The sequence below is a fragment of the Sinorhizobium fredii NGR234 genome (genome assembly GCF_000018545.1).
Classification (GTDB): domain Bacteria; phylum Pseudomonadota; class Alphaproteobacteria; order Rhizobiales; family Rhizobiaceae; genus Sinorhizobium; species Sinorhizobium fredii_A.
Window position 1 is genome coordinate 1306611 of record NC_012586.1, and the last position, 461373, is coordinate 1767983.

Annotated in this window: 405 protein-coding genes and 15 pseudogenes (2 of these 420 running past the window's edge); 217 read left to right on the plus strand and 203 right to left on the minus strand. The window is 62.0% G+C overall.

The genetic code is table 11. The features are described from left to right. A protein-coding gene (locus tag NGR_RS06285; protein WP_015887414.1) for a hypothetical protein crosses the window boundary here: on the minus strand, window positions 1-224 show its 5' portion. 268 nt of this gene lie to the left of the window's left edge; 224 of the gene's 492 nt are visible here — the first part of the coding sequence; it begins with the start codon at window positions 222-224; its stop codon lies beyond the left edge, outside the window. A 115-nt stretch (window positions 225-339) separates the two neighbouring features. On the opposite strand from NGR_RS06285, the gene NGR_RS06290 reads away from it, so the two are divergent. The 5 genes from NGR_RS06290 (at window position 340) to NGR_RS06310 (ending at window position 5855) form a co-directional block, all read left to right on the plus strand. Further along, a complete protein-coding gene (locus NGR_RS06290) occupies window positions 340-744 on the plus strand; it encodes a RidA family protein (RefSeq protein WP_015887415.1) in 405 nt (134 codons plus the stop codon). Between the two features lie 67 nt (window positions 745-811). Then, the gene (locus NGR_RS06295; protein WP_015887416.1) at window positions 812-1675 is read left to right on the plus strand and encodes a MurR/RpiR family transcriptional regulator; all 864 of its coding nucleotides are present in this window, start codon (window positions 812-814) and stop codon (window positions 1673-1675) included. Between the two features lie 19 nt (window positions 1676-1694). Then, complete coding sequence (locus NGR_RS06300) at window positions 1695-2471, plus strand: SDR family oxidoreductase (RefSeq protein ID WP_015887417.1); 777 nt, start codon at window positions 1695-1697, stop codon at window positions 2469-2471. Window positions 2472-2493: 22 nt separating this feature from the next. Further along, complete coding sequence (locus NGR_RS06305; RefSeq protein ID WP_015887418.1) at window positions 2494-4413, plus strand: beta-N-acetylhexosaminidase; 1920 nt, start codon at window positions 2494-2496, stop codon at window positions 4411-4413. An 8-nt stretch (window positions 4414-4421) separates the two neighbouring features. Next, window positions 4422-5855 (plus strand): M81 family metallopeptidase, encoded by a 1434-nt coding sequence (locus tag NGR_RS06310; RefSeq protein WP_015887419.1) that lies wholly within the window; start codon window positions 4422-4424, stop codon window positions 5853-5855. 100 nt (window positions 5856-5955) lie between these two features. Here NGR_RS06310 and hutU read toward each other — a convergent pair whose 3' ends face one another. From hutU to phnC, 11 genes are all read right to left on the minus strand, one after another. Then, complete coding sequence (hutU, locus tag NGR_RS06315) at window positions 5956-7629, minus strand: urocanate hydratase (protein ID WP_164924087.1); 1674 nt, start codon at window positions 7627-7629, stop codon at window positions 5956-5958. Window positions 7630-7726: 97 nt separating this feature from the next. After that, a complete protein-coding gene (gene hutG / locus NGR_RS06320; protein WP_015887421.1) occupies window positions 7727-8548 on the minus strand; it encodes an N-formylglutamate deformylase in 822 nt (273 codons plus the stop codon). A 1-nt stretch (window position 8549) separates the two neighbouring features. Beyond that, on the minus strand, window positions 8550-10085 hold the full coding sequence (gene hutH, locus NGR_RS06325) for a histidine ammonia-lyase (protein ID WP_015887422.1): 1536 nt from the start codon (window positions 10083-10085) through the stop codon (window positions 8550-8552). Beyond that, on the minus strand, window positions 10082-11323 hold the full coding sequence (gene hutI, locus NGR_RS06330; protein WP_015887423.1) for an imidazolonepropionase: 1242 nt from the start codon (window positions 11321-11323) through the stop codon (window positions 10082-10084). Before hutI ends, hutH begins: the two co-directional genes overlap by 4 nt. A 279-nt stretch (window positions 11324-11602) precedes the next feature. After that, a complete protein-coding gene (gene phnN, locus NGR_RS06335; protein ID WP_015887424.1) occupies window positions 11603-12190 on the minus strand; it encodes a phosphonate metabolism protein/1,5-bisphosphokinase (PRPP-forming) PhnN in 588 nt (195 codons plus the stop codon). Further along, window positions 12187-13326, minus strand: coding sequence for an alpha-D-ribose 1-methylphosphonate 5-triphosphate diphosphatase (locus tag NGR_RS06340; protein WP_015887425.1), 1140 nt, complete (start codon window positions 13324-13326; stop codon window positions 12187-12189). Before NGR_RS06340 ends, phnN begins: the two co-directional genes overlap by 4 nt. Before the next feature lies 1 nt (window position 13327). Further along, window positions 13328-14035, minus strand: coding sequence for a DUF1045 domain-containing protein (locus NGR_RS06345; protein WP_015887426.1), 708 nt, complete (start codon window positions 14033-14035; stop codon window positions 13328-13330). 119 nt (window positions 14036-14154) lie between these two features. Continuing rightward, window positions 14155-15669 carry a phosphonate ABC transporter, permease protein PhnE gene (phnE, locus tag NGR_RS06350; RefSeq protein ID WP_015887427.1) on the minus strand — a complete coding sequence of 505 codons (1515 nt, stop codon included), beginning with the start codon at window positions 15667-15669 and terminating at the stop codon, window positions 14155-14157. A gap of 9 nt (window positions 15670-15678) precedes the next feature. Continuing rightward, the gene (phnE, locus tag NGR_RS06355) at window positions 15679-16641 is read right to left on the minus strand and encodes a phosphonate ABC transporter, permease protein PhnE (RefSeq protein WP_015887428.1); all 963 of its coding nucleotides are present in this window, start codon (window positions 16639-16641) and stop codon (window positions 15679-15681) included. A gap of 216 nt (window positions 16642-16857) precedes the next feature. Beyond that, window positions 16858-17763, minus strand: coding sequence for a phosphonate ABC transporter substrate-binding protein (gene phnD, locus NGR_RS06360; protein ID WP_015887429.1), 906 nt, complete (start codon window positions 17761-17763; stop codon window positions 16858-16860). Between the two features lie 86 nt (window positions 17764-17849). Beyond that, complete coding sequence (gene phnC / locus NGR_RS06365; protein ID WP_015887430.1) at window positions 17850-18692, minus strand: phosphonate ABC transporter ATP-binding protein; 843 nt, start codon at window positions 18690-18692, stop codon at window positions 17850-17852. A gap of 379 nt (window positions 18693-19071) precedes the next feature. Here phnC and NGR_RS06370 point away from each other — a divergent pair, with 379 nt between their 5' ends. Together NGR_RS06370 and NGR_RS06375 are read left to right on the plus strand one after the other, a co-directional pair. Further along, window positions 19072-20259 carry an acyl-CoA dehydrogenase gene (locus NGR_RS06370; RefSeq protein ID WP_015887431.1) on the plus strand — a complete coding sequence of 396 codons (1188 nt, stop codon included), beginning with the start codon at window positions 19072-19074 and terminating at the stop codon, window positions 20257-20259. An 11-nt stretch (window positions 20260-20270) separates the two neighbouring features. Further along, complete coding sequence (locus NGR_RS06375; protein ID WP_015887432.1) at window positions 20271-21458, plus strand: CaiB/BaiF CoA transferase family protein; 1188 nt, start codon at window positions 20271-20273, stop codon at window positions 21456-21458. A gap of 128 nt (window positions 21459-21586) precedes the next feature. Here NGR_RS06375 and NGR_RS06380 read toward each other — a convergent pair whose 3' ends face one another. Beyond that, window positions 21587-23020: a hypothetical protein gene (locus tag NGR_RS06380; RefSeq protein WP_015887433.1), complete on the minus strand. Its 1434-nt coding sequence runs from the start codon at window positions 23018-23020 to the stop codon at window positions 21587-21589. Window positions 23021-23470: 450 nt separating this feature from the next. Between NGR_RS06380 and NGR_RS06385 the strand changes: the two genes are divergently transcribed. The 4 genes from NGR_RS06385 (at window position 23471) to NGR_RS06400 (ending at window position 26605) form a co-directional block, all read left to right on the plus strand. Further along, window positions 23471-23611 carry a hypothetical protein gene (locus NGR_RS06385; protein WP_164923927.1) on the plus strand — a complete coding sequence of 47 codons (141 nt, stop codon included), beginning with the start codon at window positions 23471-23473 and terminating at the stop codon, window positions 23609-23611. 30 nt (window positions 23612-23641) lie between these two features. Next, complete coding sequence (locus tag NGR_RS06390; protein WP_164923929.1) at window positions 23642-24016, plus strand: hypothetical protein; 375 nt, start codon at window positions 23642-23644, stop codon at window positions 24014-24016. Window positions 24017-24193: 177 nt separating this feature from the next. Beyond that, window positions 24194-25255, plus strand: coding sequence for an NAD-dependent epimerase/dehydratase family protein (locus NGR_RS06395; RefSeq protein WP_015887434.1), 1062 nt, complete (start codon window positions 24194-24196; stop codon window positions 25253-25255). Between the two features lie 48 nt (window positions 25256-25303). Continuing rightward, a complete protein-coding gene (locus NGR_RS06400; RefSeq protein WP_015887435.1) occupies window positions 25304-26605 on the plus strand; it encodes a DUF4910 domain-containing protein in 1302 nt (433 codons plus the stop codon). A gap of 654 nt (window positions 26606-27259) precedes the next feature. Here NGR_RS06400 and rfbC read toward each other — a convergent pair. Next, window positions 27260-27799 carry a dTDP-4-dehydrorhamnose 3,5-epimerase gene (gene rfbC / locus NGR_RS06405; RefSeq protein ID WP_015887437.1) on the minus strand — a complete coding sequence of 180 codons (540 nt, stop codon included), beginning with the start codon at window positions 27797-27799 and terminating at the stop codon, window positions 27260-27262. A gap of 288 nt (window positions 27800-28087) precedes the next feature. On the opposite strand from rfbC, the gene NGR_RS06410 reads away from it, so the two are divergent. Genes NGR_RS06410 through NGR_RS06420 form a run of 3 tightly spaced genes read left to right on the plus strand, consistent with a single transcriptional unit; the run spans window position 28088 to window position 30845 of the window. Next, complete coding sequence (locus NGR_RS06410; protein WP_015887438.1) at window positions 28088-29383, plus strand: class I SAM-dependent methyltransferase; 1296 nt, start codon at window positions 28088-28090, stop codon at window positions 29381-29383. Then, window positions 29380-30195: a sugar phosphate nucleotidyltransferase gene (locus NGR_RS06415; RefSeq protein WP_015887439.1), complete on the plus strand. Its 816-nt coding sequence runs from the start codon at window positions 29380-29382 to the stop codon at window positions 30193-30195. Before NGR_RS06410 ends, NGR_RS06415 begins: the two co-directional genes overlap by 4 nt. Next, window positions 30192-30845 carry a PIG-L deacetylase family protein gene (locus NGR_RS06420; RefSeq protein ID WP_015887440.1) on the plus strand — a complete coding sequence of 218 codons (654 nt, stop codon included), beginning with the start codon at window positions 30192-30194 and terminating at the stop codon, window positions 30843-30845. Before NGR_RS06415 ends, NGR_RS06420 begins: the two co-directional genes overlap by 4 nt. An 852-nt stretch (window positions 30846-31697) precedes the next feature. On the opposite strand, the gene NGR_RS06425 is transcribed toward NGR_RS06420, so the two are convergent. From NGR_RS06425 to NGR_RS33830, 5 genes and pseudogenes are all read right to left on the minus strand, one after another. After that, window positions 31698-32876 carry an IS91 family transposase gene (locus tag NGR_RS06425; RefSeq protein WP_015886711.1) on the minus strand — a complete coding sequence of 393 codons (1179 nt, stop codon included), beginning with the start codon at window positions 32874-32876 and terminating at the stop codon, window positions 31698-31700. A 12-nt stretch (window positions 32877-32888) separates the two neighbouring features. Further along, complete coding sequence (locus NGR_RS06430; RefSeq protein WP_012708196.1) at window positions 32889-33749, minus strand: tyrosine-type recombinase/integrase; 861 nt, start codon at window positions 33747-33749, stop codon at window positions 32889-32891. Window positions 33750-33946: 197 nt separating this feature from the next. Then, complete coding sequence (locus NGR_RS06435) at window positions 33947-34963, minus strand: acyltransferase family protein (RefSeq protein ID WP_015887442.1); 1017 nt, start codon at window positions 34961-34963, stop codon at window positions 33947-33949. 99 nt (window positions 34964-35062) lie between these two features. Then, window positions 35063-36445: a glutamate-1-semialdehyde 2,1-aminomutase gene (locus tag NGR_RS06440; RefSeq protein ID WP_015887443.1), complete on the minus strand. Its 1383-nt coding sequence runs from the start codon at window positions 36443-36445 to the stop codon at window positions 35063-35065. Window positions 36446-36666: 221 nt separating this feature from the next. Continuing rightward, window positions 36667-36977 (minus strand): annotated as a pseudogene (locus NGR_RS33830) (IS110 family transposase); the annotation flags it as partial. Between the two features lie 153 nt (window positions 36978-37130). Between NGR_RS33830 and NGR_RS33835 the strand changes: the two are divergent. From NGR_RS33835 to NGR_RS06455, 3 genes and pseudogenes are all read left to right on the plus strand, one after another. Further along, a pseudogene (locus NGR_RS33835) lies at window positions 37131-37271 on the plus strand (IS5/IS1182 family transposase); the annotation flags it as partial. 774 nt (window positions 37272-38045) lie between these two features. After that, window positions 38046-39077 (plus strand): glycosyltransferase family 2 protein, encoded by a 1032-nt coding sequence (locus tag NGR_RS06450; RefSeq protein ID WP_015887446.1) that lies wholly within the window; start codon window positions 38046-38048, stop codon window positions 39075-39077. A 27-nt stretch (window positions 39078-39104) separates the two neighbouring features. After that, complete coding sequence (locus NGR_RS06455; RefSeq protein WP_015887447.1) at window positions 39105-40070, plus strand: glycosyltransferase family 2 protein; 966 nt, start codon at window positions 39105-39107, stop codon at window positions 40068-40070. Between the two features lie 32 nt (window positions 40071-40102). On the opposite strand, the gene NGR_RS06460 is transcribed toward NGR_RS06455, so the two are convergent. Continuing rightward, the gene (locus NGR_RS06460) at window positions 40103-41662 is read right to left on the minus strand and encodes a lipopolysaccharide biosynthesis protein (protein ID WP_164923931.1); all 1560 of its coding nucleotides are present in this window, start codon (window positions 41660-41662) and stop codon (window positions 40103-40105) included. A gap of 151 nt (window positions 41663-41813) precedes the next feature. Here NGR_RS06460 and NGR_RS06465 point away from each other — a divergent pair, with 151 nt between their 5' ends. The 6 genes from NGR_RS06465 to NGR_RS06490 all read left to right on the plus strand — a co-directional run bounded on the left by NGR_RS06465 (window position 41814) and on the right by NGR_RS06490 (window position 50034). Next, window positions 41814-43289 carry a DUF4038 domain-containing protein gene (locus tag NGR_RS06465; protein ID WP_164923933.1) on the plus strand — a complete coding sequence of 492 codons (1476 nt, stop codon included), beginning with the start codon at window positions 41814-41816 and terminating at the stop codon, window positions 43287-43289. After that, window positions 43286-44587, plus strand: coding sequence for a polysaccharide pyruvyl transferase family protein (locus NGR_RS06470; RefSeq protein ID WP_015887450.1), 1302 nt, complete (start codon window positions 43286-43288; stop codon window positions 44585-44587). The genes NGR_RS06465 and NGR_RS06470 overlap by 4 nt, the downstream gene beginning before the upstream one ends. Before the next feature lie 561 nt (window positions 44588-45148). Further along, window positions 45149-46588 (plus strand): DUF4214 domain-containing protein, encoded by a 1440-nt coding sequence (locus tag NGR_RS06475; protein ID WP_015887451.1) that lies wholly within the window; start codon window positions 45149-45151, stop codon window positions 46586-46588. Window positions 46589-46847: 259 nt separating this feature from the next. Further along, the gene (locus tag NGR_RS06480; RefSeq protein WP_012708196.1) at window positions 46848-47708 is read left to right on the plus strand and encodes a tyrosine-type recombinase/integrase; all 861 of its coding nucleotides are present in this window, start codon (window positions 46848-46850) and stop codon (window positions 47706-47708) included. A gap of 12 nt (window positions 47709-47720) precedes the next feature. Further along, complete coding sequence (locus tag NGR_RS06485) at window positions 47721-48899, plus strand: IS91 family transposase (protein WP_015886711.1); 1179 nt, start codon at window positions 47721-47723, stop codon at window positions 48897-48899. Between the two features lie 400 nt (window positions 48900-49299). After that, the gene (locus NGR_RS06490) at window positions 49300-50034 is read left to right on the plus strand and encodes an IS5 family transposase (RefSeq protein ID WP_015887452.1); all 735 of its coding nucleotides are present in this window, start codon (window positions 49300-49302) and stop codon (window positions 50032-50034) included. Window positions 50035-50047: 13 nt separating this feature from the next. Here the strand turns inward: NGR_RS06490 and htpG are convergent, their stop codons facing one another. After that, window positions 50048-51931, minus strand: coding sequence for a molecular chaperone HtpG (gene htpG / locus NGR_RS06495; RefSeq protein ID WP_015887453.1), 1884 nt, complete (start codon window positions 51929-51931; stop codon window positions 50048-50050). A gap of 390 nt (window positions 51932-52321) precedes the next feature. On the opposite strand from htpG, the gene NGR_RS06500 reads away from it, so the two are divergent. The 4 genes from NGR_RS06500 to fabI are packed head-to-tail and all read left to right on the plus strand — an operon-like array spanning window position 52322 to window position 57497. Further along, window positions 52322-54523 (plus strand): DUF3141 domain-containing protein, encoded by a 2202-nt coding sequence (locus NGR_RS06500; RefSeq protein WP_015887454.1) that lies wholly within the window; start codon window positions 52322-52324, stop codon window positions 54521-54523. Between the two features lie 24 nt (window positions 54524-54547). Further along, entirely contained in the window at window positions 54548-55504 is a 957-nt protein-coding gene (locus NGR_RS06505) for a phosphate acetyltransferase (protein ID WP_015887455.1), read from the plus strand. 4 nt (window positions 55505-55508) lie between these two features. Further along, window positions 55509-56693 carry an acetate/propionate family kinase gene (locus NGR_RS06510; RefSeq protein WP_015887456.1) on the plus strand — a complete coding sequence of 395 codons (1185 nt, stop codon included), beginning with the start codon at window positions 55509-55511 and terminating at the stop codon, window positions 56691-56693. Window positions 56694-56711: 18 nt separating this feature from the next. After that, complete coding sequence (gene fabI, locus NGR_RS06515) at window positions 56712-57497, plus strand: enoyl-ACP reductase FabI (protein WP_015887457.1); 786 nt, start codon at window positions 56712-56714, stop codon at window positions 57495-57497. 28 nt (window positions 57498-57525) lie between these two features. Here fabI and NGR_RS06520 read toward each other — a convergent pair whose 3' ends face one another. Together NGR_RS06520 and NGR_RS06525 are read right to left on the minus strand one after the other, a co-directional pair. After that, window positions 57526-59001: an NAD-dependent succinate-semialdehyde dehydrogenase gene (locus NGR_RS06520; RefSeq protein ID WP_015887458.1), complete on the minus strand. Its 1476-nt coding sequence runs from the start codon at window positions 58999-59001 to the stop codon at window positions 57526-57528. A 127-nt stretch (window positions 59002-59128) separates the two neighbouring features. Further along, on the minus strand, window positions 59129-60397 hold the full coding sequence (locus NGR_RS06525) for a 4-aminobutyrate--2-oxoglutarate transaminase (RefSeq protein ID WP_015887459.1): 1269 nt from the start codon (window positions 60395-60397) through the stop codon (window positions 59129-59131). Window positions 60398-60622: 225 nt separating this feature from the next. Between NGR_RS06525 and NGR_RS06530 the strand changes: the two genes are divergently transcribed. The 5 genes from NGR_RS06530 (at window position 60623) to NGR_RS06550 (ending at window position 66935) form a co-directional block, all read left to right on the plus strand. Beyond that, window positions 60623-61450, plus strand: a complete 828-nt coding sequence (locus NGR_RS06530) for a MerR family transcriptional regulator (protein ID WP_015887460.1) — start codon at window positions 60623-60625, stop codon at window positions 61448-61450. Window positions 61451-61828: 378 nt separating this feature from the next. Next, window positions 61829-62998, plus strand: coding sequence for an acyltransferase family protein (locus NGR_RS06535; protein WP_015887461.1), 1170 nt, complete (start codon window positions 61829-61831; stop codon window positions 62996-62998). A 16-nt stretch (window positions 62999-63014) separates the two neighbouring features. Beyond that, complete coding sequence (locus NGR_RS06540; protein ID WP_164923934.1) at window positions 63015-64130, plus strand: glycosyltransferase family 2 protein; 1116 nt, start codon at window positions 63015-63017, stop codon at window positions 64128-64130. Next, window positions 64120-65142: a glycosyltransferase family 2 protein gene (locus NGR_RS06545; protein ID WP_015887463.1), complete on the plus strand. Its 1023-nt coding sequence runs from the start codon at window positions 64120-64122 to the stop codon at window positions 65140-65142. The genes NGR_RS06540 and NGR_RS06545 overlap by 11 nt, the downstream gene beginning before the upstream one ends. Next, the gene (locus tag NGR_RS06550; protein WP_015887464.1) at window positions 65142-66935 is read left to right on the plus strand and encodes an ABC transporter ATP-binding protein; all 1794 of its coding nucleotides are present in this window, start codon (window positions 65142-65144) and stop codon (window positions 66933-66935) included. Before NGR_RS06545 ends, NGR_RS06550 begins: the two co-directional genes overlap by 1 nt. 68 nt (window positions 66936-67003) lie before the next feature. Here NGR_RS06550 and fba read toward each other — a convergent pair whose 3' ends face one another. Both fba and NGR_RS06560 read right to left on the minus strand, forming a co-directional pair. Then, window positions 67004-68050 carry a class II fructose-bisphosphate aldolase gene (gene fba / locus NGR_RS06555; RefSeq protein WP_015887465.1) on the minus strand — a complete coding sequence of 349 codons (1047 nt, stop codon included), beginning with the start codon at window positions 68048-68050 and terminating at the stop codon, window positions 67004-67006. A 57-nt stretch (window positions 68051-68107) separates the two neighbouring features. After that, complete coding sequence (locus tag NGR_RS06560; protein WP_164923935.1) at window positions 68108-68326, minus strand: hypothetical protein; 219 nt, start codon at window positions 68324-68326, stop codon at window positions 68108-68110. Window positions 68327-68810: 484 nt separating this feature from the next. On the opposite strand from NGR_RS06560, the gene NGR_RS06565 reads away from it, so the two are divergent. The 12 genes from NGR_RS06565 to NGR_RS33030 all read left to right on the plus strand — a co-directional run bounded on the left by NGR_RS06565 (window position 68811) and on the right by NGR_RS33030 (window position 81322). Next, complete coding sequence (locus NGR_RS06565; RefSeq protein ID WP_015887466.1) at window positions 68811-70409, plus strand: peptide ABC transporter substrate-binding protein; 1599 nt, start codon at window positions 68811-68813, stop codon at window positions 70407-70409. 53 nt (window positions 70410-70462) lie between these two features. Further along, complete coding sequence (gene oppB, locus NGR_RS06570; RefSeq protein ID WP_015887467.1) at window positions 70463-71386, plus strand: oligopeptide ABC transporter permease OppB; 924 nt, start codon at window positions 70463-70465, stop codon at window positions 71384-71386. Next, window positions 71379-72509 (plus strand): ABC transporter permease, encoded by a 1131-nt coding sequence (locus tag NGR_RS06575; protein ID WP_015887468.1) that lies wholly within the window; start codon window positions 71379-71381, stop codon window positions 72507-72509. Before oppB ends, NGR_RS06575 begins: the two co-directional genes overlap by 8 nt. A gap of 1 nt (window position 72510) precedes the next feature. Continuing rightward, window positions 72511-74112 (plus strand): ABC transporter ATP-binding protein, encoded by a 1602-nt coding sequence (locus NGR_RS06580; protein WP_015887469.1) that lies wholly within the window; start codon window positions 72511-72513, stop codon window positions 74110-74112. 103 nt (window positions 74113-74215) lie between these two features. Then, a complete protein-coding gene (locus NGR_RS06585) occupies window positions 74216-74413 on the plus strand; it encodes a hypothetical protein (protein WP_164923936.1) in 198 nt (65 codons plus the stop codon). 420 nt (window positions 74414-74833) lie between these two features. Continuing rightward, complete coding sequence (locus NGR_RS06590) at window positions 74834-76720, plus strand: Wzz/FepE/Etk N-terminal domain-containing protein (RefSeq protein WP_164924088.1); 1887 nt, start codon at window positions 74834-74836, stop codon at window positions 76718-76720. A gap of 1042 nt (window positions 76721-77762) precedes the next feature. Beyond that, on the plus strand, window positions 77763-77960 hold the full coding sequence (locus tag NGR_RS33010; protein WP_015887471.1) for a transposase: 198 nt from the start codon (window positions 77763-77765) through the stop codon (window positions 77958-77960). Window positions 77961-78096: 136 nt separating this feature from the next. Continuing rightward, window positions 78097-78612, plus strand: coding sequence for an IS110 family transposase (locus tag NGR_RS33015; protein WP_015887472.1), 516 nt, complete (start codon window positions 78097-78099; stop codon window positions 78610-78612). A 1-nt stretch (window position 78613) separates the two neighbouring features. Further along, on the plus strand, window positions 78614-79009 hold the full coding sequence (locus tag NGR_RS33020; protein WP_164923937.1) for a transposase: 396 nt from the start codon (window positions 78614-78616) through the stop codon (window positions 79007-79009). A gap of 643 nt (window positions 79010-79652) precedes the next feature. Then, window positions 79653-80504, plus strand: a complete 852-nt coding sequence (locus NGR_RS06605; RefSeq protein WP_015887475.1) for a sugar transferase — start codon at window positions 79653-79655, stop codon at window positions 80502-80504. 174 nt (window positions 80505-80678) lie between these two features. Next, window positions 80679-80879: a transposase gene (locus NGR_RS33025; protein ID WP_015887476.1), complete on the plus strand. Its 201-nt coding sequence runs from the start codon at window positions 80679-80681 to the stop codon at window positions 80877-80879. 179 nt (window positions 80880-81058) lie between these two features. Beyond that, window positions 81059-81322 carry a transposase gene (locus NGR_RS33030; protein ID WP_015887477.1) on the plus strand — a complete coding sequence of 88 codons (264 nt, stop codon included), beginning with the start codon at window positions 81059-81061 and terminating at the stop codon, window positions 81320-81322. A 154-nt stretch (window positions 81323-81476) separates the two neighbouring features. On the opposite strand, the gene NGR_RS06615 is transcribed toward NGR_RS33030, so the two are convergent. Both NGR_RS06615 and NGR_RS06620 read right to left on the minus strand, forming a co-directional pair. Next, window positions 81477-82934 (minus strand): polysaccharide biosynthesis/export family protein, encoded by a 1458-nt coding sequence (locus NGR_RS06615; RefSeq protein WP_015887478.1) that lies wholly within the window; start codon window positions 82932-82934, stop codon window positions 81477-81479. Next, window positions 82931-83821, minus strand: a complete 891-nt coding sequence (locus NGR_RS06620) for a glycosyltransferase family 2 protein (RefSeq protein WP_015887479.1) — start codon at window positions 83819-83821, stop codon at window positions 82931-82933. Before NGR_RS06620 ends, NGR_RS06615 begins: the two co-directional genes overlap by 4 nt. 303 nt (window positions 83822-84124) lie before the next feature. Between NGR_RS06620 and NGR_RS06625 the strand changes: the two genes are divergently transcribed. Further along, the gene (locus NGR_RS06625) at window positions 84125-85360 is read left to right on the plus strand and encodes a glycosyltransferase family 4 protein (protein WP_015887480.1); all 1236 of its coding nucleotides are present in this window, start codon (window positions 84125-84127) and stop codon (window positions 85358-85360) included. Here NGR_RS06625 and NGR_RS06630 read toward each other — a convergent pair. Continuing rightward, window positions 85357-86475, minus strand: coding sequence for a glycosyltransferase family 4 protein (locus tag NGR_RS06630; RefSeq protein WP_015887481.1), 1119 nt, complete (start codon window positions 86473-86475; stop codon window positions 85357-85359). The genes NGR_RS06625 and NGR_RS06630 overlap by 4 nt on opposite strands. Before the next feature lie 438 nt (window positions 86476-86913). Here NGR_RS06630 and NGR_RS06635 point away from each other — a divergent pair, with 438 nt between their 5' ends. The 4 genes from NGR_RS06635 to NGR_RS06650 all read left to right on the plus strand — a co-directional run bounded on the left by NGR_RS06635 (window position 86914) and on the right by NGR_RS06650 (window position 93453). Beyond that, window positions 86914-88236 (plus strand): glycosyltransferase family 4 protein, encoded by a 1323-nt coding sequence (locus NGR_RS06635; RefSeq protein WP_015887483.1) that lies wholly within the window; start codon window positions 86914-86916, stop codon window positions 88234-88236. Window positions 88237-88726: 490 nt separating this feature from the next. Further along, the gene (locus NGR_RS06640) at window positions 88727-89527 is read left to right on the plus strand and encodes a response regulator transcription factor (RefSeq protein ID WP_015887484.1); all 801 of its coding nucleotides are present in this window, start codon (window positions 88727-88729) and stop codon (window positions 89525-89527) included. A 27-nt stretch (window positions 89528-89554) separates the two neighbouring features. After that, on the plus strand, window positions 89555-91111 hold the full coding sequence (locus NGR_RS06645; RefSeq protein WP_015887485.1) for a phosphomannomutase/phosphoglucomutase: 1557 nt from the start codon (window positions 89555-89557) through the stop codon (window positions 91109-91111). Window positions 91112-91140: 29 nt separating this feature from the next. After that, window positions 91141-93453 (plus strand): AGE family epimerase/isomerase, encoded by a 2313-nt coding sequence (locus NGR_RS06650; protein ID WP_015887486.1) that lies wholly within the window; start codon window positions 91141-91143, stop codon window positions 93451-93453. 125 nt (window positions 93454-93578) lie between these two features. Here the strand turns inward: NGR_RS06650 and NGR_RS06655 are convergent, their stop codons facing one another. After that, a complete protein-coding gene (locus NGR_RS06655; protein WP_015887487.1) occupies window positions 93579-94913 on the minus strand; it encodes a sigma-54-dependent transcriptional regulator in 1335 nt (444 codons plus the stop codon). A gap of 220 nt (window positions 94914-95133) precedes the next feature. Here NGR_RS06655 and NGR_RS06660 point away from each other — a divergent pair, with 220 nt between their 5' ends. Further along, entirely contained in the window at window positions 95134-96312 is a 1179-nt protein-coding gene (locus tag NGR_RS06660) for an IS110 family transposase (protein ID WP_012706504.1), read from the plus strand. A gap of 8 nt (window positions 96313-96320) precedes the next feature. Here the strand turns inward: NGR_RS06660 and NGR_RS06665 are convergent, their stop codons facing one another. Continuing rightward, on the minus strand, window positions 96321-98147 hold the full coding sequence (locus NGR_RS06665) for a sensor histidine kinase (RefSeq protein ID WP_164923938.1): 1827 nt from the start codon (window positions 98145-98147) through the stop codon (window positions 96321-96323). 235 nt (window positions 98148-98382) lie between these two features. On the opposite strand from NGR_RS06665, the gene NGR_RS06670 reads away from it, so the two are divergent. The 4 genes from NGR_RS06670 to NGR_RS06685 all read left to right on the plus strand — a co-directional run bounded on the left by NGR_RS06670 (window position 98383) and on the right by NGR_RS06685 (window position 100724). Next, entirely contained in the window at window positions 98383-99315 is a 933-nt protein-coding gene (locus NGR_RS06670) for a VOC family protein (RefSeq protein WP_164924090.1), read from the plus strand. A 112-nt stretch (window positions 99316-99427) separates the two neighbouring features. Beyond that, window positions 99428-100030, plus strand: a complete 603-nt coding sequence (locus tag NGR_RS06675; protein WP_015887490.1) for an alpha/beta hydrolase — start codon at window positions 99428-99430, stop codon at window positions 100028-100030. 71 nt (window positions 100031-100101) lie between these two features. Then, window positions 100102-100341 (plus strand): type II toxin-antitoxin system Phd/YefM family antitoxin, encoded by a 240-nt coding sequence (locus NGR_RS06680; RefSeq protein WP_015887491.1) that lies wholly within the window; start codon window positions 100102-100104, stop codon window positions 100339-100341. After that, window positions 100338-100724, plus strand: a complete 387-nt coding sequence (locus NGR_RS06685) for a type II toxin-antitoxin system VapC family toxin (RefSeq protein ID WP_015887492.1) — start codon at window positions 100338-100340, stop codon at window positions 100722-100724. The genes NGR_RS06680 and NGR_RS06685 overlap by 4 nt, the downstream gene beginning before the upstream one ends. 4 nt (window positions 100725-100728) lie before the next feature. Here the strand turns inward: NGR_RS06685 and NGR_RS06690 are convergent, their stop codons facing one another. The 8 genes from NGR_RS06690 to NGR_RS06725 form a co-directional block, all read right to left on the minus strand. After that, on the minus strand, window positions 100729-101841 hold the full coding sequence (locus NGR_RS06690; protein ID WP_015887493.1) for an ABC transporter permease: 1113 nt from the start codon (window positions 101839-101841) through the stop codon (window positions 100729-100731). Then, window positions 101842-102993: an ABC transporter permease gene (locus NGR_RS06695; protein ID WP_015887494.1), complete on the minus strand. Its 1152-nt coding sequence runs from the start codon at window positions 102991-102993 to the stop codon at window positions 101842-101844. Further along, window positions 102990-104735 (minus strand): ATP-binding cassette domain-containing protein, encoded by a 1746-nt coding sequence (locus NGR_RS06700; protein ID WP_015887495.1) that lies wholly within the window; start codon window positions 104733-104735, stop codon window positions 102990-102992. The genes NGR_RS06695 and NGR_RS06700 overlap by 4 nt, the downstream gene beginning before the upstream one ends. Beyond that, window positions 104732-105736, minus strand: a complete 1005-nt coding sequence (hlyD, locus tag NGR_RS06705; RefSeq protein ID WP_015887496.1) for a secretion protein HlyD — start codon at window positions 105734-105736, stop codon at window positions 104732-104734. The genes NGR_RS06700 and hlyD overlap by 4 nt, the downstream gene beginning before the upstream one ends. Beyond that, complete coding sequence (locus tag NGR_RS06710; RefSeq protein WP_015887497.1) at window positions 105733-106437, minus strand: CerR family C-terminal domain-containing protein; 705 nt, start codon at window positions 106435-106437, stop codon at window positions 105733-105735. Before NGR_RS06710 ends, hlyD begins: the two co-directional genes overlap by 4 nt. Before the next feature lie 154 nt (window positions 106438-106591). Further along, complete coding sequence (locus NGR_RS06715; RefSeq protein WP_015887498.1) at window positions 106592-107764, minus strand: HPP family protein; 1173 nt, start codon at window positions 107762-107764, stop codon at window positions 106592-106594. Window positions 107765-107923: 159 nt separating this feature from the next. After that, window positions 107924-109276, minus strand: a complete 1353-nt coding sequence (locus tag NGR_RS06720; RefSeq protein ID WP_015887499.1) for a sensor histidine kinase — start codon at window positions 109274-109276, stop codon at window positions 107924-107926. Beyond that, window positions 109273-109947, minus strand: a complete 675-nt coding sequence (locus NGR_RS06725; RefSeq protein WP_015887500.1) for a response regulator — start codon at window positions 109945-109947, stop codon at window positions 109273-109275. The genes NGR_RS06720 and NGR_RS06725 overlap by 4 nt, the downstream gene beginning before the upstream one ends. Window positions 109948-110234: 287 nt before the next feature. Here NGR_RS06725 and NGR_RS06730 point away from each other — a divergent pair, with 287 nt between their 5' ends. From NGR_RS06730 to NGR_RS06750, 5 genes are all read left to right on the plus strand, one after another. Continuing rightward, window positions 110235-111932 (plus strand): phosphoethanolamine transferase, encoded by a 1698-nt coding sequence (locus tag NGR_RS06730; protein WP_015887501.1) that lies wholly within the window; start codon window positions 110235-110237, stop codon window positions 111930-111932. A gap of 133 nt (window positions 111933-112065) precedes the next feature. Further along, entirely contained in the window at window positions 112066-112446 is a 381-nt protein-coding gene (locus NGR_RS06735) for a hypothetical protein (RefSeq protein WP_015887502.1), read from the plus strand. 245 nt (window positions 112447-112691) lie between these two features. Then, window positions 112692-113351 (plus strand): metallophosphoesterase family protein, encoded by a 660-nt coding sequence (locus tag NGR_RS06740; RefSeq protein ID WP_015887503.1) that lies wholly within the window; start codon window positions 112692-112694, stop codon window positions 113349-113351. Between the two features lie 91 nt (window positions 113352-113442). Then, window positions 113443-114111 carry an HAD family hydrolase gene (locus tag NGR_RS06745; RefSeq protein WP_015887504.1) on the plus strand — a complete coding sequence of 223 codons (669 nt, stop codon included), beginning with the start codon at window positions 113443-113445 and terminating at the stop codon, window positions 114109-114111. A 185-nt stretch (window positions 114112-114296) separates the two neighbouring features. Next, on the plus strand, window positions 114297-114911 hold the full coding sequence (locus NGR_RS06750) for an RBBP9/YdeN family alpha/beta hydrolase (protein WP_015887505.1): 615 nt from the start codon (window positions 114297-114299) through the stop codon (window positions 114909-114911). On the opposite strand, the gene NGR_RS06755 is transcribed toward NGR_RS06750, so the two are convergent. Further along, entirely contained in the window at window positions 114908-116974 is a 2067-nt protein-coding gene (locus NGR_RS06755; protein ID WP_015887506.1) for an ATP-dependent helicase, read from the minus strand. The two genes, NGR_RS06750 and NGR_RS06755, sit on opposite strands and share 4 nt — an antisense overlap. A gap of 165 nt (window positions 116975-117139) precedes the next feature. Then, complete coding sequence (locus tag NGR_RS06760) at window positions 117140-118051, minus strand: hypothetical protein (protein WP_164923939.1); 912 nt, start codon at window positions 118049-118051, stop codon at window positions 117140-117142. A gap of 145 nt (window positions 118052-118196) precedes the next feature. Here NGR_RS06760 and NGR_RS06765 point away from each other — a divergent pair, with 145 nt between their 5' ends. Continuing rightward, on the plus strand, window positions 118197-118436 hold the full coding sequence (locus tag NGR_RS06765; RefSeq protein ID WP_164923940.1) for a hypothetical protein: 240 nt from the start codon (window positions 118197-118199) through the stop codon (window positions 118434-118436). 132 nt (window positions 118437-118568) lie between these two features. On the opposite strand, the gene NGR_RS06770 is transcribed toward NGR_RS06765, so the two are convergent. Then, the gene (locus NGR_RS06770) at window positions 118569-118775 is read right to left on the minus strand and encodes a hypothetical protein (protein WP_015887508.1); all 207 of its coding nucleotides are present in this window, start codon (window positions 118773-118775) and stop codon (window positions 118569-118571) included. A 345-nt stretch (window positions 118776-119120) separates the two neighbouring features. Here NGR_RS06770 and NGR_RS06775 point away from each other — a divergent pair, with 345 nt between their 5' ends. The 3 genes from NGR_RS06775 (at window position 119121) to NGR_RS06785 (ending at window position 122751) form a co-directional block, all read left to right on the plus strand. After that, window positions 119121-120053, plus strand: coding sequence for a sensor domain-containing diguanylate cyclase (locus NGR_RS06775; RefSeq protein WP_015887510.1), 933 nt, complete (start codon window positions 119121-119123; stop codon window positions 120051-120053). Window positions 120054-120216: 163 nt separating this feature from the next. Next, window positions 120217-120609 (plus strand): YkvA family protein, encoded by a 393-nt coding sequence (locus tag NGR_RS06780; protein WP_015887511.1) that lies wholly within the window; start codon window positions 120217-120219, stop codon window positions 120607-120609. Between the two features lie 240 nt (window positions 120610-120849). Beyond that, the gene (locus tag NGR_RS06785) at window positions 120850-122751 is read left to right on the plus strand and encodes a potassium transporter Kup (RefSeq protein ID WP_015887512.1); all 1902 of its coding nucleotides are present in this window, start codon (window positions 120850-120852) and stop codon (window positions 122749-122751) included. 148 nt (window positions 122752-122899) lie between these two features. Here the strand turns inward: NGR_RS06785 and NGR_RS06790 are convergent, their stop codons facing one another. Continuing rightward, the gene (locus NGR_RS06790) at window positions 122900-123097 is read right to left on the minus strand and encodes a hypothetical protein (RefSeq protein WP_164923941.1); all 198 of its coding nucleotides are present in this window, start codon (window positions 123095-123097) and stop codon (window positions 122900-122902) included. 262 nt (window positions 123098-123359) lie between these two features. On the opposite strand from NGR_RS06790, the gene NGR_RS06795 reads away from it, so the two are divergent. After that, window positions 123360-124460, plus strand: coding sequence for an NAD(P)/FAD-dependent oxidoreductase (locus tag NGR_RS06795; RefSeq protein WP_164923942.1), 1101 nt, complete (start codon window positions 123360-123362; stop codon window positions 124458-124460). A gap of 14 nt (window positions 124461-124474) precedes the next feature. On the opposite strand, the gene NGR_RS06800 is transcribed toward NGR_RS06795, so the two are convergent. Beyond that, a complete protein-coding gene (locus tag NGR_RS06800) occupies window positions 124475-125224 on the minus strand; it encodes an aldolase/citrate lyase family protein (protein WP_164923943.1) in 750 nt (249 codons plus the stop codon). Window positions 125225-125253: 29 nt separating this feature from the next. Then, window positions 125254-126108: a LysR substrate-binding domain-containing protein gene (locus tag NGR_RS06805; protein ID WP_015887515.1), complete on the minus strand. Its 855-nt coding sequence runs from the start codon at window positions 126106-126108 to the stop codon at window positions 125254-125256. A gap of 98 nt (window positions 126109-126206) precedes the next feature. On the opposite strand from NGR_RS06805, the gene NGR_RS06810 reads away from it, so the two are divergent. The 11 genes from NGR_RS06810 (at window position 126207) to NGR_RS06860 (ending at window position 137807) form a co-directional block, all read left to right on the plus strand. After that, complete coding sequence (locus NGR_RS06810) at window positions 126207-127091, plus strand: ABC transporter permease (RefSeq protein WP_015887516.1); 885 nt, start codon at window positions 126207-126209, stop codon at window positions 127089-127091. A gap of 9 nt (window positions 127092-127100) precedes the next feature. After that, window positions 127101-127874: an ABC transporter permease gene (locus NGR_RS06815; RefSeq protein WP_015887517.1), complete on the plus strand. Its 774-nt coding sequence runs from the start codon at window positions 127101-127103 to the stop codon at window positions 127872-127874. Between the two features lie 20 nt (window positions 127875-127894). Next, a complete protein-coding gene (locus tag NGR_RS06820; protein WP_015887518.1) occupies window positions 127895-128962 on the plus strand; it encodes an ABC transporter substrate-binding protein in 1068 nt (355 codons plus the stop codon). A gap of 58 nt (window positions 128963-129020) precedes the next feature. Next, window positions 129021-130052, plus strand: a complete 1032-nt coding sequence (locus NGR_RS06825; RefSeq protein ID WP_015887519.1) for an ABC transporter ATP-binding protein — start codon at window positions 129021-129023, stop codon at window positions 130050-130052. A 10-nt stretch (window positions 130053-130062) separates the two neighbouring features. Then, window positions 130063-131235: a mandelate racemase/muconate lactonizing enzyme family protein gene (locus tag NGR_RS06830; RefSeq protein ID WP_015887520.1), complete on the plus strand. Its 1173-nt coding sequence runs from the start codon at window positions 130063-130065 to the stop codon at window positions 131233-131235. Then, window positions 131232-132020, plus strand: coding sequence for an SDR family NAD(P)-dependent oxidoreductase (locus NGR_RS06835; RefSeq protein ID WP_015887521.1), 789 nt, complete (start codon window positions 131232-131234; stop codon window positions 132018-132020). Before NGR_RS06830 ends, NGR_RS06835 begins: the two co-directional genes overlap by 4 nt. Then, on the plus strand, window positions 132020-132772 hold the full coding sequence (locus NGR_RS06840) for an HpcH/HpaI aldolase family protein (protein ID WP_015887522.1): 753 nt from the start codon (window positions 132020-132022) through the stop codon (window positions 132770-132772). The genes NGR_RS06835 and NGR_RS06840 overlap by 1 nt, the downstream gene beginning before the upstream one ends. Continuing rightward, entirely contained in the window at window positions 132769-134196 is a 1428-nt protein-coding gene (locus tag NGR_RS06845; RefSeq protein ID WP_015887523.1) for an aldehyde dehydrogenase family protein, read from the plus strand. Before NGR_RS06840 ends, NGR_RS06845 begins: the two co-directional genes overlap by 4 nt. Before the next feature lie 7 nt (window positions 134197-134203). Then, window positions 134204-135814, plus strand: coding sequence for a GMC family oxidoreductase (locus NGR_RS06850; RefSeq protein ID WP_015887524.1), 1611 nt, complete (start codon window positions 134204-134206; stop codon window positions 135812-135814). After that, entirely contained in the window at window positions 135811-136992 is a 1182-nt protein-coding gene (locus tag NGR_RS06855; protein WP_015887525.1) for an enolase C-terminal domain-like protein, read from the plus strand. The genes NGR_RS06850 and NGR_RS06855 overlap by 4 nt, the downstream gene beginning before the upstream one ends. Window positions 136993-137555: 563 nt before the next feature. Next, on the plus strand, window positions 137556-137807 hold the full coding sequence (locus tag NGR_RS06860; RefSeq protein ID WP_015887527.1) for a hypothetical protein: 252 nt from the start codon (window positions 137556-137558) through the stop codon (window positions 137805-137807). 153 nt (window positions 137808-137960) lie between these two features. Here NGR_RS06860 and NGR_RS06865 read toward each other — a convergent pair whose 3' ends face one another. After that, window positions 137961-139169: a ZIP family metal transporter gene (locus NGR_RS06865; RefSeq protein ID WP_015887528.1), complete on the minus strand. Its 1209-nt coding sequence runs from the start codon at window positions 139167-139169 to the stop codon at window positions 137961-137963. Then, a complete protein-coding gene (locus NGR_RS06870) occupies window positions 139166-140293 on the minus strand; it encodes a multicopper oxidase domain-containing protein (RefSeq protein ID WP_015887529.1) in 1128 nt (375 codons plus the stop codon). Before NGR_RS06870 ends, NGR_RS06865 begins: the two co-directional genes overlap by 4 nt. Window positions 140294-140487: 194 nt before the next feature. Between NGR_RS06870 and mntR the strand changes: the two genes are divergently transcribed. After that, window positions 140488-140970, plus strand: coding sequence for a manganese-binding transcriptional regulator MntR (gene mntR, locus NGR_RS06875; RefSeq protein ID WP_015887530.1), 483 nt, complete (start codon window positions 140488-140490; stop codon window positions 140968-140970). 6 nt (window positions 140971-140976) lie between these two features. Here the strand turns inward: mntR and NGR_RS06880 are convergent, their stop codons facing one another. After that, on the minus strand, window positions 140977-141432 hold the full coding sequence (locus tag NGR_RS06880) for a nuclear transport factor 2 family protein (protein WP_015887531.1): 456 nt from the start codon (window positions 141430-141432) through the stop codon (window positions 140977-140979). Window positions 141433-141473: 41 nt separating this feature from the next. Next, entirely contained in the window at window positions 141474-141767 is a 294-nt protein-coding gene (locus NGR_RS06885; protein WP_164923944.1) for a hypothetical protein, read from the minus strand. A gap of 382 nt (window positions 141768-142149) precedes the next feature. Here NGR_RS06885 and NGR_RS06890 point away from each other — a divergent pair, with 382 nt between their 5' ends. After that, window positions 142150-142647, plus strand: a complete 498-nt coding sequence (locus NGR_RS06890) for a BA14K family protein (protein ID WP_015887533.1) — start codon at window positions 142150-142152, stop codon at window positions 142645-142647. A 186-nt stretch (window positions 142648-142833) separates the two neighbouring features. Here the strand turns inward: NGR_RS06890 and NGR_RS06895 are convergent, their stop codons facing one another. Then, window positions 142834-143748: a LysR family transcriptional regulator gene (locus NGR_RS06895; protein ID WP_015887534.1), complete on the minus strand. Its 915-nt coding sequence runs from the start codon at window positions 143746-143748 to the stop codon at window positions 142834-142836. Between the two features lie 243 nt (window positions 143749-143991). Between NGR_RS06895 and NGR_RS06900 the strand changes: the two genes are divergently transcribed. Continuing rightward, window positions 143992-145284, plus strand: a complete 1293-nt coding sequence (locus NGR_RS06900) for a carboxymuconolactone decarboxylase family protein (protein WP_015887535.1) — start codon at window positions 143992-143994, stop codon at window positions 145282-145284. A gap of 459 nt (window positions 145285-145743) precedes the next feature. Here the strand turns inward: NGR_RS06900 and NGR_RS32260 are convergent, their stop codons facing one another. Further along, the gene (locus NGR_RS32260) at window positions 145744-145908 is read right to left on the minus strand and encodes a hypothetical protein (protein ID WP_015887536.1); all 165 of its coding nucleotides are present in this window, start codon (window positions 145906-145908) and stop codon (window positions 145744-145746) included. 67 nt (window positions 145909-145975) lie between these two features. Beyond that, window positions 145976-146497, minus strand: coding sequence for a GXWXG domain-containing protein (locus NGR_RS06905; protein ID WP_015887537.1), 522 nt, complete (start codon window positions 146495-146497; stop codon window positions 145976-145978). 289 nt (window positions 146498-146786) lie between these two features. Here NGR_RS06905 and ppk2 point away from each other — a divergent pair, with 289 nt between their 5' ends. From ppk2 to NGR_RS06920, 3 genes are all read left to right on the plus strand, one after another. Then, entirely contained in the window at window positions 146787-147707 is a 921-nt protein-coding gene (gene ppk2, locus NGR_RS06910) for a polyphosphate kinase 2 (protein ID WP_015887538.1), read from the plus strand. Between the two features lie 95 nt (window positions 147708-147802). Then, window positions 147803-148009, plus strand: a complete 207-nt coding sequence (locus NGR_RS06915; protein WP_015887539.1) for a hypothetical protein — start codon at window positions 147803-147805, stop codon at window positions 148007-148009. A 178-nt stretch (window positions 148010-148187) separates the two neighbouring features. Next, on the plus strand, window positions 148188-148547 hold the full coding sequence (locus NGR_RS06920) for a hypothetical protein (RefSeq protein ID WP_164923946.1): 360 nt from the start codon (window positions 148188-148190) through the stop codon (window positions 148545-148547). A 379-nt stretch (window positions 148548-148926) separates the two neighbouring features. Here NGR_RS06920 and NGR_RS06925 read toward each other — a convergent pair whose 3' ends face one another. Next, window positions 148927-149289, minus strand: a complete 363-nt coding sequence (locus tag NGR_RS06925) for a hypothetical protein (protein ID WP_015887541.1) — start codon at window positions 149287-149289, stop codon at window positions 148927-148929. 197 nt (window positions 149290-149486) lie between these two features. Here NGR_RS06925 and NGR_RS33035 point away from each other — a divergent pair. The 5 genes and pseudogenes from NGR_RS33035 to NGR_RS06945 all read left to right on the plus strand — a co-directional run. Beyond that, a pseudogene (locus tag NGR_RS33035) lies at window positions 149487-150035 on the plus strand (CYTH domain-containing protein); the annotation flags it as partial. 75 nt (window positions 150036-150110) lie between these two features. Then, entirely contained in the window at window positions 150111-150938 is an 828-nt protein-coding gene (locus tag NGR_RS33040; protein WP_240545142.1) for a CHAD domain-containing protein, read from the plus strand. Between the two features lie 227 nt (window positions 150939-151165). Next, window positions 151166-152326, plus strand: coding sequence for a ceramide glucosyltransferase (locus NGR_RS06935; protein ID WP_015887543.1), 1161 nt, complete (start codon window positions 151166-151168; stop codon window positions 152324-152326). Between the two features lie 347 nt (window positions 152327-152673). Beyond that, window positions 152674-153699 carry a sulfate ABC transporter substrate-binding protein gene (locus NGR_RS06940; protein ID WP_015887544.1) on the plus strand — a complete coding sequence of 342 codons (1026 nt, stop codon included), beginning with the start codon at window positions 152674-152676 and terminating at the stop codon, window positions 153697-153699. 82 nt (window positions 153700-153781) lie between these two features. Continuing rightward, a complete protein-coding gene (locus tag NGR_RS06945) occupies window positions 153782-154822 on the plus strand; it encodes a sulfate/molybdate ABC transporter ATP-binding protein (RefSeq protein WP_015887545.1) in 1041 nt (346 codons plus the stop codon). Window positions 154823-154858: 36 nt separating this feature from the next. Here NGR_RS06945 and NGR_RS06950 read toward each other — a convergent pair whose 3' ends face one another. After that, a complete protein-coding gene (locus NGR_RS06950; protein ID WP_015887546.1) occupies window positions 154859-156085 on the minus strand; it encodes a bifunctional alpha/beta hydrolase/OsmC family protein in 1227 nt (408 codons plus the stop codon). A gap of 223 nt (window positions 156086-156308) precedes the next feature. Next, a pseudogene (locus NGR_RS06955) lies at window positions 156309-156497 on the minus strand (tripartite tricarboxylate transporter permease); the annotation flags it as partial. A gap of 327 nt (window positions 156498-156824) precedes the next feature. Here NGR_RS06955 and NGR_RS06960 point away from each other — a divergent pair. Together NGR_RS06960 and NGR_RS06965 are read left to right on the plus strand one after the other, a co-directional pair. Next, complete coding sequence (locus NGR_RS06960; RefSeq protein WP_015887548.1) at window positions 156825-158474, plus strand: Glu/Leu/Phe/Val dehydrogenase dimerization domain-containing protein; 1650 nt, start codon at window positions 156825-156827, stop codon at window positions 158472-158474. 38 nt (window positions 158475-158512) lie between these two features. Further along, a complete protein-coding gene (locus NGR_RS06965; protein WP_015887549.1) occupies window positions 158513-161482 on the plus strand; it encodes a hybrid sensor histidine kinase/response regulator in 2970 nt (989 codons plus the stop codon). An 82-nt stretch (window positions 161483-161564) separates the two neighbouring features. On the opposite strand, the pseudogene NGR_RS33840 reads toward NGR_RS06965, so the two are convergent. The 7 genes and pseudogenes from NGR_RS33840 to NGR_RS07000 all read right to left on the minus strand — a co-directional run. Next, window positions 161565-161789 (minus strand): annotated as a pseudogene (locus tag NGR_RS33840) (beta-ketoacyl synthase N-terminal-like domain-containing protein); the annotation flags it as partial. 17 nt (window positions 161790-161806) lie between these two features. Next, complete coding sequence (locus tag NGR_RS06975; protein ID WP_015887635.1) at window positions 161807-162970, minus strand: IS4 family transposase; 1164 nt, start codon at window positions 162968-162970, stop codon at window positions 161807-161809. Window positions 162971-163455: 485 nt separating this feature from the next. Next, on the minus strand, window positions 163456-164628 hold the full coding sequence (locus NGR_RS06980; protein WP_015887551.1) for a Fic family protein: 1173 nt from the start codon (window positions 164626-164628) through the stop codon (window positions 163456-163458). 245 nt (window positions 164629-164873) lie between these two features. After that, the gene (locus NGR_RS06985; protein WP_015887552.1) at window positions 164874-165335 is read right to left on the minus strand and encodes a thiol-disulfide oxidoreductase DCC family protein; all 462 of its coding nucleotides are present in this window, start codon (window positions 165333-165335) and stop codon (window positions 164874-164876) included. A gap of 55 nt (window positions 165336-165390) precedes the next feature. Further along, window positions 165391-165765: a DUF3861 domain-containing protein gene (locus tag NGR_RS06990; RefSeq protein ID WP_240545065.1), complete on the minus strand. Its 375-nt coding sequence runs from the start codon at window positions 165763-165765 to the stop codon at window positions 165391-165393. 37 nt (window positions 165766-165802) lie between these two features. Then, the gene (gfa, locus tag NGR_RS06995) at window positions 165803-166381 is read right to left on the minus strand and encodes an S-(hydroxymethyl)glutathione synthase (RefSeq protein WP_015887554.1); all 579 of its coding nucleotides are present in this window, start codon (window positions 166379-166381) and stop codon (window positions 165803-165805) included. A gap of 67 nt (window positions 166382-166448) precedes the next feature. After that, a complete protein-coding gene (locus tag NGR_RS07000; protein WP_015887555.1) occupies window positions 166449-167561 on the minus strand; it encodes an S-(hydroxymethyl)glutathione dehydrogenase/class III alcohol dehydrogenase in 1113 nt (370 codons plus the stop codon). 364 nt (window positions 167562-167925) lie between these two features. On the opposite strand from NGR_RS07000, the gene NGR_RS07005 reads away from it, so the two are divergent. Beyond that, window positions 167926-168282 carry a DoxX family protein gene (locus NGR_RS07005; RefSeq protein WP_015887556.1) on the plus strand — a complete coding sequence of 119 codons (357 nt, stop codon included), beginning with the start codon at window positions 167926-167928 and terminating at the stop codon, window positions 168280-168282. 68 nt (window positions 168283-168350) lie between these two features. Further along, complete coding sequence (locus tag NGR_RS07010) at window positions 168351-168953, plus strand: TetR/AcrR family transcriptional regulator (protein ID WP_015887557.1); 603 nt, start codon at window positions 168351-168353, stop codon at window positions 168951-168953. A 177-nt stretch (window positions 168954-169130) separates the two neighbouring features. On the opposite strand, the gene NGR_RS07015 is transcribed toward NGR_RS07010, so the two are convergent. Then, the gene (locus NGR_RS07015) at window positions 169131-169547 is read right to left on the minus strand and encodes a DoxX family protein (RefSeq protein ID WP_015887558.1); all 417 of its coding nucleotides are present in this window, start codon (window positions 169545-169547) and stop codon (window positions 169131-169133) included. A 350-nt stretch (window positions 169548-169897) separates the two neighbouring features. Between NGR_RS07015 and NGR_RS07020 the strand changes: the two genes are divergently transcribed. The 12 genes and pseudogenes from NGR_RS07020 (at window position 169898) to NGR_RS07075 (ending at window position 180627) form a co-directional block, all read left to right on the plus strand. Beyond that, window positions 169898-170704: an ABC transporter ATP-binding protein gene (locus NGR_RS07020; protein WP_164923947.1), complete on the plus strand. Its 807-nt coding sequence runs from the start codon at window positions 169898-169900 to the stop codon at window positions 170702-170704. Further along, on the plus strand, window positions 170697-171401 hold the full coding sequence (locus NGR_RS07025) for an ABC transporter ATP-binding protein (protein WP_015887560.1): 705 nt from the start codon (window positions 170697-170699) through the stop codon (window positions 171399-171401). The genes NGR_RS07020 and NGR_RS07025 overlap by 8 nt, the downstream gene beginning before the upstream one ends. 1 nt (window position 171402) lies before the next feature. Further along, entirely contained in the window at window positions 171403-172284 is an 882-nt protein-coding gene (locus NGR_RS07030) for a branched-chain amino acid ABC transporter permease (protein WP_015887561.1), read from the plus strand. Then, the gene (locus NGR_RS07035) at window positions 172281-173291 is read left to right on the plus strand and encodes a branched-chain amino acid ABC transporter permease (RefSeq protein ID WP_015887562.1); all 1011 of its coding nucleotides are present in this window, start codon (window positions 172281-172283) and stop codon (window positions 173289-173291) included. The genes NGR_RS07030 and NGR_RS07035 overlap by 4 nt, the downstream gene beginning before the upstream one ends. Before the next feature lies 1 nt (window position 173292). Beyond that, window positions 173293-174534, plus strand: coding sequence for an ABC transporter substrate-binding protein (locus NGR_RS07040; protein ID WP_015887563.1), 1242 nt, complete (start codon window positions 173293-173295; stop codon window positions 174532-174534). A gap of 206 nt (window positions 174535-174740) precedes the next feature. Then, entirely contained in the window at window positions 174741-175415 is a 675-nt protein-coding gene (locus tag NGR_RS07045; protein WP_015887564.1) for a 4-carboxy-4-hydroxy-2-oxoadipate aldolase/oxaloacetate decarboxylase, read from the plus strand. Beyond that, window positions 175405-175962, plus strand: a complete 558-nt coding sequence (locus NGR_RS07050; protein ID WP_015887565.1) for a cupin domain-containing protein — start codon at window positions 175405-175407, stop codon at window positions 175960-175962. The genes NGR_RS07045 and NGR_RS07050 overlap by 11 nt, the downstream gene beginning before the upstream one ends. A gap of 74 nt (window positions 175963-176036) precedes the next feature. Further along, window positions 176037-177251, plus strand: coding sequence for an NAD(P)/FAD-dependent oxidoreductase (locus NGR_RS07055; protein WP_015887566.1), 1215 nt, complete (start codon window positions 176037-176039; stop codon window positions 177249-177251). 27 nt (window positions 177252-177278) lie between these two features. After that, window positions 177279-177596 carry a 2Fe-2S iron-sulfur cluster-binding protein gene (locus NGR_RS07060; RefSeq protein ID WP_164923949.1) on the plus strand — a complete coding sequence of 106 codons (318 nt, stop codon included), beginning with the start codon at window positions 177279-177281 and terminating at the stop codon, window positions 177594-177596. 60 nt (window positions 177597-177656) lie between these two features. Continuing rightward, window positions 177657-178796, plus strand: a pseudogene (locus tag NGR_RS07065) (Re/Si-specific NAD(P)(+) transhydrogenase subunit alpha); the annotation flags it as partial. A 10-nt stretch (window positions 178797-178806) separates the two neighbouring features. Continuing rightward, window positions 178807-179217, plus strand: a complete 411-nt coding sequence (locus NGR_RS07070; RefSeq protein ID WP_012709410.1) for an NAD(P) transhydrogenase subunit alpha — start codon at window positions 178807-178809, stop codon at window positions 179215-179217. 9 nt (window positions 179218-179226) lie between these two features. Further along, window positions 179227-180627: an NAD(P)(+) transhydrogenase (Re/Si-specific) subunit beta gene (locus tag NGR_RS07075; RefSeq protein ID WP_015887569.1), complete on the plus strand. Its 1401-nt coding sequence runs from the start codon at window positions 179227-179229 to the stop codon at window positions 180625-180627. Between the two features lie 330 nt (window positions 180628-180957). Here NGR_RS07075 and NGR_RS07080 read toward each other — a convergent pair whose 3' ends face one another. Continuing rightward, window positions 180958-182067, minus strand: coding sequence for an alcohol dehydrogenase catalytic domain-containing protein (locus NGR_RS07080; RefSeq protein ID WP_015887570.1), 1110 nt, complete (start codon window positions 182065-182067; stop codon window positions 180958-180960). Between the two features lie 283 nt (window positions 182068-182350). Here NGR_RS07080 and NGR_RS07085 point away from each other — a divergent pair, with 283 nt between their 5' ends. From NGR_RS07085 to NGR_RS07110, 6 genes are all read left to right on the plus strand, one after another. Further along, window positions 182351-183541 (plus strand): cytochrome P450, encoded by a 1191-nt coding sequence (locus NGR_RS07085; RefSeq protein WP_069456645.1) that lies wholly within the window; start codon window positions 182351-182353, stop codon window positions 183539-183541. Then, entirely contained in the window at window positions 183541-184566 is a 1026-nt protein-coding gene (locus NGR_RS07090) for an amidohydrolase family protein (RefSeq protein WP_015887572.1), read from the plus strand. Before NGR_RS07085 ends, NGR_RS07090 begins: the two co-directional genes overlap by 1 nt. Window positions 184567-184593: 27 nt before the next feature. Continuing rightward, window positions 184594-185499 carry an ABC transporter substrate-binding protein gene (locus NGR_RS07095; RefSeq protein WP_015887573.1) on the plus strand — a complete coding sequence of 302 codons (906 nt, stop codon included), beginning with the start codon at window positions 184594-184596 and terminating at the stop codon, window positions 185497-185499. A gap of 80 nt (window positions 185500-185579) precedes the next feature. Continuing rightward, the gene (gene fghA / locus NGR_RS07100) at window positions 185580-186413 is read left to right on the plus strand and encodes an S-formylglutathione hydrolase (protein ID WP_015887574.1); all 834 of its coding nucleotides are present in this window, start codon (window positions 185580-185582) and stop codon (window positions 186411-186413) included. Window positions 186414-186606: 193 nt separating this feature from the next. Further along, window positions 186607-187461 (plus strand): hypothetical protein, encoded by an 855-nt coding sequence (locus NGR_RS07105; RefSeq protein ID WP_015887575.1) that lies wholly within the window; start codon window positions 186607-186609, stop codon window positions 187459-187461. A gap of 16 nt (window positions 187462-187477) precedes the next feature. Continuing rightward, window positions 187478-188059: a YceI family protein gene (locus tag NGR_RS07110; protein WP_164923950.1), complete on the plus strand. Its 582-nt coding sequence runs from the start codon at window positions 187478-187480 to the stop codon at window positions 188057-188059. A 421-nt stretch (window positions 188060-188480) separates the two neighbouring features. Here NGR_RS07110 and istB (NGR_RS07115) read toward each other — a convergent pair whose 3' ends face one another. From istB (NGR_RS07115) to NGR_RS07140, 6 genes are all read right to left on the minus strand, one after another. Further along, window positions 188481-189377 (minus strand): IS21-like element helper ATPase IstB, encoded by an 897-nt coding sequence (istB, locus tag NGR_RS07115; protein ID WP_010875204.1) that lies wholly within the window; start codon window positions 189375-189377, stop codon window positions 188481-188483. After that, window positions 189374-190888, minus strand: coding sequence for an IS21 family transposase (gene istA / locus NGR_RS07120; RefSeq protein WP_010875203.1), 1515 nt, complete (start codon window positions 190886-190888; stop codon window positions 189374-189376). Before istA (NGR_RS07120) ends, istB (NGR_RS07115) begins: the two co-directional genes overlap by 4 nt. Before the next feature lie 445 nt (window positions 190889-191333). Next, window positions 191334-192038 (minus strand): tetratricopeptide repeat protein, encoded by a 705-nt coding sequence (locus tag NGR_RS07125; protein ID WP_015887578.1) that lies wholly within the window; start codon window positions 192036-192038, stop codon window positions 191334-191336. A gap of 130 nt (window positions 192039-192168) precedes the next feature. Continuing rightward, window positions 192169-192945 (minus strand): IS21-like element ISRsp2 family helper ATPase IstB, encoded by a 777-nt coding sequence (gene istB / locus NGR_RS07130; protein ID WP_012708757.1) that lies wholly within the window; start codon window positions 192943-192945, stop codon window positions 192169-192171. Between the two features lie 11 nt (window positions 192946-192956). Next, the gene (gene istA / locus NGR_RS07135) at window positions 192957-194507 is read right to left on the minus strand and encodes an IS21-like element ISRsp2 family transposase (protein WP_010875060.1); all 1551 of its coding nucleotides are present in this window, start codon (window positions 194505-194507) and stop codon (window positions 192957-192959) included. A 117-nt stretch (window positions 194508-194624) separates the two neighbouring features. Further along, window positions 194625-195155, minus strand: a complete 531-nt coding sequence (locus tag NGR_RS07140) for a hypothetical protein (RefSeq protein ID WP_015887579.1) — start codon at window positions 195153-195155, stop codon at window positions 194625-194627. Window positions 195156-195366: 211 nt separating this feature from the next. Between NGR_RS07140 and NGR_RS07145 the strand changes: the two are divergent. The 3 genes and pseudogenes from NGR_RS07145 to NGR_RS07155 all read left to right on the plus strand — a co-directional run bounded on the left by NGR_RS07145 (window position 195367) and on the right by NGR_RS07155 (window position 197677). After that, a pseudogene (locus NGR_RS07145) lies at window positions 195367-195621 on the plus strand (type II toxin-antitoxin system Phd/YefM family antitoxin). Beyond that, window positions 195621-196027: pseudogene (locus tag NGR_RS07150) on the plus strand (type II toxin-antitoxin system VapC family toxin). Before NGR_RS07145 ends, NGR_RS07150 begins: the two co-directional pseudogenes overlap by 1 nt. Before the next feature lie 570 nt (window positions 196028-196597). Then, window positions 196598-197677, plus strand: a complete 1080-nt coding sequence (locus NGR_RS07155; protein ID WP_015887583.1) for a zinc-binding metallopeptidase family protein — start codon at window positions 196598-196600, stop codon at window positions 197675-197677. Between the two features lie 95 nt (window positions 197678-197772). Here NGR_RS07155 and NGR_RS07160 read toward each other — a convergent pair whose 3' ends face one another. Together NGR_RS07160 and NGR_RS07165 are read right to left on the minus strand one after the other, a co-directional pair. Further along, entirely contained in the window at window positions 197773-198846 is a 1074-nt protein-coding gene (locus NGR_RS07160) for a nucleotidyltransferase family protein (protein WP_015887584.1), read from the minus strand. 652 nt (window positions 198847-199498) lie between these two features. Continuing rightward, window positions 199499-200527, minus strand: a complete 1029-nt coding sequence (locus NGR_RS07165; protein WP_015887585.1) for a LacI family DNA-binding transcriptional regulator — start codon at window positions 200525-200527, stop codon at window positions 199499-199501. Between the two features lie 164 nt (window positions 200528-200691). Between NGR_RS07165 and NGR_RS07170 the strand changes: the two genes are divergently transcribed. The 3 genes from NGR_RS07170 to NGR_RS07180 all read left to right on the plus strand — a co-directional run bounded on the left by NGR_RS07170 (window position 200692) and on the right by NGR_RS07180 (window position 204320). Further along, window positions 200692-202218 carry a sugar ABC transporter ATP-binding protein gene (locus NGR_RS07170; protein WP_015887586.1) on the plus strand — a complete coding sequence of 509 codons (1527 nt, stop codon included), beginning with the start codon at window positions 200692-200694 and terminating at the stop codon, window positions 202216-202218. 75 nt (window positions 202219-202293) lie between these two features. Further along, a complete protein-coding gene (locus NGR_RS07175) occupies window positions 202294-203304 on the plus strand; it encodes an ABC transporter permease (RefSeq protein ID WP_015887587.1) in 1011 nt (336 codons plus the stop codon). 62 nt (window positions 203305-203366) lie between these two features. After that, the gene (locus NGR_RS07180; RefSeq protein ID WP_015887588.1) at window positions 203367-204320 is read left to right on the plus strand and encodes a substrate-binding domain-containing protein; all 954 of its coding nucleotides are present in this window, start codon (window positions 203367-203369) and stop codon (window positions 204318-204320) included. 369 nt (window positions 204321-204689) lie between these two features. On the opposite strand, the gene NGR_RS07185 is transcribed toward NGR_RS07180, so the two are convergent. From NGR_RS07185 to NGR_RS07210, 6 genes and pseudogenes are all read right to left on the minus strand, one after another. Continuing rightward, the gene (locus NGR_RS07185) at window positions 204690-205451 is read right to left on the minus strand and encodes an SDR family NAD(P)-dependent oxidoreductase (RefSeq protein ID WP_015887589.1); all 762 of its coding nucleotides are present in this window, start codon (window positions 205449-205451) and stop codon (window positions 204690-204692) included. A 4-nt stretch (window positions 205452-205455) separates the two neighbouring features. After that, the gene (locus tag NGR_RS07190) at window positions 205456-206274 is read right to left on the minus strand and encodes an ABC transporter permease (RefSeq protein WP_015887590.1); all 819 of its coding nucleotides are present in this window, start codon (window positions 206272-206274) and stop codon (window positions 205456-205458) included. Beyond that, window positions 206274-206621, minus strand: a pseudogene (locus tag NGR_RS07195) (ABC transporter permease); the annotation flags it as partial. The gene NGR_RS07190 and the pseudogene NGR_RS07195, both read right to left, overlap by 1 nt. A 147-nt stretch (window positions 206622-206768) precedes the next feature. Further along, window positions 206769-206981: pseudogene (locus tag NGR_RS07200) on the minus strand (helix-turn-helix domain-containing protein); the annotation flags it as partial. Window positions 206982-207168: 187 nt separating this feature from the next. Beyond that, the gene (locus NGR_RS07205) at window positions 207169-208170 is read right to left on the minus strand and encodes an IS30 family transposase (RefSeq protein ID WP_015887592.1); all 1002 of its coding nucleotides are present in this window, start codon (window positions 208168-208170) and stop codon (window positions 207169-207171) included. A 281-nt stretch (window positions 208171-208451) separates the two neighbouring features. Next, window positions 208452-209129, minus strand: a pseudogene (locus NGR_RS07210) (ISNCY family transposase); the annotation flags it as partial. Between the two features lie 38 nt (window positions 209130-209167). Between NGR_RS07210 and NGR_RS07215 the strand changes: the two are divergent. The 4 genes from NGR_RS07215 to NGR_RS07230 all read left to right on the plus strand — a co-directional run bounded on the left by NGR_RS07215 (window position 209168) and on the right by NGR_RS07230 (window position 212437). Then, window positions 209168-209437, plus strand: a complete 270-nt coding sequence (locus NGR_RS07215; RefSeq protein WP_010875067.1) for a DUF5372 family protein — start codon at window positions 209168-209170, stop codon at window positions 209435-209437. 190 nt (window positions 209438-209627) lie between these two features. Beyond that, complete coding sequence (locus NGR_RS33045) at window positions 209628-210077, plus strand: helix-turn-helix domain-containing protein (RefSeq protein ID WP_010875068.1); 450 nt, start codon at window positions 209628-209630, stop codon at window positions 210075-210077. 19 nt (window positions 210078-210096) lie between these two features. Continuing rightward, the gene (locus tag NGR_RS33050) at window positions 210097-210363 is read left to right on the plus strand and encodes a transposase (RefSeq protein WP_010875069.1); all 267 of its coding nucleotides are present in this window, start codon (window positions 210097-210099) and stop codon (window positions 210361-210363) included. Further along, on the plus strand, window positions 210353-212437 hold the full coding sequence (locus NGR_RS07230) for a recombinase family protein (RefSeq protein ID WP_010875070.1): 2085 nt from the start codon (window positions 210353-210355) through the stop codon (window positions 212435-212437). The genes NGR_RS33050 and NGR_RS07230 overlap by 11 nt, the downstream gene beginning before the upstream one ends. On the opposite strand, the pseudogene NGR_RS07235 reads toward NGR_RS07230, so the two are convergent. From NGR_RS07235 to NGR_RS07245, 3 genes and pseudogenes are all read right to left on the minus strand, one after another. Next, window positions 212432-213199: pseudogene (locus NGR_RS07235) on the minus strand (ISNCY family transposase); the annotation flags it as partial. The gene NGR_RS07230 and the pseudogene NGR_RS07235 overlap by 6 nt on opposite strands. 361 nt (window positions 213200-213560) lie before the next feature. After that, complete coding sequence (locus tag NGR_RS07240) at window positions 213561-214952, minus strand: ISNCY family transposase (protein ID WP_015887593.1); 1392 nt, start codon at window positions 214950-214952, stop codon at window positions 213561-213563. A gap of 477 nt (window positions 214953-215429) precedes the next feature. Next, window positions 215430-215963 carry an excisionase family DNA-binding protein gene (locus NGR_RS07245; protein ID WP_240545066.1) on the minus strand — a complete coding sequence of 178 codons (534 nt, stop codon included), beginning with the start codon at window positions 215961-215963 and terminating at the stop codon, window positions 215430-215432. A 38-nt stretch (window positions 215964-216001) separates the two neighbouring features. On the opposite strand from NGR_RS07245, the gene NGR_RS07250 reads away from it, so the two are divergent. Together NGR_RS07250 and NGR_RS33055 are read left to right on the plus strand one after the other, a co-directional pair. Further along, window positions 216002-216547: a PIN domain-containing protein gene (locus tag NGR_RS07250; RefSeq protein ID WP_015887596.1), complete on the plus strand. Its 546-nt coding sequence runs from the start codon at window positions 216002-216004 to the stop codon at window positions 216545-216547. Between the two features lie 266 nt (window positions 216548-216813). After that, complete coding sequence (locus tag NGR_RS33055; RefSeq protein ID WP_015887597.1) at window positions 216814-217143, plus strand: TonB-dependent receptor domain-containing protein; 330 nt, start codon at window positions 216814-216816, stop codon at window positions 217141-217143. A 97-nt stretch (window positions 217144-217240) separates the two neighbouring features. Here NGR_RS33055 and NGR_RS33845 read toward each other — a convergent pair. Then, window positions 217241-217468, minus strand: a pseudogene (locus tag NGR_RS33845) (hypothetical protein); the annotation flags it as partial. A gap of 345 nt (window positions 217469-217813) precedes the next feature. Between NGR_RS33845 and NGR_RS07260 the strand changes: the two are divergent. From NGR_RS07260 to NGR_RS07270, 3 genes are all read left to right on the plus strand, one after another. Beyond that, the gene (locus tag NGR_RS07260; RefSeq protein ID WP_164923951.1) at window positions 217814-219106 is read left to right on the plus strand and encodes a CmpA/NrtA family ABC transporter substrate-binding protein; all 1293 of its coding nucleotides are present in this window, start codon (window positions 217814-217816) and stop codon (window positions 219104-219106) included. A gap of 131 nt (window positions 219107-219237) precedes the next feature. Next, window positions 219238-220131 carry a nitrate ABC transporter permease gene (gene ntrB / locus NGR_RS07265; RefSeq protein WP_015887599.1) on the plus strand — a complete coding sequence of 298 codons (894 nt, stop codon included), beginning with the start codon at window positions 219238-219240 and terminating at the stop codon, window positions 220129-220131. 11 nt (window positions 220132-220142) lie between these two features. Next, window positions 220143-220943 carry an ABC transporter ATP-binding protein gene (locus NGR_RS07270; protein ID WP_015887600.1) on the plus strand — a complete coding sequence of 267 codons (801 nt, stop codon included), beginning with the start codon at window positions 220143-220145 and terminating at the stop codon, window positions 220941-220943. A gap of 145 nt (window positions 220944-221088) precedes the next feature. Here NGR_RS07270 and NGR_RS07275 read toward each other — a convergent pair whose 3' ends face one another. From NGR_RS07275 to NGR_RS07285, 3 genes are all read right to left on the minus strand, one after another. Beyond that, window positions 221089-221712 (minus strand): hypothetical protein, encoded by a 624-nt coding sequence (locus tag NGR_RS07275; RefSeq protein WP_164923952.1) that lies wholly within the window; start codon window positions 221710-221712, stop codon window positions 221089-221091. Window positions 221713-221937: 225 nt separating this feature from the next. Beyond that, the gene (locus NGR_RS07280; RefSeq protein WP_164923953.1) at window positions 221938-222147 is read right to left on the minus strand and encodes a hypothetical protein; all 210 of its coding nucleotides are present in this window, start codon (window positions 222145-222147) and stop codon (window positions 221938-221940) included. Between the two features lie 335 nt (window positions 222148-222482). Then, on the minus strand, window positions 222483-222965 hold the full coding sequence (locus tag NGR_RS07285; RefSeq protein WP_432654006.1) for an Lrp/AsnC family transcriptional regulator: 483 nt from the start codon (window positions 222963-222965) through the stop codon (window positions 222483-222485). A gap of 77 nt (window positions 222966-223042) precedes the next feature. On the opposite strand from NGR_RS07285, the gene NGR_RS07290 reads away from it, so the two are divergent. Beyond that, on the plus strand, window positions 223043-226099 hold the full coding sequence (locus NGR_RS07290; protein WP_015887605.1) for an aminotransferase class III-fold pyridoxal phosphate-dependent enzyme: 3057 nt from the start codon (window positions 223043-223045) through the stop codon (window positions 226097-226099). Between the two features lie 61 nt (window positions 226100-226160). On the opposite strand, the gene NGR_RS07295 is transcribed toward NGR_RS07290, so the two are convergent. From NGR_RS07295 to NGR_RS07310, 4 genes are all read right to left on the minus strand, one after another. Next, window positions 226161-226616 carry a GNAT family N-acetyltransferase gene (locus tag NGR_RS07295; protein WP_015887606.1) on the minus strand — a complete coding sequence of 152 codons (456 nt, stop codon included), beginning with the start codon at window positions 226614-226616 and terminating at the stop codon, window positions 226161-226163. 59 nt (window positions 226617-226675) lie between these two features. Continuing rightward, the gene (locus tag NGR_RS07300) at window positions 226676-227668 is read right to left on the minus strand and encodes a YihY/virulence factor BrkB family protein (RefSeq protein ID WP_015887607.1); all 993 of its coding nucleotides are present in this window, start codon (window positions 227666-227668) and stop codon (window positions 226676-226678) included. A 180-nt stretch (window positions 227669-227848) separates the two neighbouring features. Next, window positions 227849-228067: a hypothetical protein gene (locus NGR_RS07305; protein ID WP_015887608.1), complete on the minus strand. Its 219-nt coding sequence runs from the start codon at window positions 228065-228067 to the stop codon at window positions 227849-227851. 329 nt (window positions 228068-228396) lie between these two features. Beyond that, complete coding sequence (locus NGR_RS07310) at window positions 228397-228624, minus strand: hypothetical protein (protein WP_164924098.1); 228 nt, start codon at window positions 228622-228624, stop codon at window positions 228397-228399. A 246-nt stretch (window positions 228625-228870) separates the two neighbouring features. On the opposite strand from NGR_RS07310, the gene NGR_RS07315 reads away from it, so the two are divergent. From NGR_RS07315 to NGR_RS07335, 5 genes are all read left to right on the plus strand, one after another. Continuing rightward, window positions 228871-230109, plus strand: a complete 1239-nt coding sequence (locus NGR_RS07315) for a cation:proton antiporter (RefSeq protein WP_015887610.1) — start codon at window positions 228871-228873, stop codon at window positions 230107-230109. A 173-nt stretch (window positions 230110-230282) separates the two neighbouring features. Next, the gene (locus NGR_RS07320) at window positions 230283-230717 is read left to right on the plus strand and encodes a GFA family protein (RefSeq protein WP_015887611.1); all 435 of its coding nucleotides are present in this window, start codon (window positions 230283-230285) and stop codon (window positions 230715-230717) included. A 68-nt stretch (window positions 230718-230785) separates the two neighbouring features. Beyond that, the gene (locus tag NGR_RS07325) at window positions 230786-231880 is read left to right on the plus strand and encodes a branched-chain amino acid ABC transporter substrate-binding protein (protein WP_015887612.1); all 1095 of its coding nucleotides are present in this window, start codon (window positions 230786-230788) and stop codon (window positions 231878-231880) included. Window positions 231881-231963: 83 nt separating this feature from the next. Continuing rightward, a complete protein-coding gene (locus tag NGR_RS07330; RefSeq protein ID WP_015887613.1) occupies window positions 231964-234423 on the plus strand; it encodes an adenylate/guanylate cyclase domain-containing protein in 2460 nt (819 codons plus the stop codon). Window positions 234424-234612: 189 nt separating this feature from the next. Next, window positions 234613-235098, plus strand: coding sequence for a GNAT family N-acetyltransferase (locus NGR_RS07335; protein WP_015887614.1), 486 nt, complete (start codon window positions 234613-234615; stop codon window positions 235096-235098). Window positions 235099-235138: 40 nt separating this feature from the next. On the opposite strand, the gene NGR_RS07340 is transcribed toward NGR_RS07335, so the two are convergent. After that, window positions 235139-236047 (minus strand): NAD(P)/FAD-dependent oxidoreductase, encoded by a 909-nt coding sequence (locus NGR_RS07340; RefSeq protein ID WP_015887615.1) that lies wholly within the window; start codon window positions 236045-236047, stop codon window positions 235139-235141. A gap of 105 nt (window positions 236048-236152) precedes the next feature. Then, window positions 236153-237679, minus strand: coding sequence for an FAD-dependent oxidoreductase (locus NGR_RS07345; protein WP_015887616.1), 1527 nt, complete (start codon window positions 237677-237679; stop codon window positions 236153-236155). A gap of 369 nt (window positions 237680-238048) precedes the next feature. Here NGR_RS07345 and bcsN point away from each other — a divergent pair, with 369 nt between their 5' ends. The 7 genes from bcsN to NGR_RS07380 all read left to right on the plus strand — a co-directional run bounded on the left by bcsN (window position 238049) and on the right by NGR_RS07380 (window position 249246). After that, window positions 238049-238993: a cellulose biosynthesis protein BcsN gene (gene bcsN, locus NGR_RS07350; protein WP_164923954.1), complete on the plus strand. Its 945-nt coding sequence runs from the start codon at window positions 238049-238051 to the stop codon at window positions 238991-238993. A 104-nt stretch (window positions 238994-239097) separates the two neighbouring features. Continuing rightward, a complete protein-coding gene (gene bcsA, locus NGR_RS07355) occupies window positions 239098-241269 on the plus strand; it encodes a UDP-forming cellulose synthase catalytic subunit (protein ID WP_193377870.1) in 2172 nt (723 codons plus the stop codon). Continuing rightward, window positions 241266-243605: a cellulose biosynthesis cyclic di-GMP-binding regulatory protein BcsB gene (locus tag NGR_RS07360; RefSeq protein WP_015887619.1), complete on the plus strand. Its 2340-nt coding sequence runs from the start codon at window positions 241266-241268 to the stop codon at window positions 243603-243605. The genes bcsA and NGR_RS07360 overlap by 4 nt, the downstream gene beginning before the upstream one ends. Next, complete coding sequence (locus tag NGR_RS07365; RefSeq protein ID WP_015887620.1) at window positions 243602-244645, plus strand: glycosyl hydrolase family 8; 1044 nt, start codon at window positions 243602-243604, stop codon at window positions 244643-244645. Before NGR_RS07360 ends, NGR_RS07365 begins: the two co-directional genes overlap by 4 nt. Next, on the plus strand, window positions 244642-246807 hold the full coding sequence (locus NGR_RS07370) for a hypothetical protein (protein ID WP_015887621.1): 2166 nt from the start codon (window positions 244642-244644) through the stop codon (window positions 246805-246807). The genes NGR_RS07365 and NGR_RS07370 overlap by 4 nt, the downstream gene beginning before the upstream one ends. Before the next feature lie 189 nt (window positions 246808-246996). Then, window positions 246997-247170 (plus strand): DUF1328 domain-containing protein, encoded by a 174-nt coding sequence (locus NGR_RS07375; RefSeq protein ID WP_015887622.1) that lies wholly within the window; start codon window positions 246997-246999, stop codon window positions 247168-247170. A 69-nt stretch (window positions 247171-247239) separates the two neighbouring features. Continuing rightward, a complete protein-coding gene (locus tag NGR_RS07380; protein ID WP_164923955.1) occupies window positions 247240-249246 on the plus strand; it encodes an AI-2E family transporter in 2007 nt (668 codons plus the stop codon). Window positions 249247-249264: 18 nt separating this feature from the next. Here the strand turns inward: NGR_RS07380 and NGR_RS07385 are convergent, their stop codons facing one another. Next, window positions 249265-251001, minus strand: coding sequence for an adenylate/guanylate cyclase domain-containing protein (locus tag NGR_RS07385; protein WP_015887624.1), 1737 nt, complete (start codon window positions 250999-251001; stop codon window positions 249265-249267). A gap of 379 nt (window positions 251002-251380) precedes the next feature. Here NGR_RS07385 and NGR_RS07390 point away from each other — a divergent pair, with 379 nt between their 5' ends. The 10 genes from NGR_RS07390 to NGR_RS07435 all read left to right on the plus strand — a co-directional run bounded on the left by NGR_RS07390 (window position 251381) and on the right by NGR_RS07435 (window position 261408). Beyond that, window positions 251381-251593 carry a hypothetical protein gene (locus NGR_RS07390; RefSeq protein ID WP_015887625.1) on the plus strand — a complete coding sequence of 71 codons (213 nt, stop codon included), beginning with the start codon at window positions 251381-251383 and terminating at the stop codon, window positions 251591-251593. A 98-nt stretch (window positions 251594-251691) separates the two neighbouring features. Next, entirely contained in the window at window positions 251692-252528 is an 837-nt protein-coding gene (locus NGR_RS07395) for an N-formylglutamate amidohydrolase (RefSeq protein WP_164923956.1), read from the plus strand. Continuing rightward, complete coding sequence (locus tag NGR_RS07400; RefSeq protein WP_015887627.1) at window positions 252525-254417, plus strand: flavohemoglobin expression-modulating QEGLA motif protein; 1893 nt, start codon at window positions 252525-252527, stop codon at window positions 254415-254417. Before NGR_RS07395 ends, NGR_RS07400 begins: the two co-directional genes overlap by 4 nt. 9 nt (window positions 254418-254426) lie before the next feature. Then, complete coding sequence (locus NGR_RS07405) at window positions 254427-255467, plus strand: glutathione synthase (RefSeq protein WP_015887628.1); 1041 nt, start codon at window positions 254427-254429, stop codon at window positions 255465-255467. A gap of 41 nt (window positions 255468-255508) precedes the next feature. Next, window positions 255509-255724 carry a hypothetical protein gene (locus NGR_RS07410; RefSeq protein WP_015887629.1) on the plus strand — a complete coding sequence of 72 codons (216 nt, stop codon included), beginning with the start codon at window positions 255509-255511 and terminating at the stop codon, window positions 255722-255724. Window positions 255725-256016: 292 nt separating this feature from the next. Next, on the plus strand, window positions 256017-256979 hold the full coding sequence (ytfQ, locus tag NGR_RS07415; RefSeq protein ID WP_015887630.1) for a galactofuranose ABC transporter, galactofuranose-binding protein YtfQ: 963 nt from the start codon (window positions 256017-256019) through the stop codon (window positions 256977-256979). Between the two features lie 159 nt (window positions 256980-257138). After that, window positions 257139-258656: a galactofuranose ABC transporter, ATP-binding protein YtfR gene (gene ytfR / locus NGR_RS07420; RefSeq protein WP_015887631.1), complete on the plus strand. Its 1518-nt coding sequence runs from the start codon at window positions 257139-257141 to the stop codon at window positions 258654-258656. Then, window positions 258653-259678: an ABC transporter permease gene (locus NGR_RS07425; protein WP_015887632.1), complete on the plus strand. Its 1026-nt coding sequence runs from the start codon at window positions 258653-258655 to the stop codon at window positions 259676-259678. The genes ytfR and NGR_RS07425 overlap by 4 nt, the downstream gene beginning before the upstream one ends. Next, on the plus strand, window positions 259675-260643 hold the full coding sequence (yjfF, locus tag NGR_RS07430; protein ID WP_015887633.1) for a galactofuranose ABC transporter, permease protein YjfF: 969 nt from the start codon (window positions 259675-259677) through the stop codon (window positions 260641-260643). Before NGR_RS07425 ends, yjfF begins: the two co-directional genes overlap by 4 nt. A 21-nt stretch (window positions 260644-260664) precedes the next feature. Further along, window positions 260665-261408: a FadR/GntR family transcriptional regulator gene (locus NGR_RS07435; protein WP_015887634.1), complete on the plus strand. Its 744-nt coding sequence runs from the start codon at window positions 260665-260667 to the stop codon at window positions 261406-261408. A gap of 78 nt (window positions 261409-261486) precedes the next feature. On the opposite strand, the gene NGR_RS07440 is transcribed toward NGR_RS07435, so the two are convergent. From NGR_RS07440 to NGR_RS07470, 7 genes are all read right to left on the minus strand, one after another. After that, the gene (locus NGR_RS07440) at window positions 261487-262650 is read right to left on the minus strand and encodes an IS4 family transposase (RefSeq protein WP_015887635.1); all 1164 of its coding nucleotides are present in this window, start codon (window positions 262648-262650) and stop codon (window positions 261487-261489) included. A 233-nt stretch (window positions 262651-262883) separates the two neighbouring features. Next, on the minus strand, window positions 262884-264035 hold the full coding sequence (locus tag NGR_RS07445; protein ID WP_015887636.1) for an ABC transporter ATP-binding protein: 1152 nt from the start codon (window positions 264033-264035) through the stop codon (window positions 262884-262886). Continuing rightward, window positions 264032-264859: a carbohydrate ABC transporter permease gene (locus NGR_RS07450; protein WP_015887637.1), complete on the minus strand. Its 828-nt coding sequence runs from the start codon at window positions 264857-264859 to the stop codon at window positions 264032-264034. Before NGR_RS07450 ends, NGR_RS07445 begins: the two co-directional genes overlap by 4 nt. Next, window positions 264856-265758, minus strand: a complete 903-nt coding sequence (locus tag NGR_RS07455; RefSeq protein ID WP_015887638.1) for a carbohydrate ABC transporter permease — start codon at window positions 265756-265758, stop codon at window positions 264856-264858. Before NGR_RS07455 ends, NGR_RS07450 begins: the two co-directional genes overlap by 4 nt. Before the next feature lie 117 nt (window positions 265759-265875). Continuing rightward, a complete protein-coding gene (locus NGR_RS07460; protein WP_015887639.1) occupies window positions 265876-267108 on the minus strand; it encodes an ABC transporter substrate-binding protein in 1233 nt (410 codons plus the stop codon). A 66-nt stretch (window positions 267109-267174) separates the two neighbouring features. Next, window positions 267175-268077 carry a sugar phosphate isomerase/epimerase family protein gene (locus NGR_RS07465; protein ID WP_015887640.1) on the minus strand — a complete coding sequence of 301 codons (903 nt, stop codon included), beginning with the start codon at window positions 268075-268077 and terminating at the stop codon, window positions 267175-267177. 13 nt (window positions 268078-268090) lie between these two features. Next, complete coding sequence (locus tag NGR_RS07470; RefSeq protein WP_164923957.1) at window positions 268091-269119, minus strand: Gfo/Idh/MocA family protein; 1029 nt, start codon at window positions 269117-269119, stop codon at window positions 268091-268093. Window positions 269120-269254: 135 nt separating this feature from the next. Between NGR_RS07470 and NGR_RS07475 the strand changes: the two genes are divergently transcribed. From NGR_RS07475 to NGR_RS07485, 3 genes are all read left to right on the plus strand, one after another. Continuing rightward, window positions 269255-270292: a LacI family DNA-binding transcriptional regulator gene (locus tag NGR_RS07475; protein WP_164923958.1), complete on the plus strand. Its 1038-nt coding sequence runs from the start codon at window positions 269255-269257 to the stop codon at window positions 270290-270292. Window positions 270293-270612: 320 nt separating this feature from the next. Then, on the plus strand, window positions 270613-270915 hold the full coding sequence (locus NGR_RS07480; RefSeq protein WP_015887643.1) for a hypothetical protein: 303 nt from the start codon (window positions 270613-270615) through the stop codon (window positions 270913-270915). Between the two features lie 206 nt (window positions 270916-271121). After that, window positions 271122-272249 (plus strand): site-2 protease family protein, encoded by a 1128-nt coding sequence (locus NGR_RS07485; protein ID WP_015887644.1) that lies wholly within the window; start codon window positions 271122-271124, stop codon window positions 272247-272249. Window positions 272250-272261: 12 nt separating this feature from the next. Here the strand turns inward: NGR_RS07485 and NGR_RS07490 are convergent, their stop codons facing one another. After that, window positions 272262-272747 (minus strand): hypothetical protein, encoded by a 486-nt coding sequence (locus tag NGR_RS07490; protein ID WP_015887645.1) that lies wholly within the window; start codon window positions 272745-272747, stop codon window positions 272262-272264. A 176-nt stretch (window positions 272748-272923) separates the two neighbouring features. Here NGR_RS07490 and NGR_RS07495 point away from each other — a divergent pair, with 176 nt between their 5' ends. Then, window positions 272924-274171 carry a S41 family peptidase gene (locus tag NGR_RS07495; protein ID WP_015887646.1) on the plus strand — a complete coding sequence of 416 codons (1248 nt, stop codon included), beginning with the start codon at window positions 272924-272926 and terminating at the stop codon, window positions 274169-274171. Window positions 274172-274198: 27 nt separating this feature from the next. Here NGR_RS07495 and NGR_RS07500 read toward each other — a convergent pair whose 3' ends face one another. Both NGR_RS07500 and NGR_RS07505 read right to left on the minus strand, forming a co-directional pair. After that, window positions 274199-275197: an ABC transporter permease gene (locus tag NGR_RS07500; protein ID WP_015887647.1), complete on the minus strand. Its 999-nt coding sequence runs from the start codon at window positions 275195-275197 to the stop codon at window positions 274199-274201. A gap of 27 nt (window positions 275198-275224) precedes the next feature. After that, window positions 275225-276148: an ATP-binding cassette domain-containing protein gene (locus NGR_RS07505; RefSeq protein ID WP_015887648.1), complete on the minus strand. Its 924-nt coding sequence runs from the start codon at window positions 276146-276148 to the stop codon at window positions 275225-275227. A gap of 65 nt (window positions 276149-276213) precedes the next feature. On the opposite strand from NGR_RS07505, the gene NGR_RS07510 reads away from it, so the two are divergent. Both NGR_RS07510 and NGR_RS07515 read left to right on the plus strand, forming a co-directional pair. After that, the gene (locus NGR_RS07510; protein ID WP_015887649.1) at window positions 276214-277194 is read left to right on the plus strand and encodes an NAD-dependent epimerase/dehydratase family protein; all 981 of its coding nucleotides are present in this window, start codon (window positions 276214-276216) and stop codon (window positions 277192-277194) included. Window positions 277195-277240: 46 nt separating this feature from the next. After that, on the plus strand, window positions 277241-278230 hold the full coding sequence (locus NGR_RS07515; protein ID WP_015887650.1) for a sugar-binding protein: 990 nt from the start codon (window positions 277241-277243) through the stop codon (window positions 278228-278230). Window positions 278231-278293: 63 nt separating this feature from the next. On the opposite strand, the gene NGR_RS07520 is transcribed toward NGR_RS07515, so the two are convergent. Next, window positions 278294-279691, minus strand: a complete 1398-nt coding sequence (locus NGR_RS07520; protein WP_015887651.1) for a family 16 glycosylhydrolase — start codon at window positions 279689-279691, stop codon at window positions 278294-278296. Between the two features lie 170 nt (window positions 279692-279861). Between NGR_RS07520 and NGR_RS07525 the strand changes: the two genes are divergently transcribed. Together NGR_RS07525 and NGR_RS07530 are read left to right on the plus strand one after the other, a co-directional pair. Continuing rightward, a complete protein-coding gene (locus tag NGR_RS07525) occupies window positions 279862-282585 on the plus strand; it encodes a PAS domain S-box protein (RefSeq protein WP_015887652.1) in 2724 nt (907 codons plus the stop codon). Next, the gene (locus NGR_RS07530) at window positions 282582-282947 is read left to right on the plus strand and encodes a response regulator (protein ID WP_015887653.1); all 366 of its coding nucleotides are present in this window, start codon (window positions 282582-282584) and stop codon (window positions 282945-282947) included. Before NGR_RS07525 ends, NGR_RS07530 begins: the two co-directional genes overlap by 4 nt. Window positions 282948-282975: 28 nt before the next feature. Here NGR_RS07530 and NGR_RS07535 read toward each other — a convergent pair whose 3' ends face one another. The 5 genes from NGR_RS07535 to NGR_RS07555 form a co-directional block, all read right to left on the minus strand. Then, window positions 282976-283713, minus strand: a complete 738-nt coding sequence (locus NGR_RS07535) for an ABC transporter ATP-binding protein (RefSeq protein WP_015887654.1) — start codon at window positions 283711-283713, stop codon at window positions 282976-282978. 1 nt (window position 283714) lies between these two features. After that, a complete protein-coding gene (locus tag NGR_RS07540; protein ID WP_015887655.1) occupies window positions 283715-284560 on the minus strand; it encodes an ABC transporter ATP-binding protein in 846 nt (281 codons plus the stop codon). Beyond that, window positions 284547-285422 carry an ABC transporter permease gene (locus NGR_RS07545; RefSeq protein ID WP_432654023.1) on the minus strand — a complete coding sequence of 292 codons (876 nt, stop codon included), beginning with the start codon at window positions 285420-285422 and terminating at the stop codon, window positions 284547-284549. Before NGR_RS07545 ends, NGR_RS07540 begins: the two co-directional genes overlap by 14 nt. Before the next feature lie 26 nt (window positions 285423-285448). Beyond that, window positions 285449-286477, minus strand: a complete 1029-nt coding sequence (locus NGR_RS07550) for an ABC transporter permease (RefSeq protein ID WP_015887657.1) — start codon at window positions 286475-286477, stop codon at window positions 285449-285451. Window positions 286478-286608: 131 nt separating this feature from the next. Next, complete coding sequence (locus NGR_RS07555) at window positions 286609-288198, minus strand: ABC transporter substrate-binding protein (RefSeq protein ID WP_015887658.1); 1590 nt, start codon at window positions 288196-288198, stop codon at window positions 286609-286611. Between the two features lie 125 nt (window positions 288199-288323). On the opposite strand from NGR_RS07555, the gene NGR_RS07560 reads away from it, so the two are divergent. From NGR_RS07560 to NGR_RS07595, 8 genes are all read left to right on the plus strand, one after another. Continuing rightward, complete coding sequence (locus NGR_RS07560; RefSeq protein WP_015887659.1) at window positions 288324-289037, plus strand: FadR/GntR family transcriptional regulator; 714 nt, start codon at window positions 288324-288326, stop codon at window positions 289035-289037. Window positions 289038-289111: 74 nt separating this feature from the next. Then, window positions 289112-290086 carry a mannonate dehydratase gene (locus NGR_RS07565; RefSeq protein ID WP_015887660.1) on the plus strand — a complete coding sequence of 325 codons (975 nt, stop codon included), beginning with the start codon at window positions 289112-289114 and terminating at the stop codon, window positions 290084-290086. A 218-nt stretch (window positions 290087-290304) separates the two neighbouring features. Further along, the gene (locus tag NGR_RS07570) at window positions 290305-291000 is read left to right on the plus strand and encodes a GntR family transcriptional regulator (protein ID WP_015887661.1); all 696 of its coding nucleotides are present in this window, start codon (window positions 290305-290307) and stop codon (window positions 290998-291000) included. 393 nt (window positions 291001-291393) lie between these two features. Continuing rightward, entirely contained in the window at window positions 291394-294177 is a 2784-nt protein-coding gene (locus tag NGR_RS07575) for an ATP-binding protein (RefSeq protein ID WP_015887663.1), read from the plus strand. Window positions 294178-294266: 89 nt separating this feature from the next. Beyond that, window positions 294267-294815 carry a transporter gene (locus NGR_RS07580; protein ID WP_015887664.1) on the plus strand — a complete coding sequence of 183 codons (549 nt, stop codon included), beginning with the start codon at window positions 294267-294269 and terminating at the stop codon, window positions 294813-294815. A 354-nt stretch (window positions 294816-295169) separates the two neighbouring features. Further along, window positions 295170-296000, plus strand: a complete 831-nt coding sequence (locus NGR_RS07585; protein WP_164923959.1) for an alpha/beta fold hydrolase — start codon at window positions 295170-295172, stop codon at window positions 295998-296000. Window positions 296001-296156: 156 nt separating this feature from the next. Further along, the gene (locus NGR_RS07590; RefSeq protein WP_015887666.1) at window positions 296157-296957 is read left to right on the plus strand and encodes an SDR family NAD(P)-dependent oxidoreductase; all 801 of its coding nucleotides are present in this window, start codon (window positions 296157-296159) and stop codon (window positions 296955-296957) included. Further along, window positions 296954-297889, plus strand: coding sequence for an MBL fold metallo-hydrolase (locus NGR_RS07595; RefSeq protein WP_015887667.1), 936 nt, complete (start codon window positions 296954-296956; stop codon window positions 297887-297889). Before NGR_RS07590 ends, NGR_RS07595 begins: the two co-directional genes overlap by 4 nt. Before the next feature lie 278 nt (window positions 297890-298167). Here NGR_RS07595 and NGR_RS07600 read toward each other — a convergent pair whose 3' ends face one another. Further along, complete coding sequence (locus NGR_RS07600; RefSeq protein ID WP_015887668.1) at window positions 298168-299370, minus strand: MFS transporter; 1203 nt, start codon at window positions 299368-299370, stop codon at window positions 298168-298170. A gap of 107 nt (window positions 299371-299477) precedes the next feature. Between NGR_RS07600 and NGR_RS07605 the strand changes: the two genes are divergently transcribed. Beyond that, entirely contained in the window at window positions 299478-300371 is an 894-nt protein-coding gene (locus tag NGR_RS07605) for a LysR family transcriptional regulator (RefSeq protein ID WP_015887669.1), read from the plus strand. Between the two features lie 92 nt (window positions 300372-300463). Here NGR_RS07605 and NGR_RS07610 read toward each other — a convergent pair whose 3' ends face one another. The 10 genes from NGR_RS07610 to NGR_RS07655 form a co-directional block, all read right to left on the minus strand. Next, window positions 300464-301294 carry an alpha/beta fold hydrolase gene (locus NGR_RS07610; protein WP_015887670.1) on the minus strand — a complete coding sequence of 277 codons (831 nt, stop codon included), beginning with the start codon at window positions 301292-301294 and terminating at the stop codon, window positions 300464-300466. Between the two features lie 236 nt (window positions 301295-301530). After that, window positions 301531-303144, minus strand: coding sequence for an MFS transporter (locus NGR_RS07615; RefSeq protein WP_015887671.1), 1614 nt, complete (start codon window positions 303142-303144; stop codon window positions 301531-301533). Further along, a complete protein-coding gene (locus NGR_RS07620; protein WP_015887672.1) occupies window positions 303141-303584 on the minus strand; it encodes a DoxX family protein in 444 nt (147 codons plus the stop codon). Before NGR_RS07620 ends, NGR_RS07615 begins: the two co-directional genes overlap by 4 nt. A gap of 11 nt (window positions 303585-303595) precedes the next feature. Continuing rightward, the gene (locus NGR_RS07625) at window positions 303596-305581 is read right to left on the minus strand and encodes an amidohydrolase (protein WP_015887673.1); all 1986 of its coding nucleotides are present in this window, start codon (window positions 305579-305581) and stop codon (window positions 303596-303598) included. Then, window positions 305581-305871: a XapX domain-containing protein gene (locus NGR_RS07630; RefSeq protein ID WP_015887674.1), complete on the minus strand. Its 291-nt coding sequence runs from the start codon at window positions 305869-305871 to the stop codon at window positions 305581-305583. Before NGR_RS07630 ends, NGR_RS07625 begins: the two co-directional genes overlap by 1 nt. Before the next feature lie 87 nt (window positions 305872-305958). After that, window positions 305959-306609, minus strand: a complete 651-nt coding sequence (locus NGR_RS07635) for a hydrolase (protein WP_026617514.1) — start codon at window positions 306607-306609, stop codon at window positions 305959-305961. Window positions 306610-306851: 242 nt separating this feature from the next. Beyond that, the gene (locus NGR_RS07640) at window positions 306852-307757 is read right to left on the minus strand and encodes an AraC family transcriptional regulator (RefSeq protein ID WP_015887676.1); all 906 of its coding nucleotides are present in this window, start codon (window positions 307755-307757) and stop codon (window positions 306852-306854) included. Window positions 307758-307919: 162 nt separating this feature from the next. Beyond that, entirely contained in the window at window positions 307920-308819 is a 900-nt protein-coding gene (locus NGR_RS07645) for a helix-turn-helix domain-containing protein (RefSeq protein WP_015887677.1), read from the minus strand. Window positions 308820-308958: 139 nt separating this feature from the next. Next, window positions 308959-309864: a helix-turn-helix domain-containing protein gene (locus NGR_RS07650; protein WP_015887678.1), complete on the minus strand. Its 906-nt coding sequence runs from the start codon at window positions 309862-309864 to the stop codon at window positions 308959-308961. A gap of 126 nt (window positions 309865-309990) precedes the next feature. Beyond that, window positions 309991-310890: a LysR family transcriptional regulator gene (locus tag NGR_RS07655; RefSeq protein WP_015887679.1), complete on the minus strand. Its 900-nt coding sequence runs from the start codon at window positions 310888-310890 to the stop codon at window positions 309991-309993. Between the two features lie 122 nt (window positions 310891-311012). Here NGR_RS07655 and NGR_RS07660 point away from each other — a divergent pair, with 122 nt between their 5' ends. After that, window positions 311013-311945 (plus strand): VOC family protein, encoded by a 933-nt coding sequence (locus tag NGR_RS07660; protein WP_015887680.1) that lies wholly within the window; start codon window positions 311013-311015, stop codon window positions 311943-311945. A gap of 53 nt (window positions 311946-311998) precedes the next feature. Then, window positions 311999-312601, plus strand: a complete 603-nt coding sequence (locus NGR_RS07665) for an alpha/beta hydrolase (RefSeq protein ID WP_015887681.1) — start codon at window positions 311999-312001, stop codon at window positions 312599-312601. A gap of 181 nt (window positions 312602-312782) precedes the next feature. Here the strand turns inward: NGR_RS07665 and NGR_RS07670 are convergent, their stop codons facing one another. The 9 genes from NGR_RS07670 to NGR_RS07710 all read right to left on the minus strand — a co-directional run bounded on the left by NGR_RS07670 (window position 312783) and on the right by NGR_RS07710 (window position 324483). Continuing rightward, window positions 312783-313790: a glycoside hydrolase family 3 N-terminal domain-containing protein gene (locus NGR_RS07670; protein WP_015887682.1), complete on the minus strand. Its 1008-nt coding sequence runs from the start codon at window positions 313788-313790 to the stop codon at window positions 312783-312785. Window positions 313791-313888: 98 nt separating this feature from the next. Beyond that, window positions 313889-315472 carry a GMC family oxidoreductase gene (locus tag NGR_RS07675; RefSeq protein WP_015887683.1) on the minus strand — a complete coding sequence of 528 codons (1584 nt, stop codon included), beginning with the start codon at window positions 315470-315472 and terminating at the stop codon, window positions 313889-313891. Continuing rightward, entirely contained in the window at window positions 315473-316987 is a 1515-nt protein-coding gene (locus NGR_RS07680; protein WP_015887684.1) for an FAD-dependent oxidoreductase, read from the minus strand. A gap of 11 nt (window positions 316988-316998) precedes the next feature. After that, window positions 316999-318099, minus strand: a complete 1101-nt coding sequence (locus NGR_RS07685; RefSeq protein ID WP_015887685.1) for an ABC transporter ATP-binding protein — start codon at window positions 318097-318099, stop codon at window positions 316999-317001. Window positions 318100-318103: 4 nt separating this feature from the next. Continuing rightward, window positions 318104-319009, minus strand: coding sequence for a carbohydrate ABC transporter permease (locus tag NGR_RS07690; protein ID WP_015887686.1), 906 nt, complete (start codon window positions 319007-319009; stop codon window positions 318104-318106). Continuing rightward, window positions 319002-319895, minus strand: coding sequence for a carbohydrate ABC transporter permease (locus tag NGR_RS07695; RefSeq protein WP_015887687.1), 894 nt, complete (start codon window positions 319893-319895; stop codon window positions 319002-319004). The genes NGR_RS07690 and NGR_RS07695 overlap by 8 nt, the downstream gene beginning before the upstream one ends. Window positions 319896-319955: 60 nt before the next feature. Continuing rightward, a complete protein-coding gene (locus NGR_RS07700) occupies window positions 319956-321203 on the minus strand; it encodes an ABC transporter substrate-binding protein (protein WP_015887688.1) in 1248 nt (415 codons plus the stop codon). A 63-nt stretch (window positions 321204-321266) separates the two neighbouring features. After that, window positions 321267-322580 carry a histidinol dehydrogenase gene (gene hisD / locus NGR_RS07705; RefSeq protein ID WP_015887689.1) on the minus strand — a complete coding sequence of 438 codons (1314 nt, stop codon included), beginning with the start codon at window positions 322578-322580 and terminating at the stop codon, window positions 321267-321269. Window positions 322581-322680: 100 nt separating this feature from the next. After that, window positions 322681-324483: a thiamine pyrophosphate-binding protein gene (locus NGR_RS07710; protein ID WP_015887690.1), complete on the minus strand. Its 1803-nt coding sequence runs from the start codon at window positions 324481-324483 to the stop codon at window positions 322681-322683. A gap of 374 nt (window positions 324484-324857) precedes the next feature. Here NGR_RS07710 and NGR_RS07715 point away from each other — a divergent pair, with 374 nt between their 5' ends. After that, complete coding sequence (locus NGR_RS07715; protein WP_015887691.1) at window positions 324858-325547, plus strand: hypothetical protein; 690 nt, start codon at window positions 324858-324860, stop codon at window positions 325545-325547. A 76-nt stretch (window positions 325548-325623) separates the two neighbouring features. On the opposite strand, the gene NGR_RS07720 is transcribed toward NGR_RS07715, so the two are convergent. After that, window positions 325624-326448 carry a helix-turn-helix domain-containing protein gene (locus tag NGR_RS07720; protein WP_015887692.1) on the minus strand — a complete coding sequence of 275 codons (825 nt, stop codon included), beginning with the start codon at window positions 326446-326448 and terminating at the stop codon, window positions 325624-325626. 172 nt (window positions 326449-326620) lie between these two features. On the opposite strand from NGR_RS07720, the gene NGR_RS07725 reads away from it, so the two are divergent. From NGR_RS07725 to hisN, 4 genes are all read left to right on the plus strand, one after another. Further along, window positions 326621-327595, plus strand: a complete 975-nt coding sequence (locus tag NGR_RS07725; RefSeq protein ID WP_165447134.1) for a Gfo/Idh/MocA family protein — start codon at window positions 326621-326623, stop codon at window positions 327593-327595. 61 nt (window positions 327596-327656) lie between these two features. After that, window positions 327657-328544, plus strand: coding sequence for a sugar phosphate isomerase/epimerase family protein (locus NGR_RS07730; RefSeq protein WP_015887694.1), 888 nt, complete (start codon window positions 327657-327659; stop codon window positions 328542-328544). A gap of 153 nt (window positions 328545-328697) precedes the next feature. Then, window positions 328698-328877: a hypothetical protein gene (locus NGR_RS07735; protein ID WP_240545070.1), complete on the plus strand. Its 180-nt coding sequence runs from the start codon at window positions 328698-328700 to the stop codon at window positions 328875-328877. A 153-nt stretch (window positions 328878-329030) separates the two neighbouring features. Beyond that, the gene (gene hisN / locus NGR_RS07740; protein ID WP_164923961.1) at window positions 329031-329813 is read left to right on the plus strand and encodes a histidinol-phosphatase; all 783 of its coding nucleotides are present in this window, start codon (window positions 329031-329033) and stop codon (window positions 329811-329813) included. 119 nt (window positions 329814-329932) lie between these two features. On the opposite strand, the gene NGR_RS07745 is transcribed toward hisN, so the two are convergent. From NGR_RS07745 to NGR_RS07775, 7 genes are all read right to left on the minus strand, one after another. Next, entirely contained in the window at window positions 329933-331165 is a 1233-nt protein-coding gene (locus tag NGR_RS07745) for an MFS transporter (RefSeq protein WP_164923962.1), read from the minus strand. Window positions 331166-331495: 330 nt separating this feature from the next. Continuing rightward, window positions 331496-333019: an efflux transporter outer membrane subunit gene (locus NGR_RS07750; protein ID WP_164923963.1), complete on the minus strand. Its 1524-nt coding sequence runs from the start codon at window positions 333017-333019 to the stop codon at window positions 331496-331498. A 196-nt stretch (window positions 333020-333215) separates the two neighbouring features. Further along, on the minus strand, window positions 333216-333494 hold the full coding sequence (locus NGR_RS07755) for a BA14K family protein (protein ID WP_164923964.1): 279 nt from the start codon (window positions 333492-333494) through the stop codon (window positions 333216-333218). Window positions 333495-333557: 63 nt separating this feature from the next. Continuing rightward, window positions 333558-333917 (minus strand): hypothetical protein, encoded by a 360-nt coding sequence (locus NGR_RS07760; RefSeq protein WP_015887699.1) that lies wholly within the window; start codon window positions 333915-333917, stop codon window positions 333558-333560. A gap of 118 nt (window positions 333918-334035) precedes the next feature. Further along, a complete protein-coding gene (locus NGR_RS07765; RefSeq protein WP_015887700.1) occupies window positions 334036-334881 on the minus strand; it encodes a DUF3313 domain-containing protein in 846 nt (281 codons plus the stop codon). A gap of 130 nt (window positions 334882-335011) precedes the next feature. After that, window positions 335012-336301 carry a HAMP domain-containing sensor histidine kinase gene (locus tag NGR_RS07770; protein ID WP_015887701.1) on the minus strand — a complete coding sequence of 430 codons (1290 nt, stop codon included), beginning with the start codon at window positions 336299-336301 and terminating at the stop codon, window positions 335012-335014. Between the two features lie 2 nt (window positions 336302-336303). After that, window positions 336304-336990, minus strand: a complete 687-nt coding sequence (locus NGR_RS07775) for a response regulator (protein ID WP_015887702.1) — start codon at window positions 336988-336990, stop codon at window positions 336304-336306. A gap of 250 nt (window positions 336991-337240) precedes the next feature. Here NGR_RS07775 and NGR_RS07780 point away from each other — a divergent pair, with 250 nt between their 5' ends. The 4 genes from NGR_RS07780 to NGR_RS07795 all read left to right on the plus strand — a co-directional run bounded on the left by NGR_RS07780 (window position 337241) and on the right by NGR_RS07795 (window position 343505). After that, on the plus strand, window positions 337241-338308 hold the full coding sequence (locus NGR_RS07780) for an efflux RND transporter periplasmic adaptor subunit (RefSeq protein ID WP_015887703.1): 1068 nt from the start codon (window positions 337241-337243) through the stop codon (window positions 338306-338308). Window positions 338309-338313: 5 nt separating this feature from the next. Next, entirely contained in the window at window positions 338314-341466 is a 3153-nt protein-coding gene (locus tag NGR_RS07785) for an efflux RND transporter permease subunit (RefSeq protein ID WP_015887704.1), read from the plus strand. Beyond that, window positions 341463-342671: a patatin-like phospholipase family protein gene (locus NGR_RS07790; protein ID WP_015887705.1), complete on the plus strand. Its 1209-nt coding sequence runs from the start codon at window positions 341463-341465 to the stop codon at window positions 342669-342671. Before NGR_RS07785 ends, NGR_RS07790 begins: the two co-directional genes overlap by 4 nt. A gap of 237 nt (window positions 342672-342908) precedes the next feature. Next, entirely contained in the window at window positions 342909-343505 is a 597-nt protein-coding gene (locus NGR_RS07795) for a tyrosine-type recombinase/integrase (protein ID WP_015887706.1), read from the plus strand. 277 nt (window positions 343506-343782) lie between these two features. Here the strand turns inward: NGR_RS07795 and NGR_RS07800 are convergent, their stop codons facing one another. The 5 genes from NGR_RS07800 to NGR_RS07820 all read right to left on the minus strand — a co-directional run bounded on the left by NGR_RS07800 (window position 343783) and on the right by NGR_RS07820 (window position 348625). Beyond that, on the minus strand, window positions 343783-344364 hold the full coding sequence (locus NGR_RS07800) for a YceI family protein (protein ID WP_032490858.1): 582 nt from the start codon (window positions 344362-344364) through the stop codon (window positions 343783-343785). A gap of 16 nt (window positions 344365-344380) precedes the next feature. Beyond that, complete coding sequence (locus tag NGR_RS07805) at window positions 344381-345235, minus strand: hypothetical protein (RefSeq protein WP_015887708.1); 855 nt, start codon at window positions 345233-345235, stop codon at window positions 344381-344383. Between the two features lie 237 nt (window positions 345236-345472). Further along, window positions 345473-346381, minus strand: coding sequence for an ABC transporter substrate-binding protein (locus tag NGR_RS07810; RefSeq protein WP_015887709.1), 909 nt, complete (start codon window positions 346379-346381; stop codon window positions 345473-345475). Window positions 346382-346409: 28 nt separating this feature from the next. Beyond that, the gene (locus NGR_RS07815) at window positions 346410-347435 is read right to left on the minus strand and encodes an amidohydrolase family protein (RefSeq protein ID WP_015887710.1); all 1026 of its coding nucleotides are present in this window, start codon (window positions 347433-347435) and stop codon (window positions 346410-346412) included. Beyond that, on the minus strand, window positions 347435-348625 hold the full coding sequence (locus NGR_RS07820) for a cytochrome P450 (RefSeq protein WP_015887711.1): 1191 nt from the start codon (window positions 348623-348625) through the stop codon (window positions 347435-347437). Before NGR_RS07820 ends, NGR_RS07815 begins: the two co-directional genes overlap by 1 nt. 264 nt (window positions 348626-348889) lie before the next feature. Between NGR_RS07820 and NGR_RS07825 the strand changes: the two genes are divergently transcribed. Beyond that, window positions 348890-349999: an alcohol dehydrogenase catalytic domain-containing protein gene (locus NGR_RS07825; RefSeq protein ID WP_015887712.1), complete on the plus strand. Its 1110-nt coding sequence runs from the start codon at window positions 348890-348892 to the stop codon at window positions 349997-349999. 306 nt (window positions 350000-350305) lie between these two features. On the opposite strand, the gene NGR_RS07830 is transcribed toward NGR_RS07825, so the two are convergent. The 13 genes from NGR_RS07830 to NGR_RS07890 form a co-directional block, all read right to left on the minus strand. Next, the gene (locus NGR_RS07830; RefSeq protein ID WP_015887713.1) at window positions 350306-351706 is read right to left on the minus strand and encodes an NAD(P)(+) transhydrogenase (Re/Si-specific) subunit beta; all 1401 of its coding nucleotides are present in this window, start codon (window positions 351704-351706) and stop codon (window positions 350306-350308) included. Between the two features lie 10 nt (window positions 351707-351716). Next, window positions 351717-352127: an NAD(P) transhydrogenase subunit alpha gene (locus tag NGR_RS07835; protein WP_015887714.1), complete on the minus strand. Its 411-nt coding sequence runs from the start codon at window positions 352125-352127 to the stop codon at window positions 351717-351719. Then, window positions 352127-353275, minus strand: a complete 1149-nt coding sequence (locus NGR_RS07840) for a Re/Si-specific NAD(P)(+) transhydrogenase subunit alpha (RefSeq protein ID WP_015887715.1) — start codon at window positions 353273-353275, stop codon at window positions 352127-352129. Before NGR_RS07840 ends, NGR_RS07835 begins: the two co-directional genes overlap by 1 nt. A 61-nt stretch (window positions 353276-353336) precedes the next feature. Next, a complete protein-coding gene (locus tag NGR_RS07845) occupies window positions 353337-353654 on the minus strand; it encodes a 2Fe-2S iron-sulfur cluster-binding protein (RefSeq protein ID WP_015887716.1) in 318 nt (105 codons plus the stop codon). Between the two features lie 29 nt (window positions 353655-353683). Then, complete coding sequence (locus tag NGR_RS07850) at window positions 353684-354898, minus strand: NAD(P)/FAD-dependent oxidoreductase (protein WP_015887717.1); 1215 nt, start codon at window positions 354896-354898, stop codon at window positions 353684-353686. A gap of 64 nt (window positions 354899-354962) precedes the next feature. Next, window positions 354963-355520, minus strand: a complete 558-nt coding sequence (locus NGR_RS07855) for a cupin domain-containing protein (protein ID WP_015887718.1) — start codon at window positions 355518-355520, stop codon at window positions 354963-354965. Next, window positions 355510-356184: a 4-carboxy-4-hydroxy-2-oxoadipate aldolase/oxaloacetate decarboxylase gene (locus NGR_RS07860; protein ID WP_015887719.1), complete on the minus strand. Its 675-nt coding sequence runs from the start codon at window positions 356182-356184 to the stop codon at window positions 355510-355512. Before NGR_RS07860 ends, NGR_RS07855 begins: the two co-directional genes overlap by 11 nt. Window positions 356185-356499: 315 nt before the next feature. Further along, window positions 356500-357834, minus strand: a complete 1335-nt coding sequence (locus tag NGR_RS07865) for an ISNCY-like element ISRsp17 family transposase (RefSeq protein ID WP_012707505.1) — start codon at window positions 357832-357834, stop codon at window positions 356500-356502. 205 nt (window positions 357835-358039) lie between these two features. Then, a complete protein-coding gene (locus tag NGR_RS07870; RefSeq protein ID WP_015887721.1) occupies window positions 358040-359281 on the minus strand; it encodes an ABC transporter substrate-binding protein in 1242 nt (413 codons plus the stop codon). A gap of 1 nt (window position 359282) precedes the next feature. Further along, the gene (locus NGR_RS07875) at window positions 359283-360290 is read right to left on the minus strand and encodes a branched-chain amino acid ABC transporter permease (protein WP_015887722.1); all 1008 of its coding nucleotides are present in this window, start codon (window positions 360288-360290) and stop codon (window positions 359283-359285) included. Next, the gene (locus NGR_RS07880; protein WP_015887723.1) at window positions 360287-361168 is read right to left on the minus strand and encodes a branched-chain amino acid ABC transporter permease; all 882 of its coding nucleotides are present in this window, start codon (window positions 361166-361168) and stop codon (window positions 360287-360289) included. Before NGR_RS07880 ends, NGR_RS07875 begins: the two co-directional genes overlap by 4 nt. A 1-nt stretch (window position 361169) precedes the next feature. Continuing rightward, window positions 361170-361880 carry an ABC transporter ATP-binding protein gene (locus tag NGR_RS07885; protein WP_015887724.1) on the minus strand — a complete coding sequence of 237 codons (711 nt, stop codon included), beginning with the start codon at window positions 361878-361880 and terminating at the stop codon, window positions 361170-361172. Beyond that, window positions 361877-362674 (minus strand): ABC transporter ATP-binding protein, encoded by a 798-nt coding sequence (locus NGR_RS07890; protein WP_015887725.1) that lies wholly within the window; start codon window positions 362672-362674, stop codon window positions 361877-361879. The genes NGR_RS07885 and NGR_RS07890 overlap by 4 nt, the downstream gene beginning before the upstream one ends. A gap of 374 nt (window positions 362675-363048) precedes the next feature. Between NGR_RS07890 and NGR_RS07895 the strand changes: the two genes are divergently transcribed. Next, window positions 363049-363465: a DoxX family protein gene (locus NGR_RS07895; RefSeq protein WP_015887726.1), complete on the plus strand. Its 417-nt coding sequence runs from the start codon at window positions 363049-363051 to the stop codon at window positions 363463-363465. A 68-nt stretch (window positions 363466-363533) separates the two neighbouring features. On the opposite strand, the gene NGR_RS07900 is transcribed toward NGR_RS07895, so the two are convergent. Continuing rightward, window positions 363534-364136: a TetR/AcrR family transcriptional regulator gene (locus tag NGR_RS07900; RefSeq protein ID WP_015887727.1), complete on the minus strand. Its 603-nt coding sequence runs from the start codon at window positions 364134-364136 to the stop codon at window positions 363534-363536. Between the two features lie 63 nt (window positions 364137-364199). After that, window positions 364200-364559 carry a DoxX family protein gene (locus tag NGR_RS07905; RefSeq protein ID WP_015887728.1) on the minus strand — a complete coding sequence of 120 codons (360 nt, stop codon included), beginning with the start codon at window positions 364557-364559 and terminating at the stop codon, window positions 364200-364202. 352 nt (window positions 364560-364911) lie between these two features. Here NGR_RS07905 and NGR_RS07910 point away from each other — a divergent pair, with 352 nt between their 5' ends. From NGR_RS07910 to NGR_RS07920, 3 genes are all read left to right on the plus strand, one after another. Next, window positions 364912-366024, plus strand: a complete 1113-nt coding sequence (locus tag NGR_RS07910) for an S-(hydroxymethyl)glutathione dehydrogenase/class III alcohol dehydrogenase (RefSeq protein WP_015887729.1) — start codon at window positions 364912-364914, stop codon at window positions 366022-366024. 20 nt (window positions 366025-366044) lie between these two features. Continuing rightward, complete coding sequence (locus NGR_RS07915) at window positions 366045-366377, plus strand: DUF3861 domain-containing protein (RefSeq protein WP_015887730.1); 333 nt, start codon at window positions 366045-366047, stop codon at window positions 366375-366377. A 308-nt stretch (window positions 366378-366685) separates the two neighbouring features. Beyond that, window positions 366686-367081 carry a DCC1-like thiol-disulfide oxidoreductase family protein gene (locus tag NGR_RS07920; protein WP_015887731.1) on the plus strand — a complete coding sequence of 132 codons (396 nt, stop codon included), beginning with the start codon at window positions 366686-366688 and terminating at the stop codon, window positions 367079-367081. Window positions 367082-367579: 498 nt separating this feature from the next. Here NGR_RS07920 and NGR_RS07925 read toward each other — a convergent pair whose 3' ends face one another. From NGR_RS07925 to NGR_RS07970, 10 genes are all read right to left on the minus strand, one after another. After that, window positions 367580-367798, minus strand: coding sequence for a helix-turn-helix domain-containing protein (locus NGR_RS07925; protein ID WP_015887732.1), 219 nt, complete (start codon window positions 367796-367798; stop codon window positions 367580-367582). Window positions 367799-367891: 93 nt separating this feature from the next. After that, window positions 367892-369223 carry an aspartate aminotransferase family protein gene (locus tag NGR_RS07930; RefSeq protein WP_015887733.1) on the minus strand — a complete coding sequence of 444 codons (1332 nt, stop codon included), beginning with the start codon at window positions 369221-369223 and terminating at the stop codon, window positions 367892-367894. A gap of 26 nt (window positions 369224-369249) precedes the next feature. Then, on the minus strand, window positions 369250-371697 hold the full coding sequence (locus tag NGR_RS07935) for a GcvT family protein (protein ID WP_015887734.1): 2448 nt from the start codon (window positions 371695-371697) through the stop codon (window positions 369250-369252). Beyond that, a complete protein-coding gene (locus NGR_RS07940) occupies window positions 371694-374141 on the minus strand; it encodes a GcvT family protein (protein ID WP_015887735.1) in 2448 nt (815 codons plus the stop codon). Before NGR_RS07940 ends, NGR_RS07935 begins: the two co-directional genes overlap by 4 nt. A gap of 65 nt (window positions 374142-374206) precedes the next feature. Continuing rightward, window positions 374207-375154 (minus strand): electron transfer flavoprotein subunit alpha/FixB family protein, encoded by a 948-nt coding sequence (locus tag NGR_RS07945; protein WP_015887736.1) that lies wholly within the window; start codon window positions 375152-375154, stop codon window positions 374207-374209. Window positions 375155-375180: 26 nt separating this feature from the next. Then, entirely contained in the window at window positions 375181-375930 is a 750-nt protein-coding gene (locus tag NGR_RS07950) for an electron transfer flavoprotein subunit beta/FixA family protein (protein WP_015887737.1), read from the minus strand. Between the two features lie 25 nt (window positions 375931-375955). Next, window positions 375956-376774 carry an ABC transporter permease gene (locus NGR_RS07955; RefSeq protein WP_015887738.1) on the minus strand — a complete coding sequence of 273 codons (819 nt, stop codon included), beginning with the start codon at window positions 376772-376774 and terminating at the stop codon, window positions 375956-375958. After that, on the minus strand, window positions 376771-378033 hold the full coding sequence (locus tag NGR_RS07960) for an ABC transporter permease (RefSeq protein WP_015887739.1): 1263 nt from the start codon (window positions 378031-378033) through the stop codon (window positions 376771-376773). The genes NGR_RS07955 and NGR_RS07960 overlap by 4 nt, the downstream gene beginning before the upstream one ends. 65 nt (window positions 378034-378098) lie before the next feature. Beyond that, window positions 378099-379166: an ABC transporter substrate-binding protein gene (locus NGR_RS07965; protein ID WP_015887740.1), complete on the minus strand. Its 1068-nt coding sequence runs from the start codon at window positions 379164-379166 to the stop codon at window positions 378099-378101. A gap of 31 nt (window positions 379167-379197) precedes the next feature. Then, window positions 379198-380325: an ABC transporter ATP-binding protein gene (locus NGR_RS07970; protein ID WP_015887741.1), complete on the minus strand. Its 1128-nt coding sequence runs from the start codon at window positions 380323-380325 to the stop codon at window positions 379198-379200. A 415-nt stretch (window positions 380326-380740) separates the two neighbouring features. Here NGR_RS07970 and NGR_RS07975 point away from each other — a divergent pair, with 415 nt between their 5' ends. The 7 genes from NGR_RS07975 to NGR_RS08005 all read left to right on the plus strand — a co-directional run bounded on the left by NGR_RS07975 (window position 380741) and on the right by NGR_RS08005 (window position 387891). Next, window positions 380741-381346 (plus strand): helix-turn-helix domain-containing protein, encoded by a 606-nt coding sequence (locus tag NGR_RS07975; protein WP_015887742.1) that lies wholly within the window; start codon window positions 380741-380743, stop codon window positions 381344-381346. Window positions 381347-381478: 132 nt separating this feature from the next. Continuing rightward, the gene (gene purU, locus NGR_RS07980; protein ID WP_015887743.1) at window positions 381479-382330 is read left to right on the plus strand and encodes a formyltetrahydrofolate deformylase; all 852 of its coding nucleotides are present in this window, start codon (window positions 381479-381481) and stop codon (window positions 382328-382330) included. 7 nt (window positions 382331-382337) lie between these two features. Further along, window positions 382338-383261 (plus strand): bifunctional methylenetetrahydrofolate dehydrogenase/methenyltetrahydrofolate cyclohydrolase FolD, encoded by a 924-nt coding sequence (gene folD, locus NGR_RS07985; RefSeq protein WP_032490850.1) that lies wholly within the window; start codon window positions 382338-382340, stop codon window positions 383259-383261. Beyond that, window positions 383258-384919, plus strand: a complete 1662-nt coding sequence (locus NGR_RS07990) for an electron transfer flavoprotein-ubiquinone oxidoreductase (RefSeq protein ID WP_015887745.1) — start codon at window positions 383258-383260, stop codon at window positions 384917-384919. The genes folD and NGR_RS07990 overlap by 4 nt, the downstream gene beginning before the upstream one ends. A gap of 86 nt (window positions 384920-385005) precedes the next feature. Next, complete coding sequence (locus NGR_RS07995; RefSeq protein WP_015887746.1) at window positions 385006-386064, plus strand: GlxA family transcriptional regulator; 1059 nt, start codon at window positions 385006-385008, stop codon at window positions 386062-386064. A gap of 42 nt (window positions 386065-386106) precedes the next feature. Beyond that, a complete protein-coding gene (locus tag NGR_RS08000) occupies window positions 386107-387381 on the plus strand; it encodes a DUF4147 domain-containing protein (RefSeq protein ID WP_015887747.1) in 1275 nt (424 codons plus the stop codon). A 90-nt stretch (window positions 387382-387471) separates the two neighbouring features. After that, a complete protein-coding gene (locus tag NGR_RS08005; protein ID WP_015887748.1) occupies window positions 387472-387891 on the plus strand; it encodes a GlcG/HbpS family heme-binding protein in 420 nt (139 codons plus the stop codon). A gap of 924 nt (window positions 387892-388815) precedes the next feature. Here the strand turns inward: NGR_RS08005 and NGR_RS08010 are convergent. Further along, the gene (locus tag NGR_RS08010; RefSeq protein ID WP_015887750.1) at window positions 388816-389478 is read right to left on the minus strand and encodes a hypothetical protein; all 663 of its coding nucleotides are present in this window, start codon (window positions 389476-389478) and stop codon (window positions 388816-388818) included. Window positions 389479-389571: 93 nt separating this feature from the next. Continuing rightward, on the minus strand, window positions 389572-389823 hold the full coding sequence (locus tag NGR_RS08015; RefSeq protein ID WP_032490847.1) for a hypothetical protein: 252 nt from the start codon (window positions 389821-389823) through the stop codon (window positions 389572-389574). A gap of 395 nt (window positions 389824-390218) precedes the next feature. On the opposite strand from NGR_RS08015, the gene NGR_RS08020 reads away from it, so the two are divergent. After that, window positions 390219-394835 (plus strand): adenylate/guanylate cyclase domain-containing protein, encoded by a 4617-nt coding sequence (locus tag NGR_RS08020; RefSeq protein WP_032490845.1) that lies wholly within the window; start codon window positions 390219-390221, stop codon window positions 394833-394835. Between the two features lie 230 nt (window positions 394836-395065). Here NGR_RS08020 and NGR_RS08025 read toward each other — a convergent pair whose 3' ends face one another. The 6 genes and pseudogenes from NGR_RS08025 to NGR_RS08050 form a co-directional block, all read right to left on the minus strand. Continuing rightward, entirely contained in the window at window positions 395066-396139 is a 1074-nt protein-coding gene (locus tag NGR_RS08025; protein ID WP_015887753.1) for a hypothetical protein, read from the minus strand. After that, the gene (locus NGR_RS08030; protein ID WP_015887754.1) at window positions 396136-396648 is read right to left on the minus strand and encodes a hypothetical protein; all 513 of its coding nucleotides are present in this window, start codon (window positions 396646-396648) and stop codon (window positions 396136-396138) included. The genes NGR_RS08025 and NGR_RS08030 overlap by 4 nt, the downstream gene beginning before the upstream one ends. Before the next feature lie 3 nt (window positions 396649-396651). Then, window positions 396652-397866, minus strand: a complete 1215-nt coding sequence (locus NGR_RS08035) for a macrolide family glycosyltransferase (protein WP_015887755.1) — start codon at window positions 397864-397866, stop codon at window positions 396652-396654. Next, window positions 397863-398090, minus strand: a complete 228-nt coding sequence (locus tag NGR_RS08040; protein ID WP_032490844.1) for a hypothetical protein — start codon at window positions 398088-398090, stop codon at window positions 397863-397865. The genes NGR_RS08035 and NGR_RS08040 overlap by 4 nt, the downstream gene beginning before the upstream one ends. Before the next feature lie 414 nt (window positions 398091-398504). Next, entirely contained in the window at window positions 398505-399242 is a 738-nt protein-coding gene (gene istB / locus NGR_RS08045; protein ID WP_015887098.1) for an IS21-like element helper ATPase IstB, read from the minus strand. Between the two features lie 12 nt (window positions 399243-399254). Further along, window positions 399255-400037 (minus strand): annotated as a pseudogene (locus tag NGR_RS08050) (Mu transposase domain-containing protein); the annotation flags it as partial. A gap of 38 nt (window positions 400038-400075) precedes the next feature. Between NGR_RS08050 and NGR_RS08055 the strand changes: the two are divergent. The 4 genes from NGR_RS08055 (at window position 400076) to NGR_RS08070 (ending at window position 403345) form a co-directional block, all read left to right on the plus strand. Next, window positions 400076-400345 carry a DUF5372 family protein gene (locus tag NGR_RS08055; protein WP_010875067.1) on the plus strand — a complete coding sequence of 90 codons (270 nt, stop codon included), beginning with the start codon at window positions 400076-400078 and terminating at the stop codon, window positions 400343-400345. Between the two features lie 190 nt (window positions 400346-400535). Beyond that, window positions 400536-400985: a helix-turn-helix domain-containing protein gene (locus NGR_RS33060; RefSeq protein WP_010875068.1), complete on the plus strand. Its 450-nt coding sequence runs from the start codon at window positions 400536-400538 to the stop codon at window positions 400983-400985. Between the two features lie 19 nt (window positions 400986-401004). Next, entirely contained in the window at window positions 401005-401271 is a 267-nt protein-coding gene (locus NGR_RS33065; protein ID WP_010875069.1) for a transposase, read from the plus strand. Further along, a complete protein-coding gene (locus tag NGR_RS08070) occupies window positions 401261-403345 on the plus strand; it encodes a recombinase family protein (protein ID WP_010875070.1) in 2085 nt (694 codons plus the stop codon). Before NGR_RS33065 ends, NGR_RS08070 begins: the two co-directional genes overlap by 11 nt. Here the strand turns inward: NGR_RS08070 and istA (NGR_RS08075) are convergent. Then, a pseudogene (gene istA / locus NGR_RS08075) lies at window positions 403319-404104 on the minus strand (IS21 family transposase); the annotation flags it as partial. The gene NGR_RS08070 and the pseudogene istA (NGR_RS08075) sit on opposite strands and share 27 nt — an antisense overlap. 199 nt (window positions 404105-404303) lie before the next feature. On the opposite strand from istA (NGR_RS08075), the gene NGR_RS08080 reads away from it, so the two are divergent. Both NGR_RS08080 and NGR_RS08085 read left to right on the plus strand, forming a co-directional pair. After that, window positions 404304-405677, plus strand: coding sequence for an alpha/beta hydrolase (locus tag NGR_RS08080; RefSeq protein WP_164924106.1), 1374 nt, complete (start codon window positions 404304-404306; stop codon window positions 405675-405677). A gap of 525 nt (window positions 405678-406202) precedes the next feature. Further along, window positions 406203-406556: an SPW repeat protein gene (locus NGR_RS08085; protein ID WP_015887758.1), complete on the plus strand. Its 354-nt coding sequence runs from the start codon at window positions 406203-406205 to the stop codon at window positions 406554-406556. A 115-nt stretch (window positions 406557-406671) separates the two neighbouring features. On the opposite strand, the gene NGR_RS33555 is transcribed toward NGR_RS08085, so the two are convergent. Further along, window positions 406672-406794: a hypothetical protein gene (locus NGR_RS33555; RefSeq protein ID WP_282096846.1), complete on the minus strand. Its 123-nt coding sequence runs from the start codon at window positions 406792-406794 to the stop codon at window positions 406672-406674. Window positions 406795-406956: 162 nt separating this feature from the next. Here NGR_RS33555 and NGR_RS08090 point away from each other — a divergent pair, with 162 nt between their 5' ends. The 4 genes from NGR_RS08090 to NGR_RS08105 are packed head-to-tail and all read left to right on the plus strand — an operon-like array spanning window position 406957 to window position 412659. Next, window positions 406957-410958, plus strand: a complete 4002-nt coding sequence (locus tag NGR_RS08090) for a PAS domain-containing protein (protein ID WP_015887759.1) — start codon at window positions 406957-406959, stop codon at window positions 410956-410958. After that, complete coding sequence (locus tag NGR_RS08095) at window positions 410955-411605, plus strand: response regulator transcription factor (RefSeq protein ID WP_015887760.1); 651 nt, start codon at window positions 410955-410957, stop codon at window positions 411603-411605. Before NGR_RS08090 ends, NGR_RS08095 begins: the two co-directional genes overlap by 4 nt. Continuing rightward, window positions 411598-411960 (plus strand): response regulator transcription factor, encoded by a 363-nt coding sequence (locus NGR_RS08100; protein WP_015887761.1) that lies wholly within the window; start codon window positions 411598-411600, stop codon window positions 411958-411960. The genes NGR_RS08095 and NGR_RS08100 overlap by 8 nt, the downstream gene beginning before the upstream one ends. Before the next feature lie 12 nt (window positions 411961-411972). Next, on the plus strand, window positions 411973-412659 hold the full coding sequence (locus NGR_RS08105; protein ID WP_015887762.1) for a response regulator transcription factor: 687 nt from the start codon (window positions 411973-411975) through the stop codon (window positions 412657-412659). 137 nt (window positions 412660-412796) lie between these two features. Here the strand turns inward: NGR_RS08105 and NGR_RS08110 are convergent, their stop codons facing one another. After that, a complete protein-coding gene (locus NGR_RS08110; protein WP_015887763.1) occupies window positions 412797-413759 on the minus strand; it encodes an MBL fold metallo-hydrolase in 963 nt (320 codons plus the stop codon). A 565-nt stretch (window positions 413760-414324) separates the two neighbouring features. Here NGR_RS08110 and NGR_RS08115 point away from each other — a divergent pair. Both NGR_RS08115 and NGR_RS08120 read left to right on the plus strand, forming a co-directional pair. Next, window positions 414325-415089: an SDR family oxidoreductase gene (locus NGR_RS08115; RefSeq protein ID WP_164923966.1), complete on the plus strand. Its 765-nt coding sequence runs from the start codon at window positions 414325-414327 to the stop codon at window positions 415087-415089. Between the two features lie 125 nt (window positions 415090-415214). Beyond that, window positions 415215-415622 carry a cupin domain-containing protein gene (locus NGR_RS08120; RefSeq protein ID WP_015887765.1) on the plus strand — a complete coding sequence of 136 codons (408 nt, stop codon included), beginning with the start codon at window positions 415215-415217 and terminating at the stop codon, window positions 415620-415622. 394 nt (window positions 415623-416016) lie between these two features. On the opposite strand, the gene NGR_RS08125 is transcribed toward NGR_RS08120, so the two are convergent. Continuing rightward, entirely contained in the window at window positions 416017-416643 is a 627-nt protein-coding gene (locus tag NGR_RS08125) for a LysE family translocator (protein WP_015887766.1), read from the minus strand. Window positions 416644-416816: 173 nt separating this feature from the next. Between NGR_RS08125 and NGR_RS08130 the strand changes: the two genes are divergently transcribed. Both NGR_RS08130 and NGR_RS08135 read left to right on the plus strand, forming a co-directional pair. Next, window positions 416817-417281: an Lrp/AsnC family transcriptional regulator gene (locus NGR_RS08130; protein ID WP_015887767.1), complete on the plus strand. Its 465-nt coding sequence runs from the start codon at window positions 416817-416819 to the stop codon at window positions 417279-417281. A 171-nt stretch (window positions 417282-417452) separates the two neighbouring features. Then, window positions 417453-418091 carry a VOC family protein gene (locus NGR_RS08135; RefSeq protein ID WP_015887768.1) on the plus strand — a complete coding sequence of 213 codons (639 nt, stop codon included), beginning with the start codon at window positions 417453-417455 and terminating at the stop codon, window positions 418089-418091. A gap of 244 nt (window positions 418092-418335) precedes the next feature. Here NGR_RS08135 and NGR_RS08140 read toward each other — a convergent pair whose 3' ends face one another. Further along, entirely contained in the window at window positions 418336-418875 is a 540-nt protein-coding gene (locus tag NGR_RS08140; RefSeq protein WP_240545072.1) for a hypothetical protein, read from the minus strand. A 401-nt stretch (window positions 418876-419276) separates the two neighbouring features. Continuing rightward, on the minus strand, window positions 419277-419735 hold the full coding sequence (locus NGR_RS08145; RefSeq protein ID WP_015887770.1) for an NUDIX hydrolase: 459 nt from the start codon (window positions 419733-419735) through the stop codon (window positions 419277-419279). A gap of 1145 nt (window positions 419736-420880) precedes the next feature. Between NGR_RS08145 and NGR_RS08150 the strand changes: the two genes are divergently transcribed. Further along, the gene (locus tag NGR_RS08150) at window positions 420881-421471 is read left to right on the plus strand and encodes a hypothetical protein (protein ID WP_032490836.1); all 591 of its coding nucleotides are present in this window, start codon (window positions 420881-420883) and stop codon (window positions 421469-421471) included. 765 nt (window positions 421472-422236) lie between these two features. Here NGR_RS08150 and NGR_RS08155 read toward each other — a convergent pair. The 15 genes from NGR_RS08155 to NGR_RS08225 all read right to left on the minus strand — a co-directional run bounded on the left by NGR_RS08155 (window position 422237) and on the right by NGR_RS08225 (window position 436139). Further along, a complete protein-coding gene (locus tag NGR_RS08155) occupies window positions 422237-423319 on the minus strand; it encodes an ABC transporter ATP-binding protein (RefSeq protein ID WP_015887773.1) in 1083 nt (360 codons plus the stop codon). After that, window positions 423316-424116, minus strand: a complete 801-nt coding sequence (locus tag NGR_RS08160) for an ABC transporter permease (protein ID WP_015887774.1) — start codon at window positions 424114-424116, stop codon at window positions 423316-423318. Before NGR_RS08160 ends, NGR_RS08155 begins: the two co-directional genes overlap by 4 nt. Window position 424117: 1 nt before the next feature. Then, window positions 424118-424993 carry an ABC transporter permease gene (locus tag NGR_RS08165; protein WP_015887775.1) on the minus strand — a complete coding sequence of 292 codons (876 nt, stop codon included), beginning with the start codon at window positions 424991-424993 and terminating at the stop codon, window positions 424118-424120. Between the two features lie 95 nt (window positions 424994-425088). Then, window positions 425089-426099 (minus strand): polyamine ABC transporter substrate-binding protein, encoded by a 1011-nt coding sequence (locus NGR_RS08170; protein ID WP_015887776.1) that lies wholly within the window; start codon window positions 426097-426099, stop codon window positions 425089-425091. Between the two features lie 38 nt (window positions 426100-426137). Next, complete coding sequence (locus NGR_RS08175) at window positions 426138-426464, minus strand: NIPSNAP family protein (protein ID WP_015887777.1); 327 nt, start codon at window positions 426462-426464, stop codon at window positions 426138-426140. Between the two features lie 5 nt (window positions 426465-426469). Beyond that, window positions 426470-427933, minus strand: a complete 1464-nt coding sequence (locus NGR_RS08180) for an aldehyde dehydrogenase (protein ID WP_015887778.1) — start codon at window positions 427931-427933, stop codon at window positions 426470-426472. Window positions 427934-427938: 5 nt separating this feature from the next. Further along, complete coding sequence (locus tag NGR_RS08185) at window positions 427939-428979, minus strand: LLM class flavin-dependent oxidoreductase (protein ID WP_015887779.1); 1041 nt, start codon at window positions 428977-428979, stop codon at window positions 427939-427941. Between the two features lie 3 nt (window positions 428980-428982). Next, window positions 428983-429915 carry a flavin reductase gene (locus NGR_RS08190; protein WP_015887780.1) on the minus strand — a complete coding sequence of 311 codons (933 nt, stop codon included), beginning with the start codon at window positions 429913-429915 and terminating at the stop codon, window positions 428983-428985. Continuing rightward, complete coding sequence (locus NGR_RS08195) at window positions 429912-430739, minus strand: alpha/beta fold hydrolase (RefSeq protein WP_015887781.1); 828 nt, start codon at window positions 430737-430739, stop codon at window positions 429912-429914. The genes NGR_RS08190 and NGR_RS08195 overlap by 4 nt, the downstream gene beginning before the upstream one ends. 22 nt (window positions 430740-430761) lie before the next feature. After that, window positions 430762-431364, minus strand: a complete 603-nt coding sequence (locus NGR_RS08200) for an amino acid synthesis family protein (RefSeq protein ID WP_015887782.1) — start codon at window positions 431362-431364, stop codon at window positions 430762-430764. 163 nt (window positions 431365-431527) lie between these two features. Next, entirely contained in the window at window positions 431528-432412 is an 885-nt protein-coding gene (gene purU / locus NGR_RS08205; protein WP_015887783.1) for a formyltetrahydrofolate deformylase, read from the minus strand. Between the two features lie 148 nt (window positions 432413-432560). Beyond that, the gene (locus NGR_RS08210; RefSeq protein WP_015887784.1) at window positions 432561-433376 is read right to left on the minus strand and encodes a 3-methyl-2-oxobutanoate hydroxymethyltransferase; all 816 of its coding nucleotides are present in this window, start codon (window positions 433374-433376) and stop codon (window positions 432561-432563) included. 44 nt (window positions 433377-433420) lie between these two features. Then, window positions 433421-434647 (minus strand): NAD(P)/FAD-dependent oxidoreductase, encoded by a 1227-nt coding sequence (locus tag NGR_RS08215; RefSeq protein ID WP_015887785.1) that lies wholly within the window; start codon window positions 434645-434647, stop codon window positions 433421-433423. 41 nt (window positions 434648-434688) lie between these two features. Further along, on the minus strand, window positions 434689-435006 hold the full coding sequence (locus NGR_RS08220) for a MocE family 2Fe-2S type ferredoxin (RefSeq protein ID WP_015887786.1): 318 nt from the start codon (window positions 435004-435006) through the stop codon (window positions 434689-434691). A gap of 47 nt (window positions 435007-435053) precedes the next feature. Continuing rightward, window positions 435054-436139: a fatty acid desaturase family protein gene (locus NGR_RS08225; protein WP_015887787.1), complete on the minus strand. Its 1086-nt coding sequence runs from the start codon at window positions 436137-436139 to the stop codon at window positions 435054-435056. Window positions 436140-436298: 159 nt separating this feature from the next. Between NGR_RS08225 and NGR_RS08230 the strand changes: the two genes are divergently transcribed. The 4 genes from NGR_RS08230 to NGR_RS08240 all read left to right on the plus strand — a co-directional run bounded on the left by NGR_RS08230 (window position 436299) and on the right by NGR_RS08240 (window position 440305). Next, the gene (locus NGR_RS08230; RefSeq protein ID WP_015887788.1) at window positions 436299-437330 is read left to right on the plus strand and encodes a LacI family DNA-binding transcriptional regulator; all 1032 of its coding nucleotides are present in this window, start codon (window positions 436299-436301) and stop codon (window positions 437328-437330) included. A 100-nt stretch (window positions 437331-437430) separates the two neighbouring features. Further along, complete coding sequence (locus tag NGR_RS08235; RefSeq protein WP_015887789.1) at window positions 437431-438513, plus strand: ROK family protein; 1083 nt, start codon at window positions 437431-437433, stop codon at window positions 438511-438513. Between the two features lie 149 nt (window positions 438514-438662). After that, complete coding sequence (locus NGR_RS32265) at window positions 438663-438806, plus strand: hypothetical protein (RefSeq protein WP_015887790.1); 144 nt, start codon at window positions 438663-438665, stop codon at window positions 438804-438806. Between the two features lie 206 nt (window positions 438807-439012). Continuing rightward, window positions 439013-440305, plus strand: a complete 1293-nt coding sequence (locus tag NGR_RS08240; protein ID WP_015887791.1) for an amidohydrolase family protein — start codon at window positions 439013-439015, stop codon at window positions 440303-440305. A gap of 16 nt (window positions 440306-440321) precedes the next feature. Here the strand turns inward: NGR_RS08240 and pdxA are convergent, their stop codons facing one another. The 4 genes from pdxA to NGR_RS08260 form a co-directional block, all read right to left on the minus strand. Next, window positions 440322-441308, minus strand: coding sequence for a 4-hydroxythreonine-4-phosphate dehydrogenase PdxA (gene pdxA, locus NGR_RS08245; protein ID WP_015887792.1), 987 nt, complete (start codon window positions 441306-441308; stop codon window positions 440322-440324). Between the two features lie 22 nt (window positions 441309-441330). Beyond that, window positions 441331-442464 carry an iron-containing alcohol dehydrogenase gene (locus NGR_RS08250; protein WP_015887793.1) on the minus strand — a complete coding sequence of 378 codons (1134 nt, stop codon included), beginning with the start codon at window positions 442462-442464 and terminating at the stop codon, window positions 441331-441333. A 304-nt stretch (window positions 442465-442768) separates the two neighbouring features. Further along, window positions 442769-443968 carry a sialidase family protein gene (locus tag NGR_RS08255; RefSeq protein WP_032490832.1) on the minus strand — a complete coding sequence of 400 codons (1200 nt, stop codon included), beginning with the start codon at window positions 443966-443968 and terminating at the stop codon, window positions 442769-442771. A gap of 10 nt (window positions 443969-443978) precedes the next feature. Then, entirely contained in the window at window positions 443979-444887 is a 909-nt protein-coding gene (locus tag NGR_RS08260; RefSeq protein ID WP_015887795.1) for a dihydrodipicolinate synthase family protein, read from the minus strand. A 328-nt stretch (window positions 444888-445215) separates the two neighbouring features. Here NGR_RS08260 and NGR_RS08265 point away from each other — a divergent pair, with 328 nt between their 5' ends. The 7 genes from NGR_RS08265 (at window position 445216) to NGR_RS08295 (ending at window position 452823) form a co-directional block, all read left to right on the plus strand. Further along, entirely contained in the window at window positions 445216-446865 is a 1650-nt protein-coding gene (locus tag NGR_RS08265) for an ABC transporter substrate-binding protein (RefSeq protein ID WP_015887796.1), read from the plus strand. 216 nt (window positions 446866-447081) lie between these two features. Next, window positions 447082-448038 carry an ABC transporter permease gene (locus NGR_RS08270; RefSeq protein ID WP_015887797.1) on the plus strand — a complete coding sequence of 319 codons (957 nt, stop codon included), beginning with the start codon at window positions 447082-447084 and terminating at the stop codon, window positions 448036-448038. Between the two features lies 1 nt (window position 448039). After that, window positions 448040-448999 (plus strand): ABC transporter permease, encoded by a 960-nt coding sequence (locus NGR_RS08275; protein WP_015887798.1) that lies wholly within the window; start codon window positions 448040-448042, stop codon window positions 448997-448999. Next, a complete protein-coding gene (locus tag NGR_RS08280) occupies window positions 448996-450003 on the plus strand; it encodes an ABC transporter ATP-binding protein (RefSeq protein WP_032490830.1) in 1008 nt (335 codons plus the stop codon). The genes NGR_RS08275 and NGR_RS08280 overlap by 4 nt, the downstream gene beginning before the upstream one ends. After that, window positions 450003-450986, plus strand: a complete 984-nt coding sequence (locus NGR_RS08285) for an ABC transporter ATP-binding protein (RefSeq protein ID WP_015887800.1) — start codon at window positions 450003-450005, stop codon at window positions 450984-450986. Before NGR_RS08280 ends, NGR_RS08285 begins: the two co-directional genes overlap by 1 nt. 3 nt (window positions 450987-450989) lie before the next feature. After that, window positions 450990-452060 carry a four-carbon acid sugar kinase family protein gene (locus NGR_RS08290; protein ID WP_015887801.1) on the plus strand — a complete coding sequence of 357 codons (1071 nt, stop codon included), beginning with the start codon at window positions 450990-450992 and terminating at the stop codon, window positions 452058-452060. 4 nt (window positions 452061-452064) lie between these two features. Then, entirely contained in the window at window positions 452065-452823 is a 759-nt protein-coding gene (locus NGR_RS08295) for a FadR/GntR family transcriptional regulator (protein WP_015887802.1), read from the plus strand. A 113-nt stretch (window positions 452824-452936) separates the two neighbouring features. On the opposite strand, the gene NGR_RS08300 is transcribed toward NGR_RS08295, so the two are convergent. Together NGR_RS08300 and NGR_RS08305 are read right to left on the minus strand one after the other, a co-directional pair. Next, complete coding sequence (locus NGR_RS08300; protein ID WP_015887803.1) at window positions 452937-454067, minus strand: IS5-like element ISRsp5 family transposase; 1131 nt, start codon at window positions 454065-454067, stop codon at window positions 452937-452939. A gap of 306 nt (window positions 454068-454373) precedes the next feature. Continuing rightward, on the minus strand, window positions 454374-455627 hold the full coding sequence (locus NGR_RS08305) for an MFS transporter (RefSeq protein ID WP_015887804.1): 1254 nt from the start codon (window positions 455625-455627) through the stop codon (window positions 454374-454376). Between the two features lie 605 nt (window positions 455628-456232). On the opposite strand from NGR_RS08305, the gene NGR_RS08310 reads away from it, so the two are divergent. Continuing rightward, complete coding sequence (locus tag NGR_RS08310; protein ID WP_015887805.1) at window positions 456233-456478, plus strand: DUF982 domain-containing protein; 246 nt, start codon at window positions 456233-456235, stop codon at window positions 456476-456478. 206 nt (window positions 456479-456684) lie between these two features. Beyond that, on the plus strand, window positions 456685-457782 hold the full coding sequence (locus NGR_RS08315; RefSeq protein WP_015887806.1) for an AI-2E family transporter: 1098 nt from the start codon (window positions 456685-456687) through the stop codon (window positions 457780-457782). On the opposite strand, the gene NGR_RS08320 is transcribed toward NGR_RS08315, so the two are convergent. After that, window positions 457783-458577 carry an endonuclease/exonuclease/phosphatase family protein gene (locus NGR_RS08320; protein WP_015887807.1) on the minus strand — a complete coding sequence of 265 codons (795 nt, stop codon included), beginning with the start codon at window positions 458575-458577 and terminating at the stop codon, window positions 457783-457785. An 81-nt stretch (window positions 458578-458658) separates the two neighbouring features. On the opposite strand from NGR_RS08320, the gene NGR_RS08325 reads away from it, so the two are divergent. Further along, entirely contained in the window at window positions 458659-458802 is a 144-nt protein-coding gene (locus NGR_RS08325) for a hypothetical protein (RefSeq protein ID WP_015887808.1), read from the plus strand. Here NGR_RS08325 and NGR_RS08330 read toward each other — a convergent pair. Continuing rightward, a protein-coding gene (locus NGR_RS08330) for an IS5-like element ISNGR9 family transposase (RefSeq protein WP_164923967.1) occupies window positions 458795-459555 on the minus strand; the annotation gives its coding sequence in 2 pieces (ribosomal slippage) (window positions 458795-459216 and window positions 459216-459555; 762 coding nt in all). The two genes, NGR_RS08325 and NGR_RS08330, sit on opposite strands and share 8 nt — an antisense overlap. Before the next feature lie 33 nt (window positions 459556-459588). Here NGR_RS08330 and NGR_RS08335 point away from each other — a divergent pair. Next, on the plus strand, window positions 459589-460458 hold the full coding sequence (locus NGR_RS08335) for a UPF0104 family protein (RefSeq protein WP_015887810.1): 870 nt from the start codon (window positions 459589-459591) through the stop codon (window positions 460456-460458). On the opposite strand, the gene NGR_RS08340 is transcribed toward NGR_RS08335, so the two are convergent. Beyond that, window positions 460356-461373 carry the 3' portion of a phospholipase D-like domain-containing protein gene (locus tag NGR_RS08340; RefSeq protein WP_164923968.1) on the minus strand. Its footprint extends 602 nt past the window's final position, so the window shows 1018 of its 1620 coding nt (coding positions 603-1620); its start codon lies beyond the right edge, outside the window; it ends in the stop codon at window positions 460356-460358. The two genes, NGR_RS08335 and NGR_RS08340, sit on opposite strands and share 103 nt — an antisense overlap.

A 461373-nucleotide genomic window follows, 5' to 3' on the forward strand; every position in this document is an offset into this window, starting at 1 on the left:
TCGTCGCGATAGGCCGCGAGAGAGGGGAAGGTCAACCGCCAACGATCAGGACTTGCCTCCCGCTTTCCATCGATGCCGATAAAGCCATCCTCGACAAAATCCGCGGCCACAAGCGACCAATCGGCCGCCAGGAAGGCGTCGATGTCCCGAGTCACCAGCATCTCCCAGATCGCATGTCGGGCGGCGTCGCTGGTGGGAAACGGATTCTGGAAAGGATCCCGCATGTCTTTCGTCCCGGATTGAAATTCTTTTCATGAATGACGTTTTTCTCTGGCCAAATTCGGCTTTCTGTGGTGACTTGTCAACGCAACACGAAAATAATTTGCACGAAAGGTTCCGATGTCCGTCAAACGCTATGGCGCCGAACAGGTTGGGGCAGGTGGAAAATCGCTGCCATTCGCGCGCGCCGTGGAGGCGGACGGCTGGCTCCATGTCTCCGGGCAGGTGGCCATGGAAAATGGCGAGGTCGTCGACGGCAATATCGTTGCGCAGACTCACAAGGCGATCGGCAATCTGCTGGCCATTTTGAAAGAGGCCGACTACGGTATCGAACACGTGGTGAGAGTCGGCGTCTGGCTGGACGACCCGCGCGATTTCTGGAGCTTCAACAAGATCTATCAGGAATATTTCGGAGCGCATCCGCCGGCACGTGCCTGCGTGCAGTCTTCGATGATGGTCGATTGCAAGGTGGAGATCGACTGCGTCGCCTACAAGCCCAAGGACGCCCGACATGTCGCGGGATGAGGAAAAGTGCGTGCGGTATTTCGCCCGCATCCCGCGTCTCGATGAGGTTTAAGGAGGGGCGGTCCGAATGGATATTTTCGCAACCTTGCAGCACGAGAAGGAGCGGCTGTCGCAGTCGGAGAACCGCATCGCCGACATTCTGCTCAACGACTTCGAGTTCGCCGTCAACGCATCGATCATCGAGCTTGCCGGCAAGGCCGATGTCTCGCCGCCGACGGTGACGCGCTTCTGCCGGCGGCTGGGTTGCGACAGCTTTTCCGATTTCAAGGTGCAACTGGCCCGCACGGCTTACGTCGGCATGCGCTACCTGAAGCCGGAGCCGAAAAGCCAGGAGCCCGGCGACGTCGCGCAGGACATCATCACCAAGGCGCAGAACGCGCTGTTCCTGCTGCATCGTTCGCTCGATCTAGCAGCGATCGAGCAGGCCGCCGACCGGCTGGCCGGAGCGGAAATGATCTACGCCTTCGGTTCGGGCGGCAATTCCTCGATGATCGCCGGCGAATTGCAGAACCGGCTCTTCCGTCTCGGCCTGCGCATCACCGCGAGCTCCGACCACAGCATGCAATTGATGCTGGCGGCCGCGGCCAGGCAGAGCGACGCGATCATCGGCTCGTCCTTTTCGGGACGCAATGCCGAACTTGTGCGCGCCTTCACGCTCGCCCGCGATGCCAAGGTGCCGACCATAGCGCTGACCCAGACCGGCAGTCCGGTGGCGCGGGCCGCCGACATCAGCGTTCCGGTTGACCTGCCGGAAGGCAACAACATCTACCGCCCGACGTCCACGCGTATCGCCTATGTGGCGCTGGTCGATATCCTCGCCAGCCTGGTGGCCTACCGCGTCCAGCCGCAGGCCACGGCGACGCTCCGGCGCATCAAGCAGCAACTGGTGGCGCACAGGGATGGCGATGATCGCCAGCTTCTCGGAGACTGATGTGGCTGAGGAACACCGCATGCCGAAATCCGTAGCGATCGTCACCGGCGCGGCCGGCGACATCGGCCGCGCCATCGCCCGACGGCTGGCGGACGGCCACGACGTCGTCCTCCTCGCCGATATCGACGGCGATTCAGCAGGCGAGGTGGCGCGTGATCTCGGTGGGGAAGCGCGTTTCCTGGCCGTCGCCTGCGACGTCACGGATGCTGCGAGCGTGACGGCCATGTCGGAGAAGGCGGCGTCGCAAGGCGTCGTCCATACGCTCGTCAACAATGCCGGTGCGGCGCGGGCCGTCAGCCTGCAAGAGACGACGCAGGACATCTGGCGGATGGACAATGCGCTCAATCTCGAAGCCGCATTTCTCTGCTTCCGGGCGGTCGAGGAGATGCTGAAGGAGAGCAGGGGCTCAGTCGTCAATATCGCCTCGGTGAACGGCATCAGCGTCTTCGGCCACCCGGCCTACAGCGCGGCCAAGGCCGGCCTCCTGCATCTGACGCGTCTGATCGCGGTCGAGTACGGCAAGTTCGGCATCCGCTCGAACGCCGTTGCGCCCGGTACGGTCCGCACCCGGGCCTGGGAGGCGCGCGCTGCCGCCAACCCGCAAGTCTTCGAGGAAGCAAAGCGCTGGTATCCGCTTCAGCGCATCGTCGATCCTGATGACGTCGCCAATGCCGTCTACTTCCTGGCCGGGCCGCAGGCGAGCGCCATATCGGGGGTCTGCCTGCCGGTCGATTGCGGCCTCACCGCCGGCCAGACCGAACTCGCCCGCACCTTCTCTCAGTCCAGCCACTATTGAACAACCCCATTGGAGGATGCTCATGCAGCCGGTCTCTTATCGCCTCGAATCTGCCTGGCAGCCGGACGGCGGCCCCAACGGAGGCTTCACCTTCAGCCTCTTCAACTTGTCCGGCAGGCCGCTCGGCGGCTTCCGCCTCGTCTATACCTCGCTCACCCGCGTCGTCGATCCAGCCGCCTGCGAGAACGCCGTCTTCCTGCGCCGCAACGCCAACTTTCATGAATTCTCGCCGCCCGAGGGGCTGACCCTTCAGGCGGGAGAGAACTGGACCTTCACCGTCAGCGGCCTGCACCGGCAGGCGAAGCACTGCACCGACGGGGCGAAGTCGGCCTATGTGACGCTATCCGACGGCAGCCATGTGCCGGTGGCGGTGTCCGATCTTCGGCTCGAAGGAGCGACAAGCGAACCGCCGCCGCCACGCCTGCCCGAAGGCCGGCTCGACCTACCCTTCGCGTTGCAGCCCTGGCCGGCCGAGGTCGACGCGGTGCCCGGAGAAGACTTCCCGGTGCTCCTCTATCCGGCAGCGGGAAGCAGCGCGAAGGAGATCGGCGCGGTTTCCGATGTGCTGGCGCTGTTTCACCGACTGTTTCCCGCTGGCCACGCTCCCCTCAGCCTTGCGCCCTCCGGCCAAGCGCTGCCGATCTTCTTTGTGAGGAACGGCGAACTCGGTGGAGAAGCCTACAGGCTTGCCTTCTCCGGTCGCGACATCCGGCTCGAATATGGCGCCGCCGCCGGACGGCAATATGGCCTGACGACGCTCGCGCAACTCCTCGACGGGGCGCGCAACCATCCAGGCAAATTCCGCTTTCCCGCGTCGGGCACGATATCCGATCGGCCCCGTTACGGCTGGCGCGGCTGCCATCTCGATGTTTCGCGGCAATTCTATCCGACTGCCGACGTGCTGCGGCTGATCGACATTCTGGCCTGGTTCAAGCTCAACATCTTCCATTGGCATCTGTCGGATGACGAAGCCTGGCGGCTGGAGATCAAGGCCTATCCGACGCTGACGACGCTCGGCGTTCTGCGCGGGCCCGACGAGCCGCTGCTGCCGCAGCTCGGCAACGGCGCCGAACCCGCCGGCGGCTTCTACAGCCAGGAGGACGTCAAGGCCATCGTCGCGCGGGCGGCGTCGCTCAGTGTCGAGGTCGTGCCCGAGATCGATATTCCCGGCCATAGCACCGCGGCCCTTGTCGCGCTTCCCGAGCTTGCCGATGGTCAGGAGGCGCCGGAGAGCTATCATTCGGTGCAGGGCTATCCCAACAACGCCCTCAATCCGGCCGTGCCGCTCACCTACGAATTCCTCGAAAAGGTGTTCGACGAGATGGTCGAGCTGTTCACGAGCCGATATATCCACATTGGCGGCGACGAGGTGGCGAACGGCTCGTGGCTGGCTTCACCGCTGGCGCGCCGCCTGATGGAAGAGGAGGGCATCTCCGGGACCTTCGCCCTGCAATCCTATTTCCTGAAAAAGGTGAAGCGGATGCTGACGGCGCGCGGTCGCAAGTTGGTCGGCTGGAACGAGGTTGCTCATGGCGGCGGCGTCGGAACCGAGGACACGCTGCTGATGGCCTGGGAGAACCCCAAGGTCGGGATCGAGCTGGCCCGCGAGGGCTATGACGTCGTGATGACGCCCGGCCAGGCCTATTACCTCGACATGGCCCAGGCGGAGGCCTGGCAGGAACCCGGTGCAAGCTGGGCCGGTACGGCAACACCGGCGCACACCTATGGCTATGAAGCGGAGGGCGAATTCCCGGAAGAGCTGAAGAACCGCATGAAGGGTGTCCAGGCCTGCATCTGGTCGGAACACTTCCTGTCACGCAGCTATTTCAACCGGCTCGTCTTCCCGCGTTTGGCGGCGATCGCCGAGGCGGCCTGGACGCCGAAGGCTGAAAAGGACTGGCTGCGCTTTGCTGCGATCGCGCCTCTGAGCCCGACGCTGTGAGGTTGAGCATGCGGATCGCCGTCGCGGGAATTCATACGGAATGCAGTACCTATTCGCCGGTGTTGATGTCGGTCGAGGATTTCCGGGTCTTGAGGGGCGAGGCGCTGCTGCAGGCGGATTACTTCAGTTTCCTCGATGCGGATGGTGTGGAGCACGTTCCGCTTCTGCATGCCCGTGCCGTCCCCGGCGGCCCGGTTTCGCAGCCGGCCTATGAGGCCTTCAAGACGGAATTCCTCGAAGGGCTGAAGGCGGCCCGGCCGGTCGATGGCCTCTATCTCGCCATGCATGGCGCCATCAAGGTCGACGGCATGGACGATGCGGAGGGCGATTGGATTTCCGCCGCCCGTGCCGTCGTCGGGCCTGATTGCCCGGTTGCGGTCAGCTATGACCTGCACGGCAATGTCAGCCAGCGGATCATCGACCAGATCGACATCTTCGCAGCCTATCGCACGGCGCCGCATATCGATACGTGCGAAACCATGTTGCGGGCCTGGACAATGCTGGTGGAGGCGCTGCGAAGCGGCACGCGGCCCGGCGTCGCCTGGGCGCCGGTACCGGTGCTGCTGCCCGGCGAACGGACCTCGACGGAGGATGAACCCGCCCGGAGCTTGTATGGACGGCTACCGGACCTGGATGCGCGGCATGGCATTCTCGATGCCAACCTGATGGTCGGTTACGTCTGGGCCGACGAGCCGCGGGCCACCGCCTGCGCGGTCGTGACCGGATCGGACCAGGCAGCCGCCTCGAAGGCGGCGGAGGAAATCGCCGCAAGCTACTGGGATGCCCGGAAAAACTTCCGCTTCGGTCCGGTAACCGGCACCCTCGACGCAATGCTCGATATTGCCGCAGGCGCGGCGACAAAGCCGCTCATTCTGGCGGACTCCGGCGACAACCCGACCGGTGGGGGCGTCGGCGACCGCGCCGACGTCTTGAAGGCGCTTTTGGCACGTGGTTGGAAGGACGCGCTCATCGCCGGCATTGCCGATCGCCCGGCGGTAGAGGCGTGTTTTGCGGCTGGCGAGGCCGGGACGCTACCGCTGCGGATCGGCGGTAGTCTCGATTCCACGAGTCCTTCCGCCGAGGTGACGGCAAAAGTCGTCAGGCTCGATGATCCCGGTTCCCTTGCGGAACGCCAGGCGGTGGTCGAGGTGGACGGCATCACGGTCGTGCTTTCGACGCGGCGGCGCCCCTATCATAATATCGAGGATCTCCGCCGCCTCGGGCTCGACCCGCAGTCGTCCCGCCTGCTGGTCGTCAAGTCCGGTTACCTCTCACCCGAACTCGCGCCGATCGCCAATCCCAATCTGATGGCGCTCACTGAGGGTGTCGTCAATCAAGACATAGAGAAGCTTACGAGCGAGCGGCGTCAGCGGCCAATCTTCCCCTTCGATCGCAATTTCGAATTCACGCCAAAGGCGCGTCTCTCCGCCCGCTGGACTTAGGCCGTGTGACCAAGGCAGCGGTTCGCAGGCCGGCCAGGGGGGTTGAGCGACAGCATCCGCGTCTGGCGGATACCGTCGCCCTTGGCCGTTCGCTTTCGCGTCAATTGCCAAGAATGCCCGGCAGGCGCAGGCCCTTGTCCTTGGCGCAATCGACAGCGATGTCGTAGCCCGCATCGGCATGACGCATGACGCCGGTCGCCGGATCGTTCCAGAGCACCCGCTCGACGCGGCGGGCGGCATCTTCCGACCCGTCACAGCAGATGACGACGCCCGAATGCTGCGAAAAGCCCATACCGACGCCGCCGCCATGGTGCAGAGATACCCAGGTGGCACCGGATGCGGTGTTCAGCAGGGCGTTCAGGAGCGGCCAGTCGGACACGGCATCGGAGCCATCCTTCATCGCTTCGGTCTCGCGGTTCGGCGAGGCGACGGAGCCGGAGTCGAGGTGGTCGCGGCCGATGACCACCGGCGCGCTGAGTTCGCCGGTTCTGACCATTTCGTTGAAGGCGAGGCCGAGGCGGTGGCGATCACCAAGGCCCACCCAGCAGATGCGCGCCGGCAGGCCCTGGAAGGCGATGCGCTCGGCAGCCATGTCCAGCCAGTTGTGCAGATGCTTGTTGTCGGGCAGCAGTTCCTTCACCTTGGCGTCGGTCTTGCGGATATCCTCCGGATCGCCCGACAGCGCCGCCCAGCGGAACGGGCCAATGCCGCGGCAGAACAGCGGACGGATATAGGCCGGCACGAAGCCCGGGAAGGCGAAGGCGTTTTCGAGACCTTCTTCCTTGGCCATCTGGCGGATGTTGTTGCCGTAGTCGAAGGTCGGGATGCCCATGTCCTGGAAGGCGATCATCGCTTCGACATGCTCGCGCATCGAGGCGCGGGCGGCCTTTTCGACGGCCTTCGGGTCGGTTTCGCGCTTTTGCTTCCACTCGGCCATGGTCCAGCCCTTCGGCAGATAGCCGTTGATCGGGTCATGCGCCGAGGTCTGGTCCGTCACCATGCCCGGGCGGATGCCGCGCCGGACCATTTCCGGCAGGATCTCTGCCGTGTTGCCGAGCAGGCCGACGGATTTCGCCTCGCCGGCGGCCGTCCAGCGGTTGATCATCTCCATGGCTTCGTCAAGCGTCTCGGCCTTCGCGTCGACGTAGCGTGTGCGCAGGCGGAAATCGATCGAGTCCGGGTTGCATTCGACCGCCAGGCAGCAGGCGCCGGCCATGACTGCGGCGAGCGGCTGGGCGCCGCCCATGCCGCCGAGGCCGCCGGTCAGCACCCACCTGCCCTTGAGGTCGCCGTTATAGTGCTGGCGGCCGGCTTCGACGAAGGTCTCGTAGGTGCCCTGCACGATACCCTGGCTGCCGATATAGATCCACGAACCGGCGGTCATTTGGCCGTACATGGCGAGACCCTTCCTATCCAGTTCGTTGAAATGATCCCAGGTCGCCCAATGCGGCACGAGGTTGGAATTGGCGATCAGCACGCGGGGCGCATCCTTATGGGTGCGGAAGACACCAACCGGCTTGCCCGACTGGACGAGCAGCGTCTCGTCCTCGTTGAGATCCTTCAGCGTCGCGACGATCCGGTCGAAATCCGCCCAGGTGCGGGCGGCCCGGCCGATGCCGCCATAGACGACGAGCTCGTGCGGGTTCTCGGCGACCTCCGGGTCGAGATTGTTCATCAGCATCCGGAGCGGCGCTTCGGTCAGCCAGCTCCTGGCGCTGATCTCGGTTCCGCGCGGGCTGCGGATTTCGCGGATGTTGTGGCGCGGATTGGTCATGTTCATGCCTCACTCCCTGTCATTTGACGTCTCGGCGGATGCTGGAACCTTTGCTGAGGTGTCAGCCCAGCATTCCGCCATAAGACATTGTGATTATTCAATTCTGCAAGTTCTGGCCAAACTTGTTGAGGTCGAGTGCGATTGTTTCGATATCCTGCAGCATCCGCCGGAGATGGCGGCGAAGGCCCTCGGCTTTGGCTGCGTCCAGTGCGAATGGGGGCGCTTCCGACGCCAGATGGGTCGACTGCGCCAGTTCCATCTGGATCGCGTGAACGCCGGCTTCAGGCTTTCCATAGTGCCGGGTCGTCCAGCCGCCTTTGAAGCGGCCATTCAGGACATGGGTGTAACGCTCTGCTTTCGCGGCGGTTTCCACGGCTGCGGCCTCGATCGCTGGGGCGCAGGTCTTGCCCATATCCGTACCGATATTGAAGTCCGGCAGCTTGCCCTCGAAGAGGAAAGGTATGTGCGAGCGGATCGAGTGGCAGTCATAGAGAACCGCCACGCCATGGATCGCCTTGACGCGGGCGATCTCGGCGGCAAGCGCGGCATGATAAGGAGCGTGAAAATCGCGCAGCCTCGCGGCGATATCCGCATCCGTCGGGCCTTGGCCCTCCTGCCAGATCGGCACGCCGTCGAAATCGGTTTCCGGCACAAGCCCGGTCGTGTTCTGACCCGGGTAGAGGCTGATGCCTTCAGGGTCACGATTGGCATCGATGACATAGCGATGGAAGGTGGCGCGCACGGTTGTCGCGTCCGGCAGCAGGCCTTCGTAGAGGTCGTGGATGTGCCAATCCGTATCGGCCAGGATGCGGCCGTTGTCGTTCAACCGCTGCCAGATCGGTGGCGGTACCTCCGTGCCCGTGTGGGGAAAGCCGAGGATCACCGGCGAGGTGCCTTGCCGGACTTCGAAGACGGCCATGTCAAGCCTCCAGTCGCGGCAGGATGCCGTCGGCGACGGTGGCCGCCAGCCGGCCGGAGGCGACGAGGTCGCCTGCAGCCTTGAGGTCGTCGGCCATATAGCGGTCTTCCTCGACCGTCGGGGAAACGGCACGCACCGCGGCGGCGGCCTTTTGAAGTTCCGGGCTGGTCGCAAGCGGCGCCCGGAACTCGATACCCTGGACGGCGGCCAAGGCTTCGATGCCGATGATCGAGAACAGGTTGTCGGTCATCTGCAACAGGCGGCGCGCGCCGTGGCAGGCCATCGATACGTGGTCTTCCTGGTTGGCCGAGGTCGGCGTCGAATCGACGGAGGCCGGATGCGAGAGTTGCTTGTTCTCCGACATCAGTGCAGCGGAGGTGACCTCGGCGATCATCAGGCCCGAATTGAGGCCCGGCTTCCTGGCGAGAAAGGCCGGCAGGCCGTAGCTCAAGGCCGGGTCGACGAGGAGGGCGATGCGCCGCTGGGAGATGGCGCCGATTTCGCAGATGGCCAGGGCGATCTGGTCGGCGGCGAACGCCACCGGCTCGGCATGGAAATTGCCGCCGGAAACGACGGAATTGTCGGAGAGCACGAGCGGGTTGTCGGTGACGGCATTGGCCTCGATCGTGAGCGTCGCGGCGACCGAACGCAAGAGATCGAGGCAGGCGCCGTCGACCTGCGGCTGGCAGCGGATGCAATAGGGATCCTGCACGCGCTCGTCGCCCTCGAGGTGGCTCTGGCGGATCACCGATCCCTCAAGCAGTCGCCGAAGGGCTGCCGCCGTGTCGATCTGGCCGCGATGGCCGCGCAGCATATGGATATCGGGGTGGAAGGGCGCGGACGATCCCATGGCGGCATCGGTCGACAGCGCGCCGGTGATGAGCGCTCCTTGAGCGGCACGATGGGCGCGGAACAGGCCCGCGAGCGCCAATGCCGTCGACACCTGGGTGCCGTTGATCAGCGCCAGGCCTTCCTTGGCGGCGAGCGTCACCGGGGCAAGCCCGACCGCCTTCAAGGCGGCAGCGCCCTTCATGCGTTCGCCGGCGACGAAGGCTTCGCCATGCCCCATCATCACCGCTGCCATATGGGCGAGCGGTGCAAGATCGCCCGAGGCGCCGACTGAACCCTTTTCCGGGATCAGCGGAATGACGCCCTTTTCGAGCATCCCCTCGATCAGACGGACGAGTTCGAGCCGGACGCCGGAGGCGCCGCGCCCGAGCGAGACGAGCTTCAGCGCCATGATGAGACGCACGATGTTTTCGGGCAGAGGCTGGCCGACGCCGCAGCAATGCGAGAGGATCAGATTGCGCTGCAGGGTCGCCACATCGGCGCTGTCGATCTTGATCGAGGCAAGCTTGCCGAAGCCGGTGTTGATGCCATAGACGGGCGCGTTGCCGGCGACGATTTCGGCGATGCGCGCTGCGGCCTTCTCGATGCCGGCATCGAAGGCGCGGTCGAGGCGGGCCGGCTCGCCGGTCCAGTAGATCGTCTCCAGGTCCTTGAGCGGCACGGAACCGGGTTTCAGAACAATGGTCATCGGGCAATCCTTTCAACCTTGAAGATCCGCTCGGAGAGGGGGTTGAAGCCGATGCGGTAGATCAGTTCCGCCGGCGTCTCGATGTTCCAGAGGGCAAGGTCGGCGGATTTACCCGCTTCGATCGTGCCGGTCTCATCGAGTATGCCCAGCGCGCGGGCAGCCTCACGCGTGACGCCGGCGAGGCATTCCTCGAGCGTCAGGCGGAAGAGCGTTGCCGACATATTCATCGTGAGCAGCAGGGAGGTCAGCGGCGACGTGCCCGGGTTGCAATCGGTGGCGATGGCGATGCGTGTGCCGGCGGTGCGCAGAACTTCGATCGGCGGCAATTGCGTTTCGCGCAGCGTGTAGAACGCCCCGGGCAGCAGGACGGCGACAGTCCCGGACTTCGCCATGGCGGCGGCGCCATCGGCATCGAGATATTCGAGATGATCGGCCGAAAGCGCCCCATAGGAGGCGGCAAGCTTGGCGCCGCCGAGATTGGAAAGCTGTTCGGCATGAAGCTTGACCGGCAGGCCAAGTGCCTTGGCTTTGTCGAAGACACGCGTGATCTCGGCAGGCGAAAAGGCGATCCCCTCGCAGAACCCATCGACGGCGTCGACCAGTCCTTCGGCATGCGCCTGGACCAGACCGGGAAGAACGACGTCGCCGAGGTAGTCGGCATTGCGGCCCTTGTATTCCGGTGGCGTGGCGTGGGCGGCGAGATAGCTGGTAACGATGCGCACCGGGCGAAGGCGCTCCAACTGGCGGGCGGCGCGGAGCATCTTCAGTTCCGCATCGATGTTGAGGCCGTAGCCCGATTTGATCTCGACAGTCGAGACGCCTTCCATGAGCAGCGCGTCGAGCCGCGGAAGGGCGGCAGCCACCAGTTCCTCGACCGATAGCGCATTGGTTGCCTTCACGGTCGAGACGATGCCGCCGCCGGCGCGGGCAATCTCTTCGTAAGTTGCGCCTTCGAGCCGCAGCTGAAATTCGCGGGCGCGATTGCCGCCATGGACGAGATGGGTGTGGCAGTCGATCAGCGCCGGGGTCATCCAGCGTCCGTCGCAATCGATCACCTGGTCGGCCGAAGAAAGCTCGGATGGCAGATCGCCTTCGGCGCCGGCGTAGACGATCCGGTCACCGCAGACAGCAACGGCTCCTTTTTCGACGATGCCGAGCGGGCCCAGATCCTCGCGGAGCGTTGCGAGGCGCACATTGCGCCAGAGACTGCTGCGTTCCATGTCGGCGTTTCGGTTCATCTGATCTCCGCCCCTTCTGTTGCGATAATGTATATACATAATAAAGCGGACGGCAAGGGAAAAATTCTTTGCTCACGTGCAAAGAGGTAACGCGAGCTGCGGACGGGGCGAGCGGCCAGGACGAAAAAGCCCCGGACCATTGATCCGGGGCTTGGGCGGAAACGACCAGTTGTCGCCGGAGCGGATGCGCTCTTATGCGTTTGCGCTACCGATCTAACTCTTTGCTTTGCCGCATTTATACGACGTCAGCTGGTTCCACCTGACTGCAAAATGCCCTTATCAGGCGGGGTGGTGCGACTTGGCGCAATGCTGTTCGACGAGCGCAACGAAACGCTGCCCGGCGATCTCAAGCCGGCCGCTGTTGTCGATCACCGTCACGTCCGGCCCGGCGACGACGTCGGGGACCTGCCGCTTCAGCCGGCGCAGCACGTCTTCCTCGTTTTCGCGCCCACGTTGGGCGAGGCGCTTCGCCAAGACCGAGGCGTCGGCGGTGACGAGGGCGACGGCGACCTTGCCGAAGGCGGCGCGAATGGCGGGAAGGGCGGCGCGGCTGCCGTTGACGATCGCCGTCATGCCGCTCTCGATCTTGTCGGCGATGTCGCGCGGAATGCCATAGCTCAAGCCGTGCGCCTGCCAGGAAACCGCGAAGGCGCCGCCTTCCTGCATTGCCTCGAATTCGGCGGCGGAGACGCTTTCGTGCACTTCGCTGCCGGCATCAGAGGGGCGGGTGATGACCCGCCGGACGAAGAGAATATCGGGCCGCTGCGCGAAGTGGCGGGCGGCAAAACCCATGACACTATCCTTGCCGGCGCCGCTCGGGCCGACGACGACGATGAGCGTCCCGCCGTGCCTTTCCTCCGCCATCATGCGACACGCCGTCCTTCGCGCCAGACGGAGCGAACAACCGGAATGCCTTCTGGCCGACGGACGCGAACGATATCGGCGCGCAGCCCGACGACGATCCGGCCGCGGTCGCTAAGACCGACGGTGCGTGCCGGTGTCGCGGTCACCAAGGCTATCGCGCTCGGCAGGTCGATGCTTTCGACTTCATCCGCGAGGATGAAGGGCGCATGGATCAGGCTGAACGGTACGTAGTCCGAAGAAAGCACATCGAGCACGCCGCGCTCCGCGAGTTCGCGGGCGGCGATGTTTCCGGAGTGCGATTTGCCGCGCACGACGTTCGGTGCTCCCATCAGGACGCTGAGGCCCGCCCGGTGCGAGGCTTCCGCCGCTTCGAAACTCGTCGGAAACTCGGCGAGCCGGACGCCATAGCCGATCGACTCCTCGACATGCGCAAGGGTCGCGTCGTCGTGGCTGGCTATGGTGATGCCGCGTGCGGCGCAGGCCTGGGCAAGCGCAGTGCGATGTGGTGCCGCGAAACGGGCCGACAGGGCCTGCTGGCGCTCGCAGAAAGCCGCGAAAGCCTCGTCCGTGAGGCCGCGCTTGGTTTTGTAGTAGAGCGTATATTGCTCCATCGTCTGGAACTGGCGCTGGCCGGGCGCGTGGTCCATCAGCGAGACGAGGCGCACCTGCGGGTCGTCGCGAAAATCCTCGTAGTGCTCGAGGACGTCGTTCGTCGAGACCTCGCAGCGCAGGTGGATGAGGTGGTCGGCGCGCAGCCGCCCTTCGTCCTTCGCCTGCGCCAAGGCATCGGCCATGCTGCGCATTTCGCCCTTCGGGAAGCCGCTCTCCTCGTCCGAGCCGAGACGCAGGCAGTCGAAGACGGTCGTGATGCCTGACGTGACCACCTGGGCGTCGTGGGCCTGGATCGCGGCGATCTTCAGCCAGCGCACGCCCGGGCGTGGCGAGTAGTGCGCTTCCAGGTGATCGGTATGCAGTTCGATCAGGCCGGGCAGCAGGTAGTCGCCTTCGAAATCCTCGCCAACTCGACTCGCGCCTTCCGAAATGTCGGCAATCCTTCCGTCGCGGATCAGCACAGACCCGTCGATGATATCGTCTTCGAGGACGATGCGGGCATTGGAAAGAACCTGTTCGCTGCTCATGTCATGCAATCTTTCGTGCGGATGCGCTGCCGAGCGGCAGCAGGGAGTGAACGGTGAAGGGGGCGCCGCGCTGCGGCTCGACGAAAAGTGCGACTGTCGAGATGCTGAGCGGGCGGCCGATGAATGGGTCGAAGGCGACCTCGAGCGTTTCGCGCATGACGCTGCGTGTCTCCTCCGGCACGGGGCCGGTGAGCGTCAGATGAAACTGGAACTCTTCGAAGACATAGGGGTAGCCCCATGCCGCAAGGTAATCCCTCTGACGCCGCGTCAATTTATCCGGATTGCGGCGGGCCATGTCAGCTTGCGAAAGCGGCGCGCGGAGCGGTTCGAAGCGGCGAACGGCTTGCTCCGCCAGATTTTGCAGGGAGGCGGACGGTGCGCTCGGCACAAGCGCGAAAAACGGGCCGATCTGGTCGAGCGTGATCTCCGGTATCTCGAAGGGTTCGATTTCGGCCGCGAATTCGTCGAAGGCAGCGATCACGTCGGCCTCGCTTCGCCCGGGTACAAGTTCGAAGGGCGCTTTGAGCGTGCCATGGAAGCCGTAGCGGCGCGGTTCGGCCGTCAGAGCGGCCTGCCTATCAGGATCGAGCGCCGGGATTTCTGGCCGGGCCACGGCGCCGCCGGTGAAGGCGTCGCGCCCCAACCAACGGGCTGCGGCCAGCGACAGCCGGTGATCGGCCGGCGGCGCGAAGTAGATTGCATAGCGCACGAGTCTTCACTTTCCTTATCGACGCCTCGCCCGGAAGACGATTCGGCTATTGGCGGGATGCCAATGGGCAGCTATCCGATTTGCGTGACAACATCATGATCGCAGCCACGCAAATCGGGTCAATGCGCTTTGCCACCCATCAGCCGCAAGCGGCACGCGTTGGAGATGCTGTCGAAAACGAAGACAACCATCAAGATCAAAAGCACCATATAGGCAACATTTTCCCAATCCGAATTGGTTCGCATCGCCTCCCAGAGTTTGAGACCGATGCCGCCGGCGCCGACCGCACCGATGATCGTCGCCGAGCGGGTATTCGATTCCCAGAAATACAGCGCCTGGCTGGCAAAGACCGGGAGCACCTGGGGCAGCACGCCGAAGCGCTGCACGGCAATCGGCGCGGCGCCGACGGATTTGACCCCTTCGCGCTGCTTGTCGTCGATGTTTTCCAGGGCTTCCGAGTAGAGCTTGCCGAGCGTACTGGAGTCGGTGAGGAAGATCGCCGAGATGCCGGCGAGCGGCCCGGGGCCGAAGGCGCGCGTGAAGAACAGTGCCCAGATGAACATGTCGACCGACCGCAGGAAATCGAAGACGCGTTTGACGAGTTGATTGGTAACGCCGCTCGGCGTGATGTTGCGGGCGGCAAGGAAGCAGAGCGGGAAGGCGATGAAGGATGCAAAAAGCGTCCCGACAAAGGCCATGACGATCGTCTGCAGCAGCTTCGTCCAGACGTCGAGATGCTGCCATTCGGCGTTGTAGAGGATGTTGTCCCAGGCGAGCGACAGATTCGAGCGCGTCGGTTCGATCCGGTCGCCGGACAGGATCAGCGATGCCACCTCGCCATAGGACTTGCCGAAGTAGGGCGAATTCGTATCGAAGAGGAAGTTCGCCCAGCCGAAGAAGCGGTTGCGGATCGAGACCTCGTCGCCGGCAATCTCGGCCCAGCCAGTCAGGCCGAAGGAGAGTGTGATCTTCTCGCCCGGCCGCTTCTGCGTTGCCCAGCGCGGCAATGGCGTCTGCGGCGTCACCCTGTCCGCTCCGTCGACCTTCATCGTAAAGGTTTCACCGGCATGGGTCACGGTCACCAGCTTGTCGGCGACTTCAATGCGCGTCGCGCGATCGTAGGTCACGACCGCGCGCGTGACGACCTGTTCCGTGCGCGTCGTGGGAGCGGCCTGCCCGGTGGTGGCGCCAGCGCTGAGTGCCGCAGTCGGCGCCATGAAATTGAATGAGGAACTGGCCTTCGGTTTCTGTACCGGAGCGGCAGCGGCCGGAGCCTCGACGGTGCGCGTTATCTCTTGGCTGTCGAGTGTTACCCATTGCGGATTCGGATTTTTCCCGAGCGGCGAATTGCGCTGGTACGAAACGGCCATTGTCCCGTCGGGCGCGATCGCGATTTCGGGCCGGACTTCAAAGGAGACCCAGTCGGCGAGATAAGTGCCTGCGATACCCCAATTGGCGTTGGCGAGCACATGGCCAATCGAGAAGAACCACCAGCTGAATACGAGATAGAGAGCGACGCCGGTGCCGATCAGCACTGTCCTGCGCCGCCTTGCGGTGGAGGAATTGAGAAGATGCGGGTGGCGTGCCGCAATCGCTTCCATTTCGAGCACGCTGGGCTTGGTCGAGGCAGTCATGGCGCGCTCCTACTGGGCAAGCTCAAAGGCCTGATCGCCGACGAGGCGGCGGCGCAGCCAGGCGGAAAATTGGTCGACCGCGAAGATCGTGGCGAAGAGCAAGAGTACGATCGCCAGCGTCTTGGCCTCATGGCCCTGACCGATCGACAGGCGCAGAAGCTCGCCGATGCCGCCGCCGCCAACCGCGCCGATGATCGTCGAGGCACGCACGTTGATCTCGAGACGAAGCAGGAAATAGCTCACGAAATTGGGCATCACCTGCGGCACGATGCCGAACCAGACCCGCTCGGTCCAGTTGGCGCCCACGGCGCGCAGGCCCTCCTCCGGCTTCATGTCGGCATTTTCGACCACTTCGAAGAACAGTTTGCCGAGCGCGCCGATCGTGTGGATCGACACCGCCGCGATCGCAGGGATCGGCCCGAGCGAGAGGATCGCCAGGAAAAAACCGGCGATCACCACTTCCGGAAAGGCGCGCAGGATTTCCATCAGCCGGCGCACGATCCCCCTGATCCAGGGATTGGGCATGAGATTTCTGGCGGCAAGGAAGCACAGGCAGAAGCCGAAGAAGACACCGAGCACCGTCGAGAAGATGGCAATGTTCACCGTCTCCAGCATCTTGTGAACATATTCGGGAATATAAACGCCGTCGGTCAGATAGAGGCGCCCCTCCGGGTAGTTGTATTTGAAACTGCCGTCGTCATAGGGCGAGGGAAGATCGAGGAGCGCGCGCCCGATCTCCGTCGCATCGCGCGGCATCAGGTCGCCGACGAAGTCGAAGAAATGCGGCAGGCGGTCGACGAACTTTCCGGCATTGGAGTCGTTGGCGAACCAGAGGGATGCAAAGAGCGCCAGCGCGAGAATTGAGAGGCCGAACGTCGTGTAGAGCCGCCGCCGGCTGTTGAGCTCCTGCCAATGGCGCTCGATGAGCGCGCCGTTCTCGCTCAGTTGCCGGGAAAGCACGGAAGTGGCCATGGGGTCTCCGGCGGAAGCCGGCCTCTCTAGGTCACGATGATTCCAGGGCGGATCGACCTGAAATCATCGTGATCGATGCGAATAGGTTAGAGCGGGATGCGGGCGGAAAACCGCACACACTTTTCCTTATCCCACTCTGGGGTCGGCGCCTTTCGGCGCCCCGCAAACGAGGCGCTGGCCGCTTGGCAGCCAGCGCCAGGAGCATGGCTCGAACGATCAGCCGCCGATGGTTGCCTTGCGGGCGTCGATGATCGGCTTGTAGAAATCGCTGTTGACTTCGGTGAAGCCGCTGAAGTCACCGCCCTGGATGGCCGAGAAGCAGGCTGCGTCGGTCTTCGGCAGATCCATCATGAACTGCTTGAACTTCGCCTTCATGTCGTCGTTCAACGAGGTGCGTACGACAATCGGGCCGTTCGGGATCAGCGGCGAGCGCCACAGCTCGACGAGATCGTTCATGTCGAGGATGCCCTTGTCGACCATCTTGCGCAGGTTGCCGGACGTGTAGCCGTCCTTGAACTCGCCGACGCCCGAGCCGAAGGTCGTGCCGGCATCGAAAGTGCCCTTCAGGACTTCGAGGACGAGGTTTTCATGGCCGCCGCCGAAGCCGGTCTCGCCGAAATACTCCTTCACGGGCGCGCCGATACTTTCCGGCAGGGTCACCAGCGGCACGAGATAGCCGGAGGTGGAATCCGGATCGGCAAAGCCGAGCTTCTTGCCCTTCAGGTCTTCGAGCTTGGTGATGCCGGAGTCCTTGCGGGCCACCATGATCGAGTGGTAGCCGGTCGCGCCGTCGGTCTGGACCGTCGTCAGGATCGGCTCGACAGCGTCGGCCTTGGCGAGATAGATCTTGGCGTAGCCAGAGGCGCCGAGCTCGGCGTAGTCGAGCGTGCCGCCGAGCAGGCCCTGGATAACGCCGTCATAGTCGGCAGCCGGAAACAGCGAGACCTTCTCGACGCCGATGGCGGCCGGAAGCTGGTCGACCAGGCACTGGTAGTTGCGCAGGCGGTCGGCTTCGTTCTCTCCACCCATGATGCCAATGCGGAATTCCTTGAGGTCTTCGGCCTGGGCATGGCCGACGAGGGCGATGAGCGCAACGGCGCCCAGAAGAGCTTTTTTCAGCATGAGGTTCGTCTCCCGTTTTTCCGGCGGCGCCGGATCAGTTTCGATTTCAGGGATGCCCTTGACGCGGGCATTCGATCGCGGCGGCCTTAAAGGCCGGCCAGTGCCAGCGGCTTGAAGCCGGCCGATGCGGTCTCCTCGCGGGCGGCAGCCGCGGGAATGTTGATGCTCGTCGAGGTCATCGATTCCTCGATTGCCGCGCCGGCGCCGTAGATCTCGGCGACCGCGGCGGCGGTGAGTTCCTTCGGCTGGCCGTCGAAGACGACGCGGCCGTGCGCCATGCCGATGATCCGTTCGCAATAGTTGCGGGCCGTGTCGAGCGTATGCAGGTTGGTGACGACGGTGATGCCGTCGCGCGCGTTGATGTCGCGCAGCGCATCCATGACGATCTTGGCATTGAGCGGGTCGAGCGATGCGATCGGCTCGTCGGCAAGCAGCACCTTCGGCTGCTGCATCAGCGCCCGGGCAATGGCGACGCGCTGCTGCTGGCCGCCGGACAGCGTGCCGGCCGGCTGCAGCGCGGTCTGCTCGATGCCGAGGCGCTCGAGTGCGCCGATCGCCATGATCCGTTCTTCGCGGGTGAACAGGTTGAGGATGCTCGAGACCGTCGAGCGATGATTGAGCCGGCCGAGCAGGACATTGGTCAGCACGTCGAGGCGCGGCACCAGATTGAACTGCTGGAAGATCATCGCGCAATCGCGCTGCCAGTGCCGCAGCGCAGAACCCTTGAGCGAGGAGACCTCGATGCCGCCGAACTCAATCGAGCCGGAGGAGGGATCGACGAGACGGTTGATCATCCGCAGCAGCGTCGACTTGCCGGCCCCGGAGCGACCGATGACCCCAACCATCTGGCCCTGCGGTATGTCGAAAGTGACGGAATCGACGGCTCTCTTCTTGCCGAACTGGCGGGTTACGTTTCTCAACTGAAACATCGGCGGCAGGTCCTCTTCCGGAGAGTCCGGTGATCTTCGTGACCCTGCCATATCGGCGCTTCGTGAAGGCGCGATGTCAGTTTGTTGTCGGTTCTGTTACAGGTCACAGGCATAGCGCCTGGCTAGCGCGCGAGCGCAAATTAAACGGGTGACGGTGGTCGAGGCTGCTACTTTTCGGAAGCGGCAGATCGCTTCCCCCAGTGCTGCATGATGTCGTCCGCCATCCAATGACTCATGCAGCAGGTGCATGAGTCATTGTCCCAATTTCATTTGAAACCATCGACCCCGCTTGCGATAACGCCAGCAGACTGGGCGGGAGAAAGAGTCAACGGCTTTCCGCCGCATCACGCTCGTAATCAATATCCGACGGGAGAGAGACATGGCCGGCAAAAGTCAATTCCAGTGGGACGACCCGTTCCTCCTCGAGGATCAATTGACCGAAGACGAGCGGATGATCCGCGATACGGCGCGCGCCTATGCTGAGGAGCGGCTGCAGCCGCGGGTGATAGAGGCTTATCGTGAGGAAAAGACCGATCCGGCGATCTTCCGCGAGATGGGCGAACTCGGTCTGCTGGGCGTCACCGTGTCCGACACCTATGGCGGCGTCGGCGCCTCCTATGTCGCCTATGGGCTCGTCGCCCGCGAGGTCGAGCGGGTCGATTCCGGCTACCGCTCGATGATGAGCGTGCAGTCCTCGCTGGTGATCTACCCGATCTTCGCCTACGGCTCCGAAGAACAGAAGCAGAAATACCTGCCGAAGCTGATCAGCGGCGAATGGATCGGCTGTTTCGGCCTGACCGAGCCGGATGCCGGCTCCGATCCGGCTGGGATGAAGACCCGGGCGATCAAGACCGAGGACGGCTATCGGCTGATCGGTTCGAAGATGTGGATCTCCAATGCGCCGCTTGCCGATGTCTTCGTCGTCTGGGCGAAGTCGGAGGCGCATGGCAACGCCATTCGCGGCTTCGTGCTGGAAAAGGGGATGAAGGGTCTCTCGGCGCCGAAGATCGCCGGCAAGCTTTCGCTCCGGGCGTCGATCACCGGCGAGATCGTGCTCGACAATGTCGAAGTGGGCGAGGAAGCACTGCTGCCTGATGTCGAGGGCCTCAAGGGGCCATTCGGCTGCCTCAACCGCGCCCGTTACGGCATCTCCTGGGGCGCGCTCGGCGCGGCAGAATTCTGCTGGCACGCCGCGCGTCAATACGGCCTCGATCGCAAGCAGTTCAACCGGCCGCTCGCCCAGACCCAGCTCTTCCAGAAAAAGCTTGCCGACATGCAGACCGAAATCGCGCTCGGGCTGCAGGGGTCGCTCCGCGTCGGGCGGTTGATGGACGAGGGGCGAATGGCCCCGGAGATGATCTCTCTCGTCAAGCGCAACAATTGCGGCAAGGCGCTGGACATTGCCCGCATGGCCCGCGACATGCACGGTGGCAACGGCATTTCCGAGGAATATCAGGTGATGCGCCACATGCTGAATCTCGAGACCGTCAATACCTATGAGGGCACGCATGATGTCCATGCGCTGATCCTTGGCCGCGCCCAGACCGGGCTGCAGGCGTTTTTCTGAGCGGCGCGACGATGGAAACGCCGCTCAAGGGCATACGAGTCCTCGAACTCGCCCGCATCCTCGCCGGTCCCTGGATCGGCCAGACACTCGCCGACCTCGGCGCCGAGGTCATCAAGGTGGAGAGCCCGGCCGGGGACGATACCAGGACCTGGGGTCCGCCCTTCGTCGAAGGGGAAGGGGGCGAGAAGCTCGACGCCGCCTATTTCCACGCCTGCAACCGCGGCAAGCGCTCGGTCGTGCTCGACTTCACGACGGGGGAGGGGCAGGAGGCGGTGCGCCGGCTTGCGGCCCAGTCGGATGTTCTTCTAGAGAACTTCAAGGTCGGCGGGCTTTCGAAATACGGGCTCGACTATGCGAGCCTGAAGAAGATCAATCCGCGGCTGATCTATTGCTCGGTGACCGGCTTCGGCCAGGACGGACCCTACGCCCACCGGGCCGGCTACGATTACATCGTCCAGGGCATGAGCGGCATCATGGACCTGACCGGCGAACCGGACCGCGAGCCGCAGAAGATCGGCGTTGCCTTCGCCGACATCTTCACCGGCCTCTACGGCGTCATCGCCGTGCAGGCGGCGCTGGCCCAGCGCGAAAGGACTGGCGAGGGACAGCAGATCGACATGGCGCTGCTCGACTGCATGACGGGCGTGCTTGCCAACCAGGCCCTGAACTTCCTCGTCTCCGGCAAGGCGCCGCGGCGCCTCGGTAACGCCCATCCGAACATCGCGCCCTACCAAGTCTTTCCGACCTCGGATGGACACCTGATCGTTGCGGTCGGCAACGACCGGCAGTTCATAAAGTTCTGCGACCTGCTCGGCCGCCCGGATCTTGCTTCGGACGAGCGCTATCGGACCAATGCCGGCCGCGTTCAGCATCGCGATACGTTGACACCGGAGCTCGCTGCAGAGACCGCGAAGTTCGAGCGGGACGCTCTGCTCGCGAAGTTAGAGGCGGTCGGTGTGCCGGGCGGCCCGATCAATTCCGTCGCCGACGTCTTCGCGGACCCGCAGATCGTCCATCGGAAGATGCGGGTGGAGGCGCCGCACACCGGTGCCGCTGCCGGAAAGACGCCGGGAGTTCGCACGCCGATCCGCTTCTCCGGTGCCGCACTTGCGCTGGAGCGCGGCGTGCCGCGCCTTGGCGAGCATACGGAAGAAGTGCTGGCGGAGATTGGGATGGACGTGCCGAAAAAGGAGTCGTGAGATTGGTCCAGCCTCACCCTTGTGCTGGTCGCGAGTTATGGTGAGGCGCTCTGTACCCGTCTCATGCGTCGCGGCTTGCCTCTAATGTCACCGTCGCCCCTCCAAGGGATGGCAAATCTTCGCTGCCTTCAATGCTGAGCCTCGAACGCAGGTTGGCCAAGCGGCAAAGCGCGTGTGACGGTATATCTCTCGCTGCGAGCACGAGCCCTGCTCGCGGAGATGACTGCGAGCGCAATAAAGAACATCATGCCCGGGTCGGAACTCCCGCCGGTTAAAGAACCGCTGACAACGGAAGCCAGGACGGAAGCCCGTACACTCGACACGACTGCGTTTGTTTCGGGATCGACGTATCGTTTGAGGCTTCCCATGCCTCTGAACACCATGAACGAAAGCGTCGCCACCATAAGGCCGCCGACGAGGCCAAGCTGTGAAGCCACTGCGATCGGCCAACTCGACGCACGTGAACTGCCCAAGCCAACGCCGAGACCGCCCGTGTCAATGAAAGCCTGAAGACTTTTGATGTTCCAGTAAGCCCGCTCCTGACCGGAGGCAGATTGGGCTTTGTTGAGAACCATTGAATCTATCAGTTGAACGAACGGAGCAAAAAATTCGTCGTCATAAAGACTGATTGCCAGCACCGAGGCGCCGGCGACAGCAAGGAGCGCAATGATTAAAATCTCATCCTTGTCGGTGCGCCCAGATAGAAACGAGTGCAGGATGGAAAACGCAACGGGAATGCTCAATATGGTCAGGCCGACATAGGCAGTAGAAGAAGTGGAAAGGAGCAAAAGAACCAACAACAGAGCGGACAGCGCTTGAGCCAGCCGCGACTTGGTCTTGCGCCAGTAAACATAACAGAATGCAAGGCAAGCGAGTGATATGCCGCCGAAGGCCGATGCCTCCGAATTGGCGCCCGTAATGCGCCAAAATCCAGCTTCAACGGTCTCCGTGAGCATAGCATAGCTGGCTGTCCGGATAGGCCAGAGGATGTCGCCGGCGCCTGCGAGCTTGCCAATTAAATCGAGCAACCCCATCCCAGCGTGAAGACCACACCAGAGAAAAAACCCGCGCCGAACCGCATCTATCCTGTCTTCGTGGAGAAGCAGGACGCACAGGGCGATGGCGGTGAGGCCACCCAGAACAAAATATCCGGTTTGCGTGATATTCCCCGACACCGGCGCGAGCGAAGCCTCCACGATACCACGGCGCATCGTGGACTGGACGAAGACACTCGTCTGTCCGGCGAATAGGCGCGGGAATAACCATGCTCCGGCCACGGCATAGATCAACAGGCCACAGAGAATCCAGAGCGGTCGAATTTTGCCGAACACATCTCCAAGGTCCTGCCAAATCCACCGCCTAGTGGCGACAGCCGTCACCAGAAGAGCGGCGAAGAGTGTGTAGATCAGTGGCGACGACCCTCCAACCGAGCTAAGCGTCATAAATGCTGTTGCACCGAAAGCCAGTGAGGCAATGACACCGATGATCAAGGGGGCCCGCCAATAGTATCCGATCAGCAAAATTCCCGCACAGACTATCAGGCCGACGAACGAAACCTGCATGGACCGTTGTTTCCTATTCTGCGGCGCGACTAGAATAGAAACGCATCACCAGAGCGCGAGCCCCCGCGGATGCGCGAGCGGCCGAGGAGATGCGCGAAGCCCTACGCGGCCTAGTCGCTAACGTCGAATATCTCTCGCAAGTTTGCCTGACGACATCCTCTTGCAAATCCATCGTTATCGGCAAGCACGCCAAAGGAAGTAGCGAGTAGAACCTGGGGTACATGGCGTTCATCCCAGCCAAGCCTCGCGCACTGGCTGCGCCTGCAACCGGCTAGCGGTTTCCACCGACCGACTGGAACACCTGATGCGGAAGACGATGACTAGTGGTGAAGCCGCTCGCGCGGCAATGGCGCCTTTGGCGGGCGTCGTGCACGGAGCCAAACGCCGTACAATTGAGGATGAGGAGTGTCTGACGATCGGTCTTCTCGATCCTCAGACAGGAGGGATATCATGGAGAACGCTGGTTTCGACACCAGACGTGTCTCGTTGTATCCCGATCTCGCCTTCAAGCTGCCTTTCCCGCAAACCGATGCCCCGCAACCTTCCGGCCAGTTCGCCACCGGAGTCGGCGTGATGAAAAACCGCGGCTAGTACGGATCCGAGAAGCGCGGGCAGGCTGCTTTGAAGCCATGTCTCGAAGATGGCGAGTGCGGCACTCGCCTCCTGGCCAGCAGCTACAGAGTCCGCCTGCTCACCGGCGACAAGGATGACACCCTGCCGTGGAGGCTGTCCTGGCGGTTCTTGGCGTGGGCGACCCGCTTCCACAATGTGATCGCGGCCCTGATGGCGGGAACCCCCCTGATTTCCCTGATCTATACCGCCAAAAATCATCTGTTGTTGGGAAAGATGGGCTTGGGCAGCTGCTGTCACCATGTCGACAGCTTCGATGTGGGGTTCCTGATCGAGCAGTTCTCGAGATTGGCAGAAAACCTGGAAGAACATTCCGGCACCATCCGCTGCCGCGTCGAGAAATTCAAGAAACCTGGATCTCCATGACGACTTCCTACTTTCGACGGTTCTCCGAAGGGATTAGGGGCCACACGCCCGAAAGCGCTAGCGCATGGCAAAGGCTTCGTCCAACGGGGCATCCTGATCGCCGATTGGCGTTCTCGCCCAACCCTTCCGGCCCAAGTAGCCTCTGCAAGATCAAATCCGCTTGACAAGAGGTGCGCGATGAAAGTTCTGGTGACGGGCCACAAAGGCTATATCGGCTCAGTGATGGTGCCGATGCTGCTCCAAGCCGGGCATTCAGTGACCGGCTACGACAGCGACCTCTACCGCCGCTGCAGTTTCGATGCGGGAGGCGACCAGGCTTCCGTCCCTTGCATCCACAAGGACGTCAGGGATGTGCAGCCGCGGGACCTCGAGGGCTTCGATGCCATCATCCACCTGGCCGCACTTTCTAATGATCCGCTGTCCGACCTCGATCCCGACGTCACCTACGAGATAAACCACAAGGGAAGCGTCCGCCTCGCGAAGGCTGCGAAGGAGGCAGGCGTTTCGCGCTTCCTGCTCGCGTCGTCTTGCAGCAATTACGGTCAGGCGGGCGACGAGATAGTCGCAGAAACGGGCGAGTTGAACCCCGTGACGGCCTATGGCTGGTCCAAGGTGCTTTCGGAAAGGGACATTTCCGAGCTGGCTGACAGCAGCTTCTCCCCCGTCTACTTCCGGCCCGCTACAGCCTACGGCCTGTCGCCGCGACTGCGGTTCGACATCGTTTTGAACAACCTCGTCGCCTGGGCTGTCACCAAGGGGGTAATCCTCCTGAAGTCGGACGGGACGCCGTGGCGGCCGATAGTCCACATCGAGGACATTTCCAGGGCCTTCATCGCCGGGTTGGAAGCGCCGCGGGACGCCGTTCACAACGAAGCCTTCAACGTCGGGCGAACGGACCACAACTACAGGATCCGCGAAATCGCCGAGATCGTCGCCGAAGTCGTGCCGGGCTGCCGGCTCGAATTCGCGTCCGACGCCGGGCCGGACAAACGCTCCTACCGCGTCAGCTTTGACAAGATCGCACTCGCGCTTCCTGCCTTCAAGCCGCAATGGGATGCCCGCAAGGGTGCCGAGCAGCTCTACGACGCCTACAGGAAGTCGAACGTGACGCTCGAGGAGTTCGAGGGACCGCGATTCCAGCGCATCAGCCACATCAGGCATCTCCTCGCCAACGGGCTCCTGGACGAGCGGATGAGGGTTGTCGAACCTGCGCGACCTCTGGTAGCCTCAGCGGAGTGACCCGCTGTGGAGCACCTTAAGCCGGACGGCCTTGAGCAGACTCCTCCCATGGGTGTCGGCGACGAAATCTTTGAATTGGCCGCGCGGCTGTTTCCGATCTGCAGGAGCATTACGGGAGACGGTGTGCGCCAAACGCTGGATATCCTGTCCGATCACGTTGCGCTCGAGCGGCACGAGGTGCCCTCGGGAACCCAAGTGTTCGACTGGACCGTCCCGCAGGAATGGAACATCCGGTCGGCCAGCATCACGGGACCCGACGGGCACGCGGTCGTTGATTTTGCCGACTGCAACCTGCACGTCGTCAACTACAGCCTACCCTTCAAGGGAATCCTGCCGCTCAACGAGTTGAAGCTGCACATCCACACCCTGCCCGGTCAGCCGGATGTGGTCCCCTACCGCACCTCCTATTACGCCCCGACATGGGGTTTCTGCATGTCCTGCGACAGGGCGTCCGAATTACCTGATGGGCTCTACCAGGTAGAGATCGACTCCGATCTCAAGGACGGCAACCTGAGCTACGGCGAATACCTGCACCGCGGACAGACGGAGCGGGAATTCCTTCTGTCGGCGCACATCTGCCACCCCTCGCTGGCCAACGACAACTGTTCGGGCCTCGCCCTGCTGGCAATACTTGCGAGGCACATAGCGGCCAGGGAAACACGATACAGCTACCGCTTCCTGTTCGCTCCGGGCACGATCGGCGCGATCACGTGGCTGGCCCGCAACGAGGACCGGACGCATCTCATCGACCATGGCCTCGTGCTCTCCTGCGTAGGGGACGCGGGAAGTCCGTCATACAAGCGCAGCCGCCGCGGCGACGCCTTCATCGACCGCGCCATGGCGCACGTACTTGGGCATGAAGCCGGAGCGAAATTGTTGGATTTCTCGCCCTACGGCTATGACGAACGGCAATATTGCTCGCCGGGCTTCAACCTGCCGGTCGGCATGTTCCAGCGGAGCGTCCACGGCACCTTTCCCGAATACCATACGTCGGCCGACAATCTCGACTTCATCAGTCACGAGCACCTAGCGGACTCCTTCCGCATCCTGACGGACGTGATCGATGTCGTCGAAGGGGACTGGACGCCTCTGAACCTCTTCCCGAAATGCGAACCGCAACTCGGCAGGCGAGGGCTTTACGCCGCCCTCGGGGGCCAGAAGTCTCAGGAGGTGACCTCCATGTCGCTGCTATGGGTTCTGAACCTTGCCGACGGGAAGCATTCGCTGCTGTCGATCGCACAGCGCTCGGGTCTCCCGTTCAGACAAGTCGCCGCTGCCGCTGCCATCTTGTCGGATCATGGCCTCCTGGGGGAGACATCCAGTCCTTTGATGCCCTCGTCGGCACGATGAGTGTCTGATGCGCGCGTAGCCCCAACCGCGCCAGGGGCCGACCTGCACAGCCTTCATGGATGGTCGCCATCCGAGCCGGCCGGGGCCATCGGCTCGATAAACCGCGATCGAGCGTTCTACGTCTCAATCGGGTGCGAAGCGGACGGTTTGGTGGACGCCGAAGGCAAAGGGCTTCGAAGTTCTACCGCTCAGTTTGAACGGACCTTCGCATGGCTCGGCAGATGCTGAGGGCTGACGACCGGGCGCTTCGCGCCGGCCGGTTGGGTCAAGAACGCGGCCCAGCCTTCCCATCGCGTCGGCTACCTCGAACGGCAACCACCGCTAAGCAACCGGCGGTTGAAGGAAGTTGCTCCGACGGCGGGGATGCTGGCGATTGCCGGGGAGGTGATGATACCGATGCTACCTCGGGCTGGAGTGCGTGGCCCCTGTGTTGTCAGTGCCGCCTGTTCTGCCTCGGATTCAGCAGAAACACGTCTGACCCGGCCGAGGGGAGTGCGCCCTCCCGGGCCGGATGAGCCAGATCCCGATCTTTGTGCTGGACGATATGGCCTTGGCCCTTGTTGCTGCAGAAGCCGCCAAACCATCACAAAGTTTCGGCTATGGACGCGGCTTCCAAGCCGGGAGAGGAAGCGGTGACGGGTTGGCTGGACAACGCTAGCTGACCAGCTTCCTGACCAGAGGCCATGTCCTGTCCCGTTCTGACATCGCCGTCGGCATCAGCGGCCAGTTTATCGAAAAGGCCGGGTCGTTGAAGCGGACACCCGTCGCCGCGTGGGGCGTGTAGAACTGCGAAATCAGGTACGAGACCTCGGCGTCCTCAGTCAGCGTCTGAAACCCGTGGGCGAAGCCTGCTGGGATGTAGACCTGTTTCATGTTTTCGGGCGTGAGCTCGAAACCCAGCCAGCGATTGCGGGTGGGCGAATTGGGCCGCAGGTCCACAACGACGTCAAAGATTGCGCCGCAGGCACAGGAAACGAGCTTCACCTCGGTATGCGGCTCCTCCTGGAAGTGCAGTCCCCGCAAGGTTCCCTTCCTGACGGAATGCGACCGGCTGTGCTGGACAAAGCGCGTCGCAAGCCCGAAATCTGCCATTTCCTTTTCGCAGAAGACGCGCGTGAACGAACCTCGGTCGTCAATCACCGGTGTCGGCTCGATCAGCCAGACACCCTTCAGTTCCGCTTGGGTAAACTGCATCTCAACCCTCAACGCTGGTGGCCGGGAAGGACCGGCAGCCTGATTGTCGGGCATCATCAGCCGGGACAGGAAGAGCTACCTAAGCTTTAGGTGGCTTCTCCGACAGCGGTATGCCATGCAGATACATTACCTGTTCGGCGGTTTAGGGGTGGGCACTGCCCGCGCCCGTTTCACTGTAAGGATGAAGGTGCGTACCGGATTGGGAAATCGAATCCGGCTCGCCGGCATCCTAACCTGCTCCCATCGAAAAAGAAGCTCTCTCTCGGAGGCGCGGCAGGCGGGACCCCTATGAACATTCAGGCTATCGAAATCGATCGCGACCACCACACCGCACCCCGGGATGTCAGCTGCAGGCTTTGCGGATCGCGCTTGCGCCACGCCCTCGTAGACCTTGGCATGTCGCCTCCGTGCGAGAGCTACCTGCAGGCCGACCAGCTTGACCAGAGGGAACTCTACTATCCGCTTAACGTTCTGGTCTGCGACACCTGTTACCTGGTGCAGCTCAAGGAGTACATGAGCGCAGAGACCATCTTCAGCGAATACGCCTATTTCTCCTCCTTCTCGACGAGCTGGGTCGCCCATTCGAAGGCATATTGCGAGGCGATCACGAAGCGCCTTGGCCTTGGTTCCGACAGCCTGGCAGTTGAACTGGCCAGCAATGACGGCTACCTGCTGCAGCACTTCCTGCCGCTCGGAGTTCCCGTGCTCGGCGTCGAACCTGCCGCCAACGTGGCCCGCGCCGCCGAAGAAAAGGGCGTGACGACCCGCGTGGACTTTTTCGGCGTCCGGTTGGCGAACCAGATGATGGCCGAAGGGCTGGATGCCGATCTCATCATTGGTAATAACGTCCTGGCGCAGGTTCCCGACCTCAACGACTTCGTCGCGGGCATCAAAATCCTGCTCAAGCCGGAAGGCGTTGTCACCCTCGAATTCCCGCACATCGAGCGGCTAATGGCCGAGAACCAGTTCGACACAATCTACCACGAGCACTTCTCGTACTTTTCGCTGCTGACCATCAATCTCATGGCGGCCCGCCACGGGCTGCGGGTGATCGACGTCGAGGAACTGCCCACCCATGGGGGTTCTCTCCGCGTCTATCTCGCCCACGAGGGTGGCAGTTGGGCCACGGAAGACAGCGTGACCGAACTCCTCGCCCGTGAAAAGCGGCACGGGCTGACGGAGATGTCGACCTACGCGTCATTCGGCCACAAGGCACAGCGCGCGAAGCGCGACCTCCTGGCGTTCCTGATCGCGGCCAAGAACGAAGGCAAGAAAATCTGCGGCTACGGCGCGCCGGGCAAGGGCAACACGCTCCTCAACTACTGCGCCATCGGCACCGACTTCCTCGATTTTACCGTCGACCGGAACCCCTATAAGCACGGCCGCTACACGCCGGGCATGCACATTCCGATCAAGCCCGTCGAAGCGATCGACCAGGCCAGGCCCGACTACATCCTGATCCTTCCGTGGAACCTGAAGGACGAGATCATCCAGCAGATGCACCATGTCGCCGCCTGGGGCGCTAAATTCGTGGTGCCGATTCCTTTCGTGACAGTGATCGATCCATTGGAGTTGCGGAAATGAAGGTAGTTCTTTTCTGCGGCGGGCGCGGGACCCGAATCCGCGATTATTCCGAAAGCATTCCAAAACCGATGATCCCGCTCGGTCAGCAGCCGATCTTGCGGCACGTCATGCAGTGGTACAGCGATTACGGACACGACGAATTCGTGTTGTGCCTGGGGTATAAGTCCAATGTCATCAAGGAGTTCTTCCTGAACACCCGGCCACAGACATTCGCCGACTGCGTCGTGTCCGGCGGCGGCAGGGACGTTCAGTTACTCAATCAGGCCGACAAGGATTGGCGCGTTACGCTGCTCGACACGGGCATTTGGCGAAACATCGGAGAGCGCCTCTGGGCCGCCAGGGACCACGTCAGACACGAGAAGATGTTTCTGGCGAACTACAGCGACGGGCTGACTGACGTCGATCTTAAGGACGTGATCGCCAAGTTCGAAGCCAGCGGCAAGATCGGCTGCTTCCTCGCGGTGCGCGCGCCGCTGACCTATCACCTTGCCGACATCGCCGAGGATGGCCGCGTCCGCGAGTTTCGCACGACGGACACCTCGGAGATCTGGATCAATGGCGGCTATTTCGTATTTCGGCCCGAAATCTTCGATTACATGCGCGAGGGGGAGGAGCTCGTGCTCGAACCCTTCAAACGCCTAATCGCAGACAACATGCTGATGGCATACAAGCACGAGGGTTTCTGGCGCTCAATGGACACGCTGCGCGACTGGCAGTCGCTCGAAGATATGGTCGAAAAGGGCGACATGCCCTGGAACGCGAAGGTTACCGCCGAAAAGAACAGGCGCAGCGTAGTCGCGGCGGCATCATGATGCGGCTTGGCCTCGCGCGTCGCGGGGAGGAACTCTCGGTCCTCTGCCTTGGTGCCCACTCTGACGACATCGAAATCGGTGCGGGAGGCACGATCCTCAGCCTGATCGCATCAGGGGTCAGGCTGAACGTCAATTGGTGTGTGCTGAGCGCCGGCGGCCAGCGGGCGGCGGAAGCCAGTGCCTCGGCCGAGGCGTTCCTCGAAGGCGCGCAGTCGACCAATGTCGACGTGGCGGAATTCGAGGACAGCTACTTCCCCGCCCAGAGCCGCGATATTAAGCGTTGGTTGATCGATGTCAGGGCTCGGGTCCGGCCGGACGTTGTGTTTACCCACGCCCGGCTCGACGCCCACCAGGACCATCGCGAGGTCAACAAACTGACCTGGAACGTTTTCCGCGACCATCTGGTGTTAGAGTACGAGATTCCGAAGTGGGACGGCGACCTTGGCCAGCCAAATGCCTATTCACCACTCACGGCCGAGGTTATGGAAAGGAAGATTGCTCTCCTGCACGAACACTTCGGGACACAGCGCTCGAAAGACTGGTTCGACCGGGAAACGTTCGCGGGCCTTGCGCGGCTGCGGGGAATGGAGTGCCGGGCACCCGAGCATTTCGCGGAGGCCTTCGTGCTCCGGAAGGCGAGAATTCTTTAGCCGCCGAAACCGCGCTACGCCTTCTCATCTCAAATGAAATGCGCTTTGAAAACAGCTACCTATCCATTTGCAAGTTGTTCCTGATAAGCCAGAAGAGCACTGGTACGGCCGTGAACAAAAGTTCGCTGGAAGAATGTTGAACTCGGCCGGCGATCTGTCAACAAACTCGTCTCGTTGCTGAATGGCGAAACAAGAAGCGGGCCGATCAGGCCGCGTATTTATCAATTTTGACGTTTAGAACTTTCATTAAGTGGAAACATTACATCTTGCTTCAAGATTTTCGCTCAACGAGGTCCGGATCGGAACCGTTGAAGGTGGGGCCGCGAGCCGCCATCATAAATCGAAGCCAGCGCCAACAGCCGCCGAACCTGGGCGGCATCCTTTGCCTTCTTCGCCAGCCTCCTGAGCGCAGGCCCGTCAAAGTCTCCACGCAGCGGAATCGTTCTCATCATGCCAAACCTCCGTTTGGCATGATGAGTCAGAAATTAGCCGATTTGGGAATCTGGAGGGTTCTGTGAGGTCCGGCCGCTTTGGATGCAGCATTCGCTGATCGGACCTCATTGAAGCCGGATTGAGCGAAGGCGCGGGTTGTTTGGCACTATGGGGATTTAACCGAAGCGGTGGATGGCGTTTGGCTGGGGCGAGCCCAGGCGGGGCTGGAAGAGCGGCTGAGAAGAAGGTTCTTGTCGCCAATTGAGATGTGTCTGGCGGTGTTTTTGGTTGATCTGTGCCGAACGAGGCTTCGGCGATGCTGCGTTTTGTGTTGCGCCGGCATGCTTGGCCAAAGCCATTCGCTCGCGGCCCTTCGATCTGCCGACGTTGATTGTTGGAGTGATGCCAGGTCTGATAGGGTCATGAGCTATCGTTCCATGCTGGTCGACAGGCTGGTTGACGCGGCTTCCAGGTGCCGAGGATGTTCATCCTTCCGCCGCAACAGGGACAGCGGTGTGCAAATGGCGGGGCCTCGACCGTATCCAGGTCTTCGACCGGCTCTTCCGGCTGCGGGACATTGAGGAGATTGCGGCATGCCTCCAGCTTCTGCTGCCGCTGTCCGTTGGCAAGCAAGCCAAAGTGACGGATGCGATGGAAGCCGTCCGGAACCGTATGCAGCAGGAAGCGACGAATGAACTCGTGGGCATCGAGCGTCATCCGCTTCTGCCTGCCACCCCTGCGATAATCCTTCCAGCGGAATGTGACCTGACCACCATCCATGCTGACGAGGCGGGAATTGGAGATGGCGATGCGATGGGTGTAGCGGCCGAGATAGGCCAGCACCTGTTGGGGTCCGGCAAAGGGCGGCTTGGCATAGACGATCCAATTGACGCGCCGCGCTTCTCTGATCATGCGCGTGAATGCAGCTGGATCGGCCAGGCTCGCGATGCTGCCGAAGAACTGAAGCTGGCCTTCGTCATGAGCCTGCTTCAGGTATTCGAGAAACAGTCGCCGGAACAGGCGCGACAGCACCCGCACGGGCAGGAAGAAGTTCCTCCGACAAGCCACCCAGCGGGTTTGATCGAACGACAATCCGCCGCCCGGCACGATGCAGTGGATGTGTGGGTGATAATGGAGGTTCTGCCCCCAGGAATGCAGCACGGCGATAAAGCCGAGTTCAGCACCCAGATGTCTGGGGTCAGCGGCAAGTCTGCGGAGTGTCTCGGCGACGGCGCGAAACAGGACAGCATAGACCACCTGCTTGTTCTGGAAGGCAATCGCGGCGATCGCTTGCGGCACGGTGAAGACGACGTGGAAATAGCTGACCGGCAGCAGGTCGGCCTGCCGGGCGGCAAGCCAATCGCGGCTGGCCTGTCCCTGACACTTTGGGCAATGCCGGTTACGGCAGGAATTGTAGGCGATGCGGAGCGCCTCACAATCCCGGCATTGCTGGACATGGCCGCCCAGCCGCGCGGTCCGACACATCTCGACCGCGCTCATCACCCGGCGCTCAACCCGCCCGAGATGCGTGTCATGCGATTGACGATATCCTTCCCCGTGGCGGCGAAAAATGTCCGCCACCTCCAATCCCGCCGCCATGGCGGAATGTCCTCAGCCTGTCGGCACCACCTCCAGCGTCAGCCGGTCGAGCGGACTGGTCGTGGCGCGGATGAGTGTGTTGGACACTTTCGTGTAACGCGCCGTGGTCGACAGATTGTTGTGGCCGAGCAGGACCTGGATGATACGAATGTCGGTGCCGCTCTCCAAGAGATGGGTGGCAAAGCTGTGGCGCAACGTGTGCACCGATATCCGCTTGTCGATGCCGGCTGCGGCACGTGCCGAACGGCAGGCAGAATGCAGAACCTGGACATCGATGGGTTTGCTCTCGTCACGTCCCGGAAACAACCAGACCTGCGGTCGCACCAGCTTCCAATAGACCCGAAGGATATGAAGCAACTGCGCCGACAGCATCACGTTGCGGTCCTTGCCGCCTTTGCCATGCTCGATGCGGATGACGCCGCGCTCGCCGTCGATGTTGCTGACCTTGAGACTGACCGTCTCGGTGGCGCGCAAACCAGCCGCATAAGCCGTCGTCAGCGCCGTTCGTGTCTTCAGGCTCGGGACCGCTTCCAAAAACCGCACGATCTCATCGCCGTTCAATATCGTCGGCAACTTGGCGGGCGTTCGGGCATAGGCAATGCGCTCCGGTATCTCCGCATGTCCAAGCGTGACGCCGAAGAAGAAGCGAAGGGCGCAAACCGTCTGGTTCAAGGCCGGCCATGATAGCCCCGACGACACCAGATGCACCTGAAAGGCACGCACATCCTCCAGCCCCAACCGGTCCGGCGACCGACCGAAATAGCGCGAAAACTTCGTCACTGCATGCAAATACGATCGCTGCGTCGCCGGCGACAAATTGCGGATCGTCATGTCCTCGATCATCCGTCGCCGCAGCGGGCTCATCTCACTCATGATACTCTCCTGTTCAAAGGTTGGGCCAAACAGCCCAATCCTTCAAAACAGGGGCACACCATGCAAATCAGATGCCCCAAATGCCGCGTCAGCGGCTTCGTTCAATCCCATAACGAGTCGCAATGTCGCAATCAGCGCTCGCTGGTATAAGTCAGCCCGCGGAACACTGCCTTACGCCATGGCGCAGCAGCATCTTGTCAGGCCCTCCCCCCCGTCGAAATGCTCAACAGTGACGGCGTAACGCGGCTGGCAATCAGTTGCATGACAATGCATGTGCCAATGGTCAGGGGCCCCGAGAGTATGAAAAATATGTAGAATTTGTCGATATAAAAAATCTGAGAAAATAAATGAAAAAGCATTATTTCAACGTAATAGTGAGACAGGAACATAAAGAAACTGAATTGAGAATATTTAGATATTTTTCGAAATGCTGTCTTGTTTAGATAGCCGATCAATGGCCACGCCGCGAGGAAACCCAATAGTCTGTGACCCATCCACCAGAGAGATTCAAAACCTACGTTGAAGTAGAAAATAAGGAATGCCGATATTAGGTAGATCGGCACAGTTATTGGCAGCAAAAAATCTATAGAGGTGGCATCAATGCGCCTCGATGCAATGAGTGCGCCAAGGAAGAATCCAACTAAAATATCGTTTCGTATCACGAGATACCAATCTAAGTTAAAAATTCCAACAATTAATATTATAGCGAATGAATAAAATGGGCATTTTCGAAATGGAGTTGCAACACACAAAGCAATTAAATTGCACGCGATTAAGTTTCGCAGGAAATGCAGAGGCTCATTCGCCGGATTCTCCGTGAGGCCAAGGAGAGCATTGCTCCATTTTAGAATGTTTCCGCTGGTTAAATCGTCATACTTTTCAAGATACTGACCATTCCGCTGAAACGATAAAATTAAAATAGCCATAGGAATATTCCAGAGGAGCATCGGAACGAAAAGCGTCATGTATTTTTTGCGTAGAAATAACATCGGCTCCCGATCAAAACCCGACCAGAAGCACAGATATCCGGATATGATTGTTAACGTACTTGCTGCTGTCTTCAGCAATCCAATCTGAATATATCCGCGTAAATATCCAAAATTATCCCAGGAATAAAGATTCAGTTCCGATGGTATCCGTGTGTGATGAAATACAATAGCCGCAATAAGGATTATTCTTGACAGTTCGATCCTTGCTCTCAATTCAGCGCTCATGAGTCTTTGACCCACAAAAGCTCAATAGGCCAACTGCACCCTGCCGGGCGACGGAATATGCTGAAACATCAAGATTTCTCCACGCCGAGGCCGTCTTGGTCACAGCCTTACATCTGGAATTCTCGTTATTGCAGTTAAGATTTTAGCTTGTTCGGCGCCTTGGTTGTAGCGGCGGAAGACGACCTGCGAGGGGCGGCCGACCAGGAAGCGGTCAGTTCCCGATTCAAGCGCCTGCGCATACACAGCCAGTGCACCGTCGACGGCCTCGATCGTCTGGGAGACCGCCTCGTCATCGTGGGCGTAGCTGACCACAAGTGACGGCATCAGCACTCCGCGTCTGATCGTCTCCTGCAGGAACAGGGTCCTGTATGTCTGTGACGGATGGCCGTTGCGGTCAAGGGTGGCGAATGCCAGGCAGCTGGATCGGCCGACTACCTTGAAGTGTCCGTCCACCCCATGCCGCCTGGCGGCTTCCGCGATGCCCTCCCTGAGTTTCTCGCCCTGACGGTGAAGATGACTAATCACGGGCTCGTCGCGGTATATCCGCATGGTGGCGATCGCCGCGGCGAGCGCATGGGTCTCCGCGCCATGGGTAGTCGACAGGAGGAACACCCTTGGGCGGTCAGTGTAATCCAGTCCTCCGAGACGCATGTATTTACGTTTTCCGGCGAGTGCGGATACGGAGAATCCGTTGCCCAGCGCCTTCCCGAAGGCCGTCAGGTCCGGCTTGATGCCGTAGAGTTTCTGCGCGCCGCCAGTGTTCCACCTGAACCCGGTGATCATCTCGTCCAGAATGAGCAGTGCACCGTTTTCCCTGCAGAGGCGCTGGACTTCGTGCAGGAAACCGTCACGGGGGTCGTCGCCGCGCGACGGCTCGAGGATCAGGGCGGCCAGCTTGCCCGGGTGCATGTCGAATAATTCTTTCACGCTGGTGATGTCGTTATACCGGAAGGTGACCGTCAGTTTCCGGACGGCCTCGGGAATGCCCGAGTTCATCGGCGTGGTCCCGATGAACCAGTCGTCGGTCGAGAAGAATGGATGGTCGGCGCAACAGGCGACGAGATCGCGCCCTGTGTAGGCTCGGGCGAGCCGGACAGCACCCGAAGTCGCATCCGAGCCGTCCTTGCAGAACTTCACCATGTCCGCATCGATGAGTTCCAGGAAGGTCTCGGCACACTCGACTTCGATCTTGGCTGGCCGGGTGAAATTACAGCCGCCACCCAGGACGGACTCGACCGCCCGGACTACTGCCGGGTAGGCGTGGCCAAGTCCGACGGCACGGTTGCCCATGCCGAATTCGATGTATCTGTTTCCGTCAACGTCCCAGACGTGGCACCCCGAACCGCGCTCGATGAATCCCGGCGCGAGGACGGGATACTGGTCCTCGCCTTTCGCGTAAGTGTGGCAGCCGCCCGGGATCAATTCGCGGGCTCGTTCCTGCAAGAGGACGGATTTCTGGAATCGAGTGCTCTGCTCGGACATCCTGGCCAACTCCAATAACGCAGCAAGTCTACAGGTCCGGTTCCGGATTTTCGCGTTCTCCATAAGGTCATCGGTAAGTACTTATGGGGGATGCCCGGCGGCGGGCCGTCACCGGATTGATGGCTTTGCTTCCCGGTTCAACCGTTTTGGCGAATCGGCCCGGGCCTGCGGGGGCAACCTCCCTGTGGCCGGAACTGTGGCCGGGGAGGAGAAAATGGGTGAACGAGCAGCGCTCGCGCGCCGTGGGTCATGAGGATGCCCTGCAACTCCACCGTTTTCACAGGCACGAACCGTATCGTCGGGCGCTGTACAGGTCCACAGATTGCTTCGCCATCCAGCGCGTCGCTCTTGCCACGCTTGACATAGGTCTTCATCACATAGGACGGCGGATGAGCCGGACCTCGTGCCCCATCGCCGCGACTTGCGAGCTCAATGATGCGCTGTTCCCCACCCTTCATCCCGATCAGGCTGATAGTAGCTACGAGAAGAGGGGCCGATGCAACCGCTTCACGAGCACGGTGTTGCCTGTGTCTCGGCCGGGTCCAATCCGATTGGTCGTGATCTTAGTTCTGAATGCTCCTCTTGCTGCTTCGGGTGACGGGCCGGCATCATAGTTGCAGCCTGTGCGGGGGCGTCCACAACATCAGGATGGAAAAAGGAGTTCAGCAGTTGGTTCTCATCGGTGATGAAGGATGGCCTGTGGGAGGGCCTTGCTCCATTTGTTGCCCGGCAAGTCGTCCGATCCCGGGTCGCAGCCAAGGACAACCACCTGTTCCTGGAAGGCGCCTTGTGGATCGCACGCACGGGCTCGCCTTGGCGCGGACTGCCCGAGACAACTAGAACACGGTGTGACGACGCTTCCGACGATGGATGATGACGTATTTGACCGTGTCTTCAACAATTTGTCCGCGGAACCATTGTCCGGGTCCACTAGCATGGGACTGGCGAAAAAGGATAACTCAAAATCAGGCCATCGCTCGTTCCGGCGGCGGACTGACTACGAAAGCGCTAAACTTGCCTCCATCCGGATTCACGCGAAGGCGTAGACATATACCCCTAACGTCTGAAGACCACCAGCGTCACGAAAATGCTACGGTTCCCCACTCGACCGGCAGCCCGCCGAATGTTCTTGACAGAGTGGCGTTCAAATCGTGCAAGATCGCGGACCAAACGGAGACAAGTCCTTCCAAGACGGCCAGCGTTTAGCGCTTGCCGTTCGAAGGATTTCTGCGGCTGCTGGTCCTACTCTCGAAGTGCACGCTAAGGCTCCAGGCGTCAACGTTCTAGCGGCGCCACCAAAGGTGCCGCGAGGCTCTGATAGCCGTCCCTCCTGGTGGCAGGCATCGGTTTTGCCGTGGCAGCCTCGAACGGAGCCTATATGGCGGGAGCGCACAACATTACGATTCCTAATGGAGCATCCAGCCTCCGATCGGAATTTTCGCGACAGCTTAGTAGGAGAGATCGACTGTGCAGATTAAGCGTAATTTCAGGCTGCTGCTGGCCGGGCTGGGCGACCGCAGCGTGGAGATCATCCCCGATCGGGTGCGGCAAGCGGCCGCCCCGAGGCACCAGTGGTGCCTTTCCTCCATGAGGCACTGCCATGGCTAGTGTTGATGTCGTCGTTCCCTGTTACAATTACGGACGGTTCCTTGGTGACTGCGTCGCCAGCATCCTGACGCAAAAGGGTGTCGACCTGCGGGTGCTCGTCATCGACAACGCGTCCAAGGATGATAGCGTGGCGATTGCGAGAAACCTCGCGGCCCAGGACCGCAGGGTCGAGGTTCTGACGCATGCGACCAACAAGGGCGCCACGTTCAGTTACAATGAAGGAATCGACTGGGGTGCGTCGGAGTATTTTCTCATTCTCGACGCCGACGACGCGCTGGCGCCGGGCGCGCTGGCGCGTGCGGCCGCGGTCCTCGACGGTAGCCCCGGCATAAGCTTCACGCACGGCATCGAGGCTCGACTCGAGGCGAACGGCGCCGTGCGCTCGCTCGCGGTAAGACCGAAGGGACCTCAAGTCGAGGTGACTAGGGGGATGGAATTCATCCAGAGGCTTTGCCGGATACCCGTTAACAATATCGGGGCAAACACGGTCATTCGGCGGATGTCGGCGCAAAAACAGGCGGGATACTATCGGGCGTCGCTGCCCTATACAGACGACCTGGAAATGTGGCTGCGCCTTGCGACCCTTGGCGACGTGGCCAGCCTCAGAATCCCCCAGGCGATCCGCAGACATCATGCCTCGCGCATGTCCGTCGATTACCAGCAGTTGCGTGATTTCACTGAACGCGAGGCGGCATTCGAAAGCTTCTTTGCCAATGAGGGAAGGGCGCTTACCGGTGCCGAGTTTTTGATGGCCAAGGCAAGGAGAGGCCTGGGCGAACACGCTTACTGGTCGGCGATCTCGCACTTTTTCAGAGGTCATGGCCGCACCGGCGCCGACCTTTTGCGGCTGTCGCATCGCTGGCGACCACACGCCGCCCTGTTGCCTCCCTTCCAGTGGATCTTGAAGATGGATCGCCCACTCGAACGCGCCGCCGAGGTCGTATCCGAAATGCCGCCCTTCCGCAGGAGGATCGCCGCCGATAAGGAACGATCGTGCGGTCCCGACATCTCTGCGGCAAGGTAACGGGCAGGGCAAAGCGAAAGTACTGCGATGGCAAGCGTCGATATCGTCATTCCCTGTTACCAGCACGGGCATTTCCTACGCGACTGCGTCGACAGTGTCCTTGGTCAGCAGGTAAATGACCTACGGATGCTGATCATCGACAATGCCTCCACGGACTCCAGTCCCCAGGTCGCGCGCGAACTCGCAGCCAGACACAACCGTATCGAGATCGTCCTGCGCACCCGCAACCTCGGTCATCATGCCTCTTTCAATGAAGGCGTGGACTGGGCAAAGGCCGACTACTTCATGGTCTTGTGCTCGGACGATCTCCTTGCGCCTGGCAGTCTGGCGCGAATGGTTTCCGTTATGGAACAGAATCCGCAGACCAGCTTTGCCTACGGCGCCGACGTTCACTGGCACGAAGGGGAGCCGTTTCCTGGGAAGAGCGACGTGGGCCCTCCCGCGCCATGGCGGGTGCGTGACGGAACGGATTTCATTGTCGAGCGCTGCCGCAACCCGGAAGCATACATTGCCGCCGGCATGGTGCTCGCGCGCACCTCGGCGCATAAGGCTGCCGGCCATTACCGCACCGATCTCCCTCACACCGACGATTTTGAAATGCTGCTGCGCCTGGCCCGGCTCGGCAGCGTGGCCAATACCGACGCGGTCCTTGGCGTCAAACGCATGCACAGCCAAAACAGAACGCACGATTTCCTCGCCGAGCGAACCCGCGACCTGGTCGAGAGGGTGGCGGCGCTCGACAGCTTCTTCAGCCGCGAGGGACGTGCCATGGCCGACGCCGACAGGCTGTTGCGCCTGGGCAGGCGCAGCATCGCCGAGCGCGCCTATTGGTGCGGAGTCAAGGATCTCACGCGTGGCCGTGCAAGTGCGATTGCGCTTTTCAGGCTCGCCGTTCGGCTCGATCCGCGTGTGGCGCTGATCCCGCCTTTCCGTTATCTCTTCCGGATGGAACGCGGCCTCCTCGAGACCGTCCGCGGAATGCAGCAGGGTTGAACCGATTTGCTTGAGTCGCATGGGCGATCACTCTAGGACCCCTGGCGCCACCAACCTGCTGCGCCGGAAATCTGCAACCCATCAAACAGTTCGGTGAGAAGGGCATGACCGGTCAGCCATAGGCCGAGTAGCCATCCGGCCGCAGCGAGAGCGGCCGCGCTCAAAGCCTCGACGAGGGAAATCTCGAAGCCCGATCCGATATAGATCACGGCGGCCAGGGGGCCCGAAACAGTGATGGCGGCCACGGCGGCGCTGCGCCACACGGCGCTCCAGATTTCCAGCCAACCAATCATTATATGCCGGCGCACAAATGTCAGCGCAACAAAAGCCTGGAACGGAATCACTAAGAGCAGGCTGAACGCCACCGCTCGAAGTCCGAAGAAAGCTGCGGCGGTGATGATGACGACGGAGACGGGACAGACGATCAGCGCGCGTCGAAAGATGTCATGCACGGCGCCTATCGAAACCAGTACTGGATAGTTCAGTTCGAAGCTGAAGGAGAACAACGAGGCAATCGCTACGATCTGAACAATGGGCACAACGCCATACCATTGATCTCCCAGCAGTAAGTCGACGATCGGATAGGCCAGAGCCGCAAGCACCAGGAGCGCTGGCCATTGCAGAGCCGTGATCAGTCCAAGCGCGTTGAGGTAAGGCTGCTTCAAGCTTCTGCCTTGCCGCGCTTCGGCCGAGAAGGCCGGCAGGATCACCGATATAGCGCCGCCCAGTATGACCTTGTCGGGGAGCTGGCAAATCATCAGACCGCGGCTGTAGAGCGCTGCGGCGTCGAGGGACAGGATTCTGCCAAGAAGGAGGTAGGGCAGGGCTTCGTATGTCTTATAGAGAAGGCTTGTCGCACCATTGTAGCCGCCGAAGGCGACCATGCCGCGCCAGCCGACCAACGAAGGCCTGTAGATCCAGAACTGACGGCTGAGCCCAACCGCCAGGAGACCTGTGACAACGGCACTCGCAACCCATGCCCACGCAAAGCTCATATAGCTGAAGCCAAGCAGCGCAAGCGAAATGGTCACGGCCGCCGCTGCAACCGCGCCAGAGGTATTGATGGCTGCGATCTTGCCGAAGGCCATGTCGCGGCGCAGCAGCGTGATGATCGGAGCGGCCACCAGTTCGAGAAAAAAGGCGGCAGCTATGACCCGCAGATACGGCGACAGCCGCTCGTCGCCGTAAGCGTCCGCCAGCAACGGGGCCGAAGAGGCCAGAGCGATGGTGATGATCGAAGTGAAAAGCAGCATTACGGTGAAGGCGCCACGTACATCGGCGCGCGTCAGGTGCTGACGCTGGATGAGGAAATTCGCGCTCGCAAACTCACGAGCCGACATAGCGATGCCGACAATGGCCATTCCAATCACCGAAACGCCAATCTCGGCCGGCGTGAGAATTCTGGAAACAACCGCCACCGTCACGAAATTGCTGGCCAGCGCGAAATAGCGTTCGCCAGTACTCAGAAGGAGTGCGCGTTTGACAGCCGCCATGCGTTCGGGGTCCCAGATTGCTTTGCGGCCGTTGCCTCCCGCAAACTTCGCCGACCACCCTTTTTTCCTGCAATCCCGTCGCCGCGTCATGCCGGACATTATGGTTAGGAATGCCCCGAAAGTGGTACGCAGAGCAGCTGTATCCCCATTATGGCAGGATTGCCGCAAGGTACTGCACGGCTAACCTGATGGCGATCGCAAGGACAGGCGCTTCGCCTGCACCAGCCAGGAAGTTGGCCCATCGAGGTCATTGATCACAAAGAAAGAGATCGAACCCGTGCCTTATCGATCAGCCTTTGAAAACGATGTCGAAGGAGCTTCCACGCGGTCCGGCCGGCCGCCGAGGCGCCAGGGCGCCCAGCGGGTGCCGAAGCGCTTCGCCTTGGCGGTTTGCCTACTGTTTACCGCGACCTTCGCCGGACAAGCGTGCGAAACCCCATCGGTGAACTATGACGGCGCTTCTTTTCCGCTCGGTGTCCGGCCCGGAAAACGCCATCTTGAGGACGCCTCGGGCCGCCCCTTCTTCATGCAGGGAGACACCGCCTGGTCGCTTGTCGTCCAGCTAACACGTGAAGATGCGGAGCGGTACTTGCGGGACCGGAAGGCCCGCGGGTTCAACACGATATTGGTCAATCTGATCGAACATCGCTTTGCCACGGGCGCCCCCGCCAACGCCTATGGCGAGCGCCCGTTCTTGCGTGACGGGGACTACGCCACCCCTAACGAGGCCTATTTCGAGCACGCCGACTGGGTTCTGGAAAAAGCGTGCGAGCTTGGTTTTCTGGTGCTGCTTACGCCGTCCTATGTCGGCAACGGAGGCGGCCCGGAAGGCTGGTATCAAGAGATGGAGGATAGCGGAGCCGAAAGCATGCGCGATTACGGCCGCTTCTTAGGAAGACGATACGGAGACTACAATAATCTCGTCTGGGTGCAGGGCGGCGACTACAACCCGCCGGACAAGGACCTGATCCGTGCGCTGGTCGAGGGTATAAAGGAGAACGATCCCGACGCACTCCACACAGCCCATGGTTCGCCGGGCAGTCCCGCTCTCGAACACTGGAGTGGCGAGCCATGGCTGGCGATAAACAATGTCTATACCTACGGGCCGGTGCACAGTGCCGCACTGTCGGAGTATGGCCGCAAAGAAGCCATGCCATTCTTCCTGATGGAGAGCGCCTACGAGAACGAGCACGATGCGAGCGAACATCGCCTCCGCATGCAGGCCTACCAGGCTGTTCTTTCGGGCGCCATGGGACACATTTTCGGAAACAATCCGATCTGGCATTTCGACGGGCCGGGCCTCTATCCGGCGCCAGTAAGCTGGCAAAAGTCCCTCGACAGCCGTGGGGCTCGAAGCATGACCCTTCTCCTGAAGGTGATGTCGTCGCTCAAATGGTGGCTGTTGGAACCCGATGTCGCGAACACACTTCTGGTCGAGGGGCGCGGAAGTGAAAAGGCGCGCGCGGTGGCCGCGCGAGCAGGCGACGGCTCGTTCGCTCTGGTCTACCTGCCGACCAGCCGAAGCATCACGCTGGATCTGTCCCGGCTTGCGGGTTCAGGAATCGAGGCAAGATGGATTGATCCATCCAGCGGTCGATCTCGCCCTGCAGAGGGTTCTCCATTCGAACCGAACCGGCAGACGTTGAAGCCGGCCCCGACGAACGAAGCCGGTTTCACTGACTGGGTCCTCGAGCTGCGTTCGCAAGCCATGGGTCATAACCTATGACCGCCGGCGACAGCATTGCAAGACGCCTCGCAGGGCCCCAAGTCGACGCAGCGCCGGAGCCGGGGCAGGCCGGACTTGCTTCCCCCACCGTGCGCGGAAGGCGCGCTAAGATTGCCCTGTTCGGGCTTTTTGGTTGCGGCAATCTCGGCAATGACGGATCGCTCGAAGCGATGATCGAGTTTCTCAGGCATCATCGGCCGGATGCGGATCTTGTCTGTATATGTGACAACCCGGAGGAGGTGACGCGAAAATTTGGCATTGCTACCCAGCCGATCAGTTGGTCGCGGTATTTGACTGGCGTGGCGCGCAAGCTCGATCGGTTATTTCTGAAAATCCCGGGCAAGATGGTCGACCTTGTGCAAACGCTGAGACATATCCGCAAGCGTGATCTCGTAATCGTTCCCGGCACAGGCATCCTCGACGACTTCGGCGAGCGCCCTTACGGCATGCCGCTCGATATCTTCAGGTGGTGTCTTGGCGCACGGATGGTGGGCGCCAGGATCGCGCTCGTCAGCATCGGGGCAGGCCCTATCCGGCATCGCCTCAGTCGGTGGCTGATGACGGCCGCCGCACGCATGGCGCACTACCGATCCTACCGCGACACCCAGTCGAAGGAGTTCATGGAGAGCGTCGGTTTGGATACAGGCCGGGATTTCGTCTTTCCCGATGTCGCATTCAAGCTGCAGACGCCCGCAATCCCGCCGCCAAAATCCGCAGGCGCAGAACGCATGACGGTTGGCGTCGGGGTGATGAGCTACTACGGGTGGTACGGTTTCGCGCGCGGCGGAGAGGCAATATTCGCCGCCTATATCAAGAAACTGGCGAAATTCGTCGTCTATCTGCTCGACAACGGCCATGACGTCCGCCTCCTGACGGGAGAGTTGACCGACAAGACAGCCGTAGACGCTCTTATCGAAGAGGTGGGCCGTGCCAGGCCGGACCTGCCGTCCTCCAGAATGATCGCAGAACCCTCCTTGTCGCTGAACGACCTGATGCTCCAGATCTCGGCAGTCGACATTGTGGTTGCGACACGCTTCCATAACGTCGTTTGCGCGCTGAAGCTTGGTCGGCCAACCATTTCCCTGGGATATGCACGCAAAAACGACGTGCTGATGGAAGAAATGGGGTTGGGCGCCTTGTGCCAACATGTGGAACGGTTTGACGTCGAAAGCCTGATCGACCAGTTCGCCACCGTTGTTCTGTCGCGCGAGGATTGCCGCCGGAGGATTAATGACCGGGTCCGACAGTTCGAAGACGACCTCGACCGCCAGGGCGCCCACCTGCTGACGCTGATCTGAATTCGAGAAATTTCGTGCGTTTCAGGTTTTTGGAGCAGCCGTGATAACCGTATCCCAACCGCCGTGAGGCAACCGAGAAGGCAAACTTCTCCCTGCCGGGGGGGTGCTAAAGATGAGCAGGGCGCACGAGCGGCTGCAGTTTTGCCCTGCGGACGCTACAGACGACCGGCTGGACGCCGTTTGTCAGCGGCTACTACCAGGCTGGGAGCAGCAGAGCCGTCAAATCTCCGGAATGGGAGCATTACCCCAATCCGCTCTGACATTGAGCAAAGCGTAAGGTCTGAAGGCACGTTTTCCAACGTTCACCAGAAACCATCTCGGCTTCTTTTTCGCCCGATAATCCGTTTCAATTCGGCTGCCGAGATGGGTCGACGAATGCCCGCCTCAATGTGATGAGCGTGTAGCTCGGCGCCACTAATTCAAACAGCGGGACATGCCGACAGATAGGGGCATACGACCATCGAAAGGGGTAGCGAAGTCGGCCGGTTCCTCAATTTCGGCGAATTGCCGTCGCTGTCGAGGAGCGGCATGGTCCGAACATCGCTGTAAAGGGGTTCGCCTATGTTTACTCGGCTGACGATCGGAACGGTTTGTCTGTTGGCCACGACCGCCTCCGCCTCCGCGGACATTCTCTGGGGTGTCAACGGCCATCCAATCACTGCCTATCCCGGCATCGGAATTGAGCGACAACTCGATTTCCTCAAGGATCTTGGGATGAAATCCTACCGGATAAACATCTCTGATGCGGGTAGGGCGTCGGACCTTGCCGTCCTTGTGAAGGAAGGAAAGGAGCGCGGCATAGATATTCTTCCGGTGATCATTCCTGGTGATATAGACCTCGACAAAGAGAGTGCCGAAGAGCTCTACGACAAGGCTCACGAACTCGCCGTCACGCTCGGTTCCCAGTTTAAGGATGACATACGCGTCTGGGAATTGGGGAACGAGATGGAAAATTATGCAATCATCAAACCCTGCGAAAAGCGCGACGATGGCAGCCAATATCCCTGCGAATGGGGACCTGCCGGCGGAGTTGGCTCTCTCGAATACTATGGTCCGCGCTGGGCAAAGGTAAGCGCGGTTTTAAAGGGTCTGTCAGATGGCATGACTGCGGTCGACCCCCAAATCCGCAAGGCGATCGGTACGGCAGGCTGGGGGCACGTCGGTGCCTTTGAACGGATGCGGCAGGACGGGATCAAGTGGGATGTCTCCGTCTGGCATATGTATGGCGAAGATCCCGAATGGGCGCTTAAGAAGCTCGCAGAGTACGGTCAGCCAATATGGGTCACCGAATTCAACAATCCCTACGGAAGCCAGCGCAGCGAACAGCAGCAGGCCGAAGGTCTGAAGCAGGCGATGATGCGCTTGAAGGAGTTGCAGGGGGAATACAAGGTCGAGGCCGCGCACGTTTACGAACTTCTGGACGAGACCTATTGGGCCCCCAGCTTCGAGGCCTACATGGGCCTGATAAGACTGATTGCGAAGAGTGACGGCGGCTGGATAATAGGGGAGCCCAAACCGGCATACATTGCCGTCAGGGAGTTCATCCGAGGACAACGCCCTACGCCGCGCCCTCGGAGAGACTGCGATCCAGCGCAGAGCGGGATTTCTACCCCCCTGTCTGTCCGACAGGCGAGTTTTGCCTTCTGTCTTGTGCTGGGCCGAAAGGGCGATACGGAAACCATGAAGCGTTGGGTGGAGGCATTGGAGAGTGACGAGACAAACGTCACGACAATGATGCTCACATTGATGCGATCCGACGAGTTCAACCGACGCTATGCAGCCTTTGGTCTGACTGACCGCGCCTATGTCGGTTTTCTCTATCAACTGCTCCTGGGCCGCCCGGCCGACGAATACGGTCTCGATACCTACGCCAAGCATCTTAGCGGAGGCACAATGACGCGGGAGCATGTGGCCTTGGGCATCATACTATCGAGCGAATTTCAGTCCAAATATGCAGCCAATCTCGACGTCAATAGCGTCACTTCGCTACCGCCCGGCTAAGGCAGGACGTAACCATATCGCCACGAGGCGCTGACTTTGGGTCGATTCGACCCAAAATTGTGAACGTGATCGATTTCAATAAGTTGAGGCGCGGAACGTCGGCGGAAAAATCGCCCACTCTCCATCATCCTCTAGGAAGTGTGGACTCTTGGGATTGAACGAAGCCGCTGACGCGGCATTTGGGGCATCTGATTTGCATGGTGTGCCCCTGTTTTGAAGGATTGGGCTGTTTGGCCCAACCTTTGAACAGGAGAGTATCATGAGTGAGATGAGCCCGCTGCGGCGACGGATGATCGAGGACATGACGATCCGCAATTTGTCGCCGGCGACGCAGCGATCGTATTTGCATGCAGTGACGAAGTTTTCGCGCTATTTCGGTCGGTCGCCGGACCGGTTGGGGCTGGAGGATGTGCGTGCCTTTCAGGTGCATCTGGTGTCGTCGGGGCTATCATGGCCGGCCTTGAACCAGACGGTTTGCGCCCTTCGCTTCTTCTTCGGCGTCACGCTTGGACATGCGGAGATACCGGAGCGCATTGCCTATGCCCGAACGCCCGCCAAGTTGCCGACGATATTGAACGGCGATGAGATCGTGCGGTTTTTGGAAGCGGTCCCGAGCCTGAAGACACGAACGGCGCTGACGACGGCTTATGCGGCTGGTTTGCGCGCCACCGAGACGGTCAGTCTCAAGGTCAGCAACATCGACGGCGAGCGCGGCGTCATCCGCATCGAGCATGGCAAAGGCGGCAAGGACCGCAACGTGATGCTGTCGGCGCAGTTGCTTCATATCCTTCGGGTCTATTGGAAGCTGGTGCGACCGCAGGTCTGGTTGTTTCCGGGACGTGACGAGAGCAAACCCATCGATGTCCAGGTTCTGCATTCTGCCTGCCGTTCGGCACGTGCCGCAGCCGGCATCGACAAGCGGATATCGGTGCACACGTTGCGCCACAGCTTTGCCACCCATCTCTTGGAGAGCGGCACCGACATTCGTATCATCCAGGTCCTGCTCGGCCACAACAATCTGTCGACCACGGCGCGTTACACGAAAGTGTCCAACACACTCATCCGCGCCACGACCAGTCCGCTCGACCGGCTGACGCTGGAGGTGGTGCCGACAGGCTGAGGACATTCCGCCATGGCGGCGGGATTGGAGGTGGCGGACATTTTTCGCCGCCACGGGGAAGGATATCGTCAATCGCATGACACGCATCTCGGGCGGGTTGAGCGCCGGGTGATGAGCGCGGTCGAGATGTGTCGGACCGCGCGGCTGGGCGGCCATGTCCAGCAATGCCGGGATTGTGAGGCGCTCCGCATCGCCTACAATTCCTGCCGTAACCGGCATTGCCCAAAGTGTCAGGGACAGGCCAGCCGCGATTGGCTTGCCGCCCGGCAGGCCGACCTGCTGCCGGTCAGCTATTTCCACGTCGTCTTCACCGTGCCGCAAGCGATCGCCGCGATTGCCTTCCAGAACAAGCAGGTGGTCTATGCTGTCCTGTTTCGCGCCGTCGCCGAGACACTCCGCAGACTTGCCGCTGACCCCAGACATCTGGGTGCTGAACTCGGCTTTATCGCCGTGCTGCATTCCTGGGGGCAGAACCTCCATTATCACCCACACATCCACTGCATCGTGCCGGGCGGCGGATTGTCGTTCGATCAAACCCGCTGGGTGGCTTGTCGGAGGAACTTCTTCCTGCCCGTGCGGGTGCTGTCGCGCCTGTTCCGGCGACTGTTTCTCGAATACCTGAAGCAGGCTCATGACGAAGGCCAGCTTCAGTTCTTCGGCAGCATCGCGAGCCTGGCCGATCCAGCTGCATTCACGCGCATGATCAGAGAAGCGCGGCGCGTCAATTGGATCGTCTATGCCAAGCCGCCCTTTGCCGGACCCCAACAGGTGCTGGCCTATCTCGGCCGCTACACCCATCGCATCGCCATCTCCAATTCCCGCCTCGTCAGCATGGATGGTGGTCAGGTCACATTCCGCTGGAAGGATTATCGCAGGGGTGGCAGGCAGAAGCGGATGACGCTCGATGCCCACGAGTTCATTCGTCGCTTCCTGCTGCATACGGTTCCGGACGGCTTCCATCGCATCCGTCACTTTGGCTTGCTTGCCAACGGACAGCGGCAGCAGAAGCTGGAGGCATGCCGCAATCTCCTCAATGTCCCGCAGCCGGAAGAGCCGGTCGAAGACCTGGATACGGTCGAGGCCCCGCCATTTGCACACCGCTGTCCCTGTTGCGGCGGAAGGATGAACATCCTCGGCACCTGGAAGCCGCGTCAACCAGCCTGTCGACCAGCATGGAACGATAGCTCATGACCCTATCAGACCTGGCATCACTCCAACAATCAACGTCGGCAGATCGAAGGGCCGCGAGCGAATGGCTTTGGCCAAGCATGCCGGCGCAACACAAAACGCAGCATCGCCGAAGCCTCGTTCGGCACAGATCAACCAAAAACACCGCCAGACACATCTCAATTGGCGACAAGAACCTTCTTCTCAGCCGCTCTTCCAGCCCCGCCTGGGCTCGCCCCAGCCAAACGCCATCCACCGCTTCGGTTAAATCCCCATAGTGCCAAACAACCCGCGCCTTCGCTCAATCCGGCTTCAATGAGGTCCGATCAGCGAATGCTGCATCCAAAGCGGCCGGACCTCACAGAACCCTCCAGATTCCCAAGGCTGCGCAAATCAGATTCAAGACTGTCTTTTGGAGGCAGTCATGGGTGTTTTGGATCGTCTGATCCTTCGGGACGAGCAGTGGGAGCGGATATCGCATCACATCATTGGTGACGAGCGCACGCGCGGTTCGTCGGGCCGTGACAACCGCATGTTCGTCGAAGCGGTGCTTTGGATTGTGCGGACCGGTTCGCCCTGGCGTGACCTGCCGGAAGTGTTCGGCGAATGGAACAGTGTCTTCCGCCGCTTCAGCCGTTGGAGCCAGAAGGGCATCTGGTGGCGCATCTTCGCGGCGATGTCGGACGACCCTGACTTCGAATACCTGATCGTCGATTCCACCATCGTCCGCGCCCATCAGCACGATCAAGCCCTTGGCCGTTCACGCGGCGGCTTGAGCACCAAGATCCACATGGCTGTGCGTGGTCTCGGCTGCCCGGTCCGCTTCACCCTTACCGCAGGCCAGAAAGGCGATGCGCCGCAAGCCGATGCCCTGATCGCGGGCCTACCCGCAGACGTCGTCATGGCCGACACCGCCTATGACAGCGATCGTCTGCGCAAGGCCATCGCCGACAAGGGTGCTGTGGCGGTGATCCCAAACAACCCGTCCCGCGCGCAAAAACACCCGCTGGACAAGCACCTCTATGCCCAGCGGCACCTGATCGAGTGCTGCTTCGCCAAACTCAAGCAGTTCCGAAGGGTCGCCACCCGCTTCGAAAAAACTGCCAGAAACTACCGCGCCGTCGTCACTATCGCAGCTATCGTGCTATGGATCAGATAAGTGTCCACACTTCCTAATGCTTCAAGGCCCGCCCGAACACACGCGAGAGTCGCTCGGCAAAGGCGCGCGCGTCCTCGGGTTTGTCGCCGTCGAGAACACGGGCTTGGTCGAAAAGCAGCTTGACCGCGTCTTCGCGGAAGGTGTTGTCCTCCGCCGGGCAAGCGGCGAGTGACGCGATCAGCGCGTGGCCGGGATTGATCTCGAGCACCGGCTTGGCCGCGCCCTCATTGCGTCCGGCCCCCTGCAGCATCTTCTGAAGCTGGCGATCGGGGCCGTGCTCGGGGGCGACCAGGCACACGGCGCTTTCGGTCAGTCGGTCGGAGGTCCTGACGTCGGAGACTGCATCGCCGAGCGTCGCCTTGGCGAAGGTCACGAACTCAGCCACTGCCGGGCTCGTCTCGGACGCGGCGGCGTCGGAGTTCTGTTTGGCGATGCCGGCGAGATCCGCCGCACCCTGGGTGATCGACTTGAAGGGCTTGCCCTCGAAATCCGGCGCCGTCGTCACCCAGAAACTGTCAACCGGGTCGGTCAGGAGCAGCACTTCGATGCCGCGGGCGCGGAACCCCTCGAGCTGGGGTGAGGCCTGCAACTGGGCGAGATTGTCGCCGGTCAGGTAGTAGATCGCCGACTGGCCGTCCTTCATCTCTTTGACGTAGTTGCTAAGCCCGCGCGGCGTGTCGTCGGAAGCGGTTCGGAAACGGGCAAGGGCAAGGAGCTGGATGCGCCGCTCGAAGTCTTCGTAGATGCCCTCCTTGATGACGCTGCCGAAGTTCTCCCAAAGCTTGGCGAAGCTCTCCGGCTCGCTTTCCGCGAGCTTTTCAATGCTCGTCAGCACGCGGTTCGTCAGGCCCTTGCGGATGCTCGCAAGCAGCGGGCTTTCCTGGATCATCTCGCGCGAGACGTTGAGCGGCAGATCGGCGGTGTCGACAAGGCCGCGCACGAAACGCAGATAGCGCGGCAGCAATTCTGCCTCGTCGGTGATGAAAACGCGCTTCACATAGAGCTTCATCCGGCCCCTGCGGTCCGGATCGAATAGGTCGAAGGGCTTGGAGCCGGGCACGAAGGCGAGCGCCGTATATTCGTGACGGCCCTCGGCGCGGAAATGGATGGTCAGCGCCGGCTCGTCATACTGGCCGGCCACGCCGCGGTAAAAGTCCGTGTAGTCTTCCTTGGAAATTTCGCTCTTCTGCTTGGTCCAGAGCGCAGTGCCGTCGGCAACCTGCACAGTTTCGGCGCCGGGTTTTTCGACGATCGAGATCGGCACGGGGACGTGGCCGGAGTGGTCCTTGACGATGCGCTCGACCGTCCAGCGCGCGGTATAGGTTTTTGCGTCGTCCATCAGATGGAGAGTGATGCGGGTGCCGCGGGCCGGCGCATCGGCAAGATCGGCGGTGGAAACGGTGTAGCTACCCTTGCCGTCCGATGCCCAATGCCAGGCCGTGTCGGAGCCGGCACGGCGAGAGACGACGTCGACATTGTCGGCGACCATGAAGGCCGAATAGAAGCCTACACCGAACTGGCCGATGAGCTGCGCACCGTCCTTGCCCTGTGCCGCCTCGATCCGCTCCATGAAGGCCCGCGTTCCGGACCGGGCGATGGTGCCGAGCGATTCGACCAGCTCGTCGCGGCTCATGCCGATGCCGTTGTCCTCGACGATGAGGCGGGCGTTTTCCTCATCCAGGGTGAGCGTGATGCGCGGCGCGGGGTCGCTGCCGAGCAGTTGCGGCGCGACGATCGCTTCATAGCGCAGCTTCTCGCAGGCGTCCGCCGCGTTCGAAATCAGTTCGCGGAGAAAGACGTTCTTGTCGGAGTAGACCGAGTGCACCATCAGATGCAGCAATTTCGCCACATCGGCTTCGAAGACATGTTTCTCGACGGACATTTCGACTTCACTCATCGCGGTGCGAACCTCCTTGGTTTTTGCCCCAATTGGCAAGAGCCGCGATGAATTTCAAGGGCCACCTTGCGGGGCTACCGTTTCAGTGCAATGCTACCGTCTCGAAAGCGTCACGTCGCGACGCCATCCTTAGGTGCGCTCGAAACCGAGATGGGTTCGAGAGGGACTGGAATACGGCAGTTCGTTCGCATGGAATGACAAATCGCCGTAACACGCAACTGATACACTCTTCCAATTCGTGAGGCGGCGAAGCTTCGCGGCCTTCAATGCTGGATATGTCGCGGCCCTGCCGCCCACCTTCTTTGACGCAGATCAACGCTCGACAAAGAGCGTTAGCCTATTTGCAGACCACAATGGGACCGACCTTCGCTCAGCCGAGGAGTGGACATCATGCCCAAGCAATCCACCATCCCGACATTCGCAGATGCCTTCGCCTATTCGCTCGATGCCTGGCAGCGCTCCATCCTGTTTCTCGACGTCATGCGCCAGCGCGGCGAGCAGTACGACGAGCACACGGCGCAGACTGCTCCGCACGTGCTGGACTACGACGCGGAACTCGTCGTCGACGGCCGCAAGCTTGATAAACCGGTCAACTACGCGCTCGCCCGGATAATCCCGCTCGCGGGCATCGCAGTCGATCCGCTGAAAAGGCCCTTCGTCGTCGTCGACCCGCGCGCCGGCCACGGACCCGGAATCGGTGGCTTCAAGGCCGATAGCGAGATTGGCGTAGCGATGAAGGCCGGCCACCCGTGCTATCTTATCGGCTTTCTTCCAGAACCGATTCCCGGTCAGACGATCGAGGATATCGCCGGTGCCGAAGCGATCTTCCTCCAGACGGTCATCGCCCGCCATCCCGATGCCGACGGCAAGCCCTGCGTGGTCGGCAACTGCCAGGCCGGCTGGGCCGTGATGATCCTCGCGGCCCTGCGCCCGGAGCTCTTCGGCCCGATCATCATCGCCGGCACACCGCTTTCCTATTGGGCGGGGGTGAGAGGCCAATACCCGATGCGCTATTCGGGCGGATTGCTCGGCGGTAGCTGGCTGACGGCGCTCACCAGCGATCTCGGCGCCGGCATATTCGACGGCGCCTGGCTGGTGCAGAATTTCGAGAACCAGAACCCCGCCAATACGCTTTGGACCAAGCAATACAATCTCTATTCGAACATAGACACGGAGGCGGGGCGCTATCTCGGTTTCGAGCGCTGGTGGGGCGGACATGTGACGTTGAACGCTGAGGAGATGCAGTTCATCGTCGACGAACTCTTCGTCGGCAACAAGCTCGCGGCCGGTGAGATCCGCACCTCCGACGGCACCGCCATCGACCTGCGCAACATTCACTCGCCGATCGTCGTCTTTTGCTCGAAGGGCGACAACATCACGCCGCCGCCGCAGGCACTCGATTGGATCCTCGACCTCTACGACAGCGTCGACGAAATCCGCGCCCATGGCCAGACCATCGTCTACGCCGTGCATGACAAGATTGGCCATCTCGGCATTTTCGTCTCGGCCGGCGTCGCTCGGAAGGAACACGACGAGTTCGCGTCCAACATCGATCTGATCGATGTGCTACCGCCCGGCCTCTACGAAGCGGTGCTTGAACCTGCGCGCGAGGTCGTCGAGGGCAGGGACCTGGTCGCCGGCGAGTGGGTGATGCGCTGCGAAGCGCGAACGCTCGACGACATCCGCGCCCTGGGCGGCAACGATATCGACGATGAGCGTCGCTTCGCGACCGCGGCGAAGCTTTCGGAGGTCAACCTGGCGCTCTACCGAACCTATTTGCAGCCGGCGGTCAAGGCCGCGGTGACGCCGCCGATCGCTGAGGCGATGCGCCGCATGCATCCGCTGCGCTTGCAATACGAGATCTTCGGTCCGAGCAATCCCCTCATGGCCTGGATAGAGGCGGCCGCCGAGCATGCCCGTGAAAACCGCAAGCCGACCGCCGCCGAGAACCCCTTCCTGGCGCTGCAGGAAAACATGTCGCGGCAGATCGTCGACGGGCTGGAGGCATGGCGCCGGACCGTGGAACACCTTTCCGAGGAGACCTTCCGCGCCGTCTATGGCGCGCCCGTGCTGCAGACTGCACTGGGAATCGACAGTAAGTCCGACCGACCGCGCAAACCGGCAAAAAGCCATCTGCACGAAGAACTCGTGAAATCACGGATCGCTTCGCTCAGGGCCGAGATAGCGCAGGGCGGTCTCCGCGAGGCCCTTGCGAGAGCCCTGCTGTTCGTCGGGAAGGCGCGCGGCGGTGCTGACGAACGGGGCTTCGAGGCGATCCGCCGGCTGCGCCGCGCCCATCCAACCGCAAGCCAGTTGACGCTCCCTGAGTTCAAGGCGCTGCTGCGCAAGCAGTATTTCATACTGTTGATCGACGAGGAGGCGGCGCTTTCGGCAATTCCGAAACTGCTGCCGGAGGACCTCGAGGAACGCCGCTCCGGCTTCAATGCCCTGCGGGAGGTCCTGCAGGCATCGGGAGCCGTGACCGGCGACGCCGCCGAGCGCTTGCAGCGCATCGAGAGGCTCTTTGGCCTCGAAAGCGAGGCGGTGCCGTTCGTCGCGCGCAAGACGGCGCGCGAGCGCAGGACATCCTGATCGAGAAGCAAAGGAGGTTCGGCAGTGTCCGAGGTGACCACATTGGCGGCTCAGCCGTCCAAGTACGACCGCCTGATCGCTGCCGCGCAGGCCGAAACGCCGGCGGTAACGATCGTTGCCCATCCCTGTGACGAAACCTCGTTGCGCGGCGCGCTCGAAGCGGCTGAAATGGGGCTCGTCAAGCCGGTGCTGGTGGGGCCCGAAGCGAAGATCCGCTATGTGGCGGCCGAGCACCGGCTCGAGATTGGTGGCCGGGAGATCGTCGATGTCCCGCACAGCCATGCCGCGGCGGCGAAGGCGGTCGCGCTCATTCGCGAGGGCAGGGGCGAGCTTCTGATGAAGGGCAGCCTGCACACCGACGAACTGATGCACGAGGTCGCCGCTTCGGCCACGGGTCTCAGGACCGATCGGCGGATCAGCCACGTCTTCGTCATGGACGTCCCCGGCCACGCAGAGACGCTCTTCATCACCGACGCAGCCATCAACATCTTCCCGGATCTCGAAGCCAAGCGCGACATCGTGCAGAACGCGATCGATCTCTGGGTGACGATCGGGCTCGGAGAGCCACGGGTCGCAATCGTTTCGGCGGTGGAGACGGTCACGGCCAAGATCCCCTCGACGATCGAAGCGGCGGCGCTCTGCAAGATGGCCGAGCGCGGCCAGATCACCGGCGGCCTCATCGACGGACCGCTCGCCTTCGACAATGCGGTCGATCCGGAGGCAGCCCGCATCAAGGGGATCACATCACCGGTGGCCGGCCATGCGCAGATCATCGTGGTGCCGGATCTGGAGGCCGGCAACATGCTCGCCAAGAACCTGACCTTCCTTTCCCATGCCGACGCGGCCGGCATCGTTCTCGGCGCACGCGTGCCGATCGTGCTGACGTCGCGGGCGGACTCGGTCAGAACGCGTCTCGCTTCCTGCGCGGTCGCGGCGCTCTACGCGGCCCGGCGCCGCGCGGCGCAAGTGGCGGCGGTCTGACATCATGGACGCGCTCCTCGTCGTCAATGCCGGTTCCTCCAGCCTGAAGTTCCAGGTCTTCGGGATTGTCGCGGCTGGTCTGGCGCGCCAGGTCCGGGGCCAGATCGGCGGCATCGGTACGCGACCGCGCCTGCAGGCAAAGGGTGCGGAGGGAACCGTGCTCGTCGACCAGAGCTACGCCGCGGAAGCCGTTCGCGATCTTCCGGCCGCCATTGCGGCAGCACGAGAATGGCTGCTGACACTCGACGGATTGGAGCTGCGGGCGATCGGCCATCGCGTCGTTCACGGCGGGCCGGACTATGCGCAGCCTGTGCTGATCGACGCGACGGTGCTGGACCGTCTCGCCAGCTACCAGGACCTGGCACCGCTGCACCAGCCTAACAATCTGGCGCCGATCCGGCTTGCCATGGAAATCAATCCCGACGTGCCGCAGGTCGCCTGTTTCGATACGGCCTTTCATCGGGGCCATGCCGAACACACCGATTGCTACGCCCTGCCGCGCACTTTCTATGATCAGGGTATCCGTCGCTACGGCTTCCATGGACTTTCCTACGAATACATCGCGGAGCGATTGCGCGAGATCGCCCCGGGGGCAGCCGGCGGCAAGGTTATCGTCGCGCATCTTGGCAGCGGCGCGTCGATGTGCGCGCTTAGCGACGGCCGCAGCATCGAGAGCACCATGGGCTTCACGGCGCTTGATGGCCTGCCGATGGGAACGCGGCCGGGCCAACTCGACCCGGGTGTCGTGCTCTATCTCATCTCGGAGAAAGGCATGAGTGCCGATGCCGTCTCGGACCTTCTCTACCACGACGCCGGTCTCAAGGGTCTCTCCGGAATCTCGAACGACATGCGCGAACTTCTGGCAAGCGACGATCCGCGCGCCGCTTTCGCAATCGCCCATTTCGTCCATCGCTGCATGCTCAACGCCGGCATGTTGGCCGCGGCGCTCGGCGGTCTCGACGCCTTTGTGTTCACGGCCGGCGTCGGCGAAAATTCCGCGCCGATCCGCGCCCGCATCGCCGAAGGGCTCGCATGGCTTGGCGCGGAGCTCGACCCGACCGCCAATGATGCCGGCGGCCCGCTTATTTCAACCGCGACGAGCCGCGTTGCACTTCACGTCATCCCGACCGACGAGGAACTGATGATCGCGCGCCATACACTGGCGCTGATCAGCACCCATCACGCCTGATCCGCCGGAGGCAACCCCATGTCCCTACCCACCGTCAAGGCCAAACTGCTTGAAGGCCGCAAGGGCCTCATTGTCGGCATCGCCAACAACCGCTCGATCGCCTGGGGCTGCGCCCGCGCTTTCCGCGCCTTCGGGGCCGAACTGGCGATCACGTATCTGAACGACAAGGCGAAGCCCTATGTGGAGCCGCTGGCGGGCGAACTCGAGGCGGCGATCTTCCTGCCGTTGGACGCCGCCGTGCCCGGCCAGATGGAGGCGGTCTTCGAGCGCATCGCGGAGACCTGGGGAGAGCTTGACTTCGTCGTCCACTCGATCGCCTTTTCGCCGAAGGAAGCGCTCGGTGGCCGGGTGACCGACGTTCCGCGCGAGGGCTTCCTGAAGACGATGGATATCTCCTGCTGGTCCTTCATCCGCATGGCGCAGCTCGCCGAACCGCTGATGAAGCGTGGCGGGACGCTCTTTACGATGACCTATCACGGCTCGCAGGTCGTGGTGGAGAACTATAACATCATGGGTGTTGCGAAGGCCGCGCTCGAGAGCGCGGTGCGCTACATCGCAGCCGAACTCGGACCGAAGGGCATCCGGGTGCACGCGATCTCACCCGGCGCGCTTGCGACCCGTGCCGCCTCCGGCATCCCCGAGTTCGATGCGTTGCTGGAAAAGACCAAAGTGAAATCGCCGACGCGCGAACTCGTCGACATCGACGACGTCGGTGTCGCGACGGCCTTTCTCGCGCACGACGCGGCGCGGCTGATCACCGGCCAGGTTCTCTACGTCGACGGTGGCTATCACATCATCGATTGATGGCGCTGGCCGAGGCCAATCGCATCTGTCAGATATTGCCCATGCAGAGATATTTCATCTCGAGATAATCCTCGAGACCGTGGCGCGAGCCCTCGCGGCCGATGCCGGACTGCTTGATGCCGCCGAAGGGTGCCGCTTCCGAGGACATGCGGCCGGTGTTGATGCCGACCATGCCGTATTCCAGCGCCTCGGCCACATGCCAGACCCGCTTCAGATTCTCGGCGTAGAAATAGGCGGCGAGGCCATAGATCGTGTCGTTCGCCTCGGCAACCACCTGTTCGGCGGTCTCGAAGTGGATGATCGGAGCGATGGGCCCGAAGGTCTCTTCCTGGGCCGCACGCATGTCGTGTGAAATCCCGGTGAGTACGGTCGGCTCGAAGAAGGTCCCCTTCGTGCCGATCCGCCCGCCGCCGCAGCGAAGTTCTGCTCCCTTGGCGAGCGCATCGGCAACATGCGCCTCGATCTTCTCGATCGCATGGCCATCGATCATCGGACCGATGGTCGCGTCCGGTGAAAATCCATCGCCGACGCGAAGCTCTCGCACCCGCGCGACGAATTTTTCCGCGAAGGCGTCGTGCACCGCCGATTGCACATAGATGCGGTTCGCCGAGACGCAGGTCTGGCCGGCATTGCGGAACTTCGCCTGGATCGCGCCGTCCACCGCCTCCTCGATGTCCGCATCGTCAAAGACGATGAAGGGGGCGTTGCCGCCGAGTTCGAGGCTGACCTTCTTGATCTGGTCGGAGCATTGCCGCATCAGCAGCCGTCCGACTTCGGTGGAGCCGGTGAAGCTGATCTTGCGGACCTTCGGATTGCTGCAGAGCTCGCGCCCGATCGGCGCCCCTTCCGAGGCGTAGAGGAGATTGAGAACGCCTGCGGGAAAGCCAGCCTTCTCGGCAAGCACGAACATCGCTCCGGCGACAAGCGGCGTCTGTTCCGCCGGCTTCAGGACGATGGCGCAGCCAGCGGCAAGTGCCGGGGCGATCTTGCGCGCCACCATCGATGCGGGGAAATTCCACGGTGTGATCGTGCCGACGACGCCGACCGGCTGCTTGATGACCAGCATACGGCGGTCATTGGCAGGTGCCGGAAACGTTTCGCCATAGATGCGTTTCGCCTCCTCCGCATACCACTCGATATAGGAGGCGGCATGCAGGACCTCGCCCTTCGCCTCGCCGAGCGGCTTGCCCATTTCGGCGGTCAGGATGGCGGCGAGATCGTCGGCATGGGCGACGATCAGGTCGTGCCAGCAGCGCAGGATCGCGCTTCGATCCTTGGCCGGCTTGCCCGCCCAGATCGGCTGCGCCTTGGCGGCTGCTTCGATCGCAGCATGTGCGTCCTCGATCCCCATGTCGGGAAGCGTCGCCAGCAATTCCCCGGTCGAAGGATTGAAGACGTCGAAGGTCGCGCCGTCCCATGCGCCGGACGCGTGTGTGAAGCTATCAAGCTTGGCGAATTGGTCCGCTGCCCGAAGGTGTTTCGTCAGTGCGGATGTCAGGGCCATGGCGCGTCCTCCGGCGAGGCGGGCCACGGCTCAGCAAGCCTCGCTCTTTGTCTTATTGCGGGGCGCGCGGGTCTGCGCGCCCCGAGCCGGGGTCGAACAGGCGCGATAGCGGTCGCCCGGCCGGCCGTCAACCGCGCGCTTCGAGGATCGATGCCTCGAGGATATCGAGCGCCTCGGCAAAGACCTCGTCCTGGATGGTGATCGGCGCCAGGAAGCGGATAACATTGCCATGCACGCCGCAAGTCAGCAGGATCAATCCTTTTTCAAGGGCGATCAGGCGGACCTTGTTGGCGAATTCGGCGCTCGGCAGCTTCGTCTTCACGTCGTTGAATTCGACCGCGTTCATGAAGCCTGGACCACGAATGTCGACGATCTCGGGCGCCTTTTCGCGGATCTGCGCAAGACGCTGCTTCAGACGGTTGCCGAGCTGGTTGGCCCTCTCGCAAAGTTGTTCTTCCTCGATCACGTCGAGGACGGCATGCGCCGCGGCGATGCCGATCGGGTTGCCGCCATAGGTGCCGCCGAGACCGCCCGGTCCCGGCGCATCCATGATTTCGGCGCGGCCTGTGACCGCGGCAAGCGGGAAGCCGCCGGCAAGGCTCTTGGCCATCGTCATCAGGTCCGGAGCGACGTCGTGATGCTCCATCGCGAAGAGCTTGCCGGTCCGGGCAAAGCCGGTCTGGACTTCGTCGGCGATCAACAGGATGCCGTGCTGGTCGCAGATTTCGCGGAGCGCCTTCATGAATGCGGTCGGAGCTGGATAGAAGCCGCCTTCGCCCTGGACCGGCTCGAGGATGATCGCCGCGACGCGGCCCGGATCGACATCGGCGGCAAAGAGCTTCTTCAGCGCCGCCAACGACTGCTCGACGCTGACGCCGTGGAGCTCGATCGGGAAGGGGGCATGGAACACGTCGGCCGGCATCGCGCCGAAGCCGACCTTGTAGGGCACCACCTTGCCGGTCAGCGCCATGCCCATGAAGGTGCGGCCGTGGAAGCCGCCGCCGAAGGCGATGACGGCCTGCCGTCCCGTCGCGGCGCGGGCGATCTTCACCGCGTTCTCGACCGCTTCGGCGCCGGTGGTGACGAAAATCGTCTTCTTCGCGAACTTGCCGGGGGCCAGCGCGTTGAGGCGCTCGGCCAGATGCACGTAGTTCTCATAGGGGACCACCTGGTGGCAGGTGTGGGTGAAGCGGTCGAGCTGTGCCTTGACGGCAGCGATCACCTTCGGATGGCGGTGACCGGTGTTGACGACGGCGATACCCGCGGCGAAATCGATATAGCGATTGCTTTCCTTGTCCCAGATCTCTGCATTTTCGGCGCGGTCAGCGTAGATCTGCGTGGTCATTCCCACACCGCGGGATATGGCGGCGTTCTTGCGGTCGGTCAGGCTGGTCATCGTCGCTGTCCTGTGTAAGGGTTGGCAGATATGTTACATTTTTTCTGTAAGATTTTTTTGAAAGAGGTACATCTTTTGACATGGAAAGCAAATCAAATTTGCTGATCGAGACAACACGACGACTGATGCCACGCCTTGTGTATCGGCAAGGCCCGCAGATAGATTGCCGCAAGCTGCCGAAGGCTGGGAATCGCGTCGTAGCCGGCGCCGGAAGGACAGGGACTGATGAGCGGGGTGGGCAACATACGCTACAAGGTGGCCGAGGCGGCGCGGCTTGCCGGCGTCTCGGCTTCGACGCTGCGCCTGTGGGAAACCCAGGGGCTTGTCGTGCCCGAACGTTCGGCGACCGGGCACCGCCAATATACCGAGGCGGACCTGGCGCGGCTGAAGCGCATCTCGTGGTTTCGAGCCGAACGCGGGCTTAACCCGGCCGCCATACGCGAAGCTCTGGAAGCGGAGAGCGCGGCAAATGACGAGCCCGGCGCCGGTTCGTCCGTGGAAGGCAATATCGACCTGCAGGTCGGTCGAAAACTGCGAAGCCTCAGACATGCGGGCGGCAAGACACTGGAACAGGTGGCCGGCGACGTCGGTATTGCGCCGTCGGTACTGTCGACGCTGGAGCGGACGTCCCAAGGCGTCTCGGTTGCCGTGCTGCACAACCTTGCCGAATATTTCGGAACGACGGTCTCGAGCCTCTCCGGCGAGGAGGAGCCCCAATCGCGGACTCTTGTCCGCGCCGGCGAATGGCGCAATTGGCCGCGCACGACGCCGGGCGTGACGGTTCAACTGCTTGCGGAAGGCAAGAACCAGATGGATTGCCACCGCTTCGTGCTGGCACCCGGCGCATCCAGCGAGGGGGCCTATCGCCACGAGGGTGAGGAATTCGTCTACGTGCTTTCCGGTCGCGCCGAGTTCGTGCTCGACGGAGACCAGTTCTATGACCTTTATCCGGGCGATTCCCTCTATTTCGAGAGCCGCCGCAGACACGCCTGGTCGAACCGCCACGATGGCGAGACCGTTCTTTTGTGGATCAATACGCCGCCGACTTTCTAGGCGGGTGGTCAACGACTTATCGCGAGAAATTAATGTAGTGGATCTCTGATTTGGATGCATATATCTAAGTGCATTGCCACAATTCTTGCACTTATTAAGATGCAGTCGCCGCGTCATATAGGTCAAATCCCGCTTCGCGCCGGCCGTTGCACCAGCAACACAACTCGATTCTGTTGATCTCTGGGGCGCAATTCTTGCGACAGCTGCGTCAAAGTTTGGCCCTATTCGCCAATACATTCGCCACGTCGCCTTACCCATCTTTCACCACCTCATCTTCTCAGAAGAGCGCCTGGCGACACGGCGGCAACAGTCATACCGGTCTTGGGAGTGATGCCACCAGGGGAGAATCCCGCAAAGATTTAACTCGGGGGGATGTTCATGCAGATTGCGCGCGACCGACAGTTGGATGGCCTACGAGCCGTCGCCGTATCCTTGGTGCTCTACGCTCATTTCTTCGCGGCCGACGGATCGCATTGGGGCCATATCGGCGTTCGGCTGTTCTTCGTGCTTAGCGGCTTTCTGATCACCCGTTTGCTGCTGCAGGCGCGCGACGAAACGAGCTTCGAAACGGGGACAGCCCTTGGATCCTTCTACGCGCGCCGGGCGCTCCGCATCTTTCCTCCCTATTTTGCCGTGCTTGGATTCGTTTGGCTGATCGGCCTGGAGCATTCCAAGGAAGTGCTGGCCTGGCACGCGCTTTATCTTTCCAATTTCTGGTACGCGCTCCAGAACGAGTGGACGCCTTGGGTTCTCTGCCACACCTGGAGCCTGAGCATCGAGGAGCAATTCTACATCGTCTGGCCGCTCATCGTCCTCGTCGCGCCGCGACGCTCGGTAGCCGAAATCTGCGTCGGGGTCATCGCGCTCTCGCTGGCCTACCGGTTCTACTGGCCCCTGACCGGAACGCCGTCACTGGCGCGGGATCTGCTGCCCCCGGCTTCGATGGACGCTTTGGCCGCGGGCGGGCTGTTGGCCGTTCATCGGTCGAAAAACGAAGCCTGGCCGCAATGGGTCCAGAGAAGCTGGATTCCGCTGCTGGCTCTCTCTTTGATCCTCCTGTGGCTTCGACCCGTGCCGAAGACGTCACTCCTCGAGTGGCTGGCGTGGATTGGGCTTGAGATTTCTCCGTTGGTGCCGCTGGTCATGCTCGTCGGCAGCTGTGCGCGCGGCATCGGAGGTTCCTTAGGGCGCCTCTTCGAGAGCGCGCCGATGACTGCCCTCGGCCGCATCAGCTACGGCGTCTATCTTTACCATGCCATCGTCCTCGCTGTCGTCGTCCAGGCGCAGTCCTTCATTCCCGTCAATGTCTCGGAGCAAGGGCTGGGGCGCTTTCTCGTCGCGGGCGCCGGTACGTTGCTCCTCGCCTCGATCTCGTGGTGCGCTTTCGAGCAGCCGCTGAACACGCTCAAGCGCCACTTCCCCTACGTTCGCCGGCAAGGCGGTGGGACCGCCGCGGTCCGCCCCGGAAGAGCGGACGAGGAGGCATCGATCTATCTGCGGGCGTCGGGCGATCGCGCCAAAACCTTGGAAATCTCCGATGTTCAATAAGCACGCGAGCCGAACCATGCCCACCCCATTGGTGTCCGTCCTCCTGCCCGTCTACAACGGAGAACCCTATCTCGCCGCCGCGCTCGAGAGCATTCTGCGTCAGGACTACAAGCACTTGGAGGTCGTCGCGATCGACGACGGATCGACGGATCGCTCGCTTGAAATCCTAGAGCGCTATCGCAAAGCCGATCGCCGTATTTCCATTCTTTCACGGGAAAACCGCGGCCTGATTGCGACCTTGAATGAGGGTCTCGGCTTGGCCAACGGCGACCTTGTGGCGCGGATGGATGCCGACGACGTCGCCTATCCGTCCCGCCTCTCCCGCCAGGTCGCGCTGTTTGCCGAAGAACCACAGCTTGCGCTCTGCGGCACGGGCATCGACACCCTGATCGGCGATCGCATCGCCCGCGGCAGACCGAGCCCGATCTATCGGCGGGACAGCATGCGCATCCTGTCGATGTTCTTCACCATCTTTCTCCACTCGACCGTGATCTACAACCGCAAAGCCATTCCCGGCGACCTGCTCGTCTACGATCCGGACTATCCGCACGCGGAAGATTTCGATCTGTTCCGTCGGATCGCCGACCGCTTTCCGGCAGCGATGATCGACGAGCCGCTGGTTGCCTATCGGATCCATGAGGCCAGCGTGACCAGCAAGCACCAGCGGCAGATGCGTCAGACGCATCTGAAGATCGTCGCGGAAAACCTTGAACGCAATGGTCTTTTTGTCGACGCAGGCCCGCTCCGCGACCTCGGAACCGCGGTGACGCGAGACACGGTCGGAACTGTTGCCGATTTCATCCTCTCTCTGGAGACCAAGATCTCCACCTGTCCCGCCGAAACGCGCAAAGCCTACGAAGACGGCATTCTGTGCTTCTTCTATTTCCTCTACCAAATGATCGTCGATGAAGAGCGGCCGGAACTGACACACGCGTTTCTGACGCGGACAGGCAAATGGCAGCTTATTCGACGCCGGGAGCGGTACGGCCTGCTCGCCGGCGCGCGCCTACCCTGGTGCAGCCGCCTTTCCATTGCGGCGACCAGAAGAGTGGATTGGCTGGCGCGCTACATGCAGTCCGTGCCGGCGGCGAGCGTCCTTCCTCAGCATGGTGCGGTCTGCGATGGCGTTTGAAGAGACCTTGAGAGCGGACAAGCGCGTCGGCGCCGTTGCCGCGCCGAAGGGCACGCGGCCTTTTGCGAGCTTCATCGTCTGTACCCGCGACCGGGTCCAGGCGCTTGTCGCATGCATCCGGTCGATCGAGGCGGCCTGCGCCGCATTCCCCGCCATCACCTGTGAGCTTGTCGTGGTCGATAACGGCTCGACCGACAACACGCCCGGCGAATTGCGCCGCGTCGCCGCGTCCTCGAGCATGGTGATGACGCTCGTCATCGAACCGCGACCGGGCCTTGCGGCTGCGCGCAACGCAGGAATGGAACGGGCTCGCGGCCGGATCCTCGTGTTCATCGACGATGATTGCGAAATCGGCCGAACCTATCTGTCCGATCTGGCACGACACTATGCGAACGGCGACCAGCGGGTGGTCCGCGGCGGGCGCGTGGAACTCGGCAATCCCCTTGACCTCCCTTTTACGATCAAACGATCGAAGACGCGCGAACGACTGACCAGGGACGTTCATCCCGGCGGCTTCGTGCTCGGTTGCAACATGACCATGCATCGCGAGGTGGCGGCACTTGTCGGCCCCTTCGACGAGCGGTTCGGCGCCGGTGCGCCCCTGCAGTCCGCGGAGGACACCGACTATCTGGTGCGTGCCTATCACCTGGGCATTCCGGTCGAATACGTGCCTGACATGACGGTCTTCCACCATCACGGCCGAAAGGCCCGGGCAGCCATCGAGAAGCTTCATCGCAGCTATAGTCTGGGCAATGGCGCGCTCTGCCTGAAACATCTCTTCAGGGCACCTTGGCTCCTGCGACACTTCTGCTGGACCCTGCGGTCGGCGTGGTGCCAGTCGTTCGGCGGGGAAAGGTTCGATCCCGAACTGCGGCTCTCCCATTGGCCCATCGTATCGATGAACCTGATGGGCGCGGCGAAGTTCGCATGCCTTGTCATGGCAAGCCGGGCCGAGCCGACGGAATTGCGCCGTATCGGTGAGACGACACCGGGACTGGAGCGAGGTCGATGATGTTGCGCTTCCTGATGCCGGGCTTGGAGCTGTTGCGCAATGCGCTCGGGCGGCAGGTGCGCCTGCTGCCGCTGGTCGTCATCCTTGGGCTCGCGAGCGCCGCCCTCGAAGGCGCCGGTATCGGCCTGATCATTCCGATGCTCGGCATCATTGCCGGCAACGAAGATGCCGCCGGACTAAGCGGGATCTCCGCTGCCTTCCAGCAGGTAGGGGCCGGATTGGACCAGAGCGACAGGCTGCTGGTGATCGCGGCTGCGGTCCTCGCTCTGATCATCCTGAAAAACGTGCTCGCCTTTGCAAACACCGTGCTCACCACCTTCATCTACGGGAAGGCCAGCCATTCCATTCGAAGCGCGCTTTCGGACCAGCTCTTGAGGATTGGCTACCCCTTCTTCCTGCAGCAGAACCCCGGCCGCTTGCTCAACATCATCTCCAACGAATCCTGGCGCGCCTCCGACGCGATACAGACGGTGCTGGCGGCGATCGTGCACGGCTCGGCGACGATCATTCTGCTCGCCTGCCTGCTGCTCCTGTCGTGGCAGATGACGCTGTTCGTCGCGCTTGGCCTCGTCCTCGTCCAGATCGTCCATGCGGTGCTGTCGGCGACACTCAAGGCTCCCAGCCGCAACGTCACCTCATTCAACAGCGACCTTGCAGCGCGAATGCTGCATCTCGTCCATGCCGGCCGGCTGATCCGAGTCTTCGGGCAGGAAAGCCGCGAAAAGACGGCCTTCGACGCCGCGTCGCATTCCGTTCGCCACGCCGGCTTCGTGCTGCAGACCCGACAGGGAGCACTGCCGCCGCTCACCGAAGTTCTGCATTCCGCCCTGTTTCTTGCGGCGGTCGTCAGCGCCTGGTTCGCCGGTGTCAGCTTTCCGGTGATCGTCGCTTTCGTGGTGTTGCTCTATCGGCTGCAGCCGCATGTCCGCGCCCTGCAAATGTCCTGGAGCCAGATCCAGGGCTGGAGCGGATCGCTCGAAGAGGTGAGGTGGCTGCTGGACTCGTCGGACAAGCCGAAGCCACCGTCCGGCAGCAAGCCGGTCAAAGGCCTGCACAGCGGCATCGAATTCGATCGAGTGACCTTCAGATATCCCGGCTCGGACGCTCGCCCCGTCGTGCTGCGCTCCACCACCTTCGAAATCGCCAGTGGCCGCTCGACGGCGCTCATCGGCCGGTCCGGCGCCGGCAAGACGACGATCGTCAACCTGCTGTGCCGGTTCGTCGAGCCGGACGAAGGTCGCATCCTCATCGACGGCGTGCCGCTCGACCAGATCGATCCCGCCCAGTGGCGACGCCAAATCGCCGTCGCCAGCCAGGATCTGGAGCTCGTGGATGGAAGCATTCACGAGAACATCACCTACGGTCAGGAGGCGACGGTAGCGGAAGTCGTTCGTGCGGCAAAATTGGCCGAGGCGCATGGCTTCATCGAAAAGCTGCCGCAGGGCTACGAGACGGTGGTGGGCTACCGGGGAGCGAGCCTTTCCGCCGGGCAGCGCCAACGCATCGCGCTCGCCAGGGCGCTGGTGCGCGATCCGGCGATCCTCATCCTCGACGAAGCGACCAATGCCGTCGACGGACTTTCGGAAGCGGCAATCGTCGAGACGCTCAAACTGCGCGCCGGCCGGCGGACGACCATCGTCATCAGCCATCACAGAAACACGATTTCGTTTTGCGACGACGTCGTGGTTCTCGGCAGCGGCCGCGTCAAAAGCCAGACGCGCCTTGCCGAGTTGGCGTCGCTCAGCATGGACCAGCTCTACGAGCACGAGGCCCCGCTGGAGAGCCAAAGCTGAAAATAAAAAGCAATGCCGTGCGCCCTTGCGGGGTGCACGGCATTGCAGTGTTCCAGCCTGGATGGGTGTCAGGCCGCCTTGGCGTAGCGCTTCGCCATTTCCGGCAGTCTCAGCACCCGGATCTTCGACGCCTGGCCGGCCGTACGGAAGGCCTCGAAACGCCCCTTGCAGACCTCGGTCATGTGGGCGATGGCGGGCTTCAGGTAGTTGCGCGGATCGAAATTGTCCGGGTGTTCGATATGGTGCTTGCGGATCTCGCCGGTGAAGGCGAGGCGGAGGTCGGTGTCGATGTTGACCTTGCGGACGCCGAGCGGGATGGCCTTCTGGATCTCCGAGACCGGAACGCCCCAGGTCTTCTTCATCTTGCCGCCATAGGCGTTGAAGAGTTCCTGGAGGTCGGCCGGCACGGAGGATGAGCCGTGCATGACGAGATGGGTGTTGGGCAGTCGCTTGTTGATCTTGGCGATCGTCTCGATCGAGAGGATTTCGCCGTCCGGCTCGCGGGTGAACTTGTAGGCGCCGTGGCTGGTGCCGATCGCCACCGCCAGCGCATCGACGCCGGTCTTGGAGACGAAGTCGAACGCCTGGTCGGGGTCGGTCAGCAATTCCTCGCGCGACAGCTTGCCTTCGAAGCCGTGGCCGTCTTCCTTGTCGCCGGCGCCGGTCTCGAGGTTGCCGAGGCAGCCCAACTCGCCTTCGACCGAGACACCGGCCGCATGGGCGATCTTCACGACCTCGGCCGTAACCGCGACGTTATATTCGTAGCTCGCGACTGTCTTGCCATCCTTTTCCAGCGAGCCGTCCATCATCACGGAGGTGAAGCCGTTGGTGATCGCGGAAATGCACGTCGACGGCTGGTCGCCGTGGTCGAGATGCAGACAGACGGGGATATGGGGATATTCTTCCGCCGCGCCGAGGATCAGGTGGCGCAGGAAGGCGTCACCGGCATAGGCGCGCGCGCCGCGGCTTGCCTGCAGGATCACCGGGGAATCGGTCGCGTCGGCGGCGCGCATGACCGACTGGATATATTCGAGATTGTTCACATTGAAGGCCGGCAGTGCATAGTCGTTCTCCGCCGCATGGTCGAGCAGTTGCCGCAACGTGATCAATGCCATTCGAAATCTCCCTGATACTGGTGCGCCTCACTCCCGGCGCCGCGAATTGATACGGGTTCATATATCGGCCGCCGAAGCACGCCGTTCATCGGCGATGCGGAGCGTCTGCGAGCGCAGTTCGATACCTCCGGAACCGGCGTGCCGGACCCAAGTCAAACGCACAATAATTGATGCAGACCGTTTGGCAACCGGGCCAAAGGGCGGTGCAGACACTTGATTGACGTGCGTCAGGGCCATTTGCTGTGGATGAAAACGCGCCCCGTCAAAAATCACCACATTCGCTTTCTGGTTGGTGGTGGCGTTGCGGGAAAGGGTTGCGGGAACGACGCGCGCTGGATCGCGCCTTCGCCTTGCAGCGGCCCATCGTTTTGGTTGCGGGTGAAGTCTGCCGATGACACGCAGTGCGCGCGCCCTCGCAAAAAGATTGCGAAAGGCGTTCGAAATTTTTCTGCATATTACGTAAAGTGCCGCATCTATTCATGAAGTTTGCACAGAGCCCCTGATTTGTCGTCACAGGACGGGGCGCGGCTCGAATTGCCTTCCAATCTAAATCGTTGCAGTTGCGGGTTTCCGGCGCATAATCCGATAGCTGAACATCTCGGACAGGCGACGGAATCCGTCGCAACGGCGCAATGCAACCATCGCGATTATCAGAATCTCGTTTTATAAAGGAGGGTGCAAAATCGCCTTGCCTTTGGTGAGGATTTGCACTTCTCTCCTCCGATCAACCACACTCAAAACGAGGGGAAGGAGAAGAAAAATGGCTTCACTGAAATTCAATCTCCGCACGGCCGCGCTGATCGGCTCGCTGCTTATCGGCGCGAGCCCGGCGCTCGCTGAAGCTGTGTTGCACCGCGGCAATGCCGGCGAGCCCCAGACGCTCGACCAGGCGCACACCTCCATCAACATCGAGGAATTCATCCTCAAGGACCTCTATGAGGGTCTGACGATCTACGATGCCGCCGGCAAGATCGTCCCGGGCGCCGCCGAAAGCTGGGAGCTTTCGGATGACGGTGTCGTCTATACGTTCAAGCTGCGCGCCGATGCCAAGTGGTCGGACGGCTCGCCGGTCACGGCCGAGGACTTCGCCTTCTCGTTCCGCCGGGTCGAGGATCCCAAGACAGCGGCCGAATACGCCAATATTCTCTTCCCGATCAAGAATGCCGAGAAGGTCAATAAGGGTGAAGTGCCGGTCGACCAGCTCGGCGTCAAGGCCGTCGACGAAAAGACCTTCGAGGTCACTCTCGAACGGCCGACACCCTTCTTCCTGGAACTGCTTGCACACCAGACGGCGCTGCCGGTCAGCAAGGCGAGCGTCGAGAAAAACGCCGCCGATTTCGTCAAGCCGGGCGTGATGGTTTCGAACGGCGCCTTCAAGCTGACGGCACATGTGCCGAACGACAGCCTGACGGTCGAGAAGAACGCCAGCTATTGGGATGCCGCCAACGTCAAGCTCGACAAGGTGATCTTCTACCCGATCGACGACCAGGCCGCCTCGGTACGCCGCTTCGAAGCCAAGGAAATGGACCTCGCCTACAACTTCTCCGCCGACCAGATCGAGCGGCTGCGCACGTCCTATGGCGACCAGGTCCATGTCTCGCCGACGCTGGCGACCTATTACTACGCCTTCGACACGCGGCAGGAGCCCTATAGCGATGTCCGCGTCCGCCGGGCGTTGTCGATGGCGGTCGACCGCGACTTCCTCGCCAAGGAAATCTACAGCGGCTCGCAACTCCCCTCCTACTCGATGGTGCCGCCGGGAATCGAGGGCTACGGTGACCCTGCCAAGGCGGACTTTGCGGACAAGTCGCAGCTCGATCGCGAAGACGAAGCGGTTAAGCTGATGAAGGAAGCCGGCTACGGCGAGGGCGGCAAGCCGCTGAACATCGAGATCCGCTACAACACCAACCCGAACCACGAGCGGGTTGCAACGGCCGTCGCCGACATGTGGAAGAACACCTTCGGCGCCAAGGTTTCGCTCTCGAACCTCGACGTGTCGTCGCACTACGCCTACCTGCAGGAAGGCGGCAAGTTCAACGTTGCCCGCGCCGGCTGGGTGGCCGACTATGCGGATGCCGAGAACTTCCTGGCGCTGAGCGTCAGCTCCAACAAGACCTTCAACTATGGTCACTTCGAAAACGCCGACTACGACGCGTTGATGAAGAAGTCCTATGAAGAACAGGATCCGACGGCGCGCTCGAAGATCCTGCACGAGGCCGAGACCCTGCTGATGAAGGAACAGCCGATCGCGCCGTTCCTGACCCAGGCGGACCTGTGGCTCGTCTCGGGCCGCGTCAAGGGCTGGCAGGACAATGCGCCGAACGCGCATCTCAGCAAGTTCCTGAGCATCGCCGAATAACGAACTGAGGCGACGCGCGGGCTGCCCCGCGCGTCGCCTCCGGAGCCAAGTCCATGATCTCCTTCGTCCTTCGCCGGCTGGCGAGTGCGGTGCCGACGCTGTTCATCGTCGTCACCATATCCTTCTTCTTGATGCGGTTTGCCCCCGGCGGTCCCTTCAACCTCGAGCGTCCTCTCCCGCCCTCCACGATGGAGAACCTGATGAGGACCTATCACCTCGATCAGCCGCTCTGGCGCCAATACGGCATCTATCTCAGCAATGCGGTAACCGGCGACTTCGGTCCGAGCTACATATACCATGACAACAATGTCGCGCAGTTGATCGGCAAGGGCTTGCCCTATTCGATGGAGCTCGGCTTCTATGCGCTGATACTGGCCGTGGTCGGCGGCGTCATCGCCGGCACGATCGCGGCGCTTCGGCAGAACAGTTTCCTCGATTTCGCGATCATGTCGGTGTCGACGATCGGCGTCACCGTTCCGAATTTCGTCGTGGGGCCCGTGCTGACCCTGATCTTCGCGATCATGCTGTCGTGGCTTCCCGCCGGCGGCTGGGGCGACGGGTCGTTCCGCTTCCTGATCCTGCCGATGATCGCCCTGGCGCTGCCGCAGCTTGCTGTCTTCGCCCGGCTGACGCGCGGTTCGATGATCGAGGCGCTCAACACGGACCATATCCGCACCGCAAAGGCCTATGGCCTGCCGTCGCACACGGTCGTGGTGACGCATGCGATGCGCGGCGCCCTGCTGCCGGTCGTTTCCTACCTGGCGCCCTGTGCGGCAGCCCTTCTCACCGGTTCGGCCGTGGTCGAGACCATCTTCACCATCCCTGGCGTCGGCCGCTATTTCGTTCTCGGTGCGATCAATCGTGACTACACCCTGGTGATGGGGACCGTGGTCCTCATTGCCATCTTCGTCATCGTCTTCAATCTCCTGGTCGATATTCTCTACGGCCTGCTCGATCCGAGGGTTCGCCATGACTGATATCGTCCAGGCGCCGCCGGGCTTGCCGGAAACCAAGGGGCGCAGCCTCTTCCAGCTTGCGGCGCTGCGCTTCCGCCGCAATCGTGCCGCCATGGCCGGCTGCATCATGCTGGTGCTGATCGCGCTCTTTTCCTTTGTCGGGCCGCTGTTCTCGCCGCATAGCTACGATCAGGTCTTTCCGTCCTACGTGTCGATCGGCCCGAGCCTCGAGCCCCGGCCCGACACCTCGACGCTTCAGGAGGTGATGGAAAGTGTTGCGGCGCGCGCCCGTGTGACGCTCAAGGAATTCAAAGTCGAAGGCGAAGCCTTCACCGCCACGGTCATCTCCGAGCAGCCGATCGATCCGCGTGCCACGCGCTATTTCGACCGGGCCAACGAATTCGAGAACACCAAGGTGGTGGCAACCGAGGACGATGGCCGGACGCTGAAGGTCGAGGGTCAGGTCGACCGCGAATACTTCCCGTTCGGCACCGATTCCAACGGGCGCGACCTGCTCGTGCGCGTCATGCTCGGCGGCCAGATCTCGATCGCCGTCGGCCTGCTGGCAAGCCTCGTCTCGCTCGGCATCGGCGTCGTCTACGGCGCCACGTCGGGCTATATCGGCGGGCGCGTCGACAACGTGATGATGCGCTTCGTCGAAATCCTCTATTCGCTACCCTTCGTCTTCCTCGTCGTGGTGCTCGTCGTCTTCTTCGGCCGCAGCTTCGTCTTGATCTTCCTGGTGATCGGCGCCGTCGAATGGTTGGACATGGCCCGCATCGTGCGCGGCCAGACGCTGGCTTTGAAACGGCGCGAATTCGTCGGGGCAGCGCAGGCCCTTGGGCTCACCGACTGGCAGATCATCCGGCGGCACATCATTCCGAACACCATCGGCCCGGTTATCGTCTTCGTGACCGTCGTCGTGCCGAAGGTGATCCTGCTCGAGAGCTTCCTGTCGTTCCTCGGCCTCGGCGTGCAGGCGCCGCTGACGAGCTGGGGCGCGCTGATCTCGGAGGGGGCAAACAACATCCAGTCGGCGCCATGGCTGCTCATCTTCCCGGCCATCTTCTTCGTCGTCACGCTGTTCTCGCTGAATTTCGTCGGCGACGGCCTGCGCGATGCGCTCGACCCGAAGGACCGCTGACATGACAGAGATGAAGGACTCGATTCTTGCCGTGCGCGGCCTCAAAGTGGATTTTTCGACCCCGGACGGCACGGTCGAGGCCGTCAAGGGCATCGGTCTCGATGTTCGCAGCGGCGAGACGCTGGCGGTCGTCGGCGAATCCGGCTCTGGCAAGAGCCAGACCATGATGGCCATTATGGGCCTGCTCGCCAAAAACGGCACGGTCAGCGGCTCGGCGCGCTACCGCGGCCAGGAACTGGTCGGCCTCCCGCCGAAGGCGCTGAACGACGTGCGCGGCTCGAAAATCACCATGATCTTCCAGGAGCCGATGACCTCGCTCGATCCGCTCTACCCGATCGGCCGGCAGATCTCCGAACCGATCGTCCATCACCGCGGCGGAACATTCAAGCAGGCGAAGAAGCGCGTCCTCGAACTCCTGGAGTTGGTCGGTATTCCGGAACCCGCTCGCCGCATCGACAGCTACCCGCACGAACTCTCGGGCGGTCAGCGTCAGCGCGTGATGATCGCCATGGCGCTTGCCAACGAGCCGGACATCCTGATCGCCGACGAGCCGACGACGGCGCTCGACGTGACCATCCAGGCGCAAATCCTCGATCTGCTTAAGTCGCTGCAGAAGCGCTTCGGCATGGCGATCGTGCTGATCAGCCACGATCTCGGCATCGTAAAGCACTTCGCCGATCGGGTCGCGGTGATGCGCCGCGGCGAGGTGGTGGAAGAGGGGAGTACGACCGAGATTTTCGAGCGTCCCAAGGCGGATTACACAAAGATGCTGCTCGCCGCCGAGCCGAGCGGCCGCAAGGCTCCGCCGGCCGGCGGCGCGCCGATCATTCTCGAGGGTCGAGACGTGGGGGTCGAATACGCCATCGGCAAGGGTCTATTCGGTGGTTCGGCCTCCGTCTTCCGGGCCGTTGACGGCGTCAACCTGCGCCTGCGGCAGGGCCAGACGATCGGTATCGTCGGCGAGTCCGGCTCGGGCAAATCGACCCTCGGTCGGGCGCTGTTGAGATTGTTGCCGAGCAGCGGCTACTACCGCTTCGGCGCGACCGACATCTCCGGTTTCGACCGAAGCGCCATGCGGTCCCTGCGCCGCGAACTACAGCTTGTCTTTCAGGATCCCTACGGCTCGCTTTCGCCGCGCCTGACGGTAGGCGAGATCATCACCGAGGGGCTGTATGTGCATGAGCCGGGGCTGAGCCGTGCCGAGCGTGATCGACGCGCCATTGCGGCCCTGAAGGAAGTCGGCCTCGACCCGGCCTGGCGCAACCGCTATCCGCACGAGTTCTCGGGCGGCCAACGTCAGCGCATCGCCATTGCCCGGGCGATGATTCTGAAGCCGAAGGTGGTGATCCTCGACGAGCCCACATCCGCTCTCGACCGGTCGGTACAGGGCCAGGTGATCGAATTGCTTCGCGACCTGCAAAACAAGCATGGCCTTTCCTACATCTTCATCAGCCACGATCTCTCCGTGGTGAAGGCGATGTCCGACTATGTGATCGTCATGAAAAACGGCCGCATCGTCGAAGAGGGGGAGACGGACGCGATCTTCCAATCCCCGAAGGAGCCTTACACGAAGACGCTGATCGGGGCGGCGTTCAACGTGTGACATCGCAGGCGAACGGCGAGGGTTATCCGCCTCGACGCCCTCAGATCGCCGAAAATCGGTCCCATGTGACGGTCTCGTGAAAGATTTGCTACAGGAGACCGTCGTGACTCAAGTTACGGATGAGGGACGCCCCGCAAATATCAGAGCACAGTCGGAATATCTGAACGGCATCGATGTGGCCACCGGCTCCAGGATCATGGCGGCTGTGGAAGAGATGCTCGAGTTGAATCCAGCACTTGTGCTCTTGTTCAACATTGGCCAGCAGAGCCGTCGCCTCTACGACCCTCGTCTGGCGGACTGAAGCTGCTTCAATTTGGCAGACCGCCATCAACGGCGGCTCGAGGGGGGACACCGTTCCATCGCGCTCATCGAAACCGGTCAACTACAAGCGGCTTCCAAAATCAAGCGGCCGCCGAGCAAGAAAACGGACAGCGCCAGCTCCCCATGGCACGGAACACGCGCACTGTTTCTGCAACGGAATGGGCAAGCTTACGCCATTTGGCGGAGTTTTCGGATCCCCCCCGCGAAGCTAATCTGAACAGCGACGGCGCGGATAGTCGCAGGCTGGCAATCGACGTGCATGGATACTCCGCATGCCCAAATCGGATATGCGCAACTGGTCGAGACGCCCACTAGCGATATCCCAGCCGGCTGTAGTGGGAATGTGGCTCCGATCTGCGCAGCAAATTCCCGGGATTGTAGATGAATGCGGGCGGAAGCAATGCTAGAGAGTCAGTGGTCGGCAGCGGCGAAGCAAAGCAACCCATACAGGCCGGATAGCGATTCCGACTTTATCCGCTTTGCGGATATCACGTCATTTATCCGGCAGCGTATCTTTCTGATCATGTCGTGTCCGTTCATTGGACTGCTTGGCGCGGTCTTCTACGTTGCCACGACAGATTCGATATTCACGGCCCGAACCCAAATTCTCATCGAGCCGAAAATCCCCGAACTGCTACAGAAGCAATCCAGTGATATCAATTTGTCGCTGGACACTTCCCAAGTTGAAACCCAACTCGCGGTCCTGCGGTCCGAGAAGATCGCTTCAATGGTGATCGATGAACTGGGCCTTGTCGACGATCCAAGTTTCAAGCCCCTGCATAGCCCGAGCCTAACGGTACGTTTGGAGCGTATTGCAGGGATGGCCGTCGAAACGTTCGCTTTCAACGAGGTTACGCAACCTCCTACAGCGCCGCCCCCGTCAACTGCCCCAGACGCAGCGGAAACATCGGAACTCACGGCAGAATTGTTGGAATTTCAACGCAGGCGCCGGGTGGTTGAAACCTTCAGTCAAGGCTTGGGCGTCCAGCGCGTTGGCGTCTCCTATGCGATCGACATAACTTTCAACTCTTTGGATCCAGAATTGGCGGCAAAAGTCGCCAATGCGACGGCGGGAGCGTTCGTTCGCGAACAACTGGAGACGAGAGCTGCAGCTGCACGAGAAGGCGTGGAGTGGCTTGAGAAACGCATCGAGGAAGTACGTGTCCAAATGAACCTCGCCACGCAGATTACTCAAGAGTTTCGCGCTAAACATGACTACCGTGTCGGCCGTCAACCGGGAGCACCGATCGTCGACGGGCAAGTCGCGCCGTCTGGAGAAGGGGAGAGTACAACGCCCAGCGGCCCCACTCTCGAGGAACTTGAGGTCACCGCAGAGACGTACCGCAAGATGTATGAAAGCCTTCTGGCTGGCTTTACGAATTCTGTGAACCAACAACCGTTTTTGATCGCGGACGCCCGCGTTATCACGCCGGCCACGCGACCGCTCGCTCCAAGTTATCCGCGGACGAAGTTGGTGCTAGCTTTGGGCGTGCTGGCGGGGCTGATGGCTGGTGTCGGGCTTGCTTTTGCACGCCACACGCTGGACCGGACGATCCGGACGCCACGCCAAATCAGGGATGAGCTGGGCCTCGACTGCATCGGCGAATTGCCAGCGGCGCGCTTCTTCCGAGGCTTTGGTCAGCTGGATGACGTGCTCAAACGCCCAGAGTCTCCGTTCAGCCGAAGTCTCAGAAGCACAAAAGCCGCCATTAGCATGGCCGAGGTGGCGCACCCATTGCGTTGTATCGGAATCACATCGGTCGCGCCGGGTGAGGGAAAGAGCACGGTTGCGAGCAATCTCGCGGCGTTGTATGCGGCCTCCGGAGTGCGAACGCTCGTTATCGATGCCGATGTCTTCCACTCTGCGTTGACCAACCGCCTTCTCTATGCTCGGGCATCGACCGACGAGAACCTGGATGACATACGAGAGCAAATCAAATTCGTTCCAGGGCAGTATTTCGATCTATTGCCAAGTGAGGTGTCTGCTGCACATCGCCTGATTACGCCCAAGAACATGGAAAAATTGCTCGACGAACTCGATAGCTACGAGGTCATCATTGTTGACCTACCGGCGTTGGCGTCTGGAGTGCACGGTTTGACAGCTGCTTCCGTGCTCGACGGGGTGCTCATCGTTACTGAGTGGGGAAAAACTCCGTTCGAACTCGTCGCCGAGCTTTCGCGAGTATTGCAGGTCACAAAGACCAATGTGATAGGCGTAATCATGACCAAGGTTCGTAGTGTCTCGACAAGACAATATCGCAGCCGTGCCACCCAAGCGGCGCGTTGAATGGAAACGCTGTAGAAGCCGCACAGCAGGTCCTCGTCGTCGATCCTATAGAGCCTCAATGACGCGCCTCGCCGTGCTCGTAATACCAACGGGCGCCGATCATGACTGATTTGCCCAGTCGCAGAGGCCGATGGACATGATGTTCCATGGCTGTCGACCAGCTTGTTCCATGCGGCGCAGCAGTGGGCGACGATGTCCTCGCAGTCTTTGAACATACGGTCGGAGAGCCGCCAGTTGTCGCGCATGAAGGAGCTCTCGCATTACCAGCCTTGGTGGCACCTTGAGTTTCCGGACTGATCGAGTATCAGGAAGGCATGCGCACCCCATCGACGGCCTGGCTGAACTCGGCGACGTGTTCCTACATGGCCCCGGTGTCACAATACCGAAGTACGAAACCGGCGCCCTTACCCATCTTCGGGCAGATCGCCCGAAGATGAAGGCCCACATGGTGCCCTGATCATGCGGTGCGGAAGGTCGGGTTCTTCGCCGCACCCTACGCTGGGTGATCTTGTTCTTCTGGCCTATTCTGTCTTCCGCCGCCCACTAGATCTCGAAATCCGTGCCTGGCGGGCATGTCGCCTTGATTTCTGCCGGCAGGGAAGTCTTCTTAAAAACCTCTCCCTCAAGTTCGTTGGGCATCGTGCCGAGGCATAGCCGACAACTTCGCAAAGCCCATAGCTTTCAGTTCGCGTCCGTTCGTGGTTTCGTCGATGGATATCGGGAAGTCCTCAAAACAGCCACTGAACGAGGTCCTTGCGCCCCTGTACCCTTCTCATGCGGTTCTTAGGATGCTCGACGTGGGTCGCGCGACGTGAAGCGTGGCGGAACGTGGCGTGCACCATGGGCGACGGCCCGAATTGGCGTAGCCTTCCTGAACCGAGCCGATTCGTCGGCCTCGAGCACCTGGGGGGACACGTGCCCCGTCGGATTGGCCGTGATCGATGCCGCGTGGGGAGTTCGCGCCGGACCTGTGCTTTTCCGAGCGCCAGTACAGGGATCGGCGAAGATCGCGGTGGCTCGTATGCTCGAACGGGGAGAAGGCATGACTGATCAAAGACATTGTTACGCTGGCGTCGACTGGGCGTCGGAGAGCCATCATGTGTTCCTCACGGACGGCAATGGCCGAAAAATCGGCGAAAGGGTCTTCAGGCACGGCGGCGAAGGGCTCGCCGAAATGGCGGCCTGGCTGATGGCGGCGAGCGGCGCGGTTGAGGGGGACGAAATCCAGGACGCAATCTAGGTGCCGCACGGCCCCGTGGTCGAGACGCTGATTGAGCGCGGGTTCAGGTGCATGCCATTAATCCAAAGCAAATGGATCGTTTCCGCGACCGCTTCACCCTGGCGGTGCCAAGGACGACAGCCGCGATGCCGAGGTGATGGCTTCCGCCCTGCGCACCGATCCGCGTTGCTTTCGGTTGCTCGCGGTCTCCGACCCCGTCGTCATCGAATTGCGCGAGTGGTCGCGCATCGCCGAAGACCTCAGCGCCGAGCGCAACCGTTTGACGAACCGTATGCGCGAGCAGCTCTGGCGCTACTTCCCCGCACTGCTTGAGCTCGAAAACGACCTCGGGGCAGAGTGGTTGCTCGATCTCTGGGACACCGTGCCGACGCCGGACAAAGCCGCGCGCATCCGCGAGGCGACGATCGCCAAGCTTCTCAAGCGCCATCGCATCCGCCGCTTCGACGCCCCCCCTGTGCTCGATACATTGCGCGCGCCCGCTCAAGGTCGCCGCCGGAACCGACGAATCCGCCAGCGCCCACGTCACCACGCTCATTGCCTGCATCCGCCTCGTCAACCGGCAGCTCAAACAGGCGCATCATCGGCTCGATGGCCTGACCGCCAGCCTCATCGCAACCGCGCAGGTGGAGCCGGGGCAGAAGAAGCAGCATGACGTGGAGATCCTCGCATCCTTGCCGGGAGTGGGAAGGGTTGTCCTCGCCACGCTGCTCGCAGAAGCGTTCGATGCCCTGCAGCGACGTGACTACGCCGCCTTGCGCAGCTTGACAGGAGTCGCGCCGGTCACCAAGCGCTCGGGCAAGAGCTGCATCGTCGTCAGAAGACAGGCCTGCCATGACCGACTGGCCAACGCCATGTACCATTGGGCGCGCGTCGCCGTTCAACACGACCTCACAAGCCATTTGAAATACGCCGCCCTTCGAAGCCGAGGTCACAGCCACGGTCGCGTCCTGCGATCAGTCGCCGACCGCCTCCTCGCCGTCGCCTGCGCCATGCTCAAAACTGGCACCACCTTCGACCCCTCTCTGGCCGCTCAAAAATCCGCTTGTTAAACGGTGGGAAGTCCCCCCGACATACCACACCGTGGATAGCAGGGATCGGACCGCTTGCGACGATCTTCGCGAGCGCGTGCCGTTGCGCGTCGTTCAGCTTCGTCCGTCCCCCCACCCGGCGCTTTTCCGTTGGTCAGCCCATCGGGAGCGCGCTCGTTGAACCGCACGAACCAGTCGCGCACGATCTGCGCCGTCACGCTGCCGAGGCGAGCGGCCTCTGAACGAGAGCCACCGTCTTAAATCGACGCAAGCGCAAGCAAGCGCCGGTTTCGGCAGGACCCATTTCCCGTCCAGATCCAAATAGAGCCGAGATCTGCACCGCGATCCGCCGAATTTGGCTGTGCTTGATTTGGATCCCTTTGCCGTAGAAAAAGATCTGCTTGAGGCGGGTCAAATGGCAGATCTCTGCTATCAGACGATGATCCAAAGGATGGGATCAACAGAGCGCTTAGTCGGGATGGGCGGCATCAGACTGGTGTGGAGCGACCGTCGAGCCGCATTCGAAGCGGGTATGCGATAGGGACTTAGGAGTAAGCGGCAGAAGCGATTGCGGCAAGCATTACGCCCTTTGCCTTTCTTGCCGCGTAGGGGGCCGCGGCGGAAAAATAGCTGTCAAAGATTTCCGTGGACATCGCTGAAGATCATGACAGCCAACACTCCGGATATTCACCCGTTCCGTCGCAGAACCGTCTCAAGGAATTCAGGTGGCAGTCCCGCATTAATTACAGTGCGCCACTTTTTGTTTCCCGGCGTAGATTCGCGAGAGTGGTCGAGTTCCAAGCGGACTTATCGGCTTGGCTTCGATTTCAGCACTCGGACCGCCGCGGCTGCCGAGAACCAAGCTGCGGCCACCGGACCCGCGCAGGAACAGTATGTCGGTCCGCTTGGCAAATGGCCCAAGAGAGCGCTGGACCTCACCGTCGCGTCGGTGGCTCTAATTCTTGCAATGCCATTGATGCTGATAGTGGCGCTCCTCGTCGCCGTGATGATCGGCCGTCCGATCCTGTTCGTCCATCGTCGCATCGGCTTCAATGGCAGGCCGTTCGATTGCTACAAATTCCGCACGATGGTGGAGAATGCGGACAAGGTCCTGGAGGAGTATCTTGCCCGCAATCCACGAGCGGCCGAGGAGTGGCGGGCGACCCAGAAACTCAAGCACGACCCGCGCGTTACGCTGCTCGGCAAGATTCTGAGGAAGTCCAGCCTCGATGAGTTGCCGCAGCTCATGAACGTTCTGCGGGGCGAGATGAGTTGCGTGGGACCGCGCCCTATCGTTGCCGAGGAGCTATGCCGCTACGGCTCCACCGCGGAAGAATACTTGAAGACCCGCCCCGGGCTGACGGGCCTTTGGCAGATAAGCGGCAGGAACGATGTCGACTATTCGCGCCGAGTTGCCCTTGACGCGCAATATGTACGAAGCTGGTCTATTTTGTCCGATCTGGCCATTCTGGCCCGGACGGCTGTAGCGGTCATGAGGTTCGATCAGGCATCCTAGGAGACCTGTGCGCGGGTGTCTGGACTGGCGTATTGATCCTATGATTCCCTCAATCAATACAATGGATTGAGGGATGCGATGTCACGTCGGCGCATGGGTCAGGAGAAGTTGGGGTTTGCCGTTGATCGCGGCCAGCAATTCGTCTTTGGATGCGCTTGCCAAACTGATTGACTGGTGCCGATCGATCTGGCCCTTTGTGTGATTTCCTGCTCTGCGAAGGGCGAGCCTGCCTGGCCGCCAGAGGCCTTGTTCAAAGTGATGCTGCTGTCGATCTGGTACGACTTGTCCGACGTCAAGCTTGCCGAGGCGCTGGACGACCGAGGATCGTTCCGACGGTTCTGCGGGTTTTCGGCTCAAGAGCCGACACCGGAGTGAACGGCTTTCGTGCGTTTTCGAAAAGGCCTTGTCGCTCATGGTCTGGACAAGACGATGTTCGACGCGATCACCCGCCAGCTCGAGGCCAAGCGATCCAAGCGAAGACCGGCACGTTGTCGATGCAACGATCATCGCCGCGGCCAGCGAGGATGATGAAGAGGGCCATTGGGTCAGGCAATATGGACCGACCAGCGGTTCATGGCTTCAAGGCCCATCTCGGTGCCGACGCCGATACGGCCCTGGTCGAGGAGATCGCCGTCACGCCCGCCAACATCAACGACGGCAAGGCCGGCCCCGATGCTCTGCCTGACAATTCCGGCGAGGTGTTTGCCGACAGCGCCTATCGCGGCAACCATTTCGGCGACGCGGTACGTGACAAGGGTGGAACGCCACGCATCGTCGCCACCGGCATGTGGGGACGGGACGAAACTGGCCCGCCTTGAGGCCTGGAACCAACTGATCCACCGCATTCGTGGCCGGATCGAGAAGATCTTCGGCACCTGGAAACGAAGCTACCGTTCGACAAGAAAGTCTGGCCACCCGCGCGGCAGACATAAGCCGCTCGCTATACGTGCCAGTTTCGGGCAAAAAAGCCGTTCACTGAACGTTTGGTTCTCTAGATGTCGTTTGATCAATCGAAAGTGTAGTAATACCCGAAATCACCGAGGCGGGCCCAATTTCCCCAAAATCCTCGAGATCGGGCATGGGGATTTCCACCTTGAGCGTGTCACCGGGTCTTACCACGGTTGACTCGGTTGCTGGCAGTTCTTCGCTCCGGCCGTTTGCGGTTCGAACAATCGTATAGACCGGCTTTGCCCTGGCGGCCTTCGCCCGAAGGGCCAAAAGCCGCGGCGCGGCGATTTCCGACTCGTGGAGCAGTTGTATCGCTGTTTCTGCCTTGCGACTGAGAGCATCGAGCTCTGCTTGCGTTTCGCGCAATGTCACGGTCACTTCGTTCGTGTACCGGTTACGCAACTCCAGAATAGTGATCTCGGTACGACTAATCTCCTGGCGCGCGCGAAGCAGGCTCGTTTCAGCTGTCAGCCGTTCACTTTGATATTGCGTGAGCGCGCGATCGAGCGACATCTCTCGTGGAGCGGCCGCCAGGCCCTTGGACACCAGGGATGAGACATCCGTTAGCTCTTTCTGAATCGAGCGTATCTGTTTGTCGTGGAAGACAAGCTGTGCATCTAGCGACGCGAGCTCCTTTTCCAGGAACTCACGGAGGTTCTCAAGCGCACGAACCTGTGTCTGCATCCCTTCACGACGAACCCGGGATATCGACTGTTCCTGTTCCATCAGAAGCGCGACTGCCCGATCATTCTGACGCGCAACCAAGGAGGGTGGAAACTGAATGTTTTCAGCATTCTTAAGCTCGGCCTCCAATCGGGCCTTGCGTGCCAGGAGGCTGGTGTTTTCAAGCGCCAGGAGGTTGACGTCTCCCCGTCCTTGGATCACCTCCCGCTCGAATCTGGCAATGCTCTCCTCCCTCATCCTCAGGCCGCCGGCAATGCTGAGCGCCTGGAGAACTGTAAGGTCCGGTCTGTAAGGGAATTCTCCCGGCTGCATCACATGCCCGACTATATAGAAGGGCCTATGCTGAACTACCTCAACCGATGCGTCCGGGCGCATTCCCAGTCCCATATTGCGCATCAGCTCATCGCTGATCGCATAGGCGAGACCGCTCGGAGTAAGACCGGCAGCACGGATTTCGCCGGCGAAGGGCAGTGACAATGATCCTCCCGCACTTATCGTGAAGTCGTCATTTAATCCGGTCCATTGGAAAATCTGATCACGTGAGGCGCGCCATTCATAGATTTTGATACGGACCTTATCTTGCGGTCCGAGGAGATATTCCTCAGTGGCCATGGAGATGGTCGGCGTGCCGATCGCGATGACGGAAAGCGCGGCCGCGAGACCGAGGGAGCGAAGCGAGCGCCCGATGCTGCTTGTCGAAACGCGAGCCGTCCAAGGAAACTGCGTGTCAGGGCAACGGGGTTCCTTCTTATTCCGTCGCTTGTGTCGGCTGGGTGCGCGTAGCAGCTTGTGCATCATCTGGCCTCCGCTGCGGCTATATGCTGAATGTATTCGGGCTCGATGCGTCCCTTTAATACATGTGCGAGGGCTCTCAGGTTTCCGCGTAGTCGCCCGCGCCGATCGACATATGGCTCCGGCCAAAGACTGCGCACAAGATTGGCGGCGATGTTGCGTCCCATTAGCGGCAGCGCGAAACCTGCCGGCACGGTACCTTTTCTTATCAGGTAGATTGGGTTGGCCACTTGAGAGTAGCCGAAGCGCTCGCCACTCACGCGGCCCATTTTGAGCCCGAGGTGAACGCCGCGCAGCGTGCTTAGACCGATGACGCGGCCATGTCGCCTCAGCTGGCTTGTAAAATCGATGTCTTCCTGCCAGCCGTAAAGAACCAGCCGCTCGTCGAAGCGCAAATCGCCAATAAATTTCGCTCGGATTGACATGTTGCAGCCATAGGCGCCGACATGATCAACGACTTTCGATTCAATAGATATCTGCTCTCGCTCGACCGCCAGGACCTGAAGCCCCTCCGCCCAGTTGAGGCCTGCCGACCGAGCGCCGTCCTTCACGACGTGCCCCATTACCACCGCCCAGTCCTGATGCTGCTGAAACGCCTCTTCGAGCAGTCGGAGATAATTGTCCTGTGGAATAAAGTCGTCATCGAAGAAGGTTATTACATCATAGTGCTTCAACGCATGATCGAGCGCGTGGTTACGTTGTGCGCACAGGCCGCGCTTTCCGAAGACAGTTGAGACCGGAAAGCTGCCCCTTTCGCAGATCCCTACGTGCTCCTCGTCGGGCGCCGAGACGATCACTTCGTCCGGCAGCCTTTCTTGCCGTTCGAGATACTTCAAAAGGCGGGCAAGCTGCTCCTTCCGACCGAAGGTCGCAATGATCACGACCAGTCTCATCAATTGCTCGTTCTCCCACGCCGACACAAACCGCAGGCCTCTCGCGGCCCAGAGTTCGGGTATCCTAGGCTTGCGGGAGCGATCACACAGCCTGCGAATAAGGCTATAGAGGCGCTTGGAATTGAGCCGTCAGACGTAGCCACCATAGGCAATTGGACTATGCCCGCTGCGCAGCACAAAAGGGCGTACCCCCGATTGTCAGCTTGCCGGGGTCAGCCGCCGAACCCAAGCTGTTGGTTGCTTGCTCCAGATCAGCATTACGTGGAGATACTGGAGCCCGAGTTGCAGAGCGGGGGTTGCCATATGCATCATATGCGCCGGGCAGAACTGGAAACGATAGCCCGCCCAAAGGGACTGCAGAGGCGAGTCGGCAGCAAATTGCCGCTCGCTCTGGCGGATCGCAACGCAAAGATCGCCATCGTACACGATTGGTGTCCAGATTTTCGTGGTGGTGAGCGTGTGCTCTCACGCATATGTAAGATATTCCCGAACGCAGAGGTCTTCACCCTGTTCGATTTTTTGCCGAAGGACATAAAGGACCAATATTTCCAGGACGTTGCATTTCATTCTTCGGTCGCAAATCGGTTGCCGATGGTGCAGAGCTACTACCGCGCACTTTTTTTCCTCTGCCCTTTTCTTATCGAGCAATTCGATGTCACTGGCTACGATGCCGTCATCTCGTCCTCCGCTGCTTTCGCGCGCGGCGTCATTACACGGCCTGATCAGCCGCATTTGTGCTATGTGCACAGCCCCATTCGCTATGCATGGGACGAGCAGTTTTCCTATCTGGAGCAGGGCCGGCTCGGATTTGGTCCGAAGGGTCTAGTCTACCGCTATATGTTGCATCACCTGAGGACCTGGGATACGCGAACCGCCCACGGACCGGATCTCATGCTGGCGAATTCGAGCTATGTACGCTCGCGGATCCAGCGCATCTATGGCCGGGAATCCCAAGTCGTGTTCCCGCCCGTCGCCATCGACGAGCTCGAATTTGTCGCCGACAAGGACGACTACTACGTTACGGCATCCTTCCTTGCGCCGTACAAGCGCACGGATCTCATCATCAAGGCTTTCAACGACATGCCTTCCCGGCGGCTGGTTGTGGTGGGAGAGGGCCAACAGTCGCAGGGTCTCCGTTCCATGGCGGGCGCCAATGTCGTCTTCACAGGCTACCTGCCACGACGAGAATTTGTGAGAACCGTCGCCAAGGCCAAAGCAATGGTGTTTGCTGGATGCGAGGATTTCGGAATCGCTCTGGCGGAAGCGCAGGCCTGCGGGACGCCATTGGTCGCTTTCGGTCGCGGGGGCGCGTTCGATATTGTACGGCCGTTCGGCGACATCGAGGACCCGACTGGCATCCTCTTCGGCCGCCAGTCGGTGGAGTGCCTTAAGGAGGCAATCGAAGTCTTCGAGCGGAACGAGACATTGATCACACCGCAGGCGTGCCGATTCAATGCGGCGAGGTTCTCGGAAGACCGCTTCGACTTGGCGATGCTCAAGGCCCTTGCAATCGCTCAAAGCTTTCACGTCAGACGTTAGACGGCAACGGCCTCACGGGACGGCACGGATAGCCCGTCCAAGGCGGCCATTGTTTCGAGGTATCGGCCTGCCGAAGCCTTCCACTGGTAGTGCGACGCTCTCGTCTTGCCGAGCCTAATCATCGTTTCGCGCACATCAGGCATGTTGCGCACCTGCATGAAGCGCTCGAACCAAGCATCGGGATCCTCAGGAGAAGCATAGAGCGCGGCTCCGGCACAGATCTCCGGCAAACTGGCGCGATCCGATGAGACCACTGGGCACCCGAGAGCCATGGCTTCGAGCGGAGGCAGGCCGAAACCTTCGACGAAAGAGGGAAACGCGAGGCAGAGACAGTCCTGCAGCAGCGCCGCCAGTTCCTCGTCCGAAAGCCTTCCCAGCCAAGTGACATTGCTGAACGAAGCCTGTTGACCCGCGACCTTGAAAACGCGGGCGTCTGACATGCCCACCACCGCTATCTTTAAACCCACGGAGGCAAGCTTTTCGGCCATGCCGATGATTAGAGCGATGTTCTTGTGTGGAATTGCACTTCCAACGACCACGATCGTGTCCCGTCCTGCGACGGCCTGCGTCGGCTCGGAATGCCGCGGCTTCCAGCGGGTCGCGTGCTCGTGCCCATTTGGAATGACGGTGATCTTGGCTGATTTGCATATTCGATGGCGGACGAGTTCGCCGGCAGAGTAGTCGGAGACGGTAGCGATTGCCGCGACGCTCCGGCCTAGAATAGGGATCAAGAAGTCGTAAAGCAGCCGGAACGGAAGCGAATAGCTCTGCGGACAGGTGCGCGTGTTTACATCGTGTATGCACAGGATCTGCTTGCGAACCTTCAGCGGGCCGGTATTGCAGAAGCTGAGAAGCCCGCCTCGAACGTGACTTGCGAGCGCCGTTTGCTCCCAGAGCTGCCCATACATTGGCGCGACGGTGCGACTGTGAATCGCTTTCAAGGAAGGGACGCTCGTCTCTACGGGCACGAGCAGCTCGATCCGGAGCCCCCTGGCGGTCGGTGGCTGCTCGACGAGCAGTTCGTCCAAGGCATGCAGGATCTCATGGGCGTATCGCTGGACACCCGTAACCGGTTGCGCCAGAAAGCGTCCGTTGATAGTCCACGAGCGTTCCATAGTTCGCCATCACTCACATCACAGAGGCATTCAAGCTTAGCGCAAACCACTGCCCCCCGCTCCTGGTGCACACTCAGCCTTTGGGTGAGCCGCAAATGCCTGCTTGGTTCGTTTCCGGCGGGGGCCGTACGAGCGGTTTCAGCCGAAAGGCTTTCCTCGCCACCATCGTTTGACTGAGGCTCTTGCCCGTCGACGTTAAGATTGCCGAGGGCAGCACGTTGACGACGTTTCGGCGCGCGCCGCGCTACGCCGAATGGCTTTGTTTCGAGAACGCACGTGTAGAGATAGCTTCTCACTGCACGAAAGCCGATATTCGTCTGCTTGACGACGAAACGGCCGAGCGATTGACGCCGCCCATTCGACGACAGCTAATGCCTGGTCATCGAAGGCGCCTCTCGCGCTGGACCACTGCCGTTGTCGCCGGGTGGAGTAGTAGAGATGGCCGATTTCAGTAGCGTTGACCCCATAGTGCCGCCCAGCATTCCGGCGATGGCGGCGCCATCATACGAGGTGTGGCCGGAACGTCACAAGGAAGGTCTACCTCTCGAAGCTTTTCTTGCGAATGGCCATCGAACCTGGACCATCAACGGCGACTTTCTCGGCTTGTCGCCAAATGGAGTTGCCCGTTATGCACGAGAAGTGACCCTGGCGCTCGACACGCTGATGATGGAGCATCACCCGCTGGCGCAAGGACTCCAACTAGTTATTGTCGCGCCCCAAGAACCGCCTGGAGATTTCCGCTTGAACTCGATCCCGGTGCGAGTGGTGCGGGAGTACAGTCGACCCAGGCTGCCCCAGTTCTGGGTGCAGGCGCAATTGCCCTTAAACGTGAGGGGCGGATTGCTGAGCTTCTGCAACCTCGCTCCGGTGGCAGTGCGGCGACAGATCGTATGCATTCACGACTTACATACACGCTTAATGCCGCAAAGCTACGGGCGACTGTTTCGTTGGACGCACAGGTTGGTGCTGCCTGTCCTGGGGCGCAGAGCGGCGGCGATCACGACCGTATCGGCCTTCTCGCGCGATCACATCGTGGGCCTTCGCGTGGCGGCTTCGGAAAAAATTGCTATCACCTACAATGGCAGCGATCATGTCGCTCGATGGGATCCCGCTCGATCTTCCATCTCCGTGGGCCCGCGGCCTTTCGTCTTTTGCCTTGGCCAGCGCCAGAAATACAAGAACACAGAACTTCTTCTGAAACTCGCTCCTGCGTTGGATCGGATGGGGCTCGATCTGTATATGGCTGGAGACGTGGACCCTGCTTTGCTGGAGCAACTTGCACCGCAGAGACCAGCGAATCTCCAACTTCTAGGCCGTGTCAGTGATGACGATCTGGCCAAAGCGCTTTCGCAGGCGCTATGCTTCCTTTTCCCCTCCCGCATCGAAGGATTTGGTTTGCCTGCCATCGAAGCCATGGCATTTGGTTGTCCTCTTATCGCCTCGACCGCTCCCTGTCTGCCGGAGATTTGTGCTGACGCCGTCCTCTACGCCGACCCGGAAGATGCTGAATCTTGGGTCCATGCGATCAACCGCCTTTGCACCGAGGACGGGCTGCGTCGCCGCTTGATAGACAAAGCCAGAGCGCGAGCAAAAGCCTTTTCCTGGCGTGTGATCGCTGAGACATATCTGCACCTAATGGCTGATATCGACGCCCGGCAGGGTGCATTGGGGCGCGAACCGTTCGGAGTAAAGGGTGACTTAGTTACCGTCTTTCATCGGGTGAGCGTTACTGCGTGTTCCCTCAAATCAACCTCGATTTGAGGGCGAAAACACGCAGCAATTCAAGGTGATACGGCGGCGGCGCTGTAGGCCAGTTAATCCAGACTCTCAAGAAAGCCCGATACTGAATTCGCATTAGTACATTTTAGCAATCTTACGTCGAATTCTACTCGATGTATCATGCAAGCGTAGAGGAAGGAGGTGTCGCGCAAATGGCCTTTGCGTCACATTTCCGCAGGCATTTGGCCCGGAGCTTTTGGCGAGACCGAAAAGCCCTAAGTCGCTTTTTATTGAATCCGCATTCATACACAGAAGACCAGCTTAACTAAAATCACTTTGCGCCTTTATGCAACGTATGCGTTTTGCATTTTAGAATTTAATTGAACCGGGAAAATATAGTATTTTGAAACCATGTTTTATTTAGTGATCATGCCGGGTCCCATTTGCAAGATGCGCCTCTGGAATACAAATACAAGTCGCATTAACGCCGCCCTCCCGGTTTAAGAAACTGATGTATCGGGGAGAGTATACTATGCCTTCTGTAAATCATTCTTACGACAATACCCCTCTAGATTTTAAGCCACTCGACGACTCTTTACTTGAGAAGGACTTCAATCAAACCCGCGACAAGCCGGAGAGGGAGTCGGCTCTGCTCATTTTGGACAATCGCACGCTCGATAGAGAATGTCTTGCCCAATGCCTGGTGCTGCACGGCGTCGGTCTTAAGGTGTTGGCCTTCGGATCAATTGATGAATGGCAGAAGGACAATGATCTTCACCTACCTGTGGCGGCGATCCTCATAAACATAGGTAGCCGAAAAGTCACCGATCCTGCCATTGCGGCCGACATAGCGCAGCTGGTGACGGAGTTTAGCCCGAAGCCCATTGTGGTACTGTCCGATATTGATGAGCTGGAACAAGTCCTAAGCGCGCTGGAGAGCGGGGCCCGAGGTTATGTCCCATCCACGATAGGCTTGGAAGTTTGTGTGAAGGCCATAAGCCTAGCGCTGGCAGGGGGCACGTTCGTTCCCGCCAGCAGTGTCCTCGGGCGAACCGTCGCAGGCGCCGGCGAGGAATTGGCACGGCCTGGCGCGGGCATGTTCACGCACCGACAAGAAGAGGTCATCCAGGAGCTCAGGCGCGGCAAGGCAAACAAGATCATTGCCTATGATCTCAACCTGCATGAGAGCACTGTCAAGGTGCACATCCGGAACATCATGAAAAAGCTGGGGGCCACGAACAGGACAGAGGTGGCTTATAAAGCCAGCCAGATGTTCTCAGCCAAGGTTGGGACACTGGACCAGCCAGGGCTGCTGCGACCACGCGTTTGTTAACTTCTTCAACAACTGACGGTGAGCGAGATGGCGCAGGTGGAGTTTGCTCGTATTGACCCAGGCTCGTCTTACGAGCCGCTACACGAATCCGGACCGGACCGGTTTACCCTTGAAACGAGTGCTTTGATAAGGCCGACAGGGTTTCGGGAGTATGACGCGCGATGGTGGTTCGGTCGCCCGGATGACGGGAAGGCGCCGGATTTGAACCTGATGGGCGTGCAGGCTCTGGGCATGGGGCTCGGCACCTTCATGCGGCGCTCGGGCGCCGGCCCGGAGATTGTAACGGGACATGATTTCCGTTCCTATTCGCTGGGCATCAAGCTCGCCTTGGTCAGCGGGCTATTGGCTGCGGGCGCGCGGGTCCGCGACATTGGCCTGGCACTGTCGCCGATGGCCTATTTCGCGCAGTTCGCGCTCGACGTGCCGTCGGTAGCGATGGTGACCGCCTCGCACAACGAGAACGGTTGGACCGGCGTCAAAATGGGCACGGCTCGGCCGCTGACCTTCGGACCCGACGAGATGGCGGAGCTGAAAAGGATTGTGCTGGAGGCCGACTTCGACCTGACCGGTGGCGGCGCCTATGAATTCATCGCGGACTTCCGGCAGCGCTATATCGACGATCTCACCCGCGACAGGCGCATCGCCCGCAAGCTGAAGGTCGTTGTGGCCTGCGGAAACGGCACGGCCGGCGCCTTTGCACCGCATGTGCTGGAGAGGATCGGCTGCGAGGTGATTCCGCTCGACTGCGAGCTCGACCATTCGTTCCCACATTATAATCCCAATCCCGAGGACCTGGCGATGCTCCATGCCATCAGGGACAAGGTGCTGGAAAGCGGCGCCGATGTCGGCTTGGGTTTCGACGGCGACGGCGACCGCTGCGGGGTGGTCGACAACGAAGGCCGTGAGATTTTCGCCGACAAGATCGGCGTGATGCTGGCACGGGATCTCTCCGCTTTGCATCCCAACTCGGTGTTCGTCGTCGACGTGAAATCGACCGGTCTGTTCGCCTCAGATCCGGTGCTTAAGGCAAGCGGCGCCCACACGGACTACTGGAAGACGGGCCATTCCTATATCAAGCGCAGAGTCGCGGAACTCGGCGCGCTGGCGGGCTTCGAAAAGTCGGGGCACTTTTTCTTCAACCCGCCTCTCGGGCGCGGCTATGACGACGGGCTGATCACCGCGCTCGCGGTCTGCGAGATGCTCGACCGCAATCCAGGCATGAGCATGGCTGAGCTCTACCGGTCGCTGCCGGTGACCTGGGGCTCGCCGACCATGTCGCCGCATTGCGACGATGAAGTGAAATATGCCGTGGTCGAGCGTGTGGTGGAGCGGTTCAGGACGATGCAGCGCGACGGGCTGCCGGTCGCGGGCCAGCAGATCGCCAACCTCGTCACCGTTAACGGCGTCCGCGTGGTGGTCGAGGACGGCACCTGGGGACTGGTGCGGGCCTCCTCCAACAAGCCGGAGCTTGTCGTCGTGGTGGAAAGCCCGGTCTCGGAAGCGCGCCAACGCGCCATGTTCGCGGCAGTCGACGGCGTGCTCAGGGAGCATGCGGAGGTCGGTGCCTACAATCAGACCATCTAGCTGCCGGCGGCAACGAAAGGGGCGACAGAATGGTTGCGCGGATTTCCTGTTTTGTAATGAGCGGCGGCGTCGGCTCGCGGCTTTGGCCGCTGTCGCGCGAGGACAATCCCAAGCAGTTCCATGACCTTGCCGGCAACGGTTCGATGCTGGTCAGGACCTTGCTGCGGCTGAGAGCGCGGCCGGCCGGCGACACGCCGGTGCATCTGATCGCCTCGGAGCGCCATGCCGAACGAGTGCGTACCGATATGGCCAACATCGATCTGGCAGGCGGCCGCGCGATATTCGAGCCGATCGGCCGCAACACCGCGGCTGCCGTAGCGGTAGCCGCACTCGAGACCATCGCCGCCCACGGCGACGGCCTGGTTCTGGTGGTGCCCTCCGACCACGAGATTTCAACGGACGAGCAGTTTTGGGAAACCGTGGAAAAGGGCGTGCCGGCCGCCGAAGCCGGCAGGCTTGTCATCTTCGGCATCCCGCCGGGCCAGCCGGAAACAGGCTACGGCTATATCGAGACAAGCGGAGAGGGCGATGTCCGCGACGTGGCGCGCTTCGTCGAAAAGCCGGACCTGGAGACGGCCAAGGCTTATGTCGCGGCCGGAACCTTCTACTGGAATGCCGGCATCTTCCTGTTCCGCGCCGATACCATGCGCGCGGCGTTCCGGAAGCATCAGCCGGCAATCTGGGAAAAGGCGGAACGCGCCTTCGCGGCGGCGGCAACCGAGGTGTCGGGCACCTATCTGCCGCTCGGGCTCTATTCGGCAATCCCCTCGGTATCGATCGACTATGCCATCATGGAGCATGCCGACGGCATCGCCATGGTGCCGGCGAGCTTCCGCTGGAGCGATCTCGGCTCCTGGCAGTCGCTGCTCGACGTCAGCCCGACCGAAGCGAGCGGAAATGTGGTGATCGGCGACGTCGTCGCGATTGACTGCGAGCACTCCTACCTGCGCAGCCAGGGCCGGCTGCTGTCGGTGATCGGGCTTAAGGACATCGCGATCGTGGCGACGGCTGACGCGACCTTTGTGGCGCCGGTGGACAAGAGCCAGGAAGTCAAACGCATCGTCGAGCAGCTGGAAAAGAGCGGGCGGCTGGAAACGAAGTTCACGCCGGCCCACGACCGCGTGCTGCTGCCCGGCGTCTGGCGGCAGCGGGTCGCCCACTGGCTCTTCGAGGAGACGCTGCCGCTGTGGTCGACGGCGGGTGTCGACGAGCGCCATGGCGGCTTCCACGAAACGCTGAGCTTCGAGGCCGCTCCGCTGATCAGACCGAAGCGGATGCGTACCATGGCCCGTCAGGTCTACGCCTTTTCCGTGGCTAAGCTGCGCGGCTGGAACGGCGATGCCGATCGGCTGATCGCGCACGGCATCGAATTCATGCAGAAGGGCCGTACGAGACGCGGCGGCTGGGCGCGGGTGCTTCATGTCGACGGCACGATCGCCGACGCCTGCGAGGACGCCTACGATCATGCCTGCGTCCTCCTCGCCCTCGCATACGCCTATCAGGCAGGCAATCCGGACGCGTTGCGGCTCGGCCAGGAGACCTTCGCCTTCCTCGACGCGCATCTGGAGGACGAGCGGCTGACCGGCTTCCTGGAGACCTCCGACGGCACCGAACTGCGCCGCACGAACCCGCACATGCACCTGCTCGAAGCCTTCCTGGCCTGGCACACGGCGACCGGCGAGCGCGGCTATCTGCGCCGGGCTGCCCGCATCATCGACCTGTTCCGCAGCCACTTCTTCGACGTCGATAGCTGGACCCTCGGGGAATATTTCGACGATGCCTGGAGACCGGCGACGGGCGAGAAGGGCCAGTGGACCGAGCCCGGCCATCACTTCGAATGGGCCTCGCTGCTCGTCGAGTTCGTCTCCAAAAGCAGGCAGACCGATCTGATCCCCTTTGCCCGCAAACTCTACGCCTCCGCGATCGCCAACGGCCTCAACCGTTCGACCGGACTGGCCTATGGCGCCGTCTCGCGCTCTGCCCTTCCGCTCGATCTCATCTCGCGCAGCTGGCCGCAGGCCGAGGCGATCAAGGCCGCGATCGCGCTCGAAGGCACAGGCGGTCCGGACCTCAAGCCGGAGATCGAGGCGCGCGTTGGCCACCTGTTCCGCTGGCACATCGACCCGGCCCCGCTCGGCATGTGGATCGACCGCATCGACGAAAAGGGCAGGGTCGTCGCGCCCGAAGTCCCGGCTTCCGTCTTTTATCACCTCGTAACGGCGCTCATGCAGTATCTCGACAAGACGGAAGGGGCAGTGATTTTCTACCAATTGCCTGCTTGTTCACAAAGCACTCCCGCCGCTGCGGAGCCTCCTGCCGCGTTTGACAAGGCAACAGCGTGAAAATCGTTTCCAGCGGCCTGCTTTTGGATCGTCGCCGATTTAAGAGCAGCCGCAATTCAAGGTGCGACAGACCCGACTGATAAGACGCGCCGCGCTGCAGTGTTGCTGAGCGATACCACCTCGCCCTACGCCTCATCCGTCAGCGATTTCTTGTCGAGGCCTAGCTTCTGCATCTTCTCGTAAAGCGTCTTGCGTGAGATGCCGAGCGATTCATAGACCGGCTTCAGTGCGCCGCCATGCGCCGCGATCGCACTGGCGATGACGCTTTTTTCGAAAGCCGCGACCCTGTCGGCGAGGCGCAAGCCGTTTGCCGGCGAGGCTGCATCGGTTTCCAGCCCGAGCACCAGGCGCTCGGCCGCATTGCGCAGTTCGCGGACGTTGCCTGGCCAATCGCGGGTTGCCATTTCAGAGGCGAGCGTCGGCGAGATCTCGATGTCATCGCGGCCATAGCGGGCGGCGGATTCTCGCACGAGCTGCATGAAGAGCAACGGGATATCGGAGCGACGCTCCGCCAGAGACGGGACGCGCAGCGTCGCGACGTTCAGTCGATAGAGCAGGTCGGCGCGGAAGCGTCCCGCGGCGACCTCCGGCTCCAGTTCCAGCTTGCTGGTCGCGATGAAGCGTACGTCGAGCGGCACGTGTTCGTTCGAGCCGAGCCGGGTTATCACCCTTTCCTGCAGCACGCGCAGGAATTTCGCCTGGAGATCGACAGGCATCGAGCCGATTTCGTCGAGCAGGATCGTGCCGCCGCGCCCGTGCTCGAACTTGCCGTAGCGTGGCCTGAGCGCACCCGGAAAGGCTCCGGGCTCATGGCCGAAGAGCTCGCTTTCGATCAGGTTCTCGGGGAGTGCGGCGCAGTTGATGGCGATGAAAGGGCTGTTTGCCCGGCTGCTCAGATCATGGAGGGCGCGGGCGACGACTTCCTTGCCGGCGCCGGTATCGCCGATGATCAGCGTGTCGGCGTCCGATGCGCCGATGGCGCGCACCCGGTAGCGCAGGTCGACCATGACCTGGCTTCGTCCGGGCAAGCGCTGCTCGATGTCGTCGCGTTTTCCGGCGACGGCCCGCAAGCGTCGGTTTTCGAGCACGAGGCCACGCCAGTCGAGGGCGCGCCGGATGGTGCCGGCGAGCGCCTGCGCCGTAAAAGGTTTCTCGACGAAGTCGTAGGCGCCCTCGCGCATCGCCCGCACGGCCAGTTGGACGTCGCCATGCCCGGTCACCAGGATCACCGGAACTTCCGGGTCGATCTCGCGGATCCGCTGCAGGAAGGTCATACCGTCCATGCCCGGCATGCGGATATCGCTGATGACGACGCCGGAAAAGCTGAAGCTGATGAATTCGAGCGCCCGCTCGGCGCTGGCGAAGGTATCGACGCGGAAGCCGGCAAGCTCCAGCGCCTGCGCGCTCGAGCGACGAAGCTCCTCCTCGTCGTCGACAAGCAGGACGCGGCTTTCACTCATTCCGCCTTACCCCTTTTCATAGTGCCTACTGCGGTGCGAAGCTGCTTAGGCGCAGGTGATGCGGGTATGGTTGTCATTCTGGCTGTCCTTGATGGCTCCGGCGGCTGAGCCGCCCGCTTCACCGACCTGGATCGACCGCTGATTGCTCGATGCCCGCGATGGCTATGTAAGGCGATGTCGGCGTGTCCGGGCCTGCGCGGTCGCCACGTCATGCGAGGTCATGGAGATTTACGTTGGAATAGATGTTGCCAAGGAAACCCATTGGGCCTGCGCTCTCGATGCGCGCGCGCAGGTTCTGCTCGACCGCGCGGTCGATAACGATCAGGCCGCGATCGAGCGCTTCGTCGCCGACCTGCGCGGCCTCGGCGGCGATGTCGTGGTCGGGCTGGACATCACCGGATCGCTGGCGCGCTTCCTGGAGGCCATCCTCCTGGCCGAGGGGTTGCGTCTCGTCCATGTGCCCGGCATCGCCGTCAACCGGGCCGGACAGGGCTTTCCCGGCGGAGAGAGCAAGTCCGACCCGCGCGATGCGCGCACCATCGCCGAGCTGGTCCGGACGCGTGATCTGCGCCCGATCCTGCCAGACGACGAGACCGCCATCGCACTGCGCCTCAAAGTCACGCGACGCCGCGAACTCAGCGACGACCAGACGCGCCGCATCTCCCGCATGCGCCAGCTCCTGGGCGCTATCCACCCCGGCCTCGAACGCCGGCTCGACCTGACGGCCAAGGGACCGCTCGTCCTTGTCACCCGCTACGTCACGCCGACCGAGATCCGCCGGGCCGGCCTCAAACGGCTCATGGCGCATCTCAAGCGAACACCTCACCTGCACGCCGTCGAGGCACTGGCCCAACGCGCCCTCGAAGCCGCCGAGGGCCAGAGCATCGCCGTTCCCGGCGAGGCCAGCTTCGCCGACATGATCCGCGAGCTCGCCGCTGAGGCCCTGCGGGCGCGCGAGGCGATCGCCCGCATCGACCGCGACTTGGAGGCCCTGCTCGAGCGCCACCCTGACGGCGCCCTCATCCGCTCGCTGCCGGGGATGGGGGCTGTGCTGTCGGCAGAACTCATCGCCAACATCGGCACCATCGAGCGATTCCACTCGGCCGACGCCCTGGCCAGCGCCGCAGGCCTGACCCCCGTCATCCGCCAATCCGGAAAATCCAGGAACTGGCGCCGCGCATTTGGCGGCGACAAGGCCCTCAAGCGGGTATTCTTCCAGAGTGCCTTCTGCGCCGTCTCTACCAGAGACCCGCTCTCCAAAGCCTTCTACGACCGAAAACGGCGAGAGGGAAAACATCACACCCAGGCCATCATCGCCTTGGCCCGCCGACGCGTCACCGTCCTGTGGACAATGCTCCGGACCAGGCAAACCTTCGATCCAACTCAAAAAGCCGCTTGACTTGCGCATTACTCAGCCGCCTCCCGCTCGGATTCCGGAACGGCGACAAGTTCGATGCGGAACACCGCTCCTCCTTCGGCATGGTTCGCCACCGTCAGGCTGCCGCCGAAATCCTTGACGATGTTGTAGGAAATGGAAAGGCCGAGCCCCAGGCCCTTGCCCACGCCCTTTGTCGTGTAGAAGGGGTCGAAGATGCGCTCTGCGATGGCGGGCGGCACCCCAGGGCCGCGGTCGCGCACGGTTATTACCGCCCTGTCATCCTCGCGCCAGGCACGCACCAGGATCATACGATCCTCGAGGCCTTCGACGGCATCGGCGGCATTGGAGATGACGTTGACGAGCACCTGCTGCAGCCGTACCGAACCGGCCCGCACGATCAGCGGCTCGGAACCGAGATCGATATCGATTGCCGCGTTCGCCGTCTTCAACCGCGTCGCGACGATCTCCATCGTATCGTGCATCACGTCTTCGACCGGAACGGCGCCGAGCTTTTCATTCGGCTTGCGCGCGAAGTTGCGCAGATGCCGGCTGATCGCCGCCATGCGGTCGATGAGGCCGGAGATGCGCCTGACATTGTCGCTCGCTTCGTTCGTTCGCCCCCGCTCGATCAAAAGTGCCGCGCTGTCGGCATAGGTCTTGGCGGCGGCGAGCGGCTGGTTGAACTCATGCGAAAGGGCGGCCGACATCTGGCCGAGCCCCGCGAGCTTGCCGGCCTGGACGAGATCCGCCTGCGTCTGGCGCAATTGCTGCTCGGTAAGCCGCCGTTCGGCGATCTCCGCCTCGATCTGCACGTTGACGCGAGCAAGATCGGCGGTGCGCTCCTCGACCCGGCGCTCCAGTTCCTCCTGCGCCTGCTCCTGCATCAGTATACGCTCGCGCAGCCGCGCCCGTCGCTGGATGAGGATGGCGACCGCCAATCCGGCCAGACAGAGCAACAGGATGGCGGCCGCGACCGTGGTCAGCGCTTGGGTCCTGACCGAGGCCGTGTCGGTCAGGACGTTCACCGTCCAGTCGGCGTCCGGCATGTAGTGCGAGAGGACCAGGTATTCCCGGGCGTTGTCGCGGCCCGAAACGGTCATCAAGGCGTGGCCGTCAACCTCGCGGCGAGCGACCGGCAAGGGGTGGAGGATGGCATTGGCATAGCGCCGCGAAGCTTCCGTCCGGGCAAGGCGCTCGGGCGTCAAGGGCAGGATGCCGGCGTAGAGCCATTCCGGGTTTCCGCTCATGAAGATGATGCCTTCCGGATCGGAAACGAAGATCCTGTACTCGCCGCCCTGCCAGGAGGATTCGATGGTCTCGATATCGACCTTGAAGACGATGACACCGCGGATTTCGTCGCCGACGCGCACGGGCGAGCCGAAATAATAGCCCCGCTTCAGAGAGGTCGTGCCGAGCGCATAGAAGCGGGACTGCTCCCCCTTGAGCGCATCCTGGAAATAGGGGCGGTAGCTGAAATTCTGGCCGACAAAGCTTGCGGGCCCGTCGTAGTTGCTGGCGGCGATCGTGTCGCCATCCGGTGTGATGACGTAGATGTCTGAGGATTTCAGCAGCCCGTTGATGTCTTTCAGATAACCGTTGACGGCGTCGCGCAACCGTCGATCCCGAGGGCGGGTCACGATCTCCTTGATATCGTCATGATCGGCGATGAGAGCGGGCAGCGCCTGATAACGATTGAGGTGGCCGCTGAGTGCGGCGACGGACAGCCTGAGGGCCGTATTCGCCTGCGCCGAGGCTTCCTGCATATAGCTGCGGGTGGCGACGACATTCCCCTGCACGGCGAGCATCACGACGGCGGCCGGCAGGACCAACAACATAAACAGGAAACGGTATTTCACGGTATGCCCGGGCTCCTCCTCCCGCGCGCTTAACGAGCGGTTCGGATCGTAAGAGCCCGCTCGACTCGTGGCAAGCCGCCTATGAACTTCGTCCGAAGATAAACGATTGCCTATGGGCGTCAACGAAACGTTGACAATGCGTTTGTTGGCGCTGGCCTTTCGCGCTTGGCCGGAAGAGAGCATCTATCCGGGCATCGACAAGCCCGAAGACAAACGGGCAGAAAGGCAGCGACAAATGCTCGACCAGATCAGAGGCCTGCATCACGTGACGTCCATGGCGGACGATGCCCGCACCAACAATCACTTCTTCACCAGCACGCTTGGGCTGCGCCGTGTCAAGAAGACGGTGAATTTCGACTCGCCGGACGTCTACCATCTCTACTACGGCGACACGGCCGGCACGCCTGGAACGGTGATGACCTATTTCCCCTTTCCACGGATGCCGCGCGGCCGTGCCGGCACCGGAGAGGTGGGGACGACTGTCTTTTCCGTTCCGAAGGGGTCGCTTGGCTTCTGGCACGACCGGCTGGCGGGGCTCGGCGTGACTGGGCTCAAGGCCGAGGAGACTTTCGGCGAGAAGCGACTGAACTTCGCCGGACCCGACGGCGACGGCTTTGCCTTCGTCGAGGTCGAGGGCGATCCACGCACGCCGTGGACTGAAGGCGGCATTTCCGGGGATCACGCAATCCGCGGCTTCCACTCGGTCTCGATGCGGCTGCGTGACGAGGGCGCAACCGCGGAACTGTTGAAGTTCATGGGCTACGAAGAACTGGACCGCAGGGATGGGGTCACGCGGCTGATCGTGCCTGGCGGCAATGGCGCAAGTCTTGTCGACCTTGAAACGCTGCCGAGCATCAATCGCGCCGCACAAGGGGCTGGCTCCGTGCACCACGTCGCCTTCGCCGTCGAGAACCGCGAGAAACAGCTCGAAGTGCGCAAAGCGCTGATGGATACAGGCTATCAGGTCACGCCGGTCATCGACCGCGACTATTTCTGGGCGATCTATTTCCGCACGCCGGGCGGTGTACTGTTCGAGATCGCCACGAATGAACCGGGCTTCGACCGCGACGAGGAAATCGCCCATCTCGGCGAGGCGCTGAAACTGCCGCAGCAGCACAAGCACCTGCGGCCGATTCTCGAAAGCCATTTGCAGAAGCTCGAGGGATAGAGACATCTGCTGCGCTCGGCCCTCCTTCATCGTAATCGAAAGAGGGCCAAGCGACATTTAAAGTCGAGTATCTCAAACGCCCGCTGAGTTATTGGCGGCAAAGGAGAATTCAATGGCCGACCATGGCTATGTGCATAAGCTGAAAACCGGCAAGCCCGGCAATCCGATCCTCTTTGTCCTGCACGGAACGGGAGGCGACGAGAACCAGTTCTTCGGTTTCGGCGCCGAGCTCTTGCCGGAGGCGACCATCGTCTCGCCGCGCGGCGACGTGTCGGAATATGGGGCTGCGCGGTTCTTCAGGCGGACGGGCGAGGGGGTCTACGACATGGCGGACCTGGCGCGCGCCACCGGGAAGATGGCGAACTTCGTGAAGACGCTCGCCGCCGAACATCAGGCTTCGGAAATCATCGGGCTTGGCTATTCGAACGGCGCCAATATCCTCGCCAACGTGCTGATCGAAGAGGGCGTCTTCGACAAGGCGGTGCTCATGCATCCGCTGATCCCGTTCCGCCCGAAGGACAATCCGGCGCTGGAGGGCCGGAAGATACTGATCACCGCCGGGGAACGCGACCCGATCTGCCCGGCGCCGCTGACGCAGGCGCTTGCCGACTATTTCACGACTCAGAAGGCGAATGTGGAGCTCGAATGGCATTCCGGCGGCCACGATATTCGCCAGAACGAGATCGCGGCGATCGGCCGGTTCTTGAAGGGATAATATCCGACTGTCTTGAATAGACACGCCAGATAGACTAAGTTTAGTAAACTAAGTCTATCTGGAGGCACTCGGTGGAAACGGTCAACATTCACGAGGCAAAGACTCATCTGTCGCGGCTAATCGAGAAAGCTGCGAAGGGAGAACCCTTCATTATTGCCAAGGCAGGAAAACCGATGGTGAAGGTGGTCCCGATCGACCAACCTGCAGAGGCAGAACAGCGCCGGCTCGGCTTCATGATGGGCCAGATCGTTGTCCCGGACGATTTCGATCGCATGGGCCGTGACGAGATCGAAGATCTCTTCGGCGCATGAACATTCTTCTGGATACGCACATCCTTCTATGGGCGGCCGGCAATCCCGGCCGCTTGTCGAAGGAAGCACATGCGCTCATCTCGGACCCTGAAAATGTGCTCTATTTCAGTGCGGCGAGCCTGTGGGAAATCGCCATCAAGCGCGGCCTCGGACGTACCGATTTCGAGGCCGATCCCCGGCTGCTGCGTCGCGGACTGCTGGACAACGGCTATGCGGAACTGTCCATAAACAGCGCCCACGCTGCAGCGCTCGACCAGCTTCCTCCGATCCACAAGGACCCATTCGACCGCATTCTCATCGCTCAATCGATTGTCGAAGGTTTGGTGCTGGTCACGGCCGACGAAATGATCGGCCGTTATCCGGGTCCCGTCCGCCTCGTCTGACTTTTCACTCTAGCCGGCGGCGGAAGAGCCAGGCGGCGGACGAGAGCGTCACGACGGCGATCAGGCACAGCGGCAGTGTCTGGTGCACGACTTCGGCGAGCGGGATATCCTTGAGGAACACACCCTTCACGATCACCAGGAAATAACGCAGCGGATTGATCAGCGTCACTGGCTGCAGCCAGCTCGGCATGTTCTCGATCGGCGTGGCGAAGCCCGACAACAGCATTGCTGGCACCATGAACAGGAAGGCCCCGAGGATCGCCTGTTGCTGGGTCATCGACAGAGCCGAGATGAACAGGCCGAGCCCGACCACCGCGGCGAGATAGAAGATGGCGCTGCCATAGAGCAGCAGGAGAGAGCCGCGCAGCGGCACGCCGAAGATGAAGACGGCGGCAAGGATGTAGATGGTGATATGGAGGAGCCCGATCATCATCGGCGGAATGAGCTTGCCGATGAGGATTTCGTGCGTGCGCAACGGCGAGACGATGAGCTGGTCGAAGGTGCCGAGTTCCCGCTCGCGCGCGACCGATAGCGCGGTGACGATCAGCCCGATCAACAGGGCGATGCTCGCCACCAGGTTGGGCACCATGAACCACTGAAAGGTGAGGTTGGCGTTGAACCAGTTGCGCGCCTCGACCCTGATCGTATCGGACGCGGCGCGCTCGCCGGCCGGTGTTTCTGCCGCGAGCGTACCGACGATGCGGCTCAGATAACCGGACACGATCTGCGAGGCGTTGGAGCGCCGACCGTCGAGGATCATCTGCACCTCGGCGGGCTTGCCCGCCTCGATATCGCGGGAGAAGGTGGGGCCGATTTCGAGCGCCGCCAGCACTTGCTGATTGTCGATCGCGAACTGGATCTCGGCGGGGCTGTTGGCAAGCCGGATCGAGCGGAAGGTCGGCGAGCCGCCGATCTGTTGGACGAGTTCCTGGCTCCAGCGGCCGTGGTCGCGGTCCAACACCATGAGATCGACATTCTTGACCTCGAGCGTCGCCGCATAGGAGAAGATGAGCAACTGGATGATCGGCGGGCCGATCAGGACCGTGCGGCCCTTCGGATCCCTGAGCACGGCAAGCAGTTCCTTGACGATCAACGCCCTCAGTCGGCCCCACCACATCTATCCGATCCTCTTTCTGGTGCTGCGCGCAGCGAGCGCGAAGAAAACACAGCCGATCAGGAACATCACCGCGATCGCGCGGCCGAACATCGGCCAGATGTCACCGGCGAGAAACACCGTCTGCAGGCTGGGGATGAGGTAGCGTGCGGGGACGATGAAGGTGATCCACTGGATGACGGTCGGCATCGAGTTGATCTCGAACAGGAAGCCGGACAGCAGGAAGGCCGGCAGGAAGGCGGTGATCAGCGCGAGCTGCGAGGCCAGGAACTGGTTCTTGGTGACGGCCGAAATCACCAGTCCTTGGCCGAGTGCCGGCATCAGAAAGACCGCCGACAGCGCATAAAGGGCGACCACCGAACCGCGGAAGGGGACTCCGAACAGAAACACGGCGAGAAGCACGCAGAGCGTCATCGAGCTGAGGCCGAGGATGAAATAGGGCAGCAGCTTGCCGGCCAGGAGTTCGGCTGCGGAGACGGGGGTCGCCATCATCGCCTCCATGGTGCCGCGCTCCCACTCACGGGCGACGACAAGCGAAGTCAGCAGCGTGCCGACAAGCGTCATGACGATGGCGATCGATCCCGGCACGAGGAAGTTCCGGCTCGTCAGTTCCGGGTTGAACCAGAAGCGCTGTTCGGAAGCGATCGCCGGCGGTTGGGCCAGGCCCTCGCTCGCGAGCTGCCGCTCCCAATTGCCGACCGTTCCCTGCACATAGTTCTGCACGAAATTCGCCGTGTTCGGATCGGAGCCATCGACGATCACCTGCACCACGGGATGGCGCCCCGCCGCATGGTCGGCGGCGAAGCCTGCCGGGATTGCGACAATGCCGCGCACCCGCCCGAGGACAAGGTCATCCTCGAATTCGCGGCGGTCGTGACCATTGACGACGGCGAAGTAGCGCGACGCCTGAAAGCTCGCGGCGAGGTCGCGCGTCAGCGGCGTCGCCTCTTCGACGACCAGGCCGATCCGGGTCTGCGTCGTGTCGAGCGAGACGCCATAGCCGAACAGGAAGAGCAGGATGAGCGGCAGCACGAAGGCGATCAGGATACTGCTCGGGTCGCGCACCACCTGATAGCTTTCCTTGCGCACGAGGGCTGCAAAGCGCCTTGTGCGGCCAGAGTGCTCGGGCTTTAGCTTCTTCGGGTCGGCGTTCATGCCGCCTCCTTTGCCTCAGAGCCCTGCACGAGGGCGATGAAGGCGTCCTCCATGGTCGGATCCGGGAGGTCCTTGTCGGCGACGCGCGCCTTCATCTCGTCCGGCGAGCCGAGGGCGATCGACCGGCCCCGATAGATCAGCGAAATGCGGTCGCAATATTCCGCCTCGTCCATGAAGTGTGTCGTGACGAGCACCGTCACGCCCTTTTCGACGAGGCCGTTGATATGGGTCCAGAACTCGCGCCGGGTGATCGGATCGACACCGGAGGTCGGCTCATCGAGGAAGAGCACTTCCGGCTCGTGCAGGACGGCACAGGCGAGCGCCAGGCGCTGCTTGAGGCCGAGCGGCAGGTCCTTCGCCGACATGTCGTGGATGGCGCGGAAATCGAAGATCTCAGTCATGAGCTCGATTCTCTCGCGCTTTCTGGCGCCGGAAAGGCCGTAGACGCCCGCGAAGAAATTCAAGTTCTGCAGGACGCTCAGATCGCCGTAGAGGGAGAATTTCTGCGCCATGTAGCCGAGCCGGTTGCGCGCCTCGGCGGCGTCGCGCCTCAGATCGAAGCCGGCGACGCGTCCTTCGCCGGCGGTCGGCTTCAAAAGCCCGCACAGCATCTTGAAAGTGGTCGACTTGCCGGCGCCGTTCGGCCCGAGCAGGCCGAAAATCTCACCGCGCGGGATGTCGAAGGTGATGTTGTCGGCAGCGGTGAAATCGCCGAAGCGCTTTGTGAGTCCGCGTGCTTCGATCACCGGCCGGCCCCCATCGGCGGCGAACGGCCGCTGTGTTTCGGCAAGCCGAGACCGCCCGCCCGGACCGCCGCCGAGCATATCGACGAAGGCGTCTTCGAAGCGCGGCGGCGTCGCCGTGGCGCTGCCGGACGATGATCCCTCGATCAAGGGAGGGGTGCGCCCTTGCTTCATCACCAGCCTTATCGTTTCGCCTTGGATGACTCCGTCGACGACGCCGTCCTGATCAAGCAGGCGTGCCAGCCTCTCGCGCCGGCGCCCGGTCGTGCCGGAAAGGCGGAAGACGCGATCCTCGACGCGACCGGTCATCTCCTGGGGTGAGCCGGCAAACAGCAGCTTGCCCTGGTTGAGCAGCAGGACATGATCGCAGGCTTCGGCTTCGTCGAGATACGCCGTCGACCAGAGGACGCCGATGCCTTCCGCCGTCAGATTCTCGACCATCTTCCAGAGATCGCGCCGCGAGATCGGATCGACACCGACGCCGGGTTCGTCGAGGAGCAGCAGCCGCGGTTTGCGCAGCAAAGCGCAGGCAAGGCCGAGCTTCTGCTTCATACCGCCCGAGAGCTTGCCGGCGAGCCGCGTTGTGAAACGGGCGAGATCGGTGAATTCGAGCAGTTCGGCGAAGGTGTGGCGGCGTTCCGAGAGCGGCAGGCCGCGCAGGTCGGCATAGAGATCGAGGTTTTCCTGAACCGACAGGTCCTCATAGAGCCCGAAGCGCTGCGGCATGTAGCCGATGGCCGCCTGGATGCTGGCCGGATCCTTGCGCGTGTCGAAGCCGAGCACTTCGACCGTGCCTTGATCCGGCAGCATCAGTCCGGTCATCAATCGGATCAGCGTCGTCTTGCCGGCGCCATCCGGGCCGACGAGACCGGTGATCCGTCCGCCTGCGATGACGCCATTGATGGAGTCGAGGGCAGGGGGCGCCGCGCCGAACCGTTTGAAGACGCCAGCCAGCCGCACGAAGGGAGCGGCGGCTCCGGTATCAGCCCCGGAAGTCATGTGCCGGCCTCCGGGCTTGGCAGGTGCACGGTGACCGGCATGCCCTGGCGCAGATCGGTGCCCGGCTTGGCGATGACGATCCTGAGCCGGTAGACGAGATCGGTTCTGAGCTCGGGCGTTTCCACCGATTTCGGCGTGAATTCGGCCACCGGCGAAATGAAGCCGATGGTTCCTTCATAGCCGTGTCCAGGGTTGGTATCAGAGGTCACCTTGACCTTCATTCCCGGGTGAACGCGGCCAAGATTGGGCTCGGCGACATAGGCACGGACCCAGACGGGCTCCGTCAGTGAGAGCACGTAGACCGTGTCGGCGGGCGAGACCACTGCCCCGACCTCTCGGACGCGCGAAAGAATGACGCCGGCACTTGGTGCGACGAGTTCGACGTCCTTGAGCGCGGTGCGGGCGCTCGCGGCCTTGGCTGTTGCGGCATTCGCCTGCGCTTCTGCCGTGGCAATGTCCTCCACGCGGCTTCCCTCTTCGAGCAGAGCCAAGGCCTCGCGTGCCGAGGCGGCGCGGGCGGTCGCCGCCGCACGGGTCGCAATCGCCTGGTCGAGTTCGGCCTGCGAAATCGTTCCGGCCGGCCGCAGTCGCTGCGCCCGCTGATAGGCGAGCTCGGCATTCTGCAGTTCGGCAAGACGTTCGTCGTGGGCGGCGCGGGCCTGGGCGATTTCAGTGGGCCGAGCGCCTGCCTTGAGCTTTGCGAGCGTGGCGCGGAGCGCCTCGGCGTCCGCCTCGGCCGCATCCAGCGCCTGCTGGAACGGCTCCGCATCGAGCCTGGCGATCACGTCGCCGGCCTTGATGGCATCGCCCTCGTCGACGCGCAGTTCGGCGATGCGTCCGCTGACCCGGAAGCCGAGCGACACCTGCCGGATATCGACATTGCCGTAAAGGACCGTGCTCCTGTTGTCTTCGGCCCAGCCGAGCCGCGCGGGCAGGTCCAGCCACCAGGCGCCGGCTGCGCCCGCCGCGATGAGCAGGGTGATGAGTGCAATCTTCTTCATGGCTGGCGGTCCTTCTCCGCACCGAGTATGGCCACGAGTTCGGCCGCGTGCCGGTGCAATGTCTCGATCTCCTTCGGCCCGGCGCTTTCCCATTCGAGCTGCGCATAAACGGCCGCGTGCGCCATGCGGAAGACGAGCACGCTGCCGACGAAGGACAGGGTTCGGAGCCGGATGTGTTCGGAGGCCGGATCGTCCTCCAGGATGGCACCGATCAGCCGACGCGCCATTTCGATCATCGGCCGCATGATGTTGCCGTAGATCCGTTTGAAGGCTTCGGTCGGTTCCATCTGCTCGCGAATGATGAAGCGCGCCCAGCTTTCCGATTGCTTACTGACGAAGAGGACGATCATCCTCTGGACCATCTGGGTGAGAAAGGTGCGCGCTTCTGCGGAGTTCAGCGGCTTGCCCTGTCCATCGAGCTCAGCAAGGCGGCCAAGGATGGTGGTGCGCAGATCTCGGACATGGTTGCCGATCAGAGCCGCGAGGTGCTCCGCCGCGGCGATGTAGAGGCCTTCCTTGCCGCCGAAATAATAGGGGATCGCCTGCAGGTTGACGCCCGCCGCATCGGCGAGCTTTCGCGTCGTGGCTCCGTCGAAGCCATAGCGGCCAAAGATGTCGATCGCTGCTGAGAGAAGCTTCTCTCGCGTTGCGTCGCCGCGCTCTGCCTTGAGCTGTGTAGTGGTGTCGCTGTTTTTCATCATCTGCTTAAATTATATCATTCATTCGAATAAGTCAATCGATCGAATGATTTCGCAGCAAGCGCTAGAAGATGGAACCGGTCGCGGGCATAGAGCGTGACTGAACAAACGGTCCCGTGCGGCGAAACCGCGTGCATAGATTCTGATTATCGCGCGTTCAGGCGACTTGCTGCACCGCATCGAGGCGCCGCTGAAACAGCGCCGCAATCAGGTCCGACTGGGTGACGATGCCAACGACGCGGTTGTCGGCATCCACGATCGGCATGTGGTGCAGGCCCATGTCCGCCATGGGCGGCACCAGCTTGGCGACCATCGTTTCCGGAAGCGCCGATTGGACGCGGGTTGTCATGATTTCGGAAACGAACCGTGGCGATTTGGCCGGCAGGCCGATGATATTGCCGATCCGCTCGCGAAGGCCGATCTGCAACCGGCCATCCGGCGTCAGGGTCGTGTGCTTCATGAAGTCCGTTTGGGTGAGAATGCCGACCATACCGTCCTTTTCGGTGACGACCGGCAAGGCCTGGATACGGTGTTCAACGAGCATCCGCCAGGCCTTGCGCAGCGTTGTCTCCGGCGCAACGGTCAGCACATCGCGCGACATGATTTCGCCGCAGGTGATTTCGCCGGACCGGCGGGTGAAGGCGCGGATTTGCGCCTGATGGATGAAACTGTCGAGTTCTTCGGGACTGATGTCGACGACCTCGCCATATTGCGCCAGTACCGCCTGTAGGTCGTCCGGGACGACGCCGAGGCGCTGGCTCGGCAGGGGGTCCACGGTTCGGTGCGGGTTCGGGGCAGGGGCAAGATGCGGATAGCGGCGGCCGGTGAGATTGTTGAAGATGAGCGCGGCCGTCAGGATGACCAGTGAATTGATGGCGACAGGGGAAAGGACGAAGGCATAGCCGGCCTCACGGATGACCGGGCCGCCGAGAACGGCGGTCAGGGCGACGGCTCCGCTCGGCGGGTGCAGGCAGCCAAGGAGCAGCATGACGCCGATTGCCAGCGCGATGGCGATGGCGGCCGCCATCACCGGGTTGGGGATGAGCAAGGCGCAGGTGACGCCGACCGTCGCGGAAACGACATTGCCGCCGACGATCGACCAGGGCTGGGCGAGCGGGCTCGACGGCGCGGCGAAAAGCAGCACCGCGGAGGCACCCATCGGCGCGATGAGCAAAGGCAGGCTGGCGTCGGCGCCGACGGCAACCGTGCTGATGAAACCTGTCGACAGTACCCCTATGAGCGCGCCGCAGGATGCGCGCAGGCGCTCCCAGCCGCTGACCGGCACAAGGGAGGGCATGAAGCGTCGGAGGAGGACTGCGGCCTTGGACATGGATGCTCGTGAGCGCTGCGGGAGGGGACGGAGACGGATGCACAGCGCAATAGCATGTGACCGGAGATTGGGCACGCAATCTGCATCCAAGAATGCGCTCCGGATTAAAAAATATGCATTGTGCCCAATAAGTATACGTCGCCCGAACGATATCCGATTTCAATCTGATGGCGCGAAATCGATCGTAACCCTGGTGCCGCGATCGGGCGCCGTGTCGATCGTAAGTCTCGCCTTGTGAAGCTCGGCGATCCGATGGACGATCTTGAGGCCGAGACCGAGCTGGCCGGAGCGCTTGACGTAACCGAGGTCCTGGTTGAGTTCCGGCAGATCGACCAGGCCTTTGCCATCATCCTCGACGGAGACCTGCCGACCGGGGCCGCAGGTCAGGATGATGCGGGTGCCCGGCGGATTGTGCTTTACCGCATTCTCGATCAGGTTTCTGAGCATGTTCTCGACAAGCGCCGGTATCACTCTCACGGGCATTGTGCCGTGGTCGACGAACTCGATCGACTTTCCGTGGTCAAAGACGAATGGAGCCGTCGCTTGCGCCACTTCTGCCCCGATTCCGGAGAGGCTGGCCTGCCCATAGGCCGAGGGGTCTACGGCGTCCGCCCGCGCCAGCGACGTCAGTTGCTCGAGAATGTGTGTCAGCGCGTCGAGATCCCGCTCGGCATTGCGCGCTCGGGGATCGTCGATGCGGCTCAGCTCCATCTTGGCGATCGAAACCGGCGTGCGTATCTCATGCGCGATCGAAGACGAGAAGACCTTCTGGGACTGAACGAGATCGGCGACGCGGGCAAGCAGGCGATTGACGGCGCTGACCAGGCGCTCGATCTCCTGAGGCATGCGCGTTATCGGCAGGCGGGCGCCGCTGTCGCGCGGATCTATGCCGTCCGCAGCCTGGACCGCCAACGCTACCGGCCGAAGCGCGCTTCGGATTGACCAAATCGTCGCGCAGATGACCAGGCAGAAAAGCAGCGTCATCGGTACGATCATCGAATCGAACATCTCATGCAGCAGGGCACTGTACATGAAGCCGTTCGGGTCCTTGAAAATCGCAAGTTCCACAAGCACGGATTCGCCGCCACGTTCAAAGGACTGGCCGCCTGCGACACTGAAGGGCTTGCCTTCCTCGATTGTTCGCTTCCAGAAGCTCGGCGCATTGACGCTCAACGGCAGAAAATGCTCGGCGCATTCCGCCGAGCAATTGGAAAAGAGCACCGAACCGGTAGCAGAGCGGACCCGGACATAGATCGCCCCTGGACGCCCTTCCATTTCGAGGTAGCGTTTCCGAACCTCGTGATCGGGTTCGTAGCCGAGCAGCCCGTCCTGCGTCGTGATCGCCTTTGACAGGATCTCCGTTTCCTGCTGCAGCATCAGGACGCTGAGCTTGTCGTCGTCGAACCAGTAATCGGCAAAGACCACGCCGATCTGCAGGACCATGGCAAGCAGCGAAAAGGCGATGATGCGCCGCGCCACGATGCCGATCAGCGACGGAGGGCGCTTTCTCATGCAACCGTCCGCAGGAGGTAGCCGATGCCGCGCACCGTTTCGATCTGCACGCCGGTATCGAGCGGCTGCAGGCGCTTGCGAACCCTGGAAACGGCAAGTTCGAGCGCATTGGAACTGAGCTCCTGCCCATATTCCGAAAGGGCCGTCTCAAGCCGACGCTTCGGAACGACGCGCCCGACCTCGCGCATCAAAATCTCGATCAGCGACCGCTCGCGCGGGGGGAGAGCGATCATCGCCCCCTCACAGGTGAGTTCTGCGGTGGCCGGATCGAAGCGCAACGCGCCGGCCTCGAGCACCGGTTGTATGGCGTGTGGATTGCGCCTCAGCATAGCCCGGCAGCGGGAAAGCAATTCGCGATGGTGGAACGGCTTCACCAGATAGTCGTCCGCACCGGCATCGAGCCCCTGGACCCGCTCGTCGACCGAGCCGCGGGCGGTGATGACCAGGACCGGCAACCCGGCGTGCTCCTGCCTCATCCATCTCAGAAGATCGAGTCCATCGCCATCCGGCAGGCCCAGGTCGAGAAGGACGAGATCGTGCTCCCGCGCGGCGATCGCCACCTCGGCTTCGCCGACGGTCGAGACCGCGTCGAGCCGCCAGCCCGCATCACGCATGGTTTCGCCGACAAGCTCGATGAGGCGGGGGCTGTCTTCGACGAGCAGCAGGCGCATGTATTTTCCTGATCTCTTGGCAACTTGCGGCGTGGGGCGCCGACCATAGGAGTTTTTCCGCAAGGTGCCAACGTTCGCTGGCAGCCGCCAGCGACGTAGCCCTTTGAAGCTGTCGAAGACCTGTCTGCCTCGCGATGTCATGGACCCGACGCGGCCGACCGGACATCGTCGGTCATCGTCTCGACAGCGCTTCGACAGCTTGGCCGCGGTACTGGCAGAAGTGTCGGCTGGAAATGCCGGAACGAAACCAATGAGAGCAGTGGCGCCAATTCTCGGAGATACGTATCTTGGTTGTCATCAGAATTCGCCGGCCGCAGATCGGCAGCATCACCTTGAGCGCGCTTGCCACCCTTTACCTGCTGATCCTCACCAATAATTCCTTCTGGAGCCACGCGGTGACCTATTTCGATCACGCGTGGATCGCCATGCTGTCGCTCGGCGCAGCACTCGCTTTGACGATGTTTTCCGTCCTGACCTCGCTGTCGATGAAATATGTCATGAAGCCGGTGCTGATCCTGCTGACCGTCATATCGGCAGCGGCCTCCTATTTCACCGACAGCTTCGGCGTGGTCATCGACAAAGGCATGATCGGCACTGCCGCCGTCACCACCGGTCCCGAGGCGGGCCATCTGCTGACCGGCGGCCTCGCGCTTCATCTTGCGCTTTACGCTCTCATACCCACGCTTCTCGTCGCCTGGGTCAAGGTCAAGCACCGGCGATTTTTCTCAAAGGCCGCCGTCAATTTCCTCTTCATTGCTCCGGCGCTAGCCCTCAGCGGCGTGCTCATCTACGCCAACTTTGCCGGGATCGCCTATGCGCTGCGGGAACATCGGGACCTGATGGTCCGGTTCAATCCGGCCGGGCCGATCTCGTCGGCGGTGCGCTACGGTCTTTCCACCTATCGCGAACGCAATCTGGTCGTGCAGCCACTCGGGACCGACGCCAGGGAGGGTTCCCGCATCGCCGCGGCCGGCAAGCCCGTGGTCGTCGTCGTGGTCGCGGGCGAAACCGCGCGGGCGATGAATTTCTCCCTCAATGGTTATCACCGCGAGACAAATCCGGAGCTGACGGCACTCGGCGTGGTCAACTACCGCGATACGAAGAGCTGCGGAACGGCGACAGCCGTCTCGTTGCCCTGCATGTTTTCCGTCTACCCACGCAAGCAATATAGCGACTGGAAGGCGCGCTCGACGGAAAACCTCGTCAACGTCCTGACGCATGCGGGCGTCTCCGTTACCTGGTGGGACAACAACACGGGCAGCAAGGGCATCGCCGACCTTATCAGCTTCGCCAGCATGACGCATCGCAAGGACAGTCCTCTCTGCAACGACGGCGAATGTCTCGACGAAATCTTCCTCGACGAACTGGACAGGAAGCTAGGCGCAACGACGAAGAACAGCGTGATCGTCCTGCATCAGATCGGGAGCCACGGGCCGGCCTATTACCAGCGCTATCCCGCGGCGTTCCGCCGGTTCACCCCGGACTGCCGCACGCCGGAACTGATGACCTGCTCGACCGAGGAGATCACCAACGCCTATGACAACACGATCCTCTATACGGACCATGTTCTCGCGAGCGTCGCGGCATTGCTCGAAAAGCATCAGGATCGGATCGCCGGCGCGATGATCTACATGTCGGACCACGGTGAATCGCTTGGGGAGAACGGTATCTACCTGCATGGCGCGCCTTATGCGATCGCACCGAAGGAACAAACGCAGGTTCCCTTCATCGCCTGGTTTTCGAGGCCCTATCAGGCGGCGATGGGGCTAGATGCCGCCTGTCTCTCCAGAGATCAGGACGCCCCGAGATCGCACGACAACCTCTTCCATACGGTGCTCGGCATGATGGATGTGCAAACGCGCGTCTACAATCATTCCCTCGACGCTTTCGCGGCCTGCACACGACCGGCGGAGCGGAAGGACGGGGCACCGGGTTACCACGCAGCGGAGCGTAGCCTGCGATCCGGACCGGGCGGCGTTCTGTAACTTCGCGGACGCGACTGCCGCCGACGCAAGGAACGAACTGTCGGCATGCCGGTAAATCTGTTAGACTTGATGCTCCAAACCCGTTCCGGGCTCATTTCACATAGGCGTGCGTCCTTCCACGCGAGGAGGAGCCATGCAGTTCGTCGGCATCCAGGTCTTCCCCGAGCGCGGCGGCAAGGCGGGATTCACCGTAGAGTTCGTCGGTGCCACGGGAGAGGTCGTCTCCGTCCTATGCCCGCAGAACGCCGAGGGCACCCTCAACCGGATGAATGTCGTTGGGCGAGCGAAGGAAATACTGGCTGCCGCCATGGAGGCGGATGGGGAACTGCTCGGCATAGCGGGCACGCGGCGCTCTCCGTCGACCCCGGCAGGTGCGCTTCCGAACGCCCGTCAGGCACACGACCAACAGGCGATGGAAGAGCAACTGGAGGAGGGGCTCGAAGATACCTTTCCCGCCAGCGACCCGGTGTCGATCACAAGTTCGGCTATTCCGCGATCAACGCCGCGCCGTTGACCTGCGCGTACACTGCTGACGGCCGCCGCAATTCGCCTGTTTGCTTTCGGCTCCCCTCGCGCCCGATTAACCAACATAGTGCGTTTTTTGCGCCGAAAGCGTTTTCGGTCGATATTGGAATGCGATAGTGCTGCGAAGCGAACCCTGCCGCAGCGATTCATCGCGCGGCTTGAGACGAGTGACGATCGATCCTCGTCCACATCCATGGAGAAAGCCGTCTTGAACGCCAACGGGAGCACCGCTTCATGAATGGCCGACGCCTCACATTCGCGGTCGGCGACATTCACGGCTGTCTCGCGCAGCTCGACACGCTGTTGGACGCAATCGAGTCCTCCGCGCCCGGGGGCCGGGTCATTTTCCTCGGCGATCTCGTCGATCGTGGCCCGGAGAGCCGAGGCGTCGTCGAACGGATCATGGCGGGCCCGCCCAAGGCCGGCTGGCAATGGATGACGCTCAAGGGCAATCATGAGGACATGCTGCTCGCGGCCCGCAAGGGTCACGCCGAGATGAGCTCGTGGCTGATGAACGGCGGCGACGAGACCCTCGACTCCTACGGCGGCGCCATACCCCTGAGCCATCTGGTCTGGATGGCCGAGCTTCCGTCGATCATCGTCGAGCCCTATCGGATCTTCGTCCATGCCGGGGTGGATGACGCAATCCCGCTCGAGGAACAGGATGACGATATTCTGCTCTGGATGCGCACCGAGCCGAACTATTCCGGCCATTACTGGGGCAGGCATGTCTGCCACGGACATACGCCGAGCCGCAGCAATCCCAGGACCGTCGGCAACCGGACCAATGTCGACTCGGGCGCCGTCTTCGGCGGCGTGCTTTCCTGCGCCGTCTTCGACGACGACGTGCCGGGCGGGCCGATCGATTTTCTCATCGCCGGCAGGCGTCGCTAAATATCCAGTGAAGAAGGTTGTGCGGCGGTCGGTCCGGCGCTAGTTGTGCGAACCCGCACGATACGCCACACCCTCATCCTACGGAGCCGGCTTGGATACGTTGACGACTGCGATATTCCCGAGAAAGTTCGCTGCTTTGCTGTTCGACATGGATGGCACCCTGCTCAACTCCATGGCCGTCGTCGAGCGGGTCTGGGGCGCCTGGGCCGTCCGCAACGGACTCGATCCCTACGAACTGATGAAATCGGTGCACGGGGTGCGCGCGTCGGATGTGATCCGCCAGCTCGGTCTCGCTGTCGATCCGAACGTTGAGGCGCACGCGGTTGCCGCAGCGGAAATCGCCGATGTGGAAGGGATCGTCGAAATACCCGGGGCGGTCGCCTTCCTCGAGTCGCTGCCGCCGGAGCGCTGGACGATCGTCACTTCGGCGCCGCTCGAACTCGCTCACCGCCGCCTTGCCGCGGCCGGCATTCCGGTTCCGCTCCACATGGTCACCGGAGAGGATGTCATGGCGGGCAAGCCCGATCCGCAGGGATACCTTCTCGCTGCCGAGAGGCTTGGCGTGCGCGCCGAGGACTGCCTCGTCTTCGAGGATGCTCCTGCCGGAATACTCGCGGGCAGCTCGGCTGGCGCCGAGGTGGCGGTGATCACCGGAGCTCACGCCGCGGCAGAGGGGACGCCGCACCTGACTTTGGGGCATTACACGGACGTCGAGGCCCGAATTGGTATCGACGGCTGGCTTTCGCTGCATCGACGCTAGCGCTGATCTGTCGGGCTGCGTATTGAAGCGATGGTTCGTGCGGCATGTATTTCGGACGCGCGGCATATTTTTCTAGTATTTTTATAGAGAATAAATCTTCGTTTCTTACCTTCGCTCCTGCCGGCGGGCACAATCTCCGCATGAACCTTTCCTTTTGCGGCAACCGGACGCGGGGAGCGAATGCAATGGTGAAGACGCTGATCCTTCCGGGGTTGTTCGGATCGGGCGAGGGGCACTGGCAGCGCTATTGGCTCGATGATCATCCCGAGGCGGTACTCGTCGAGCAAGGCGATTGGAACCGACCGGCACTTGCCGCCTGGCGAAGTGCTCTGGAGGCTGAAATCGAGAGGCATCCCTCGGTCGATATCGTCGCCCACAGCCTGGGTTGCCTGTTGGTCGCGAGCATGGCGCGCCGGCCGATCGCCGAGCGGATCCGAAGCGTGCTCCTCGTCGCGCCTTGCGATCTCGAAGAGACGGAACGCCTGCATCCAGGGGCGATCGATTTCGGCATCATACCGCGACTGCGCCTCGGCTTTCCGAGCCTCGTCGTCGGCAGTCTCAACGATCCCTACATGCGATTTGACCGTTTGCAGGCCCTTTGCGGAAGATGGAACAGCCGTCTCATCGATCTCGGCCATGCCGGCCATATCAACATCGCGAGCGGCTTCGGCCGCTGGCCGGCCGGTTACGATCTCCTCAAGGTGCTGAACGGCATGGTCAAGGACGACCACCCGGTCGTTACCCCGGCAATGCCGGTCCGCCAGCCGACGCTGGCGGGCAGACAAAGGACATCTCCCTAACGCCACATGCCGCGCATGCGGGCTCGGACGTCGACGCGCATCTGCTGCGCATCGCGCTGGCCGGCCGCGGCCGGCGCGGCAACGGGCCATGCCGAACACTCGAAGAACTGCAGAAGCGTTGCGGGCAGGAAGCGGCTTCGCGAGGCGTAGACATGCCGGTCGCCCTGGGCATTTTGTCCGTGCGTGAAAAAGCGCTGCGGCGTGATCAAATGCAGACTGTCCCTGGCGCGGGTCATGGCTACGTAAAGCAGACGCCGCTCCTCCTCGATCTCCGCCGTGCTGCCGACCCCAAGGTCGGAGGGAATGCATCCGTCGACGCAATTGAGGACGAAAACCGATTTCCATTCCTGCCCCTTGGCAGAGTGGATGGTCGACAGAATGAGATAGTCCTCGTCGAGCAGCGGCACGCCGGCCTGATCGCTGGTGGCGTCCGGCGGGTCGAGCGTGAGTTCGGTCAGGAAGCGCTCACGCGACGGATAGCCGGTGGCGATCTGCTCGAGTTGCAGGAGATCGGCCTTGCGCATCTCGGCATCCTCGTGGATCCGCTCGAGATGTGGCTCGTACCAGTTGCGAGCCGTGCCGATTTCGGACGGCCAGCCGGCCCGACCGGGCCGCAGGGCTTCCAGCATATCGACGAAGGATGTCCAGTCATTACCGGACCGGGGAGGGGCCGGTATCTCGGAAAGCGTTGTCAGCGGTTCCGGGTCAGCGGCGATCGCGTCGAGGATCCGTCCGGCCGTCTGTGGACCGACCCCCGGCAGCAGTTGCATCAGCCGGAATCCGGCCACCCGGTCGCGCGGATTTTGGGCAAAACGCAGGGCCGCCAACATGTCTTTCACATGGGCGCTGTCCAGGAACTTGAGGCCGCCGAACTTCACGAAGGGAATGTTGCGGCGGGTCAGTTCGACTTCGAGCGAGCCGCTGTGGTGCGAGGTGCGGAAGAGCACCGCCTGCTGCTTCAGCAGCATTCCGCCTTCGCGGTTCTGCAACACCTGTTCGACGACGTAGTTGGCTTGCACCGACTCGTCGCGCACGGTGACGAGGCGCGGGCGTTCGGCTGATTCCCGCTCGGTCCAGAGGTTCTTGGTGAAGCGCTCGCGAGCGAGTTCGATCACCCCATTGGCGGCAGCGAGGATCGGCTGCGTCGAGCGATAGTTCCGATCGAGCGTGATGACCTCTGCAGCAGGCGTGAAGGTCGCCGGAAAATCGAGAATGTTGCGCACCGTCGCGGCGCGGAACGAGTAGATCGACTGGGCGTCGTCGCCGACGACCGTGAGGCCGCGTCCTTCCGGCTTCATCGCCAACAGGATCGAAGCCTGCAGTCGGTTGGTATCCTGGTATTCATCGACCAGCACGTGATCGAACCGGCCGCCGGCCTCCTCGGCAAGCACGGCGTCACCCATCATCTGTGCCCAGTAGAGTAGCAGGTCGTCGTAATCGAGAACGTTCTGCGCCTGCTTGGCGTCGACATAGGCACCGAAAAGTTCGCGCAGCTGCTTTTCCCAGGCGCTGCACCAGGGAAAACTGTCGCGCAGGACTTCATCGAGCGGCTGTTCGGCATTGACGGCCCGCGAATAGGTCGCAAGGCAGGTTGCCTTGGTCGGGAATCGGCTCTCGGTCTTCGAGAATCCAAGCTCATGCCGGACGATGTTCATCAGATCGGCGCTGTCTTCCCGATCGTGAATGGTGAAACTCGGATCGATGCCGATTTCCGTGGCATGTTCGCGCAGAAGTCGCGCACCGATGCCGTGAAACGTTCCCGCCCAGGCAAGCGCGTCGGAAAAGCTCCCTGCCTTTGCGCCGAGCACCTGGCTGCAGATGCGCTCGACCCTGCGGCCCATTTCGGCGGCCGCCCGACGCGAGAAGGTCATCAGGAGGATCCGTCGGGGATCCGCGCCGTTGACGATGAGATGCGCGACCCGGTGGGCAAGCGTGTTGGTCTTGCCCGAGCCGGCGCCGGCGATGATGAGAAGCGGACCGCCGCTATCGACACCAGATGCGACACCGTGTTCGACGGCGCTGCGCTGCCGTTCGTTCAGTTTCTCCAGGTATGCCGCGCTCATCCAGCCTCCGGGTATACTCGCGCGACGGGAACAGGCGCGCCCGTAAAGGCTGCGGGACTGCCGCGAATCGCGCGAGAACGGATAAGGAACATAGCCGCAGTTGGACAGACTGCAAAGCCGCGCAGCAAACAAACCGGCACGCGCTTCGAAGGACTTACCGCCTCGCTAATGGACGCGCGTCCCTTGTCCGTCGGCACCTGCCGGCTTCCTCGCACGCTGGCGCCGCGCCATGGATCGGGCGTTTCTACGGGCAATCCTCAATTCGGCCAGGGTCGGCTGCCACCACCCCCTGGAGAGCGCCTCGGGGCCGGGCTCCCGGCGGGCAGGCCATGCCGCTACGAGTTCGGCAAGGCTCGGGACGCGCCACCGTCCCCAGACATGATCGACGGTGCGGTCGGCATGGGGATAGTGTTCGGCCAGTTCTGCAGTCTCCGCGACTTCGCCGGAGAATTCGACGAAGACGACGATTCCATACTGCCCGGTTGCAACCGGACGCCCGGCGGGCGGCGGGTCGTCAGCGGGCAGCGGATAGCGGCGCCGGCGACGTTCCGCGGAGCGCGCATTGGCCGCTCTCTGTTTTTCAGAGTCTTTTTCCGCATTTCGGCGACGCTTCTTCTCCTCGGGCTCGTTTCGCCGCGCGGCCGCCTCGATCCTGGGCCAACGTCGCCGCAATTCCTCATAGGATCGGAAGGGCACCCGCCAGGCCCGCAGATCTTCGTCCCAGTGTGCCCAGGGAATTGCGCGCAGCATTTCAATCAGCGATTTCGAATAGGGCGTTCGAATGCACAGGTCATCGCCGACTTCGAGATATCGGCTGACGATGGGCTCGAAATCATAGGCGTCGCGGCCCTTGATATCGCCATGGATGTCGTTGTGCGCTGCTTCCCGAGCCAGCCATCGCTCGATGCGACGGGCGGCCGTCTTGCCGGGCACGAACCAGCTCTTGCGTTCGTCGTTCCATCGGGCGCGTGGAAACGCCTGGCGAAACCGCTCGACGGCGCTCCGATCATAGGGGAAGGCCGCAAAATCGCCCTGCCGGGCTTCCTTTGGGCGCGTCCGCTGATTGTGCTGAACCATGATCGTCTCCCGGCTGTCGACAGTAACGCCACGCCCGGCCGCTTTGTTCGTCTCGACGCCGCTTCCCGCCGTCCCATGCATTTCGACGCGGCCCAATGGAACCCGCCTCGTCGTCCGGGAGTTTCTTCTTGCACTAGGAGGACCGATGCCCAAGCTCACCGACACGATCACCCAACCCCAGCCAACCGACCGCCAGCTAGAGTGCGAGCGTGCGCTGGAAGAGGATTTTCAAATTTTCACAAGCTTGGCGGAGGGCGCCGGTTGGTCGTGGCAGGAGATCGCGCTTGCGCTCATGGAACTCACTGAAGACTATGTCATGGCGATGCGCATGAATACGAAGATTGCCGAAAGTACGGCGGTCCCCGCGAGCAAGACTCTGCACTAACGGGCTGGTCGCCACCCCCCGATACGAAAACGGCCCAAGAAGTGGTGCAGACCACAGAACAAAGCCGTGCCCAGTTCACCAGGACTAAAAGCTCTTCAAGACGGAAGGCGGCGGGCGCCCGTTACGCGGAAATCAATCCCGCGGTCGCATGGACAACTTCTTGAGCAATTCGATGTCGCGCACACCGGATTGATAGACGGAGATCAACCTTGCAGCGATTTCATTTGCCTTGTCGCCGCTGCTGTCTACGCCCCTTTCCTCCAGGATCTGTTCGAATATGTTGTGCAGCAAATCCACCTCCGTTGGGCCGAAAGTGCTGCACCGGTCGCGAGACGGCATGGTTCATCTCCTCCCGACGGCGGCGAGTTCGCGCATCCGCCAGCGCCCCGAGCGTGTGCCGGAAACGATCAGTGTATGCCTGATTGAGACGATGACGAGTCACTGCTGGTAGCGGCGTAGCAGCAATGCGCAAGTGCTGGTTTCCCTCCTTGAACCAAGCCGCCCGAGGGCGCATCCGCCTGCGATCACCGCGGAGGATCGGATCTTGTCGTTGCGGGAGCATTTCCCCCTTCGGTCTTCCCTGTTAAGGGATGCGCCGTTGCAGCCGTTTTCTCGACAAGTTCAGGTGCAGTGATACCGCCGGCTTGGTGCTTGCATTAACGAAGAACGTCTAAAGTCAAGGACATGGCGAAGGATATCAGGCGACTCTTTGAACTCTTCGAGACCTCTCCGGTTCTCGTTGCGGCCTACGACGAATTCGACCGGCTACGCTACGCCAACGCGGCTTTCCGCTCGGCCTATTTCCTGGAACCGGACGAGATGCCCCTGTGGCCGGATCTGATGCGGCGGAATTTTCATGCCCGGCGAGGAACGGTCATCTGCATCGCAGACTTTGAAGAGTGGCTGCGATCGACCCAGTCGCGCCGTGGCAAGGTCGGCTACAGGGCATTTGAAACCGATCTGTTCGACGGGCGCTGGCTTTGGATGACCGAAACCGTCGAGAAAGATGGGTGGATGCTTTGCGTCGCCACCGATGTGACCGGCCTCAAGGCCAAGACGCGCGCCGTACGACAGGACCGCGACCTGGCCATCAAGGCTTCATACACCGATGAACTGACCGGGGTCGCTAATCGCCGCTTCGTGACGGCGAGAATTGACGATATGTTGCAGCAACCCGTCGGCCAAACCTCCCCAGGCTGCCTCTGCGTGCTGGACATCGATCGTTTCAAGAGCATCAACGACCAGTTCGGCCATCAGACCGGCGATACGATCCTGCGGGACTTCGCCATGCGCATTCACCGCCTGGTGCGGCGCACCGATTGCTTCGGAAGGGTCGGCGGCGAGGAATTCGTGCTCACCCTGCCGGCCACACCCGTCGAGCAGGCCAAATTGATCCTCGAACGGATGCTCGCCTCAGTGCGCAAGTCCCGTCCGCTTCAGGGGCGACCCGATTTCGGATATACGTTTTCAGCGGGTATCGCGGGTGCTCAGCCAGGCGACACGGCGATCAGCCTTTATGCTCGCGCGGACCGGGCTCTATACATGGCCAAGCTCGCCGGCCGGGACCGAATTCACTTGGACGAGACCGACCCCGACCGATCTGCAGTCGCAGGATAACTCCGCCGCAGGACTCTTTGATAAACCAAAAGGCGACCGTTGCCGCGATACGGGCTGTGTATGTGCGGAACGCGATTTCGGCTCCTGCTTCACGGCGAAGCCGAGATCGGCCGAGAACAAATTCGACCCGTTGCAGGTTCAAGCGGTGTGAGAGGAAGCGCGAATGTCATGGGAACGAGTCAAGCAATGGGCACGCAATCTGAAGCGCGACGTCGTGGCGCTGTGGATAGCTGCCCGTGACCCACGAACACCTTGGTATGCAAAGGCGGCGGCGGGAGCTGTCGCAGCCTACGCCCTGAGCCCGATCGACCTCATCCCCGATTTCATCCCGATTCTGGGCTACTTGGACGAGTTGTTCATTCTCCCCATCGCCATTGCACTCACGGTCCGTCTTGTTCCAGCGGATCTGATGGCCGAGTTCAGGAGGACGGCGGCCATCCGCGAAAGGAAACCTTACAGCATCTTAGCAGCCGTCGTTATCGTCTCTATCTGGATGCTTGCGCTGTTTGCACTCGCCTACCTGGCCTATCGTATGCCCGCTAAGGGCCTCTTGTGAGTGCACCAGCACCGGGCCGTCCTCCCGGGACCGCCGCGCATCGGTTGGAATTGTTCGGCGCAGATTCTGCTGGATTCTCTTTCGCGGCCATGGAAGTTAGCGATACAGTTCTATACGAGGATAGAAACTTCTAGGTGTTCCGCGCGTTGCAGAGAAGTTGTCGCCCGCGCGAATGCGAACTGTTCGACAGGCGTGCATCGCGCGTCCTTTACTCCGGGGCCTTTCTGACGTGGAGAATCCATGACCGCCTCCGTCGATCATGTACCGGCACGGGCCAATAGTCTGCGCCAGTTTCTCGGCCTCATGCTTGGGTCCGTGGGAGTCGTCTATGGCGACATTGGCACCAGCCCGCTCTATGCGTTTCGCGAGGCACTGCGCCCCTTTGCCGCGGGCGGCGTCGACCGAGCAGAGATCATCGGCCTCATCTCGTTGGTCATCTGGACGCTGACGATCATCGTGACGATCAAATACGTGATCCTGCTGCTTCGCGCCGACAACAATGGCGAAGGCGGCACTTTGGCCCTTCTTGCGCTGCTGATGAAGAAGGGCACCAAATATCCCGTACTGATGTTCTTTACCGGCATTTTTGGCGCCTCTCTGTTCATCGGTGACGCCATGATCACGCCGGCGCTGTCGGTGCTCTCGGCCGTCGAGGGGCTGAAGCTGGTGACGCCGGATCTGCATAACTACGTGCTGCCGATCTCCGTCGCGATCATGGTGCTGCTGTTTGCCGTCCAGTCACGTGGCACCGGCGCCGTCGCGGTCTTCTTCGGGCCGATCACGCTCATCTGGTTTCTGGTCCTGGGCGCGGCGGGTGTGGCCCATATCGGCGACGACCTGGCGATCCTGGGAGCCTTCAATCCCGTACACGCCGTCGGCTTCCTATGGGATGCCGGCCTGGTCGGCTTCATCGTCCTCGGGGCGGTGTTCCTGACGGTCACGGGGGCGGAAGCTCTCTATGCCGATCTCGGGCACTTCGGACGCGCGCCGATTCAGGCGGCGTGGATTGCGGTGGTGTTTCCGGCCTTGACCTTGAACTATCTCGGCCAGGGCGCGCTGGTGCTGTCGCACCCCGAGGCGATCTCCGACCCATTCTTCTTGATGTTTCCGAAATGGGCCTTGTTGCCGGTGGTCATCCTTGCCACGCTGGCGACGATCATTGCCAGCCAGTCGGTGATAACAGGAGCGTTCTCGCTGGTCCGGCAAGCGATCCATCTCGGGTTCCTGCCACGGTTCGAGATCTGCTACACCTCGGAAACGCATACGGGCCAGATTTACCTGCCGTTGGTCAACACGGCGCTGCTGACCGGCGTCCTGGTTCTCATGTTCGTATTCGGCAGTTCGGAATCTCTCGCTCCGGCCTATGGCGTATCGATCACCGGCGCCATGCTGATCGACACGGTACTTGCTTTCGAGTTCGTTCGCCGCCAGTGGGGCTGGGCGGTCTTGACGGCAGCGGCGGTCCTGCTCCCCTTGTTCTTTTTGGAAATGGTCTTTCTCGGCGCCAACCTCTTCAAGGTTCACCACGGTGGTTACGTGCCGATCCTGTTCGCCGGCACGCTGATCACGATCATGTGGACCTGGCGGAGAGGCGTGGCGCTGTTGCGCGAGAAGACGGCCCGTCTGGAAGTGCCCCTCGACCAGTTCATCGCTGCGATCGAACGAAAGTCCGAGCACGGGCCGGTCGAGGTGCCGGGAACGGCAATTTTCCTGACCGCCACTCCTGATACGACCCCGTCCGTTCTGCTGCACAACATCAAGCACAACCACGTGCTGCACGAGCACAACGTCATCCTGACCATCAAGACGGCGAGGGTACCCTATGTCGGAGAGACGGATCGCTATACGCTGACGAAGCTCTCCGACCGGTTCAGCAAGCTCGAACTGCGATTTGGCTTCATGGACGACCAGAACGTCTCGAGGGCGCTGGCGCGCTGCCGTAAGGAAGGCTTCAAGTTCGAGATCATGTCGACGTCGTTCTATCTCGGCCGGCGTAAGCTTGTGCCGGATCCCGCTTCAGGCATGCCGAGATGGCAGGACAGGTTGTTCATCGCGATGGCGGACTCGGCAATCGACCCGACCGACTACTTCCATCTGCCGGCCAATCGTGTCGTCGAGCTGGGCGAACAGGTGATCATCTAGCTACTGCATGTCTCCTTCAATCGACCTCGATTTAAGGACAAAGACATGCAGCAATTCAAAGTGTTACGGCGACCTTTGCGCGCCTGATGAGGCGCGCGGCGCTGTAGAAGTGCGGGCCGTGGCCTTTGCCCGACAGCCCCGCCGCTCGTCATGATCTTCCGGGTGGTGAGAGCCTCTCTTGCGTCAAAGGTGCATAGACCCTGGCACCCGACGTCTTGTCACCAGCGACGCCGGCCGCCAGCACCAGATAGGCGACGATGAGGCCAACCGACAAGAGCAAGACGCCAACGGCAAAAGCCGACGAAGCCTCGGACTCTTGAGCGTGCCATTCCTTCCTGCTGAACATGGGAACCTCCCATAGAATGGGGAAGTGTGACCGGACGGTTTCGGTGGGGTTAAGAGCATAAAGTTTGCTTTTAAGTGCACCGCCTGCCGCTCGGTCGTCTTCCCATCAAGGCTCGCACAACGGGGCGCATAGTCAAGAATTAGCTATGACCCGAACGGGCGAGAAGGCATGGAAATAACGGGCATTCGCCGTCGGATGGGCCGAGTCTAACGCCGGGAGGTGGCCTAGCGCCCACGGGGCATCCTGTGCTAAAGCGCCTGTTATGTCCGAGGAGCAAGTGGAATGTATCGTCGCGGGGGCGGGCGTGGTCGGGCTTGCCGTTGCGCGCGCCCTGGCGCTGGCGGGTCGCGAGGTGATCATCCTCGAAGCGGCCGATCGCATCGGCAGTGAAACCTCATCGCGTAACAGCGAAGTCATTCACGCCGGGATCTACTATCCCGCGGGCAGTCTGATGGCGCGCCTGTGTGTGGAGGGCAGGGGGCTGCTCTATGCCTATTGCCAGGAGCGCGGCATCCCTCACAGACAATGCGGAAAGCTGATCGTAGCAACCTCTCAATCGGAGCTGGAACAGTTGCCGACGATCGCCGCCAAGGCGGCAAGGAACGGTGTTCCCGATCTCAGGCAAATCTCTGCCTCGCAGGCACGCTCCCTCGAACCGGCGCTCGCTGCGACCGGGGCGCTGCTGTCGCCCTCGACCGGCATCGTCGACAGTCACGCCTATATGCTGTCGCTGCTTGGCGATGCCGAGGACGCCGGCGCGGTTCTCGTTTGCAACAGCCCGGTCGAACGGGGGCGGGTGACCCATCGCGGCGTCGTGGTCGATGTCGGCGGCGCCGAACCAATGAGCCTCGGCTGCCGTCTGTTCGTCAATGCGGCCGGGCTCGCCGCACCCAAGCTGGCGCGCCTGATCGACGGGATGCCACCGGCGCTCGTGCCGAGGGAATACTTCGCGAAGGGGGATTATTTCTCGCTTGTCGGAAAGGCGCCGTTCTCGCGCCTGATCTATCCCGTTCCGGTGAAGGGCGGCTTGGGGATCCACCTGACGCTCGACCTTGCCGGCCAGGCCCGCTTCGGCCCGGACATCGAATGGGTCGACAAGCCGCATTATGATGTCGATCCGGCCAAGGCGGCGCTTTTCTATGCCGGTGTGCGCCGCTATTTCCCTGACCTCAAGGATGGTGCATTGCTGCCCGCTTATTCCGGCATTCGGCCGAAAATAGTGCCTCCCGAGGTCGCCAACCAGGATTTCCTCGTTCAGGGTCCTGCCGTGCATGGCGTACCCGGACTGATCAACCTGTTCGGCATCGAATCGCCCGGCCTTACCGCCTCCCTGGCGCTCGCAAAGCTGGTGGCGGAAGGCTGAGACGCGTTCCGTATTCAGCGCCGACCGGGCAGCGATCCGATCATCGCCGAAAATCCTGCCGAAAGGGCTGACAGTTCGTCACCGACCATGACGAAGCTCGGCGCCAGCGGCAGCGCCGTCTCGCGCAGCCTCGGATTTGCTGCGGGAACAGCCCAGTGCTTTCCGGCGCGGGCGGCGACCGCAGCGATGTGACGAAGATCGGCAAGATCGGCGTCCGTGGCCGTGAACGCACCGCGCCCCCGCGCCACCGAAAGGTCGGCCGGGCCGATGAACAATCCGTCAACGCAGGGCAGCGCTGCGATGGCGGCCGCCTCCTCGAAGGCGGTGGCGGTTTCGATCATCGCATAGCAATGCCGCCGGACGTTCTCCGTCTCGAAGAAGCTGTTCGTTGCACCGGCATAGCGCTGCGTGCGGCCATAGCCGACGCCGCGCGTGCCGAGAGGCGCAAACTTCGCATATTCGCTGACTTCCCGCGCATGCGCCGCATCCCGAAGTTGCGGCAAAACGATCGCGTCCGCACCGATATCCAGCGCATGCTGGATGTTGGGTCGCGTCGCGTCCGCCAGGCGCACATAGGCGGTCAGTCCGATCGACTGACAGAAGGGGAGCAGTCGGTCGAGTGCCGCCAGATCGAGAATGCCGTGCTCCATGTCGAAGAGGACGAGATCGAAACCGGCGAGACGTGCGAGCTCGCAGGCCTTCTGGCTGTCGCTTTCCAGCCAGAAGCCGATTGCAGGGTTGGCGGAGCGGGGTGCGGTGGTCATCGAAAATCCGTCCATGGCTGTGAGTGTGGTCAGGCGATGCTCTTGCGGACATGGGCCGCCAGCGCCTTCGCAACGCTCTCGAAGCCCTTGTCGCGGAAATAGATGACGACGTCGGCGTCGGAGAGCCGGGGCAGACCGGCGTCGCTTCCGAGCACCCGCAGTCCCTCCGTCACTTCCGTCTTGCCCATCACGGTGACGCCGATGCCGGCGATCACCGAGGCGCGAATTCCGGCCATCGTGCTGCTGTTGCAAACGGTCGTGTAGGGTTGCTCCGCCGCCGAAAGCGCCCGGATCGCGGCCTTGCGGTAGAAACACGGATCGGGGAGCGTCACCAAAGGCATCGGCTGGCGCATAGGGCTCGGCACCGCGTTCGACGCGACCCAGACCAATTGCTCCGACCAGAGCGGGATCGAGTTCGGGACCTCCGCCTCCGCCGCGATGACAATAATGTCCAGCCGGCCCTGCAGCATTTCGATCATCAGGCTGTTGCTGAGCTTGACCTGAACCTGGAGGTTGGCCTCGGGGAAGACTTTCGAGAAGGAATGGAGCACCGCCGGGAGACGGTAGTTGCCGAGCTCTTCGAGGATGCCGAGCCGCACGAAGGTCTTGATGCTGGGCAGCGTCACCCGGGCGAGCGCTTCGTCGTGGAGCGCGATGATCTGGCGCGCGTACTCCATCAGCGTCATGCCGACCGGCGTCAGCGGCACCCCGCGCGCGGCGCTGCGCTCGAACACCTGGCCGCCCACCCGCTCTTCCAGCCGTTTGATCTGCAAGCTGATCGCCGGCTGGCTGCGTCCGAGAATTTCCGCGGCCTGCGAGAACCCCCCGGACTGATGAACGGTGGCAAACGCGCGCAGCAGATCGATATCCAGATCACCCGACATCGGTATTTCAATTTCCTATAGAGTTCATAATAACAATAAATTTGCAAAATAGCGTAGCGCTTATTAGGTTGCCAATCAAGATGCGTGGGAGGACGCAAATGGAAACCGCAATAGCCTTGAGGAGAGCAGGCACGCATGGGCAATTGGCTTGCCTGCTGCTTCCGCCGCTGCTGACGCTGCTCATTCTCTTCGTCGCACCGATTTCACTGATGGCCGTCTATGGCTTCTGGGCGATCGACGAGAACTACCTGATCCAGCCGTCGCTTCAACTGACGCAATACGAGAAGATTGCCGGCGATCCGCTCTATCTGGGAACACTGGCTTCATCTGCCGGCATGGCGCTCTTGACGACGATCGGCTCGCTCGCCTTGGCGCTGCCGCTGGCCTACTACATCGTTCGCTTCGTCTCGCCGCGCTGGCGCGTGCTGCTGGTGCTCGCCCTGATCGTGCCCGGCTGGGTGAGCGTGCTTATCCGCACCTACTCCTGGAATCTGGTGATCGGCGAAGCCGGATTGATGAACTGGCTGCTCATGTCGGCAGGCGTGATCGACGAGCCGATCAAGCTCCTCTTCACCAAGACCTCGGTCATCATCGGCCTCATCTACATCTACCTGCCCTATATGCTGGTGCCGATCTACGCTTCGATCGAACGGCTCGACAATTCCGTGCTCGAGGCGGCGGAAAATCTCGGTGCGGACCCGTTCCGGCGCTTCATCTACGTCACCCTGCCGCTGATTGCGCCCGGTATCGTGGCCGGCTGCGTCATCACCTTCATCCCTGCGGTCGGTGAGTATGTCGTTCCCAATATGCTTGGCGGTCTGAAGGGCATGATGTACGGCAACCTGATCACCACCGCCTTCTCGAATTTCGACTGGCCGTTCGGTGCGGCACTGTCGATGGTTCTCCTGGCGAGCATCCTCGCCTGCCTGCTGATCGTTGGCCGTTTCCTCGACGTCAACCGCAGCATGCTCGGTCATGAGTGAGGGCGAACGATGACACGCTGGGTTCTCGGAACTTTCACACTGCTCGTCTACGCAATGGTCTACCTGCCGATCGCCCTGGTGGTGATCACCAGCTTCAACCAGGACACGATCACCACGCTGCCGATCGAGCATCTCGATACGCGCTGGTATGCCGAGCTATTCCAAGACACGAAGACGCTGCAGTCGCTCTGGACGAGCCTGCAGGTCGGGATCGTCTCGACCACTGTCGCGACCATGCTCGGCCTGCTGTCGGCGCTGGCGATCGTGCGGCACGATTTCCGCGGCAAGAGCCTGTTCATGCTGCTGACGGTAATGCCGATGCTGGCGCCGGGCATCATCATGGGCGTGTCGCTTCTGCTCTTCGCCCGCTACATCGGCTTCCAGACCGGCTTCGTCGCCGTCCTGCTCGGGCACGTCCTGTTGTCGCTGCCTTATTGCACCTTCATCCTCATCTCCAGCCTGGCGCGTTTCGACCGCTCGCTGGAGGAGGCGGCGCGCGGGCTCGGCGCCGGCGAACTCTCGGTCCTCTGGCGCGTGACTCTGCCGGGTATCATGCCGGGAATCATTGGTGCCGCGCTCTTCGCCTTCACAATCTCGATCGGCGAGTTCGTCGTCAGCTTCTTCCTGACGTCGGCCGGCACGACGACATTGCCCATCCGGATCTATTCGATCGTCAAGGTGGGCATCACCCCCGAGATCAATGCCGTGTCCACGCTGATCCTTGTGGCAACTCTGCTGCTCAGCGCCACGGCACTCAGTCTCACCTGGTCCAAACGCAACTAGCATCATCACGGGAGGAATGGATGAATAGGCGTCAAATGCTCGCGGCAACGGCCGCAGCCGTAACGATCTGTCTCACCGCCAGCGCAGGCTGGGCGGCGGACAAGAAGATCGGTGGCGAAATCAATGTCTTGAGTTGGGGTAACTATATCGACTTCGCGCTACCTGCCTTCGAGGAGAAATACGGTACGAAGGTCAATATCGACTACTACGCCGACGAAAAGGAGGCGATGAACAAGATCCGCGCCTCCGGCCTCGGCACCTATGACGTCGTGTTCCTCGGCGTCGGCTACGAGGAAGTCGCGAGGAAGCAGCAGCTGATCGATGCGCTCGACGTATCGAAGCTCGAAAACTTCAAGGACATGTATGCACCGTTCCAGAAGCCCAAGGCCGACGGCACCCATGTTCACGTCACCTATTCCTGGGGCGCGAACGGGCTGATCGCCTACGACCCGGCAAAGACCGGCGGCCCGATCAAGTCCTGGAAGGACGTCTATTCCGGAAAGTTCAAGGGACGGATCGGCAAGATCGACAAGGCCAACGAGCAGGCCTACCGGACGGTCTTCCAATCTGGCTTCGAATACGGCGAACTGAGCGACGAGCAGTGGCAGGCAATCGCCAAGACGCTCGAGACCGACATGCCGCATGTCAGGACCGTCTACCAGCATTATGACGAGATGGCCCAGCTTCTCGCAGCCGGCGAGATCTGGATCGCCGACACGGATGACGGCGGCTTCCGGCAGGCCAAGGCCAAGGGGCTCAACATCGAGCTCGCCTATCCCGAGGAGGGCTTCATCGCCTGGTATGACGGGCCGTGCCTCGTCAGCCAGGCGCCGCATCCCGAAGCGGCCTACGCCTTCATCGACCACATGATCTCGCCGGAAGTCCAGGCACAGCTTGGCAAGGAGCTTGGCTATGCGCCGGCCAACCAGAAGGCGGTGGCGCTGATGGATCCGGCGCTCAAGGCGAGCCTCGGCGTCGATCAGGCGGAGGCCAATCTGTCGCGGGTTCAGTTCCAGCGCTCGCTGGGCGCTGCCTACGAGGCGAAGGCGACCGAAGTCTGGCAGAAGGCCAAGGCCCAGGTTCAGTAACAAGCGCGCGGCTGGACGGCACGCGCCGTCCAGCCGCCACGGCTCAGGTGGGAAAACAGTGACCCTCAAGCTTCAAGATATCGAAAAGACCTTCGGCAGCTTCCACGCCGTCAAAGGCGTAAGCTTCTCGCTGGCGCAGGGCGAGGTTTTGAGCCTGCTCGGACCGTCCGGCTGCGGCAAGACGACGACCTTGCGCATGATTGCCGGTTTCGAACAGCCGACGGCCGGGACGATCCTGCTGGCAAATCGGGACATCACGCACACGGCGGCGCGGCACCGCAACATCGGCATGGTCTTCCAATCCTATGCGCTGTTCCCGCATATGAGCGTTGCCGACAACGTTGCCTTCGGCCTGCGCATGCGCGGCATGGCGCGCGCCAAGCGCGACGAACGGGTGAGAACGGCGCTCGACATCGTGCGGATGGGCAAGTTTGCCGAGCGGTCGCCAAAACAGCTCTCCGGCGGCCAGCAGCAGCGCGTCGCCTTGGCACGGGCACTGGCGATCCAACCGGACATCCTGCTGTTGGACGAACCGCTTTCGGCGCTCGATCTGAAGCTGCGCGAGGAGATGCGCGACGAGATCAACCGCATCGTCCGGGAACTGAAGATCACCACAGTCTTCGTCACCCATGACCAGAGCGAAGCGCTCGTCCTCTCCGACTATGTTGCGGTGATGAACGGCGGGGTCGTCGAACAGCTCGATACGCCGACGCGGCTCTACCGCAATCCGGAGACGCCGTTCGTGGCGGATTTCATCGGCGGCGCCAATGTCGTCAAGGGGGCGGTCGCCGCCGACACGTTCAAGGCCAGCGGCGACATCGTCATACCCTTGCCCTGCAGCGCCGACGCGGCGGCGAAGGCCATCGCCATTCGACCGGAAGACATTCGCCTTTCGGCGCCGTCGGCACCGGGTCTCTCCGGCGTCGTCGAGCAGAGCCGCTTCCTCGGCGGCACGACGGAGTATGTCGTCAGGGTTTCCCCGGCGGTGGCTCTGACGGTGCGAAACGAAAGCTACCAGCCGTTCAAGAACGGCGATCGCGTCGGTCTAGAGGTCCAGCCTGAGCGGATCGTCTGCCTGCGTACGAATTGAGTGATCCGACATGAAGATTACCGGGCTTGAGACCTTCTGTCTGGCATACCAGATGCCTTATCCGCTGACCTACCCGCGCGGCGAATACCAGTCGCGCGAGGCGGTGCTGGTCAAGGTGCACACCGACGATCCCGACATTTTCGGTTGGGGCGAGGCGGCGATGTGGGGAGGCCCCTGGGCCACCACGACGACCGTGCTCGAACAACAGATCCAGCCGCTGATCGTCGGCCACGATCCGCGCCGTCCGGAATATCTGTGGGAGAAGGTCTATCAGGAGACATACTATCACGGCCGCAAGGGAATTCTGCTCTCCTGCCTGTCGGCCGTGGACATCGCGCTCTGGGACATTCTCGGCAAGGCAACGGGCGAGCCCGTGTGGCGCCTGCTGGGAGGGTTTGCGCGGCCGCTGCGCGCCTACGCCTCCTCGGGCTATTACCGCCGCGACTATTCGATCAACGACCTTGCCGAGGACGTCGCCAAGGCGCGGTCGACCGGCTATCGCGGCTACAAGATGAAGGTCGGCAATATCGCCTCGGCGGTGCATGCCGGCGTTCTCGACGAAACGCCGCATCGCGTTTCGATTGCCCGCGACCTCGCAAGAGTGCGTGCGGCACGCGACGCGCTGGGTGGCGACCTCGATCTGATGTGCGATGCGACGACCTCGCTCGATGCCCGCACCGCAATGACCTATGCCGACGAATTCGAGCGGATCGGCGTTCGCTGGTTCGAGGAGCCGACGCAGCCGGAGAACATTGCCGGCTGCGCCGAGCTCGCACGTCGGACCCGCATTCCGATCGCCGGCTTCGAAACCGAGACCAACAAGTTCAATTTTGCCGCGATGATGGATGCCGGCGCCATCCAGATGGTCCAGCCTGATGTCATTCAGGTCGGCGGCATTACCGAGGCACGCAAGATCGCCGCCTACGCGCAGATGCGCCACCTCGGCTTCTCCAGCAAGAACTACAGCACCGCCGTCAGTCTCGCGGCATGTCTCAACCTTCTCTACGCGCTGCCGAACGCTGACTACTTCGAGTGCGACATGGATCCGTCACCGTGGCGGGAAGAGTTCCTGCGCGCGCCGCTGTTCACATTCGACGGTGGCATGGTCGAACCCTTTGAACGGCCCGGCCTCGGGCTCGACATCGATGAAGCCGCATTGTCGGCATGGCGGGTATCCCAATGACTGCAAATACATTCGACACGACACTTTTCCGTGGCAAGGTGGCCCTGGTGACCGGTGCTGCGGGCGGCATCGGCGCCGCGATCGCCGGCGCCTTCGCCGACCTCGGCGCTCATGTCATCGTCCAGGACATCGACGCAGGCCGGCTATCTCGACGCGCATCCGAGCTTTCCCGCGATGATCACAAAATAACCGCCATCGGCGGAGACCTTTCGATCCCCGGCACGGCGGACACGGTGTTCGACCGGGCGCTGGCCACCCATGATCGGGTGGATTTCCTGGTCAACAACGCCGGGCGCTCCTGGGGTGTCGCCACCGACCAGATCACCGCCGAGCGCACCGACGAACTGATGGAGCTGAACTTCAACAGCGTGCTCTGGCTGTCGAAACGCTTCATCGCCCACGCCCGGACGCACGGCGAGGGCGGCTCCATCATCCAGGTCTCCTCGACCGCCGGCATCACCGGCTTTCAGCGCCGGGCAGTCTACTGCGCCACGAAATTCGGCGTCATCGGGCTGACCAAAGTCCTGGCGCTCGACCACGCCCGCGACAATATCCGGGTCAATGCGATCCTGCCGCATGTCGTCGAGACCGACATGTTCCGCACGGTCGCAACCCCCCAGGACGCCGCCACATGGCGCGCCGCGATCCCGATGGGCCGCTTCGCGCAAGTGGAGGATGTCGCCAATCTTGCGATATTCCTTTGTTCACCGGCTGCGAGCTATCTAACAGGCGGGCTTTACCCGGTCGATGGCGGCGCCATGGCCGGATCCTTTGGAGGCGAATGATGACCGTAATACGCATGGCAAGCCGGCACACCGAACTCGCTTTCTGGCTGATGACACCGAACGAGAATGCCTGCGAGATCGCATCGATCCTCGGCTACGGCACTGTCATCATCGACATGGAGCACGGCACCTTCGAGCCCTCGACCGCGGCGCGCAGCATCACGATCGCCAAGGCTTTCGGCATGACCGTCTATACGCGCGTCGCCAGCGCCGAACGCGTCCCTATCCAGCATGCACTCGACTTCGGCAGCGACGGCGTGATCCTGCCGCAGATCGAGGGCGTCGAGCATGCGCGGGCGGCCACGGCCTTCGCCAAGTTCCCGCCGCTCGGCGTGCGCGGTTTCGGGGGCGGCAAGACCGTCAACTACATGCCGGCGCCGCGCCACTTCGTCGAGGCGGAGAACCGCCGGACCAAATGCTGGGTGATGATCGAAACCGCGCAGGCGCTGGAGGAGGTCGAGAAGATCGCCGGGCTCGCCGCGGTCGATGGACTCTTCATCGGGCCGAACGATCTTTCGCTGGCGCGCGGACGCGGCGAATATCTCGCCGACGGCAGCGATCACGACGATATCACGCGTATCGCTCGCGCCGCCCAGGCGCATGACAAGCCCTGGGCGATGCCGGTGTTGAGCAAGCTCGATCGCGATCTGGCACGCAGCCTCAACATCGCCTTCATGGCCACCACCGACGACCTCACGGCGCTGCGCGACGGTCTTGCCGTCGGATTGCAGATGGTGGAGGAACCGCGTTGACGACCGTTCTGATCAACGGCGCTTGGGAAGTCGGCGAGAACGCCGGCCTGCCCGTGGTCGATCCGGCGACCGAGCGCGAAATCTGCAGCGTTCCGAGCGCCAGCGAGGACCAGGTGCGCCGCGCGGTCGAAGCCGCGGCTGCAGCACAGCCGGCCTGGGCGGCGCTCGAGCCCTGGCGACGGGCGGATGCGCTGCGCGCAATGGCCGCCTGCCTTTCGCAGAACAGGCAGGAGCTTGCCGAACTCATCAGTGCGGAAGTCGGCAAGCCGCTGCGCAAGGCGGGCGAGGATGTCGACAACGCGGCGGTCTATCTCGACTACATGGCCCAATGGGACCGGCGTATCGAGGGCGAGATCGTGCCTGCGGACAATCGCGACGAGACGATCCTCCTGACACGCGTACCGGTCGGCGTCGTTGCGGCGATCACCGCCTGGAACTATCCGCTGGATCTTTTCATCCGCAAGGCGGCACCGGCCCTCCTTACCGGCAACACCATGGTGGTGAAGCCGACCGAGGTCACCCCCCTTGCCACGATCCGGGCGATCGAGCTCATTTCCGAGCAGAAATGCGTGCCCGACGGCGTCCTGAACCTCGTCACCGGCGGCGGCGCGGTCGGCGCCCGGCTCTGCGCGCATCCGCTCGTCAACATGATCACGATGACCGGCCACCGCGACACCGGCAAGAGGATCATGGCCGGCGCCGCGATGACGCTCGCGCGTGTTTCGCTCGAGCTCGGCGGCAGTGCGCCGGCGATCGTCTGGAAGGACGCCGATCTCGACCTCGCCGCCGACGCCATCGCCTTTGCCAGCTTCGAGAACAGCGGCCAGGTCTGCACCTCGTCGGAGCGGATCCTGGTGCACCGGGACGTGCATGACGATTTCGTCGAGCGCCTGGTCGAACGCGCCAACCGCCTGAAGGTCGGCGGCGCGCGCGAGAACGTCGATCTCGGCCCGCTGGTCAACCGGGTCCAGTTCCAAAAGGTGTCCGAAGCGATCGACGTCGCCAGGGCAGAAGGCGGGACGTTGCGATGCGGCGGCCATGGTCTCCCCTCGCTGCCCGCGACCGGCTATTGGGTGCGGCCAACGGTGATGACCGACGTCACCCCGGAGATGTCGATCTTCAAGGATGAAACCTTCGGGCCGATCGCCCCGGTCATCCGCATCGACAGCTTCGAGGAGGCGATCCGCCTTGCCAACGCCACCCGCTACGGCCTATCCGCCTTCCTGTTCAGCAATGATTACCGGCTGATCATGCGCGCGCAGAGCGAGCTTCGTTTCGGGGAGATCTACGTCAACCGGACGATGGGCGAGGCGCTGCAGGGTTTTCACAACGGCCACCAGGAATCCGGCATCGGCGGCGAGGACGGCAAGCACGGCGTGCTGAAGTATACCCAGATCCGCACCGTCTACCATCGTTACGGCTAGAGCCATCATGGAAGAATTCGACTTCATCATCGTCGGCGCAGGCTCGGCGGGCTGCGTGCTGGCCAACCGCCTGAGTGCCGACGGCCGTAACACCGTGCTGCTCCTCGAGGCGGGCGGCAGCGACCGTTCGCCGATCATCAAGATGCCTGCGGCGACCGATCTCTACGGGATCGGCAACCCGAAATACGACTGGAACTATCTGACCGAACCCGACCCAACCCGCTGCGGCCGGCAGGATGTCTGGCCGCGCGGAAAAGTCATAGGCGGCAGCAGTTCGCTTTGCGGGCTCGTCTATATGCGCGGGCAGGCGAGTGACTATGACAGCTGGGCGGCGCTCGGCAATCCGGGATGGTCCTATGCGGATGTGCTGCCCTACTTCAAGCGCAGCGAAACGAGCGAGAACGGGGCGGACGCCTATCGCGGCGGCGATGGGCCGCTGCGTACGTCCAACCTGCGCAGCCGCCATCCCCTGGCCGAAAAATTCGTCGAAGCGGCGATTGCCACCGGCCTGCCGGCGAACGACGACTTCAACGGCCGGTCGCAGGAAGGCGCCGGTTTCGTCCAGGCGAACCAGATCTTCGGCAGGCGTCACAGCGCCGCCGATGCCTACCTCAAACCCAGTCGCGGCAGCAGAAATCTCGAGGTTCGCGCCAAGGCGCAGGTCACGCGCATCATCTTCGAAGACCGTGCCGCCGTGGGCATCGAGTATATTCGACGCGACAGCACGCGGGATATCGTGCGGGCGCGGCGCGAGGTCATCCTATCGGCCGGCACGATCGCCTCGCCACAGCTTTTGATGCTTTCGGGCGTCGGCGACGCCGCCGAACTTGCGAGCTTCGGCATCGAAGCCTGCCATCATCTGCCAGGGGTGGGAAAGAACCTCAGAGACCACGTCGGCGTCTACCTCACCTACCGGGTCGACCAGCCGACCTACAATAGCGAGGCGGGGCTCTTCAAATCCGCGCTGCACGGCGCGAACTGGCTGTTGCGCGGCCGCGGTCCCGGCACGGCGCCCGGCGCCCAGGCTATGGTTTTCATGCGCTCCGATCCGAGCCGCTCGGACCCCGATCTGCAGCTGCATTTCACACCGGTCGGGTACAAGCTGACGCCGGACGAACTGATCGTCCTCAAGGACCCGGTGGTGACCGCCATCCCCAATGTCAGCCGCCCGGAAAGCTGCGGCCATCTCACGCTCCGCAGCGGCAACTTCCGCGATCCGCCGCGGATTTTTGCCCGGCTTCTCGAAGCGGAGAGCGACGTCCGGGCACTGATTGCCGGCTCCAAATATATTCGCCGCATTTTCGCCGCGCCGCCGCTCGCCCGGCATGTCGTCGAGGAACTGGCGCCCGGCAAACCTGAGATGACGGATGCCGACTGGGAGGAATTCCTGCGCCGCGAAAGCGTCACGGTTTTCCACCCGGTCGGAACCTGCAAGATGGGACCCGATCCGATGGCGGTGGTCGACAGCAGCCTGCGTGTCCACGGCATCGAGAAGTTGCGCGTCGTCGACGCATCGATCATGCCGCATCTCGTCAGCGGCAACACCAACGCCCCGACCGTGATGATCGGCGAACGCGGTGCGGATCTGATCCTTTCGGAAGAGGGGAGGTCAGGGTGACCCGTATCGATGCCGTCGACCTTTTCCTTCTTCAGGTGCCGGACTTCGACGCGGCGCGCGATCCGGTCAAGGATACGCTGCTGGTCAGAGTGCGTGCCGGCGAGTTCGAGGGCTGGGGCGAGTGCGAGGCAGCACCCTTCGTGTCGCTTGCCGCCTTCGTCACGCCAGAGTCGCACAGCACCTCACAGCCGATCGGCGCCTCGGTGCTCGGGGAGAGGCTCGAGGACCCTGCAGACATCGCCAGAATGGCGCAGCGGATCGCTGAAAGCAGCATGAACGTGCTTCAAGCGCCGCATATCTTTTCGGGCGTCGAGATGGCGCTTTGGGACGCACTCGGGAAAAGGCTCCAAGAACCGGTCTATCGGCTGCTGGGCTATGAAAAGGCTTTCCCCAAGCAACCCTATGTCGTCCAGCCCTTCGCTTCGGCGCCCGAGCAGACCTATCTCGACATGCGGCGTCTTGTTCGAGCGGGATATGGCGCCGTGAAGACCGGCTGGAACGGGTTTGGCGGCGGAGATTTCGCCGCCGATCGGGACCAGCTTGCGGCCGCGCGTGAAGGGTTGGGGCGGGACGGCCGGCTTTTCCTCGATGCGGCGCGCGTCTGGGGGAACGATGTCGCGGCCGCCAGGTCCTATTCGCACCTGCTGGACGCGTTCGATGTGGAGTGGGTGGAGGAGCCGTTCGATGCGACTGCGCTCGGCGCTTTTGCCGATTTCAGCCACTATCACGGGCGCAAGCGCGTGGCGGCGGGCGAAAACGTTCACTCCATCGCGCAGGCGCGCCAGCTCCTGGACATTGCCGATGTCGGCGTGATCCAGATCGATTGCGGCCGGATTGGCGGGATCGCGGCTGCCCGCGACGTTGCGCTGTACGCTGATCAGCGAGGCGCGTCCTTCGTCAATCACACCTATACGTCGCATCTGGCGCTGAGCGCAGCGCTGCAGGCCTATGCCGGTTTGGAGCGCCATAGCCTGTGCGAATACCCGATGGACCGGCCGTCGCTGTCATGGGCGATTTGCAGTGAACACCTGCTGCCCGATGGCGAGGGGAAAGTCAGCGCGCCTGAAAAGCTCGGCCTCGGTCTGCCCGTCGCGCCAGAGGCGGTGCTGAAATATGTGGTGGATACAGAGATCCGCTTTGGCGCCACGCTGCTCTATCGCACGCCGTCCATTGGTTAGCGCCCGGGGAGGGGAAAACGGGGAGGCGTCGCGGGCTCACGCCGCGTCCCACGGTTTGCGCCATTGCGGCGGCCAGCGGTCGAAATCCTTGGCCATCCAGACCATCTCGCCCTCGAGGACGAACAGGACGTAGCGCGGCGGATCAGGCCAACCGAACCAGAAGCGCTCCTTGACGATCCAGCGGCGGCCGTCGAGCTATGCCACGGCGACGGTCGTATCTCCGAAACGCCACATCTGCGTGTGGCGCTCTATCCATTCCCTATCGGCGATCCCCGGGCGGCGCCATGGAACAGCAACCCGCCGGCTTCGTCGGAAACGCCAGAACCAGCGCAGTTCTTCCCACAGACCTTGACCCAAACCATCACACTCGAACGCCATCGTCGGCTCACGAATGTTCACGCAGACGCATTGTTGAATTTGCTATGCATAACGCAAAAATTCCATTGCGGTCGATTGTGGTGCTGGATTTCCGTCAACCATCGCGCTAGCTGTGCGCGCGTTCTGCCTTTTCCAAGGGCGGAGCTTGAAGACCGCAAGAGTCAAAGGAAACTAGGAGTGCGCAGTTGAAGAAGGTCGTTTCCGTCCTTTTCATTACGGTCGTCACCATGGTCTTGGTCGTCGGCTGGAGATGGTACGCTTATGTCACCAACACCGAGAAGCCTTACGACGAGGTCGGCATCGAACTGAACATCCGTATGCCAGGGCCTCTCAATGCATGGGGCTGCAAGCGCTTGCACGAAACCTTCGGCAACGTTCCCGCGCCGCATGGCTGCCAGTCATCGCAAGGCCCGTTGGTGTGGAAAGTCAATGAGTAAGGCGCTTGCGCTGCCGCGCCGCAATGCGTGCCCGGTGCGAGCGGATCGCAAACCGGCAATGAAGACGAGCGACGGTGAGCGGCGCCGACGGAGCAGGCGAGGGTGGTGAGATCAGCCGGCTCGCCGCATCTTCTTGGCGCCCCCTTTTCGGTATCATATCTTGACGAGCATCGCAGTCACATACATGAACGCGAGCCCAGCCGCGAGGCCGCCGAATGCGGCGGAGTTGAGCATGCGGGTGTAGTCGCCACGGGCGTCGTGGCCTTTTGCGACGAGTGCCGTGACTTCGACGATGACCTGGGCGATGGCGCCTGCGCCCACCGCCAGGGCGATCGCTGTCCAATGGGGCGCGACGGCCAGACTGCCGAGCCAGATGCCGAGCACCGCAGGCCCGCCGGCCAGCATCGCCAGGCCGAGGAAATGGACGATCTTCGGGCGGATGTTCAGGATTGGCGCGGCAATCCCGATCCCCTCGGTAATGTTGTGAAGCGCGAAGCCGAGCACCAGGAACGTTCCAAGCCCCGCGGCACCCGCCGCAAAAGCCGCGCCGATGGCAAGGCCCTCGCCGAAATTGTGCAGGCCGATGCCGATCGCGATGTAGGTCGCGAGCGCGAGGCCCGTCGGGGAGCCGCCATGGCGGCGGCCGATTGCGACGAGCGCCAGGAAGCTCGCGGCCGCGACCAGGACAACCATCACGGCTCCCTGGAAGACCGGGGCCGCTTCATTGGCAAGTTCCAGTGCTTCGATCATCGTGTCGACGAGCAGGAAGGCGAGCAGGCCGACCGTCATCGCCAGCAGGAAGGTCATGGCGTTGCGGCCGGCGCCGCGCAGCGCCGGGTAGCACAGCAGTCCGATCGCCACGGGCAGGATGCCGACAAAGGCACCGAGGAGGGCTTGAGAGGCGAGCCCGCCGCCGCTCACCTTCGACGTCGGAACGGCGACCGGAATTTCATGGTCGAAGGTCGCGCCCGTGTTGGTGACGAATGTCACCTTGTGAGCTTCGCCGAGAACCCACGGAAACGGGATCGCCACCCAGGCAGTATCGCCGCGCGAAATGGCACCGGAGGGTTCCTGCCGGAATTGCCAATAGGCAGAATCGACCTGCACCTGTGCAATCGTCATAGGCTCCGAGCTGCCGGCGCGCACCTGCAGCCGCAAGCCGTCTTCGTCGAGCACCGTTCGTTCGACCGTCAGGTTTTCGACCGGCGGAGCACCATTGTTGAAGCCGCGCAGTTGATCGCCCTGTAGGAGCCACAAAGCCGCGGCGACCAGCACGATCAACGGCAGGACGAGCCACAGCAAATGTCGCGGGCCGGGCGCTGTCGTGGAGACCGGCGGGAAGTTGCGCGGGTTCTCGTTCATGACAGCGTCTCCACGACATCGAACATGCCCATCCAGCCAAGCTCGGTGAATTCGGACTGATGGGCGTGGAACATGTAGAGCCCGGCCTCGTGCTCCCTGTAGGTGAATTCGAGAAGGCCGCGCTGCGCCTGGCACTGCATGATGAGGTCGACCATGCGCAGGGTAGGCGTAAGCGTCGTACCCTGGTCGAAATAGTCGAAGAAATTTCCATGCAGGTGGAACGAGTTGATCGGATCGAACTCGGTGATGTTCACCAGGTAGATGCGGACCGGCCGATCCTTTTCGATCCTGATCGGCTCCTTGGCATAGCAATGGGCAATCGTGTTGCAGGCATAGAACTCGTTCTCACCGTCGAAATTGGTGTCGAAAGCGTTCATGATCATCGCCAGTTCCTGCCATTCGGCGTTTTCCGGCGAGCCAAGAAGGCGGGACTTCGCCACGTCTTGATGGTCGGGGTGACGCGCCGGATCCGGATCGACGACGAAGAGGCCGTACATGCCCTTGTGAAGATGCCGCGCCAAGGGCAGGGCATGACAATGGTAGAGGTGGCAGCCGAAAGGCCGCGCATCGAATTCGTAGACGAATTCGTCGCCTGGAGCGATGACACCGGCGCCGGGCACGCCGTCCATGCGAGCCGAGTGAATGCCATGGAAATGCATCGAGTGCGGATGCGATCCGAAATTCCGGAAGATGATCCTGAGCCGCTCGCCTTCCGTCGCCCTGAGCGCCGGGCCCGGCACCCGGCCGTTGTAGGTCCAGGCCGGAAACATCACGCCGGGTGCGATCTCGATCTCCTTGTCCTCCGCGGTGATTTCGAAGGTCCTGAGCTTTCGCCCATCCGGCAGGTCGGTAACGGTTCCCGTATACCAGTCCGTCAAAATCTCCGTCGGATGGAAGCCGTTGCGATCGCTGTCGACCGTCCCGACAGTGATCATCGCCCCATGAGCGGAATGTTGCGAAGGCGTGGTCCCGGACATTTGCACCGTGGCTGGCGCACCGTGGTCGCCGTGGCCCTCCTGGGCCACTGTTTTGCTCGCGCATATCGTCGTCGCGCCGATGGTCGCCGCGCCGCCGCCCAGCAGCAGGCTTCGTCTGCTCAATGCCGCCTGGGTCCATCTCAGCATGTCGGCTCCCATCTACACTTAGCAATTTAGATGAAATAGAGCATGGCAGCTGTAATATAGCAAGTGCTATAATTTGATGGAGGCGCCAGCGCGTATTGGCTCAGGCCCGTTCGAATATTCGTGATCATATTGAAAAATAGCCTTAGCTATATTATTTCGATGGAAGTCGAACTTCAGCATAGGGAACGCCGGAATTGCCGCAGCACGAGAATGTCGGGCACGATGTCGAAACAGGCTTGATCGACGCCGACGCACAGGTCGAAAGCTTTCGGCAGACACGGAACAACCGCCGCACGGAGCTCGTCGAGGATTATGTCGAACTTATCGCCGACCTCCTCGAGGACGGCGGCGAGGCCCGCCAGGTGGATATTGCCCAGCGCCTCGGTGTTGCCCAGCCCACCGTCGCCAAGATGCTGAAAAGGCTGATTTCCGAGGGATATATCCAGCAGCGCCGCTATCGCGGCATCTTTCTTACCGACGCCGGCCGGAGGCTCGCGGAGCTTTGCCGCGAGCGGCACCAGATCGTCGAATCCTTCCTGTGCTCGATCGGCGTTTCGCCCGAAACCGCTCGCATCGACGCCGAGGGGATGGAGCATCATGCGAGCCCAGAGACCCTTGAGGCATTCAAGCGCTTCTTGGCCCGCACGACATCATCGCGGATCGCCGCCCAAGGGTGACCCGACTCACGGGGATCGGCCTTCAGGTTCCCAGACCTGGCTTGTCACCGGATTGGCGGCGTCTTGCCTGTCCCAGGCCTGCGCGGCGATACGCCAAACGCCTTCATCCTTGACGAGCAGCATCATTTCGACATTGCGGTTCGTCTCCATGCCGTTCTCGACGTTTTCGCAAGCGATCACCGCGACCGCCACATTTCCGAAGACGTGTATCCTGCTTCCGAGAACCGTTTCCTCGAAGCTGTGCAAGGTCTTTCCCACCAGGCCGCTCATGCGCTCGATGAATTGCCCGGTCGTTTGTGACCGCAAGGGCCGAGCCGACGCGTAAAGCGCCGCGTCGGGAAGGAAGTCCCTCTCGAACGCCGCCCAGTCCGGCGTTTCCCCTTCCCGCCAACTGATGCTGTTGAACTGGCGTGCAACAAGCGAGCGGATCGCCTGAACGTCTTTGTCTCGATCGCTTTCCATCGAGGACCTCCCGACCTGGCACGGCCGGCTCTGCTTGCCCCTCAGGGGACCGGCGCCGGAGGCGTGATGCCCAGATAGTAGTCGCCTTGGCCGCCGCCTTGATACTCATGGGTATACCGCTCACGGGCGCCGCCAAGCGTGCGCGCCGGCATCCGCTCGTAGTAGATGGGGCCCGTCGGCACCGGATCGACATAGACGACGTCCGGGTCGTAGATGCTGCCGGTCGGGGCAGGATCGACATAGTAGTAGCCGTCTGCGACTGCCGGTGCTGCTGACCCGGCAAGCGCGGATGAGAGGACAAATGCGACGAACGATGTTCCCGGAGATACTTTCATGGCATTGCTCCCGTGTCCGTTCAGCATCCGTGCACGGCACGGATGCCTATGCGCCTTCGGGCGCCCGTGCGGCCCAGACGCACCTCGCATATTATTCCTAAAACGGCCGCCATTTAAGGGAACATGCAGGCACGAAAGCCGCAATCGAGGGAATATCGCCTTAACCGGCCGGACTGACGGTCGTCAGAGCCAGTTCCGGCAAATCTGATCAGGGTTGCCGATCGGCCAATTGCAATTTCGGGCGAATGCTTTCCGGCGCCTGCATAAATCCTTAAATCAGGATCGATTTTAAGGTAAAATTACGCAGCGCTTTAAAGGGGCGCCATCGCGTCCTTTGCACGCCGTGTTCGACGCGTCGCGCTGTAGAGGAAAGGTGAGGCCAATGAAAAGGCTAGCAATCGCTACTCTGTCACTGGCGGCGGCGCTGACGAGCGTTCCGCCGGCGGTGGCGTTTCCCACCATGGTAGTCGCGCCCAAGATCGAAGCCCTGGAGGCGCAGCCAGTCCAGTACAGGCGCTATCGCGGCGGGTACTACCGCGGGGGGCATCACCACAACAACGGTGACGACGATTGGGCTTGGGCGCTGGGCGGGCTCGCCACCGGGGCAATTATCGGCGGACTGCTGGCGCAGCCGCGCTATTATGGCCCCGGCTACTACGATCAGGGCTACTATGATCAGGGCTATTACGGCCAAGGCTACTACGGCTCGACCTATTACCGTCCGCGCTACTACGCGCCGCGCTACTACCGCGAGGCCTATTATGGCGGCAACGGCCATACGCGCTGGTGCTATGCGCGCTACCGCTCCTACAGGGCTTTCGACAACACGTTCCAGCCCTATTACGGTCCGCGACGGGCCTGCGTCTCGCCGTATTACTAGCCGCGCTTTGGCAGCGCATCCGGCCCGGCGTCTTGTTCGAGGCGGAGGCTATCGGCTTCCGCCGAGAGGGCATCATGCGGCCGGAAAGTTTGTGCAATTCCCGAGTTGTCGGCGCTGCAGAATCGCCGCGTCAAGCGAATGATAAACGCCGGATGGTTCTGCTTTGCACACACCGCGACGAGAGCGTCACGTCCGTTGTGATATCTCCCGAAGCACGCGTCGAAGCCATTGGTGGCCGGGATCCGCTTCATGACGCGCATGCCACGCCTGAACGACCCGAAACGGCGGAAGATCAATCGGAGGCGCGAAGAACCGAAGCGGCAGCCGACTCGGCATCGGCTCGAAAAGGCGGCGCGGTTCCGTTGCCACGAGGTCCGAGGAGTCGACCAGAAATGGTGCCATCAGGAAGTGGCCGACGGTAACAGCGACCTTTCTCTTCAACCCACGCTCCGCCAGGACGGCATCGACGTAACCATGAGGATTGCCCCTCGTCGATACCTGGAGATGCCGCAGCGATAGATAGCGATCGAGATCGAGGGGATAGGCAAGGGCAGGGTGATCGCCCCGACCGGCACAGACGAAATCCTCCTCGTAAAGCAGTTCCTCGCGCATGTGAGACGGCGGTCCGGGGAAGTTGCCGGCGATGAGTTCGACCGAACCTTCTTCCAGCATCGGCAGGCCAACGCCGTGGCTCGTATTGCGGATCACCAGCGATATGTTCGGCGCTTCGCGTTCCAGTCGGGCTGTCAACCGAGGCAACAACACGAAAGCCGCATAGTCGGAGAGGCCAAGGACGAACTGGCGGGTGCTCTCTTCCGGCTCGAAGGCCGGGCCTCCACTGAGCACGACTTCGACCTGTTCGAGGATCGACCGGATAGCCGGAGCCGCGTCCAACGCAGCCGGCGTTGCAACCATGCCGCGCGGCGAGCGAACGAACAGAGGATCTCCGAACAGGGCGCGTAACCGATTGAGGGCGTGACTGACCGCCGGCTGAGTGAGCCCGATCCGTTCGGCGGCGCGAGTGGCATGCCCTTCCGCTACGAGGGCGTCGAAGACCACCAAGAGGTTGAGATCGATACTAGCGATATTAACTGGCTTCATGATGGCGATATTAATTATTCATTGGATTTATCGCAATCGCTCCGCCTTCAATCGTCGCGTTCCCGTTCGCCAGCCGAAAAAAGTTCGCTGGTGCGCGATACGGCAATGCCGGTGCCTGGGTGACCAGCAAATGAGCTGCGCCCAGGCACGGCATCGAGGCAGACGAGGGATCCAAAAATGACCAAGGATTGGAACGGTGCCCGGCCCCAAGGCGACGGCACGAGAGATCAGGACAGACGAACCATGCTCAAAACATCGATAGGCCTGGCGGCCGCCGCGGCGCTCGGCAACCCTGTCGCGGCCCAAACGACCGATGCTCCGGGCGACGATCGCCGCACAAGGGGTCTTGAGGCCCTCAGAGCCGTTGGCGGCGGGGATTTCAGCCAGACCCTGGATCCGCTGTCTCCTGATCTCTCACGGATTCTCGTCGAAGACGCCTATGGCGACGTGATGGCCCGCCCTGGTCTTTCCCAGAAGACGCGCGAGCTTGTAAGTGTCGCCGCCATCACTGTCCTCGGTACGGCGCGCCCGGCGCTTCGTTTTCACATCGGCGGCATGTTGGAAACCGGTTGGAGCCCGCGTGAGATCGTCGAGACCCTGCTTCACAGCGTCGTCTATGGCGGCTTTCCTTTCGCCCAGGACGCCATACTTCTTGCCCGCGAGGTGTTCGCCGAGCGCGGCGTCACCGTCGGAACCGGCACGGGCCGGCCGGAGGGCGATGATTGGACGCTCGGAGTTCAGCAATTGCTCAAGACAGGCGGGGACGACGCCGGCGCTTTCGCCCTTCGTGTGATCGAGGGAAGTGGTCCATCGCCTGATCTTGATCGGCTGACAATCGAATTTGCACACGGCGAGATTTGGAACCGGCCGGGGCTCTCCCTCAAGGACCGCGAACTGGCGACGCTCGCCATGGTCATTGCGATCGGCAACCTCGACAGTACGGTTCGCTTCCACGTCGAGGCATGTTTGCGCACCGGCTGGACGCGCGCCGAAATCACCGAGTTGCTGATACAAATGACTGTCTATATCGGTTGGCCGAAGGCATTGACGGCGGTGGAGCCCACGCTGGCCGTATTTGCAGAGGTCGAAAGGTCCGGTGGCTTCGCTGCGCCGTCAAGCGCCGGCGAGGCAATTGCCACTCAGCGCGCACAGGCAGAAACAGACGACGTCCGCTTCAATCGAGGCGTCGAAGCGATGAGCCAGATCAGCCGGGCGTCGGGCGAGGCCGTTGTCAACGCGTTCCGTGACATCGCCCCCGAGCTTGGCCGCTACATCCTCGAGTTCTCCTACGGGGACGTGTTCTCCAGGCCGGGGCTGGATCTCAAATCGCGTGAATTGGCCGCCGTCGCCGCTCTTGCGGCGCGTGGGACCATGGCGGATGAAACGCCACTGAAGGTTCACGTCGAAGGCGCCCTGAACACCGGAGCGACAAGAGAGGAGGTGACCGAAGCCATTCTCCACATGCTTCCCTATGCGGGTTTCAGTCGCGTCCAGTCAGCGATAGCGCTCGCAAGCGAGGTTTTCTCCGAACGATAGACATACCGGAGAAGGGGAGCAGGGGTTCCCTTGCTCTCCTGAAGGTCCACGACAGTAGCAGGGGGCAATAGTCAGCGGGTCTCGTTGGGGCGAGTTCGACGGCCATGAGGGCTCGAACCTCTAGTAGTTGGTCGACACGATTGCCGGTCTGGTGGGCGGCGCCTCATCGGCTGGATTGAACGCCAGGATGCTCACCACAACAGCGATGAGGATGCCAATGAGGGCTAGAAAGGCCATTCCTGCTCTATCCATGCTGCATTCTGGTGCGGTGAATGTGCGCAAAACGCGGCACGGAGCAGGAAGACTTTAGATGCTGGCTGTCGTGGTAAATTTAGCTTTAACGCAGGCAGAGCAAGTGGTAGGCACAGGTTCGAAAGATCCGTCGTGTGTTGCGTAGAGCGCCCCGACGCCGCCGGCCCGCCGACTTCGAAGACAAGAAGCGGCGCTCGACGAATTCTCTCATAACAGGCTCGGCGGGGCGATGAACTGATAATATGCCCAAACCAGGACCACCCCGGCCATAACCGCGATCCAGATAAGCGCCTTCCGCTGCCTTGGGGTGACGGTCCTCGGCTCCCGCTTCGGTTTCCGCCGTTCAAACTTGATGATGTTATCGTCGCTCATGTCGTCCTCTTGGGTCAGCCGCGGACCTCATAGCACAATGTTGCTGAATTTACTGCTACGCTGCCGATCAGTCTCTCTGGCTGTTGACCCGTCGGAGTTTGAAGAAGTAGCTGCGGGTGTCGCCTTGCACGCACATCATTCCAGCTATCTCGTCTCGGTCGACCCTTCGGAAATAGTCGACGATCGGCTGCCTGTCGTAGACCATCGCGGCCGTTTTGACGCCGTCGTCAACCTGCAGCCTCAATGACGCCGTCGTGCCGCGTGCACGGAACATCTTCTGCAGGTGGGAGAACAAGTTGCGCGCCACGAACGTCCGCCCGAAGGAAGAGAACTTGATTGCCAGCCCTATGGGGATGTAGACGGGCTCGATCGGCACGAGACGGCCGGGCCTTTCTTGGAAGAGCAGGGCGTCCGCCCGCATGTCCGGGTGGAAGCGCTTGCCGAACCAGTCCAGGTTTTCGAGCACGCCGTCGAGGGGATGGCCGGATGGGATGCCGGCGCCTCGCCACAGTCCGATCATCTCCTCGGGCCGCACAGGCGCCAGCGACCGGAACCAGGTCGCGACCTCCTTCTGCTGGTCGCCTCGCATGGATTCTCCCTCACGGATGCTTACTCCGACCAAATGAGAAGATGGTTTGGAAGTTCCCGCACTCGGAGGCGTTTCTTTGTGAACCGCCCCTGGCGTCGGCTCGGTCAGATCAGCACCCGCTGCGAGGAGCGGCAGCTTCGCGGAAAACGCATGGAGAGTGAAGACAACCCGGCGCCGGCAAGCGGCACGGCTCGTTGATGCTTGGAGCGAATCCCCGTCAATTTTCCTTCACGGCGCTGTGGAATAAGGTTCAGTATTGCGGCCTTTATCCAAACGTCGGAGCGGTGAAATGACCAAATCTACACGCGGGGAAGAAAACTTCGATTGGCTCGAAGCGGAGCTGGCAGACACCTTGGACGAGGATTACGAGCTCGAACTCTCAGAGCCGGCGCTGTCGGAAGAGATCCGCAAGATTTACCGCAAGACGCATCCGCCGACGATCCCGCGCATGGACTATTTCCGTGCCCTCCTGACGCTGCAGGCGGAACTGATCAAGCTGCAGGACTGGGTCGTCTATCATAAGGAGAAGGTCGTCGTGATCTTCGAGGGGCGCGATGCCGCCGGCAAGGGCGGCGTCATAAAACGCATCACGCAGCGGCTCAACCCGCGCGTTGCGAGGACCGTTGCGCTGCCTGCGCCGTCCGACCGCGAGAAGACCCAATGGTATTTCCAACGCTACGTGCCGTATCTTCCGGCTGGCGGCGAGATCGTCCTCTTCGACCGGTCCTGGTACAATCGCTCCGGCGTCGAGCGGGTCATGGGTTTCGCGACAGAAGACGAGGTCGAGCAATTCTTCCACGACGTTCCCGAGTTCGAGCGGATGTTGGTGCGCTCCGGCGTTCGGCTCGTCAAATACTGGTTCTCGATTACCGACGAGGAGCAGCAACTGCGCTTTCTGATGCGCATCCACGATCCGCTGAAGCAGTGGAAGCTTTCGCCGATGGATCTGCAATCGCGTGTGCGCTGGGAAGCCTACACGAAAGCCAAGGAGGAAACTTTCGCCCGCACCAACATTCCCGAGGCGCCATGGCATATCGTCGAGGCCAACGACAAGAAACGGGCGCGGCTCAACTGCATCGACCATCTCTTGAGGCAGATCCCCTATGCGGACGTGCCGCATGAGGACATCAGCCTGCCGGACCGGATATTCAACCCCAACTACGAGCGGAAGGTGTTGCCGCCGGAGCTCTACGTGCCATCGAAATACTGATCGGGCGACACGGGCTTGTCATCGAACTGTGAGAGGCTTGGTGTCGTTGCCAGACACGGCATTCCTGTTTTGTTGCTTTTTGAAGAGATGGCGCGATGGACGTGGATCACCGCACGGATATGCTCTCCCTTTATCCCGAAGAGATGCGCATGCTTCGTGAGATGTTCGATTGCGCATTGGTCGAGCGGCAATGGGGCAGCAATTGCGAGGCGGCGGAGGCGCTCGCAGCACGGATCGCCGATCTCCATGAAACCGGCGAAAAGGACGCCGACGATCTCCTCGCGATGATCCGCAGTTTCTGAACCTGTTTCACAGCGCGCCCTTGGGAGTGACAGCGGCACGCAGCCGCGCGTGCACAGCCGTCTGATCGAGACATATCGGCCTGAAGCGCAAGCGGTGGATGTCCAGCAACTCGGTCAGTGTTCGGACTGGAACCACCGGCCAGTCAGGCACGTTCCCTCCGCAGCGAGGAGAGCGCCAATGGCCAAGAAGAGCCGTATTCCGAAGAAGATCGCCGGCGTGAAGGTTCCGAAACCTTTGCGAAAATCAAAAATGCTCCGCGCGATGTTGGGCAACAGTGCGGGGCGAGCCCTGCTCGCCCATGCCCTGACAGCGGGTGCTGGCGCGGCCGCCGCGAATCTGATCGGCCACCGCGAAGAAGTGATGCAGTCCGCCAAAACAGCGTCTCGCAAGGGCACTAAGGCGGTCGGCACTGCAGGAGAGGCGCTGCGGGCGGCGTTCTCGGCCGCGATGGAGGTCGTGCGCGACTCCGACGACCTGTCCTTCAAACGCAGGCGGAGCCAGAAGCATTTCCCTCGCCCACGCGCGCTGTTGCTTTAAGGGCAGGGGCGCGCGAACCCGGTGACCCGGGGGAGGGAAGCGATCTTTCCGTCATCGAGAGGTTTCTGATCTCGAAGTACGGCGACAAATTCGCTTCCAGGCTGATCGTGGCCGCGAGCGTTCGCGCCGTTTCAGTGTTGATCCGCGAACATCCGATCATCGCAGCGCGGCTCCTCGGAGTCGGATTGGCTCGAGCCGCGAAACTGGGAATGGAGGACGCCTACGAACTTCTGCAGCCGAGCGAGCAAAAGGACGGTTCACTTGAGCACGAGCCGACGGATAACCAGACTTCCGTCCCCCTTGTCGGTTCGCGCTCGGGAAGTCCCAATGGCAGCAATTGAGGGCGCGACCCAAGCCCCCATAGCCTCAACCCGTCTGATCAATGCAGGGCAGCACGGCGGGGTGCCGACTTTCTCTTGTTGCCCGCCTTCTTCTTGGGCGGTGGGAGGACGGTATCCTTGACGACGTCCAGCGCGGCAGAGAAGCCGCTCTGCATAGCCTCGCGGGCCAGACCAAGCGCTCTGGCTCCCTTCCTTGTCGATTTGCGTGCGGTCTTGCCGACATCGTCAGGATGATCGATCAGAACGGCTGCGGCGGCGCCTGCGCCGGCGGTCAGCGCTTTGGCAAGCACGTCCCGTCCAACATCGCTCGCCATCATGGCTCCCAGCACCTTCGACTTTCTGAGCGCCTTCGGGACCTTCACGCCGGCAATCTTCTTCGGGATGCGGTTCTTCTTGGCCATGGGTCGTTCTCCTCATCATGAGTATATGGAACGTTATCATTCCCCAAGCGGTTCCGGGCGCAGGGTCACTGCTTTCGCCGGTCGTCCTTCCGGCCATGCCGCGCAGAGCACCGAATTGAGGACGACAGGCCCAGGGATTGTTTGTGACAGCTTTATGACGGACCATCCGCTGCGGAAAGAAGGCTGCCGGGAGCATCATGCAGGAAACGGAACTAAAGCTCGAGCTGTCCGAATCAGCAGCGTCAGCGCTCCTGAAGCAAAATCCTTTCGAGGGCACACCCACCGTTCTTCGGCAGAGGTCCGTTTATTTCGATACGGATGGAGGGGATCTGTCGAAACGCGGCCTGTCGCTGCGCATCCGGCAATGCGGGAACGAACGGATCCAGACCGTCAAGTCTGGAGACGGTTCGGCCGCCGTGTCGCTTACCCGGGAGGAATGGCAGCGCCCCGTCGCCAACGACATCCCGGTTCTCGATGATCCCGAGGTCAAGCCTATGCTTGCGGGGACCGGCGACAGCCTCGCGCCCGTATTTGCGGTTCATGTCAAGCGACATCGTTGGAATGTCACGGAAGGCGATGCGACGATCGAAGTTGCCTTGGATGTTGGAAAGGTCGTCGCAGCGGATCGCGAGGCACCCCTCTGCGAAATCGAGCTTGAAAAGAAGACGGGTTCGCCGACCGCGCTGTTTGCGTTGGCGCGAAAGATCAATCTGATCACCCCGGCGCATATCGGTGTCTTGAGCAAGGCGGAGCGCGGCAATCGTCTGCTTGGTCCTGCACCCGCTGCCATCAAGGCGAACGCCAGCGCTCTTACCGCCGACATGAACGCGGCAACGGCTTTCGCGCACATAGCCGCAGCATGTCTCAAGCAATTCCGTCTCAACGAAATGGTCTTGTCCTGGTCTCGCGATGCCGACGCCTTGCATCAAGCGCGTGTGTCGCTGCGGCGGTTGCGCTCGCTTTTTTCCATATGCAAATCGCTGTTTGCGGACAGCCGTTTCGACCACCTGCGCGACGAATTGCGCTGGCTCGCCTCGGCACTTGGCAATGCGCGCAATATCGATGTCATGATCAAACGCGCGTCGGACGACAATCTCTCACGCCGCCTTCAAGCGGCCCGCAAGGATGCCTACGGAGCCGTCGAAGCATCGCTGTCATCGGTCCGCGCCCGCTCGTTGATGATTGATCTCGCCGAATGGATCTCGATCAGAGACTGGCGAAGCGGAGAAACCGGTGCGGCGCTGCTCGTCCGGCCTTCAAGGAAATTTGCCTCGACTGTGCTTGATAAACTTTGGAAGAAGGTGGCGAGGGGAGGCCGCAACCTCATCGATCTCGACGACGAAACCCGCCATGAACTGCGCATATCCGCAAAGAAACTGCGCTATGCAGCGGAGTTTTTCGGCCCACTTTACGAGAGCAAGACGGAAGCCAAACGCCAAAAAAGATTCATCATCGCGATGGAGGGCCTGCAGGATCAACTCGGCAGCCTGAACGATCTTGCGACCGCTCCCGGTATGCTGGCGGAGCTCGAGCTTACGCACACCGCGGGGGCCGAGGACTTGTTCAACGCGGATGACAAGGAAAAGCTTCTGCACGATGCCGCGGAAGCGCACGACATCTTTGTTGACACGAAGCGTTTCTGGCGCTGAGCGGCGTGTTGGAGCGACTGACGGCGGGATATCGACCGCGTCCCTTCCGTTGATGCCGCGGACGGTCGTCCTACTGGCTGTGCGGCGAGGTCGAATCCGCGTTCAGCAATCTCTGCCGGCGACTTCCGAAGCGGCCTGAGCTTCAGCTGTCATAGGCATGTCATGGTCCGGTGGTGTTTATCCGGGGCCTAAGTTCGTCCGAATGGTGGCTCATCGCTGGGAAAATGATGCTGATCTTGTACGTCGCCGTCGGTGCATTTCTGGCCATCAATGCCCTGAGCCTGATGATAGCGGGCTGGCGCATCTGGCCTCGCCTAGGTGCTCAGCCTCAGACGCCGCATCGGCCGGCTGTCTCTGTCGTGATTCCGCTCTGCGGCGTCGAGGTATTTTCCCGCGAAACGCTCGACAGCGCGTTTTGCCTGGATTGGCCGGACTACGAAGTCATCTTCTGCGTTGCAGACGCAAAGGATCCGGTGATCCCATTGATCGAGGGAGTGCGTGCGCGACACCCAGCCATTGCCGCAACTATTCTTGTCGGCGACGACCCGATCAGCGCCAATCCCAAGCTGAACAACTGCGTGAAAGGCTGGAACGCGGCCTCGCATGAATGGGTGGTTCTCGCCGACTCGAACGTTCTTATGCCAACCGATTATCTCATTCGCCTGATGGCAGCGTGGCGGTCGGATACCGGGCTGGTCTGCTCGACCCCGCTTGGTTCATGCCCATCCGGGTTCTGGGCGGAGGTTGAATGTGCGTTCCTCAACGCCCACCAGGCACGATGGCAGTACGCCGGCGAAGCGCTCGGCTTCGGGTTCGCGCAGGGCAAGAGCATGCTCTGGCGCAAGAGCACGCTGGATTCTCACGGCGGCATTCAGGCGCTGGCGTCGGAGATCGCCGAGGATGCAGCCGCAACGAAACTGGTGAGAAGCCTCGGCTCGAAGGTGCACCTGGTTGCCTCGCCGTTCGAGCAGCCATTGGGTACCAGGACTTTCCGGGAGATCTGGGCTCGGCAGTGCCGTTGGGCGAGGTTGCGGCGGGTGACCTTTCCTCAGTTCTTCTCGCCGGAAATTCTGCTTGGCGTGGTGCCGCCGCTTCTTCTGTCGGGGATCGCCGCTATCGTTGCTGGCCAGAGCGTGTTGGCCCTCGCCGGTTTTATCGTAGGCGCTGCCTACTTGCCAGAACTCGCCCTCGCGTTTCGGAAGAACTGGCACGTTTCCCGATGGTCGCTCATCGCCATGCTCACGCGCGATGCCCTGCTCCCGATAATATGGGTTCGTAGTTGGCTTGCGGGCAGCGCCGATTGGCGCGGCAACAGAATGGTGATCGGGTCGAACGAGTCCCGGCTGGAAACAAATGCGCTTATGCCGCTCGCTGGCACGTCGTCATAGCGCGACGCCGATTAAAATGAAGTTGGAGCGGCCACCAAACGTCGTCAACTGCTGGCCGCCGATTGCGGTGGAAAGCAGCGTCGGAGGTTCGAAAACTCTCGAGGCGAGGGCGCAACGGGGCCTCTTTTTGCGGTCACACAGTCCACCGTCCGGTGCTTCAGGCCACTGAGCCGCCGCTCTTACAGACCAATTTACTGGTGATCACGCGCAAGGCGGAGTTGCCGCTTGTGACCGCTTTGGGGATTGCCGACAAGCCGGTCGGCACCATTTTCAGTAGTGGGAGGCAGGCCGGCTTCCCCGCCCAGCCTTCGGGGGATAGTTTATCGGGACTCAGCATGGAGGTCGACATGGGAGCGGATAGACTTGCCGGAGTCGTGAAGCGAGCCCTTCTGGTCGGAGCCCTTCAGTTCGGCTCCATCAGCGCCGTTCTCGCCGATACGACGATCCTGAATGTGTCCTATGACTCGACACGCAAGCTCTACAAGGAATTCAATGCCGCCTTTGCGGAAAAATGGGAGGCGGATACCGGAGAGGCGGTGACGATCCAGACCTCGCATGGCGGCTCAGGCAAACAAGCCCGATTGGTGATCGACGGCGTGAAGGCCGACGTGGTGACGCTGGCACTCGAAGCCGACATCGATGCAATTGCTCAAGCGACCGGCAAGATCCCGGCCGACTGGAAGAGCCGCCTCGAAAACAACAGCTCTCCCTATACTTCGACAATCGTCTTCCTGGTCCGCAAGGGCAACCCGAAGGGTATCAAGGACTGGGGCGATCTCACCAAGGAAGGCATTCAGGTGATCACGCCGAACCCGAAGACCTCGGGCGGCGCCCGCTGGAATTTCCTCGCTGCCTGGGCCTGGGCGCGGGCTGCCAATGGCGGCGACGAAGCCAAGGCGCGGGAATATGTGACGCAACTCTTCAGACATGTGCTCGTCCTCGACACCGGCGCCTGGGGAGCTATGGCTTCTTTCGTCCAGCGCGGCCTCGGCGACGTGCTCCTCGCCTGGGAAAACGAGGCCTATCTCGCTCTCGAGGAACTCGGCCCCGACAATTTCGAGATCGTCACGCCGTCGATTTCGATCAAGGCCGAACCACCGGTGGCGCTTGTCGACGGCAATGTCGATGCCAGGGGCACCCGCAAGGTGGCGGAAGCCTATCTCGCCTATCTCTACAGCGATGCCGGCCAGAAGATTGCCGCCAGACATTATTACCGGCCGTTCAAGACGGAAATTGCCGACCCCGATGACGCGGCCCGATTCGCCGATGTCACACTTGTCACCATTGACGAATTCGGCGGTTGGAAGGAAGCTCAACCAAAGTTCTTCGCCGCCGGAGGGGTCTTCGACCAGATCTATACGCCGGGACGATAGGTTTCCACGGCAGCCGGGAATGAGCTTCGTTGCAGCGATGAGGTTGCTGCTCGCTGCGGGCATTGAAAGGGCCAGACCTTCCATGGAAGTCCGCGTCGAGAACTTGCGCAAGGAATTCGGCCGTTTCCCGGCGCTGGTCGACGTCACCCTCGACATCTGCTCCGGCGAACTGATTGCGCTGCTCGGGCCCTCCGGCTCCGGCAAGACGACGCTGCTTAGGCTTGTTGCCGGTCTCGAAAGCCCGACCGATGGCATGATTTTCTTCGGTGCCGAGGACGCCTCGAAGAAGACGGTGCAGCAGCGAAATATCGGCTTCGTCTTCCAGCATTACGCGCTGTTCCGCCACATGACGGTGCTCGACAACGTCTCCTTCGGGCTTAGGATCAGACCCGCCAGCCGGCGGCCGCCCGCTGCCGAGATCCGCCGCCGGGCCCTCGATCTCCTTGAGCTGGTACAGCTTTCTGACCTGGAGAAGCGCTATCCCGCCCAGCTTTCCGGCGGCCAGCGCCAGCGCGTGGCGCTCGCCCGCGCCATGGCGGTCGAGCCGAGCGTGTTGCTGCTCGACGAGCCCTTCGGCGCGCTCGACGCGCAGGTTCGCAAGGAACTCCGGCGGTGGCTTCGCGAAATCCACGACCGCACCGGCTACACGACCGTCTTCGTCACGCATGACCAGGAAGAGGCACTCGAGCTCGCCGACCGCGTCGTGGTGATGAGCAAGGGTGCGATCGAGCAAGTCGGCACGCCCGACGAAATCTACGACCACCCGGGCTCCCCGTTCGTCTACGGCTTCATTGGCCAGTCGAACTGTCTCAACGTCACCCTTGCGGACGGCGAGATCAGCCTGGCGGGCCGGCCGACCGGCCTGCGCGCCGCAAACGAGCCGGATGGACCGGCAACTCTCTATTTCCGCCCGCACGATGTCGAACTCGTCGAGGGAGATGTCGGCCTCGGCGGCCGCGTCACGGCCAGTCGGCGGGTAGCGGGGACGCGCCACCTCGAACTGGACCTCGGCAAGCCACTGCCTGCGATCGAGATCGAGTTGTCGCCCGAGCGCGCGTCCTCGGCCGACCGCAGCCGGATCGCCTTTCGACCCACCAAGTGGAAGCTGTTTCGCGGCGTGTAACCTGCCGGATCGCAGACAGTCAGCGATTATCCATTTCTATTTCACAATGGTCCTGATTTTGGCGACAGATTCGAGCGTGCGATGGACGGGACACTTGTCGGCAATCTCGGCAATCTTGCCGCGAAGTTCCTCGGAAACCTCGCCGCCGACAGAAATGATCCGGTCAAAACGGTCGATCCTGCCGTCACCGCTGCGTTCCGAATTGGTGCATTCCTCGCAGTCCTTGGCGTGAATTTTTGCATGCGAGACGTCAACGCCAATTCGCCCGAGGTTCAGCTTCTTGTGTTCGGCGTATAGCCGCAGCGTCATCGATGTGCAGGCGCCGAGGGCGATCGACAGGAAGTCATAGGGTGATGGCCCGGAATCGAGCCCGCCCGCGGCTTCGGGCTCGTCGACGAAAAGCCGGTGTCCGCCCGCCTGAACTGCGTTCTGAAACTTGCCTTCGCCTGTTTCCGTGACCCGGACATGTTCGATCGGCTCCGTGCCCTGCGGCGTGTCGGCGGCGAGATAACGCGTCAGCCATCCCGAAATGATCCGGCCGGCGAAGGCCGCGTCTTCAGGGTCGGTGAGCAGGTGGTCGGCCTTGTCGAGCGAAACAAAGCTCTTCGGATGTTTGGCCGCCAGGAAGATTTCGTTGGCGTTCTCGATTCCAACTGTCTGGTCCAGCGGCGCGTGCAGGATGAGGAGGGGCTTTTTCATCCGCGCAACGGCGTCCTTGATGCGCTGTGCGCGCGCGTCCTCGACGAACTGCTTTTTGACGAGGAATCTGCGCCCGGCCAGATCGACTTCGGCGGCGCCGCTCGCCTCGATCTCCTCGAGGCTCGCTCCAAAATTCTTCAACACATGGCCGACATCGGCCGGCGCACCGACCGTGGCAACAGCGCGCACTTCGGGTATTTCCCCGGCGACGGCCAGGACCGCTGCGCCGCCGAGAGAGTGGCCGATCAGCAATGACGGCGCCTGGTAGTGTCGTCGCAGATAGTCGGCGGCCGAAAGGAGGTCGCCAACATTGGAGGAGAAGTTCGTCGAGGCGAATTCACCCTCGCTCGATCCCAAACCGGTGAAATCGAAGCGCAGGACGGCGATACCTTCGCGTGCAAGCTCCGCCGCAACGCGCCGTGCCGCCGCGAGGTCCTTGGAACAGGTGAAGCAATGCGCAAAGAGCGCGTAGGCGCGCAAAGGCCCGTTGGGGAGATCCAGGCGGGCGGCCAGGGTTGCGCCGGAGTGGCCGGCAAACTGAAGACGTTGCGTATTGAAGGCCATGGGGACGCTCCTCGCTGAAAGCGGGGATCATTCTACGCCGGCACGGGCGTGCAACAAACTTGGGGATGGTCGTGTCTGGCAATAAAAGGGGGGATGGCCGCGTGCGGCGGCCATCACGGATTGCTCGACGTCAGCGTGTGTTCACGCCTGGTCCTGGAATGCCTTCTCACGCGTCCGCCTGAACGAGGGCACGATCATCATGATGAGCAGCCCGGCGGTCGCCAACAGCGGCAAGAACCACGTCGAAGATGCAGTATTTGATGCTGTAAACCCCGACGCAGCAGAAGAGCAGGATAGCCGGATAAAGCAGACGATAAGACACTGTCAGCAGCTTCACCCACACCCCGATGAGCGGCAGGTTAATGACGACCAGCATCAAGTTGCCGACCCACCTGCTGGCGACGACGCCCCAGGTAGCCGATTCCTTGGCTTTGCCAGATCTACTCCGATCATCGTATCCTTCATCCACCGTCCTCTCTGTTCTGTGGCCTACACCACATCACCTTGACACATTGCGATGCCGTTAGGGCAGGACGGCAACCACCCCCATTTGCCAAGCGACAGTCGGTCTGGCGGCATTGCGCCTGAAGGTGTTGAGCCGACGTCGCGGGCTTCTACAGAACAGCCAGAAATCCTCCTCCGCCACTTGCGATGACCGGCAAGTAATCCTCGATCAAAATTCAGCCGTTGCGACAAAGCTGATATACTGCTGCGGCGGCCGCCTACAGGGAGGCAAAGCATGAGCGATCAAATTGTGCGCATATTGCTTGTCGAGGATAACCCGCTCCACGCAAAGTTGATCCAGAGGCTGCTCGACACCGAAATGCAGTTGCGCTGCGAGGTGGTGGCGGTGGATCATTTGTCCGACGGGCTTGGACAGCTTGAGCGGGGCGCGACTGATCTGGTGCTGCTCGACCTGATCCTGCCGGACAGCCAGGAGCTGGAGACGCTGTTCAGAATCCGATCGGCTGCTCCGGATGTCCCGGTGGTGATCCTGACCGGCCTCGACGATGTGAAGCTCGCGGCCCACGCGGTCGAGGCAGGTGCCAGCGACTTTCTCTTGAAGACGAGGCTCAACGGCGTCGCGCTCGACCGGGCAATCCGCTACACGCTGGCGCGCAAGCGCGCGCATGGCGGCGAGTGGGACTCGCCGATGTTCCGGCTCGCCCAGCAACAATTCCTGAAGGCCGCCCAGATCATGAATCTGGATGACAACATCCGCCAGCGGTTGCTGTTCCCGCAGCGCACCCAGGTGGTGTCGTTCCCGTTCTTCCGCGACGACCGCGCGCAGGTCGAGACCGTCTTCGGATATCGGGTGCAGCATGTCCTGACGATGGGGCCCACCAAGGGAGGCATTCGTTATCACGAGGATGTCGATCTTGGCGATGTCGCGGCGCTGGCGACCTTGATGACCTGGAAGTGCGCGCTGATGCGGTTGCCCTTTGGCGGCGCCAAGGGTGGTGTGCGGGTCGACCCAACCGGTCTTTCGAAAAGCGAACTGCAACGGCTGACCCGGCGCTATACCGCCGAGATCATCGACATCATCGGGCCGGACAAGGACATCCCGGCGCCTGACATGGGGACCGACGAGCAGGTGATGGCCTGGGTGATGGACACGTACAGCCAGCAGGTTGGCCACGCGGTTCCGGCGGTGGTCACAGGCAAACCGGTGGTGCTCGGGGGGTCGCTCGGACGCAAGGAGGCGACCGGGCGCGGGTTGGTCTATGTCATAGAAGCAGCCGCTGAGATGATCGGGTTGGACCTGGCCAAATCCTCAGCCGTGGTGCAGGGGTTCGGCAATGTCGGCAGCTTCGCCGCGCGTTTTCTGGCCGAGGCGGGCGTCAAGATTATCGCCGTCAGCGACATCTCGACCGGGCTCTACAACCGCGCCGGCCTGTCAGTGAATGCGCTCTTGGAGTATGTGGCCAAAAATCGGGCGCTGGCGGGCTTTCCCGATGCGGAGCCGATCTCAAACGCCGAGCTTCTGGAACTGGAATGCGATGTCCTGGTTCTGGCGGCGCTGCAAAATCAGGTAACCGCCGAGAACGCCGGAAGGATCAGGTGCCGGTTGCTCGCCGAAGGCGCAAACGGCCCGACCACGCTCGAGGCAGACGAGATTCTCAACGAGCGTGGCGTGCATATCATCCCCGACATTCTCGGCAATGCTGGCGGAGTGACTGTTTCCTATTTCGAGTGGGTGCAGGGTCTGCAGAACCTGACCTGGACGCTCGATGAAATCAATCACCGGCTCAAGGCGATCTTGCTCGATGCATTTGCGCGGACGCGGCGACGTGCGGAAGATGACCAGTCGGACTTGCGTACCGCTGCCTTGATCGAGGGGATCGCCCGCGTGACCCAAGCCAAGCTGCTGCGCGGTCTTTTCCCATAAGGCCCCTGAACATCCCACCCGGGCATGGAGGGATCTAAATGACCAGGAATACCGACGTCACTGACACGTTCCGCACCGAGCGCACGCTTGCGAAGCAGCTCGAAGCTGCCCAGGCTGCACAGGCTCGGGCAGAAGCGGCACGCGACAGTCTTCTGGATGGGATCGAGTCAGCTTTGGAAGGTTTCGTTCTTTATGATGCCGACGATCGAATGGTCGCATTCAACTCGCGCTTCGAGGAGCTGTTTTCGCCGAGAGTCAAGCTCGGAATGCGCTTCGAGGACCTGATCCGTTCCGCTGTGGAGCAGGGGGTGGCCCCAGTAGGCGAGTTGGGTGTGGAGGAGTGGGTCGCGCGACGCATGGAGCGCCATCGAAATCCGGGCCCACCATTCAAGCTCAGGCTTAACAACGGGACATGGATTCGCATTAGTGAGGGCCGGACCCGCGATGGCGGCCTGGTCGGCGCCTATACCGACATTACTGAACTTGAGGAACAGCGCGAGCATCTTGAGGAACTGGTCGAGACAACCGAGGCCGCAACCGAGCGAGCCAAGGCGGCGCAAAGGCAGCTCTTGGACGCAATCGAGTCGTCCCTCGAGGGCTTCGCCCTCTATGATGCCGACGACCGGCTGGTGGTCTACAATTCGCGCTACCGGGATTTCTTTTCAGGGCCGGAGCGTGCCGTCCTGCCTGCCGGACCATTTGCCGTCGAAACTCCGGGCACGCCGTTCGAGCTGGTGATCCGTACCTTTGCGGAAAGCGGCTTGTCGCCGCTCGACGGCCAGACGGTCGACGAATGGATTGCCCAGCGCCTCGAGCGCCATCGCAATCCGCGCGGGCCCTTTAATTTAATGCACAAGGATGGGACCACTATCCGCGTCAGCGAGCGCAAGACCAGCGACGGCGGAACGATCTGTGTCTATTCCGACATCACCGAGCTTGAAGAGCACCGCCATCGCCTGGAGGAACTGGTTGCCAAGCGCACGGCCAAGCTGGAGCGGCGCACGGAGCAACTGCGCAAGTCGCGTGAGGAGCTTGAGCGCGCCCGCGACGCGGCCGAGCAGGCAAGCATTGCCAAAAGTGAGTTCCTTGCGAATATGAGCCACGAGATTCGCACCCCCATGAACGGTGTGATCGGCATTGCGGAACTACTCGAAGGCACTGAGCTTTCCGAACAGCAGCGCAGGTACGTCTCGATCATCCTCCATTCCGCCGACACGCTGATGGACCTGATCAACGACATTCTCGACTTCTCGAAAATCGAGGCTGGCCGCTTGGAGCTCGAGACGATCCCGTTCGTGCTGCGCGACACATTGGGTGACACGCTGCAAACGCTCGCCAAACGCGCTGCCGACAAAGGCCTCGAGCTTGCCTGCCATATCCCTCCCGAGGTGCCGGATCACTTGATGGGGGATCCGACAAGGCTCCGGCAGATCATCGTCAACCTTGTCGGGAATGCGATCAAGTTCACCGAGAATGGCGAGGTCGTGGTTGATGTCACTTTGGTGGGCCAGGGGGACCACGGGGCGCACCTTCAGTTCGAGGTACGCGACACGGGCATCGGCATTCCGGAAGCACAGCAGGAGCGCATATTCGAGGCTTTCGCCCAAGCCGACGCCTCGACGACGCGGCAATACGGGGGCACCGGGCTCGGCCTGGCGATCGCCGCACAGCTTGCCGAGAAGATGGGTGGACGGATGCAGCTCGACAGCAAGCCCGGCGTCGGCAGCGTTTTCACCTTCGCAGCCGATTTCGGGCTCGCGCCGGAGGAAGGGAAGGCGCGCCCGGTGCGCGAGGCAGAGTTGCATGGTCGTCGCGTACTGGTGGTCGACGACAACGCCACCAATCGGCAGATTCTCGAGGAAATCGTCGTCAACTGGGGCATGATCCCGATTGTCGCAACAGACGGCATGGCAGCACTCAACGCACTCGAACAGGCATCCGGTGCTCTGCCGGACCTCGCGCTTCTCGACGTGATGATGCCCGGGATGAGCGGTTTCGAACTTGCGGCCTGTTTGCGGCTGCGCTCGGGTCTCAAGGATACCCGAATTGTCATGATGTCGTCCGCAGGCCGGCCGAGTGACGAGGCACTGCTGCAAAAGCTGGATGTCTCCAGATTGCTGGTGAAGCCTGTCAAACAGTCCGATCTCCTGAACGCGATCACCAACGCCCTTGGCGTCTCGATGCGGGAAGACGAGGGCGATGGTCCAGCCGGCGCGGCACGCCATCGGACCAGCCCGGGCCTCACCGTGCTGCTCGCCGAGGACGGCGCGGTCAATCGGCAGGTCGCGGTCGATCTTCTGACCAAGCGCGGGCACAGGGTCGTGGCCGTCGGGAATGGCCAGGAGGCAGTTGAAGCTGTCGAAAGGGGAGGTTACGACCTGGTGCTCATGGACGTGCATATGCCGGTCATGGACGGGCTCGCCGCGACCGCCGCCATCCGGGCGCTCATTCGGCCCGAGAGCGCCCGCGTGCCGATTGTCGCGCTGACCGCGAGCGCGACCGCTGCCGATCGCGAGCGCTGCGTCGCGGCGGGAATGGATGGCTACGTGACGAAACCATTCCGCGCCACCGAGCTGTTCCATGTGGTTGAACAATATGACCTCAAGCGGATACCGGAACCGAAAGAGCCGGCCGCCCATCAACCATTGGGTCTGGCGGCTGCGGACGCATCGGTGCTGGATTGGGAGCGTGCTCTGCGCAATCTCGATCGGAACGAGGCTCTGCTGCGCGAGTTGGCGGCAATGTTCCTTGTCGAGTATCCGAAGCTGGTCGCCGCAATCGACGCGGCGTATGCCGACGGCGATGCCGCGGAGTTGCGGCGTGCAGCCCACACCTTGAAGGGCTCGGCGGATGTGATCGGCGCTGATGGCGTGGCGATCGCAGCACAACGCGTTGCGGATTTGGGCCGCGAAGGCAATCTTGCATCCCTGCGAGAGGTCCGTGGCGCTATGACAGCTGAGCTGGCTCGCCTGCAGCCCTTGCTCCAAGCAGCGGCATCGGACGCTTAGTCCAAGCGCGCTTTGGCCCGATCGCATTAAGGTCCGTCAACCATCGCCTCAGCAGGCATGTACTAGATTGGGCCGCTGGTAGTTCTCCAGTCGCCGTAGAAGGCGTCCGGTGCGCGCAATGCGGGGCCATCGATATCGATTCCATGCCGCCGGCTACGATGATATCCGCATCGCCGGCCGTGATCTGCTGCATGCCAAGTGCCACGGCGCGGAGCCCCCGAACCGCAAAGCTGGTTCAAGCCGTCCTTTCCTACGGAAGTCCTGCCTTCATTGCTGCCTGGCCGGTTCTGCCCCTCGCCGGCGGCAGGGCTGTCCGGGGAAAGTTCAGGCATAGGCGAAGGCCATCTGGTTGGGGTTTGTTGTGGGTTTTGGTCGGCTTGGATTGACGGGCGGCGGCTTGTCGATGGCGGCAATGCATTTGCGCTGGAACAGGCATTGGGTGACGAGGTCGGTGAAGCGCAGGATCGGCAGGGTGAGGCGCCAGAGGCGGGTGGCGATGCGCAGCAGCGCATAGGCGACCATCGCGGCTAAGATCTGCAGGCGGATGGCGTTGTCGTTGTTGCCGAGGAACTTGCGGATCTTCAGGTGCTGCTTGATCCAGCGGAACAGCAGCTCGATCTGCCAGCGGCCCTTGTAGAGCTGGCCGATGGCGACGGCCGGGCGCTTGAGGTCGTTGGTCAGCAGCGTAATGGTGTCGCCGTCGGCGCGCTTGACGGTGATGCGGCGCAAGCCGATCGGCAGCTTGGAATCGCCCTTGCTGGCAAGGCGCACCCTGGCGTCCTCGAGAACCGTGAAGCCGTCGCCCTCGGCGGCCGTGATGCGCCGCTTGCGCACCACCTTCAGCGCCATATTGACCTTCGGGCGGGTGACGAAGACGGCCTTGGCGGCGGCGATCGCCGTCCACCAGCCATAATGGCAGTAGCCCTTGTCGAAGACGTAGGTGGCGCCTTTCTCGATCGTCACGGTGCGGCCGATCTGGGCGTCGTTGACGTTGGCGTCGGTTATGTCGAGGAGGCGCGGGCAATCGGCCTTGGGGTCATAGACGACATGCAGCTTCATGCCGCGGATGCGGCCGTTCGACTTGGCCCAGTCGCATAATTTGCCGAGCGGGATCGGCGTCGAATCGATCAGCCGCAGCATCTTGCTGCCGTCGCGGCGCGTCTGCCGGTCGAGCTGGCCGGCGACAAGCGCAAAAGTCTCGGCGAAGACGGCCACCGGCCGGCGGGCATTGGCATCCGACAGCGTCGAGCGCAGCAGCCGGGCGCTGCCGAGGTGGTAATGCTGCTGGGCGTTGGCATTCCAGCCCGCCTCCAGCCCGCGCAGGCTGGTCGCGGCGCTGAACTGGGCATAGATCAGCGCCACCAGATGGTCCCAGCTGGTGAAGCGCTTGTCATAGGCATCGCCGCCATGGCGATCGACAATCGCCTGGAAGCTGCGGCGATCAATGGCTTTCAGCAGCTGGCCGAAAATGCTAGGGCTGAACCGCATGCTCCGTCTCCTTTTCTGAGTCTCGACAACCAGAAAATAGACGGAAAACCGCCGTCTGACGGGGCATGCGCCTGCGGCATTTCGATTCACCCGGAAAGTTCCCCGGACAGCCCTGCGCCGGCGGGAAGAACTTGGCCGAGGATTACTTCGTCCACCTCTCCTGCGTCGACGCCCGCCCGCTCGAGCGCTGCCTTTTCCTGGGATCATCCAGTTGGCTGTATCGCCACCTTCGCTGACCTCCATGGCGCCGAGCACCGTCAAGTCTCCCGGGCTATTGGCCGCCGACTTCCAACCCCGGATGGGATCGACTACGTCCATCTTGTGCTCGAACCCGAACGACGGCAACGGCGACACTTTGCCGTCATAGTATGCGCGAAATCCGAACGACCGGCACGGGTCGAGGACGCGCCACTTTGCGCGGCTCGTTCCGAGGGGATGTTCGCGTCCTGCGCTGGAAGATCGCATAATGTATCGACCGGAACTCTCTAGCCGCTAGCTCCGTCGCTGAGTATTTCCATGTAGGCGCGGTAGACGAACACTCGGCCACGGCGCCGGCCTGTTGCTTCTTCAACGATCCCGAGTCTCCGGAGTTGATCGAGGGCCGCGTTGACGGTCGGCATTGTCAGCCCGCTCCGCTTCATTGCTGTGGAGGCAGTCAAGTAAGGGCTTGTGCGCATGGTTTCATGGATCTGGAGGACCGATCCCGTACGCTCAGCCTCTCTTATGATCCGTTCGCGGTCGCCCTCGAACAGTCGAGCAATTTGATTGGCAGTCTCAAACGCTTGTTCCGCTGTTTCGGCGATTCCGTCGAGAAAGAACTCGAGCCAAGCTTCCCACGTGCCGAATTCGCGGACTTCCTGCAGGAGGCGGTAATAGTCGGCCCTGCGGGATTTAAAATAGAGGCTGAGGTAAAGCAGGGGCTGTCGAAGTACGCCCGTGGCGCAAAGGAATAGCGTGATCAGGAGCCGACCGAGACGGCCATTGCCGTCCAGGAAAGGATGGATGGTTTCAAACTGGACGTGGATAAGCCCCGCTTTGATCAGAGGGGGAATGTCGGGCGTGTCCAGATGAAGGAACCTTTCCCATTCCCCCAGGCAACTCATGACTTCATTGGGAGGAGGGGGCACGAACATGGCGTTTCCTGGCCGAGTTCCGCCGATCCAGTTCTGGGACGTGCGGAATTCACCAGGGCTCTTCGTCCCTCCGCGGCCGCTGTCCAGCAATCGCTGATGCATCTCCCGAATTAGGCGCAGGGATAGTGGTAGCTGTTCCAGGCGCTCGAGGCCAAACATCATGGCATCGACGTAGTTGGAGACTTCGCGAATATCGTCGACGGGCTCGCCACCGATCGCCTCCGTTTCGAAGCGCAGTAGGTCGGAAAGCGTCGATTGGGTGCCCTCGATTTGGGATGACAGGACCGCCTCTTTGCGCACATACATATAGAGGAAGAGTTCCTTATTGGGTAACAACACGGAAACACCGTCCAGCCGTCCGAGCGCTCGCTCGGCCGCGCTGAGACGAGTGAGCAGGCCGGTGATCGCGATTGGCGGAACCGGGGGAAGGGGAGGCGGCACAAACGCCTTGACGCGTTCGCCACCGACAGCGGTTTCCACGAAGCGACCCAGCCGCTCGTTGGTGTTGGGATTGTTGCTGCGCATAGACTTCCCGAGTCGATTGTTGTGCTGAAATTAAATAGCATTACACCTTAATAAACGAAACAGCATTTTTGTTTATTAACGCACTCCCTTAAATAACGATAGGCAATGGCGGTGGTTCGAATCCCTTCAGGACCGCCGATGCCAGAGGCTGCTGCAACGATACGGCGCGAAGCTCGCGCTCCTTGGACGCTGGCCACGGGAGTCAACATTGTCCAAAACTGAGACTTGTCGACAACCCGTCATGCTCAACGGTTGTTGCGGGCCACGGGCTGGATAAATCGATCGGCGTCCGCTGGATTGGGGAGGAAACAGGAGGTCGATTTCCTTGCAATTCTGTAGCGATTGCGCGCGATATGATCATAGAGCGCGTCTGCCCATAGCCGTGGAATAAGACCGAGAGCGTGGCATGCCGTCCAGCCAAGACCGGCTAGCAGCCGAATGATGCCGTTCACGCGCAGATAGGGTCGGCCGTTTTCCAGGAAAAGGCTGGTCTCGTACAAACACTCGTCAAGGCCGTAGTGTCGATAGAGTGCTGCACCGATCTCCGATTGTGCGGCCAGGAAGCGATATCTTCGGCGCATGTCGCGCTTCAACGCAAATTTGACCCAAGCCGAGCAAAACCCGCATTCGCCGTCGAAGACGAAGACGGGCTTGTCATCAGGGAAGGGAGGCACGGCGGGATCGTTTCTGTAACTGTAGTCTGTCATCGGGGCCGCTGTCTTCGCCTGTCATCCCTTGAGGCGTCCGTCGCCATACCCGCACTCATGTTGCAGTTTTCTGCTTCAACGAGGCGATAAACTCGTGGAGCCCGGCGCGCAGGGGATCAAACAAGGGGTTCTTCTTTTCCCTTATCATGACTTCGCCGAGCAATTTGGTCCCGACAGCCACGGCGGCAGACGCGTTCGAATCGAGGCCGGAACCGTTGCGCATGCGTTCGACAATGCCGAGAATGTCATCATGGCTGACGTGTTCGAAGGTCAGCGACGCTGGGTCGGTCGGAACGCTGCCGTCGCGTGCGCGAACAAGCTTCAGCGATATCTCATAGGTGTAGCCGGAAGCCATGATCATTCCCGTGGTTGGCTGCTGTGCGTGGATGGTTGGCGGCGATTGATTGTCTTCTAGCGCCCGACCGATCAATCCGCCTGCCTTTAGGCGAGCAGGCCCGATGGTCGGCTCAGTTGTGCTGCGCCGTTTTGGTTCTGGCCGCCGTCCAGGACGCGATGTAGTCCATCAATGCCGGGGACAGGCAATCATATGGCGCAAGTCCCAACTCGGTGAGGCGCTTTCGGATCCCCTCCATCGCTTTCGGATCCGCGCCCGCTTCGATGATGGACGAAACAAAGGCCGCAAATCCGGGTTCCTGCCAGCCACTCTCCTGAAAACGCTCCGGATGAATGAAGTCGAGGCCCTGGAAGGGATGCTCGCGTTCGACCGGCCCGTACATGTGGACGCCGCATTCTGTGCACGCATGCCGCTGGATCAGCGCCGCCGGATCGACAACGGCAAGCTTGTCGCCGTTTTCCAGGACCGTCACCTTGTCGTGCGGTGCGACGGCGACCATCGAAAAGGTTGCGCCTGCAGGTTTCCAGCATTTGGTGCAGCCGCAGACGTGATTGTGCGCGATCGGCCCCTCCACCCTGACTTTGACCGGGCGCTCCGTGCAGGCGCAGACGAGCACTCCGCCGGCAAATGCCTCGGCACTCCGCGGGATGCCTTGGTCGATAAGGGGGTGGATCGAGATGGAATTTGTCATGGCTTCCTCCTTGTTGCGCAGTGCGGTGCCGGTTCGTGCAAACAAAATTTTTTGGCGGCTTTCTTCTTCAGAAGAGAACGACGGATCGGATCGACTTGCCTTCGTGCATCAGGTCGAAGGCGGTATTGATTTCATCGAGCGGCATGGTGTGGGTAATGAGATCGTCGATGTTGATCTTGCCCTCCATGTACCAGTCGACGATCTGCGGCACGTCGGTCCGGCCACGGGCTCCGCCGAAGGCCGTTCCCTTCCACACCCGCCCCGTGACTAACTGAAAAGGTCGCGTCGATATCTCCCTGCCAGCTTCGGCAACGCCAATGATGATCGACTCGCCCCAGCCGCGATGGCAGCATTCGAGCGCCTGGCGCATGACATTGGTGTTGCCGGTGGCGTCGAAGGAAAAATCCACGCCGCCGCCGGTCAGATCCTGAATCGCCTCTACGACCTTGTCGGCACCGACCTCGTTCGGATTGACGAAGTCGGTCATGCCGAAGCGGCGCGCCATTTCCACCTTGGCCGGGTTGAGGTCGACGCCGATGATCCGGTCGGCGCCGACCATGCGCGCGCCCTGGATGACGTTGAGGCCGATGCCGCCCAAGCCGAAAACCGCGACATTCGCACCCGGCCAGACCTTCGCCGTGTAAATCACCGCCCCGATCCCGGTCGTCACCCCGCAGCCGATGTAGCAGATCTTGTCGAAGGGGGCGTCCTCGCGCACCTTGGCGACCGCGATCTCGGGCAGGACCGTGTAATTCGAAAAGGTCGAGCAGCCCATGTAGTGGAAGACTTCGCCGCCGTCGCAGGAGAAGCGGGTGGTCCTGTCCGGCATGAGCCCTTGGCCCTGCGTCGCGCGAATTGACGTGCAGAGGTTGGACCGTCGCGACAGGCAGGTTTTGCATTCGCGGCACTCAGGCGTGTAGAGCGGAATGACATGGTCGCCGGGCTTGAGTGAGGTGACGCCAGGCCCCACCTCCCTGACGATGCCGGCTCCTTCGTGGCCGAGGATCGCCGGGAACTTGCCCTCCGAATCGAGGCCAGACAGCGTGTAGGCATCCGTGTGGCAGACGCCTGTCGCCATGATCTCGATGAGAACCTCCCCTGCCTTGGGGCCGCCGATATCGATCGTCTCGATCGACAGAAGTTTGTTGGCCGCCCAGGCGACCGCCGCGCGCGATTTCATATGGAACCCTCCCTCGGTGCAAGCCGTCTGGCGGCATTGACGTTCGCATTGGTTTGTAGATACTAAGTGGTATCCGAAATTGCAAGACACAGTTTCGAGGTGTTGTTCACAAGATCGGCTCGCGAGAGGCGCACGCCGCCGGGCGAGCGAGATCAGGCTTTAAACGAGAAGATATCGGGAGGTTTGAATGTTTGACGTCGCTGGAGCTCAGCCGCAGCGAGATTCGCGGGCTGAAGTGAAGATACCGGTCCCCTCAGTTGGAGTCCTCGCCCCGCCAGAGTCTCGTCAGATGCGCGATACGACAGCAGCGAGTGGCGGCAAGCGCCTGATCGAAGCGCCCGAAGCTGCATAGGAGGGCCTGGCAATGGATCTCCTCCTCGTCGAGCCGAGCTCAATCCTCCGGGTGCTGTGCGGCCTGTGGTTCCTTCCCCATTGCATCGGCAAGATGCGCAATGTCGGGCCTGCCTCGGCAACATTTGCCAAGGCCGGGTTCCATCCGCCTAGTGCATTCGTGATCATTACGATCATCGCGGAGCTGATTGCTGGCACCGGACTGGTTTTCAACATCTTACCGCAGCTTGCCGCGGGCTTGGCCGTCGCCGTTCTTCTTGGCGCCAGCTATGCCGTCGTTCGGATAAATGGATGGAACTGGCGGTGGCAGAAGCAGGGACCGGAATTCATGGTGTTCTGGTCGGCAACCTGCATCCTGACCGTGCTTTGATTTGACGCTCGCGCGTTTTCAAGATACTGGAGGGTATCCGAGTGCTGTAGCAATCAGGGAGAGTAATCTTGGCGCGATTGACACGCGAACAGAGCCAGGCGCGGACGAAAGCAAAGTTGCTGGCGTCCGCGCGCGAGGTTGTCGCCCGCGAAGGATACGAGGGCGCAACGGTCGAACGCATCGCCGAGGAGGCGGGGTTCAGCAAGGGTGCCTTCTACTCCAATTTCAATGGCAAGGAAGACCTGTTCCTCTACCTGCTCGAGACGCATGCCGGTGAAGACGTGACCGAGCTTGAAGAGCTCCTCGGCCCCATAACCGACGGCCGCCTGTTGATTGACACTCTCAGCAACTGGTCGCAGGAGCGCTCTACGGATCCGAGCTGGGGGATGCTGGCATTGGAGCTTTTTCGCCACGCCAGGCGAAACGCAACGTTTGGCGAGCGCCATTCGAACCTGTTTCGCGCCCAATGGGAGGGTCTCGGCAAAATCCTGCTGCGGCTTTTTCCGGAAGGCAAGGCGCCCGCCGGCCCGACGGCACTCGGCGGTATTGTTTTCGAACTCACCTACGGCGCAGCATCGAGTTTCACCAAGGGGCCGACGGTCGGCGAACTCGTAAAAGTCGCCTTGACTTCGATGTACGATGCCTATGGTGTTAAGGGAAACGTGTCCTGAGCGGCCTTGCTTCTTCATTTGTGGGGCGAATCTCTCCGACCTGCTGCGAACATCGGGTGGGCGCAAGTCGACGCTGATCCCGCCCGGGCTCTTTTCCCGATCGATACACACTGATGGTGGGGTGAATGCGAGCGCGAATGGACCCGCGCCACCGGGTGAGGCGGGTCCAACGATCGATCAGCCGCGTGCATTGCTGCTGAACGTGGGGCGTATTGCAAGAGCGCCATCGCCCGCGAGAACGACCGCGGCCAGACCGACGATCCACAGTGCCGGAAACTCCCAGCCGCCATTCGGGTTGGTGAAGAAGAAGCCAGCCGCGGCATGGACCGTCATGATCGCGCCGAGCAACACCGGAATAAGTGCCAGCGCCGCAAGACGCGCGAAGAAGCCAGCGACGAGGGCGAGGCCACCCACGGTCTCGAGGGCAATTGTCAAATAGGCGAGGGCAGGCGGCAGGCCCAGGCTGGCGAAGAATTGTGCGGTACCCGCCGGCGTGAAGACGAACGCTTTCAGGCCGGCATGGGCGAGGAAAAGTAGCCCGAGTGCCACGCGCAGTATGAGTATGGCGTAGGGGGCGGTACGTGGGTCGATCATCGATGTAGCTCCTGTTCGGGTGGGTCGCCAAGTACCCTCCGGACCATCCGGCGGACCATTGGCGTAGTGGGGTTTCGCGAAGGTGGCGGTGAGCGGACGAACTGCACGGACCAGATCATTTTCCAACTCCCCTCCGAACGGTTCACTGGCGTCGCAGGTGCCATGCGAGCGTCTGCCAATGGCCGCCTCCCATCGCTGCATCCGCTGGATGTCCCTACACTTCAAAGTGGGCATTGACATACCGAACGGACTTCAGATACTTTGTGGTATCTTGAGGATTGTCAAGCAGCCGCGAGGAGAAGCGGCGCCGATAGTCCCAGGAGCGAAGGAACAGCCCCAGGGAGGATAGGATGGCTGTGAATATGCAGGCTGCCGGAAGCGGCGGCCCCGCGCTGGCCGTCGAAAATGTCGATGTTCGCTTTGGCGGCATTCATGCGCTCAAAGGCGTCTCGCTCAGCGTCAATACCGGCGAGATATGCGGTCTGATCGGACCGAACGGCGCCGGCAAGACCACGTTGTTCAACTCTATTACCCGACTGAGCGCGGTGACCGCAGGTTCCATCCGACTTTGCGGTCGAGCGATCGAAACCGTTCCCGCCCGGCAGATCATTCGCCTGGGCATTGCACGCACCTTTCAGAACCTCGGCATCTATGGAGGTATGACGGTACTCGAAAACGTCATGCTCGGCGCTCACCATGTGACCGGCGGCAGCTTCTTCAGGGCCATTCTTCGACCCGGTCTGACCCGTCGCCGGGAAAGCGAGATCGAGCAGAATTGCCGGGCAATCCTCGACGAGCTCGATCTCTCCGGCGTTGCCGAAGAAGCAGCGGGCTCGCTGCCCTATGCGACGCAAAAGCGTATGGAAATCGCTCGCGCGCTTGCCTCGCGCCCCACGATATTGCTGCTCGACGAGCCGGCCGGCGGCCTCACGCACAGCGAAGTCGCCGAATTCGGCGAGCTCGTGTCCCGCGTCCGCGACCACCATGGGGTGACGATCGTGCTGATCGAGCATCACATGGGGCTCGTCATGCGCCTTTGCGATCGCATCGAAGTCTTCCACCTCGGTCGCAATCTGGCGAGCGGGACGCCGGCAGAGGTGAGGGCCAATCCGGCAGTCATCGATGCCTATCTCGGGAGGACACGGGACAATGCTTAAGGTGCAAGGCCTTTCGGCGGGTTACGGCGCCGCCGATGTTCTTCATGGCGTCGACTTTTCCGTCGAGCAAGGCACCGTCGTGGCGCTGCTCGGTTCAAACGGCGCCGGCAAGACGACCATCCTCAGAGCGCTGTCCGGGCTGATGCCGGCGCGCGGAACCATCGATTTCCGCGGTCAGGACCTCGGGAAATCCAATGCAGGACAAAGGGTGGCGCTTGGACTTGCGCACATACCGCAGGGCCGCGGAACCTTCGGAGAGTTCACAGTCGAGGACAACCTCGCGGCTGGCGCCTATACGATCGGCGACAGGCGACAGATCGCCCAAGACATGGAACGGTGGTACACGGCTTTTCCGCGCCTCGCCGAGCGTCGGCGGCAGCAGGCCGGCAGCCTCAGCGGCGGCGAGCAGCAGATGCTGGCGCTCGCCCGGGCGCTGATGTCGCGTCCGAAGCTGTTGATGTGCGACGAACCTTCGCTCGGGCTGGCGCCGGCAATCACCCAAGAGATCTTCGAAATCTTCAAGACGCTCAATCGGGAGCTCGGCATGACGCTGCTGGTCGTCGAGCAGAACGCCGACCTGACGCTGCAATTCGCGCATCGCGCCTACGTGCTTGAGTCCGGAGCCATCACTGTCAGCGGTACGGCGCAGGATCTGCGTGGCAACGAGGCCGTACAGCAATCCTATCTGGGGGTGTGAGATGGCGCTGTTCTTCCAACTGACCGCCGACGGACTCGCTTCGGGCGCAATTTATGCCTCGTTGGCATTGGCACTCGTTCTAATCTTTCGCGCGACGCGCATTGTGAATTTCGGGCAGGGCGAGATGGCGACCTTCTCGGCCTATTGCGCCTGGCAACTTTGCGAATGGGGCGTGCCGATGATGGTTTCGTTCCTCGTCGTCACCCCCCTGGCCTTCCTGCTCGGGATAGTCGTCTTCCGTTTCGTCATCAGGCCGGTATCGCGCGCGCCGGTCGAGGCCGTCGTGGTGGTCACGCTCGGATTGTTCGTCGTCTTCCAGGCGCTCTGCTTGTGGCTCTGGGGCTCGGACCAGCGCGCCTTTCCCTCGCTGTTCCCGAATCTCGGCTGGGACGTTCTCGGCATACGCGTGACGGCGAGCGCCGTCGGCACGCTTGCCGTCCTTCTCGGTCTGGCGTTCGCCATCGGGGCCGTCTTCCGCTTCACGCGGTTAGGCCTCGCGATGCGCGCCTCCGCCTACGACGGCGAGAAGAGCCTTCTTGTCGGCATCCCGGTCGAGCGGATGCTGATGCTCGGCTGGGGCTTCGCCGCGATGATCGGCTTCATTGCGGCCCTGCTTGTCGGGCCGCGCCTGTTCCTCAGCCCGACGATGATGATGCCGATCCTTCTCTACGCCCTCGCGTCGGCCACCCTTGGCGGCTGGGATAGTCCGCTCGGCGCCATGGTCGGTGGCCTGATCGTTGGCGTGGTCGAAAGCGTCGGTGCGGCTTTCCTGCCGTTCATCGGTGCCGATCTGCGCGTCGTGATCCCGATCATCGTCGCTCTCGTCGTCCTGCTCGTTCGGCCGATCGGCCTCTTTGGTACTCGCACGGTGGTCAAGCTATGAGCACGCATCTTCTACGATTTGTCTCCGCGGGTTTTGTCGGCGTTGCTGCCCTCGCTTTGCCACTCTTCGTGCCCGACTTTCTGCTTTTCGAGATCAGCATCGCCATCGCCTACGGCATCGCGATCCTCGGCCTGAACCTGCTCCTCGGCTTCACCGGGCAGATCTGTCTGGCGCAGGGTGCGCTGTTCGGGGTCGGCGCCTATACGACGGCCATTCTCAACGTCAACTTCGGCTGGGATCCGGTGGTGACGCTGCCCGTGTCGGCCATTACCGCCGGTTCGGTCGGTGTGCTTATCGGCCTGCCCGCCCTGAGGCTGCAGGGACTGCAACTGGCGATCATCACCTTCGGCGTGGCGGCGGCATTTCCGCAACTGCTATTGAAGATGGACAGTTTGACCGGTGGCGTCACCGGTCTTGCGACCGACCAGCCGTTGGCCCCCGAGTGGTTTCCCGGCAGCCAGGAGGCATGGCTCTACGGCCTGTCGCTGATCTGCGCCGTTGCTTCGATCCTGGTGATTAGCCGGCTGATGCGGGGCGATACGGGCCGCCTGATGCGGGCGCTACGCGACAATCCGGTGATCGCCGAAACTCTGGGTGTCAACCTGACCAAAGGCCGGCTGGCGGCCTTTGGCGTAAGCTCGGCGCTTGCCGGGCTGGGCGGAGGACTCTTCTGTATCCTGAACGGCTTCATCAGCCCGCAGTCCTTCCTGCCGATGAAATCGATCGACATCCTGATCGGTGGCATCGTCGGCGGCATCACCAGCATTCCCGGCGCACTCATCGGGGCCGTCTTCATCGTCTTCGTGCCGGGCGTCACCACAGACATCAGTCCCGCCCTTGGCGGACTGATCTACGGCCTTTGCCTGATGGGCATGATGATGGTTGCCCGCCAGGGCATCGCCGGCCTGCGTCTGGAAAAATTGACGGCTGCGATACCGGGCGTCTTCAAGTTCAAGGGTTTGTCACGGATGCCGGGCGCGTTGCCCGGTCAATTGGGAGGAGAATGACATGCCGAGAGGCGTTTTGAGAGGTGCTTACAGCCTGCTGCAGGTGATCGTCCTGACGGGGCTCATTGCCGGCGTAGCGGGGGCGCAGGAGAGCGAGTCGCCCGGTATCACGGACGATGCCGTCCGGATTGGAGTATCGGGACCCTTGACTGGTCCGGTTGCCGCGCTCGGCGCAATCTCGGGCGGCGTCAGGACGAAGGTCGACGCGATCAATGCCGCGGGCGGCGTGAAGATGGGTGACGGCAAGACGCGCAAAATCGACCTTGTCGTGGAGGATGATGGGCTTGATCCGCAGCGCACGCTCACGAATGTCCGCAAGCTTGTCGAGCGCGAGGAGGTGTTTGCCGTGCTTGCTACGGCGGGGACGCCCAACAACCAGGCGATCGGCCGGTACATGACGCAACGCGGAGTCCCGAACCTCTTCATGTACTCGGGCGTCCACGAGCTTGCCGGGCCCGAATGGGAGATCGGGCTCGTTCCGTCCTTCACGACGGAGGCCGCTGCTTTCGCGCGTTATCTGCTCGAGACGAAGCCCGAGGCAAAGATCGCGCTGCTTTATCTGAACACCGAGACAGGGCAGACCTTCCAGAAGGCCCTCGAGGACGCGATCAGCGTGTCCAGCATCACGATCGTCGCGGCCCAGCCCGTGACATCGGCCGACCCGACCGTCGAAACGCAGCTCTCGACGCTGAAGGCATCCGGCGCTGATACACTGGTGGTGATCACCGGGCCGAAACAGGGTGCGGAAGCCGTGCGCTTCGCCGCGGAGAGTGGCTGGAAGCCAACCACCCTCGTCTCGAACATCGCAGCTTCCGTTGCTTCGCTGAAGCCGGCAGGTCTCGAAAATGCGAAGGGCGTGATAACGAGTCAGTATCTGAAGCAAGTCAGTGCTGCCGCACCGGGGGACGACAAGGGAATCACGCGCTACATCGCCGATCACGAGGCGGCGAAGGCAAGTTTCGCCATCGACGACGCGCTCGGCCAGGTCGGGTATGTGACCGGAGATGCACTGGTCAAGGTGCTCGAATCGATGAAGCAGCCGAGCCGCGAGGCGATGATGGAGGCCGCGCGAAACCTTCGGGGCGTCGAGTTGGATCTTCTACTGCCCGGCATCACCTTGAACACCAGGAGTGGCGAGGACGTCTATCCGATCGAATCGCTGCAGCTCTTCCAATTCGACGGAACCGCGTACCAGCCGATCGGCTCGATGCTCTCATTCGAAGGGAAAACGCCGACACATTGATCCGGGAACGGCAGTCACTTTGAAGGGGCGCAGCAGCGCCCCTTTTTGCGTCTGATGCTGGTGTCTGCAAGCGGGTCGTCATACGATTTGGTATTGACATTCTAATTGGAATTGGAATACTGAGAAGTATCTTGAAATGGTGATGGCGACCGATTGAAGCTCTTTCGGGTGGGGTCGCCGGAGATGGCTGCCGCGGGAGGGGCGTCATGGCGAAGGTGATGAGGAATATAGTGCGAACCGATGACGCCATCGTGCGCGGCCTTGGCGCGCTCGGTGTTGCAACCGTTCATGAGGCGCAAGGCAGAAGGGGCCTGCTTGCTCCTTATATGCGCCCCATCTACCGACCTGCGAAAATATCCGGCAACGCGCTGACCTGCGAGGTCGCCCCCGGCGACAATTGGATGATTCATGTGGCGCTCGGTGAGGCTCGCCCCGGCGACATACTGGTGGTTTCGCCGACGTCGCCCTGCGACGACGGCTATTTCGGTGATCTTCTCGCGACCTCTGCCAAGGCGCTCGGCATTCGCGGGCTTGTCATCGACGCGGGCGCTCGCGACGTCGCGACGCTTACTGAAATGCGATTCCCGGTCTGGTCGAAGTCGATTTTCGCGCAGGGCACCGTCAAGGAGACCCTGGCCAATGTTCAGGTTCCGATCGTCTGTGCCGGCTGCCTCGTCAATCCCGGCGATGTCATCGTTGCCGATGACGATGGCGTGTGCGTCGTTCCGGCCGGGAATGCAGCAAAGGTCCTCGAGAAGGGGCGGCAGCGCGAGCGGATGGAGGAGGAGAAGCGCCAGCGCTATGCGGCGGGCGAGCTCAGCCTCGACGTGAACAATATGCGGGCGAAACTGCTTGAGGAGGGTCTCGTCTATGTCGACTGACGACAAAGCAGCTCTGCCGCGGCGGGTCATTACCGGCATCAGTGACGGCCGCTCCGTTTTCGTCAGCGACGGTCCGGCGCCCAATGCGCACCTCCATGCATCGATTCCGGGTTTCATGACCTCCGTTTGCTGGGCGACGCAGCCCCGGCCGGAGTTGCCGGTGGATGGTTTGGAGCCCGCTTTGCCGGGCATCCGGATAACCCCTTCGGTGGGCGAGACGCGTCTGATGGTCGTTCGTTTCCCGCCGGATTCGGTGATGGCCGATCCGTCCTTCGATCCGGCCGCGGCGGATGCGGAGCAGCGCATGCACCTGCCCGGGCTTGCAGAGCTCTTCGAGCGCGAAAATCCCGGCATGCACACGACGGACTCGATCGACTACGACATCGTGCTCGATGGCGAGATCTGGCTTGAGCTCGATGACGGAGCTGAGGTGCACCTCAAGCAGGGCGATGTCGCGATCCAGTGCGGCACGCGCCATGCCTGGCGGAACAAGGGAACGTCGCCGGCCACGATGGCCTTCGTCCTGATCGGAGCGGCCCGCTCCTGAGCTTCGCCTGCTCGAGCGGAAGACCAACCGGAAACCATGAACCTGCGCAATTCACGCGGCCGGAGGAGGGCGCGATGCATTACGATTGCCTCATTGTCGGAAGTGGACATGGCGGCACCCAGGCCGCGACATCGCTTCGTCAGCACGGCTTCCAAGGGTCGATCGGCCTCCTCAGCGAGGACCGGGATCCGCCCTATGAACGCCCGCCCCTGTCCAAGGATTATCTGCTCGGGGACAAGGGTTTCGAACGCATTCTGATCCGGCCGGCGGAGTTCTGGGCATCGCGCTACATCGACCTGTTGCTCGGCCACGAAGTCCTCAAGGTCGACGCGCGCGCAAAGCAAGTCCTCTGTGCGCAAGGCGCGACCGTCAGCTACGGCCATCTCGTCTGGTCGGCGGGTGGACGCCCCCGCCGCTTGTCCTGCCCGGGCCATGATCTCCAGGGCATTCACACGATCAGGACCCGCTCGGATGTGGACCGGCTCGTCGAAGATCTTGGCAGGGCAGAACGGGTGGTCGTGGTCGGCGGCGGATACATCGGGCTCGAGGCCGCCGCTGCGCTGACCAAGCTTGGAAAGATGGTGACGGTGGTCGAGGCGATGGACCGCGTGCTTGCTCGCGTCGCCGCAGAGCCGCTGTCGCGATTCTATGAGCGGGAACACCGCGACCACGGCGTCGAGATCCGCCTCAAGGCTGGCATCGAGAGCTTCGTCGGCAGCGAGGGGCGGCTGACCGGCGTGTTGCTGACGGATGGTGAAACGCTCGACGCGGATATCGCCATCGTCGGCATTGGCATCCTGCCCTGCGTCGAGCCTCTGATCGAGGCGGGGGCGGCAGGAGGAAACGGCGTCGATACCGACGACCATTGCCGGACGAGCCTGCCGGACGTCTTCGCGATCGGCGACTGCGCCAGGGTGAAGAGCGCCCACGGCCTCAGAATTGAGTCCGTTCAGAACGCCCACGATCAGGCGACGGCCGTGGCAAAGACCCTTTGCGGTGATCTGACACCCTTCAGGGCGACACCCTGGTTCTGGTCGAACCAATACGACCTTCGCCTTCAAACCGTCGGCCTTTCCGCCGGGTTCGATGGGACGGTTGTCAGAGGCGACCCCAGCACCCGCAGCTTCAGCATCCTCTATCTCCGCGACGGCGCGGTCGTCGCCTTGGACTGCATCAACTGCGTCAGGGACTACGTCGAGGGCCGGATGCTTGTCGAAAAGGCTGCGCGCATCAGCCCGGAAGTCCTTGCAAACAGCAGCGTCAGATTGAAGTCGCTGGCCGCCGCCTAAGGGCGCGCATGAGATATGGAGGAAGACATGTCGAACTTCACGGTAATCTCGCGAAACGGGCAGGTCGTGCCCATAGAGGGGCGCGAAGGCATCTCGGTCATGGAGCATATTCGCGACGCGGGGGTCGACGAACTGCTCGCCCTTTGCGGCGGCTGCTGTTCCTGTGCCACCTGTCATGTCTATGTCGACGACGACTTCCAGGAGCACCTGCCGGCACTCACCGTCGACGAAGACGACTTGCTCGACAGCTCCGACCACCGCAGGTCGCAGTCGCGGCTTTCGTGCCAAATCCGGTTTGCGCCGGAGCTAAAGGGCATGATCGTGACGCTGGCGCCCGAAGACTGAGGGCAGTGCGAATAATTGCTTCGACGTCAGTGATCGAGAACCGGCCGGAGGAAGGTGACGGTGAATGTAAGTGTGTACATAGCACGGGAAAACAGTCCCGACGAACCGCGCGTCGCCGGTTCCGTCGAAAGCGTCAAGAAGCTGAAGTCGCTCGGCTTCGACGTGGTCGTCGAGGCGGGTGCCGGCCTCGGGTCGCGCGTACCGGATGCCGAGTTCGAGAAAGCCGGGGCGCGGATCGGCAGTGCCGCCGATGCCCAGGGCGCCGACGTGATCCTGAAAGTGCGGCGGCCGACGGAGCAGGAGATCGGCGGCTACCGGTCCGGGGCGATCGTCATCGCCATCATGGACCCCTACGGCAACGACGCGGCGATCGCCGCGATGGCGGCGGCCGGGCTGACCACCTTCGCCATGGAACTGATGCCGCGCATCACCCGGGCCCAGTCGATGGACGTGCTGTCCAGCCAGGCGAACCTTGCCGGCTACCAGGCAGTGATCGACGCGGCCCACGAATACGACCGGGCCCTGCCGATGATGATGACGGCGGCCGGTACGGTGCCGGCGGCGAAGATCTTCGTCATGGGGGCCGGCGTCGCCGGCCTGCAGGCGATTGCCACGGCGCGGCGCCTCGGCGCCATGGTGTCGGCCACCGACGTGCGCCCCGCGGCAAAAGAGCAGGTCGCCTCGCTCGGCGCCAAGTTCATCGCCGTCGAGGACGAGGAGTTCAAGGCGGCCGAGACGGCCGGCGGCTATGCCAAGGAAATGTCGAGGGATTACCAGGTCAAGCAGGCGGCGCTCGTCGCCGAGCATATCGCCAAGCAGGACATCGTCATCACCACGGCGCTGATCCCCGGCCGGCCGGCGCCGCGGCTCGTCACCCGCGCCATGCTCGACGCGATGAAGCCGGGCTCGGTCGTCGTCGACCTCGCCGTCGAACGCGGCGGCAATGTCGAAGGCGCCGAAGCCGGCAAGGTCGTCGACCTTGGCGGCGTCAAGGTCGTCGGCCACCTCAACGTGCCGGGCCGCATCGCCGCCTCCGCCTCGCTGCTCTACGCCAAGAACCTCGTCACCTTCCTGGAGACGATGGTCTCGAAGGAAACGAAGGCCCTGGCGGTCAACATGGAGGATGAGCTCGCCAAGGCGACGGCGCTGACCCACGGCGGTGCCGTGGTGCATCCGGCCTTCGGCGGCGCGAATGGGGGGGGACAAGTAAATGGCGAACGAACTTCTGGACAAGGCGCTGACCGACCTCGAACGGGCGGTCGAGGCGGTCAGGACGGCGGCCGAATACGTGCCGGATGCGGCCGGCGCCGTGGCGCATGGCGCCACCGGCGGGGCGATCGACCCCTTCGTCTTCCGCCTGGCGATCTTCGTGCTGGCGATCTTCGTCGGCTATTATGTCGTCTGGTCGGTGACGCCGGCCCTGCACACGCCGCTGATGGCGGTGACCAACGCGATCTCCTCGGTGATCGTCGTCGGCGCGCTGTTGGCGGTCGGCATCTCCGCTTCGGGGCTTGCCACCGGCTTCGGCTTCGTCGCCCTGGTGCTCGCCTCGGTCAACATCTTCGGCGGCTTCCTCGTCACCCAGCGCATGCTCGCCATGTACAAGAAAAAAGACAAGTGAGGCGGGCCGATGAACGCGAACTTCGCAGCCTTCCTCTATCTCGTCTCCGGCGTCCTGTTCATCATGGCGCTCCGCGGCCTGTCGCATCCGACCACCAGCCGCAAGGGCAATGCCTACGGCATGATCGGCATGGCCATCGCCATCGTCACGACGCTGCTCCTGGCGCTGCCGTCGATCGGCGGCTTCCTGCTGATCGTCGCCGGCCTGGCACTCGGCGGCGGCGCCGGCGCCTATATCGCCAAGCGCATCCCGATGACGGCGATGCCGCAGCTCGTCGCCGGCTTCCATTCGCTGGTCGGGCTGGCCGCCGTGCTGGTCGCCGCAGGCGCCCTCTATGCGCCGTCCTCCTACGGCATCGGCGCGGTCGGAGAGATCCACGCCCAGGCGCTCGTCGAGATAGCGCTCGGCGTGGCGATCGGCGCGATCACCTTCACCGGCTCGATCATCGCCTTTCTGAAGCTCGACGGCCGCATGTCCGGCAAGCCGATCCTGTTGCCCTACCGGCATCTGATCAATCTGGGGCTGGCGGCGCTGATCGTCTTCTTCATCGTCGGCCTGGCGCTGACCGAAAGCCACTTCGACTTCTGGGCGATCGTCCTTCTGTCGCTGGCGCTCGGCGTGCTGATCATCGTGCCGATCGGCGGCGCCGACATGCCGGTGGTGGTGTCGATGCTCAACTCCTATTCCGGCTGGGCGGCCGCCGGCATCGGCTTCACGCTCGGCAACCTGGCGCTGATCATCACCGGGGCGCTGGTCGGCTCGTCCGGTGCGATCCTCTCCTACATCATGTGCAAGGGCATGAACCGCTCGTTCGTCTCGGTGATCCTCGGCGGCTTCGGCGGCGAGACGGCGGCGGCGGGCGCAGATGACGGCGTGCAGCGGACCGTCAAGCAGGGCTCGGCCGACGACGCCGCCTTCCTGATGGCGAACGCCTCGAAGGTGATCATCGTGCCGGGCTACGGCATGGCAGTGGCGCAGGCCCAGCATGCGCTGCGTGAAATGGGCGACCAGCTGAAGGCGGCCGGCGTCGACGTCAAATACGCCATCCATCCGGTCGCCGGCCGCATGCCCGGCCACATGAACGTGCTCTTGGCCGAGGCGAACGTCCCCTATGACGAGGTGTTCGAGCTCGAGGACATCAACTCGGAATTCGCCCAGGCCGACGTCGCCTATGTCATCGGCGCCAACGACGTCACCAACCCGGCGGCGCGCGACGACAAGACCTCGCCGATCTACGGCATGCCGATCCTCGACGTCGACAAGGCCAAGACCTGCCTGTTCGTCAAGCGCTCGCTCGGCTCCGGCTATGCCGGCATCGACAACACGCTGTTCTACAAGGACGGCACGATGATGCTCTTGGGCGACGCCAAGAAGGTCACCGAAGAGATCGTCAAGGCGATCAACCACTGAGGCGTAACCAAGACCCCGGAAGTCCCGTCTGGGTCGAGGCTTCTTGCGGCCAACTTGCCCGGTCACCGCAGGTGGCCGGGCTTCATTGTCCCTTCTTCGCTCTGATCCGAGGACAGCGGTGCTCAAGCTCAAGGGTTCCTTCGGCTCCCGATTGCCCGTGATCGATCGTCTCGCGCAGGGTGACCAACGACAAAATGACCCGCGGCACTCGGAGCTCGACTGGCCATGCCGGACAGCCGTTGTCAAACGAAAGACCCGCCCAGGAGCACCGGACGGGTCTTTCGTTGTGCCATGGCTGAGATCTGTTTTTCCGTCGGGCAGCCCGACGCGCTAGATGGCGACCGCGTAATAGGTGAATCCGCCGTCGCCCTTGGTGACGCCGGAAATCGCTTCGTTGATTTCCTCCAGCGGCCAGACCATCGGCTCCATCACCGAGAGATCGACGACCTTGCTTTCCACCATGGCCGCTATATCCATGCCTTCGGCTGCGGTGAACCAGACCGAGCCGATCAGTTCCATCTGCTCATCCATCCACCATTTCACGTCGACGGGCAATTCGCCGGCCGTGCCGCCGATATTGACGATCCGGCCGCCTCTTCGCACGCCCCTCATGGCGTCGAGCATCGAGTCGAGCGGCGCCTTGGCGCCAAGCGTGTCGAGCATCAGATCGGCACCGACACCATAGGTTCTGGCTCTGACGAACTCGGCGCTTGAGCCCGTCCAGTTTGAAAAGGTTTCGATCCTGTCCGGTGCAAGCGCCTTCAGGCGGGCGAGCAATTCGTCGCCGCGCGCGACCGCGTAGATCTTGCCGATGCCCATCGCCAAGGCGAAGATCGTCGCGCCCACGCCGAGCGTTCCGGTGGCGCCGTTGATGATCAGGGAACGGCCCACAAGCGGCCCGCATTTCTTCAAGGCCGCGTAGGACGTGCCGAGGTATCCCATCCGCGATCCCTGCACAAACGACATATTGTCGGGAATCTTGACGACCTGTGCCTGCGGCGCGAGCATGTATTCGCAAAATCCGCCGTAGGGGTATCGTTTGAACATCTCCAGGCTTTTCGGATTGTAGCCGAAATAGCCGCCGAGCGTCCAATGCTGGCATGCCTGCGGATGGCCCGACGAGCAGGCGTGGCAGGCGCCACAGTAACGCCCCGGATTGACATAGACCCGGTCCCCGGGCTTGAGCGACACGACCTGCTCGCCGACCTGATGAACGATCCCGGAAGGGTCGAGTCCGTGGATTGCCGGCCGTGGCGGCAATGGCATCTGCGGATACCAAGTCTCCCAATTTGCAAGGACATTGCCGAGGTTTGGCACCATTCCGCAAGCCTTGACTTCAACAACGATATCGGTGCCTGAGGCTACCGGCCGCTCCACCTGATCTATTCTCATCGGCTCACCGACGGCGTGCAGCCGCGCGGCGCGCATGGTCTGCGTCATGACTTCCTCCCACTTGCAACTGGTTCAGATACCGATTTAAATACCAAACAGTGTGCAAATACCATTAAGTATCCCAAGACGCAAGGCTGCGCGGCTTTCAGTTCCTGTCGAAGGTTTGCCGCTGAGCGCCTTCACCATAGCGCATACGCAATCATGCATTGACACACGACGCATTGACATACTAAAAGGTATTTGAAGTCCGAATGGTATGTGAAATCCTGATGGCGGAAGGAGTGGTGCCGAGAGCGGCACCGATGCCGGAAGGTTTGCGTGGGAGGTGGAAATGGCAAGTGATGCGTCTGCCCTGACAGGGGCGAACCTGTACAATGATCCCTACCCGGTTTACGCGCGACTGCGCCGCGAGGCCCCGGTCGCGTTCTTCGCGGGGACCAACGAGTATTTCGTTACACGGTATGAGGATTGCCGCACGGTCGGCGCGAACGACAGGGTGTTCGGACCGTCGGGCGCTCCGGATCGGCCGGAGGCGCGCGTCATGGGCATGCCCAATGTCCTGACCATGTCGGGGGAGGAGCATGCCTGCCTGCGCGAGGGCATCGACCTCAACCTGACGCAGGAGCGCGTGCGCTCCTATGTCGACCGCCTGACCCGACCGGTGGTGCAGCGGTTTATCGATGAGATCAGACCGAAGGGCGCGGCAAATCTGACGACCGAGCTTTTCGAGCCGATCTCGGTGCGCTGTATCGGCGACGTGATCGGCCTGACGGAAACCTCGAACGACAATCTGGTCGAGTGGTTCCACGCGATGGCGCTGGGTCTCCAGAATGTTTCCAACGACCAGGCGGTCTGGGACCGGCTCGACGCCGCTCTCGCCGATATCGACAACCAGCTGGGCGCACTTTATGACGCAGCGCTTTCGAAGCCCAACCACACGCTGATGAGCCACGTCATGCATGGCGGCATGCCCGAGGGCAAGGCGCGCAGCCTTAAGGAGATTTCGCCGACCATGCGCGTCATCATCCTGGGCGGCCTGCAGGAACCTGGCCATGCGGCCGCAAACGCCTGCGCCGGGTTACTGTCGAACCCGGAACAGGCGAAGGTCATGGCGGAAGATCCGTCGGCTCACGCGCTGAAGGCTTTCGACGAGGGGCTGCGCTGGATCGCGCCGATCGGGGTGACGCCCCGTGTGGCCGCGCAGGATTTCGAGATCGCCAGCACCGTCATCCCGGCGGGGTCCTCCGTAGCCATCGTCATGGGGTCCGCAAACCGCGACGAAGCGCGCTTCGAGAATGCGGATCAGTTCGACATGTTGCGCAAGAAGAAGCAGCACGTCTCCTTCGGCTTCCGTCCGCATTTCTGTTCGGGGCATTTCCTGTCGCGCGCCATGGGCGAGATCGCGCTCGAAGAGGCGTTCAGGCAATTGCCGAACCTGCGCCTTGACCCCGAGCAGGAAGTGAAGGCCAAGGGCTGGCGCTTCCGCGGCGTGAACGTGCTGCCGGCAAAGTGGGATGCGTGATGACCCTGATTATCGACTGCCACGGCCACTTCACCACCGAACCGCAGAAACACCATGACTTCCGCAAGGCGCAGGTCGCCTTTGCGGAAGGCAGGGTCAGGGAGAGGCCGGCCTATCCCGGCATTTCCGACGAGCAGTTATACGCGATCATCGAGGCCAACCAGCTGAAGCTTCAGAAGGAGCGCGGCTCGGATCTGACGATCATCAGTCCACGGGCCTCGGGGATGGGGCATCACATCGACAATGTGGAGATCGCCGGTGAATGGGCGCGAATCTCGAACGACAACGTCAAGCGCATCGTCGACCTGTTCCCGGAGAATTTCGCCGGCGTGTGTCAACTGCCGCAAACCGTCGACGGGGATCTACGGGCCGTGATCGCCGAACTCGAGCGTTGCGTCGCTCAAGGCTTCGTCGGCTGCAATCTCAATCCGGATCCGTCCGGCGGACGCTGGAGTGCTCCGCCGATCTATGACGAATGGTGGGATCCGCTCTGGGAGGCGATGGTTGGGCTCGACGTTCCGGCGATGATCCACGTATCGGGCTCGTGCGAGCGCTGTCTGCACACGACCGGCGCCCACTACATCAATGCCGACACCGCCGTATTCATGCAGCTCATCCAGGGCGATCTCTTCGAACGGCATCCCAGGCTGCGGCTGATCATACCACACGGCGGCGGCGCTGCCCCCTATCATTGGGGACGCTATCGGGGTCTGTCGATCATGCTCGAAAAACCGCCGCTTACCGAGCACCTGATGAACAACCTGTTCTTCGACACCTGCGTCTATCATCAGGCCGGCATCGACACGCTCTTCCGCGTGGTGGACAAGAAGAACATCCTGTTCGGCGCGGAACTGCTCGGCGCCGTGAAGGCTGTGGACCCGGAAACGGGGCACAGCTTCGATGACACCAAGCGCTATATCGATGCGCTCGGCTTCAGCGCCGAGGACAGGCACGCGATCTTCGAAGGCAATGCGCGCCGCGCCTACCCCCTGCTCGACAAGAGACTCAAGGCGCAGAACCGCTAGTTCGCGGCCGCACAAGGAGGAACAATTATGACTATCGTTAAGTTGGCGGGTGGCGCACAGGGCTTCAACTGGCTTCCCGTATTCGTCGCCGAAGAGCAGGGCCTGTTCGAGAAATACGGGCTGAAGGTTGAATATCTGCGTCTCGGCAGCGTCGACAAGGCGACGACCGCCGTAGCCGAAGGGGCGGCGGATCTGGCGATCACGCCGCCGGAAGGGGCGGTCTCGAGCTACATCAAGGGCGGTGACCTGCGCATCGTCGCGTCGAACTCGAACCGCCTGCCGATGTCGCTCGTCGCGCATCCGTCAATCGGATCGATCGCCGCGCTCAAGGGTAAGAAAATCGGCACCTCGTCGCTGACCGAGGGAACGGCGATCTACACGCAGCTGCTGCTTTCCCGCGACGGGCTGAAATATCCGGGCGACTACGAATTCGCGCTTGCCGGCGTGCACACCAAGCGGTGGGAGGCGCTCCAGGCGGGAGATATCGATTGCGCCCCGCAGCCGGCTCCCTGGAACTTCCTGGCAGAAGCCGCGGGTTACAACCTCATCGGCGAGGTCAATGACGCCATTCCGGAAATCGTATTTGCCGCGCTCATTGCCAGAACAGATTGGCTCGAAGCCAATGGTGAGACGATGTGCAAGCTCCTGAAGGCGCTTGTCGAGGCATACCGGATCACCAACGATCCCGCCAAGGAGAGCATCACACTGCCGATCTTCCAGCGCGTTACCGTGCCGGATGATGCCTGGCTCGCACTCCGCGGCCTGCGCTATATGCGCGATATGGGCATGTGGCCGAATGGGCTCGCCATCCCCGAGAAGGCACTTGAGACCACGATCGACCTGATGATCCGGGCGGGGCTGCTGGACGAAGACCATCGCAGGTCGGCGACCGGCGTCTTCGATATGTCCTATCTCGCCAAGGCGCTTGCCTGACGCTACGCGCTGCGGAGCGTCAGCCGAGGGACAGGGGGCCGCGATGCAAGCGGCCGACGCCGATTGCTTGAGGGGCTTCCATGAAAATCATCTCGCAGAACACCGCCTTCGGCGGCATGCAGGGCGTCTTCGCCCATGACTCCAAGACCTGCAAGGGCGAAATGACTTTCGCCGTCTATGTGCCGCCACAGGCGACCCGCGAACCGCGCCCGGTGCTCTGGTATCCCTCCGGCCTCACCTGCACCCACGCCAACGTCATGGAAAAGGGCGAATACCGCCGCATGGCCGCCGAGCTCGGCCTGATCATCGTCTGCCCGGACACCAGCCCGCGTGGGGCGGACGTGGCGGACGAGCTGACGAACTGGCAGATGGGCAAGGGCGCCGGCTTCTACCTGGACGCGACGGAGGCGCCGTGGGCCGAACACTATCGGATGTACAGCTACATCACCGAGGAACTGCCGGCGCTTGTCCGCGAGCATTTCCGCGTCGACATGGACCGGCAGGGCATCTTCGGCCATTCGATGGGCGGCCACGGCGCCATGACGATCGCGCTCAAGAACCCGGAGCGCTTCAGGAGCTGCTCGGCCTTTGCACCGATCGTCGCGCCGTCGTCTGCCGACTGGTCCGTCGGAGCCTTCGAGAAATACCTCGGCGCTGATAAAGCCGCCTGGCGAAAATACGACGCCTGCGCGCTCGTCGAGGACGGCGCCCGCTTTCCGGAATTCCTGGTCGACCAGGGCAAGGCGGATGGCTTCCTCGACAACGGTCTCAGGCCGTGGCTCTTCGAAGAGGCGGTGAAGGACACCGGCATTGGCCTGACGCTTCGCATGCACGAGCGCTACGACCATTCCTACTATCTCAACTCGACCTTCATGGACGATCACCTGAGGTGGCACGCCGACAGGCTCGGCTGAGCGGGCCGCTGTCGCGGTCCCGCTGCCGTGCGTCTGCAGAAGGGAATTGACAAACCTCGATAATAAATACTAAAAGGTATTCCGAGACTGAATAGTATTTAAATTACCATTGGTCTGTGCCGCTGCCCTGGGGAGGAGAAACGGTGCTGCAGCAATCGCTCATTCAAATCTTTCCGCCGAGAGGGTGACTTCGATGGGAGACACCCCGCAGGAAGCCATCGTTATCGGGATGACGTCGGTATCGATTGCCGCCTTCGCGCTTGCGGGCCTTCGGCGCGCTCTGAGCCTCGACGCGGCCTGGACCGGGCTGATCGTCTCGGCTGCCTTTCTGGCGTCCTATTTCCTCGTCTATCAGAAGATTCCGCCGTTTCCGGCCGTCGGGGCAGTGAACAAGATCTTCTACGTATCCTTGGCCGGTGCCGTCGCCGGCTTCGCTGCCGATCTCGCCAATCGTCCGCGCCTCGCTGGCTGGCTGTCTTTGGTGCAGCCGCTCGCGGCAGCCTTGTACATCGCACAGAGTCGGCTAACAGTCGCGCCGCTCGAAATCGCCGTGGCCGTGGCCGCCGGCATGCTGTCGATGACGCTGCTGCAACGGGACTTCGGCGGTTCGACCGCGGAGGAAGGCATGAAACGCATGCTACTTCTCGCCATCGCCACCCTCGGCTTTGCTCCTATTGCGCTCCTTGGCGCATCATCGTCGAGCCTGCAGGTCTGTCTGATATTCGCGGTCGCGCTCCTGGCGATTGTCGTTTGGAGTTTTGGAAGCGATGACAATCCCTTCGGTACGTCCGCCTTGCTGGGGGGAGCGGGCGGGATGTTGTCGGTCGTCTATGCGGTGACGCTGATAACCCGCAAGGCCGATCTCCTCGCGCTCGCGACGCTCGGGCTCGTCTTTCTCGTTCCGGAGATCACGACGCGGATAAAATGGATCGGCCGTCTTCGGAGCTGCTTTGCACGTCTTTTCGCCTTCGGGTTGCTCTGCGCGGTACCCGCCGCCACCGCGGCCGCGATTGCAATCCTTTCATACGGTTCGAGCTTTCCAATTTGACAAGGGAGGAATGTCAATGATCAAGCTTGCATGCGCCTATATCGGATCGGTTCTCGTTGCGGCGGCGCTATCGATCGGCCCGGCCCGGGCGCGAACTTACGATATCGACATTGTTCACTCAAACATCGTGTTCTTCATTGATCATCTGGGTTTTTCACGTGTGGTCGGGGTTGCGCGGAATTTCGGAGGGAACTTCGAATTTGATCCCGCCAAGCCGGAAGCGAGTTCACTCGATGTGACGGTCAAGGTCGAGAGCATCTCCACCAACAACAAACAACGCGACAGCGATATCCAGGGCGCCGATTGGTTCAATGCGGCCGAGTTTCCGGACATCACCTTCGTTGGAAAGGCGTACGAGCGGACCGGGGAGAAGACCGGCAAGGTTGTTGGCGATCTCACGATCGCCGGAATCACCCAGCCAGCCACCCTCGACGTCACCTTCAACAAAGAGGGCGAAAACCCCTGGGACAAGAGCCAGGTCGTCGGCTTCAGTGCCGAAACGACCGTCAAGCGAAGTGACTTCGGCTTGAAGACCGCACTCGGCATGATCGGCGATGATGTGAAGCTCTATATCGAGATCGAGGGGAGGGGGCGCTGAACTCGCATCCCAGCGAGGTCGGTTGATGCGACGAGCTATTGCCACCCTGGCAAAACGGGGTGGCAATGCCTTTGGGGATAACAGCCCTTTGCCGCATGACTGGGCCGGAGATCCGCTTCCCATCAAGAACTGTGGGGCCTACCGCAAAACATTCCTGTCTGAGCGGTGTTTGGAAATGAACCTGCTGTGAGCCGCGCCGTCATGCCGGTCCGGGACATCGGCGGATTCGACGCGACTAGCAAGGTTGGCTCAGAGCGTCGACTAGGATGTGGCGCTCGCGGCCTGTCACCCTTCTGCACTTCTTTGCGATCGGTAGGCGTTCCCCTTTCGGGCGCCGAAAATCGCATAATGTATCAACGGGAACTGCCGCCTATAGCGCGGCGATCAGGATGAGACGGCGGCGACAATCTGGATGAGACTCTTATGTCGCGGTCGGCATGAAGGTATCATGTTGATTGTCGCTGGCAAGGGTCTCATCGTGTTCTGATTGTCGCTCCGCGACAATCAGGGAAGCACTTTTGGTTGTCGCGAAGGCGGCGGGTCTGCCGCGGTGGCGTTTGGCTTCCATGGCGGAACGTCGCCGATAGCTTTCGACGTTCATTTCGAAGATCGTTGCGTGATGAACAAGTCGGTCCACCGCGGCAAGCGTCATGGCCGGGTCCGGAAAGACGCGGTTCCATTCTCCGAAGGGCTGATTGGCGGTTATCATGATGGAACGCCGCTCATATCTTGCGGAGATGAGTTCGAACAGCACGCTGGTTTCGGCCTGGTCCTTGGTGACGTAGGCCAGATCGTCGAGGATGAGCAGATCGAACTTGTCGAGCTTTGCGATGGCGGATTCGAGCTGGAGTTCACGCCGTGCGACCTGAAGCTTCTGGACGAGGTCGGTCGTGCGCGTGAACAGCACCCGCCAACCATTCTCGATCAGCGCGAGGCCGATGGCGGCGGCGAGATGGCTCTTTCCGCCGCCCGGCGGACCGAACAGGAGGATATTGGCACCTTTGGCGAGCCAACTGTCGCCGGCGGCAATGGCCATGACCTGGGCCTTGGAGACCATGGGCACGGCGTCGAAAGCGAAGCTCTCGAGCGTCTTTCCGGGCGGCAGATGCGCCTCGGCGAGGTGACGTTCGATCCTGCGATGCGCCCGTTCAGCCAGTTCATGCTCGGCGATGGCCGAAAGGAAACGAGCCGCAGGCCACCCTTCACGATCGGCCTGTTCGGCAAATTGCGGCCACAGCGTTTTGATCGTCGGCAGCCTCAGGTCATTGAGCATGATGCCGAGGCGGGCTTCGTCGATGGTGTTGTGGACGTTTTTCATGCGGCCTCTCCCGCATAAGCAGACCCCATCAGGGCTTCATAGCTATTGAGCGATGCGAGCTGCACATGCACGGTCGGCAACTGATCCGGGTCCGGACCGAAGATGGCTCTCAAGGCCATCAGGTCGGGCAGTTTGCGGGCGTCGAGCGTTCTGGCAAGCTCCTCGGCCAGTTCACGCTCGCAACCGCGATCATGAGCCAGGGCCAGCAATTCGACGGTGATCTTGCAAGCCTGCCGGTCAGGCAGTTGCTCGATGAGAGCGTCGAAAGCCCTGCGATATTCCGGCCGGGGGAAGAGCTTGTCGCGATAGACCAGGTTGAGAAGCGCCATGGGCTTTTTGCGCAGAGAGTGGATGACGTGGTGATAGTTGACGACCTGGTCATGCTTGCCGCTCGCGTGGGCGCGACCTCGTGGCAACGTCAGCAGATGCGTGCCGCCGATGAAGACGTCGAGACGATCGTCAAACAAACGCACACGCAGCCGATGGCCGATCAAACGGGAGGGGACGGTGTAGAAGACTTTGCGCAAGGCGAAGCCGCCGGTGCGCGACACGGTGACGACTACCTCCTCGAAGTCGGTGGTGCGGCGCTCGGGAAGCACCTGCAGATGCGGGCGCTCGGCATCAATGCGCTTGCCATGCGCGGCATTGCGGCGGCTGACGATCTCGTCGATGAAGGCGCGGTAGGAGCGCAGATCGTCGAAGTCTCTGGTGCCGCGCATCAGGAGTGCATCGCGGACTGCGTTCTTGAGATGGCCGTGGGAGCTTTCGATTGAGCCGTTCTCGTGGGCGACGCCCTTGTTGTTGCGCGTCGGCGTCATCCGGTAGTGAGCGCACAGCTCCTCATAGCGGTTTGTCAGATCGACCTTGGCATCGGCATCGAGGTTGCGGAAGGCAGCCGACAGGCTGTCGCTGCGGTGATAGAGCGGCGAACCGCCGACCGACCACAGGGCGTTCTGCAGGCCCTCCGCCAAGGCGACGAAGCTTTCGCCGCCAAGGATGACATGGGCGTGCTCAAAACCCGACCAAACCAGCCGGAAGTGATAGAGCAGATGGTCGAGCGGTTGGCCGGCGATCGTCACGCTGAGGCTGCCCATGTCGGTAAAATCCGACAGCCCTAGTCGGCCGGGCTCGTGCGTCTGGCGGAAGATCACCTCCTGTGCTTCACCGTGAACCGCCCGCCATGACCGGATGCGCCGCTCAAGTGTGCGGCGAATGCCTTCGGGCAGTTCCGGATGACGCCGCAGCATCTCGTCGTAAACGGCGACCGCACGAATGCCGGGAGCGGCCTTGAGGAGCGGAACGACCTCCGCATCAAAGATATGCTCAAGCGGATCGGGTCGACGCCGACCGCGGGGCGGCTTGTTCTGCGACGGAAGGCGCTGCTCTTTCTCCATGCGGAACGCCGTCGCCCGGCTGATCGACGCCTTCGCGGCGGCGACCTCAACAGAATGCGTTTGTCGGTACTTCATGAATAATCTCATCTGATGATCGGTTACATGGCGACCCGGCACAAAGGTGGTTCTCCATTCCAGAAAACCGCCACCGTAGCGGGCCGACCGCGATCATGAGACGCCTAAAAATTGCGCCGCGGCGGGGGTGTAACTCCGGTCGGGCTACGCCCTCCCTTCGTCACACCCCCACCGCCGAGTCTCATCCTGATTGACGCTGAGTCTCACCTTGTTTGTCGCCGCGCAGCCGCCACCGCGAGCCACGAAAATTGGGTTGGGGACGGCGCTTCTCATCGTCGGTGGCCGCCGTTCGATTGTTCGATTCCTTTCAAGAGCGGGGGTTGAGCTGCGGGATTCGCCTTCAAGGATCTACGTTGGCGATATTCGGGATGACCGCAAAGGGGCATTTCCCCACTTGGTCTTCTCGCTGCATGAACGAACGCGCCCCAAGAGCAGAAAGGCAGATAAATCGACGGGCCTAATTCTTGGTGGTCCCCGAAGCGAAATGTCAGACCTCTTTGATCGCTTGATTGGCCATGGCGTCCTCGGCCCTCGTTTCAACTTCAATTAGCGCTTGGAACCGCGGATCACGATGCAACGGTGCGAGGTCACTATCGCTTTTCATCCAATCGATGAATTCGGGGGGCATACGCGAAACGCAGGTCTCCAGTAGGTCAAGAGCCTGGTCGGACTCGCCCATTCTGGCCGAGGCACAAGCCAGATTGTAGCGGTCAAGGGTGTCATCGGGGTCCATGACGACACTTGCTCGCGAGATCCATTCCTTGGCGCGTTCGAACTCCCCGAGGTAGGCCAATGCGTGAGCGCCACAAACAACCGCATGCGCGTTGTCGGGCCGCAACGCGATCTCCCGTTCAGCACGCTCCAGCGCGCGTCGTGCGGCGGCGATGCTTTCCTCCAGCTTGCCAAGCGCTGTCCAGCTTTGAGCGACAAAGCCTGGAGAGATGTAGTCGCTTTCAAGAAGCTGAGCGGCTCGCTCGAAGTGTTCGATTGCCTCTTCATGGCGGCCAAGGCGCATGCTGGTTCGGCCAAAACTGTGATGGCCGTCATAGGAGTTCGGGTCCAGGCGCAACGATTTTTGGTGTGAGGCGAGAGCCTCATCGAAACGCCCAAGATCGGCGAGAATCCGTCCCTTGGCTGCGTGTGCCTCAGACGAGGTCGGATCCAACGAGAGTGCCCTCTCGGCCGCTGACATGCCCCGTTCCTCCGCCCTTCCGCCTGCGCGCTTCGCAAAAACTGGACATTGATTCCGCTAAATCCCGGACAGCAATTTCATTAAAGTCCGGACAGTTTGATGCGGTTGGTCCTCGGCAGCCTGGTTAGCATCAGGGCTGATTGATTTCGCCGTTTTCTGCCCCAGTCAAGAGGGGTGCGCTTTTTTGCTTTCGCATGCTCTCGCCCCGGAGGGTGATGCGGTGAGCATTGTGGACGATACGGTCGAGTATGGCGTCGGCGACCGTGCTGTCGGCAATAAGGTCGTGCCAGCTTGCCACGGGAACCTGAGCTGTGATCAGGGTGGACTTTCGCTGATAACGCTCCTCGACGATTTCGAAGAGGTGAAAGCGCTGCTGATCGGAGAGCGTATGGGTTCCAAAGTCATCGAGGATGAGGAGCTGGACGCGGGTGAGCCTGTCGATGAGGCGGGGGAAGGAGCCGTCGAGGCGGGCAAGCGCGAGCTCCTCGAACATTCGGGGCACGCGCACATAGAGCACGGAGTGACCGAGCCTGGCCGCTTGCCTGCCGAAGGCACAGGCCAGCCATGACTTGCCGGTGCCGGTGTGGCCGGTGATGATCAGGCCCTCGTGGGCGGTGAGCCATTGCCCCTGGGCGAGCGCCATGGTGTTGCGCCGGTCGAGACCGCGGGCGGCGGCGAAGTCGATATCTTCGATACAGGCCTGGGCAAAGCGTAGCTTGGCGGAGGCGAGCCGGTTACGGATGCGCTTGTCGGCGCGCAGGGTGACTTCGCGGTCGAGCATCAGTCCGAGCCACTCATCGCGGCTGAGCTCATTGGTGCCGGACTGCTCGGTCAATTCGCGCCAGGCGGCGGCCATGCCCGTCAGCCCGAGGGCCTGCATCTGGTCGAGGGTGGGGTTCGTCAGCATTCTTGCTTCCTTCACTGGTAGTAGGATCGGCCACGGATATTGGTATGCGCAGGCGTGGGGGCCGCGTGTTCAGCCTGCGGTCTTTCCCGGTCGAGGCCGGATTTGAGGATGGAGGCGACGGAGGAATAGGTGATGGCATTAATGGTGAGCGCCCGCTCACAGGCCGCCTCGAGGCGCTGGGATCCATAGCGCGGCGCCAGCGACAGAATGCCCATGGCCGAGCGGTATCCCTGTTCCGGATGCGGCCTGTCGCGCATCATGCGTTCGACCAGGATGGCGGCATTGGGGCCGATCTGGGTCGCACGGCCGATCAGATTGGCCGGCGTGGTGTTGGCATAGCGCTGATGCGCCTTGGGCATATGGTCGTTGACGGTGACGTGGCCGGAACGCTGGGAGCGGCGAACATGGCTGGCGACACGCTGGTGGTCGTGGAAGATCTCGACCACCCGGTGGGTGAGCCGCACCTGGAGGGTGCATCCGATCAGCCGATGCGGCACCGAGTAGAAGGTCTTGTCGACCTCGACATGATAGTCCGGATGGACCTTCGCCGACTTCCATTCCGCATATTCGAACGGTATCGCCGGCAAGGGCTTCAAGGCTGGCCGCTCGATCTCCTCGAACAGCTCGCGGCGGCTTTTGCCGACATGGCGCATCGTCCGGTTGTTCAGGTCCTCGAGCAATTCGGCAATCGCCGTGTTGAGGGCGGCAAGCGAGAAGAAGGTACGGTTCCTGAGCCGGGCCAGAATCCAGCGTTCCACGATCAATACCGCGCCTTCGACCCGGCCTTTGTCGCGCGGTTTCCTGCTGCGGGTCGGCAGGATCGTGGTGTCGTAATGCTCCGCCATGGCGGCGAACGTCGCAGTCAATGTCGGCTCGAACCAAAGGGCCTTGGCCACCCCCGATTTGAGGTTGTCGCACACGATTGCCTTGGTGACCCCACCATAGAAGGTCAGAGCACGCACCTGACCGTCGATCCAATCCGGCAACTGCTGGCTAAAGCTGGCATGGGCGAAGGTCAGGTTGGAGGCGCCCAGCACCGCGACAAAGATTTGGGCCGGATGGATGACACCGGTTGCCGGATCGATCACCGGCACCGTCGGCCCGGCATAGTCGGTCTGCATCACGGCGCCCGCCGCGTGCCGATTGCGGAACGCTACACTGGTGCGCTGCCGAAAGGCGGCAACCTGCTCGCAGAACCAGGTGAAGCCGTAACCATCAGGATGGCTGGCGCGGTATTCCTGCCATAGAAGCGTCAGCGTCACGCCTTTGCGCTTCAGCTCCCGAACCACCAGCGCCCAGTCCGGCTCGCTGAGATCGCGCGGCGGTCGACCGGCTCGGCCGAACAGCCGCCGCTCCAGCTTTGCATCCTCGTCCGCGCCGATTGGCAACGGCCACGAAAGCCCGGCTTCCCGAGATCGCAGCAAATAGGTCGATACCGAGCTCTTGCCGATCTTCAGCCGCTCGGCAATCTCGCGCACCGAAAGACCCTCTTCATGGGTCAGGCGCAGAATAGTCCGGATATCCCTCACTGTCGTTCGTCTTGCTTGCTTCCGTCTCGGCATCGGCCCCTCTCAACGTTGTCGTGAGAGGCCTAACCAACAAGACGGCGCAGCCGCGAACCAACCCGTCAAACCGCCGCCGGAAACTGTCCGGGATTTAGCGGAATCGCTGTCCGGGAATTACTGAAAACTGTGTCCGGAGATTACCGGAAATCCTGTCCGGACTTTGCCGAAACCCGCACTTCCGCCAAAGTGAAGTTCGGCCTGGCTATGGGCGATCATTGCCCAGGCTCGAGCATAGTTGGGATCGACCTCCACCGCTCTCTGACAGATCCGAAGGGCAATTTCCACGTGCCGTATGCCATGCTGCAGGTAGTGTCGGCTTAACAGGTAGAGCTGGTAGGCCTCAGGGTTATGGGTCGAGCGGCGCTCGATCGCTTGCCGTTCGGTCGGCAAGAGCTTGACCTTCAAAGCCTCGACAATCGCCTTCGATATCTCATCCTGCAGCGCAAAGATGTCGTCCAAGTCGCGGTCGTATCGCTCGGCCCAGAGATGATTGCCCCTTGCACCGTCGATCAATTGCGCCGCAATACGCACCCGGCCGCCCGCCTTGCGCACGCTACCTTCGACAACATGGCTGACCCTCAGCTGCCGAGCCACGTGATCCGGGACGGTCGTTCCGTCCCGGTCTCCGCCCGTCGAAGATCGCATTATGTATCGTCTGGAAACGACGGCGTTGGATTCAGTAGCCGTGGTTCCATGACGTGAGGAAGATCAATCGGCCGTAAGGCCTGACAATCGAGATCGCCGATCGTGCGGCTTCGCCCGCCGGCCGTCGATCGGCCGCGTGGCAAATTGGCACTTTCAATGGCAGACAAACAGTACATAGCTAGACAGTCTCTAGCCAACTCGGAGCGAAACTATGGAATGGCAACTGTAGGACGCCAAGAACCAATTCTCGAAGGTCGTGCAGAAGGCGCGCCATGAAGGGCCGCAGATTGTCACGCTGCGCGGTGAGCGCGCGGCCGTCGTGCTGTCCGCTCACGACTACGGCGCTCTACGCGCCGGCCGGCCGACGCTGGTCGATGATCTGTTTGGCGGTCCCGCTTGGGACGATCAGCTCGCTGATGCGGTGAATGTACGCGTCAAGACGCCAAGCCGCGATGTCGCCTTCTGATGTATCTGATTGACACCAATATCGTCTCAGAGGCGCGACGCGGGACGCCGCAGGCGGTCTCCTGGCTGCGCTCTGTCGATCCGCTCAGCATCCACCTGAGTGCGCTCACCCTCGGCGAAATCATGCGCGGCATTGCCCTGAAACAGAGGTCGGATCCGAAGACTGCCGCGCACCTCACCGAATGGCTGCGCAAGCTGCGCCACAACCATGGCGACCGCATCTTGCCGATAACTGACAAAATCGCGGTCGAATGGGGCCGCCTCGCGCAATCCGCTCCCGCGGCGAGATCGACGGATTGATCGCTGCGACCGCTATCGTCCACGATCTCATCCTTGTCACGTGCAATGTCAAGGATTTCGAAGACACAGACGCCTCCGTGATCAACCCTTGGGAGACGGCGGCGTGAGCCGTTCGGCGTCGTACGCCGATCTTAGCCACCAGCGATTCAAGGGGAATCGCAATGCATGCGGACGCCGGTGTGCCGAGCCGGCCGTATTTCTCATAGGAGGCAAAGGCGAGCCTGTCCTTGTCGGTCCCTTCGGTAGTCTCTTTGAAGATCCTGCAGACGAACGTGCTTGCTTTTCCAGGCCGCGAATCCTTGCTGGCCGAGCTCGGACGCATCGAGCCGATCCTCAGGACGGAAGCCAGTCGTGTCAAAAATTGAAACTTGTGACCTGATGCGATCCGGGGAATCTCTGCCGGCTCCAGGACGACGATGGCCGAGACTATTCACACGCCTGAGCAGGCAGGCCGCCGCGAGTGGGTTGGCCTGTGCGTCCTGTCGATCGCATGCGTCATCTCGGTGCTGTTCCGTCATTGTCACGCCATGGCCGCGCCGGATAGACCGAAGCCCGGAACTGAGCTGCACCGAGACGCTCGAGTAAGGTGAACTTTATAGACCGGGCGACGTTCTCGTGTTCAACTCACGACGGCACCGGGCCTAAGCTCGCACGTTCATATCATATAGGAACCGGCCATGCGGCTCTTCTCCTGTGATTTCTGCCACCAGGTCGTCCACTTCGACAATCGCCAATGCGTCAGCTGCGGCCACAGGCTTGGCTTCGATCCCCAGCTCATGGCGATGTATGCGCTCGAGAGTGCGGGAGGGACGCAATGGCAGCTGGTTGGCAGGCCTTTCGAGACACGTGTCTTCTGCGGCAATGCCTCGGTCGACGTCTGCAACTGGCTGGTAAATCCCGGAGACGGGAATTTCTGCGTCGCGTGCAGGCACAATCGTCTCGTCCCCGACGCCTCGACCCCCGATGGTGTCCGGCGTTGGCAGCGGATTGGGCAGGCGCAGCGGCACCTGTTTTATTCGATACTGCGCTGGGACATCCCGCACCCTGATCGGGCTGAGGATCCGCAGGGTGGTCTAGTCTTTGACTTCGTCGACGACCAGCAGCAGCCGGACGGGACGGTCACGGTACCCATGACCGGCCATGATGAGGGCGTGATCACCATTCGGGCCGCAGAGGCTGACGAAGTGACCATGGAGTTCGTACGTGCATCGATGAATGAGCACTACCGCACGCTGTTGGGACATTTCCGGCACGAAATCGGACATTACATCTGGAATAAGCTCGTTCGCGATGCAGGTTGTTCCGAAGAATTCCGGTCGCTCTTTGGCGATGAGCGAGAAGACTACACTATAGCACTCCAGTGCTATCACATGGACGGCCCACGGCCGGGTTGGCTGGAAAACTACATATCGCCCTATGCGAGCGCACACCCCTGGGAGGATTTTGCGGAGTGCGTCGCCCATCTCTTCCACATCGTCGACACTCTTGAGACAGCCCGATCGTTCGGGGTGGCGATTGACCCGCCAGGCGAGGGCGAGGAGATGGCGGCGGAAGTTGCATTCGATCCCTACCGCGCCAGTTCCGCGCACCAGATCGCCGACGCATGGGTGCCGCTCAGCATCGCTATCAACGCCATACAGCGCAGCATGGGTCAGCGCGATACCTATCCGTTCATCGTCTCACCGTCTGTGTTTCCGAAACTCGATTACGTGAACAGGCTCGTCAGAGCTTGTGCCAATGTGAAAGAGGCGAGTTGACAGGGCTTGTATGCAACTCCGGTCGCGAGTCGCCCAAGAGTAAGCTTACCCAAAGTCGGGCATGCCGCATGTCGAAAAAAGGACGCGTCATGTCGCTACTCTCTGCCAAGAGCGTTGACTTCCACACCGAGGGCGTCCGCCAGCGCGTCCTTGCCGCTATCAGGCATCAGCGCGATGCCTGCCGCAAGGCAATCCTGCCACGAGGGTCCCCGATCCCATGCCTCCTGGTATGCGTCTGCCAAGAGGTCGCCCTGCCGGGTTTGGATCATCGCCTCGAAGAGCGTAGCCGCTTGCAGGAGGTCCTTGTCCCGCTTCGCCCGCCCGAGCGCGTCCGTGAGCCGCCTTGAAGCCACAATGAGCTTGTGGACGGCATACCGTTCGGGAGCAGGCACGTTCACGCTCACGCCTTCCCGATGGAGCAGCACCGTCCGCACCGGTTCGTAGATCAGGTAGTCGAGGAACCGGAGGTTTTCCGCCGACGCACCGCCGAGAGCGGGCATGGGCGATGGCTTTCCCGTGTGTGCGTCCGAGCCCCGGTTGCCCGTCAGGAATTCGATCCGGTAATTGGTGCGGTTGACGAATGCGGTCACACGCGCCTTGTCGGCCTGATGGGGGACGGCCTGAAACGAGGGATCGACGGCCGCCAAGATACCCAGGATCGGAGGGAGGCTGTCATCGACCTCCTGAGAGATCGCGAAATCCATAGCCAGGTCGGCATCGCCGGTCTGCATTGCCGTCGTGGGCAACCGGACGCCAAGGACGCCCGAGTAGCAGCCATAGGCAACCGAGCCAACGAGGACGCCTCGCAGACGGAAGAACCCCGCATCCGCGAGCGCCTTCGTGACATCGCCGGCAAACCGATCGGGAGCCGACATGCCTCCCGAGCGAAGAAGGGTGGACACCAAGCGTCGCCGCTCCTTGATGTTGTCCTTGATCTCGCGGTGTCGCCTGACGCGCGCTGCGATCTCGGGATCAGCTGCGGGTCCAACATAGCTGCGCTTGTCCTTGCCCTCGGGAGTAGGGATGTCGAAATAGAAATAGTCCTTGCCTTTCACCGGAACTGTGACAAAGCGGCCCTCGAGCGGAAAGTCAGACTGCCATTGCGCGTCCAGGGTTTGCTGGGCGAGTTCCGCGAACATCGTCCGGAATACAAGATCGACATCTCTCATCGGCAAGGCCTCGGTTATAATGAATTTGCGAAAGCATTATAGCTTGCCCGCAGTTATAATGTTTCCACAAAAACATTATAACTCTCGTGCCGTCTGTCAAGGCATGAGCCGAGAAGGCCCACGGGCAGGCAGGCGCCAAAACCCGGAAGACCGGGACGAGTGGATGTTGTTCAGTTCAAGTTCAATTCGATGGCCGCTCTGCTCGCTTAGACGATGTTCCACGAGCGCTGCATATTGCGGATAATGACGCGCTCGCCTATCCAGGCGGAATCGAAAGGGGCAGCCCCAGCGTGCATGGGCGGTGTTCTCATTTTGTGCCCCTGGATCGCACAATGAATCCACCGGAACTTCCTTGGCCAACTGGCTCTCCGTTGCCCGATCTGCAATCGGCCCTAGCCTAATAACATGACATAGTCATGTTATTTAGCACCCCTGTGACCGACGACATTCGCGCCCTCCCGGGCCAACCAAACATGTTTTGTTCAAGGTGTTACAGGGGGCTATTTAGGAATTGCGTGTTGGACTGCTGGCCGTTTGCTGGTGGCTGTTAGCCGTATTGCACTGGCGGAAGAGGCAACAAGGAGGCGGGTTCGGCTGTCACCGCCTGAGGATACTGCTTCCGCGACTATCACCCCGTCGGCCGGATAAGTGATCAGCGATTTTTCCCATCAGGCGGAGGGCCGACGGAGTTGCGTACGATCAGGTCGGGTCTCAGCAGGATCTCGGTGTCGAAGGCGGCACGGTCCGAAAGCATATCGAGGAGCAACGCCATTGCATGCTTGCCGATCGCGGTGCGTGGCTGGCGGACCGTGGTCAGGGAAGGGGTCATGAAGCTTGCTTGGGGGACGTCATCGAAACCGGTCACTGAAAAGTCGTCCGGGATCTCGTAGCCACGCGCCTTGAGGCCAAGCGTGACACCAAGCGCGGTCTGATCATTGACACACATGAAGGCTGTCGGAAGATCGTCGCGCATGAAGAGTTGCTCCAGCGCCAGTCGTCCGCCTTCAACTGTCCCATCGCCGTCCATGACCATCTGGCGATTCAAGGGGATGCCGGCTGCGGCAAGTCCCGCCTCGTAACCCAAGCGGCGGCGGCCATAGGCAAGACGCGTATTGGAGTCGCCGATGAATGCGATCCGTCGGTGGCCTTCGGAAATAAGCAGATCGACGGCCTTGCGTGCGCCTTCGACATCATCAACCCCGACATAGGGAATGCCCCCGTTGAAGACGGGTTCGAACACGCCGACACTCGGAGGCAGGCTGGCCGTCACGGCCTGATGGCCGAAGGGAAGGATGCCGGTGAACAGGATCAGCCCGGCGGCTTGGTAGGAATTGAAAAACTTCAGATACTCCAATCCGCGTTGCGCATCGTTCTGGGTATGGCCGATCAGCACGCCGTAGCCGTGAGCGCGCGCTTCGTTCTCAAGGCCGACCAGAATGCTGGAAAAATTCGGGTCGCCGATGTCGGGCGCCACCACGAGGATCATGTTCGAGCGCCCCAGCCGCAGGCTGCGCGCCATCGCATTGGCGGTGTAGCCGGTAATCGCGATCGCCTGGTTGACCTTTAGCCGCGTTGACTTGGCAACCTTCTCCGGCATGTGGATAGCCCGCGAAACAGTCGCGATCGACACTTCGGCGATCCGGGCGACGTCTTCGATGGTTGCTGGCGTGGAATTGGACACTCGGTTGGCCTCGGGCTTTGTTGCGAGGACACTACACAGACTTGCTCGACGAGCAAACGCCGGGAGCCAGAAAAATTGTCGGTTGGTGATGATGTAAACCTTTACAGTGTCTAGTGTAAAGGTTTACATCATTAAAAAAACGGTGGAGCCGCAGGGGAGGGGATATGAACACGGAGGTCGTCGAAGGCGCTCCCGTCGTGCTGTCCGCACGACGCATCAGCAAGTCCTTCAGCGGCGTGCAGGTGCTGTTCAGCGTCGATTTCGAGCTACGCCAGGGCGAGATCCACGCGTTGATGGGCGAGAACGGCGCCGGCAAATCCACGCTTGTCAAGATTCTCTCTGGTTTCGAACAGACGACCTCGGGCGAGATACTGCTCGACGGCAAGTCGGTGAAGTTGCCGCCCAATGGGGCCGCCGAAGCGCTCGGCATCGTCATCATCCATCAGGAATTCAATCTAGCCGAGCATCTCACGGTTACCGAGAGCCTTTTTCTCGGCCGCGAGGTAACCCGTTTCGGGGTGCTCGACCGCAAGTTCATGCGTGCGGAAACGCGCCGTGTTCTCGATCTTCTCGGCTCTCATGTCGACGAGAACGCGATGATCGGCTCTTTGTCGATTGCTGAAAAACAGATGGTCGAGATTGCCAAGGCCATCAGTCGTGATGCGCGGGTCGTCTTCATGGACGAGCCGACGGCCGTGCTCTCGCGCGAGGAGACGAACTTCCTGTTCCGGCTGGTGCGCAAGCTGCGCGACAAGGGTACGAGCTTCGTCTTCGTGTCGCACAAGCTCGATGAGGTCATGGAATTGACCGACCGCGTGACGGTGTTACGCGACGGCCAATGGATCAAGACGGCGCCCACCTCGGTGCTCGACGGCGAGGCAATCGCTCAGCTCATGGTAGGCCGCGAGCTGTCGAGCCTCTATCCCGCAAAAAGCGAACCCGATGTCGACGAGGAGGTCGTGCTCAGGGTCGAATCCGTGTCGACCGGCTATATCCGTAATGCGAGCTTCGAGCTCCGCCGAGGCGAGATCCTCGGCTTTTCTGGAATGATAGGGTCGGGCCGGACGGAGTTGATGGAGGCGATTGTCGGGCTGCGCTCGCGCCTGGCAGGCGAGGTGCTGGTTCGCGGCCAGCCTGTGCCATCCGGTGACGTCCATGCGGTAAACAAGGCAGGTCTCGCCTACATGACCAAGGACCGGAAGGCCAAGGGGTTGTTGCTCGATGCCGGGATGATGGCGAACCTGACGCTGCAGTCGCTCGGCCGCCATAGCCGCATTGGGTATCTCGATCCGAGAAGCGAGGAAGCGGCTCTCGTCAAGGCGCGCCGCCGCTTTGACATCCGCGTCAGGGATGACAAGATCGTCGCCGGGCGCATGTCCGGTGGCAACCAGCAGAAGCTGCTTCTCGCCAAGGTCATGGAAACCGACCCAAGCATCATCATCATCGACGAGCCGACGCGCGGCATCGACGTCGGCACCAAGCAGCAGATCTATCACTTCATTTCGGCACTCGCCCGCGATGGCCGCTCAATCATCGTCGTCTCGTCAGAGATGCCAGAAATCATCGGCCTGTGCAGTCGCGTGGTGATCATGCGTGAAGGTCATATCGCCGGCATCCTCGAGGGGGACGAGATCTCGGAGCAGGAGATTATGCGCTACGCCGCCGGCCTGAAGAGGAAAACGGCGGCTTGAGGCCGTACTGGGGCCGGCTGCACGGCGGCGAGAGCATTGAGATTCCCGACAGATGGGGTGGAGGTTCGATTGGATATGAGCGTGAACCAAGAAGGCAGCCAGGAGGCGATCCGCCGCCGCAACTGGCGTGACGTTGATCTGAGGGCCGTGGCGCCGTTCGTTGCGCTGGTGCTGCTGCTGCTTGTCGGGGCGCTGGTCAACCCCAACTTCATCAGCATTAACAACCTCGCCAATGTCGCCACCCGCAGCGCCTTCATCGCCATCATTGCGGTCGGCGCGACCTTCGTGATTTCGTCGGGGGATCTCGATCTTTCCGTCGGCGCCATGGTCGCCTTCATCGCCAGCCTGATGATCCTCTTCATGAACTCCGGCGTGATCGCCGATCCGGTACTCATGCTCGTGGCGGCGATCCTCTTCACCGTGGTCGCCGGTGCGCTCTGCGGTCTAACCAACGGCCTGATCACGACGGCCGGCAAGATCGAGCCCTTCATCGCGACGCTCGGCACCATGGGCATCTATCGCGGTTTGACGACCTGGCTTTCGCAGGGCGGAGCGATCACGCTCAAGGAGCCGCAGCTCCAGGAGATCTACCGCCCCGCCTATTTCGGCATGATCTTCGGCGTACCGGTACCGATTATCGTCATCCTTTCGGTGACCGCTGTCGCCGCGTTCATTCTCTACCGCACCCGCTACGGACGGCACGTCGTCGCCGTCGGCTCCAATCGTGACGTTGCGCGATACTCCGGCATTTTCGTCAATGGCGTTCGCACAGTCGCCTTCGTGATCCAGGGGCTGTGCGTCGCCGCAGCCGTGCTGCTCTACGTGCCGCGCCTCGGATCGACCTCAGCGACCACGGGCATCCTGTGGGAATTGCAGGCGATCACCGCCGTCGTCGTCGGCGGCACGGCGCTTAAAGGTGGCGCTGGACGCGTCTGGGGCACCATCTGCGGTGCGTTCATCCTCGAGCTGGTCGGCAACATCATGCTGCTGTCCAACTTCATCAGCGAATACCTGATCGGCGCCATCCAGGGTGCGATCATCATCATTGCGATGCTCGTCCAGCGCTCGCTGGTGCGCAAATCGTGAGACAGCCGGGTCCACAGGTCTCCCGGCTTGCAACAGGTGACCTGTTTTTTGGGAGGAACTTAATGCGTAGCAAGCTATTCGGCCTGACCCTCGCGGCGATGACCGCCCTCGCTGGCGTATCGCACGCGCAGGAGGAGAAGAAAGTGACGATCGGCGTGTCGATCCCGGCGGCCGATCACGGCTGGACGGCCGGCGTGGTCTTCCATGCCGAGCGGGTCGCCAAGATCCTGATGGAGCGCAATCCGGGCCTTAACGTCATCGTCAAGACCTCGCCCGATCCGGCGAGCCAGGCCAACGCCGTTCAGGACCTCGAGACGCAGGACATCGACGCTCTCGTCATCCTGCCGACCGATCCGGACCCGCTGGTCAACGCTATCAAGGAAGTGAAGGGCAAGGGAACCTTCGTCGCCCTGGTCGACCGTGCGCCGAGCGTCAACGACAACTCCGTGCGCGATCTCTATGTTGCGGGCAATAACCCGGCCCTCGGTCAGGTCGCTGGCGAGTACATCAAGGCAACGACACCGGACGCTGAAGTCGTCGTCATCCGAGGCCTCCCGATCCCGATCGACCAGCAGCGCCAGGACGGATTTGACAAGGGCATCGAGGGCTCGAACGTCAAGGTTCTCGACCGCCAGTACGGCAACTGGAATCGCGACGATGCCTTCAAGGTAATGCAGGACTATCTGACCAAGTACCCGAAGATCGATGTCGTCTGGTGCCAGGACGACGACATGGCTGTCGGCGTGCTGCAGGCCATCGAGCAGGCAAAGCGCACCGACATCCAGTATGTCGTTGCCGGCGCCGGCTCGAAGGAAATGATCAAGAAGGTCATGGACGGCGACAAGATGATCCCGGTCGACGTGCTCTACCCGCCGGCGATGGTCGGTACCGCGCTCGAGATGACGGTGGCCAACTTCTACGGCCAGGTTCCGGTTCGCGGCGTTTACACGATCGACGCCACCCTCGTGACCAAGGACAATGCGAAGGATTTCTACTTCGCAGATTCGCCGTTCTGATCCAGAGTTGAGGCAAAGGCGGCCCGCAGAGTTGGCGTGGGCCGCCTCGACCTGTCGAATTCAATCGTACGCGCTTTCCACAAATCGGCGCATGAAGGCCAAGATCGGCCATCCTGACATTTCCGGTCCCGTCGTCCTGCGGCCATGGAGGGCATCGATCGGCAAGCCCCCAGGCTGGATTAGCAAACCAGAGTTCGGGTTGGTGTCGGTGATGACAAGCATATTTTCGCGCTTGATGACTTCTTCGTGGTCACCGTATGCAATCCAGACCGAAACTATACCACGCAGGTCCTTCTTGGCGAGATCCGGCTGTTAGGCTCATCTTCTGCATCTGAAGCGGGATGCACCTCTACCCTGCGCGACAGGATATCACACGACGGTTTCGCCGCCGTCGACCACCAGAATCTGACCGGTCATATAAGAGGAGCGGTCGGAAACGAGGAAGAGGATCGACTCCGCGATCTCGTCGACACTCGCCCAACGGCCGAGCGGCACCTTCTCGCGGATGTAGGCATCGATGGCGCTCCGCCCCCCCATCTGTTTGATGAAGGGTTCGTTGAAGGGGGTGTCGACCCAGCCGGGACAGAGAGCATTCACCCGCACCCCATATTTCGCATAGTCGCCGGCCATTTGCCGCGTCATGGCGATCACCGCATGTTTCGTCGTCGTATAGGCGATCATCTCGCGGTCGTAGAGCACGCCGGAAGACGAGGAGGTGTTGACGATCGCGCCGCCGCCCGCCGCTTTCATTGCCGGCATGACGAAGCGGGCGGCCATGAAATGGGCGCGGACATTGAGGTTCCAAGAGCGGTCGAAGCCCGCCACGTCGACCTGTTCAAGATCGCCGGCGACCTGGGCGCCAGCATGGTTGTGCAGGATATCAATGCGGCCGTGCCGCGCGGCGACGTCAGCTATGCCGTGCGCGAGCGCGTCGTCGTTGGTGACGTCGATGGCGAGCGTTTCGGCGCTGCCGCCTTTGGTGGCTATCGATGTCACGGTCTCTTCGGCGGCCTTCGCGCTGCGGTCGACGACGACCACATGGGCGCCTTCACGCGCCATGATGGCAGCGCCCGCCTGACCGATCCCGGAGCCGGCGCCGGTCACGATCGCGATCCGGTCTTTCAGGATCATGGTTTCACTTCCCGGATTTACTTTTCTTCTCGCGCATCAGCAGGCGCGCTGTCAGGATCAGGAGAAGCGAGGCGACCAGAACCAGGGTCGCGATCGCATTTATCTCCGGCGTCACGCCGCGACGGATCGAGGCGAAGACATAGATCGGCAAGGTGGTCTTCGAGCCCGCGACGAAGAAGGCGATGATGAAATCGTCGAAGGAGAAGGTGAAGGCGAGCAGGAAGCCGGCGAGGATCGAGGGCAGGATCTGCGGCAGTACGATCAGCCGGAAAGTGGTGAGCGGCGTCGCATAGAGATCACTCGACGCCTCGACGATGTCGCGGCCGAGACTGGCGATTCGCGCCTTCACGATCATGGCGACGAGCGCCATCGAGAAGAGGCCGTGGGCAGCGATGATCGAGCCGTAGCCAAGCCCGAGCTGTGGCGGGTGATCGCCCGGCCAGATCGTCGCGAGCGCCGGATTGACGAAGGAGAACACAGCGACAAGGGCGACGAGCGTGGCGATGCCAATGACGACACCCGGAACGACGATCGCCGCGGCGAACAATGCATCGAAGACCGCCCGCGTGCGGATGCCGAGCCGCTCCATGCCGAGCGCGGCCATGGTCCCGAATACCGCGGCGAGTGCGGCGCTGGTGAAGGCGATCATCAGGCTGTTCTGCAGCGCGGAGACCAGGAAGGTGTTACCGAGGGCTTTGCCGTACCAGGCGGTCGAGAACCCGGTGAACTCGCTGGCATTGCGCCCCGCATTGAAGGAGAACAGGACGACCAGAACGATCGGCGCATAGAGAAAGAGATAGACGGCGGAGACGAGAGCGCGCATCAGACGAGATCCACCTGTCTTGTTCCGGCGACCTTCCAGGCAATGCGCATCGCGACCATGAGCACAATGACCACAACTGCGACCAGCGTGACGGCGATCGCCGAACCGAAAGGCCAGTTACGCGACTGTAGGAAAAGATCGACCAGCGCGTTGCCGATGAAGAAGACCTTGCCGCCACCGAGAAGCTGCGGGATCAGATATTCGCCGAGAAGCAAGATGGTCACGAGCGCGACACCGGTCATGACGCCCGGGAGCGACAGGGGCAGGGTTACGCCGAAAAAGCTCGAGACCGGCTTCGCCCCAAGATCGGCGGAGGCCTCCAGAAGACGCCGATCGAGCTTTTCGAGATGCTGGCCTTGTTCAAAGATGAGCCATGAAAGTCGCCGGAGAAAGCGATAGAGCAAACTCGATAGAAGAAATTTTCTAATCTTCTGCTGCAGCCAACAGTTAGTCAAAAGCATTGAAATTGCTGTGCTGAGCGCCATTAGCGTACCGCTTGATAAGCGGGTGCTCGGACGGCCGCGCTTCTTCGAGACGAGACCGTCGGCGCCGGCCAGGTCATTGGCTTGCAACAGCCGGTGGACCTGACTGCGGCTGAGACGAAGCAACGCGGCCGCCTCGACGACGGTCAGGCTGCGCCCGCGAATCCGCTGGATGAGTTCAAGACGATGCAATTCCTTCTGCGACATGGTGATCAAACAAGACATGACGACTCCGAACGCTCATGGTCTCAGCCACGCTTCACGTCGCCAGTCTTCCTTCCAAACGTTGACGTTTGACCAGCATCCCAAGAGGCGACGACTGTCGCATCTCTAACTGGCTCATATGTCGCATCTCTAAAATGCCGTGGAGAATCTAATCCAAGTGCAACAATGACGAGTAGAGGGTAGGGCATTACCCGCAATCGCGCAAATGCGCCATGAACACCTCGGCGGGTGTCCGATAGCCAAGGCACTTCCTGGGCAGCGAGTTCAGGTGATGGGCGAGGGTGACGAGCTTCTGCTGGCTGACGGCGGATAGGTCCGTATCGCTCGGCACAAAGCGGCGGATGCGCTTGTTGGTGTTCTCGATCGCACCTTTCTGCCACGGTGAATTTGGATCGCAGAACCAGCTCCTGGCGCCGAGTCCATCTTCCAAAGCCCTGAAACCGCGAAACTCGGTGCCACGGTCGAAGGTGAAGCTCTGACGGGCAATGGCCGGCAAGGGAGAGAAGGCATCGACGATCTTGCCGATGAGCGGCTGCGAGTGGCGGCTACCATTCTTGATCATCACCGTGTAGCGGCTCTTGCGCTCGACCAGCGAGGTGACATTGGCTTCACCGAGGTCGCGCCGGAAGATCAAGAGATCGCCCTCCCAGTGGCCGAACTGCGAGCGATCGGCAATGAAATCAGGCCGTTGGCCGATCCTGTAGTCAAACGCAATCAAGCCGTCGCGGGGCTTGCGGGAGCCGCGGCGACGGCGCTTGCGACGGCCTTCCGGCAGGTGACGATAGAGCTGCAGCGGATAATCTTCCTTGCCATAGATAAAGCGATAGATCGTCTCGGTGCAGACGCGGACGGCGCTCACACCATCGGCCAGCAGACGGCCGGCGATCTGCTCCGGCGACCAAAGTGCCTCCAGTCGATCGATAACCAGCTGGCGCAGCTGCGGGTGGCGGCTGAGCTTGCGCAGCCGTCGCCGGCGCTCCTTGGAGATGTCGTTGGCAATGCCGCTGTAGTAGCCGCTGTATTCCGGAAACTCGGCATCATGGAAGGTGTTGCGCTTCAGTTCACGATAGATCGTCGAGCGATGCCGGCCGAGCTGCCGGGCGATCTCACCGACAGGAACCTTGCGTTCCACGAGCTGGTGCAAACGGCGGCGATCGGGAAGGGTGAGCTGTGAATAGCACTGCGACATGCAAAAATCTCCAAGGGCCAAGCCATTGTTTTTATTGCCATGTCGCACTTGGAATTAGAATGTACCCCGTTACATGGTGTGTCACAGCTATTTAAAGATGAGACAAAGTAATCAACTTAGAAACGCGACATCATCCTATTCATTATTACTGCGTTTGCAAGTATATTTACAAAGTACGAAGACGCGAGCCGCCGACCGGGTGGAGCTGGTCAGGGTTGCGCAGCCCGGTCGGCGGCGGATGGCTCCAGCTGCAAAATAAACTTCAGCTTGGACACCCCCGGTCACTCCGCCGCTTTCAGCTGCGCAAGGGCTTGTTGCCGCTTTGCGATGACCACCGGATCCTTGGTAAAATCCGTCTTCCGGCCAGGCTTCGTGCCGCGCTTTTGGTAGCCATTGCTCTGGCTGCCGTCGCGAATGCCGAACATATGATCCGTCTGGCCGGTGCGGCGCGGTCCGCCCTTGCTGCGCTGTTGCTCGCGTCCGGCCTGCATCTCGGCCACCAGCGCCAGCACGTCATCAAGGCGCTTGTTCTCAACCACCTCAGGGCGGTGCACCGAGCGCAACGTGTCGAAGGTTCTGTAGGGCAGGGACGTCCCCTCATGGGTGACCTCGAGGCGACCATCGGGATAGTCGCAGACAATGACCTTCTTGCCGGCGAGCGCCGTGGCGAGGTCGGTCGGATCGAGGATGAACATCACCTTGTCATAGCGCAGCGTCAGCGACTGCGACAGCTTGCGGATCTCCTTGCGGCACATGGCGCCATCGAGGTTCTCATGCGCGGCAAACGGCCGATGCATGTCCTTCGGATTGCGCGGCGCCTTGCCGAAGCGACGATTGAAGTCGGCCATGAACTCCGGCGCATAGGCATTGGCCGCCGCGATCGTGTCGATGCCGCGCAGCCGCAGTTCCTTGACAAGCCGATCCTGCAGCGTCTGGTTTGCACGCTCGACGCGGCCTTTCTTTCAAGTCCAGGACTGCAGTTCGTACTGACACTCAAGTGCGTATAGAGTTCGAGGTCACGCACCCGTTCCATCCGTGGCGCGGCCAGCGCTTCGTGTTGTCGACACGCAAGCAGAACTGGGGCGAGGATCGCGTCATGTTCTACGACGCGGATGGGCGGCTTCGCTCGCTGCTTGCGTCATGGACGGACGTCGCTGCACCCGATGTTTTCATTCAGATCGCGGCCGGTAGGTCGTTCGTGCGTCCAGATGATCTGGCAACCCTAGCCGCATTGATCGAGCAAATCGAGCGCAGCCATGGCGGCTGAATGCGTGTCAGGCAATTTATGCCGATTATGTAAATCTAATTATGCCGAATCATACGGGCGCTCACAGCGATAATTGCCTCTACATTGTAGTTATATGCAGCATAAACAGCCATATCGCCCGGCGTCGTTAGGTTGACACGTTCTCTATCGAGGCGTAATTTGATTTACACCACTAGGAAGAGGTTATGCCATGCCCAACGAGACCAAACGTGAGCGACTGCGCGAGCTCGGAGCACTCAATGCGCGGCCCGAAGCCGTCCGTGCACCCTGGTTTCGTGAGTCCACCTTCTTCGATCCTCTCGATCTCGTGCAGGTGAAGTACGAGATGCTGCGTCACGTCCAGGAGGATGGCGTCAACAAGGCCGATGCCGCCGCGCTTTTCGGTCTGTCGCGGCCAACCTACTATCAGGCCGAGGCCGCGTTCGAACGCGACGGCATTGCCGGCCTGCTGCCGCGCACCCGAGGGCCAAAGTCGGCCCACAAACTCACCGACGAGGTCATGCAGCTCATCGAGCAGAACCAGCATGCGGGCGCCCCGCTGCAGGCGCGCTCCCTGGCAGAACTGCTGCATTCGACGCTCGGCATCAGTGTCCATCCCCGCAGCATCGAACGCGCGATCGCCCGTAAAAAAAAACGGTGAGCCCCATGCACGCACCCCGGTGCTACCGCGCAGCTGCAAGGATTTCTACGAGACGCTGCGCACCGCCGTCCTTTGCGGTCAGGCCTGCGCCAAGGACATGGGCGCCATCGTTTTCCACGGCCTTTGGCAAGGGCTGGCGGTGCTGATCGCGCAGCCTCCCCCGCCGACGCATCGGCGGCTGGAATCACGGCCTACGGCTTCGGTCGCAGTGCACGATCGCCAGCTCGTGCACATGCTCGCCAACATGGTGCTGGCAGCAGAGACCCGAGGGAACCATGTCTACTGACATCGCCATAAAGGTTGACGCCGACCATCTGCGGCGTGATGCATTCCTCTACGTGCGTCAGTCCTCGCTTCGTCAGGTGTTCGAGAACACCGAGAGCACCAAGCGGCAATACGCCCTGCGCGATCGCGCCGTGGCGCTGGGCTGGCCGATCGAACGTGTCCACGTCATCGATAGCGACCTCGGCCTCTCCGGCGCGCAGTCGCAGGACCGCGACGGCTTCCAGCACCTGGTGAGCGAAGTGGCGATGGGACATGCAGGGATCGTGCTGGGGCTGGAAGTGTCGCGCCTGGCACGCAACAATGCCGACTGGCACCGTCTCCTTGAGCTGGCCGCCTTGTCGCGCACGCTCATCATGGACGAGGACGGCGTCTATGATCCGGCCTATTTCAACGACCGCATGCTGCTCGGCCTGAAGGGCACGATGAGCGAGGCCGAACTGCACATCCTGAAGTCGCGGCTGCAAGGCGGCATTCTCAACAAGGCGCGCCGCGGCGAACTCGAGATGCCGCTGCCGATCGGGTTGGTCTACACCCCTGACGCGCGGGTCGTGCTCGATCCCGACCGACAGATCCAGGACACGGTGCGGCTCCTGTTCGATACTTTCCGCCAGACCGGCTCGGCCTGCGCCGTCGTGCGCCGCCTGCGGGGCGAGAAGATCCTCTTTCCGCGGCGTATCCGTCGCGGCATCGGCAAGGGCGACGTCCTGTGGAACGAGATCGACCATTCCCGCGTGCTCCAGATCTTGCACAACCCGCGCTATGCCGGCGCCTTCGCCTATGGACGCACGCGCACCGCCTACAATGCCAAGCTGAAGCCCGTGCAACTGCGCGTGGCGAGATCCGACTGGCAGGTACTGATTCCCGACGCCCACGACGGCTACATTTCCTGGGCCGAATACGAACGCAATCAGGCAGCCCTGGAACAGAACGCCACCGGTTTTTCACCCGGCCTGCGTGGACGCATGCCCCGCCAGGGCAGCGGCCTGTTGCAGGGACGGCTGCTGTGCGGCCGCTGCGGTGCACGCATGCGGGTCCATTACGAGCCGTTCGAGGGGCGGCTGCGCCCATATTACGTCTGCAACGAAGCCGTCGTGCGACACGCCGGCAAACACTGCCAATGGGTGCGCGGTGCTCCGGTCGACGAGGCGGTGAGCGCGCTACTGCTGGAGGTAATGGCGCCGGCAGCGATCGATGTCGCGCTTGCCGTGCAGCAGGAGATCACCCAGCGCGTGGAGCAGGCCGCGGCGCTGCGCGGCACGCAGCTGCAACGCGCCCGCTATGAGGCTGAACTGGCCCGCCGGCGCTACCTGAAGGTCGATCCGGACAACCGCCTGGTCGCCGACGCGCTGGAAGCCGACTGGAACGCACGGCTGCGCGACCTCGACGCACTCCAGCGCGAGCACGAGCGCCAGAACGAGGCCGACCACTCGCTGCTGGACGAGCCAGCGCAGCAGCGCATCAGGGCGCTGACCGCCGATTTCCCGCGCATCTGGAACGACGAGCGCACCGGTGCCGTCGAACGCAAGCGCATGCTCGGCCTTCTCATCGAAGACGTGACGCTGCTCGTCGACGATGAGGTCAACATCAACATCCGTTGGCGCGGCGGGCGCACGCAGAGCCTGTCGGTGGCCAGACCTCGGCCTATGTCGGTGATACGCAAGACGCCGGCACAGGTCGTGGCGTTGATCAACGAGCTGCTGGAGGCCACCAACGACCGGCAGATCGCCGCTCGTCTCAACGAACTCGGGCATCGCAACTGGCGCGGCGAACCCTTCACGCCGAAGAAGGTCATGCTCGTGCGCCGCACCTATGGTTTGAAGAGCCGGTACGAACGGCTGCGCGAGGGCGGCATGCTCACCGGCGAGGAAGTAGCCCAGCAGCTCGGCGTATGCGAATCGACCGTTCACCAACTCGGGCGCAAAGGCACTCTCAAGCGTCATCGATACGCCAGCAACCATCGATACTTGTACGAACCGCCGGGCAACGTCAGACTCGAAAAAGGCGCCGGCAGTCGATATGGTGGCCGTCAACCCAGATTAATTGTCGCTCAACCACTCCAACAAGGTGCATCGTGATGTCCGCTCCTTTGCCTGCGGGGTATTGGCGCAGATGATGTCGATGTTGAGCTCATAAAGAGCCCGCCCGAACTGCGTCAGGCCGCTGGTTCTGTCCTTCTTGGAAGCATGGGTGGTGCGGAAGATGCCATGCTTGTCGCTGTAGAAGGCGATCGGCTTGCCCCATTGCTGCAAGTAGGCCTTCGTCGCGTGCAGATAGTCGAAGGTGTTCTCCGATCCGGCAAACCGCAGATGCAAGAGCTTGCCGGTGGCATCGTCGATATAGACGAGCAGGGCGCATTTGGGACCGCGGTTCTCGAACCACCAATGCAGCGAGCCATCGATCTGCACGAGTTCGCCGAAACAATCGCGCCGGCCGCGCGGCTGGAAGACCCGCTTCTTGCGCTCGCGTCGCGACACCCAGAGGCCGGCTTCCATCATCCACTGCCGCAGCGTCTCCTTGCTGACGGCAATCCGGTGGCGTTCGATGAGCTTCTCGGCCGCCAAGGTCGGTCCGAAATCCGCATAATGCTCCCGCACCAGGTCGAGCACCAGGTTGCGGAAATCCTCGCTGTGACGCCGGTTGCTCGGACGGCCGCGCTTCTTCGAGACGAGACCGTCGGCGCCGGCCTTGTCATAGGCCTGCAACAGCCGGTGCACCTGACTGCGGCTGAGACGAAGCAACGCGGCCGCCTCGACGACGGTCAGGCTGCGGCCGCGAATCCGCTGGATCAGTTCAAGACGATGCAATTCCTTCTGCGACATGGTGATCAAACAAGACATGACGACTCCGAACGCTCATGGTCTCAACCACGCTTCACGTCGCCAGTCTTCCTTCCAAACGTTGACGTTTGACCAGCATCCCAAGAGGCGACGACTGTCGCATCTCTAACTGGCTCATATGTCGCATCTCTAAAATGCCGTTACATGGTGTGTGGCGGCAAGGTTGCAATGTCCGCCATTGCGCAAAGTTAAAATGTCACTTTGGATACGTCTTCAGCCATTTAGAAATACGACACTCGGCATGTCCACTTGCGCTGAGGCAAGCCCCCGACCGGACCGGCTGGGCCGGGTTGCAAGGGAAGGGAGGGGGCGGGTGAGACGCACCTATCGGCTTTAGCTTTGAGACTATGAATGCAGCCGATTATTCCGCCGCATCAAGGTGGGAAAGCGCCTGCTGCCGCCGGGCGATGACTGCGGGATCGTTCATGAAATCCGTCCGCTTACCCGGCTTTCGCCCCCGCGGCTTGTAGCCTATCTTCTCGCTGTTGGTCTTCACCGCCGGCTTCGTCTGCTGCTCCTGACGTTCCTTGATGTAGGCCAGGACATCACCGAGCCGCTTGTTCTCGGTGATCGCCGCATGCGTCACCCGCTGGTTTTTGTCGAACACCTGGTAGGGCAGGGAATGCCCCTTCCAGCGCACATCCAGCCGGCCGTCCGCATAGGCATAGGTCTCGACATAGCGACCGACCAGCCCGCGCGTCACCTCGGTCTCCTCCAGCATGATCCGCTGGCGCTCGTAGGAGAACGTCAGTTGCGTGCCGACATAACGCTGCTCACGTTTGCACAGGACGTCGCGCAGCCGATCCGGGGCAAGGTTCAGCGGCCGATGCAGATCATCAGATCGGGCAGGGGTAATGGCAAACTGCCGGTTATAGCGCTCCATGAACCGAGGCAGGAAAGCGTTGCCGTCGTCCATGCCGCAGATGCCCTCCAGGCGCAGATCCTTGATCAACCGATCCTGTAGCGTCCGGTTCATCCGCTCGACACGGCCCTTCGCCTGGCTTGAGTTTGCGCAAAGAATCTCGATGTTTAGCTCTGAAAGCGCGCGGCCGAACTGGGTCATGCCGTGGCCGCCCTTGGCATCCTTCTTCGCCACCCGGAACACCGAATGCTTGTCGGAATAGAAGGCGACCGGAGCACCATGCGCCTTCAGATAGAGTTCCAGTGCCTCGAAATACGTGAACGCACTTTCCGATCGTACGAACCGCAGCTGCATCAGCTTGCCGGTCGCATCGTCGATGAACACCAGCAGCGAACATGGCGGCCCGCGATCCTCAAACCAACGATGCTCGGATCCGTCGATCTGCACCAGTTCGCCATAGGCCTCGCGCCGCAACCGCGGCTGATGAAAGGTCCGCCGCTGCTTGCGCGACAGCCACAGGCCGGCCTCCGACATCCATTGGCGCAAGGTCTCGCGCGACACCGTCAGGCCGTCGCGCTCGGCGAGCTTCTCAGCGGCTAATGTCGGTCCGAAGTCCACATAGCACTCGCGTACGAGCGTCACGGCATAATCGCGCACGCCGTCACAAATCCGATTGTTCGATGGCCGGCCGATCGCCTTGTGCCGGATCGACGCCGCACCGCCAGCGCTGATCCGATCCAACAGACGACGCACCTGGCGGGTACTCAGGTCCAGCACATGTGCCGCCGACACCAACGTCATACGCCCGGCGATCACCTTCGACAAAATCTCGATCCGCTGCAGGTCGCGCTCGCTCATCGCAATCATCCCATCCGCAATCTCCCAGGTCATCAAAACCCGGGGAGAGTGACATTCCAACTTTGCAGGAACAGGACACTTTAACTTTGCGGCTACATGGTGGTGTCAGATAATCTATATTATGGAACTGCAGTCCGCGTAATCGTTCTCCTTTTCCGTTTCCCTTCGATCAGCAATCCCTTGGCCACAATTCCGTCGCTGTACGACCATGCCGGGCTTACTGCCGAGCTGCATCGAGGAGCGACCGGTCTTTGAGTGTCGTTGAACGCGCTTTGAAGGCGGCTTCAATTTTATCAGGCCGCTCACCACCACGCGCACCGACGTCGGGGGCAACATGGACTTTGTCAGGCTTGCAACCGGGCACAGTTTTGACGACATGGCAAAGAAAATCAGAGCCCACATGCTTCGGGGTTTCGAGCAAACGGATGCATTCCTGATGGAAGCGGACCGGACAAGCCGTCCTCGTCGCCGAATGCCTGCGGATAGCCCCTTAAACGTTTAGGTTCGATTTCAGCGACGCTTGGTCCCGAGCTCATAGCCGCCGACGTCCTCGCTCAGCGACGTCAGCCGATCCAGTGCCGACGCCCGCTTGGCGTCTCGGGCGACTTTGTATGCCGCAACATCCGCTGCCTTAAGGCGTCGGTGACTGCCAACCTTTTCCGCCGGGAGCTCATCACTGTCGACCAAGCGGACAAGGTACTGCCGGGACACGTTGAGAATATCTGCCGCAGCTTGCGTTGACAGCATCTCCTCATCCGGAAGAACGGTGACCGGCCGCCCCTCAGCAAGAAGCTCTGCGGCCCGGTACATGACCTCGGCCAAGACGTTGGGAAGCTCTAGGCGTTCGCCATCGGCATCAATGACCTGAACGGCTCCCTCGCGCTTCTTGGAATGTGCCTGCAATAGCGAAGCGATGCGGGCAGCCGCAGATCTCTCGGGTGCCGGGATGGCACGCGAGGTTTTGGTAGAATTTTGGTCTGACGATGTGCGATGTGATACGGCCATAGCTGGAATATGGCCCATAAACGCTATAAACGCAACCAATCATTCTCTGACCGATCGCAGAATTCTCATGGGTGCCCATGCTAGTCGCCGTTCTTGATGCCGATGTCCTGTTTCCCATGCTGCTACGCGATACGCTGCTGCGTGTAGCAGCAGCGGGTTGCTTTCGGGCGCACTGGTCGCGCCGCATCCTAGACGAAATGACCCGCAACCTTGTCAGCGATTACGGCATGGATCCATCGAGGGCGGAAGCATTGCGATCTGTCATGGAAGAGGCATTCCCGGACGCGAGCGTGGAGGGATGGGAAGAGATCGAGCCGGAAATGCGGAATCATCCGAAGGATCGCCATGTCGTCGCGGCCGCGGTTACGGTCGAGGCTACGATCATCGTCACGTCGAACATCCGCGATTTCGGCAACCTACCCTCCGGCATCGTCGCGTTGACCCCTGACGAATTTCTCACGGAGATCCTCGCAACGAGTCCAACGGATATGCTGGAGGCAATCGCCGTGCAAGCGGCCGCCTATCGGCGACCGACGTTGACGATTAGGGAATTGATCGAAAGGCTTGCCTTGACGTCGCCACGCTTCGCCGAGCAGGCTCTCAAAGCTCTTGATGACCGGTGATCTGGTTGTGATGACCGGGGCCGGTGAGCCGGTCTACTGAAAATTCCGGCTCTTGATCTTCAGCGTATCGACATGAAAGCGCCCGCGAAATGGGACCGTATATGAGAACGCCATAGCGGCGACGAGGCTCTGGGCGCGACACAAGGCCACTCGTATTTCCTACAATTTCGCTGCTGAAGCGCTGCCGTTACGATCCGATCTCAGATTCACATTCGAAACACAGAGCGAAATGGCGGCAAACGGCGCTCTCGCTGCTCGATACGAAAGTGTCTGAATCCAGCGATGCATCGGTCATCGGCAACCGCCCACAGGCCGTGCCGCGCTACTATGGTTCGCTGTGGGCCGCGTATACCCTCGATTCCGGGACGCTCGAAGGGCTGACGATTGGTGGCGGCGCGCGCATTGTCGGTTCGAGCTACGCCGATGACGCCAACACGATAAAGGCCGATGGATACACCTTGCTCGACGCGGCGCTGAAGTATGATTTCGGTGCCAGGAAGAAGGAACTCGAGGGGCTCGCTTTGTCCTCTATTCGCACTGGCACAGATCCCTCAGCGAAGAAGAAATCATCGCCAGTGGAGCAGAGGCCGCAGTGAAGATGGCAATGCCAAGTCTCGATGCCGGCGGCGTCACTCGCCAGGCAACCAAGCTCGACCTCTAGCTCGTCGGTTGCCAATCCGGTCACCGGCCTGCTCAGAGAGGTCGGCAGGGGGCCGTTACGGTGACCGATGGCGGCTGGAGCCTTCCCCAGAGGCCTAGCGTGGCGAATGTCTGTGCTATTCGTCGCAACCCGAGGCGTTTTGGCTGGCGAACTGGACAGCCGATCGACTGCCAAGTGCGCCTGAACGTCTCGCGCACGAATACCGCATGCTCGGTTACCTGCGGCAGCCCCATCAGTTCACCAAAAGTGCCCCGCGCGAGCGCTGCTTGTTTAGGCGGCCTGGACGTCCTTTTATATTGCGCCGCACAAAATTTCATCAGAGGATGCTAATGCCTATTTCTGAGGCATGTCGTGAATATCGAATTTAACATGTGAATTCAGTTACATATCGAGATTTCCGAAACTGGCACAATGCTTGCGTGGCAATATTCGCTTCGGTCAACGGCGACTTGAAGCAAGCCCGGGCGCCGATAGCGCCCGCCAAAGACACCGGCGTCGCAAGGTCCTTGCCTCCAAACGGGTTCCTCCCAGTCCCAGGAGCGTGATGATCAAGCGGCGCTTTTTTGTCGGTTTTCGACCGGCCAATAAATTGAGGGAACATGCGCATGACCAAGACTTCGATCGGCGGGCTGACCCGCCGCAGCCTGCTGAAGACGACCGCCAGCGCCGCCATGATCGGTGCGGCGAAGACGCTCTTTCCCTCCGGGGCCTTCGCCCAGGGCGCCGGTCCGGAGACTGCAAAAGCCGTTCTCGGTTTTATCGCTCTCACCGATTCCGCGCCCCTTGTCATCGCCAAGGAAAAGGGCTTTTTCGACAAGTACGGCATGACCGAAGTCGAGGTCGTGAAGCAGGCGTCCTGGGGCACGACCCGCGACAATCTGGTGCTCGGCTCGGCCGGCGCCGGCATCGACGGCGCGCACATCCTGACGCCGATGCCCTATCTCATCTCGACCGGCAAGGTGACGCAGAACAACCAGCCGCTACCGATGGTAATCCTCGCCCGCCTCAATCTCGATGCCCAAGGGATTTCGGTCGGCGCGACCTACGCCGACCTGAAGGTCGGCCTCGACGCCTCGACCCTCAAGGAGGCCTTCGCCAAGAAGAAGGCAAGCGGACAGGCCGCCAAGGTCGCCATGACCTTCCCGGGCGGCACGCACGACCTCTGGCTCCGTTATTGGCTCGCCGCCGCTGGTATCGATCCGGACAAGGATGTCGAGACGATCGTGGTGCCGCCGCCGCAAATGGTCGCCAACATGAAGGTCGGTACCATGGACTGTTTCTGCGTCGGCGAGCCCTGGAACGAGCAGCTCGTCAACCAGAAGATCGGCTATTCCGCCCTGACCACCGGAGAAATCTGGGCGAAGCATCCGGAAAAATCCTTCGCGATGCGCGCCGACTGGGTCGAGAAGAACCCGCGCGCGGCCAAGGCCCTGGTCATGGCGGTCCAGGAAGCCGCGCAATGGTGCGACGACATGGCGAACAAGGAGGAACTCGCCAAGATCGTCGGCAAGCGCAGCTGGTTCAACGTGCCGCCCAAGGATATCGTCGATCGGCTGAAGGGCGAATACGACTACGGCAACGGCAAGGTCGTAGAGAACAGCCCGCACTTCATGAAATTCTGGCGCGACCAAGCGTCCTACCCGTTCCAGAGCCACGACGCCTGGTTCCTCACCGAGAACATCCGCTGGGGCAAGCTCGCGCCGGATACCGACATCAACGGACTGATCGCCAAGGTGAACCGCGAGGAAATCTGGCGCGAAGCGGCGAAGGACCTCGGCGTCGCTGACATTCCGGCCTCCACCTCGCGCGGTCCGGAGACCTTCTTCGACGGCAAGGTCTTCGATCCAGCCAACCCCGAAGCCTATCTGAAGAGCCTGGCAATCAGCCGCATCGCCTGATGCCGCAGAGGCAGCCGGGTCCTGCCCGGCTGCCTCTGCATAAATGCATGCAGCAGTTCAAAGCGATACAGCGACCTTCGTGCGTCCAGAGACGCGCGGCGCTGTAGACCCGAAACCCTCAGGAGAACGGCATGTCCGTCACCAATCTCAAGCTCGAACCGCAGGCGGCGCCGCAGCCTTTGGCCAACGTCATCGCGCTCAGCTACCCCGCGCGCCCCGGCATCGATCGCCGCCTGTCGCGCCTCGTCGCCCAGGCTGTCGCAAATCTCTTGCCGTTGCTCGTCACGCTATCGTTCTTCACTCTCGCCTGGCAGGTCATTTGCTCGTCACCCGACTCGAGCCTGCCTGCGCCGTCCCGCGTCTTCGAGGAGAGCTGGGAGTTGATCGCCCATCCCTTCTATGCCGGACAGGGCGTCGACCAGGGACTGTTCTGGCATGTTTTCGCCAGCCTGCAGCGCGTCGCGCTCGGCTATGCCATGGCCGCCGCGGTCGGCATCGCCCTTGGTGTGCTCGTCGGCCAGAGCGCGCTCGCCATGCGCGGCCTCGACCCGATCTTCCAGGTGCTGCGCACCGTGCCACCACTCGCCTGGCTGCCGCTTTCGCTCGCCGCCTTCCAGGACGGCAACCCATCGGCGATTTTCGTCATCTTCATCACGGCGATCTGGCCGATCATCATCAACACGGCAGTCGGCATCCGCAACATTCCGCAGGACTACCAGAACGTCGCCCGGGTGCTGCGCCTCAACGGCTTCGAGTATTTCGCCAAGATCATGCTGCCCGCCGCCGCCCCTTACATCTTCACGGGCTTGAGGATCGGCATCGGGCTCTCCTGGCTGGCGATCGTCGCTGCCGAGATGCTGATCGGCGGCGTCGGCATCGGCTTCTTCATCTGGGACGCCTGGAATTCGTCGCTGATCAGCGACATCATCGTGGCGCTGATCTATGTCGGCATCGTCGGCTTCCTTCTCGACCGTCTCATCGCCCTGATCGGCCGCGCAGTCACCCGCGGCACCGCGAACGCCTGAGGAGATCCTCCATGACCAAAAGCTATCTCTCGCTCGAACTCATCGACAAGACCTTCGAACGCGGCGGAACGCGCACCGAGGTCCTGAAACAGGTGTCTCTTGCCGTCGAAAAAGGCGAGTTCATCTCGATCATCGGCCATTCCGGCTGTGGCAAGTCAACCTTGCTCAACATCGTCGGCGGGTTGACGCAGGCGACGAGCGGCGTGGTGCTCCTCGACGGCAAGGTGGTCGACGAGCCGGGACCGGACCGCGCCGTCGTCTTCCAGAACCACTCGCTGCTGCCCTGGCTGACGGTCTATGAGAACGTCCGGCTCGCCGTCGACAAGGTCTTTTCCGCGACGCGCAACAAGCGGGAACGCCATGAATGGACCATGCGCAACCTCGAGCTGGTGCAGATGGCCCACGCCGCCGACAGGCGCCCTTCCGAAGTGTCCGGCGGCATGAAGCAGCGCGTCGGCATCGCCCGGGCGCTCGCCATGGAACCGAAGGTGCTGCTTCTCGACGAACCCTTCGGCGCGCTCGACGCCTTGACCCGCGCCCATCTGCAGGACCAGGTCATGCAGATCCACGCGACGCTCGGCAATACGGTCCTGATGATCACGCATGATGTCGACGAAGCCGTTCTGCTCTCCGACCGCATCGTAATGATGACCAACGGACCGTCGGCGCGGATTGGCGAGATCCTCGACGTGCCGCTCGCCCGCCCGCGCCGGCGCATCGAGCTCGCCTCGGATCGAACGTACCTGAAATGTCGCGAAGCGGTGCTCAAGTTCCTCTACGAGCGTCACCGCTTCGTCGAAGCTGCGGAGTGAGACCCCGCGCGCCGGATCGCTGGAGAATGTCCACACTTTCAGTTGCGCCCCACCAGCTCAGGCTCCGCTTCCCCTGCCCTCCCGCAGGGGAATGCAGCCGCTTTGAGTCACTACCGCGGTCCGGCCCGGCGTCCGCGGCCGATCCTCAATTGGTCGCGAAGCAATAGAAGAGGCCGTCGCCGCCGGTGCCCTTGAAGGCCCCGATGGTGCAGCCGCCACGCGTAGGATGGGAGGAGTTCCAGGATTTGGCGGCGGCCGAGTCGTCCAACCCGGTGCGGTCGCTATGACCAACGATTGCCGCACCCTCTGCGCCGCCCATGGTCCAGTTGCCGCAGGTCTCCGCGGCAGCGGTTCCATCCGGCTTGGTGCCGGTCAGAATGTCGTGTCGGTTCGGCGTGTCGCCCCGGCCATTGATGACTTCGCCCTTTTCGTTGAGCGCAGTTTGTTTGGTCAGATTGTTGCTGTCACCGTGCAACGAAGCGACGTCGTCGGCAATCTTTTCGCCCTTGGCGTTGTGCCAAGGTCCCGTACCGATGCGATCCTTGGCATTCTCGGCATCTGTGGAGAGATATGCCCTCCAGGTCTTGCCGGTCGAGCCGCCGGCAGCCGCCAGGACGCCACAATGCGCATCGGCGCCGGCCAACCCCCCGAGATCGCCGCCCTTGCCCGGATTAGCGCTGGTGACGAAGAAGCTCATCGACGTGTCCTGAGCATGGACCGAGGTGAGCGAAAAGGCCAATGCGGTTGCGATAAGTGCCATGCCTTTCATGGCGAACCTCCCTTGGATATGTCCAGGGCTCAAGCGTATTGCGCACGACCGCAAGGGTAAAATCGAAATCTCGTGAGGAGCCTAATGACATGTCGCCCAAAAGTGTGCAGCGGTTCTGGGATGACGACATGCACAAAAACAAAGACCTAAAGCGCGCCGCGTGAGTACGTTTGAACGCGACGCGCTTTAGACGGGCGGCCGGCGCTTCACGCAACGCACGACCGGTCAGACGCGGTCAATGGGGATGGGATACCGGTGAGCTTGTCGGGAGATGCCGGCGATGCGGCCGGCACCGTCGAGCGCGATGCTCAGCGTCTGATCCAAATGGCCGTCGAGCGTCACGATGAGCCCCGGCGCATCGTTGATGATTGCGGGGCTGGCCGCGACCTGGCGGGAGAGATTCTTGTTGGCCAGCCCAAGAAGCAGGCGCGCCACCTTGTCTGCGCCGGTGACGACGTTGAGAGCGGCGTCACCTTTCCGCCGCCGTCCGTCACGAGTTCGACATCGTCGGCGAGAATCTTCTTGAGATTGTCCAGGTTCCCTGTGAACACGGCCTCCTGAAAGCTCGCGACAAACCGGCCGACATCTGCCTCGCTGGGTCGGAAGCGCTTGCTGGACATCGGACTTTGAAAGAAAAAATCCGCGGGCTCGGACTAAGACGCCCATCAGACGCCGCCGTTCGAGGCAGAAACAACGAGGATGACAGGTGAGCGAAGTTTTCAAGGGCGGTTGTCAATAAAAGGAGTCCGACCGGCTCAAACCGCGCCGCCTCAGCTCCGCTCGATCTCTCGGCGCAAGACGATCGAGGTCGTCAGGTCCTCGACATTCTCGAACTGGGCGACGTCGTTGCGCAGTTCGTTCAGGGCATTGATCGATGTCACGCTCACCTCGACCACCAGATCGAGCTGGCCGCTGACGGAGGAAACCCGCCGCACCGACGAAAGGCCGGCGAGCCTGTCCAGCACACCGAGCGAGGGTGTGCGCTTGAGCGTCACCATCAGGAACGCCTCGATCTGCCCCTCCTCCAGTTGGCCGATATCGGCGCGGTAGCCGCGGATCAGCCCAGTCTTTTCGAGCCGCGCGACCCGCTCGGCGGTCGCGCTGCGCGACAGCCCGATACGGCCGGCGAGCGATTTCATGGGGATGCGCGCCTCGCGGCTCAGAATGCTGAGGATCGTCCGGTCCGTAGCGTCGATAGTCTGCACTGAGAACTCCTTCGGCAACGCCGACAAGATGACGGTTATTACGAACAAAGTGGCGGCGCAACCGGCGGATTGCCGGATGCGCGCTATTCGGCGGCATGCGACGCTCGCCGCGAGAGTGAGGTCCCATGAACGACATGCTGAACACAAAACCGGAATTATCCCTGGACGAAGCCGGCGCACTCCTCGCGCAGCACTTCGGGCTCAAAGGGACGCTCGTGCCGCTCGACAGCGAGCGGGACCAGAATTTCAAAGTGACCGCCGACGACGGCAGGACTTTCATCCTGAAGATCATCAACGCCGCCGAGCCGGCGGTGGAAAGCGATTTCCAGACGGCGCTCTTGAAACACATCGGCGAAAATGCGGGCGACCTTCCGGTTCCCCACCTCCATCCGACGCTCTCGTCAGCGAGCCTCGCCGAAACGACGAGTGCCCGCGGCGCTGCCCACCGCCTGCGGCTAGTCAGTTGGGTACCGGGCGTTCCGCTTGCCCAGTCCGACCGAAGCGAAGCGGCTCTGGAATCGCTCGGGCGGATGCTCGGCCGCTTCGATGCCTCGCTCCGGGGTTTCATGCATCCGGGCGCGCTTCGCGACCTCGACTGGGATATTCGCAAGGCCGGCCGCTCCGCCGACCGGCTGCACCATGTTGCCGACGAGAGCGACCGTGCCCTGCTCGGGCGTTTTCTCGCCCGTTTTGAAGAACAGGTCTCCCCGCGCTTTGCGACCTTGCGTGCGTCGATCATTCACAATGATGCGAACGACTGGAATATATTGGTAGACCCCGACAATCGGGATCGCATATCCGGCATCATCGACCTCGGGGATGCTCTCTACGCGCCGGTCATCGCCGAGGTGGCGATCGCTGCCGCCTATGCCGGGCTCGATCACCCCGATCCGATCGGTGCGGCTGCGGCGATCGCCCGCGGCTTCCATGGCGAATACCCGCTTCTCGAAGAGGAGATCGATCTCCTCTTCGATCTGATCGCCATGCGGCTGGTGACCTCCGTGACGATCTCAGCGTCGCGCCGGACGCATGCCGGTGACAATCCTTACCTCGCGATCAGCGAGCGGCCCGCCTGGACGCTCCTGCGCAAGCTCGACGCCATGCAGCCGCGCTTCGCAACCGCGATTCTCAGGCACGCCTGTGGTTTCGAGGCGGTTCGCGGCGCGCGCGCCGCCAGCGCCTGGATCGAGCAGAACCGCAAGAGCCTCCTGCCGCTCCTTGGCCGCCCTGCCGCAACCTATCGGGCCGATCTCGTCCCCTATGGCGACCCGGCGCATCCGATGACCGTCAGTTCGGCGGAGGCGCGGCCGCATGATGCGCAGTTCATCTGGGAAGAACATTGCCGCAAGACGGGCGTGGAACTTGGCATCGGCCCGTGGGGCGAAGCCCGCACCGTCTATTCCGGCGAGATGTTCGTGTCGCGCCTGATCGACGATGCCCGCCGTACGCGCCACCTGGGCCTCGATCTCTTCATGGCGGCCGGTACGAAGCTTTACGCGCCGCTCGCGGCGACGGTGGTGAGCGTCGAGGTCGAACGGGAGCCCCTCGGCTACGGCTGCCTGATCGCCCTTCGGCACGAGCCGGCCAACTGCCCACCCTTCCTGACGCTCTGGGGGCACCTTGCCCATGAGGCCGTCGGGCGGCTGAAGGCCGGCGACCGTTTGGAGGCCGGTGCGCTCGTCGGCGAAATGGGCATGCCGGAGGAGAACGGCGGCTGGGCGCCGCACCTGCATCTGCAGATTTCCACCGATACGGATCTTTCGGCGACGGAGATCCTCGGCGTTGGCGAGGAGCGCTACCTCGATGTCTGGGCGGAGCTCTTTCCGGATCCGAGCCTGTTCGCCGGCATCGCGGAGGAATTCTTCAAGTGCAGCGGCCGCTCGCATGAGGAGATCGTCAGGCTTCGCAAGGCGCTTCTGCTGCCGAACCTGTCGATCTCCTACGACAAGCCGATCAAGTTCGTGCGCGGCGAAGGGGTCTGGCTTATCGATGATCGCGGCCGCGCTTATCTCGACTGCTTCAACAATGTCTGCCACATCGGTCACGCTCATCCGGCGGTGGTCGAAGCGATGGCGCTGCAGGCGGCGGCGCTCAACACCAATACGCGCTACCTGCACGACAACATAGTCGCCTATGCCGAACGACTGACGGCGACGATGCCGAAGGAACTGGCGGTCGCCGGCTTCGTCAATAGCGGCTCGGAAGCGAACGGTCTCGCGCTGCGCCTGATGCGCACCCATACGGGCCGGGAAAACGCCATCGTCCTCGATTGGGCCTATCACGGCACGACGCAGGAACTGATCGATATCAGCGCCTACAAGTTCCGCCGCAAGGGCGGCAAAGGACAGAAGCCGCATGTCCATGTGGCGACTGTACCCGACAGCTACCACGCGCCGGCCGACTGGCCGGTCGAGGAGCATGGGAAACGCTTTGCCGAAAGCGTCGCCGAACTGATAGCGGCCATGAAGGCCAAGGGCGAAGCGCCCGGCTTCTTCCTGGCCGAGTCCATTCCGAGCGTCGCCGGCCAAGTCTTCCTCCCGGACGGATATCTCAAGGAAGTCTACCGCATGGTGCGGGAAGCGGGCGGCGTTTGCATCGCGGACGAAGTACAGGTTGGCTTCGGGCGGGTCGGCAGCCATTGGTGGGCCTTCGAGACGCAGGGGGTCGTCCCCGACATCGTCACCATGGGCAAGCCGATCGGCAACGGACACCCATTGGCGGCGGTCGTCACCTCCCGCGAGATCGCCAGCTCGTTCAACAACGGCATGGAGTTTTTCAACACGTTCGGCGGAAACCCGGTCTCCTGTGCCGTCGGCCTCGCCGTCCTCGATGTCATGGAGAGGCAGGAGCTGCGGCGCAATGCCTTCGAGATCGGCAACTATCTGGTCGCAGCCTTCCGCAAGATGCAGATGCGCTACGATGTCATCGGCGACGTTCGCGGCCTTGGCCTGTTCCTCGGCATCGAGCTCGTCAGTGACCGAAGGACGAAGGCGCCCGCCACCGAGATCGCCCGGGCGGTTTGCAACGGTGCGCGGCAGCGCGGCGTCCTGATGGGCACCGAGGGGCCGCACGACAATGTCCTGAAGATGCGCCCGCCGATGATTTTTTCGAAGCGCGACGCGGATCATCTGATCGCGGTGCTCGACGAAACCTTCCTGGCGGTGGCGGCGGGCGGCGCGTAGGAGGGCAGAAAAGCGATCGCTCCTACTGCAAAGATGCGTGGCAACCCAAGCGGTCCTGTTTCTACTCTGCCACCCACCGGTAGAGGACGTCCGGCTCCTTTTCTTCGTTTCGGCTGCCGTCCGTCTCCTCAACGGCGATGAACCCATGCTTCTCGTAAAAGCGACGCGCTCCCCGGTTGCACTGAAAGGTCCAAAGCGACAGCTGCGCGGCGCCTGTCCGAGCGACGTTCAGGAGCGATGCTCCAATGCCACGCCCTTGATGCGCCGGCAAAACGTAGAGCTGGTCAATCCATTCCGGCCGAAAAGCAATCATCCCGACCAGTACATCGCGCTCGAATACTCCCCACACGGAGCAGTCCTGAAACACTCTGTTCCTGAAGAACCAACTATCTTCCTCCGGTGTGTGGAGACCTGCAAGCGAGGGAAGGCGATCGTCAAACGCAACCCGCAGGACGCCCGCCGCCTCATCGGCGAATTCACGTCCAAGCTGCACCGGCTGAGAGGTACTGAATTCCATTCCTGTCGTTCCCCATAGGGGGGCACCGTCAAAAGCTTCCCGCCAAATTCCTATCAAGCCTAGTCCGCAGTCTTCCCGAGCGTATCGGCGACGTAGGCACCGCGTTCACCCATCGGCAAGGGCTCTCCAGTAGTGGAATCGACAGCAGTCTGATGCTCGAGCTCGGCGTTGAGAAGAGCGCCTGTAATCAGGATGACCATGGAGATCCAGACCCACATCATGAAACCGATAAGCGCGCCAAGAGCGCCGTAGGTAGCGTTGTAATTGGCGAAATTTTCCAGGTAGTAGGAATATATCCATGAAGCGGCGAGCCAGAGCAACGTGCTGAATACGGCACCCCAGTTCAGCCACCGCAGCTTCGCCCGCTCGCGGCTCGGCCCGTAGCGATAGATCAGGACCGTGCCGAGGGTGGCGAGGATCAGAATGGCCGGCCACCGCGCCACTCTGGTCAGGATCTCGACCCAGCGATCCAGCCATAGATAGGCGAGCATGGCCGGAAGGACGCCGATCGCCACGATGAGGATGACGGCAAAAAGCAGTGCGGCGAAGGTGAAGGCGAGACACAGGAGCGTTCGTGAGACGATGCCTCGCTTCTCCTTTTCGCCATAGGCGACGTTCATCGCGTCAAAGAGCGCAGCAATGCCGTTGGCGGCACTCCACAGAGACACCAACAGGCCGCCGATGAAGCCAAGGCTGAGCGTCGATGCCTTCTGCGTGGTCAGGGACTTCAACTGATCGGCGATCAGATCGAAGGAGCCGGGCGGCAAGAGCTCGTCCAATACGGCCATATGCGACCCTATATCCGATGGGTTTGCGACGAAACCGTAAAGCGAGACCAGCGCACCAAGGGCCGGAAACAGCGCCAGCAGCAGGTAGAAGCTGACCCCTGCCGCGATCAGGAAGACACGCTCCTCGGAGATCTCGGATACCACACGCCAGAAGACGTCACGTATCCCCTTCGCCGGTATTTCTTCCGGCGTGGCGGCACTCCGCCCCCTGCCCGGCTCGGCGGCTTCCATAGTTTTTGTAAGATCGGCCTCTTTCGCGCTCATGGCGGAGCGTCCAGTGTCTTGCCGGGCCTCAAGCACCCGCGATCCGCCCAACCCTCGGGAGAACTGCTTGTTCCGCGCTGGCACGGATTTTGCCGGTCGAGGACATCGACCGATCGGAAAAACGACGGCACATCCGCTACCGCGTGCCCCATTCCGGCGACGGTCAGTCCGCAGTGGCGCTCATTGGTGGGAATGCGTACCCTTCTTCTGTATCAGTCTTGCCTTATGATGCGGGCAGTATTTTCCGACAGCCTTGGCGGCGCAGAAGAGATAGGGCCCCCCGCCATTGATCGGCCAGATACACTCGCCCGGCGACAGCTCCTCAAGCCGCTTTGCATAGGGCAAGCGCTGTACGTCATAGGCGTTTGCGGGGATGAATTCTCTCTGGTACTCGTTCATTGGTCACTTGCGCTAGCGTCAAGACCCTCCCGATCAGCTTATCGGAAGTCGGCACCGCACCCGGGCTGCCGCGAAATGTCAGCCTGGAAGCAGCGTGACGACCATGACCGCGGCGACCACGGCAAGCGCAGCGATGAGGGCGATCAGTTCGATCATCATGTAACGCTGCATGTCGCGACGCATGCTACTTCCTCCACGTCGTTGTGAGGTTGAAGGAAAACGCTTCAGCACGGCAATTGTTCACGCAGGGCGGCACGCCCTTGCGGCAGCGTTCCCACGCCCAGATGCCTCGACGCCGAGGGCGAAGCGCCGGCGCGTGCAGACAGCCGCTAATCGGTGTCTATCCCGGGCGCGGTATCGCCCGTCGTCAACATCCGTTTCAGAGCGAGCTCGCTCCTTACGCCCTGCTGGTAGAGGTGGAAGAGCATCCTGCCTGTGCGCGCACCCTCCTCACTTTCCGGCTCCAGTTCCCTGAGCGAACATGCATAGGCATGAACGCGCCGGAGCATCGCTATCTCGTGGTCGTCAATGGCGAGATCCGAAAAGCGCATCTGCATCTCCTTTGACCCTCCAATCAAAGCAGCTTTGTTGGTCATGTTGATATCGGTGCGCGAAGCGCCTGATTCCAGATCTCCCTTTTATCAATGACCGGTGATGGGCGTCGGCGGGGAACGACACAGGTGACGGGCGCGTTTCCGACCAACTCGCCACGCGTTTTCGGAGCCACCATGTTCGCGAATTCTTTTTCAAGACCCTTCGATCCCGATCCAGCTCTCGATGCGCCAAGACATCGAGAGGCGTAGATGGAAAGCTACGACATTACGCTTGGACTGTTCGGGCTCGTGATCCTCCTCACAGCCTGGATTCCCATGGCCTTTCGCCGCTTGCCGCTTTCACTGCCCATCTTCTGCATTGCAATCGGTGCCCTCGCCGGACAAACCCTCCTCCTCCCGCGCGTCGATCTCGCCTCGTTCGACAGCCGGCTTCTGATCGAGCACATGACAGAATTGACCGTCATCGTTTCGCTGATGGGCGCCGGGCTGAAAATCGACCGCCCGGTCGGCCTGCGCCGCTGGGCTCTCACCTGGCGGCTTCTGGGCATTGCGATGCCGCTGGGGATTGCCGTGATGGCTGTCGGCGCCTCCTGGATCCTCGGTCTGGGGGCCGCTTCCGCCATTCTGCTGGCCGCTTGCCTGGCGCCGACCGATCCGGTCCTGGCGAGCGATGTCCAGGTGGGACCGCCGCAGACCGGGACGGAGGACGAAGTCCGGTTCGCACTCACATCCGAAGCCGGCCTGAACGACGGCCTCAGCTTCCCGTTCGTGTATTTGGCGATTGCGATCGCGCTAGCCTCCGATCGGTCTGACTGGTTCGCCCACTGGCTGCTCGTCGATGTCCTGTGGCGGCTTCTTGCCGGAGTCGTGATGGGGTGGACCCTCGGCAAGGTACTGGGCTTTGCCACGTTTCGCCTGCCCAAAGGGGCAGCGCTGGTGCGCACCGGCGACGGCTTCGTCGCCCTAGGGATCACCTGCCTCGCCTACAGCCTGACGGAACTCGTTCACGGCTACGGATTCGTGGCCGTGTTCGTCGCCGCGCTGTCCTTCCGCACCGTCGAGCGAAATCACGATTTTCACAAGGAACTGCACGACTTCGCCGAGCAGATCGAAAGGCTCCTGATGATGGTGCTTCTCGTCTGCTTCGGAGCCGCCGTCAGCCTCGGACAGTTTATTGCCGAGCTTGATTGGCGCGTGGTCGCCTTTGCCCTATTCGTCCTGGCGATCGCCCGCCCGGCCACCGGATGGGTGAGCCTGCCGTCGACCTTGCCCAAGGGAGAAAGGGCCGCGATCGCAGTCTTCGGGATCCGCGGCCTCGGCTCGATCTATTATCTGGCATTTGCAACCGGCTTGGCGAGATTCGAAGAAGTGGGCCTCATGTGGTCCGCCGTCGCCCTCATCGTGCTGGTCTCCATCGTCACGCACGGCTTGACGGTCACTCCCGCCATGCGCTGGCTCGACAGGCGGCGCAAGACGGCAGATCCGTAGATGTGAAGCCGTGACCACACATGCGAACCATTCTCCACGGCGCGCCCCGGGGCCTGGGCGGTCGCGCTCATGCTTGAAATCCAGTATCGTCCCGCGAAGTATTGCATTCCGGTCGGCTCGGTGTCGTGGTTGCGTCTCGACAGAACCGCAGCCTGATTGCCACGAGGAGCACAATGACGGATACGACAGCCCGCATGCTCGCCGGACGGTGCCTGTGCGGCTCTGTTCACTACGTCGTCGCCGACGAATTCCGCTATGCGGCAAACTGCCACTGCACCGATTGCCGGCGGACGACCGGGTCGGCTTTCAAGCCGTTTGCCGGCATCGAGCGGGAGAAGTTCAGCGTCACCAAAGGGACAGACCGGCTGCAGACTTACGGCCAAGAGAACGCCCACGACGCCCGCTGCGGCAAATGCGGGTCCTTCCTCTATTCGGTCGTCCGTGATGGCGCCTATGTGCATGTCGCGCTCGGCCCGCTCGCCGACGAACCGACGATCCGGCCGAGCGAGCACATTTTCGTCGGCTCGAAGGCGCCCTGGTTCACGATCACCGATGACCTGCCGCAGTATCGGACCCATGTCGCGGAGGGGCCGCCGATCAACCGCTGAACGCCCGGGGAGCTCACCCAAGTAGCCGCACCTCACCATCCAGAGTATATTGCAGGCGGAGGTGTTGCATGCGCCGGCCTCTCGTCCTTGCTGCCATCCTGGCTTCCACACTCGGCTTTCCGGTTCAAGCGGAAATTCTGATAGGCGTCGCCGGCCCTATGACGGGCAAGCTCGCCTGGACCGGCACGCAGTTGAAGCGCGGCGCGGAGATGGCCGTTGCCCGGATCAATGCCGCCGGCGGCGTGCTCGGCGAGCAGATCCGGCTGATCGTGGCCGATGACTTTTGCGATGCGCAGCAGGCCGTTGCGGCCGCCCAGAAGCTGGTCGCCGACAAGGCCGTTCTGGTCATCGGACATTACTGCTCGGGTGCTTCGATCCCGGCATCCAAAATCTACGCCAAGGCCGGCGTGGTGCAGATCTCGCCGTCCTCGACCAATCCCACCTTGACCGAACAAGGCTATGCCAACGTCTTCCGGGTGTGCAGTCGCGACGACGCACAAGGCTTGCAGGCCGGCAACTACCTGGCCGACCACTGGGGCGACAAGAAGATCGCGATCCTTCACGACGACACGACCTATGGCAAGGGACTTGCAGAAGAGACCAGGAAGCAGCTGAACAAGCGCGGCGTCAACGAAACGATCTACCAAAGTTACGAGCCGGGGAAGGACGATTACTCGGCCGAGATCGCCGGCTTTCAAACGGCAGGCATCGCCGTGCTCTATCTTGGCGGCTACCACACGGAAGCGGCGCTCATGGTTCGTGCCGCCCGTGAGCGCGCCTATCCGGTGCAGGTGATCTCCGGTGACGATACGGCGACCGAGGCATTCGGCCTCATCGCCGGCCCGGCCGCCGAAGGAACGCTCTTCACCTTCGTCGCCGATCCGCGCCGGAATGCCGAGGCGGCCGACGTCGTCGCGCGCTTCCGGGCCGAGAATTTCGAGCCGGACTCCTGGACCTTGCACAGCTACGGCGCGGCCGAGGTCTGGGCCCAGGCGGTGCGGAAGGCGGGGTCGCTGGACCCGCAGAAGATCACCGAAACGCTGCGCAAATATCAGTTCGATACGGTGCTCGGGCGCATCGATTTCGACGAGAAGGGCGATCTCACCGTTCAGAATTGGGTGTGGTATGTTTGGAAGGGTGGCGAGTACGTGCCGCTGGAATAACCAGCGCTGATGGCAGCAACTCGCTTTTGAGAAAAAACCCGTGCGGACGATGTTGACCGCCTCAGCCGGAGCGATGGGCCGCGATGTTTGATCGTCTCGGCATTCGCGGTCGTCTGCTGTTCGCCTTCTTCGGCATCAGTGCCTTCGCGGTGCTCGCGACCATAGGCGCTCTGTACGCTTTCCTGCAGCTGAGCCAGGTGCTCGAACGGGTAACGGCGCGCCGGGCCCCCTCCGCCCATCTCTCATTGGAACTCTCCCGCCACGCCGAACGGGTCGCCGCCACCGCACCCGCCGTCCTTGCTTCGACCAGCAGGGCCCGGCACGGCGAGGTGTCGGCCGCGATCGGCATCGAGATGACGCGCCTGGAGGAATTGCTTGCCGCACTGAAAGGTACGACGCTGAGCTCGGCGGTCGTCTCCGAAATCGAAGAGGCAGCCGTGGGGCTGCGGCGCAACCTGAACGCCCTCGATGGTCTCGTCACCGCCCGCCTGACCGCGGTGGCACGCAAGGAGGAACTGCTGCGTCGCCTGTCGGCGACGACAAATGCCAGCCAGCGCCTCGTCGCGCCCGGTATTCTCGTGATGAACTCCAAGGTCCCGCGGTGGCGGGCAGCGACCGTCGATCCAACGCTTTCAGCCGAAGCGGAAGCGGCGGCGACGAGAGACCTGGCACGGGCCATCGCGGCCTATATTCCGCAACAGACGGCACAGCGGGAGATCGCGGCCATCAACGACACGCTTCTGCAGGCCGCGGTGGTGCCGACGGCCGGCGACCTGTCGCTGCTTGCGTTTCCGCTGCACCGGTCGGTCGGTGCGCTGGAGGCTGTCACGCCTGAATTCGACGAGCAATTGCGCAAACGCTTCCGTCAACTCGTCGACGAGTTCAAGGCGCTGATCGACGGGCCGGGAAGCATCCCGGCGGCGCGCGGCGACGAACTGGCGGTCCTGGCTGAGGGCGAGAAGCTGGTGGCGGAAAACGATCGGCTTTCGCGCAAGCTGACGCTTGCCGTGGACCGCCTCGTAACGGCCGCGCAAAAAGATATCTCCGAGGCAGGCGCGGAAGCGGCGACGGTGCGGCGCTATGGCACCGGCATCGTGCTCGGCTCCGCCCTCCTCAGCCTGCTTAGCTCAATCCTGATCGTCTGGCTCTATGTCGACCGCAACCTGCTTGCCCGTCTCGCTGGCCTCAGCCACAGCATGCTTGCCATTGCCGCCGGCAACCTGCGTGTGGCGCTGCCGGAGACCGGCGGCGACGAGATCGGCCGAATGGCCAAGGCGCTGCGCGTCTTCCGCGACACGGCGATCGAGGTCGAGGAGAAGAACCTCCGCGATGTCGCCGAAGCCCGGCAACGCCTGATCGATGCGATCGAAAGCATTTCCGAGGGCTTCGCTCTCTACGACGCCGAAGACCGGCTCCTCCTCTGCAACAGCCGCTATCGCGAAATTCTCTATCCGGGCATGGATGACGCCGTCGTTTCCGGCAGCAGCTTCGAGGCAATTATCCGCGCGGCGGCCGGCCGTGGCCTGATCGAGGCCGCCATAGGCCGCGAGGAAGAATGGATCGCCGAGCGGATCGAAGCGCATCGCAATCCGGCTGGAACGATCCTGCAGCAGCGCGGTGCTGACCGCTGGGTCCAGATCAGCGAGCGCCGGATTTCGGGCGGCGGCACGGTGGCTGTCTATTCCGACGTAACGGAGCTGAAGCGCCGCGAACAGGATCTTTCCGAGAAGTCGGCAGCCCTCGAGGCACTCTCGAGCAAGCTTGCCAAATACCTCGCTCCGCAGGTCTACACTTCGATTTTCAGCGGCCGGCAGGATGTCAGCATCGCCAGCCAGCGCAAGAAGCTGACCATCTGCTTTTCCGACATCGCCGGTTTCACCGAAACGACCGACAAGATGGAGTCCGAGGAGCTCACCCAACTCCTCAACCAGTATCTGACGGAGATGTCGAAGATCGCCCTCTCCTTCGGTGCGACGATCGACAAATATGTCGGCGATGCCATCCTGATGTTCTTCGGCGATCCGGAGACAAACGGTGTGAAGGCGGACGCCATTGCCTGTGTTTCGATGGCGCTTGCCATGCAGAAGCGAATGGCCGAACTTGGCGAGATCTGGCGCGGCGCCGGAATAGAGTCGCCGCTGCGCTGCCGGATCGGCATTCACACGGACTACTGCACCGTCGGCAATTTCGGCAGCGAAGACCGGATGGACTACACGATCATTGGCGGAGCGGTGAACCTCGCCGCGCGGCTGGAACAGGAAGCGGAGCCCGGATCGGTCCTCATCTCCTACGAGACCTTCGCGCAGGTGAAGGACGTGATCCATTGCGAGGAGGTCGGGCGAGTCCGCGTCAAGGGCATTGCCTATCCGATCGCGACCTTCAACGTCGTCGACTTCAGGGCCAATATCAGCGCCGCTTGCGAGACAATCCACAAGGAGTTGCCGCACCTGAAGCTCGATGCCGAGCCCGAACTCATGTCGTCCGGCGAACGTGAAGAGGCCGCAGCAACGCTTCGCGAAGCGCTGGACAAGCTCTCTCGATGACGCGCTGCTCGCCCCACTCCGGCCGGTCCGCGCTGTAGGACTGCAGTGGCCGCTCTACAGCGCCGCACGTCCAATCGGACGCGCTAAGGTCGCTGTAGCACTTTGAACTGCTGCATGATTTTGTCCTTAAATCGATTTCGATTTAAAGAATCATGCAGTAGTACAGAGCATTTCCCGAGGAAACCCCGAATGATCGTCATACGCCCCGCTCGACCGGACGAAGTCGACGCGCTTGCTCATATCGGCCTCGCGGCTTGGCGCAAGGGGATCAAACCCTTGGTACCGGCCGAGATCGCGCTGGCGATCGAGAAAGACAACCCATTCGTCCCGTTTCTGCGACAAATCGGTTCAAGTATCGTCGTGGCGGAGATCGAAGGCCAGGCTGGCGGGATCGGAGCTTGCGAGCACGCCGACGATACCATCAGCGATATCTGGGTGGCTCCGCCGTTCGAGGGGCGAGGTGCCGGATCGGCACTGATAAGGGCTCTCGAGGCGCAGGTCCTCGATCGGGGATATTCCGAGGCTCGGATCGAGGTGGCGGCGGCCAATGAACGGGCGCTTGAGCTCTATGGGCGGCTTGGCTATCGGCCGCTTTGGAGGAAGGTTGTTCTGGATCCAGTGCTGCGAACGGATCTCGAGAAGATCGGACTGGTGCGGCGTCTTTCAGCCGCGTAAACGCGCGAGGCCGGCAGGCACGTCCTGACGGACGTCCCGCTCAAGGATCGCCGAAAGCCTCCGTCAAATCATTGTGCGCGGCGACTGCGGCGATCTCCCCCTGCGCCATGGCTACCCCCATCTGGTTCAGACCCGTCACCACATCGCCGATCGCGTAAAAGCGGCGAACATTTGTCCGCTGATGTTGATCGGTCGGTATGCGCCCTTCCTCGTCAAGCCTCACGCCGATGGCCCGCGCAAGAAGCGACTGGGGCCTGCACCCAAGCGCCGAGTAAACTGCTACCGCCTCCAGCATGGTCCCATCCAGGAATTCCAACGCGATGCGATCTTCGGAAACCGGTCTGTGACGGGCCAGCTGGGCAGTGACCAGCCGAATGGGTGGTTTAATGACTGCGGGACTTAGGCCTTCCGGTTCGGCGCCCAACGTCACCACCGTCACGTCATCGGTGAACGACAGCAGAAACGCGGCTTCCTTCATCGCCCGCCGGCTGTTGCCGATAACAACGACAGGAGCGCCATTGATTTCGTACCCGTCGCAGATCGGGCATACCCTGAGATTGCCATGTCGCACGAGTTCCGTAGCGTCCGGCCAAGGCGGAAGAACGTCGACCAAGCCCGTCGCGCAGATGATTGCACGACTCTGGATGCTTTGGCCGGCCGATATGCACCGAAAGCCGTCATCGAGCCGCTCCAACAGATCGGCACGGCCTGCGACATGTTCCACCCCGTACCTGCTGGCCTGTTCGTGCATACGGTCAAGCAACGCCTGGCCCGGCACGCCATCCGGGAAGGCGGGGTGATTGTAGGAACGCGGGATCAGCGACGCGCGGCTATTCCCCTCGTCGACGACGACCACACGCCGATTGAGGCGCGCCAGATAGACGCTTGCCGCGAGGCCCGCAGGGCCGCCACCCACAACGATGCAATCATATATGGGGTTGTGGCGCACTCACCGTCTCACTGATCGTGTTCCTATCGAACAACCTGCTGTGAACGGACAAAGCCGCCAGGTTCTTCGGCCATTTTCTCCGGAAACAGTCTCCCCTCCGGGCGCCTATTCATGCGCCGCCGCAAGCGGCTTGAAGGCGGGCGCGTTCAGGGGCTCGCCGTCTACCGAAAAGTGCGAGCCGTGGCATGGACAGTCCCAGCATCTTTCGAAGCCGTTCCAATGCACGACACAGCCGGCATGCGTGCAAGTCGCGGATCGAACGTGAAGTTCGCCGCCATCGTCGCGATAGGCGGCAAGCTTTGCGGCGCCACGGCGAACGAGCCCGCCGTCGCCCGGTTTCAATTCGTCAACCGAAGACAATTCCCCGCCGGTGAAATGTTCGGCGAGACTGGCCGGCATGGTGAGGTTTTCAGAAATGTATTCACCAGCCGCGCTGATCGAGATCCGATTGGGTTGGTACACGCCGGCCCAGGCGTTGTCACGCTTCAGGATGAGGTCGCGCAGGATCAGGGATCCGGCGACGCCGTTCGACAGCCCCTCGCCGGAATCGCCCGTCACGACGAAGATGTTCTCGTTTCCGGGATTGCGGCCGATATAGGCGAGGTGGTCCACCGGCTCCATGACCTGGCCGGACCAGGCATATTCCGGGTCGCTCATCTGCGGGAAATGGGCCTTTGCCCATTCTGTGAGCCTCGTTATCCGATCTCGCTGGTCGTCGGCCTGACCGGTCTTGTGGTCCTCCCCGCCGACGATCAGCCAGTCGTGTTCAGCGTCCAACGGCTGGAGGCGGACATAGTGGTAGGGGTCCAGCGTATCCCAATACAGCGCGTCGACAACAGAGGCGCTTGGTATCCGCACGGCAATCACATAGGTGCGATACGGCGCCTGCTTGGTGTGGATTGCGATCCAATCGTTGATCGGCGAGTTGGTGGCGATGACCGCCGCTCGCGCGCGGATCTCATAGCCGTTCCGGGTTCGGACGATCGCTTCGCCGCCCTTCTCTTCGACGCTCACGACCGGTGTCTCTGCGTAGAGCCGTCCGCCGTCCCGTTCGACGCAGCGGATAAGCCCGTTAAGGTATTTAAGCGGATGGAACCGTGCCTGTTCCGGAAATCGAAGACAGCGACGCTCGGGACCGACCTCTGCGACCGGCAGCGCGTCCCAAGCAACGCCGGAGAAACCAAGGCTGTGACAGGCGCCGATCTCCCGCTCGAGAATGGAACCGTCATCGTCCGACGCTGCGAACAGATAACCGTCGAGACGCCGGAAGTCGCAGTCGATCTCTTCCGTCGCCTGGATCCGGTCGACCCGATCAAGTGCGGCGACCTGGCTGTGAAGGTAGTGCCGTGCCTCGTCGAGACCGCGCAGGTCGATGAGCTTGTGGTAGAAGTCATCCAGGGCGGACGCGAGATGCGCGCTCGTGCGAGCCGTCATGCCTCGCGCGAGGGCGCCCCGATCCAGGACAATAACCGATTGGCCCTCGCGGCACAGTTCGTAGGCGATCGAGAGGCCGGCGATGCCGGACCCCACAACGGCCACATCCGCTTGCCCATTGGTGGCAAGCGGTTGCGCCTGATGTTCCGGGACGGTTGCCATCCAGAGGGACAGGCTGCGTTCGCAATTCAGGTTCATGACGTCCAATCTCCTTCAAAACGAACCGCGATCGCTTGGAAATGTTCCTCGGCGGACCAAGAGCCTGGTCACCTCCTCGCCAACGAAACAGGCGCGTTTGACTGCCTGCGTCCGCTGCTCCTTTTTATGCGGGTTTGAAAAACGCCCCAGTTGCACTATGCAGGTTCACAGACTGGCGGTGACCATCGCGATTCGTGGTCGCCGCGTGATGGATAAAGATTGAAATGCGGGCAGAGCGCGCTCCGCGCGTCCTTTTCTGCCTACTGCGTGTTTCGCAAAGTCGAGCCGATTGAACGAAACGTGCAGCGATTGAATGTGCCGCAGCGGCCTTGCCCGTTCGAGAAGACGTGCGCCGCTGTGGAGGCAAGGTTGGAGGTTGCCAGTTTGCGGTGCAGCGGCAAGGCCGTCGGTTTTATCGTTCTCGCGTTTCTGTCCCTTGCCGGCTGCACGGCCCGTGAAGGCGCACGCGTTCCGACGGGCGCAGCAATCGTGCCGACCGAAAACGCACTCGTCCTGCCGCCGCCCGGGGGCCCGGCGGTCTTGAACGTGGTGGAGCGGCGCTTCGGCAATGCCGTCGAGCAAGATGTCAATTTGCACACGTCCGCTTCCACACCCGGACAGAACTACCTTCGCGCCGCATTCTTCGGACCGACGGGTGCCGGCCTCAACCAGAGAACAGCGACCTATTCGGCGGTTCGCGCGTCGGAGATGATGCGCGAGGCGCGGCGCGCCATTCCAGGCGTTGCCCTGACCCAGTCGCCCTACTTCCTTCAGAACAACTATGGCCCGTTCGGCTATGCCTTCGGACGCGGGAACGGCGGCGACGCCTGTCTCTATGCCTGGCAGCAGATCCGTCCGCCGGAAAGCCAGCGCTCTCCGCTGCGCAGTTACGGCACCATTCAGGCTCGGCTGCGCTATTGCGCCACCGGCGCCACGGAGAACGCGCTGTTGGCCATCGTTTACGGCTACACGATCAGTGGCACGATCGGCGATCCGAGTTGGAACCCCTACGGGCCACCCCCGGCGGTCGACGCCGGGCTCGGGCGAACGGGCAGTCCCGTCTACCGCATGGAGACGCCTTCCGGCCAGGCGCCTGTGCTTGAAGGCGAAAGACGCGTCGAGGCGCGGATGCAGGCGCGGACGCCGCGCCTCGTCGAGAGACCGGACGCGGCGCGCCCGGCGGCCGTGACACCCCTGCCCGCGCCGCAAACCGACGGAAGCCTGCCTGGCCCGGCAGTTTCCACCGGCGCGGCAGGCACCGTCTTGGTTCCCCTGCCCACTTGCACACCAGAGGGAGGTACGGTCTGCCCTTAACAAGGCGATAACTCGGGCCTGCTATGGGGCTCACCGGGTCGTCTGACCGGCTGTTTTATAAACCATCGCCAGCGGCATGAATGCCGCTGTTGGAAGGCAAATGTATGAGTAAGGTCGCTACTCTTGCCGCATGGGGCATCATATCCCTTTGCCTCGTCGCGCTCATTACGCTGCCCGTCAACCTGCAGACACAATTGATCGCGAGCGTTTTGGTCGTGACGTTCATGGCGCTGATCAAGCTCTTGGACGCGGGCGGCAAATGGCGGCCCATCGCGCTGGCCTTCGGCAGTGCCATGGTGCTGCGCTATGTCTATTGGCGCACGACAAGCACCCTGCCTCCGGTCAACCAGCCGGAGAATTTCATCCCGGGCTTCCTGCTTTACCTGGCCGAAATGTACAGCGTCATGATGCTCGCCCTCAGCCTGTTCGTCGTCGCGATGCCGCTTCCGCCGCGGGCCTCGCGTTCGGCGACGCCGGGGAAATACCCGAAAGTCGACGTATTCGTGCCGTCCTACAACGAGGATGCGGACCTGCTTGCCAATACGCTTGCGGCGGCCAAGGGGATGGACTATCCGGTCGACAAGTTGACGGTGTGGCTCCTTGATGATGGCGGTACATTGCAAAAGCGCAATTCCACCAATCTCGTCGATGCGCAGCGCGCCACCGGACGACACCGGGACCTGCAGAAACTCTGCGAGGACCTCGGCGTGCGCTACCTCAGCCGCGACCGCAACGAACATGCGAAGGCCGGCAATCTCAATAACGGGATGCTGCATTCGAACGGCGAATTGATCGCCGTTTTCGATGCCGACCACGCTCCGGCACGCGACTTCCTGCTCGAAACGGTCGGCTATTTCGAGGACGATCCGCGCCTGTTCCTGGTGCAGACGCCGCATTTCTTCCTCAACCCCGACCCGCTCGAGCGCAACCTTAGAACCTTCGAGAAGATGCCGAGCGAGAACGAGATGTTCTACGGCATCATCCAGCGCGGTCTCGACAAGTGGAACGCTGCATTTTTCTGCGGCTCGGCGGCGGTTCTGCGGCGCAAGGCGCTGGAGGATACGAGCGGCTTCAGCGGGTTGAGCATCACCGAGGACTGCGAGACGGCGCTGGCGCTTCACGGCCGCGGCTGGAACAGCGTCTATGTCGACCGTCCGCTGATCGCCGGATTGCAGCCGGCGACGTTCGCGAGCTTCATCGGCCAGCGCAGCCGCTGGGCGCAGGGAATGATGCAGATCCTGATGTTCCGCTTCCCCTTGCTAAAGGGCGGATTGTCCATACCGCAGCGCCTTTGCTACATGTCGTCGACGCTGTTCTGGCTGTTTCCGTTCTCGCGGACGATTTTCCTCTTCGCGCCGCTTTTCTACCTGTTCTTCGATCTGCAGATCTTCACCGCGTCCGGCGGCGAGTTCCTCGCCTATACGCTCGTCTACATGCTCGTGAACCTGACGATGCAGAACTATCTCTACGGATCGTTCCGCTGGCCGTGGATATCCGAGCTCTACGAGTATGCGCAGACCGTCCACCTGCTCCCGGCAGTCGTTTCGGTCCTGCTCAACCCGCGCAAGCCGACATTCAAGGTGACGGCAAAAGACGAGTCCGTCTTGGAAAGCAGGCTCTCCGAGATCAGCCGGCCGTTCTTCGTGATCTTCGCCATACTCCTCATTGCCACTGCACTGGCGATCTATCGCGTCTATACGGAACCGTACAAGGCGGACATAACGCTGGTCGTCGGAGGCTGGAATCTCCTCAATCTCATCATGGCCGGCTGTGCGCTCGGGGTGGTTTCCGAACGGGGCGAGAAGGCAGCCTCGCGGCGCGTGAAGGTCAGCCGGCGCTGCGAGTTCTCGTTCGGCGAGCAAACATATCCGGCAACGATCGAGAACGTGTCGGCGCACGGGGCGAGAGTTCAGGTCTATGGCCTTCCCACCGACGAACTGCTCGTCGATGTGCGGGGGCAAATCCGCTTCCAGCCCTACAGCGGCGACGGCACCTTCGAAACCCTGCCGGTCTCGATCAGGAATATCGAAACCGAGGGCGATCTGACGATCGTCGGCTGCCGCTATCTGCCGGAAATCGCCCACCACCATAGCCTTGTCGCCGACCTCATCTTCGCCAATTCCCAGCAGTGGAGCGAGTTTCAGCGCAAGCGGCGCGGCAATCCCGGCCTGGTGCGCGGCACGCTTTGGTTCTTGTGGCTGGCCCTCTATCAGATGAGCCGCGGCCTCATCTATTTCTTCCGCAGCATCAAGACCGAAGCGGGAGCGAGCAAATGAACCGCGTGCTCGCAATTCTGATGGTGTTCTTGGCCGGGTCGCCTGCGGCTGCCCAGCCCTCCCCCTTCGACATGTCGGACGAGCGCCCCGCCAAACAGCGTCCCGCACCGCCGGTTGAAAAGGCACCGCCGCTCCGTGGGGCGGTGCCAGGCTCCATCAGCACCGAGGCGGCCGCGCCTCCCCCGGCTGCCCAGCCGTTCCGCCGTTTCATCCTGCCGTTCCCGACCTTGTCTCTTGCCGGCGAAGCGGACGAGCGCGTCTGGTCCATCTATCTGACACCGGCGCAGGCGGAAGCCGGCCGCAAGATCACCTTTGCCTATCAAAACGCGATTGTCGTGGCGCCGGAGGCATCTGTCCTGTCCGTTCTGGTGAACGACAAGGTTGTCGGCGAAGGGGAAGTCCAGGCGGCCGACGAGCCGCAGGAACGCAGCTACGACATACCCCTCGGCCTGTTGCGCACCGGCTCCAACGAGATCCGCTTCCGGGTGCGGCACCGACACCGAACCGACTGCACGATCCAGTCGACCTACGAACTCTGGACAGAGATAAGCTCGGACAGTGCCTTCATCACTTTCGAGGGAGATGAGCCCCGAGCCCTGAGCGCGATCGAAGATATTCAGGCGATCGGTACAAATGAGACCGGGCGAACCCGGTTCAATATCGTCGCGCCTGCACTGGAGCAGCCGAGCCACGTGCCGATGCTGATGCGGTTGGCGCAGGGCGTTGCCTTGCTCGGACGCATGCCGGCCCAATCGATCGTCTTCAGCCGCGACCTGCCGGAACTTGGCAAGCCCGGCGAGCTGACGATTCTTGCCGGAACCGCAACGGAACTCCAGCCCCTCCTTCCGTCGCTACCCGCGGAGGCGGCGGACAGGACAATTGCCGCCTTCGCAGAATCCCCGACGGAACATGCGCCGGTTCTCGTCCTCAGCGGCCCCGACTGGGCGGCCGTCGCAGCAGCGATCGAAACGATCACCGCGGCCACAGAGCGGCCTTCGGACGTTGCGCGAGACGTCATCAAAACGGAGCGCTGGCGGCTACCGCAAACGCCGCTGGTGTTTTCCGGCAAGAGGCTGAGTTTTGCCGAACTCGGCGTCGCGACAAGCGAATTTTCCGGCCGCCGTTTCCGGACGGCCCTACAGGTGGCGATCCCTTCCGACTTCTATGCCGATGCTTATGGCGAGGCCACCATCCTCCTGGACGCCGCCTATACGGAAGCGGTCCGCCCCGGCAGCCGGATCGACGTCTACGTGAACGGCAACATAGCCACGACGGTCCCGCTGGAAGCGTCGGCGGGCGGTATCCTCCGTCATCTCCCGATCAACGTGACGCTGCGGCATTTTCGGCCCGGAGCGAACCTCATAGAACTGGAAGCGGTGCTGCTGACCGAGGCTGACAAGTTGTGCGCGCCGGGGAGTGCCGCTTCTTCCGAGCCCCGCTTTGCCCTGTTCGACACGTCAGAATTTGTAATGCCCGATTTCGCCCGCGTCGCACGGCGCCCCGATCTGGCGGCAACGTCCGGCTCGGCCTATCCTTACCGAGGTAGTACCGATCCGATTGCGCTCTACATCGACCGGGCCGATGCCGACACGCTTTCGGGCGCTGCCACCTTCATCGCGAGGCTGGCCGTAGCCGGCGGACGGCCGATGCAGATGGAAACGATCTCCGATCCGCTGGTGGCCGATGGACGGCAAGCGCTCTTCATCGGCGCCATGCCGCAGCTCCCGAAAATGGTGCTGACGCAGGCCGGGATCGACACGGGCAGCCAGGCTTCCTGGGGAAGTGCGAAGGACCTTGCCCAGGGGCGCAATACGCAGACGGCGCTCGACGAATGGCAGACGCGCTTGAAGGGCGGTGGCTGGCGCAGCGCCATTGTCGATGTCGAGAGCTGGATCAAGGACAATTTCGACATTTCCCTGAATTCACTCCGAATGATACCGGAGGCCGAGGCGCCTTTCATTCCTCCGGACACCGCAACCCTGCTGGTGGCGCAATCGGCCAATCCGGCTGAGAACGCCACCTGGACGGTAGTGGCAGCTCCTTCGCCAAGATTGCTGCGCGAGGGGACGGCCGCGATCGCCGATACATCCCGATGGAGTGAGATTTCCGGGCACATCGCGACCTACGAGCCCGTCGAAGACAAGGTCACCGCGACGCCGGCTCGTCGCTTCGGACTTGTCGAGACGCAGCCGCCGTCTTTCTGGAACTACCGCCTCATCGCGGCGAACTGGCTGTCGACGAACATTCTCTTCTATGCGGTAGCGCTTGTCAGCCTTGCTGTCTTGCTCGGTCTGGCAACCGCCGTGCTGCTCGCCAAACTGGGGCGCCGACCATGAGACACCTCTTGATATTCGCGCTTCTTCTGACGGTACTGGTCGGACCGGCGGAGGCGGATGAGAGGCAGGCAAGCGTGAAGGCCGACGCCTGGGCTGAATACAAGTCGAAGTTTCTCGATTCGAGCGGGCGTATCCTCGACGACGCCAATGGGAACATCAGCCACAGCGAGGGACAGGGTTACGGCCTGCTCCTCTCGTTCCTGGCGAACGAACCTGCCGACTTCGAGCAGATCTGGTCCTTCACCCGCCGCGAGCTTCTGTTGCGCGACGACGGGCTTGCAGCCTGGAAATGGAGTCCGGACGACGATCCCCATGTGACCGACATCAACAACGCGACCGACGGCGATATTCTGATCGCGTATAGCCTGACACTCGCCGCCGAACGCTGGAGCCGGAACGACTATTCACAGGCGGCGGTCTCGATCGCCGAGGCAATTCTCGACAAGACCGTCGTCAAGCATGGCGGACGCACGCTGCTGCTGCCCGGTGTCGCGGGCTTTGCCGCCGCCGATCGCGCCGACGGACCCGTCATCAACCCTTCCTATTGGGTCTTCGAAGCCCTGCCGGTGCTCGACCGTCTCGTTCCGTCGCCGACATGGCAGGCTCTCGAAACGGACGGCAAGGCGATGATCCAGGCAATGAAATTCGGCCCGGAAGACATGCCGGCCGATTGGGTGAGCGCCAAGACGTCGCTCAAACCGGCCTCCGGATTTCCACGGGAATTCGGTTTCAACGCCCTGCGCATTCCGCTTTACCTCATGCGCGCAGAACAAGCAGACCGGGAGTTTCTGCTGAGGCTGCAACGTGGGATGTCGGGACCGCATGGCGAGCTCCTGACCCGCGATCTCGAGACCGGCGCGGTGCGCGCGACGCTTACGGACCCCGGTTATCGGTTTGTTAACCATATTCTGGCCTGTGTTCTCGAAGGCACCAAGGTTCCAGAGAACGCCAAGGCGTTCCGCCCGACGCAATACTACCCATCGACCCTGCACCTGCTGGGACTGACTTTCGTGGAGGAAAAGCATCCGGAGTGTTTATGAAGTTTCCAGTCATAGCATTCGCAGGTGTCACCGCGACGGTGATCGGCATCGCCGGCATCGCCGACGGCGACCAGCTGCGCAAGGGCCTTGGAGACCTCATCGCCAGTGCCGCACCGGAACTGGCCGTCACCTTCGGCAACGCCGCCGATAGCGGAAAGGGCGCGAGAGGAACCGGCTCGCAGGAGGTGGCACAGGCGCAAACGCCGCCACAAGCGGATACGCCTCCCACCGATGAGCCACCTGCGGTCGACGAATCGGCGCTTCGCTACTTTGCCAGCCAGGGCGACACCGCCCGCCTGCAGGCGGAGATTTCGCGTCTCAGGGCGCTCTATCCGAACTGGACCCCTCCACGCGATCCCCTGGCCGTCCCGCGCAACAAGGACGTGCAGCTCGAGACCATGTGGCAGCTCTATTCGGAAGGACGCTACGCAGAAGTCCGCAGAGCGATCGCCGACCGGCAAACAAGAGAGGCCGGTTGGCAGCCGCCTGCCGATCTCCTCGAGCGTCTCGATGTCGCCGAAGCTCGGGCACGGCTTATCAATGCCTCCGATCTCAAACAGTATGAGACCGTCATTCAGGTCGGCGCGAACACGCCAATCCTGCTCACCTGCAGTGAGGTTGACGTGCTCTGGCGCGTCGCCGAGGCCTTTGCCGAAACGAAACGCCAAGGGCGGGCGCGCGACGCCTATCTCTACATATTGAAAAACTGCGACAGCGAACCGGAGCGGCTCGCGACGCTGCAGAAAGCCGCCGCCGCCCTGCCCTATGCCATGCTTCAGGAACTGCTTTCCTACGAGAGACCCAACGTTGCCGGAACGCTGGAATTCGAAAGCATTCGCGACGACCTCGCCCGTCGCTTCGTCGCCGAGGGCGAGGACGACGCAGCGCTCGCCGTCGACCCGAAATATCTGCAGCGGATCGAAAGACTCGTCGAAACGCAGGATATGGCATCGGACGCGCTTCTGCTCGGCTGGTATCAGTTGCGCCGCAAGAACATGAACGCGGCGGAGCAATGGTTCAGACGTGCGCGCGACAAGCAGGATTCGGCTTCCGCCTCACAGGGGCTGGCGCTCACCTTGATCGACCGCAAGGCGCCGGAAGAAGCCGAGAAGGTGTTATACCCCTGGCGGGATGCCTCGGCCGATGCCCGCGCGACCTACATGGCCGCGACCGCCAATCTGCTGGCGATCGAACCCCCGGTCGGTCTCGCCGGCGATGTCCTTCAGCGCATTGCGCAGGAGACCATGAAGGCGCGCGATCCGGCGACGGCCCAGCAGTTCGGCTGGTATGCCCGCTCACTAGGACAGCCGCAGACGGCCCTTCAATGGTTTTCGACGGCGCTTCGCTGGAACCCGGATGATGAGCCGTCGGCCTATGGTCTGGCGGTCACCCGTCAACAGCTCGGCGACACGGCCGGCGCGGTCGAGATCCAGCGCCTTTGGGCTGGACGTTCGGAGCGGATCGCTCGCCTCGGCGAGCCCGAAAAGCCGACCGAGGCTGGACAGGTTCCGGGGCCGACGGGACAAGAAGCGCAGCCGGGCGCAGCGGAGCGCGGCCGGCCGGCCGTTGCCGTCGTGCGTCGCCAAGCCGGCTTGCCCGCCCGGGTCGGGTCGTCGCCGCGCCAGGTCGTGCGAAGGACGGTCGGCTGCCGCGAGACGCTGGACCCGAACCGCCTGGCGCCGCAAGCGGCACTGGCGCGCGGATGGTGCCTGATGGACATGAACCGTCCGCTTGAAGCCGCCGAAGCCTTCGAGGTAGCGCTTCGCACCTCGGCGTCTACGATGCGGGAGGATGCCGCCTACGGCCAGAGTCTTGCCTATCTCCGTGCCGGGCTGACGAGCAAGGCGGCCGTCGCCGCAACGAAGTCGCCGCAAAGCCGAGCCCGCGTGGCCGAGCTACAGACGGCCATACTTGCCGACCGCGCAATCGCCGCCTTCGACACCGGCCGCTACCGCGAGACATTGTTGTTTCTCGATCAGTTGCGGCACATATCGTCCGAGCGCACCGATCTGATGGTCCTGCGCGGCTATGCCTATCTCAGGCTCAACCGGTTCGCCGAGGCGAAGCGCATCTTCGAGGCAGCCGCCGCGACCGGCAACCGGGATGCCCGACGCGGTCTCGCAGACGTCAGCAGGGAGGAGGAGATCTGGCCGAATAAATAGCAGGCGGCGCCCCTCTGATAGCCCCTCCGCAGCACCGCCCCGTCCCGCCAGACCCGCGATGGTCGCCGTAGCACTCTGAAACGCTGCATGTTTTTATCCTTCGGCGACGATTTGAGGAAACCTGCAGTAGGCTTCCTCGACAACTGCCCTACTTGCTAAGCAAGCTTTTGTCCGAACGAAGGTTGCACCATGCTCAAATGGGCTCTTATCTTCCTGGTTATCTCGCTGGTCACAGGTTTTCTCGGCTTTTCCGGCATCTCGGCCGCAACGGCAGGCATCGCCAAGATCCTCTTCTACCTGGCACTGGTCATATTCCTGATCTTCCTGATCCTCGCCCTCATGGCGGGCAGCGCCGTGGTGTAGCCTCATCTTGCCCCAAACCCTTCGGAGATGCACAAGGGAGTCTGAGGGTGACGGGGCATGGGGAATGAAATGCTGAGGTTTTCGCGGAAAGCTGGCCAGGACCAGGCCCAAACCGCCAGCCGATCGATGCAGCTCGCGATCGCGCCTGGATCGACAGCGATTGCCCAGTCTTCCCGGCTTCCAACGCTTGCAGCAACGGCGGCGACGGTCGCCGTTCTCTATTTCGCCAGCGAAGTGTTTCTGCCACTGGCGATCGCCATCCTGCTTACCTTCGCGCTGGCGCCGGTGGTCTTCAGGCTGCGAAGAGCCGGATTGCCGCGTTCGGTCGCCGTCATCGGCACGGTCGCGACCGCCTTTCTGTTCCTCTCGGCATTCAGCATCATCCTGGCCATGCAGGTCAGCGAAGTGGCGCAGAACCTTCCCACCTACCAGTACAACATCATCGAGAAAATCCGGGTGCTGAAGGAGGCGGGATCGGAAAGCCAGATCTTCGAACGCCTCAGCCGCGTCGTGGAACGAATCAGCACGGAGATCAGCCGCCCCAAGCCGGAAACGCCCGTTTCCCCCGCTCCGGAACCTGAGCAGGAACCGCTTCTTGTGGAGATATTTGCTCCGGAGCGCCCTCTCCAGACGCTGAGGAATATCATCGATCCGCTGCTTGGGCCGCTCGCAACGACGGGTCTCGTCATTGTCGTCGTCATCTTCATGCTTTTCGAACGGGAGGAACTGCGCGACCGTTTCATCCGGCTGGTCGGCTACGGCGACCTGCACCGCACGACAGAAGCCCTGCAGGACGCCGGCGCGCGGGTCGGCCAGTACCTGCTCATGCAACTGGTCGTGAACGTCACCTACGGCATTCCGCTTGCCATCGGCCTCTGGCTGCTCGGCATACCCAATGCGATTCTCTGGGGAATGCTCGCCATCGTGCTGCGCTTCGTCCCCTATATCGGCCCCGTCATCGCGGCAGCGCTTCCGCTGTTTCTCGCTTTCGCCGCGGCTCCGGGTTGGAGCCTGCTTGTCTGGACGGCGGCGCTGTTCATTGCCCTGGAGCTCCTCAGCAACAATGTCGTCGAGCCGTGGCTCTACGGGTCGCGGACGGGCCTTTCGCCGCTCGCGATCATCGTCTCGGCAATTTTCTGGGCCTGGCTCTGGGGCCCGGTCGGACTGGTACTGTCGACGCCGCTGACGGTTTGTCTCGTCGTCCTCGGCCGCCATGTCCCGCAGTTCGAGTTCCTCGAAATCCTGTTGGGCAACGAACCTGTGCTCGATCCCAAGGAACGGCTCTATCAACGACTGCTCGCCGGCGATCCGGACGAGGCGACCGACAACGCCGAAGAAATGCTCGAGGAGAAATATCTCGTCGAGTTCTACGACACGGTCGCGATTCCGGCCTTGCTGCTCGCGGAACACGACCGCGCCCGCGGCGCGCTCACCGATCCGCAGGTGGCGCAGATTGCCCAGAGCACGCGCACGCTCGTCGCCAATCTCGAGGAAATCGCCGCCGAAGAGGAGGACGAGGAGGAAGAAGACGCCGGCGAAGGGACCGGCGCCACAGACGATCAGAGCGACGACTATGACTTGCCTCTCGGCGATGGCAAGTCCGTGCTGTGCATCGGCGGGCGCGGCGAGCTCGACGATGTGACCGCATCGATGCTGGCGCAGGTGATCCGCGTCCAAGGCGCGGAAGTGGCCTTCGCGAGTTACAAGGACTTGAAGCCCGGAACGATTCGAACGCTTCCCCTCCCAGAGCGCAACGCAATCCTCGTGAGTTTTCTCGATCCGGAGTCGCTGCGGCACGCCAAGTTCATCGTCCGCCGGCTGAAGCGTGTTGCTCCGACGGCGCGCATCGGCATCGTGCTGTGGCAGGAGGACGGGGCGCCGAGAGCCGAGCTGGTCGAAGAGCTCCAGGCGGATTTCGTCGTGTCTGTGATCGCCGAGGCTGTTCGGGAAGCCCTCTCCGACGAGGTCGCCCGGCCATGGAAGGCAGTGCGCGCCAAGATTGCTCCGCGTCATCAGGCGCGCCGACGGGGTTCGACAGCGGAGAAAGCGGCTCCGGCGGACCAGAAGGCGGTATAGGCGCCGTGCTTCAGATCGTCAGGCAGCGCAGGCGGCAGTGTCACGCGATGCGGGGAGACCGGCGGCCCGGTTCCGCTGCATAAGGGCCTCCAGGATCGCGGGGTCCTTGAAAAGCTCCTGGCCAACCAGATACTCGGCCGACAGCGTCGGATCGAGGCCGAGCGCCTGGGCAACGAGCTCACCTGCTCGTTCGACATCACCGCGGGCCATGCGCGCCGCAACACGATAGAGGTAGGTGCGCCGCGTCTGGAACGGCAGCTTGTGGGCCACCTCGAACATCTCCTCGTATCGGTCGAGCACGTAAAGAGAGGCTACCCGCTCCTCGGTGATCCAGACTGGAAGGAACGGATCCAGCGTTTCGGCGCGATCGAGAAGTTCGAGCGCCCGCAAGGGTTCACCGGCGAACAGATAGAAGGCCGCGCAACGGCCGATCGTGTAGGCGTCGTTCGGCGCCAACTCGATCGCCCGTTCATGATGAAAGCGCGACGCAACGAAATCGCCGCGCTTCATCTTGATCGCGCCCATGATGCGGTGCGCCTCGGGATCGGTGGGATCGAGTTCCAAGGCATGAGCCGTCTGAAGTTCGCCGGCCTCGAGATCGAAGCTCGGCAGCGAGCTCCACGAGCAGACATGCATGGCGAACGGACGCCCGAAGCCCGGATCCGCCTGCATCGCCTTCTCGAACCAGCCCATCGCTTCATGCAGATGCACATCCGCGACGCCGGCCAGCCGGTGATGATCGAGGCCTCTCAGATAGTGCTCATAGGCGGACATGTTCTCCGGGCGTTTCAGCCGGGCTGCCGCGAGCTCGGACTGCTCGATCCGGCCGGAAACGGTCGCGGCGACCCGTGCCGTGATCTCGTCCATAATGTCGAGGATCTCCGCGAAGGGGCGCTGGATACGATCAGACCACAGCAGATGCCCCTCTGCCGTCTCGATGAGGGAGATATTGACGCGCACCTGGGCGCCGGCCTTGCGCACCGAGCCGGCGACCACATAGCGCACGCCGAGCACCTTGCCGATTTCGACCGGATCGGCGGTTCGAAGCACGCTCGACGCCGACCTTGACGTGACGAACAGGCTCTTCAGTCGACTGAGCTCGAGCGTCAGGTCGTCCGTCATTCCTTCGGCGAGAAAAGTCTGGTCCTGGTCGGTCGCCGATGGCGTGGCGAAGGGCGTCACCACGACGGAATTCGGCCGGATCGACAAAGGCGGAGCGGGGCGGGTGGGCGCTATCAGGAAGCGGTGCCGATCCATCGCCGCTCCGACGCGGTAAATTCGAACCGGCTCGGACACGCCCTTCAATTGTCGCTCGCCTACGGAATCGAACGCGCAGGGAGAGACGCGGCGAACATGGTCGTAGAGTGGCCCCGAAACTTCGATTTGCCCAGGCTCGGCTGACGCCTCAATCCGCGCGGCGACATTGACGCCATCGCCGCGCAGGTCATCCCCGACGACGACCACGTCGGCAAGGTGCAGGCCGAAGCGCATGTCCTGCGAAGAGGTTCGCGGCACGGCGCCGATCGCAGCGCGCATTTCCATCGCCGCCCGCAGCGCGTTCACGGGGCTCGAGAATTCCGCGAGGACCGCGTCGCCTGCCGTATTGAAGACCCTGCCCTCGAAGCGGGTCACGATCTCTGCGATGACGGCCATGCAATCGACCACGCGGGCGATCGTTTGCTCCTCGTCGTGCTCCATCGCCGACGTGGAGGCGACGAAGTCGCCAACCAGAATGGCAGCCAGCTTTCGCTGCATCTTCGCTATTCCCTGTACGGTGCAGGAAGCGCAAATGATAGCATAGCGGTTCGCGAAGCGCCTAATCGGGCAGGTCGGCCGATCAAGGGGGAAAGGCAGGCCGGCATCAGGCGGTTCGCCCAGTTGAACTTCTCTCGGCAACGCCAGGATGAGGCATTCTGTCCAGCACCACTCTCGGAGAGATGTTCACAAGTCTCCACAAAGTGGGTTGCGGCGAGGCGCCACCGTTCAGCAACAGAACGCCAAGCAGGCAATCTCGCATTCGCGGGGCAAGAAGCGTATAAGGTTCATAGCTAAGTCCCGGGAGCCGTCCAAAGCCCGGAACGTTCCGACGAGGCAGGAGTTCTGGGCACTCGGGGTATGAACCTGGAGTGAAGTCATGGAACAGTTGAACGCACGCAAGCTCGCAGACGAATATCTGCGTCTCGGCGGCCACCGTCGCGTGGTCATCGACGATAACGTGACATCGATCCGGAGCTGGGAGCCCGAACCCGACGAGGCCGAGGCCTTCTGGAAGGCTTACGTGGAAACGCTCACCCCCGAGAAGCAGCGGGACGTGGAGCTCCTCTTGCCCACGATCAATCGCGCCTGAAGCCGAAGTCCTCTTTCGGAAATTGGAACCGAAAAACGCGTTCGGAATTGTATCCGAACAACCGCATCCATCGAGTGCATGGATGCGTTCGCGGAGCCATGAATATGAGCATCGCTCGGGAAACCAACTCGGATCTGACGTCAACCGCCGCCGGCGACTGGTGGACGCAGCACCGCGGCCAGTCGCCCGTCGTCGCCACAGCCATTCACAACGGTCACGCGATGCGCGATGCGGTGAGAGACCTTTGCAAGCTCAACGAGGAAGAGCGCCTTCGCGAGGAAGATCCCTTCACGGAGTTCATCATTCGCGATGTTCCGAACCGGATCGTCGTTCACCGGTCGCGCTTCGAGGTTGATGTCAACCGGCCGCGCGACGGGGCCATCTATCTCAGACCGGAACAGGCCTGGGGCCTCAATGTGTGGGCGGGCGACGTGCCCGGCGAGATCGCCGAAGCGTCGCTCGCCCTGCATGACGAATACTATGCGATGCTGAAATCCTACCTCCGCGGTATCGAACGCTGCCATGGACGCTTCGTCGTCCTCGACGTCCACAGCTACAACCACCGCCGGGCCGGCGCCAAGGCTGAGCCGGCGATCGCTGCGCAAGCGCCGGACATCAATATCGGCACGATCTCCATGGATCGCAAGAAATGGGCGCCCGTGGTCGATGGCTTCATGGAAACGGCACAGTCCTTCGACTTTCCCGGCGGTCGGCTCGACGTGCGGGAGAACGTCGCCTTTCAGGGCCGCGGCTATCAGGCGCGCTTCATCCATGAGCAATTTCCGGACACGGGCTGCGCGATTGCCGTCGAATTCAAGAAGATCTTCATGGAGGAATGGACCGGCGAACCATTCGCCGAGACGCTCCGCGCCCTGCGGCGACTGCTCGCTTCGACCCTGCCGGTTCTCGCCGACGCATTGGAGAGGGTCCGATGAAGCCGGCAAGCGCACAGATAACCGCCGCTCGGGACCATCCGGATTGGCTGGTCGACGCGCTCGAGGCGATCGCATCGGGCAAGCCGGTGCGCAAGGACCTGCCGGGCGGCGGGCGCCTTCATATCGATCGCTCCCTCCCCTTTCTCTGCGTCCATGTCTCGAGTGGCGGCAGTGCTCCTGTGGCGCGCGAGATAACCCAGGCCAATGCGTCCTATCTGCTTGCGCCGGACGCCGCGACCGCCGAGCTGATCGTCGCCGCGGTCGGGGCGCTTCTCGAGCGCCGGTTCGGAGCGTTCATGGTGCTCGACATGGGCGAACTCGCCTCCGACGCGTTGCTCACCGACCAGGCCCCTTTTCTTCCGCCCTTCACGATCGAAGTCACGGCCGAGAAGACCAGGCCGCTCCGTGCTGCGGTACGCGCCTTCGTCGCGGCCATCGAGGCGATTCAGGTCAAGTTCCGCACGCCGCGGGTCGAAGTACACAGTTGGCCGGACGGTAGGCAAACCGCAGCCGGGACGCTCGACATACCGTTCCCGTCGATGCGTGTGCGGTTTGCCCCGGTCTATTGCCAACAGGCGTCGGGCAAGATTTATCCGGAACTTCGCGAGCGGTTGATCGCCACCATCTTCGACGCCGGCCTGCACGCTTTTGCGGCATTCGCCAGTTCGACGGAAAGCCTGACCGCCTCGACGCATCGCGCCCTGGGGCGGAAGGCCTTTGTCGATGCCGTGGTGCGCACCGACCGCTGCATCGACGAGGTTGCGTCCACCTTCGATTTCCTGCTTGCCGTCACGCCGATAAACGCCGAGGCCGCCTGGAACGAGTTTGCCGCGAGCGGTTTCGAGCGGTCACCGCGATTCCTTTATCGGCCCTTGACGTTGCAGGTGGAGGCGGCGAAACGAAAGCTTTTTTCCATCCCCTTCGAGCACCTCGAGGACCCGGTGCTTTACCAGCTCTATCGAGAGAAGCAGCAGGAACTCGATCTGCAGCTCTCGATACTTTCCGCGCGGGAGACGGCCAAGTTCATCGAATTCGGCCGTGCGCTCTACGGGCCCGTGGAGACCGGGCTCCTGCAGGCCGCAAGGGCCGTCCTTGCCGGCTGCGGCAGAGCGGAAGCCCGGGTTGCTGCGTCGACCATCCGTGACAGCGCGGATTGCTACTTCGTGGAAAGACGCGCACATGAAATGATCGCCGAATATGCACGCCGTTGCAGTGACTTCGAGGCGCGCGTTGAAGTGCGGGATGATCTTCCGGCAGGCCTACTGGTGTCCGGGCGGCGGCTGTTGATCGCCCGAAGCACGCTTATGCCGGTCGATCGGGTCGAGGCGATTCTCAGCCACGAGATCGGCGTCCACCTGCTCACCTATTTCAACGGCTCGGCGCAGGGACTGCGTCTCTTTCGCTCGGGCCTTGCCGGATACGAAGGCATGCAGGAGGGCCTGGCGGTCTTTGCGGAATTTCTGGTCGGCGGCATGACGAGCGAACGCCTTCGCCTGATCGCAGCGCGCGTCATTGCCTGCGCGGCCATGCTCGACGGCGCGGTCCTGCCGGAATCCCATCGGTTGCTCGTGGATGAGCACGGATTGCCGGAGGCGGATGCCTTCAATGTCGTGCTGCGTGTCTATCGCGGTGGCGGGCTTGTCAAGGATGCGATCTATTTGCGGGGACTCCTGCAACTGCTCGACCATCTGGCGGACGGCGGGGCGCTCGAACCATTCTGGATGGGAAAGATCGCAGCCGCGCATTTCGGCGTCATGCAGGAACTCAGTGCGCGCGGCCTGCTCGGCGGGCCGGCCGTGCGCCCCATGTTCCTCGACCATCCTCAAGCGCCGACGCGGCTCGAGAGAGCCCGATCGGGAATGACTCCGCTCGACCTGTTGGACAACTAGGAGCTGCCCATGCGCATCGCCTTTTTCGTCAACTCCATCGAGGGCGAGGCGACGTATTATACGACGACGTCGCTTGCGCTCGCGGCACTCTCCCGCGGACACGAAGTTTGCTATGTCACGCCCGGGGATTTCGTGCTGCGGCCGGACGACAGCCTGCTGATCCGCGCCACGACCTTGAACGGTTCCAAGCCGAAGAAGCCGGAGACATTGCTGAGCAGCCTCAAGGAGGCGAGCGTCACAACAATGGATATCCGCGAGGTCCAGGTGCTGTTTCTCAGAAACGACCCCTCCGAGGACGCCGACCGCCGCTCCTGGGCGGTTTATGCCGGCACCAATTTCGGTAGGTTGGCGGCTGCCCGGGGGGTCATCGTGGTCAACGATCCCGATGGCCTGGCGCTGGCGCAGAACAAGCTCTACTTCCAGGGATTTCCGGAGGTCGTCCGACCGACGACGATGATTTCCAGAAGCATCGAGGAAATCCGCAGCTTCATCGAAGACCACCCGGACGGCGTCATCCTGAAGCCGCTGCAGGGGTCGGGCGGCAAGAACGTTTTCAAGATCCAGTCCAAGGACGAGGCCAATCTCAACCAGATCTTCGAGGCGGCGAGCGGAGCCGGCTACCTGATCGCCCAGACCTATCTGCCGGACGCGGTCGGCGGCGACATCAGACTTTTCGTGATGAATGGCCGGCCGCTCGAACGCGATGGTATCCATGCTGCTTTCCGGCGCGTACCGGCGAAAGGCGATGTCCGCTCGAACCTGCATGCCAGCGGCACTGCCGAACCGGCGACCGTCACGCCGGAAATTCTTGCCATCGCAGACAAACTGCGCCCCAAATTGATCGAGGACGGCATGTTCCTGGTCGGGCTCGATATCGTCGGCGACCGCATATTGGAGGCCAACGTGTTCACCCCCGGCGGCCTCCCCGAGATCGAGGCGGCTCACGGTATCGATTTCGGCGAGGACATCATCGCGGCATTGGAGGAGAAGGTGCGCCTGCAGCAACTCTATCAAGGCGCGCTCCACAACCGCACGCTGGCGACGCTGTGACACCGGCGCGTCGAAACCCACGCACAGACGAGGTCAAGGCCATGCGCAAATTCACAGTCATCGCTACCAAAGTGTTCGAGGCCGACACCGCCGAGGAAGCCGCCTTGTTCATGTATCAGGAACTGACCAACGGGCCGGCGCCCCTGCATTATCTGGTCACCGATGAGGCAAGGATTGCCAACAGCCTGACGCTCGACCGGGAAAAGGCAGATGAGTTTGCCAGCATCGATCACACGGCAGACCCCGGCAATTGGTAGCGCACCGCAGAATCGACGGATGTCGAAGCACGAGAGAAGAGGTGCGAACACCGACTCCGCCAACCGATTGTGTCTCGCCTATTCCGGCGAGTTGCGGTGATCGGGCCACTCGACCCGCCTGTTGGGTCATGGAGAGGGCCGATCGCTGCACTCGCACCCAAATTTCTCCCGAATACGTTGCACAATTTTAGTGGATGCAGGCCAACTCATTCAAATGTGAGTTTACAAAAGTAATATTATATGATTTTTTCTCGACAACTGCATGGAGAGCAGCTTTCTTTGGGAGGAAATCATGAAATTCGTGAAGGCACTTGCTAGTGCAACGATCCTTGCTGCCTGCACTTTCGGCAGCGCCTCGGCCGCCGACCTCGTCGTCGGCTTTTCGCAGATCGGATCGGAATCCGGCTGGCGCGCCGCCGAGACGACGCTGACCAAGCAGCAGGCCGAACAGCGTGGCATCGACCTGAAATTCGCCGATGCGCAGCAGAAGCAGGAAAACCAGATCAAGGCGATCCGCTCCTTCATCGCCCAGGGAGTCAACGCCATTCTTCTCGCTCCGGTTGTCGCGACCGGCTGGGACGAAGTTCTGCAGGAAGCCAAGGACGCCGAAATCCCGGTGATCCTGCTCGATCGCACCGTCGATGCGCCGAAGGAACTCTACCTGACGGCCGTGACCTCCGACCTCGTGCATGAAGGCAATGTCGCCGGCAAGTGGCTCGTCGATACGGTCGCGGGCAAGCCCTGCAACGTCGTCGAGCTTCAGGGCACGACGGGCTCGTCGCCGGCCATCGACCGCAAGAAGGGCTTCGAAGCGGCGCTCGCCGGCAAGGACAATCTGAAGATCGTCCGCAGCCAGACCGGCGACTTCACCCGCACGAAGGGCAAGGAAGTCATGGAGAGCTTCCTGAAGGCCGAGGACGGCGGCAAGAACATCTGCGCGCTCTATGCCCATAACGACGACATGGCCGTCGGCGCCATCCAGGCGATCAAGGAAGCCGGCCTGAAGCCGGGCAAGGACATCCTCGTCGTCTCGATCGACGCCGTTCCGGACATCTTCCAGGCCATGGCCGCCGGCGAAGCCAACGCCACGGTCGAACTGACGCCGAACATGGCCGGACCGGCCTTCGATGCACTTGCCACCTATCTCAAGGACGGCAAGGAACCCGAGAAGTGGATCCAGACGGAATCGAAGCTCTACACGCAGGCTGACGAGCCGATGAAGGTCTACGAGGAAAAGAAGGGCCTCGGTTACTGATCTCGCTTTCGGCCTGCGCGGCACTTCCGCGCGGGCCGTCAATTTCGCGGTGCCAGCTATGGCCGAGCGCTGCGCAAGACCGCCTGATCCTTGGCGAGGAATGGCGCGCATCCGTCCGAGAGGGCGTGTGCGCCGCCTTCCAATGCAGAGACAGTTTCCATGCAGACCAGCAGCGACAATATCCTTTCGGCTGTCCGGATCGAGAAGGGCTTTCCCGGAACGAAGGCCCTCGACAAGGTCGATTTTCACCTCAGGCGCGGCGAAGTCCACGCGCTACTCGGAGAAAACGGCGCCGGCAAATCGACACTCATCAAATGCCTGACCGGCGCCTATAGGCGCGACGGCGGCAGCATCCTGCTCGAAGGCGCCGAAGTCGACCCCCGCGACACCTTCGATGCTCAGAGGCTGGGCATCGGGACCGTCTACCAGGAGGTTAACCTCCTGCCGAACCTGACGGTCGCCGAGAACCTCTTCCTCGGACGCCAGCCGCGCCGCTTCGGCATGGTCGATACGCGGACCATGAACCGTAAGGCCCGCGAACTGCTGGCGGAATACGAGCTTGATCTCGATGTGACGCGCGATCTCGCGAGCTTTTCGGTGGCGATCCAGCAGGTCGTGGCGATCGCCCGCGCCGTCGATCTCTCCGGCAAGGTACTGATCCTCGACGAGCCTACGGCGAGCCTCGACGCGCACGAAGTCGCGATGCTCTTCCGCATCGTCCGGCGCCTCAAGGCACGCGGGCTCGGCATCATCTTCATCACCCATTTCCTCGAGCAGGTTTACGAGATTTCCGACCGCATCACCGTGCTGCGCAACGGCCAGCTCGTCGGCACGCGCGACACGTCGGATCTCAATCGGCGCGACCTGATCGCCATGATGATCGGACGCGAGCTCGCGGCCGAGATCCACTCCGCCCGCATCGAGACCGCCGAGGGTCGGCTGCGCTATCAGTTCAAGAATTATGGCCGCCGCGGCCGTATCAATCCCTTCGATCTCGACGTCCGGGCCGGCGAGGTCGTCGGCATTGCCGGCCTGCTCGGCTCGGGTCGTACCGAAACCGCCGAGGTGCTTTTCGGCGCCCGTCGCGCCGACAGCGGTAGCGCCGAGATCGACGGCCAGGCCGTCGATCTGTCCTCGCCGCGCGCGGCCATCCGCCAGAAGTTCGGCTTCTGCCCGGAGGATCGCAAGACGGCCGGTATCGTCGGCGATCTGTCGGTGCGCGAAAACATTGTGCTCGCGCTCCAGGCAAGACGCGGCTGGACGCGGCCGATCTCGCGTGCCGAGCAGAACCGCCTGGCGGACCACTATATTCGCGCCCTCGACATCCGCACCGCCGACCGGGAGAAGCCGATCAGGCTGCTTTCCGGCGGCAACCAGCAGAAGGCGATCCTCGCCCGCTGGCTTGCCACCGAACCCGAGTTCCTGATCCTCGATGAGCCGACGCGCGGCATCGACGTCGGCGCCCATGCGGAGATCGTCAGGCTGATCGAGAACCTGCGCGAAAAGGGCCTGTCGCTGATCGTCATCTCATCGGAGATCGAGGAGCTGGTCGCCTACAGCACCCGGGTCGTCGTGCTGCGCGACCGCAACCACGTCGCCGAACTCGGCGGAGACCGTATTACCGCGCATCAGATCGTCGAAGCGATTGCCGCGGCCAACGAACGGGAGGCATCGTGACTTCGACCGTCCGGACATATTTTACCAGACTGCTGCCGCAGCTGATTGCCTTGGCGATCATTATCGCTGCAGTTTCAATCATTTTCCCCGGCTTCCTCAACCTGCAGATTCAGAACGGCCGGCTTTACGGCAGCCTGATCGACATCCTGAACCGCGGCGCTCCCGTCGTCTTGCTGGCGATCGGCATGACGGTCGTCATCGCCACCAAGGGCATCGATCTCTCGGTCGGCGCCGTCATGGCGATCTGCGGCGCGGTATCCGCCTCGCTGATCACCTCCGGCCATTCGCTTGTCGAAACGCTGCTCGTCACGCTTGCCGTCGGCATCCTGTGCGGCATCTGGAACGGCATCCTGGTTGCCGTCCTCGATATCCAGCCGATCATTGCGACGCTCGTGCTGATGGTCGCCGGGCGAGGCATCGCACAGCTCATCACGGAAGGCGCCATCCTCACCTTCAACGATCCCGGCCTCATTTTCATCGGCAGCGGCTCCTTTGCCGGCCTGCCGATGCCGGTCGTCATCTGGCTGGTCTTCGGCGTTCTGGTCGCCCTCGTCGTCCGCCGGACGGCTCTCGGCATGCTGGTCGAGGCGGTGGGCGTCAACAGGGAGGCGAGCACGCTCTCGGGCGTCTTCACGCCGGTGCTGCTGATCGCCGCCTATGTCCTTTCCGGTCTATGCGCGGCAATTGCCGGGGTGGTCGCCGCGGCCGACATCAAGGGGGCCGACGCCAACAATGCCGGGCTCTGGCTGGAGCTCGATGCAATCCTGGCGGTCGTGGTCGGCGGCACATCGCTGCTCGGCGGCCGTTTCAGCATCGCCGCCTCGGTGCTCGGCGCCATCATCATCCAGGCGATCAACACGGGAATCCTCCTTTCGGGCTTCCCGCCTGAATTCAACCTCATCATCAAGGCGGCCATCATCGTCTTCATCCTGGTGCTCCAGTCGCCTCGTTTCCGCGCCGCCTTCACATTCGTGAGCATTCCGCGCGCAGCCGGCAAACCGACCGAGCGAGAAGCAAAATGAAGCAGAAATATCTTCCGCTTACGGCGACGATCCTGATCTTCCTGCTGAGCTACGCGCTTTGCGTCGCCCAGTACCCGAATATGTTTTCGACGCGGGTGATCGGCAACCTGCTCACCGATAACGCCTTCCTCGGCATCGCCGCCGTCGGCATGACCTTCGTCATTCTTTCCGGCGGCATCGACCTCTCGGTCGGCGCGGTGATCGCCTTTACCGGCGTCTTTCTGGCGGTCGTGCTGGAACAGACCGGCATCCACCCGCTTGCCGCCTTCGTGCTGGTGCTCGCCATCACGACACTCTTCGGGGCGCTGATGGGAGCGATCATCCATCATCTCGAAATGCCTGCCTTCATCGTCACCCTTGCCGGCATGTTCCTCGCCCGTGGCATGGCCTTCGTATTGTCGATCGATTCCATCCCGATCAAGCATCCGTTCTACGCGACGCTGAAGAGCCTCTATTTCAAGCTGCCGGGCGGCGGCCGGATCACCCTCATCGGCGGCCTGATGCTGCTCGTCTTTGCCGCCGGCATCCTGATCGCGCACCGGACCCGTTTCGGCACCAATGTCTACGCCCTCGGCGGCGGCACAGCGACGGCGAAACTCATGGGCGTGCCGGTCGCCGGCACAACGGTCAGGATCTACGCGCTTTCGGGACTGCTGGCTGGTCTCTCCGGCATCGTGTTCTCGCTCTACACCTCGGCCGGCTATTCCCTTGCGGCGGTCGGCGTCGAGCTCGACGCGATCACCGCGGTCGTCATCGGCGGGACGCTATTGACCGGCGGCTCCGGCTTCGTCGCCGGCACGCTTGTCGGCATCTTCATCCAGGGCCTCATCCAGACCTACATCACCTTCGACGGAACGCTTTCGAGCTGGTGGACCAAGATCCTGATCGGCCTGCTGCTCTTCGCCTTCATCCTTCTTCAGAAGGGGATCATCCGCCTGTCGCGCAACGGCCGGCAGCCCGCATGACGAGGTGGAGGGCCGTGTAAAATGCCGTCGTCGGGTTTCGGCCATCAACCGGGCAAGCGGACCAGCCACCGGCTCGTCGTCGACGAACTCGGCCAGGCGATCGTCTCCGGTCGGTTTGCCGTCGGCGATACGCTTTCCGGTGACACGGAACTTGCGGCGCGCTTCAACGTCTCCCGCACCGTGCTCCGCGAAGCGATGAAGACGCTCGCCGCCAAGGGGCTCGTGGTGGCGCGGGCGCGGATCGGCACCCGAGTCCTGCCGCGCGCCAATTGGAACCTGTTTGACGGCGATGTGCTCACCTGGCATTTCAGCGCCGGAGTCGACGAGGAGTTCCTGCGCCATGTCAGCGAAGTGCGCCTCGCCCTCGAGCCCTATGCCGCAAGCCTCGCGGCCCGCCGCGCCACGGATGCGGATATTGCCTGGATGATGCGGCTCGCCGTGGCCATGGCGGATGCCGGCCATAGCGGCCAGACGCTGGCGAAGGCCGACCTCGACTTTCACCTGCGGCTGCTGGAAGCCTCGCTCAACCCGTTCATGCGATCGGTCGGGAGCCTGATCGAAGCCGCGCTTGTCGGTGTCTTCCGGCTCACCAGCCCCTCGGCGGACGACAGCGAAATCGATCGCGTCGCCATGGCACATATCCGCATCGTCGAAGAAATCGGCCGCCGCAACGAGGAAGGCGCCCGCAGCGCCATGGAGCACGTCATCCGGGTGGGGCAGGAACGGCTGATCCTGAACCTCAGGGCACAGGACAGTTCTGGTTGAATTCGCAAACGTAGCTGGCCCCTCATCCGGCCTGCCGGCCACCTTCTCCCCGCAAGCGCAGGGCTGTCCGGGGAAAGTTCAGGCATAGGCGAAGGCCATCTGGTTGGGGTTTGTTGTGGGTTTTGGTCGGCTTGGATTGACGGGCGGCGGCTTGTCGATGGCGGCAATGCATTTGCGCTGGAACAGGCATTGGGTGACGAGGTCGGTGAAGCGCAGGATCGGCAGGGTGAGGCGCCAGAGGCGGGTGGCGATGCGCAGCAGCGCATAGGCGACCATCGCGGCTAAGATCTGCAGGCGGATGGCGTTGTCGTTGTTGCCGAGGAACTTGCGGATCTTCAGGTGCTGCTTGATCCAGCGGAACAGCAGCTCGATCTGCCAGCGGCCCTTGTAGAGCTGGCCGATGGCGACGGCCGGGCGCTTGAGGTCGTTGGTCAGCAGCGTAATGGTGTCGCCGTCGGCGCGCTTGACGGTGATGCGGCGCAAGCCGATCGGCAGCTTGGAATCGCCCTTGCTGGCAAGGCGCACCCTGGCGTCCTCGAGAACCGTGAAGCCGTCGCCCTCGGCGGCCGTGATGCGCCGCTTGCGCACCACCTTCAGCGCCATATTGACCTTCGGGCGGGTGACGAAGACGGCCTTGGCGGCGGCGATCGCCGTCCACCAGCCATAATGGCAGTAGCCCTTGTCGAAGACGTAGGTGGCGCCTTTCTCGATCGTCACGGTGCGGCCGATCTGGGCGTCGTTGACGTTGGCGTCGGTTATGTCGAGGAGGCGCGGGCAATCGGCCTTGGGGTCATAGACGACATGCAGCTTCATGCCGCGGATGCGGCCGTTCGACTTGGCCCAGTCGCATAATTTGCCGAGCGGGATCGGCGTCGAATCGATCAGCCGCAGCATCTTGCTGCCGTCGCGGCGCGTCTGCCGGTCGAGCTGGCCGGCGACAAGCGCAAAAGTCTCGGCGAAGACGGCCACCGGCCGGCGGGCATTGGCATCCGACAGCGTCGAGCGCAGCAGCCGGGCGCTGCCGAGGTGGTAATGCTGCTGGGCGTTGGCATTCCAGCCCGCCTCCAGCCCGCGCAGGCTGGTCGCGGCGCTGAACTGGGCATAGATCAGCGCCACCAGATGGTCCCAGCTGGTGAAGCGCTTGTCATAGGCATCGCCGCCATGGCGATCGACAATCGCCTGGAAGCTGCGGCGATCAATGGCTTTCAGCAGCTGGCCGAAAATGCTAGGGCTGAACCGCATGCTCCGTCTCCTTTTCTGAGTCTCGACAACCAGAAAATAGACGGAAAACCGCCGTCTGACGGGGCATGCGCCTGCGGCATTTCGATTCACCCGGAAAGTTCCCCGGACAGCCCTGCCGCAAGCGGGGCGAAGGGGACTCGTGGGTGGGCCTTGGCGCAAAATCGGCCTCTCTTCGCAAACGGAACGTCTGCCGAGGTGGGCGCGGCTTGCCCCTTCTCCCCGTCAGGACGACGTCAGGACGGGGAGAAGGTCGCGGCAGCGGGATGAGGGGCAGCCCGCTGCACAACGTGTCCATCGGCGCGCGCCCTTTCGCCTTCGATCCGATTCCCCGTCTCCGCATCGAACAGATGCAGTTGCTTCGGATCGATCGCAAGGCCGATGACGTCGCCGCTTTTCACGTCGCCGCGCCGGGTCTCGACCACGGTCAATTCAGGCTGCGTTGCCGAGGCGACATAAGTGGCCGAGCCGGTGGACTCGACGACGCCGACGGGGATATCGAAGGCTCCTTGGCCGGCGGCAACGATCCGGACATGCTCCGGACGGATGCCGACTGTCACTCCGAGTCCAGGCGCCAGTCGAACGGCGAGCGCCAGCCGCGCCCGCGTCCGGCCGAAATCGAGGATCACGTCCGCGCCACCCTCGCCGACGATCCCCGGTATGAAGTTCATCGCCGGCGAGCCTATGAAGCCGGCGACGAACCTGTTGGCCGGCCGGTCATAGAGATCGAGCGGTCGTCCCTGTTGCTCGATGACGCCGTCGCGCATCACGACGACGTGGTCGGCCATGGTCATCGCCTCGATCTGATCATGCGTGACATAGACCGACGTGGCGTGCAGCCGATCGTGCAGCGCCCGGATCTCCTTGCGCATGTGGACGCGAAGCGCGGCGTCGAGGTTGGAAAGCGGCTCGTCGAACAGGAAGGCCTTCGGATGGCGGATGATGGCGCGGCTCATCGCGACGCGCTGGCGCTGGCCGCCTGAGAGCTCACGGGGATAGCGCTTCATCAGATGCGAAAGTCCAGTGGTCGCGGCCACCTCTTGCGCCGCCTTCCGCGCCTCCGCCTTCTTCACGCCGCGGATGCGCAGGCTGTAGGTGAGGTTCTCCTCGACCGTCATGTGCGGGTACAGCGCATAGGACTGGAAAACCATGGCGACATCGCGCTTGCGCGGCGGAACGTCGTTCATTCGTTGGCCGGCGATTTTCATCTGGCCGGTCGAAATCTTCTCCAGGCCGGCGAGCGAGCGGAGCAGCGTGGACTTGCCGCAGCCGGAGGGGCCGACGAGGGCAACAAAAGTCCCCTCCTCTATCGCGAGGTTGATATCCTTCAGCGCGTGGAACGCACCATAATATTTGTTGACGCCGTTGAGCTCGATCTGAAGGGTCATTTGAGGGCTCCCGATGTGAGGCCGGAAACGATGCGGCGCTGCAAGAGGACGAAGGCGGCGAGAATGGGCGTCACGTAGATCGTGGCGTAGGCCATGATGTTGTTCCATTCATTGGTGTTCGGACCCATGAAGGAGTTGAGGCCGACGCTCGCCGGCTGCAATTCGACCGCCTGGATCAACGATTTCGAATAGACGAACTCGCCGAAGGCCTGCATGAAGATCAGGATGGCGCTGACCAGGATGCCGTTACGGGCAAGCGGCAGGACGATGTTGAAGAAGGCGCCGATGCGTGAATTGCCGTCGACGAGCGCCGCCTCTTCGAGTTCCATCGGCACGCTCATGAACGTCGCCCGGACGAGCACGACGAAGAAGGGCATGCTCTTTGCGGCGATGGCCAGGATGACCGCGAGCCGCGGCGTGTCGAGCAGGCCGAATTGCGAGAAGCCGACGAAGATCGGCGTCACCATAAGCGAGGCGGGCAGCACCTGAAGCATGAGGATCAGGAACAGCCCGACATCCACCCAGACATTGCGGTAGCGCGCCAGCACATAGGCGCAGCCGACGCCGAGCACCGCGATCAACGAAACGGCGCCGGAGGCGATGACCAGCGAGTTCCACAGATAGCGTCCCATGTTGCGGCTTTGCCAGACGTATTCGTAGATCCCCCATTGCGGTTCGCTCGGCAGGAACTTCGGCGGGGTCGCGAACATCGCCGAACCGGTTTTGAGCGCGGTTATGTACATCCAGTAGAGCGGAAAGAGGTATATGGCCGCCAGCACGAGCGCGGCGGCGAACATCAGCCGGTTGCGGAACGCGTCACTCATCCTCTGACCTCGTGGCGGGTGGAGCGCACATAGACGACGGAGGCGAGCATCACGAAGACGATCATGATCACCGAGATCGTCGCGCCCTTGGCGAAGTCGTACTGGCGGAACGAGAGATCCCAGGCCCAGTACTGGGTGACGTTGGACGCGTTGTTCGGTCCGCCAGAGGTGATCGCGGCGAAAAGGTCGAACTGCTGCAGCGTAAAGATCAGGCCGAGCGCGACGATCGCGCCGATCGTCGAGCGCATCATCGGCAAGGTGATCGTCCAGAACCGCTGGAAGGCGTTGGCGCCGTCGAGTTCCGCCGCCTCAAAGAGATCCTTCGGTATGCCCGAAAGCCCGACCGAAAGCAGGATCATGTTGAACGAGGTCCCAAGCCAGATATTGGCGATGATCACCGCCCAGAGCGAATAGTTCGGATCGGAGCGCCAGAAGATATTGCCGTCGGTGGCACCGACCTCCCGCAGAAAGAAGTTGAGGACCCCGAAATCGCCGGAGAGAATCCAGTTCCAGATCGCACCGACGACGAGACCCGGCATCACCCAGGAGACGAGAAACAGGCCGCGCAGCCAGGAAGCACCCGGAAAATTCATCCAGAAGAACAGGGCCAGGCCGAAGCCGATGACGAACTGGCCGGCAATCGAAGCGCTGACGAAGAGCGCCGTGTTGAGGAGAATGGGACGAGTTTCGGGCTGCGAGAAGAGATCCACATAGTTCTTCAAGCCGACGAAAGGCCGCCAGAAACTGCCGAGGCTGAACATGTCGACCTCCTGAAGGCTCATCACCACGTTGTAGAGGAGCGGCAGCCCGGACATGACGAACAGGAAGGCAAGCGGCAACAGGACGAGGCCGATGTCGAAGCCGCTTCCGTCCGTGACGCTGGAAAGAAATCTCTTCATCGCGATCCCCGCGGGCGATCCCGGCACGGCCGGAGATCGCCCCTCTCGGGAGGAAACTCGGGCGGATATGATATCCGCCGGTGAATGCCTGCCGCTGCTTCGGGCGGCAGCGCCTGCTCAGCCGAGAACCGCCTTGATCTTCTCGGCAGCCTGATCAAGCGCCTCTTTCGAGCTCATCTGGCCGGTCAGAGCCGCCTGGATCGCGTCCTGGATCGCTTTCGAAATCTTCGGCCATTCCGGGTGCGGACCGCGCGGTTTGGCATATTTCAGCTGTTCGAGGAAAACCTTGAGAGCCGCATCCTTCAGGGGTTCGCCGGTCGGGGGAATGGCTATATCCGAGCGGGCGGGCAGTTGGCCGAAATCCTTGAACATTCGGTCGTCCTGCGAAACGAAGTATTCGAGGACCTTGAAGGCTTCCTGCGGATGTTCGGTGCTCGCAAAGATCGCCCAATTGAAATCGCCCATCGCCGAGGACCGTTCAGCGCCGATCTCAGGCACCGGCAGCAGCGCCACGCCCCAATCGAACTTCGCCTCCTTGATCATGCGATCGAGCTCCCACGGGCCGGAAATCGCCATCGCGGCATTGCCGGAGTTGAAGGTACCGGTCGAGTCCCATTGGCCGCGTGTGAGCGAATCCGGCGAAGCAAGCTTCTCGCCGATAATCGTCTTCCAGATGTCGAGAGCCTTGACCGCACCCTCGGAATTGATGCTGTCATAGCCGCCGCCCGCCATCTGCGCCCAGGGCAGAAACTGGAAGGTACCCTCCTCGTTCGCCTTGGCCGAGAAGGCAAGGCCGTAGACATTCGCGGCCGGGTCGGTCAGCTTGCGTGCCGCCGCGACCAACTCGTCCCAGGTCTGCGGCGGCTTGCTCGGGTCAAGCCCCTTCGCCTTGAACATGTCCTTGTTGTAAAAAAGGGCGATCGTGTTGGTCGCCTTCGGGATGCCGTAATATTTGCCGTCCCAGGTTACGGAGGCGAGCGGCCCGGGAAAATAGTTGTCCGGCTTCACCACCGAGGACTTCGAAATCATGTCGGTGAGGTCGAGGAAGGCGCCGCGCGAGGAAAACAGCGCGTGCTCGGGATTGTCGACGGCGATGATGTCCGGTGCCTGCCCCGTCGAATAGGCGCGCATCGCTTCGCTGACGACGTCGTCGAACTGGATCTGCCGATACTCGACTTTAATTCCTGAATTGAGCTTGTTGAAATCGTTGATCAAGTTCGGCGCCGGCTGGATATCTCTATCCAATGACCAGACCGTGACCGTGACGTCTTCCGCGCTGGCGGAAAAGGCCGGCAAGGAAACACTCGCAAGGGCGATTGCGCCCAGCATTGCATATCTGCGGATACCCATGGACTCCTCCTCTCAAGTTGACCCGCGGCCGGCGTCCTCCACGCCGACCGTCGGGCATGTCTCGTCTCAGGCAGGGTCGGCGACGAAGTCACCTCCCCGGCAGGTCTTCAGGTGGTTGAGCGCATGGACCTGGCCGGTCATTTCCAGCGCGTCGCGATAGACCGGATCGTGCCAGCCTTCGATGTCGATCGAGCCGGACCAGCCGGCGAGTCTCAGCTCGGAGATGATGTCGGTCCAGTTGCTGTCGCCGAAACCGGGCGTGCGCATGAACACGAACTTCTCCTTGCCGAAGATGCCGTGCTCGCGGATGATATCCCAGCGGATCGTCGCATCCTTTCCATGCACGTGGAAAATCTTGTGCGCCCATTTGCGGATCTGCGGCAGCGGCTCGATCAAATAAACCATCTGGTGACAGGGTTCCCATTCGAGGCCGATGTGGTCGTCCGGCGTCTCGTTGAAGATCAGCTCCCAGGCGTCCGGATTGTGGGCGATGTTCCAATCGCCTGTCGCCCAGTTGCCGTCCATGGCGCAGTTCTCGAAAGCGATCTTCACGCCCCTGTCGGCGGCGCGTGCAGCGAGTTCACGCCAGACCTTGCGGTAACGCGGCAAGCTGTCGGTGAGCGGCCGGTTGCGGATCCGGCCGGTAAAACCCGCCACGCAGGTCGCGCCGAAATGATGGGCATTGTCGATGCAGTCCTTCCAGCCCTTAAGCGTCTGCAGGTCGATATCGGTATCCTCGAGGGGATTGCCGAACATGCCGAGCGTCGAGATGGTGATGTCGCGATCGCCGATCGCCTCGCGGCAGCGCTTGCCGAGTTCGGCCAAGTCCTGCCCGTTGGTGGTCTGCCAGAAGAAGGGTTCGAAGCTTTCGAAGCCCAGGTCGGCGATCTCGGCGATGCGCTTCGCCGCCTCGCCCTTGGTGGCGCTCACCATGGTGCCGATGCGGATGGACTTGGCTGGATTGCTCATCGGTTTGCCTCGTTCAGATTGTCACGCGCTGCCGGGTACGGGCGCTCTCGATCGCCGCGAACACCATGGCAAGGCTGTTGATATTGTCGTCGCTCGCCGTCTCCGGCTTCTTGCCGCTGCGGATCGCCGCGATGAAATCGGCAATAACGCTGGCGTGCCCATGCGTTTGCCCCGGATCGGCGGGCTCCGGGATTTCGAGCGGCACCGGTTCGCGCAGCAAGCCCTCGCTGCTCCCGACCGTATTGGCACGGTAGCTCTCGGCCCCATCCCAAAGCAGCGTGCCTCGCGTCCCCGTGACCCGCCAAGCGCTTTCCCAGCTCGTGTTGGCGCCCTCGGCGCACCAGGAGCCCCGATAGGTAAACGTGACGTCGTCCGAAAGTTCGAAGATCGCCGTTGCGGCCGCCCCGTGCCGATACCAGGAGCCGCGCGGGTTCTCCTCGTGGCAATAGACGGCAATCGGCTTCCTGTCGGCGATGAAGCGGGCCGCATCGAAGGTGTGGATCGCCATATCGAGAAGCAGGACGTGCTCCATCTCTTCGCGAAAGCCGCCGAAATGGGCACCGATAAAGAAGTCGCAGTGAATGCCGGTCAGCTGTCCGAGGCCGCCTTCCTCCACGAAACGGCGGATGCGGCGCACGCCGGAAATGAACCGCCGGTTCTGCACGACCGCATGCATCTTGCCCGCCTCGTCGGCGAGGCGGATCAACTCCCGGCCGGCAGCGAGCGATGCGGCCATCGGCTTTTCGCTGAGCACGTGGCACCCATGCCTGAAACCGGTGGCAACGACGTCGCGCCGCGCCGCCGGCACGACGACATCGAAAAGGATCTCCGGGGTCGTTTCGGCGAGCACCGCGTCGAGATCGGAGCCGATGACGGCGTCCTGGAGATCGAATTCAGCGGCAAGAGCGAGAGCGGTCTCGGGTTTCACGTCGACGAGGCCGACGATCCGGATCGCCGACCGAAGATCGGGGTCGGCGGCGATCGCCTTCACCCAGCCCCTGGACATAGCTCCGCACCCGCACAGAACTGCGCGCAAAATCACGATCACCCTCCCGCAAACCTACGATTTTCGCCTTGTTTTGGCGTCCGTAAACGTTTACGGAACTATGCGGAGTTTCCGAAACATGTCAATAGGGAATCGGAACCGGTGGGCGGGCAGAGGAGGACACACTCCGAAATGAAGGGCATTCGGCGCCTTGCGCAGCATCTCGATATATCGATCGGAACGGTCTCCCGTGCGTTGAACGGCCGCCCCGATGTGAACGAGGAGACGCGCAGGCGGGTGCTCGCGGCCGCCAAGGAACTCGGCTATGTGGCGAACCAGTCCGGGCGAAGCCTGCGGCAGGGAACGACCAACATCATCGGCTTCATGATGCAGACCGGAGCGGAGATCACCGGCCAGGGCGACACGTTCTTCATGAGCGTCTTCGATGGGGTCCAGGCGGTATTCGCCAGGCATAAGCTCGACCTCGTCGCCCTGCTCTGCTCGTCGCAGGAGGACCCGGCCGACTACCTGCGCCGCGTGGTGGCCCGCGGCTTTGCCGACGGGATGATCCTGTCGGCAACGCAACGGCACGATCCGCGCGTCGAGCTCCTTTCCGAGCGCAACATTCCTTTCGTCACGCTTGGCCGAACCCTGACGGATGCCGGCCAGCCCTGGCTCGACCTCGATTTCGAGGGCATGGCGCAGGCGTCCATCGACCGGCTTGTGGCGCGCGGGCATCGCCGCATCGCCATCACGCGGCCGCACGATGACGTTAACCTTGGCTATGTCTTCGTCGAACGCTGCCGCGAGGCACTGGCGTCGCACGGTCTCACTCTCGACGAGGACCTGATCTTTCGGTCCACTCCCAACGAGGCGGGCGGATACCAGATCGGCCGTGATCTCCTGGCGCTGGACGACCGCCCGACCGCAATCGTGCTGATCAATGAAACGATCGCGATCGGCTTTTACCGGGCCTTGTCCGAGGCCGGCGTCAGGCCGGGACGTGATATCGCGGTCATCGGGCGCTACAGCCCGCACGCCCAGTTTCTCTCGCCGTCGCTCACGTGCTTCCAGCTGTCGCTGCGAGATCTCGGCGTCGCCTTGGCCGAAACGCTGCTCGCGACCATGCCGGCCTTCAGGCATCACTACCCATCTACGACAGCGAACACGCTCTGGCCGATGGAGCTCGTCGAAGGCGCGAGCGATGCGCTCTACATCCATCAGTCTTGAGTAGCCGCCCTCGCCTTCACTGCAATCCTTGGTAGATGCTCGATCGATCTGCAGCCCGCAGGACGTTAATTCGCCAGATTTGAACTGTAACGCCGCCTGATGCGGATCATTTTGGATGATCCCGCCGTTTGTAAGCATCTATGAACGCTGCCGGTTCCGGACCGTGTCTCTCGTTTGAGAATTGCCGAGCGTTCCCTGTCGATCACGATGTTTCGCGTTGATCCGATCGAAATCGAGAAAGTAATTCGATTCAAGAGTGTTAGAGCGGATTTCGAATGTAGTGTCTCGTCTTTCGACTCCCTCTGTAGAAGGAGATCGCAATGCGCGGAATTATCTTTTTGCTGGTCGGATTGTCGATAAACACCTTTGCTTACGCTCATGACGCGCCGAGCGGCTGGAAATATCCGAACTCCTGCTGCTCGAATTACGACTGCCGCCACGTCAACCAGGCGGCCATAAGCGAACGCCCGCAAGGCTACATTATCAACGCGACCGGCGAGGTCCTCCCCTATTCCGACAGACGCGTGCGCATCTCCCCGGACGGCGAATATCATTGGTGCTCTGCGGCGGGCGAAGACAATGGACGAACGATCTGCCTTTTTGTCCCGGCGAGAGCTTATTGAGAGCTCGGGAAACGCGAAGCGGTCAGACCTCTCAAACCGTTGACAAGGCAATCAAGCGCCGGCTTCGATCCAGGAACGATGCAGCCGCGCCATCGACGTGGATGTCAAAGGCGACGTGGCAGCGTACACTCGATCCCGGGAGCTCTTTGCCGAGAGCGCCGATAAAACGCCGGAGCTGGACGGCACGGCAGGAGCGTATCGCGGACATGGCTTGGTCTTTCAGGATTGGAACGATTGCCGGCACGGCGCTTCGCGTGCATGTGACCTTTGCGCTGCTGCTCGTCTGGATCTGGCTGATGCATTATAGGATCGGCGGCACGCCGGCCGCCCTCGAAGGCGTCGCATTCGTCCTGGCGGTCTTCGCCTGCGTCGTTCTGCACGAATTCGGCCATATCGCCGCGGCGCGCCATTTCGGCATCAGGACGCCGGATATCACGCTTCTCCCGATTGGCGGCGTCGCCCGGCTCGAGCGCATGCCGGAAGAACCGGGGGCGGAATTCGTGATCGCGATCGCCGGACCGCTTGTCAACGTGGCGATCGCCGGCATCATCATTCTCCTGCTCAGGACCTCCGTCGGCCTCGAACAGATCGCCGGGATCGAGGATCCGCATATGAGCTTCCTGGCGCGGCTCGCCGGGGTGAATGTCTTTCTGGTGCTTTTCAACATGATCCCGGCCTTTCCCATGGACGGCGGCCGCGTCTTGCGTGCCGCGCTGGCCTCGCGCTTGAGTTGGCCGCGCGCCACGCAGATCGCTGCGATCATCGGCCAAGGCCTCGCCTTCGTCTTCGGCTTCGTCGGCCTGTTCTACAATCCGCTGCTGATCTTCATCGCGATCTTCGTCTATCTGGCAGCGACCGCGGAAGCGCAGAACGCCCAGATCCGCGAGGTGTCCGGCAGTGTTCTGGTGAGCGACGTGATGATTACCGAATTCGCAACGCTCGACCGCACGGCGAGCATCGACGAGGCTATCGAAGCCCTGCTTGCGACGACGCAGCGCGAGTTTCCGGTCGTGGATGCTTCCGGCCATTTCGAGGGCCTGCTGACGCGGGACGATATGATCCGGACCCTGAAGGAGAAGGGCGCAGCAACACCCGTCGTCCAGGTGATGCGTCGCGACGTGCCGAGGATCCACCATCGCAAACGCCTCGACGAAAGCCTCAGGCTCATGCAGGAAGCGAGTTCACCTGCGATCGCGGTCATGGACAACATGGACCGCCTGGTCGGCCTGATGACCCATGAAACCATCGGCGAGATGATGATGGTGCGTGCGGCCGCGGCGGGCCGTTTTCGTTTCGGGCATTTGCGTCACCGCAATCCCGAGGGGCGCAGTTGAGCCCAATTGTGCCTAGCTGATCCCCGCCGGCAGACGCGGTGCCAGCGCGGAGGCGCATAGGAACGCGAAAGCCGTCAGCTTCGCGGCAGCCACCACCATGTGGCCGATCTCCCATCGCAACCGTACGGCGTCGAAATCCGGCGGAATGAATTCGGGCTTCCAAGTGGCCACTATCGCATTGGCGGGTGCAACGATTGTGAACCAGGCCGCCAAACCGGCCGTCAGCAGCCCTGCGCCAGCCAAGGCAAACCAGAAGGCCGGCCTCTCGTTGGCGACTAGATAGGCCAAAACCGAGGCCATCAGGATGGACCCGACGTCGAGCGGCGCGCCGACCTTGGCGAACAACGCGAATTGGCCGTTGAAGACTGTCGCCTCGCGCCAAAGCTCCGGCGACCATACGCTCAGCCGCGGCGGCGCTTCGAGAACATGCGCGAATGACGGACCCAAACTCAATGCGGTGAGAACGAGCGACGCGAAAGCCGCCAAGTAAAGGATCATGGCTTTCACGGATCCGAAGCTCCGTCAGCCGAACCCCCACGCGCCGTGCTTGTTCCGGGAAGAGGCCGGAACGAACTGGCTACGCCGCTTCACGGAATGTTGTTGATGGAAGCCTCGATCCGACTGCCGCTTTGCGGATACAGTTGGCGCATTGATGGAAACATGGCTCCGCGACGATGAAACCGTTCGGCCCCCTGCCCTTCGTGCTCCTGCTCCTGCTCGTGCCCGCCCAAGGCTTCGCCCTGGATCTGCCCCGCTCCGGCCATTCCGTGTTCGACCGCGCCGTCGAGCTGGTCGTCGACAATTTCTATGACGCATCGGCGCTCGATCGATTCGGCGCTGCGGTCCGCCGCCAAGTGACGGATGAGCGCGAAGCGCTGACGGCAAAGAGCCCTGGGGAGCGCGTCGACGCGGCGGTCGAGAGCGTGCTCGCCAGTCTCGGCGTTTCACATACCGCCCGCTTCACCGCCGATACGATCGACTACTATGAACTGGCCGACATATTCCGTTTTGCCATCCGCAACGACATCAAACGCCTGTTTCCGCCGGACGGCGAGGTTCGCTATGCCGGGATCGGCATGGTTACGCACCTCGAAGGCGGGCTGCGCTTCGCCAGCGATGTCTATGACGGGGCGCCCGCCGCCCGGGCAGGCATCAGGGTCGGCGACGAGATCCTCTCCGTGGACGGCCTGCCGTACCGTGAGATCGCATCGTTCAAAGACAAGGCCGGGCGCACTGTCGACGTCCGGCTGCGCCGGCGTCGGGAGGCGCCGCCAATCACCGTCACGGTCGCCGTCGAGCGTCTGCAGCCGCTGCGCACATTCGAGAAGGCGATAGAGAGCAGCATTGCGGTCACCGAGCGGGAGGGCCGGCGCATCGGCTATCTGCGGCTCTGGACCCTCTCCACCCGCGACGGCCTCGAGATCGTCGCCCGCGAGCTCGCAAGGGGCCGCCTCAAGGACGCTGACGGCGTTGTCGTCGACTTGCGCGGCCGTTGGGGCGGGGGTCCACCGGACGCAGCGGACCTTTTCGTCGGGGGCGTACCGACATTCCGGCTGATCTCGCGGGACGGCAAGGACATGCTCGGAACCGTTCGCTGGCGCCGGCCGGTGGTGGCGATCATCGATGAGGGTTCGAGAAGCGGCCTCGAGCTCTTCGCCCACGCCCTGAAGGTGAATGGCATACCCCTCGTCGGCGCGCGCACAGCCGGCGCACTGCTCGCCGGCCGGGCCTTTCTTCTTCCCGATGACAGCCTTCTGGAAGTGGCGGTCTCCGATGCGGTCATCGACGACGGTCTGCGCCTCGAAGGTCGCGGCGTCGAACCGGACATTGCCGCGTCGTTCAGCCTACCCTATGCGGCGGGGCGCGACCCGCAACTCGACGCCGCAATGGAGGAGATGCAGCGCATTCTCGCCAAGGGTTGAAGGGCTCTGCCACCCGTCGGCCGCGCCCTACTCGCTCTGGCGGAAACTGCGGATGCGATCGAACAGAACGGCGAGCACCGTCGCCCCGCCGATGAACGTTCCCTGCCAGAAGGCGTTGATGCCGAGCAGGCCGAGGCTGTTGCGGATCACCTCGATCAGGGCCGCACCGATCAGGGCGCCGGAAGCCGTACCGACCCCGCCCGCCAGGTTGGCGCCGCCGATGACCGCCGCGGCGATCACCTGAAGCTCCATGCCGGCGCCGATATTGGTGGTGACGGCGCCGAGCCAGCCGGTCTGGATGATGCCGGCCACGCCCGCCGAAAGCGCCGAAATCATGTAGACGGCAACCTTGATCCGGCGGACCGGAACGCCGGTCAGCGTCGCGGCGTGCTCGTTGCCGCCGATTGCGAAGACGTAGCGGCCGAACTTCGTCCAGCGCAGCACGAAGCCTGTCAGCAGCGCCAGCACGATCATGTAGATCACCGGATTGGCGATCCCCAGGAACCAGGCGCCGCCGCCGAGCGCCAGCAGCATGTCGTGATCCGGGCCGAACTGGAAGACGACGGTATTGTTGGAGGCGACCATCGCCAGGCTGCGCGCGATCGACAGCATGCCGAGCGTGATGACGAAGGGTGGAAAGCCGAGATAGGCGATCATGACGCCGTTGAACCCCCCGATGACGAGGGCCGTGCCGACCGAAGCGGCTATCCCGACCTCGATGCTGTAGCCGGCATTCATCACCACCGCGAGCACCATGCTGCAGAGGCACAGGACCGAGCCGACCGACAGGTCGATGCCGCCGGTGATGATCACCAGCGTCATTCCGAGCGCAATGATCGCCACGAAGGTGAAATTGCGGGTGATGTTGTAGAGGTTCTTCGGCGTCGCGAAGGTATCCGTCGCCACCGACAGGAAGAGGCAGGCCAGAATGACGGCGATCAGCACCCAGAACGTCTGGCTTGCCAGAACCGAGGTGACCCAGCTCTGCTGTTTCTGCCCGATCGCCCGATCCAAGGTAATTGCCATGACCGACCTTCGCTTTCCCTGCTCTAGCTAGACCTTTTCGATCGCCCCCGTGATCAGGCCCGTGACCTCTTCCGGCGAACTCGCCGCAATCGCCTTGTCTGCAACCTTCCGGCCGCGCCGCATCACGATGACGCGATCGGCAACGTCGAAGACATCAGGCATGCGGTGGCTGATCAGCACGACGGCGATGCCGCGGTCGCGCAATTGGCGAATGAGATTCAGCACTTCCGCCACCTGGCGGACCGAGATCGCCGCCGTCGGTTCGTCCATCAGCACGATCTTCGCTTCCGAAAGCATGGTGCGGGCGATTGCCACCGCCTGCCGCTGCCCGCCCGACATCTGCTTGACGAGGTCGCGCGGCCGCGTTTCGGACTTCAATTCCTTGAATATCTCTCCGGCGCGCCGGTACATCGACTTGTAATCGAGTATGCGCAATGGACCGACGCCGCGCCGCAATTCGCGCCCGAGGAAGACGTTCGCCGCCGCCGTCAGATTATCGCAGAGCGCCAGGTCCTGGTAGACGATCTCGATGCCGTGCTGGCGGGCTTCGACAGGGCGGTGCATGACGAGTTCGGCACCATTCATGCGCATGCTACCGTGGCTCGGCCGATAGTTGCCGGCGATCATCTTGACGATGGTGGACTTGCCGGCGCCGTTGTCGCCCATGAGACCGACCACCTCGCCCGCCTGGAGCGAAAACGACACGTCGTTGACCGCCTGGATGGCGCCAAAATGCTTGGAAATGTTGGCGAGTTCGAGAACCGCCACGATAGCCTCCCGATACCTGTTGCCGAAGCTGCGCTTCGAGCATACCTCGCTTGGCAAAAGCCGATATGCCGCCGCCGCCCGGGTCTCCTCCCCCAGGGGAATGCGATCTCCATTTACGCAAATGCGCGGAACAGCGTCAATCAATCGTCCTACAAATAAAGACGTACATGCGCGCGAACTCATATTGTATTACAAATATTCGTTGACGCGCGCAGCGCGTGGATATTAGCTATCAGCAGGAGGAGAGCATGCTGATCCTTGTCACCGGGGCAACGGGCAAGGTCGGACAGCATCTCATCGCTGGGCTGCTTGACGATCCGCGTTTTTCCAGGGCGCGCATCCGTGCGCTTTGCCACAACCGCCTGTGTGCCGAGACAGACCGTGTCGAAGTGTTCCGCGGCTCGATCGCCGAGCGCGACGTCGCGGCCCGCGCGCTCGTCGGAGTAACGCACGTCGTCCATCTCGCCACCTGCAAGGAAACGCCCGACAGCGTCATGGACGTGACGGTCAAGGGCCTGTTCTGGCTGCTCGAGGAATTCCGCTTGAGCGAGACCGGCCGGCAGTTCATCCTCATCGGCGGCGATGCCGGCGTCGGCCACTTCCACTATCGTCACGATGGCCCCATCACCGAGGCGACCCCGCATCGGGCCTATCCGGGCTGCTACGCCCTGTCGAAGGTGCTCGAAGAGGTGATGCTGGAGCAGTATGGCATCCAGTACGGCATCAACGGCTGCTGCCTGCGCGCGCCCTGGATCATGGAGAAGGACGACTTCAAATTCTCTCTATCCTTCGGCGACGATGTGTTCGGAGGCCCGGTCTGGAAGGACCTCGTCCCTGAAGCCGATGCGAGGCGCTATGCGAAGGACGGCACGGTGCCGTTGCTGCTGGACGCCGACGGGCGACCGCTGAAGCGCAATTTCGTCCATGTCGACGACCTGGTCTCGGCGATATTGGCGGCAATCGATAACCCCCGCGCGGTCCGGCAGCTCTTCAACGTCTCGATGGATCGACCGGTCGATTACGGCGAAGTCGCCACCTATCTCGCCCGCACGCGCGGTCTCGGCTTCATCGACATTCCGAGCCGCTTCCACTCCAACTGGATGGACAACAGCAAGGCCAAATATCTGCTGGACTGGCAACCCGGCTACGATCTCGAGAAGCTTATAGACTCGGCCTGGCAGTACGAACGCGCGGAGGAGGATCCGCGCATCGTCTGGTACCCCGGCTGACTGGTGTCGCGGACATGAGGTGTCCGTGCGTTCAAGGGAGGAAAGCATGAGAAAGGCGTTATTGCTTGCCGCGGCCGTCCTGGCGCTCAGTGCCGGAACCGCTCTGGCCCAGAAGAAGCAGCTTGTCATTGTCGTGAAAGGCCTCGACAACCCGTTCTTCGAGGCGATCAACCAGGGCTGCCAGAAGTGGAACAAGGAAAATCCGGATTCGGAATATGAGTGCTTCTACACCGGCCCCGCCTCGACATCCGACGAGGCCGGCGAGGCGCAGATCGTCCAGGACATGCTGGGCAAGGCGGATACGGCGGCGATCGCCATTTCGCCCTCGAACGCCAAGCTCATCGCCCAGACGCTCAAGACCGCCAATCCGACAGTCCCTGTCATGACGCTGGATGCGGACCTCGCGGCCGAGGATTCAGCGCTGCGCAAGACCTATCTCGGTACGGACAATTACCTGATGGGGTTCCGCATCGGCGAGTACATCAAGAAGGGCAAGCCGAATGGCGGCAAGATCTGCACCATCGAAGGCAATCCCGGCGCCGACAACATCCTGCGCCGCGCCCAAGGCATGCGCGACGCGCTGACCGGTCAGAAAGGGCTGGCGGAACTCAAGGGCGAAGGCGGGTGGACGGAAGTCGCCGGCTGCCCGGTCTTCACCAATGACGACGGCGCCAAGGGCGTGCAGGCAATGACGGACATCCTTGCCGCCAATCCCGACCTCGATGCCTTCGGCATCATGGGCGGCTGGCCGCTGTTCGGCGCGCCGCAGCCTTACCGCGACCTGTTCAAGCCGATGGCCGACAAGATTTCCAAGAACGAATTCGTCATCGGCGCTGCCGATACGATCGGCGAGGAAGTGGCCATCGCCAAGGAGGGTCTGGTGACCGCCCTCGTCGGGCAGCGGCCCTTCGAGATGGGCTACAAGGCGCCCTCGGTGATGATGGACCTGATCGCCGGCAAGCCGGTCGAGGATCCGGTCTTTACCGGTCTCGACGAATGCACCAAGGACACCGCGGATACCTGCATCCAGAAGTGATCTTCCGGCAGACGGATCGGCGGCCTTGGCGTTGCCGATCCGTCAAGCCCTGCTCGTCATCGTTCAGATCTGCCAGTCGGCGTCCAGTTGATAGGCCCTGATATAGTCGATCTTCATCTGTGACCCGTCGGCGAGCCCGTCGCTCGGAGCCCCGGCGATGCCGCCGACCGCCAAGTTGACAAGCATATACATCGGATCGTGCATGTCCGACGGCGTGTCGGCGCGCGCAATCGCCGCATCGTCGAAGTACCAGACGATCTCATCCTCGGTCCAAAGCACGCCGTATTTGTGAAAGCCGCTGGCGTCGGCAACCTTCACTGCACTCGCAATGCTGGTCTGCGAGCCGGTCTCGTTGGAGTGGACCGTGGCGATCACGGTATTCGGATCCTGGCCGCGCATTTCGACGACATCGAGTTCCGGCGGCCAGGATCCATCGGCGGGCAGCAGCCAGAAGGCCGGCCAGACGCCCTGGTCGTCCGGCATGTCGGCGCGGATCTCGAAATAGCCATAGGTCTGGGCGAAGGACGAATGTGTCGTCAAAAGTCCGGACGTGTAGTCATAGCCGTTGATTTCGGCCTGAATTGCCTCCGAAGCCGGTTTGGCGGTGATCGTCAGAACGCCGTCATTGACCGAGAAGGGATTGGCAGAAGCCGTCGGCTGGTAGGTCGGATTGATGTACCATTGCAACTCACCGTTTCCGGAAAGCGAGCTTCCTTTCTCAGGTGCCCACCAGAATTTTGGATCCCAAACGCCACTCGTGCCGCTTCGAAGCTGAAGCGTGGTGAACTCGTCCGAAAATGTCTGCGTCAGCACAAAGCGATCGAGGCTGAGCCTGAATTGATGTGCCTGCAACTGGTCGGCCGTTGTATTGGCGAACACCAGGCTCTCGCCATCTGCCAAAGCAAGCCGCAGATTGGCCCCTTCCTGGCTCGCATTGGCGAGGACCTGCTGGAAGGACGTAAACCCGTAGCCGTCCAGGCGAACTGTGTCGTCGAAGTTAAAGTCGGTGATAAGGTCGCTTCCGTTGCCGCGCGCGAACACGAAGGTGTCGGCCCCGCCCGCGCCGATCAGGACGTCGTCACCGCCGCCGCCATCGAGCGTCTGGCTTCCCGAGCCGCCCTTGATAATATTGTCAGTGTCATTGCCGAAGGCGAAGCGGCCGCTTCCCGTGACCGTCAGGTTCTCGAAATTCGCCGGCAGCGTATAGCTCATCCAGGTGCTTATCGTATCGACGCCTTCGCCGGGGGCTTCGTAGGCCCGGTTGATCCCCGAATAGAGATAGTAGATGTCATCGCCCTTGCCGCCGATCATGGTGACGTTGACGGAACTGTCGCCCCACATGGAATCATTGCCGGCAGTGCCATAGAGTGTTGGCCCAGATCCGGTGGCGGAAAACCAGGCCGTCGAGGTTCCGCTATAATAAAGCGGCTTGCCCACGGCATTCAGCACAGTTCTGCTCATCACATGTCTCCAAGTTTGATTGACCTCCTTCGCAAGCCCGAGGCTACGCCCTCCGGCCGCGAACCTACCACCCGAGGCGCGGTTCCACACCCCTAGCTCTTTTGGGGCGTTTTGGAACAAAGCTCCGCTCACCGGCGTTGTCTCGTGCTATGCGGCGTGCGGAGGGAGCTATGTGCAGTGCGGAGACTCTGCCCAAATTCGTTTTGGGCGATCTTGGTGTCTTGGGGTCACCGGATTTTCGAGCGGCACTTGATGCACTGGCCGTTGCCGTCTACACCACCGATGCGGAGGGCTACGTCACCTATTGCAACCCGGCCGCGGCCGATCTGGCAGGGCGTCAGCCGGAACTCGGCCAGGACCGTTGGTGCGTCAGCTGGAAGCTTCGCCGGCCCGATGGCTCGCCGTTGCCGCATGACGAATGCCCGATGGCAATGGCGCTGAAAGCGCGCCAGCCTATCAGGGGACAGGAGCTGGTGGCGGTTCGTCCGGACGGCTCGACCGCGTTGCTCCTGCCGCATCCGACACCGATCTTCGATGAGGCCGGCGAACTGACCGGCGCGGTCAATCTCCTTGTCGACATCACCGATCGCCAAAGCGCAGAAAAGGATTCCCGCTATCTGGCGGCAATTGTCGAGTCCTCCGACGACGCCATCGTTACCAAGGATTTGAACGGCGTCATAACAAGCTGGAACAAGGGCGCCGAACGGCTTTTCGGATATGCGGCCGACGAGGTCGTGGGCAAGTCGATCACCATTCTCATGCCGCCCGGCTATGAGAACGAGGAGCCCAATATCCTCCGACGCATCCGCAGCGGAGAGCGCATCGACCACTACCAGACGACGCGCCGCCGCAAGGATGGTGCCCTGGTTGAAATCTCGCTGACCGTTTCGCCGGTTCGCGATGCCGCAGGACGTATTGTCGGCGCGTCGAAGATCGCCCGCGACATCACCGAACAGAAGCGGTCCGGCGAGGCGCTGGCGGTGCGCTTGCGCGAACAGGCTGCACTCTATCGCCTGACCGAGAGATTGCACCGGGCCCAGAGTGTCTCCGAGGTCTACCAAGCGGCGCTGGATGCCATCCAGGGGGCGCTCGGCTGTCACCGCGCCTCCATTCTGCTTTTCGAAAGCGCCGCAACGATGCACTTCGTTGCCTGGCGCGGTCTTTCGTCACAATATCGGGACGCAGTTGACGGGCATTCCCCCTGGACGGCCGAAGAGGAGGACCCGGAGCCTATCTTCCTCCAGGATGTAGCACACGCCGAGGCCCTGGCCGGCCTCAGGGCGATAATCGAAGCGGAAGGCATTGCGGCGCTCGGCTTCATTCCGCTCGTCGCCGACGGCAGACTTATCGGCAAGTTCATGACCTATTACGACCTGCCGCATGTCTTCACCGACAATGAGATCGGCGTGGCACTGACGATCGCCCGGCAACTCGGCTTCAGCATTCAGCGCATGCGCACCGAAGAGGCACGGCGCCTTGCGGAGCAGCAGTTGCGGCAGAACGAGGCGACAGAGAGGGCACGCGCCGCCGAGTTGATGGCCATCATGGAGGCCGTGCCGGCCTCGATCTGGATCTCGCGCACCCCGGATTGCCGCGTCATCAGCGGCAACCGAGCCGCCTATGAACTCCTTCGGCAGGCACCGGATACGAACCTGTCGCTGTCGGCCCCGGCCGACGAGCGTCCTGACAATTTCCACGTCTTCTCGATGGGAAAGATGCTATCGCCCGACGAACTCCCGGTGCAACGCGCGGCGCGCGGCGAAGCGGTGCCTGACTTCGAGGAAGAGGTCCGCTTCGACGATGGAACATCGCGTTACCTCTTGGGAAAGGCGACCCCGTTGCGGGACGCCACCGGCGATGTGATCGGCGCTGTGGCGGCATCGGTGGACATAACCGAGCGCAAGCAGGCCGAAGAAGCGCTGCAGGATAGCGAACGACGGCTGCAGATCGCGCTTGGCGCCGGACGGATGGGCGCCTGGGAATGGAACATCGGCACCGGCGAGGTGATCTGGTCGCCGGGTCTCGAGGCGCTCCATCATATCGAGCCGGGAACATTCGGAGGCACATTCGCCGATTTCAAGCGGGACATTCATCCCGACGATCTCCCCCTTGTCGAGCTCGAAATCGCCAAGGCGATGCAGACCCGGGAGGATTACCACATCGTCTACCGGATCAGGCTTCCCAACGGGCAGATCCGCTGGATGGAAGCGTTCGGGCAGTTTTCGCCGCAGGATTCCGCGAAGCCGGGCAAGCTCGCCGGCGTTTGCATGGACATTACCGAGCGCAAGGAAGCCGAGTCGCAGCGCAACCTTCTCGTCGCCGAGCTCAGCCACCGCGTCAAGAACACGCTTGCAATCGTAAGCTCGATCGCGCGCCAGTCCTTTTCGGTCAACCCGGATGTCCACGAGGCGCATCGCTCGTTCGACGCCCGCATCAGGGCGCTCGCCCAAACCCATACGCGTCTCGCCGAAGCAAGCTGGTCAGGCGTCGCGCTGGAAACCGTGCTGTTCGACGAGCTGACACCCTATCATGACGACGCCAAGAACAACGTGACGCTCTCCGGTCCGCCGACAATGCTGCCGCCGAAGTACGCCCTGACCCTCGGCATGGCGGCGCACGAACTCGCCACCAACGCGGCCAAACATGGTGCGCTTTCGGTGAAGAACGGCAGCGTCGACATCGAATGGTCTGCCCGGGAAGCCGATCGGCTGCAGATCCGCTGGCGCGAATCGGGCGGTCCGCCGGTCCTCACCCCGAAACGCAACGGATTCGGCCGCTTGCTGCTTGAACGCGTCCTCGCCTCCGACCTTGGCGGCGAAGTCCAACTGGAATTCGCGCCGCAAGGGCTGGTCTGCACGATCGATGTCCCCTACCCTCGCGAACCCTCCCCATGACCGCCGCGCAGCCATGCCGGGTCTTCGTCGTCGAAGACGAATTTCTGGTGGCACTGCAAATCGAGGACGATCTAATCGCGGCCGGATATCTGGTGATCGGACCGTTCACCAGCCTCAGCACATCGATCGCGGCATCGCGCGCCGAGACATTCGACGTGGCGACGCTGGACCTCAATCTGCGCGGCGAGTTCGTCTACCCGCTCGTCGACGAGCTGCTCGAACGCCATGTGCCCGTCCTGCTGCTCACCGGCTATGCCGGGTCCGATCTGCCGGAGCGCTTTCGCTCCCTGCCGCGCCTCACCAAGCCGTTCGACGGCAGCGAGCTCGTCAACAGAATCAGAAGCCTGGTTCCCGCGGCATGAACACCCCCGGTTACATGCTGACCTCAAACTAAAGGAAGCTCGCTTCGAAGAGCTCGCGCGCATAGCTGTGATGGGCGACGCCGCGCCGCAGGTCATCCTTCGTCAACTCGTCGACGAAGACCCCGTTCTTCATCACAAGCACCCGGTCGCACATATGGGCGACGACGGCGAGATCGTGGCTGACCAGCACGAAAGTGAGGCTTCGCTCGTCGCGCTGGTCCGCCAAGAGGTTGAGCACCTCGGCCTGGATCGAAACGTCGAGCGCCGAGGTCGGCTCGTCGAGCAGCAGGATCGGCGGAGAGAGGATCAATGCACGGGCGATCGCGACGCGCTGGCGCTGGCCGCCCGAGAGCTCGTGCGGGAAGCGATTGGCGAAGTCGGCCGGCAGGCCCACCTGCCGCAACGCCCGCAACACCTTCTGCCGATCGTCCGGATAGCCCATCGCCCTCAAGGGCTCGGCGAGCGCCGTGCCGATGCGGTGGCGCGGGTGGAGCGAACCGTAGGGGTCCTGGAACACCATCTGCGCCAGCTTGAGCTCGTCGCGCCCGCGGGTCTTTCCGACCTCGCGCCCCTCGAACCAGATGCTTCCCGTCCAGCCGCCTTCGAGGCCGGCCAGCGAACGCAGCAGCGTCGACTTGCCGCAACCGGACTCGCCGACGATGCCGAGCGTCTCGCCCCGCGCCACGGAAAAGCTGACCTCGCGTACGACATGATGGCGGCCTTGGCCGTGGCCGAAGGCCACATCGAGTTTCTCGACCCTGATCACGCTACCTCTCCCCGATGCGGTCGAGCGCCTGGCGGTCCATGACGGCGAGGCGCCGCACCGGATGGCGCGCATCCGGCATGGCCGCGACAAGGGCTCGCGTATAGGAATGCCGGGCCGCGTCCAGGCTGGTCAGTTCCTCGACGATCCGGCCGCGATACATGACGACGATCCGGTCGCAGAAGCTGGCGACCATCCGGATGTCGTGACTGATGAGGATGAGGCCGGAATTGTTCTCGCGCACCAGCTCATCGAGCAACAGCAGAACGTCCTTGCGCACGCTGACATCGAGCGCCGAAGTCGGTTCGTCGGCGATGACGAGCTTCGGCCGCGCGATCAGCATCATCGCAATCATCACCCGTTGGCCCATGCCGCCGGAGATCTGGTGCGGATATTGCCCCATCACCCGGTCCGGATCGCTGATCCGCACCCGCACCAGCATGTCGCGCGCCGCCTTCAGCGCGTCGTTGCCCTTGAGACCGAGATGCAGCCGGGCGGATTCGGCGATCTGCTTGCCGATCGGTAGCACCGGGTTCAGCGAATAGCGAGGATCCTGCATGATCAGCGCCATGTCCCGACCCCGCAGCCGGTCCATTTGCCGTTGCGTCTTGTCGAGGATCTCCTCGCCGCAGAAAGCCATCCTGCTGGCGGTCACGCCGGCTTTGGTCGGCAGCAGCCGCATGATCGCCCGGCCGGTCGTCGACTTGCCGGAGCCGGATTCGCCGACGATCCCGACGCGCTCGCGGCCGACGTCGAAGCTGACATCGGTGATGGCGGCAATTGCGTTCCGGCCGAAGCGAACATTCAGGTCGCGAATGGAGAGGATCGGCGAAGCGTCACGATCTTGCATGGCGTGGGTCCATGATGTCGCGGAGCGTATCTCCGACGATGTTGAAGGCGAGGCTGGTGAGCAGGATGGCGATACCAGGCATCACCGCCACCCACCAGAAATCGAGCATGAACTTGCGGCCGCTCGAGATCATCGCACCCCATTCCGGCGCCGGCGGCTGGGCGCCGAGGCCGAGAAAGCCGAGCGACGCCGCCGTCAGGATGATGCCGGCCATGTTGAGCGTGAGGCGCACGATGACGGAGGGGACGCACATCGGAGCAATGTACAGGAAGAGGATCCGAACCGGGCTTGCGCCATAGAGCCGGGCGGCGGCGACATAGTCCGCATTGCGGACGACCAAGGCCTCGGCCCGGGCGAGGCGGGCGATCGGCGGCCAGGCGGTGAGCGAAATCGCAATGATCGCCGTCGAAAGGCTGGCGCCGAGCGCCGCCGCGAAGGCGAGCGCCAGGATCAGCGACGGGAAGGACAGCACGATATCGGTGGCGCGCATCAGGATCGCGTCGGTCCGCCCGCCGAAGAAGCCGGAGACGATGCCGATGACGAGCCCGATCGGGCCGACAATAATCGAGACGAAGAAGATCGTCTGGATGGTGATGCGCGATCCGTAGAGGAGGCGGCTGAAGATGTCGCGCCCAAACTCGTCGGTGCCTGCGAGATGCGCGAGGCTCGGCGGCTGTAGGGCGTTCGACAGCGATTGGGCGGTTGGGTCGTATGGGGCGATGATCGGCGCAAAGGCGGCCACCACCAGGAGCAGGCCGATGATCGCGAAGCCGGCAAGGCCGAGCGGCTCCTCGGCGAGCTTGCGGAAAGCGCCACGGACGGCCGCGCCCATGCGCGCCATCAGACCCGGCGACTGCAGCATTTCGGCATCGGTCTGGATCGCGTCACTCATCGGGCCACCTCCCGGGTCCGCGGATCAAGGACCGCATAGGCGATGTCCGCAATGAAGTTGAGCAGCATGAAGACGAAGCCGACGATGATGGTTGCCGCGAGCACGGCGTTCATGTCGCCGATCATCAGGGCATTCGTCATGTATTGGCCGATCCCCGGCCAGGAGAAGACGATCTCGGTCACCACCGCTCCCTCGAGCAGATTGCCGTAGGAAATTGCCAGCACCGTGATGAGCTGGACGGCAATGTTCGGCAGCACGTGATGGGCAACCGTGCGGGCCGGCCCCGCGCCCTTGGCACGCGCCGCGATCACATAGTCCTGGCTTAGCTGCTCCAGCGTGAAACTGCGCGTCATGCGGGTGATATAGGCCATGGCCATATAGGCAAGGATGGCGGCCGGCAGGATGATGTGGGACAGCGCGTTCCAGAAAATCTCGGTCTCGCCGGCAAGAAGACTGTCGACGAGTAGCATGCCGGTGACCGGCTCGACCATGCCTTCGTAGAAGACGTCGATCCGGCCCGGGCCGCCCACCCAGTCAAGCGCCGCATAGAAGATCACCAGCCCGACGATGCCGAACCAGAAGACCGGGGTCGAGTGCCCGACCAGCGCCACGACGCGGGCGAATTTGTCGACAAAACTGTCCCGGAACAGCGCAGCGGCGAGCCCGAGCGGGACGCCGACGACGGCGGAGATGATGACCGCCAGCGTCGCCAGCTCGAAGGTTGCCGGAAAGGCCTGCAGCATGTCGCTGGCGACCGAATTGCCCGTGAGGATGGCCTGGCCGAAATCGCCCCGGAACAGGCCTTGCAGGTAGATGAAGAACTGCTGGTAGAGCGGCAGGTCGAGGCCGAGCCGCGTTCGCATCGCCTCGTAGGCGGCTGGATCCGCCAGTTCGCCGACGATCGCGCCGACCGGATCGGACGGCAGGACACGGCCGATGACGAAGGTGACGCAGAGCAGGATGAACAGGCTGACGATCAGGTGCAGGATGCGCCGCGCCAGCTCACTTGCGGTAAGTTCCTTCATGGCCGTGTCCCGGACGCTGTAGATCACGGGGATTCTGGGTCTGATCGACCCAAATCATAAAACGTGATCGATTCTAAAAGGTTAGAGCGGCATGCGGGCGGAAAGCCGCCCGCACTTTTCCTTATCCCGCTCTAGTCGGATGCCTTGGTGACGCCTTCGAGACGCGTCAACAGACTGGGGTGACCGACATAGTCCTTGACGCGCGAGTTGACGACGATCGGCTCGAAGCGCTCGAAGAGCGGCAGCACCGCCGGTTTCTGCTCGACGAATTTCTCCTGCATCTCAACATAGAGCGCGCCGCGCTTCTTCGCGTCCGGCTCGAGCGAGGCCTTGGCGGTCAGCACCGTCAGCTCCGGTATGTCCCAAGCCGAGCGCCAGACGAAATTGCCCGCATTGTTGGCCTCTTTCGAATTGTCCGGATTGCTGGAGAACTGTTCCATGGCACCGAGCACGTTCGGCATATAGGCGCCGGTCTGCGGAATGAGCAGGTCGAAATTGCGCGCCCGGTGATCGGCGATGATGTCGGAGCCGTTGCCCTGCTGGATGTCGACCTTGATCCCGACCTGGCCGAGCGAGCCTTGGATCGCGGTCGCAAGGTCGATGCGCGGCGTCTGCGCGATGGTCTTCAGCGTCAGCGAAAACCCGTCCGGATAACCCGCCTCCGCCAGCAGCGCCTTGGCCTTCGCCGCATCGAAATGCCAGTCCGGATTGGGAATGGCATATTCGTAATCTTCCGGCACCGGCACGTTGCGGACCCGGCCGTAGGGCCCCATGATCGTCTGTTCGATCCCCTTGTAGTCTATGCTGTAGGCGATCGCCTTGCGCACCTTCGGATTGGCGAGATATGGGTTGCCGGCATTCATCGACAGAACGTAGAAGCCGCCGGTCGGCACCCGCTGAACCTCGAAGCCTTGCTGGCCCTCGAAGGTCTTCAGATCCGCCGCGCTCAGCGCGCTGGCGATATCAATGTCGTTGCGCTCCAGCATGAGGCGCGCCACCTGGCTTTCCGGCACGTGCCGAACAATGACGCGGCGCATGTGCGGCGCCCCGCCGACATACTTGTCGTTCGCCTCGATGATGACCATTTCATTGGGCGTCCAGCGCTTCAGCGTGAAGGGGCCCGAGCCTGCCGAATTGGTGCGCAGCCAGGCATTTCCGTAGTCGTTGTTTTCGACGTGCTTCTTGACCTCGACGCTGTCGACGATGCTTGCGACGTTCATCGCCAGCCGGTAGAGCAGCAGTTCCGCCGTGGTTTCGCCGGAGAGTTCGATGCGCACTGTCTTCGGATCCACCGCTTTGACGAGCTTGTCGACATTGTCGGCTTTGTAGCCGATGCGCTTGAAATTGGCGGCGGATGCCTGATCCAACTTGGTTAGCCGCCCGAGCGAATAGACGACATCGTCGGCGGTCACCGGGTTGCCGGAGGCGAAGGTCGCATCACGCAGATGGAAGGTGATGCCCTTGTCGTCGATCTCCCAGCTCTCGGCGAGTTGCGGCGCAATCTTGCGGTCTTCCGTCTTCACCAGCCGATCGTAAAGATTCGACATGATCTCGATGGCCTTTGCCTCGGTGGCCTGCTGCGGATCGAGCGACAGGACCTGGGCGAGCGAGGTTCCGATGACCAACTGGTCCTCGGGAGTAGCAGCGTTGACGGTCGGGGCGGCAAAGTTCAGGACGATTGCCGCGGCCCCGGCGATGAGCCCCTTCGAAAAATGCTTCATTGAAACTCCTCCCTGGTCTACTATACAAGACGTATTATGTCGTCCGTATGTCGTATTATGAATTAGCGGCATTCGACGACGTTGGCAAGAGCTTTCCGGCGACAGCGCCAAAGAGCAGGGCAGCGATGAAGAGGGGAACGATGACGGGCGGAAGGCAAAGACTGGCGCAACAGGTGATCGACGAGCTGCGCCGGCAGATCGACGTGGGCAAGTTGAAGGAAGGCGATCAACTGCCGACCGAGCCGCAATTGGAGGCGAGCTTCGGCGTGAGCCGGACCGTGGTGCGCGAGGCGATCGCCGACCTGCGCGCCGCTGGCTACGTCCGTCCCATCCAGGGCAAGGGCGTCTTTGTCAGCGACCCCAAGGCAAGCCAGCGCTTCAGCCTGACGCCGGTGGAGATAAGAACCATCCCCGAAACCCTCGAACTCCTTGAATTCCGGCTGGCAACCGAGTGCGAGGCCGCGGCGATCGCCGCCTATCGCAGAACCGCCGAGCAGGAAGCTGTAATCGCCGCCGCCAACAAGAAAATGGCGCAGCTCATCGACGATGGCAAACCGACCGTCGAGGCCGATTTCGAATTCCATATGGCGATCGCGGCAGCCACCAACAACCGCTTCTACCTCGACGTCATGCGTCAGTTCGGGCCGCGCGCCATTCCCCGCAGCCAGTTCACGACTCTTCCAGAGGCTGCCAACAAGGCCTATCTGCTCGGCGTCCACGAAGAGCATGTCGAGATCGCGACGGCCATTGCCGACCAGGATCCCGAGCGCGCCCGGCAAGCGATGCGCAAGCATATCATCGCCAGCCAGCGTCGGTATCGACGGCTCGCCGAGCAATAATCCGCTCGACAGTCTGAGAAAATTCATATTATGTCATATGACATCATCGAATCCGTATGGGAAGGAGCCTGTCCGTGTATGTAGGTACGCAGGTCGCTGCTCGCGACGACGAGGATTACCGGGTCTACGCCCAGCTTGGCGTCAGGAACATCTCAGCCGATCCGCCGGGCGACCCGGCAAGCTGGACGTTCGAGGATCTGGAACGGCATCGCGACCATGTCGAAAGCTTCGGGCTGGTGCTCGACATGATCCAGCTCCCCCTGCCCTCGAAGCCGATCGAGAAGGCTTCCTATCCGGATATCCTGCTCGCCGGACCGGAGCGCGATCGCCAGATCGACGCGGTCTGCCGCATGATCGAGAACTGCGCCCGGGCCGGCATTCCGGCGGCCAAGTACAATCTGAACCTGATCGGCATCCCCCGCAGCGACATGGAACGCGGCCGTGGCGGCTCGATGAACGAAGCTTTCCGCTGGGAGAGGATGGACCAGAACGCTGCGCCTGGACTGGCCGGCGTGCTGTCGGAAGACGAGAACTGGGAGCGCATCGACTATTTCCTGGAGCGGGTCGTGCCGGTTGCGACGAACAACCGTGTGCGCCTCGCCTGCCATCCGCACGATCCCTACACGCCGCCCGGCTATCGCGGCGTGACGCGCGTCCTCGGCACGGTCGACGGGCTCAAGAAATTCGTGCAGATGCACGAGAGCCCCTATCATGGACTGAACTTCTGCCAGGGCTCGATCGGCGAGATGCTGGACAACCCGCACGAGGAGATCGACGAGGTCATCCGCTGGTTCGGCACGCGCGGCAAGATCTTCAACCTGCACTTCCGCAACATCAGCGGCGGCAAGCTTTCCTTCATGGAGACCTTCCCCGATGAGGGCGACATGGACATGGTCCGCTCGCTGAAGATCTATCACGAGGTCGGATACGAATATATGGTGATGCCCGACCACGTCCCGACGATCAGCGGCCGCGACCCGACCGGCGTCGCCTTCGCCTTCTGCTACGGCTACATTGCCGCCCTCATCGAGTCGCTTTCTGCGAAGTGAGCCGCGAACTAAGCGGCATACTTCTGAACGTTCCTTCCGACCGGCAGACGGGTCTCTTGCGACCCGTTTCTCGGATGCACGATAATGCGTTCCCCTGCTGACAGAAGTGTTCCCACGTGATATTATGGTATCCCATAATACGCGACGAGCTTTGTCGTCTCGGAGATTCTTATCGATATCGCGCATTTGCCACGGGGTGTTGGCGGAAGGGAGTGTCCATGAGCGCGTCTGAACAGCCGATGCGGGTACTCCGGCCGGAGAAGACCCTTCGCGAGCTTGCTCTCGAAAAGATGCGCGATGCTATCGTCAACATGCATTTCAGAGCCGGCGAACGGCTTGTCGAGCGCGACCTGTGCGATCAGCTCGGGGTGAGCCGGACGATCGTCCGCGAAGTGCTGCGCCATTTGGAATCCGAAGGGCTTGTCGCCATCCAGCCGAACCGCGGTCCGATCGTCGCCGAGACGACCCCGGAAGAGGCCCGGCAGATCTACGAGATCCGCGGCGTGCTCGAAGGCATCGCCGCGAAGGCCTGTGCCGAACAAAGGCACCCGGCCGTGGTGGCCGAGCTCGAGCGCATCCTTGCGCGCATCCGCGCCGCCTATGCCGCCAACGAACTCGCCGCGGTTCTCAACGCCACGACGGATTTCTACCGCACGCTTTTCGAGAATTCCGGACGCCACGTCGCCTGGGGCATCGTCAATTCGATTACGGCCCGGATCAATCATTTGCGGTCCATGACGATCAAGACACCCGACCGTGACAAGCAGGGCCCGGCCCAGATGCAGAAGATCATCGAGGCGATTAAGGCCGGCGATGGCATGGCGGCCTATGAGGCGGCAAATGTGCATGTCACAAATGCTGCCGCGATCGCCGAGGCGCTTCTGGCGGAACAGCAAGACGCGAAAGCGGGGTGACAGGGTGTCGCTCCTAGTGGTGAAAATCTGACGCTTGGTACCCGGCGCGAATTACCTGTTGCGACCCTGTGCGGTCATCGGAAGCAGTCGTGGGGATTGGCTCGATTGCGCGCCATTGCAGCCGCTCCGTCCATTGCAATAGCGAGCGTTCCTCCCCATTCTTGCTCGCCTCCAGGTATTCGAACCTGAAACGCCCAGATTGCATCCGAGTGCAATTGGTGAAGCTATTGAACACGCCTTGCTTGGGAAAGCGCCGGTCAAGGCTATATGGCGGCATCGTCGATCCGATCCCAAAGTGCGGTAGCCGTGAAGGGCCTCAGGAGCCATTTCCTTTGTTATTTGACATCCCATGCGCCATGGGCTCAACCTGCACGCTCTCGTGGGGGCTGTTGCGTGGAAGATGCATTCCATTTCGGTTCGTTCTCGATAGCGCCCGCCAGGCGCAGCCTGCTACGGAACGGGAGCGTCATCCCGCTGGGAAGCCGTGCCATCGATATCCTCCTGTTTCTTCTCTCCCATCCAGGCGAGCTGAAAACCAACGCCGAAATTGTCAGGCAGGTCTGGCCGGACACTTTCGTCGAGGAGGCAAATCTACGCGTACACCTCTCCGCGCTTCGGAAAGCGCTGGGGGACACCCAGCGCGAACCCCAATTCATCGCAAACGTTCCGGGACGGGGGTACAGGTTCATTGCACCGATTGAACGCCGCGGCCGGGCGGTCGTTTCCTCGCCCTCTCTCCTCCGACTGCGCGCCGAGCGTCCCCCGCCCCGCATCTTTGGCCGCGAGCGCGTCGTGGCGACCATCCTCGACCAGCTCGGCAGGGGACGTCTGGTAACTGTCGCCGGGCCAGGCGGAATAGGAAAATCCACAGTCGCCAGGGCGGTAGTTTCGAACCTGACCAGCGACAGCGAGGTGCTCTGGATCGACCTGTCGGAGTTTGCGAACGGTGACCTGATCCCGACGGTGGTCGCCTCGGCCTTGGGCGTCCTCTCCAGAACAGACGACATCATCCGCGATATCGCTTTGGCTCTGCAATCGCGTGCCCTGCTTCTGGTAATGGACAGCTGTGAACATGTGGTGGTCAGCGCAGCCGAGTTCGTGGAGAACCTCCTGGCGGACACGGCAAACCTCCGCATCCTCGCGACAAGCCGCGAGCCGCTGCGCGCAGAAGGAGAACGGGTCCATCGTCTCCTCCCCCTTGATGTGCCGCCGCCCGAAGCCGCCGCGGAGAAAGCGCTGACATGGCCAGCCGTCCAGTTGTTCGTCGATCGGGCGGACGCGTGCCTCGGCGGCTATGAACTCACCGACGACGACGCGCCGTATGTCGTCGAAATCTGCACAAGGCTGGATGGCATCGCCCTCGCGATCGAACTGGCCGCGGGCCGTCTTGAAGCGATCGGCGTCCATGCGCTGTCCCGATCCCTGACCAACGGCTTCAAGGTACTCACACGAGGACGGCGAACCGCGCTTCCGCGCCACCAGACGCTCCGTGCCACCTTGGACTGGAGTTATCTCCTCCTGCTGCCACAGGAGCAGCAAGCTCTCAGAGAACTATCTGTCTTTCGCGGGCGCTTCACGCTCGAGGCCGCAATCGCCGTCCTCTCGAACCCGGAGGCCGACGAGCTTATCGCCGCCCTCGTTGCCAAATCCCTCCTCGTCGCAGAAACGCCTTTCGAGACACCGCTCTACCGCCTCCTGGACACGACACGCCTCTATGCGTCCGAGCGACTTCTGGAATCTGGCGACACTCGCACCGTGATGACGAGGTTCGCGCTCTATCTGATCGGCCTCCTTGAGATTGCGGAGGAGGACTTGTATTCGACGTCGATCGATTGGCCCCAGGATTTCGTGCAACAGGCGCCCGGTCTCCGCGCCGCCCTCGACTGGGCCTTCGGCGCCGCCGGCGACGACCTCCTCGGCGTCCGCCTCACGGTCGCCGCCCTGCCCCTGTTCTTCCGGCTGTCATTGCTGGACGAGTGCCTTTCGGCCGTTACTCTTGCGATCAACTATCTGGACCCCCGCCCCGATCTCGACGAACGAAGCAGGATGAAGCTCTATGCCGCCCTCGGCTGGCCGCAGATGCGATCGACCGATGCCCCCGAGCATGGCATTGCGGCGTGGACTACGGCGTTGGCAATCGCCGAAAAACTCGGCGACGTCGATCACCAGCTTCGCGCGATCTGGGCGCTCTGGGTCGATGCGATAAACCGCGCCGAACCCCGCTCGGGCCTTTCGCTCACGGAACGCTTCGCGGTGCTTGCCGCCGACTCCTCCGATCCAGCGGACGCGATCGTCGGCAAGCGAATGCGTGGGGCGACCCTGCATTGGCTAGGGCGGCACGACGAGGCGCGAGACCAGCTACAGAAGATGCTGGCCGAATACGAGGGCGTGCCTCGCAGCCGGCACTCGGTTCGCTTTCAGTTCGATCAGAGGGTGACGGCGAGGATCATTCTGGCCCGCTGCCTATGGGTCCTCGGCGACGAGGACTCGGCGCTGCGAGAGGTCGAAGAAACCGTCCGCTACGCGACGGACATCCGGCATTATCTCTCGCTCACCAATGTCCTGGCCGAGGCGGCTTGCCCGCTGGCGCTGCTGGCCGGCCGGGACGACCTGGCGACGGAATACATCCGGTTGCTCCGCGAGCACACGATGGCGCTCTCCCTCGACGTCTGGAACGCCTATGCCGACTGCTTCGAAGCGGAGCTTCTTCTGCGGGCTGGATGTTACGGCGACTGTGCTCGACAAATTCGGCGGAGCATGGATGTGCTGCGGCAGGCCGGGTTCACTCTCTTCCTGACGATATTCCAGGTTGTGGAGGCGCAGGCCCTTTCCGGGTTGGGCCTCCACGACGAGGCGCTCCAGATAATCGACGCTGCGCTTCAGCACTGCGCTTCCTCTGGAGAGCGATGGTGCCTCCCCGAACTTCACCGCGTCGGCGGTCTCATCGCCCTGGAAAAGCAGACCTCGGACGCTTCGTCGTTGTCTCTGACGCATTTTCAGGCCGCCCTCGAGGCCGCCAGACAGGATAGTGCGGTTGGCTGGGAACGTCGCGTCGAGCGCGACATGGTTTTCCGACGGCTCTCCTCCGCCGTTTCCAGGGCCGAAGCGCCTAACGATCACCCTGCTTGTCCGCCCTCGTCACCCAAGGACGACGCTCCCCCGGCCGGAGCCACTTGAAATCTGCGTGTCCATTTACATGGATTTACAACTCTCAACTCGTAGGCCTTCCGCAGTCAGTGCATGATCTGGCGGAAGAGGAGAGTGCAATGGACGGTCCCATCCGTTTTCTCATCATCATTGCCGTGGAGGACAGTGATGGAATTTCCAATAGCGGAGTTTGGATACCAAAAATCGCGCCTCCTTATTACCTGTTCAAAGAAGTCCCCGCCGAGGTCGCCCTGGCAACGCCTTCGGGCGGCTTCGCGGCTCTTCTCGGCCAAACTGGGCATGGTTCTTCCGACCGGGAGCCGTTTGTTCGGCGTTTCCTGTCTGACCGGGAAGCGCGGGACGATTTGGCCGACACGCTCAGCCTAGGGCAGATTGTCGCTGACGACTTCGATGCCGCATTCTGCGTCGGCTTTTCCGGCTCCGTCTGGGGAACGCACAGTCGCGGCCCAGGTCCTTTGATCAAAACTTTCTTGGAAGACGGAAAGCCCGTGGCGATCATCCCCGGCCAGCAACTGGAGATCGCTCCTGAGGGGGCAGGACCGGGTCTTCTCATTATCGGAGACAGCGATCAGTCGCCCGTTCTGGCAGCACACGCGCTCGTGAAGGTGGTGGTCGAGCGCAGGGAACTCATGGCGAGATCGGCCTGACCTACCTTTTTTTGTGCTACGCGCGAGCCAGCCCAGTTCTCCGGTTCTTACAGCCACGTCCGGGCCGAGTATGATGACGGCTGCGAGCTTTTGCGGGGGGTCTTCTCAGCTTCAATTTGCACCGATTTACGACGCTTAACTCGTCTTCGCGATGAAGCTGCGTCACGTTGTTCCCATCGAAAAAGCGCGGAATGAAAGGACGCAGTCATGAATGAGCGGACCATTTCACTCACGGCGCAAACCACGCGACGGGATGGCCTCCTGGCGGGAGGCGCCGCGCTCGCCGCGATGGCTCCTGCCAATAGCTCTCTCACCGCCGCGAAAGCGGCTCCATCTACAAAGGAGATTCAAATCATGTCGTTCATCAGGACCGAGGACGGTACGGAAATCTTCTACAAGGACTGGGGACCACGCGAAGCCCAATCCATCGTCTTTCATCACGGGTGGCCGCTGAGCGCCGATGACTGGGACGCCCAGATGATGTTCTTCCTGGACAAAGGCTATCGCGTCATCGCGCATGACCGCCGCGGCCACGGCCGCTCCACGCAGACCTGGTCCGGAAACGAGATGGACACCTATGCGGCCGATGTTGCGGCGCTGACCGATGCACTTGAACTCAGGGACGCGGTCCATGTCGGCCACTCCACGGGCGGCGGCGAGGTCGCGCACTATGTCGCAAGGGCCAAGTCCGGGCGCGTGGCGAAAGCCGTGCTGATCGGCGCGGTTCCGCCGGTCATGGTGAAGTCGGACAAGAATCCCGGCGGCCTGCCAATCGAGGTTTTCGACGGCTTCCGCGCCGCGCTCGTCGCCAACCGCGCCCAGTTCTTCCTCGATGTTCCTACCGGACCGTTTTACGGCTTCAACCGCCCCGGCGCCAAGGTCACCCAAGGTGTTATCGACAATTGGTGGCGGCAAGGCATGATGGGTGGCGCGAAGGCGCATTACGACTGCATCAAGGCCTTTTCCGAGACGGACTTCACCGAAGACCTCGAGCGGATAACGGTGCCGACGCTGGTCATGCACGGCGACGACGATCAGATCGTCCCCTATGCCGACTCCGCTCCGCTTGCGGTCAAGCTCCTGAAGAACGGCACGCTCAAGACCTACGAGGGCCTGCCTCACGGCATGTGCACCACACACCCCGAGATCATCAACGCGGACCTCCTGGACTTTATCCGCGACTGATCGGCTTACCTTGGCGCGGAGAGCCGCACCGCGACTATAGGTGCGGCTCCACATTCTGTCTGCCCACAAGGCAAGCTATCGGCGGCGCTGTCCTCATCATGGCGCCGGTGCCATGACCACCCTCAACGCTGCTACTCAAGCGAATAGGAAAGCAAAATGACCCAAGGAACAGCACTTATCACCGGAGCCTCATCCGGCATCGGCGCGGTTTACGCCGAACGTCTGGCTCGCCGGGGTCACGATCTCATTCTCGTCGCCCGTGACCTCGACCGCCTGAAATCACTAGCCAACCGTCTGTCGGGCGATCACGGTGTGGTCGTCACGCCCCTGATTGCAGACCTCACCAGCGCGGCTGATCTGGAACGGGTTGTCGCGAAGCTTCGGGAAGACGCCGAGATATCCCTGCTTGTGAACTGTGCCGGCATCGGCCCGAACGGCCCTTTGCTGGGATCGGATCCCAACGGTCTCGGCAAGATGGTCCAACTCAATGTCGACGTTTTGCATTACTTGACCGCGGCGGCGGCGAAGCTCTTTGCGGCGCGCCGACGAGGAGGAATCATAAACATAGCCTCGGCTGTGGCATTGATACCTGAGCGCTTCAACGCGACCTATGTTGCGACAAAGGCGTTTGTTCTTGCTCTCACGCAGGCGTTATCCGCAGAACTCGAGCCGCACGGCGTCCGAATGCAAGCCGTGCTTCCGGGCTTCACGCGCACCGAGATATTCGACAGAGCCGGCATCGACATCAGCGTGATCCCTACGGAGATGATGATGGATGCGGGGGAGATGGTGGACGCGGCCCTGGCTGGCTTCGATCGTGGCGAGGTGGTGACGATCCCCTCGCTCGCCGACAGCGAACTCTGGGAGCAGCATGAAAGGACAAGACGCGACCTCGGACCGCACCTCTCACTGAAGCATGCGGCTGCACGCTATCGGCCGAGAGGAGAGACAAGATGAGCGATCCAAGAGCAGTGCTTCTCACGCGTCGCGATCTACTCTCAGTCACCGCCGCGGCGACTGCGGCCGCAATGCTGCCGCCAGCCGTGTACGCGTCCGATTTCCATCGGTTCAAGCACGGGGCGTTCGACATCACCGTCGTCAGTGACGGCTTCATTACACTGTCGGCCGAAATACTCCTGCCGGACGCCACGCCCGAGGAGCGGCAGGTGATAATGCCGAGGCTTGGCGGTGACGCGCAAGGCGCACCTGTGCAGGCCAATATTCCACTCATCCGCCATGGAGACGATCTGATGCTGGTCGACAACGGCTCTGGAACGAACTTCCAGGCCAGCGCTGGGAAATTGGCCGCGAACCTCAAGACCCTCGGTATTGAACCGGAGGACATAACGAAGGTCGTCTTCACCCATGCCCATCCCGATCACTCGGGCGCGACGACCACCTCCGACGGCAAGGTTCTCTATCCCAATGCGGAGTATTTCGTCAGCGAGGCAGAATGGAGCTTCTGGACCGACAAGGCGTTCGAGACGCACACGCCGACCGCCCTGCACGACTTCGCGCGCGGCGCGCAACGGGACCTGTTCGCGGTCAAGGACAGGCTGACCCTCGTGAAACCGGGTCAGGAGATCGTGCCTGGAATGCAGGTCGTGGATACGCCGGGGCACACACCGGGCCATGTCTCCATCGAGCTGGCGGGCGATGGCAACCTGCTGGTCACCGGAGACGCATGCACCAATGACGTCATCTTCTTCGCACACTCGGATTGGCACTTCGGCTTCGACACGACTCCCGAGACCGCGCTCAAGAGCAGGAAGAGGCTCCTGGATCGCGCGGCGTCCGAGAAGATCAAGATGCTCGGCTATCACTGGAGCTATCCGGGCGTTGGATACGCGGAGCGTAAGGACAACGCCTATCGTTTTGTGAGAGCGTGAGACAGATGCTCTCACGCAGTTGCGCTTCGCTTGGTACGAAACAGATCAGTGGAGCCGTGAAAGGCTGCGACCTCTGAGAAACGCGAATTCTCGACCCGTTAGGGACATTCGGAACAGATGCAGGCATGGCTCGATTCAGCTCATTGCAGCCAATCGATTCATCGCAAAAACAAGCCTCCTGCCGCGGTGTTTCCAAACGGACGCTCGCCTGTATCCACACCGGAGTACTGGGTCGAAATTGTGGCGCATCGACTGCAGGTCTTCAAGCAAGCCTGCAGTCAGGGGAAACAGTGTGCAACACGGTCGCTCCGGCGGAGCATGGTGCCGAGCGCGACCGAAGCGAGAGCGAAACCGAGCAGGCTGACGCCGCTCCAGGCGCCGAAACTCCACACAGCGACGGCGAGCGCCGATCCGGCCGTGCCACCCAGAAACATGCTCGTCATGAAGATGGTGTTGATGCGGCTGCGGGCCTGCGCATCGAGCGCGTAGATAATGTGCTGATTGGAGATCAAGGCGACCTGGATACCAACGTCGAGGACGACGACGCCGATGAGAATTCCCGGTATCGAAGCCCAGAAGCCGAGCACTCCCCACGCGACCAGTGTTAACACCGCCCCCAGCCCAACGACCGAATGAGGGCCACGCCGGTCGGCTATCCTCCCAGCCAAGGGCGCGGCAAGTACACCGACGGCACCAACAATGCCGAACAAGCCGGCGACATCCGCGCCGAGATTGAACTGTGGCGTTGCGAGGTAAAGGGCGAGGATGGTCCAGAAGGCGGTGAAGGATGCAAAATGCGTCGCCTGCACGATCGAAGCGGTCCGCAAATAAGGATGCCGCCGCCATAGCTCGAGGAGCGACCGAAGCGCCGCGGGGTAGGACAGGCGAGAAACCGGGCTGAGGTCCGGCAGAGCCATATACATCATGGCCGCGCCGACCAGCGCGAGGGGCGCGCTCACCCAGAACATGTCGCGCCAGCTCAAATGCTCACCGACGAAGCCGGACACAGTGCGGCTGAGCAGGATGCCGGAAAGGACGCCGGCCATGACCGTGCCAATTGCCACACCGCGCCGCTCGGGCGAGGCAAGCGCCGCAGCCATGGGGACGATCTGCTGGGCAACGGTGGCACTTGCCCCGAGCAGTATCGAGGCAGCGACGAGGAGAGCGGCAGTCGGTGCGACAGCCGCCAGGACGGAAGCCGCCGCCAAAGCGAAGAACTGTCCGATGATCAGCCGCCGGCGCTGAACAATATCCCCGAGCGGCAAGAGCAGAAAAAGCCCCAACGCATAGCCGAGCTGGGTGGCTGTGGGAACGACGGCGGTCGCGGATTGGCCCGAGAACTCGGCTTCGATCAGGCCGAGGATCGGCTGATTGTAATAGATGTTCGCGACGGCAATGCCGCTGGCAACGGCCATGGCGTAGAGGCGAAGGCGGCCGAGTTCGGATCGAGAGCCGAGGCACTTTTCATTGAATAGGTTCATTGATTGATGATCTTTCCCGCTGATGAAAACTGTGCCGACCCTAATTTTTTATCGCAGGATGTGTTAGATACCGGCAGCGTCATTTTGGAATATCGAAAACTGATATAATGAACATTGATGAGGTTGTCGTTTTTGCTGCAGCGGCCCGTGCCGGAAGCCTTTCCGAGGCTGCCCGCCGCCTAGGCCTTACACCGATGATCGCCACCCGGCGGCTCGCGTCGCTTGAGCGTTCGCTTGGCGTGAGGCTCATGCACCGCACGACGAGATCGATGTCGCTCACGCCCGAAGGAGAGAGTTTCCTTCCTTATGCTCAGGCTCTGGTCGAAACGGAGCAGCAAGCGCTCGCCCTGCTGCGCGGCGAGGACAAGGGCGCGGCCGGGCTCCTGCGCGTCTCGGCCCCGGTGGCCTTTTCGATCAAGGTGATCGCTCCGCTTGTCCCCCCTCTTCTGAACACCAATCCGGAGCTCAGGATGTCGCTCGACATGACCGACAGCATGCCCGACCTGGTGTCCTCAGGGACGGACCTCGCCATCCGAATTGCGCGACTGAAGGACAGCAGCCTCATCGCCAAGAAGCTGGCGGACAACCCGCGCTCACTTGTCGCCTCGCCAGCCTATCTTGAGAAACACGGCAGGCCGCGTAGTGCCGGCGAGCTTGCGCACCACGATTGTCTGCCTCTCTACGGAGTGACGCACTGGACATTCCTCCGTGCCGGGCTCGAAGCCTCGTTGCGTCTGCAGAGCCGTTTTTCGTCGACGAGCATCGAAGGCTGCCATGCGGCCTGCCTTGCGGGCGCAGGAATAGCGCTGCTGTCGGATTGGAATGTTGCCGACGATCTCGCGTGCGGACGGTTGGCGCGTGTCGCCCTGGACGACGCAGAGCCCGAAACGCTCGCAATTTGGGCCGTTTATCCAACGAGCAGGCTCGTTCCCCCCAAGGTTCGCATCTTCATCGACGCGCTTGTGAGCGCACTTGCGGCGATCAAAGGATCGAGTACTTGATCCCCTTGAATCGGCAGCAACGCGCGCGGTCGCGAATGCCGGGCAGCGCTGCTCGCGAGCCGGCGGCGCTGGTCGCCGCCGGCTCGCGTTGCTTAGGACTTGATGAACGCGAGCAGATCAGGATTGATGACATCGGCATGGGTCGTCAGCATGCCATGCGAGTAACCCTGATAGACTTTGAGCGTGCCGTTCTTCAGGAGCTTCACCGCGAGACGCGCCGAACTGTCGATCGGCACGATCTGATCGTCGTCCCCATGCATGACCAGCGTCGGCACCTCGACCTTCTTGAGATCCTCGGTGAAATCCGTTTCGGAAAAGGCCTTGATGCCGTCGTAATGGGCCTTGGCGCTACCCATCATGCCCTGCCGCCACCAATTCTGGATCACGCCGTTCGAGATCTTCGCATCGGGGCGGTTAAATCCGTAAAAGGGACCGCTCGGCAGGTCGATGAAGAACTGGGCGCGGTTGGCCGCGAGCTGAGAGCGGAGACCGTCGAACACGTCCATCGGCAGTCCGCCGGGATAAGCTTCCGTCTTCAGCATGATCGGCGGAACGGCGCCGACCATCACCAGCTTGGCGACGCGGCCGGCACCGTGGCGAGCGACATAAGCGAGTGCCTCGCCGCCGCCCGTGGAGTGGCCGATATGAATGGCGTCGCGGAGATCGAGCTCAGTCGCTAGCGCAGCGACATCTGCTGCGTAATGGGCGATGTCGTGGCCGTCGCTGACCTGAGTCGAGCGGCCGTGGCCGCGCCGGTCATGGGCGAGGACGCGATAGCCCTTGCTCAGGAAGTAGAGCATCTGCGCGTCCCAGTCGTCCGAGGAAAGCGGCCAGCCGTGGTGGAACACGATTGGCTGGCCCGAACCCCAATCCTTGTAGAAGATCTCGACGCCGTCTTCCGTCTTGATGAAGTTCTGGGTCATGGGAACCGTTCCTTTGCTTTGGGTTAACATGGGAAGTTGCCGCCGCGAACCGCCTGCACCCTGGGCACGGCAGATGCGTGAGAAGGTAGCGTCGTCCGAGAGGCAGGGCCGCCGAAGCCAGCCCTCCGCCCCCTCGCGGCCGCACCTCGAAGCCTAACGACGCCTCCGGACAAAGTCTTGTCGGTTTCCGTTGTGTTTTGGATAAAGGCGCCCGCGTCGCGTGCGAATGCTCGCACTCAGTTGCGACCGAGATGGGGTCGATTTATCGACAGCAGATGGTTGACCACGGGCGCCTCTGGACCCCTGTGGAAACGACGGACTTGCTGCTGTACGTCGGCATCGGCCTTCGAGATGCGCCGGTGCTGGCGAAGGTGCTCAGCCCAGGATTCGACCATGAACCACTCGACGATTCTCTGCGGATCGGCGGCGTCCTCGGTGACGCCCCAGCCATAAGCGCCATCGCGGCGACGCTCCCCGGAGAGCTTGGCGAGCGCCTTCAGAAAATCGCTCCGGTCGCTTTCGTCCACCCGGTATTCGATCGTGACGAGCACGGGACCGCGATCGCGCTCGACGGGGGCAGCGGTGAGAGGTTCCGGCCAGTGGTTCGATGCCACCAGGTCCGCGTCGCCCTTCGGCAGCTTGACGAGGTGAAAGACGAGCCCGGCCACGGCAAGTCCAACGGCGCCGAGAACAAGGGTCGTCGGAACGCCGGCGATCTCTGCGACGGCACCCCAGGCGAGGCTCCCGGCGGTCATCGCCCCGTTGAACACCGTGAGATAGACAGCGAGTGAACGTCCCCGAACCCAGTTCGGCAGGATCGATTGTGCGGTCCCGTTCAGTGTGGTCAGCGCAGTGATCCAGGCGGCTCCCAAGGCAAGCAGAGCCAGAATGGCGATCCATCGAGCCGGCGCGAAGGACAGCCCGCCCATCACGGCCGCCGTGACGAGCGCGGAGCCGAGCAACAGTGTGTCCGCATCGAGCTTTGCTCGAAGTTTCGGCATCACCAGCGCACCGGCGATGGCGCCGGCGCCGACAGCGCCGAGCAAGATGCCATAGAAGCCGGCGTCGCCGCCGAGAAGATTGCGGGCGACCAGGGGCAGAAGCGCCCAGACCGAACTCGAGAAAGCAAAGAATGCGGCCGCCCGGAAAAGCACGACATGCAGTTCGCGGCTCGCCCTCGCATAGCGCAGACCGGCGCGGAATGCTCCGAAGAAGCGTTCGGACAAGCCGTCGTCGACATCAGGCACGCGCCTCCACCAGATGAGGGCGGCGATGACGAAAACGTAGCTGATCACGTCAACGCCATAGGTAAAAGCTGCGCCGAACCAGGCAAGCAGCAGGCCGCCGACTGCCGGGCCGATCGCTCGGGAGATGTTGATGCCGAGCGAGTTGAGCGCTACGGCACCTTTGAGATCCTGCTTTGGGACCAGTTCGGGAACGATGGCCTGCCAGGTCGGCGCCATCAGCGCCGCTCCGATACCCCCGACGAAGGTGAGTGCGATCAGGGACGTGATGGTCTGCAACCCCGTCGCAGACAGCAACATGAGGCAGATGCTGGCTCCGGCCAGCAGAAGCTGGATGATGATCAGGAACTTGCGGCGGTCGAGAATATCCGACAGTACACCTGCAGGGATCGCGAGGAGGAAGATCGGGAGCGTCCCCGCGGCCTGCACCGCCGCGACGGCGGCTGGTGCGTTCGAGAAGTCGGTAACAAGCCATGAGCTTGCGACATCGCGGATGAAGCTGCCGGTGTTACCAACAATCGTTGCCATCCAGAGAATGGCAAAGGTCTTCTGGCGAAGCGGCGCGAAGCCGCCGCCAGCCGCCGGGGCTGCAGACAGAGAGCTCATGAAGTCCGTCCCTTTCCGAGCAAGCCATGTTCTCGCAGGTCGTGCCATACGACCAGAGCGAACGCGCCAACGAGTCCGACATGTTCGAAGAAGCCGTTCATAGCCATTGATCGCTCCATGCCAGCCGGCAATTCCCAGAAACGAAGCGCGATGAAGGTCGCGGCGAATGTGAAGACGGCAAGTGCGGTCGCCGCTGCCCAGCGGTAGATGCCGACGAGGATGAGCGCCGACATGGATAGCTCGAAGACGATCACGCCGATGGCAAAAAACGGCGCCGGGTGCAGCCCGAAATGGTCCATTTCGGCGATCGCTCCGGCGAAGTCGAAGATCTTCACGAGCGACCCTTGAATATAAGCCGAGCAGAGGGCGAGCAGGGCCAGAAAATGGAGTGCCGGCGTGCGGGACGTCCTTGGAGCCTCAAAGAATCGAATACTTGTCATCTTCCGCTCCGTTACACGGCCCAGCACGAGCAGCCGAGCGCGCCGAAGAAACCTTTCAGATCGGCGATCGGCAGGCGTGACGTCCAGGCCGCAGCATGGTCGTGAGCATGCATGCCGCAACTGCTGGAGCAGCCGCAGGAGGCGATGGCGGTTCTTCTGAGCGAATGTCGGCCAGCTCCCTCCGGCTCGCCCCACGCGGCATAGCCGCCACAGGTTCTGACCGGCGACCAGTCGGGCATCGCCGGCGGCAACGGATTCTGGTCGAGACTGGCGAAATCGTTCGCCGCATAGACGATCTTCCCGCCGACCATCGTAAGGTCGGAGGTCAGGAACGAGATCTCGTCCTCGGTGCAGGCGAAATAGTCCTTGCTGGGAACGATCAGATCGGCGAGCTGGCCCTTCTCGATACGCCCCTTCCTGCCTTCCTCGTTGGAGAACCATTGCACCTTTTCCGTCCACATGCGCAGAGCCGTTTCGCGGTCGAGGCAGTTGGCGCGCGGATAGAGCTGCATGCCGCCCACCGTCTTGCCGGTCACCAGCCAGGAAAGCGAGACCCAGGGGTTGTAGGACGCAACTCGCGTAGCATCGGTGCCTGCGGAGACATTCACGCCCTTCTCGAGCATGCGCGCGACTGGCGGCGTCGCCTCGGCGACGCCATGACCGTAGCGCTCGACGAAATATTCGCCCTGATAGGCCATGCGGTGCTGCACGGCGATGCCGCCGCCGAGTGCTGCGATCCGGTCGATGGATTGGTCGGAGATCGTCTCCGCATGGTCGAAGAACCAGTTGATGCCGGAGAGCGGGATGTCCTGGTTCACCTTCTCGAAGACGTCGAGGGCACGGCTGATCGTCTCGTCATAGGTAGCGTGCAGGCGCCAGGGCCAGCGGTTCTCGGCGAGGATCCGCACGACTTCCTCGAGCTCGCCTTCCATTTCCTGCGGCAAGTCGGGTCGTGGCTCGCGGAAGTCCTCGAAGTCCGCGGCCGAGAAGACCAGCATCTCTCCGGCGCCGTTGTGGCGGAAGAAATCGTCGCCCTGCTTGTATTTGACCGAGGACGTCCATTTGAGGAAATCCTCCTTTTCCTCTTTCGGCTTCTGCGTGAAGAGGTTATAGGCGAGTCTGACGGTCATCTGCCCCTCATCCGCGAGCTTCTGGATGACGGCGTAGTCGTCCGGGTAATTCTGAAAGCCGCCGCCCGCATCGATGACGCTGGTGACGCCGAGGCGATTGAGCTCGCGCATGAAGTGGCGGGTCGAATTGACCTGGTACTGGAAGGGGAGCTTCGGCCCCTTGGCAAGGGTCGAATAGAGAATGCCCGCATTTGGTTTGGCGAGCAGGAGACCGGTGGGATTGCCCTCGGCATCGCGAGTGATCTCGCCGCCCGGAGGGTTCGGGGTGTCCTTGGTAAAGCCGACAGCGCGAAGTGCGGCGGCATTGAGCAGCGCCCGGTCGTAAAGATGCAGCAGGAACACGGGCGTATCGGGGGCGATCGCGTTGATCTCATCGATCGTCGGCAGCCGCTTTTCGGCGAACTGGTGCTCGGTGAAGCCGCCGACGACGCGCACCCATTGTGGCGGCGGCGTGATCGCGACCTGCCGCTTCAGCATGTCCATCGCGTCGGCGAGCGAGCGCACGCCGTCCCAGCGCAGCTCCATATTGAAGTTCAGCCCGCCACGAACGACGTGGGTGTGGTTGTCGTTGAGACCAGGCAGCACGCGCTTGCCTTTGAGGTCGACGACCTTGGTATCGGGCCTGGCAAGAGCCATGATCTCATGATCATGCCCAACCGCGAGGAACTTGCCGTCCTTGATGGCGACGGCGGTGGCGTTCGGATTCGTGCGGTCGAGCGTTGTCAGCAAACCATTGTGCAGGATCAGATCGGCGCTCATTGGCTTGTCTCCTGAAGTCGAAGCGGAATTGGCGGCGCGCGCCGGTGAAAACAGGTTCGGGAGCGCCAGCGCGGACGCCGCCCCGAGAAAACCGCGGCGGGTCGGCATTAGCCGATCCTCCGTGTCGGTGCCCGGTCGGAGGCACCAGCATGATCATGATCTGCCCCGGTCGGCAGTTCCCCGAAGACGTGCGGGATGCAGCGGCTGCCGACCCAGGAAACGGTGAGCGGATTGCCTGACATTAGGCGCTTGACGAGAGGCACCGCCTGTTCGCCGACGAGGATCCCCAGGAGCCCCACCAGCGCGATCACCGGCGGAGCCGGCGAGCGAACGTTGAGCAGGCTGTAGATGACACCGACGAGGAGCCCGGCCCCGAGCGAGAGGAGATACATCTTCATCGTCAATTCCTTTGTTCCGCTTGCGGTCGCTGCTCCGACCGCAAGCGTGCGGCCGGAGCGATGCTCTACGGATGAGCCCAGTGGATGTCAGTGGCCTTCGGAAGCGCCGAACATGGTCTTGGCGTAGATGATGCCGAGGCCATAGGCGCCACCAAACTTCTTGGCGATGCCGGTGGTCATGTCGTAGGTCTCGGTGCGGGCCCAGTCGCGCTGCAGCTCGAGCATATACTGGAGTGAGGTCATCGGCCGAACGCCGGCCTGCACCATGCGGTCCATCGCGCGCTCGTGCGCCTCGTCGGACACGTCGCCACAGGCGTCGGCGATCACGTAGACCTCGAAGCCTTGATCGAGAGCTGACAGGGTCGGACCAACAATGCAGACCGATGTCCAAAGCCCGCAGAACACGAGGCGCTTCTTGCCGATGCGGTTGACTTCTTCGATTACCGCGGCGTCTTCCCAGGTGTTCATGGAGGTGCGGTCGAGAAGCGGCTGTCCGGGGAAGGCATCGGTGATCTCGGCGAACATGGGCCCGGAGAAGCTCTTTTCCGCAACCGTCGTCAGGATCGTGGGGACCTTGAAACCGGCAGCCGCGTTGGCGACCAGGGCCGCATTGTTGCGCAGTTGCACAGCGTCGATCGACTTTGTCGCAAACGACATTTGCGATTGGAAGTCGATCATGATCAGCGCGTGATCCTTGGGCGAGACGAGGAGGTTGCCGGGGGTCGGTGTTGCGTTCAGCGTCATGATACTGGCCTCTTTCTGTTGGTTGCCGATGTTCACCACTATGCCGATGATGGGATCGCGATTCTTGTAGCGAACGACGGACTTTTGTATTTTTTAATCGCCGCCGGTTCCGAGGCCGATGCGAGATCAAGAGCCGTAGTTGAGCCACCGAGACACGCTTCAACCGAGCGGCATGGTGCTCTTTGCCCTCCCAGAGGCCCTCGTTGTCCGATCTGCTGTTTGTCGTTGAGCCTTGCTCAGGACTGCCGGCTTCGTCTCCAGGCGCCGGGGGTGGTGCCCATCGCCTGTACAAATGCACGTGTGAAGTGGCTTTGGTCGGAGAAGCCGCAGACGCGGGCGATCTCGCTCAACTGGGCTTGTGAGAACTGCAGCAGATCAACGGCCTTTTCGATGCGCTGTTGCTGCAGCCATCGATGCGGCGTTTTCCCCATGGTTTCGCGGAAGGCACGAAGAAAAGCTGCCTGCGAGAGATTGCAGGCCGAAGCGAGCTGTTCGATGCTCAGTTCACCATTCAACTGGCTCTGGACGAGGTCCCTGATCCTGGCCTGGCAGCGTGCGGAAAGCCGGCGTCCGCTGGCGGCCGCGCCTCCGCAGCCGTTGCCGTACTGCTGAACGACATAAACCCCAATTGCGATCGAGAGCTGGTCAACGAACAAGGCGCTTCTGTTCGCGCTTCCGTCCACTGTCGCAAACAAGGCGCTCAGCATGCCACCGAGCACTGGATCTGCGTGCGCGGCAATCGGGCGCAATTCGCTGACACTTCTCAGGTCCGCCGCGTCGGCGATCCGCTCGAGCGCGTTGTGATTGATTTCAACAAGCATGAAGTCGAATGAACCGCTGAGATCGGCGCGATAGTCATCGGCGAAAGTCCGCAGGTAAACGGCGTTCTGGTCGAAATCATGGACGGTCGAATGATGCTCTTTGAAGATCCGGCGCCTGTGTCCGCCTGCTGCGGAAAGACCAAGCAGATATCCGCGCCCGGTCGCCGGTGTCGTGACCCTGTCCGGCGGCGCCGACGCCGACCGCTTGCGATAGAACGTCATATCGCGGCCCTCGATAGTCCGGTCGTCGTCGAGCCTGTCCATCGAGCAGCCGAGACTGTCATGTCTTTTGGTTGCTGCGATGGAAGCGACGCCCGTCATGCCTTGGGTCCCGTGCTTTGAGCCTACCTGTAGCCCGAGCGAGCCCATGTGCGGAGATCTCCGAGTCGCTCTGAATTGGCGCATCATCGCCGCGACTGCGACAACGTTCTTGTACAAAACTCACGCGTTTTGAACGATGTGGGCCAATGGAAGTGATTAGACTCAAAGCGGATCCAAGGCCACGCCGAGCGGCCTATTCTTTCGTCTGAAGCGTGCCGGTGTGTCGCCCGTCAGACTAGTGAACACTCTGGTCATGTGGCTCTGATCGGCGAAGCCGCAATTGATCGCGACCTCCGCAATCGACAGGTCCTGCAACAACAGCTCCTTGACCCGCGCGACCCGGTACTCGGTCAGCCATTTCGAAGGGGTGCGCGCAAAGCTCTCCTTGAAAGCCTTGTTGAAATAGCTGCGCGACAGTTCGCAGCGAGAAGCCAGATCTCCGATCGAGAACGGCTTGTTGAAATGAGCTGCGAGAAATTCGGTAGCGAGTCTTTCCTGCCAGGGCGCCAAGGTCCCTTTCTTGTCCACCGGAAAGTGCAGGCCGCCATAGGTCTGACTGAGATGCGCCAGCATGGCGAGATTGATCTGCTCCAGGAACAGAGGATTGGCCTGTTCCGGGTTGTCGAGCGACGGGAGCAATGCCTGCGCGAGCCCGTGCATCACGGGATCGATGCGACCCGAGAAGCAAGAAAGCGCGACGTATTCGCTGCGCCCGACCTCCTCCGCAAAGGCGCGCAGGCGGGCAAATGGAATCTGGAAACGAACGTTGTCGAACGGGGAGAGTGAATGACATTGCCATTCATCGCGAAGATCGGTGATCGTAAGCGAGGCCTTGGCACCCCCGCCGTCATGCACCAACTCGGCACCTCGCCACAACCTCTGGGAATTGAAGTCACGCAGTTGAACGGTGACGCCAAATGCTTCCGAGCGCGGAATGACGGCTGCGTCCATATCGAAGCGATCGGAATACGTCCTGGTGACAATGATGTCGCCGGAAGCAACTGATTTGACGATCGGGCCCAGCCGATGACGTGTGCCGTTCAATCCCTCATGCAGGTCCATCGGCGTCGTCTCCAGATAACTGGCCATGTGCGACCGTCAGTGCTGTCTCCAGGGCTACAATAGTGCCGGATCGACTGCAGTGCGATCTCTACAATAGTCCCGAGGTTTGAATGGAAAATGGCCTCATTGCACAAAACCGTCACTGTAACCAACGCGCCCGCCAGGCCCCTGGGGTGCTGCCCGTCACGCGACGGAAACCCGTGATAAAGTGATTCTCGTCGGTGAAGCCGCAGCGGGTGGCGATCTCCGGTACTGTCAAAGAATGCTCGCCGAGGTACTGCTTGGCACGTGCTGTGCGATAGCCCAGAAGCCACTGTTGCGGCGTCTGACCCGTCACCCCCTTGAAGCCTGCGATAAAGCGACGGGTGGAAACACCGGCCGCCGAAGCTGCTGCGGCCATTGAGAACTGATCGGCAAAATGGTCGATCATGAAGTCCTTGGCCGCCTTTTCCTGCCAAACGGAGAGGCGCGTTGAACTGGAGCCTGGCTGATCGGGATCGCCGTAGGCGTGAAGCAAGTGCGCACAGATGGCGATGGCAATGTGCTGTAAGACCGGGGCCTGGGAGTTCCCTTGCCTCTCGAACAGCGGCAGAAGCGCCGCTCCGAGATTGCACATCACATCATCGTGCTCGCCCCGCCGGCATCGAAGCCTCGTTGCTTTTGGGGCAGTGGAGAACTCTGAAACTTCCCGAAAGAGTTCTCGCGGTATTTGGAAGGCGAGGGAATCGAGATCGCTGGACAGCCGGATGCAGGCTCCATTGGCAAGGTCGACGAGGCAAATGGAACCCTGCCGGAAGCGGCGTGTCTCGCTCTCGGTGCCATCGGGACCGACATCGCAATGATACGCATCCTTGAGGTACAGCATCAGAAAGTAAGCTTCGTCGGGCGGCAAGGACACCAGGCGGCTGGCGTTCCCGTCGAGCCGCCATTGCAGGCGCGTCACGGAAAATCCGGCGTCCCGAACCGGCCGAGCCGGGAGACATGGAGCATACGGCAGGCCGAAATGAGCGCCGACGCCCTCTTCCGTTCCCGTCCTGTGATTCATCCGCACCTCCCAATGCTGCTAAAGGAAGCATGCCTGCAGGCGCCTTCAAATTCTTGTAACATTTGCTCGCCTTTTGCCGGAAAGGACACCTTTGAGCCGAAAACAGGACTGGAGTTCGCGGCGGCCTCACAGCGGGCGCGTATGGGTGACGTACTTTTCGAAGAAGTCCGAGAACCTTGCAACGCGCATCGGCAGCTTCTCGTAAGGCGGATAGTATAATGTCAGCCACAGTTCGGGAGGCTCCCACTCAGCAAGGACCTGCTTCAGAGTGCCGCGCGACAGCGCATCATCGACGATGAAATGCGGCAGCAGAGCCACGCCCTGCCCATCTTCCGCCAACCTGGCGATTAGCTCGCCGTTGTTCGCGGCCAGTACTTTGCCGGCCAACGCCTTTCGGGTCCGCCCGCCGTTCGTCAGCTCCCAGCTCTCGGCGATCGCCTCCTCGTCGTAGGCGATGCAGGCATGTCGATGCAGGTCATCGGGCATCTCGGGCGTTCCGAAAGCAGCGAGATGGCCTGGGGAGGCGACAAGGATACGCCGCACGCGACATACTTTGCGCCATATTGTTGACTTGTCCCGCGGCGGCTCCGAAACCCTCAGTGCGAGATCGAACCTTTCGGACACGATGTCGATGAACCGGTCTGTCAGGGACAGGGAAACACTCACCCGCGGAAATTCGGCCCGAAAGCCTGAAACGATGTCTGGCAGGATCTGTTGACCGATCGACAGCGGCGCGTTGATGCGGATCAGCCCCGCCACGTCCCCATGCTCTTCGCGCAGATCCTCCCTCACTTGGTCGAACTGTCTGATTAGCGGCTCTACGCGCGCCGCGTAGACGGCTCCCGCGGACGTCAGGGAAACCTGACGTGTGGTGCGCAGCAGGAGCTGAACTCCCAGGCTCTCCTCCAGCGCACTGACGGCGCGGGTCACGGTCGGTGGTGTCATCGACAACTGTCGCGCCGCCGCCGTGAAGCTGCGCTGCTGCGCAACGGCCAGGAATACTCGGATATCGCTCAGATCGCTCATGCCGTTTTATTGCAATACGTGAAATAAATTTGTCAATATTATTCCTGTTCACTTTCGTGACGGCCTGAGCGATTTTCTCTCCAGATCAGCCGATACACGCTAGCGCGGAGGGGAAACCTGCCATGCTCACACAGATCAAAGGCCTTCATCACGTCACGTCGATGGCCGCCAGCGCCCAAGAGAACAGCGACTTCTTCACCAAAACGCTCGGCTTGCGCCGCGTGAAGAAGACAGTCAATTTCGACGATCCGGAGGTCTTTCACCTCTACTATGGTGACGAGATCGGTACGCCAGGCTCGGTGATGACGTATTTCCCGTTTCCCCACATTGCGAGGGGACGTCGTGGCGCTGGCGAAGTGGCCGAGACCTCCTTTGCCATCCCTGAGGGCACGCTCGGCTACTGGAAGGAACGACTCGCCTCGCGCGGTGTCGCCGGATTTTCTGAGCACCAACTCTGGGGGGAGAAGCGCCTTCAGTTCAAGGGCCCGGACGGCGATGCCTTCTCTCTGGTCGAAGTGAAAAACGATCCGCGCCGCGGCTGGACCGGCACTGAGGTCGACGCGGACAAAGCCGTCAAGGGCTTCCACGGCGCAACTTTGCGTCTTACCGATCCTGGCGCAACGCGGGAACTTCTGAGCTTCATGGGTTACCAGGAGGTCGACCGCAAAGGCGAGTGGTCACGCTTCACGATCAGCGGCGGCAACGGCGCCGACGTCGTCGACCTGGAAATCGTTCCCGGTGCCGATCTTGCGCGGCTCGGCGCCGGCTCCGTGCATCACATCGCCTTCGCGGTGGAGGATCGCGCGGCCCAGCTTGAGGTCCGCAAGGCTCTGATCGATACCGGCTATCAGGTCACGCCAGTTATCGATCGCGACTACTTTTGGGCGATTTACTTCCGCACGCCCGGCGGTGTGCTGTTCGAGATCGCCACCAACGAGCCGGGATTTGATCGCGATGAAGACACCGAGCACCTCGGTGAGGTCCTGAAGCTTCCCACGCGCTACGAGCCCTATCGCGATCAGATCTCACGCCGCCTCGAGCCGATCAGAGACTGACTCGCTTCGGGACCACACGGCAATTCGGGTCCGGCCCGACGGAGAAGACTACCATGACGACCTCATCCTATCGGGCGCTCATGAGAGCGCCGCGACGCAACGCGCCCATTATCTTCGCGTTTCATGGCACGGGTGGAGACGAATATCAGTTCGCCGACCTGGCCAGGCAAATCTTGCCGGATGCCGGGCTGATTTCGCCGCGTGGGGACGTCTCGGAGTTTGGCGCGCTGCGCTTCTTTCGCCGGACGAGCGAAGGCTCCTATGACATGCAGGATCTGGCGAGGCGAACAGATAAGATGGTCGAGTTCATTGCTTCCCACAAAGCGGAAAATCCCGGACGAGCAATATATGGATTCGGCTATTCAAACGGGGCAAACATCCTGGCGTCAGTTCTGTTCACGCAGCCCCAGCTTTTCGATCGAGCTGCGCTGCTCCATCCGCTCATTCCTTGGATCCCCGCGGATAACAAGCAGTTGAAAGATCGGCGAATTCTGATCACCGCCGGCCAACGCGATCCGATCTCCCCGCTGCCCCTTACAGAGCGGCTCGTCGACTACTTTGCAGCGCAGAGAGCCCGGGTAGAAGCATGCTACCATTCCGGTGGACATGAGATCCGACCCGAGGAATTGCAAGCATTGCAATCGTTCCTGACCTGAAGAAATCGGCGGCGACCGGCCGCCTTGGCAACGGTCGGATTCTTCCTGAGGCGCCGCCGACATCTATTTATTCACGCCAGCCGAACGCAGATCTAAGGCCGGCCGCGACTGAAGACGAACTCTCGACCCACAGCGGCCGGTCGACGATCACACGAGCAATGTCCCGTAACGGATCTAGCGGTCATCCGCTTACCGATCCGGCGGTGTGGATGCGGACGCGATTGGCAGCAGCGGCAAGGCGGTCGGCTGCAAGGTCTCCGCCCATCACTGCTTCGACAACACCGTCGCACAACTCTTCAAGATGGTGACCTCCGGCAACCAGCAACAGGTCCGTGCCAGCGTTCAACGAAGCAATTGCAGTGTCCAGCAGGTTCCGCTGACGCATCGTGGCCGGCGCATCGAGGTCGTCGCTGACGATCAGACCGTCAAATCCAAAATCACGACGGAGCATACTGATGATCGGTTCGGATGTGCATGCCGCATTTTCCGGATCGATCGCGGTCACCGGTGCGGGGCCAACCATTATCGCCTTTGTGCCGGCTCTGACAGCCGCATGAAAAGGCCCGGCGTTTTCAAGAATTTCTTCGCGGGAGGTATGAAGCGATACATCGGTGAGTGCCGGGTCGGCGTCTAGGTGATTGAACCCGGGAAAATGCTTCGTCGTTGCGATGACCCCGGCACGCTGCACTCCGCTGATATACGCGGAAACCAGGCGGCCGACCTCTTCCTTGTCGATACCGAGCGTGCGGCCCGCAAGCCATGGATTTTGCCCATCAACGATATCGGCAATCGGAGCAAGGTACATCGTCACGCCCAGTGCTCGGGCCGCCTTTGCGTTCTCGAAACATCTGCCCTCCACTTCGACAAGCGAGAGCGATCTCGCTTCAATGAGATCAGGCAGCGGAGGCGCAAGTCCCTCGAGCCGCCGAATACCTGACATCTCCTCATCGACCGCAACGATGAGGCGGGGGCAGACAACTTTCAACCTGGATATCGTGTCGAGAAACAGCGACGCGCTTTCCTTCAGCAGGCGTTCCTTGGACATCCTCCTGGCGACATACTCGCTTCGCGATTCGCCAATCAGGATTGAGCAGCCGCCGTTGCGTAAGAAGGGTTCCATGACGTCGTGAAAGTCCAGCGAGTCGAAAGCCGGAAGAAAAACCGCCCGTGCATCACGCTCAATCGTCATTTCCTGCTCCTGCGAAAGCTGATTCTAAAGTCACGGCACCTACTCAAGCCCCGCGCCCACGGCCGTCATCGATGCCGTCGGACCCGGCGCATTACTCCCTAAACCGACTCCTTTAGATGTTCCGCAGCCTTCTCGCCGATCATGATGCACACCGCGTTGGGATTTCCGGAGATGAGCGTGGGCATGATCGAAGCATCCGCCACCCGGAGACCCAAGACGCCGCGTACGCGAAGCTGCGGGTCGACCACAGCCATGTCATCCTGGCCTGCCCGGCAGGTTCCGGCCGGGTGCAACGCGGCGTGAGCCTCGCGTTGGCAGAAGTCTCGGATCTCCTGACGCGAAGAAGCGGAAGCCGGAACATGTCGACCCGCGAGATACCGACGGATCGCCGGCTGATCCATGATGTCCATGGCGAACAGGGTGCCGTCCGTCAAAGCATCCAGGTCTTCCGGCTCGGCAAAGTAGTTTGGGGCGATACGAGGCGGCTCGCCCGGACTGGCGCTGTTGAGGCTTACTTGGCCTCGCGATCGGGGGCGTATCTGTCCGAGATTGATCGTGCAGCCGTTGCCTCCAGGCACGGCATCGACGCCTTCCTCGATTCCGGCGCCCACGACCATGAAGTACTGGATATCCGGAACCGGCTCGTCCTTGTTGCCCCACCAGAATGCGCCGCCTTCGATCAGATTTGACGATGCCGGCCCTCCCCTGAACAGGAGATAGTTCAGGCCTGCGAGCGCCTTCCAATGCAGCTTCTTATATTTGTCGTAGCTGTGCGGTCCGGTCAGTTGATAGATCAGGGATATCTCGATGTGATCCTGGAGGTTCTGGCCGACGCCGGGGAGATCGGCGTGCACTTTGATGCCGTGCTTCTCGAGATGCTCAGCCGGTCCGATGCCCGACAACATCAGGAGCTTCGGCGAGTTTATGGCCCCGGCCGACAGGATGACCTCCCGGTCGGCGCGCAAGATCTGGGTTCGCCCGCCTTTCACGTATTCGACTCCGACTGCCCTTCCCTTTTCGATGACCACTCGCGTGACGCGGGCGCCGGTCTCGACCCGCAGGTTACGCCTCTTGCGCGCCGGTCCGATGTAGGCGACAGCAGCGCTGCTCCGCCTGCCGTTCCTCGCGGTGATCTGATAGAGGCCGCAGCCCGCTTGGTTGCCCGAATTGAAGTCCGGATTGTAGGGAAGACCCGCCTGTTGGCAGGCCAGCAGCCATGCTCGCGTCAAGGGATGAATATACTCGATATCCGAAACGCCGAGCGGACCGCCAACCGCGTGGCTCTCATTGCAGAACCGGTTGTTATCCTCCGCCTTCAGGAAATAGGGTAGAACGTCACTGTAGCTCCAACCCGTCGCGCCGAGTTCGACCCATCGTTCGTAGTCGGAGGGAACGCCCCTGATGTAGATCATGGCGTTGACGGAGCTCCCTCCCCCGAGAACGCTTGCCTGCACCATTGTCGGATCCTCGGATCGGCCCTGTTCCGGCCTCGGGATCCACGGCATGCGCTTCAGCAAAGAGCCTTGTGCGGTTTTGTAGTAGGCGCCAGGTATGTGAATGTACGGATTTATGTCCCTCGGTCCCTCTTCCAGAAGCACGACCGACCTGTCGGGATCTTCGGACAGGCGAGAAGCAACCACGCACCCGGTGGAACCGCCGCCAATGACGATGTAATCAACCATTCAGTTCCCCCGACCGTCGAACCTTGCCTTGATCGCGTGCCCCGCCTTGATCGCGAGTGCCGCGATGGTCAGCGCCGGATTGACCGCAGCAGACGTCGGCAGCACCGAAGCATCGGTGACGTAGAGATTATCGAGATCATGGGCGCGGCAGTCGAGCGACACGACCGAGCTCTTGGGATCTTCGCCCAGCCTTGCGGTGCCGCACTGGTGTGAGGTCGTCTTGCGGCCGAAAGTGCGCGTCAGCACAAGGGGAAAGCCGGCCCTGCGCATCACGTCGCGGGTTCTTTTGATCAGGGCTTCATGGGCACGCATGTTGGAGCGCACCCAATGCATCACGATCTTGCCGTCGCGCACCATGACGCGGCTCTCGGGATTCGGCAGATCCTCGCTTGTCAGGAACCACCCATAGGCATAGCGCGCCATGAGCCCTGCCATCCATGCAGGCACCGTCGGCGTTTGGGCCTTCAGGATATTGCCGGTGATGTGGCCGAGTAGTTGAACATTGCCCAACGGAAAGCCTGTATCCGGGTCTTTGTTGTAGAAATCGTTGAAGGCCAAGGTCTTCTGATAGACGGCGGTGTTGCGAGCCCTTGGGTCGATCGTCAGCATCGCGGTCGTGTTGTGGTTCATGAAGTTGCGGCCAAGCTGATCGGAGCTGTTGGCGAGACCCCGAGGATGCGCGTCATTGGCGGACCTCAGCAGCAGCGCGGCGGACTGAACCGCACCGGCAGCAACCGCGAAAATCACGGCGCCGATCCGCTGCTCTTCACCATCTTTGATAAACACGGCGGCCGTCACTTTCGTGCCGGAGGGGTCCGTTTCCAGTCGCACCACATTGGCGCCCGTGATAACGCTGACGTTCGGGTGCGCCAAGGCACTGGCCAGCGGGCCGACCTCCGCATCGATCTTGCCACGTCCGGTATTCGGGAAAGCATCCCAACCCGTTTTCGCCCGTCGGAGCCATTCCTCGATATCGATCGCCAACGGCAGGCTTGCAGGGTGGACGCCGGCCTTGCGCAATCTTTCGCGTACTGCGGCAATGGCCGGCTCATCGGGGACAGCCGGAAAGCGGTAGGAATGCGATCGGGGCGGCTCCGTCGGATCCTCACCGGCCGCACCGCGGACGCTGTAGATTTCCTCCGCCTTCTCGTACCAGGGCTCCATGTCGGCGTAGCTCAGCGGCCAGCCAGGCGACCTGCCATCCATGTGCGGCCGCGGCTCGAAGTCCTCGGCCCTATAGCGATACATCACCGCCCCGAAGAACTTCGAATTGCCTCCGACATAGTAGTAATTTCCAGGCAGGAAGGACTCGCCATCGGTACCGACCCATTCTTCAGCCGACCTGTAGAAGCCCTTCTGGAAGATCGCCACGTCATCCCGAGCCTCGGGCGTGTCCTTGAGATACTCCCCGCGCTCAAGGATGACGATGCGCTTTCCGCAGCCAGCAAGACTGTAGGCGAGAGAGCTGCCGCCGATGCCCGACCCGATGATGACGATGTCTGCTACCTGCTGCATGGAATATCCTGTCAATTCATCAGCTCTTCGCTGTCCGGATCGAAGAGAACGACTTTCGAAGTATCGACGGAGAGCGTCGCCGGGGTGCGTGCACTCACCTGCCGGGGCGGCAATCGGGCCGTGACCTCCACGCCGCCAAGCTGGAACACGGCGAGCGTATCGGGGCCGGTGGGCTCCACCACATCAACGTCTACAGAGACTGCACCCTGGGTCTGGCCATTTCCGACGCTGAACATTTCGGGCCGGATGCCGACGAGGACTTTTCGGTTGGCGTATTTGGACGCGGCCTGGCTGGACAGAGTGATTCCTGGAATGCGCGCAGCCTGCCTGTTCGCGACGTCGATGACCGCAGTTAGGGCCCCGCCCTCGATTTCGACTTTGCCTGGAATGATATTCATGGAAGGCGAACCGACGAACCTGGCGACGTAGACGTTCGCCGGCCGGTCGTACACCGTCTGGGGTTCGTCGAGCTGCTGGACCACGCCGCCCTTCATGACGGCGACGCGGGTCGCCAGCGTCATCGCTTCGATCTGGTCGTGCGTGACATAGACGATCGTCGTGCCGAGCCGCGCGTGCAAGCGCTTAATCTCCGTGCGCATGTCGACGCGCAGCTTCGCGTCGAGGTTCGACAGCGGCTCATCGAACAGGAACAGCTTGGGTTGGCGCACGATGGCGCGTCCCATCGCAACGCGCTGGCGCTGACCGCCCGACAGTTGCGAGGGTTTGCGATCCAGCAGATGCGTGATCTGCAACAGATCCGCCGCAGCTCGAACGGCCTTCTCGCGGTGAGCCGGCGGTATGCCGCGGATCTTCATGCCGAATTCGATGTTCTGCCGAACAGTCATCGTCGGATAAAGCGCGTAGGACTGGAAGACCATCGCAATGTCGCGATCTTTCGGCGACAGCTCGTTCACCACCTTGCCGGCAATCCGGACCTCTCCGCCTGAGATGTTTTCAAGTCCGGCAATCATGTTCAGAAGGGTGGACTTGCCACATCCGGACGGACCAAGAAGGACAAGAAAGTCTCCCGTCCCGATTGAGATGCTCACCTCCTTGAGGACTTCGAGATTACCGTAGGTTTTGCGGACGCGATCGATTTCAAGAGTGGACATGGGATCAGCCTTTCACGGCGCCGGCCGTCAGTCCGCGGACGAAGTAGCGTCCTGCGATGATGTAGACCAAGAGAGTGGGGATGGCGGCGATCATGGCTGCGGCCATGTCGACGTTGTACTGTTTGCGCCCGGTGGTCACGTTGACGATGTTGTTGAGCGCAACCGTTATCGGGCTGTTGCCACCGGATGTGAACGAAACGCCGAACAGGAAGTCGTTCCAGATCTGCGTGAATTGCCAGATGCAGGAGACGACGATGATCGGGATAGATGTGGGCAGGATGACGCTCCAGAAGATCCTGAAGAAGCCAGCGCCATCGACCATGGCCGCCTTCGTGAGTTCGTCTGGTAGCGAGACGAAAAAGTTCCTGAAAAACAGCGTCGTGAAGCAAATGCCGTAGGCGACATGGACAAACACGAGGCCGGGAATGCTGCCCGCAAGGCCAAGGAGCCCCAGCGTCCGCGCCATCGGGATGAGGATCGCCTGATAGGGCAGGAAGCATCCGAAGAGTAGCAAGCCGAAGACGAAGTTTGCGCCCGGAAACCGCCATTTCGTCAGGATGTAGCCGTTGATGGCCCCAATGCCGGTCGAAAGGACGACCGCCGGAATCACCATGAGCAGCGAGTTTACGAAATAGGGCTTCAGACCGGTGCATTCCGTGCCGATGCAGGCCTCAGACCAGGCTGCACGCCAAGCGTCAAGCGTGACTGTCTGCGGCGGGCCTATGAAGGAGCCGCCGTAGATTTCGTCGAGCGGCTTGAGCGATGTCACGACCATGACCCAAAGGGGCATCAGGTAGAGAACCGCCATGACAGCGAGTGGGCCATAGATGAACAGACGACCCAGCCGCATCCGATTTTTCTGCGAAAGGGCGTCGCCAATTTGTGTCTGCTGCGAGAGGGCGTTAGCCATTGTTGCGCTCCCGAAGTTCGGAATAGAGATAGGGGATGATGATTGCCGCGACGGTCATGAGCATCATGATCGCGCTCGCCGCCCCGACCCCCATCTGGTTTCTGCGGAACGTCGCCGAGAACATGAAGGTCGACGGAAGTTCCGTTGCGGATCCCGGGCCCCCGTTGGTCAGCGCCAGCACGAGGTCGAAGCTCTTGATCGCGATGTAGCTCAAAAGGACAATCACGCTGAGCATCGCCGGCCGCAGCATCGGGATGATGATCTGCCGATAGATCAGCGGGAGGCTTGCGCCTTCGATCTGCGCGGCCTTGATCACCGAGTTGTCGATGCCTCGCAAACCGGCCAGGAAAATCGCCATGGCGAACCCCGAGGATTGCCAGACACCGGCAATGACGACGGTGTAGATCGCCATATTCGGATCGGTGATCCAGTCGAACGTGAAGCCCGTCCAGCCGAGGTCGTTGACCACCTTCTGGATGCCGAGGCCGGGGTTCATGATCCACTTCCATGCCGTTCCCGTGACGATGAACGACAGGGCCATCGGATAGAGGTAGACCGCCCTCAAGAACCCTTCCGAGCGGATGTTCTGGTCGAGGAGGATTGCCATCAGCAGGCCGATGCCAGTCGAGAGCAACAGGAAGAGAGCGGAGAAGATAAACAGGTTCGCGACGGCAGTGTGCCAGCGCGGCGTCGCCCACAGCCGAACAAATTGCTCGAGACCCACGAAGTCGTAGACCGGCACGAACTTCGAGGAGGTGAAAGAGATCACACCCGTCCAAAGGATGAACAGGTAAACCGTGACGATGACGACGAGCAGGCTGGGAGCGACGACAATGCGTGGAAGCCAGCCTGCCAATCGTGATGAAAAACTCTTGGCGGCGTTCATGTGCTAGCTCCGATGACCAATCCATTGAGGGGGCCGGGTGCTGGGCACCCGGCCGTTGTGTCAGCGGGCGTTGTCGATGCCTTCGACGAGCATCTTGACGGCGTCTTCCGAAGACATGTTGCCGACAAAGAACTGAGCGGCCACGTCGCCGAACACCGATGCGAATTCCGGCTTGGCGGCAAAGCCGTGCGTCATCGCGCCCAACATGCTGCCCGCCTTGATGGCTTCGGCACGTTCGTTGAAACCAAGCTTCGCGCAATCATCGAAGTCGTCCACGGAAACGTCAGTTCGAGCCGGAATGGACCCCTTGATCAGGTTGAAGCCCTTCTGCACCTTCGGATCCATGATCGTTTCGGCCAGAGCCACCTGGGCCTTCTGGACCGTCTCGTCCTTCACGGTGAACATGCCGAAGCTGTCGATGACGTACTGGAACGAGGTGACCTTGGCAGGCGTCGCGAAGCAGTAGAAGTCTGTATTCGGCTTCAGCCCCTTGGCGAGGAACTCGCCCTTCGCCCAGTCTCCCATGAACTGCATCGCAGCTTCGCCGTTGATGACCATGCCGGTGGCGACGGCCCAATCGCGGCCGACGAAATTAGCGTCGACGAGACCACGGACCTCACGCAGCGTGTCGAACACCTTGACCATTTCCGGACTGTTCAGCGCCGCCGGGTCGAGGTCGATGGCTGCCTTCTTGTAGAATTCCGGGCCGTTCAGGTCCGACAGCAGCGCATCGAAGATGATCCCGATCTGCCATGGCTCGTCGCCCATGGCGACCGGTGTCACGCCTTTCTCCTTGAGCTTCTTGCCGGCTGCGATCAGGTCCGCCCATGTCTTGGGCACCGCGATACCGGCCTCGTCGAAGATCTTCTTGTTGGCCCATACCCAGTTCTGGCGGTGCATATTGATCGGCGCCGCAATGAACGCCTCTCCGGAGGTTACGAATGTCAGCAACTGCGGGGGAAGCGCCTCACGCCAGCCGCCGGCCTTGGCAAGGTCGTTCAGGTCGCGGACGACGCCCTGTTCGGCCCACTGCGGGCCTTCCCAGCCCAGGAACTGCATGGCCCCCGGCGGGTCGCCCGACGTCAGGCGGGACCGCAGGGCCTGCTGCGCGTTTGCGCCGCTCATGCCTCCGACGGCGGAATCCTTCCACTGGAAACCCTTGGTTTCCAGGTCCTTGCGGATGACGTTCAGGGCGTCGACCTCGCTCTGGGAAACCCAGTGGTGGAGAACCTCGATCGTGCCTTCCGCATGTGCGGCCGCTGGCACCAACATCGTGGCAGCGACAAGACTTGCGATAAACTTTGACATCTATGTATTCCTCTCTGGTTGCGGTTGATCGCAGGCCCTTGGCGGGCTCTTTGTGCGAAGTCGTTAGTTGGGGTCCGCCGGCATCGCGTAGCCGACGTTTTTGCGGCCATACCGGCGAACACGGATGTTCGATTGCTCTGCGTGGCCGGCAAATCCTTCCATGAGGCAAAGCCGCGAGCCGTATTGCCCGATCAAAGCGGATGCCTCGTCCGTCTCGATGCGCTGATAGGTGCAGGTCTTGAGGAACTTGCCGACCCAGAGACCGCCGGTGTAGCGGGCGGCCCTGTTCGTCGGCAGGGTGTGATTGGTACCGATGACCTTGTCCCCGAACGAGACGTTGGTGCGGGCACCCAGGAAGAGCGCGCCGTAATTCCTCATGTTGTCGAGGAAGTAGTCGGGATCGCGGGTCAGGACCTGAACGTGCTCGGAGGCGACCCGGTCCCCTTCGGCAACCATCTCGTCGACCGTGTCGCACAGGATGATTTCGCCGAAGTCTTCCCATGCCTTTGCCGCAATCGCCGCGGTCGGCAGGATCTTCAGGAGCCGATCGATCTCGGAGAGGGTGTCATGAGCGAGCTTTTCCGAGTTGGTGATCAGGACAGCCGGCGAGTTGACGCCATGTTCGGCCTGTCCCAGCAGGTCCGTGGCGACCAGTTCGCCGTCGACACTGTCGTCGGCGATGACGAGGGTTTCGGTCGGGCCGGCGAAGAGATCGATTCCGACCTTCCCGAACAGCAAGCGCTTCGCCTCGGCGACATAGGCGTTGCCGGGACCCGCCAGCATGTCAACGGGTGCGATCGTTTCCGTCCCATAGGCCATCGCCGCGATCGCCTGGACACCACCCAGGCAATAGATCTCGTCTGCGCCGGCCAGCGCCTGGGCCGCGACGATCTTCTCGGAAACCCTGCCCTGGAAAGGCGGCGCGCAGGTGATGACGCGCTCACAGCCGGCAACGCGCGCCGTCAGGACGGTCATATGCGCCGAAGCGAGCAGCGGATACTTGCCGCCCGGCACATAGCAGCCGACATTCTGGATCGGGACGTTGCGATGACCCAGGATCACTCCAGGAAGCGTCTCGACCTCGAGATCGGTCAGAGTTGCCTTCTGCGCTTCCGCAAACTTCCGAACCTGGTCCTGCGCGAAGTCGAGGTCTTCCCGCTCCTGTTTCGTGAGGGAATTGATCGACCGATCGATTTCCTGCTTCGAAAGGCGATAGGATTCGCGGTCAAGCTTGTCGAACTGGATCGACAATTCGCGAACTGCCTTGTCCCCGCCATTTCGGACTTTTGCGAGAAGCGCTTCGACTGCTTTGGTCACCGCGCTGTCGGTACCGCCTTCTTCTACTGGGGCCCGCGCTGTTTTGATGTGCCGTATCATGACAAAGACTCTTCGTTTACGGACGCCGCAAGCGCCGCACTCTCAACGTGATGGATGGTGAGGTGCGAGGGTGGCCTGCTGCCCCCTCGCGAAGTTCTACTTAGAGGTGCTGCTCGCGCGCACGCATCTCGGCGTAGGCAGCCTGTTCCTTCTCGTAGTAGGCCGGCGACGGGAAGTCCCACCAGCCGGTGGCGAACGGACCTGCCGCATCGCGAGATACGATGACTTCAACCAGGGCCGGACCGCCGCATTCCAGCGCCGCCTTCAGGCTCTTTTCCAGGTCTTCGTCCTTCTCCACCTTCCACGCCTCCAGGCCGAAGGCGCGCGCCGAGGCCGCAATGTCGGCCGAGTAGGGCTGACCATTGCCGGCGTGACGGTTGAACTCCGATGCGATGTGGCGCCCCATGAACTTGCGTTGACCGCCGCGGATCGACATATAGCCCTGGTTGTTCAGCACGAGGAACACCACGTTGATGCCGTTCATTGCCGCCGTGCCCATCTCCGGCAGGGACATCATGAAGTCACCGTCGCCGACAATGGCGACGACCTGACGGTCGGGGCAAGCGAGCTTCGCGCCAAGTGCAGCCGGGACTGCCCAGCCCATCGGGGAATAGGAACCCGAGGTAAGATGTGTGCGCGGTTCATAGACCGGGAAGCTCTGCTTGACCGAGCCTTGCGTGTTGCCGGACCCGACAACGACGATGCCATTGCGGTCCAGAACCTTGCGAAGGGCCATGAGCGGACGTTGGGAGGTGAAGGGCGTTTCGCGGCTGTTTTCACGCGGCTCGACCTGGGCGCGCCAGTCGGCCTTTGCCTTTTGAACGTCGGCAAGAAACGTCTCGCGACGTGACAGCATCTTCTTGGATTCGGCGTCGGAGATCATCGCCAGCAGCGCTTCCAGCGCGACCTTCGCATCCGAAACGATGCCGACTTCGGTCTCGTAGTTCTTGCCGATCTCGCGCGGATCAAGGTCGATGTGGATCAGCTTGGCCGAGGGGATCGAGAAAGACACGCCCTTGGCGTAGGACGACGCCGACCAATCGGTGAACCGGCAGCCGACAGAGACGACGACGTCGGCGGAAGCGGTGATCTTGTTGCCGCAGGTCGTGCCGGTCTGACCGACTGCGCCGATGAACAGCGCGTGATCTTCCGAGATCGCTCCCTTGCCGTTCCAGGTGATCGACACGGCCGCGCCGAGCTTTTCGGCAAGGCGGGTCAGCTCAGTCGAGGCGTTTGCGGTGATCGCGCCGCCACCTGCGACGATAACCGGACGCTCGGCGTTGAGCAGCACCTTGATCGCCGCCTCGATCGCCTTCGGGTCCGGATAAGCCACGCCAATCGGCAGGCGCTTCTCCAGCGGGTGAATGGTGACGTCTGCCGCCTCGACCTGCACATCCATCGGCACTTCGACATGGACGGGGCCCGGACGGCCCGTCACCATCGCATTGAAGGCACGATGCATGATGCTCGGCAGGACCTGAACCGAGTTCGCTTGCCAGGCGCGCTTCGTCACCTGCTCGGTAATGCGTGGGAAGGCGTTGTCCTGCTGGCGCTCCAACTCCTGCATGGTGCCGTGACCGTGCATATAGGTTTGCGGCGAACCGGAAACATAGAAGAGCGACGTGGAGTCGCAATAGGCCGTTGCGAGACCGATGATCGTGTTCGCGGCGCCCGGACCCACAGAGGTCGAGCAGGCCATCGGGCGTCCCGAGGCACGGAAGTAGCCATCCGCCATATGCACGGCGCTCTGCTCGTGCATGACCTGGATGAAGGGAATCTCAGAGCCCTCTTCAAGAAAGGCGTCAAATAGCGACCAGATGCCGTGGCCCGGAACACCGGCCACATACTCCACTCCGTATTCCTTTAACGCTTTCGCAACGACTTGACCGCCCGTGAGCTTCATCTGATCAACCCTCCTCGGTGTGTTCTTGACTGCGAGCCTTCATCAGCGTGGCTCTTCCGACCGTGGGGGAAACAGTCCGTCTTTCGGGTAAACCTTACAAGTTCGCAGCACACGATTAGCTGACGCAGACTGACGCAAGACCCGCTGAGGTCTGCATCACTCGCTTGGCGCCTTCCGCATGATAAACTTGGGTCAGTCCGAGCTCCTCGCGAGCCAGGGACCTGCATGCGCCTTGACGGCTGGCTCAAGAGGATTCGCAACTAGACGCACTGTGCGCGTATACTTGCGTGGCAAATCAGAGTCCCGCGCAATAGGCATTTTGTTCCTGCCGTGGCTTCCTTTGAGGAAAGTAGCCTTTGCAGGAGGAGTTCGCCGTGGAGAACAAAATCAGAGATCTCGCGTTTGCCGACGAGTTCATTTACGCGAAGCTCGTCGAGACCGTTGTCGACTACGAGGTCGAGGACGCGATCGTCGTCAACCTCAGCCCGCGGTCGCTTGTAACGGGAGATGAGCATCCGGCGATCGTTCCCGCCTGGAAATCCACCTGGCTGCGCGGCGGACGCATCAAGAGCGCCGAGCGGGTTGCGCTGCTGAAGGTGCAGCGTGCGACCAATCTTGGGGGAGCGATGTTCCGGGGCTGGGACTGGCTCGGCAACCGGATCCGCAGTTTTCCGAGGGACACTCCCCTCTTCATCTCTAAGCAGGACGAGGTCGGCTCGGTCACGACGGACCCGCGTGTTTTCACGAACGAGCGCACGGACCACGAGGCGCCTCAGTCGTTCACGTTGAAGCTAAATCTCTGGTGGGCACCCGGCGACACGGACTGTTTCATTCATCATGAGCACCCATTCCTGGAGACGCATACGCAGATCCATGGCTCTGGCCGGATGCAGAAGTTCAAGCAACGGGACCCCTCCACCTTGTACGAGGACGTGGTGATGCCCGTCGGCTATTCGCATGATCCGTTCTGCAGGGTGACGGGAAAAAACGAATGGACTTACCCCTGGCACCGCTACTACGCCGACACCGACTCCGTCTGGTTGGCGGTGGAGTTGCATCCCTGACGGACTCTACGGCGTCATGCGTCTCGTCAGAGCAATTCGAGGAAACAGGCAGGAAGCCCGGCCATGCGGTCGGGCTTCATCCCATCTGGATCATGTCGGACCCGTCACCCAGATATTGCAAGGCTTCGCGGGGTATGGACGGGTCGTTCCGATCCATCACGGTCAGGTTGTTGAGGTGTTCGCGCTTCAAAAGGCCCGGTCCACGGTAGTGGAGCGCCACTTTCGTGGAATAGGGCGACCTGAACATGTTCGCGGCAATCCCGCTCGCGATGCCGAACATGAAGTTCTTGGAATTTCGCTTGACCTGAGCATAGACCCCGAAGGTCAGTTCGTTGCGCTGGATTCCCTCAAAATCAGCCGTGAAGATGCGATCGGCGACGGGAAAACAGAAGCCGTAATATTTGAACACATACTCCGTTTTCTTTGGATCGTCGAAGCTCGGGAACCGCTCGACATAATAGTGCTGAAGGAACTCCTTGTTGCGATAGATGCAGAAGGCGGATCTCAGGACGAAGCCCTTATAGATGGAGGAAAACTGATACCTGTCATAGACACCCAGAATATCGCTATCGAGCGAGTTGTTCTCGACGATCATGTTCGACACGAAGCGTGAAAACTCCGGTAGCTGGCGGGCGGTGGACATGGCATGGAAGAAATTGCCGTCGACCAGCGTGCGAAATTCGTCCGGATCCGAAAACAATATAGGGACGCTGAGGCCGAAATAGTTCGCGATCATCCTCAGATTGGATGCGGAGGGGACGTGAGCGCCCGAAAGATATTTATTGAACTGCTGCCGATTGACGTTGATCTTTCGACAGACCGCCGCGATCGATCCATGCCCTTCGCAAAGGGTTCTGAGATTGGCCGCCAGAGCCGCTGCGTTTCCCCCGAACTGATCCATCAGTCCACGTCCCCAAACTGAAGCAACGAGAAGCACACTCTACTTCTTTTCGCGAAGGACATCAATGGGATGCGAAATTGCCGCATGAGCGGCCATGCCTCACAGTGCGCCAAAAGCCGATATGCGAGGCGCCATGGTATTGCGACAGAACGCCGAGGAGGGATGGTCCGTTATGGGGACCGGGACGATCGCAACCGAGCACATGGTTGCGGCAATCCGTGCGATGGGGCATTCGCCGCTTTGGGTGGTGAGCAAAAGCCGAGCAGACGCCCTCCATTTCTCCAATGACTTGGGCATTCCCCAGGCGACGACAGATTTGGAACGGGTGCGGTCCGATCCGGCAGTCAAGTTCGCCTACATAAGCGCCAGCCTCAAGCGTCGGCCACATTACGTTCTCGCGGCGGCCGATGCCGGAAAGCACATCCTCTGCGATGGCCCGCTATCGCAAGACAGCAGAACCGCAAAAAGACTCGTCAAGCACTGCGCGGACGGTGGAGTGCTGCTCGCAGTCAACCAGCCCCTTCGTGCCTCCGCCATTCACCAGACGATGCGACGGTTAATTCTCGAAGGAGAGATCGGGTTGATCCAGTCCCTATCAATCCTGCGTGGCGGTCCGTTTCAGCCCCCTCCAAATCGGAGGAGCGAGATGCCCCACAATGGCGGAAACGTTTATCTCGACGTCTGCGCCGAGGACATCGATCTCGCGCGCTTTCTTACCGGTGCTGAGCCGGTCGAGGCGATTGCCTTCGCAAAGGAATCGAACGGCTCGCCCAACCATCTCGCTTATACAATCCGCATGGAGAATGAGAGCCTTCTCCAAGCGCATGAGAGTTTTGGCACAGCCGATATCGAAAGCATGGTGGTGGCAGCCGGCACCGACGGCGTGCTGATTGCAAGCGGTACATTGAGCTCGCGCGGTTCCGGCGTTCTGGTGCGTCGGCTCGCTGGCCGCAACGAGCTCGTTCCCGTGCGTGAACGAGACCTGCACACCGCCACATTGGAAGAGTTTGTCGGCGCAGCGAGACTTGAAGCTTCCCCACTGGCGACTGGCATGGACAGTTTCGCGGCGCTGGTCGCCACCGAAGCAGTGGCTTCAGCAGCAAGAACGGGCCGAGCGACGGCGATCCGACCAAGTGCGAGCTCATGAACACACAACGCGCGGGCGTGTCGGTCCTACCCTGCCCGCAACTGCACATCTGGAAAGATTGATGACCATGACCAAAACGAACCAGCTCCTGCTGCACTCGCTCGTCGCAAGACATTCCACGCTGGCGATCGATCTCGACATCGCTGAAAAGGTCGGATTCGACGGGATAGAAGCTTCGGCGGCCAAGCTACGGGCATTTCTGCAGGCAGGCTTTTCGGAGGCAGAGCTGGCGGAGCTGCTCCGGGGCGTGAACGTACCGGGAATGGGCTTCCTGATAGACATAGAGCGCCAGGGCGAAGCGAAGAAAGAGCTCTTGCAAGAAGCGGAGGAACTCTTTCGTCTCGCTTCCGTAGCGGGAGCCAAAGGGGTTCAGGTGCTGACTGGCCCCGTCAATGTCGAGGCGGTGCTGCGTCACGAAGCCGGCCACCCGGCGAATCTCTACAGCGGGTTGCTCGGCCGAACTCTGGAGGAGCAGATCGCCCTTACCGCGAGGAATCTATCCGAGATCGCCGACCTCGCTCGTAGCTATGGGCTCCTCGTTTACCTCGAGGCGCTTTCCTGGACGCCGCTGAATACGATTGAAAAGCAACGGATGATCATCGAGACCGCCGCCCGCGATAATATCCGAATGGTCATCGATTTCTGGCATTGCTTTACATCCGGAGATACGCCCGACGACATCGCCCGGCTCGACAAGGACATCATTTACGGCGTCCACGTATGCGACTCGTTGGCGTTTTCCGGCGGAGTTCCCGACGAAGTGGTCCTGAGAGACGTTCCGACAGGCGCCGGGGTGATCGACCTGAAGCTCTGGGCTGATGCAGTCAAAGCGACCGGTTACGACGGATGGTGGAGTTGCGAGCTCTTCTGCAGAAAACAGCAGCAGCAGAATAGCTACCAGGTGGCGCGCGAACTGCACGCCTTGATGTCGAATCTCGTCCTTCGCTGATTTCCCTCGGGGTCACAGGCGATCCTTCGAGCCATCATTCGCAACTGATGGGACAATGTGCGTCACATTGCTTCCCGTATTTTAAGCGTGAGAAAGCGACCTCCGGCGCCCGTTGTCTTATCCTCGAGTGGTGTTCAGCGGAGGGAGGGGAACTTGACGCTACATAGAATCACCGTGCTAGCCACGCCAGCCACCGTGGCAATCCTCGCAGCACTCTGCCTCTGGTGGTCAGGGCTGCTTGTGGGCCAGTTTTTTGCCGAGATCGCTTCCCTTTACGAGATTCAGGCCAGCCTAAAGAGAGACGCGGTGCTGACCATCCTGCAGGGAAACTAGCTACGAGCTTGCCACCCGCTGTACGTTACCAAAATTGCAAAGGGTGGCAGGCGGCGGTGGTTCTCCCCACCGCCGCCAACTTTTGTATGGCTGCTCGTCCTCCGCAGTTAAACGAGGCGCGGCTAAATGTCTGAACGACGCTTGGATAGAAATATGATCCAAATCCCGCCCGTGTCCTTTCTACACCGTCTGGCCGACGAGGCTTCCAAGGAAACGCTGCCGCGCTTTCGCACGACCCTCGCGGTCGAAGAGAAGTTCAAGCCTGGCTATCGTTTTGATCCGGTGACCTTGGCCGACAAGGAAGCCGAAAGAGTATTGCGCGAGCTGATTTCGTCCGAGTACCCCGACCACGCAATACTTGGTGAGGAGTTCGGTGAGACCGGGACCGGTCCGTGGAAATGGGTCATCGATCCGGTCGACGGCACGAGGCCCTTCATCTGCGGGATCCCTGTATGGGGAACATTGATCGGGCTGACGCTGGAAGGTCGCAGCGTCATGGGGATGATGAGCCAGCCCTTCACAAAGGAACGCTTCTGGGGAGATCAGGAAGGGGCTTGGGTGCAGGATTCGTCAGGCACCCGTCGCATGAAGACGAGATCAACGACAGATCTGTCGCGGGCGATCCTGCACACGAACTCTCCCGACCGTTACGGAGATTTTCCGGACGTCAACTTCGAACGCTTGCGGAACAGCGTCCAGATGACGCGCTATGGCGGCGAATGTTATGCCTTCGCCATGCTCGCATCCGGCCAGATCGACCTTTGCCTGGAACTGGCGTTGCAGCCCTACGACATCGTCGCTTTGATACCGATCATCGAACGGGCGGGCGGCGTTGTGACGGGCTTAAACGGCGAGCGGCCCGAAGATGGCGGCCACGTCCTAGCATCTGCAAATGGACCGCTGCACGAGCGTGCGCTGAAAGCGTTGAATGGCTGAGCACAGACTTCGGTGCGCAGGCCGACCACTCCCTAGATCGATAGGCGACGAGTGGTCGCCCAGGTCGGCGACGCGCTATCGCTCCCATGCTCTTCCTCGAGCAGCCGCAAGTGCGTCGATCACGCGAAGCTTTCGCTTAATTGATCTTTCGCATGATATGCCTTGAGGCGACGATTCAAATAGAAGGTACCAGCGGAGATCAATCCAAACGCCAATGTGACGAGCCCGAGACTAAATGTCAGGCTCGAAACTTGCGCAACAAAACCTAGCAGAGCGGGTCCGAGGAGCAGGCCGCTATATCCCATCGTTGACACGATCGACATCGCTTTTCCGACTGCATGCGAACCGATTTTGCCCGCTGACGCGAAAACCGCGGGTATCATGTTCGCAACGCCAAAACCGCACAGCGCCAAGACGATCAGGCTGATTGCAACGCTATTCCCGACCAGCATTATCAAAAGCGACAACGCGCAAATGATTCCTCCGAACCGTAGAACCTTCACGTGTCCTATTTGTCTGGTCACGGCGTCACCAAACAACCGCGCAATTGCCATGGCGGCTGCAAAGATAGCGAAACCGTAAGCGCCAAGACTTTCGGACGCACCAAGGGTGCTGACCAAGTAGACAGCAGACCAGTCCATGATCCCGCCTTCAGCGAGGAAAGCCAAGAAGGCTATAATGCCGAACATGAAAACGAGCATTTTCTGCGACGTGCTCAACTCGCGATTGGTATTAGAATCGGCGGTCTCTATGGCGCGCGACCTTTTACGAGTTCTGCTATAGGCGATCAATCTTGTTGAGATCGCCGTGAGAAGCACGATTACTCCGGCACCTCCTAGGCACTCGCGCAAATTGCCACCGTAGGAGGCGACTACACCAACGAGAGAGGCGCCAATGATGTTGCCGATGCTAAACAAGGCGTGGAATGACGACATCAAGTGTCTGCCGGTACCTCGCTCTATTTCAGATGCCTCAATGTTCATCGACACGTCGAGCGTTCCGAAACCCGCTCCGGCAACAAACACGAGCGCCCCCAACGGCAGCAGACTGTCCACGAACGGGACGATCAATATGGCGAGGCCAAATACCATGCTTCCACCGAGGCTCAGCAAATAGCTGCTGCTAAACCGGCTACTCAGTCGGCCAACATTCGCCATCAATACGATCGCCCCAAGGGCAAAACACAATAGCAGAGTTCCGAGTTGCCCCTTGTCGAGTCCCACCTTTGCGGAAAGCAGCGGCAGGCTCGATGCCCACGATCCAATTCCAACGCCGCCTGCTAGAAAGAACAGGCTGCAACCCACTCTCTTCGAGCCGCGAATGTTGTCGACGAAAATTCGAACTTTAGCCATAGCGGGACCACGCAGGTAGCATTCAGCAATGAGAAGGCCGCGGTAGTGACGATGGCTTCGCGAGCGGCAGGGACGATAACGACAAACTAGTCTACAGTTTTGACGGCGCAACCTCGCACTGTTCACGAAAGTGACGCAAGCTGACGCACTTGTGACCTGCGGCGACTCCACCGCACACTATGTCGTATCCCTATGCGCAGGTGCGCGCTTTTTGCGCTGATGAGCGTCATATCTCCTGCGCGAAATTGCCGGCACGACAGAGCCCGCTTGCCACCCGCGCTGACCGGCCGAAACGGACACTTACTCGTCACCCCCTATACTGTCTCACCACTACGAACCGCTGCTCTGACCCGTGGCGCGCGCCAGGTGCGGCCCGGTGTTGACATCAACCACGGCCGGCTTTGACACCTCGATGCCACCGTCCCAGCCGCCGCCGAGCGCCTTGTTGAGGGCGATGAAATAGATGGCGATATCGGCGCGGCTCCTGATCAGTGCCTCTTCGGCGGTATAGAGGGAGCGCTCCGCGTCGAGCACATCGAGAAAATCGACGGCGCCAGCCTCGTTGAGGGTCCGCGACAGTTCGGCGGCCCGGCGATAGGAGGCGGTCGAGGACGTGAGTTTCGCGTAGCGCGCCCGCGTTTGCGACAGCGACACGATGGCGTTCTCGACATCCTCCATCGCAGAGAGCACCGCTGCCTGATAAGCCGCGTAATATTGGTCGCGCTGGGCTTTTGCGACGTCGACGGTGGCCTTAAGCTGCCCGCCGTTGAAGATCGGCACGGTGAGCGTCGGGCCGAAGCTCCAGCCGATCGACGACTTCTTGCCGAGGTCGCTTGTGCTCAGCGCCGAGGTGGCGGTATCGCCCGTCAGGCTGATCGACGGATAGCGGTTGGCCTCGGCCTGGCCGATCTTCGCGGTGGATTGCGCAAGCTGCCGCTCGGCGAGCCGCACATCCGGGCGGTTCACGAGGAGATCGGCCGGGATGCCGGCCGCAACGGGCGACTTCGGCAGCGGCACCGCGCCGCCCTTCTTCAGCCGTCCCTCCAGCGCCGCCGGGGGTTGGCCGATGAGAATGCTCAAGCGATGAACGGTCTGGGCGTAGGAGATCTGATAGGTCGGGATGTCGGCTTCCGTCGACGTCGCCTGGGCATCCGCCTTGGCGTCGTCGACCCCGGTTGCCTCGCCGGCCGCCAATTGTTCCCGGGTCAGCTTCGCAGTCTCGCGCTGCGACGCGGCCGAGCGCCGGGCGAGCGCCAGCAGCGACTGATATTCGCGCGCCTGAATATAGTAAGAGGTCACATCGCCGACGAGCGTGACGAGGGTGTCGCGCAGTTCCTCCTCGGCTGCCTCCGCCCCGTACCGGGCAGCCTCCAGGCCACGCCGGTTGCCGCCGAACAGATCGAGCTCCCAGCTTGCATCGAAGCCGCCCTGGTACTGGTTGTAGACACTCGGTTCCGAACCGGCGACCGACGACGTCGAGCGCGTCCGGGTTGCCGAGGCCGAACCGTCGACGGAGGGAAGAAGCGTTCCCTGTTGCTCGCGATAAGTCGCACGCGCCTCGCGGATCTTTGCCTTGGCAAGCGCGACGTCGAGGTTGCCTTCGACTGCTTCGGCAATCAGCGTGTCGAGCAACGGATCGCGAAACTGCCGCCACCATTGCGAAAGCTCAGGCGGCCTGGCTGGCTTCTGTTCCTCCTTGCTTCCCCAATGGGTCGGGAGCGCGAACCGCGGTTGCTCGTAATCCGGCCCGACGACGCAGCCAGCAAGCAACGCGACGCTCAAGAGGCTGAGCGCAAGCTTCGTCACACCCGTTCTGGAGGACCGCATGTTTCGTCTGGCAGGGAGGATGGTCATATGGGCTTCTCGGTCTGGGAGCATTGGAGAGGTTCAGTTGTTGGCCCGCGGCACGCGACCGCCGTTGGACGCCCCTCCCCGCGCCTCCGACTCGGCGCGACATTCCAATCGCTGAGATGAGGACGTCACGCCGAGGGAAGGAACGTGTGACAGCCTGGACTGCCACACCAAGAACTTTTGCTTCCTCGCTTCCAACTTAGCTGAAAGGGGAATAGCAAAGCCTTCGCGGCCCTTCGTGGGGCTGGTAGGTATCGTCGTATGCCCGGTAGCTCCGGTAGCGATGTGCGCACCAGTCCGAGTGCCTCGGATCGTATCGCCGAGCGTAGTCGGGCTCCGGCGGAGGCGGCGCCACAATCGGTGGCGGACCAAGAGGCAACGGTGGAGGAAGCAGGACAGGAGGCGGGACTTGCGCCACGGCGACTGACTGGCTTGCAAGCACAAGTGACACCGAGACGAACATCGTTAAGCACTTCATCGAGATAACCTCATTTTTCCTCGCCGCGAGTGAGGCGGCGCCAAGACTTCTGGCTCGATGTCCCTAACGACTGAATTTCAGGTCGGGCCTGTCGCCGTCCCAGCCCTGAAGCCCTCCAGCAACCTCACTGAAGCGAAGGCACCTGGTGCCCATTCTGCCGTCAATGCACACCCCGTCACCCTTGACCGCCCAGGTGACGGACAGCGTGAACGGCAGAGGACCGCGGATGCTTCCGGTGCCGTCTTTCTTGAGGGTGACCTTCAGGGTCTTGCCATCCGGAGCAAGCGCCGACCAGGGTTGTCCGTCTGCAAGAACGGCAGCGGCCTGCTGCGGCGGCAGGAAAGACTTCCCTTCCTGGGCAAATGCGGGACTTGCGGCAAGCATGGCGCCGCATATCACTGCAAGGCGGGGATTCGTCTTCATTCGGTTTCCTTTCTCATTTGATCTGCCTGGTTTCGCTAAGGTGCCGCAGGAATCTCGCGGCCACTGAATAGCGTTCGCGCAAAAGTGGGAGGTTCCCACGTCTGCCGTCGCGCGGTTGCTATTGCGGAGCCGACGCGCCCTTGTCGGTCCAGGCGGGCGGCAGGCCGAGCTGACCGGCGACCGCACCCTTGATGCCGGGGGCAACCCCGAATGCCTTGCAGGCGTCGTATTTCGGATCGCCGCCGAGCGACGCTTTCATTTTTTGCATCGACGGCATCGCCATCATTCCCTTGAACGGGTCTCGGCCGGTGACCAGCAGGCGGCTGAAGTCGCTGCCGAAAGCGGAAGAGAGCGAATAGGCATCCCCGATCGTGGACACCCGGGCCTTTGTCGTGAGCATGTTCGCGCCGCGCGACCAGAGCATCGCTGCCTTCTGCGATCCCTCCTGGCCGATGGCCTCGGCTTCGACGGACAAGCCGCCGAGACCGATCGGAAGTCGCGGGACCGGAACGGGAAGCACTGCCGCCACGCCGAGCGAGGCGACGGTCGAGGTCGCCGCGGCCGCCCGGTTGGTCGCAACGATGTCGGTGACCGTCGCGTGGACGACGAGGTCTGCCGGCTGGTTCGCAGCGACGACCTCGAAGCGGTCGCTGAGACCGGTACAGAGCGCCCGGTCGATGGTATTGGTGACGAGCGCGAGTTCCTTGGGGTCGAAGGCAACACCGCTGCCGATCTCGGCCGACGTCGGCGTGATCCGCACCGTCTGCGCGGCAAGGACCGGGGCCGGATCCACCCGCAGCTTCGCCTTGGTCAGAGCGCCGCCCGAGGCGGTCATTCCCGCATAGGAACCGAGTGACGTTCCCTCGTGCAGCGGCACGTTTGCGCAGGAGGAGACCGCTGACAACAGGATAACGCAGAGCGCTGCCTGCGGGCGTATTTTGGGTATCTGGATGCTAAAGGGCATGTGCCAAATCTCTGATCCGGGATCTTGGCTCAGGTTTTAGCGATGCCAGCGTTAATGGCGGTAAAGGCAGTGTAAAGTTGAGTAAAATCCAAAAGCCGGCATCTGTCGCCAGCCGGGGTCTTCATTCGTATCAGGCTTGATCGTCCAACGGACGATGCGCTGTCGGCTTGCGCGGAAGTTCGAGAGTAATGGCGAGACCGCCTGCGTCCGGCAGCGATGCGTAGACCCGCCCGCCATGGCGCTCGACGGCCTGCCGGGCGATCGCCAGGCCGAGACCGTATCCGCCGCGTGGGACCGCATCGTTGCCGCGGGAGAACGGCTGGAAGATACGCTCAAGTTCGTCTCGCATCATGCCCGGTCCCCGATCTGTGACGCGGATCCTGAGAAGGTCGACCGTCGTTTCGCAAAGCACCGATATTTGCGAATGCTCGGCCGTGTACTTGACGGCATTGCGGACGACGTTTTCAAGCGCCCTGTAGATCAACTCGCCTTCGACCTCGGCGAGGAAGGCACCGTTGACACTCGTGGTGATCGAAACGTCCCGCGCCTGGGCTTCGAACGCCGCATCGCCGAGGATTTCGTTCAGGAGGTCGACGACGTCCAAAGTCTGCGTTGTCGGCGGCAGGCCGGACCTGGCCGTCAGCCTGGCCAGCGTCAGGACCTCCCCCACCAGTGTATCCAGCCGCTCGACTTCCCGGTCGATGCGGTCCAGCATGGCATCGAGCTTTGCCGGACTCTGCCGGAGGACGCCGACGACTGCCTGCAGACGGGATAACGGCGATCGCAGTTCATGTGAAACGTCGTGGAAGAGCCGCTGCTGTGCATCCTGAAGCTCCTTGAGCCGCGCGGCACTGGAATCGAAATCATGAGCAAGCGCGGTGACCTCGTCCCTGCGCCCAGCCATCTTGTCGCCGATACGGACATCGAAGCGACCGTGGGCGAGTGCACTCAAGCCGTCGCGCAGATGTACGACGGGACGAATGAGATACCGCGCGAGTGCTGCCGCGGATATCGTGCTCGAGACGAATATGGCGATCCACGGCATCAACAGGGCGAGGTAGTCGAGAATGCCGCTCGCCCCTTCGGAAACGGAGATCGTGTAGCAAATTCCGTCTTTCACGATGGATCTTACCTCTGCCCTGCCCTCGTCCGCACAAGCCCCGGATGCCGTGGTCTTCGATATCGTCAGGCCGAGCGGTAGCGTTTCCTCGCTGACGCGGACGAACCGCGCGGCGGCATCCCCGCCATTCCTCGTCAGCACGTTCGCGGTCAGGTTCAGAATGACCGTTTGCTCCCGGTGTTCCTGTTCACGCGCGGGAGGCGGGATCTCAAAGATGTTGATCATGAGGATGATGACCGCGACCGTTGTCGCGAGCGTCAGCCAGATTGTCGCGAAAAACTTCCAGAAGAGCCGGGGCATGGTCAGTCCAGCAGAAGTTGATAGCCCTGGCCGCGGACGGACTGGATCCAGGACTGTCCATCCTCTCTGAGCCCGAGCTTCTGGCGAACGCTGCTGATATGGACGTCGATGCGGCGATCGAAGGGTGTCAGCGGTTTCCCGAAGGCCCGCTTCGAGATGTCCTGCTTCGACACCAGTTGGCCGGCATTGCGGGCGAGAACCTCGAGCAGGCTGAACTCCGTGCCGGTAAGTTCCAAAGGCTCTCCGAGCCATTCGGCGGTTCTGTTGCCGGGATGCATGACGAGCCGGCCGGCTTTCAGCGTATCGGTGGAGGTACCGACCACAGACTGACTTGCCCGACGAAGGATTGCCCGGAGCCTCGCGGCGAGCTCTCCCGGCGAACAGGGCTTCGGCACGTAGTCGTCGGCGCCGAGATTGAGGCCCGATATCCGATCGACATCATCGCCTCGCGCTGTGAGCATCAACACCGGGACCTGGCTCAGTTTTCTGATCCTCTGCAGCACCTCGATCCCGTTCATTCGAGGCATCATGATATCGAGCACGATGATATCTACAGAGTTGCCGGCGGCGGCAGCGATGGCCGCGCGACCGTCCGTGTCGGTCGCCACATCATATCCTTCTTCGGCCAGGTATTCCTGCAGAAGCGTTGTCAGTTCGACGTCGTCGTCGATGAGGAGAACCTTGTTCATCTGCTTTCGTCCGTCATTCATCTCAGCCACCCATACAGCACAAACGCGCGCGGACGACGGGATTTTACCCAGCTTAACACTAACTTGACCGCACTTAACGTTCGTCCGGCTACTCGTGGAGCACGGCGACGTCGGTCGTGGGCCTGGGAACGGTCCGCCCTGCCGTTCGCGCTATCGATCGAATGAACCGTCCGTCGAGCTGGCGCAAATAAGGGGAGAGCGCCGAAGCCGTGGAATATGAGGAACGCCGTTGAGAAGATCGTTTATCCCACTCGCCACCGCCCTTGTCGGGGCGGTGCTCCTGCTTCCCTTTCGTAGCGCCATTGCGGATCAGCCCGCCGCGCCCGCCCTCACCGTCTCGCTGGTGGCGCCGGCGCAACGGGAGTGGCCGGAAACGGTTCCCGCAAGCGGCTGGCTGAAACCATGGCAGGAAGCGATCATCGCCTCCGAAACGAGCGGTCTTCGTATAACCGACGTTCTGGTCGATGTCGGATCCGTTGTGAGAAAGGGGCAGACGCTGGTCCGGCTTTCACAGGACAGCGTGGTGGCGGACCTTCGAAAGCAGGCGGCGGCCGTCGAGACCGCCAAGGCAAATCTGGCCAAGGCCAAGGCCGATGCAGACCGAGCCCGGCAGCTTCGTCCTTCGGGCGCTCTTTCCGCTCAGAACATCACCGAACGGCTGACCGATGAGCAGACGGCAAAGGCAAGCCTTGAATCGGAAGAAGCGGCGCTCGAAAGTCAGAACATCAAGCTCGCCCAGACGACGATCACGGCCGTCGACGACGGCCTCATAACGTCGCGCTCGGCCGAGCTTGGCGCGGTCGTCTCCTCCGGCACCGAGCTGTTCCGCCTCATCCGTCAGCAGCGTATCGAATGGCAGGCCGAAGTTTCGGCACGCTACCTTTCGCGCATCTCGGAGGGGCTGAGCGTCGAGATCAACGGACCGGAAGATCGCCCGATCAAGGGCAAAGTGAGGCTCGTCGGACCTTCCGTCAGCACGGGTACCGGCCGCGCGATCGTCTACGTCGCGCTTCCCGCCGACGTCCATCCGACCGTCGGCCTCTATGTCACTGGCAGCATCGAACTTGACACCACCCCGGCGCTCACGGTTCCGGAGACGGCGATCGTCTATCGTGACGGCATCAATTACGTCTTCACAGCCGACGAAAACAAACGCGTGCGAAGGGTCCGCGTCGAGACCGGCCGCCGCAACGATGGCGAGGTCGAGATCGTCTCCGGCATGGACCGGTCCGCAAAGGTCGTGACGTCTGGCGGAGCATTTCTGTCCGACAACGACCTCGTGAATGTTGCGGGGTAAGGCCGATGAATTTCTCCGCCTGGTCGATCCGCAATCCCGTACCGTCGATCCTGCTGTTCGCAATGCTCACCGTCGGGGGGCTGCTTGCGTTCAAGCGCCTGCCGATCCAGAACTTCCCCGATATGGACCTCCCGGCCATCAGCATCACCGCCACGCTCGAAGGCGCGGCGCCGACGCAGCTCGAGACGGAGGTTGCCCGCACCATCGAGGACCAGCTCGCCTCGTTGAGCTACCTCGACCACATCACCACGACGATCACCGACGGAACCGTCTCGATCAAGGTCTCCTTCAAGCTGGAGAAGGACAGTGAAGAGGCCTTGAACGAGGTCCGAAATGCGGTGGATAGCGCAAAGGCCGATCTGCCGGCGCAGATGGAGTCTCCGAGCGTCACCAAGGTGACGCTGCAGAGCGCCGCACTGGTCACGTATGCGATCCGCTCGACCCACCTTAACGAGACAGAGCTTTCCTGGTTCATCGACAACGACATGACAAAGGCACTCCTGTCGGTACAGGGAGTGGGACAGGTCAGCCGCGTCGGCGGGATTGACCGCGAGGTTCATGTCGACCTCGATCCCGCAACGATGGCGTCGCTCGGGGTCACTGCGGCCACTGTATCGGCGCAGTTGAAGTCGGTCCAGGCCGACACTTCGGGTGGTCTTGGGGAAATCGGCGGCACCCGGCAGACCCTGCGGACGCTCGGCGCCGTCGCGTCGGTCGACGCCCTGAAGGGGCTCCGTATTCCGCTCGCCAACGGTCAGCAGGTTCGTCTCGACGATATCGCTTCCGTCACCGACAGCTTCGCCGACCGGTCGTCGCTCGCCTATCTCGACGGCCAGCCCGTGACGGCGGTCGAGGTCAAGCGCTCGAACGGCTTCTCGGATACCGGCGTCGCCGCCGAGGTCGAGAAGGCAATGCAGCAGTTCGCCGCCGCACATCCCGATGTCGAGATCGATGAGGCCTACAGCACGGTCGGGCCGATCCTCGACAATTACGACGGTTCGATGCATATGCTGATCGAGGGGGCGATCCTCGCGGTCGTCGTCGTCTGGCTCTTCCTCCGGGATTGGCGCGCGACAATCTTGTCGGCTGTGGCACTGCCCTTGTCGGTCATACCGACCTTCCTCGCCATGTACCTCGCCGACTTCAGCCTGAATATCATCACGCTGCTGGCACTGTCGCTGATCGTCGGCATCCTCGTCGACGATGCCATCGTCGAGGTCGAGAACATCGCCCGCCACCTGCAGATGGGCAAGCGGCCGATCGACGCCGCGCTCGAAGCGGCCGACGAGATCGGATGGACGGTCATCGCCACCACGCTCACGCTCGTCGCGGTCTTCCTGCCGACGGCTTTCATGAGCGGCATACCGGGGCTGCTCTTCCGCCAGTTCGGCGTCACCGCCGCGGTCACCGTGCTCGCCTCGCTCGTCGTCGCGCGGCTGCTGACGCCGATGATGGCGGCCTATTTCATGAAGGCTCATCCGATCGAGGAAAAGGATAGCCGCATCATGCGTGCCTACATGGCGGTCGTGAACGCATCCCTGAGCTACAGGAAGACCACCGTCTTCGTGACGGCCGCCTTCGTCGCCCTTTCGCTTTCCACCATCCCCCTCCTGAAATCGGGCTTTCTGCCCGCCGCCGACGACGCGCGGACGCAGGTGACACTGACCCTGCAGCCCGGCGCCACTATCGATCAGATGGACGCAACGACCAAAAAAGCCACGGACATCGTCCGCAAGCTTCCCGATGTAACGCATGTGTTCTCGGCGGTCGGTTCGGCATCGTCGGGCGGCGGCCCCGATGCCACCACCACCAGCAGCGTCGGAACCGCCACGCTCGTCGTCACGCTGACGGCTATCGACGAGCGGGACCGGAAGCAGTCGGAGATTGAAAACGACATCCGTTCGGCTCTCTCGCTCCTACCCGGCGTGCGGGTTGCGGTCGGCGGCGGCGGCAATGGGACGCAGCTCGACATCACCCTTGCCAGCGACGATCCCTACGCCCTCGATAGTGCAAGCACGGCGCTCGAAGAGCAGCTCCGCACGCTCAATGGTATCGGAGCGGTAACGTCGAGTGCCGCAAGGCAGGCGCCCGAGGTTCAGATCACCCCCGACTTTGCGCGCGCGGCCGCCCTTGGCGTGACCTCGAGCGACATTGCCGAAGCCGTGCGCGTGGCGACAGACGGGGAATACTCCTCCGCCCTGCCGAAGCTCAACCTGCCGCAACGGCAGGTCCCGATCGTCGTACGGTTCACCCCTGAGGCACGCACCAACCTTGACGACATCCGGAACATGAGGGTGGCCGGAACGACTGGCAGCGTCGATCTCGGATCGATCGCCGACATCCGTGTCGGCGGCAGTCCTTCCGAAATCGACCGCATCGATCGCATGCGCAATGTCACGCTTTCCGTCGAGCTCAATGGCCGCATCCTGAACGACGTCTACCGTGAGGCAAAGGCGCTGCCGGCTCTTCAGCATCTGCCGTCCGGCGTCACTCTCGTCGAGCAAGGTGAACTTCAACGTAGTTCGGAGTTGTTCCAGAGTTTCGCTCTTGCAATGGCAATCGGCGTCTTCTGTGTCTATGCGGTCCTTGTCGTGCTGTTCCACGATTTCCTGCAGCCGTTCACCATCCTGATGGCCCTGCCGCTCTCGCTCGGCGGTGCGCTGCTGCCGCTGGTGGTGACCGGAACGAGCTTCTCGATGCCGGCCGTCATCGGGCTGCTGATGCTGATGGGCGTGGTGACGAAGAACTCGATCCTTCTCGTCGAATACGCGATCATGTCGCGCCGCCAGGGAATGTCGAGATTCGATGCGCTCGTCGATGCCTGTCACAAGCGCGCGCGGCCGATCGTCATGACCACCATCGCCATGGGATCGGGCATGCTTCCGGCCGCTCTCAGCCTGACGGGGGGCGATTCAAGTTTCCGGCAGCCGATGGCGATCGTCGTGATCGGCGGGGTGATAACGTCGACGCTGCTCAGCCTCATCGTCATCCCGGTCATCTTCACCTTCGTCGATGACCTGCTCGCGGCTATCAAGCGGCTCGTGCACCGGACCGGGCCACGCCAGGAAATCGCCGGCGAGGAAACGCATGTGTCGAATGATCGCGAGCCGATCGCCTTTGAGCGCAGCCCCGCGAAGCGAGGTCATGGCCAGAGATGACCGTGTTCCAGCAGGAAATCCATCAGGGCCGGGGCGTCCTCGCGACGAGGCTTGCCCCAGCCCTGATCAGAGTGCTCGTGGCTCTAGTTCCGGTCGCCTTCATCCTGTCCGGTTGCATGCAGACGCTCGACAGGGCGCTTGACGCGCAGGAGGCAGACAGGGCCTCGATCGCGGGCTATGACGAGATCCGAAGCTATCTCGACGCCCGGCTCGACGAATTTCCGCGCAATGCCCAGGATTGGGCGCCAGCGAGCAAGCCGGGCGGCCTCGATGTCCTGATGATCTCGGGCGGCGGTTCGGCCGGCGCCTTCAGCGTCGGCGTGCTTTCGGCGTGGAGCGCAGCGCAGACCCGCCCTGAGTTCGATGTCGTCACCGGCGTCAGCACCGGAGCCTTGATCGCACCCTTGGCTTTCCTCGGATCGGCCTACGACGACACTCTGGTGCACCTCTACACGAGCGGCGTCGCCGAGGGCCTTACCAGTAGCAAGAGCCTCGGCGGATTGCTCGGGTCCAGCCTGTTGAGCGCCGAACCATTGTCACGGATGGTCGAGCGCTTCATCACGCCCGAGGTCCTTGAGCAAGTTGCTGCCGAGCACCGAAAAGGCCGTCGCCTCTTCGTCCTGACCACCAACCTCGACACCCAGCGTGCCGTCATCTGGAACATGGGCGCCATTGCCGGCAGCAATCGCCCGGAGGCGCTGAAGCTGTTCCGGAACATTCTGTTGGCGTCGGCCAGCATCCCAGGCGTTTATCCGGCAGTGATGATCGAGGCCGAGGCGGACGGGCGCCACTTCAAGGAAATGCATTCGGATGGAGGGTCCGCGTCGCAGGTCCTGATGCTTCCACAGACTCTGCTGGCAAGCGGCAAAAGCCTCGTGCCCGCCAAGCGGCAGAACGTCAATTTCTATGTAATCGTCAACAACGCACTGATGCCGGAGTTTGCCTCCACGCCGGATAGAACGCTGTCCGTGATCGCACGGGCATACTCGATCTTCGTCAAGTCGCAGACGCAGAGCGCGCTGACGGCCCTCTATAACTATTCCAAGCTGACCAAGGCACGGTTTCAGCTTGCGTCAATCGACATCCAACTCCCCTATTCGATGTCCGATCCGTTCAACACCGACTACATGCGGACCGTCTATAATCTCGGCTACGCGGAGTTCGCCGCTGGAACCCTGTGGAGAGACAGCCCGGTCTTTCGGTGATGAGGCGTTTATTGTCGTCCCGGTGCGCTGGATAGAGATCCATCAAGGAGCCGCTGCCCCGCCCCAGCGTCCCCGATGCGAGTTAAAGCAAATGTCCCGTTTTGGTGTGGAGCAGTCGGCAAGCGTTCGCGTGTCAAACTTCCGCTGTCCACCCGAAGTCAATTCCAGGAGGATTATCATTAAGCGGCTTGACAATTGAGCGCTGCGGCAGTGGAGGGTGGCTCTAGGAGCACGGCTATGTCTAGCTGGAACTCGGGCCGCATCATCGGTCAGAAGCCTCCATTGAAGCCGAAGGAGGTCTGGGCCATCCGAACCCGCCTGCAGATGTCGGGTGCGATACGCGACCTGGCGCTGTTCAATCTCGCAATCGACAGCAAATTGCGAGCTTGTGATCTCGTCGCGATCTCAGTTGCCGACGTTGGAATTTCCGGAAGGGTTCGCGAGCGGGCGATCATCATCCAACGGAAAACAGGCCGACCAGTGCAGTTCGAACTGACCGACCAAACGCGGGAGGCTGTCGGTGCCTGGATCGGACGTCGCCGGCTTGGTGAACGAGATTACCTGTTTCCCAGCCGAGTGCATGCAAAGCCGCATCTGTCGACGCGGCAGTATGGCAGGATCGTCGAACGGTGGGTGTCGAGCATCGGGCTTGACCCGAAGCGCTACGGCACGCATTCGATGAGGAGGACGAAGGCGGCCCACATCTACAAGAAGACGGGCAACCTGCGCGCCGTCCAACTCTTGCTCGGCCACAAGAAGCTGGAGAGCACCGTACAATACCTCGGAATAGAGGTGGACGACGCCTTAGCCATTTCTGAGCAAGTCGAGCTGTAGCACTCAAGGGCGGCGCTTCGCTTCGAAGCGCCGCCCGCTGGCCTACTGAGGCGAAAGTTCGACCCGAAGCAGACACTTGCGGTGAAGCAGTCGATGTCTCGTATCGAGGGAAAGCGGAAATGTTGTGATCGACCTTTGCGCCGCTCTTAGCATCGCACCCCTCCAGCGCAGTCGATTTGAAAGCGCAGGTGCGAGAGAGTACGCTTACCGGATTAGAACGCCCCCGCACACGATGTGAACGGGGGTGATTGGACAGCGCTCGTGATGTGGTGCTGGCTTACCGTCCTCGGCCTTCAATCTCTATGTAGAGCTTTACGTCGTCTCCGATCATCCCGAGCGCGGTCTTCAAACCAAAATCGCTTCGCTTGATCGTCGTTTCGGCACTGAAGCCGACGACATGGCTCTTATCCCACGGGTTCTCGCCTTCTTTGTTAAAGACAACATCGAGCGTGGCGGCTTGGGTAATTCCCGCAATTGTGAGATCGCCAGCGATCTTGCCCGATTTCTCCCCCGTCTGCTTGAACTCCTTGCCGACAAACGTGATCTCGGGAAATTCGGCTGCATTGAACCAATCGGCGCCCTGAATGTCGCTGTCGCGCTGCTGGTTATTTGTGGAAATGCTCTCCACCTTGACCGCCACGTCCAGTGAGCTCGCTGGCAGATTGGCGGGATCGAATTCGAAACTGCCTCCGAAATCCCGCGCCACCCCGACGACACGCGAGAAGCCGAGGTGGTCGATGAAGAAAACGATATTCGAGTGAACGATGTCGATATCGTAAGTTCGCGCCTGGACCGGCCCGCTCGAAAGAGCTGCCGCGACGAGAACCGATGCGAGATAGGCGCATGCCAGCTTGATCATTGACATTCCTCCCTTGTCAAATTGGAAAGCCTGAGCCGTGTGAGATGATGGCAACCGCAGCTCCGGACGCCGCAGGTATGACGCAAAGCAATCCGAACGCGCAGAGACGAGCAAAGGGGTTTCGAAGCCGGACGATCCATCCGGTCCGCCTTGCGACCTCTGGAACCAGGAACACGAGCGCGAGGATCGCAAGCGCAAGCAGATCGGCCTTACGGGTTATCAGCGTCACTGCAAAGATGACGGACAACATGCCGCCGGCTCCACCAAGAAAGGCCGGAGTTCCGAAAGGATTGTCCTCACTTCCTAGATTCCAGACGACGATCGCCAAAAGGGCGGCGGCGAACATCAAGCAGAGCTGCAGGCTTGACGAGGACGCGCCAAGCAACGCGATCGGCGCAAAACCGGTAGAAGCGATGGCAAGAAGCAGCATCCTTTTGACGCCATCTTCCCCGGCGGAGCCGCCAAAGTCACGGCGCAGCAATGCCATCGACAACATGCCGACGGCGGCAGCGAGGACCAGTTCAAACGGGGCTGCAGTTAGTCGGCTTTGCCCTATGTACAAGACTGCGGCCAGCGGCTGCAGCACCACCGCCCAAGTTGTCAGCCGCGGTCGATCGGCAAGATCGACAGCAAGGCCTATGAGGGCACCCGCCAAAGAAATGTAGAAAATCTTGTTCACTGCACCGATGGGCGGAAACGGCGGCACTTTCTGGTAGACGAGGAAATAGGAAGCCAGGAAGGCTGCCGAAACAATCAGCCCGACCCAAGCCGCGCTGAGACTGAGCATTCGGCGAAGGCCCGCCAGGACGAAGACGGCGATTGAGACCGAAGCCGTCCCGATGAGAACGGCTTCCTGAGGGGTGTCTCCCATCGAAATCACCCCCTCAACCAACATAATCAATGCACGAGTTCGGCATCACCGCTCTCCTCCCCAGGTCGGCGACAAAGACCAACTGGAATGCTAATACCTTCTGGTCTTCTAATTCCATTTAGTATTCCGATGTGAGCGTTGTCAACCGCTGTCGGACCACCTCAGCAAGAACAGACCTCCGCGCAGCGGTGGCGAGGCGGTTGTTTCTGCGCCCTCGGCGGCACGACCGCCTCAACGTCACGCAAACGCCTGTTGAAGGTAGAGGCTATCGAAGACCCCAGCGGCGGACGCACGCTTCCCTTCCTCCAGCAAGCCTGCGCGGATCATCAGATCAATGGTGGTGTCGAGCGCCTTCCCAGGAATGGAAAGGCCTTGCGGCCACATGCCCATGTCGCGCATGTAGCGCAAACCCCGCAGCGCAAGATCGGCGTCATCCGGAACGGTGATGCGCCGGAAAATCGGCAGAGTGATCTCCTCCTTCGCCGGATCGTTGGTGATCGCGTGGGCCTCGGCGAGCGCCTTCAGGAGCTTCCGCACTGTTTTGCCATTCGCTTCAAGCCAGCTTTTATTGGCGATGAGGGCGGCAAATACGATCTCGGGGATCGCATCATTGACCTCGCCGATCAGATTATATCCCGCTGCTTCGGCGATGAAGTTCCACGGCGCCGGCTGTGGGGCACAGTCAATATCTCCCGCTAGTAGGGCGTCCCAACGTTTTGTATGGACGCCGGTGAGCGCGAACTGATAGTCGCCCGGATACTTCAATCCTTCACGGCCAAGCAGGAGCTGCGTATAGATCGCCGTGCCTTCCGTGAGCGACGAGGTGCCGACCTTCTTGCCCCTGAGTTCCGCGATCGAGGCGATCGACGGATGCGCCACGATCGACATGGGAAGGCGGTTCGAGTTCGACGCCACCACACGAAGTTCGCCGCCATTGATGTAGTTCGAAACGGCGCCTTCCGGCGGTGTAATTGCCAGATCCGCTACCCCCTCCAGAACGGCCGTGGTCGCCTTGTCGACGCTGCCCATGCGCAGATATTCGATCTTCAGACCATGTTTCGCGAAAAGGCCATTCTCTTCCGCAACGAAGACGGGCAGCCAATTGAAGCCCTGGGCACCGCCCGCCAGCTTGACTGTGGTCGTCATGAATATTCCTCCATTTGTCGCGCCGAGATTACCGGCCCTGCGCCTTGAGCCGTTTGTCGAGCAAGGGATAGACGCGCCGCGCATTGCCCTCGAAGACCGCGTGCCTGTCCTCGGCGCTAAGATCGAGCGCGTCGATATAGCGCCTGGTATCGTCGAAGCTGTGCCCGGTTTCCGGGTCCACCGCCTTGACGGCGCCGAGCAGTTCGGAGCCGAACAGGATGTTCTTCTTGTCCACCACGCGAAACAGCGTATCGATGCCGGCCTGGTGGTAGACGCAGGTGTCGAAGAACAGATTGTTCATGAGGTGCTCGGCAAGCGGCGGCTTTTCGAGCATGATCGAGAGGCCCCGGTAGCGTCCCCAGTGATAGGGTGCAGCACCCCCGCCATGCGGGATGATCAGGCGCAGCTTCGGGTGCCGCTCGAAGAGGTCGCCTTGGACGAGCTGCATGAAGACGGCCGTGTCGGCGTTGATGTAATGGGCGCCGGTCGTGTGCAGACAGCGCTCGCAGGAGCCCGAAACATGGATCATCGCCGGGACGTCGAGCGCGGCCATGGCCTGCCACAGAGGATCCCACCACTCGTCATAGACCGGCGGCGCGCTCCACCTTCCCCCCGATGGGTCCGGATTGAGGTTGCAGCCGACGAAACCTTGCTCGACGCAATGCTGCAGCTCAAAAATCACCGGCGTCAGATCACCATTGACCGTTTGCGGCAATTGGCAGACACCGGCGAAATTGGCCGGGAACATGTCCACGATGCGCCTGACGTTATCGTTCGAGATGCGGGCCCATTCGTTGGCGATCGCCACGTTATCAATATGGTGGCCCATCCCCGAGGCTCTGGGACTTATGATGGTCAGATCCGAGCCGCGCTCCTTCTGCAGCCGCAGTTGGTTTGCCTCGATGATCGCGTAGAGTTCGTCATCGGAAATGCCCGGGTAGGCCGGCCTTTCGGCCGCTTTGCCTTCCGCATAGGCGACCTGCGCTTTGCGGAAATCATGATGTTTCTGCGGCTCGGTTGTGAAGTGGCCGTGACAATCGATAATCAGGGTCATCACGCGTCCCACTTCGCCGGAAGCACGTTCACGCCGCGGAAGCGCCAGCCCTTGGCCTTGATCTCCTGTTCAGGATCGAGGCGCAGGTTCGGCAATTGCCGGAAGGCTTCCTGAAGAGCGATCTCGCCCATGGCGCGCGACAGGAAATGGCCGGAACAGAAATGCGGCCGGAAGCCGAAGGATACGTGCTGCTTCTTCTTGCGGAACATGTCGAACCGGTCGGGATTCTCGAAGCGCGCTTCGTCGCGGTTCGCGGATCCCATGACGATCGCTACCGATGAGCCTGCGGGGATAGTGGTGCCGGCGATCTCGAAGTCTTCGAGCGCGACGCGCGGGGTCACTCCGATCGGTGCTACCCAGCGCAGTCCCTCGTCAAAGGCCCTGAGCGCGTGTGCGGACGGGTCCTCGGCCATGACTTTGGCCTGCTCGGGATTGGAAAGCAGTCCCGCACAAGCATTTGCAGCCGCATGCCCCGGCTCCTGCAGGCCGCCCAGGATGATGACGCGCATGGTCGGCGAGATTTCCTTCAGGCTGCGCACCTGGCCCTCGGGCATGCCGCCATGCATGACATGGCTCATCAGCGTGCTGTTCGGCTTCGACAATGCCGCTTCATAAAGCGCGCCAAGCTGGTCATCGATGTCTGCAAGCGCTACGTCGAGTCGGTCCCAGACTGTCTGATCGTTGGAGACGTTCTGCAGGCCGAGAGCCATGGCGTGGAACCACTCCACGAGATTGTCGTTCGAAGTCTCGGTGAGCCCGATCACGTCGCCAATGCAGCGCACCGAGATGGGTTCGAAGAGTTCCGTCGTAAGATTCGCTTCGCCTTTGGGCTTGATCTCATCAAGGAAGCGCTGGACCACCGGAAGCGTGAGGCGCTCGACATAGGAACGCACCCGCTCCTGCGTTAAGTTGAGGTCGATGCCTTCGCGCAGGCAGGCATGCTCTTCGCCCGACATGGTCAGGACGTTCGGCATGCCCATGACGCGTGCCTCTGGTCGATCCGCAGCGCCGGACGGTCCGAAGACCCGGTCGGTCGCACCAACGGTGCGACAATCGTCGTAACGGGTGACGAAATACTCGTTGGTGCCCTCGAAGAGCGCAACAGGCGCCTCGCTCCGCAGCCGCGCATAGACCGGGTACGGGTCGTTGTACAGATTTGCGCCCGTCAGTGCTGACGCGTCATTTGCCATGTCTATCCTCCCCTTTGAAATCGCCTGACAACCGATGCTGATTCAGCACCGTTCCTCCGCCTGGCGTTTGCGAGTTCGTGCGCCCTTTTTGGCTTGCGGCACGCATTTACATACCCATTGGACTTCCAATACCAATCAGTATCCGAATGCAGTGAGCGTGTCAATCCCGCAATGCAATTACGCCGGCGCTTGCACATTTAAATACCATGTGGTATTTGAAAACCTGTCGGTATGTTACTATTGAGGGTGGAACGGGAGGAATTCATGACTGAGACGATGCGCGCCGCGCGGCTGCACGCGGTCGGAGAACCGATGAGAATAGATGAGGTGGCGCGACCCGTGGCCACCGGAAGCGACGTTGTTGTCGAGGTCAAGGCCTGCGGCATGGTACCCAATCTCGCCAATGTGCTCGCGAACTGGGAAAACTGGTACCCGCAAATGCCCTTGCCGCCGCGTCCCGCGATTCATGGCCTCGATCCTTCGGGCATCGTCCATCAGGTCGGCGAGCAGGTCGTGGCGATCAAGCCTGGCGACCGGGTATATGTTAATCCGGGCCGTTTCTGCGGCGCCTGCCACGCCTGCACGTCTGGACGCCCGCAGGCCTGCGATCATTGGACGCTCGGCGGCTACTTCGGCTACAACCCTAAGAGCCTGGAGATGTTCAAACGCTATCCCTACGGGGGGTTCAGCGAATATATGCTGGCGCCCCAGGCCCAAGTCATCAAGATTCCGGACAACATGTCCTTCGTGCAGGGCTCGCGGATGGGCTACCTCGGCACCTCCTACGCAGCCTTGAAAAAGTGCGGTCCTCTGATGGGGCGCTCGCTGATCATCAACGGCGCCACCGGGACGCTCGGCGTCGGCGCCACTCTTTTCGCGCTCGCGATGGGGGCCGGCAAGATCTATGCGGTCGCGCGTGGCGACGAATTGCTTACTCGGCTGAAGGCGCTTGCGCCGAACCGGATCGAAACCTTTTCGAACCGGACCGGCTCGAGCGGTGACTTTGTGAAGGCCAGAACAGCCGGCGTGGGCGCCGATCTGATGCTCGATACGCTTGGTGCCAAGGCGCCGCTCGGATCCATGCTCGACGCCATGAAAGGCGTGCGCAGAGGTGGTCGCATCGTCAATATCGGCGGAACCGCCGGCGACCTTCCCGTCGACGTGAAATGGTGGATGGACGAGCAGATGGAGCTGATCGGCTCCGTCTGGTTCACCGCAGCCGAAGGGATGGAGATCGCCGCAATGGTCGAAAGCAAGGTCGTTGACCTCTCCGTAATGGAGCCAATGGTCTGGCCGCTCGAAAGCATCAATGAGGCCATTTCCGGTGTCGCCTCGGGCGATGGCGGCTTCACCTACTACGCTGTTACGATCTGAGGGACGCTCAGCGCGTTCGGGGTAGCAATCGCTACGTACACACCCCGCCCGGTGCCGCCGGGCGGGGTTTTTGCATGTGTCTGGCGGACGTGTCACCCAAGGGCCCGCAAACGCTATTTGGCCATCGGCCCCTTGGGGGGCGCGCGAGAACGCGCGGGATGCGGGCCTCGGGTCATAAGGTCCGCCGTTGGAATGAGCCCACATTCAAGCCGTAAGTGCCTGGAGATGCCACCCGCTGGCCCGGCACACGCCGAAACGCAGATGCCCGCCTCGCGGCGGGCATCTGTCTCAGGCTGGGTCTGAAGCTCAGTGATTGATCGCCTTGACAATCTCCTCGGTGACCTTCTTGGCGTCGCCCAAGAGCATCATCGTGCCGTCCTTGTAGAACAGCGTGTTGTCGATGCCGGCATAGCCGGAGCCGAGCGAGCGCTTGACGAACAGGCAGGTCTTGGCCTTGTCGACGTCGAGGATCGGCATGCCGTAGATCGGCGAGGTCTTGTCGTCGCGCGCCGCCGGGTTGGTGACGTCGTTGGCGCCGATGACATAGGCGACGTCGGCCTGGGCGAACTCGGAATTGATGTCCTCGAGCTCGAACACCTCGTCATAGGGGACGTTCGCCTCGGCGAGCAGCACGTTCATGTGCCCGGGCATGCGGCCGGCGACCGGATGGATCGCGTATTTGACTTCGACGCCGGCCTCCTTGAGCTTGTCGGCAAGTTCCCGGAGCGAGTGCTGCGCCTGCGCCACCGCCATGCCGTAGCCCGGCACGATGATCACCTTCGAGGCGTTCTGCATCAGGAAGGCGGCATCGTCGGCCGAGCCCTGCTTGACCGTCTTCTGCACGCCGCTGTCGTCCGCGGCGATCGCCGTCTCGCCGCCGAAGCCGCCGAGGATCACCGAGATGAAGGAGCGGTTCATGCCCTTGCACATGATGTAGGAGAGGATCGCCCCCGAGGAACCGACCAGCGCCCCGGTGATGATCAGCGCCAGGTTGCCGAGGGTGAAGCCGATACCGGCGGCCGCCCAGCCGGAATAGGAGTTCAGCATCGACACCACCACCGGCATGTCGGCGCCGCCGATCGGAACGATGATCAGCACGCCGAGCGCCAGCGACAGAAGGACGATCGCCCAGAAATTGAAGTGGCTCTCGGTCAACGCCAGGCCGATGATGAAGAAGACGACGAGGGCGGCGAGCGCCAGGTTGATCAGATGGCGGTAGGGCAAAAGGATCGGCTTGCCGGACATCCGGCCGTCGAGCTTGAGGAAGGCGATGATCGATCCGGTGAAGGTGATCGCGCCGATCGCCACGCCGAGCGCCATCTCGACGAGCGCCTGGGCATGGATCGAGCCCACTTCGCCGATGCCGAAGGAGGACGGCGCGTAGAGCGCCCCGGCCGCGACCAGCACCGCGGCAAGACCGACCAGCGAATGGAAGCCGGCGACGAGCTGCGGCATCGCCGTCATCGGGATGCGCTTGGCGATGTAGGCACCGACGCCGCCGCCGAGCGCGAGGCCGAGAACGATCAACAGCAAACCGCCGATCGACGGCCCGGCCAAAAGCAGCGTCGTGACGATGGCAATGGCCATGCCCACCATGCCGTAGGCATTGCCCTTGCGACTGGTGGTCGGATGCGAGAGACCGCGGAGCGCCATGATGAACAGCACGCCGGAGACGAGATAGAGGAAGGCTGCAAAGTTCGCGTTCATCGGCCCCGCCTCACTTTTCTTTCTTCTTGTACATGGCGAGCATGCGCTGGGTGACGAGGAAGCCGCCGAAGATGTTGACGGAAGCAAGCACCAGCGCCACGAAGCCGAAGCCGGTGGCAAGCCCGGAAGCGGAGATCCCGACGGCCAAGAGCGCGCCGACGACGATCACCGATGAGATCGCGTTGGTCACCGCCATCAGCGGCGTGTGCAGCGCCGGCGTCACCGACCAGACGACGTAATAGCCGACGAAGATCGCCAGCACGAAGATCGCCAGGCGGAAGACAAAAGGATCGATAGCGCCGCCGGTGGCGCCATGGGCAACCGCCCCGGCCGCATCCGGCACGTATTCGGCGGCGGTCCTGACCGCCTCGACCGCCCGTTCAAGGTCGGTCAGTGCCTTGTCCAACAGTTCGTTCGCCATCACTTTTCCCCCTCATTCGTGCCGCCGAAGGCCGGATGCACCACGGCGCCGCCATAGGTCAGCGCCGTTGCCTTGACGAGTTCGTCCTCCATGTTCACCGCCAGCCGCTTTTCCTCCTTGGAGACCATCGTCTCCAAAAAGGTGACGAGGTTCTTGGCATAAAGGAGCGAGGCGGAGGCGGCGATGCGGCCCGGCACGTTGAGGTGCCCGACGACCTTGACGCCGGCGACCTCCGTCACCTTGCCGGCTTCTGCCCCCTCGACGTTGCCGCCGCGCTCGACGGCGAGGTCGACGACGACCGAGCCGGGCTTCATCGAATGGAGCATTTCGCGGGTGACGAGCCGCGGCGCCGGGCGGCCGGGGATCAGCGCCGTAGTGATGACGATGTCCTGCTTGGAAATGTGATCGGCGACGAGTGCGGCCTGCTTGGCCTGATACTCCTTCGACATCTCCTTGGCATAGCCGCCGGCGGTTTCGGCCGCCTTGAACTCCTCGTCCTCGACGGCGATGAACTTGGCGCCGAGCGAGGCGACCTGTTCCTTGGCCGCCGGACGGACGTCGGTTGCCGAGACGACGGCGCCCAAGCGCCTTGCAGTGGCGATCGCCTGCAGGCCGGCAACGCCGGCGCCCATGACGAACACCTTCGCGGCCGGCACCGTGCCGGCCGCAGTCATCATCATCGGCAGCGCCCGATCATATTCGTGGGCCGCATCGATCACCGCCTGATAACCGGCGAGGTTCGCCTGCGAGGAAAGCACGTCCATCGATTGCGCCCGGGTGATGCGCGGCATCAACTCCATGGCGAAGGCGGTTACGCCGGCGTTGGCCATGGCGGCGATCGCCTCCGCGTTGCCGTAAGGGTCCATGATGGCGATGACGAGCGCGCCCGGCTTGTAGGCGGCGATCTCCCCGGCGATCGGGCGGCGGACCTTCAGGATGACGTCGGCGGTCTTGGCATCGGCGGCGCTCCCGATCCGGGCGCCGGCCTTCTCGAACTCAGCATCCGGAATGCGCGAACAGCGGCCTGCTCCGGCCTCCACGACTACCTCAAGGCCGAACGACAGGATTTTCTTCACCGTCTCAGGCGAGCCCGCTACGCGCGGCTCGTCGGGACTGCTTTCCCTTGCAATGTAAACACTTACACTCACCGTCACCTACCTCCGGGCGGTAATGGATCACTGATTGGAGAGATACGCCCCGGCGAAGAGGTCAGTCTTCCGGTGCCAGCGTCACGATCATGCCCGCAAGCTCCGCAGTGAAACGTACCTGGCAGGACAGCCGCGATTGCGGTCGCCGGTGATCCGAACTGTCGAGCAGATCGTCTTCATCGACGGAGAGCGACGGTAGATGTTCCTGGAAATCGTCATCGACATAGACGTGACAGGTGGCACAGGAACAGCAGCCGCCACAAAGCGCCAGCAATTCGTCCACGCCCGCATCGCGGATATGCTCCATGATCGAGATTCCATCGCGCCCCTCGACGGGCACGATCTGTCCGTTTCGCGAGATCACCGTAAAATTCGACATTTAAACCTCCCACATCGCTCTCGTGTGCTTCACGCAAGGGCCAGCGATTTCAGTCTGATGCTGTTGTTTGCCAGGACGTCCGGACTGACGCGCGCGCGCCTTTCGACCAGCATTCGGCCTTCGACGTAGTCCCTGACGCTATTGATGCAGTCCAGGGCGATCACCGCACCCTCGCGGAGATAGACGATACTGAAGCTGCGGGTGTTGGGATCGCCGCGCACCACCGTCCTGTCGAAGCCGGCGGAAAGACCCACGGTCTGAAGCCGGAGGTCGTACTGGTTCGACCAGAACCAGGGCGTTGCGCTGTAAGGCGTCAATTCCCCGCAAAGCGTCTTTGCCACGGCAGTGGCCTGATCATGGGCATTCTGCACGGACTCGATCCGCAGGCCGTGGGCGCTCTTGACCCGGGCGCAGTCGCCGACCGCGAACACGTCCGGCAGACTTGTCCGGCAATGCTCGTCGACGTCGAGGCCGTTCTCTCCCGACGCTCCGGCCTCGATCAGCGGTTCGACACAAGGCACGATACCGATGCCGACGATCGCGATATCCGCAGGAAGCGTCACACCATCCTTCAAGAGAACGCCAGTGAGGCGTCCCTCGCTACCGACGAACTTGTCGACACCGGTCTCGAGCCTGATTTCGACGCCGTGGTCACGGTGCTCCCTCTCATAGAAACGAGACAGCGGTTCCGCCGCGACACGGGCAAGCACCCTGTTCATCGCTTCGACGACGGTCACCGTCTTTCCGAGCTTGGTTAGCGCGGCCGCGGCCTCGAGCCCGATGTAACCGCCGCCGACGACCACCACTCCTTCCGCGCTGGCAAGATCCTTCACGAGCCGGTCCACATCCGAGCGTGTCCGGACCGCGTGGATGCCTTGAAGATCATGACCGGGGCAGGACATCCGGCGCGGGCGCCCGCCAGCGGACCAGATGAGGTAGCCGTAACTGTAGGTGGCACCGTCCGCGCAAAGGACCTGCTTCTCCTTCGCGTGGACCTTGACGACTTCGTGCCCGAGCAGCAGGTCGATGCTGCGCGACGTCCAGAACTCAGCCGGCCGGATCAGAATGCGGTCGAAGGTCTTGCCACCAAGGAGATAATCCTTGGAGAGGGGCGGACGTTCATAAGGCGGATCCCGGTCTTCGCTGAGGATTCCGATCGATCCTTGGAAGCCGTTCTGACGAAGCGACGTCGCTGCCTGGGCGCCCCCGTGCCCGCTTCCGACGATGAGGCAATCGTAATGCATCGCGCCCTCCTCCGGCAGCGTGAATTGCACATGTGTTGATTTCCGCGCGTGCGAGCGATGTTGCTCAGGAACGCGCTGCTCCAATCAGGACGAAGGCCATCGTTGCCGGCGACGTCCCTTTATTTCGCCAGGCATGGCGTGTGCCGCACTGGATCGCGACGTCGCCTTGCCGCAGATTGACCTCCGCCCCGTCATCGAGCTCCAGCCAGATCTCGCCTTCGAGCACGATGTCGTAGTCGATCGAGTCCGTCGTGTGCATCCCGGGGTTTTCGCGTTCGAAGAGTTCCGCGAGCCCAGGAAGGTGGACCTGCTGCTCCGCATCCGCCGCTGCGGGATCGAAGGACGGGTCCGCCATCACCGAGTCCGGCGGGAAACGAACGATCATCAAGCGCGTTTCGCCGGCCGAAGGGGTAATTCGGGTCCCGGGCAGAGCGGGGTCCGAACCATCCAGCGGCAACTCCGGACCGGCCGGCGTCGCCCAGCAGACCGACGTCATGAAACCGGGGATCGATGCATGCAGGTGCGCATTCGGCACGAGATCGTCGCTGACGAAGACGGAGCGGCCATTGCGGATGCCCGTCACGACCCGTCGCGGCACGGCTGATTTGCTCTCAGTCGACATAGACGAGTCCTTCCTCCGCGAGCTTCCGGCGCATGTTGTTGACGTCGAGGCTGAGTTCGCCCGCCGCATAACGCAGCCGCTTCTCCTCCTCCATCTTCTCCCGCGCACGCCCCTTCTCGAGCACCATCGCCGCGTCCTCGGCGGGAACCACGCAGACGCCATCGTCATCGGCGACGATGACGTCGCCCGGGTTGATCAGGCATCCGGCACAGACGATCGGCACCTGGACATTGGCCAAGGTCTCCTTGACCGTCCCTTGGGCGGAGATGGCTTTCGACCACACGGGGAATTGCATTTCCGTCAGGGTGGCGACGTCACGTACGCCTGCATCTATGATCAGGCCGTGGATACCGAGCGCCTTGGCGGACGTCGCCAGGAGATCGCCGAAATAGCCGTCGTCGCAGGGCGATGTCGGCGTGACTACGAGAATGTCTCCCGGGCGGGCCTCGCCCAGCGCCACGTGGATCATCCAGTTGTCCCCGGGAGCGACCTCGCAGGTCAGCGCGTTGCCGGCAATCTTTGCGCGCCGATAGATCGGCCGCATATGGGGCGCAAGCAGGCCTCGTCTCCCCTGCGCCTCATGCACGGTAGCAACCCCAAGGGCACCGAGCCCGCGGACGATCGCATCGTCCATCCGCTTTATGTTCCGTATCACTTTCGCCATGACGCCCCTCCCGCGGCAATCACTCCTGGAGAATCTGCAAGCCTCCCCAGCAATTTAGAATACCATTCAGTATCTGAATTCTATTCGGAATGTCAACCTCCATTCGTATGGAAATGGCTAGACTAGTGCCCATCCATAAACGCCTGTTTTTCTGCGGTTTTGCAAGGTTGTTTGCCGGCTGACATCGTTTCTTGGGACGCGTGATGGCACAAGGCGGCGCAGGTTATGGCCCGAAGAGCGATCTGGCGGCAATGGGTCATGGGGTATCGGCCGACGCTCGCCGGCCTTGCTCTGAACGCCACCGGATCAGGAGCGTCAGGTCGGCCTGAGGCGGGCGAAGAGGGCGAGATTGTAAGCGACCACCGAGGACCAGACATAAGCCTTGAAGTGGTCGAGCCCACGCCAGGTGCAGCGCCCCAAGCCATAAGCGCGTTTCAGGCAAGAGATGCCGGCCTCGATGCCGGCGCGGAAGTTGCGCAGCTTGCGATAGACCCAGCGGCTGCTGACCATGTCTTCGATGCTGAGGCCGCGCTTCTTGTGGAAGGCCATGTCGCGGATGCCGCGGGCTTTGGCTCCGCTCAGGTTTTCGCGGCTGGCATAGCCGCCGTCGGCCGCCGCCTGACGCGGCGGCTCGCCGTAAAAGGCGATGTGGCGTTCCAGCATCGGCAGCAAGCGCTCGCTGTCGGTCGGATTGCCGGCTTCGATGACGAGGTCGAGGATCAGTCCGCTTCTGCCGGTGGTCAGATTGAGTTTGTGGCCGTAGTCGACGTCGCGGCTGCCCTTGACGATGATGTCGGCATGCGGCTCGAACAGGCTCACCAGCTTCTCGCCGGCAGGGACCGGCTCCCCGACCAGGACCCGCTGTTCGGTCTGGGCGATGATCCGCTCGATCAGCGGCCGGTAATGGCGGAGTTGGGCCTGCCACAGTGCGCCGGCCGGGCCCGCCGTCAGCGGCACCTGTTCACTGGCCTGCTGCAGATAACTCAAAGTCGTGTGCGTGATCTTGAGCAGTTCGCGATAGTGCCTGATTCGTTTGGGGCGGCCGCGGGTATATTCGATCGCCCGAGCCCGCTTCTTTGCCGCGCGGCGATGGTCGTGCCATGGGATGGCGCTACCCAGCGCCTCGGCCTGCTGCAACAGCCGCACCGTCACCCGGACAGCGTCCCATAACAGGCTGCTGTCGCTCGGTTCATGTATCGGTGCGGCGGTGACGGTGCTGTCCACGCGCACGACCTTGCCACTTTCCAGCTTCTCCTGCCGGGCGCTCGCCAGCAGCACCCCGTTGATCTCTTCAAAGGTTTGCGCCCGGATCGCGCTGATCGTCTTGTGCAAGACCGACTTCTTCGGGTTCCAGCCCCACGGCAGCCGGGCAAACGCCCGGAACGAGGCGGAGTCTTCGAGATGGAAGGCCAGTTCCTGGTAACTCAACTGGCGATGCTGCTTGAGCAGCGCGCAGCGCAGCACAGCCTCGGCTGGTAGCCCCTCGCGGCCGGTCTGTCTGAGACCATGCCGGCGCAGGTCCCCCGCCACCAGCCCGAGCAACTCGCCATGCTCATCCAGCCATTCCGACATCGCCTTCAGTTCACGACCGATCTCGTGTTCGGCGAAAAGATCAAATATGCTGGCTTGGACGGTGCGTTCTTGGCGCATTGTCGGCTCCGGCGGTTACGGGTTTGTCTTTAGAATCAGTAGCTTGATCTAAAGTATACCTGAAACCGCCGGGCTTTGCCCGCGCAGATATCGCGATTCACCCAATAATTTCAGCAGTTTACCGTTTGTGGACGGGCACTAGACTAGCGAAGAACACAAAAAAGGGGCGCCCTGAGCGCCCCCTTCACGATGTATTGGATCGCAGTCAATGTGACGGCGTCTTCCCTTCGAAGGAGATCATCGAGCCGACAGGCTGGTACGTTGCTCCATCGAACTGGAAGAGCTGCAGCGACTCGATGGGATAGACGTCCTCGCCGCTTTTCGTGTTCAGGGTGATGCCCGGCAGAAGCAGATCCAATTGGACACTGTCGAGGTTTCGAGCCGTCTCCATCATCGCTGCACGGGTTGGCTCCTTCATCGATGAGAGCACCTTCACCAGCGCATCGCCGGTCGCATATCCGACCTGACCGAGCGCGTCGTCGATGGCGAAGCTGGCCTTGGCGGCCTCACGGTCGGCGATGTAATGCTTGATGCCTGCGTCGTCGCCCGGGGCTTTGGCATTCACTTGCTTGAGGTATTGGCTTGTGATCACGCCTTTTGCATTTTCGAGGCCCGCCGGTTTCAGGGAAGCGACGGAGGCTGCGATGTTCGACACGAGAGTCGTCGGATTCCAGCCGCTCTCGGTGGCGAAGCGCACTGCTTCTGCCCCCTGCTTCGGACCGGTGATCACGACCAGGGTATCGGCACCGGAGGCCTTGAGGGTCGAAAGCTGGTTTTCGACCGTTGGGTCCGCCGAGGTCACCGGTTGCGCCGCGACGATCTTGATGTTGGACATGCTGACCGCGTCCTCCAGGGCCTTCTGGAAGGTCTGCCCCGTCTCGGTGTTCAGATAGAGAAGGGCGATTTTCGCTTCGGGCTTGGTGTCCAGCAGATAGCGCGCGAATGCGGCCGCCTCCGTCGTGAAGGAGGGAACGAGGCCGATCTCCCACTCCGGTCCGGCGAGTTCGTGGACGCCCGAATACATGAAGAGGTTGGGCACCTCGCGTTGCGTAATATACCGGCCGATCGCCTGGTTGTTAGGCGTGCCGGCCGTCGCCAGGACTGCGAACACCTCCTCGCGCTCAACGAGCTTGCGCACATTGGTGAGCGTGCGTTGCGGATCCAACCCGTCATCCTCGACGACAAGTTCGATCTTGCGGGTCTTGCCGTCGCCCATCTTGACGCCGCCCGCAGCATTGATGGCGTCGACCTTCGTCCTTACTCCCTCGGTGATCGCGCCGATCGCCGCAACCGGCCCGGTCAGCGGTCCTGAAATGCCGATGCGGACCGCATCGCTCGTGATGCCGGGGGACTCGCTCTCCTGTGCCTGGGCGCTGCCGGTCATAAGGCCCGTCAACGCCACCACATGCAGCAGGCTGAAAGCTCCTCTAGGAACGCGTATCGGCATGTCATTCTCCTCCCAATTGGCCGGGCAACGGGCCCGGCATTCGCGACAAGACCTTGAACTTGAAGACCGCAGAAAGAGCGGCGAGAAACGTCTCGATCCGCAGCCCGGCAATGCCCTGGCGGGCGACCATCATCATGGCGATCAGGCAGAGGCCGTAAATCAACCCGCCGAGTGCAGGGTTGATATCGGTCGTGAAGCCCGGCACGAAGACGACGAAGCCGGCCCCGATGAAAGCGCCGGCAATGCTGGTGATGCCGCCGACGATACCGCCGATCAGGATGTCGATCGATTTCATCGGCAGGAACGATTGTGGGCTGATGAACCCGTTGAGGATGCAGAAGAGGCCGCCGCCAAGCCCGGCGAGCGCCGAACTCACGGCAAAGGCCGCCAAGCGGCCTTTCGTGAGATTGACGCCGAGCGCCTCGGCAATCACCGGATTGTCGCGGAGGGCGCGCATCAGACGACCGGTATCGCCGCGCAGCAGGCGCGTGACGACCATGATGGAGATGGCTGCGCATATCAGTGACACGCCATAGAGCCAGGCTTCCTGGCTGCCGGGGAACCATTTGGGCGCAAACGGCTGGTCGGTTGCAAGGCCGGTCACGCCGCCGGTCAGCGTGTCCATCTTCAACAGGAGCTGCGGAAAGGCCGACGCGACGCCGAAGGTGATGATCGCGAGCTGCAGACCTTGCAGCCTCAAGGCAGGGAGGCCGATGATCACGCCAATCAGCCCTGCGGAGACGGCCGCCAATGGGAGCGTCGCCAGCGGATCCAAGCCGAAACTGACATTGAGAATGGCCGTCGTATAGGCACCCACGCCGAACAACGCACCCTGTGCCAAGCAGATCTGTCCCGTGAAGCCGAGGAGCAAATTGAGGCCGAGGATCGCAATCCCGTAGGAGACGGCAATGCTGATTTCGAACAACAGGAAATCCGGAACAACGAGAGGCGAGCCGAGGGCAGCGGCGACAAGGACCAAGGGGGCAAATCGAAGAAGTTGCGTGTTCATAGCTTGACCACCGTGCGAGTACCGAAGAGACCGACCGGCCGAACGAGCAGGACGACGAGAGTGACGAGTATCGGGATCACCACGCGCAGATCCGCACCGATGAAGGGGAGAAAGGTCGCGCCGAGGCTTTCCGCCACACCGACAATCAGACCGCCGATCATCGCCCCGAGCGGGCTGTCCCAGCCGCCAAGGGTCGCCGACGCCAGGGCGTAGAGCAGGATCGGCATCATCATCGTCGGGCTCAGGAACAGCCGCGGCCCGACCAGAAGCGCCGCGACGAAGCCAATCACCGCGGCAAAGCCCCAGCCGAGCATCAGCATCCGTTCGACGGGGATCCCAACAAGCAGGCTCTTCTCGCCATCAAAGGCGGAGGCTCGCATGGCGAGGCCAAGCCGTGTGAAGCGAAAGACCGCCCCCGTGGCCACGGCGAGACAGAGCAGAAGGGCGATCATGCCGGCCGCACTTGCCGTCATGCGCACGCCAAGGAAATCCCAGCCGATGTTCGGGAACAGCGAGGGAAAAGCACGCTGGTCGGAACCCCAGAGCCACAGGGATAGCGCCTGGAAGACGACGAAGAGCCCGAGCGTCACGACGACGACGGCCTCGACCGGGGCCTTAGAAACCGGCCTGATGACGAAGCGGAAAATGCCGATCCCGAGCACGAACGCGAAGACGCCGACGACGAGGAAGGAAAGCATCATCGGCATGCCCCATTCATAGAGCTGCCAGGCACAATAAGCCGAGAAGGTGGCCATTTCGCCTTGCCCGAAATTGACGATGCGCGTCGCACGGAAGATCAGGACCAAGGCCAGCGCCAGGGACGCGTAGATGGCTCCGGATGCAAGGCCATCGACGACAAGTTGGAAGAACAGTTCCATCTCACACCCCCAGATAGGATTGCTGGACGGCCTCGTTGCCCAAGAGATCCCGCGCCGCGCCGCTCACCGTGAAAGATCCGGACTCGAGGACGTAGGCCGTATCCGCGAATTGGAGGGTGAGGTCGGCATTCTGCTCGACGATCAGGAGCGTCATGCCGTGCTCCCGATTGAGCGACTTGAGTATTTCGAAGATTTCTTCGGTGATCGCCGGCGCAAGGCCAAGCGAAGGCTCGTCGCACATCAGAAGCTTCGGGCGCGACATGAGCGCCCGGGCAAGGGCCAGCATCTGCTGCTCGCCGCCGCTGAGGCTGCCGGCCTGCTGCTGCCGACGCTCGGCGAGCCGCGGAAAGGCCGCGTACCACCGCTCCATGTCGGAGGCGATCTGTTGCCTGTCGCCGACCGTATAGGCCCCGACCGCAAGGTTTTCCTCAACCGTGAAGTCGCCGAATGTTCCGCGGCCCTGCGGTATGTGCGCAAGACCAAGCGCCACTCTCTGTGCCGCGTTGCAGGGGGTGAGATTCGAGCCGCAAAAATCGATCGTTCCCCGCGCCGGCATGAGCCCCGACAGAGCTCTAAGGATCGTCGTCTTGCCGGCGCCGTTCGATCCGAGCAGCGCTACGATCGCGCCTTGCTCGACGAAAAAGTCGACGCCATGCAGAACGTCGGCTGCGCCGTATCCGGCGGATAGGCCTTGTACCTTTAGCATTGTCATCGCGCCCTCCCGAGATAGGCATCGATGACTGCCGGATTGGCCTTGACCTCTGCGGGCGTGCCGCTCGCCAGGTTGCGACCGAGGTGGAAAACCTCAATTCGATCGCAAAGGCTCATCACCAGACCCATATGGTGCTCGATGAGCACGATCGTGACGCCATGATCGTCGCGGACGCGGGTGACGAGCTCGCCGAACTCTGCAACTTCCCCATGGGTGAGCCCGCCCGCCGGCTCATCGAGAAGAAGCACCGTGGGACGGGAGGCAAGCGCCCGGGCGATTTCCATGCGCTTTTGCGTCGGATAGGGCAGCGAGCCGGCTGTCTTGTCGGCAACGCCGGTGAGATTGAGGTGTTCGAGGATCGCCCGACAGTGCTGCTCCGTCGCGCTTTCCCGATCACGGGCACGCCCGGGTCGCAGCACCGCCTCGATAAAGCGGCCGCCCGTCAAGTGGTGGGCGCCAAGCATGACATTCTCCAGCACCGTCATGGCGCCGTAGATGCCGAGATTCTGAAACGTGCGCGCAACGCCCAGTTGGATGATTTGGCGCGCGGGCAACGCTTCGATCGCCCGTCCGCAAAGGCGGATCGAACCGGCGGTCACCGCGCTCAGCCGGGTAATGGAGTTGAACAGCGTCGTCTTGCCGGCGCCGTTCGGGCCAATCAGGCCGCATATTTCGCCGGCATTCACGCTGAGCGAGACGCCCTTTAGCGCATGTATGCCGCCAAAGCGCACGTCAACATTTTCGACGGAAAGCACCGGGCCGCCGTTGCCGGCAGCCTTGAGATCCACAGCCATCCTATCCTCCCCTAGGGCTGTTCGGTCGGTCCCGAAGTTGTCGGCGCCAATTCTCCTCTGCGGCGCCGCTTGACAATCCTCAAGATACCGAAAAGTATCTGAAATCCGAACGGTATGTCAATGCTTACTTTGAAGTGTAGGGACAAGCCGTCGGGTAGCAATGATGTGAGGCGACCGCCTGCAAGCGGGAGAGCCGGCCGGGAGGGCAAATTGAGGAAGCAGTGTTTGAGCGGCCGGCTCGGCGGGCGAGACCTTCATCCGATCCGCGGTCCACGGCGGCACCCTCGCATATCGAACAGCGCCAGAAGCCTTGCCGGCAGGACCGGCCGGATGCTGCGTCAATCCAACAGACCACACCAAAAGGAGACACACAGATGATCGATTCACGTACTGCCCCCTACGCCATCCTCATGCTGCGGGTGACACTCGGACTACTCTTTCTCGCCCATGCCGGTTTGAAGGTCTTCGTCTTCACGCCGGCCGGGACGGCGCAGTTCTTTGCAAGCCTCGGCCTGCCGGCTGCCCTCGCCTATCTGACGATCGCTCTCGAGACCCTGGGCGGCCTCGCCCTCATCGCCGGTTTCTTCGCGCGCGTGGCTGCGCTGGTCCTGATACCGGTATTGCTCGGCGCGATCATCATGGTCCATGCCGCGGCCGGCTTCTTCTTCACCAACCCGAATGGCGGATGGGAATTCTTGGCTTTGTGGATCGTTGGATTGGCCGCGGTTGTTCTCGCGGGCGACGGTGCGCTTGCGGTGCGCCCGACCTTCAACAGCAAGGCAACCGCTTAATCATGGCGCTGGCCCGCGGCCGAATAACTGCCGCGGGCGCTCCCCTTTGCGTCGCACCCTCAACTGGCTCAGATCGCCTTTTCCCTGGCGCCATAGGCCTCGTACATCGATGTCAAGGCGACTTTCACAAGCTCGCCGACCGTCGGCCCGTTTGTGAAGCTCGACGCTGCGCCATAGGTGAGCTCGAAAACAATACCGCCGAGCGCCGTCGGACCGGCGGGCGCCCCGCCTTCCGGGAATATCCGAAGCAGTATCTTGCCCAATCCCTCCCATTGCGCGCGGAACAGGTTTGAATGACGCTCCCCGAAGGTGGCGTTGCGTCGCGCGTGGCGGAAGAGCTCCAATGCCAGCATCCCCCAGCTCGGGTCGGTAGAGCGCTCCTGGGCCCAATTGCTCAATGTATCGATCAAGTCGCGCGGATCTTCGATCGGACCGAGCAGTGCCTGCAGCTCGACGACGTCTTCGCCCGCATGGGTCTCGAGCAGGTAAAGGAAAATGTCTTCCTTGCCGTTGAAATTGGAATAGAAGGCTCCCTTGCTGAAGCCCGCTTCCTCGGCGATGCGTTCAATGGTTGCGCCCTCGTAACCTTCACGGGCGACGACCTCGCGCGCGGACGCCAGCAGCTTCGCTTTCGTCCGCGCCTGGCTCTGTTCTCGTGTCAATCGCGCCAAGATTACTCTCCCTGATTGCTATCGCACTCGGATACCTCCCAGTATCTCTAAAAGGCTGGGGCGTCAATCAAGCACGGCCAGGACGCAAGCCGCCGACCAGAAGATCATGAACTCCGGCCCCTGCTTCTGCCAGCGCCAGTTCCAACCGTTGATACGAAGGACGGCATAGCTGGCGCCAAGCAGAACGGCGACAGCCAGACCGGCCGCAAGCTTCGGAAAGATATTGAGGACCAGTCCCGAGCCGGCAATCAGTTCGGCGATGATGGTAATGATCACGAACGCTCCAGCCGGATGGAACCCGGCCTTGGCAAATGTTGCCGAAGCGGGCCCGACATTTCGCATTTTGCCGATGCAATGGGGAATGAACCAGAGGCCGCACAGCACCCGAAGAACTGAGCTCGGCTCGACGGAAAGGAAATCCATAGCCGGGCCCTCCTATGCCGCTTTCGGTGCTTCGATCTGGCGCTTGCCGCCACCCGGTGCTGAAGTACCGGGCGACCTCAGGTGAGACTCCGACGGAGGCAGCACCTCACTGGAACCGCCGCTACCCGGCGCATTCATGTTAACTTTCGAACCGCTCGGCGGCTGCGCTCCCGCGACATCAAACATTCGAACCCTCCCTGTCTGCGTCAGTTTGACCGATCGCCCAGGACCCCTATCGGGTCACGGATCGATCATGTGAACACCAACTCGAAACTGCATCTTGCAATTTCGGATACCAATGAGTATCTACAAACCACTAAGAACGTCAATGCATATCGAGGGAGGACTCCACATGAAATCTCGCGCTGCGGTCGCTTGGGCGGCTAACAAGCCACTGTCGATCGAGACAATCGAAATCGGCGGCCCCAAGACCGGGGAAGCTCTCATCGAGATCATGGCAACCGGCGTCTGCCATACGGATGCCTACACGCTCTCCGGCCTTGACTCGGAGGGCAAGTTCCCGGCGATCCTCGGCCACGAGGGTGCCGGGATCGTCCGGGAGGTTGGGCCTGGCGTCACATCGCTGCGGCCTGGCGACCACGTCATTCCGCTCTACACGCCCGAATGCCGGGAGTGCAAAACCTGCTTGTCGCAACGCTCGAACCTCTGCACCTCGATCCGGGCGACGCAGGGCCAAGGCCTGATGCCGGACAGGACCACCCGCTTCTCGTGCGACGCCGGCGAGATTTTCCATTACATGGGCTGCTCGACCTTCTCGAATTTCACGGTCCTGCCGGAAATTGCCATCGCCAAGGTTCGCGAGGACGCCCCCTTCGACAAGATCTGCTACATCGGCTGCGGGGTGACGACCGGCATCGGCGCGGTCATCCACACGGCGAAGGTCTGGCCGGGCGCGAATGTCGCGGTGTTCGGCCTCGGCGGGATCGGCCTCAACGTGATCCAGGGCGCCCGCATGGTCGGCGCCGACCGGATCATCGGCGTCGATTTGAACCCCGCCAAGGCTGAGATGGCGCGCCGCTTCGGCATGACGGACTTCGTCAACCCGAACGAGGTCGGGACCGGCAAAGTTGTCGAGGCCATCCAGGACCTGACAGGTGGCGGCGTGGACTTCTCCTTCGATGCCACCGGCAACACCAATGTCATGCGCCAGGCGCTTGAATGCTGCCATCGCGGCTGGGGCGAGTCGATCATCATCGGCGTTGCCGAAGCCGGCAAGGAGATCTCGACGCGTCCGTTCCAGCTGGTGACGGGCCGCGTATGGAAGGGCACGGCCTTCGGAGGCGCCCGTGGCCGCACCGACGTTCCGCAGATCGTCGACTGGTATATGGAAGGCAAGATCAACATCGACGATCTGATCACCCACACCATGCCACTCGACGAGATCAACACGGCCTTCGACCTGATGCACGAAGGCAAATCGATCCGTTCCGTCGTTCTCTTCTGAGAAGAAAGCAGGAGAAAATCATGGCTTCTTCAGGCTACACCTACGAAGTATCCTTGCGTTTGGTTGGCAAGCGTGACGGCAGCGTTCCCGATGAGCCCGCCGTATTGACCTTCGAACATTTCAACCATGACGACATCATCGACATAGTGGAGCGCATGCGCCGCACTACCGGCCTCGCTCCGGATGCTGCAGCGGCAGCCGCGGTCGGACTGAAGTTGCTTGGGGAAGTGATGCTGCGAGAAAAAAGAAATGCTCTGTTTGACCCGCTGCGGACCGCGTTTCGTACGTTCATCACATCCCTGAAAAGCCGCGCTGCGGGCGACGCTGATTTTCTTGACCGGTCTGCCGTATAGCTGACGCGCATGTCAAATAATGGCAATCGACCCTAAATTGGTGAAAGCGGCCGGCCGACGTTCGCACTTCGTCTTCCGCCCGTTCCACGAAAAGGTCGCTTCGCATCGAAATCGACGATGAGTTGGCAATGATCGGATACCAGTACCCACCTTTAACGGGCCGCCAGAACCTGGTGGTTGAGTTCCGCAAATTATTGCTTCAATGGCGCCGCGAGGGTCGTATGATTCCCGTTAGCCATGTCGCTGGTAAAGGTGGGTATTGCGGGTTGCTCGTGCCAGCTCCAATTGCGTAATCAGCGAGGTGCAAGATGGACCAAGTCAGCATCGAAATCAGCTCCAAGTCATGGCTCCTTTATGACGGCGACTGCCCGTTTTGCACTGGTTATGCTCGCTACACGCGCCTGAAGGAGGCGGCAGGACCGCTGCGCCTGGTAGATGCCCGGGAAGCCGGTCCAGAAGCTGGCGAGGCCAAGCGCCGCGGCTACGATCTGAACGAGGGAATGCTATTAAAATATCAAGGGCAGTTTTACCACGGTGATGCCGCTTTGCACCTTCTGGCGATGTTGACCACACCTTCCGGTGTCTTCAACCGCCTGAATGCTTGGCTCTACCGATCGCCCCGTCGTGCGCGTATCGCTTATCCATTCCTGCGCCGCAGCCGAAACGCAATCTTGCGTCTTCTTGATGGCAAACCGATCGATTGAGGCTGAGCATACCAAGATAGGCCGGAGTTCATCTAACGCCAGTGTCGGCACCAAAGAATGCGCCGGACTTCCGCAGTCCACTCACCCACGACGAATGGGAACCAGAAAGATCGACCCGTAGCCGTCGTTCGCAATAGTAGAGCCAATGACAAAGCATTGCATGTCTTCGGACCTTCGCAATACGACCACTCTCGGCATCGTAGCGCGTGAACGTGTTGAGAACGAGCGCGAGACCGCGTGCCATTCGGGTCGCTGCTCTCAGTCCCGCAGGCAGGCAGCGCGTCAACCGGTAATCCAGCCGCCCTTCTCTGGCGGGGAACGAGGATTGAGGGGACATGGCTCCCCTCAATCATATCAGTCCGCGGCGGGTCGATCCGCCGAGGCCGGGGCAAACAAATGTCGGTTGCCCCCTGACTCGACCAATCCTCGGTTGAAGCGCTACTGATGTCGCCGAATTGGCACCTCAGCAGAAGTCCTGACCATACAACCAGCACCCGATCAAATCTTCAAAGCGATGGAGACTCGCTTCACCCGTGCCGGGTCAGTGTCCTCACCCTGCTCGATCTGGACGATTTCACCCACGGTGAGACCGCAGGTGACCGCAAGATCCTCGAGGCTGTATCGGGCCGCCTCGCGCGCGGATTTGACGGCGGATCCAATATTCACAACAATCGGCGCGACGTCTGATGTTTCTGCACTGGACTGGAAACCCTTCATTTGATCCCTCCGTGTTCAACAAACGATTGTTGATATCGAGTGAATGCGGGCTGCGGGCAGGCGCACCACAGTGTGCAACCGCCCCGCCATTCTCTAGTCTGCCCGATCGAGCGCGTCGGCGAGAATCGACATAAGCTCGTCGACCTGCTCCCTCTCGATGGTCAGCGGCGGAGACAGTGCGATGATGTCTCCGGTCACTCGGATGAGAAGGCCGCGCTTGAAACAGTCAACGAAGACGTCGTATGCCCGTGCTCCTGCGGCCTCCGACCGTGAGGCGAGTTCGATCCCCGCCACCAGGCCGATTGTCCGGATATCGATGACGTTCTTCCGGGACCTCAGGCCGTGAACCGCGTCTTCCCAATAGGTTGCCAGTTCCGACGCGCGGGTGAGCAGAGCTTCCTTCTCATAGATCTCCATCGCCGCCAGTCCGGCGGCACATGCCACCGGATGGCCCGAATAGGTATACCCATGGAACAGCTCGATCTGTGCTTCCGGTCCATGCATCAGGGCGTCATGCACCTTGCTGCTGGTAAAGACCGCACCCATCGGCACGACGCCATTGGTAAGGCCCTTTGCCGTGGTGATGATGTCCGGTGTCACGCCAAAATAGTCGACAGCGAACGGAGCGCCGAGACGCCCGAACCCGCTGATGACCTCATCGAATATCAGCAAGATGCCGTGCTTGTCGGCTGTCGCGCGGAGCCGCTCCAGGTATCCCTTCGGCGGCAGCAGGACGCCCGTCGAACCGGCGACTGGTTCGACGATAACCGCCGCAATTGTCTCCGCGCCGTGCAGCGCGACAAGACGCTCCAGGTCGTCGGCCAATTCCGCGCCATGTTCCGGGAGCCCGCCCTTGGTGAACGGGTTCCTCGCAAGATCGTGAGTGTGACGAAGGTGGTCCGCTCCCGGAACCTGCGGAAAGACACGGCGGTTATTGACCAGTCCACCGACCGAGATTCCACCGAATCCTACGCCATGGTAGCCGCGTTCGCGGCCAATAAGGCGAGTACGGGTGCCCTGCCCGATCGCGCGCTGGTAGGCGATCGCGATCTTTAAAGCTGTGTCTACTGATTCCGATCCCGAGCCCGTGTAGAAGATTCGATCCAGCTTCTTGCCAGGTTCTCCTGGCGCGATCTCGGCCAACTTCTCCGCGAATTGGAACGCGATCGGGTGCCCCATCTGGAACGACGGCGCGAAGTCCAGTGTGTTCAACTGGCGCTCGACGGCTTGCGAGATCTCCTTGCGTGCATGTCCGGCGTTAACGCACCAGAGGCCTGCGGTTCCATCGAGCACCTGATTGCCGTCGATGTCCCGATAATAGACGCCTTCCGCGGAAGCCAGTAGCCGGGGAGCCGCCTTGAACTGGCGGTTCGCCGTAAACGGCATCCAGTAATTCTCGAGATTAGGAGTGTTGGTGCGGTACATGTTGTTTCCTTGTCCGTTTGCCAGCATTACATCTTGGTGCGTTCAGCCTTGGGGTCGTACATCGGCCTCAGCGAAGCCTCGGCCGGGAACCGTTCACCGGCGATCTCGATCTCGTAGCTGGACGACAGCACGTCGGCTTCGCTCTCGCCGTCGCAGGGCACGTAGCCAAGCCCGATTGCGCCGCCGAGGTGATGGCCGTAGTTGCCGGAGGTGACGATCGAGACGATCTTGCCATCGCGCACCAGGGCCTCGTTGTGGAACAGCAACGGTTCCGGGTCCTTGAGACGGAACTGAACGAGTCGACGCTTCAGCCCCTCTTCGCGTTTACGCAGGACCGCGTCCCGGCCGATGAACTCGCCTTTCGCCGTCTTCACGGCGAAGCCCAATCCTGCCTCAAGGACGTGATCCTCGTCGGTGATGTCGTGTCCGAAATGCCTGAACGCCTTCTCGATACGGCAGGAATCAAGGGCATGAAGACCGCACAATTTGAGTCCGGAAGACTTGCCGGCTTCCTCAATCGCCTCGAACACGTGGGCGGTCTGGTCGGAGGAGACGTAGAGCTCCCAGCCCAGTTCGCCGACATAGGTGACACGATGGGCGCGGGCGAGTCCCATTCCGATTTCGATCTCCTGTGCCGTGCCGAACGGGAACGATTCGTTCGAGAAGTCGTTGGGGCTCACTCGGGTGATCACATTGCGCGCCTTCGGCCCCATAAGCACCAGAACGGATTCGGACGCCGTGACGTCGGTAATAACCACGAACTCTTCGGGGCGAAGCTGCTTCCTGAGCCATGCGAGGTCGCGCTGAAGGGTTGCGCCGGGAACGACGGCGAAGAAGGCGGTCTGGGAGAGACGGGTCACGGTCAGGTCGCTCTCGATGCCGCCGCGCTGATTGAGCATCTGGGTGTAGACGATCCGGCCCGGCTCGACGTCCATCTGATTGGCGCACACCCTCTGCAGGAATGCCGTCGCATCCCTACCCTCAATCCGGATTTTGCCGAACGAGGTCATATCAAACAGGCCGGCCCCGTTCCGGACAGCGAGATGTTCTTCCTTCTGGTTTTCGAACCAGTTCTGCCGCTTCCAGCTATAGCGGTACTCGCGCTCCTGGCCCTCCCTGGCGAACCAGTTCGCACGCTCCCAGCCCGCGACCTCGCCGAAGACTGCGCCGCGGGCCTTGAGGTGTTCATGCAGCGGGGTGCGGCGGATGCCACGAGAGGTTGCCACTTGGCGGTACGGGAAGTGGTCGGCGTAGAGCAGTCCGAGGGTCTCCGTGACCCGCTCCTTCAGATACTGCCGGTTGCGCTGGAACGGCTGGGCGCGACGGATGTCGACCTCCCAGAGGTCGAACGGGGGCTCGCCGTCGTTCATCCACTGCGCCAGCGCAAAGCCAGCGCCACCGGACGAGGCGATGCCGATCGAATTGTAACCGGCTGCGACCCAGTACCCTTTCAGTTCGGGTGCCTCGCCGAGATAGTAGCGATCGTCCGGCGTGAAGCTCTCCGGGCCGTTGAAGAAGGTGTGGATGCCGGCAGTCTCGAGCATCGGCATGCGGCTCACTGCCTTTTCGAGGATTGGTTCGAAGTGGTCGAAATCATCCGGTAACTGGTCGAAGCAGAAATCCTCGCTGATGCCTCCCATACCCCAGGGCTTCGCCTTAGGCTCGAACGCGCCGAGAAGCATCTTCCCGGCATCTTCCTTGTAGTAGGCGCATTCGTCGGGAACGCGCAGGACCGGCAGACGGGAGAGGCCCTCGATCGCTTCCGTGACGATGTAGAAGTGCTCGCATGCATGCAGAGGAAGCGTTACGCCGGAGCTTGCCGCCAGGTCCCTACCCCACATGCCGCCGCAGTTGACGACGAGGTCCGTCTCGATGGTGCCGCTCTCCTCACCCCGTGCCCAGGCGACACCGGTGACGCGTCCGTCGCGATCGTGAACGGCGGTCACCTTCACGTTCTCGACGACTTTCGCACCTAGCTGGCGTGCTCCCTTCGCGAGCGCCATCGCGATGTTGGCCGGATCGCATTGGCCGTCACGCGGCAGATGCACGGCGCCGACGACGTCCTCGATGTTGAGATGCGGATACATCTCCTTCACCTGCCGGGGCGAGATTTCCTGGACGTCCACGTCGAATGCGCGGGCGAGCGTCGCCTGGCGGTAGATCTCCTCCTTGCGTTCCTCAGTCAGCGCGACCGTGATGGATCCGTTCTGGCGCATCCCGGTCGCGATGCCTGTCTCCTCTTCCAGTTTGACGTAGAGGTCGGCCGAATACTTCGCCAGACGCGTCATGTTCTCGGAGGCGCGCAACTGCCCGACAAGCCCGGCCGCGTGCCAAGTGGTGCCTGACGTCAGTTGCTTTCGCTCGAGGAGAATAATGTCCTTCCAGCCGAGCTTCGCCAGGTGATATGCGACCGAGCATCCGGAGATGCCGCCACCGATGATGACGACGCGTGCTTTGTTGGGGAGGTTGGTCATGCGCGTATTCTTTCGTTTTGCGGGTCCCAAAGTGGGAGGTCAGGCTGGACCGTTGCCCTGTGGCGTTTTCCAAAAATTTCGATTTCAAGCGATGTTCCGGGTTCAGCGAGATCAGTGCGAACAACGCCGAGCGCGATCGACCTGTCGATGCGGTGCCCGTAGCCCCCGGAAGTCGTTTCTCCGACGATCTGGTCGCCGTGCCAGATGATGGACATGTACGGTGCGTCGTATTCGCCAGCGTCGACGGTCATGGTGGCGAAGCGCTTGCGAACGCCCTGCTGTTTCTCGCTCTCAAGCGCGGACTTGCCGACGAAAGCGGGCTTCTCCCACCGGACAAACCGCTCAAGGCCGCCCTCGAGGATCGAGTAGTCGGTCGAAAGATCGACCTTCCAGGCACGGTATCCCTTCTCAAGTCGAAGGGAATCCAGGGCGAACATGCCGAAGGGCCTCAGCCCGTGTTCTGTGCCCGACTGCCAGACCGCATCGAAGATCGCGGCAGTGTCCTCGACCTTGGAATGGATCTCCCAGCCGAGCTCGCCAGCGAACGAGACGCGCACCAGGCGGCAGTCGCGTCCGACGATCCGGGCGGGCTGGTGTGTAAGCCACCCTTTTGAAAGATCGGCGTCGGCGACCTTCGCCAGAATAGCTCGTGATTCCGGCCCGGTCAGAATCTGGCAGGAGAAGCGGTCGGTAACATCGGTGATCCTGATCGTGCTGTCTTTCGGCAGTTGCTTCTCGAGCCACTCGCGGTCGTGCCACTGCGCGACGGCGGCTGTGATCAGGACGAACGCTTCCTCCTCGATCGCCATCACCGACATCTCGGTGACGATCCTGCCGGCGTCATCGGCGAAGTAAGCGAGCCCGATCCGACCAGGCTTGGGGATCGGCCCAGTCGTTATGCTGAGAAGCCAGTTGCGGGCTCCCTCGCCCTCAACCCTGAAACGAGAGAATCCAGGCAGATCCAGGATTCCGGCATGGTCGCGGACGGCGTGGCATTCCTCGCGAACGCGTCTCAGCCAGGGCCCCTCGCGTCGGAAAGTTTCGGTGCTGTGTTCGGATGTGTCGTCCCCCGGATGTGCATACCAGTTCGCGCGTTCCCAGCCGTTGTAGGGACCGAACTGCCCACCGAGCTCCTTCATTCGATTATGCAACGGCGAGAGTTTGCGGTCGCGTCCGGCGGGCCACACATGGCGAGGGAAGTGGATCGCGTACTCGTTTCCGTAGATCTCCATGCCCTTGTCGAGACAGTACTGCGGATCCGTGTAGTTGGTGAACCGGCGCGGATCGCAGGACCACATGTCCCATTCCGTCTTGCCTTCCGTGACCCATTCGGCGAGCACCTTGCCGGCACCGCCAGACTGGGCAATGCCGAACGTGAACACGCATGCTTCGAATGCGTTGGGCACTCCCGGCATCGGGCCGATCAGCGGATTGCCGTCCGGCGTGTATGGGATTGGGCCGTTGATCACTCGCGAAAGACCGGCCGTGCCAAGGATCGGGACGCGCTCCACGGCGTCGTTCAAGTACCATTCCAGCCGATCCAGGTCGTCCGGATAGAGCTGGAAGGAGAAGTCGTCCGGCATCGGGTCATCCGGTGTGGCCCAGTGCGCGCGGCAGTTCCGCTCGTAGGGCCCGAGGTTCATCCCCGTCTTCTCCTGCCGCAGATAGTACGAGCTGTCGACGTCTCTCAGGAGCGGCAGCTTGCGACCGTGTTCCGTGGACCAGGCCGCGAGTTCGGGGATTTCCTCGAACAGAATGTACTGATGGCTCATCACCATCATCGGCACTTCCCGGCCGAACATACGGCCGACTTCCTCGGCCCGATAACCAGCCGCGTTCACCACGTACTGGCAACGGACATCGCCCTTCTCCGTGCTGATGACCCACTCGTCGCCATCGCGTCGCACGCCGGTCACAGCGCAAAAACGGACGATCTTCGCGCCCATTTCCCTTGCTCCCTTGGCGAGGGCCTGGGTGAGCTGCGCGGGATCGATATCGCCATCGTTGGGATCGTAAAGTGCGCCCTTGAGATCGTGGGTTTCCAGGAAGGGATAACGTTGCTTGATATCGTCGAAGCCGACGATCTCGATGTCCATTCCCTGGTAGCGGCCCATTGCCTTGACGCGCTGGAATTCGCGCATCCTTTCGTCGGTATGCGCCACGCGCAAGGATCCGGTGACGTGATAGTTCATCGGGTAATCGACTTCAGCCCCGACACGCTTGTACAGCTCCGTCGAGTAGCGCTGCATGTGCATGATCGACCAGGAGGCTGAGAACGTCGGTACGTTTCCGGCCGCATGCCATGTCGAACCGGATGTCAGCTCGTTCTTCTCGAGAAGAACGCAGTCCGTCCATCCGGCTTTCGCGAGATGATAGAGGCAGGAGACCCCGACGGCCCCGCCTCCAATGATCACTACCCGGGAAGTTGATGGAATTTCAGACATCTATGTGTCTCCGTTTCAGTGCAAACTGAGATAGGATCCGGCCGATGTTGTCCAAGCCTTGGAGGTTAGAGCGCCCTTTCGAGCTCCGGCAGCACCTCGAAGAGGTCGGCGACCAGGCCGTAGTCGGCGACCTGGAAGATCGGCGCTTCCTCGTCCTTGTTAATCGCGATGATCACCTTCGAATCCTTCATGCCGGCCAGGTGCTGGATCGCCCCGGAGATGCCGCAGGCGATGTAGAGATCGGGCGCGACCACCTTGCCGGTCTGGCCGACCTGCCAGTCGTTCGGCGCGTAGCCGGCGTCGACGGCGGCTCTGGACGCACCGACGCCGGCACCGAGCTTGTCGGCAACCGGCAGGATGACTTCCTTGAACTTGTCCGCCGAGCCGAGCGCCCGGCCGCCGGAGATGATGATCTTCGCCGAGGTCAGCTCCGGCCGGTCGGAGGACGACAGTGCGTCGGAGACAAACCTGGAGAGATCGGAGAAATTGGCTGTCGTCGAGATTTCCTCGACGACAGCCGAGTTGCCTCCTTGGGAGGCAGACGGGAAGGCTGCGGTCCGCACCGTGATGACTTTCTTCGGCTCACTCGTCTGCACCGTCTGAATGGCGTTGCCGGCATAGATCGGCCGCTTGAAGGTGTCGGCTGAAATCACGTCGATGATCTCGGAGACCTGCGCGACGTCGAGGAGCGCCGCCACCCGCGGCATGACATTCTTGCCGACCGAGGTGGCGGCGGCCACAAGCGTGTCGTAGGAGCCGGCCAGCGAGAGGATCAGCGCCGCCAGCGGCTCGGCGAGATTGTTGGCAAGGCTTGCGTCGTCGGCGACCAGCACCTTGGATACGCCGGCAAGCTTCGCCGCCTGTTCGGCGACGGCCTTGGCGCCAGCGCCGGCGACCAGCACATGCACGTCGGCTCCAGCCCCGCTGGCAATCTTCGTCGCTGCCGTCAGCGCCTTGGCGGTCTGGTCGGAAAGGTTCGTATTGTCGTGGTCAGCCAGCAGCAGAATGGCCATGATTTAAGTCTCCCGTTCCTAAAACTTTAGAGAATGCCGGCTTCGCTCTTGAGCTTCTCGACGAGCTCGGCGACCGACTTGACCTTGATACCCGCCTTGCGGCCGGACGGCTCCTCGGTCTTCAAGACCTTCAGCCGCGGCGCCGTATCGACCCCGAAGTCGGCCGGGCTCTTCTTGTCGAGCGGCTTCTTCTTCGCCTTCATGATGTTCGGCAGCGAGGCATAGCGCGGTTCGTTCAGGCGCAGATCGGTGGTGACCACCGCCGGCAGCTTCAATTCGACGGTCTGCAGACCGCCGTCGACCTCGCGGGTGACGTTGACCTTGCCGTCACCGAGCTCGACCTTCGAGGCGAAGGTGCCCTGGGCCCAGCCCAAGAGCGCGGAGAGCATCTGGCCGGTCTGGTTCGAATCGTCGTCGATCGCCTGCTTGCCGACGATGATCAGCCCCGGCTGTTCGGCCTCGGCCACACCCTTGACGATCTTGGCGACAGTGAGCGGCTCGACCTGGTCGTCGGTCTCGACGAGGATCGCCCGGTCGGCGCCCATGGCGAGCGCGGTCCTCAGCGTTTCCTCGGCCTTGGCCGGGCCGATCGAGACGACCACCACTTCGGAAGCCTTGCCGGCTTCCTTCAGCCTGAGCGCCTCTTCGACGGAGATCTCGTCGAACGGGTTCATCGACATCTTGACATTGGCGAGCTCGACGCCGGTGCCGTCCGCCTTCACCCGGATCTTGACGTTGAAGTCGACCACTCGCTTGACTGGCACTAGTATTTTCATGACTGGCTCCATGGTTGTCCGGCGTTTAGTGGGCAGAGTTTGGGTTATTGATGCGCTGCTGGCGGGCTTGCAGTGCGTTCGCGGTCAGCATGAGAGCGGCAGCGACGATGATGAGCAGCGTGGCGACTGCTGTGATCGCCGGACTTATCTGCTCTCTCAGTCCGCTCCACATCTGTCGGGGCAAGGTCTTCTGCTCGGCTCCGGTTATGAACAGCGCGACCACGACGTCGTCAAACGAAGTGACGAACGCGAAGATTGCGCCGGAGACGACACCCGGCATGATGATTGGCAGCATCACCCGCCGGAATGCGGTCACCGGCGGTGCTCCAAGACTGGCCGCGGCGCGCATCAGGCGGTGATCGAAACCCGCCAAAGTCGCGGCCACGGTGATCATCACGAACGGCGCTCCGAGTGCAGTATGGGAGAGCACGAGACCTGTCAGCGTATTCAGCAGCCCGATGTCCGCGTAGAAATAGAAGATGCCTACCGCGGCAACGACGAGCGGAATGACGATCGGCGAGATGATGATCGCCGAGAGCGCCATCCTCCACGGACAGTCCGGGCGGTTCAGCCCGATCGCAGCCAGGGTGCCAAGCGCGGTTGCCAAAACCGTCGCGAGCGCAGCCACGATGAAGCTGTTGCGCGCCGAGAGCTGCCAGTCGACCGAGGCGAACACGGCTTCGTACCAGCGTAGCGAGAAGCCGGGCATGGGATATGTGAAGAACGGCTCCGAATTGAAGGACAACGGTATGATTGCCAGGATGGGAGCCATCAGGAAGACAAGCACCACGCCCGCGAATATACGCAGCGTCCACCTTGCAGGCGTTGCTTTTCCGACGCTCATGGCTTGGCTCCTGCACGGCTGCGCCCGTAGGCAAGGACGAGGGCGAGATATAACCCGACGACAAGGGTCAGGAGCACCACTGCGAGAGCGGCGGCCATGCCCCAGTTCGACGACTGGTTTACGAAATACGCAATGAAGTAGCTGAGCATCTGGTCCTTGGGTCCGCCGACCAGTGCGGGCGTGATGTAGTATCCGAGCGCCAGGATGAAGACCAGCAGTGCCCCTGCACCGACCCCGGGCATCGTTAGCGGCAGGTACACTCTCAGAAAGGCCTTGTGCGCGGGCGCGCCGAGAGAAGACGCGGCCCTCCAGTAGACATCCGGGATGCCCTTCATGACTGCATGCACAGGCAGAACGACGAACGGGAGCAGGATGTGGGTCATCGCGATCAGAACGCCGACGCGGTTGTGAACGAGTTCCAGTGGCTGCGAGATCAAACCGAGCCACGAAAGGAGCGAATTGACGACACCGTTGCTCTGCAGCAGGACAAGCCAGGCCGTCGTTCGGACCAGCAAGGAGGTCCAGAAGGGCAACAGCACGAGCATCAGAAGCCAACGGGAGTAGACCGGATCGGTGGTGGCCAGCAGGTATGCCAGCGGGTAGCCAATCAATACGCACAAAACAGTCACGCAGAGACTAATGACGACTGTCCGGACGATGACATCGGTGTAGATCGCGTCGTCTTTTGCCGTGACGATGTCACCGTCAGGCATTTTCGCCAGGTCAACGGCTTTCAGCAGATAGTAATCCGTTAGCGCGGGAGACGCCTGCTTGATGATCTGCCAGGTCTCGACCTCGCCCCATTTGTCATTGATCGCAAGGAGCTCAGCGCGAGCGTTCTCAGAAGTGAGATTGCCTGCTTCGCGGACCGTACGGTTCATGAGAGTCCGAAAGCCCGGAGAGTGGTAGTTGAGCCGTTTGCTCACCTCTGCGACGCGGTCTCGAGAGGCAGACTGCAAGTCGCGGACCAGGGCCTCGTAGACATCGTCCGAGGGAGTAGCCCGCATGTCCCACCCTGCGAGCTGTTCTGTTGTGTGGGAGAGTACCTGGGCGACTTCGCGGTTGTCGACCGCTCTCGCCAGGAGCAAACCGATCGGCAGCAGGAATGTCACTGAAAGGAAAAGGAGAAGCGGCGCAACGAGGGCCAAGGCCTTGAAACTGCCCGCCCGGTTCGCCCGTTTCAGCCTGATCCGGAGCGCCGATGCCGCCTGTACGTGACCTGCCGTCCCGATTGCCGTGTTTTCATAGGAATGCGTCATCGCCCTGCCGTCGAAACCCTGTTTCGTTGTTAGGGCGGAAGAGAGACCCCTCCGCCCTGTCTCAGTTACTGTGCGAGCCAGGTGTTGAAGCGCTCGGTCAGCTCCTCGTCATGATCCGCCCAGAACTGCGCGGAGATCGAGAACGAGGTCTTCGAGTTCTCCGGCGAGGTAGGCAGATTCGGGAGGACGGAAGCATCGACAAATCCCGCGGCCTCGATGTTGGACGGACCGTAAGGGATATACTTCGTCTGCTGGGCCAGGTTCTCGGGCCTGCTGGCGAAGGCGACGAACTTCTTGGCGAGCTCTACCCTCGGGCTACCCTTGGGAATCGCCCACATGTCCCAGTCAAGGGCCGCACCGTCCCAGACGATCTTGAAGTCTTTCCCGCTGTTCTTGACGGCGTCGTAAATCCGGCCGTTGTAAGCCGTGGTTACGGCGACTTCCCCATCCGCCAGGAGCTGCGGCGGTTGTGCACCAGCGCCCCACCAGACCTTCACGTGCGGCTTGATCTCATCGAGCTTCTTGAACGCCCGGTCGACGCCTTCGCTCGTCTCGAGCACCTTGTAGATGTCGTCCGGAGCTACGCCGTCGGCCAGAAGTGCAAGCTCGAGGGTCGATTTGGGAGACTTCCTCAACGACCGTGGGCCGGGGAATTTCTTGACGTCCCAGATATCGGCAACCTTGGTCGGGCCGCCGTTCGGAAACTTGGCGTTGTCATAGGCAAGAATGTAGGCGAACGCGACGTTGCCGATCGCACATTCCAGGGCGGCCCCCGGAAGAAACTTGTCCTTTCCGCCAAGCGACTCATAGTCGATCGGTTCAAGCCATCCCTCGTCGCAACCCTGCAGGGCGTGGCCCGGTTCAACGTCGACGACATCCCAACTCACGTTGCCCGTCTCCACCATGCCCTTGAGCTTGGCAGTCTCACCGCTCCATTCATCGGTTACGATTTTCGTGCCCGTTTCCTGTGAAAACGGATCGAAATAGGCCTTCGCCTGGCTGTCCTGGTAGGCGCCTCCCCACGAGGCGATCGTCAGCTTGTCCTCGGCCCGGACGTTCGTGGCGATGGCGGTCGTTGCGACAAGCGCAAGCATCGACACCGCGCCGATTGCCCTGTTTTTAACTTTCTGCATCGTTATTCCCCTTCGTTTTGGTGATGGTCACTCATGCTTTCGCCGTCGCCGCGTGCTCGCGAGTGAGCGCGGGGCAGTCGTCGAAATTCCAGCCGATGAGCACGTTTGCGCCGGGCGACACGTCTGCCGGGACACCGTGGCCATTCGGGATCTTGATGATGATTTCTTCGGAACCGAGCGCCGCCACCCTCACCCGGACATGGTCGCCGAGATAGATGAGCTCTCTGACACTGGCTTTGATGTTGTTCGCCCTGTCGGAGGTGTGGCCGATCCTTATCCTTTCCGGACGGATTGACAGGGTCGTTTTCTCGCCGGCTGCAAGCGGTGCGCCCACTGCCGCCTTTATCGTCTGGCGATCACCGTCGATCTGGACCGTGCAATGCGGACCCGAGACGTCGAGGATGGTGCCGTGAAGCGCGTTGTTGTCGCCAATGAACTGGGCCACGAATGGGTTGGCAGGACGTTCGTAGACGTCGGCGGGCTTGCCCAACTGCTGGATCCGTCCCTTGTCGAACACCGCGATGCGGTCGGACATCGTCAACGCCTCGCTTTGATCGTGAGTGACGTAGACGATCGTGATCCCGAGCCGCTCGTGGAGGTGCTTGATCTCGATCTGCATGTGCTCGCGGAGCTGCTTGTCCAAGGCTCCGAGCGGCTCGTCCATGAGCACGAGGGACGGCTCGAAGACGAGCGCGCGAGCCAGCGCGATGCGCTGCTGTTGGCCTCCGGAAAGCTGCGCCGGCCTGCGGCCGGCGAACTTGGCCATCTGAACCATGTCGAGCGCGGCCTCGACCCTCGCCTTCTGGTCGGCTTTTTCGACCTTCCTCATCTGAAGCGGAAACGCGACGTTCTCCGCGACTGTCATATTGGGAAACAGGGCGTAGTTCTGAAAAACGACGCCGATGTTGCGTTGGTGAGGCGGCAGCCGTTCGATCGGCTTGCCGTCTAGAATGATCCTGCCCGCGGTAGGCATTTCGAAGCCAGCCAGCATCATAAGGGACGTAGTTTTCCCTGAACCGGAAGGTCCCAGCATCGTCAAGAACTCCCCGCGGCGGATCGCCAAGTCCAATCGCTCGACGACGATGGTCACACCGTCATATGTTTTCTCCACGCCTTCGAAGCGTACGAGATCGCCGTTGATGCGCGGCTCGGGGTTCATGGCCGCGCCCCCCGAATGTCCATGCTGGACTGACGGAGCCGGGGAGCCATCAGCCCAAGAAAATTGGTACGCAGCTTCCCGTTCGGGAAAACGCCAAGATCGGCGTCCCAATCAAAGTTTCGCATTTTTCCACTCCGAGGTTGTCTCGGCCCGTCTTTTTTCCCTTCAAATGGGGCGGTGCCGTCGCGTCCATAAACCGGACGTGGAAAAACCTTGTCATAAAAAAATTGGTTTTACAAGCGTGAAAAAAAGCACTTGATTTTTCATGATTATGAAGACAACATCATGGAGACAGCAAAATCGTTCGAAAAAATATAGGCGACAATTTCATGAACGACGATTCTTGCACGATGAGTGATTGTCTGTGCCCCCTGCGCGGATGTAACTATTCATCATGTTTTCATGAGGAATAGCCATGCCCCCCAGGACAATGCGCAGAGCGGATGAGTGGAACGTCGCTGAAGCAGTAGAAGAGATGGCCATTGGAGGACAGATCAGGGAGTTGCGCAAGGTCAAGGGTCTGACCCTCCAGCAGGTCGCAGACGCCGCTGACGTATCAGTTGGCTATCTCAGCCAGATTGAGCGCAATCAGACGAAACTCCCGATCGGCGTGCTGAAAAAGATCAGCGATACGCTTGGGGTGCACATGAACTGGTTCTTCCACGGCAGTGATGTTCCGGCACAGGAAAAGGACGTTGTCGTTCGCTCACACAATCGCCGGAAGTTCACTTTTACGGGCCTGGGAATCGAAGAGGAACTGCTGTCGCCGAATCTGAGCGGCCCCTTGGAAATGCTGTTGAGTACGATCGAACCGGGCGCGGATAGCGGCGATTACAGCCATGACGGTGTCGAAGCCGGGTTGGTCATATCGGGGAGACTGGACTTGTGGGTCGCAGGACAGTTCTTCCAACTCGAGGAAGGCGACAGCTTTTCGTTCAAGAGCACGGAAATACATCGCTGCCGCAATTCGGGCGACAAGCCGACGAAGGTCGTCTGGGTGATCACTCCCCCGCATTACTGATGCGGGCGACTAGTTAAGGGGACCGCAACCACACGGTCATCGCAAAATCGGCAAGAAACGGCCACCGCTTCGCATGGCGAAAGCGGCGAAGGCGTAGCTATGCCTTCGTCTGGCAACCAAGGGAACCAAAGCATGCCATCGAATTTTACACTCACTTTGTCCTGCGAGGACCGCCCCGGAATCGTCGCGGCAGTGACAACCGAACTCGCCGCGTGTGGCGCCAACATCGCCGAGAGCAACCAATTTTGGGACCGGCAATCGAATCGCCTGTTCATGCGGATTGCATTCACCGCGCCAGAGAAGATCAGCAGGGATGACGTCGAACGCTCCTTGAAGCCTGTCACCGACCGTTTCGATATGAAGACGAAGCTGGTTGATAGCGATCGCAAGCCGAAGATCATCATAATGGTCTCGAAGTTCGACCATGCGATGCTCCACCTTCTGTATCAGATCCGGGTCGGCTGGCTGAACGCAGAAGTGGCGGCCATCGTTTCCAATCACGAAGACAGCGCCGCGACTGCAAAGCTGGAGGGCATTCCCTATTACCATTGGAAGGTGACCAAGGAGAACAAGGCCGAACAGGAGGAGCGGCTTATCGAGCTGGTTCGCGACACCGGTGCCGACCTCATGATCCTCGCGCGCTATATGCAAGTTCTATCGGACAACCTGTCGACGCGGCTTTTCGGCAAGGTCATCAACATACACCACTCGTTCCTGCCGTCTTTCAAGGGCGCCAAGCCTTACCACCAAGCGTTCGACCGCGGCGTTAAGCTCATCGGCGCGACTTCGCACTATGTGACGCCCGATTTGGACGAGGGTCCGATCATCGAACAGGAGACCGAACGCGTCACCCATGCCATGACCGCGGATGACTTCGTCGCCACGGGCAGAGACATCGAGAGCCGTGTCCTTGCGCGCGCCGTCAAGATGCACCTCGAGTGCCGGGTCATGCTCAATGGGCATAAGACGATCGTGTTTTCGTGAGGCGGCGATGAGCATCGGGTGCAAGTTGATCTCCGGACGGGAGGTCGCGGAATCAATCATCGATCAGGTCAAGGCTCATACCGTAGCGCTCTCTGCCAATGGCATCACGCCTGGACTCGCGGTGATAATTGTCGGCAGCGATCCCGCGAGCCAGGTCTATGTCGCTTCCAAAGGCAGGAAGGCCGAAGAATGCGGTTTTCTGTCCATTAAACACGAGCTGCCACACGATGTCCCGGAACGTCGATTGCTCGAACTGATCGACTCCCTGAATGCGGATCCCTCGATACACGGCATTCTCGTCCAGTTGCCGCTTCCCCGACATGTCGATTCCGGAAAGGTCATCCAGGCGATCTCTCCCCAAAAGGACATCGACGGCTTCCATTTCATAAATGTGGGCAAGCTGGGTACGGGTGCTCTCGAAACGGCGTTCGTTCCCTGCACTCCGGCAGGCTGCATGATCCTTGTCGAAAGGATTCACGGGAAGGACTTGTCGGGGCTGTCGGCTGTCGTTGTCGGCCGCTCCAACATCGTGGGCAAGCCGATGGCCAATCTGCTTCTCGCCGCTAACGCCACTGTCACCATCGCTCATAGCAGGACCGCGAATCTGGAAGTGCTCTGCCGTCAGGCCGACATCCTTATTGCGGCGGTAGGACGGCCTGAGATGATCCGGTCCGATTGGATAAAGCCTGGCGCGACCGTGATCGACGTGGGGATCAATCGCATCGCGTCGAGGGACGACGGCGGAAAAACGCGCCTTGTTGGGGACGTCGATTTCGACGGCGCGGTAGAGCGCGCCGGAGCGGTCACGCCGGTGCCCGGCGGTGTCGGACCGATGACCATCGCGATGTTGATGGCGAACACGCTGCGTGCTGCCTGCCACGCCAACGATGAACCAGCCCCTCACTTCGGATCCGGTGGAGTCCTTAGATGAGCGACCAACGCCTCCCCGAGCGCGAGAGCATGGAATTCGACGTGGTGATCGTCGGCGCCGGTCCGGCGGGCTTGGCCGCAGCGATCCGGCTGAAGCAGGTCAATCCGGAGCTCTCGGTCGTCGTGCTCGAGAAGGGCGCCGAGGTCGGCGCCCATATCCTCTCCGGCGCCGTCGTCGATCCAATCGGTATCGACCGGCTGCTGCCGGACTGGCGCAACGACGCCGACCATCCGTTCAAGACCGAGGTTACCGACGACCACTTCCTGTTCCTCGGCCCGGCCGGCTCGATCCGCCTGCCGAATTTCCTGATGCCGCCGCTGATGAACAATCACGGCAACTACATCGTCTCGCTCGGCAATGTCTGTCGCTGGCTGGCGACGAAGGCGGAGGAACTCGGCGTCGAGATCTATCCGGGCTTTGCCGCGACCGAAGTGCTCCACAACGACGAGGGCGCGGTGATCGGCGTTGCCACCGGCGACTTGGGGCTGGAGCGTTCCGGCGAACCGGGGCCGAACTTCGCCCGCGGCATGGCGCTCTTGGGCAAATACACGCTGATCGGCGAGGGGGTGCGCGGCTCGCTCGCCAAGCAGCTGATCGCGAAATTCGATCTTTCGAAGGATCGCGACGTCCAGAAATTCGGCATCGGCCTCAAGGAACTCTGGGAGGTCAAGCCGGAGAACCACAGGCCGGGCCTGGTGCAGCACTCGTTCGGCTGGCCGCTCGGCATGAAGACCGGCGGCGGCTCGTTCCTCTACCATCTCGAGGACAACCTCGTCGCCGTCGGCTTCGTCGTGCATCTGAACTACAAGAACCCCTGGCTCTACCCGTTCGAGGAGTTCCAGCGCTTCAAGACGCATCCGGCGATCCGCGGCACCTTCGAGGGCGGCAAGCGGCTTTCTTACGGCGCCCGGGCGATCACCGAGGGCGGCTACCAGTCGGTGCCGAAGCTGTCCTTCCCGGGTGGGGCGCTGATCGGCTGCTCGGCCGGCTTCGTCAACGTGCCGCGCATCAAGGGCAGCCACAATGCCGTCTTGTCGGGCATTCTCGCCGCCGAGAAGCTGGCGGCGGCGATCGCTTCCGGCCGCGCCAATGACGAGCCGATCGAGATCGAGCGCGGCTGGCGCGACAGCGCCATCGGCCAGGACCTGAAGAAGGTGAGGAACGTCAAGCCGCTGTGGTCGAAGTTCGGCGCGGCGATCGGCGTGGCGCTCGGCGGCCTCGACATGTGGACCAACACGCTGTTCGGCCTCTCCCTGTTCGGCACGCTGAAGCACGGCAAGACCGATGCCCAGTCGCTGGAGCCGGCCGCCAAGCACCAGAAGATCGACTATCCGAAGCCGGACGGGGTGCTGACCTTCGACCGGCTGTCGTCGGTGTTCCTGTCGAACACCAACCATGAGGAAGACCAGCCGATCCACCTCAAGGTCAAGGATCCGGAGCTGCAGAAGCGCTCGGAATTGGAGGTCTATGCCGGTCCGTCGACGCGCTACTGTCCGGCCGGCGTCTACGAATGGGTCGAGAAGGACGGTCAGCCGGTCTTCGTCATCAACGCCCAGAACTGCGTGCACTGCAAGACCTGCGACATCAAGGACCCCAACCAGAACATCAACTGGGTGCCGCCGCAGGGCGGCGAAGGCCCGGTCTATCCGAACATGTGACGTCCGGTAGGCAATTGTCAGGTGCCGTCCAGGCGGACCCTCCTGATGGGAGCAAATTGTGAGCATTCGACGAGAGGAGCGTGGAAATGCGAAACATGAGAACAGCGGAAAGGCTATTTAGTCTGTATTTGCTCCCGGACTTTTCGCTACTGGCCCTCTCCTCCGCGATCGAGGTGTTGCGTTTAGCGAATGAAGTAGTCGGTTCGACAAGATACAAGTGGCGTATCATATCCGGTAACGGCGAACCCGTTTCCTCGAGTTGTGGCATGCGCGTCACCGTTGACGCTTCCCTGCCCTACGAAAGGGAGCAACTAGGAAAGTCCGCGGGGCCGTCGATGGCTGTTGTATGCGGCGGTGGGACCACTCCCGATGCTTTCAAACCTCTCGATACCTGGCTGCGCGAGTGCCGCAACCACCGCGTTGCACTCGCCGGACTTGCGAGCGGCACGTTTATTCTGGCGCGGGCCGGACTAGCCGACGGCCGACGATGTGCGATCCACTGGGAGCATTTCCCAAGCTTCTCGGAGGAATTTCCGGATATCGAGGCCCAACAAACCACATTTGAAGTCGATGGGGACTTGCACACTTCTCCTGGTGGCGATGCCAGCTTTGATATGTTCCTCAACTATGTTGAGGAAGACAGCGCCCGGATTGTTGCTAACCGGGTGTGTGAGAAGGCGATGGTCGACCGGGTGCGCGACCCGGGTGAACGACAGCGATTGCCCCTTCAGGCTCGGGTCGGCATCAATCATCGAGCCCTGATCAGAGTTATCGAGCTGATGGAGGCCAATGTCGCTGAGCCTCTTACGCTTGCGCAAATGGCTCCCTCGAGCGGCCTCTCACGCCGGCAGATCGAGCGAATATTCCACCAGGAGATGGGACGCTCCCCGGCAAGGTACTATCTGGAGTTGCGTCTGGAACGAGCGCACCTGCTCCTTCTAAGCTCGCCGCTTCCGGTCATTGATATTGCGATGGCATGCGGCTTCATCTCTGCATCCCACTTCTCGAAGACTTATCGCGAGACATATGGATGCTCGCCGCAGCAGGCACGCATTGCCGCGGCCGAGCGGCGAAGAGTTCAGCATGCTTCATCTCACGCTCACTCGCGACCCGCCGTCCAGGCCTTGTCCGCATGGGCGGGGTAGCAGAACCCCGCACCATACCTCTTTGCGTGGAAAGGTTTGCCGATGGAATTGCTGGCCCAATCTGCTCAGATGGCCTTGAAGATGCGATCCGATGCCAGGGACATTTTCCTTGCAGGGGTCGAAGCTGTGGACCCTGCCCGCGCCGTAGATGTCGCCCTAAGGCAGAAGCAGGCGGCGCTCGCCAAGGCACATCAGGTCATGATCGTTGCCTTCGGACGCGCGGCCTGCGCGATGGCCGAAGCGGCGATGAGTGCCATCGGAGACAAGATCGGCAAGGCCGTGGTTGTTACCGACCACGAGAACCTGCGACCTGTCGAAGGCGCCCGAACATTATGTGCCGGCTATCCGGCCATCGATCCCGGTGGGATGCTTGCAGCTTCGGAGGTGGAACTGGCGGTTTCGGCCGCGACCCCGAAGGACATGGTTCTGGTTCTCGTCAGCGCCGGCGGACCTGCAATGCTGTGCGCACCGCCATTTGGCATCAGTCTCGGCGCAAAAATCAGGCTTCAGGACATGCTTGTCCGCGAAGGCGCAGACATGAAGGAAATCCTCGCCGTACGCCACGCGGTTTCGAGGATCAACGACGGCCGACTGGCGGAGAAGGCTGGCGGTGCTCAGGTCTTGTCCATGATCTACTCTGATGTCTCAGGCGACGAGATCATCGCGGTAACGCAGGGACCGACGGCTAGGCTTTTTCAGCGAAACGCGACGGCGATTGGAGTGCTAGAAAAATACGGGCTGGTTGGTCGCACAGACCGAGCTATCCTCGACTATATCAGATGTGCCCATGAAGGGAGGGCACACGCTGGTGGCAGCATTGAAAACCTGATCATTGGCGGCAATGGCGTGAGCCTGAACGCGGCTGCTGCGCATGCCGCGAAGTGTCATGGCCCGGCCCTGATGGGACAGCATCGGGTGGATGAAGACGCCGCCGTTGCCGCAGAGCAGCTTCTGGTCCTCGCTCGTGAAGTTGGCTCAGGTGACGGCCCCCTGGCCTTGGTTTCCGGACGCGTGGCGCGCGGCGGGCGTAATCACGAGATCGCACTTCGGTTCGCCCTTCTGGCCGAACGTGAGCCTCTAGCTCGTCCCTGGGTTTTTCTTAGTGGCAATACGGACGGGCGGCACGGCCCGCACAGGTCCGTCGGGGCGATCGTCGATCGGGGCTCCTGTTCCTGGATGCGTCAACTCGGGATCGATCCACGCCGGCAGTTGACGGCGGGCGATGCGTCGTCCGTGCTCGCAACTTCGGGTGACCTGCTGCTGATCGGCGATACGGCCTCCAACGTCACGGACATAGAACTGATCCTGCTGGGATAGGCCGCTTCATTGGCGGGATGATCGTTCGGCAGGCAAGCAAGCAGGCTTCCGAACACGAGACTGGGCATTGCGGAGATAGAGGAACCAAGCATGACTGGATACACGGAAACAATCTGCATTTCTCATGCAGCAGCACTGAAAGCACTTGAAGCAGGAACTGCCCACGCTTCGGGTATTCGCGTGCCGCAGTGCATCGTGATCGTAGATCCGAGCGGCGAGACGGTCGCCAGCGTCAGGATGGATGGTGCCAAGTACCTGAGCATGCATACTGCCCGTGCGAAAGCGAGGACGGCGGCATCCATCAACGGCGCGACTGGCGACATGCCTGTAGAGTTCGGAGTAGCTGCCGGGATCGCATCTCAAGGTGGGGTGACCCACCTCCCTGGCGGTCTGCCGATCCGCTTTAACGGTCGCATTGCGGGGGCGGTCGGCGTCGGCTCAGGCACAGGGGAACAGGATTTCGCCGTGGCGAGGGCGGCGCTAGCGGCTATCGGCGCAGACGAAGTGTGAGCGCCGAGCGCGCAAACGGGATTTGCGAATCCTACGAGTGCCGTTCTGCTGACTGCTCGAGTACACCCGGCAGGACGGAAAGGAGTATCGTTGTAAATCCTTCAAAAAATCCGGGAGTGCTTCCTGATGACTGGCGGATCGAACTACCCGGCAGCATAGGCGACCTTAGCCTTGACCGGACCAAAATGCGCCTGGAATGCCGCCGCCCTTCCACCCGTCGCGGCCGCCAACGACAGGCGAGATGAACGGCTCGATTGAGATCAATGCGGGCATTGTGAGTTCCAGTCTCGGGATTCCGCTTTCCACCCACCCGCGACACTGATGAAGGTGAATTCTCGACCCATTGTTGTTGTTAGCGTCTTGCGCCGATTGAGCCCCAAAAGCAGGCTCCCCACTCCCAGCCCCTAATTCTGATCCAGCGGGCGAGACGACGAGACGACGGTAGGTATTAAGATAACAGAAGTGAGCCACGGTCGATCTTGCGCGAGGTTGGTCTCACGCCTATCTCAGCGGAGACGGCCACATAGTTAGAGCGCGATATGTCTGCCCTCTGGTTTGCAATTGACGTCGCGCAGGGACTGGTCGCAGCCACGGCCATGACTGTCTTTCTCATTCAACTCGTTCGGGGGAAAGTCACTATGAAATGGCTGCAGGAAAGACTTTGGTGGTTTTGATTGAGCTTCCTGGTAACAAGGCTAAGAGTGTCTCCCGAACGATGCGCATAAGCAGGCACTTTAACAAGCTGATTGCAGTAAGTCTGAAACCAGGTAATCCTGTAGCTCGAATTTAGTTCGGTTCGCTTGCCGACCGACAAAGCAAGTCCTTAGATCACATCCCCACCACAGCGGCAGCTTTGCCATCATGACCTTGGCGACCAGCTTGCATTCTGCTTCCGATCCATTGGAGCCATCCGAAATTTTTTGACTATTTGCAAACTTTCACATTATCAATTCCTTTAGATAAACATGTGATTTTCAAAGAAAGTAGACGGAATAAAGCCTCCATCTTCTTAGAAAACGGATATATACTTGCTATTTTCCGCACATTTATTCCTAGTATGTTGGACATAGCTTCTGCAACACATGAATTCAATTGTTCAATGCCTATATTGTTGTTCGCAATGATGAGTGCCTTGTTAAAGTTTCCGTCGTCACTCAAGAGCACGCCCGATACGCATTGCCGTCCCGGACTAAAGGCGGACAAAATCAACCTGCGAAAGGATTCTTCGACATGGATACCCTCGAGTGCGTCGAAGCGCACTCCGGCTGGCGTTACAATTTCATCGCCAAAAGTCACGCCGATAAAATTCCGCGTGACACGTTTCTGCCTTTCGACCCTCACGCCGGCAGCAGCTGCAAGGGTCGTGGACAGCGCAAAGACGGCATCTCTGCGAGGACGATCGCCGCCTTTCATGCCTATCCCTAGCTGTGCTGGGATTGATGTGAAGCCATTTTTGCCGTTGCGCGACACCCCAATGAAGTCGGTAGTGAAGTCGAAGGGCTCGGCTGCCGAACTCTGGCATGCCAACGAGCCCGCAAGCAGAACGACGGAGACGCGCGCAGGAAGATCTTTGATAAGTGAGAACAATTGGAAGTACCTTTCTTCCGGTATGCCGAGAAGTGGCAGGACCACAGATCCCGACGCACGGCCATCCGGATCTCTCCACCTGCTTTCGGTGGCCTATGCGATGTCGCTCAGCACATCCAAATACCCGATGCATCGAGGCTCGAAGCTTTCTCCCACGCTTAGGCGAAGTTGGCGTTCAAGACTGATGGCATTGAGTGTCGATTCCTCGTCTGTCAGCTTTTCGAAATCCACAATTCCTTGCCTGATGCGACTTGCCGCCGAGAGGCAGTCACGATCATTCGCATTCGACGCCGTGAACCCAAGCGCAAGTACCATCACCATGGTCTTCGTCGTCGAGAACGCCATTTTTTGGTGCCCCACCAGTGCGTTGCGTCAACATACCGTGCTGCATCTGAAGTGCAATGTCGGCGGTTGGCGCAACTTATTCGTTCAGATGAGCAAGACAAAGGGCGTTCTTCCACCCACCCACGACGGATGGGAACCGGAAAGATCGACCCACCTGAGACGTTCGACGGAGTGACGTTTGACGACCGGCCTGTGCCCTCTACCTCAACCTCAGGCGCGCCCTCCCGCGCAGCGGGTTCGTTCCCCGGCCGCAAATCTTTGGTTGCGGACATTGAGGTCGGCGAGGGCATCGTCGAAACCTTCACCATTCCGGACTTTGTTGTCCTCGAAGTGAAGGACCTCCCAGTCCGCGTGTTTGTAGCGTAAAATTGATGGTGACGTTCCAGGAGGTGGGCATGAGCGTGGATCGCGTTCAGCGCCGAATAGCCGCCATCCTTGCGGCCGACGTGGTCGGCTACAGCCGACTGATGGGCAAGGACGAGGAGGCGACGCTCGCAATACTGAAAGCCCATCGCGAGATCGTCGACACGCTTATCGCCGAGCACAGCGGCCGCATCTTCGGAAGTGCCGGGGACAGCGTCGTCGCCGAGTTCGCAAGCCCGGTGGAAGCTGTCCGGTGCGCGACAGAAATTCAACTTGCGCTCGATCGGCAAAACAAAGAGATGCCCGAGCAGAGCCGCATGCGCCTGCGCATCGGCATCAATCTCGGCGACGTCGTCATCGACGGGGACAATCTGATGGGCGATGGCGTGAACGTCGCCGCACGCCTGGAGACACTCGCACCGCCAGGAGGAATCTGCATCTCCGAAGCGATCCATACACAGGTGCGTGACCGGCTCTCGCTCGATTTCCTGGATATGGGCGAGTACAAGGTGAAAAACATCGTCCGCCCGGTGCGGGTCTACCGTGTGCCGCTCGCCTCCGAAGAGCGGATCAGGTCACCCTTCCGGGGTCTCGATGCCTTCGATTTCGAGCATGCGGAGCTGTTCTTCGGTCGCGCGCGTGCCATCGCCACCTGCACCGAGAGGTTGGAGCAGCTTGCGGCAAGCGGCAGGGCGTTCCTGCTGATTTACGGCATGAGCGGCTCGGGCAAATCGTCATTGCTGCGGGCCGGTCTGCTGCCCGCCATCACCAAAGCGGGCGCCACGCCTGGAATTGCACTGTGGCGGCGCTGCGTTATCCGTCCTTCGCAAGGACCGAGCGCGGTCGCATCCTTGGCAGCAGGGTTGCTGCGTAAAGAAGCCCTTCCCGAGCTTGCCGAGGAGAAATCAGCCGCCGAGCTAGCGGATCTGCTGCGCAGCGCTCCCGAACGAGCCGTTGCACTGGTCCGCGCGGCGCTGGGCAGAGCAGCCAACGCTGCGGGCATAGCCCCCTCGCAATGCCGGCTAGCGCTTGCCGTCGATCAGTTGGAGGAGCTGTTTACGACCGAGGCTGAGCCGGCGTCGCGCGCCCTGCTCGTACGGCTGCTCATGGCCTTTGCCGGCAGCGGTCTTGTATGGGTGATCGGCACGATCCGCTCGGACTTCTATCATCGATGTAGCGACGTGCCGGGTTTCTCGGTGCTGAAGGACGGACTCGGCAGTTACGAGTTGCTGCCTCCCACCAGCGCGGAAATCGCGCAAATGATTCGCGAGCCGGCGCGCTCGGCCGGCCTGCGATTCGAGGAGAGCGCCGATCACGGCCGGCTGGACGATGTTCTGCAGGGGGCTGCAACTGCCGATCCCGGATCCTTGCCGCTTCTCCAATTCATGCTCGATGCCCTCTACGAGGCTGGCCGGGACCGTCGCCTGCTTACCTTTGCAGCGTATCGTGCGCTGGGTGGACTGGAAGGTGCGATCGCGCGGCGCGCCGACGAGGTGATCGATGGGCTTCCGCTAGAGATCGAGGAAGCATTGCCCGTGGTTCTTCGGGGTTTGTCGACGGTGCGGCTGGGAGACGAGACTGTCGCAGCACGACCGGCCCCGCTTGCCGACCTTGCTTCGTCGCCTGCGCAGGCAACCCTTGCGGAAGCCCTGATCGCGGCCCGCCTCCTCGTGAGCGACGAGGACGCCGAAGGGCATGCCATCATTCGTGTGGCACATGAGGCGCTGTTGAGCCGCTGGCCGCGCGCTCGGGACATCGTGAACGCGAACCGAACTTTCTTGGAGACCCGCGCGCGGGTCCAGGCGGACGCCCACCGGTGGCTCCTAGACAATAGGAACCCGGACCTGTTGCTGCCCGCCGGCAAGCGGCTGGCCGAGGCCGAGGAGCTGCTTCAGTCGAGGCGAGAGGAGGTCGATGGTCAGGTCATCTCCTATGTCGATGCCTCGATGCTTGCGCACGAGGTGCGGCTGGAGAAAGAGCGGCAAGCGGAGCGAGCGCGCATAGAGACGGAAGAAGCTACCAAGCGCGAGCGCCTGGAGCACGAGGCCGCCCGGCAGCGCCTGGAGGCAGAGGCGGCGACGCGGCTCGCGCGGCGCACACGGATCGGTGCGGCCGTCGCACTAGTGTTGGCGGTTGGGGCTGCAGCCGGTGCCGTCGTGGGATTGCGAGGTCAGAGCGAAGCGATCCGCCAAGCCGAACGGGCGGAGGGGAACGCCAGGGAGGCGAAGGCTGCAGAGATGCAAGCGCGGGCCGCGGAAGCGCAAGCGCGCGAGGCTAAGGATCAGGCACTGCGCAATCAGTCCCTCTCGCTTGCGTTCCTCTCACATACGACCGAAACCGCCGGCGACACTGAGGCGGCCATCCTGCTGGCATTGGAAGCATTGCCGAAAGACATGGCCGCGCCCAGTCGACCATACCTGCCGGAAGCTGAGGCGGCCCTTTACCAGGCTCTGCTGCAGCACCGTCAAACCGCGGTCTTCCGCCACGACGATGGCGTAACAGATGCCGCCTTCAGCCCGACCGGGGACCGTATCGTCACCTCCTCATATGACAAGACCACCCGTATCTGGAACGTTGAGGATAGCTTTCAGATCGCGATCTTGAAGGGCCATGAAGGCCCGGTAGAGAGGGCTTCTTTCAGTCCGGATGGGAGCCGCGTCGCCACCGCCGGGCGAGACGGCACGGCGCGCATCTGGGATGCTGCTTCGGGGGGGCAGCTTTACCTGCTTCCTCAGCCGGGCAACGTCAACACCGCGATGTTCAACGCTGCCGGAACGCGTCTGCTCACCGGATCGGATATGAGAGCACCGGCCGTCTGGGATACGCAGACGGGAAAGAAAGTAGCTGCCGCAGAAGGCGATTGGACGACGTCAGCGATGTTCAGCCCCGATGGACTGAGCTTTGCGGCCGGCTATGGAGAAGAGCGGTTAGTGCGTATCTGGAGCGCGGAGGATGGCCGCCCTATAAGAGAAATATACAACCGATCGTGGCCTGATGAAGTCATCTTCAGTCCGGACGGAAGCAAGCTGGTGGCAAATGCATGGCGCACTCTCACATGGAACGCTGTGCCCCGGCTTTGGGATGTGCCGAGCGGCTCCGAGGTTGCCACGTTTGGCGATCATGCGAGCGACACGCAGGGGACCACTTTCAGTCACGACGGCCGCCTCATTGCGACGGTCTCTCTCGACGGCACGGCGCGACTTTGGGACGGTGTCTCCGGCAAGGAGCGTGGCGTGCTCGGCCGCGAAACTGCAGGGCTGAAACGAGACCAGGCCGGCGTCCCGGGACCGGAGATTGACAAGGAGATGAATTGCGCTTTCAGCCCTGACGACAAGCTCCTGGCGACCGCTTCCCTGGGGAATCTGGTCCGCCTCTGGGACGTCGAGAGCGATTCCGAATTCGCGGTCATCGCGGGACATCGGGGCTTGGTTGAGCACGTGGCTTTCAGTCCCGATGGAACTCGGCTTCTTACGGCGTCTCATGACGAAACGGCGCGGTTGTGGGACATCGATGGCGTGCTGACCACGAGCATGCGGCATCGGCGCCCTCCGACATTTGCAGCCTTCAGCCCAGACGGCACCCGCGTCATTACCGGCGGAGGCGATGACACAGCCAACATTTGGGATGTGGCAAGCGGTCGCGAGGTCGTCCGACTTGAGCCGAATAGCGGCTTCATCGGGGATGCCACGTTCAGCCCGGATGGACATCTCGTTGCGACCGCCTCTTCGTATGGCCGCATCGTCTTGTGGGACGCGAAGAGTGGGCACGAGGCACTTCGGCTAAACAGCGGCAAGGCGGCTGTCGTCAATCTCCAGTTCAGCCCAGGTAGCGACCTCATAGCCTCAGCGTCGGATGACGGAGCGGCGCGCCTGTGGAATACATCGACAGGCGTCCAGATTGCTGTTCTGACGACCGGCGGGAACCTGCGGAAGGTTCTGTTCAGCCCGGATGGCGAGCTCGTCCTCACTGCACTGAAGGACTACACCGCTCGGCTCTGGAAGCGGGACGGCACCGAAGTCAGGGTTCTAGCCGGACACGAGAAACGGATCACGGCAGCAGCCTTCAGCCCCAATGGCCGTCTGGTTGCCACTAGCTCGCTGGACGGGACGGCGCGGGTGTGGTCGATCGAGGACGGCAGTGTCGTCGCCACGATGCGGCGTCCCGGCGAGGCGCTGACGGACGTAGCCTTTAGCCCAGATAGCAAGTCGGTGGTGACCGCTTCGCGCGACGGGTCGGCGCGTATCTGGGACGTTGCCGACGGCGCCGAACAAGCTGCTTTGAGAGGACACAAAGGCTTCGTGAGAGAGGCCACGTTCAGCCCCAGCGGACTGTATGTTGTCACCGCATCGCCGCAAGATGGCACCGTAAGGCTGTGGTCGGCCAGCTCTGGTCGAGAGATTGCGATCCTTACCGGTCTGGAGACAGTGGGAAACGTCGAACCGGCGAGCACGCTCGCCGTCTTCAATTCGGAAGGAACTCGAATGGCAGGCGTGTTCGGTGACAAGGTTGCCCGGATCATTCGCGTTTTCCCGACACCTCAGGACATGATCGACTACGCCAGGACCGTCGTGCCGCGCGAACTGACACCATGCGAGCGGCAGCGCTTCTTCCTGCCGGTCGAGGGCGACATCGGGGAATGCCCCAACTGAGGACACGGGCAATGTCCGAAACTGGCGCATCATGCCCATTCAGCTTCCGCAGTCGGACTTCCGCTGTCCACCCATCCACGACGGATGTGAACCGGAAAGATCGACCCGTTGCGGACTTCCGCCGACAGCGGCGGAATGTCCGGTGCTCGCGCTTCCGTGACGGTGGTGAGTGCTTCTCGGACATGCGAGAGGCGCCACGGCAATTCTCAAACCTGCCGTTCGCTCAAGTCTTAGGTGCGTAGTAGCGGTCGGTCTCCGCCGGATTTACAACTGCCCATGCAGTAGAAGGATTTCGGCGCAGCGTCGGTTTCCGCGCCTTTGCGTTCAGCCGTGCAAGGAAACCCGGAAGCTTTCAGCGTCAGCGTCGCTTTTTCTCCTTCCGAGGATTTTTGTCGTAAGTCGCGCCGGATGATCTCGATCACGGTCTCCGTGGTGCGGTCGAGATAGCTGCGTCCGTCGGCGAGCCGCGCCGTCGGGCTCATGTAGCTTTGCGGGCCGACGTGGGCTGCCGGGTCGAGCGAGTGCACCGTGATCTTCCCGGCGTCCAGGGCCTGGTTCCAGGCGCTGCGCCGCCACAGGCGCCAGCGCTGCGGGAAAAGTCCGACGCCAACCCGCTCGATCCAGTCGTTTGGGCTGGTGAGCCTGTACAGGTGGAGCGCATGCGTGAGGTCGTTGGCGCCGTTGTGGAAACCGCCGAGCGTGATCAGCCACAGCGGAGCGCCGAGCTGGAGGAAGAGCTCCTCGACTGCGCCGGTGGCCGATTGGGCGCCACCGCTGTAGCAGAGCAGGACGACCGGTATACCGCTGGCGGGCTCGTAGCCCGCCAGCCGGAGCTGGTCGGCGATCTGGGCGCCCACAGCCCGGTTGTATAGCGGGCGGTACCGGCGGTCGGCGGCCACAAAGGTCTGCATGACGTTGTGCAGGAACAGAGTGATGCCGACGTGCCGCCGGAGCCAGTCCCATGCAGGGCGCCCTACGAGCGGCTCTGCCATAGGCGAGTAGGGCTGGACCTGGCCGAGCACGCGCAGTTCCGGTGCTCCGGCTATGATGGCCTTGACGAGTTGGCCGCCGTCGCGCGTGTCGGTGAAGCGGCGCTTGCCGATCCCGTCCAGGTAGACCACGTAGGCATCCGGCGGTCGCCCTGGATCGGCACCCCTGGCGTAGGGCACCTCCGGTGGTAGCGTGGCGGCCGGCGCGCGCCGGCCGATGGTGTAGACCATCAGCTCGTAGCGGGCGAGCAAGCCTTCGACGAGCAGGAACGGACCGAGCGCCAGAAGGGCGATGAGCAGGAGGAACTCGCTCATACGATCGCCTCGGGCTGCCGTGAGCCGGCGATGATCCTCGCGATCAGCCGTCGGACCACCTCGACCGTGGCGGTGAGCCCGACCCCCGCGATGGCGATGCACCCGGCCGCAGGCCACCAGCCCAGTCCAGACACCCCGGCGAGCGGGCTGGCCAGCCCTGCCCCGACACCGGTCACAAGCAGGATGTGCAGGAACGGCCCGAGGAGCGGGAACGCTAGGACGGCGGCCAGAAGCAGCGGGGCGACCAGGACGGGTGTCCAGGCCAGCCCGTTCGTTGCGGGCAGCGGGGCCGCGTCAGGCGCCACGACCGGCTGCACCAGGTCGGCGAATGTCCACGCGGCGTGCGGCCACAGCGCGATCACCGTGCCCTCGACAACGGTGCCTGTCACCATCAACCCGGCCACAAGCCGCGGGGACAGCTTGGGCCTGCGCGCCACCAGGGGCAGCACCCGCCCGGCACTTTCGGAAAGCCCGGCGAGGACCAGCAGGGCGACGACGGTCGTCGACATGGTTCAGAGCCCCCGTGCTCGATCGGTCGCTGTGCCTCCGCGTGCGTCGTCGAGGTACTGCTCGAGCTCGTCGGCGGCGCGCCGGGCCCCGCCGGCTTTCTGCTGTGCGGCGCGCTGTGCGGCTGCCGCCTCGCGGAAGCGCGGCTCGTTTAGCAGACTCCGGGCGAGCGCGTGCACCGTCTCCGCTGTCGCGTCTTCCGTGCGGAGCGAGAGGCCAGCACCAAGTTCGACGACCCGCCGGGCCACCAGCGGCTGGTCCGCGCCCTGTGGCACGACGAGCGTCGGCACCCCGGCCCGCATCGCTTCGTTGACACTGTTCATGCCGCCATGCGTCACGAAGAGCGCCGCCCGGTCCAGTACCTGGAGTTGCGGCACGGATCGGCGGACCAGCACGTTGGCCGGCAGCGGATCGAGGTCTGCCGGTTCCGTATGCCCGGTCGAGACGACAACGGTGCCGCCCATCGGCGCCAGCGCGGTCGCGAAGGTCCGCAGCAGGGCAGGCCCCGCATCGAACACCGTGCCCAGCGACGCATAGAGCACGGGATCCTCCAGCCGAACGGCGTCGAACCCCGGATCAGTCAGGCGGGAACCGACGCTCGCCCCGACGAACCGGTACGAGGAGTCGAATGCGTCGGCTCCGGGCTGAAACGCGCTGGAAGTGAAGACCAGGTTCAGCGGCTCGCCCGCATTCATCAGGTCGGTCAGGGGCAGCGCGCGGGTGTCGTAGCCGCGGTGGAGCGCCCAGCGGGCGCGAACGAAGCCCCAGCCGAGACGAGGACGGGCCGCCGCGGCGGCCACCAACTCGCGGGAGATGCCGGTGGGGCTGGGCACCTGCCTATTGAACGCGAACGTGGTGAACGTGGCCGCCGCCGGGACATCGAGTTCACGCGCGGCTACCGCGCCCCATGGACAGGCCGCCCCGTGCACGATCAGGTCGGGCCGGGTGCTGCGGAGGTCCGAGAGCACACCGGGCAGCAGCCCCAGAGCGGCCCGCGCGAGCTCTTCCAGCATCGCGAGCGGGATCGGCGGATCCGGCAGGGGCAGGTTGCCCCCGGAGTAGAGGTGGACCTTCGCACCAGCGGCCTCAATCTGAACCGCGAACGCGGGGGAGGTGTGATAGGTCACTGTGTGACCACGCCGGACGAGCTCTGCCACGACCGGGAGCGTCGGGTTGATGTACCCGTGCATGCCGATGTTGAGGAACGAGACGGTACTCATCGACGGCCTCCGCGTCCCCCCGCCACGGGATCGCGCGGGTATAGTCTGGGGCCGATAATGACCAGTTCGTCGAGGGCCGGGTTCGCCGAGAGCACCGCAGCGTGTGTCAGTCGGCCGGAGTGGCTGAAGTCCCAGAACGCGGGCCAGGCCACCACCAGCGCGATCGTTCCGCCGACACCGGCGTCTGGATCCGTGTTAACGAACCGACTGGAAAGCATCAGCATTGCCCCCCTCTACCTCAATCGGTCATTCTTGACGCTTCATCTATCAGGAAAGCGGCTCGGAGGCATCCTGTGCCAAGGTTCAGGATATTCTGTCCGGAGGAGGGGCGCGACTACGCCCTCAAGCGGCTGGCACGCGAGCTAACTATGCACTTCGCGTAGAGACAAGAACATTGCCCGCCAGGAGCCCTCTTTGCGCACGGAGCGATCAAGTGCGATCACCGGAGCGCGCCGGAACGGATTTACGCACGCTGCTAAACACGGTACAAAAATCTGGAGGGGGAAACCGTGTGCCGATTCCGATGAAGCCGCCCCTTTGTTCCGAGATGATTGCGCCCCCGGTTTCCGGGATGATCTCGCCCCCTGTTTAGTGGGGTCTGCAGGCGATGATTGTTGTCAGTTCATTCAGGCGAGGTGTCAAGCTTTGCGCGGCAGATTTCGGCGTAGGCTTTCGCCGCTCAGTTCAATGCGGTGAGCATTGTGGACCAACCTGTCGAGTATGGCATCGGCATAGGTTGGGTCGCCGATGACGCCGTGCCATGCGGATACGGGAAGTTGGCTGGTAATGATCGTCGATCGACGGCCGTAGCGATCTTCGAGGATTTCGAGCAGATCGTGACGGGCCTGTTCGTTGAGCGGCTCGAGTCCCCAATCATCGAGGATCAGGAGCTGAACATGGCCCAAGGTCCGTTGCAGCCGGGCATACCTGCCGTCACCACGAGCGAGCGCAAGCTGAGCAAACAGCCTCGGGACACGCTGATAGAGCACTGAGCGATCGTCGCGGCAAGCCTTGTGGCCAAGAGCGCAAGCCAACCAACTCTTTCCGACACCTGAGGGTCCGCAGATGGCCAGATTGTCATGCGCGTTGATCCAGTCGCCAGCGAGCAGTTTCATGAAGAGGGCGCGGTCAAGGCCGCGTTCGGCGCGATAATCGACATCTTCCGGGGTAGCCTGGTGGCGAAGCTTGGCAAACCGGAGGCGTGCCGCAAGCTTGCGATCGTAACGGGAGCTCCATTCCCGTTCGAGCAGTAATCCGAGCCATTCGGCGTGCGAGAGATGTTCGGCTTCGCCGTTGCCAACGAGTTCACTGAAGGCCTTTGCCATGCCGGCCAGGCCCATGGCATTCAATTTATCCAGTGTTGGATGAGCAAGCATCTTTCGTTCTCCTTAGTGATAATAGCGGGGTCCGCGGATGTTGGCGTGATGGATCGGTTCATGCGACGCCGCTCCATTTGAGGCAGCTGTTCGGTCAAGGTGATTGTCGAGGATGGAGCGCACCGAGCCATAGGTCCGGGCCCCGATCTCCAACGCACGGCTACAAGCGGCATTGACCCTGTCGCGGCCAAAGCTCTTGTTAAGGCGGATGATCCCGAGACAAGCGCGGAAGCCCTGCTCGGGATGCGGCCTGTCGGCAAGGATGCGCTCGCACAACAGCGCAACATCCGGCCCCATGGCAGAGGCTTCGCGTTGAATCCGTTCGATCGTCCAATCGGCAAAGCGGCGATGCGCCGAGGGCATATGATCAGGGATCGTCGTGTGCTTGCCATTGCCGCTGGAGCGGCGATGGGCGGCAATACGCTCGCCCTTGTGGAAGATCTCGATCGTATTGGCGGTGATACGAGCCTCGACCTGCTCACGGGCGAAGCGATAGGGAACGGAATAATAGTGCCGCTCGATCTCGACGTGATAATCCAGCCCGGCACGCCGGATACGCCATTCGGCAAAGACATAGCGTTCGACAGGCAGTGGTCGCAAAGCTGGGCGATCAAGCTCTTCGAACAGTTGGCGGCGGGTGGCACCGACGCGGCGCAGGACCCGCTTATCGTTGAGATCATGGAGCAATTCGCCGATCGCCGCATTGACCTCGGCCAGGCTGTAGAAGATGCGATGGCGCAGGCGGCCCAGTAGCCAGCGTTCGACAATGCGAACCGCAGCTTCCACTTTCGCCTTCTTTCAAGTCCAGGACTGCAGTTCGTACTGACACTCAAGTGCGTATAGAGTTCGAGGTCACGCACCCGTTCCATCCGTGGCGCGGCCAGCGCTTCGTGTTGTCGACACGCAAGCAGAACTGGGGCGAGGATCGCGTCATGTTCTACGACGCGGATGGGCGGCTTCGCTCGCTGCTTGCGTCATGGACGGACGTCGCTGCACCCGATGTTTTCATTCAGATCGCGGCCGGTAGGTCGTTCGTGCGTCCAGATGATCTGGCAACCCTAGCCGCATTGATCGAGCAAATCGAGCGCAGCCATGGCGGCTGAATGCGTGTCAGGCAATTTATGCCGATTATGTAAATCTAATTATGCCGAATCATACGGGCGCTCACAGCGATAATTGCCTCTACATTGTAGTTATATGCAGCATAAACAGCCATATCGCCCGGCGTCGTTAGGTTGACACGTTCTCTATCGAGGCGTAATTTGATTTACACCACTAGGAAGAGGTTATGCCATGCCCAACGAGACCAAACGTGAGCGACTGCGCGAGCTCGGAGCACTCAATGCGCGGCCCGAAGCCGTCCGTGCACCCTGGTTTCGTGAGTCCACCTTCTTCGATCCTCTCGATCTCGTGCAGGTGAAGTACGAGATGCTGCGTCACGTCCAGGAGGATGGCGTCAACAAGGCCGATGCCGCCGCGCTTTTCGGTCTGTCGCGGCCAACCTACTATCAGGCCGAGGCCGCGTTCGAACGCGACGGCATTGCCGGCCTGCTGCCGCGCACCCGAGGGCCAAAGTCGGCCCACAAACTCACCGACGAGGTCATGCAGCTCATCGAGCAGAACCAGCATGCGGGCGCCCCGCTGCAGGCGCGCTCCCTGGCAGAACTGCTGCATTCGACGCTCGGCATCAGTGTCCATCCCCGCAGCATCGAACGCGCGATCGCCCGTAAAAAAAAACGGTGAGCCCCATGCACGCACCCCGGTGCTACCGCGCAGCTGCAAGGATTTCTACGAGACGCTGCGCACCGCCGTCCTTTGCGGTCAGGCCTGCGCCAAGGACATGGGCGCCATCGTTTTCCACGGCCTTTGGCAAGGGCTGGCGGTGCTGATCGCGCAGCCTCCCCCGCCGACGCATCGGCGGCTGGAATCACGGCCTACGGCTTCGGTCGCAGTGCACGATCGCCAGCTCGTGCACATGCTCGCCAACATGGTGCTGGCAGCAGAGACCCGAGGGAACCATGTCTACTGACATCGCCATAAAGGTTGACGCCGACCATCTGCGGCGTGATGCATTCCTCTACGTGCGTCAGTCCTCGCTTCGTCAGGTGTTCGAGAACACCGAGAGCACCAAGCGGCAATACGCCCTGCGCGATCGCGCCGTGGCGCTGGGCTGGCCGATCGAACGTGTCCACGTCATCGATAGCGACCTCGGCCTCTCCGGCGCGCAGTCGCAGGACCGCGACGGCTTCCAGCACCTGGTGAGCGAAGTGGCGATGGGACATGCAGGGATCGTGCTGGGGCTGGAAGTGTCGCGCCTGGCACGCAACAATGCCGACTGGCACCGTCTCCTTGAGCTGGCCGCCTTGTCGCGCACGCTCATCATGGACGAGGACGGCGTCTATGATCCGGCCTATTTCAACGACCGCATGCTGCTCGGCCTGAAGGGCACGATGAGCGAGGCCGAACTGCACATCCTGAAGTCGCGGCTGCAAGGCGGCATTCTCAACAAGGCGCGCCGCGGCGAACTCGAGATGCCGCTGCCGATCGGGTTGGTCTACACCCCTGACGCGCGGGTCGTGCTCGATCCCGACCGACAGATCCAGGACACGGTGCGGCTCCTGTTCGATACTTTCCGCCAGACCGGCTCGGCCTGCGCCGTCGTGCGCCGCCTGCGGGGCGAGAAGATCCTCTTTCCGCGGCGTATCCGTCGCGGCATCGGCAAGGGCGACGTCCTGTGGAACGAGATCGACCATTCCCGCGTGCTCCAGATCTTGCACAACCCGCGCTATGCCGGCGCCTTCGCCTATGGACGCACGCGCACCGCCTACAATGCCAAGCTGAAGCCCGTGCAACTGCGCGTGGCGAGATCCGACTGGCAGGTACTGATTCCCGACGCCCACGACGGCTACATTTCCTGGGCCGAATACGAACGCAATCAGGCAGCCCTGGAACAGAACGCCACCGGTTTTTCACCCGGCCTGCGTGGACGCATGCCCCGCCAGGGCAGCGGCCTGTTGCAGGGACGGCTGCTGTGCGGCCGCTGCGGTGCACGCATGCGGGTCCATTACGAGCCGTTCGAGGGGCGGCTGCGCCCATATTACGTCTGCAACGAAGCCGTCGTGCGACACGCCGGCAAACACTGCCAATGGGTGCGCGGTGCTCCGGTCGACGAGGCGGTGAGCGCGCTACTGCTGGAGGTAATGGCGCCGGCAGCGATCGATGTCGCGCTTGCCGTGCAGCAGGAGATCACCCAGCGCGTGGAGCAGGCCGCGGCGCTGCGCGGCACGCAGCTGCAACGCGCCCGCTATGAGGCTGAACTGGCCCGCCGGCGCTACCTGAAGGTCGATCCGGACAACCGCCTGGTCGCCGACGCGCTGGAAGCCGACTGGAACGCACGGCTGCGCGACCTCGACGCACTCCAGCGCGAGCACGAGCGCCAGAACGAGGCCGACCACTCGCTGCTGGACGAGCCAGCGCAGCAGCGCATCAGGGCGCTGACCGCCGATTTCCCGCGCATCTGGAACGACGAGCGCACCGGTGCCGTCGAACGCAAGCGCATGCTCGGCCTTCTCATCGAAGACGTGACGCTGCTCGTCGACGATGAGGTCAACATCAACATCCGTTGGCGCGGCGGGCGCACGCAGAGCCTGTCGGTGGCCAGACCTCGGCCTATGTCGGTGATACGCAAGACGCCGGCACAGGTCGTGGCGTTGATCAACGAGCTGCTGGAGGCCACCAACGACCGGCAGATCGCCGCTCGTCTCAACGAACTCGGGCATCGCAACTGGCGCGGCGAACCCTTCACGCCGAAGAAGGTCATGCTCGTGCGCCGCACCTATGGTTTGAAGAGCCGGTACGAACGGCTGCGCGAGGGCGGCATGCTCACCGGCGAGGAAGTAGCCCAGCAGCTCGGCGTATGCGAATCGACCGTTCACCAACTCGGGCGCAAAGGCACTCTCAAGCGTCATCGATACGCCAGCAACCATCGATACTTGTACGAACCGCCGGGCAACGTCAGACTCGAAAAAGGCGCCGGCAGTCGATATGGTGGCCGTCAACCCAGATTAATTGTCGCTCAACCACTCCAACAAGGTGCATCGTGATGTCCGCTCCTTGTCGCGCGGGCGTCGCGGCCGCGTCGGCAGGACCGCGCTCCCATAGTGAGCAGCCATCCCGCAATACGTGCGGTTGACCTGGGGATCGAAGTGGCAGGCCTTGATGATCGCCACCTTGGCATTGTCGGGAACCAGCAAGGCTGGCGCACCGCCAAAAAACTCCAGCGCCAGGATATGGCATTCGATCCAGTCGGGAAGCGTCTCGCTCCAGCGCGCCTGCGCATAGGAAAGGCTCGATGCCCCCAGAACCGCCACGAACAGATGCGCCTGCCGTGTCTTGCCCGACCGCCTATCAACGACAACCGTGACCGTGTCGCCGGCGTAGTCGACGAACAGCTTGTCGCCGGCAGCGTGATCCTGCCGCATCGTCACAGGCAGCTTCATCGCCCAGCCGCGGTAAAGGTCACAGTACCGGCTGTAGCGATAGCCGTCCGGATAACGGCTGATGTATTCGTCCCAGAGGATCTGCAGCGTCATGTGCTTGCGCTTCAGCTCGCGATGGACATGTGCCCAGTCCGGCTCAGGGCTCCGACGATGACCCGTCTTCGTCCCGGCCGCCTTGTAAAGCGCCGCCTCCAGGACTGCATCGCTGACACCGTCGCTCAACGGCCACGATAGCTCCGCAATGGCCGCACGCCGCAGCGTCTCGCGCACCGTCGATGGCGCAGCTCCAACCCGCACCGCAATCGACTTGTGCCCAAGCCCTTGCTCAAAGCGATATCTCAATATCTCGCGGACACGCCGCATCTCCAGTCTCTCCGCAGGCATCCCGTTCCTTCCTCGTCACAATCGAAGGAAGAAACTTCACACCAGCAGAACACCCATGCCAGACGCCTTCCGAAGGGGGCGGCATCATCTCGGAATCAGGGGGCGACTATTTCTCGGAATTGAGGGGCGAGATCATTTCGGAATCAAGGGGCGGATTGCTTCGGAATTTGCAAACCGTGTGGCACATAGCTATTGCGTTGCTGGACTTGGTCTTGGCCGCAAATTCACCAGCTATATTGGACGGGTCCGATTAATCAACTTTTGCCTGGCGTGGGCAGCGGTCCTCTTGCTTGTCTGCCTTGCTGGCTGTGCCACGGAGCGCGCGGAGGTTGCAACGCAACCCATTACTGAGTCGCCGGCGTTGCCAAGCACCCAGACCATTCAGTCCCACTCGACTCCCGGAGCCTTCGACCTCCTCTACATCACCGACCGGGCTCCTGTAACTGCTGCAAACGGCACGTTGTCCTACGGTGCCGAAAGAGCCATATCCTTGAGTTTCGGATCGGTGTCGCTCACCCCAACACGCAACTCTCCCACCAGCAAAAGTCAGATGCGCGTCGGCGCGGTTTCCGAGATCGGCCGGTTTCCGGCGACACCTTACGGCGTCGTGGCGACCGCGAACGGGCTAAGCCGCACGCCGACGGCAGTCGCGGCCCACGAGCGGGCTGCCGTATCGCTGCAGGCCGAAGTCAATCGTCGGCTCGCAATAGCCGATCGCAAGGAAGTCGTGGTCTTTATTCACGGATACAACAACAGCTTCGACGACGCCGCCCGCACCACAGGCGAGATTTGCAGGTCGCTGCAGAACCAGTTTGTCTGCATTGCCCTGACTTGGCCTGCTGGGGGCTCCGGCGGCTTGTTCTTTGGCTACAACATAGACCGAGAGTCGAGCGAGTTTTCAGTCGCGGATCTTAAGAAAGCCATTCGCATCATCGCCGAAGCTAAGGGTGTCGAGCGGCTTCACCTCCTGGCGCATAGCCGCGGGACCGATGTGCTCGCGAGTGTGGTCCAGCAACTCAGCATCGAAGCGTATGTTAGCCGATCGTCAATGTGGCAGCGCTACAAGATGGCGAACGTGGTGTTTTTCGCTCCCGATATTGATCTCGATGTGGCCTCTTCCAAGTTGTTCGCGTGGGTATCGGACCCAGATCTTGCCTTCGGCAGCCAATCAAGGCCAAGTGTGGTCCCGCCTCAAGGCCCTCTGCATCTCACGGTTTATTCGTCTCCCGGGGACAAAGCGTTGGGGGCATCAAGCCTGCTCTTCGGCAGCGCCTTGCGGCTGGGGCAGCTCGCTGTAAACAGGCTTCCCAAGGACAGGAGCGAGGCGGCGTCCAAATGGGCCGGGTCTCGCATGGGAGGGCTGGTCGATTTCATCGAGTTTTCTGGTGGCGGCTTCATCGGCCATAGCTATTTCTCGTCCAATCCGGCTGTCAAGGCTGACTTGGTTGCGCTCATCCGCGATAGAGTGAAAGCTGGCGATCCGGGTCGCCAAATCGTCGAAATCAAACGCCCCTTCTGGCGGGTATCGGATGTACAGCAGGCCTTGAGATGATCGCTTTCGAGGCTTCGGAGCGATCCTGCGGAAGCGCGGGTCCGGGCCAAAAGCCGACCCATCGATACTTTGCGGAACTGCGGACCGCCCGGTGGTGAGAAGCTTTATCACTGCCCCAGATTTTCGTGACACCTGGCGCCCGCGGTTCCCTTCAATACATCATGCGATCTTTTCAGCATAAACGAGGACATCATCCTGGCAACGCGCCGGGCACGAGGTTCTTGAAGACAGCTGTCCTCAACCCTGAGCGGTCATCAATCGTGAACGCGATGAACCCTCCAAAGACGTTCCATCGGGAATTCTCCCAATTTCTGAAGCCTCAGCACGGCTCAACGAAAGCTTCCCTCTGATTCGAGCGCCTCGATAACCTCCGATATCCAAGTGCCGAGCCGCTCCCGCCTTTCGCATCACCCGACAGATGCCTGCGTAGAATAGATGAGCGCACGACACTTCCCCATTCTCCTAAACCGACCACATGGTCCCTGAAGTGCTACGGCACAAACTGAATGAGCAAGGAGATGAGAGATGAAAAGCGAAGTGCCAAGTAAGTCGTTGGAGTGGAGCAATCTGGTTCTGGGCGCAGCGTTCGTCTGCGCTGCCTACATGTTTGGCGGACAACCCGTCGCGGCATGGAATGCGGCGATCACGGGCACCTTGATGGTCTGCTGCTCTGCCGTGGCCCTCACTCGCTATGGGGCTTGGGTCGAATGGTCCAATCTCCTCTTGGGGAGCTGGGCGGTGGTCGCCCCGTTCCTGCTCGGCTTCGGATCACAGCCCGTCGCGATGTGGACACATGTCCTGCTTGGGCTTTGCGTCGCGACGATCGCTGCAATCCAGCTGGCGGCCGCCAGGCGCCCAAGCCCTCGAGCGTCAAGCTAAAGGCCGGGGAGTGAGGCAGCGGCCGGTTTACGAAGTGTAATCGATCGCAAACACCGTCGCCGAGACGTCATGAAGCAGCTCAAGAAAAAGAATGTCGTTGGCTTGCTGCCTTGTCTCACGCCAGGGCGGCAAGCAGCGGCTCGTCGCCGACCTTGGTCGCCGAAGTCTCGGCGTTGCCGACCGTCAGCGGAAAAGGCAGAGTAATTTCCGGCTCACTCGCTTTGATCCAGCTTTCCACGAATGCGGCGTAGCGGCGACGCCGCCGCGCAATACATGGATTTCCATGAATTGCGGCTGTGGTGCGGCGGGTTTACGGTGTCGAGACGCGTTCGCCAGCCCAATTTCGAGAATAACTGCTGTACGCGCTGACGATCCCTGAGTTGTCCGGCAGGAGCAGCTGATGATGAGCGTTTGGTCGCACCGCCCCAAATTCCTTCACCTGGGGCTATTCTTCGCGGCCTATGTTCTGGGCTGCGGTTTCGCTCAGTCGCTCGCAATCGTGCCCGGGACAGGTGTTTCCATTTGGCCCCCGGGCGGGCTTTTCATGGCCACGCTTGTTCTCACGCCGCCGTACAGCTGGCCCTGGTGGATGGTCAGTGGCTGTCTGGCTGAGTTGTTCAGCAATGCGGTATGGTTCCACAGCCCGCTGCCCGCCGCCTTGCTCATCTATATTGCCAACGCGCTCGAAGCAGCGGTTGGGGCATGGCTGGTGAACCGGGTGCTAAGGCGGCCGGTCCGGCTGGAAACGCTGCAGGAAGTTCTCGCATTCGTCGTGCTGGGGGCTGGAATTGCACCTGTTGTGGGCGCGACTATCGGTAGTGCGACACTGGCGTTGTTTGCCATACAATCGCAATCCTTCACAACAGCCTGGCCTCTTTGGTGGATCGGAGATGCTACCGGAGTCCTGATCGTGGCGCCGCTGGTGCTGGTCATGTTCAATAGCTGGCATGGCAGGCCGTGGCTGTCGACCTCGCAATGGATGGAGGCCTGCGCCCTGGGACTGATCCTTCTCTGTGTCGCAGCCCTGTCACTCAGCGGCTACCTGCCCTTCGCCTATATCGTCATGCCGCCTCTTCTTTGGGCGGCGGTGCGGTTCGATTTCAAAGGCGCCGCCGTCAGCCTGACCCTCCTTGCTCTGATCACGCTGATGTTCACGATTTCCGGCTCTAGCCAATTTGCCGGAGATCCCGAGTCCCAGAGGCAAAAGCACATCATGCTGCAGCTTTTTCTGGCCATCTCGGCATTATCGGCGCTGATCGTGGCCGCCATATCCCGGCAGCATCAGCTGGCGCTGCTCACCGTGCGCCGGAGTGAGCGGCAACTTCAGCAGCTGATCGACGCCGTTCCCGCTCTCATTTGGTGTACGACGCCAGAAGGAATACCGTGTTACCTCAACAAGCGCGTTACCGATGTCACCGGCGTCACGCTCGAGGACTTGATCGCGCCTGACGGCTCGCGATCTCTGAGCGTCGTCCATCCGGATGATCGGATCGCGATGGATGAAGCCTTCGCACGCTCATTCGAGACGGGTGAACCCTTCCTGTGGAGATATCGCCAGCGCCGGGCAAACGGTCCTCATCGGTGGGTGGAGAGCCGCGCGGAGCCTTTGCGCGACGAGTCCGGCGCGATCGTCCAGTGGTACGGTGTGTCCGTCGACATCGAAGACATGATGAAGGCGCAGGAGGCCTTGCGAGACCGCGAGCGGGAGCTCTCGCAACTCGTCGACATGGTCCCGATCCCCATCTGGCGTCTGGCATCCGACGGCGAGCCGACATTCTTCAACAAGCGCCTCATCGACTTTCTCGGCTCGGACGTAGCGGACTATGACACGGCGACCATGACTCCGCTGGCGGCCGCCATTGCGGCCGTCGTTCATCCCGACGATGCAGCCAGAATGGGGAATGCGCTCAACCACAGCCTCGTCACCGGCGAGCGCTTCTTCATGAGGTATCGCCTGCGTCGCGCGGATGGCGTGTATCGCTGGGTGGAGGGCCGCGCGGAGCCGATGCGGGATGAGAGCGGACGCATCGTCCAGTGGTACGGCCTCTCGCACGACATAGACGATCAGCTGCGCGCCGAGGAGGCGCTGCGGAAAAGCGAGCGGCAGCTTGCGCTCCTTGTCGACGTGGTTCCGGTCGCCATCGCGTGTCTGACGCCCGGCGGAGAGCCGAACTTCTTCAATAAGCGCTTGAGCGACTTTCTCGGCCTGGACGTAGCGGATGTGGACAAGCCGGGAGTGACCCGGCTGGCGGCCGCAATAGCGGCGGCCGTCCATCCGGACGACGCAACAGAGTTCGGGGACGAGCTCAGCCGCTGCCTCGTCACTGGCGAGAGCTTCTCCAGGAAGTATCGTCTGCGTCGTGCGGACGGCGTGTACCGCTGGATGGAGGGCCGCGCCGAGCCGCTGCGCGATCATGGCGGAGCGATTTTTCAATGGTACGCGGTTGCTATCGACATAGACGATGAAGTGCGTGCGCAGGAGGCACTGCGCGATCGGGAGCGCGAGCTCTCGCAGCTCGTGGACATGGTGCCGGTTCATATCAGACGACTTACGCCCGAGGGCGAGCCGATCTTCTTCAACAAGCGCCTGATTGATTTCTTCGGTCTGGACGTAGGTGATATGGACAAGCCGGGCACGAGCCGTCTCACCGCTGTCATACAGACCCTTATCCATCCCAACGACGCAACAGGTCTGCTCGAGACGGTCCGACGCTCGCTCGTTACCGGGGATCCCTTCTCGATGAAATATCGCATGCGCCGTGCAGACGGCGTGTATCGCTGGGTCGATGGTCGCGCGGAACCGCTGCGGGATCAAAGCGGCGCGATTGCGCAATGGTACGTCATTTCCGTCGACGTAGACGACGAGATGCGGGCACAGGAGGCTTTGCGGGATCGTGAGCGGGAGCTCTCCCAACTCGTAGACATGGTCCCAAGTCTCCTGTGGAGGCTCAGTCCCGAGGGTGAACCGACCTTCCTCAACAGACGCGTGATAAATTTTCTTGGTCTGGATCTTGCGGATCTGGAGAAACCGGGCGTGAGCCGGCTGGAAGCCTTCATGGAAGCCGCCGTTCACCCCGACGATGCGGCCGATCTCTGGGGGGCGCTCAACCATTCCTTCGTCACGGGCGAGCGCTTCTCCAAGCAGTGTCGCCTTCGGCGTGCCGATGGTGTCTATCGCTGGGTGCAAGCCAGTGCAGATCCGCTCAGGGATGAGAGCGGACGCATCGTCCAGTGGTACGGCCTTTCGCATGACATCGACGACCAGCTGCGCGTTGAGGAGGCGCTGCGCGAAAGAGAACGCTCCCTCTGGCAGATCGTCGAGACACTGCCTGCAATGATCGATTGCGCCGCTCCTGATGGGGAGCCGGTATACCGCAATCCGCAGCTCCGCGACTTTCTTGGCTATAAGCTTGAAGAGCTCGACGGAACGGGCAAGTCCCGGTTGGAGGGCACGCTTGATGCCGGCGTCCATCCTGACGAGGTCGATGGAGTCAAGGAGAACTATGCCCATTCGCTGACCACCGGGGAGCCCTATGCACGAAGGCACCGCCTACGGCGCTTCGACGGCGAATATCGCTGGGTCGAAACGCGTGCTGCGCCGATGCGCAATACCGAGGGCACCATCGTTCAATGGAATGTCATATGCCTGGATATCGACGGCGAAGTTCGGGCAGAGGAAAAACTGCGCCTGGCGCAAGAGAGTCTGGCTCGCGCAAGTCAGGCGGCCAGCCTTTCCGAGCTTTCCGCTTCTATCGCGCACGAGGTGAACCAGCCCCTGGCAGCCGTCGTGGCGAACTCGCACGCCTGCCAACGCTGGCTGACCGCAGAGCCGCCGAATCTGCAACGCGCGCAGCGGACGGTAGAGCGCATCGTCCGGGATGCCAATTCGGCCGCCGACGTCGTCAGCCGCATTCGCGCCTTGTTCAAGCAATCCATAGGGACGAGGATCAATGCGGCTCTTGCCAGCGTGATTAGCGAAGTTCGCAACCTTCTCGCCGATGAGGCAGCGCGGCGGCGCGTTCGGATCGACTTGAAGATCGATGGCGACCTTCCGCCGATCGCAATCGATCATATCCAGATCCAGCAGGTTCTGATCAATCTCATTCGCAACGGCATGGAGGCGATGGGCTCACTTGCGGGCGACAGGGTGCTTGGCATGCGCGCAAGCTATATCGGAGATGTGGTTCAGACCGAGATCAGCGATTTGGGCCCGGGCATCGAATTTCCCGACAGGGTATTCGAGCCGTTCTTCACGACAAAAAAAGACGGCATGGGCATGGGATTGGCGATCTGCCGCTCGATCGTCGAGTTGCACGGCGGACGATTGTGGGCCGAGAAGAACGAACCGCATGGAGCAAAGTTCATCTTCACCTTGCCGGTTGAAGCGAAGGCAGCGCCATGACGAGCGATGATCATGTTGTCTTCATCGTCGACGACGATGAACGCATCCGCGAGGCGCTCAGCGACCTGCTGGACTCGCACGGCATACGCGCCATCGCCTTCGGATCAGCCGGCGAATATGTGAGCGCGGATAAGCCGGATGTCCCCGCCTGCCTAATTCTCGATGTCGAATTGCCGGATATCAACGGCCTCGATCTGCAGAGGCAGATCGCCGACGTCGATCACCCGCCGATCGTGTTCATCACGGGGCACGGCGACATTCCATCTTCAGTGCGTGCGATCAAGCACGGCGCCGTGGATTTCCTGACGAAGCCGTTCAGCGATGCTGACCTCATGGCAGCAATCGGCGCGGCGATCGCTGAAGATCGGGTGAAGAGAGCGGCACGCGCCGAACTCAGCATGCTGGGACAACGTTATCGCGAACTGACACCGCGAGAGCGCGAGGTACTGCCGCTGGTCGTGAGCGGTCTTCTCAACAAGCAGGCGGCCGCTGAGTTGGGCATCAGCGAGGTCACGCTGCAGATACACAGAAGAAACGTGATGCACAAAATGGCCGCAGACTCGCTCGCCGATCTCGTGCGCATCGCGGAGAGGCTGGAAATACCGATCACCCACTCCCGGCGAGTGGGAGGGAATGACCATGAATAAGACAAGACATGTCGTCGCGATTGTTGATGATGATGCAAGACTACTTGAATCGGTGAGCGACCTTCTCGAATCCGCGGGCTACGTGGCCCGCAGCTTCCCGTCGGCGGGATCGTTGCTCGCCAGTGGGCTGTCGGACCTGGACGTCCTCATCACCGATATCGGAATGCCTGGGATGGACGGTCTCGAGCTTCGAGATCGTGTAAAGAAGTCTCGCCCCGAGCTGCCAGTATTTCTGATCACGGGCCGCCACGAGATAGCGGATCAGGGCCGCGCCCAGGGCAATAGCGGGTTTTTCCGCAAGCCCTTCGACGCCCAGGCCCTGCTCGCGGCCATCGCCAATGCTCTAGACAAATAGAAGGAGGGTGTCATGGGAGTAGGCCAGCCTTTCCTGCGGAGGTCATTGTCCCCGCAGCTTGGGAGTGAAGAGGATGAGCCGCTCGTCATCATTGTCGACGACGACGCCTCGGTTCGCGCGGCACTGTCGGAGTTAATTCTATCGGCGGGTTTCCGGCCGGTGAGCTTTGCCTCCACTCGCGAATTGCTTGACGCCGATACGCTGGACGCCCCCGGCTGTTTGATCCTCGATGTGCGCATGCCGGGAGAGAGCGGTCTCCATCTGCAGCGCCATCTGGCCGATAATGGCAACCCCAAGCCGATCATCTTCCTGACAGGGCATGGCGACATCCCTATGACCGTCGAGGCGATGAAGGCGGGAGCGGTGGATTTTCTCACCAAACCGGTGCGGGACCAAACGCTGCTTGACGCGGTCACTGCCGGCATTGCGATGGACGCCGAGCGACGCGCAGAAGCAGCGATTTCCCGGCTCAATATCGAACGCCTCGAGACGCTGACGCAGCGCGAGCGCGAGGTTCTCTACGAAGTGGCGCGCGGACGCCTCAACAAGCAGATCGCCTTCGATCTCGGCATCAGCGAAGTGACGGTGAAAGCGCATCGCAGCAGCGTCATGCACAAGATGGGGGCTGCCTCCGTCGGCGAACTGATCCGGGCCTTTGAGACACTGCCCGCGCAAATGCGTCAGGCCGGCGCTCGCTAAGCTGAAACCGCTCTGCCGAGGATCATCCCGGCAGAACGGTTTCAAAATGAAGGACTTGTGCTCCACCTTGGCTAAGGTCGAATGCCGCAATTTGGCGGCTAAGCAACCAGTCCTTCGCGTGGCCGGTTGGACTGCCGTCATGAGTCCCAGACGACCGGGACCCAACGAAAGACGTCGCCGTCGGCCGCGACATGGCAGACGGACGGGAACGGCAGGTGAGTGGCCACCAGCGGCTCGCGGGTCGCCGCCAGTTCACGCAAAAGACGGACGCGGACGCGGGCCGCCTCCTCGGGGTCGTGTTCGAAGCCGTTGTGCCAGTCGGGATGGTCGAAGCCGACCTGGAACACGGCGTCGCCTGCGAATGTCAGCCGGTCGCCCCCCGACGCCAGGCGGACCACGCTGTGCCCGGGGGTGTGGCCGCCGGTGCGGGTGACGACCACCCCCGGCGCCACCTCGTAGTCTTCGTCGAACTGCCGCAGCTGGCTCTGGTACTCGGCCATGAACCGCTTGGCCGTCCGCCGAAGCACGGGCGGCACTGTCGATGGCATGGAGGCGTGGGAAAAATCGGGCGCTTCCCAGAACTTGACTTCCGCCGCCGCCACGTGGATCCGCAGATCCGGACGCAATCGGTCCTTCACGCCATCCGCGAGCAGCCCGCCAATGTGGTCCATGTGCATGTGGGTAAGCACCACGTCGGTCACGGAGGCGAGATCGACTCCGGCGGCCTCCAGTCGCGAGACCGTCTGCCCGGCCCGCGGGAAGTCCGGAAACTCCACCCCTAGCCCAGCGTCGACGAGTATCGCCTGGCCGCCGCTCCGCACCAAGACCACGTTCAGCGGCCAATGGAGCACGTCCGTCGGCAGGAACATGTCGTCCAGCCAGGCCGTCCGGACGGCCGGGTCGGCGTTGGTCGCCAAAACCGGGGTTGGTATTGGTAGCACGCCGTCACTGATCACCAAGACGTCAATCTCGCCGACCTTAACCGCGTAGCGTGACGGAACGAGCTCGTCCCGCCCCGATCTACTAGGGCGTGAGGCGTTGTCCAGGCTCATGGTTGTCTCCTGCTGACCGGTCCTACGGTTTGTTTCTGCATGCGGCATGATGCGCTCCTCTCTCTGTCAATCACGGACGAAAGTAGCGGGGGAGCATTTCGGCTTGCAGTACCAGGAGGTATTGAGGCGGTCAGGCTATGGTATCGGAGCAATAGGCACTCGGGTGTCTGGATGTGCTACTCATCGCAAATTGACCGGGTGGGAACAGCTTTTCAGCTCTACTTAGACAACGGATCGGCCATCCTCTTCGGTCCCGGTAGCTATCTGGGGCCGAGCTGAATTCGTCCGATGCCGAATGGCGCGGATTTCCTCCACTTCATCGGGGCTTTTTGATCGAAACGAGTACTACCCCAATGCTTTTGCATCGTATGGCAACGACTTCCGTAGAGTAGTTTGACATCACGATCCGCCGCATTCTCCCTGCCATCGGCCACGCCGACCGGCCTGGAGAGAACACATGCTGAATCATCAGACTGTTGATCCTGGAAACCGGTTTCGCGGTGCCGGCTTGGACGCGCTACCCGCTCCGCCGGCCGACACCTTCGAGGCTGCGCGCTGCGCGGTGTGCCCATCGGCGAACACTTTGCAATGCCCATTCGTAAGGAGAACAATGATGAAAATCGTCGTAATTGGCGGTACCGGTCTCATCGGTTCGAAAACCGTGGAGCGGTTGCGCAAAAAAGGCCATGACGTGTTGGCGGCATCGCCGAATTCAGGCGTCGACACGATCACCGGAACGGGTCTTGCCGAAGCACTCGCAGGAGCGCGCGTGGTGCTGGACCTCGCAAACTCGCCATCATTCGAGGACAATGCCGTCTTGGAATTCTTCCGGACGGCGGGTCGCAATCTGCTGAGCGCGGGCGCTGCCGCCGGCGTGGAGCATCACGTCGCGCTCTCGATCGTCGGCACGGAGCGGCTGCAGGGCAGCGGCTACATGCGTGCCAAGATGGCTCAGGAAGAGCTGATCAAGAGCTCCGGCATACCCTACACGATCGTACACTCGACGCAGTTCTTCGAGTTCATGGACGGCATCGCCCAGGCGGGAACGATCGGTCAGTCCGTCCATCTGTCGCCTGCCTATGTGCAGCCGATCGCATCGGATGACGTCGCCGACGTGATGGCGGAAGTCGCGCTCGCCGCCCCGGCGAACGGCATCATCGAGATTGGCGGCCCCGAGAAGGTCCGCCTCAACGAAATCGTGGCGTGTTTGCTGTCGGCCAAAAGCGATCCCCGCCAGGTCGTGGCCGACCCTCACGCCCCCTATTTCGGCGTGGAGCTGAAAGACGAGTCGCTCGTGCCCGGCAGCAACGCCAGGCTTGGCCGAATCCGCTTCAACGACTGGCTAGGCCAGCAGCCGCCTCAGAAAATGACGGCGTAGTTTCAAAGCGCTGCAGCGACCCTTGTGCGTCCTGGAGGACGCACGGCGCTGTAGCAAACCGGCCACGGCCGCGGCGAGTACCCGGCGGTTCACTCCAGCCATTTGGATCAGACAGGAGACCAGACATGCTCAGACACATCCTCCCGACGGCAGCACTCGCCGTCATTCTAGCCAGCGGTGCGCAGGCTGACGACGGCAGAGCGAAGTTGACCATCGTTTACGATCAGCAACTGCCCAACGTAGAGGGCAAGAGCATCAAGGCGGTACTCGTCGAATATGGACCCGGCGGCGCCTCGCCCGCGCACACCCACCCCAAGTCGGCGTTCATCTATGCCACCGTTCTTGAAGGGGCGATCCGCAGCCAGGTCAATAGCGGGCCGGCGAAGGTCTACCATGCCGGAGAAAGCTTCGCGGAATTTCCGGGTGACTTTCATCGTGTCAGCGCAAACGCCAGGAGCACCGAGCCGGCGCGTCTGCTGGCTGTCTTCGTGGTGGGCACCAACGAGACCAACCTGACCAACTTCGAAGATTGACGTCTTTAGCCACCGGTGTCCGGCGCCCCGTCGAGTTGTGATCGCCGCCCCCGTGCTGGTCGCAATCAAGATCGGGCCCTCCCGGTACGCGAAACTGCGCGGCGCGCAGTCGCCCAAAATGAGGCGCCTGCGCGCCATCATTCTGCAACCCTCAGCAGTTCGATGCGAAACGGCAGCAAGCCGCCGGACTACGCGCAGCCTTACGCGAGATTAAACGGCCGCTTTTGGACGCAAAGGCGGCTGTTCCACACGTCCAGCTTGGACTTCTTGTTTCCACCCACCTGAGACGGAACCGGAAAGATCGACCCAGAGCGGGCGGCGGCATCCGCACCAGGAATGGCACGGTTCGGCCGACACTGAAAGTGGTCTCCCACGCATATACGCGTCGAACCGCTTACCGATGGGCCGTCGCCAGCTTCGCGGCCAAGCCGACGAAAACAACACCTGCACTACGGTTGAGGACGAGCTGTCGTTTGTCGGAGCCTTTGAGCCATGTGCTGATCGAACCGGAGAGAAGGGCGATGGTCACGAACGAGCAGAAAGCACAGGTGATGAAAATCGCGCCCAACGCCAAGATCTGGAGCACCACATTGCCGCTGGCCGGAGAGGTGAACTGTGGCAGAAACGCAAGGAAGAATATGGCCACCTTAGGGTTCGTGACGTTCATCACCATGCCCCGGAGGATCATGCCGCGTCCAGAAACGGAGCCGCTTTCGCCCTCGATGAGCTTTTCAGGGGCTGCCCTGAATGCCTTCCATGCGAGGTAGACTAGATAACACGCGCCGACAAACTTCAATCCGTTGAAGGCTAGTTCGGAAGTCTGAAAGATCGCAGCGACGCCCAACGCGACCGCGAGGGTGTGAAGTACGAGCCCTGCGCACAGCCCTAATGTGACGAAAATGCCGACGGCGCGGCCGTGGATCGCGGACTGGATCAACACGAACATATTGTCCGGGCCGGGCGCACAGCACAAGACTGCAGCGGCGGCTGCGAACGAGAGCGCGACATCGAGTGGAAGCATTCTTATCTCCTGGGTCATCGGCGTGTTAAGCGCATTGGTCGATAAAGTGGATTGAAAATAGCGCGATCAAACTGCGGACGGGCCGCATTCCCACGCGCTTAACTTGTTTTGTGTGCGAATTTTTTGCACTATCAAGGCAATTACGCGAATTATGCGCAGGAAGTGTCCTCGTCATGCTCGATCAGTTCGACATTCGCCTCCTTTCAGCGATCCAAGATAACGCTGATCTCACCAACGCCGAATTATCCGAGCTCGTCGCGCTCTCGGGATCGCAATGCGCTCGGCGTCTCGAGCGGTTGCGGCAGGAGGGGTTCATCGAGAAGTCGGTATGCGTTCTAAGCGCCAAAAAGCTCGGTCTAGCCGTGACCGCTTACACCACGATCAGTCTGAGCTCTCATACGGAAGAGGGAAATCGAAGGCTGCATAGTTTCATCGAAGACGCGCCCGAAATCCTTGAATGCTATTCCCAGACTGGTGACGCCGATTTTCTGATCAAGATCACGGTGAAGGACCTCGATCACCTCAGCGCGTTCCTTGAGCGGATGATCCATAAGGCGGGAGGGTTGCTCTCGGTAAAGTCCAGTATCATGTTGAAGACCATCAAGAAGACAAATTCTCTACCACTGAAATTCGAGTAGGGCGGACGGGACACGTGGCCGGGCATGGGGTGGGTTGCCGCAATGACCGCTGTTGGCGCAACTTGCTCGTTCAGATGAACAAGACGAAGGGCCTACCGCCAAGAGCCGCCCTTGCTTTTCGTGGTAGGTTGGATCGTATGGAAAACTCGACAGCTTTGGAGTTCGTCGTACTTGCTGAAACTTGACCACCTCACCGTGATCGCCCCGACGCTGATCGAGGGGGTTTCGCATGTTCGAAACTGCCTCGACCTCGACGTGCCGTTCGGGTCTCGTCACGATTACATGGGCACCCACAATCACCGGCTTCAGCTCGGCAACTCTGTCTATCTGGAAATCGTGGCCCTCGACCCGGAGGGAACACAGCCGCGGCGACCCCGTTGGTTTGGTCTCGACAATCACGAGAAAGTCAGATCGGATTGGAATGAAGGTCGTCGCCTGCGAGGATGGGTTGCCAGTACGGAAACCATTGACTCCGTTCTTTCAATCCACGGCGCGATCTTCGGCGACAAGGTTTCTCTTCCAGCTTCGGAGCCGACTTTCGCCTTTACCATTCCAAAGGATGGCTCGCTTCCCTTAGACGGTGCGGCCCCCTCGATCATCGACCACCGGGGCGACTCTAGTTATGTGGCCTCAATTCCTGATCCGGGTGCGCGCCTTCGTTCTCTCACCCTTGAACATCCAGACCCGACTGGCATCGAGGCGCTCTACCGCGACCTTACCATCGACTATCCACCTGTGATCGTCCAGGCCCTCAAAATCCGATATCGGGCGCTCATTGAGACCGCGACGGGATTGAAAGAGCTAACCTGATCCAGCAGGAAGGTCTGCGCCGTCCACTTCTTGCCCGTTCTGGCCCAGGAGCATCAACGGGAACTTCCCACCCGACTGAGACGGATTCTGAACCGGAAGATCGACCCCTTGCGGCCGTAGCGGACGAGGACCGGGAATGGCTCGATTGAGCCCTATGCAGTCCTTCCAGGTGTCGAGTTCAGCAGCACAGATGCGCCATGAGCAGCCATCGCAAACTCATACTTCGCCGTCGGCGGCTAATCCGCTATTCAGGGCGGAGGTCAGCAAAGTCCGGAAATTTCCAGTAGCCGCAGCTTCCCAGCGAAAACATCGTAACGCCAAAATCGCCAAATTCTTTACGAGATAACTCCACCTCGAACGAATCCTCGTCACCCAACCCGTAAACCGACGCCATCACGGCCAACGGCCTGAGCGGTCCAAGCACGCTATCATAGGCGGCCTCGTATACCGTGGCCTCCTTTCCAGCGAACTTGCCCTTGATAACTCTTTTAATCTCCAAATCTGCTCTCACCATTCTCGTCGGCGTTCCGTTTTCATCTAACAAGCCAGACTCGCCGATTAGCAGCGACTTCACACGCGCCTCGACTACAATCTCCGCCTTCGACAACCGTTCGTTCTCGGTGGGGCATGGCTGCATTCCCACAGCGGGACGCAAACAACCAACAAAAAGCAAGAGGACCGCAAATATTTTCCTCACCAGGGCGCAGGACTTTTTAAACAGCCCCTTAGTCGCTGTGGCGGCTGGTCGTAGGTGCAATGTGACCGCTTCCTGCATCGGAGCCATTTTTGTAATCCAATCGTGCCAGTTCAAAAGTCAGACGGTTTATGTGTTTGAAGAAGTGCCCGAGAGCGCACTGTCCTTCAAGGTCATGTAATCGAACCATGTCTCCTTTGGGCCGATCTTTGCCGTTCTCCGCCGTGTTCGCCTCGAAGCTGTCAAAGCCCGGGAGCTAAGCTGGATCGCCCTGACCGGGCTTGGCAGATGCAGCCCTTCGGTAGGTGATCAAGGCAAAATGAGTCGCTGATCGATACAGAAAGAGCCCGCGGCGGGGGGGGGACCATTTTGGCGGGCTCGAGTTTGAGGCCATATGTTCTTGGCTGCCCTGATCGTGACAGAATGGCTGACGTTGTCCAGTAAGTCCTTCTGTGTAGCCCCCGGAACCGGCACGGGTAGCCGTCAGGATTTCAATCTTTGGAAACGGGCGCTTTGAAATTCCTGATCAGAGAGGCAAGCTCCGGTTCGTCGACGAGGAGCGCCGCGTCCTCGGCGGATAACCAGGCCATTCTTCGCTCACCCTTTTCGGGCCAGCTTGCCCGATGCTTTTTCACCGCGAGCGGATAGACGAGCACTTGAAGCCGTTCAAAATTCCCGTCGCCCCGCTTCCAATATGTGTAGCTTCCAACCGGCTTCTTGGCGACCTTGCCGACAGCGCCAGCCTCTTCATAGGCTTCCATTGCCGCAGCGTCCGTTGGCTTCTGGCCCTTCTTTCGCCATCCCTTCGGAATGATGAATCTACCGGTATCGCGTGAGGTAACCAGAAGGATTTCCACGCATTTGGATTCTGAGATCCGAAACGGCAGGGCTGCCACCTGCTGTCGCAGTGGGGGCTCGCCCGCCGAGTGCTTGTTTTCCTTCTTTATCATCCAGAGGATGATTTAGCGCACCAGAAGGGCGAGGCAAACCGTTCCCTCATTCCCCTGTTCTGGCGTCGCGTCCGTCCTTCGGTGGGGAAATAGGAACGCCCGCTGATTAGGCGGGCGCGAGTCGTGAGACTCTTCGCTGTCCGCCTAAGGGGACCCAGAGAGGGTAGCGGAAGCGATCAGGCACAACGCGCCAAAGTTGCGGAAGGTTCCTTAAAGCCTGACGATGTCATCGACCAAGAATTCGACCTGATGCCGGACGGAGTCGGCTTGCTCGCTCACCGCTCGCCAGACCGCGAGGCTGTACGTCCCCTCGGTGGCGGTCCAATCTAACGCCACGAGGCAACCCAGCACAACAATATAGAGTAGCAAGTCGCGCATGTCGGAAGTGTACCACAGATAGATTTAGATATCGCTAATATTGTCACACTCGTCACGCCGCCGGTAGGAAGCGACAAAATGGGATTCTCGCTGCGGGATGACCGCAGAGGGCCGACCCGGCGGTGGCGAAGCGCCAATTGCGGTCATGCCTGGGCGTTGCTATTGGGTTGCTTATTCGCCCAGGGACATGAACATGTGCGGAGATGAAAATGATACCCCATCAACAACCTCCTTCGACCCTGCTTCCAGCGCAAAAATTCGATGAGCCTTGGCCGCGGTACATGCATCCTTATGCATGTTTTGAATGCCGAAAAAGCTTCAAGCGGCTGAACGTTTCTGAACCGGTCCTGCCCTGTCCACACTGCCGTGGACCTAGCGTAGGGTTAACCCGGAGTTTCAAACCGCCGAAACAATCCGATATCAAGCAATGGCGGAAGGTCGAGGCTCTGGTCAGGCATGGTTTCCTGTTTTGGAACCTTGGTACGAAGTTGACGGCTTCGCCGCGAGGCACGCAGACCAACTCCGACAACAACGGGATCGCTTTCCAGACGCCTTCGAAAAGATTGATGCGGCAATGGCAAGTCTCCACCGAATGGGGTGACCGCTCCGGGCCGTAAGCCGCCGAGGTGTCGCGGCCGGTTCGCGCCAATAGGGGTCATTGCCGTCTTCGCTGAATTCCGTATTCTGCGACACTGGCCAACGTCAGGAAAGAAGAGATGCTCCAATTCAATTCAGGACTGAGTTGTGGCGCAATGTCGGGTCTCTGAATGGTAGAAAACGCTAAATTCACCACGATACTCCGCGGAGAGAATAGCGGGATCGATAAATATTACTTCGGGGTAGAGAACATAATATTTTCTCTGTTCGTCATCATCGGGCTCGTCTGCGCCTACATCCCTATAACTTCCGAGACACTCGCCTTCTGCGCAGGTGTTAATAGAAGAGTTTCTTTTTTGAGCTTTAGAATCAATGCGTTGAACGAATCCGTAGAGTTCTTGGGGTGCAGGTTTGCCATAGTGAGTACCGCAAGTTTCGCAGTCCACGCTTTCTTGCTAATTTATTTTTTTGTAATTTTTCTAAAGTTTATGAGAAGCATAGATGGGCTGTCCTTCACAAAGCTGGCTGGGTCCGCTGTTGTTAACTCAATAATCTTCCTTTGTATCGTTTATTTTCTTTACTTGATGGATATAAGCATACGCGATCCGCGATTCCCTGGCGGAATGGGGCTGATGAACTCGCGCTTTATTCTTTTTCTTTCGGCAGGAGCAAACCTGGTTATTGCGGTCGCCTTGGCGAATTACGTGGCTCTCCTTGTGAGATTGTGGAGGCAGAGAGGGGAAAATCGCAAAGCGGAATGACGGAACCCTGGGCTCTCCAAATGAGAGAGCTAAAGACGGCGCGTTCGCAGGCAAGCGCGCGCGCAAGAACGCATGCCGGCGCAGGGTGACGGCTGCACTTCTTCGCCCGCATGATCGAGGTTCTCTCCGGAAGCAAAGTTCAATGCCTCGCAGGCTCGCCTGTGGCGAGGTACCGAAGTTTCGCGACACTCCCATGACCGCTAAGGGCCGAACTCGTCCCTACGAGCCGCCGACCCGAACGTCTTGAAATCCGCATCTCGGCCATTCGGGCTAACCGCAGCAGACGACCGGTCACCACCCTGAGCGGGCTTACGACTCCGGTACAAAGCGTCAGGCTTTGACCACTAGCATCTCCGGCGCCTTTCCGATTCAAGATGATGCTCGCGATAGGACGGTCCCGCCAGCGCTTATCCCATTGAGATAAGTGCCCTCGCGTACGAACCTCTCTTCAGACAATATTCACCATGATTGACATCGGTGAAACTCCTGGTCGCCTCCGCCCCGCTTTGCTCGCATTCCCCCGATCATGATGGGCGATGGATAAGGCAGGCATCGCATTCATGGCGCTGGTACTCGTCCTCATCTCCCTCGTGATGAGCACCCTTGCTGTCGACCGAACGGTGGTGGAGGCGCCGCCGAACCGGGCTGCACTGGTTCCCACCAATTACCGGTGAGGCATCGTTCGCGCTGGAACAACGAGGTGTCCGGGTGAGTTCATCTCGGACCCACCGCTTTGTTCCCGCAATCCAACACCCGCTTTGCGGATCAGCAGAAGACGTGTGCCGAGGCCGGGTCGAAGCCGAGCCAGACGCTGTCGCCGCGGTTGAGGCTGGAAATCGCCTCATGGCCGAAGGGAAGGCGGACCGCCAGCGCGTCGCCCTTTGCGGTCTCAGTCGCGACATGGATGTTGTTGCCGAGGAAGGTGATGTCGCTGACCGTGACGGGAAGCGCTGTCGCGCCCCCCGGCGCCGATCGCATCAGCCGCAAGCGTTCCGGCCGCAGCATCAGCGCCGCCTTGCCGCCTGCGACCGCCTTGCCGTGCATCGGAACGTTCGGGATGACCGTCGTGCCGGCGAGCGCGATGTCCGCCCTGCCGTTTGCCGCCGTCACCAGGTCGCAGGGCAGGAAATCGCTGTCGCCGATGAACTCGGCGACGAAACGGGTCGCCGGGTTGGCATAGAGTTCCGGCCCCGTGCCGATCTGGTCGATCACCCCCTTCGAAAAGACGGCAATCCGGTCGGAAAGCCGCAGCGCCTCCTCCTGGTCATGGGTGACATAGAGGATCGTCACCTCGGTCTGCTGGTGGATGCGGCGGATCTCGTGCTGGATTTCCTCTCTGAGCTTCTTGTCGAGCGCCGAAAGCGGCTCGTCCATCAGCAGGACCGGCGGGTCGTAGGCGAGCGCGCGGGCCAGCGCAACGCGCTGCTGCTGGCCACCGGACATCTGCGCCGGCTTGCGGTCCTCGAAGCCTTCGAGCCGCACGAGCTTCAGCATGTCGCGCACCTTGGCATCGATCTCGGCCTTCGGAAGCCGCCTGACCTTCAGCGGGAAGGCGATGTTCTCGCCGACGGAGAGATGCGGGAAAAGCGTATAGCGCTGGAACACCATGCCGATATTGCGCTTGTGCGACGGCGTCGACAGCAGCGACTGGCCGTTCAGCATGATGTCGCCGCGGGTCGGATCCTCGAAGCCGGCGAGAATATAGAGCGTCGTGCTCTTTCCCGAGCCGGAGGGCCCGAGGAAGGTCAGGAACTCCCCCTGCGCCACGTCGAGATTGACGTCGTGAACGGCGGTGACAGGCCCGTATTCCTTGCGGATGCCGCGGATTTGCAGGAAGGGTTTGCTCATGATTTCAGTCCTTTGCGAACGACGGCGACAAGCACCATCAAAAGCACGGTCAGCAGGATGAGAAGCGTGGAGGCGGCGGCGACGACCGGCGTCAGATCCTGCCGCAACGTCGCCCAGACCTTGACGGGAAGCGTCTGCAAGGTCGGGCTCGCCATGAAGATCGCGACGACGACTTCGTCCCATGAGGTCAGGAACGAGAAGATCGCCGCCGAAAAGATGCCGTGGCTGATCGCCGGCAGCGTCACGCGGATCTTCGCCTCGAACGGCGAGGCGCCGCACAGCACCGCGGCATCCTCGATCGATTTGTCGAATCCCTCGAGCGCACTGGTGATCGACAGGATCGAGAAGGGCAGCGCAAGCACCAGATGGGAAATCACGAAGCCGGTCAGCGTTCCGTTGAGGCCGATCTGCAGGAAGAACGCGTAGAGCGCCACGGCGAGAACGACGACGGGCAGGATCATCGGCGTCAGGAACAGGGCTTTCAGCGTCTCGCGGAACAGGAAGCGCCCGCGCGTCAGCCCGAATGAGGTGACCAGACCGAGCAGAACCGAAAGCACCGTGACGATGATCGCGATCTGGAAGCTCGTCCAGGCGGATTCCAGCCAGCGCGGGTCGGCGAAAAGCTCCCGGTACCATTGGAGCGTCCAGCCGGGCGGCGGAAAGATCAGCCATTGCGACGAGCCGAAGGAGAGCGCCGCGATGAACAGGATGGGCAGGAGCAGGAAAGCGGCTGTCAGCAACGTGATGCCGATCAGAACCAGCTTCCACCAGCCGAGACGGTCGAAATTCAGGAGCATGTCAGCGTCCTCCCATCCGGTCGGTGCCGAAGAAGCGCAGTTGCACCGCATAGAGCGCCAGGGTGACGACGAGGAGCACCAGGGCCGCCGCACCGCCCATGCCCCAATTGACGAGAGACTGGACGAATTGCGCGATCAGTTCGGCAAGCATCATGTTCGCCGTGCCGCCGAGCAGCGCGGGGGTGACGAAGTAGCCGAGCGACATGACGAAGACCATCAGCGCGCCGGCCGCCATGCCGGGCATTGCCAGCGGCAGGAGGACACGCACGAGCGATTGCCAGCGGTTGGCGCCGCAGAGCGCCGCCGCCTGCAGGATGGCCGGATCGATCTTCCGGATGACGCCATAGAGCGGCAGGATGATGAAGGGCAGCATGATATAGGTCATGCCGATCGTCACGCCGGTCAGGTTGTTGACGAGCGGCAGCGGCTTGTCGATGAGACCCAGCCCGATCAAGAGTTTGTTGACGACGCCGGTGCGCTGCAAGAGCACCATCCAGGCATAGGTGCGCGCCAAGAGATTGGTCCACATCGACAGGAGCAGGATGGCGAAGACCACCGAAGCGAAGCGGCTCGGCATCACCGCCAGCGCCCAGGCGACGGGAAAGCCGATGAGCAGCGACACGAAGGTGACCAGGCCTGACACCAGGAAGGTGTTCGCGAAAATCCTGAGATAGGTCGAGGAGCCCAGCAGTTCGGCATAGTTTCCGAGGCCCGGTACGGGCTCCGAGACGCTCCGCGCCAGCAGGATGGCGACCGGCACGACGAAGAACAGGACCAGGAGGCCGAGCGCCGGCAAGGTCAGGTCGAAGTCGGTGAGCGTCAGGCGGCGCGCGGGGACGTTCGATCCTGCCGCCTTCGCGTCGGTGCGCGACAACATGGCTGTCTCTCCCTTAAAGGCATGCGAGGCACGCTCCTCGCCCTCAATCGGATCGGCGGGGAGAACGCCCAGGCGCCCTCCCCGCCCTCCTCTCCTTATTCCGCCTGCCAGGCGTACCAGCGCTCACCAATGGCGTCGCGGTTTTCGGCCCAGTAGGTCATGTCGGCGTTGACCTGGCTCGCCGTCTGCGCGTCCGGCAGCGTCTTTGCCAGTTCCGCGTCCATCAGCTTCGGGGAATCGAGGTTGATGGGGGCGTAGCCGGTGGCCTTGGCGAGATCAGCTTGCGGCTGCGCAGAGGTGGCGAGCGCGATGAACTGCATCGCTGCCTCCTTGTTCTTCGCGCCCTTTGGCACGACCAGCGAGTCGGCGGCGGTAATATTCTGTTCCCAGGAGGTCTCGGCATTGATGCCGCTCTGCGCGAGCGCCGTCATACGGCCGTTCCACACACTGCCGAACGGCGCCTCGGCGGACGCGAGAAGCTGCTGCGACTGGGCGCCGCCGGACCACCAGATGATATCCGGCTTGATCGTGTCGAGCTTCTTGAAGGCGCGGTCGAGATCGAGCGGATAGAGCTTGTCGGCCGGCACGCCGTCGGCAAGCAGCGCCGCCTCGATGACACCCGGAGCCGACCACTTGTAGAAGGCGCGCTTGCCGGGGAACTTCTCGGTGTCGAAGAGGTCCGCCCAAGACTTCGGGCAGGCATCTACCGCATCCTTGTTGCAGCCGATGACGAAGGAATAATAGAAGCTGCCGACCGAGTAATCGGTGACGAAGCGCGGATCGAGCTTCGACTTATCGATGACAGAGAAATCCAGCTTCTCGAGCAGGCCGTTCTTGCCGGCCTGGGCGGCGTAGTCGCCCTCGACATCGACGACGTCCCAGGTGACGGCGGCCGCCTCGACCATGGCCTTCAGCTTGCCGTAGTCGGTCGGGCCGTCCTGAAGGACGTTTATGCCGGTCTTTTCGGTGAACTTCTCGGCCCAGGAGATCTTCTGGGCGTCCTGTGTCGTGCCTCCCCAGCTCGAAAAGACAAGATCCGCAGCCGTGGCCGGCATGGCTGTTGCAATTGTCGCGGCAGTGGCCGCCAGAACGAGTATCTTCTTCATGTTCCCTTTGCTCCGTGGTCCGGTTTTGCTTCGTTGTTCTATGACGCGCTGCCGCCTGTCGGCGAAAAGCGCGCCGCCTTCATGATCTTGTTCTCCGCGACTTCTATGAGGTCGCGTATTTTGGGGATGAAAGCCCGCCAGTCGGGGTCTTCCATGAGGGCCGCCCGGCGCAGTTCGCGGTCGTCGAGGCTCACGTAGGCCCAGATGTGGACGATCTCGTTGATCGGCCCGATCTCGGAGAAGAAATAGGCGACGAGTTCGCCGAGATGCTTCTTCTGGAGGGCAATCCCCTCTTCCTCGACCACCTTCAGGTAGGCTGGGATCGCGCCGTTCTTCAGCCGGTAGGTGCGGATCTCGTAGAACATCGCCGTCACCGCATCACGAAGGGATCGGGGATGGGGTCGTCCGAGGTCCGGAGCCACACGGTCTTCGTGCGCGTGAAATCAAGCGCGGCCTCCATGCCGCCCTCGCGTCCGTGACCTGAGAGCCCGAAGCCACCGAAGGGCGCGATCGGTGAGACCGCCCGGTAGGTGTTGACCCAGACGATTCCGGTGCGGATGCCTTTCATCAGGCGATGTGCGCGCGTGAGATCGCGGGTGAAAAGGCCGGCGGCGAGACCGTAGCGAGTGGCGTTGGCAAGCGCGAGCGCCTCGGCTTCGGTTTCGAAGGAAACCACGGAAAGCACGGGGCCGAAGAACTCCTCCTCGAGCGCGGGCGTCGAATTGCCGTCGCAATCGAGAATGGTCGGCTGGTAGAAGAACCCCGCTCCATCCGGGGCGGTACCACCCGTGACCAGTCTCGCGCCGGCGGCAAGCGAGCGCCCGAGCAGCGCTTGAATGTGGGCGCGCTGGCGTTCGGTCGCGAGCGGTCCGACCTCGGTCGCCATGTCGAGTGGGCTGCCGATGCAGATGGCTTCGGCCTTCCTCTTCAGGATTTCCAGGAAGCGGTCCTTGACGCTCTTCTCGACGATCAGGCGCGAGCCGGCGACACAGCTCTGGCCGGTTGCGGCAAAGATGCCGGCGACCTGCGCATTCGCCGCACTCTCGAGATCGGCGTCGGCAAAGACGATGAAGGGCGACTTGCCGCCGAGCTCCAGCGAGGTCGAGGCGAGGTTCTCCGCGGAGTTGCGCACCACATGCCGCGCCGTCTCCGGCCCGCCGGTAAAGGCGATATGATCCACCTTCGGATGACGGCTGAGCGCCGCGCCGCAGGCGGGTCCGAAGCCGGTGATGATGTTGACGACGCCGGCCGGAAAGCCTGCCTCATGGACGAGCCGGGCAAATTGGAGGAGCGGCGCCGGCCCGTCTTCCGAAGCCTTCACCACCATGGTGCAGCCGGCCGCCAGTGCCGGGCCGATCTTCACCGCCGAGAGAAAGAGTTGGCTGTTCCAGGGCACCACCATGGCGACAACGCCGATCGGCTCGCGACGCAGCCACACCTCCATGTCCGGCTTGTCGATCGGCAGATAGGAGCCTTCGATCTTGTCGGCGATCCCGGCATAGTAACGATAATATTCCGCCACATAGGCGATCTGCGCCGAGGTCTCGCGGATGATCTTGCCGGTGTCTCGCGTCTCCAGTTCCGCAAGTCTCTGCGCGTTCTCGGCGACGAGGTCGGCAAGCCTATAGAGAAGCTTGCCGCGCAGCGTGGCGGTCAGCTTGGACCACGGTCCCGCGTCGAGAGCCTTGTGTGCGGCCTCGACGGCGCGATCGACATCGGCTTCCCGTGCCTCCGGCATCTCCGCCCAGGCGGCGCCAGTCGCCGGGTCGACGCTTTCGAACCGGCCTTCGCCATCTGCAAATTCGCCATCGATGTAACACTGGAAGCGTTGCATGTGCCCTACTCCGCAAATGCCGGCATGACCTCGGCGATGAAGCGCTCGAGCGAGGCCTTCTTGCGCTCGAAGCTCATGCCCGTATCGATCCAGAAGGAATACTCGTCATAGCCCATCGCCTCGTAGGCCTTCAGCCGAGCGATCACCTGATCGGCAGTTCCGACGGCGAGGTTCTTGCGCATTATCTCCGGCGCGACGATGGCGTTTTCCGCCATCTCGTCTTCGGTGATGGTTTCGATGAGACCCTGCCGGATCGGCCTTTCGTTTTTGAACCAGGCAAAGAAGTAGTTGTAATAAACGCTCAGTTCCTTGGCCGCCTGCTCGAGATCGGCTTCGTCCGTGCCGACATAGGCGTGCTGCAGCAGCATGATCTTCGGGCGCTTGACTTCCGGGTTCTTGGTGCAAGCCGCCTCGAAGCGCTCCATCAGGCTGGCAATCTCGCCGTCGCCGTTCCAGAGCGGCGTGACCTGCACGTTGCAGCCATTGGCGACCGCGAATTCATGACTGTTCGGGTCGCGTGCCGCGACCCAGATCGGCGGATGCGGCTCCTGCACAGGCTTCGGCGCCGAGGTCGTCGACGGAAAGGTCCAGAACTCGCTCTCATGCGCGTAGTCGCCCTGCCACAGCCCCTTGATCGCCGGGATGAGCTCGCGCATCCGCTGGCCGGCGCCCCAGGCGTCGAGGCCGGGCGCGAGCCGCTCGTATTCGAAGCTGTAGGCGCCGCGGGCGATGCCGATGTCGAGCCTGCCGCCGGTGATGATGTCGGTCATTGCCGCTTCACCGGCGAGCTTGATCGGGTGCCAGAACGGCGCGATCACCGTGCCGGTGCCGAGCCGGACATTCTTCGTGCGGCGGGCGAGATCGGCGATGCTCAGGAACGGATTGGGCGCGATGGTGAAGCTCATGCCGTGATGCTCACCGGTCCAGATCGCGTGCATGCCGCCTTTGTCGGCGATTTCGCAGAGCGCAATGAACTCGCGATAGAGGCTCTCGTCCGTTTGTCCGGGATTGAGCCGCTCGAGATGCACGAAAAGCGAGAATTTCATCGGTCAGGCCTTTCTGGCATAGGGGTGAACCTTGCCTTGTTTCTCATCGCCCACGTAGACGCCGAAGTTGCCAAGGGCGCTCTCGGCGGCAAAGCGCTTCAAGAGATCGGCGGTGGCGGAGTTGTCCATCCTGTCGAGCGGCAATTCCGCGAGAGGAATGAAGCGCCCGTCCTGGGTGTCGCCGGGGTCGGCGGCGGCGCGATAGACGATGTGCTGGTGCCCGGTCGTCTTATTGTCGTAGACCGAATAGAGGAAACCGACTTCGATCCCCAATCCTGTCGTTGCCGCCAGATGGTCCTGTAGCGCCGCCAGCGCCTCACCGCCCTTGAGAGCCATCTGCGGCAGGCGCCAGCGGCCGTCCGTCTCGGGGATCAAGAGGACCGCGCCGTCGCGCTCGACGACGGCGGCAATCAGCGGCACGCCTTCGGCGGCGGCCGAGACTGCCTTGCCGGAGAGACCGGGCGTGATGTAGCTGCCGCGCGCGAAGCCGAGGCCGGCCATGGCGCCGTTCTCGAAGGCCTCGACGCGGCCGATCAGGATGGCGTGGTCACCGGCATCGACGATCTCGTTCATGGAGCAGTCGAACCAGGCACTGACCCCAGCCAGGATCGGCGCGCCATGAGGGCCGATCCTCCATTCGACCGATGCGAACCGATCCTCCACCGGCTTCGCGAAGGTGTTGGAAACGGCCATCTGCTTGTCGGAGAGGACGTTGACGCCAAACCCCTTGGCCGCGGTCACCGTCGCGAAATTGCGCGACGTCTTGGCGATGCAGACCAGCAGCAGCGGCGGATCGATCGACACCGATGCAAAGGAGTTCGCGGTAAAGCCGATCGGGTTTCCGGACGCATCATTCGCCGTGACCACCGTCACGCCGGTCATGAATGAACCGAAGGCGTCGCGCAGCGCGCGTGGATCCAAAGAAGCTGTTGTCATGACCTCTCCCCTTCCCTTGAGAGCCAGTCCGCGAGGATCGCGTTGACCGCATCGGGCGCCGTCAGATTGACCATGTGGCGGTGCCCTTCGATGATCTGCGCCCAGCCGAACGGTGCCGCGGCGGCCATGGCACGCGCCATTTCGGGCGTCGAATTCGGGTCTTCCGAGCCGGTCAGGAACAGGGCCGGGCAACGCACCTCAGGCCAGCGCGCGGCATAGACATCGTCGCCATGTGCAAAGGCATTATAGGCCGTCGCATAGCCTTCGGGATCGACGGCCTGCAGCCAGCTTCGCGTCAGCGCGTAGACCGGCGCGGTTTCACTGCCTTCGCCGAACCAGCGTTTCAGCGGCCCGTCGACATCGGCGGCACCCTTGCCGATCGTCCGGGCCCGGGCGACGACGGCTGCCTTCGCTTCAGCATCGCGCCGGTAGACGCCATTCAGGAGCGCGACGCGGCGGATGCGTTCACCAAAGGTCGCGGCCGCGCCGCCGGCAATCAATGCACCCATAGAATGGCCGGCGATATTGACGCGGTCGAGCTTCAGCTCGTCAATCAGGACGCCGAGCCAGGCGACGAAATCCTCAAGCGTCGCGGCAGGATACAGCCTTTCGCTCTCGCCATGGCCCGGCATATCGACGGCGATGACGCGGCAGCGGGATGAAAGGGCGGCAATCTGCGGCGCCCAGGCCTCGAGCCGCATACCGACGCCGTGGATGAGCACAAGCGGCTCGCCTTGGCCGGTCTCGAAAAAGGCCGCGCCATGCGCCGTTCGCGCCCGCCTGGCGCCGAGGCCCGTCAATTCCATTCGCTCGGATTGAAGCATCGTGGTCGCCCCGACTGCAGCGTCAAACGCCGGCCGGGTTGGCGACGTCCTGTCCGAGATCCCTCAAATCCTGGTAGCGGTCGCCAATGCGATGATGCGGACGCCCGCCCACCGAAGCGCCGAGCGCAACGACGATCTCGTTTGCCGCCGGCGCGTCCGGCACCGAGGTCTGGATGGTCAGATAATGCGAGCGACGCCCCTCGTCGTTCTTGTCCATCAGCGGGATCATCAAGGGCGCGTTTGCGGGGCCACGCGTATTGCAGAAGGCCAGGTAGGACTTGGCGCCGACCGCTTGGCGATAATGGTTGCCGAAGCGCAGCGTGTGGATCAGCGCCGAGGCGTGCTCGATCTCGCCGTCAAGGCCGACGATCGCCGATTTGCCGTAGGCCTCGACCGCCTCGCCTGAGCCGACCGCGTCGATGATCATCTTCGTCAGCAACTCGCCAAGCACCGGGGCGCCGGCGTGAATTTCCGGCTTCAGATTCTCGACATAGCCGGCGCCGGCCCAGGGGTTTTTCACGACGGCGATGGCGGAATAGAGCTTCAGGGGGGCCGGGGCAGCTTTCCCGCCCTCGATCAGCGTCGTCTCCACCTGCAGCAGCGTCTTACGGATTTCGATGGGCATCGCCGTCTCCTCAATCTCTATTACATAGTATGGTATGCCATAATACCGGCAAGTCAAGCGACGTTTTGAAGATGCAGAAAGACGAGGAAATTCAGCGGCATGAAATGAAAAACCCCGCTCGGGGGCCGAGCGGGGTCTGTCGATTGGCAGTATTTTTTTGGCTTCAGCCCATCCGTTCCGACGCGTAGCTGCCCGGGCTCGGCGGGAAGACGACGACGCGGTTGCCGTTGATGAAGCAGCGGTGGTGGATATGGGCGTGCACCGCCCGGGCCAGCACCTGGCTTTCGACGTCGCGGCCGATCGAGACATAGTCCTCGGCCGACTGCGCATGGGTGATGCGGGCGATGTCCTGCTCGATGATCGGCCCCTCGTCGAGGTCGGCGGTGACGTAGTGCGCCGTCGCGCCGATCAGCTTGACGCCGCGCTCATAGGCCTGCTTGTAGGGATTGGCGCCCTTGAACGACGGCAGGAAGGAGTGGTGGATGTTGATGATCCGCCCCGACATCTTCTTGCAGAGCGCATCCGACAGCACCTGCATGTAGCGGGCCAGCACGATCAGCTCGGCGCCGGTCTGCTCGACGAAGTCCAAAAGCTGGGCTTCGGCCTTCGGCTTGTTCTCCTTCGTCACCTTGATGCAGTGGAACGGAATGTCGTGGTTGACGACGACCTTCTGGTAGTCGAAGTGGTTGGAGACGACGCCGACGATGTCGATCGGCAGCGCGCCGATCTTCCAGCGGTAGAGCAGGTCGTTCAGGCAATGGCCGAAACGCGACACCATCAGCAGCGCCTTGGTGCGCTCTGACTGGTCATGCAGCGCCGTCTCCATCGCGAACGTCGCGGCGATCGGCTTCAGCCCTTCCTCGAGCGCGGCACGACCGACGCCCTGTTCGGAGATGAAGCTGATGCGCATGAAGAACAAGCCGGTTTGAAGATCGTCGAACTGCGAGCTGTCGATGATGTTGCAGCCCTGTTCGGCGAGATAGCCGGAAAGCGCCGCGACGATGCCGCGGGTGGATTTGCAGGTTACCGTCAAAACGTATGTGTGCATCATTCGTCCTTGCTGTTCGCGTCTTTAGGCTCTTAGGCCCGCTGCGGGCTTCTTTATGGAGGAGCCGATTAAAGGATATATCTTGCAGCGTTTCAAAGTGCTGCAGCGACCTTTTTGCGTCTGAAAATGTCGCCCGGTGCTTTGACCGTCAGTTTGTGTGGATCGGCCCCTCGGTATCGATCCGGCTGAGGAATTCCTCCAGCTCCGCCGGTACGATACCGACCAGATGCACCTTTTCCGGATAGGCGCCGGAGCGGACGTCCTCGGCATATTCGCGGAAAGCGGAAATGCGCTCCTGCTGCAGCCGTTCGAATTCGGCGGCAAAGTCGCGGTAGACCTTGGCGTGGCGCGGATAGTGACCGCGATTCTGACCCAGCACGTCTTCGGCAAAGAGATACTGCGCGTCGCATCCGGTGCCGGCGCCCATGGAGAGCATCAGCAGCGAGGTGCGCTGCGATATCGCGCCTGCGATTTCTCCCGGCACGACCTCGATCTCGGCGGCGAAGGCCCCCGCCTCTTCGAGTGCCTTGACCTGGCGCCAGATCTCGAGCGCGCTGTCGGCCGTCTTGCCGACGGCGCGAAAGCCGCCGGTCCAGGTGGCCTTGGACGGGATCAGCCCGACATGGCCACAGACCGGGATCCCCTCCTCGCGCAGTCGGCGCACAGTCGAAAGACCCGCCGCGCAGTAGACGGCGTCACCGCCGGCCCGCATCGCCTGAAATGCGCCCCGGAGGTAGTCCTCGGCGGTGATAAAGTCGCCATATTCAAGCCCGGGAAAAGCAAAGACCGTCGGCGCCGCCTCGCGAAACTCGTGCCCGAGCAGCGCCGGCGGAACGGAGACGAGGTCGATGCCGGCCTTCTCGGCGGCTTCCGCCTCCTCCAGCGTCACGACGCGCAGCATAGTGAGTTGCCTCTTGCCCTTGATCGACAAAAGATCGGCAACGGTCGGGCGACGGTGTTTCATGGAAATCTCCGGATGAATGGTGAAAAGGCGAACTGCGGCAGCCTTCAGGCCGCCAGCAGCTTCTTGAGCTTGGTTTCGGGCGAGGAAAGCGCCGTCGGATCAGGTCGGCTGCCGGCGGCGATCAGCATTTCGGCAAGGCGAATGTCGCGGGCGACCGCATTGCCCGGCCCGATGCCGCTCGCGGCAACCAGCCGGCCCTCACCGTCGAGATGAAAGAGAATGAAGGCGCCATCCGTAAGATCGCGCCGGACGGTCGTCGCAGCCCCATCGGCGAGGCCAGCAATCTGCAGGGTTAGCTCGTATTGATCCGACCAGAACCACGGCACGCTTGCGACAGGCTCCGCCACGCCCAACAGGTTGGCCGCAGCGAGCGTTCCCTGCTCCTGCGCGTTGCGCCAGGCTTCGAGCCGCACCCGCCGGCCGCCATAGTGCGAGAGCGGAAAGGAGCAGCAGTCGCCCGCCGCATAGATGTCGGGGTCCGAGGTTCGGAGCGTCTCGTCGACGGCGATGCCGTTTTCGACGAGGAGCCCGGCGGCTTCCGCAAGCTCGGTATTCGGAACAGCGCCGATGCCGACGATGATGAGATCGGCGAGCCGGCTGGCACCATCGGCGAAGAGGATCCGTGCCCCATTGTCGCCCGCCTCGAGCGCCGCTATGCGCGCATCGCAAACGATCTCGACTCCTTCCTGCCGGTGCCGCTCGGCAACGACTGCCGCGATCTCCTCCGGTACGCCGCGGCAAAGGACGCGCGGCAATCCCTCGATCAGCACGACCTCGGCGCCGAGCTTGCGGGCGGTCGCAGCAAGTTCGAGCCCGATGAAGCCGCCGCCGATGATGGCGAGCTTTCGGCCGGGCGCAAGCGCGCCACGGATCGCCAAGGCGTCGGCGTGGGTGCGGAGCATCCGGATGCGCTCGGCATTGTCGGGCACGCCCTGAAGGACGCGCGGCCGGGCGCCGGTCGCAAGCAGCAGTCGATCGTAATCGATCGTACGACCGTCGGCGAGTTGCACGGCCTTGCGCGGGCGATCGATCGCCTCGACCGAAGCGCCTGTCAGCAAGGTAATTCCGGCCTCCTCATAGCGCTCGGGGCCGGCCACATATTTCGGCGGCTCGGCGCCGGCGAGCCCGCTTTTCGAAAGCGGCGGCCGCTCGTAGGGAAGATGCGGCTCGGCGCCGATCAGGGTGATTTCGCCTTCGAAACCCTTTTCCCTGAGGGCAAAGGCCGCCCTTGCGCCGCATTCGCCGGCGCCGACGATAACGATATGGCTCATGGTCTCCTCCCCCCCCCGCGCCCGTGTCCCAGGCGGCGTCCTCAGGAAATCGCAATGAAGACGCTGCCGGCCTCGACCTTGACCGGATAGGTCTTCAAGTTGACGCAGACCGGCGCCCCCTTGGCCTGGCCGGTCTTGTAATTGAAGCGGCCGTTGTGCTTCGGACATTCGATGATGTCGTCCATCACCAGTCCGTCGGCGAGGTGGATATGCTCATGGGTGCAGAGCCCGTCGGTGGCGAAATATTCGTCATCCGGACTGCGATAGACGGCGAAGGTGCGACCTTCGTGATCGAAGCGTATGACGTCTTCCTCGTCGATATCGTCGGCCGCGCAGACCTCGACCCAGTTCGAGCTCATGGTTTCCTCCATTCAATGCTGTGTTGATTGCCGGCTCTTTCGCGCGCTTACTCGGCGGCGACCGGCTCGCTGTGGAACTCTTCGCGATAGGGCTTCGCCGTCTGCGGCAGTTCACGCTTCAGGAAATAATCCTCGTTGCGCAATTGCCGGAGAAAGGCCGGGATCATCTCGCGATAGCCATCGAGGATCGACGGATTGGCCGCCGGCAGGTCGTGCTTGATCATCGCGTGCAGCTTCGGCAGCGCATGATAGGGCACCATCGGGAACATGTGGTGCTCGACGTGGTAGTTCATGTTCCAGTAGATGAATCGGCTCACCGGGTTCATGTGGACCGTGCGACTGTTCAGCCGGTGATCGATGACGTTGTCGGCAAGGCCTCCGTGCTGGAGCAGCCCGGTCATCACGTGATGCCAGGCGCCGTAAAGCCGCGGCAGGCCGATCAGCATCAGGGGCAGGACAGAGCCGAGATAGACCGAGAGACCAATCGTCACGACATAGATGGCGAGCCAGATGCGGGCGACGAGGATCGCCTTCGGCCGCTCCATTTCCGGGATGAACGTCTTTTCCGCCGCGCTGATGACGCCGAATGCATTTCGCACCATGTCGATGAGCGCATGCCAGACATCGATGGTGCCGAAGAAGTTGAGGACGAGGCGGATGAGATCCGGCGGCCGCATGACGGCGATCTCCGGGTCGCGGCCGACGATGACCGTGTCGGTGTGATGACGCGTATGGCTCCAGCGCCAGGTCACCGGATTGCGCATGATCATGAAGCAGGCGATCTGGTAGACGGCGTCGTTCATCCACATCGTCTTGAAGGCCGTGCCGTGGCCGCATTCATGCCAGCGGCTGTCGGAGGCCGAGCCGTGAAGGACGCCATAGGCGAGGAAAAACGGCACGGCGAACCAGGTGCCCCAGAAATAGATGCCAAGCCCGCCGAGAAGGACCATGCTGCCCAGCCAGATGACGGTGTCGCGGATCGCCGGACCATCCTCGCGCTTCATCAGTTCCTTCATCTGCTTGCGCGGTATTGCGGTGTGATACCACTCGGCCGCGGCAAGGCCATTGGCCACCGCGGCCTGCGCATCGCGGCCCAGCAGACTGTAATCTCGTTTCGTCGGAACCGTCGTCATCCCTGCCTCCCGAAGCGCGCTCCCGAGTGCGCCTCCCATCTGATGCGGGGAGAATAAGTTGACTTTTGCCAGCTCTCAATGCATCCATGATATATTCTCTCAAAACATATCAGAACGACGCCCTCATCTATGAGGTAATGCTGTCAGGGAGGCGCTGAGATGAGTAGCAGACCGACAATCGCGGATCTGGCGCGCGCCGCGGGCGTGAGCGTGGCGACGGTGGACCGCGTGCTGAACGGCCGCCACCCGGTGCGCGAGGAGACGGCGCGACGCGTCTATGATGCGGCAAAGGCGATCGGCTATCACGCCGTCGGCCTGTTGCGGCAGCGCGTTTTCGAGGATCTGCCGCAGTACCGTCTCGGCTTTCTCTTGCAAAAGCCGCAGCAGGCCTTCTATCAGGCGGTCGCCAAGGAGATGGAGAACGCGGCCCTGTCGCTGACCAATGTCCGCATCACCCCGCAGATCGACTTCGTTGCCAATTCGACGCCGGCGGGGATCACCGAGAAACTCAAGGCAATGGCGGCGCGCAACCAGGCAATCGCCTTTGTCGCCCCCGACTACCCGGCCGTAACCGCCGCGGTCGAGGAACTGAAGCAGCGCAACATCCCGACTTTCTCGCTGCTTTCGGATTTCGCGTCCGGCGTACGCGAAGGCTATATCGGCCTGAACAATCAAAAGGTCGGACGAACCGCCGCCTGGATGATCGCCCGGGCGGCGAAGCGACCGGGCAAGGTTGCTGCCTTCATCGGCAGCCACCGCTTCCTCGGCCATGAACTGCGCGAGATCGCCTTTCGCTCCTATTTCCGTGAGAAGGCACCCGAGTTCGAGGTGCTCGACACGATGGTCAACCTCGACACCGCCGAAATCACCCATGAGGCGACACTCGACCTCCTGAAGCGACACCCCGACCTTCTCGGCTTCTATGTCTGCGGCGGCGGCATGGAGGGGGCGATTTCGGCGATCCGCGAGGAAGGCCTGGTGGGCAAGCTGCTCGTCGTCGTCAACGAGCTGACGCCGGAGTCGCACGCCGCCCTTGCCGACGAAGCGGTGATCATGGCCGTCGCCACGCCCATCCAGACGCTGGCGCGAGAAACCATCAACCTGATGATCGGCGCCATCGACCGGGGCACCGCCGGCGTCCCCGGACAGACCATCCTGCCCTTCGACATCTACACGCCGGAGAATATTTGATTTGCCCCGCAGGTTGGAGCAGCCCGGGAACATCGCCCTGCCCCTGACGTTTTAGGACTCGCGTCGCCATCGGATAGGCGAGGCGTCTCAAGGAGGTCACGTGGGCAGATCCGCGAACGAGAAGTCAAACGGCGCTCCGCTCATCCACGGTGCAGACGATCTGCCGTCGGTCACGGTCGACGGCTACAATATAGGACTTCGGGCCGGCGATGGTTTCCTCGGCGACAAGGCCAACAAATTTGCCTTTCAGGAAAAGCTCGACGCCTGGCGCAAGCGCGTGCGCAAGGGGGGCGAAGACCCGCTTGGGAAGACGCCGACCGGGGACCTGTCGAAAAAGCAGATCGACGCCTTCCTGCGCGGCGACGACAAGGAAGCGGCCGCCCTGGTGATGGGAGCGGTCGACGAATTTGCCGGCGAGCTCGCCGGCGTTCTCGACAAATTCCTTGAGCAGAAAAGCTGGAAGGATACCGAGCGCGTCGTGATCGGCGGCGGCTTCAGGGGAAGCGCCGTGGGCGAACTCACGATCGCCCGCGCGATGGTGCTTTTGAAGGCCGAGGGTCTCAAGATAGAACTCGCTCCCATTGTCCACCATCCGGATGACGCCGGGCTTATCGGCGCCGCCCACCTTATGCCCGCCTGGATGCTGAAGGGGCACAAGGCAATGCTTGCCATCGATATCGGCGGCACAAATGTTCGCGTCGGCATCGTCGAGCTGCACCTGAAGGAAGGCACGGACCTCTCGAAGGCCAGGGTCTGGAAGTCGGATATCTGGCGACATGCGGACGACAAGCCCAAGCGGAGCGCTACCATCGAGCGTCTCGTGACGATGATCGAAAAGCTGATCGCCAAGGCGGACAAGGCCGGCCTCGCACCGGCTCCGGTGATCGGGGTGGCCTGTCCTGGCGCCATCAACGCCGACGGCTCGATCCTTCGCGGCGGCCAGAATTTGCCGGGCGGCAATTGGGAGAGCGAGCATTTCAACCTGCCCGTCGCCCTCAAGAAAGCCATTCCACAAATCGGCGACGCGGAGACCTTCGTCATCATGCACAATGACGCCGTCGTTCAGGGGCTCTCGCAAATCCCCTTCATGCAGGACGTTTCAGGCTGGGGAATACTGACGATCGGCACGGGCCTCGGCAACGCCCACTTCAGCAACAAGCCCGCCAATCGCAACGCTGATTGAGCTGCTCAACTCTTCCGTACACTACAGCGCCGCGCGTCTTTTCAGACGCGCATCGCTGTTGCACTTTGAATTGCTCCGTTGCCTTTCTCTCAGGCGCTCCTAGCTACAGACATGGGCGGCGCGCCAATTTCTTGAAGGGACCGCAGTGGATGAACCGGAATGGCCTCTATCTCGTCATCGCCGTTCTTGCCGTGGTTGCAATCGGACTGGGCATCTATGTTTATCGCGAAGAGAACAAGCCCGGCGTCGAGATCAACATCGGTGAGCAGGGTATTTCGGTAGAGGAGAATTGAAGACACTTGCTGCCGATAAGGATCAACGCAGGCAAGCGGGCGCTTGCTGCCAGACTTCATCTCCGCAACCCGAATATTTGACGTCGAAGAACTCCCAACCCTGTTTCGCCTGTGGCACTCTCCGCTAGCATCGTTGCACGGGGTGATCGGAGTGCCGCCGGCTCGCGTCAACGCCCTTGCAAGTCATCTCATCCGCTGGAGCCGCCATGTTCGACCTGATCATTCGAGACGCAAACCTCCCTGACGGCCGAGTAGGCATCGATATTGGCATCACGGGCGACAGGATCGCCGCGGTAGACGCGAAGATCGAAGCATCGGCGCAGGAGGAGATCGACGCGACCGGGCGGCTCGTCTCGCCACCTTTCGTCGATCCGCATTTTCACATGGATGCGACGCTGTCGCTCGGGCTGCCGCGGATGAATCGCTCCGGCACGTTGCTCGAGGGCATCGCGCTTTGGGGCGAACTGCGTCCGACCTTGACGCGCGAGGCGCTGGTCGAAAGGGCGCTGCGCTATTGCGACCTCGCGGTCTCGCAGGGGCTGCTCTATATCCGCAGCCATGTCGACACGAGCGATCCGCGGCTGGTGACTGCGGAGGCGCTGCTCGAGGTCCGCGACCGGGTCGCTCCCTATATCGACCTGCAGCTCGTCGCCTTCCCGCAGGATGGCTACTACCGCTCGCCGGGCGCCGTCGACGCCCTGAACCGGGCGCTCGACATGGGCGTCGACATTGTCGGCGGCATTCCGCATTTCGAGCGCACCATGAGCGACGGCGCGGCGTCAGTGGAAGCGCTCTGCCGGATCGCGGCCGAGCGCGGACTGCCGGTCGACATGCATTGCGACGAGACCGACGACCCGATGTCGCGGCATATCGAAACACTTGCCGCGCAGACGGTCCGCTTCGGCCTACAGGGGCGGGTTGCGGGATCGCATCTCACCTCGATGCATTCCATGGACAACTACTATGTTTCGAAGCTCATTCCGCTGATGGCGGAGGCCGAGATCAACGTCATTCCCAATCCGCTGATCAACATCATGCTGCAGGGCCGGCACGACAGCTATCCGAAGCGCCGCGGCCTGACGCGCGTGCGCGAGCTGATGGAGGCCGGTCTCAACGTGTCCTTCGGCCACGACTGCGTGATGGACCCTTGGTACTCGATGGGCTCGGGCGACATGCTGGAGGTCGGGCACATGGCGATCCACGTCGCACAAATGGCCGGCATCGAGGACAAGAGAAAGGTCTTCGACGCGCTGACCGTCAATTCGGCGAAGACAATGGGCCTTGCGGGCTATGGGCTCGAGAAGGGCTGCAACGCCGACCTCGTCATCCTCCAGGCGCGCGATCCGCTGGAAGCCTTGCGCCTGAAACCGAACCGGCTTGCCGTGATCCGCCGCGGCAAGGTCATCGCCCGCACGCCGCCCCGGGTGAGCGAGTTGCTTCTCGAGGGGCGGCCGTCGACCGTGGACGGTTCCGAATATGCGCCGAATATCGGCGGCTGACCTCCCCTGGAACCGTCTATTGCGTCGTCGGCCGCCTGGGTGAGCCCGCCACCAACCGCGCATAGGCGATCGCCGAAAGCATGTTGACGTGGTTGGCCTTGCCGGTCCCGGCGATGTCGAAGGCCGTCCCATGATCGACGGAGACGCGGTCGATCGGCAGTCCCAGCGAGACGTTCACCGCCGTATCGAAGGCGACCAGCTTGATCGGGATATGGCCCTGGTCATGGTACTGCGCCACGACAAGATCGAAGGCACCGTTATAGGCGCGCGCAAAAACCGTATCGGCCGAGATCGGCCCGGTCACGTCGATGCCCTTGGCCTTCGCCAGTTCGACGGCGGGCGCCAGGAAGCGGGTGTCCTCGTCGCCGAAAAGGCCGTTCTCGCCGCAATGCGGGTTGAGACCGGCGACGGCGATGCGCGGCTTCATGCCGAGCCGCATGAAATGATTGTGGCCTGCCTCGATCGTCGCCAGCACCCGCTCGACCGTCGCGCGCTCGATGGCGCCACGCAGCGACACATGGGTCGAGACGTGGATCGTGTTGAGCCGCTCCGAGGCCAGCAGCATGAACGAGCTCTTCGAGCCGGTGAGGTGCGCCAGGAGACCGGTGTGGCCGTCGAAATGATGGCCGGCGAGGTTCATCGCCTCCTTGTTGATCGGCGCGGTGACGATGCAATCGGCCTCCCCCGCGATTGCCATCTCGACGGCGCGGCGGATATAGCGCACCGAGGCTTCGCCGGCCGTGGCGCTCACCTTGCCGATCTCCGGCAAGGCGGCGTCGATCGGCACCTCCTCGACCAGAACGGCTCCATCGGTCGGACGCATCGCGAAATCGACGGCCGCGGATGTCGCTTGCTTGGCCCGCTCCAGTGCCTCGATATTGCCGACGACGGTGAAGCTCGCGAGTTCTTTGCGCGGCAGGCTCGCCAGCGCCTTGACGATCACCTCCGGCCCGACGCCGGCCGGATCGCCGAGTGTGATAGCGACGCGGGTGTCCTTGCCCATGGTTTTTCTCCCTGGGGCCCGCCTAGAAGGCGGCCTCGTAGATTGCGAGAATATCGGCGCGCGACAGATCGCGCGGATTGTTGTCGAGCAATCGCCGGATGGCGAAGGCATCGTCGGCCATCGTTCCAAGGTCGTTGGCGAGGACGCCGAGCTGGCGGAGCTTCATTTCAATGCCGAGCGAGGCGCAGAATTCGTGTGCCGCGTCAAAGACGGATTTGATCTCCTGCGAGGCCGACAGGCCCAGCGCCTCGAGCACCGCGCTCGTCTTTTCGGGCACGGCCGGCGTGTTGAAGGCGAGCACATGCGGGAAGATCAGCGCATTCGCCGCTCCGTGGGCGACGTGCCAACGCGTGCCGAGCGGATAGGCAAGCGCGTGGCCGCCGGCGGTATTCACCGGCCCGAGGCAGTAACCGCCATAAAGCGAGGCAAGCGACAGCCCGGCACGGGCCTCGGCATCTTTGCCGTCGTGGACGGCACGCGCCAGATAACGGCCGACAAGCCGCACGCCTTCGATTGCATAAATATCGACAGCAGGGTGGGCCTTGCGGTTGGTGAAAGCCTCGACGCAGTGGGCCATGGCATCCACCCCCGTCGCCGCGGTCACCTTGGGCGGCACCGTGAAGGTAAGCGCCGGATCGATGACGGCGATATCGGCGAGCATGTGGATGCTTTCGACAGCAAGCTTGGCCTTCGTCTCCGGGTCGGTGACGAGGGCGCGGATGCCCGCTTCGCTGCCGGTTCCGGACGTGGTCGGCACCTGGGCCAGCGCGATTTCACGCGGCCCGGCGACCTTGCCGGCGCCGACGACATCGGCAAGCCGTTGCGACGAGCCGGACAGAACCGCCACGAGCTTGGCGAGATCCATGGCGCTGCCGCCGCCGAAGCCGACGATGAGATCGGCCCTGGCGCCTTCCGCGGCAGAAAGCACGCAGTCGAGATCGCCGGTATCCGGCTCGGCCTTGACGTCGCCATAGACGGTCACCTCGCCAGTAAGACCGAGAACGTCGGTGCGGCTGGCGTTGAATGCGTCGGAAATCACCAGGACGCGGCGGAAACCCTTGCTTTCGGCCCATGTGCCGAGTCTTTCCGCCACACCGGTGCCGAACTCGATCAGGCCCGGCCTCACCATGGAAATGGGCCTATCCAGATTGCTCATCCGATCGATCCTCCTCGAACCCGGCGCAGTGAAGCGCACTAAGATGTAAAGTTGTTATACTTTATACCGTCGAATGGCAAGAGCGGTGACTACTCTTTTGTCCGCAAGATGCGGTTTGCTACTTCGCTGCGGCAGAGGAAATCGCTGGAGGCCCTACGGCTATCACTTTGTAAATAATCGGAATTATTACACGCATGCCGAAGCGGCCGCCCACGCGCCGGCGATTGGCGGCCGTAATCCAGTGGATGTGACAACAGTGCTCCACTTGTCAATTCCGGGCAGCAGCCGGTAGCGGACCGCCGATTCACCCGGCACTTTCGAGCCAGCTCGGATCCAGCCGGACATATTTGATCGCCCGCCGGAAATAGGTGTAGGCGACATGCAGCCGGCCCTCGGCATCTTCGACAATCGACGGATAGGAGAATTCGCGATTGAGCGAATCCTTCGAGTTGTTGCTCAGGCAATAGCCGTCGCCCGTATCGAGGTCGATGCGGCGCGGGAAAGTCCGGCCGTCATCCGTCGAAAACGCCAGGCTGAGCGGCGCGCGAGGCACGCCCCAGACGGCCGGGCGGCCCGAGGCGACCGCTTCAGCGGCGCCGCCAAGTTCCTCGCCATCGCCCTCGATCTCGTCATAAAGCGAGTGGCGGCGCGCCTCCGACATCGAGGCGTTGCTGTGGTTGTAAACCATTGCGATCGCGCCATTTTTCATGCGGATCGCCTGGATCGACGAATTGTTGTTGGGCAGGTCCACCGCCTCCGGCGCCGTCCAGGTGTGCCCCGCGTCGCTCGACTGGCTTCTAAGCACATGGGTCGCGAAACGATTGCGATAGAAAGCGATCATGGCGTCGCCATCGGCCGCAACCAGGTTCATATGGACCGCGCCGATGCTGTCCGGCACCTCCTGCATCGTCCACGTCCTGCCCTCGTCCCGCGAAATCAGGACGGCGGCACGATCGACGTCGCCGGTCCAGCGCCGGCCGGCTTCCCCGATACAGCGGAAGACCGGCAGCAGCCAGTCGCCGGCGGCATTCACGATGATCGGCTGGCGCACGAAAGTGCCGGGGATGTCACAAAGCACCTCGGTCGCCCCGAAGGTCTTGCCACCATCTTCCGAAATGCGGCGCTTGACCACTGCACCGTCCTGGTTTCCGGAGGTCTGCGAGGTGAAGAGCAACCAGATTCGGCCGTCCGGCGCCGCGAAGATCAGCGGGTTCTGCTCGGACTTCGCCGGATCGTCCGACATCTTCTCCGGGTCCGTCCAGCGGCGGCCCCCGGGTGCGAGGCGCGACATGTAAACCGAAATATCGCCCATTCCCTCCATCGTTCCGCCGAACCAGACACATGTCAGCGTGCCGTCCGGCAGAAAGGCCAGATTGGCGGCGTGGTTCTGCACGCAGGGTGACGGCAGATAGGCCTCGTGACAGCCGGACTGGTCGGAACTCGGGACCACTTCTCCCGTCATCCGAGGCGGAACCTCATTCGGCTCCAGTGCGGTGTATGTCATCCGATCCTCCTCAATCCAACGCCGCGAATTTCGCGGCGAGATCGGCGCGCTCACTCTCGTTCAGCGGCACCAGCGGGGCGCGCGTCCGGAACCAGGCATCCTCGTTACGTTTGAAGGCGACCATCGCCTTGATCGTCGGGATCTGCACGTAGGAATTCGACAGGGTCCTGTAGGCGTTGATGCGGGCCTGGGCGGCTTCCACCTCGGCCGCCTTTGCCGGATCCGAAACATGGTCGAAGATCAACCGAAGGGAATCGCCGACGAGATTTGAGGTTGCGGTAATGCAACCGGCACCGCCGGCCTTCAGCAGCGGCAGCAGCAAGGGATCGGCGCCGGCAAGTACGGAAAAGCCGGGAAGCTCAGCCACCAGCGCTTGCATATTGGCAAAGTCGCCGGCGGAATCCTTGATGCCGACGACCGTCTCGGGAAAGGTGGCTGCGAGCCGCTTGACCAAGGGGATCGACAGCGGGATGCCGGAGACCTGCGGGATATGATAGAGGATCACCTTCAAGCGGCTATCCGCAATCTTTTCAAGGATTTGCGAATAGGCTGCGTAGATCCCCTCGTCGCTGACACCCTTGTAATAAAAGGGCGGAAGCATGACCACCTTGGTCACGCCCAGCGACAGCGCATGCCTCGTCAGCGCCACCGTTTCCGGCATGGCGGCAACGCCGGTACCGGGCATCAGCCGATCCGCGGCAATGCCGGCCGAAAGGGCGCTCTCCAGGATCGACCTGCGCTCGCCCTGCGAAAAGGAATTGGCCTCTCCCGTCGTGCCGAGCAGGGCAATTCCATGACAGCCCTCGGCAAGCAGCTTGCCGCAATGATCGGCAAAGAGCGCGAGATCGGGATCGCCGTTCTCCCTGAGCGGCGTCGCGGCGGCGCAATAAACGCCGCTCACTGCATGTCTTCCGTTCATCTGTTCCTCCACCGGGATTCGCGATCAGCTGACAAACTTGTTCAGACGCGGTCTTCGGATCAGCCTATGCCGCGCCCCAAGAGCGCTTCATCGCGGCTTTTTGTGTTCCTCATCCTCTTTGTTGTCAATATGAAAATCGGCACTTAAAATTTCGTGATACTGTAATTATTTGATATATCGATATATTTTCTGCGACCCGAATTTTCCGGGCAAGCGTCGGCGCAATTTTTGTTGACATATTTACAATATCGTCCAGTGTAAGGCCAATCAGGGCGCCGCACCATCCGGGGAGAGCGGAGGCGCCCGATTTCACGCACGGGAGGAAGAAATGACCAGACGGAATGATGTCGACTCCGCAATGCCGGGCATCTCGCGGCGCGACGCCCTCAAGCTCGGCCTCGGCGCTTCGGTCGCCTTGACGATCGCCGGCATGAACGCGCGGATCGTCCTGGCGCAGGAAGGCCAGGTGCTGAAGGTCGCCAATCCCGCCTTCAATCAGGACTGGTCGCCGCTGCGCGGCGGCGGCGTTCCCTATCGCTGGAACTCGGCCTGGTGGGCGTCCCCGATGTACTTCGACAGCGAGGGCAAGATCCACCCCTATGTCTTCACGAGCTGGGAACCCTCCGAAGGCGACAAGGTCTGGACCTTCAAGATCGACCCGAAAGCAACTTTCTCGGATGGCAGCAAGATTACCGCCGAGGACGTCAAGGGCTCCTGGAACGTCTCGGCCATGCCGAACACCAAGAACCAGCGTGCCGACCAGGTGCTGAGCAAGGTTGCGGGCTTCGCCGAAGTGAGCGGCGGCAGCGCCAAGGAGCTTTCCGGCATCGCAACGCCCGACGAAGGCACCGTCGTCGTGACGCTCAGCGAAGCGGATCCGATCTTCTTCATGTGCCTTGCCAACCACATAGCGCCGATCACCAAGGCCGAACAGTCGCGCGGCGAGGACGGCGAGGAGATCACCGACTGGTACATGCCGGACAACGGCGCCGTCTATTCCGGGCCGTTCAAGCTGACCGCGATCGACATCGACGCCGGCACCCTGGCCTTCGAACCCAACGAGAATTTCTTCGGCCCCAAGCCCAAGCTCGCCCGCATCGAGATCAGCTCGATCGAGGACAACGTCACGGCGACGTCGCTGCTGAAATCCGGCGAGTTCAACGCCCACACCGAGCTCGTCACGTCGACGATCATCCAGGACCTTGGACCGGAATTCGCTTCCGGCCCGATCATCCCGACCAGCCAGCATTTCTGGTTCAACACGGCACGCAAGCCGATGGACGATCCGAAGGTGCGCGAGGCGCTGATCCGCGCCGTCGATCGTGACGGCCTGATGAAGGCCTCCTTCCCCGACGGCCCGCACAAGAAGACGGACCAGATCCTGAACTCCGTGCCGGGCGCCGACAATTCCGGCTTCGAGCCTTATCCCTACGATCCGGAAGGCGCCAAGAAGCTGCTCGCCGAGTCGAGCTACGGCGGACCGGAGAAACTGCCGAAGCTGCTCTTCGTCGGCGTTTCCGGCCCGGCAATCGAGGCGGCCGCGCAGTTCATCGCCGAGCAATGGCGTCAGAACCTTGGCATTTCCGCCGTCGACATGAAGCCGCAGCAGGACGCCTATGCCGGTCCCGACCAGAATGCGGTGCAGATCTTCCGCGACGACGTCGGGACGCGCGTGCCGGATGCCGTCTCCTATCTGCAGGGCTCGATCGCCTCGACCTCGTCGAACGCCCAGAACAAGCTCGGCGGCTACAAGAACGACAAGGTCGACAGCCTGCTGAAGGAAGGCTCGACGAAGGCGGTCGATGACCCTCAACGCGTGGCGCTCGCCCAGGAAGCCCAGAAGGCCTTCCACGACGACTGGGTCTTCATCCCCTGGTATGCTCAGGCGATGTCGCGCTGGGCCACCGCCGAGGTCAAGGGCATCGACAAGAACCTCGACTGGCAGGTCGCCAAGCCGTGGGAGATTTCGGTCGGCTGAACGGCTGGCTGCTATCGCACTTGAACGGGACGAACGGCGCGAAGGCTCTGGGGGCCTTCGCGCTCGAATAGGCGCATGGCCGCGGGATTCGATATCTGTAGCGGTTCTCGCGCATCACCGGTCGGCCACCAACGCATTGGCGTCGGCCCAGGCAAGGCATGACGTCCGGAGACCAATGGCGAGGTTGGCCGGCACCATGCGGGAGGAATGAGCGACATGCTGCGTTACGTCGCGACACGATTTGCCATCTGGATACCGTCTGTGCTGCTGGTGATGATGGCCGTCTATGCGCTCGCCTATTATGGCGCCGGCGATCCGATCAAGCTGATTTTCCTGCGTGCACCCGGTGACGTCGCCTACAACCCCGAGCGGATCGAGGCGATCCGCGAAAGCGCCGGGCTCAACAAGCCGTTCATCGAACAGTTCGGCTACTATGTCTGGAACCTGATCCAGGGCGATTTCGGCAATTCGCTGACCTCCGGCCGTTCCGTCTGGGCGATGGTCAAGGCGGCAGCACCCGTCTCCTTCAAGCTGGCGCTCTGCGCCATCGTGCTCACCGCCCTCGTCGCCATCCCGCTCGGCCTGATCGCGGCGCTCAACCAGAACCGTCGCCTCGACTACATCATTCTCGGCTCGGCCCTCTTCCTCTGGGCGATCCCCGCCTATGTCGCTGGGCCGCTGCTGATGGTCGGCCTCATCGTTCTCCTGCCCGGCGTCAACGTGCCCTACGGCTGGGGCGGCGTCTTCGACATCCGCATCATCCTGCCCTTGATCGTGCTTTCCTTCCAGCCGATCGCGCTCATCATTCGCCAGACGCGCGCCGCCGTCATCGAGGTCCTCTCCGAGGATTTCGTCCGCACCGCCCGGGCGAAAGGCGTGCCCGAGATCGTCGTGGCGCTCAAGCATATCCTGCGGCCGGTGCTGACGCCGGTCGTCACCCAACTCGGCCTCATCATGATCACCATCGTCAACGGCGCGATCTTCGTGGAACTCGTCTTCGGCCTGCCGGGACTCGGCCGCCTCACCGTCAAGGCGCTGACCAATTCCGACTATCCGGTGATCCTGGCGATCACGCTCATCGGTTCGTTCCTGGTGATGATCTCGAACCTCCTGGTCGACATCCTCTATCCGCTGCTCGATCCGCGCGCCGCCGATGCGAAGAGGAGCCGCTGACATGTCTGTCGTCCAAGCCCAGCCCGCCCCGCTTGCCGAAGAAGCGCCCGTCAGCCTTTGGCGCGATGCCTGGTACCGTCTGAAACGGAACCGTCTGGCGATCTTCGGCCTCTGCGTCATTGCGCTGCTCGCCTTCGTCGCACTGTTCGGCCCGTACCTCACGCCCTACGACTTCCTCGGGCAGGATCTCGAATCACGCAACCAGGCGCCGTCGCTCGCCCACCTCTTCGGCACCGATGATCTCGGGCGCGATGTCTTCAGCCGTGTCGTCTACGGCACGCGCACTGCCTTTCTCGTCGCCGTCGTGGTGACGGCGATCGCGCTGGTCCTCGGCACGGTGCTCGGTGCGGTCGCCGGTTTCTTCGGCAATCCGTTCGACCGGGTGATCATGTGGCTGACCGATGTGACCATGTCGGTACCCAACCTGCTTCTCGTCGTCGTCATCAATGCATCGCTGAAGACGCCGATCGCCCAATGGATGGAAGCGCGCTATCTCGAAACGCTGAACCCCTTCTATCGCGAGACGGTCTGGATCGATTTCCTGCTGGTCTTCGGCTCCATGGCGCTGATTTCCTGGCCGCCCTATGCGCGCCTGGTGCGCGCCCAGGTTCTGTCGATCCGCAGTCGGCCCTATATCACCGCCGCCCAGGCGCTCGGCCTCTCCAACCGCATCATCCTGATGCGCTATGTGATCCCCAACGCGCTCGGCCCGCTGATCGTCGCCGTCAGCGCCGGCCTCGGTACGGCGATGGTGCTCGAAAGCGCCTTCTCGTTCCTCGGTGTCGGCGTCAATCCGCCGACGCCGAGCTGGGGCAACATGATCTCGGACGGCCTGCGCGTCTGGCAGCACTACCCGCATCTGCTTGCCGCACCGGCGGCCGTCCTCGGTCTCGCATCCGTCGCCTTCTCCTTCCTCGGCGACGGCCTCAACGACGCTCTGAACCCGCGAGGCAGCAAGTGATGAGTGCGAAAACGGAAAAACGGCTGCTCGACGTCAAGGGGCTGACGATCGAAATCGAGACGCGGCGCGGCCCCGCGGTCATCGTCGACGGCATCGACCTTCATGTCGACAAGGGCGAGACCCTCGGCGTCGTCGGCGAATCCGGCTGCGGCAAGAGCCTGACAATGCTGAGCCTGATGCGGCTTCTGCCAAACAAGATCCGCGTCGCCAAGGGCGAGGCGCGTTTCGACGGCCGCGACCTGCAGAAGATGTCGAACCGGGAACTCCGGAAAGTGCGCGGCGGCGACATCGGCTTCGTCTTCCAGGATCCGATGACCTCGCTCAATCCGGTGATGCGGATCGGCGACCAGCTTGCCGAGCCACTGATCTACCATCGCGGCATGAACAGGAAGCAAGCCCGCGAACGCGCCGTCGAACTGCTGCGCCTTGTCGGTATTCCGGGACCCGAGGAACGCATCCAGGCCCATCCGCACGAACTTTCCGGCGGCATGCGCCAGCGCGTCATGATTGCCATCGGCCTTGCCTGCGAGCCGAAGCTCTTGATCGCCGACGAACCGACGACGGCGCTCGACGTGACGATCCAGGCGCAGATCGTCGACCTGGTGAAGGGCCTGCGCGAAAAGCTTGGCATGTCGGTCGTCTGGATCACCCATGACCTGGCGCTGATTGCCGGCCTCGTCGGTCGGGTCGTCGTGCTCTACGCCGGCACCGTCGTCGAGGATGCTCCGGTCGACGAGCTCTACGCCGATCCTCGCCATCCCTATACGCGCGGACTGCTCGCCTCGATCCCGAAACTTTCCGATGCGCCCGCTTCGCGACTGAACTCGATCGGCGGCACGCCGCCCGAACCGGGCCGCAGGCCAGAGGGTTGTCCCTTTGCGCCGCGCTGTCCGCTGGCGATGGATATCTGTCGCACGCATGTGCCGAAACTCGAGCCCGTGTCCGCGGCAGGTAGCCACCGCGCTGCCTGCTTTGCCGTCGAAAAAGCCCGGGAGGCCGCCTGATGGGTGCCCAACCTCTTTTGAAGATCGAAAACCTGGTCAAGCACTTCCACGTCCGGCTCGGCGCCTTCGGCGAGCGGGCGGCGACCGTACACGCGCTCGACGACGTCAGCCTCGATATCGTCGAAGGCGAGACGCTGAGCCTCGTCGGCGAATCCGGCTGCGGCAAGTCCACCACCGGCTTCACCATCCTGAACCTGCACCGGGCGACCTCGGGCAAGGTCCTCTACAAGGGCCAGGACCTGACCGCCCTCGACGAGAAGCGGATGCGGCCCTTCCGGCGCGATTTGCAGATCGTCTTCCAGGATCCCTATTCGACACTCAATCCGCGCATGACGGTCGGGGAAGCGGTGGGCGAACCGATCCTCTTCCACAAGCTCGCCACCAAGGGCGAAATCGCCGGAAAGGTCGCGGCACTGCTCACCGATGTCGGCCTGCCGCCGCGCTTTGCCTCGCGCTATCCGCACGAACTTTCCGGCGGCCAGCGCCAGCGCGTGGTGATCGCCCGGGCGCTCGCCTGCCAGCCGAAGTTCATCGTCTGCGACGAGGCGATCTCGGCGCTCGACGTGTCGATCCAGGCGCAGATCATCAACCTGCTGCTCGACCTGCAGGAGAAATACGGGCTCACCTACCTCTTCATAGCCCATGATCTCGCCGTCGTACGGCATATTTCGACGCGCGTCGGCGTCATGTATCTCGGCCGCCTGGCGGAGCTTGCCAGCCGCGACGCGCTCTTCGAGACGCCGCTGCATCCCTATACGAAGGCGCTGCTTTCGGCAGTGCCGGAGACCGATCCGGAGCACGAGCGCAGCCGCAAGCGGCAGATCCTTCAAGGCGACGTGCCAAGCCCGCTCGCCCCGCCCTCCGGCTGTCGCTTCCACACGCGCTGCCCGATCGCCATGGAGGTCTGCCGTCGAGTGGTTCCGAAGTGGAAGGAAGCACGTCCGGGGCATCTCGTCGCCTGCCACGCGGTGAACGGCGAATAGACCATGTCCATTCGCGTCGCCATCGTTGCCGATGACCTGACGGGCGCCCTCGATACCGGAACGCCCTTCGTCGATGCGGGCCTGAGCGTAGCCGTCGCGCTGGACGTGGGCTCCGTCGAGGCGGCAATCGCGACCGGCGCGGAGGTCGTCGTCGTCAATACGGTATCGCGTGCCCTCGATCCGCTTCAGGCCGCAGATCGCGTCAGCCAGGCAGCGGCCGCGCTTTGCCGTGCCTCGCCCGAATTCGTGCTCAAGAAGATCGACTCGCGGCTCAAGGGCAATGTGGCCGGTGAGAGCGAAGCGCTCGCCCTCGCCATGGGCCGCGAGCGCCTGCTGGTCGCTCCGGCCGTGCCCGACCAAGGGCGCTTCACCCGCGAAACCCGTGTCGTCGGCTTCGGCGTCGCCGAGCCGCTGCCGATAGCGCCGCTATTTTCCGCTCGCGCAATGGACCTTCAGATCGCCGATGCGGCCTCGGACGGAGACCTCGATGCCATTGTCGAAAGCCTGGACTGGGCGACGACGGCCGCGGTTGGGGCACGTGGCCTCGGACGTGCGCTTGCCCGTCGGCTCGCCCGAGCTTCAGCGCCGGCACCTTTCGAGCCCTCGCCGCGGACGCTCTTTGCCTTCGGCTCGCGCGACCCGATCACCGAGACGCAGATGGCGGTGCTGCTCGAAAGCGGCCTGGTCGCCGCTCACCGCGATGCACCGGCCGGTGAATTGCCGAGCGATGGCAAACCGGCGCTGTTGCCGATGCTTCTGAGATGTACGGGCGCGCTGACCGGTGCGCAGGAAACCGTGGCGGAACGGTTTGGCGAGGGCGTTTCCCGCATCGTTGCCACCACCCTCCCCGACATGCTGATGATGGGCGGCGGCGATGCCGCCTATGCTATCCTGCGTTCGCTGGGTGCCCGCGTCCTCTTGCCGAGGGGCGAGATCGAGGCGGGTATCCCCTGGTTCGAGACAACGCGCCCGGATGGCAGACGGATGCGTTGCGCGGTGAAGTCGGGGGGCTTCGGCAATGCGCAATCTCTGCTAAAGGTTTTGCAGAATGCGGGCGATGAACAGGATGGATAAGCGAATGGCGGAGAATGGCGGCCTTGGCCAGGAGGCGGCAGCCGAAGCGAAAACGGAACGCGGCAAATCGGTGAAACTCGTCGACCGGGTCTTCAATCAGTTGCACGAGCGTATTCGCACCGGCAATTATGCGCCGGACTCGCGGCTTCCGGGCGAACACGAACTCGCCTCGATGCTCGGCGTTTCCCGCCCCGTCGTGCGCGATGCGCTCGGCCGCCTGCGCGAACAGGGCCTCATCTATTCGCGCCAGGGCGCCGGCACCTTCGTCAGCGCCCAGGTCTCGGCCGCCGCCCAGCTTGCCTATTCGCCGGTCAAGTCGATCGCCGACATCCAGCGTTGCTACGAATTCCGCCTGACGATCGAGCCCGCCGCCGCCTATTACGCCGCTCAGCGCCGCGACGAGGCGGCAATCGCCCGGATCGCGGCAGCGCTTGCCGAATTGCGTGAGGCCACCAGCCACCAGCTGCACCGCACCGACGCCGATTTCCTCTTTCACAAGGCGGTCGCCGAAGCGGCGAACAACCACTACTACACAGCCTCCCTCGAGGCCTTGCGGGCTCACATCGCCGTGGGCATGCACCTGCACGGCCTATCGCTGATGGGGCCGCGGCCCGGCCTCGAGCAGGTCTACGAGGAACACCGCCAGATCTACCGCGCCGTCCAGGAGGGCCGCGCCGACGACGCCCGGGAGCTGATGCGCAAACACCTCGAAGGTTCGCGCGACCGGCTCTTCGAGGGCAAGGTCCTCGATCTGTCGTTCTAGCAGGCTGCTGAAAATCGTGTTGCGTTACCGCGAGATACTGCGGTGGGCGCGGTTTTCTGGCGGGTATCGGCAGGAAACAGGCCGGTCAAGGCAGGTTTTCCGGTCATATTGGCCTATTTGCCTCCCTCAAGGCACACTTCTCCCGTCGAGCCGAGCAATTTCGGAAGACGAACGATGTTGTAGGCGGCAAGGGCGAAGGTGAAGGCCGCCTTCACCTTGTCCAGTCCGCGGACCTTGAGTTGGGTGAAGCCGGCCGTCGTCTTGATCCAGCCGAAGATTTCCTCGATCCGCTTGCGGCAGCGCAGGCTGATCGCATAGCCGGGACTTTGCGCGACCTGCGGCGGCACTGCCGTCTTGCGCACCTTGCCGGTCTTGCTCACCGTGCCGTTGATCGCCACATGCGGCACGATTTTGCGGTCCTTCAGCCCCTCGACGAACGCTTCCGCGTCGTAGCCCTTGTCGCCGCAAAGCGTCGCGCCTTCGGCAAGGTCCGCACTCAGTTCGGTGGCCGCTTCCCGCTCGGCGGTGCCGGTCGCATGCGTCACCATGCCGGCGACCGCCAGGCCGTTGCGGTTCTCCATCAGCGCGTGCCCCAGATAGGCCAGCCGGCTCTCCTGACCATTGCCCTTGCGGTAAAGCCGCGCGTCCGGGTCGGTCGTCGAGGCATGCGTCTCGTTCGAGCGCTTCTCCTTGCGGAAGTCGCGCTCGCCGTTGCGGCCGTCTTCCGGTGGCTGGTCATTGTCGCCCTTTGGGCCATCCTTGGCCCGGAAGCTCTTCATCGAGGCGAACGCCTTCAACATCGTGCCGTCGACCGAGAAATGCTCGGCGCTCAGGAGCTTCTTCACCGCCGGCTGCGAAAGCAGCGCCGACAGGAAGCCCTGCGCGATCTTAGTCGTCAGCAGCCGGTCCCGGTTCTTCGAAAACGTCGAGGCGTCCCACACCGCATCGTCGATCCCAAGGCCCACGAACCAGCGGAACAACAGGTCGAACTCCAGCCGTTCCATCAACTGACGCTCGGAGCGGATCGAATAGAGCATCTGCAACAGCACTGCCCGCAGCATCCGTTCCGGAGCAATCGATGGGCGACCCCTCTTCGCATAGAGCGCCGCGAACGACCCATCCAGCGCCACAAGCGAAGCGTTCACCAGCGCGCGCATCACCCGAAGCGGGTGACTGGCCGGAACCCGTGCCTCAAGGTCGACATAGGAAAACAGTGATCCCGTCCGGTCGTCCCCACCGCGCATGCAAATCAGTCCCCTCTGTTGCAACCGCAGGGAATCATTGATCCAACCCAAGCGCCAGGGCTTTTTCAGCAGCCTGCTAGAGCATTTTGCAGTCAGGTGGAATCACCTGATGTCGCACAAATGCGGCAAAAACAAAGGTTTAGAGCGGCGGCGCGAACGTATGTGAGCGCATCCCGCTCTAGGCCAAAGAAAAAGCCCGGCACGGTGTGCCGGGCAAGGAAGCAGGGTTTTTGGCAATCCCTGCGGGGAAGCTGGTATGCGGAGGCGCAGAAGTCGCGGGCGCCATCCTTCAGAGGCTATCGCCCATTAGGCACCGGCCGGCGCACTCTCAACGGCACGCCGCTTGTACTGGCGGATCGACGCGTTCATCCAGATCATCGAGATCGCAACGATCGCGAAGAGCAGCATGAAACAGCTCGACCAGAGGCCGGTCCAGTCCTTGAGGAAACCGAAGGCGACGGGCAGGATGAAGCCGCCAAGGCCACCCATCATGCCGACAACGCCGCCGACTGCGCCGACATGCTCCGGATAGTAGGCCGGAATGTGCTTGTAGACGGCCGCCTTGCCGAGGCTCATCACGAAGCCGAGCACGAAAGTTGCACCGACGAAAACAACCGGAGTGATGTGCAGCACGGCGCCGCCCTCCGGCACGGAGAGAATGAGCGTTGCCACGGCGGACACGGCGAACATCGCATGCATGATCTTGCGCGCGCCGATCCTGTCGGAAAGCGCGCCGCCATAGGCGCGGAAAATGCTGCCGGGAATGGAATAGGCGGCTGCGATCATGCCCGCCGTCTCGATGCTGAAACCATAGACGCCAACGAGGTAGCGCGGCAGCCACAGCGCCAGGGCGACGAAGCCGCCGAAGGCGAAGAAGTAGTAAAGCGAGAAGCGCCAGACCTGGACGTTCCTGAGCGGGGCGAATTCACTGAGGAAGCTCTTGCGCGGCTGGCTTGTCTCGCGACGGGCGCGGAACTTCGGGTCGTCTTCGGTCGTGAACCAGAAGACGACGGCGGTGTGCAAAAGTCCGGCGGCCCAGACCTGCGCAACCATCTGCCAGCCATAGGCGACGAGCACGAACGGCGCGAGGAACTTGGTCACCGCCGCGCCGACATTGCCGGCACCGAAGATGCCGAGCGCCGTACCCTGCTTTTCCGGCGGGAAGAACGGCGAGACATAGGCGACTCCGACGGCGAAGGAGCCGCCGGCCAAGCCGACGCCGAGGCCGGCGAGCAGCATCTCGGGATAGGTCGTCGCATGGGCAAGGAGGAAGGTCGAAAGTGCGGCCGCCAGCATGGTGACCGTATAGACGAGCCTGCCGCCATAGCGGTTCGTCCAGATGCCGAGCACGATACGGATCAGCGAGCCGGTGAGGATCGGCATACCGATCAGAAGCCCGAACTGCGCTTCGCTTAGGCCAAGCTCCTGCTTGATGCGCACGCCGATGATGGAAAAGATCGTCCAGACGGCGAAACAGATGGTGAAGGCGGCCGTCGAGATCCACAGGGCGCGGCCCTGTTCTGTTGCGCTGATATTCTTTGTCTGGTGAACAGTGGACATGGCTTCTCCCGGCGCGACAGCGCCATTCGATCGTTGATCCTGGAAATCCCCGAACACTCCTCGCTTGGTCAGCGATCGGCGTTGCCGTCCTCTTAAGCAACTTTGCTTCGGGTGCGCGACATTGGGCACCACCGGCGGCCTACTCGGGCTTCCCGATAGGAAAGCAAATGGCGTGCCACTTCGATAAAACCAAAAAAAACAAAACAAACTCAATGTCGGAGCGGAACGGAACGCGCAACGGCACCCGTGGCATGACCAAATATTAGCCTCGCCCTCCCACCTTGCCCATTTGATGGGCATAAAGGGAACGGTCGATATTTTGCGGGCAAAGGGGCGGCACGTCCGCCGGACTGGCGTCGCGGCGTCATGGCAGCCCGCTTTTCGTTGAACTTGATGCAGACGACTCCGCTCTGCGTCCCTGCCGCGACCGGGCAACGCTGATAGTCCGGGGCTGGCTCACGTAGTGAGCGAGCGGCGCCCACGGCGCTCGCCAAGCGTCGAACCTTTCCGCGGCGGGCCGCATCGAAATATGCAAGCCAAAATAGAAGCCTGGGAACGAACAGGACCGCAGGCAGTTAGATGGGCAGCAGCCAAGGGACGCCGACATGTTCAAGGCATGGAACGAATGCGTCATCGTGGATTTACCCGATCTCGACGGTATTCAGATTGTCTGGACTCCGGCCGAAGCGGCAACGTTGCTCAGCGAACATTGGCCCGTCTCCCATGGCAGCGCCTACAACGCCGCACTCAATGCCTGTACGGACGCCATGCTGGGGACCGCCTCGGATGATGAAGCGCGTCGGGCCTTTGTCGCCGCTGCCCAGGAAGCCAAAATCACAATGATGCGGTGACACCGTCCGCACGGGGGCTTTGCGCCCGAGAAAGCGACGGGGCGGCGATGTATGGGTCCGATCCGCCATCGGCGCTCCTCGGCTCCGGCCGGCGGTTCGTCTTCATTCAACAGCCTCTTCCGATCGCGGCTGCGCAGGGCGGCGGAACCTATCTTCTGGCAACTCAGTTCGGATGACACCGATCGTTCGCAAAGGAGCACGTTGCCGTGGCGAGAAAAGTTTCGGAGCAACCGGAAGTGCAATCTTCAGATCGGCTGCTGTCGGCGCGGCGTCCGAGTGAATTGGTGATCCTGGTCGCCATCGCGGCGGGGATCGTCGTCTGCTACCTGCTGGCAGTGCCTTTTCTGCCGGCCCTAACCTGGGCACTGGTCCTTGCGATTATGTTCCACCCGCTCCATCGGCGGATCGCGAAAGACCTTCCCTTTCCCGACATCGCAGCGGCAGCGGCAGTGGCCATTGCCGCTTTCGTTGTCGTCGTGCCTCTCACCCTGGTGGCGGAGCGGCTCGTGAACGAGGCGGCGAGCGGCGCGCAGATCATCGCGGAAGCGCTGAGGACGGGGGGGTGGCGCGAGGCTATTGCCAACTATCCGCGCATCGGGCTGGTTCTTCTCTGGATGGAAAGCCAGCTTGACCTCGCGGGTCTCGCAGGCAACGCCGCCGCTCTGCTTACCAACTTCAGTGCATCCCTGGTCCGCCGCTCGGTGGTCCAGATCATCGACGTCGTCCTGACCTTCTACTTCCTGTTCTATTTCCTGCGCGATGGGCGCGAAGCCTTGAACGTGCTCAAGGACTACTTTCCGCTGAGGTCCTCGGAGATGGATCGTCTGTTCTTTCGCGTCAGCGAAACGGTCCACGCGATCGTCTTCGGAACCTTTGCCGTCGCGATCGTGCAGGGAACGCTAGGCGGCCTGATGTTCTGGCTGCTGGGCCTGCCGTCGCCGCTTCTCTGGGGCCTGGCGATGGGCCTCCTGGCGATGGTGCCGGTTCTCGGCGCCTTCATCATCTGGATTCCAGCGGCGCTGTCGCTTGCGCTGACCGGCGAATGGGGCAAGGCGCTGATCCTGACGGCCTGGGGCGCCGGCGTGGTCGCCACCGTCGACAACCTGCTCTATCCGATTTTCGTCGGAGATCGGCTGAAGCTGCATACGGTGGTGACCTTCATGAGCATGATCGGCGGCGTCATCGTGTTCGGACCTGCTGGGCTGGTGATCGGGCCGGTGACCTTCACGGTGACCCTGCTGCTGCTCGACATCTGGTGTACCCACCACAGAGAAAGCGGCAGATCGCCGCCCCCTCCACTCTAGCTACCGTTGACCTGGCGCTCCGTCGTTCCCATGGGCCTGCGCGGCCCTTGGCGCCCATTGTCTGACAGGCGGCTCGACTTCCAGCTCCGCCAGGATCGGCAGATGATCGGAGGCGACCCGCGCCAGGGCGCTGCTGTGCACCGTGCAATCACCGACATTGATCCCGTCGCCGACGAAGACGTGGTCGAGCCGCAGCAGCGGCAGTCGGGAGGGAAAGGTCGGCCGGGGCTTGGCTTTCAATTGGAGCTGTGCGTCCTTGAGGTGCGCAGCCAGCAGCTTGTAGGCGGCCGAGCGGGCAATGGCGTTAAGGTCGCCCGCCAGAATGACTCGCGAGTCCCCCTGCCCTATTCCGCCAAGCCAGCCGGGACCGAGCAAGGTCGTTGCCTGGCGAACCCGCTCCGAACCGCGCAGCCCGAGATGCGTGACGATGACCTGAAGCCTGACGTCAGCGAGGTCGATCTCCACCCAGAGCGCGCCCCGCGGCTCTCCGGACGAGGGCAGCACGTCTGCCTTGACGAGGCGCATCGGCAAAGCCGTCAGCACCGCATCGCCGTACCGCTCGTCTTTGAGGTGGAGGGCCGGGTGAAAATGCGCCGCCATGTTGAGATGCGTGGCGATCATATGCGCCTGGTCTATTCCGCCGCTGCGGGCGCGACCGACGTCCACCTCCTGCAGGGCGATGATATCTGGCCGGCATTCGCCGATGACCGCGGCGATGCGCGCCGGGTCGAGCTTCCGGTCGGTGCCGAAGCAGCTATGGACGTTGTAGGTGAGGAAACGTAGCGGTCGAGGCATGTTCTGTTTCGGCCCGGTTCGCTTTCGGGAACACGCGGGACCCGCTTTTCGTTCCGAGAGACGCGCAAGGGAACGAGGCCGATGCCGAAGAAAATCATTGCCAGAGCATTCATACTCGCTGCCATTGGCGTCGCCGGTTGGCTGATCTACCGGACACTCCGTCAATACACGTTCGATGAAATCTTGCGCTCGGTGCTAGGTCGTAGTGACGATTTAACTATTTGAGCCATATGGCGATAGCGGCGAGTTTGACAAAGCCCATGAAGTTGGCGAGCAACTTGTCATAGCGTGTCGCGACGCGGCGGAACTGTTTGAGCTTGTTGAAGAAGCGCTCGATGCGGTTGCGTTCTTTATAGAGTGCGGCGTCGTAGGCCCTTTGCATTTTGCGATCCCGTTTGGGCGGGATGACGATTTCAGTTCCTGTTTTCTCCAGTTTCTCAATGAGATGTCCGGCATCGTAGCCCTTGTCGGCCAGCAGGGCATCGGCGTGGAGACCGTCGACGAGATCATGGGCGGCTGTGATGTCGTTGCGCTGTCCCGCCGTGCCGATGAGGCGAAGCGGCAGGCCGAGCGCATCGCCGGCAGCATGGATTTTGGTGCTCAGCCCGCCTCGAGACCGACCCAAGCCCTGGGCATCCGCCCCCCTTTAGCCCTGCGCGCCCCGGCCGCATGCTGATGGGCGCGCACGATAGTCGAATCGATCATCAACCATTCCAAATCAGCTTCGCGGGCAAGCACGGCAAGCATCTCGTCGAGCACGCCCATCTCGATCCAGCGGTAATAGCGTCGTTTTACGGCGCGGTAGTCACCCAGTCGTTCTGGCAGGTCTCGCCAGCGGCCGCCCGAACGGGCCATCCACAGCAGCGCATCCAGAAACAGCCGGTTGTTCGTGCGCGGGCCACGCTTGCCCTTCGTGCCCCCGGGCACAAAACCTCTGATACGTTCCCATTGATCGTCCCGAAGCCCATCGCAATCCATCACTGACCTCCAAAAGTCAGTGTTGAATCTGATTTGCCCCTTCTTGGGAATCTCAATCCGTTAAATCGTCACCACGACCTAGAGATCCCCGTCGGGCATCTGCTGGCTGGGATCGGCTTCGTCTTCCTCTCCTATTTCTGCCTGACGCTGTTCGACACGCTTGCTGTCCGCTATGTCGGGCAGAAGCTCCCCTATCGGCAGGTGGCGCTCGCCTCCTTCACCAGCCTCTCGATCGGCCACAATGTCGGCGTCGCGGCCTTAAGCAGCGGAGCGGTGCGATACCGGTTCTATTCGCGCTGGGGACTGAGTGTCGAGCAGGTGGCGAAGATCATTCTCTTCTGCGGCGTCACGGTCGGCCTCGGCCTCATGACGCTGGCCGGTCTTTGCTGCCTAATCATGCCGGAGAGCGCCGCGCGGATCATCGGCTTCTCGGAAAGCGGCGCCCGTCTTCTCGGCATCACCTGCCTTGCCGGCTCGCTCGGCTATGTCGTCCTCGCCGGCTTCCTGCGCGGTTCGCTTCGCTTGTTCCGCTGGAAGTTCGAAATGCCGCCGCAGCCGATAGCAGCCGGCCAGGTCGTCGTCGGCACGGCCAACTTCCTCTGCGTCAGCGCCTGCCTGCATCAGTTGGTGCTGGCGTTTGGAGACGCCGGCTTCTTCGAGACCGCGACGGCCTATGTCGGCGCCAATTTGACGGCGCTTGTCAGCCACGTCCCGGGCGGCATCGGTGTGCTCGAGGCAACGATTGCCTTTCTGCTCGGACAGTCGGCTAGCATCGGCGCGCTGATCGCTTTCAGGGCGACTTATTTCTTCCTGCCGTTGCCGCTCGGATTGATTTCGCTGTCGATCGCCGAAGTCCGCCGCTGGGACGATGCGAAGAGCTTGGAAAGCAAGGCGAAAAGCTGACCGACCCAGCGCCGCAGCAAGGCGCGTGCGCGGCGAAAGGGCCTCAGCGGACGGTGCGGATCGACGATGTCCGTCCCCCAGACGAGAGCGGTCGCACCATGATCTTCGATCCCGTCGAAAGCCCGCAGACCGCGCTGACGGGTGTTCAGCCTGTCGACGACGGCGACGAGAGAACCCGTCTCCTGCAGCAGCCTGTCGATCTCGGTCGCCTCGACATCGAGATGCTCCGCCAGAAGCGTGTTGCGAAAGCCGGCGATCGCCGCACTTTGCGCCTCGCTCGCCGCCTCCACGGCCACGTCGCACTCCGTGTCGAAGCCCTCCGAACGGTGGTTGAAATTCGACGAGCCGACACGCAGGAACCGCTCGTCGATGGCGACCACCTTGGAATGGATGATGACTTCCTGTTCGGAACCATCGGCTGCCGGCACCACGGGAAAGACAACCCGCAGCCTCCCGTAACGATCCGCCTGCTTCAGCCGACGGATGAGACGGTCACGATTGCCTCCCATCACGACCTTCTCCAGGAAACCGTGGGAACTGCGGGTGGTGATCACCACTATCTCGGGGCCGTCAGCTTCCCGCAGACGCTCGCCCAGCAGCTTGCCGATCCGGTGCGAGGCAAAATATTGGTTCTCGATATAGATGTGACGCCGTGCGCTGCGCAATGCGTCGAGCGTCAGCCGCAACGCCTCCTGTCGCCCGCGTCTCCTGCCGAATTCCGGCTCGGTGCGGGCGATGGCAATCCGGCAATCCGTCAGGATCGGTTCGACACCGGTCGGCCAGGCGACCGCCGTCGAACCTGGCGCGGCTATGCCTTCGCCGACCGAGGATTTCCAGCGGGAGCGACAGAGGTCTCCGATGGCTCGGCTCGCTTCCCCCTCCAGCACCACCTGGAGGTCATGCACCGGATCGTAG

What these genes read in the sequence shown, in the direction of transcription:
- NGR_RS06290 (WP_015887415.1), top strand. Translation starts at nt 340, where the DNA reads ATGTCCGTCAAACGCTATGGCGCCGAACAGGTTGGGGCAGGTGGAAAA.
- NGR_RS06295 (WP_015887416.1), top strand. Translation starts at nt 812, where the DNA reads ATGGATATTTTCGCAACCTTGCAGCACGAGAAGGAGCGGCTGTCGCAG.
- NGR_RS06300 (WP_015887417.1), top strand. Translation starts at nt 1,695, where the DNA reads ATGCCGAAATCCGTAGCGATCGTCACCGGCGCGGCCGGCGACATCGGC.
- NGR_RS06305 (WP_015887418.1), top strand. Translation starts at nt 2,494, where the DNA reads ATGCAGCCGGTCTCTTATCGCCTCGAATCTGCCTGGCAGCCGGACGGC.
- NGR_RS06310 (WP_015887419.1), top strand. Translation starts at nt 4,422, where the DNA reads ATGCGGATCGCCGTCGCGGGAATTCATACGGAATGCAGTACCTATTCG.
- hutU (WP_164924087.1), bottom strand. Translation starts at nt 7,629, where the DNA reads ATGACCAATCCGCGCCACAACATCCGCGAAATCCGCAGCCCGCGCGGA.
- hutG (WP_015887421.1), bottom strand. Translation starts at nt 8,548, where the DNA reads ATGGCCGTCTTCGAAGTCCGGCAAGGCACCTCGCCGGTGATCCTCGGC.
- hutH (WP_015887422.1), bottom strand. Translation starts at nt 10,085, where the DNA reads ATGACCATTGTTCTGAAACCCGGTTCCGTGCCGCTCAAGGACCTGGAG.
- hutI (WP_015887423.1), bottom strand. Translation starts at nt 11,323, where the DNA reads ATGAACCGAAACGCCGACATGGAACGCAGCAGTCTCTGGCGCAATGTG.
- phnN (WP_015887424.1), bottom strand. Translation starts at nt 12,190, where the DNA reads ATGATGGCGGAGGAAAGGCACGGCGGGACGCTCATCGTCGTCGTCGGC.
- NGR_RS06340 (WP_015887425.1), bottom strand. Translation starts at nt 13,326, where the DNA reads ATGAGCAGCGAACAGGTTCTTTCCAATGCCCGCATCGTCCTCGAAGAC.
- phnE (WP_015887427.1), bottom strand. Translation starts at nt 15,669, where the DNA reads ATGACTGCCTCGACCAAGCCCAGCGTGCTCGAAATGGAAGCGATTGCG.
- phnE (WP_015887428.1), bottom strand. Translation starts at nt 16,641, where the DNA reads ATGGCCACTTCCGTGCTTTCCCGGCAACTGAGCGAGAACGGCGCGCTC.
- phnD (WP_015887429.1), bottom strand. Translation starts at nt 17,763, where the DNA reads ATGCTGAAAAAAGCTCTTCTGGGCGCCGTTGCGCTCATCGCCCTCGTC.
- phnC (WP_015887430.1), bottom strand. Translation starts at nt 18,692, where the DNA reads ATGTTTCAGTTGAGAAACGTAACCCGCCAGTTCGGCAAGAAGAGAGCC.
- NGR_RS06370 (WP_015887431.1), top strand. Translation starts at nt 19,072, where the DNA reads ATGGCCGGCAAAAGTCAATTCCAGTGGGACGACCCGTTCCTCCTCGAG.
- NGR_RS06375 (WP_015887432.1), top strand. Translation starts at nt 20,271, where the DNA reads ATGGAAACGCCGCTCAAGGGCATACGAGTCCTCGAACTCGCCCGCATC.
- NGR_RS06380 (WP_015887433.1), bottom strand. Translation starts at nt 23,020, where the DNA reads ATGCAGGTTTCGTTCGTCGGCCTGATAGTCTGTGCGGGAATTTTGCTG.
- NGR_RS06385 (WP_164923927.1), top strand. Translation starts at nt 23,471, where the DNA reads ATGGAGAACGCTGGTTTCGACACCAGACGTGTCTCGTTGTATCCCGAT.
- NGR_RS06395 (WP_015887434.1), top strand. Translation starts at nt 24,194, where the DNA reads ATGAAAGTTCTGGTGACGGGCCACAAAGGCTATATCGGCTCAGTGATG.
- NGR_RS06400 (WP_015887435.1), top strand. Translation starts at nt 25,304, where the DNA reads ATGGGTGTCGGCGACGAAATCTTTGAATTGGCCGCGCGGCTGTTTCCG.
- rfbC (WP_015887437.1), bottom strand. Translation starts at nt 27,799, where the DNA reads ATGCAGTTTACCCAAGCGGAACTGAAGGGTGTCTGGCTGATCGAGCCG.
- NGR_RS06410 (WP_015887438.1), top strand. Translation starts at nt 28,088, where the DNA reads ATGAACATTCAGGCTATCGAAATCGATCGCGACCACCACACCGCACCC.
- NGR_RS06415 (WP_015887439.1), top strand. Translation starts at nt 29,380, where the DNA reads ATGAAGGTAGTTCTTTTCTGCGGCGGGCGCGGGACCCGAATCCGCGAT.
- NGR_RS06420 (WP_015887440.1), top strand. Translation starts at nt 30,192, where the DNA reads ATGATGCGGCTTGGCCTCGCGCGTCGCGGGGAGGAACTCTCGGTCCTC.
- NGR_RS06425 (WP_015886711.1), bottom strand. Translation starts at nt 32,876, where the DNA reads ATGGCGGCGGGATTGGAGGTGGCGGACATTTTTCGCCGCCACGGGGAA.
- NGR_RS06430 (WP_012708196.1), bottom strand. Translation starts at nt 33,749, where the DNA reads ATGAGTGAGATGAGCCCGCTGCGGCGACGGATGATCGAGGACATGACG.
- NGR_RS06435 (WP_015887442.1), bottom strand. Translation starts at nt 34,963, where the DNA reads ATGAGCGCTGAATTGAGAGCAAGGATCGAACTGTCAAGAATAATCCTT.
- NGR_RS06440 (WP_015887443.1), bottom strand. Translation starts at nt 36,445, where the DNA reads ATGTCCGAGCAGAGCACTCGATTCCAGAAATCCGTCCTCTTGCAGGAA.
- NGR_RS06450 (WP_015887446.1), top strand. Translation starts at nt 38,046, where the DNA reads ATGGCTAGTGTTGATGTCGTCGTTCCCTGTTACAATTACGGACGGTTC.
- NGR_RS06455 (WP_015887447.1), top strand. Translation starts at nt 39,105, where the DNA reads ATGGCAAGCGTCGATATCGTCATTCCCTGTTACCAGCACGGGCATTTC.
- NGR_RS06460 (WP_164923931.1), bottom strand. Translation starts at nt 41,662, where the DNA reads ATGTCCGGCATGACGCGGCGACGGGATTGCAGGAAAAAAGGGTGGTCG.
- NGR_RS06470 (WP_015887450.1), top strand. Translation starts at nt 43,286, where the DNA reads ATGACCGCCGGCGACAGCATTGCAAGACGCCTCGCAGGGCCCCAAGTC.
- NGR_RS06475 (WP_015887451.1), top strand. Translation starts at nt 45,149, where the DNA reads ATGTTTACTCGGCTGACGATCGGAACGGTTTGTCTGTTGGCCACGACC.
- NGR_RS06480 (WP_012708196.1), top strand. Translation starts at nt 46,848, where the DNA reads ATGAGTGAGATGAGCCCGCTGCGGCGACGGATGATCGAGGACATGACG.
- NGR_RS06485 (WP_015886711.1), top strand. Translation starts at nt 47,721, where the DNA reads ATGGCGGCGGGATTGGAGGTGGCGGACATTTTTCGCCGCCACGGGGAA.
- NGR_RS06490 (WP_015887452.1), top strand. Translation starts at nt 49,300, where the DNA reads ATGGGTGTTTTGGATCGTCTGATCCTTCGGGACGAGCAGTGGGAGCGG.
- htpG (WP_015887453.1), bottom strand. Translation starts at nt 51,931, where the DNA reads ATGAGTGAAGTCGAAATGTCCGTCGAGAAACATGTCTTCGAAGCCGAT.
- NGR_RS06500 (WP_015887454.1), top strand. Translation starts at nt 52,322, where the DNA reads ATGCCCAAGCAATCCACCATCCCGACATTCGCAGATGCCTTCGCCTAT.
- NGR_RS06510 (WP_015887456.1), top strand. Translation starts at nt 55,509, where the DNA reads ATGGACGCGCTCCTCGTCGTCAATGCCGGTTCCTCCAGCCTGAAGTTC.
- fabI (WP_015887457.1), top strand. Translation starts at nt 56,712, where the DNA reads ATGTCCCTACCCACCGTCAAGGCCAAACTGCTTGAAGGCCGCAAGGGC.
- NGR_RS06520 (WP_015887458.1), bottom strand. Translation starts at nt 59,001, where the DNA reads ATGGCCCTGACATCCGCACTGACGAAACACCTTCGGGCAGCGGACCAA.
- NGR_RS06525 (WP_015887459.1), bottom strand. Translation starts at nt 60,397, where the DNA reads ATGACCAGCCTGACCGACCGCAAGAACGCCGCCATATCCCGCGGTGTG.
- NGR_RS06530 (WP_015887460.1), top strand. Translation starts at nt 60,623, where the DNA reads ATGAGCGGGGTGGGCAACATACGCTACAAGGTGGCCGAGGCGGCGCGG.
- NGR_RS06535 (WP_015887461.1), top strand. Translation starts at nt 61,829, where the DNA reads ATGCAGATTGCGCGCGACCGACAGTTGGATGGCCTACGAGCCGTCGCC.
- NGR_RS06540 (WP_164923934.1), top strand. Translation starts at nt 63,015, where the DNA reads ATGCCCACCCCATTGGTGTCCGTCCTCCTGCCCGTCTACAACGGAGAA.
- NGR_RS06545 (WP_015887463.1), top strand. Translation starts at nt 64,120, where the DNA reads ATGGCGTTTGAAGAGACCTTGAGAGCGGACAAGCGCGTCGGCGCCGTT.
- NGR_RS06550 (WP_015887464.1), top strand. Translation starts at nt 65,142, where the DNA reads ATGTTGCGCTTCCTGATGCCGGGCTTGGAGCTGTTGCGCAATGCGCTC.
- fba (WP_015887465.1), bottom strand. Translation starts at nt 68,050, where the DNA reads ATGGCATTGATCACGTTGCGGCAACTGCTCGACCATGCGGCGGAGAAC.
- NGR_RS06565 (WP_015887466.1), top strand. Translation starts at nt 68,811, where the DNA reads ATGGCTTCACTGAAATTCAATCTCCGCACGGCCGCGCTGATCGGCTCG.
- oppB (WP_015887467.1), top strand. Translation starts at nt 70,463, where the DNA reads ATGATCTCCTTCGTCCTTCGCCGGCTGGCGAGTGCGGTGCCGACGCTG.
- NGR_RS06575 (WP_015887468.1), top strand. Translation starts at nt 71,379, where the DNA reads ATGACTGATATCGTCCAGGCGCCGCCGGGCTTGCCGGAAACCAAGGGG.
- NGR_RS06580 (WP_015887469.1), top strand. Translation starts at nt 72,511, where the DNA reads ATGACAGAGATGAAGGACTCGATTCTTGCCGTGCGCGGCCTCAAAGTG.
- NGR_RS06590 (WP_164924088.1), top strand. Translation starts at nt 74,834, where the DNA reads ATGCTAGAGAGTCAGTGGTCGGCAGCGGCGAAGCAAAGCAACCCATAC.
- NGR_RS33010 (WP_015887471.1), top strand. Translation starts at nt 77,763, where the DNA reads ATGACTGATCAAAGACATTGTTACGCTGGCGTCGACTGGGCGTCGGAG.
- NGR_RS33015 (WP_015887472.1), top strand. Translation starts at nt 78,097, where the DNA reads ATGGCTTCCGCCCTGCGCACCGATCCGCGTTGCTTTCGGTTGCTCGCG.
- NGR_RS06605 (WP_015887475.1), top strand. Translation starts at nt 79,653, where the DNA reads ATGACAGCCAACACTCCGGATATTCACCCGTTCCGTCGCAGAACCGTC.
- NGR_RS33030 (WP_015887477.1), top strand. Translation starts at nt 81,059, where the DNA reads ATGGACCGACCAGCGGTTCATGGCTTCAAGGCCCATCTCGGTGCCGAC.
- NGR_RS06615 (WP_015887478.1), bottom strand. Translation starts at nt 82,934, where the DNA reads ATGATGCACAAGCTGCTACGCGCACCCAGCCGACACAAGCGACGGAAT.
- NGR_RS06620 (WP_015887479.1), bottom strand. Translation starts at nt 83,821, where the DNA reads ATGAGACTGGTCGTGATCATTGCGACCTTCGGTCGGAAGGAGCAGCTT.
- NGR_RS06625 (WP_015887480.1), top strand. Translation starts at nt 84,125, where the DNA reads ATGCATCATATGCGCCGGGCAGAACTGGAAACGATAGCCCGCCCAAAG.
- NGR_RS06630 (WP_015887481.1), bottom strand. Translation starts at nt 86,475, where the DNA reads ATGGAACGCTCGTGGACTATCAACGGACGCTTTCTGGCGCAACCGGTT.
- NGR_RS06635 (WP_015887483.1), top strand. Translation starts at nt 86,914, where the DNA reads ATGGCCGATTTCAGTAGCGTTGACCCCATAGTGCCGCCCAGCATTCCG.
- NGR_RS06640 (WP_015887484.1), top strand. Translation starts at nt 88,727, where the DNA reads ATGCCTTCTGTAAATCATTCTTACGACAATACCCCTCTAGATTTTAAG.
- NGR_RS06645 (WP_015887485.1), top strand. Translation starts at nt 89,555, where the DNA reads ATGGCGCAGGTGGAGTTTGCTCGTATTGACCCAGGCTCGTCTTACGAG.
- NGR_RS06650 (WP_015887486.1), top strand. Translation starts at nt 91,141, where the DNA reads ATGGTTGCGCGGATTTCCTGTTTTGTAATGAGCGGCGGCGTCGGCTCG.
- NGR_RS06655 (WP_015887487.1), bottom strand. Translation starts at nt 94,913, where the DNA reads ATGAGTGAAAGCCGCGTCCTGCTTGTCGACGACGAGGAGGAGCTTCGT.
- NGR_RS06660 (WP_012706504.1), top strand. Translation starts at nt 95,134, where the DNA reads ATGGAGATTTACGTTGGAATAGATGTTGCCAAGGAAACCCATTGGGCC.
- NGR_RS06670 (WP_164924090.1), top strand. Translation starts at nt 98,383, where the DNA reads ATGCTCGACCAGATCAGAGGCCTGCATCACGTGACGTCCATGGCGGAC.
- NGR_RS06675 (WP_015887490.1), top strand. Translation starts at nt 99,428, where the DNA reads ATGGCCGACCATGGCTATGTGCATAAGCTGAAAACCGGCAAGCCCGGC.
- NGR_RS06685 (WP_015887492.1), top strand. Translation starts at nt 100,338, where the DNA reads ATGAACATTCTTCTGGATACGCACATCCTTCTATGGGCGGCCGGCAAT.
- NGR_RS06690 (WP_015887493.1), bottom strand. Translation starts at nt 101,841, where the DNA reads ATGTGGTGGGGCCGACTGAGGGCGTTGATCGTCAAGGAACTGCTTGCC.
- NGR_RS06695 (WP_015887494.1), bottom strand. Translation starts at nt 102,993, where the DNA reads ATGAACGCCGACCCGAAGAAGCTAAAGCCCGAGCACTCTGGCCGCACA.
- NGR_RS06700 (WP_015887495.1), bottom strand. Translation starts at nt 104,735, where the DNA reads ATGACTTCCGGGGCTGATACCGGAGCCGCCGCTCCCTTCGTGCGGCTG.
- hlyD (WP_015887496.1), bottom strand. Translation starts at nt 105,736, where the DNA reads ATGAAGAAGATTGCACTCATCACCCTGCTCATCGCGGCGGGCGCAGCC.
- NGR_RS06710 (WP_015887497.1), bottom strand. Translation starts at nt 106,437, where the DNA reads ATGATGAAAAACAGCGACACCACTACACAGCTCAAGGCAGAGCGCGGC.
- NGR_RS06715 (WP_015887498.1), bottom strand. Translation starts at nt 107,764, where the DNA reads ATGTCCAAGGCCGCAGTCCTCCTCCGACGCTTCATGCCCTCCCTTGTG.
- NGR_RS06720 (WP_015887499.1), bottom strand. Translation starts at nt 109,276, where the DNA reads ATGAGAAAGCGCCCTCCGTCGCTGATCGGCATCGTGGCGCGGCGCATC.
- NGR_RS06725 (WP_015887500.1), bottom strand. Translation starts at nt 109,947, where the DNA reads ATGCGCCTGCTGCTCGTCGAAGACAGCCCCCGCCTCATCGAGCTTGTC.
- NGR_RS06735 (WP_015887502.1), top strand. Translation starts at nt 112,066, where the DNA reads ATGCAGTTCGTCGGCATCCAGGTCTTCCCCGAGCGCGGCGGCAAGGCG.
- NGR_RS06740 (WP_015887503.1), top strand. Translation starts at nt 112,692, where the DNA reads ATGAATGGCCGACGCCTCACATTCGCGGTCGGCGACATTCACGGCTGT.
- NGR_RS06750 (WP_015887505.1), top strand. Translation starts at nt 114,297, where the DNA reads ATGGTGAAGACGCTGATCCTTCCGGGGTTGTTCGGATCGGGCGAGGGG.
- NGR_RS06755 (WP_015887506.1), bottom strand. Translation starts at nt 116,974, where the DNA reads ATGAGCGCGGCATACCTGGAGAAACTGAACGAACGGCAGCGCAGCGCC.
- NGR_RS06760 (WP_164923939.1), bottom strand. Translation starts at nt 118,051, where the DNA reads ATGGTTCAGCACAATCAGCGGACGCGCCCAAAGGAAGCCCGGCAGGGC.
- NGR_RS06765 (WP_164923940.1), top strand. Translation starts at nt 118,197, where the DNA reads ATGCCCAAGCTCACCGACACGATCACCCAACCCCAGCCAACCGACCGC.
- NGR_RS06770 (WP_015887508.1), bottom strand. Translation starts at nt 118,775, where the DNA reads ATGCCGTCTCGCGACCGGTGCAGCACTTTCGGCCCAACGGAGGTGGAT.
- NGR_RS06775 (WP_015887510.1), top strand. Translation starts at nt 119,121, where the DNA reads ATGGCGAAGGATATCAGGCGACTCTTTGAACTCTTCGAGACCTCTCCG.
- NGR_RS06780 (WP_015887511.1), top strand. Translation starts at nt 120,217, where the DNA reads ATGTCATGGGAACGAGTCAAGCAATGGGCACGCAATCTGAAGCGCGAC.
- NGR_RS06785 (WP_015887512.1), top strand. Translation starts at nt 120,850, where the DNA reads ATGACCGCCTCCGTCGATCATGTACCGGCACGGGCCAATAGTCTGCGC.
- NGR_RS06790 (WP_164923941.1), bottom strand. Translation starts at nt 123,097, where the DNA reads ATGTTCAGCAGGAAGGAATGGCACGCTCAAGAGTCCGAGGCTTCGTCG.
- NGR_RS06795 (WP_164923942.1), top strand. Translation starts at nt 123,360, where the DNA reads ATGTCCGAGGAGCAAGTGGAATGTATCGTCGCGGGGGCGGGCGTGGTC.
- NGR_RS06800 (WP_164923943.1), bottom strand. Translation starts at nt 125,224, where the DNA reads ATGACCACCGCACCCCGCTCCGCCAACCCTGCAATCGGCTTCTGGCTG.
- NGR_RS06805 (WP_015887515.1), bottom strand. Translation starts at nt 126,108, where the DNA reads ATGTCGGGTGATCTGGATATCGATCTGCTGCGCGCGTTTGCCACCGTT.
- NGR_RS06810 (WP_015887516.1), top strand. Translation starts at nt 126,207, where the DNA reads ATGGAAACCGCAATAGCCTTGAGGAGAGCAGGCACGCATGGGCAATTG.
- NGR_RS06815 (WP_015887517.1), top strand. Translation starts at nt 127,101, where the DNA reads ATGACACGCTGGGTTCTCGGAACTTTCACACTGCTCGTCTACGCAATG.
- NGR_RS06820 (WP_015887518.1), top strand. Translation starts at nt 127,895, where the DNA reads ATGAATAGGCGTCAAATGCTCGCGGCAACGGCCGCAGCCGTAACGATC.
- NGR_RS06830 (WP_015887520.1), top strand. Translation starts at nt 130,063, where the DNA reads ATGAAGATTACCGGGCTTGAGACCTTCTGTCTGGCATACCAGATGCCT.
- NGR_RS06835 (WP_015887521.1), top strand. Translation starts at nt 131,232, where the DNA reads ATGACTGCAAATACATTCGACACGACACTTTTCCGTGGCAAGGTGGCC.
- NGR_RS06840 (WP_015887522.1), top strand. Translation starts at nt 132,020, where the DNA reads ATGACCGTAATACGCATGGCAAGCCGGCACACCGAACTCGCTTTCTGG.
- NGR_RS06850 (WP_015887524.1), top strand. Translation starts at nt 134,204, where the DNA reads ATGGAAGAATTCGACTTCATCATCGTCGGCGCAGGCTCGGCGGGCTGC.
- NGR_RS06865 (WP_015887528.1), bottom strand. Translation starts at nt 139,169, where the DNA reads ATGAACGAGAACCCGCGCAACTTCCCGCCGGTCTCCACGACAGCGCCC.
- NGR_RS06870 (WP_015887529.1), bottom strand. Translation starts at nt 140,293, where the DNA reads ATGCTGAGATGGACCCAGGCGGCATTGAGCAGACGAAGCCTGCTGCTG.
- NGR_RS06880 (WP_015887531.1), bottom strand. Translation starts at nt 141,432, where the DNA reads ATGGAAAGCGATCGAGACAAAGACGTTCAGGCGATCCGCTCGCTTGTT.
- NGR_RS06885 (WP_164923944.1), bottom strand. Translation starts at nt 141,767, where the DNA reads ATGAAAGTATCTCCGGGAACATCGTTCGTCGCATTTGTCCTCTCATCC.
- NGR_RS06890 (WP_015887533.1), top strand. Translation starts at nt 142,150, where the DNA reads ATGAAAAGGCTAGCAATCGCTACTCTGTCACTGGCGGCGGCGCTGACG.
- NGR_RS06895 (WP_015887534.1), bottom strand. Translation starts at nt 143,748, where the DNA reads ATGAAGCCAGTTAATATCGCTAGTATCGATCTCAACCTCTTGGTGGTC.
- NGR_RS06900 (WP_015887535.1), top strand. Translation starts at nt 143,992, where the DNA reads ATGCTCAAAACATCGATAGGCCTGGCGGCCGCCGCGGCGCTCGGCAAC.
- NGR_RS32260 (WP_015887536.1), bottom strand. Translation starts at nt 145,908, where the DNA reads ATGAGCGACGATAACATCATCAAGTTTGAACGGCGGAAACCGAAGCGG.
- NGR_RS06905 (WP_015887537.1), bottom strand. Translation starts at nt 146,497, where the DNA reads ATGCGAGGCGACCAGCAGAAGGAGGTCGCGACCTGGTTCCGGTCGCTG.
- ppk2 (WP_015887538.1), top strand. Translation starts at nt 146,787, where the DNA reads ATGACCAAATCTACACGCGGGGAAGAAAACTTCGATTGGCTCGAAGCG.
- NGR_RS06915 (WP_015887539.1), top strand. Translation starts at nt 147,803, where the DNA reads ATGGACGTGGATCACCGCACGGATATGCTCTCCCTTTATCCCGAAGAG.
- NGR_RS06920 (WP_164923946.1), top strand. Translation starts at nt 148,188, where the DNA reads ATGGCCAAGAAGAGCCGTATTCCGAAGAAGATCGCCGGCGTGAAGGTT.
- NGR_RS06925 (WP_015887541.1), bottom strand. Translation starts at nt 149,289, where the DNA reads ATGGCCAAGAAGAACCGCATCCCGAAGAAGATTGCCGGCGTGAAGGTC.
- NGR_RS33040 (WP_240545142.1), top strand. Translation starts at nt 150,111, where the DNA reads ATGAACGCGGCAACGGCTTTCGCGCACATAGCCGCAGCATGTCTCAAG.
- NGR_RS06935 (WP_015887543.1), top strand. Translation starts at nt 151,166, where the DNA reads ATGCTGATCTTGTACGTCGCCGTCGGTGCATTTCTGGCCATCAATGCC.
- NGR_RS06940 (WP_015887544.1), top strand. Translation starts at nt 152,674, where the DNA reads ATGGGAGCGGATAGACTTGCCGGAGTCGTGAAGCGAGCCCTTCTGGTC.
- NGR_RS06945 (WP_015887545.1), top strand. Translation starts at nt 153,782, where the DNA reads ATGGAAGTCCGCGTCGAGAACTTGCGCAAGGAATTCGGCCGTTTCCCG.
- NGR_RS06950 (WP_015887546.1), bottom strand. Translation starts at nt 156,085, where the DNA reads ATGGCCTTCAATACGCAACGTCTTCAGTTTGCCGGCCACTCCGGCGCA.
- NGR_RS06960 (WP_015887548.1), top strand. Translation starts at nt 156,825, where the DNA reads ATGAGCGATCAAATTGTGCGCATATTGCTTGTCGAGGATAACCCGCTC.
- NGR_RS06965 (WP_015887549.1), top strand. Translation starts at nt 158,513, where the DNA reads ATGACCAGGAATACCGACGTCACTGACACGTTCCGCACCGAGCGCACG.
- NGR_RS06975 (WP_015887635.1), bottom strand. Translation starts at nt 162,970, where the DNA reads ATGCGGTTCAGCCCTAGCATTTTCGGCCAGCTGCTGAAAGCCATTGAT.
- NGR_RS06980 (WP_015887551.1), bottom strand. Translation starts at nt 164,628, where the DNA reads ATGCGCAGCAACAATCCCAACACCAACGAGCGGCTGGGTCGCTTCGTG.
- NGR_RS06985 (WP_015887552.1), bottom strand. Translation starts at nt 165,335, where the DNA reads ATGACAGACTACAGTTACAGAAACGATCCCGCCGTGCCTCCCTTCCCT.
- gfa (WP_015887554.1), bottom strand. Translation starts at nt 166,381, where the DNA reads ATGACAAATTCCATCTCGATCCACCCCCTTATCGACCAAGGCATCCCG.
- NGR_RS07000 (WP_015887555.1), bottom strand. Translation starts at nt 167,561, where the DNA reads ATGAAATCGCGCGCGGCGGTCGCCTGGGCGGCCAACAAACTTCTGTCG.
- NGR_RS07005 (WP_015887556.1), top strand. Translation starts at nt 167,926, where the DNA reads ATGGATCTCCTCCTCGTCGAGCCGAGCTCAATCCTCCGGGTGCTGTGC.
- NGR_RS07015 (WP_015887558.1), bottom strand. Translation starts at nt 169,547, where the DNA reads ATGATCGACCCACGTACCGCCCCCTACGCCATACTCATACTGCGCGTG.
- NGR_RS07020 (WP_164923947.1), top strand. Translation starts at nt 169,898, where the DNA reads ATGGCTGTGAATATGCAGGCTGCCGGAAGCGGCGGCCCCGCGCTGGCC.
- NGR_RS07025 (WP_015887560.1), top strand. Translation starts at nt 170,697, where the DNA reads ATGCTTAAGGTGCAAGGCCTTTCGGCGGGTTACGGCGCCGCCGATGTT.
- NGR_RS07030 (WP_015887561.1), top strand. Translation starts at nt 171,403, where the DNA reads ATGGCGCTGTTCTTCCAACTGACCGCCGACGGACTCGCTTCGGGCGCA.
- NGR_RS07035 (WP_015887562.1), top strand. Translation starts at nt 172,281, where the DNA reads ATGAGCACGCATCTTCTACGATTTGTCTCCGCGGGTTTTGTCGGCGTT.
- NGR_RS07040 (WP_015887563.1), top strand. Translation starts at nt 173,293, where the DNA reads ATGCCGAGAGGCGTTTTGAGAGGTGCTTACAGCCTGCTGCAGGTGATC.
- NGR_RS07045 (WP_015887564.1), top strand. Translation starts at nt 174,741, where the DNA reads ATGGCGAAGGTGATGAGGAATATAGTGCGAACCGATGACGCCATCGTG.
- NGR_RS07050 (WP_015887565.1), top strand. Translation starts at nt 175,405, where the DNA reads ATGTCGACTGACGACAAAGCAGCTCTGCCGCGGCGGGTCATTACCGGC.
- NGR_RS07055 (WP_015887566.1), top strand. Translation starts at nt 176,037, where the DNA reads ATGCATTACGATTGCCTCATTGTCGGAAGTGGACATGGCGGCACCCAG.
- NGR_RS07060 (WP_164923949.1), top strand. Translation starts at nt 177,279, where the DNA reads ATGTCGAACTTCACGGTAATCTCGCGAAACGGGCAGGTCGTGCCCATA.
- NGR_RS07070 (WP_012709410.1), top strand. Translation starts at nt 178,807, where the DNA reads ATGGCGAACGAACTTCTGGACAAGGCGCTGACCGACCTCGAACGGGCG.
- NGR_RS07075 (WP_015887569.1), top strand. Translation starts at nt 179,227, where the DNA reads ATGAACGCGAACTTCGCAGCCTTCCTCTATCTCGTCTCCGGCGTCCTG.
- NGR_RS07080 (WP_015887570.1), bottom strand. Translation starts at nt 182,067, where the DNA reads ATGACGCAGACCATGCGCGCCGCGCGGCTGCACGCCGTCGGTGAGCCG.
- NGR_RS07085 (WP_069456645.1), top strand. Translation starts at nt 182,351, where the DNA reads ATGGCAAGTGATGCGTCTGCCCTGACAGGGGCGAACCTGTACAATGAT.
- NGR_RS07090 (WP_015887572.1), top strand. Translation starts at nt 183,541, where the DNA reads ATGACCCTGATTATCGACTGCCACGGCCACTTCACCACCGAACCGCAG.
- NGR_RS07095 (WP_015887573.1), top strand. Translation starts at nt 184,594, where the DNA reads ATGACTATCGTTAAGTTGGCGGGTGGCGCACAGGGCTTCAACTGGCTT.
- fghA (WP_015887574.1), top strand. Translation starts at nt 185,580, where the DNA reads ATGAAAATCATCTCGCAGAACACCGCCTTCGGCGGCATGCAGGGCGTC.
- NGR_RS07105 (WP_015887575.1), top strand. Translation starts at nt 186,607, where the DNA reads ATGGGAGACACCCCGCAGGAAGCCATCGTTATCGGGATGACGTCGGTA.
- NGR_RS07110 (WP_164923950.1), top strand. Translation starts at nt 187,478, where the DNA reads ATGATCAAGCTTGCATGCGCCTATATCGGATCGGTTCTCGTTGCGGCG.
- istB (WP_010875204.1), bottom strand. Translation starts at nt 189,377, where the DNA reads ATGAAAAACGTCCACAACACCATCGACGAAGCCCGCCTCGGCATCATG.
- NGR_RS07125 (WP_015887578.1), bottom strand. Translation starts at nt 192,038, where the DNA reads ATGTCAGCGGCCGAGAGGGCACTCTCGTTGGATCCGACCTCGTCTGAG.
- istB (WP_012708757.1), bottom strand. Translation starts at nt 192,945, where the DNA reads ATGCTGACGAACCCCACCCTCGACCAGATGCAGGCCCTCGGGCTGACG.
- istA (WP_010875060.1), bottom strand. Translation starts at nt 194,507, where the DNA reads ATGCCGAGACGGAAGCAAGCAAGACGAACGACAGTGAGGGATATCCGG.
- NGR_RS07140 (WP_015887579.1), bottom strand. Translation starts at nt 195,155, where the DNA reads ATGCGATCTTCGACGGGCGGAGACCGGGACGGAACGACCGTCCCGGAT.
- NGR_RS07155 (WP_015887583.1), top strand. Translation starts at nt 196,598, where the DNA reads ATGCGGCTCTTCTCCTGTGATTTCTGCCACCAGGTCGTCCACTTCGAC.
- NGR_RS07160 (WP_015887584.1), bottom strand. Translation starts at nt 198,846, where the DNA reads ATGAGAGATGTCGATCTTGTATTCCGGACGATGTTCGCGGAACTCGCC.
- NGR_RS07170 (WP_015887586.1), top strand. Translation starts at nt 200,692, where the DNA reads ATGAACACGGAGGTCGTCGAAGGCGCTCCCGTCGTGCTGTCCGCACGA.
- NGR_RS07175 (WP_015887587.1), top strand. Translation starts at nt 202,294, where the DNA reads ATGAGCGTGAACCAAGAAGGCAGCCAGGAGGCGATCCGCCGCCGCAAC.
- NGR_RS07180 (WP_015887588.1), top strand. Translation starts at nt 203,367, where the DNA reads ATGCGTAGCAAGCTATTCGGCCTGACCCTCGCGGCGATGACCGCCCTC.
- NGR_RS07185 (WP_015887589.1), bottom strand. Translation starts at nt 205,451, where the DNA reads ATGATCCTGAAAGACCGGATCGCGATCGTGACCGGCGCCGGCTCCGGG.
- NGR_RS07190 (WP_015887590.1), bottom strand. Translation starts at nt 206,274, where the DNA reads ATGCGCGCTCTCGTCTCCGCCGTCTATCTCTTTCTCTATGCGCCGATC.
- NGR_RS07205 (WP_015887592.1), bottom strand. Translation starts at nt 208,170, where the DNA reads ATGTCGCAGTGCTATTCACAGCTCACCCTTCCCGATCGCCGCCGTTTG.
- NGR_RS33045 (WP_010875068.1), top strand. Translation starts at nt 209,628, where the DNA reads ATGCCCAACGAGACCAAACGTGAGCGACTGCGCGAGCTCGGAGCACTC.
- NGR_RS07230 (WP_010875070.1), top strand. Translation starts at nt 210,353, where the DNA reads ATGTCTACTGACATCGCCATAAAGGTTGACGCCGACCATCTGCGGCGT.
- NGR_RS07240 (WP_015887593.1), bottom strand. Translation starts at nt 214,952, where the DNA reads ATGACCTGGGAGATTGCGGATGGGATGATTGCGATGAGCGAGCGCGAC.
- NGR_RS07250 (WP_015887596.1), top strand. Translation starts at nt 216,002, where the DNA reads ATGCTAGTCGCCGTTCTTGATGCCGATGTCCTGTTTCCCATGCTGCTA.
- NGR_RS07260 (WP_164923951.1), top strand. Translation starts at nt 217,814, where the DNA reads ATGACCAAGACTTCGATCGGCGGGCTGACCCGCCGCAGCCTGCTGAAG.
- ntrB (WP_015887599.1), top strand. Translation starts at nt 219,238, where the DNA reads ATGTCCGTCACCAATCTCAAGCTCGAACCGCAGGCGGCGCCGCAGCCT.
- NGR_RS07270 (WP_015887600.1), top strand. Translation starts at nt 220,143, where the DNA reads ATGACCAAAAGCTATCTCTCGCTCGAACTCATCGACAAGACCTTCGAA.
- NGR_RS07275 (WP_164923952.1), bottom strand. Translation starts at nt 221,712, where the DNA reads ATGAAAGGCATGGCACTTATCGCAACCGCATTGGCCTTTTCGCTCACC.
- NGR_RS07290 (WP_015887605.1), top strand. Translation starts at nt 223,043, where the DNA reads ATGAACGACATGCTGAACACAAAACCGGAATTATCCCTGGACGAAGCC.
- NGR_RS07295 (WP_015887606.1), bottom strand. Translation starts at nt 226,616, where the DNA reads ATGGAATTCAGTACCTCTCAGCCGGTGCAGCTTGGACGTGAATTCGCC.
- NGR_RS07300 (WP_015887607.1), bottom strand. Translation starts at nt 227,668, where the DNA reads ATGAGCGCGAAAGAGGCCGATCTTACAAAAACTATGGAAGCCGCCGAG.
- NGR_RS07305 (WP_015887608.1), bottom strand. Translation starts at nt 228,067, where the DNA reads ATGAACGAGTACCAGAGAGAATTCATCCCCGCAAACGCCTATGACGTA.
- NGR_RS07310 (WP_164924098.1), bottom strand. Translation starts at nt 228,624, where the DNA reads ATGCAGATGCGCTTTTCGGATCTCGCCATTGACGACCACGAGATAGCG.
- NGR_RS07315 (WP_015887610.1), top strand. Translation starts at nt 228,871, where the DNA reads ATGGAAAGCTACGACATTACGCTTGGACTGTTCGGGCTCGTGATCCTC.
- NGR_RS07320 (WP_015887611.1), top strand. Translation starts at nt 230,283, where the DNA reads ATGACGGATACGACAGCCCGCATGCTCGCCGGACGGTGCCTGTGCGGC.
- NGR_RS07325 (WP_015887612.1), top strand. Translation starts at nt 230,786, where the DNA reads ATGCGCCGGCCTCTCGTCCTTGCTGCCATCCTGGCTTCCACACTCGGC.
- NGR_RS07330 (WP_015887613.1), top strand. Translation starts at nt 231,964, where the DNA reads ATGTTTGATCGTCTCGGCATTCGCGGTCGTCTGCTGTTCGCCTTCTTC.
- NGR_RS07335 (WP_015887614.1), top strand. Translation starts at nt 234,613, where the DNA reads ATGATCGTCATACGCCCCGCTCGACCGGACGAAGTCGACGCGCTTGCT.
- NGR_RS07345 (WP_015887616.1), bottom strand. Translation starts at nt 237,679, where the DNA reads ATGAACCTGAATTGCGAACGCAGCCTGTCCCTCTGGATGGCAACCGTC.
- bcsA (WP_193377870.1), top strand. Translation starts at nt 239,098, where the DNA reads ATGAGTAAGGTCGCTACTCTTGCCGCATGGGGCATCATATCCCTTTGC.
- NGR_RS07360 (WP_015887619.1), top strand. Translation starts at nt 241,266, where the DNA reads ATGAACCGCGTGCTCGCAATTCTGATGGTGTTCTTGGCCGGGTCGCCT.
- NGR_RS07365 (WP_015887620.1), top strand. Translation starts at nt 243,602, where the DNA reads ATGAGACACCTCTTGATATTCGCGCTTCTTCTGACGGTACTGGTCGGA.
- NGR_RS07370 (WP_015887621.1), top strand. Translation starts at nt 244,642, where the DNA reads ATGAAGTTTCCAGTCATAGCATTCGCAGGTGTCACCGCGACGGTGATC.
- NGR_RS07375 (WP_015887622.1), top strand. Translation starts at nt 246,997, where the DNA reads ATGCTCAAATGGGCTCTTATCTTCCTGGTTATCTCGCTGGTCACAGGT.
- NGR_RS07380 (WP_164923955.1), top strand. Translation starts at nt 247,240, where the DNA reads ATGCTGAGGTTTTCGCGGAAAGCTGGCCAGGACCAGGCCCAAACCGCC.
- NGR_RS07385 (WP_015887624.1), bottom strand. Translation starts at nt 251,001, where the DNA reads ATGCAGCGAAAGCTGGCTGCCATTCTGGTTGGCGACTTCGTCGCCTCC.
- NGR_RS07390 (WP_015887625.1), top strand. Translation starts at nt 251,381, where the DNA reads ATGGAACAGTTGAACGCACGCAAGCTCGCAGACGAATATCTGCGTCTC.
- NGR_RS07395 (WP_164923956.1), top strand. Translation starts at nt 251,692, where the DNA reads ATGAATATGAGCATCGCTCGGGAAACCAACTCGGATCTGACGTCAACC.
- NGR_RS07400 (WP_015887627.1), top strand. Translation starts at nt 252,525, where the DNA reads ATGAAGCCGGCAAGCGCACAGATAACCGCCGCTCGGGACCATCCGGAT.
- NGR_RS07405 (WP_015887628.1), top strand. Translation starts at nt 254,427, where the DNA reads ATGCGCATCGCCTTTTTCGTCAACTCCATCGAGGGCGAGGCGACGTAT.
- NGR_RS07410 (WP_015887629.1), top strand. Translation starts at nt 255,509, where the DNA reads ATGCGCAAATTCACAGTCATCGCTACCAAAGTGTTCGAGGCCGACACC.
- ytfQ (WP_015887630.1), top strand. Translation starts at nt 256,017, where the DNA reads ATGAAATTCGTGAAGGCACTTGCTAGTGCAACGATCCTTGCTGCCTGC.
- ytfR (WP_015887631.1), top strand. Translation starts at nt 257,139, where the DNA reads ATGCAGACCAGCAGCGACAATATCCTTTCGGCTGTCCGGATCGAGAAG.
- yjfF (WP_015887633.1), top strand. Translation starts at nt 259,675, where the DNA reads ATGAAGCAGAAATATCTTCCGCTTACGGCGACGATCCTGATCTTCCTG.
- NGR_RS07435 (WP_015887634.1), top strand. Translation starts at nt 260,665, where the DNA reads ATGCCGTCGTCGGGTTTCGGCCATCAACCGGGCAAGCGGACCAGCCAC.
- NGR_RS07440 (WP_015887635.1), bottom strand. Translation starts at nt 262,650, where the DNA reads ATGCGGTTCAGCCCTAGCATTTTCGGCCAGCTGCTGAAAGCCATTGAT.
- NGR_RS07445 (WP_015887636.1), bottom strand. Translation starts at nt 264,035, where the DNA reads ATGACCCTTCAGATCGAGCTCAACGGCGTCAACAAATATTATGGTGCG.
- NGR_RS07450 (WP_015887637.1), bottom strand. Translation starts at nt 264,859, where the DNA reads ATGAGTGACGCGTTCCGCAACCGGCTGATGTTCGCCGCCGCGCTCGTG.
- NGR_RS07455 (WP_015887638.1), bottom strand. Translation starts at nt 265,758, where the DNA reads ATGAAGAGATTTCTTTCCAGCGTCACGGACGGAAGCGGCTTCGACATC.
- NGR_RS07460 (WP_015887639.1), bottom strand. Translation starts at nt 267,108, where the DNA reads ATGGGTATCCGCAGATATGCAATGCTGGGCGCAATCGCCCTTGCGAGT.
- NGR_RS07465 (WP_015887640.1), bottom strand. Translation starts at nt 268,077, where the DNA reads ATGAGCAATCCAGCCAAGTCCATCCGCATCGGCACCATGGTGAGCGCC.
- NGR_RS07475 (WP_164923958.1), top strand. Translation starts at nt 269,255, where the DNA reads ATGAAGGGCATTCGGCGCCTTGCGCAGCATCTCGATATATCGATCGGA.
- NGR_RS07480 (WP_015887643.1), top strand. Translation starts at nt 270,613, where the DNA reads ATGCGCGGAATTATCTTTTTGCTGGTCGGATTGTCGATAAACACCTTT.
- NGR_RS07485 (WP_015887644.1), top strand. Translation starts at nt 271,122, where the DNA reads ATGGCTTGGTCTTTCAGGATTGGAACGATTGCCGGCACGGCGCTTCGC.
- NGR_RS07490 (WP_015887645.1), bottom strand. Translation starts at nt 272,747, where the DNA reads ATGATCCTTTACTTGGCGGCTTTCGCGTCGCTCGTTCTCACCGCATTG.
- NGR_RS07495 (WP_015887646.1), top strand. Translation starts at nt 272,924, where the DNA reads ATGAAACCGTTCGGCCCCCTGCCCTTCGTGCTCCTGCTCCTGCTCGTG.
- NGR_RS07500 (WP_015887647.1), bottom strand. Translation starts at nt 275,197, where the DNA reads ATGGCAATTACCTTGGATCGGGCGATCGGGCAGAAACAGCAGAGCTGG.
- NGR_RS07505 (WP_015887648.1), bottom strand. Translation starts at nt 276,148, where the DNA reads ATGAGTTCGCGCGCATGTACGTCTTTATTTGTAGGACGATTGATTGAC.
- NGR_RS07510 (WP_015887649.1), top strand. Translation starts at nt 276,214, where the DNA reads ATGCTGATCCTTGTCACCGGGGCAACGGGCAAGGTCGGACAGCATCTC.
- NGR_RS07515 (WP_015887650.1), top strand. Translation starts at nt 277,241, where the DNA reads ATGAGAAAGGCGTTATTGCTTGCCGCGGCCGTCCTGGCGCTCAGTGCC.
- NGR_RS07520 (WP_015887651.1), bottom strand. Translation starts at nt 279,691, where the DNA reads ATGAGCAGAACTGTGCTGAATGCCGTGGGCAAGCCGCTTTATTATAGC.
- NGR_RS07525 (WP_015887652.1), top strand. Translation starts at nt 279,862, where the DNA reads ATGTGCAGTGCGGAGACTCTGCCCAAATTCGTTTTGGGCGATCTTGGT.
- NGR_RS07530 (WP_015887653.1), top strand. Translation starts at nt 282,582, where the DNA reads ATGACCGCCGCGCAGCCATGCCGGGTCTTCGTCGTCGAAGACGAATTT.
- NGR_RS07540 (WP_015887655.1), bottom strand. Translation starts at nt 284,560, where the DNA reads ATGCAAGATCGTGACGCTTCGCCGATCCTCTCCATTCGCGACCTGAAT.
- NGR_RS07545 (WP_432654023.1), bottom strand. Translation starts at nt 285,422, where the DNA reads ATGCTGCAGTCGCCGGGTCTGATGGCGCGCATGGGCGCGGCCGTCCGT.
- NGR_RS07550 (WP_015887657.1), bottom strand. Translation starts at nt 286,477, where the DNA reads ATGAAGGAACTTACCGCAAGTGAGCTGGCGCGGCGCATCCTGCACCTG.
- NGR_RS07555 (WP_015887658.1), bottom strand. Translation starts at nt 288,198, where the DNA reads ATGAAGCATTTTTCGAAGGGGCTCATCGCCGGGGCCGCGGCAATCGTC.
- NGR_RS07560 (WP_015887659.1), top strand. Translation starts at nt 288,324, where the DNA reads ATGAAGAGGGGAACGATGACGGGCGGAAGGCAAAGACTGGCGCAACAG.
- NGR_RS07570 (WP_015887661.1), top strand. Translation starts at nt 290,305, where the DNA reads ATGAGCGCGTCTGAACAGCCGATGCGGGTACTCCGGCCGGAGAAGACC.
- NGR_RS07580 (WP_015887664.1), top strand. Translation starts at nt 294,267, where the DNA reads ATGGACGGTCCCATCCGTTTTCTCATCATCATTGCCGTGGAGGACAGT.
- NGR_RS07585 (WP_164923959.1), top strand. Translation starts at nt 295,170, where the DNA reads ATGTCGTTCATCAGGACCGAGGACGGTACGGAAATCTTCTACAAGGAC.
- NGR_RS07590 (WP_015887666.1), top strand. Translation starts at nt 296,157, where the DNA reads ATGACCCAAGGAACAGCACTTATCACCGGAGCCTCATCCGGCATCGGC.
- NGR_RS07595 (WP_015887667.1), top strand. Translation starts at nt 296,954, where the DNA reads ATGAGCGATCCAAGAGCAGTGCTTCTCACGCGTCGCGATCTACTCTCA.
- NGR_RS07600 (WP_015887668.1), bottom strand. Translation starts at nt 299,370, where the DNA reads ATGAACCTATTCAATGAAAAGTGCCTCGGCTCTCGATCCGAACTCGGC.
- NGR_RS07605 (WP_015887669.1), top strand. Translation starts at nt 299,478, where the DNA reads ATGAACATTGATGAGGTTGTCGTTTTTGCTGCAGCGGCCCGTGCCGGA.
- NGR_RS07610 (WP_015887670.1), bottom strand. Translation starts at nt 301,294, where the DNA reads ATGACCCAGAACTTCATCAAGACGGAAGACGGCGTCGAGATCTTCTAC.
- NGR_RS07615 (WP_015887671.1), bottom strand. Translation starts at nt 303,144, where the DNA reads ATGAGCTCTCTGTCTGCAGCCCCGGCGGCTGGCGGCGGCTTCGCGCCG.
- NGR_RS07620 (WP_015887672.1), bottom strand. Translation starts at nt 303,584, where the DNA reads ATGACAAGTATTCGATTCTTTGAGGCTCCAAGGACGTCCCGCACGCCG.
- NGR_RS07625 (WP_015887673.1), bottom strand. Translation starts at nt 305,581, where the DNA reads ATGCCGACCCGCCGCGGTTTTCTCGGGGCGGCGTCCGCGCTGGCGCTC.
- NGR_RS07630 (WP_015887674.1), bottom strand. Translation starts at nt 305,871, where the DNA reads ATGAAGATGTATCTCCTCTCGCTCGGGGCCGGGCTCCTCGTCGGTGTC.
- NGR_RS07640 (WP_015887676.1), bottom strand. Translation starts at nt 307,757, where the DNA reads ATGACGGGCGTCGCTTCCATCGCAGCAACCAAAAGACATGACAGTCTC.
- NGR_RS07645 (WP_015887677.1), bottom strand. Translation starts at nt 308,819, where the DNA reads ATGGACCTGCATGAGGGATTGAACGGCACACGTCATCGGCTGGGCCCG.
- NGR_RS07650 (WP_015887678.1), bottom strand. Translation starts at nt 309,864, where the DNA reads ATGAATCACAGGACGGGAACGGAAGAGGGCGTCGGCGCTCATTTCGGC.
- NGR_RS07655 (WP_015887679.1), bottom strand. Translation starts at nt 310,890, where the DNA reads ATGAGCGATCTGAGCGATATCCGAGTATTCCTGGCCGTTGCGCAGCAG.
- NGR_RS07660 (WP_015887680.1), top strand. Translation starts at nt 311,013, where the DNA reads ATGCTCACACAGATCAAAGGCCTTCATCACGTCACGTCGATGGCCGCC.
- NGR_RS07665 (WP_015887681.1), top strand. Translation starts at nt 311,999, where the DNA reads ATGACGACCTCATCCTATCGGGCGCTCATGAGAGCGCCGCGACGCAAC.
- NGR_RS07670 (WP_015887682.1), bottom strand. Translation starts at nt 313,790, where the DNA reads ATGACGATTGAGCGTGATGCACGGGCGGTTTTTCTTCCGGCTTTCGAC.
- NGR_RS07675 (WP_015887683.1), bottom strand. Translation starts at nt 315,472, where the DNA reads ATGGTTGATTACATCGTCATTGGCGGCGGTTCCACCGGGTGCGTGGTT.
- NGR_RS07680 (WP_015887684.1), bottom strand. Translation starts at nt 316,987, where the DNA reads ATGCAGCAGGTAGCAGACATCGTCATCATCGGGTCGGGCATCGGCGGC.
- NGR_RS07685 (WP_015887685.1), bottom strand. Translation starts at nt 318,099, where the DNA reads ATGTCCACTCTTGAAATCGATCGCGTCCGCAAAACCTACGGTAATCTC.
- NGR_RS07690 (WP_015887686.1), bottom strand. Translation starts at nt 319,009, where the DNA reads ATGGCTAACGCCCTCTCGCAGCAGACACAAATTGGCGACGCCCTTTCG.
- NGR_RS07695 (WP_015887687.1), bottom strand. Translation starts at nt 319,895, where the DNA reads ATGAACGCCGCCAAGAGTTTTTCATCACGATTGGCAGGCTGGCTTCCA.
- NGR_RS07700 (WP_015887688.1), bottom strand. Translation starts at nt 321,203, where the DNA reads ATGTCAAAGTTTATCGCAAGTCTTGTCGCTGCCACGATGTTGGTGCCA.
- hisD (WP_015887689.1), bottom strand. Translation starts at nt 322,580, where the DNA reads ATGATACGGCACATCAAAACAGCGCGGGCCCCAGTAGAAGAAGGCGGT.
- NGR_RS07710 (WP_015887690.1), bottom strand. Translation starts at nt 324,483, where the DNA reads ATGAAGCTCACGGGCGGTCAAGTCGTTGCGAAAGCGTTAAAGGAATAC.
- NGR_RS07720 (WP_015887692.1), bottom strand. Translation starts at nt 326,448, where the DNA reads ATGGATCAGTTCGGGGGAAACGCAGCGGCTCTGGCGGCCAATCTCAGA.
- NGR_RS07725 (WP_165447134.1), top strand. Translation starts at nt 326,621, where the DNA reads ATGGGGACCGGGACGATCGCAACCGAGCACATGGTTGCGGCAATCCGT.
- NGR_RS07730 (WP_015887694.1), top strand. Translation starts at nt 327,657, where the DNA reads ATGACCATGACCAAAACGAACCAGCTCCTGCTGCACTCGCTCGTCGCA.
- hisN (WP_164923961.1), top strand. Translation starts at nt 329,031, where the DNA reads ATGATCCAAATCCCGCCCGTGTCCTTTCTACACCGTCTGGCCGACGAG.
- NGR_RS07745 (WP_164923962.1), bottom strand. Translation starts at nt 331,165, where the DNA reads ATGGCTAAAGTTCGAATTTTCGTCGACAACATTCGCGGCTCGAAGAGA.
- NGR_RS07750 (WP_164923963.1), bottom strand. Translation starts at nt 333,019, where the DNA reads ATGACCATCCTCCCTGCCAGACGAAACATGCGGTCCTCCAGAACGGGT.
- NGR_RS07755 (WP_164923964.1), bottom strand. Translation starts at nt 333,494, where the DNA reads ATGAAGTGCTTAACGATGTTCGTCTCGGTGTCACTTGTGCTTGCAAGC.
- NGR_RS07760 (WP_015887699.1), bottom strand. Translation starts at nt 333,917, where the DNA reads ATGAAGACGAATCCCCGCCTTGCAGTGATATGCGGCGCCATGCTTGCC.
- NGR_RS07765 (WP_015887700.1), bottom strand. Translation starts at nt 334,881, where the DNA reads ATGCCCTTTAGCATCCAGATACCCAAAATACGCCCGCAGGCAGCGCTC.
- NGR_RS07770 (WP_015887701.1), bottom strand. Translation starts at nt 336,301, where the DNA reads ATGCCCCGGCTCTTCTGGAAGTTTTTCGCGACAATCTGGCTGACGCTC.
- NGR_RS07775 (WP_015887702.1), bottom strand. Translation starts at nt 336,990, where the DNA reads ATGAACAAGGTTCTCCTCATCGACGACGACGTCGAACTGACAACGCTT.
- NGR_RS07785 (WP_015887704.1), top strand. Translation starts at nt 338,314, where the DNA reads ATGAATTTCTCCGCCTGGTCGATCCGCAATCCCGTACCGTCGATCCTG.
- NGR_RS07790 (WP_015887705.1), top strand. Translation starts at nt 341,463, where the DNA reads ATGACCGTGTTCCAGCAGGAAATCCATCAGGGCCGGGGCGTCCTCGCG.
- NGR_RS07795 (WP_015887706.1), top strand. Translation starts at nt 342,909, where the DNA reads ATGTCTAGCTGGAACTCGGGCCGCATCATCGGTCAGAAGCCTCCATTG.
- NGR_RS07800 (WP_032490858.1), bottom strand. Translation starts at nt 344,364, where the DNA reads ATGATCAAGCTGGCATGCGCCTATCTCGCATCGGTTCTCGTCGCGGCA.
- NGR_RS07805 (WP_015887708.1), bottom strand. Translation starts at nt 345,235, where the DNA reads ATGGGAGACACCCCTCAGGAAGCCGTTCTCATCGGGACGGCTTCGGTC.
- NGR_RS07810 (WP_015887709.1), bottom strand. Translation starts at nt 346,381, where the DNA reads ATGACGACCACAGTCAAGCTGGCGGGCGGTGCCCAGGGCTTCAATTGG.
- NGR_RS07815 (WP_015887710.1), bottom strand. Translation starts at nt 347,435, where the DNA reads ATGACCCTGATTATCGATTGTCACGGCCACTTCACAACCGAGCCGCAG.
- NGR_RS07820 (WP_015887711.1), bottom strand. Translation starts at nt 348,625, where the DNA reads ATGGCAAATGACGCGTCAGCACTGACGGGCGCAAATCTGTACAACGAC.
- NGR_RS07825 (WP_015887712.1), top strand. Translation starts at nt 348,890, where the DNA reads ATGACTGAGACGATGCGCGCCGCGCGGCTGCACGCGGTCGGAGAACCG.
- NGR_RS07830 (WP_015887713.1), bottom strand. Translation starts at nt 351,706, where the DNA reads ATGAACGCGAACTTTGCAGCCTTCCTCTATCTCGTCTCCGGCGTGCTG.
- NGR_RS07835 (WP_015887714.1), bottom strand. Translation starts at nt 352,127, where the DNA reads ATGGCGAACGAACTGTTGGACAAGGCACTGACCGACCTTGAACGGGCG.
- NGR_RS07845 (WP_015887716.1), bottom strand. Translation starts at nt 353,654, where the DNA reads ATGTCGAATTTTACGGTGATCTCGCGAAACGGACAGATCGTGCCCGTC.
- NGR_RS07850 (WP_015887717.1), bottom strand. Translation starts at nt 354,898, where the DNA reads ATGCATTACGATTGCCTCATCGTCGGAAGCGGGCACGGGGGCGCCCAG.
- NGR_RS07855 (WP_015887718.1), bottom strand. Translation starts at nt 355,520, where the DNA reads ATGTCGACTGAGAGCAAATCAGCCGTGCCGCGACGGGTCGTGACGGGC.
- NGR_RS07860 (WP_015887719.1), bottom strand. Translation starts at nt 356,184, where the DNA reads ATGGCGAAAGTGATACGGAACATAAAGCGGATGGACGATGCGATCGTC.
- NGR_RS07865 (WP_012707505.1), bottom strand. Translation starts at nt 357,834, where the DNA reads ATGCGCCAAGAACGCACCGTCCAAGCCAGCATATTTGATCTTTTCGCC.
- NGR_RS07870 (WP_015887721.1), bottom strand. Translation starts at nt 359,281, where the DNA reads ATGCCGATACGCGTTCCTAGAGGAGCTTTCAGCCTGCTGCATGTGGTG.
- NGR_RS07875 (WP_015887722.1), bottom strand. Translation starts at nt 360,290, where the DNA reads ATGAACACGCAACTTCTTCGATTTGCCCCCTTGGTCCTTGTCGCCGCT.
- NGR_RS07880 (WP_015887723.1), bottom strand. Translation starts at nt 361,168, where the DNA reads ATGGAACTGTTCTTCCAACTTGTCGTCGATGGCCTTGCATCCGGAGCC.
- NGR_RS07885 (WP_015887724.1), bottom strand. Translation starts at nt 361,880, where the DNA reads ATGACAATGCTAAAGGTACAAGGCCTATCCGCCGGATACGGCGCAGCC.
- NGR_RS07890 (WP_015887725.1), bottom strand. Translation starts at nt 362,674, where the DNA reads ATGGCTGTGGATCTCAAGGCTGCCGGCAACGGCGGCCCGGTGCTTTCC.
- NGR_RS07895 (WP_015887726.1), top strand. Translation starts at nt 363,049, where the DNA reads ATGATCGATTCACGTACTGCCCCCTACGCCATCCTCATGCTGCGGGTG.
- NGR_RS07905 (WP_015887728.1), bottom strand. Translation starts at nt 364,559, where the DNA reads ATGGATTTCCTTTCCGTCGAGCCGAGCTCAGTTCTTCGGGTGCTGTGC.
- NGR_RS07910 (WP_015887729.1), top strand. Translation starts at nt 364,912, where the DNA reads ATGAAATCTCGCGCTGCGGTCGCTTGGGCGGCTAACAAGCCACTGTCG.
- NGR_RS07915 (WP_015887730.1), top strand. Translation starts at nt 366,045, where the DNA reads ATGGCTTCTTCAGGCTACACCTACGAAGTATCCTTGCGTTTGGTTGGC.
- NGR_RS07920 (WP_015887731.1), top strand. Translation starts at nt 366,686, where the DNA reads ATGGACCAAGTCAGCATCGAAATCAGCTCCAAGTCATGGCTCCTTTAT.
- NGR_RS07925 (WP_015887732.1), bottom strand. Translation starts at nt 367,798, where the DNA reads ATGAAGGGTTTCCAGTCCAGTGCAGAAACATCAGACGTCGCGCCGATT.
- NGR_RS07930 (WP_015887733.1), bottom strand. Translation starts at nt 369,223, where the DNA reads ATGTACCGCACCAACACTCCTAATCTCGAGAATTACTGGATGCCGTTT.
- NGR_RS07935 (WP_015887734.1), bottom strand. Translation starts at nt 371,697, where the DNA reads ATGACCAACCTCCCCAACAAAGCACGCGTCGTCATCATCGGTGGCGGC.
- NGR_RS07940 (WP_015887735.1), bottom strand. Translation starts at nt 374,141, where the DNA reads ATGTCTGAAATTCCATCAACTTCCCGGGTAGTGATCATTGGAGGCGGG.
- NGR_RS07945 (WP_015887736.1), bottom strand. Translation starts at nt 375,154, where the DNA reads ATGGCCATTCTGCTGCTGGCTGACCACGACAATACGAACCTTTCCGAC.
- NGR_RS07950 (WP_015887737.1), bottom strand. Translation starts at nt 375,930, where the DNA reads ATGAAAATACTAGTGCCAGTCAAGCGAGTGGTCGACTTCAACGTCAAG.
- NGR_RS07955 (WP_015887738.1), bottom strand. Translation starts at nt 376,774, where the DNA reads ATGAGCGTCGGAAAAGCAACGCCTGCAAGGTGGACGCTGCGTATATTC.
- NGR_RS07960 (WP_015887739.1), bottom strand. Translation starts at nt 378,033, where the DNA reads ATGACGCATTCCTATGAAAACACGGCAATCGGGACGGCAGGTCACGTA.
- NGR_RS07965 (WP_015887740.1), bottom strand. Translation starts at nt 379,166, where the DNA reads ATGCAGAAAGTTAAAAACAGGGCAATCGGCGCGGTGTCGATGCTTGCG.
- NGR_RS07970 (WP_015887741.1), bottom strand. Translation starts at nt 380,325, where the DNA reads ATGAACCCCGAGCCGCGCATCAACGGCGATCTCGTACGCTTCGAAGGC.
- NGR_RS07975 (WP_015887742.1), top strand. Translation starts at nt 380,741, where the DNA reads ATGCCCCCCAGGACAATGCGCAGAGCGGATGAGTGGAACGTCGCTGAA.
- purU (WP_015887743.1), top strand. Translation starts at nt 381,479, where the DNA reads ATGCCATCGAATTTTACACTCACTTTGTCCTGCGAGGACCGCCCCGGA.
- folD (WP_032490850.1), top strand. Translation starts at nt 382,338, where the DNA reads ATGAGCATCGGGTGCAAGTTGATCTCCGGACGGGAGGTCGCGGAATCA.
- NGR_RS07990 (WP_015887745.1), top strand. Translation starts at nt 383,258, where the DNA reads ATGAGCGACCAACGCCTCCCCGAGCGCGAGAGCATGGAATTCGACGTG.
- NGR_RS07995 (WP_015887746.1), top strand. Translation starts at nt 385,006, where the DNA reads ATGCGAAACATGAGAACAGCGGAAAGGCTATTTAGTCTGTATTTGCTC.
- NGR_RS08000 (WP_015887747.1), top strand. Translation starts at nt 386,107, where the DNA reads ATGGAATTGCTGGCCCAATCTGCTCAGATGGCCTTGAAGATGCGATCC.
- NGR_RS08005 (WP_015887748.1), top strand. Translation starts at nt 387,472, where the DNA reads ATGACTGGATACACGGAAACAATCTGCATTTCTCATGCAGCAGCACTG.
- NGR_RS08015 (WP_032490847.1), bottom strand. Translation starts at nt 389,823, where the DNA reads ATGGCGTTCTCGACGACGAAGACCATGGTGATGGTACTTGCGCTTGGG.
- NGR_RS08020 (WP_032490845.1), top strand. Translation starts at nt 390,219, where the DNA reads ATGAGCGTGGATCGCGTTCAGCGCCGAATAGCCGCCATCCTTGCGGCC.
- NGR_RS08025 (WP_015887753.1), bottom strand. Translation starts at nt 396,139, where the DNA reads ATGAGCGAGTTCCTCCTGCTCATCGCCCTTCTGGCGCTCGGTCCGTTC.
- NGR_RS08030 (WP_015887754.1), bottom strand. Translation starts at nt 396,648, where the DNA reads ATGTCGACGACCGTCGTCGCCCTGCTGGTCCTCGCCGGGCTTTCCGAA.
- NGR_RS08035 (WP_015887755.1), bottom strand. Translation starts at nt 397,866, where the DNA reads ATGAGTACCGTCTCGTTCCTCAACATCGGCATGCACGGGTACATCAAC.
- NGR_RS08040 (WP_032490844.1), bottom strand. Translation starts at nt 398,090, where the DNA reads ATGCTGATGCTTTCCAGTCGGTTCGTTAACACGGATCCAGACGCCGGT.
- istB (WP_015887098.1), bottom strand. Translation starts at nt 399,242, where the DNA reads ATGCTTGCTCATCCAACACTGGATAAATTGAATGCCATGGGCCTGGCC.
- NGR_RS33060 (WP_010875068.1), top strand. Translation starts at nt 400,536, where the DNA reads ATGCCCAACGAGACCAAACGTGAGCGACTGCGCGAGCTCGGAGCACTC.
- NGR_RS08070 (WP_010875070.1), top strand. Translation starts at nt 401,261, where the DNA reads ATGTCTACTGACATCGCCATAAAGGTTGACGCCGACCATCTGCGGCGT.
- NGR_RS08085 (WP_015887758.1), top strand. Translation starts at nt 406,203, where the DNA reads ATGAAAAGCGAAGTGCCAAGTAAGTCGTTGGAGTGGAGCAATCTGGTT.
- NGR_RS08090 (WP_015887759.1), top strand. Translation starts at nt 406,957, where the DNA reads ATGATGAGCGTTTGGTCGCACCGCCCCAAATTCCTTCACCTGGGGCTA.
- NGR_RS08095 (WP_015887760.1), top strand. Translation starts at nt 410,955, where the DNA reads ATGACGAGCGATGATCATGTTGTCTTCATCGTCGACGACGATGAACGC.
- NGR_RS08100 (WP_015887761.1), top strand. Translation starts at nt 411,598, where the DNA reads ATGAATAAGACAAGACATGTCGTCGCGATTGTTGATGATGATGCAAGA.
- NGR_RS08105 (WP_015887762.1), top strand. Translation starts at nt 411,973, where the DNA reads ATGGGAGTAGGCCAGCCTTTCCTGCGGAGGTCATTGTCCCCGCAGCTT.
- NGR_RS08110 (WP_015887763.1), bottom strand. Translation starts at nt 413,759, where the DNA reads ATGCCGCATGCAGAAACAAACCGTAGGACCGGTCAGCAGGAGACAACC.
- NGR_RS08115 (WP_164923966.1), top strand. Translation starts at nt 414,325, where the DNA reads ATGAAAATCGTCGTAATTGGCGGTACCGGTCTCATCGGTTCGAAAACC.
- NGR_RS08120 (WP_015887765.1), top strand. Translation starts at nt 415,215, where the DNA reads ATGCTCAGACACATCCTCCCGACGGCAGCACTCGCCGTCATTCTAGCC.
- NGR_RS08125 (WP_015887766.1), bottom strand. Translation starts at nt 416,643, where the DNA reads ATGCTTCCACTCGATGTCGCGCTCTCGTTCGCAGCCGCCGCTGCAGTC.
- NGR_RS08130 (WP_015887767.1), top strand. Translation starts at nt 416,817, where the DNA reads ATGCTCGATCAGTTCGACATTCGCCTCCTTTCAGCGATCCAAGATAAC.
- NGR_RS08140 (WP_240545072.1), bottom strand. Translation starts at nt 418,875, where the DNA reads ATGGCTCCGATGCAGGAAGCGGTCACATTGCACCTACGACCAGCCGCC.
- NGR_RS08145 (WP_015887770.1), bottom strand. Translation starts at nt 419,735, where the DNA reads ATGATAAAGAAGGAAAACAAGCACTCGGCGGGCGAGCCCCCACTGCGA.
- NGR_RS08150 (WP_032490836.1), top strand. Translation starts at nt 420,881, where the DNA reads ATGGTAGAAAACGCTAAATTCACCACGATACTCCGCGGAGAGAATAGC.
- NGR_RS08155 (WP_015887773.1), bottom strand. Translation starts at nt 423,319, where the DNA reads ATGAGCAAACCCTTCCTGCAAATCCGCGGCATCCGCAAGGAATACGGG.
- NGR_RS08160 (WP_015887774.1), bottom strand. Translation starts at nt 424,116, where the DNA reads ATGCTCCTGAATTTCGACCGTCTCGGCTGGTGGAAGCTGGTTCTGATC.
- NGR_RS08165 (WP_015887775.1), bottom strand. Translation starts at nt 424,993, where the DNA reads ATGTTGTCGCGCACCGACGCGAAGGCGGCAGGATCGAACGTCCCCGCG.
- NGR_RS08170 (WP_015887776.1), bottom strand. Translation starts at nt 426,099, where the DNA reads ATGAAGAAGATACTCGTTCTGGCGGCCACTGCCGCGACAATTGCAACA.
- NGR_RS08175 (WP_015887777.1), bottom strand. Translation starts at nt 426,464, where the DNA reads ATGTTCTACGAGATCCGCACCTACCGGCTGAAGAACGGCGCGATCCCA.
- NGR_RS08180 (WP_015887778.1), bottom strand. Translation starts at nt 427,933, where the DNA reads ATGCAACGCTTCCAGTGTTACATCGATGGCGAATTTGCAGATGGCGAA.
- NGR_RS08185 (WP_015887779.1), bottom strand. Translation starts at nt 428,979, where the DNA reads ATGAAATTCTCGCTTTTCGTGCATCTCGAGCGGCTCAATCCCGGACAA.
- NGR_RS08190 (WP_015887780.1), bottom strand. Translation starts at nt 429,915, where the DNA reads ATGACAACAGCTTCTTTGGATCCACGCGCGCTGCGCGACGCCTTCGGT.
- NGR_RS08195 (WP_015887781.1), bottom strand. Translation starts at nt 430,739, where the DNA reads ATGCTTCAATCCGAGCGAATGGAATTGACGGGCCTCGGCGCCAGGCGG.
- NGR_RS08200 (WP_015887782.1), bottom strand. Translation starts at nt 431,364, where the DNA reads ATGCCCATCGAAATCCGTAAGACGCTGCTGCAGGTGGAGACGACGCTG.
- purU (WP_015887783.1), bottom strand. Translation starts at nt 432,412, where the DNA reads ATGCACACATACGTTTTGACGGTAACCTGCAAATCCACCCGCGGCATC.
- NGR_RS08210 (WP_015887784.1), bottom strand. Translation starts at nt 433,376, where the DNA reads ATGAAACACCGTCGCCCGACCGTTGCCGATCTTTTGTCGATCAAGGGC.
- NGR_RS08215 (WP_015887785.1), bottom strand. Translation starts at nt 434,647, where the DNA reads ATGAGCCATATCGTTATCGTCGGCGCCGGCGAATGCGGCGCAAGGGCG.
- NGR_RS08220 (WP_015887786.1), bottom strand. Translation starts at nt 435,006, where the DNA reads ATGAGCTCGAACTGGGTCGAGGTCTGCGCGGCCGACGATATCGACGAG.
- NGR_RS08225 (WP_015887787.1), bottom strand. Translation starts at nt 436,139, where the DNA reads ATGACGACGGTTCCGACGAAACGAGATTACAGTCTGCTGGGCCGCGAT.
- NGR_RS08230 (WP_015887788.1), top strand. Translation starts at nt 436,299, where the DNA reads ATGAGTAGCAGACCGACAATCGCGGATCTGGCGCGCGCCGCGGGCGTG.
- NGR_RS32265 (WP_015887790.1), top strand. Translation starts at nt 438,663, where the DNA reads ATGAACCGGAATGGCCTCTATCTCGTCATCGCCGTTCTTGCCGTGGTT.
- NGR_RS08240 (WP_015887791.1), top strand. Translation starts at nt 439,013, where the DNA reads ATGTTCGACCTGATCATTCGAGACGCAAACCTCCCTGACGGCCGAGTA.
- pdxA (WP_015887792.1), bottom strand. Translation starts at nt 441,308, where the DNA reads ATGGGCAAGGACACCCGCGTCGCTATCACACTCGGCGATCCGGCCGGC.
- NGR_RS08250 (WP_015887793.1), bottom strand. Translation starts at nt 442,464, where the DNA reads ATGAGCAATCTGGATAGGCCCATTTCCATGGTGAGGCCGGGCCTGATC.
- NGR_RS08255 (WP_032490832.1), bottom strand. Translation starts at nt 443,968, where the DNA reads ATGACATACACCGCACTGGAGCCGAATGAGGTTCCGCCTCGGATGACG.
- NGR_RS08260 (WP_015887795.1), bottom strand. Translation starts at nt 444,887, where the DNA reads ATGAACGGAAGACATGCAGTGAGCGGCGTTTATTGCGCCGCCGCGACG.
- NGR_RS08265 (WP_015887796.1), top strand. Translation starts at nt 445,216, where the DNA reads ATGACCAGACGGAATGATGTCGACTCCGCAATGCCGGGCATCTCGCGG.
- NGR_RS08270 (WP_015887797.1), top strand. Translation starts at nt 447,082, where the DNA reads ATGCTGCGTTACGTCGCGACACGATTTGCCATCTGGATACCGTCTGTG.
- NGR_RS08275 (WP_015887798.1), top strand. Translation starts at nt 448,040, where the DNA reads ATGTCTGTCGTCCAAGCCCAGCCCGCCCCGCTTGCCGAAGAAGCGCCC.
- NGR_RS08285 (WP_015887800.1), top strand. Translation starts at nt 450,003, where the DNA reads ATGGGTGCCCAACCTCTTTTGAAGATCGAAAACCTGGTCAAGCACTTC.
- NGR_RS08290 (WP_015887801.1), top strand. Translation starts at nt 450,990, where the DNA reads ATGTCCATTCGCGTCGCCATCGTTGCCGATGACCTGACGGGCGCCCTC.
- NGR_RS08295 (WP_015887802.1), top strand. Translation starts at nt 452,065, where the DNA reads ATGGCGGAGAATGGCGGCCTTGGCCAGGAGGCGGCAGCCGAAGCGAAA.
- NGR_RS08300 (WP_015887803.1), bottom strand. Translation starts at nt 454,067, where the DNA reads ATGCGCGGTGGGGACGACCGGACGGGATCACTGTTTTCCTATGTCGAC.
- NGR_RS08305 (WP_015887804.1), bottom strand. Translation starts at nt 455,627, where the DNA reads ATGTCCACTGTTCACCAGACAAAGAATATCAGCGCAACAGAACAGGGC.
- NGR_RS08310 (WP_015887805.1), top strand. Translation starts at nt 456,233, where the DNA reads ATGTTCAAGGCATGGAACGAATGCGTCATCGTGGATTTACCCGATCTC.
- NGR_RS08320 (WP_015887807.1), bottom strand. Translation starts at nt 458,577, where the DNA reads ATGCCTCGACCGCTACGTTTCCTCACCTACAACGTCCATAGCTGCTTC.
- NGR_RS08325 (WP_015887808.1), top strand. Translation starts at nt 458,659, where the DNA reads ATGCCGAAGAAAATCATTGCCAGAGCATTCATACTCGCTGCCATTGGC.